Origin of the sequence: Emcibacter nanhaiensis (genome assembly GCF_006385175.1) — a bacterium.
Taxonomy (GTDB): Bacteria; Pseudomonadota; Alphaproteobacteria; order Sphingomonadales; family Emcibacteraceae; genus Emcibacter; species Emcibacter nanhaiensis.
In genome coordinates, this window is record NZ_VFIY01000018.1 from 169,912 (window position 1) to 625,888 (window position 455,977).

General features: G+C 56.6%; 443 protein-coding genes, 4 tRNA genes, 2 other RNA genes and 2 pseudogenes (2 of these 451 running past the window's edge). 192 read left to right on the plus strand and 259 right to left on the minus strand.

Annotated features, from left to right (window positions below; genetic code table 11):
• Together FIV46_RS14885 and FIV46_RS14890 are read left to right on the plus strand one after the other, a co-directional pair.
• A protein-coding gene (locus tag FIV46_RS14885) for a sugar transferase (protein ID WP_139941722.1) crosses the window boundary here: on the plus strand, window positions 1-542 show its 3' portion. It extends 115 nt beyond the left edge of the window; the window shows 542 of its 657 coding nt (coding positions 116-657); the start codon falls outside the window, past its left edge; it ends in the stop codon at window positions 540-542.
• Between the two features lie 56 nt (window positions 543-598).
• On the plus strand, window positions 599-1,465 hold the full coding sequence (locus FIV46_RS14890; RefSeq protein WP_139941723.1) for a sulfotransferase: 867 nt from the start codon (window positions 599-601) through the stop codon (window positions 1,463-1,465).
• 41 nt (window positions 1,466-1,506) lie between these two features.
• Here FIV46_RS14890 and FIV46_RS14895 read toward each other — a convergent pair whose 3' ends face one another.
• The 21 genes from FIV46_RS14895 to FIV46_RS14995 all read right to left on the minus strand — a co-directional run bounded on the left by FIV46_RS14895 (window position 1,507) and on the right by FIV46_RS14995 (window position 25,221).
• A complete protein-coding gene (locus tag FIV46_RS14895; RefSeq protein ID WP_139941724.1) occupies window positions 1,507-2,751 on the minus strand; it encodes a glycosyltransferase family 4 protein in 1,245 nt (414 codons plus the stop codon).
• Window positions 2,752-2,777: 26 nt separating this feature from the next.
• Window positions 2,778-3,890 carry a glycosyltransferase family 4 protein gene (locus tag FIV46_RS14900; protein WP_219846146.1) on the minus strand — a complete coding sequence of 371 codons (1,113 nt, stop codon included), beginning with the start codon at window positions 3,888-3,890 and terminating at the stop codon, window positions 2,778-2,780.
• A 101-nt stretch (window positions 3,891-3,991) separates the two neighbouring features.
• Window positions 3,992-5,155, minus strand: a complete 1,164-nt coding sequence (locus FIV46_RS14905; RefSeq protein WP_139941725.1) for a glycosyltransferase family 4 protein — start codon at window positions 5,153-5,155, stop codon at window positions 3,992-3,994.
• On the minus strand, window positions 5,121-6,467 hold the full coding sequence (locus FIV46_RS14910) for an O-antigen ligase family protein (protein WP_181163257.1): 1,347 nt from the start codon (window positions 6,465-6,467) through the stop codon (window positions 5,121-5,123). The genes FIV46_RS14905 and FIV46_RS14910 overlap by 35 nt, the downstream gene beginning before the upstream one ends.
• 9 nt (window positions 6,468-6,476) lie before the next feature.
• Entirely contained in the window at window positions 6,477-7,559 is a 1,083-nt protein-coding gene (locus tag FIV46_RS14915; protein WP_219846147.1) for an N-acetyl sugar amidotransferase, read from the minus strand.
• Window positions 7,560-7,631: 72 nt separating this feature from the next.
• Window positions 7,632-8,387 carry an AglZ/HisF2 family acetamidino modification protein gene (locus FIV46_RS14920; RefSeq protein WP_219846148.1) on the minus strand — a complete coding sequence of 252 codons (756 nt, stop codon included), beginning with the start codon at window positions 8,385-8,387 and terminating at the stop codon, window positions 7,632-7,634.
• A 12-nt stretch (window positions 8,388-8,399) separates the two neighbouring features.
• Window positions 8,400-9,020, minus strand: coding sequence for an imidazole glycerol phosphate synthase subunit HisH (gene hisH / locus FIV46_RS14925; protein WP_139941729.1), 621 nt, complete (start codon window positions 9,018-9,020; stop codon window positions 8,400-8,402).
• A 132-nt stretch (window positions 9,021-9,152) separates the two neighbouring features.
• A complete protein-coding gene (locus FIV46_RS14930) occupies window positions 9,153-10,535 on the minus strand; it encodes a polysaccharide deacetylase family protein (protein WP_139941730.1) in 1,383 nt (460 codons plus the stop codon).
• A complete protein-coding gene (locus FIV46_RS14935) occupies window positions 10,536-11,504 on the minus strand; it encodes a GNAT family N-acetyltransferase (RefSeq protein ID WP_139941731.1) in 969 nt (322 codons plus the stop codon).
• Between the two features lie 12 nt (window positions 11,505-11,516).
• A complete protein-coding gene (locus FIV46_RS14940) occupies window positions 11,517-12,086 on the minus strand; it encodes a hypothetical protein (RefSeq protein WP_139941732.1) in 570 nt (189 codons plus the stop codon).
• A gap of 85 nt (window positions 12,087-12,171) precedes the next feature.
• Window positions 12,172-13,491, minus strand: coding sequence for a polysaccharide pyruvyl transferase family protein (locus tag FIV46_RS14945; RefSeq protein WP_139941733.1), 1,320 nt, complete (start codon window positions 13,489-13,491; stop codon window positions 12,172-12,174).
• Window positions 13,492-13,503: 12 nt separating this feature from the next.
• Window positions 13,504-14,715, minus strand: a complete 1,212-nt coding sequence (locus tag FIV46_RS14950; RefSeq protein WP_139941734.1) for an oligosaccharide flippase family protein — start codon at window positions 14,713-14,715, stop codon at window positions 13,504-13,506.
• A gap of 47 nt (window positions 14,716-14,762) precedes the next feature.
• Window positions 14,763-15,884 carry a DegT/DnrJ/EryC1/StrS family aminotransferase gene (locus FIV46_RS14955; RefSeq protein WP_139941735.1) on the minus strand — a complete coding sequence of 374 codons (1,122 nt, stop codon included), beginning with the start codon at window positions 15,882-15,884 and terminating at the stop codon, window positions 14,763-14,765.
• A complete protein-coding gene (locus tag FIV46_RS14960) occupies window positions 15,884-16,471 on the minus strand; it encodes an acyltransferase (RefSeq protein ID WP_139941736.1) in 588 nt (195 codons plus the stop codon). Before FIV46_RS14960 ends, FIV46_RS14955 begins: the two co-directional genes overlap by 1 nt.
• A 21-nt stretch (window positions 16,472-16,492) precedes the next feature.
• On the minus strand, window positions 16,493-17,440 hold the full coding sequence (locus FIV46_RS14965) for a Gfo/Idh/MocA family protein (protein ID WP_139941737.1): 948 nt from the start codon (window positions 17,438-17,440) through the stop codon (window positions 16,493-16,495).
• 48 nt (window positions 17,441-17,488) lie between these two features.
• Window positions 17,489-18,487 carry a Wzz/FepE/Etk N-terminal domain-containing protein gene (locus FIV46_RS14970; RefSeq protein ID WP_139941738.1) on the minus strand — a complete coding sequence of 333 codons (999 nt, stop codon included), beginning with the start codon at window positions 18,485-18,487 and terminating at the stop codon, window positions 17,489-17,491.
• A 43-nt stretch (window positions 18,488-18,530) separates the two neighbouring features.
• On the minus strand, window positions 18,531-19,907 hold the full coding sequence (locus FIV46_RS14975; RefSeq protein ID WP_181163258.1) for a capsule assembly Wzi family protein: 1,377 nt from the start codon (window positions 19,905-19,907) through the stop codon (window positions 18,531-18,533).
• A 168-nt stretch (window positions 19,908-20,075) separates the two neighbouring features.
• Window positions 20,076-21,395 carry a UDP-glucose dehydrogenase family protein gene (locus FIV46_RS14980; protein ID WP_139941740.1) on the minus strand — a complete coding sequence of 440 codons (1,320 nt, stop codon included), beginning with the start codon at window positions 21,393-21,395 and terminating at the stop codon, window positions 20,076-20,078.
• 15 nt (window positions 21,396-21,410) lie between these two features.
• Window positions 21,411-22,283 carry a UTP--glucose-1-phosphate uridylyltransferase GalU gene (galU, locus tag FIV46_RS14985; protein ID WP_139941741.1) on the minus strand — a complete coding sequence of 291 codons (873 nt, stop codon included), beginning with the start codon at window positions 22,281-22,283 and terminating at the stop codon, window positions 21,411-21,413.
• A gap of 35 nt (window positions 22,284-22,318) precedes the next feature.
• The gene (locus FIV46_RS14990) at window positions 22,319-23,611 is read right to left on the minus strand and encodes a glucose-6-phosphate isomerase (protein WP_139941742.1); all 1,293 of its coding nucleotides are present in this window, start codon (window positions 23,609-23,611) and stop codon (window positions 22,319-22,321) included.
• A 146-nt stretch (window positions 23,612-23,757) separates the two neighbouring features.
• The gene (locus tag FIV46_RS14995; RefSeq protein ID WP_139941743.1) at window positions 23,758-25,221 is read right to left on the minus strand and encodes a capsule assembly Wzi family protein; all 1,464 of its coding nucleotides are present in this window, start codon (window positions 25,219-25,221) and stop codon (window positions 23,758-23,760) included.
• Between the two features lie 118 nt (window positions 25,222-25,339).
• On the opposite strand from FIV46_RS14995, the gene galE reads away from it, so the two are divergent.
• Window positions 25,340-26,356 carry a UDP-glucose 4-epimerase GalE gene (gene galE, locus FIV46_RS15000; RefSeq protein WP_139941744.1) on the plus strand — a complete coding sequence of 339 codons (1,017 nt, stop codon included), beginning with the start codon at window positions 25,340-25,342 and terminating at the stop codon, window positions 26,354-26,356.
• 63 nt (window positions 26,357-26,419) lie between these two features.
• Here the strand turns inward: galE and FIV46_RS15005 are convergent, their stop codons facing one another.
• The gene (locus tag FIV46_RS15005; RefSeq protein WP_139941745.1) at window positions 26,420-26,992 is read right to left on the minus strand and encodes a PEP-CTERM sorting domain-containing protein; all 573 of its coding nucleotides are present in this window, start codon (window positions 26,990-26,992) and stop codon (window positions 26,420-26,422) included.
• 229 nt (window positions 26,993-27,221) lie between these two features.
• Window positions 27,222-28,169: a complex I NDUFA9 subunit family protein gene (locus FIV46_RS15010; protein WP_219846149.1), complete on the minus strand. Its 948-nt coding sequence runs from the start codon at window positions 28,167-28,169 to the stop codon at window positions 27,222-27,224.
• Window positions 28,170-28,350: 181 nt separating this feature from the next.
• On the opposite strand from FIV46_RS15010, the gene FIV46_RS15015 reads away from it, so the two are divergent.
• Window positions 28,351-28,437 (plus strand) — tRNA-Leu (locus tag FIV46_RS15015).
• Between the two features lie 43 nt (window positions 28,438-28,480).
• On the opposite strand, the gene tmpT is transcribed toward FIV46_RS15015, so the two are convergent.
• The gene (gene tmpT / locus FIV46_RS15020; RefSeq protein WP_139941746.1) at window positions 28,481-29,113 is read right to left on the minus strand and encodes a thiopurine S-methyltransferase; all 633 of its coding nucleotides are present in this window, start codon (window positions 29,111-29,113) and stop codon (window positions 28,481-28,483) included.
• A 149-nt stretch (window positions 29,114-29,262) separates the two neighbouring features.
• On the opposite strand from tmpT, the gene FIV46_RS15025 reads away from it, so the two are divergent.
• Both FIV46_RS15025 and FIV46_RS15030 read left to right on the plus strand, forming a co-directional pair.
• On the plus strand, window positions 29,263-29,832 hold the full coding sequence (locus tag FIV46_RS15025; protein WP_139941747.1) for a hypothetical protein: 570 nt from the start codon (window positions 29,263-29,265) through the stop codon (window positions 29,830-29,832).
• A 33-nt stretch (window positions 29,833-29,865) separates the two neighbouring features.
• On the plus strand, window positions 29,866-31,245 hold the full coding sequence (locus FIV46_RS15030) for a dicarboxylate/amino acid:cation symporter (RefSeq protein WP_139941748.1): 1,380 nt from the start codon (window positions 29,866-29,868) through the stop codon (window positions 31,243-31,245).
• A gap of 2 nt (window positions 31,246-31,247) precedes the next feature.
• On the opposite strand, the gene def is transcribed toward FIV46_RS15030, so the two are convergent.
• Window positions 31,248-31,775, minus strand: coding sequence for a peptide deformylase (def, locus tag FIV46_RS15035; protein WP_139941749.1), 528 nt, complete (start codon window positions 31,773-31,775; stop codon window positions 31,248-31,250).
• A 98-nt stretch (window positions 31,776-31,873) separates the two neighbouring features.
• On the opposite strand from def, the gene FIV46_RS15040 reads away from it, so the two are divergent.
• The 7 genes from FIV46_RS15040 (at window position 31,874) to ptsN (ending at window position 37,676) form a co-directional block, all read left to right on the plus strand.
• Entirely contained in the window at window positions 31,874-32,488 is a 615-nt protein-coding gene (locus FIV46_RS15040) for a ribonuclease D (RefSeq protein ID WP_139941750.1), read from the plus strand.
• A gap of 142 nt (window positions 32,489-32,630) precedes the next feature.
• Entirely contained in the window at window positions 32,631-33,359 is a 729-nt protein-coding gene (lptC, locus tag FIV46_RS15045; protein ID WP_139941751.1) for an LPS export ABC transporter periplasmic protein LptC, read from the plus strand.
• Between the two features lie 21 nt (window positions 33,360-33,380).
• Window positions 33,381-33,938 carry an LptA/OstA family protein gene (locus tag FIV46_RS15050; RefSeq protein ID WP_181163259.1) on the plus strand — a complete coding sequence of 186 codons (558 nt, stop codon included), beginning with the start codon at window positions 33,381-33,383 and terminating at the stop codon, window positions 33,936-33,938.
• Window positions 33,939-34,070: 132 nt separating this feature from the next.
• Window positions 34,071-34,853 (plus strand): LPS export ABC transporter ATP-binding protein, encoded by a 783-nt coding sequence (gene lptB / locus FIV46_RS15055; RefSeq protein WP_139942266.1) that lies wholly within the window; start codon window positions 34,071-34,073, stop codon window positions 34,851-34,853.
• 17 nt (window positions 34,854-34,870) lie between these two features.
• The gene (rpoN, locus tag FIV46_RS15060; RefSeq protein WP_139941753.1) at window positions 34,871-36,409 is read left to right on the plus strand and encodes an RNA polymerase factor sigma-54; all 1,539 of its coding nucleotides are present in this window, start codon (window positions 34,871-34,873) and stop codon (window positions 36,407-36,409) included.
• Window positions 36,410-36,620: 211 nt separating this feature from the next.
• Window positions 36,621-37,190: a ribosome hibernation-promoting factor, HPF/YfiA family gene (gene hpf, locus FIV46_RS15065; protein WP_139941754.1), complete on the plus strand. Its 570-nt coding sequence runs from the start codon at window positions 36,621-36,623 to the stop codon at window positions 37,188-37,190.
• An 18-nt stretch (window positions 37,191-37,208) separates the two neighbouring features.
• The gene (ptsN, locus tag FIV46_RS15070) at window positions 37,209-37,676 is read left to right on the plus strand and encodes a PTS IIA-like nitrogen regulatory protein PtsN (RefSeq protein ID WP_139941755.1); all 468 of its coding nucleotides are present in this window, start codon (window positions 37,209-37,211) and stop codon (window positions 37,674-37,676) included.
• Between the two features lie 78 nt (window positions 37,677-37,754).
• On the opposite strand, the gene FIV46_RS15075 is transcribed toward ptsN, so the two are convergent.
• From FIV46_RS15075 to FIV46_RS15085, 3 genes are read right to left on the minus strand one after another with little or no spacing between them, the layout of a single operon-like run.
• Window positions 37,755-39,362, minus strand: coding sequence for an SPOR domain-containing protein (locus FIV46_RS15075; protein ID WP_139941756.1), 1,608 nt, complete (start codon window positions 39,360-39,362; stop codon window positions 37,755-37,757).
• Between the two features lie 60 nt (window positions 39,363-39,422).
• Window positions 39,423-39,920: a hypothetical protein gene (locus FIV46_RS15080; RefSeq protein WP_139941757.1), complete on the minus strand. Its 498-nt coding sequence runs from the start codon at window positions 39,918-39,920 to the stop codon at window positions 39,423-39,425.
• Window positions 39,921-39,941: 21 nt separating this feature from the next.
• The gene (locus FIV46_RS15085; RefSeq protein WP_139941758.1) at window positions 39,942-40,655 is read right to left on the minus strand and encodes an AAA family ATPase; all 714 of its coding nucleotides are present in this window, start codon (window positions 40,653-40,655) and stop codon (window positions 39,942-39,944) included.
• Between the two features lie 228 nt (window positions 40,656-40,883).
• On the opposite strand from FIV46_RS15085, the gene FIV46_RS15090 reads away from it, so the two are divergent.
• Window positions 40,884-41,924, plus strand: a complete 1,041-nt coding sequence (locus FIV46_RS15090) for an SPOR domain-containing protein (protein ID WP_139941759.1) — start codon at window positions 40,884-40,886, stop codon at window positions 41,922-41,924.
• Here FIV46_RS15090 and FIV46_RS15095 read toward each other — a convergent pair.
• Complete coding sequence (locus FIV46_RS15095; protein ID WP_139941760.1) at window positions 41,915-43,744, minus strand: aminodeoxychorismate synthase component I; 1,830 nt, start codon at window positions 43,742-43,744, stop codon at window positions 41,915-41,917. The genes FIV46_RS15090 and FIV46_RS15095 overlap by 10 nt on opposite strands.
• Window positions 43,745-44,030: 286 nt before the next feature.
• Here FIV46_RS15095 and FIV46_RS15100 point away from each other — a divergent pair, with 286 nt between their 5' ends.
• From FIV46_RS15100 to FIV46_RS15115, 4 genes are all read left to right on the plus strand, one after another.
• On the plus strand, window positions 44,031-44,657 hold the full coding sequence (locus tag FIV46_RS15100; RefSeq protein WP_181163260.1) for a GntR family transcriptional regulator: 627 nt from the start codon (window positions 44,031-44,033) through the stop codon (window positions 44,655-44,657).
• Window positions 44,658-44,783: 126 nt separating this feature from the next.
• Window positions 44,784-45,593, plus strand: coding sequence for an undecaprenyl-diphosphate phosphatase (locus FIV46_RS15105; RefSeq protein WP_139941762.1), 810 nt, complete (start codon window positions 44,784-44,786; stop codon window positions 45,591-45,593).
• 71 nt (window positions 45,594-45,664) lie between these two features.
• Window positions 45,665-46,801 (plus strand): dipeptidase, encoded by a 1,137-nt coding sequence (locus tag FIV46_RS15110; RefSeq protein ID WP_139941763.1) that lies wholly within the window; start codon window positions 45,665-45,667, stop codon window positions 46,799-46,801.
• Window positions 46,798-48,099: an amidohydrolase family protein gene (locus FIV46_RS15115; RefSeq protein ID WP_139941764.1), complete on the plus strand. Its 1,302-nt coding sequence runs from the start codon at window positions 46,798-46,800 to the stop codon at window positions 48,097-48,099. Before FIV46_RS15110 ends, FIV46_RS15115 begins: the two co-directional genes overlap by 4 nt.
• 59 nt (window positions 48,100-48,158) lie before the next feature.
• Here FIV46_RS15115 and FIV46_RS15120 read toward each other — a convergent pair whose 3' ends face one another.
• Together FIV46_RS15120 and FIV46_RS15125 are read right to left on the minus strand one after the other, a co-directional pair.
• On the minus strand, window positions 48,159-49,001 hold the full coding sequence (locus FIV46_RS15120; protein WP_139941765.1) for a class III extradiol dioxygenase family protein: 843 nt from the start codon (window positions 48,999-49,001) through the stop codon (window positions 48,159-48,161).
• 2 nt (window positions 49,002-49,003) lie between these two features.
• Window positions 49,004-49,354 (minus strand): protocatechuate 4,5-dioxygenase subunit alpha, encoded by a 351-nt coding sequence (locus FIV46_RS15125; RefSeq protein WP_139941766.1) that lies wholly within the window; start codon window positions 49,352-49,354, stop codon window positions 49,004-49,006.
• Window positions 49,355-49,674: 320 nt separating this feature from the next.
• Between FIV46_RS15125 and FIV46_RS15130 the strand changes: the two genes are divergently transcribed.
• Window positions 49,675-50,808 (plus strand): cobalamin-independent methionine synthase II family protein, encoded by a 1,134-nt coding sequence (locus FIV46_RS15130; RefSeq protein ID WP_139941767.1) that lies wholly within the window; start codon window positions 49,675-49,677, stop codon window positions 50,806-50,808.
• Window positions 50,809-50,920: 112 nt separating this feature from the next.
• Here the strand turns inward: FIV46_RS15130 and FIV46_RS15135 are convergent, their stop codons facing one another.
• The 3 genes from FIV46_RS15135 to FIV46_RS15145 all read right to left on the minus strand — a co-directional run bounded on the left by FIV46_RS15135 (window position 50,921) and on the right by FIV46_RS15145 (window position 53,048).
• Window positions 50,921-52,033, minus strand: a complete 1,113-nt coding sequence (locus FIV46_RS15135) for a DUF4238 domain-containing protein (RefSeq protein ID WP_181163261.1) — start codon at window positions 52,031-52,033, stop codon at window positions 50,921-50,923.
• Window positions 51,987-52,736: a hypothetical protein gene (locus tag FIV46_RS15140; RefSeq protein ID WP_139941769.1), complete on the minus strand. Its 750-nt coding sequence runs from the start codon at window positions 52,734-52,736 to the stop codon at window positions 51,987-51,989. The genes FIV46_RS15135 and FIV46_RS15140 overlap by 47 nt, the downstream gene beginning before the upstream one ends.
• Window positions 52,737-52,973: 237 nt before the next feature.
• Window positions 52,974-53,048 (minus strand) — tRNA-Val (locus FIV46_RS15145).
• 179 nt (window positions 53,049-53,227) lie between these two features.
• Between FIV46_RS15145 and FIV46_RS15150 the strand changes: the two genes are divergently transcribed.
• The 3 genes from FIV46_RS15150 to FIV46_RS15160 all read left to right on the plus strand — a co-directional run bounded on the left by FIV46_RS15150 (window position 53,228) and on the right by FIV46_RS15160 (window position 55,112).
• Entirely contained in the window at window positions 53,228-53,818 is a 591-nt protein-coding gene (locus FIV46_RS15150) for a DUF4136 domain-containing protein (protein ID WP_139941770.1), read from the plus strand.
• A gap of 74 nt (window positions 53,819-53,892) precedes the next feature.
• Window positions 53,893-54,498, plus strand: a complete 606-nt coding sequence (locus tag FIV46_RS15155) for a DUF4136 domain-containing protein (RefSeq protein ID WP_139941771.1) — start codon at window positions 53,893-53,895, stop codon at window positions 54,496-54,498.
• A gap of 155 nt (window positions 54,499-54,653) precedes the next feature.
• Window positions 54,654-55,112 (plus strand): glyoxalase superfamily protein, encoded by a 459-nt coding sequence (locus tag FIV46_RS15160; protein ID WP_139941772.1) that lies wholly within the window; start codon window positions 54,654-54,656, stop codon window positions 55,110-55,112.
• Between the two features lie 43 nt (window positions 55,113-55,155).
• On the opposite strand, the gene FIV46_RS15165 is transcribed toward FIV46_RS15160, so the two are convergent.
• The 3 genes from FIV46_RS15165 to FIV46_RS15175 form a co-directional block, all read right to left on the minus strand.
• Complete coding sequence (locus FIV46_RS15165) at window positions 55,156-56,157, minus strand: methyltransferase (protein WP_139941773.1); 1,002 nt, start codon at window positions 56,155-56,157, stop codon at window positions 55,156-55,158.
• Between the two features lie 123 nt (window positions 56,158-56,280).
• A complete protein-coding gene (locus FIV46_RS15170) occupies window positions 56,281-57,294 on the minus strand; it encodes a methyltransferase (protein WP_139941774.1) in 1,014 nt (337 codons plus the stop codon).
• 60 nt (window positions 57,295-57,354) lie between these two features.
• The gene (locus tag FIV46_RS15175) at window positions 57,355-58,947 is read right to left on the minus strand and encodes a peptide chain release factor 3 (protein ID WP_139941775.1); all 1,593 of its coding nucleotides are present in this window, start codon (window positions 58,945-58,947) and stop codon (window positions 57,355-57,357) included.
• A 150-nt stretch (window positions 58,948-59,097) separates the two neighbouring features.
• Between FIV46_RS15175 and FIV46_RS15180 the strand changes: the two genes are divergently transcribed.
• Window positions 59,098-60,069, plus strand: a complete 972-nt coding sequence (locus FIV46_RS15180; protein WP_139941776.1) for an endonuclease/exonuclease/phosphatase family protein — start codon at window positions 59,098-59,100, stop codon at window positions 60,067-60,069.
• 37 nt (window positions 60,070-60,106) lie between these two features.
• Here the strand turns inward: FIV46_RS15180 and FIV46_RS15185 are convergent, their stop codons facing one another.
• The 3 genes from FIV46_RS15185 to FIV46_RS15195 all read right to left on the minus strand — a co-directional run bounded on the left by FIV46_RS15185 (window position 60,107) and on the right by FIV46_RS15195 (window position 61,868).
• Window positions 60,107-60,565 carry a hypothetical protein gene (locus tag FIV46_RS15185; protein ID WP_139941777.1) on the minus strand — a complete coding sequence of 153 codons (459 nt, stop codon included), beginning with the start codon at window positions 60,563-60,565 and terminating at the stop codon, window positions 60,107-60,109.
• Window positions 60,566-60,642: 77 nt separating this feature from the next.
• Entirely contained in the window at window positions 60,643-61,413 is a 771-nt protein-coding gene (locus FIV46_RS15190; RefSeq protein ID WP_139941778.1) for a class I SAM-dependent methyltransferase, read from the minus strand.
• Window positions 61,414-61,508: 95 nt separating this feature from the next.
• The gene (locus FIV46_RS15195) at window positions 61,509-61,868 is read right to left on the minus strand and encodes an SEL1-like repeat protein (RefSeq protein ID WP_139941779.1); all 360 of its coding nucleotides are present in this window, start codon (window positions 61,866-61,868) and stop codon (window positions 61,509-61,511) included.
• Between the two features lie 313 nt (window positions 61,869-62,181).
• On the opposite strand from FIV46_RS15195, the gene FIV46_RS15200 reads away from it, so the two are divergent.
• Window positions 62,182-62,817 carry a glutathione S-transferase family protein gene (locus FIV46_RS15200; RefSeq protein WP_139941780.1) on the plus strand — a complete coding sequence of 212 codons (636 nt, stop codon included), beginning with the start codon at window positions 62,182-62,184 and terminating at the stop codon, window positions 62,815-62,817.
• 18 nt (window positions 62,818-62,835) lie between these two features.
• Here the strand turns inward: FIV46_RS15200 and FIV46_RS15205 are convergent, their stop codons facing one another.
• The 3 genes from FIV46_RS15205 to FIV46_RS15215 form a co-directional block, all read right to left on the minus strand.
• The gene (locus FIV46_RS15205) at window positions 62,836-63,372 is read right to left on the minus strand and encodes a hypothetical protein (RefSeq protein WP_139941781.1); all 537 of its coding nucleotides are present in this window, start codon (window positions 63,370-63,372) and stop codon (window positions 62,836-62,838) included.
• Between the two features lie 64 nt (window positions 63,373-63,436).
• Window positions 63,437-63,949 carry a hypothetical protein gene (locus FIV46_RS15210; protein ID WP_139941782.1) on the minus strand — a complete coding sequence of 171 codons (513 nt, stop codon included), beginning with the start codon at window positions 63,947-63,949 and terminating at the stop codon, window positions 63,437-63,439.
• A 43-nt stretch (window positions 63,950-63,992) separates the two neighbouring features.
• A complete protein-coding gene (locus FIV46_RS15215; protein ID WP_139941783.1) occupies window positions 63,993-65,222 on the minus strand; it encodes a polyhydroxyalkanoate depolymerase in 1,230 nt (409 codons plus the stop codon).
• Window positions 65,223-65,442: 220 nt separating this feature from the next.
• On the opposite strand from FIV46_RS15215, the gene FIV46_RS15220 reads away from it, so the two are divergent.
• On the plus strand, window positions 65,443-66,249 hold the full coding sequence (locus FIV46_RS15220; RefSeq protein WP_246056969.1) for a 3-hydroxybutyrate dehydrogenase: 807 nt from the start codon (window positions 65,443-65,445) through the stop codon (window positions 66,247-66,249).
• A 209-nt stretch (window positions 66,250-66,458) separates the two neighbouring features.
• On the opposite strand, the gene meaB is transcribed toward FIV46_RS15220, so the two are convergent.
• From meaB to FIV46_RS15260, 8 genes are all read right to left on the minus strand, one after another.
• Window positions 66,459-67,394 carry a methylmalonyl Co-A mutase-associated GTPase MeaB gene (meaB, locus tag FIV46_RS15225; protein WP_139941784.1) on the minus strand — a complete coding sequence of 312 codons (936 nt, stop codon included), beginning with the start codon at window positions 67,392-67,394 and terminating at the stop codon, window positions 66,459-66,461.
• Window positions 67,395-67,415: 21 nt separating this feature from the next.
• Window positions 67,416-67,838, minus strand: a complete 423-nt coding sequence (locus FIV46_RS15230) for an OsmC family protein (protein WP_139941785.1) — start codon at window positions 67,836-67,838, stop codon at window positions 67,416-67,418.
• 5 nt (window positions 67,839-67,843) lie between these two features.
• Window positions 67,844-70,510, minus strand: coding sequence for a pyruvate, phosphate dikinase (gene ppdK, locus FIV46_RS15235; RefSeq protein WP_139941786.1), 2,667 nt, complete (start codon window positions 70,508-70,510; stop codon window positions 67,844-67,846).
• A 5-nt stretch (window positions 70,511-70,515) separates the two neighbouring features.
• Window positions 70,516-72,633, minus strand: coding sequence for a glycine--tRNA ligase subunit beta (glyS, locus tag FIV46_RS15240; protein ID WP_139941787.1), 2,118 nt, complete (start codon window positions 72,631-72,633; stop codon window positions 70,516-70,518).
• Window positions 72,633-73,547 carry a glycine--tRNA ligase subunit alpha gene (locus FIV46_RS15245; RefSeq protein ID WP_139941788.1) on the minus strand — a complete coding sequence of 305 codons (915 nt, stop codon included), beginning with the start codon at window positions 73,545-73,547 and terminating at the stop codon, window positions 72,633-72,635. Before FIV46_RS15245 ends, glyS begins: the two co-directional genes overlap by 1 nt.
• Window positions 73,548-73,674: 127 nt before the next feature.
• On the minus strand, window positions 73,675-74,529 hold the full coding sequence (locus FIV46_RS15250) for a S49 family peptidase (RefSeq protein WP_139941789.1): 855 nt from the start codon (window positions 74,527-74,529) through the stop codon (window positions 73,675-73,677).
• Window positions 74,530-74,586: 57 nt separating this feature from the next.
• A complete protein-coding gene (locus FIV46_RS15255) occupies window positions 74,587-75,354 on the minus strand; it encodes a tRNA1(Val) (adenine(37)-N6)-methyltransferase (protein WP_139941790.1) in 768 nt (255 codons plus the stop codon).
• A 9-nt stretch (window positions 75,355-75,363) separates the two neighbouring features.
• A complete protein-coding gene (locus FIV46_RS15260; protein WP_139941791.1) occupies window positions 75,364-75,663 on the minus strand; it encodes a putative signal transducing protein in 300 nt (99 codons plus the stop codon).
• A gap of 142 nt (window positions 75,664-75,805) precedes the next feature.
• On the opposite strand from FIV46_RS15260, the gene FIV46_RS15265 reads away from it, so the two are divergent.
• Window positions 75,806-76,822 (plus strand): polyprenyl synthetase family protein, encoded by a 1,017-nt coding sequence (locus tag FIV46_RS15265; RefSeq protein WP_139941792.1) that lies wholly within the window; start codon window positions 75,806-75,808, stop codon window positions 76,820-76,822.
• Here FIV46_RS15265 and FIV46_RS15270 read toward each other — a convergent pair.
• The 4 genes from FIV46_RS15270 to megL form a co-directional block, all read right to left on the minus strand.
• Window positions 76,816-77,775 carry a tRNA-dihydrouridine synthase gene (locus FIV46_RS15270; protein WP_139941793.1) on the minus strand — a complete coding sequence of 320 codons (960 nt, stop codon included), beginning with the start codon at window positions 77,773-77,775 and terminating at the stop codon, window positions 76,816-76,818. The genes FIV46_RS15265 and FIV46_RS15270 overlap by 7 nt on opposite strands.
• A gap of 2 nt (window positions 77,776-77,777) precedes the next feature.
• Entirely contained in the window at window positions 77,778-78,434 is a 657-nt protein-coding gene (locus tag FIV46_RS15275; RefSeq protein WP_139941794.1) for a pseudouridine synthase, read from the minus strand.
• A 99-nt stretch (window positions 78,435-78,533) separates the two neighbouring features.
• Complete coding sequence (locus FIV46_RS15280; protein ID WP_181163263.1) at window positions 78,534-79,817, minus strand: DUF3422 family protein; 1,284 nt, start codon at window positions 79,815-79,817, stop codon at window positions 78,534-78,536.
• A gap of 180 nt (window positions 79,818-79,997) precedes the next feature.
• A complete protein-coding gene (megL, locus tag FIV46_RS15285) occupies window positions 79,998-81,221 on the minus strand; it encodes a methionine gamma-lyase (RefSeq protein ID WP_219846150.1) in 1,224 nt (407 codons plus the stop codon).
• A 145-nt stretch (window positions 81,222-81,366) separates the two neighbouring features.
• On the opposite strand from megL, the gene FIV46_RS15290 reads away from it, so the two are divergent.
• From FIV46_RS15290 to nadC, 7 genes are all read left to right on the plus strand, one after another.
• Window positions 81,367-82,275: an MBL fold metallo-hydrolase gene (locus FIV46_RS15290; RefSeq protein ID WP_139941796.1), complete on the plus strand. Its 909-nt coding sequence runs from the start codon at window positions 81,367-81,369 to the stop codon at window positions 82,273-82,275.
• Window positions 82,276-82,291: 16 nt separating this feature from the next.
• Complete coding sequence (locus FIV46_RS15295; RefSeq protein ID WP_139941797.1) at window positions 82,292-83,008, plus strand: dienelactone hydrolase family protein; 717 nt, start codon at window positions 82,292-82,294, stop codon at window positions 83,006-83,008.
• 153 nt (window positions 83,009-83,161) lie between these two features.
• Window positions 83,162-84,127 carry a mechanosensitive ion channel family protein gene (locus FIV46_RS15300; RefSeq protein ID WP_139941798.1) on the plus strand — a complete coding sequence of 322 codons (966 nt, stop codon included), beginning with the start codon at window positions 83,162-83,164 and terminating at the stop codon, window positions 84,125-84,127.
• Window positions 84,114-85,082, plus strand: a complete 969-nt coding sequence (locus tag FIV46_RS15305; RefSeq protein WP_139941799.1) for a zinc transporter ZntB — start codon at window positions 84,114-84,116, stop codon at window positions 85,080-85,082. Before FIV46_RS15300 ends, FIV46_RS15305 begins: the two co-directional genes overlap by 14 nt.
• A gap of 159 nt (window positions 85,083-85,241) precedes the next feature.
• Complete coding sequence (locus tag FIV46_RS18365) at window positions 85,242-85,772, plus strand: PAS domain-containing protein (protein WP_139941800.1); 531 nt, start codon at window positions 85,242-85,244, stop codon at window positions 85,770-85,772.
• Window positions 85,773-85,827: 55 nt separating this feature from the next.
• On the plus strand, window positions 85,828-86,847 hold the full coding sequence (nadA, locus tag FIV46_RS15315; protein ID WP_139941801.1) for a quinolinate synthase NadA: 1,020 nt from the start codon (window positions 85,828-85,830) through the stop codon (window positions 86,845-86,847).
• 4 nt (window positions 86,848-86,851) lie between these two features.
• Window positions 86,852-87,721, plus strand: coding sequence for a carboxylating nicotinate-nucleotide diphosphorylase (nadC, locus tag FIV46_RS15320; protein ID WP_139941802.1), 870 nt, complete (start codon window positions 86,852-86,854; stop codon window positions 87,719-87,721).
• Here nadC and FIV46_RS15325 read toward each other — a convergent pair.
• A complete protein-coding gene (locus FIV46_RS15325) occupies window positions 87,697-88,803 on the minus strand; it encodes a phosphatase PAP2 family protein (RefSeq protein ID WP_139941803.1) in 1,107 nt (368 codons plus the stop codon). The two genes, nadC and FIV46_RS15325, sit on opposite strands and share 25 nt — an antisense overlap.
• A 159-nt stretch (window positions 88,804-88,962) precedes the next feature.
• Between FIV46_RS15325 and FIV46_RS15330 the strand changes: the two genes are divergently transcribed.
• Together FIV46_RS15330 and FIV46_RS15335 are read left to right on the plus strand one after the other, a co-directional pair.
• Complete coding sequence (locus tag FIV46_RS15330; RefSeq protein ID WP_139941804.1) at window positions 88,963-89,853, plus strand: DMT family transporter; 891 nt, start codon at window positions 88,963-88,965, stop codon at window positions 89,851-89,853.
• Between the two features lie 94 nt (window positions 89,854-89,947).
• Entirely contained in the window at window positions 89,948-90,304 is a 357-nt protein-coding gene (locus tag FIV46_RS15335; RefSeq protein ID WP_139941805.1) for a diacylglycerol kinase, read from the plus strand.
• Between the two features lie 22 nt (window positions 90,305-90,326).
• Here the strand turns inward: FIV46_RS15335 and FIV46_RS15340 are convergent, their stop codons facing one another.
• The gene (locus tag FIV46_RS15340; RefSeq protein WP_139941806.1) at window positions 90,327-91,907 is read right to left on the minus strand and encodes a Rieske (2Fe-2S) protein; all 1,581 of its coding nucleotides are present in this window, start codon (window positions 91,905-91,907) and stop codon (window positions 90,327-90,329) included.
• 376 nt (window positions 91,908-92,283) lie between these two features.
• Here FIV46_RS15340 and FIV46_RS15345 point away from each other — a divergent pair, with 376 nt between their 5' ends.
• From FIV46_RS15345 to FIV46_RS15365, 5 genes are read left to right on the plus strand one after another with little or no spacing between them, the layout of a single operon-like run.
• Window positions 92,284-93,171 carry a DUF6662 family protein gene (locus tag FIV46_RS15345; protein ID WP_139941807.1) on the plus strand — a complete coding sequence of 296 codons (888 nt, stop codon included), beginning with the start codon at window positions 92,284-92,286 and terminating at the stop codon, window positions 93,169-93,171.
• An 11-nt stretch (window positions 93,172-93,182) separates the two neighbouring features.
• Window positions 93,183-93,737: an FMN-binding protein gene (locus tag FIV46_RS15350; RefSeq protein ID WP_139941808.1), complete on the plus strand. Its 555-nt coding sequence runs from the start codon at window positions 93,183-93,185 to the stop codon at window positions 93,735-93,737.
• Complete coding sequence (locus FIV46_RS15355) at window positions 93,734-94,585, plus strand: FAD:protein FMN transferase (RefSeq protein ID WP_139941809.1); 852 nt, start codon at window positions 93,734-93,736, stop codon at window positions 94,583-94,585. The genes FIV46_RS15350 and FIV46_RS15355 overlap by 4 nt, the downstream gene beginning before the upstream one ends.
• Window positions 94,582-95,034: a hypothetical protein gene (locus tag FIV46_RS15360; protein ID WP_139941810.1), complete on the plus strand. Its 453-nt coding sequence runs from the start codon at window positions 94,582-94,584 to the stop codon at window positions 95,032-95,034. Before FIV46_RS15355 ends, FIV46_RS15360 begins: the two co-directional genes overlap by 4 nt.
• Before the next feature lie 53 nt (window positions 95,035-95,087).
• Window positions 95,088-95,747 carry a helix-turn-helix transcriptional regulator gene (locus tag FIV46_RS15365; protein WP_139941811.1) on the plus strand — a complete coding sequence of 220 codons (660 nt, stop codon included), beginning with the start codon at window positions 95,088-95,090 and terminating at the stop codon, window positions 95,745-95,747.
• A 2-nt stretch (window positions 95,748-95,749) separates the two neighbouring features.
• Here FIV46_RS15365 and FIV46_RS15370 read toward each other — a convergent pair whose 3' ends face one another.
• The 4 genes from FIV46_RS15370 to pdxH are packed head-to-tail and all read right to left on the minus strand — an operon-like array spanning window position 95,750 to window position 98,420.
• Window positions 95,750-96,496, minus strand: coding sequence for an SDR family NAD(P)-dependent oxidoreductase (locus tag FIV46_RS15370; RefSeq protein WP_139941812.1), 747 nt, complete (start codon window positions 96,494-96,496; stop codon window positions 95,750-95,752).
• A gap of 32 nt (window positions 96,497-96,528) precedes the next feature.
• Window positions 96,529-96,885 (minus strand): ArsC family reductase, encoded by a 357-nt coding sequence (locus FIV46_RS15375; protein ID WP_139941813.1) that lies wholly within the window; start codon window positions 96,883-96,885, stop codon window positions 96,529-96,531.
• 21 nt (window positions 96,886-96,906) lie between these two features.
• Window positions 96,907-97,833, minus strand: a complete 927-nt coding sequence (locus FIV46_RS15380; protein WP_139941814.1) for a cation diffusion facilitator family transporter — start codon at window positions 97,831-97,833, stop codon at window positions 96,907-96,909.
• Window positions 97,834-97,844: 11 nt separating this feature from the next.
• Window positions 97,845-98,420, minus strand: coding sequence for a pyridoxamine 5'-phosphate oxidase (pdxH, locus tag FIV46_RS15385; protein WP_139941815.1), 576 nt, complete (start codon window positions 98,418-98,420; stop codon window positions 97,845-97,847).
• 134 nt (window positions 98,421-98,554) lie between these two features.
• Between pdxH and FIV46_RS15390 the strand changes: the two genes are divergently transcribed.
• The 5 genes from FIV46_RS15390 to aroC all read left to right on the plus strand — a co-directional run bounded on the left by FIV46_RS15390 (window position 98,555) and on the right by aroC (window position 102,903).
• Window positions 98,555-99,031 carry an RT0821/Lpp0805 family surface protein gene (locus tag FIV46_RS15390; RefSeq protein WP_219846151.1) on the plus strand — a complete coding sequence of 159 codons (477 nt, stop codon included), beginning with the start codon at window positions 98,555-98,557 and terminating at the stop codon, window positions 99,029-99,031.
• Window positions 99,032-99,080: 49 nt separating this feature from the next.
• Window positions 99,081-99,977, plus strand: a complete 897-nt coding sequence (locus FIV46_RS15395; RefSeq protein WP_139941816.1) for a DnaJ C-terminal domain-containing protein — start codon at window positions 99,081-99,083, stop codon at window positions 99,975-99,977.
• A 30-nt stretch (window positions 99,978-100,007) separates the two neighbouring features.
• Complete coding sequence (locus FIV46_RS15400; RefSeq protein ID WP_139941817.1) at window positions 100,008-100,910, plus strand: YihY/virulence factor BrkB family protein; 903 nt, start codon at window positions 100,008-100,010, stop codon at window positions 100,908-100,910.
• Window positions 100,911-100,991: 81 nt separating this feature from the next.
• Window positions 100,992-101,810 (plus strand): enoyl-ACP reductase FabI, encoded by an 819-nt coding sequence (fabI, locus tag FIV46_RS15405; protein WP_139941818.1) that lies wholly within the window; start codon window positions 100,992-100,994, stop codon window positions 101,808-101,810.
• A gap of 19 nt (window positions 101,811-101,829) precedes the next feature.
• Window positions 101,830-102,903, plus strand: a complete 1,074-nt coding sequence (gene aroC, locus FIV46_RS15410; RefSeq protein ID WP_139941819.1) for a chorismate synthase — start codon at window positions 101,830-101,832, stop codon at window positions 102,901-102,903.
• Between the two features lie 95 nt (window positions 102,904-102,998).
• Here aroC and FIV46_RS15415 read toward each other — a convergent pair whose 3' ends face one another.
• The 10 genes from FIV46_RS15415 to FIV46_RS15460 all read right to left on the minus strand — a co-directional run bounded on the left by FIV46_RS15415 (window position 102,999) and on the right by FIV46_RS15460 (window position 114,432).
• Entirely contained in the window at window positions 102,999-103,484 is a 486-nt protein-coding gene (locus FIV46_RS15415) for a hypothetical protein (protein WP_219846152.1), read from the minus strand.
• A gap of 302 nt (window positions 103,485-103,786) precedes the next feature.
• Entirely contained in the window at window positions 103,787-105,049 is a 1,263-nt protein-coding gene (gene rlmD / locus FIV46_RS15420; protein WP_139941821.1) for a 23S rRNA (uracil(1939)-C(5))-methyltransferase RlmD, read from the minus strand.
• Window positions 105,046-105,795, minus strand: coding sequence for a TlyA family RNA methyltransferase (locus FIV46_RS15425; RefSeq protein ID WP_139941822.1), 750 nt, complete (start codon window positions 105,793-105,795; stop codon window positions 105,046-105,048). Before FIV46_RS15425 ends, rlmD begins: the two co-directional genes overlap by 4 nt.
• Window positions 105,776-107,716: a 1-deoxy-D-xylulose-5-phosphate synthase gene (dxs, locus tag FIV46_RS15430; protein ID WP_139941823.1), complete on the minus strand. Its 1,941-nt coding sequence runs from the start codon at window positions 107,714-107,716 to the stop codon at window positions 105,776-105,778. Before dxs ends, FIV46_RS15425 begins: the two co-directional genes overlap by 20 nt.
• A gap of 54 nt (window positions 107,717-107,770) precedes the next feature.
• Window positions 107,771-108,676, minus strand: a complete 906-nt coding sequence (locus tag FIV46_RS15435) for a polyprenyl synthetase family protein (RefSeq protein ID WP_139941824.1) — start codon at window positions 108,674-108,676, stop codon at window positions 107,771-107,773.
• A 36-nt stretch (window positions 108,677-108,712) separates the two neighbouring features.
• The gene (locus FIV46_RS15440) at window positions 108,713-108,976 is read right to left on the minus strand and encodes an exodeoxyribonuclease VII small subunit (protein ID WP_219846154.1); all 264 of its coding nucleotides are present in this window, start codon (window positions 108,974-108,976) and stop codon (window positions 108,713-108,715) included.
• Window positions 108,977-109,023: 47 nt separating this feature from the next.
• The gene (locus FIV46_RS15445; protein ID WP_139941825.1) at window positions 109,024-109,947 is read right to left on the minus strand and encodes a histone deacetylase family protein; all 924 of its coding nucleotides are present in this window, start codon (window positions 109,945-109,947) and stop codon (window positions 109,024-109,026) included.
• Between the two features lie 48 nt (window positions 109,948-109,995).
• Complete coding sequence (locus FIV46_RS15450; protein WP_139941826.1) at window positions 109,996-111,702, minus strand: long-chain-fatty-acid--CoA ligase; 1,707 nt, start codon at window positions 111,700-111,702, stop codon at window positions 109,996-109,998.
• A gap of 17 nt (window positions 111,703-111,719) precedes the next feature.
• Window positions 111,720-112,556, minus strand: a complete 837-nt coding sequence (locus FIV46_RS15455) for an SDR family oxidoreductase (protein WP_139942271.1) — start codon at window positions 112,554-112,556, stop codon at window positions 111,720-111,722.
• Between the two features lie 73 nt (window positions 112,557-112,629).
• Window positions 112,630-114,432: an acyl-CoA dehydrogenase C-terminal domain-containing protein gene (locus FIV46_RS15460; RefSeq protein WP_139941827.1), complete on the minus strand. Its 1,803-nt coding sequence runs from the start codon at window positions 114,430-114,432 to the stop codon at window positions 112,630-112,632.
• Window positions 114,433-114,599: 167 nt separating this feature from the next.
• Between FIV46_RS15460 and FIV46_RS15465 the strand changes: the two genes are divergently transcribed.
• From FIV46_RS15465 to FIV46_RS15475, 3 genes are read left to right on the plus strand one after another with little or no spacing between them, the layout of a single operon-like run.
• Window positions 114,600-115,610 (plus strand): L-threonylcarbamoyladenylate synthase, encoded by a 1,011-nt coding sequence (locus tag FIV46_RS15465; protein WP_219846156.1) that lies wholly within the window; start codon window positions 114,600-114,602, stop codon window positions 115,608-115,610.
• Between the two features lie 11 nt (window positions 115,611-115,621).
• Entirely contained in the window at window positions 115,622-117,052 is a 1,431-nt protein-coding gene (locus FIV46_RS15470; protein WP_139941828.1) for an FAD-binding oxidoreductase, read from the plus strand.
• Between the two features lie 33 nt (window positions 117,053-117,085).
• Window positions 117,086-117,958, plus strand: a complete 873-nt coding sequence (locus FIV46_RS15475) for an alpha/beta fold hydrolase (protein ID WP_139941829.1) — start codon at window positions 117,086-117,088, stop codon at window positions 117,956-117,958.
• On the opposite strand, the gene FIV46_RS15480 is transcribed toward FIV46_RS15475, so the two are convergent.
• Window positions 117,955-118,731, minus strand: coding sequence for an SOS response-associated peptidase (locus tag FIV46_RS15480; protein WP_139941830.1), 777 nt, complete (start codon window positions 118,729-118,731; stop codon window positions 117,955-117,957). The genes FIV46_RS15475 and FIV46_RS15480 overlap by 4 nt on opposite strands.
• A gap of 74 nt (window positions 118,732-118,805) precedes the next feature.
• On the opposite strand from FIV46_RS15480, the gene FIV46_RS15485 reads away from it, so the two are divergent.
• The 5 genes from FIV46_RS15485 to FIV46_RS15500 are packed head-to-tail and all read left to right on the plus strand — an operon-like array spanning window position 118,806 to window position 120,668.
• On the plus strand, window positions 118,806-119,237 hold the full coding sequence (locus tag FIV46_RS15485) for an NUDIX hydrolase (RefSeq protein ID WP_139941831.1): 432 nt from the start codon (window positions 118,806-118,808) through the stop codon (window positions 119,235-119,237).
• Window positions 119,238-119,248: 11 nt separating this feature from the next.
• On the plus strand, window positions 119,249-119,692 hold the full coding sequence (locus FIV46_RS15490; RefSeq protein WP_139941832.1) for an acyl-CoA thioesterase: 444 nt from the start codon (window positions 119,249-119,251) through the stop codon (window positions 119,690-119,692).
• Window positions 119,689-119,835: a hypothetical protein gene (locus tag FIV46_RS18125; protein WP_181163264.1), complete on the plus strand. Its 147-nt coding sequence runs from the start codon at window positions 119,689-119,691 to the stop codon at window positions 119,833-119,835. The genes FIV46_RS15490 and FIV46_RS18125 overlap by 4 nt, the downstream gene beginning before the upstream one ends.
• Window positions 119,836-119,845: 10 nt before the next feature.
• Window positions 119,846-120,040 (plus strand): DUF2842 domain-containing protein, encoded by a 195-nt coding sequence (locus FIV46_RS18430; protein ID WP_342780450.1) that lies wholly within the window; start codon window positions 119,846-119,848, stop codon window positions 120,038-120,040.
• Window positions 120,041-120,053: 13 nt separating this feature from the next.
• Window positions 120,054-120,668 (plus strand): DUF1134 domain-containing protein, encoded by a 615-nt coding sequence (locus tag FIV46_RS15500; RefSeq protein ID WP_139941833.1) that lies wholly within the window; start codon window positions 120,054-120,056, stop codon window positions 120,666-120,668.
• 9 nt (window positions 120,669-120,677) lie between these two features.
• Here FIV46_RS15500 and FIV46_RS15505 read toward each other — a convergent pair whose 3' ends face one another.
• Together FIV46_RS15505 and yaaA are read right to left on the minus strand one after the other, a co-directional pair.
• Window positions 120,678-121,439 carry a sulfite exporter TauE/SafE family protein gene (locus tag FIV46_RS15505; protein ID WP_139941834.1) on the minus strand — a complete coding sequence of 254 codons (762 nt, stop codon included), beginning with the start codon at window positions 121,437-121,439 and terminating at the stop codon, window positions 120,678-120,680.
• 10 nt (window positions 121,440-121,449) lie between these two features.
• Window positions 121,450-122,223: a peroxide stress protein YaaA gene (yaaA, locus tag FIV46_RS15510; protein WP_139941835.1), complete on the minus strand. Its 774-nt coding sequence runs from the start codon at window positions 122,221-122,223 to the stop codon at window positions 121,450-121,452.
• A 223-nt stretch (window positions 122,224-122,446) separates the two neighbouring features.
• Between yaaA and FIV46_RS15515 the strand changes: the two genes are divergently transcribed.
• A complete protein-coding gene (locus FIV46_RS15515; RefSeq protein ID WP_181163265.1) occupies window positions 122,447-123,838 on the plus strand; it encodes an MATE family efflux transporter in 1,392 nt (463 codons plus the stop codon).
• On the opposite strand, the gene FIV46_RS15520 is transcribed toward FIV46_RS15515, so the two are convergent.
• From FIV46_RS15520 to FIV46_RS15535, 4 genes are read right to left on the minus strand one after another with little or no spacing between them, the layout of a single operon-like run.
• On the minus strand, window positions 123,835-124,233 hold the full coding sequence (locus tag FIV46_RS15520) for a VOC family protein (protein ID WP_139941837.1): 399 nt from the start codon (window positions 124,231-124,233) through the stop codon (window positions 123,835-123,837). The two genes, FIV46_RS15515 and FIV46_RS15520, sit on opposite strands and share 4 nt — an antisense overlap.
• A gap of 18 nt (window positions 124,234-124,251) precedes the next feature.
• The gene (locus tag FIV46_RS15525; RefSeq protein WP_139941838.1) at window positions 124,252-125,232 is read right to left on the minus strand and encodes a glycosyl transferase family protein; all 981 of its coding nucleotides are present in this window, start codon (window positions 125,230-125,232) and stop codon (window positions 124,252-124,254) included.
• Window positions 125,229-125,516, minus strand: coding sequence for a YdhR family protein (locus FIV46_RS15530; protein ID WP_139941839.1), 288 nt, complete (start codon window positions 125,514-125,516; stop codon window positions 125,229-125,231). Before FIV46_RS15530 ends, FIV46_RS15525 begins: the two co-directional genes overlap by 4 nt.
• A 20-nt stretch (window positions 125,517-125,536) precedes the next feature.
• Window positions 125,537-126,859 (minus strand): GntP family permease, encoded by a 1,323-nt coding sequence (locus FIV46_RS15535; RefSeq protein ID WP_139941840.1) that lies wholly within the window; start codon window positions 126,857-126,859, stop codon window positions 125,537-125,539.
• Window positions 126,860-127,375: 516 nt separating this feature from the next.
• Between FIV46_RS15535 and FIV46_RS15540 the strand changes: the two genes are divergently transcribed.
• Genes FIV46_RS15540 through FIV46_RS15550 form a run of 3 tightly spaced genes read left to right on the plus strand, consistent with a single transcriptional unit; the run spans window position 127,376 to window position 132,263 of the window.
• Window positions 127,376-129,322, plus strand: a complete 1,947-nt coding sequence (locus FIV46_RS15540) for a PrkA family serine protein kinase (protein ID WP_139941841.1) — start codon at window positions 127,376-127,378, stop codon at window positions 129,320-129,322.
• Window positions 129,323-129,370: 48 nt separating this feature from the next.
• Window positions 129,371-130,723: a YeaH/YhbH family protein gene (locus FIV46_RS15545; RefSeq protein WP_139941842.1), complete on the plus strand. Its 1,353-nt coding sequence runs from the start codon at window positions 129,371-129,373 to the stop codon at window positions 130,721-130,723.
• Between the two features lies 1 nt (window position 130,724).
• Window positions 130,725-132,263, plus strand: a complete 1,539-nt coding sequence (locus FIV46_RS15550; RefSeq protein WP_139941843.1) for a SpoVR family protein — start codon at window positions 130,725-130,727, stop codon at window positions 132,261-132,263.
• A gap of 69 nt (window positions 132,264-132,332) precedes the next feature.
• On the opposite strand, the gene FIV46_RS15555 is transcribed toward FIV46_RS15550, so the two are convergent.
• The 7 genes from FIV46_RS15555 to paaN form a co-directional block, all read right to left on the minus strand.
• The gene (locus FIV46_RS15555) at window positions 132,333-133,292 is read right to left on the minus strand and encodes a transferrin-binding protein-like solute binding protein (protein WP_219846158.1); all 960 of its coding nucleotides are present in this window, start codon (window positions 133,290-133,292) and stop codon (window positions 132,333-132,335) included.
• An 85-nt stretch (window positions 133,293-133,377) separates the two neighbouring features.
• Window positions 133,378-133,752, minus strand: a complete 375-nt coding sequence (locus FIV46_RS15560) for a DoxX family protein (protein ID WP_139941845.1) — start codon at window positions 133,750-133,752, stop codon at window positions 133,378-133,380.
• A gap of 167 nt (window positions 133,753-133,919) precedes the next feature.
• Window positions 133,920-134,492, minus strand: a complete 573-nt coding sequence (locus tag FIV46_RS15565; RefSeq protein ID WP_139941846.1) for a cytochrome b — start codon at window positions 134,490-134,492, stop codon at window positions 133,920-133,922.
• A gap of 71 nt (window positions 134,493-134,563) precedes the next feature.
• Window positions 134,564-134,824, minus strand: a complete 261-nt coding sequence (locus tag FIV46_RS15570; RefSeq protein ID WP_139941847.1) for a DUF6460 domain-containing protein — start codon at window positions 134,822-134,824, stop codon at window positions 134,564-134,566.
• A complete protein-coding gene (locus FIV46_RS15575; RefSeq protein WP_139941848.1) occupies window positions 134,817-135,140 on the minus strand; it encodes a hypothetical protein in 324 nt (107 codons plus the stop codon). The genes FIV46_RS15570 and FIV46_RS15575 overlap by 8 nt, the downstream gene beginning before the upstream one ends.
• 125 nt (window positions 135,141-135,265) lie before the next feature.
• Entirely contained in the window at window positions 135,266-137,431 is a 2,166-nt protein-coding gene (gene katG, locus FIV46_RS15580) for a catalase/peroxidase HPI (RefSeq protein ID WP_139941849.1), read from the minus strand.
• Window positions 137,432-137,667: 236 nt separating this feature from the next.
• Window positions 137,668-139,335, minus strand: coding sequence for a phenylacetic acid degradation protein PaaN (gene paaN / locus FIV46_RS15585; RefSeq protein WP_139941850.1), 1,668 nt, complete (start codon window positions 139,333-139,335; stop codon window positions 137,668-137,670).
• Between the two features lie 226 nt (window positions 139,336-139,561).
• Here paaN and paaG point away from each other — a divergent pair, with 226 nt between their 5' ends.
• Genes paaG through paaK form a run of 5 tightly spaced genes read left to right on the plus strand, consistent with a single transcriptional unit; the run spans window position 139,562 to window position 144,932 of the window.
• Window positions 139,562-140,356 (plus strand): 2-(1,2-epoxy-1,2-dihydrophenyl)acetyl-CoA isomerase PaaG, encoded by a 795-nt coding sequence (gene paaG, locus FIV46_RS15590; protein WP_139941851.1) that lies wholly within the window; start codon window positions 139,562-139,564, stop codon window positions 140,354-140,356.
• 28 nt (window positions 140,357-140,384) lie between these two features.
• The gene (locus FIV46_RS15595; RefSeq protein WP_139941852.1) at window positions 140,385-141,902 is read left to right on the plus strand and encodes a 3-hydroxyacyl-CoA dehydrogenase; all 1,518 of its coding nucleotides are present in this window, start codon (window positions 140,385-140,387) and stop codon (window positions 141,900-141,902) included.
• Entirely contained in the window at window positions 141,899-142,366 is a 468-nt protein-coding gene (gene paaI, locus FIV46_RS15600) for a hydroxyphenylacetyl-CoA thioesterase PaaI (RefSeq protein WP_139941853.1), read from the plus strand. Before FIV46_RS15595 ends, paaI (FIV46_RS15600) begins: the two co-directional genes overlap by 4 nt.
• 23 nt (window positions 142,367-142,389) lie before the next feature.
• On the plus strand, window positions 142,390-143,595 hold the full coding sequence (pcaF, locus tag FIV46_RS15605) for a 3-oxoadipyl-CoA thiolase (protein WP_139941854.1): 1,206 nt from the start codon (window positions 142,390-142,392) through the stop codon (window positions 143,593-143,595).
• Between the two features lie 38 nt (window positions 143,596-143,633).
• A complete protein-coding gene (gene paaK / locus FIV46_RS15610) occupies window positions 143,634-144,932 on the plus strand; it encodes a phenylacetate--CoA ligase PaaK (protein WP_139942274.1) in 1,299 nt (432 codons plus the stop codon).
• Between the two features lie 79 nt (window positions 144,933-145,011).
• Here paaK and FIV46_RS15615 read toward each other — a convergent pair whose 3' ends face one another.
• From FIV46_RS15615 to FIV46_RS15625, 3 genes are all read right to left on the minus strand, one after another.
• Window positions 145,012-145,788: an enoyl-CoA hydratase-related protein gene (locus tag FIV46_RS15615; protein ID WP_139941855.1), complete on the minus strand. Its 777-nt coding sequence runs from the start codon at window positions 145,786-145,788 to the stop codon at window positions 145,012-145,014.
• Between the two features lie 3 nt (window positions 145,789-145,791).
• Window positions 145,792-146,397 (minus strand): TetR/AcrR family transcriptional regulator, encoded by a 606-nt coding sequence (locus tag FIV46_RS15620; protein ID WP_139941856.1) that lies wholly within the window; start codon window positions 146,395-146,397, stop codon window positions 145,792-145,794.
• Between the two features lie 112 nt (window positions 146,398-146,509).
• The gene (locus FIV46_RS15625) at window positions 146,510-147,505 is read right to left on the minus strand and encodes an NAD(P)/FAD-dependent oxidoreductase (protein ID WP_181163266.1); all 996 of its coding nucleotides are present in this window, start codon (window positions 147,503-147,505) and stop codon (window positions 146,510-146,512) included.
• 195 nt (window positions 147,506-147,700) lie between these two features.
• On the opposite strand from FIV46_RS15625, the gene FIV46_RS15630 reads away from it, so the two are divergent.
• Entirely contained in the window at window positions 147,701-148,912 is a 1,212-nt protein-coding gene (locus FIV46_RS15630; RefSeq protein WP_139941858.1) for a M24 family metallopeptidase, read from the plus strand.
• Window positions 148,913-149,033: 121 nt separating this feature from the next.
• On the opposite strand, the gene FIV46_RS15635 is transcribed toward FIV46_RS15630, so the two are convergent.
• Window positions 149,034-149,351: a PilZ domain-containing protein gene (locus FIV46_RS15635; protein WP_139941859.1), complete on the minus strand. Its 318-nt coding sequence runs from the start codon at window positions 149,349-149,351 to the stop codon at window positions 149,034-149,036.
• A gap of 334 nt (window positions 149,352-149,685) precedes the next feature.
• On the opposite strand from FIV46_RS15635, the gene FIV46_RS15640 reads away from it, so the two are divergent.
• On the plus strand, window positions 149,686-150,831 hold the full coding sequence (locus tag FIV46_RS15640) for a PEP-CTERM sorting domain-containing protein (protein ID WP_139941860.1): 1,146 nt from the start codon (window positions 149,686-149,688) through the stop codon (window positions 150,829-150,831).
• A gap of 29 nt (window positions 150,832-150,860) precedes the next feature.
• Window positions 150,861-152,036 carry a hypothetical protein gene (locus tag FIV46_RS15645; protein WP_139941861.1) on the plus strand — a complete coding sequence of 392 codons (1,176 nt, stop codon included), beginning with the start codon at window positions 150,861-150,863 and terminating at the stop codon, window positions 152,034-152,036.
• A gap of 72 nt (window positions 152,037-152,108) precedes the next feature.
• On the opposite strand, the gene FIV46_RS15650 is transcribed toward FIV46_RS15645, so the two are convergent.
• The gene (locus FIV46_RS15650) at window positions 152,109-152,693 is read right to left on the minus strand and encodes a TetR/AcrR family transcriptional regulator (protein WP_139941862.1); all 585 of its coding nucleotides are present in this window, start codon (window positions 152,691-152,693) and stop codon (window positions 152,109-152,111) included.
• A 181-nt stretch (window positions 152,694-152,874) separates the two neighbouring features.
• Between FIV46_RS15650 and FIV46_RS15655 the strand changes: the two genes are divergently transcribed.
• From FIV46_RS15655 to FIV46_RS15690, 8 genes are all read left to right on the plus strand, one after another.
• A complete protein-coding gene (locus FIV46_RS15655; RefSeq protein ID WP_139941863.1) occupies window positions 152,875-154,071 on the plus strand; it encodes an acetyl-CoA C-acyltransferase in 1,197 nt (398 codons plus the stop codon).
• Between the two features lie 220 nt (window positions 154,072-154,291).
• Complete coding sequence (locus tag FIV46_RS15660) at window positions 154,292-155,890, plus strand: tetratricopeptide repeat protein (protein ID WP_139941864.1); 1,599 nt, start codon at window positions 154,292-154,294, stop codon at window positions 155,888-155,890.
• A gap of 34 nt (window positions 155,891-155,924) precedes the next feature.
• The gene (locus FIV46_RS15665; protein ID WP_139941865.1) at window positions 155,925-157,346 is read left to right on the plus strand and encodes a pyridoxal phosphate-dependent decarboxylase family protein; all 1,422 of its coding nucleotides are present in this window, start codon (window positions 155,925-155,927) and stop codon (window positions 157,344-157,346) included.
• A 97-nt stretch (window positions 157,347-157,443) separates the two neighbouring features.
• On the plus strand, window positions 157,444-158,817 hold the full coding sequence (locus tag FIV46_RS15670; RefSeq protein ID WP_139941866.1) for a CDP-alcohol phosphatidyltransferase family protein: 1,374 nt from the start codon (window positions 157,444-157,446) through the stop codon (window positions 158,815-158,817).
• A gap of 18 nt (window positions 158,818-158,835) precedes the next feature.
• On the plus strand, window positions 158,836-159,729 hold the full coding sequence (locus tag FIV46_RS15675) for a CDP-alcohol phosphatidyltransferase family protein (protein WP_139941867.1): 894 nt from the start codon (window positions 158,836-158,838) through the stop codon (window positions 159,727-159,729).
• Between the two features lie 7 nt (window positions 159,730-159,736).
• Window positions 159,737-160,885 (plus strand): hypothetical protein, encoded by a 1,149-nt coding sequence (locus tag FIV46_RS15680; protein WP_139941868.1) that lies wholly within the window; start codon window positions 159,737-159,739, stop codon window positions 160,883-160,885.
• Window positions 160,886-160,901: 16 nt separating this feature from the next.
• Complete coding sequence (locus tag FIV46_RS15685) at window positions 160,902-162,458, plus strand: lipopolysaccharide biosynthesis protein (RefSeq protein WP_139941869.1); 1,557 nt, start codon at window positions 160,902-160,904, stop codon at window positions 162,456-162,458.
• An 89-nt stretch (window positions 162,459-162,547) separates the two neighbouring features.
• The gene (locus FIV46_RS15690) at window positions 162,548-162,868 is read left to right on the plus strand and encodes a chorismate mutase (protein ID WP_139941870.1); all 321 of its coding nucleotides are present in this window, start codon (window positions 162,548-162,550) and stop codon (window positions 162,866-162,868) included.
• Between the two features lie 12 nt (window positions 162,869-162,880).
• On the opposite strand, the gene FIV46_RS15695 is transcribed toward FIV46_RS15690, so the two are convergent.
• The 4 genes from FIV46_RS15695 to FIV46_RS15710 form a co-directional block, all read right to left on the minus strand.
• Window positions 162,881-163,360 (minus strand): DUF6998 domain-containing protein, encoded by a 480-nt coding sequence (locus FIV46_RS15695; protein WP_139941871.1) that lies wholly within the window; start codon window positions 163,358-163,360, stop codon window positions 162,881-162,883.
• A 97-nt stretch (window positions 163,361-163,457) separates the two neighbouring features.
• Entirely contained in the window at window positions 163,458-164,066 is a 609-nt protein-coding gene (locus FIV46_RS15700; protein WP_139941872.1) for a P-loop NTPase family protein, read from the minus strand.
• A gap of 134 nt (window positions 164,067-164,200) precedes the next feature.
• Window positions 164,201-164,917: a phosphocholine cytidylyltransferase family protein gene (locus tag FIV46_RS15705; protein WP_139941873.1), complete on the minus strand. Its 717-nt coding sequence runs from the start codon at window positions 164,915-164,917 to the stop codon at window positions 164,201-164,203.
• Window positions 164,914-166,035 (minus strand): inositol-3-phosphate synthase, encoded by a 1,122-nt coding sequence (locus FIV46_RS15710; protein ID WP_139941874.1) that lies wholly within the window; start codon window positions 166,033-166,035, stop codon window positions 164,914-164,916. Before FIV46_RS15710 ends, FIV46_RS15705 begins: the two co-directional genes overlap by 4 nt.
• Window positions 166,036-166,410: 375 nt before the next feature.
• Here FIV46_RS15710 and bamJ point away from each other — a divergent pair, with 375 nt between their 5' ends.
• A complete protein-coding gene (bamJ, locus tag FIV46_RS15715; protein ID WP_139941875.1) occupies window positions 166,411-166,935 on the plus strand; it encodes a BamJ family beta-barrel-assembly machinery protein in 525 nt (174 codons plus the stop codon).
• 64 nt (window positions 166,936-166,999) lie between these two features.
• The gene (locus FIV46_RS15720; RefSeq protein WP_181163267.1) at window positions 167,000-167,347 is read left to right on the plus strand and encodes a DUF423 domain-containing protein; all 348 of its coding nucleotides are present in this window, start codon (window positions 167,000-167,002) and stop codon (window positions 167,345-167,347) included.
• 231 nt (window positions 167,348-167,578) lie between these two features.
• On the opposite strand, the gene FIV46_RS15725 is transcribed toward FIV46_RS15720, so the two are convergent.
• The 4 genes from FIV46_RS15725 to FIV46_RS15740 all read right to left on the minus strand — a co-directional run bounded on the left by FIV46_RS15725 (window position 167,579) and on the right by FIV46_RS15740 (window position 171,274).
• Entirely contained in the window at window positions 167,579-168,892 is a 1,314-nt protein-coding gene (locus FIV46_RS15725; RefSeq protein WP_139941877.1) for an ATP-binding protein, read from the minus strand.
• 84 nt (window positions 168,893-168,976) lie between these two features.
• Window positions 168,977-169,660, minus strand: a complete 684-nt coding sequence (locus FIV46_RS15730; RefSeq protein ID WP_139941878.1) for a response regulator transcription factor — start codon at window positions 169,658-169,660, stop codon at window positions 168,977-168,979.
• Window positions 169,657-170,070 carry a PepSY domain-containing protein gene (locus FIV46_RS15735; RefSeq protein ID WP_139941879.1) on the minus strand — a complete coding sequence of 138 codons (414 nt, stop codon included), beginning with the start codon at window positions 170,068-170,070 and terminating at the stop codon, window positions 169,657-169,659. The genes FIV46_RS15730 and FIV46_RS15735 overlap by 4 nt, the downstream gene beginning before the upstream one ends.
• 172 nt (window positions 170,071-170,242) lie before the next feature.
• On the minus strand, window positions 170,243-171,274 hold the full coding sequence (locus tag FIV46_RS15740; RefSeq protein ID WP_139941880.1) for an NAD(P)/FAD-dependent oxidoreductase: 1,032 nt from the start codon (window positions 171,272-171,274) through the stop codon (window positions 170,243-170,245).
• Window positions 171,275-171,435: 161 nt separating this feature from the next.
• On the opposite strand from FIV46_RS15740, the gene FIV46_RS18130 reads away from it, so the two are divergent.
• Genes FIV46_RS18130 through FIV46_RS15755 form a run of 4 tightly spaced genes read left to right on the plus strand, consistent with a single transcriptional unit; the run spans window position 171,436 to window position 176,548 of the window.
• Entirely contained in the window at window positions 171,436-172,437 is a 1,002-nt protein-coding gene (locus FIV46_RS18130) for a right-handed parallel beta-helix repeat-containing protein (RefSeq protein ID WP_181163268.1), read from the plus strand.
• Between the two features lie 40 nt (window positions 172,438-172,477).
• Entirely contained in the window at window positions 172,478-174,691 is a 2,214-nt protein-coding gene (locus FIV46_RS15745) for a VanZ family protein (protein ID WP_181163269.1), read from the plus strand.
• A 4-nt stretch (window positions 174,692-174,695) separates the two neighbouring features.
• Window positions 174,696-175,865 carry a mechanosensitive ion channel family protein gene (locus tag FIV46_RS15750; RefSeq protein WP_139941882.1) on the plus strand — a complete coding sequence of 390 codons (1,170 nt, stop codon included), beginning with the start codon at window positions 174,696-174,698 and terminating at the stop codon, window positions 175,863-175,865.
• Window positions 175,866-175,921: 56 nt separating this feature from the next.
• Window positions 175,922-176,548, plus strand: coding sequence for a DUF938 domain-containing protein (locus tag FIV46_RS15755; protein ID WP_139941883.1), 627 nt, complete (start codon window positions 175,922-175,924; stop codon window positions 176,546-176,548).
• Between the two features lie 9 nt (window positions 176,549-176,557).
• On the opposite strand, the gene FIV46_RS15760 is transcribed toward FIV46_RS15755, so the two are convergent.
• Window positions 176,558-177,886: a dihydroorotase gene (locus tag FIV46_RS15760; protein WP_139941884.1), complete on the minus strand. Its 1,329-nt coding sequence runs from the start codon at window positions 177,884-177,886 to the stop codon at window positions 176,558-176,560.
• A 163-nt stretch (window positions 177,887-178,049) separates the two neighbouring features.
• On the opposite strand from FIV46_RS15760, the gene wecB reads away from it, so the two are divergent.
• The 3 genes from wecB to FIV46_RS15775 are packed head-to-tail and all read left to right on the plus strand — an operon-like array spanning window position 178,050 to window position 180,571.
• Window positions 178,050-179,195, plus strand: a complete 1,146-nt coding sequence (gene wecB / locus FIV46_RS15765; RefSeq protein ID WP_139941885.1) for a non-hydrolyzing UDP-N-acetylglucosamine 2-epimerase — start codon at window positions 178,050-178,052, stop codon at window positions 179,193-179,195.
• A complete protein-coding gene (gene ygfZ / locus FIV46_RS15770; protein WP_139941886.1) occupies window positions 179,170-180,009 on the plus strand; it encodes a CAF17-like 4Fe-4S cluster assembly/insertion protein YgfZ in 840 nt (279 codons plus the stop codon). Before wecB ends, ygfZ begins: the two co-directional genes overlap by 26 nt.
• Window positions 179,993-180,571, plus strand: a complete 579-nt coding sequence (locus FIV46_RS15775; RefSeq protein WP_139941887.1) for a DNA-3-methyladenine glycosylase I — start codon at window positions 179,993-179,995, stop codon at window positions 180,569-180,571. Before ygfZ ends, FIV46_RS15775 begins: the two co-directional genes overlap by 17 nt.
• Window positions 180,572-180,896: 325 nt before the next feature.
• Here the strand turns inward: FIV46_RS15775 and rodA are convergent, their stop codons facing one another.
• The 6 genes from rodA to FIV46_RS15805 form a co-directional block, all read right to left on the minus strand.
• Complete coding sequence (gene rodA, locus FIV46_RS15780) at window positions 180,897-182,045, minus strand: rod shape-determining protein RodA (RefSeq protein ID WP_139941888.1); 1,149 nt, start codon at window positions 182,043-182,045, stop codon at window positions 180,897-180,899.
• Window positions 182,045-183,898 carry a penicillin-binding protein 2 gene (gene mrdA, locus FIV46_RS15785; protein ID WP_219846160.1) on the minus strand — a complete coding sequence of 618 codons (1,854 nt, stop codon included), beginning with the start codon at window positions 183,896-183,898 and terminating at the stop codon, window positions 182,045-182,047. Before mrdA ends, rodA begins: the two co-directional genes overlap by 1 nt.
• Window positions 183,899-183,903: 5 nt before the next feature.
• The gene (mreD, locus tag FIV46_RS15790; protein WP_139941889.1) at window positions 183,904-184,419 is read right to left on the minus strand and encodes a rod shape-determining protein MreD; all 516 of its coding nucleotides are present in this window, start codon (window positions 184,417-184,419) and stop codon (window positions 183,904-183,906) included.
• Window positions 184,419-185,279: a rod shape-determining protein MreC gene (gene mreC, locus FIV46_RS15795; protein ID WP_139941890.1), complete on the minus strand. Its 861-nt coding sequence runs from the start codon at window positions 185,277-185,279 to the stop codon at window positions 184,419-184,421. The genes mreD and mreC overlap by 1 nt, the downstream gene beginning before the upstream one ends.
• A 41-nt stretch (window positions 185,280-185,320) precedes the next feature.
• Complete coding sequence (locus tag FIV46_RS15800; RefSeq protein ID WP_139941891.1) at window positions 185,321-186,358, minus strand: rod shape-determining protein; 1,038 nt, start codon at window positions 186,356-186,358, stop codon at window positions 185,321-185,323.
• Between the two features lie 253 nt (window positions 186,359-186,611).
• A complete protein-coding gene (locus FIV46_RS15805) occupies window positions 186,612-188,156 on the minus strand; it encodes a 2-isopropylmalate synthase (RefSeq protein WP_139941892.1) in 1,545 nt (514 codons plus the stop codon).
• Window positions 188,157-188,713: 557 nt separating this feature from the next.
• On the opposite strand from FIV46_RS15805, the gene FIV46_RS15810 reads away from it, so the two are divergent.
• Window positions 188,714-189,796, plus strand: a complete 1,083-nt coding sequence (locus FIV46_RS15810; protein WP_139941893.1) for a sensor histidine kinase — start codon at window positions 188,714-188,716, stop codon at window positions 189,794-189,796.
• Between the two features lie 49 nt (window positions 189,797-189,845).
• On the opposite strand, the gene ilvC is transcribed toward FIV46_RS15810, so the two are convergent.
• The 4 genes from ilvC to miaA all read right to left on the minus strand — a co-directional run bounded on the left by ilvC (window position 189,846) and on the right by miaA (window position 194,431).
• Window positions 189,846-190,865: a ketol-acid reductoisomerase gene (gene ilvC, locus FIV46_RS15815; RefSeq protein WP_139941894.1), complete on the minus strand. Its 1,020-nt coding sequence runs from the start codon at window positions 190,863-190,865 to the stop codon at window positions 189,846-189,848.
• Between the two features lie 70 nt (window positions 190,866-190,935).
• Window positions 190,936-191,454, minus strand: coding sequence for an acetolactate synthase small subunit (gene ilvN, locus FIV46_RS15820; protein WP_139941895.1), 519 nt, complete (start codon window positions 191,452-191,454; stop codon window positions 190,936-190,938).
• Window positions 191,455-191,505: 51 nt separating this feature from the next.
• A complete protein-coding gene (locus tag FIV46_RS15825; protein WP_139941896.1) occupies window positions 191,506-193,260 on the minus strand; it encodes an acetolactate synthase 3 large subunit in 1,755 nt (584 codons plus the stop codon).
• A gap of 268 nt (window positions 193,261-193,528) precedes the next feature.
• Window positions 193,529-194,431 carry a tRNA (adenosine(37)-N6)-dimethylallyltransferase MiaA gene (miaA, locus tag FIV46_RS15830; RefSeq protein WP_181163270.1) on the minus strand — a complete coding sequence of 301 codons (903 nt, stop codon included), beginning with the start codon at window positions 194,429-194,431 and terminating at the stop codon, window positions 193,529-193,531.
• 92 nt (window positions 194,432-194,523) lie between these two features.
• On the opposite strand from miaA, the gene serB reads away from it, so the two are divergent.
• Window positions 194,524-195,423 (plus strand): phosphoserine phosphatase SerB, encoded by a 900-nt coding sequence (gene serB, locus FIV46_RS15835; protein ID WP_139941898.1) that lies wholly within the window; start codon window positions 194,524-194,526, stop codon window positions 195,421-195,423.
• Window positions 195,424-195,497: 74 nt separating this feature from the next.
• Here serB and FIV46_RS15840 read toward each other — a convergent pair whose 3' ends face one another.
• The 4 genes from FIV46_RS15840 to hflK all read right to left on the minus strand — a co-directional run bounded on the left by FIV46_RS15840 (window position 195,498) and on the right by hflK (window position 199,304).
• Window positions 195,498-196,970, minus strand: coding sequence for a DegQ family serine endoprotease (locus FIV46_RS15840; protein ID WP_139941899.1), 1,473 nt, complete (start codon window positions 196,968-196,970; stop codon window positions 195,498-195,500).
• Window positions 196,971-197,142: 172 nt separating this feature from the next.
• The gene (locus tag FIV46_RS15845) at window positions 197,143-197,310 is read right to left on the minus strand and encodes a DUF2065 domain-containing protein (protein WP_139941900.1); all 168 of its coding nucleotides are present in this window, start codon (window positions 197,308-197,310) and stop codon (window positions 197,143-197,145) included.
• 26 nt (window positions 197,311-197,336) lie between these two features.
• Window positions 197,337-198,206 carry a protease modulator HflC gene (gene hflC, locus FIV46_RS15850; protein WP_139941901.1) on the minus strand — a complete coding sequence of 290 codons (870 nt, stop codon included), beginning with the start codon at window positions 198,204-198,206 and terminating at the stop codon, window positions 197,337-197,339.
• A gap of 21 nt (window positions 198,207-198,227) precedes the next feature.
• A complete protein-coding gene (gene hflK / locus FIV46_RS15855) occupies window positions 198,228-199,304 on the minus strand; it encodes an FtsH protease activity modulator HflK (RefSeq protein ID WP_139941902.1) in 1,077 nt (358 codons plus the stop codon).
• 147 nt (window positions 199,305-199,451) lie between these two features.
• Between hflK and FIV46_RS15860 the strand changes: the two genes are divergently transcribed.
• On the plus strand, window positions 199,452-200,579 hold the full coding sequence (locus FIV46_RS15860) for an Mrp/NBP35 family ATP-binding protein (protein WP_139941903.1): 1,128 nt from the start codon (window positions 199,452-199,454) through the stop codon (window positions 200,577-200,579).
• On the plus strand, window positions 200,576-200,995 hold the full coding sequence (locus FIV46_RS15865; RefSeq protein WP_219846161.1) for a CoA-binding protein: 420 nt from the start codon (window positions 200,576-200,578) through the stop codon (window positions 200,993-200,995). Before FIV46_RS15860 ends, FIV46_RS15865 begins: the two co-directional genes overlap by 4 nt.
• Before the next feature lies 1 nt (window position 200,996).
• Here the strand turns inward: FIV46_RS15865 and FIV46_RS15870 are convergent, their stop codons facing one another.
• The 4 genes from FIV46_RS15870 to FIV46_RS15885 all read right to left on the minus strand — a co-directional run bounded on the left by FIV46_RS15870 (window position 200,997) and on the right by FIV46_RS15885 (window position 205,519).
• Window positions 200,997-202,202, minus strand: coding sequence for a sensor histidine kinase (locus tag FIV46_RS15870; protein ID WP_181163271.1), 1,206 nt, complete (start codon window positions 202,200-202,202; stop codon window positions 200,997-200,999).
• A gap of 210 nt (window positions 202,203-202,412) precedes the next feature.
• Complete coding sequence (locus tag FIV46_RS15875; protein ID WP_139941905.1) at window positions 202,413-204,044, minus strand: GAF domain-containing sensor histidine kinase; 1,632 nt, start codon at window positions 204,042-204,044, stop codon at window positions 202,413-202,415.
• Between the two features lie 174 nt (window positions 204,045-204,218).
• A complete protein-coding gene (locus FIV46_RS15880) occupies window positions 204,219-204,728 on the minus strand; it encodes a dihydrofolate reductase (RefSeq protein WP_139941906.1) in 510 nt (169 codons plus the stop codon).
• Window positions 204,725-205,519, minus strand: a complete 795-nt coding sequence (locus tag FIV46_RS15885) for a thymidylate synthase (protein WP_139941907.1) — start codon at window positions 205,517-205,519, stop codon at window positions 204,725-204,727. Before FIV46_RS15885 ends, FIV46_RS15880 begins: the two co-directional genes overlap by 4 nt.
• Before the next feature lie 71 nt (window positions 205,520-205,590).
• Here FIV46_RS15885 and ssrA point away from each other — a divergent pair.
• The 4 genes from ssrA to FIV46_RS15905 all read left to right on the plus strand — a co-directional run bounded on the left by ssrA (window position 205,591) and on the right by FIV46_RS15905 (window position 208,890).
• Window positions 205,591-205,942: a transfer-messenger RNA gene (gene ssrA / locus FIV46_RS15890) on the plus strand.
• 143 nt (window positions 205,943-206,085) lie between these two features.
• On the plus strand, window positions 206,086-206,604 hold the full coding sequence (locus FIV46_RS15895) for an SspB family protein (RefSeq protein ID WP_139941908.1): 519 nt from the start codon (window positions 206,086-206,088) through the stop codon (window positions 206,602-206,604).
• 429 nt (window positions 206,605-207,033) lie between these two features.
• Window positions 207,034-208,644, plus strand: a complete 1,611-nt coding sequence (locus tag FIV46_RS15900; protein WP_139941909.1) for a fumarate hydratase — start codon at window positions 207,034-207,036, stop codon at window positions 208,642-208,644.
• 24 nt (window positions 208,645-208,668) lie between these two features.
• On the plus strand, window positions 208,669-208,890 hold the full coding sequence (locus FIV46_RS15905; protein ID WP_139941910.1) for a ribbon-helix-helix domain-containing protein: 222 nt from the start codon (window positions 208,669-208,671) through the stop codon (window positions 208,888-208,890).
• Between the two features lie 8 nt (window positions 208,891-208,898).
• Here FIV46_RS15905 and FIV46_RS15910 read toward each other — a convergent pair whose 3' ends face one another.
• Window positions 208,899-212,462, minus strand: a complete 3,564-nt coding sequence (locus tag FIV46_RS15910) for an AsmA family protein (protein ID WP_139941911.1) — start codon at window positions 212,460-212,462, stop codon at window positions 208,899-208,901.
• A 285-nt stretch (window positions 212,463-212,747) separates the two neighbouring features.
• On the opposite strand from FIV46_RS15910, the gene FIV46_RS15915 reads away from it, so the two are divergent.
• The 4 genes from FIV46_RS15915 (at window position 212,748) to FIV46_RS15930 (ending at window position 217,213) form a co-directional block, all read left to right on the plus strand.
• The gene (locus tag FIV46_RS15915; protein ID WP_181163272.1) at window positions 212,748-213,245 is read left to right on the plus strand and encodes a thioesterase family protein; all 498 of its coding nucleotides are present in this window, start codon (window positions 212,748-212,750) and stop codon (window positions 213,243-213,245) included.
• Window positions 213,246-213,279: 34 nt separating this feature from the next.
• Window positions 213,280-215,166 (plus strand): chloride channel protein, encoded by a 1,887-nt coding sequence (locus FIV46_RS15920; protein WP_139941913.1) that lies wholly within the window; start codon window positions 213,280-213,282, stop codon window positions 215,164-215,166.
• A 646-nt stretch (window positions 215,167-215,812) separates the two neighbouring features.
• The gene (locus FIV46_RS15925) at window positions 215,813-216,436 is read left to right on the plus strand and encodes a class I SAM-dependent methyltransferase (protein WP_139941914.1); all 624 of its coding nucleotides are present in this window, start codon (window positions 215,813-215,815) and stop codon (window positions 216,434-216,436) included.
• 117 nt (window positions 216,437-216,553) lie between these two features.
• Window positions 216,554-217,213: an HD-GYP domain-containing protein gene (locus FIV46_RS15930; RefSeq protein ID WP_139941915.1), complete on the plus strand. Its 660-nt coding sequence runs from the start codon at window positions 216,554-216,556 to the stop codon at window positions 217,211-217,213.
• Here FIV46_RS15930 and FIV46_RS15935 read toward each other — a convergent pair whose 3' ends face one another.
• Window positions 217,214-218,071: an SDR family oxidoreductase gene (locus FIV46_RS15935; RefSeq protein ID WP_139941916.1), complete on the minus strand. Its 858-nt coding sequence runs from the start codon at window positions 218,069-218,071 to the stop codon at window positions 217,214-217,216.
• A gap of 309 nt (window positions 218,072-218,380) precedes the next feature.
• On the opposite strand from FIV46_RS15935, the gene FIV46_RS15940 reads away from it, so the two are divergent.
• The 4 genes from FIV46_RS15940 to FIV46_RS15955 all read left to right on the plus strand — a co-directional run bounded on the left by FIV46_RS15940 (window position 218,381) and on the right by FIV46_RS15955 (window position 224,822).
• Window positions 218,381-218,737: a type II toxin-antitoxin system RelE/ParE family toxin gene (locus FIV46_RS15940; protein ID WP_139941917.1), complete on the plus strand. Its 357-nt coding sequence runs from the start codon at window positions 218,381-218,383 to the stop codon at window positions 218,735-218,737.
• A 3-nt stretch (window positions 218,738-218,740) separates the two neighbouring features.
• Window positions 218,741-219,145 (plus strand): XRE family transcriptional regulator, encoded by a 405-nt coding sequence (locus tag FIV46_RS15945; RefSeq protein WP_139941918.1) that lies wholly within the window; start codon window positions 218,741-218,743, stop codon window positions 219,143-219,145.
• Window positions 219,146-219,768: 623 nt separating this feature from the next.
• Window positions 219,769-222,315 (plus strand): P-loop NTPase fold protein, encoded by a 2,547-nt coding sequence (locus FIV46_RS15950; RefSeq protein ID WP_281280530.1) that lies wholly within the window; start codon window positions 219,769-219,771, stop codon window positions 222,313-222,315.
• A 179-nt stretch (window positions 222,316-222,494) separates the two neighbouring features.
• Window positions 222,495-224,822, plus strand: a complete 2,328-nt coding sequence (locus FIV46_RS15955; protein ID WP_139941920.1) for an ATP-dependent helicase — start codon at window positions 222,495-222,497, stop codon at window positions 224,820-224,822.
• 70 nt (window positions 224,823-224,892) lie between these two features.
• Here FIV46_RS15955 and FIV46_RS15960 read toward each other — a convergent pair whose 3' ends face one another.
• Both FIV46_RS15960 and FIV46_RS15965 read right to left on the minus strand, forming a co-directional pair.
• Window positions 224,893-225,660: a head GIN domain-containing protein gene (locus FIV46_RS15960; protein WP_139941921.1), complete on the minus strand. Its 768-nt coding sequence runs from the start codon at window positions 225,658-225,660 to the stop codon at window positions 224,893-224,895.
• Between the two features lie 47 nt (window positions 225,661-225,707).
• A complete protein-coding gene (locus FIV46_RS15965) occupies window positions 225,708-226,346 on the minus strand; it encodes a head GIN domain-containing protein (protein WP_139941922.1) in 639 nt (212 codons plus the stop codon).
• A 228-nt stretch (window positions 226,347-226,574) separates the two neighbouring features.
• Here FIV46_RS15965 and FIV46_RS15970 point away from each other — a divergent pair, with 228 nt between their 5' ends.
• Window positions 226,575-227,507, plus strand: a complete 933-nt coding sequence (locus FIV46_RS15970; RefSeq protein ID WP_181163273.1) for a 50S ribosomal protein L11 methyltransferase — start codon at window positions 226,575-226,577, stop codon at window positions 227,505-227,507.
• A gap of 79 nt (window positions 227,508-227,586) precedes the next feature.
• Here FIV46_RS15970 and FIV46_RS15975 read toward each other — a convergent pair whose 3' ends face one another.
• The 5 genes from FIV46_RS15975 to FIV46_RS15990 form a co-directional block, all read right to left on the minus strand.
• The gene (locus FIV46_RS15975; RefSeq protein ID WP_139941924.1) at window positions 227,587-227,838 is read right to left on the minus strand and encodes a hypothetical protein; all 252 of its coding nucleotides are present in this window, start codon (window positions 227,836-227,838) and stop codon (window positions 227,587-227,589) included.
• A 194-nt stretch (window positions 227,839-228,032) separates the two neighbouring features.
• Window positions 228,033-230,132: an NAD-dependent DNA ligase LigA gene (gene ligA / locus FIV46_RS18135; RefSeq protein ID WP_181163274.1), complete on the minus strand. Its 2,100-nt coding sequence runs from the start codon at window positions 230,130-230,132 to the stop codon at window positions 228,033-228,035.
• Between the two features lie 3 nt (window positions 230,133-230,135).
• On the minus strand, window positions 230,136-231,806 hold the full coding sequence (gene recN, locus FIV46_RS18140; RefSeq protein ID WP_181163275.1) for a DNA repair protein RecN: 1,671 nt from the start codon (window positions 231,804-231,806) through the stop codon (window positions 230,136-230,138).
• A 17-nt stretch (window positions 231,807-231,823) separates the two neighbouring features.
• Window positions 231,824-232,609, minus strand: a complete 786-nt coding sequence (locus tag FIV46_RS15985) for an outer membrane protein assembly factor BamD (protein ID WP_139941925.1) — start codon at window positions 232,607-232,609, stop codon at window positions 231,824-231,826.
• A gap of 214 nt (window positions 232,610-232,823) precedes the next feature.
• Window positions 232,824-233,357, minus strand: a complete 534-nt coding sequence (locus tag FIV46_RS15990; RefSeq protein WP_246056973.1) for a PAS domain-containing protein — start codon at window positions 233,355-233,357, stop codon at window positions 232,824-232,826.
• A 182-nt stretch (window positions 233,358-233,539) separates the two neighbouring features.
• On the opposite strand from FIV46_RS15990, the gene FIV46_RS15995 reads away from it, so the two are divergent.
• Entirely contained in the window at window positions 233,540-234,907 is a 1,368-nt protein-coding gene (locus FIV46_RS15995; RefSeq protein ID WP_139941926.1) for a short-chain fatty acid transporter, read from the plus strand.
• 87 nt (window positions 234,908-234,994) lie between these two features.
• Window positions 234,995-236,008, plus strand: a complete 1,014-nt coding sequence (locus FIV46_RS16000) for a zinc ABC transporter substrate-binding protein (protein WP_139941927.1) — start codon at window positions 234,995-234,997, stop codon at window positions 236,006-236,008.
• Here the strand turns inward: FIV46_RS16000 and FIV46_RS16005 are convergent.
• On the minus strand, window positions 236,002-236,568 hold the full coding sequence (locus tag FIV46_RS16005; RefSeq protein WP_139941928.1) for a hypothetical protein: 567 nt from the start codon (window positions 236,566-236,568) through the stop codon (window positions 236,002-236,004). The two genes, FIV46_RS16000 and FIV46_RS16005, sit on opposite strands and share 7 nt — an antisense overlap.
• An 83-nt stretch (window positions 236,569-236,651) precedes the next feature.
• A complete protein-coding gene (locus FIV46_RS16010; protein WP_139941929.1) occupies window positions 236,652-237,134 on the minus strand; it encodes an Lrp/AsnC family transcriptional regulator in 483 nt (160 codons plus the stop codon).
• Window positions 237,135-237,270: 136 nt separating this feature from the next.
• Between FIV46_RS16010 and FIV46_RS16015 the strand changes: the two genes are divergently transcribed.
• From FIV46_RS16015 to FIV46_RS16025, 3 genes are read left to right on the plus strand one after another with little or no spacing between them, the layout of a single operon-like run.
• On the plus strand, window positions 237,271-240,750 hold the full coding sequence (locus FIV46_RS16015; RefSeq protein WP_219846163.1) for an indolepyruvate ferredoxin oxidoreductase family protein: 3,480 nt from the start codon (window positions 237,271-237,273) through the stop codon (window positions 240,748-240,750).
• A 22-nt stretch (window positions 240,751-240,772) separates the two neighbouring features.
• On the plus strand, window positions 240,773-241,861 hold the full coding sequence (gene hisC, locus FIV46_RS16020) for a histidinol-phosphate transaminase (RefSeq protein WP_139941930.1): 1,089 nt from the start codon (window positions 240,773-240,775) through the stop codon (window positions 241,859-241,861).
• A 27-nt stretch (window positions 241,862-241,888) separates the two neighbouring features.
• On the plus strand, window positions 241,889-242,434 hold the full coding sequence (locus tag FIV46_RS16025; RefSeq protein ID WP_139941931.1) for a phosphatase PAP2 family protein: 546 nt from the start codon (window positions 241,889-241,891) through the stop codon (window positions 242,432-242,434).
• A 20-nt stretch (window positions 242,435-242,454) separates the two neighbouring features.
• Here the strand turns inward: FIV46_RS16025 and FIV46_RS16030 are convergent, their stop codons facing one another.
• Entirely contained in the window at window positions 242,455-242,922 is a 468-nt protein-coding gene (locus FIV46_RS16030) for an Lrp/AsnC family transcriptional regulator (protein ID WP_139941932.1), read from the minus strand.
• Between the two features lie 149 nt (window positions 242,923-243,071).
• On the opposite strand from FIV46_RS16030, the gene hppD reads away from it, so the two are divergent.
• Window positions 243,072-244,124 (plus strand): 4-hydroxyphenylpyruvate dioxygenase, encoded by a 1,053-nt coding sequence (gene hppD / locus FIV46_RS16035; RefSeq protein ID WP_139941933.1) that lies wholly within the window; start codon window positions 243,072-243,074, stop codon window positions 244,122-244,124.
• Between the two features lie 119 nt (window positions 244,125-244,243).
• Here the strand turns inward: hppD and FIV46_RS16040 are convergent, their stop codons facing one another.
• The 20 genes from FIV46_RS16040 to FIV46_RS16135 all read right to left on the minus strand — a co-directional run bounded on the left by FIV46_RS16040 (window position 244,244) and on the right by FIV46_RS16135 (window position 264,484).
• Window positions 244,244-244,627, minus strand: a complete 384-nt coding sequence (locus FIV46_RS16040; RefSeq protein ID WP_139941934.1) for a DUF7668 domain-containing protein — start codon at window positions 244,625-244,627, stop codon at window positions 244,244-244,246.
• A 321-nt stretch (window positions 244,628-244,948) separates the two neighbouring features.
• The gene (gene ftsZ / locus FIV46_RS16045) at window positions 244,949-246,676 is read right to left on the minus strand and encodes a cell division protein FtsZ (protein ID WP_139941935.1); all 1,728 of its coding nucleotides are present in this window, start codon (window positions 246,674-246,676) and stop codon (window positions 244,949-244,951) included.
• Window positions 246,677-246,839: 163 nt separating this feature from the next.
• Window positions 246,840-248,093: a cell division protein FtsA gene (gene ftsA / locus FIV46_RS16050; protein ID WP_139941936.1), complete on the minus strand. Its 1,254-nt coding sequence runs from the start codon at window positions 248,091-248,093 to the stop codon at window positions 246,840-246,842.
• Window positions 248,093-248,974 (minus strand): cell division protein FtsQ/DivIB, encoded by an 882-nt coding sequence (locus FIV46_RS16055; protein ID WP_139941937.1) that lies wholly within the window; start codon window positions 248,972-248,974, stop codon window positions 248,093-248,095. The genes ftsA and FIV46_RS16055 overlap by 1 nt, the downstream gene beginning before the upstream one ends.
• Complete coding sequence (locus FIV46_RS16060; protein WP_139941938.1) at window positions 248,962-249,876, minus strand: D-alanine--D-alanine ligase; 915 nt, start codon at window positions 249,874-249,876, stop codon at window positions 248,962-248,964. The genes FIV46_RS16055 and FIV46_RS16060 overlap by 13 nt, the downstream gene beginning before the upstream one ends.
• On the minus strand, window positions 249,873-250,805 hold the full coding sequence (gene murB, locus FIV46_RS16065) for a UDP-N-acetylmuramate dehydrogenase (protein WP_139941939.1): 933 nt from the start codon (window positions 250,803-250,805) through the stop codon (window positions 249,873-249,875). Before murB ends, FIV46_RS16060 begins: the two co-directional genes overlap by 4 nt.
• Entirely contained in the window at window positions 250,805-252,247 is a 1,443-nt protein-coding gene (gene murC, locus FIV46_RS16070) for a UDP-N-acetylmuramate--L-alanine ligase (RefSeq protein ID WP_181163276.1), read from the minus strand. Before murC ends, murB begins: the two co-directional genes overlap by 1 nt.
• Entirely contained in the window at window positions 252,244-253,482 is a 1,239-nt protein-coding gene (gene murG, locus FIV46_RS16075) for an undecaprenyldiphospho-muramoylpentapeptide beta-N-acetylglucosaminyltransferase (protein ID WP_139941940.1), read from the minus strand. The genes murC and murG overlap by 4 nt, the downstream gene beginning before the upstream one ends.
• A complete protein-coding gene (gene ftsW, locus FIV46_RS16080) occupies window positions 253,479-254,627 on the minus strand; it encodes a putative lipid II flippase FtsW (protein ID WP_139941941.1) in 1,149 nt (382 codons plus the stop codon). The genes murG and ftsW overlap by 4 nt, the downstream gene beginning before the upstream one ends.
• A 13-nt stretch (window positions 254,628-254,640) precedes the next feature.
• Window positions 254,641-255,729 (minus strand): phospho-N-acetylmuramoyl-pentapeptide-transferase, encoded by a 1,089-nt coding sequence (mraY, locus tag FIV46_RS16085; RefSeq protein ID WP_139941942.1) that lies wholly within the window; start codon window positions 255,727-255,729, stop codon window positions 254,641-254,643.
• Between the two features lie 16 nt (window positions 255,730-255,745).
• The gene (locus FIV46_RS16090; RefSeq protein WP_139941943.1) at window positions 255,746-257,179 is read right to left on the minus strand and encodes a UDP-N-acetylmuramoylalanyl-D-glutamyl-2,6-diaminopimelate--D-alanyl-D-alanine ligase; all 1,434 of its coding nucleotides are present in this window, start codon (window positions 257,177-257,179) and stop codon (window positions 255,746-255,748) included.
• Entirely contained in the window at window positions 257,176-258,684 is a 1,509-nt protein-coding gene (locus FIV46_RS16095; RefSeq protein ID WP_139941944.1) for a UDP-N-acetylmuramoyl-L-alanyl-D-glutamate--2,6-diaminopimelate ligase, read from the minus strand. Before FIV46_RS16095 ends, FIV46_RS16090 begins: the two co-directional genes overlap by 4 nt.
• On the minus strand, window positions 258,684-260,399 hold the full coding sequence (locus tag FIV46_RS16100; RefSeq protein ID WP_219846164.1) for a peptidoglycan D,D-transpeptidase FtsI family protein: 1,716 nt from the start codon (window positions 260,397-260,399) through the stop codon (window positions 258,684-258,686). Before FIV46_RS16100 ends, FIV46_RS16095 begins: the two co-directional genes overlap by 1 nt.
• Window positions 260,396-260,887, minus strand: coding sequence for a cell division protein FtsL (ftsL, locus tag FIV46_RS16105; protein ID WP_139941945.1), 492 nt, complete (start codon window positions 260,885-260,887; stop codon window positions 260,396-260,398). Before ftsL ends, FIV46_RS16100 begins: the two co-directional genes overlap by 4 nt.
• The gene (gene rsmH / locus FIV46_RS16110; RefSeq protein ID WP_139941946.1) at window positions 260,884-261,879 is read right to left on the minus strand and encodes a 16S rRNA (cytosine(1402)-N(4))-methyltransferase RsmH; all 996 of its coding nucleotides are present in this window, start codon (window positions 261,877-261,879) and stop codon (window positions 260,884-260,886) included. Before rsmH ends, ftsL begins: the two co-directional genes overlap by 4 nt.
• A complete protein-coding gene (gene mraZ, locus FIV46_RS16115; RefSeq protein ID WP_139941947.1) occupies window positions 261,876-262,352 on the minus strand; it encodes a division/cell wall cluster transcriptional repressor MraZ in 477 nt (158 codons plus the stop codon). The genes rsmH and mraZ overlap by 4 nt, the downstream gene beginning before the upstream one ends.
• Window positions 262,353-262,706: 354 nt before the next feature.
• Entirely contained in the window at window positions 262,707-263,018 is a 312-nt protein-coding gene (locus tag FIV46_RS16120; protein ID WP_139941948.1) for a PilZ domain-containing protein, read from the minus strand.
• 197 nt (window positions 263,019-263,215) lie between these two features.
• On the minus strand, window positions 263,216-263,533 hold the full coding sequence (locus tag FIV46_RS16125; protein ID WP_139941949.1) for a PilZ domain-containing protein: 318 nt from the start codon (window positions 263,531-263,533) through the stop codon (window positions 263,216-263,218).
• 161 nt (window positions 263,534-263,694) lie between these two features.
• Window positions 263,695-264,063: RNase P RNA component class A (gene rnpB, locus FIV46_RS16130), an RNA gene on the minus strand.
• 73 nt (window positions 264,064-264,136) lie between these two features.
• A complete protein-coding gene (locus FIV46_RS16135; protein WP_139941950.1) occupies window positions 264,137-264,484 on the minus strand; it encodes a PilZ domain-containing protein in 348 nt (115 codons plus the stop codon).
• 157 nt (window positions 264,485-264,641) lie between these two features.
• Between FIV46_RS16135 and FIV46_RS16140 the strand changes: the two genes are divergently transcribed.
• Window positions 264,642-264,833: a hypothetical protein gene (locus FIV46_RS16140; protein WP_139941951.1), complete on the plus strand. Its 192-nt coding sequence runs from the start codon at window positions 264,642-264,644 to the stop codon at window positions 264,831-264,833.
• A gap of 12 nt (window positions 264,834-264,845) precedes the next feature.
• Here the strand turns inward: FIV46_RS16140 and FIV46_RS16145 are convergent, their stop codons facing one another.
• The 6 genes from FIV46_RS16145 to FIV46_RS16170 all read right to left on the minus strand — a co-directional run bounded on the left by FIV46_RS16145 (window position 264,846) and on the right by FIV46_RS16170 (window position 269,284).
• Window positions 264,846-265,571, minus strand: coding sequence for an N-acetylmuramoyl-L-alanine amidase (locus FIV46_RS16145; protein ID WP_139941952.1), 726 nt, complete (start codon window positions 265,569-265,571; stop codon window positions 264,846-264,848).
• 70 nt (window positions 265,572-265,641) lie between these two features.
• Window positions 265,642-266,526 carry a DMT family transporter gene (locus tag FIV46_RS16150; protein ID WP_139941953.1) on the minus strand — a complete coding sequence of 295 codons (885 nt, stop codon included), beginning with the start codon at window positions 266,524-266,526 and terminating at the stop codon, window positions 265,642-265,644.
• Between the two features lie 37 nt (window positions 266,527-266,563).
• On the minus strand, window positions 266,564-267,298 hold the full coding sequence (locus FIV46_RS16155) for a TerB family tellurite resistance protein (RefSeq protein ID WP_139941954.1): 735 nt from the start codon (window positions 267,296-267,298) through the stop codon (window positions 266,564-266,566).
• Window positions 267,299-267,387: 89 nt separating this feature from the next.
• Complete coding sequence (locus tag FIV46_RS16160) at window positions 267,388-267,723, minus strand: cupin domain-containing protein (protein ID WP_139941955.1); 336 nt, start codon at window positions 267,721-267,723, stop codon at window positions 267,388-267,390.
• 59 nt (window positions 267,724-267,782) lie between these two features.
• Window positions 267,783-268,232 carry a GNAT family N-acetyltransferase gene (locus FIV46_RS16165; protein WP_139941956.1) on the minus strand — a complete coding sequence of 150 codons (450 nt, stop codon included), beginning with the start codon at window positions 268,230-268,232 and terminating at the stop codon, window positions 267,783-267,785.
• Between the two features lie 89 nt (window positions 268,233-268,321).
• Window positions 268,322-269,284 carry a DUF2971 domain-containing protein gene (locus FIV46_RS16170; protein ID WP_139941957.1) on the minus strand — a complete coding sequence of 321 codons (963 nt, stop codon included), beginning with the start codon at window positions 269,282-269,284 and terminating at the stop codon, window positions 268,322-268,324.
• Window positions 269,285-269,434: 150 nt separating this feature from the next.
• Between FIV46_RS16170 and FIV46_RS16175 the strand changes: the two genes are divergently transcribed.
• The gene (locus FIV46_RS16175; RefSeq protein ID WP_139941958.1) at window positions 269,435-273,025 is read left to right on the plus strand and encodes a hydantoinase B/oxoprolinase family protein; all 3,591 of its coding nucleotides are present in this window, start codon (window positions 269,435-269,437) and stop codon (window positions 273,023-273,025) included.
• A gap of 3 nt (window positions 273,026-273,028) precedes the next feature.
• On the opposite strand, the gene FIV46_RS16180 is transcribed toward FIV46_RS16175, so the two are convergent.
• Window positions 273,029-273,565 (minus strand): DUF1287 domain-containing protein, encoded by a 537-nt coding sequence (locus FIV46_RS16180; protein WP_181163277.1) that lies wholly within the window; start codon window positions 273,563-273,565, stop codon window positions 273,029-273,031.
• 163 nt (window positions 273,566-273,728) lie between these two features.
• Here FIV46_RS16180 and FIV46_RS16185 point away from each other — a divergent pair, with 163 nt between their 5' ends.
• From FIV46_RS16185 to FIV46_RS16195, 3 genes are read left to right on the plus strand one after another with little or no spacing between them, the layout of a single operon-like run.
• Window positions 273,729-275,036: a metal-dependent hydrolase family protein gene (locus FIV46_RS16185; RefSeq protein ID WP_139941960.1), complete on the plus strand. Its 1,308-nt coding sequence runs from the start codon at window positions 273,729-273,731 to the stop codon at window positions 275,034-275,036.
• A gap of 4 nt (window positions 275,037-275,040) precedes the next feature.
• A complete protein-coding gene (locus FIV46_RS16190; protein ID WP_139941961.1) occupies window positions 275,041-275,373 on the plus strand; it encodes an antibiotic biosynthesis monooxygenase family protein in 333 nt (110 codons plus the stop codon).
• On the plus strand, window positions 275,370-276,092 hold the full coding sequence (locus tag FIV46_RS16195; RefSeq protein WP_139941962.1) for a 2OG-Fe(II) oxygenase: 723 nt from the start codon (window positions 275,370-275,372) through the stop codon (window positions 276,090-276,092). The genes FIV46_RS16190 and FIV46_RS16195 overlap by 4 nt, the downstream gene beginning before the upstream one ends.
• A 3-nt stretch (window positions 276,093-276,095) precedes the next feature.
• Here FIV46_RS16195 and FIV46_RS16200 read toward each other — a convergent pair whose 3' ends face one another.
• The 10 genes from FIV46_RS16200 to FIV46_RS16245 form a co-directional block, all read right to left on the minus strand.
• Window positions 276,096-276,692, minus strand: coding sequence for a transglycosylase SLT domain-containing protein (locus FIV46_RS16200; protein ID WP_139941963.1), 597 nt, complete (start codon window positions 276,690-276,692; stop codon window positions 276,096-276,098).
• A gap of 163 nt (window positions 276,693-276,855) precedes the next feature.
• On the minus strand, window positions 276,856-277,356 hold the full coding sequence (locus FIV46_RS16205) for an Hsp20/alpha crystallin family protein (protein WP_139941964.1): 501 nt from the start codon (window positions 277,354-277,356) through the stop codon (window positions 276,856-276,858).
• A 159-nt stretch (window positions 277,357-277,515) separates the two neighbouring features.
• Window positions 277,516-278,088, minus strand: a complete 573-nt coding sequence (locus FIV46_RS16210) for a F0F1 ATP synthase subunit B family protein (protein WP_139941965.1) — start codon at window positions 278,086-278,088, stop codon at window positions 277,516-277,518.
• On the minus strand, window positions 278,081-278,590 hold the full coding sequence (locus tag FIV46_RS16215) for a F0F1 ATP synthase subunit B family protein (RefSeq protein ID WP_139941966.1): 510 nt from the start codon (window positions 278,588-278,590) through the stop codon (window positions 278,081-278,083). The genes FIV46_RS16210 and FIV46_RS16215 overlap by 8 nt, the downstream gene beginning before the upstream one ends.
• A gap of 70 nt (window positions 278,591-278,660) precedes the next feature.
• Window positions 278,661-278,885 carry a F0F1 ATP synthase subunit C gene (locus tag FIV46_RS16220; RefSeq protein WP_139941967.1) on the minus strand — a complete coding sequence of 75 codons (225 nt, stop codon included), beginning with the start codon at window positions 278,883-278,885 and terminating at the stop codon, window positions 278,661-278,663.
• Between the two features lie 62 nt (window positions 278,886-278,947).
• Entirely contained in the window at window positions 278,948-279,715 is a 768-nt protein-coding gene (locus FIV46_RS16225; RefSeq protein WP_139941968.1) for a F0F1 ATP synthase subunit A, read from the minus strand.
• Window positions 279,716-279,752: 37 nt separating this feature from the next.
• Window positions 279,753-280,100, minus strand: a complete 348-nt coding sequence (locus FIV46_RS16230; protein WP_181163278.1) for an AtpZ/AtpI family protein — start codon at window positions 280,098-280,100, stop codon at window positions 279,753-279,755.
• 203 nt (window positions 280,101-280,303) lie between these two features.
• Window positions 280,304-283,783 carry a chromosome segregation protein SMC gene (gene smc, locus FIV46_RS16235; RefSeq protein ID WP_139941970.1) on the minus strand — a complete coding sequence of 1,160 codons (3,480 nt, stop codon included), beginning with the start codon at window positions 283,781-283,783 and terminating at the stop codon, window positions 280,304-280,306.
• A 37-nt stretch (window positions 283,784-283,820) separates the two neighbouring features.
• Window positions 283,821-284,420 carry a DsbA family protein gene (locus FIV46_RS16240; RefSeq protein WP_219846166.1) on the minus strand — a complete coding sequence of 200 codons (600 nt, stop codon included), beginning with the start codon at window positions 284,418-284,420 and terminating at the stop codon, window positions 283,821-283,823.
• A 157-nt stretch (window positions 284,421-284,577) separates the two neighbouring features.
• Window positions 284,578-285,153, minus strand: a complete 576-nt coding sequence (locus tag FIV46_RS16245; RefSeq protein ID WP_139941972.1) for a DUF721 domain-containing protein — start codon at window positions 285,151-285,153, stop codon at window positions 284,578-284,580.
• Window positions 285,154-285,248: 95 nt separating this feature from the next.
• Between FIV46_RS16245 and FIV46_RS16250 the strand changes: the two genes are divergently transcribed.
• The 4 genes from FIV46_RS16250 to FIV46_RS16265 all read left to right on the plus strand — a co-directional run bounded on the left by FIV46_RS16250 (window position 285,249) and on the right by FIV46_RS16265 (window position 288,551).
• The gene (locus tag FIV46_RS16250; protein ID WP_139941973.1) at window positions 285,249-286,307 is read left to right on the plus strand and encodes a DUF3667 domain-containing protein; all 1,059 of its coding nucleotides are present in this window, start codon (window positions 285,249-285,251) and stop codon (window positions 286,305-286,307) included.
• 89 nt (window positions 286,308-286,396) lie between these two features.
• Window positions 286,397-287,515: an A/G-specific adenine glycosylase gene (gene mutY, locus FIV46_RS16255; RefSeq protein WP_139941974.1), complete on the plus strand. Its 1,119-nt coding sequence runs from the start codon at window positions 286,397-286,399 to the stop codon at window positions 287,513-287,515.
• Between the two features lie 25 nt (window positions 287,516-287,540).
• Window positions 287,541-288,152 carry a glutathione S-transferase family protein gene (locus tag FIV46_RS16260; protein WP_139941975.1) on the plus strand — a complete coding sequence of 204 codons (612 nt, stop codon included), beginning with the start codon at window positions 287,541-287,543 and terminating at the stop codon, window positions 288,150-288,152.
• A 3-nt stretch (window positions 288,153-288,155) separates the two neighbouring features.
• A complete protein-coding gene (locus tag FIV46_RS16265; RefSeq protein WP_139941976.1) occupies window positions 288,156-288,551 on the plus strand; it encodes a GFA family protein in 396 nt (131 codons plus the stop codon).
• Here FIV46_RS16265 and FIV46_RS16270 read toward each other — a convergent pair.
• The 10 genes from FIV46_RS16270 to coxB all read right to left on the minus strand — a co-directional run bounded on the left by FIV46_RS16270 (window position 288,548) and on the right by coxB (window position 298,368).
• Entirely contained in the window at window positions 288,548-289,357 is an 810-nt protein-coding gene (locus FIV46_RS16270; RefSeq protein ID WP_139941977.1) for a carbon-nitrogen hydrolase family protein, read from the minus strand. The two genes, FIV46_RS16265 and FIV46_RS16270, sit on opposite strands and share 4 nt — an antisense overlap.
• A 21-nt stretch (window positions 289,358-289,378) precedes the next feature.
• A complete protein-coding gene (locus FIV46_RS16275; protein ID WP_139941978.1) occupies window positions 289,379-290,635 on the minus strand; it encodes a M16 family metallopeptidase in 1,257 nt (418 codons plus the stop codon).
• On the minus strand, window positions 290,636-292,027 hold the full coding sequence (gene thrC / locus FIV46_RS16280; protein WP_139941979.1) for a threonine synthase: 1,392 nt from the start codon (window positions 292,025-292,027) through the stop codon (window positions 290,636-290,638).
• 112 nt (window positions 292,028-292,139) lie between these two features.
• Window positions 292,140-292,880 (minus strand): SURF1 family protein, encoded by a 741-nt coding sequence (locus tag FIV46_RS16285; RefSeq protein WP_139941980.1) that lies wholly within the window; start codon window positions 292,878-292,880, stop codon window positions 292,140-292,142.
• A 2-nt stretch (window positions 292,881-292,882) separates the two neighbouring features.
• Window positions 292,883-293,257 (minus strand): DUF983 domain-containing protein, encoded by a 375-nt coding sequence (locus FIV46_RS16290; protein ID WP_139941981.1) that lies wholly within the window; start codon window positions 293,255-293,257, stop codon window positions 292,883-292,885.
• A 6-nt stretch (window positions 293,258-293,263) separates the two neighbouring features.
• On the minus strand, window positions 293,264-294,103 hold the full coding sequence (locus tag FIV46_RS16295) for a cytochrome c oxidase subunit 3 (RefSeq protein WP_139941982.1): 840 nt from the start codon (window positions 294,101-294,103) through the stop codon (window positions 293,264-293,266).
• A 62-nt stretch (window positions 294,104-294,165) separates the two neighbouring features.
• Entirely contained in the window at window positions 294,166-294,723 is a 558-nt protein-coding gene (locus FIV46_RS16300) for a cytochrome c oxidase assembly protein (RefSeq protein WP_139941983.1), read from the minus strand.
• A 130-nt stretch (window positions 294,724-294,853) separates the two neighbouring features.
• Complete coding sequence (locus FIV46_RS16305) at window positions 294,854-295,768, minus strand: heme o synthase (RefSeq protein ID WP_139941984.1); 915 nt, start codon at window positions 295,766-295,768, stop codon at window positions 294,854-294,856.
• 77 nt (window positions 295,769-295,845) lie between these two features.
• Window positions 295,846-297,474, minus strand: a complete 1,629-nt coding sequence (gene ctaD, locus FIV46_RS16310; protein ID WP_139941985.1) for a cytochrome c oxidase subunit I — start codon at window positions 297,472-297,474, stop codon at window positions 295,846-295,848.
• Window positions 297,475-297,492: 18 nt separating this feature from the next.
• Window positions 297,493-298,368, minus strand: coding sequence for a cytochrome c oxidase subunit II (gene coxB, locus FIV46_RS16315; RefSeq protein ID WP_181163280.1), 876 nt, complete (start codon window positions 298,366-298,368; stop codon window positions 297,493-297,495).
• 337 nt (window positions 298,369-298,705) lie between these two features.
• On the opposite strand from coxB, the gene tldD reads away from it, so the two are divergent.
• The gene (gene tldD, locus FIV46_RS16320) at window positions 298,706-300,142 is read left to right on the plus strand and encodes a metalloprotease TldD (protein ID WP_139941986.1); all 1,437 of its coding nucleotides are present in this window, start codon (window positions 298,706-298,708) and stop codon (window positions 300,140-300,142) included.
• A gap of 36 nt (window positions 300,143-300,178) precedes the next feature.
• Window positions 300,179-300,715, plus strand: coding sequence for a pyridoxamine 5'-phosphate oxidase family protein (locus FIV46_RS16325; protein ID WP_139941987.1), 537 nt, complete (start codon window positions 300,179-300,181; stop codon window positions 300,713-300,715).
• Between the two features lie 36 nt (window positions 300,716-300,751).
• Here FIV46_RS16325 and FIV46_RS16330 read toward each other — a convergent pair whose 3' ends face one another.
• From FIV46_RS16330 to FIV46_RS16350, 5 genes are all read right to left on the minus strand, one after another.
• Window positions 300,752-301,207 carry a PAS domain-containing protein gene (locus FIV46_RS16330; protein WP_139941988.1) on the minus strand — a complete coding sequence of 152 codons (456 nt, stop codon included), beginning with the start codon at window positions 301,205-301,207 and terminating at the stop codon, window positions 300,752-300,754.
• Between the two features lie 53 nt (window positions 301,208-301,260).
• Window positions 301,261-301,734, minus strand: a complete 474-nt coding sequence (locus tag FIV46_RS16335; protein WP_139941989.1) for a PAS domain-containing protein — start codon at window positions 301,732-301,734, stop codon at window positions 301,261-301,263.
• A 130-nt stretch (window positions 301,735-301,864) separates the two neighbouring features.
• Window positions 301,865-303,232, minus strand: a complete 1,368-nt coding sequence (locus FIV46_RS16340; protein ID WP_219846167.1) for a glutamate--cysteine ligase — start codon at window positions 303,230-303,232, stop codon at window positions 301,865-301,867.
• A 102-nt stretch (window positions 303,233-303,334) separates the two neighbouring features.
• Window positions 303,335-304,093, minus strand: coding sequence for a retropepsin-like aspartic protease family protein (locus FIV46_RS16345; protein ID WP_139941991.1), 759 nt, complete (start codon window positions 304,091-304,093; stop codon window positions 303,335-303,337).
• Between the two features lie 94 nt (window positions 304,094-304,187).
• Window positions 304,188-304,952, minus strand: a complete 765-nt coding sequence (locus tag FIV46_RS16350) for a 16S rRNA (uracil(1498)-N(3))-methyltransferase (protein ID WP_139941992.1) — start codon at window positions 304,950-304,952, stop codon at window positions 304,188-304,190.
• Window positions 304,953-305,013: 61 nt separating this feature from the next.
• On the opposite strand from FIV46_RS16350, the gene ubiA reads away from it, so the two are divergent.
• Entirely contained in the window at window positions 305,014-305,973 is a 960-nt protein-coding gene (gene ubiA / locus FIV46_RS16355) for a 4-hydroxybenzoate octaprenyltransferase (protein WP_139941993.1), read from the plus strand.
• A gap of 373 nt (window positions 305,974-306,346) precedes the next feature.
• On the opposite strand, the pseudogene metH reads toward ubiA, so the two are convergent.
• The 3 genes and pseudogenes from metH to FIV46_RS16370 all read right to left on the minus strand — a co-directional run bounded on the left by metH (window position 306,347) and on the right by FIV46_RS16370 (window position 311,973).
• Window positions 306,347-310,076, minus strand: a pseudogene (metH, locus tag FIV46_RS16360) (methionine synthase).
• Window positions 310,051-310,962, minus strand: a complete 912-nt coding sequence (gene metF, locus FIV46_RS16365; RefSeq protein WP_342780459.1) for a methylenetetrahydrofolate reductase [NAD(P)H] — start codon at window positions 310,960-310,962, stop codon at window positions 310,051-310,053. The pseudogene metH and the gene metF overlap by 26 nt, the downstream one beginning before the upstream one ends.
• 69 nt (window positions 310,963-311,031) lie before the next feature.
• Window positions 311,032-311,973 (minus strand): ArsR/SmtB family transcription factor, encoded by a 942-nt coding sequence (locus tag FIV46_RS16370; RefSeq protein WP_219846171.1) that lies wholly within the window; start codon window positions 311,971-311,973, stop codon window positions 311,032-311,034.
• 186 nt (window positions 311,974-312,159) lie between these two features.
• Between FIV46_RS16370 and FIV46_RS16375 the strand changes: the two genes are divergently transcribed.
• A complete protein-coding gene (locus tag FIV46_RS16375) occupies window positions 312,160-312,972 on the plus strand; it encodes an MlaA family lipoprotein (protein WP_139941995.1) in 813 nt (270 codons plus the stop codon).
• 6 nt (window positions 312,973-312,978) lie between these two features.
• Here the strand turns inward: FIV46_RS16375 and rimK are convergent, their stop codons facing one another.
• The gene (rimK, locus tag FIV46_RS16380; RefSeq protein WP_139941996.1) at window positions 312,979-314,409 is read right to left on the minus strand and encodes a 30S ribosomal protein S6--L-glutamate ligase; all 1,431 of its coding nucleotides are present in this window, start codon (window positions 314,407-314,409) and stop codon (window positions 312,979-312,981) included.
• 212 nt (window positions 314,410-314,621) lie between these two features.
• On the opposite strand from rimK, the gene FIV46_RS16385 reads away from it, so the two are divergent.
• Window positions 314,622-315,218, plus strand: a complete 597-nt coding sequence (locus FIV46_RS16385; RefSeq protein ID WP_139941997.1) for a hypothetical protein — start codon at window positions 314,622-314,624, stop codon at window positions 315,216-315,218.
• A 33-nt stretch (window positions 315,219-315,251) separates the two neighbouring features.
• On the opposite strand, the gene FIV46_RS16390 is transcribed toward FIV46_RS16385, so the two are convergent.
• The 3 genes from FIV46_RS16390 to FIV46_RS16400 form a co-directional block, all read right to left on the minus strand.
• The gene (locus tag FIV46_RS16390; protein WP_139941998.1) at window positions 315,252-317,156 is read right to left on the minus strand and encodes a sensor histidine kinase; all 1,905 of its coding nucleotides are present in this window, start codon (window positions 317,154-317,156) and stop codon (window positions 315,252-315,254) included.
• A 348-nt stretch (window positions 317,157-317,504) separates the two neighbouring features.
• A complete protein-coding gene (locus FIV46_RS16395; protein ID WP_139941999.1) occupies window positions 317,505-319,400 on the minus strand; it encodes an ATP-binding protein in 1,896 nt (631 codons plus the stop codon).
• A 171-nt stretch (window positions 319,401-319,571) separates the two neighbouring features.
• Entirely contained in the window at window positions 319,572-320,891 is a 1,320-nt protein-coding gene (locus FIV46_RS16400; protein WP_139942000.1) for a sensor histidine kinase, read from the minus strand.
• 322 nt (window positions 320,892-321,213) lie between these two features.
• Here FIV46_RS16400 and FIV46_RS16405 point away from each other — a divergent pair, with 322 nt between their 5' ends.
• Window positions 321,214-321,879, plus strand: coding sequence for a response regulator transcription factor (locus tag FIV46_RS16405; RefSeq protein WP_139942001.1), 666 nt, complete (start codon window positions 321,214-321,216; stop codon window positions 321,877-321,879).
• A gap of 52 nt (window positions 321,880-321,931) precedes the next feature.
• Here FIV46_RS16405 and ettA read toward each other — a convergent pair whose 3' ends face one another.
• From ettA to FIV46_RS16425, 4 genes are all read right to left on the minus strand, one after another.
• Complete coding sequence (gene ettA / locus FIV46_RS16410) at window positions 321,932-323,611, minus strand: energy-dependent translational throttle protein EttA (RefSeq protein WP_139942002.1); 1,680 nt, start codon at window positions 323,609-323,611, stop codon at window positions 321,932-321,934.
• 89 nt (window positions 323,612-323,700) lie between these two features.
• Entirely contained in the window at window positions 323,701-324,993 is a 1,293-nt protein-coding gene (locus FIV46_RS16415) for a Xaa-Pro dipeptidase (RefSeq protein ID WP_139942003.1), read from the minus strand.
• A 72-nt stretch (window positions 324,994-325,065) separates the two neighbouring features.
• Entirely contained in the window at window positions 325,066-325,404 is a 339-nt protein-coding gene (locus FIV46_RS16420) for a hypothetical protein (protein ID WP_139942004.1), read from the minus strand.
• Window positions 325,405-325,406: 2 nt separating this feature from the next.
• Window positions 325,407-325,874: a GAF domain-containing protein gene (locus tag FIV46_RS16425; protein ID WP_139942005.1), complete on the minus strand. Its 468-nt coding sequence runs from the start codon at window positions 325,872-325,874 to the stop codon at window positions 325,407-325,409.
• 216 nt (window positions 325,875-326,090) lie between these two features.
• Here FIV46_RS16425 and FIV46_RS16430 point away from each other — a divergent pair, with 216 nt between their 5' ends.
• From FIV46_RS16430 to FIV46_RS16460, 7 genes are all read left to right on the plus strand, one after another.
• Window positions 326,091-326,456 carry a GntR family transcriptional regulator gene (locus FIV46_RS16430; protein WP_139942006.1) on the plus strand — a complete coding sequence of 122 codons (366 nt, stop codon included), beginning with the start codon at window positions 326,091-326,093 and terminating at the stop codon, window positions 326,454-326,456.
• 11 nt (window positions 326,457-326,467) lie between these two features.
• Window positions 326,468-327,322, plus strand: a complete 855-nt coding sequence (locus tag FIV46_RS16435) for an ABC transporter ATP-binding protein (RefSeq protein ID WP_139942007.1) — start codon at window positions 326,468-326,470, stop codon at window positions 327,320-327,322.
• 22 nt (window positions 327,323-327,344) lie between these two features.
• Window positions 327,345-327,629, plus strand: coding sequence for a hypothetical protein (locus FIV46_RS16440; protein WP_139942008.1), 285 nt, complete (start codon window positions 327,345-327,347; stop codon window positions 327,627-327,629).
• A 28-nt stretch (window positions 327,630-327,657) separates the two neighbouring features.
• On the plus strand, window positions 327,658-328,593 hold the full coding sequence (locus tag FIV46_RS16445; RefSeq protein ID WP_139942009.1) for a hypothetical protein: 936 nt from the start codon (window positions 327,658-327,660) through the stop codon (window positions 328,591-328,593).
• A gap of 286 nt (window positions 328,594-328,879) precedes the next feature.
• Window positions 328,880-331,117 (plus strand): TonB-dependent receptor, encoded by a 2,238-nt coding sequence (locus FIV46_RS16450; RefSeq protein ID WP_139942010.1) that lies wholly within the window; start codon window positions 328,880-328,882, stop codon window positions 331,115-331,117.
• Window positions 331,118-331,144: 27 nt separating this feature from the next.
• Window positions 331,145-332,254 carry a dienelactone hydrolase family protein gene (locus tag FIV46_RS16455; protein ID WP_139942011.1) on the plus strand — a complete coding sequence of 370 codons (1,110 nt, stop codon included), beginning with the start codon at window positions 331,145-331,147 and terminating at the stop codon, window positions 332,252-332,254.
• 33 nt (window positions 332,255-332,287) lie between these two features.
• Window positions 332,288-333,745, plus strand: a complete 1,458-nt coding sequence (locus tag FIV46_RS16460; RefSeq protein ID WP_139942012.1) for a M20/M25/M40 family metallo-hydrolase — start codon at window positions 332,288-332,290, stop codon at window positions 333,743-333,745.
• 38 nt (window positions 333,746-333,783) lie between these two features.
• On the opposite strand, the gene FIV46_RS16465 is transcribed toward FIV46_RS16460, so the two are convergent.
• The gene (locus FIV46_RS16465) at window positions 333,784-334,959 is read right to left on the minus strand and encodes a saccharopine dehydrogenase family protein (RefSeq protein WP_139942013.1); all 1,176 of its coding nucleotides are present in this window, start codon (window positions 334,957-334,959) and stop codon (window positions 333,784-333,786) included.
• A gap of 30 nt (window positions 334,960-334,989) precedes the next feature.
• Window positions 334,990-336,063: a saccharopine dehydrogenase gene (locus tag FIV46_RS16470; RefSeq protein WP_139942014.1), complete on the minus strand. Its 1,074-nt coding sequence runs from the start codon at window positions 336,061-336,063 to the stop codon at window positions 334,990-334,992.
• A 283-nt stretch (window positions 336,064-336,346) separates the two neighbouring features.
• Between FIV46_RS16470 and FIV46_RS16475 the strand changes: the two genes are divergently transcribed.
• Complete coding sequence (locus FIV46_RS16475; protein ID WP_139942283.1) at window positions 336,347-337,768, plus strand: ATP-binding protein; 1,422 nt, start codon at window positions 336,347-336,349, stop codon at window positions 337,766-337,768.
• A 7-nt stretch (window positions 337,769-337,775) separates the two neighbouring features.
• Here the strand turns inward: FIV46_RS16475 and FIV46_RS16480 are convergent, their stop codons facing one another.
• The 3 genes from FIV46_RS16480 to FIV46_RS16490 all read right to left on the minus strand — a co-directional run bounded on the left by FIV46_RS16480 (window position 337,776) and on the right by FIV46_RS16490 (window position 339,977).
• Entirely contained in the window at window positions 337,776-338,087 is a 312-nt protein-coding gene (locus tag FIV46_RS16480) for a hypothetical protein (protein WP_139942015.1), read from the minus strand.
• A 78-nt stretch (window positions 338,088-338,165) separates the two neighbouring features.
• A complete protein-coding gene (locus FIV46_RS16485; protein ID WP_139942016.1) occupies window positions 338,166-339,353 on the minus strand; it encodes a tetratricopeptide repeat protein in 1,188 nt (395 codons plus the stop codon).
• A 126-nt stretch (window positions 339,354-339,479) separates the two neighbouring features.
• On the minus strand, window positions 339,480-339,977 hold the full coding sequence (locus FIV46_RS16490) for a GNAT family N-acetyltransferase (RefSeq protein WP_139942017.1): 498 nt from the start codon (window positions 339,975-339,977) through the stop codon (window positions 339,480-339,482).
• A gap of 139 nt (window positions 339,978-340,116) precedes the next feature.
• Here FIV46_RS16490 and FIV46_RS18145 point away from each other — a divergent pair.
• Window positions 340,117-340,284, plus strand: a pseudogene (locus FIV46_RS18145) (type II toxin-antitoxin system RelE/ParE family toxin); the annotation flags it as partial.
• A gap of 14 nt (window positions 340,285-340,298) precedes the next feature.
• Window positions 340,299-340,583 carry a HigA family addiction module antitoxin gene (locus tag FIV46_RS16495; RefSeq protein ID WP_139942018.1) on the plus strand — a complete coding sequence of 95 codons (285 nt, stop codon included), beginning with the start codon at window positions 340,299-340,301 and terminating at the stop codon, window positions 340,581-340,583.
• Between the two features lie 2 nt (window positions 340,584-340,585).
• Here the strand turns inward: FIV46_RS16495 and FIV46_RS16500 are convergent, their stop codons facing one another.
• The 6 genes from FIV46_RS16500 to FIV46_RS16525 all read right to left on the minus strand — a co-directional run bounded on the left by FIV46_RS16500 (window position 340,586) and on the right by FIV46_RS16525 (window position 346,458).
• The gene (locus tag FIV46_RS16500; protein ID WP_139942019.1) at window positions 340,586-341,251 is read right to left on the minus strand and encodes a hypothetical protein; all 666 of its coding nucleotides are present in this window, start codon (window positions 341,249-341,251) and stop codon (window positions 340,586-340,588) included.
• A 69-nt stretch (window positions 341,252-341,320) separates the two neighbouring features.
• Window positions 341,321-341,397, minus strand: a tRNA-Ile gene (locus FIV46_RS16505).
• 95 nt (window positions 341,398-341,492) lie between these two features.
• Window positions 341,493-341,765 carry a hypothetical protein gene (locus tag FIV46_RS16510; RefSeq protein ID WP_139942020.1) on the minus strand — a complete coding sequence of 91 codons (273 nt, stop codon included), beginning with the start codon at window positions 341,763-341,765 and terminating at the stop codon, window positions 341,493-341,495.
• Window positions 341,766-341,788: 23 nt separating this feature from the next.
• On the minus strand, window positions 341,789-343,852 hold the full coding sequence (gene rpoD / locus FIV46_RS16515; RefSeq protein ID WP_139942021.1) for an RNA polymerase sigma factor RpoD: 2,064 nt from the start codon (window positions 343,850-343,852) through the stop codon (window positions 341,789-341,791).
• 99 nt (window positions 343,853-343,951) lie between these two features.
• Entirely contained in the window at window positions 343,952-345,919 is a 1,968-nt protein-coding gene (dnaG, locus tag FIV46_RS16520; RefSeq protein ID WP_139942022.1) for a DNA primase, read from the minus strand.
• Between the two features lie 83 nt (window positions 345,920-346,002).
• On the minus strand, window positions 346,003-346,458 hold the full coding sequence (locus tag FIV46_RS16525) for a GatB/YqeY domain-containing protein (protein ID WP_139942023.1): 456 nt from the start codon (window positions 346,456-346,458) through the stop codon (window positions 346,003-346,005).
• 309 nt (window positions 346,459-346,767) lie between these two features.
• On the opposite strand from FIV46_RS16525, the gene carA reads away from it, so the two are divergent.
• The 3 genes from carA to greA all read left to right on the plus strand — a co-directional run bounded on the left by carA (window position 346,768) and on the right by greA (window position 351,831).
• The gene (carA, locus tag FIV46_RS16530; RefSeq protein ID WP_139942024.1) at window positions 346,768-347,955 is read left to right on the plus strand and encodes a glutamine-hydrolyzing carbamoyl-phosphate synthase small subunit; all 1,188 of its coding nucleotides are present in this window, start codon (window positions 346,768-346,770) and stop codon (window positions 347,953-347,955) included.
• On the plus strand, window positions 347,948-351,247 hold the full coding sequence (carB, locus tag FIV46_RS16535) for a carbamoyl-phosphate synthase large subunit (RefSeq protein ID WP_139942025.1): 3,300 nt from the start codon (window positions 347,948-347,950) through the stop codon (window positions 351,245-351,247). The genes carA and carB overlap by 8 nt, the downstream gene beginning before the upstream one ends.
• Before the next feature lie 110 nt (window positions 351,248-351,357).
• The gene (greA, locus tag FIV46_RS16540) at window positions 351,358-351,831 is read left to right on the plus strand and encodes a transcription elongation factor GreA (RefSeq protein ID WP_139942026.1); all 474 of its coding nucleotides are present in this window, start codon (window positions 351,358-351,360) and stop codon (window positions 351,829-351,831) included.
• 78 nt (window positions 351,832-351,909) lie between these two features.
• Here greA and FIV46_RS16545 read toward each other — a convergent pair whose 3' ends face one another.
• Window positions 351,910-352,380, minus strand: a complete 471-nt coding sequence (locus tag FIV46_RS16545) for an Lrp/AsnC family transcriptional regulator (RefSeq protein WP_139942027.1) — start codon at window positions 352,378-352,380, stop codon at window positions 351,910-351,912.
• A 400-nt stretch (window positions 352,381-352,780) separates the two neighbouring features.
• On the opposite strand from FIV46_RS16545, the gene FIV46_RS16550 reads away from it, so the two are divergent.
• From FIV46_RS16550 to FIV46_RS16610, 13 genes are all read left to right on the plus strand, one after another.
• Window positions 352,781-354,979 carry a histidine kinase dimerization/phospho-acceptor domain-containing protein gene (locus tag FIV46_RS16550; protein ID WP_181163282.1) on the plus strand — a complete coding sequence of 733 codons (2,199 nt, stop codon included), beginning with the start codon at window positions 352,781-352,783 and terminating at the stop codon, window positions 354,977-354,979.
• Window positions 354,980-355,258: 279 nt separating this feature from the next.
• On the plus strand, window positions 355,259-355,432 hold the full coding sequence (locus FIV46_RS16555; RefSeq protein WP_139942029.1) for a Flp family type IVb pilin: 174 nt from the start codon (window positions 355,259-355,261) through the stop codon (window positions 355,430-355,432).
• A gap of 130 nt (window positions 355,433-355,562) precedes the next feature.
• Window positions 355,563-355,745: a Flp family type IVb pilin gene (locus tag FIV46_RS16560; protein WP_139942030.1), complete on the plus strand. Its 183-nt coding sequence runs from the start codon at window positions 355,563-355,565 to the stop codon at window positions 355,743-355,745.
• An 86-nt stretch (window positions 355,746-355,831) separates the two neighbouring features.
• Complete coding sequence (locus FIV46_RS16565) at window positions 355,832-356,356, plus strand: A24 family peptidase (RefSeq protein WP_181163283.1); 525 nt, start codon at window positions 355,832-355,834, stop codon at window positions 356,354-356,356.
• 15 nt (window positions 356,357-356,371) lie between these two features.
• Window positions 356,372-357,262 (plus strand): Flp pilus assembly protein CpaB, encoded by an 891-nt coding sequence (cpaB, locus tag FIV46_RS16570; protein ID WP_139942032.1) that lies wholly within the window; start codon window positions 356,372-356,374, stop codon window positions 357,260-357,262.
• 2 nt (window positions 357,263-357,264) lie between these two features.
• A complete protein-coding gene (locus tag FIV46_RS16575) occupies window positions 357,265-358,692 on the plus strand; it encodes a type II and III secretion system protein family protein (RefSeq protein WP_139942033.1) in 1,428 nt (475 codons plus the stop codon).
• Window positions 358,693-358,703: 11 nt separating this feature from the next.
• Entirely contained in the window at window positions 358,704-359,372 is a 669-nt protein-coding gene (locus tag FIV46_RS16580) for a CpaD family pilus assembly lipoprotein (RefSeq protein ID WP_139942034.1), read from the plus strand.
• 11 nt (window positions 359,373-359,383) lie between these two features.
• On the plus strand, window positions 359,384-360,640 hold the full coding sequence (locus tag FIV46_RS16585) for a CpaE/TadZ family protein (RefSeq protein WP_139942035.1): 1,257 nt from the start codon (window positions 359,384-359,386) through the stop codon (window positions 360,638-360,640).
• Between the two features lie 12 nt (window positions 360,641-360,652).
• Entirely contained in the window at window positions 360,653-362,383 is a 1,731-nt protein-coding gene (locus FIV46_RS16590; RefSeq protein ID WP_219846174.1) for a TadA family conjugal transfer-associated ATPase, read from the plus strand.
• A gap of 9 nt (window positions 362,384-362,392) precedes the next feature.
• Window positions 362,393-363,376: a type II secretion system F family protein gene (locus FIV46_RS16595; protein ID WP_139942036.1), complete on the plus strand. Its 984-nt coding sequence runs from the start codon at window positions 362,393-362,395 to the stop codon at window positions 363,374-363,376.
• A 2-nt stretch (window positions 363,377-363,378) separates the two neighbouring features.
• The gene (locus FIV46_RS16600) at window positions 363,379-364,350 is read left to right on the plus strand and encodes a type II secretion system F family protein (RefSeq protein ID WP_139942037.1); all 972 of its coding nucleotides are present in this window, start codon (window positions 363,379-363,381) and stop codon (window positions 364,348-364,350) included.
• Between the two features lie 123 nt (window positions 364,351-364,473).
• Window positions 364,474-365,061, plus strand: coding sequence for a TadE/TadG family type IV pilus assembly protein (locus FIV46_RS16605; protein WP_181163284.1), 588 nt, complete (start codon window positions 364,474-364,476; stop codon window positions 365,059-365,061).
• A 14-nt stretch (window positions 365,062-365,075) separates the two neighbouring features.
• Window positions 365,076-365,684: a TadE/TadG family type IV pilus assembly protein gene (locus tag FIV46_RS16610; RefSeq protein WP_139942039.1), complete on the plus strand. Its 609-nt coding sequence runs from the start codon at window positions 365,076-365,078 to the stop codon at window positions 365,682-365,684.
• 15 nt (window positions 365,685-365,699) lie between these two features.
• Here the strand turns inward: FIV46_RS16610 and FIV46_RS16615 are convergent, their stop codons facing one another.
• A complete protein-coding gene (locus FIV46_RS16615; protein ID WP_139942040.1) occupies window positions 365,700-366,509 on the minus strand; it encodes a sulfite exporter TauE/SafE family protein in 810 nt (269 codons plus the stop codon).
• 315 nt (window positions 366,510-366,824) lie between these two features.
• Here FIV46_RS16615 and FIV46_RS16620 point away from each other — a divergent pair, with 315 nt between their 5' ends.
• On the plus strand, window positions 366,825-368,000 hold the full coding sequence (locus FIV46_RS16620) for a PAS domain-containing sensor histidine kinase (protein ID WP_139942041.1): 1,176 nt from the start codon (window positions 366,825-366,827) through the stop codon (window positions 367,998-368,000).
• A gap of 343 nt (window positions 368,001-368,343) precedes the next feature.
• Here FIV46_RS16620 and FIV46_RS16625 read toward each other — a convergent pair whose 3' ends face one another.
• The 3 genes from FIV46_RS16625 to FIV46_RS16635 all read right to left on the minus strand — a co-directional run bounded on the left by FIV46_RS16625 (window position 368,344) and on the right by FIV46_RS16635 (window position 369,439).
• Window positions 368,344-368,697: a helix-turn-helix domain-containing protein gene (locus tag FIV46_RS16625; protein ID WP_139942042.1), complete on the minus strand. Its 354-nt coding sequence runs from the start codon at window positions 368,695-368,697 to the stop codon at window positions 368,344-368,346.
• Window positions 368,698-368,715: 18 nt separating this feature from the next.
• Window positions 368,716-369,009, minus strand: coding sequence for a type II toxin-antitoxin system HigB family toxin (locus FIV46_RS16630; protein ID WP_139942043.1), 294 nt, complete (start codon window positions 369,007-369,009; stop codon window positions 368,716-368,718).
• A gap of 64 nt (window positions 369,010-369,073) precedes the next feature.
• Window positions 369,074-369,439 carry a winged helix-turn-helix transcriptional regulator gene (locus FIV46_RS16635; protein WP_139942044.1) on the minus strand — a complete coding sequence of 122 codons (366 nt, stop codon included), beginning with the start codon at window positions 369,437-369,439 and terminating at the stop codon, window positions 369,074-369,076.
• A 120-nt stretch (window positions 369,440-369,559) separates the two neighbouring features.
• Between FIV46_RS16635 and FIV46_RS16640 the strand changes: the two genes are divergently transcribed.
• The 4 genes from FIV46_RS16640 (at window position 369,560) to FIV46_RS16655 (ending at window position 372,042) form a co-directional block, all read left to right on the plus strand.
• Complete coding sequence (locus tag FIV46_RS16640; protein ID WP_139942045.1) at window positions 369,560-370,489, plus strand: PLP-dependent cysteine synthase family protein; 930 nt, start codon at window positions 369,560-369,562, stop codon at window positions 370,487-370,489.
• Between the two features lie 92 nt (window positions 370,490-370,581).
• On the plus strand, window positions 370,582-370,857 hold the full coding sequence (locus tag FIV46_RS16645; RefSeq protein WP_139942046.1) for a DUF2849 domain-containing protein: 276 nt from the start codon (window positions 370,582-370,584) through the stop codon (window positions 370,855-370,857).
• A 21-nt stretch (window positions 370,858-370,878) separates the two neighbouring features.
• Window positions 370,879-371,670 (plus strand): hydroxyacylglutathione hydrolase, encoded by a 792-nt coding sequence (locus FIV46_RS16650; RefSeq protein WP_139942047.1) that lies wholly within the window; start codon window positions 370,879-370,881, stop codon window positions 371,668-371,670.
• Between the two features lie 72 nt (window positions 371,671-371,742).
• Entirely contained in the window at window positions 371,743-372,042 is a 300-nt protein-coding gene (locus tag FIV46_RS16655; RefSeq protein WP_139942048.1) for an SCP2 sterol-binding domain-containing protein, read from the plus strand.
• A 66-nt stretch (window positions 372,043-372,108) separates the two neighbouring features.
• On the opposite strand, the gene FIV46_RS16660 is transcribed toward FIV46_RS16655, so the two are convergent.
• From FIV46_RS16660 to FIV46_RS18150, 4 genes are all read right to left on the minus strand, one after another.
• Window positions 372,109-373,236: an OmpA family protein gene (locus FIV46_RS16660; protein ID WP_139942049.1), complete on the minus strand. Its 1,128-nt coding sequence runs from the start codon at window positions 373,234-373,236 to the stop codon at window positions 372,109-372,111.
• A gap of 111 nt (window positions 373,237-373,347) precedes the next feature.
• Window positions 373,348-373,848, minus strand: a complete 501-nt coding sequence (locus FIV46_RS16665) for a DUF2793 domain-containing protein (RefSeq protein WP_139942050.1) — start codon at window positions 373,846-373,848, stop codon at window positions 373,348-373,350.
• A gap of 12 nt (window positions 373,849-373,860) precedes the next feature.
• Window positions 373,861-376,119 (minus strand): phage tail protein, encoded by a 2,259-nt coding sequence (locus FIV46_RS16670; protein WP_139942051.1) that lies wholly within the window; start codon window positions 376,117-376,119, stop codon window positions 373,861-373,863.
• 2 nt (window positions 376,120-376,121) lie between these two features.
• A complete protein-coding gene (locus FIV46_RS18150; RefSeq protein WP_181163285.1) occupies window positions 376,122-376,499 on the minus strand; it encodes an NlpC/P60 family protein in 378 nt (125 codons plus the stop codon).
• Between the two features lie 103 nt (window positions 376,500-376,602).
• On the opposite strand from FIV46_RS18150, the gene FIV46_RS16680 reads away from it, so the two are divergent.
• Entirely contained in the window at window positions 376,603-377,250 is a 648-nt protein-coding gene (locus tag FIV46_RS16680) for a hypothetical protein (RefSeq protein WP_181163286.1), read from the plus strand.
• 2 nt (window positions 377,251-377,252) lie between these two features.
• On the opposite strand, the gene FIV46_RS16685 is transcribed toward FIV46_RS16680, so the two are convergent.
• The 21 genes from FIV46_RS16685 to FIV46_RS16785 form a co-directional block, all read right to left on the minus strand.
• Window positions 377,253-378,095: a DUF2163 domain-containing protein gene (locus tag FIV46_RS16685; RefSeq protein WP_139942054.1), complete on the minus strand. Its 843-nt coding sequence runs from the start codon at window positions 378,093-378,095 to the stop codon at window positions 377,253-377,255.
• Window positions 378,096-380,444 (minus strand): DUF2460 domain-containing protein, encoded by a 2,349-nt coding sequence (locus FIV46_RS16690; protein ID WP_139942055.1) that lies wholly within the window; start codon window positions 380,442-380,444, stop codon window positions 378,096-378,098. It lies immediately after the preceding gene.
• Window positions 380,445-381,011, minus strand: coding sequence for a phage tail tape measure protein (locus tag FIV46_RS16695; protein ID WP_139942056.1), 567 nt, complete (start codon window positions 381,009-381,011; stop codon window positions 380,445-380,447).
• Between the two features lie 58 nt (window positions 381,012-381,069).
• Window positions 381,070-381,360 carry a hypothetical protein gene (locus FIV46_RS16700; protein WP_139942057.1) on the minus strand — a complete coding sequence of 97 codons (291 nt, stop codon included), beginning with the start codon at window positions 381,358-381,360 and terminating at the stop codon, window positions 381,070-381,072.
• Between the two features lie 31 nt (window positions 381,361-381,391).
• Window positions 381,392-381,613, minus strand: coding sequence for a phage tail assembly chaperone (locus FIV46_RS16705; protein WP_139942058.1), 222 nt, complete (start codon window positions 381,611-381,613; stop codon window positions 381,392-381,394).
• Window positions 381,610-381,924 carry a GTA-gp10 family protein gene (locus tag FIV46_RS16710; protein WP_139942059.1) on the minus strand — a complete coding sequence of 105 codons (315 nt, stop codon included), beginning with the start codon at window positions 381,922-381,924 and terminating at the stop codon, window positions 381,610-381,612. The genes FIV46_RS16705 and FIV46_RS16710 overlap by 4 nt, the downstream gene beginning before the upstream one ends.
• The gene (locus tag FIV46_RS16715; RefSeq protein ID WP_139942060.1) at window positions 381,924-382,340 is read right to left on the minus strand and encodes a phage tail tube protein; all 417 of its coding nucleotides are present in this window, start codon (window positions 382,338-382,340) and stop codon (window positions 381,924-381,926) included. The genes FIV46_RS16710 and FIV46_RS16715 overlap by 1 nt, the downstream gene beginning before the upstream one ends.
• A gap of 1 nt (window position 382,341) precedes the next feature.
• Window positions 382,342-382,749 carry a DUF3168 domain-containing protein gene (locus FIV46_RS16720; RefSeq protein WP_139942061.1) on the minus strand — a complete coding sequence of 136 codons (408 nt, stop codon included), beginning with the start codon at window positions 382,747-382,749 and terminating at the stop codon, window positions 382,342-382,344.
• Window positions 382,746-383,093: an HK97-gp10 family putative phage morphogenesis protein gene (locus FIV46_RS16725; RefSeq protein ID WP_139942062.1), complete on the minus strand. Its 348-nt coding sequence runs from the start codon at window positions 383,091-383,093 to the stop codon at window positions 382,746-382,748. Before FIV46_RS16725 ends, FIV46_RS16720 begins: the two co-directional genes overlap by 4 nt.
• Window positions 383,086-383,409 carry a phage head closure protein gene (locus tag FIV46_RS16730; protein WP_139942063.1) on the minus strand — a complete coding sequence of 108 codons (324 nt, stop codon included), beginning with the start codon at window positions 383,407-383,409 and terminating at the stop codon, window positions 383,086-383,088. The genes FIV46_RS16725 and FIV46_RS16730 overlap by 8 nt, the downstream gene beginning before the upstream one ends.
• Window positions 383,406-383,960: a head-tail connector protein gene (locus tag FIV46_RS16735; RefSeq protein ID WP_139942064.1), complete on the minus strand. Its 555-nt coding sequence runs from the start codon at window positions 383,958-383,960 to the stop codon at window positions 383,406-383,408. Before FIV46_RS16735 ends, FIV46_RS16730 begins: the two co-directional genes overlap by 4 nt.
• Complete coding sequence (locus FIV46_RS16740; RefSeq protein ID WP_139942065.1) at window positions 383,957-384,247, minus strand: phage fiber-tail adaptor protein; 291 nt, start codon at window positions 384,245-384,247, stop codon at window positions 383,957-383,959. The genes FIV46_RS16735 and FIV46_RS16740 overlap by 4 nt, the downstream gene beginning before the upstream one ends.
• A complete protein-coding gene (locus FIV46_RS16745; RefSeq protein WP_139942066.1) occupies window positions 384,247-384,630 on the minus strand; it encodes a hypothetical protein in 384 nt (127 codons plus the stop codon). Before FIV46_RS16745 ends, FIV46_RS16740 begins: the two co-directional genes overlap by 1 nt.
• Before the next feature lie 3 nt (window positions 384,631-384,633).
• Complete coding sequence (locus FIV46_RS16750) at window positions 384,634-385,662, minus strand: hypothetical protein (RefSeq protein WP_139942067.1); 1,029 nt, start codon at window positions 385,660-385,662, stop codon at window positions 384,634-384,636.
• A gap of 29 nt (window positions 385,663-385,691) precedes the next feature.
• Window positions 385,692-386,897 (minus strand): phage major capsid protein, encoded by a 1,206-nt coding sequence (locus FIV46_RS16755; protein ID WP_139942068.1) that lies wholly within the window; start codon window positions 386,895-386,897, stop codon window positions 385,692-385,694.
• 8 nt (window positions 386,898-386,905) lie between these two features.
• Window positions 386,906-387,448 carry an HK97 family phage prohead protease gene (locus tag FIV46_RS16760; RefSeq protein ID WP_139942069.1) on the minus strand — a complete coding sequence of 181 codons (543 nt, stop codon included), beginning with the start codon at window positions 387,446-387,448 and terminating at the stop codon, window positions 386,906-386,908.
• A 22-nt stretch (window positions 387,449-387,470) separates the two neighbouring features.
• A complete protein-coding gene (locus tag FIV46_RS16765; protein ID WP_139942070.1) occupies window positions 387,471-387,788 on the minus strand; it encodes a DUF6127 family protein in 318 nt (105 codons plus the stop codon).
• Window positions 387,781-388,989, minus strand: a complete 1,209-nt coding sequence (locus FIV46_RS16770) for a phage portal protein (RefSeq protein ID WP_139942071.1) — start codon at window positions 388,987-388,989, stop codon at window positions 387,781-387,783. Before FIV46_RS16770 ends, FIV46_RS16765 begins: the two co-directional genes overlap by 8 nt.
• A gap of 137 nt (window positions 388,990-389,126) precedes the next feature.
• On the minus strand, window positions 389,127-390,464 hold the full coding sequence (locus FIV46_RS16775) for a DNA-packaging protein (protein WP_139942072.1): 1,338 nt from the start codon (window positions 390,462-390,464) through the stop codon (window positions 389,127-389,129).
• Window positions 390,454-390,912, minus strand: coding sequence for a hypothetical protein (locus FIV46_RS16780; RefSeq protein WP_139942073.1), 459 nt, complete (start codon window positions 390,910-390,912; stop codon window positions 390,454-390,456). The genes FIV46_RS16775 and FIV46_RS16780 overlap by 11 nt, the downstream gene beginning before the upstream one ends.
• A 390-nt stretch (window positions 390,913-391,302) precedes the next feature.
• Window positions 391,303-392,145 (minus strand): fructosamine kinase family protein, encoded by an 843-nt coding sequence (locus FIV46_RS16785; RefSeq protein WP_139942074.1) that lies wholly within the window; start codon window positions 392,143-392,145, stop codon window positions 391,303-391,305.
• A 111-nt stretch (window positions 392,146-392,256) separates the two neighbouring features.
• Here FIV46_RS16785 and FIV46_RS16790 point away from each other — a divergent pair, with 111 nt between their 5' ends.
• Window positions 392,257-392,436, plus strand: a complete 180-nt coding sequence (locus tag FIV46_RS16790; protein ID WP_139942075.1) for a hypothetical protein — start codon at window positions 392,257-392,259, stop codon at window positions 392,434-392,436.
• Between the two features lie 5 nt (window positions 392,437-392,441).
• Here FIV46_RS16790 and FIV46_RS16795 read toward each other — a convergent pair whose 3' ends face one another.
• The 4 genes from FIV46_RS16795 to rpsU form a co-directional block, all read right to left on the minus strand.
• Window positions 392,442-393,776 carry a surface lipoprotein assembly modifier gene (locus FIV46_RS16795; protein WP_139942076.1) on the minus strand — a complete coding sequence of 445 codons (1,335 nt, stop codon included), beginning with the start codon at window positions 393,774-393,776 and terminating at the stop codon, window positions 392,442-392,444.
• Between the two features lie 50 nt (window positions 393,777-393,826).
• The gene (locus FIV46_RS16800; protein ID WP_139942077.1) at window positions 393,827-394,855 is read right to left on the minus strand and encodes a YheT family hydrolase; all 1,029 of its coding nucleotides are present in this window, start codon (window positions 394,853-394,855) and stop codon (window positions 393,827-393,829) included.
• Window positions 394,842-395,312: a GNAT family N-acetyltransferase gene (locus FIV46_RS16805; protein ID WP_139942078.1), complete on the minus strand. Its 471-nt coding sequence runs from the start codon at window positions 395,310-395,312 to the stop codon at window positions 394,842-394,844. Before FIV46_RS16805 ends, FIV46_RS16800 begins: the two co-directional genes overlap by 14 nt.
• 94 nt (window positions 395,313-395,406) lie before the next feature.
• Window positions 395,407-395,613, minus strand: coding sequence for a 30S ribosomal protein S21 (rpsU, locus tag FIV46_RS16810; protein ID WP_139942079.1), 207 nt, complete (start codon window positions 395,611-395,613; stop codon window positions 395,407-395,409).
• Window positions 395,614-395,817: 204 nt separating this feature from the next.
• On the opposite strand from rpsU, the gene FIV46_RS16815 reads away from it, so the two are divergent.
• Window positions 395,818-396,483: a COQ9 family protein gene (locus FIV46_RS16815; RefSeq protein WP_139942080.1), complete on the plus strand. Its 666-nt coding sequence runs from the start codon at window positions 395,818-395,820 to the stop codon at window positions 396,481-396,483.
• A 269-nt stretch (window positions 396,484-396,752) separates the two neighbouring features.
• Window positions 396,753-397,376 carry a hypothetical protein gene (locus FIV46_RS16820; RefSeq protein ID WP_139942081.1) on the plus strand — a complete coding sequence of 208 codons (624 nt, stop codon included), beginning with the start codon at window positions 396,753-396,755 and terminating at the stop codon, window positions 397,374-397,376.
• A gap of 57 nt (window positions 397,377-397,433) precedes the next feature.
• Here FIV46_RS16820 and FIV46_RS16825 read toward each other — a convergent pair whose 3' ends face one another.
• Window positions 397,434-398,525: a 5-(carboxyamino)imidazole ribonucleotide synthase gene (locus tag FIV46_RS16825; protein ID WP_139942082.1), complete on the minus strand. Its 1,092-nt coding sequence runs from the start codon at window positions 398,523-398,525 to the stop codon at window positions 397,434-397,436.
• A gap of 27 nt (window positions 398,526-398,552) precedes the next feature.
• Entirely contained in the window at window positions 398,553-399,047 is a 495-nt protein-coding gene (purE, locus tag FIV46_RS16830; RefSeq protein ID WP_139942083.1) for a 5-(carboxyamino)imidazole ribonucleotide mutase, read from the minus strand.
• A 263-nt stretch (window positions 399,048-399,310) separates the two neighbouring features.
• On the opposite strand from purE, the gene FIV46_RS16835 reads away from it, so the two are divergent.
• Entirely contained in the window at window positions 399,311-400,042 is a 732-nt protein-coding gene (locus FIV46_RS16835; protein WP_139942084.1) for a GGDEF domain-containing protein, read from the plus strand.
• 32 nt (window positions 400,043-400,074) lie between these two features.
• Here FIV46_RS16835 and FIV46_RS16840 read toward each other — a convergent pair whose 3' ends face one another.
• Window positions 400,075-400,272: a YdcH family protein gene (locus FIV46_RS16840; protein WP_139942085.1), complete on the minus strand. Its 198-nt coding sequence runs from the start codon at window positions 400,270-400,272 to the stop codon at window positions 400,075-400,077.
• A gap of 109 nt (window positions 400,273-400,381) precedes the next feature.
• Between FIV46_RS16840 and FIV46_RS16845 the strand changes: the two genes are divergently transcribed.
• Together FIV46_RS16845 and FIV46_RS16850 are read left to right on the plus strand one after the other, a co-directional pair.
• Window positions 400,382-400,867, plus strand: coding sequence for a TIGR02444 family protein (locus FIV46_RS16845; protein WP_139942086.1), 486 nt, complete (start codon window positions 400,382-400,384; stop codon window positions 400,865-400,867).
• Between the two features lie 211 nt (window positions 400,868-401,078).
• Complete coding sequence (locus FIV46_RS16850; protein WP_139942087.1) at window positions 401,079-401,246, plus strand: YdcH family protein; 168 nt, start codon at window positions 401,079-401,081, stop codon at window positions 401,244-401,246.
• Window positions 401,247-401,314: 68 nt separating this feature from the next.
• On the opposite strand, the gene FIV46_RS16855 is transcribed toward FIV46_RS16850, so the two are convergent.
• Together FIV46_RS16855 and FIV46_RS16860 are read right to left on the minus strand one after the other, a co-directional pair.
• Complete coding sequence (locus FIV46_RS16855; protein ID WP_139942088.1) at window positions 401,315-401,926, minus strand: DUF1013 domain-containing protein; 612 nt, start codon at window positions 401,924-401,926, stop codon at window positions 401,315-401,317.
• Window positions 401,927-402,103: 177 nt separating this feature from the next.
• Window positions 402,104-402,481, minus strand: a complete 378-nt coding sequence (locus FIV46_RS16860) for an energy transducer TonB (protein WP_139942089.1) — start codon at window positions 402,479-402,481, stop codon at window positions 402,104-402,106.
• A gap of 272 nt (window positions 402,482-402,753) precedes the next feature.
• On the opposite strand from FIV46_RS16860, the gene FIV46_RS16865 reads away from it, so the two are divergent.
• The 4 genes from FIV46_RS16865 (at window position 402,754) to queG (ending at window position 405,537) form a co-directional block, all read left to right on the plus strand.
• Window positions 402,754-403,332 (plus strand): hypothetical protein, encoded by a 579-nt coding sequence (locus FIV46_RS16865; RefSeq protein WP_139942090.1) that lies wholly within the window; start codon window positions 402,754-402,756, stop codon window positions 403,330-403,332.
• Window positions 403,329-403,565: a DUF3126 family protein gene (locus FIV46_RS16870; RefSeq protein WP_139942091.1), complete on the plus strand. Its 237-nt coding sequence runs from the start codon at window positions 403,329-403,331 to the stop codon at window positions 403,563-403,565. Before FIV46_RS16865 ends, FIV46_RS16870 begins: the two co-directional genes overlap by 4 nt.
• A 185-nt stretch (window positions 403,566-403,750) precedes the next feature.
• On the plus strand, window positions 403,751-404,422 hold the full coding sequence (locus tag FIV46_RS16875; RefSeq protein ID WP_139942092.1) for a glutathione S-transferase family protein: 672 nt from the start codon (window positions 403,751-403,753) through the stop codon (window positions 404,420-404,422).
• Window positions 404,423-404,427: 5 nt separating this feature from the next.
• Complete coding sequence (gene queG / locus FIV46_RS16880) at window positions 404,428-405,537, plus strand: tRNA epoxyqueuosine(34) reductase QueG (protein ID WP_139942093.1); 1,110 nt, start codon at window positions 404,428-404,430, stop codon at window positions 405,535-405,537.
• Between the two features lie 50 nt (window positions 405,538-405,587).
• Here the strand turns inward: queG and FIV46_RS16885 are convergent, their stop codons facing one another.
• Window positions 405,588-405,881, minus strand: coding sequence for a hypothetical protein (locus FIV46_RS16885; RefSeq protein WP_139942094.1), 294 nt, complete (start codon window positions 405,879-405,881; stop codon window positions 405,588-405,590).
• 101 nt (window positions 405,882-405,982) lie between these two features.
• Window positions 405,983-406,762, minus strand: a complete 780-nt coding sequence (locus tag FIV46_RS16890) for a tetratricopeptide repeat protein (protein ID WP_139942095.1) — start codon at window positions 406,760-406,762, stop codon at window positions 405,983-405,985.
• A gap of 167 nt (window positions 406,763-406,929) precedes the next feature.
• Between FIV46_RS16890 and FIV46_RS16895 the strand changes: the two genes are divergently transcribed.
• Together FIV46_RS16895 and FIV46_RS16900 are read left to right on the plus strand one after the other, a co-directional pair.
• A complete protein-coding gene (locus FIV46_RS16895; RefSeq protein ID WP_139942096.1) occupies window positions 406,930-407,694 on the plus strand; it encodes a hypothetical protein in 765 nt (254 codons plus the stop codon).
• 23 nt (window positions 407,695-407,717) lie between these two features.
• On the plus strand, window positions 407,718-408,587 hold the full coding sequence (locus FIV46_RS16900) for an SDR family oxidoreductase (RefSeq protein ID WP_139942097.1): 870 nt from the start codon (window positions 407,718-407,720) through the stop codon (window positions 408,585-408,587).
• 1 nt (window position 408,588) lies between these two features.
• Here FIV46_RS16900 and FIV46_RS16905 read toward each other — a convergent pair whose 3' ends face one another.
• Window positions 408,589-409,248 (minus strand): cyclase family protein, encoded by a 660-nt coding sequence (locus tag FIV46_RS16905; RefSeq protein WP_139942098.1) that lies wholly within the window; start codon window positions 409,246-409,248, stop codon window positions 408,589-408,591.
• A gap of 2 nt (window positions 409,249-409,250) precedes the next feature.
• On the minus strand, window positions 409,251-410,012 hold the full coding sequence (locus FIV46_RS16910) for an alpha/beta hydrolase (protein WP_139942099.1): 762 nt from the start codon (window positions 410,010-410,012) through the stop codon (window positions 409,251-409,253).
• Window positions 410,013-410,200: 188 nt separating this feature from the next.
• Between FIV46_RS16910 and thrS the strand changes: the two genes are divergently transcribed.
• The 5 genes from thrS to FIV46_RS16935 all read left to right on the plus strand — a co-directional run bounded on the left by thrS (window position 410,201) and on the right by FIV46_RS16935 (window position 417,697).
• Window positions 410,201-412,165, plus strand: a complete 1,965-nt coding sequence (gene thrS, locus FIV46_RS16915; RefSeq protein WP_139942100.1) for a threonine--tRNA ligase — start codon at window positions 410,201-410,203, stop codon at window positions 412,163-412,165.
• Between the two features lie 104 nt (window positions 412,166-412,269).
• Window positions 412,270-412,791 carry a translation initiation factor IF-3 gene (infC, locus tag FIV46_RS16920; protein ID WP_139942101.1) on the plus strand — a complete coding sequence of 174 codons (522 nt, stop codon included), beginning with the start codon at window positions 412,270-412,272 and terminating at the stop codon, window positions 412,789-412,791.
• A 111-nt stretch (window positions 412,792-412,902) separates the two neighbouring features.
• Entirely contained in the window at window positions 412,903-413,100 is a 198-nt protein-coding gene (locus tag FIV46_RS16925; RefSeq protein ID WP_139942102.1) for a hypothetical protein, read from the plus strand.
• A gap of 397 nt (window positions 413,101-413,497) precedes the next feature.
• A complete protein-coding gene (locus FIV46_RS16930) occupies window positions 413,498-414,580 on the plus strand; it encodes an efflux RND transporter periplasmic adaptor subunit (protein WP_139942103.1) in 1,083 nt (360 codons plus the stop codon).
• A 3-nt stretch (window positions 414,581-414,583) separates the two neighbouring features.
• Window positions 414,584-417,697 (plus strand): efflux RND transporter permease subunit, encoded by a 3,114-nt coding sequence (locus FIV46_RS16935; protein WP_139942104.1) that lies wholly within the window; start codon window positions 414,584-414,586, stop codon window positions 417,695-417,697.
• A gap of 39 nt (window positions 417,698-417,736) precedes the next feature.
• On the opposite strand, the gene FIV46_RS16940 is transcribed toward FIV46_RS16935, so the two are convergent.
• Window positions 417,737-418,666, minus strand: a complete 930-nt coding sequence (locus FIV46_RS16940; protein WP_139942105.1) for a TraB/GumN family protein — start codon at window positions 418,664-418,666, stop codon at window positions 417,737-417,739.
• 282 nt (window positions 418,667-418,948) lie between these two features.
• Between FIV46_RS16940 and rpmI the strand changes: the two genes are divergently transcribed.
• The 7 genes from rpmI (at window position 418,949) to lepA (ending at window position 427,127) form a co-directional block, all read left to right on the plus strand.
• Entirely contained in the window at window positions 418,949-419,146 is a 198-nt protein-coding gene (rpmI, locus tag FIV46_RS16945) for a 50S ribosomal protein L35 (protein WP_139942106.1), read from the plus strand.
• Between the two features lie 11 nt (window positions 419,147-419,157).
• Window positions 419,158-419,520 (plus strand): 50S ribosomal protein L20, encoded by a 363-nt coding sequence (rplT, locus tag FIV46_RS16950; RefSeq protein WP_139942107.1) that lies wholly within the window; start codon window positions 419,158-419,160, stop codon window positions 419,518-419,520.
• A gap of 96 nt (window positions 419,521-419,616) precedes the next feature.
• Window positions 419,617-420,693: a phenylalanine--tRNA ligase subunit alpha gene (gene pheS, locus FIV46_RS16955; RefSeq protein ID WP_139942108.1), complete on the plus strand. Its 1,077-nt coding sequence runs from the start codon at window positions 419,617-419,619 to the stop codon at window positions 420,691-420,693.
• Between the two features lie 16 nt (window positions 420,694-420,709).
• Window positions 420,710-423,097 carry a phenylalanine--tRNA ligase subunit beta gene (gene pheT / locus FIV46_RS16960; RefSeq protein ID WP_139942109.1) on the plus strand — a complete coding sequence of 796 codons (2,388 nt, stop codon included), beginning with the start codon at window positions 420,710-420,712 and terminating at the stop codon, window positions 423,095-423,097.
• Between the two features lie 143 nt (window positions 423,098-423,240).
• Window positions 423,241-424,260 carry a methyltransferase domain-containing protein gene (locus FIV46_RS16965; protein WP_139942110.1) on the plus strand — a complete coding sequence of 340 codons (1,020 nt, stop codon included), beginning with the start codon at window positions 423,241-423,243 and terminating at the stop codon, window positions 424,258-424,260.
• 11 nt (window positions 424,261-424,271) lie between these two features.
• Window positions 424,272-425,249: a class I SAM-dependent methyltransferase gene (locus FIV46_RS16970; protein ID WP_139942111.1), complete on the plus strand. Its 978-nt coding sequence runs from the start codon at window positions 424,272-424,274 to the stop codon at window positions 425,247-425,249.
• A gap of 72 nt (window positions 425,250-425,321) precedes the next feature.
• Window positions 425,322-427,127, plus strand: a complete 1,806-nt coding sequence (gene lepA / locus FIV46_RS16975; protein WP_139942112.1) for a translation elongation factor 4 — start codon at window positions 425,322-425,324, stop codon at window positions 427,125-427,127.
• 52 nt (window positions 427,128-427,179) lie between these two features.
• On the opposite strand, the gene FIV46_RS16980 is transcribed toward lepA, so the two are convergent.
• From FIV46_RS16980 to FIV46_RS16990, 3 genes are all read right to left on the minus strand, one after another.
• Complete coding sequence (locus tag FIV46_RS16980; RefSeq protein WP_219846175.1) at window positions 427,180-428,199, minus strand: isoaspartyl peptidase/L-asparaginase family protein; 1,020 nt, start codon at window positions 428,197-428,199, stop codon at window positions 427,180-427,182.
• Between the two features lie 197 nt (window positions 428,200-428,396).
• Window positions 428,397-428,582 (minus strand): 50S ribosomal protein L32, encoded by a 186-nt coding sequence (gene rpmF / locus FIV46_RS16985; protein WP_139942114.1) that lies wholly within the window; start codon window positions 428,580-428,582, stop codon window positions 428,397-428,399.
• Window positions 428,583-428,735: 153 nt separating this feature from the next.
• Window positions 428,736-428,996 (minus strand): hypothetical protein, encoded by a 261-nt coding sequence (locus tag FIV46_RS16990; RefSeq protein ID WP_139942115.1) that lies wholly within the window; start codon window positions 428,994-428,996, stop codon window positions 428,736-428,738.
• 185 nt (window positions 428,997-429,181) lie between these two features.
• Here FIV46_RS16990 and FIV46_RS16995 point away from each other — a divergent pair.
• Window positions 429,182-429,269: transfer RNA gene (locus FIV46_RS16995), tRNA-Ser, on the plus strand.
• A gap of 15 nt (window positions 429,270-429,284) precedes the next feature.
• Here FIV46_RS16995 and FIV46_RS17000 read toward each other — a convergent pair.
• The 4 genes from FIV46_RS17000 to dgcA form a co-directional block, all read right to left on the minus strand.
• Window positions 429,285-430,673, minus strand: coding sequence for an MBL fold metallo-hydrolase RNA specificity domain-containing protein (locus FIV46_RS17000; protein WP_139942116.1), 1,389 nt, complete (start codon window positions 430,671-430,673; stop codon window positions 429,285-429,287).
• A gap of 40 nt (window positions 430,674-430,713) precedes the next feature.
• On the minus strand, window positions 430,714-431,208 hold the full coding sequence (locus FIV46_RS17005; protein WP_139942117.1) for a BCAM0308 family protein: 495 nt from the start codon (window positions 431,206-431,208) through the stop codon (window positions 430,714-430,716).
• A 171-nt stretch (window positions 431,209-431,379) separates the two neighbouring features.
• Window positions 431,380-432,555, minus strand: a complete 1,176-nt coding sequence (locus tag FIV46_RS17010; RefSeq protein ID WP_181163288.1) for a M14 family metallopeptidase — start codon at window positions 432,553-432,555, stop codon at window positions 431,380-431,382.
• A 52-nt stretch (window positions 432,556-432,607) separates the two neighbouring features.
• Complete coding sequence (gene dgcA / locus FIV46_RS17015) at window positions 432,608-433,621, minus strand: N-acetyl-D-Glu racemase DgcA (RefSeq protein ID WP_139942119.1); 1,014 nt, start codon at window positions 433,619-433,621, stop codon at window positions 432,608-432,610.
• A 200-nt stretch (window positions 433,622-433,821) separates the two neighbouring features.
• Here dgcA and FIV46_RS17020 point away from each other — a divergent pair, with 200 nt between their 5' ends.
• The 3 genes from FIV46_RS17020 (at window position 433,822) to FIV46_RS17030 (ending at window position 440,894) form a co-directional block, all read left to right on the plus strand.
• Window positions 433,822-434,532 carry a SapC family protein gene (locus FIV46_RS17020; protein WP_139942120.1) on the plus strand — a complete coding sequence of 237 codons (711 nt, stop codon included), beginning with the start codon at window positions 433,822-433,824 and terminating at the stop codon, window positions 434,530-434,532.
• Between the two features lie 225 nt (window positions 434,533-434,757).
• Window positions 434,758-436,530: an autotransporter assembly complex protein TamA gene (locus tag FIV46_RS17025; protein WP_139942121.1), complete on the plus strand. Its 1,773-nt coding sequence runs from the start codon at window positions 434,758-434,760 to the stop codon at window positions 436,528-436,530.
• The gene (locus tag FIV46_RS17030; RefSeq protein WP_139942122.1) at window positions 436,530-440,894 is read left to right on the plus strand and encodes a translocation/assembly module TamB domain-containing protein; all 4,365 of its coding nucleotides are present in this window, start codon (window positions 436,530-436,532) and stop codon (window positions 440,892-440,894) included. Before FIV46_RS17025 ends, FIV46_RS17030 begins: the two co-directional genes overlap by 1 nt.
• Before the next feature lie 16 nt (window positions 440,895-440,910).
• On the opposite strand, the gene paaI (FIV46_RS17035) is transcribed toward FIV46_RS17030, so the two are convergent.
• Entirely contained in the window at window positions 440,911-441,381 is a 471-nt protein-coding gene (gene paaI, locus FIV46_RS17035; protein ID WP_139942123.1) for a hydroxyphenylacetyl-CoA thioesterase PaaI, read from the minus strand.
• A gap of 81 nt (window positions 441,382-441,462) precedes the next feature.
• Between paaI (FIV46_RS17035) and paaX the strand changes: the two genes are divergently transcribed.
• From paaX to FIV46_RS17070, 7 genes are all read left to right on the plus strand, one after another.
• Window positions 441,463-442,383: a phenylacetic acid degradation operon negative regulatory protein PaaX gene (gene paaX, locus FIV46_RS17040; protein ID WP_139942124.1), complete on the plus strand. Its 921-nt coding sequence runs from the start codon at window positions 441,463-441,465 to the stop codon at window positions 442,381-442,383.
• Window positions 442,384-442,506: 123 nt separating this feature from the next.
• Window positions 442,507-443,505 carry a 1,2-phenylacetyl-CoA epoxidase subunit PaaA gene (gene paaA / locus FIV46_RS17045; RefSeq protein ID WP_139942125.1) on the plus strand — a complete coding sequence of 333 codons (999 nt, stop codon included), beginning with the start codon at window positions 442,507-442,509 and terminating at the stop codon, window positions 443,503-443,505.
• A gap of 56 nt (window positions 443,506-443,561) precedes the next feature.
• Window positions 443,562-443,855, plus strand: coding sequence for a 1,2-phenylacetyl-CoA epoxidase subunit PaaB (paaB, locus tag FIV46_RS17050; RefSeq protein WP_139942126.1), 294 nt, complete (start codon window positions 443,562-443,564; stop codon window positions 443,853-443,855).
• 21 nt (window positions 443,856-443,876) lie between these two features.
• The gene (gene paaC / locus FIV46_RS17055; protein ID WP_139942127.1) at window positions 443,877-444,635 is read left to right on the plus strand and encodes a 1,2-phenylacetyl-CoA epoxidase subunit PaaC; all 759 of its coding nucleotides are present in this window, start codon (window positions 443,877-443,879) and stop codon (window positions 444,633-444,635) included.
• Between the two features lie 12 nt (window positions 444,636-444,647).
• The gene (gene paaD / locus FIV46_RS17060) at window positions 444,648-445,154 is read left to right on the plus strand and encodes a 1,2-phenylacetyl-CoA epoxidase subunit PaaD (protein WP_139942128.1); all 507 of its coding nucleotides are present in this window, start codon (window positions 444,648-444,650) and stop codon (window positions 445,152-445,154) included.
• A gap of 85 nt (window positions 445,155-445,239) precedes the next feature.
• On the plus strand, window positions 445,240-446,322 hold the full coding sequence (gene paaE, locus FIV46_RS17065; protein WP_139942129.1) for a 1,2-phenylacetyl-CoA epoxidase subunit PaaE: 1,083 nt from the start codon (window positions 445,240-445,242) through the stop codon (window positions 446,320-446,322).
• A gap of 150 nt (window positions 446,323-446,472) precedes the next feature.
• On the plus strand, window positions 446,473-447,171 hold the full coding sequence (locus tag FIV46_RS17070) for a hypothetical protein (RefSeq protein ID WP_139942130.1): 699 nt from the start codon (window positions 446,473-446,475) through the stop codon (window positions 447,169-447,171).
• A gap of 6 nt (window positions 447,172-447,177) precedes the next feature.
• On the opposite strand, the gene FIV46_RS17075 is transcribed toward FIV46_RS17070, so the two are convergent.
• Window positions 447,178-447,807 carry a glutathione S-transferase family protein gene (locus FIV46_RS17075; RefSeq protein WP_139942131.1) on the minus strand — a complete coding sequence of 210 codons (630 nt, stop codon included), beginning with the start codon at window positions 447,805-447,807 and terminating at the stop codon, window positions 447,178-447,180.
• A gap of 76 nt (window positions 447,808-447,883) precedes the next feature.
• Here FIV46_RS17075 and FIV46_RS17080 point away from each other — a divergent pair, with 76 nt between their 5' ends.
• From FIV46_RS17080 to FIV46_RS17090, 3 genes are all read left to right on the plus strand, one after another.
• Window positions 447,884-449,299 (plus strand): leucyl aminopeptidase family protein, encoded by a 1,416-nt coding sequence (locus FIV46_RS17080; RefSeq protein WP_139942132.1) that lies wholly within the window; start codon window positions 447,884-447,886, stop codon window positions 449,297-449,299.
• Window positions 449,300-449,369: 70 nt separating this feature from the next.
• Window positions 449,370-449,723, plus strand: a complete 354-nt coding sequence (locus FIV46_RS17085) for a MarR family winged helix-turn-helix transcriptional regulator (protein ID WP_139942133.1) — start codon at window positions 449,370-449,372, stop codon at window positions 449,721-449,723.
• Window positions 449,724-449,741: 18 nt separating this feature from the next.
• Window positions 449,742-450,611, plus strand: coding sequence for a C40 family peptidase (locus FIV46_RS17090; RefSeq protein ID WP_139942134.1), 870 nt, complete (start codon window positions 449,742-449,744; stop codon window positions 450,609-450,611).
• Between the two features lie 50 nt (window positions 450,612-450,661).
• Here the strand turns inward: FIV46_RS17090 and FIV46_RS17095 are convergent, their stop codons facing one another.
• The gene (locus FIV46_RS17095; protein ID WP_219846176.1) at window positions 450,662-451,270 is read right to left on the minus strand and encodes a c-type cytochrome; all 609 of its coding nucleotides are present in this window, start codon (window positions 451,268-451,270) and stop codon (window positions 450,662-450,664) included.
• 258 nt (window positions 451,271-451,528) lie between these two features.
• Here FIV46_RS17095 and FIV46_RS17100 point away from each other — a divergent pair, with 258 nt between their 5' ends.
• Window positions 451,529-452,413 carry a prephenate dehydratase gene (locus FIV46_RS17100; protein WP_139942136.1) on the plus strand — a complete coding sequence of 295 codons (885 nt, stop codon included), beginning with the start codon at window positions 451,529-451,531 and terminating at the stop codon, window positions 452,411-452,413.
• 35 nt (window positions 452,414-452,448) lie between these two features.
• Here the strand turns inward: FIV46_RS17100 and ilvD are convergent, their stop codons facing one another.
• A complete protein-coding gene (gene ilvD / locus FIV46_RS17105; RefSeq protein ID WP_139942137.1) occupies window positions 452,449-454,302 on the minus strand; it encodes a dihydroxy-acid dehydratase in 1,854 nt (617 codons plus the stop codon).
• 100 nt (window positions 454,303-454,402) lie between these two features.
• A complete protein-coding gene (locus tag FIV46_RS17110) occupies window positions 454,403-455,029 on the minus strand; it encodes a pyridoxamine 5'-phosphate oxidase family protein (protein ID WP_139942138.1) in 627 nt (208 codons plus the stop codon).
• Between the two features lie 88 nt (window positions 455,030-455,117).
• Here FIV46_RS17110 and pdxR point away from each other — a divergent pair, with 88 nt between their 5' ends.
• Window positions 455,118-455,977, plus strand: partial view of a MocR-like pyridoxine biosynthesis transcription factor PdxR gene (gene pdxR, locus FIV46_RS17115; protein WP_181163289.1) — the 5' portion only. Its footprint extends 562 nt past the window's final position; the window shows 860 of its 1,422 coding nt (coding positions 1-860); its start codon is at window positions 455,118-455,120; the stop codon falls past the right edge of the window.

The window sequence follows — 455,977 nt, forward strand, 5'->3', positions numbered from 1 at the left end:
GACAAGAGAGAATGGGAACAGGGAACAAACCCTTTTTCATCACAAAATTTGCAACCATGCAGAAGAATAGCCCCAATATCGGAGCTGGAGACGTAACCCTTAAAAATGACCCGCGTGTTTTACCTTTCGGAAAGTTCCTGAGAAAAACCAAAATTAATGAACTACCTCAGTTGTGGGATGTGTTAGTGGGAACAATGAGCTTTGTCGGCCCCAGACCACAAACTCTTGGTATACATGCTTCCTATCCTCCGGAATTTGACGAGGTATTAAATAACCTCAGACCAGGAATCACCGGCATAGGCTCCATAGCCTTCAGGGATGAAGAAAATATTTTGGCAGAGGCCTCAGATTATGATGATTGTTATAGAAACCAGATTATTCCACATAAGGCCCGGCTGGAAAAATGGTACATGGACAATCAGAGTTTTCTGATGGACCTGCTGATCATTCTTGTGACCGCATGGGTAGTATTGTTTCCCAACAGTAATCTGCTGTACAGAATTTATCCCACATTGCCCAAATTTTCTGTCCAGAATGGATAATGACCTGGGTAACGATTTAAGGTAAATAGCCCGATCACTACTCAACTGGAAAAGAAATGACAGATAACTTTATTATCCTTGTTGGCGCCGGCAGGTCGGGAACAACCATGATGCGCAAGGCACTTGCCGCACATTCCGATGTGGCGACTGCAGATTTCGAACTGAATTATCTCTGGTGCCATGGAAATGTCTCTCTTAACCATGACATGCTTGACCCGGATTTACATTACACCGAACAAAAAGGAAAATATATCCGGGAGAAGCTGGAAGAAAACCTGCGCAATACGGGCAAGAAAAAACTTATTGAAAAGACCGTCGCCAATGTACTGAGGGTATCTTATGTGCACAAAGGACTGCCTGAAGCAAAGTTTATCCACATCATAAGGGATGGGCGGGGAGTGACTGCCTCCGCCATGAAACGCTGGACAACCAGTTATTCAGGCTCATATCTCTTTTCCAAAAGCAGAACCATCCCAATTACAGATTTACCTGTTGTCGCTTTCCGTTTCTTCAAAAACAGAATTATTGGGAAGCTCCTCAGTAAAGGCCGGGCGAGGAGCTGGGGGCCAAGGTGGCCCGGTATGGAAGAAGACGCAAAACACATGTCGCTCGCAGCTCTGTGTGCAAAACAATGGAAAATCTGTGTTGAAACAGGTATGGAGCAGTGTGCCAAACTGCCGAAGTCTCAGTTTATGGAGATCCGGTACGAAGAATTGGTGCAGAATCCCGTTGAAAAGTTCACCGAAATTGCCAAATTCCTGGGCATTTCACCCGACGATCCGGGATTCCAGGATTACATCGGTTCGGTAATTACAACCACTAGCCTGGATAAGTGGAAAGAAGAACTGACTGACCAGGATTTGGAGGATTTTGATAAAATTGCCGGCCCTTTGCTACGGCGCCTCGGCTATTCCCAGGAGTAAAATATACGGGACGGAAAAGAAGCACATTTCCCGTCCCCTTTTTAAATCTGCCTTATGATTTCGATGTATTTCTCGGCCAACCGTTCATAAAGGTGATTTTCCCGCAGAAAAGCGTAGCCTCTTCCTCCCATGTCTTTAAGATCATTTTCGGACATTCCCTCCAGTTCGACAACCGCCTCAAGGAGTTTCTCAGGACTCAACGGGGGCACCTGTATCCCGCCACCACTTTCCGTAACCGGGTTTTTCTCCGTAAGGTGGCTGATCAATATTGGTTTTGCGGCGCCCATATATTCAAATATTTTATTGGCACTCACGCCATATTTGTAGAATTCCTTATTTTCAAACCCGATGTACCCCACATCAAAAAGGGAGACGATGGGAGCAACATCTTTTTTCGGGACACGATCGAAAAAATATACATTCCTGATATTGCCGTCTCTACAGAGGCCGATTAACCTTTCTTTCTCAGTCCCATGCCCGACTAGGACAACCGCAAGGTCATCACCATATTTTTCCTGATACAGACCAGCCGCCCCAATCAACTCCTCCAAAGGGTTAGGTATGCCATGAGTCCCTGCATAACCGATGATGAACTTCCCCTTTTTTTTCAGTTCCTTTATCTCCAGGTAAGTCGGGTTTTCGGATTCCAAACTTCCTGCTTGCACCGAACCCAGGTCGATCCCATTAGGGACATAGGCAAACCTCTCTTTTGAAACGCCCCTGGGTTCCATATATTCAAAGGTATAGGGCAAAACAGAAACCACCCTATCGGCCGTCCTGTAGGCATATTTCTCGATCCAGCTCAATAGAAGGACAAGGGGATGCCAGCTTGGCGTTCCAAGGAGTTCAGTCAGGCTAAGAGGCCACAGGTCCCTGACTTCAAAAATCAATTTGCAATTATATTTCGTAGCCCAGCGCTTTGCAGCCAAATAATGGAACGGATGAGGAGAAGAGGCAATAATAACATCCGGCTTTTCGAGCCCGGAAACTGTACAGAAGTTATTTTTGAATAAGGTCCAGGCATAGGAAAAGTGATTGAGCAGCCTCCGCAAACCATTGGAATGGTATTCGGCGGCTTTGATCCAGACGTAATTGATCCCATCAATGTCCATTGTTGAGATATCTTCACTGACCTCCGGCGGAGTTATCATGAGATGGTGGGGCGTAGACGCAAAGATACTAACCTTGTGCCCCTTCTTCGTCAGCCATTTTGACAAATAATAAGGACGGTATTCCATCCCGATTTCCGGGGCTCCTGCGAAATGGTTCCATAACCAGATGTTCATCAACTAAATTCCCAAACTCAATTCATTCATGATCCGTTCCCGGCCATCATTTCCCGGTATATACTGATCATTTTTTTTTCTTCGATCGACCAGTTAAAAACCTCTTCCACCGCTTTCCTCCCATTTTTACCCACCTTTTTCGCCAGTTCACTATCCCGCAGAAAATGCTCAATGGCTTCTGCGATTTCTCGTGGATTAGTGGGATCTACGCAGACACCACAGTCATGTTTTTCAACAATGGTCTTCCAATAGGGAAAATCAGAGGCGATCACGGGCAATCCCGAGGCCATATATTCAAACATTTTTACCGGCAGAGAATCCAGGTAATTTTCGATGGGAAGGAGCGTAACAATACCCACGTTCGATCTTGCCAGAAGGTCCGCAACGCCCTTACGATCCAAGAAACCATGTTCCACTACTTTTTCCCAGCCGGGCATACTGCTTAATTCATCCCGCAGACCAGGGACTTTATAAATGCCGGCAATATTCAGAACCGCAGTGGTGTTGGCCAAAGCCTCTATCAGGGGGAATATTCCCCGTGCCTTTGTAATCCCTCCCACATAACAAATTTCGTTTTGACCTTTTTCGGCATCAGGTTGATAGGAAAATTCCTCCAAAAGGGGGAAGTTGTTAACATCAACAACTCTGCTGTTTATTTTCAGGAAACGATCCCTGATGAATGGAGTGGCCGTCACGACCGCAGAAAAAAAGCGAGACAGGAAATTTTCAATCTTTTCGGCTGTCCAGGAAATTGGTTTCCTTAAATATGGAGGAATCCACGGCTTGGAAATTATCTGTCGCGGCAGGTCTTCATGAACATCATAGACCACCTTTTTGCCCCTGCATTGCAACAGAAGGCCAACAGGTATCAGCTCGGGGTCGTGGAAATGATATATATCCGCGTTAATTTCCCGGGCTTTTTTTAATATCCGCCGTCCGGTAATTACGACCCTTTTAAGCCTGCTCGGGAGCCTACCTACGTCTCCAATTTTGACTTGGTCTCTGACTTCATCGCCCAATCCATCCGCAACAATCAGCTGGACATCAAAACCATTTTTGGCAAGGGACCTGCACTGTTTATGAAAAATACGCACATCATTTCTGGGATGCACAGAAGTAAGATGGCAAATTTTTATCACTAACTTTTTTCCTCCAAGACAGTTCCCGCCAAAGCAGTAACGGATTGGTTCTAGTTATATCCGAATAATTCCCCAAAAAAAGAGCGAACCCAACTATCTGATCAATTTTGGTATTTTTTTTTCGCCAGAAGCTTTTGATAGGCCGTCACCATAATTTTTTCCTGGGTTTCCCAATTAAGCTCCTCGACCAGTTTACGGGTGTTGTCCGCCATTTTACTGAAGTCTTCCGGTGTGGTTTGCTCGATAACCTGCACCAGCCGCTCAACATCATTCGGCGGGACAAGAACACCATTGTTATATGTTTGGACCATTCCTCTCATCTCGGGCAGATCAGAGGCGATCACCGGGACGCCTGCCATCGCATATTCAAAAAACTTATTCGGCAGGCATAGTTCATAGCTTTTGCATACAGGCTCAATCAGACACAGTCCGACATCCGCGGAGGCTGTGTATTCCGGTAGCACATCCGGAGGAACAGCAGGATGAAAATAAATATTCTCATATCGACTTGCCGCGTCCTCGACAGTTTTCTCCAAAGACCCGTACCCCATGCATACCAGAACCTTGTCGCCTTTTCCCTGAAGCGCGCTGAAGGCCTCGATTATGTCTTCAATTCCGCGCCCCCGGGACAGGACCCCCTGATAGAGAAAAATTATTTTCTCGTCAGATATTCCAAACTCTTTCCTGAAACTGTTGTTGGCCGGCCTTTGCTTATAGAGAAGTTTGGGACAGTTCATAACTGTGACTACATTACCGAGTGAATAGGTTTTCCTGTACTCCTCGGCTATGGCATTGCCGACGACGATGACCAGATCAACGGATGTTATAAAAAAGCGCTCAAGTTTTCTTGCCAGTTTTTGACGCTGTCCCTTCAGACCGTTCTTCTCCGTTTCCAGTTCGTGTGCATCATAGATCAAAACTGAGCCATATATTTTTTTAAATAGCCAGCCAAGCGGGAGCAGGCCCAGAGAATGGCAGTTTACCATTCCAACATCCTTGTTCCTGTAAAAGACAAGGAGACGCAGGGAAAACTCAAGATATTTTATAATCTGAAAGAATATGTTTTTGGGTAACGGCCTTGTCGCCAGACGGACACGCCATACCTCTATGCCCCCGGAAGTGATTTCACGTTCCTTCAATCCCTCTTCCCATAAGGCCGCGACATAGATACCCTGCACAAGTGCGGATCCCAAAAGGCTATTTGCCTCTCTGGTCAGTCGGCTTTCATTCTTAAAACTGGTTAACGAGATGTGCAGGTTTTTCATTGACGGCTTTCAGTCGGTAGAAATAAAAAATGGTAAATATCAGAATTAAATGAGGTTTGACGGAGAACCATTGATCTCCGCTTGTCGAAATATAAAAGAAGAAAATCAAAAACAGAGATAAAAGTTCAGGCTGGGATTTCCTGATCGTCCAGGCAAGATAAGCGAAGTAAAGGAAACTGCTTATCGTTATCAGAGCCCCAGCCAGGCCGTTGGAAAGTAAAAGCGAAAAGAACAGATTGTGCGGATACCCCTGTGTATCGGGCTGCAGATTATTTTCCCGCAAGCTTTTATAATAAGAAAAACCGTCGCCAAAGGCTTTTTCAAACAGGCTGAAATCGTCAAATATTTCTATAGCCATTGCCCAGCGTTTTGTTCTTGCCTCTGTCGGAGAGGAACTCCCCGATTGTCTGTCCATGAGTTTCCAAAGGGTATTTATTCGATACTCGATTTTTTCAAAGGTACCACTATCCGCCTCCAGCACCTTGGGCGCTACGGCAATCACACCGGGGCTTAGGATAACTCCAACTAACAACAGATAGAGTAACTTCCTCGAGACCCTCGCCCCAAAAAATTCAGATGCCGCTTTGGCAGACGAGTAAAAAAAACGCCACATAACAAATAAAAGGATTAAAGCCAGAACAACTATCGCTCGCCTGGAGCCGCTGAGTGCGATATTGATCAGAAGTATCGGAGACACGACTGAACAGAGCAGGAGTGGCAGGAAACGCTTCTCTTCGATTATCACTTTTATGCAGTAGACCAGCGCACAAATAAGGGACAGAGCATAAAAATTGTAATCATTTACCAGGGACGTCCCGATTGGATAAACCGAACCTGCAAAATATCGTTCTATCAGAACACCTTTGCTGAACATGTAAAGCTTGTGAAGGCCGGCTATCCCGACCAGACCAGCAAAAACGATCATTAGATATTGAAACCGGGAATAAAAAGAACTTAGAGCCTCTTCTGAACTTACCCAGAATAGGGATATCGCAAATAACAAGGTCAGACTGACCAGGTTTATTAGATTATTGGATTCCCGAGCTCCCAACGCCCCTTCACTAACGACCAAGGCGTAAAAAAAGGACGCGACAATTAATAGATAAAACGAGAGAAACGGGGTGCTTCTTTTCCCGAAAAAAGATTTCCCCGGCTGAACCAGCAAGGCAAAAAAGGTCAAGGCAAGGCAAAGCAATACAAGGAAGCTGAACAGCGGGAAACCATAGGGGAAAGCCATACCAACGAATGCGGTGACATTTGTCAACGCTATCAGAAAAAGCGCTGTTTCATGCAACGACCAGTTGACAGTCATCCTCGGCATTTATCCCGCCAGCATTTTCTTTATCTTGTCCTTGAACTTGAAAAACTTATCCTGGGTCTTGTACTCATGATTGTCTTTTCCCGGCTCATTGAGAAGTGACTCAAACTCATTCATTGAAAAACCCAGTTTTTTTGCCACGAACTCCTTATCCTCCTGCAGTGCAACAGGATCGTATAGGGGCACTTCCATTTCCTTGAGCGCCTGATCGCGACTAATCTGACCGGACAAGATCAGACTTGAAAGATGGGCCCGCCGTTTATCATAGCCAAATTTATGAGGCAAATAATGGGCCTGGAAAAACTTGGTAAACCGGGACTCATGATGCTTTTCTCCGTAGTTCCGCCAATTGAGTTTCTCTTCAATCAGGGCGACAGCCGCGTCCCGCCGATAATCCATCCAATCGAGGGGACGGAACTTTTTCAGGCCGAAAATATACGGGAAGTATATATAATACTCAAAAAATGAGATTGTGGGATAGGTCTTGAGTTTTCTTTTCCCAAACTTCTTGTGAATATCCAGCAGGTTGGTCAAGTCCAGGGCATTATAGCCCCAGGAACTAGGCAGGATGGCCTCGGTGGCTTTGTTACTTCCCCCGAGGAAATATTTGATCCCATGTTTTTTTGCGGTCCGGTACAGTGTAGCTGTGAAAACATGGTCTTGAGGTACGTCCTGATTGGCTACACCGGATTTCAGATAAGCATACTGCAGATCCTTCATTTCCGGCCAATCCACCACATAGGTGTAAAGGTCAATGTCCAGCTTCTTTACAATGTTTTCGATATTCTGGACAGCCAGTTCCGAATTCCAGCCCGCATCGACATGCACTGCCAAAGGACGCAGACCCAAAACTTCCTTGACCTGATATGCAAGGTAGCTGCTGTCAACGCCTCCACTCAAGCCAATCAAACAATCATATTCTTTATTTTTTCCCCAGTCCTTGATTTCCTTGACCATGGCGGACAGCCTTCTCTGCCCTTCCTCATTCCCAGGAAACCAGTTGGGTATCACCTCTTCGTCAAAGTAGGTACAGTGACTGCAAACCCCTTCTTCATTAAATGCGATGTCTGGATCGCTGGTGTCCATTATACATCTGGTACAAATCTGGTAGTCTGTCGATGGAGTCATAATTCCGATCCTGGGGTCTTGTAATCAAATTCAATTATTGCCGAACAACCTATCCAGTTCTTTTATATCGGGATAAGTAATTAATACAGCGCGATGTTTACCAACAAAGACAAAAAAACTTCCCGCGGCAACTGCTGAAGCCCCGGCATCCACTGCCTCGCGGAAATGCTGCAGCTCCCCGGCGCCCCCACAAGCGACAACGGGGATATTAACCGCATTGCTAATTTTTTCGATAAGTTCAAGATCGTAACCTTTACCGGTTCCATCCCGATCTATGGAATTAATAACCAGTTCACCAGCACCAGCTGCTTCTGCTTGTTTTGCATATTCCACTGGATCCAGCGACAAGTTTTTCTTCCCGCGTCGCCCATACACAGAATATTTTCCGAAGAAATTCCTGGCAACATCCATAGTCACTACAATACTTTGGGCCCCATATATTTTCGAGGCTTCGCTAACCAGTTCGAGGTTTTCCAGTACCGAAGAATTCAACGACACTTTTTCGACGCCGATCTTAAATATGGCGCGTATTTGATCCAGATTGGAAATCCCCCCCGCATAACAAAGCGGCATGAAACATTCGGAAGCCACTTCTTTTATAAAATCAATATCGGGCCCTCGCCCCTCTTCTGAAGCATAAATATCCGCTATCAGAATCTCATCGACTTCCTTTTCATTGAATATTTTAACCGCGTTGATTGGATCGCCGACATATTTGGGCTTTTTAAAGTTGACGGTCTTTACAAGTCCGCCTTCTCCAAGAAGCAAAGTAGGAATTACTCTCACACTTAGCAAATCTTACATCCCCACAAAATTTTGGAACAACTGGAAACCATATCTGTGGCTTTTTTCCGGATGGAACTGAACCCCAAAAATATTTTCTTTCCGAATAGCTGAAGAAAATTCATATCCATAATTTGTCTTGGCCCCCACATTCTCAGGAGAGTTGCATATTACATGAAAGGAATGGCAAAAATAAAATTTTGTATTTTCACTGTCAAATCCCTCAAATAAAGGGTTATTTTCTTCCGGAACGACTTTATTCCAGCCCATATGGGGGATTTTCAGGGAACGATATTTATCCTCCTCGAACCTGAATTTCCTGGTTTCAGCGTCAATCCACCCCAGTCCCGGAAGAATTCCTTCTTCACTCCCCTTTGTCAGAAGCTGCATCCCGACACAAATAGCTAGAAAAGGTATCTTATCGGTCAGAGCTTTCTTTTCCAGGCAATCCCTTAGACCGGAAGATTCCAGTTTCTCCGCACAGTGATCAAACTTTCCCACCCCGGGAAGTATTATTTTTTCCGCAGCCAGTATTTCATCCCTACTACTCGTAATGATACTGTCTGCACCAATTCTTTTAAGCATGTTTTTTACTGAGCCGAGATTGCCCACATCGTAATCAACTATCGTAATCATTCACACACCCAATAATATACCCAAAGAGTTCTTCGCTCCTCGAATTGCAGAATTCCACTATAAGCATCGCACATGCTTTCCTGTTTCGCGGGAGAAATGTTGCAGCCATGGACAAGTCAGAAGCGCCATCAGTTAACTTATACACTCCTGATATATTTTCTTATCAATTTCCTCATTAAAACTGGAATTGTGCCATAATAACGTAAAATTGCCCCTAAACATCCTGCACAGCCTTCTCAACTCCTGAATGCAGGAAATCGCATCCCTGCCCTGCAAATTCATACAGTTTTTGTCCAGCACACAATGTTCCATGACAATCAAGGGGCGCTCTTTCAGGGATAGCTTCCGTCTGGCCACAACATCATAGAAATTATAGTCATAACAGGTCCCGCTCCTGAAGCCCGCATGATCGGAATAGGAAAGAGAGGAGTCTATCGTAATTCCAACATCTTCCAGGATGGCCGCAGTATCAGGGGTTTTCCAACGCAAATAATGCTGCCGGCTTTGCGTAACAGTTTCCGGAATTTTTTCCCTTTCAAGAGCCCGTTGCAGGTTTGTCACATCCTTCAACATTTTGTCCCGATTTAGAAAAGTCAGATATCCAGGGTGGAGCCCAAGAATATGACCGCGACGATATACTTCTTTGACAAGATTGCGGATACCCGGCTCGTCCAGTTTATAACAACCGTCATACTGTGGGTCCGTTGGGTTGGAGAGAAAATAAAAGGTAACTCTATTGCCAATCCCTTCATTCACATCCATTATCCAGAGCAAATCCCGATATAACGGATCGAACCGCAAAACATTGAACTTGAACGCAATATAGTTCAGAATCGTGCCAGGTATGAGTTGTGGTTTTTTCCTCACGACCAGATGTCCGGCCAACCGTTTAAGCATCCCCGGCAGACTCTTGTTTATACGGTGATAGGGAACATCAACATCCGCACTGACAATTGTCTTAAATTCTCTTGGACGACGCGCCGTATCTGGCCAAAGCTGGCGGATACACGACCAGAGTATTTCAAGATATTCATTGACAATCGGTCTGAGCAAAAACCCTTCCTGTCTGGCGATCGATGTTTCCGACGAAAAACGGCCATGCTGATCAGTAACGCTCGTCACTGCCTCCTCATACCGAGAGAGCATAAAAAAAGCAGACCCAAAGATATCGATACTGATTTTTATGCCACTGTCGGAGATTGTCAGTTCAGGACGTCCGAATATAACCGGGACGTCAGGCGCTGACAGCAGAATCTCCATCTTTGCTGATCGACTATCCCAACAGGAAAGAGGCCGTGTCGGAAGTGTCTCAGGAGACAGCCAGTCAGTCTCCGCCCTTTGGAAGAAATCTGCGGGCAGTTCGATCGACTTGCCTTCATGTTCGACCAGATAATATGGGTTGTCCCACGTTTCTATTTCGAACTCGAGCCCCAGAAACTCCCCAATCAGCTCTTCAATAATATATCGCGATTCATCCATACAGAAGGGAGGAATGTATATATTGAAGGCAGGCATCTACCTATGTCCTTTCGTCAACAGAGCCTTCAGCGCATCTTTGAAACGCAATAAACGAGAATTATATTTCGTAATATAGAAATAGGGCTTTTGCTGACCGCCACAATCTCGCCTGACACGCTCCACGTTTGTTAACATACTTCCTTCAAAATCAAAATTATCCAATCCCAATTCATTGGCCGTATACTGGATAGCTTTCCAGATCAACAGTATCCCGGCGCCACTGTTCCTCAAGTCCGGGTCTTCCCCCACCATATGCACATAACTGGAGGAGTCATCCCAAGTTAAATACAATGCAGAGTGAATGCGACCTTCCTCATCCCTTGCATAGAAAATTTTCCTCGCATTGTTTTCTGATAAGATACGGTCATGTCTTCTTATAAATTCGCGACTGTAGGGGGCGGACAATCCCTGACGTTTAAAAGTAAGCATATTGATATCGTAAAACTCATCAATATCCAGGTCCATACTGACGCTAACCAGCTTGTCAGCCTTTCTTATTTTATTTCGATAGCTGGATTCAAAGTCGGCAAAAACTTTCTCCAGGTCTGAAAGGCCTTCGATCACATAGGTGTAGCGGGTCGTCTGACTAAATCCCCGCCAATATAGTGCCAGCCAGTTCGTGCAGGAACTGTTCCATGCCTGGCTATAGTAATCGAATTTCGGCAACTGGTCATACAACTCGCCAATCAACGAGTTCTCATGTCCGATTTTCTTGGAGTATTTGGCATCCGTTTGCCTTATCCACGGCCCCAAACACTGGGTAAGCTTAGGTTGCCGAATAACCACTATGCCCAGTTTCCGCGTCAAAATGTAGGGGAGCGCAGCCACAATGGCGTCTTTTTTTTCTACCAGGGAAACATCCCAGTTATTCTCGCCGCACACACTGTCAAGCCACCAGTCCCTGTTAAACAATGGGATCGTCTTCTCCTGCCGGCATAGCTCACGATATTTTTTCTTGGCATCCATACGGTAAAATTATCAAACCTCGTTCTCAAATAATATTGCTTTATGGAATTTAAGCCCCATGACAATCAATATCCGGTTTTCCACGACTTTCTCAAAACCTGCTCTTTCAATACCTGAAATGGAAGCCAGGTTCTTTTTATTGACGTTAATAAAAATATTGAAATCCCTGTTCAGGTCAGAGCATATTCTGCAGAGCACGGCGGGATACACTTTTTTCCCCCTTGCGGCAGGAGCAGTTTCACAATAGTGAATATAAGCCTCGCCTTCTGCCAGAGCATGTGACAAAGACCAGTGAAGCTTTATGTCCCCCTTGCGGACGACCACCCAACTTCTGTGTACACACTGGTCTCCCAGAAACGCCAGATATCCAATATCTCCGGCCTCAAGAAATTCCTGGAATTTTGCAATCTGGTCATCAGTCTGAAAAGCTTTAAGGGTACCCAGATTCTCAGGCGTAGCCAGTTCTATACGAGCTTCGGAATGAATATCTCGCGGTACCTTATGTCTGTAGAGGTACAAAATCTCATGGGCGTAAAGCCTGGAGACAAGATACCTGATAATCTTTTTCAGTTTTTTCTTCAAATCTAAGCTGTTCGCTCTTTGGATGACAGTGGTTCCTTAAAGGCCGCCGATCGGACATCAATGACCGGCCCGATACAGGACCGCCTCAAGCTTTCCCGTATGCCAACTCGTGCAAAAGAGTGAAATTTTTCATTGTCAGTTCTTTCACGAGAGGAATTCTTTTTTCCAGTCCTTCCGCAATCTCCCCCCTGTTTTCCAGCACTTTTGAAACCGTCTCCTTCAATTGATCGGCATTGGTCGGGTCGACGACAAAATCCTCAACATCATAGATTCTGGCAAACCCTTTAAGTTTATGTGCCTTGGGTTCATGACCATAGTCAATGATGACGGAGGGTATCCCCTGCGAAAGCCCCTGTACCGCTCCGTGAATACGACCACTTACCAATATATCGAAATGCGAAATGATGGCTTTACTCTGGGCCGCTGTATAAAGCCCCTTCAGAGTAAACAAACGATCTTCAGGATACTTATTGCCTATAATCTCCATCAATCTGGCAATCAATTTGTGGTCATTTGCCGGCTGCAATCTCATCTCGTCATCTGTGCCATTCTGATGTGACATCAAACAGACATCGACATTCTTTTCCTCTATCAGATAACGTACTAATTCGACAAACGACGAATACTCCACGTCTTCCCTCGGCCACCTGTTATAGGGCCCTACCGGCATATTCCAGCCACAAAGGATCAGCCCCACAAGAGGCCTTTGCCTTACCTGGTTGAGGCCTTCCGTTTCAAGGATCTGCACCATATTTTCGTCCGGTTCCTTGCGAAACAAAACGGACGGGCAGGCTGTAGAATAAATATGCTCCCCTGTGATCCCCATATCGGCCAACAACTCCGTCGAGACGGCCTCGCGATTGGTCAGCAGATCAACATTCCTCAAAATATATTTAGCAATAATTTTACGCCAAGCTGACTTGAACGGACCGGGAGAGCCGATAATCATGGCGATCTTCTTTTTCATCACCATTGCAAACCAGAGTCGCGCATTCGCTTCAAGGAATGCACGGTAATGGGCGTTATCGCCATAGACATCGCCACTGAAATCAATAACCAGGTCAGCGTCTTTAATTTCCCGAAGAAGCAGGCTGCTCTGAAGCAGTCCGTCCAGCTTCAACCCCACACAGGAGAAAACCTTCCAGAGGCTTACTTTAAAAATATCAGCGATTGTGCGCAGCCCGGTAGTAAATTTATACCTGAAAAACCTCTTATCCCGGAGGGACACAATATTCCATTTCCGACAATAATCATCAGACATCTGTATTGATGTTCTGATCTCGGCGCCGGGAAAAGTATTCTGAAGTTCCTCGATGAGTGGCTCCATAATGATATAATTGCCCAGATTATGAAATTCCATGCCTCCTATTGCAGTAGACGTAAGACCGACAATCAATATTTTCATTCTACCAAACCCTTAAATATATGACCTGGTAACCAACCAGATCAGACAAAGCAAAACTACATAGTGAAACGACAGGACAAGACTGTACACATGTAAAAAGAACTCAAAGTCCCAACTCAGTAGAGACGATGAATAGATCAGCAGCACAGAAATAGCCAGCAATGCCAGTTGCCAGACTAGGGACGCCAGCTGCTTTTCAAATGTGGGTAATATCAAGATCATCGAAGATGCTACAAAGCGGATTGCAAAAAGAGGAATTAAATGCCTGGCGTAAACACCGGCAATCCTCCAGTTCTCGCCAAAAACCAGAGCAAAGGCATCCTCCACGACAAACCACAACACCAAAAACGCCGGAATAGAAATGATACAGAGCTTCACAAACGTCGAGTTGAATGTCTTGACGGCCTTTCCGGTTGCCTTTTTCTCCTCCACCGCTTCCCGGCAGAACACCTGCCCAACCGCAGTCCCGACCAGAACGGTGGGCATTCCAAGGATGCGCTGGGAAATCGAATACAGCCCCAGTGTGGATACCGAAAAGAATGTTGAGATCAGGATATTCACGACATTGCTCGACAGGCTATTCGCCAGGGTCGCCCAGATCGTGAATTTGGGGAAGTCCCGGTATCTGTAGGCCAGTTGTTTTATCCGGAGCCAAGAGACGGTTTCCCGGAGATTGAGCTTCAAAGGAAGCCGGAACAACAATTTGATGTTGGCGCCGATATTGGCCGTTAACTGGCCAGTGATCAGTCCCAGGGCCCCAAACGAGAATAGCCCCATCGAAATCTGCACGACAGCAACCAGCAGGGACTTGAATATGTTTGCGTTCGCGGTATTTTTGAAGGTTTTCTTGCGCGTATTGATATAATTTAAGATATTGAACAGCCCGGTAAAAAACACAGAAACCGGGATGAAATAGAGAAAATTCCTGATCTCAGCATGGCCCAGGGCTTCGCTTATCTCCGCGCCCAGAAAAACCACGACAGCCAGTAAAACCAGGGACACAAAAACCGCAATGATGATACCCAGGCTCGCCACATTGATGGCGTCCTCATCAGTTTCCGCCAGCATGACAGCAGTATCGTACCTGCCGTTGGACACGGCCCCGAAAATTGTCGCCAGCGACACATACAGCGCCAGAATTCCGTAGTCCCCGGGCGCATAAAGCCGGGTCAGGATGGGGGAAACAGCAATCGGCACAGCCTGAGCTATTGTCGTTCCAGTCATCAGAGTGAGAACATGCCTGGTAAATTCACTCCTGGACCGAACAAAATTCAGCACTTCGAATCCTTCAACTTTTCAATCACTTCTGCGGATTGTTCAGCATCCAGATAAGGATGCATCGGCAGGCTGAAGACATTCCGGGCCGCCTTTTCGGCAACCGAAAGATCGTTCAGTCTGTTGCCCGCGCCCTTGAAGGCGGTCTGTTCATGCATATTGCGGCCGTAATAGATCACCGAAGGAATGCCGGCGTCTTTGAGCCGGGACATATAGTCCTCACGACTGCCGCTCTTTGGCTGCAGCGTATACTGCGCCCAGGAAGACACATAGCCCGCCGGAACATGGGGTACGACAAACTGCTCGCCAAGGGCATCGCTGTAACGGCCAGCCACGTCCTGGCGGGCTTCAAGCTCGGCCGGGAACGCCGCCAGTTTTTCCAGCAACACCGCAGCCTGGAGGGTATCCAGGCGGCTGTTGAGGCCAATACGGACGTTATCATATTTGTCCGTACCCTTGCCGTGCACACGCAGGGACCGCAGCATCTCGGCCAGGTCATCATCGTCCGTAAACAGGGCGCCGCCGTCGCCATAGCAGCCCAGCGGCTTGGCGGGAAAGAAACTGGTGGTCGCCAGGTCACCAAAACTACCGGCCTTGCGGCCGTTGATGCTGCCGCCGAAGCCCTGGGCGGCATCCTCGACAATTTTCAGATTATATTTCTTTGCGATCGCTTCGATCGCCGGATAGTCGGCCGGCAACCCAAACAGGTCTACGGCGATAATGACTTTCGGGGTAAGCTCACCTTCGGCGATCACTTTTTCGATGGCCTGTTCCAGTTTGACAGGATCGATATTGTAGGTCTGCGCGTCAATATCCACAAACACCGGCGTCGCCCCGACCAGCGGGATCACCTCGGCGGTGGCGAAGAAGGTGAATGTGGTGGTGAAAACCGCATCACCCGGCCCCACTTCCAGGGCCATCATGGCGAGCTGCAGGGCGTCCGTGCCGTTGGCGCAGGAGATACAATGTTTTACCCCGACATAGTCGGAGAGATTTTCTTCCAGTTCGCGGACTTCCGGTCCCATGATATATTGTCCATGGTCCAGAACGGCCTGGATGCGTGAATCGATACGCTCTTTAAGCGCCTGATATTGTGCCTGGAGATCAATAAACTGCATTATCCCTGCCCCAACTCTTTTGAAATTTGACCATTTTTCAGATGATAGACGTCGCCCGTGTGCTCACACACTGTTGTGGCCTCCCCTGTCAGGGGCAGGTCGAGCCGTTCACCATACTCACTCATCCAGCCGATCTGCTTTGCCGGGACCCCGACCATCAGGGCATAGTCCGGCACATCCTGGTTTATCACTGCACCGGCACCGACAAAAGCATAGCGGCCGATGGTCGTCCCGCAGACAATTGTGCTGTTGGCGCCCAGTGTCGCGCCTTTTTTAACCAGCGTGTCGCGATATTCCGCCTTTCGGTTGACCGCGGAGCGCGGGTTATAGACATTGGTGAAAACCATACTCGGGCCGCAGAACACATCATCCTCAAGGGTGACATTGTCATAGACCGAGACATTGTTCTGGATTTTTACATTGTCGCCGATAGAGACGGCATTGCCGACAAAAACATTCTGTCCGAGCGAACAGCCCTTGCCGATACGCGCGCCGCCGCAGATATGGACCCAGTGCCAAATCCGGCTGCCCTCGCCGATACTGGCCCCTTCGTCAACAATTGCACTGTCATGAACCGTGTAGGACATTGCTTCCTCCCCCATATCCGGCTAGTCCAGGATATTGTCAAGGAAGGGGTGATATTCACCCACTTTGCCCTGGGGGGTCATGGTGCGAATATTTGCAACGGTCTCAATGGCCACAATATTTTCCTCGAGCCCGAAACCATTCCCCTTGAGAATTTCCTGATAGCTGAGTGTGTGCAGGTCGGTAAATCCGCCGGAAAATTCGATCTCTTCTCCGTCAACCGTAATACTGCGATAGGTCCTCTGGCCGGTTTCCTTGGCGCTTTCCGGAAGATTGTCGGCATCCACAGACAGGATCCAGCGCACCCGTGCTTTTTCATATTCCAGGTAGCCGGCGGCCGTGGTGTCGGAGGAATAATGCACGACATTTTCCTGAAGGGCGCCAAAAATAAAGTGCAGCATGTCGTAGAAGTGCACACCGATATTGGTTGCGACGCCGCCGGATTTGTTTACATCGCCTTTCCAGGAGACCAGATACCAGTGACCGCGGGAGGTAATGTAGGTCAGATCGACCTCATGCTTCCGATCAGAGGCCTTCGCTTCGACCTTTTCCTTCAGTTCAATAATGCTGGGATGCAGGCGAAGCTGGAGAATGGTATTGATATGCCGGCCGGTATCCCTCTCGATTTCCTGCAGGCCTTCGATATTCCACGGGTTAAGTACCAGGGGCTTTTCACAGATGGCATCGGCACCGGCGCGCAACGCAAAGCGCATATGGGAGTCATGCAGATAGTTCGGGGAGCAGATGGAAACATAGTCGAGCGGCTCACCTCTGCGGCGCATTCTATCCACATGCCGGTCAAAACGTTCATACTCTGTAAAAAAGTCGGCATCAGGGAAATAACTGTCAATAATGCCGACAGAGTCATTTTTATCCAAAGCCGCGACAAGGATATTGCCGGTATCCGCGATTGCCTTCATATGCCTTGGCGCGATATAACCCGCGGCACCGATAATTCCGAATTTTTTCATATTTAGTACCTTATACTTAAAAGTCTCAAATAAGCCTCATGGGCAAAATCATTCCGCACCATTTCCAGACTGACGCCCTGGGTAGTTTCGGATAAAGTTTCTAACAAAAATAGCAACCAAGCCCAAGCAACCTCCAAGAAAAACACCTACAATGCAAATGACTGCTCTTGCAGGTCGGCTTTTCTTTTCAGGAACCACCGCCGGGTCAACAACCATAAACACATATTCGTCGGCGGTTTCGGCCATGAGCTTGTTCTGAATTTCTTTTTCTACCAGTTCAAAAAATATATTCCTGATAGCGGCAACGTCAGTTTTCGCAAGTTTGCCCTCGATATATTTTATATTGCGGTCTGCTGTCAGGATATGTTTTTGCCGGATTTCATTGTTGATCTCGTACACAATGGCATCGACCCACTGTTTGGCCAAATAAGGCGACAATGATTCCATGCTTATTGAAATAAAGCCATTTTCTTCATTGCGGGAAATTTGAAGGTTCTCTGAAAGTCTCTCAAACACCTCAAAATCGGAAGGCTCGGATCCCTTATTTCCTTTTACTACCCTGAGCCATTTTTCCTTTTTTGTATCATAGATATTTTCATCAATAATCAGAACATTAGAGTCTCGCTGCCATTCTTTCCCTGCAAACAGAGGCACATCCAAATTATATTTATCCGCAAACCGCAGCAGAAAGTATCTAGATTGCATAACCTGGAGGGCCAATTGAATGGTATCCACATCACCTGTGCTACCACCCAATCCGGCCAGACCTGCCAACCCTTGCAACCGACTACTTGCTCCCGAAACTTGGTTGGACGAAAGCCTGTCAGAAGGCGCTACCAAAACACTTGCCCTGTACATATTGGGCAAAGAAAGAGAATACAATACTGAGATTACAGCAGAAACAAAGACAAATGCGAGAATAATGTATTTCCCGGACCACAAAACATTAAACAAGCGGTAAAGGTCCACATCGTCAATTTCGGTCCGGCCACCTAAATTTTTGATATCTCGATCAGCCAGAACGTTTTCACTAGTTTCGTTATCCATTGCAAAAATTGATTATCCTCAAATTTCCGTATGTATTTCGGATTTAATAGTTAATTACCAGTCTAAATGCAAAATCCAATTTATCATTTTTACTGTCTGGCGTATTCAACTGGTCCGTGGAGTACCGAAGAGAAACCTGATAATTGAAAAACTCTATCTGGTTCGCATAACCCAGTTCAAAGACATGCATCTTTTCCCTGTTAAATACCTGATCTTCAAAAGACGTATCATCGCTATTAACCAGAACATTCTCATACTTCAGAGAAATTTTGTCTCCCGACCTGCCATTATAGTCGAAAATCGCGGAAAATATTTTGCTGTCATTGTCCAAGCTGTGACCAAGCGCTCTCTGCTTGTACCTATAACCGCTGTGATAGATGAAATGATCATAAATCACATTTTTTAACCGGTCTCCAAAATACAGATATTCTGTCGCTGTTGTATCGGCATACTCAGCCGTTACCCGCCACTGCGCGCCACTATCCCCCCAAGGACCATACACCGACACCCCTGCGAGACGGGCAAAAAACTTGGGCAGGAACAGCTTGCCCGCCTCATCTTCTGCTGTGGCTTCCGCATATAACTTTAGTACAGCGTCCTGGCCGACCCCGAAGCTATAAGCCATGTCCACACTGGCCAGCTGGTTGCCCGGCTCTTCCGACGTTCCGGAGTTCTCCACATCACCGCCACCAATCAGCGCCTTCAGCCAGGTTTCCCCGTCGCAGGGGCGGCCGTCGCCACAAAGCTGCATGGTCCGGCGCAGCCCTATTTCCCAATTCTCAATCGGTTCGAAGGTGAAGCTCATCCCGGCAATCAGGGCATTGGGAACATGACGGTCTTCTTCCATTTTCGCCACGAACAACCTGAGCTGCCAGGGCCCCAGCCAGCTCAGCCATTTGGTCTGGAACGGTTGCGGTTCAGAGCGCATGAAACCGACGGATGGCATCGGCCGGGCATTGTTGCTGAGCAACAGCGTACCTTCGCGGCCCGGGCCCCACCAGCGGTCAATGGCCCCCACATAAAGCTGCCAGTTGCCCAGTTCCTGCGCCAGGTAACTGCCGTCGAAATGGCCATAGTCCTCGCCGTTGCCGTGGCGGTAGCCACCGGCCAGTTTAACGGTGGTGCTCTCCCCGTTATATTGCAGGGCCGCGGAGACATCCACATCGTTGCGGGCGGTCGTCTCGAAGCCGCGCACAATTTCAGGTTCCGTTGTAAGCTGTACCTTTGCGCCCACCTGCCATTCGCCGGGGATCTTGCTCCGCACCCGCATCAGCGCCGTGCGCACATAGGCCGGCAGGTTCATTTCGTCAGCCCGGTGCAGATTTCGGGTGATCTGTGTCCAGGTCATGGGCCAGGTGCCCACCGGACCGGCAATCAGGTCATATCTGGCGAGCAGTTCGACATCATCGCGCAACTGCATATCGCCAACCTCGGCGAATGGCGCCGCCTGGGATGAATTAATTATAAAACAACCACTTAGAATAATACCCAGGAAAAAGGCAATAGAACGCATATGTAATCCGGCCCCAGTTTATTTATATTTTGACAATAGTCTTTTAAACCAGACCGGACCGTATAACAAGCATGGTTAACGTTCTATTACCCTCCCCTTTCCGACGCCATAATAGTCAAACCCTTCCGCTGCAGGATTTGCCTTGGCATAAATATTCCGGAGATCGACCAGCAGGGGACTGTTCAGCAGCGACTTGACCCGTTTGAGGTCCAGGGCGCGGAACTCATTCCATTCGGTAACAATGACCAGTGCATCCGCCCCGTCCATAGCATCATAGGGGCTGCTGGCGTAACGGATATCCGTCAGATAATTGCGAGCTTCCTCCATGGCGGCGGGATCAAAAGCGTGGACTTCCGCGCCGTTTTGCTGCAGCACCGGAATAATGTCCAATGCCGGGCTCTCCCGCATATCATCCGTATTGGGCTTGAACGCCAGTCCCAGCACGGCAATTTTCTTACCCTCCACCGAGCCGCCGCAGGCCTCGATGATCCGGTCCGCCATCTTGAGCTTGCGCTCCCGGTTTACATCCACCACGGCCTCGACAATCTTCAGCGGCACCTGGTTCAGTTCACCGGTCCTGAGCAGTGCCAGCGTGTCTTTCGGAAAGCAGCTGCCGCCATATCCCGGGCCCGCATGCAGGAATTTAGGCCCGATCCTTTTGTCCAGCCCCATACCGCGCGCCACATCCTGCACATCCGCGCCCAGCACTTCGCACAGGTCGGCAATTTCATTGATGAAACTGATCTTGGTGGCGAGAAAGGCGTTGGAGGCATATTTGATCAGTTCCGAGGTCTCCCGGGCCGTATTGACGATCGGCGTTTCATTGAGATAGAGCGGACGGTAAAGGTCCCGCATGATTTCCCGCGCCCGGGCGCTATCGGTACCGATGACAATCCGGTTGGGCCGCATGAAATCCTCGATCGCCGCCCCTTCGCGCAGAAATTCCGGGTTGGAGGCCACATCGAAATCGGCTTCGGGACGAATGTTACTGATCAACTTCTCGATTTCGCGGCCAGTGCCAACCGGCACGGTCGATTTTGTCACCACCACCGTATAGCCCTCCAGCAGGCTGGCGATCTCTTCCGCCGCCGCATAGACATAGGACAGGTCCGCATGGCCGTCGCCGCGACGGCTCGGTGTACCGACGGCGATAAAAACCGCATCGGAGCCGGGCACCGCCTCAGCCAGATCGGTGGTGAAATGCAGCCGCTCCTCGCGAACATTTTTTTCCACCAGCTGGTCAAGTCCCGGCTCGTAAATCGGGATTTCCCCGGCCTTCAGCCGCTCGATCTTGTCGGCATCCTTGTCGACACAGATGATTTCATGTCCGAATTCGGAAAAACAGGTCCCTGAAACAAGGCCCACATATCCGGTTCCCACAACTGTCACACGCATAATTTTCTTCCGTCTTTAAAGTGTCTTTTCCTTGATAAATTCCGTCAGGCCGTCCCTGAGGCCTTCCCGCTCCAGGCCGAAGGCAATATTGGCCTGCAGGAAACCAAGCTTGTCGCCGCAATCGAACCGGCGCCCCTCAAAGCGAAGGCCGTAGAAATTCTGCGGCCTCAGCATCTTCGCCATGGCGTCGGTCACCTGGATTTCCCCGCCGGCGCCCTTCTCCATTCTGGAGAGATAGTCAAAAATCTCCGGCATCAGGATATAGCGGCCGATGATCGACAGGGTGGACGGCGCCTGGTCCGGATGGGGTTTTTCCACCAGTCCGCGGATCTCCACCAGATTGTCCATCTCCTCGCCCGGCGACAGGATGCCGTAGCGGGAGGTCTGCTCCCGCGGCACCTCCATGACCGAAACGATGTTGGCGCCGGTCTTCTGGTAGGCCGCTACCATCTGTTTCAGGCAGGGCACCTTGCTCTGCACCAGGTCATCCGGCAGGATCACGGCAAAGGGGTGATCGCCGACAATGTTGCGGGCGCACCAGATCGCATGCCCGAGGCCAAGCGGCGCCATCTGCCGGGTAAAACTGTAATTTCCCTCCGGCGGCAGGGCGTCGAGCAGGGCGTCCAGGGCTCCATCCTTGCCCCGCTGGCGTAACAGATCCTGCAGCTCATAGGAATGATCGAAATGATCCTCGATCAATCCCTTGCCGCGTCCGGTCACAAAGATGATCTCTTCAATTCCCGCGGCATGGGCTTCTTCGACCGCATACTGGATCAAGGGCTTATCCACCACGGTCAGCATTTCCTTGGGCATAACCTTGGTGGCAGGCAGAAAGCGGGTTCCCAGTCCGGCGACCGGAAAGACAGCTTTTTTGACGGGTGTAGTCATTCTGTTCAGATCTTTCTTCAACTTCTTTTTCCGGATCAGTGCATCCGGCGGCCCCATTCCATATATTGCCGGGTCAGCACCTTGCCTTCCTCGACTGCGGGCTGATCAAAGGCGTTCACGTCGAACAAATGGGCGCCGATGATGGTTTCCAGCATGAAATGCATGATCAGGGCGCCCATGCTGTATTCATTGAGTCTTTCCAGCTTGATCTGGCGCACCGGCTTGTTGTGCCGGCTTAATGCCTCCATGGTGGCGCGGGCTTCGGCCGCCACCAGATCGCCTATGGTACGGCCGGACATGTAACCCAGCTCGGGATCAGAGGCGAGTTTATCATCAATGACGGGGCCCTTGCCGTTCATGTTGGTGGTGATAAAGGTGAAAAACTTGTCATTGGGGCCGTCGAGGTAGAGCTGCAGCTGGCTGTGCTGGTCCACCGGTCCCAGGGCCCGCACCGGCGTTGTCCCCTTGCCGGCCTTGCCGACGCTTTCCGACCACAACTGCTGGTGCCAGCGGGCCAGCATGTCGAGGCGGCATTCATAGGGCATCAGCACATTGATATTCATTCCCTCTTCCGCGCAATGGTATATGGTCGCCGCACCAATGGCCGCCGGAATATCCTCGATATTTTCGGTTTCCAGGCAATTCATCAGTACGTCCCGCGCGCCGCGGCGTGTTTCCCGGATATCCAGGCCGGCAATGGCGGAGGGCAGCAGCCCGACCACGGACAGGGCTGAATAGCGTCCGCCGATATCTTTGGCATGATCAAAAATCGGCAGGCGCCAGCGGTTGGCAAAACGGCGCAGGATATTGTCCCCCGGTTCCACAATCACCGTAAAATACTCGGATAGCTGACGGCCGTTCTGGACCCGCTCCAGCATTTCCTTGACCGCCGCCAGGCAGGCCATCATCTGGGCCAAGGTTTCCGCGGTGCCCCCGGATTTGGAAATGATCAGGAAATGGGTATGCGCCAGATCCAGCTCCGACAACAAGGCATCCATGCTGTCCGGTCCCAGGTTGTCGGGAAAATGGATGCGGGGATACTGGTTATTGTGGGAGAAACGGTTTTTCTTGAGCGCCACCAGGGCATGAGCGCCAAGGCTGGAACCGCCGGTCCCCAGCACCACCACGTCATTGCGGCCGTAACGAATGGTCGCGGCCAGGCATTCAATGGCCGGCAGGTCCTCCGCATGATCCAGCGGCCGGAGGAACCCGTAGAGCGTGTTTTCCTGTCGCTGGGCTTTCAGCAGGTTAACAGGCTCTGCCGCCCGGGCAAAGACCGCGGAAAGATCCCGATCTTCTTGGCCTCTTATTTCCTGGCTGTATGACATCTGCACCTTTCGGCTGACCTGATACTCTCCAGGGCCAAAATACAGATGAACTGCACTAACGCCCTGCACCTCCTTATAAATAGCCTCAATTATTTCAGGCCGGTGATCATCCCGTGGACTTTTTGTGACAGCCCCCGATGTAACGGTTAGAAAGCCGCCCGCCAGCTCAGTTCCAGGTCCAGCCGGCGGTCTTTTTCTCCCGGTGTATCGGGCTGGTCAGTCATATAACGCGCTTCCATCGCCACAGCCCCCATCCGGGTCGGCAGGCTGCCGGAAAGCTCAAAAATATCAATCTTTTCGGCGCTGAGGCTGACCGGGTTATAGCCGGCACCGTCCCGGTTGAGATGGGCCTTGTGCCAGGCAATGGAGCCTTCCCAGTTCTCCCCGCCGAAAAGGCTCGCCCGAAGGGAGAAGAGTCTCACGTCATTATCCAGGCTGTGGCCGATTGCCCGCCCTTCATACCTGAAACCCGAACGATAAATGCTGTGATTGTAAAACACATTATAGTCCCGCTTGCCGGTAATGATCTTGAACTTGGCGCTGGTATCGGAATATTCGCCGGTCAGGCGCCACTGCAGTCCGTCCCCGCCGAGGCCACCGTAAAGGGACATCCCCCACAGGGTGGCGAATTTCACCGGCAAATACTGGCCCTCGTCTTCTCCGGTAAATTCAAAATAGCTGTTCACATGGACATCCTTGGTCAGGAAAAAGCTATAGGAAAAATCAAAGCCGCCAAGCTGGTTGCCCGGCTCATCCAGCGTTCCGGTATTGTCGGCCGCGCCGCCGAACAGGGCGTCGGTCCAGGTGCCGGGCCCACAGGGCCGCCCCTCACCGCAGACCTGAATCGCCCGCATGGCGCCCATTTCCATATTCTCGACCGGGGAGATCTTGACCCGGATGCCCAGCACCAACGGATGGGCGAAATAGCGATCCTCCTCCATCCGCGCCAGGAAGACCCGGAGGTCCCAGGGGCCGAGCCAGGACAGCCACTTGCTTTCAAAAGCCTTGGGCTCGCTGCGCATCAGGCCGATCGACGGCATCGGCCGCGCATTATTGCTGATCATCAGGGCGCTTTCCCGGCCGGTGCTCCACCAGCGGTCAATGGTTCCCACGTAAAACTGGAAGGTGCCCCATTCCTTGGCGAAATAGCTGCCGTCCAGCGGCACCTCGTCAGTGACCTCGTCATCCTCGCTGTAGCGATAGCCGATTACCCCCTTGGCGGAAATGGTATCGCCATGCAATTCGGCGCTCAGCGTCACATCAGCCTCACTGCGGGCCGTGTAATCAAATCCGCGCAGCAGCGCCGGGGTGTTGGTCCCGCGCACGGTCAGGCTGGCATGGAATTCGCCGGGGATCTTGCCCCTGACCCGCGCCAGCGCCATGCGCACATAAGGAGGCAGGTTGTCCGTCCCGTCCGTTTTATCGAGGCGGGCGGTGATCTGCCGCCAGGTCAGCGGCCAGGTCATGACCGGCCCGGATATGAGGCCGTATCGCGCCAGCACCTCGACATCATTGCGCAACTGCCGGTCGCCGGCTTCGGCGAAGGGAGACGCCCCGGCGCTGGCCGCAGGAAAAACAAAGACCACAAAGAGCAAAATAAATCTGAACACGTCCCGCCCCGTCCCTGATGGTGCAATAGCACTGGATTAATGTCTTTGTAATCATTAGGCTCTATATGTTTCAGGAATGATACACTGTCTGTAACAGACTGTAAGATAAGAGGAATGCATGAAAATCCTGGTCACCGGCGGAACCGGATATATCGGCAGTCACACGGTGCTCGAACTGCTGCTGGCGGGTCACGAGGTCACCGTGATCGACAATCTGTGCAATTCGTCGCCGGAATCCCTGCGCCGGGTCCAGAATATCACCGGCCGCAATGACGTGACCTTCCATGAGCTCGACATCCGCGACCGGGACGGGCTCGATAAATTATTCGCCGATCACGATTTTGACGCCGTCATTCACTTCGCCGGCCTCAAAGCGGTGGGGGAGTCCGTTGCCAAGCCGCTGGAATATTACGAAAATAATGTGGGCGGCACCGTCACCCTGTGCCAGGCCATGCAGCAGGCCGAGGTCAAAACCCTGGTTTTCAGCTCCTCCGCTACGGTTTATGGCGAGCCCAGGAGCGTGCCGATCCGCGAGGATTTCCCCACCGGCGGCACCACCAACCCCTACGGCACCTCGAAGCTGATGATCGAGCAGATCCTCGAGGATTTCCACAGGGCCGATGATGCATGGAACATCGCCCGGCTGCGCTATTTCAACCCGGTCGGCGCCCACGAGAGCGGCCGGATCGGTGAAGACCCCAATGACATTCCCAACAACCTGATGCCCTATATCACCCAGGTGGCGGTCGGCAAGCTCAGGGAACTCAGCATTTTCGGTAATGACTATCCGACCAAAGACGGCACCGGGGTGCGTGACTTCATTCATGTAGTGGACCTGGCAAAGGGCCATCTCGCGGCCCTCGACCGGCTCGCCCGGAAACCGGGCCTGGTGACCTATAACCTCGGCACCGGTACCGGTTACAGCGTGCTCGACATGGTCCAGGCCTTCGAGCGGGTCAACGGGGTCAAAATCCCGCATAAATTCACCGCCCGGCGCGAAGGCGATATCGCCGAATGCTATGCGGACCCCACCCTCGCCAAACAGGAAATGGGCTGGCAGGCAGAAAAAACCCTGGACGACATGGTCCGGGACGCCTGGACCTGGCAATCACAAAACCCGGATGGATATAAATAAAGACGGCTACCCATAAAAAAAGCGGCCCTGAGGCCGCTTTCTCTTCCAGTACTCTATTTATTATCAGGCTTTGCGACGGCGTCCCAGCAGCAGGCCGCCGAGGCCGAGGGCCAGCAGGCCAAGCATAGCAGGCTCGTCAGCGTCAACCGCTTCACCGGAGATAATCTGGCGTGTGGTATAGAGGACATGCTCTCCCAGAGCCGGAGAGGTGGTCACGACAGATTCTCCCTGGCCAAACCCGGTACAACCTGATGACGGTCCCTCGAGGCACCACCAGTTGATACCGCTGCCATTGGTAGGATTCTGGAACAGGGCAAATCCCTGAGCGGCAAAATCAAACCACAGATCGGTCGCCGTGGCAATGAAGGCGGCACCGGAAATCAGCAGGTCCGAGTTATCGCCAACACTCCCGTTACCCAGAAGGTTGAATGTTGTACTGCCGTCATCCAGCAGCAGGTTCCAGTCAGTGACGTTGCCCGCGGACAAGGCCCCGAGAGTACCGTCCGTGGTAATGGTACCGGTTACGCCGCCCGCACCGATGGTCCGGTTAACAGAATAAATGGTCGCGGAGGCCGTTTCCGCCATCAGAAAGACAGCAAAAACACCCATCAAAATTTTAACAATTGCCTTAGTCATGACACCAATCTCCCACACTCGCTTGGTATTGTTGGATACAAAATTCCACTTTATCCGAAAAATCGGTGCATATTTCGTGCCAGATTAATTTTACCCTTTTATATCAGAACATTAGGATATTTTTTATAAATTGGTGTAGAAAATGCCTCGGAAACTGTAAAGAAACCCGACAGTTTTTCAGGTTATTTTACAGTTTCAGTGCTTTGGCCGGATTTCGGGTTGAGGAGCCTCAGCCCTCGATCTGGTCGGCGAACTGGCCCTTGGGGCGCCAGTGCATCATGTAGGACGGAATGATGGCTTCCACCGGGGTGCCGGCAATACCGAGGCTCGCGAGCCCCTCCGCCCCGTCGCTGACCACATTGTCCTTCTGCAGCAGGCGCAGCTGGTCAATGGTCACCATCGGGCTTGGCAGCATGCCGAGGAAAAAGCCCATAACCCAGGCGGCCGGCGCCGGCACATCAATGAGCGGGAGATCGTTGCGGCTCTCCTTGCAGACGAGCTCGAGGATTTCCCGCATGCTGTAGACTTTCGGTCCGCCCAGCTCCAGGGTCTTGCCGGCAAGGGCGGCGTCGCTGACGGCCCGGACAATCACCTCGGCCACATCGCCCACATAGACCGGCTGGAACTTGCTGTCGCCGAAGATCACCGGCATCACCGGAAAACGGCTGGCCAGGGCGGCGAAGCGATTGAAGAAATCGTCGCCAGGGCCGAAAATGACGCTCGGCCGCAGGATGGTCGCGGACGGGAAATAGTGACGCACCGCGTCCTCGCCCCTGGCCTTGCTGCTGGCGTATTTGCTGTTTGAATCGGCGTCGGCGCCGAGCGCCGACATATGCACCAGCTTGCTCACCCCTTCGGCGGCGGCGGTTCTGGCGACAATGGCGGCGCCGATAGCCTGGACGCTGTTGAATTTCTGCTTGCCGGATTCGTGGAGGATGCCGACCAGGTTAACCACCGCATCAGCGCCCTTGACGGCGGCGCGGACCGATTTTTCGTCGCGTATATTGGCCTGCACCACCTGCACCTGGCCCACATCGCCGAGCGGCTTCAGGTGCATGGCGCTGTTGGGATGACGCACCGCCACCCGCACGCGCACGCCGGTTTTCGCCAGATGCTGGACCAGGGTGGTGCCTACGAATCCGCCACCCCCGAAAATTGTTACAAGACGATCAGCCATATCCATCTCCGGAATAGTCTTTTGAAACAACAGCCGTACCCCTCCAAAACGGGCTTTCCGGCGCAAATCTAGAAAGTCTTTTAGACTTTAACCGGGTCTCGCGTCCAGTCCAATTTAAAATTTTCATATTGCCCTTGACTTTCCATTTCAGAGGGCTTATCCCCTGCATTCACCAACCCGTGCCCAGATGGCGGAATTGGTAGACGCGCTAGCTTCAGGTGCTAGTGTCCGTATGGACGTGGAGGTTCGAGTCCTCTTCTGGGCACCATTTTCCCCCACATGTTTCTCCGCCAAAGTTGAAGTGCTCTGTCTCAGCGCAGCAGCCAGCAGTTTTCGCTCGCCGCCGCCTGCCCTTTGAGGCCGCCGGGCACATCGGTACTCTCCACCAGACTGATATCATAGGCGGCGCTGTAATGGCGGCGGATCTCGCCTTCCGGCACCGAAAACGGCGGGCCGGGCTGGACCGACTGGTCATAGTCAAAGCTGATCATCAGCTGCGGCGCCGTATTGGTGATCTCCCGCAGATGGGCGGTATATTTGATCCGCATTTCCGGCGGCAGCGCCACCAGCGCCGCCCGGTCGTAGATCGCGTCCACCGGCCCCAGCAGCCCGGCGCTGAGGTCAAAAATATTGCCGACAAAGATATCGATGCCGTCGGCGCTGTAGAGCACCAGGTCGCCGACCTCGGAAATCGCCGGGGTGACCTCCAGCTCTTCAAACAGTTGCCGGATGGCGATCTCGCTCAGCTCCGCCCCGGCGACCCGGTAGCCCTGGGACAGCAGCCAGGCGATATCCAGGGTCTTGCCGCACAGGGGGACAAACACCCGGCTTTCCTTCGGCAGAGCGAGCTCCTTGAAATGGGCGGCCAGCATGTCATGCGCCGCATCCTGGTGAAAGCCGATTTCCAGTTTTTCCCATTTGTCGTGCCAGAATTCTGCGTCCATGAAGGGCTCCTGAAAGATGTTATTTCTGTTGGTGATACGAACAAGATTCTGGCGCGCTTCCTGTCGAGGTCAAGGAAAATTGACTCCAGTTCGCTTTTTTTTGGTTGCCGACCTTTTCCCCCTTGCCATGCTCTGCTACTCTCCCCCTCATGCTGTTCAAGAACGTCGCCCCGCAAAAGCAGGCGCTGATCAAGTTCCTCCTGCTGCTTGTCATCCTGGTGGTCTATGTGGCCTACCTGAGCTATGAGTACGGCCTGATGACCGGCGGCCTGGCGGCGATCCTGACCTGGAGCTTCTTTGTGCTCTGCACCCCGATCGCCGATGCAGGCTTCCTGCTCGACTTCCCGCTCCGGCTGCTGTTCGGCATCCGCATGATCCATTCCGAGCTCACGGTCTGGACCATCGCCGTCAGCCTCAATACCTACAGCCTGCTGTTCCGGCCCGGGAATTACGACACCACGATCCTGACCCGGCTGCTGCATCATATCCTGACCCATCCCTGGCCCTACTGGAGCGTCATTCTGCTGTCCTGCGCCGGCACCTTCCTGTCGATCCGTTTCGGCGACGAGCTGATGGATGTGATCCACCACCGTGACCGGGCGTTTTTCCACAGCAACGCCTTCAAGCATGAGCTGATCCTGATCGCCTTTTTCGGCATGGTGGTGTTCAGTTATTATGAACTGATCGCCTCCCTTGGCCTCGATAGCGGAAGCTGGTAAGCTGGCCGCATAGGACCAGCAGCGGGGAAGAACATGACACTTGAACGCTCCCTCATCAATCTGCGCTACAACCTCCGGAGCCTGATCACCGGCCGACTGTGGCTGCAGGTGATCCTGGCCATGATCCTGGGCGTCGGTTTCGGCATCCTGATCGGCCCGGCGAGCGGTTATGTGGACGCGGACCTGTCGGAACTGATCGCGAGCTGGATCGCCCTGCCCGGCAAGATCTTTCTGTTGGGCATCCAGTTCATCATCATCCCGCTGATTATCGCCTCGGTCATTCGCGGCATCGCCGCCGGCGAGGAAAGTGAGAATATCGGCCGCCTCGGCATCAGCACCATCCTGTTTTTCATCGCCACCACCATCATCGCCGTGGTGATCGGCCTCGGCATGGCCCTGCTGATCAAGCCCGGCGCCTATATCGACAGCGCCCTGCTGCAGTCGATCATCCCCGAGAGCGCCCCGGCGGAAACGGAGAATATGGCCGCCGCCGGCCTGCCCGCGGTCAAGGAAATCCCCGACCTGCTGACCAGCCTGTTCCCCAGGGACCCGCTCGCTACCTTTGTCAGCGGCAACATGCTGCAGACAGTGATCAGCGCCATCATCATCGGCGTCGCCATGCTGGCCATGGCCCCGACCCAGCGCCGGCCGATCCTGGAACTGCTGGAATCGGTGCAGACCGTGTGCATGGTGATTGTCGGCTGGGTGCTGAAATTCGTGCCCTATGCGGTGTTCGGGCTGCTGGCCAATATCGCCGCCCGGGTCGGAGTCAGCACCCTGCTCGCCGCCACCGTCTATGTGGCCACGGTGCTGGCCGGGCTGTTGCTGCTGTTGCTGATCTATGTGCTGATTGTCATGGTCATGGGCCGGATCGGCCCGCTCACCTTCCTCAGCGAGGCCCGGGAAGTGATGCTGCTGGCGCTCTCCACCTCCAGCTCGGCCGCGGTCATGCCGCTGACCCTCTCCACCGCCGAGAAAAAGCTTAACGTGCGGAGTGGCATCGCCCGCTTTGTCATCCCGCTCGGCACCACCATTAACATGGGCGGCACCGCGCTGTACCAGGGGGTGGCGACCCTGTTCCTGGCCCAGGTGTTCCAGGTCGACATCGGCATTTCCGGCATGATCCTGGTGGTGGTGATGGCGACCAGCGCCTCGATCGGCTCGCCCGGCACCCCCGGGGTCGGCATCGTCATTCTCGCCACCATTCTGGAAAGCGTCGGCATCCCGACCGCCGGCATCGCATTAATCATGGGCGTGGACCGGATACTCGACATGTGCCGGACCTCGGTCAATGTCACCGGCGACATCGCCGCCAGCATTACCCTCAACCGGCTGATCCCGGAGGAAGGGGAAGCCCCGGCAACGGTGCTTCAAGAGGCGACGGTGCCGGTGAAAGACGAGCCGCAGGGGTAGGACTAAATCCCCATCTGCTTGCGGAATTTCTTCATCTTTTTCAGCAGTATGTTGCGTTTGACCGGCGACAGGTAATCGAGATAGATCACGCCGTCGAGGTAATCCACCTCATGCTGGATCACGGTGGCGAGCCAGCCTTCGGCGCGGAGGGTCTGTTCCGCCCCCTGCGCGTCAAGATAGGTGACGGTGATCTGTTTCGGCCGGGTGACCTCGGCGGAAATGCTGGGATAGCTGAGCGAGCCCTCTTCGAAGGTCTGGGTTTCTTCGGACTTGTCGACAATCTCCGGATTGACCATGGCGATAGGGCTTTCCGCCCCGCCCTCCTGCAGGTCGATCACCACCAGCCGCTTCAGCAATCCCACCATATTGGCGCCGAGGCCGACGCCGCGCTCCCGGTACAGCACCTCGAACATGCCGTCAAGCAGGGCGCGGATCTCGTCATCCACCTGCCCGACCGGCTCCGCCGTCTGGCGAAACACCGGATCGGGGGCATAGACCAATTTCAGGTTTACCGATTTCAGCGGGGTCATTAAGAACTTCTTTTTCTTTAATTGTTAAAAGGTTGCCACTTATACTTTAAAGCCAGTATAAAGTTTAGTAGAAGTTTGGCAGACAAATTGGGAAATTCATGACCATAAAATTATTCCACGGGGACCTTCCCGACGATATCAAATTTTCCGGACCGGTAGCGGTCGATACCGAAACCCTGGGCCTGAAACCGCATCGCGACCGGTTGTGCCTGGTGCAGCTGTCCGGCGGCGACGGCAACGCCTATCTGGTGCAGATCGCCCAGGGCCAGACCAGCGCCCCGAACCTGAAAAAAGTTCTCGAGGATACCGGTTCCGTCAAGATTTTTCATTTTGCCCGCTTTGATGTGGCCGTGCTGAAACACTATCTGGAGATCAACGTCAAACCGATCTATTGCACCAAGATCGCCTCCCGGCTGGTGCGCACCTATACCGACAAGCACGGCCTCAAGGACCTGTGCCGCGAACTGCTGCAGGTGGAGATTTCCAAGCAGCAGCAGAGTTCCAACTGGGGCGCCGACGAACTGAGCCAGGCCCAGCAGGAATATGCCGCCTCGGACGTTTTGTACCTGCATCGCCTGATGAGCCGGCTGGACGTGATGCTGGAGCGGGCCGGCCGGCGGGAAATGGCCCGGAAATGCTTCGACTTCCTGCCAACCCGGGCCGAACTGGACCTGGCTGGCTGGGAAGAAGAGGATATTTTTGCCCACAGCTGACGTTTTGCGGCTGATTCCGGTTAAAAATTCTTTTCCCGGAACCCTTTTTCTGCCATCTTCCTGACAGATAACATGTCAATCAGAGCAGAATGCCAAACAGGACAAACACTCCGGCAGTCGTTGCCGGGGTTACGGGCGTAATATGAGTGAACATAAGGATATACACGGCAGCGTCGCAGGCGAAAGCCATGCCGACCACCTGGAAAGGCTGATTCCGAAAAGCAGCCAGAGCTTCGAGGAAAGCCAGAAGCAGGTGGAGCTGATTTCTGTCCTGAAAAAATCCCTGCCGGTCATTACCGTCTTTTTCCTGATCGCCCTGGTGCTGTGGCCGGTCTTCAGCACCAAGGAAGGCAGCTTTACCCTGGCCATCGACCGGCTGGAAAAGCGGGATGAAACCGCCAAGCTGATCAAGCCCCGCTATGAAGGCAAGGACCGCTACAACAATCCGGTGCGGATTTCCGCCGAAAGCGCCTATCGCGAAACCAACGAGGCCAAGGACTATAAATTCCGCAACCTGCTGGCCGAAATGTATCTGAAATCAGGCGACCGCATGTTTGTGAAGGCCCGCTCCGGCCTGTTTGATGTTTCGGACCAGGTGATGCAGCTGGACGATGAAGTGCACATCCAGTCGGACACCGGTTTTAATTTCACCGCCCGCCAGGCCGAATTCCAGATCAATGACAAACTGGCCAGCGGCCATGACGGCGTCAGCGGATCGGCGCCCTTTGGCGCCTTCAGCTCCCGCGCCTTCAAGGTCAATGTGGACGAGGAAACCGTCTTTCTGGAAGGCGACGTCAAGATGCACATCGATCCGGAAAAACCCATTGAAACCCCCGAAATTTCCACACCGGGCAGCGATGACAACAATTAACCAGGCAACTCAGGTAATATGATGACTTATTTTACCCCTAATTCCCGCAACGGCTTTTTACTGGTCAAAATCGTGGTGCCGGCCCTCCTCGCCCTGGCACTGATGTTGAGCGGCAGCCTGGCCCGGGCGCAGATTTCCGCCCTCAAGGACCATGACGTGAAAGAGCCGGTGGATATCAGCGCCGACAAGCTGGAAGTCCGCCAGAAGGAAAATATTGCGGTTTTTGTCGGCAATGTGAAGGTGGTCCAGGGCGACATGACCATGAACTCGGACCGCATCAACGTCTATTACGAGGCCGGGGAAGACAAGGAACTGTCCTCCTCCATCACCCGGCTCGACGCCTCCGGCAACGTCACCGTCAAATCCCCAACCGAGGAAATTTCCAGCAGCTGGGCGGTCTATGACCTGTCCGAAGGGATCATTACCCTGGGCGACCGGGTGGTGCTGAAAACCGAAGACGGGGAGCTGCATGGCAAAAAGCTGCGCCTCAACCTGGATACCGGCGTGATCAGCATTGAAGGCCAGGACGGAAAGGACCGGGTCAAGGGCCAGTTTACCGTCCCGGACAAACAAGACTAACCTGCCGGAAAAGCGCTGGTCGACAAAATTGCCTGCCTGTATTTAAAATTTATGGTAAATTTCCTATATCTGAAGGGTAAGGTCAGGTCAGGAAAAACCCTTTGTTAATCCCTTATGGGGTACATAATGAGTATGGATCAGAATATTACACCGATATCCGAGCACGCCACGGTGGCGCCGGCCACCCTGTTGGAAGAGGGGCTGGTCGTTGACTGCATCGAAAAAAAATACCGCAAGAAAACGGTGTTGCGCAGCATCAGCCTGGAGGTACACAAGGGAGAAGTCGTAGGTCTTCTCGGCCCCAATGGCGCCGGCAAGACCACCTGCTTCTATACCATCACCGGCCTGATCGAGCCGGATGCGGGCCGGATCGTCCTCGACGGGCACGATATCACCCGCATGCCCATGTATCGCCGGGCCCGGCTTGGCATCGGCTATCTGCCGCAGGAGGCCTCCATCTTCCGCGGCATGACGGTGGAAGAAAATATCTGGTCGGTTCTGGAAATTTCCGAACCCAATGAAGGCAGACGGCTTGAAATGCTGGAGGAACTGCTGAGCGAGTTTTCCATCCAGCATATCCGCCAGTCTCCCGCCCTGGCCCTGTCCGGCGGGGAACGGCGGCGGGCGGAGATCGCCCGGGCCCTGGCCACCCGTCCCAGCTTCATGCTGCTGGATGAACCCTTTGCCGGCATTGATCCCATCGCCATCGCCGACATTCGTGACCTGGTGTCACATCTGAAAGACCGGGGCATCGGTGTGCTGATCACGGATCACAACGTCAGGGAGACACTTGATATCATTGACCGGGCCTACATTATCCATGACGGCACCGTGCTGATGACCGGGACGCCGCAGGAAATTGTCGCCAATGAAGACGTCCGTCGTGTATATTTGGGTGACAGGTTCAGTCTGTAAGGTGGGATAGAGAGAATATGGCTTTAACGCCACGCTTGGAACTAAAACAATCGCAGTCGCTGGTCATGACCCCCCAGCTGCAGCAGGCTATTCGCCTTCTGCAATATTCCAATATGGAACTTGTCGACTTCGTGATTGATGAAGTGGAAAAGAATCCGCTTCTGGAAATGGGGGAAGCCAACGATCAATCCCAGACCCCGGGCGAAAGCGAACGCGACGAGAGTGAGAAAAACGGCAAGGAGAGCGAAGCCGTTACCAGTTCCGATGAATATCTCAGCGCCGATACCATGCAGGGCAGTGAGTCCGATACGCCGCTGGATACGGATTATGAAAATGTTTTCAATAACGACACGGCCAGCGACGAACCGCTGAGCAATTACAGCGACAGCCTGAGCGTCAGCGGCAGCGGCATGTCCTCCGGCGGCAGCTTTGAAGACATGGATTTCTCTCTCGAGCAACGGGTCGGAGAAAGCACCACGCTGCGCGATCATCTCGAAGACCAGCTCAATATGATCGTGCTGCCGACCAACGACAAACTGATCCTGCAATATCTGATCGGCTCGCTGGATGAATCCGGCTACCTCACCGAAGACATTGACCTGATCGCCGAACGGTTCGGCTGCAGCACAGATGAAATCGAACGGGTCCTGGCCATTGCCCAGACTTTTGATCCGATTGGCGTCTTCGCGCGCAACCTGTCCGAATGCCTCAAAATTCAGCAGCGCGAACTGGACCGGCTTGACCCGGCCATGGAAGCCCTGCTCGATAACCTCGAGCTTCTGGCCAAACGGGATTTCAATGCCCTGAAACGGCTGTGCCGGGTGGATACCGAAGACCTCAGGGACATGATCGGGGAGATCCAGTCGCTGAACCCACGGCCCGGCTCCCTGTTCGGCGGCGAAGTGGTCCAGACTGTGGTCCCCGACGTGTTTATCCGCAAATCCCCCAAGGGGGAATGGTTTGTCGAGCTGAACAGCGAAACCCTGCCCCGCGTCCTGCTCAACAACCGGTACCATACCGTGGTCAAGGAACAGGCCCGCAACAAGGAAGAAAAGGAATATCTGGCCGAATGCATGGCATCAGCCAATTGGCTGGTCAAGGCACTGGACCAGCGTGCCCGCACCATCCTCAAGGTCTCCAGTGAACTGGTTCGCCAGCAGAGTGAATTCTTTGAAAAGGGCATTAAATTCCTGCGTCCGCTGAACCTGAAGACCATTGCCGAAGCCATCGACATGCATGAAAGCACCGTGAGTCGTGTAACCGCCAATAAATATATCGCCACGAACCGTGGCATCTTTGAAATGAAGTATTTCTTCACCACCGCCATCTCGTCCATGGCCGAAGGTGATGTCCATTCCGCAGAAGCGGTGAAACACTCCATCAAGTCCCTGATCGATGAGGAAAACCCGAAAAAAATCCTTTCAGATGATAAACTTGTGGAGTTGCTGAAAGCGGAAGGTATTGATATTGCAAGAAGAACAGTAGCAAAATATCGCGAGGCCCTGAATATTCCATCGTCTATTCAGCGCCGCCGGATAAAGAATTCCGCCCTGTGAGCTCACCGAAACAGAAAATTAGACAGATAGCGTTTTTTGTTTCCACGGGGAGGTATCCAGCAGGACAGACGGATCCCTTTCCCCTGTCCAGCCAGAGGAACTTGGGTCAAAACTTGACAAAGTGGTAAGTTAACTCTAAGTTCCGCGGCCTTGACTGGTAAAATCAAAAGTCTGCGTTGATTTAGCTGTCTGAGAAGGATCTGAGAAAAGCATGAGAATCGTTGTTACCGGCAAACAGATTGATATTGGTGACTCACTTCGCAGTCATGTGGAAAACAGCCTCGACGGCAGTGTGAACAAATATTTCGATCACCCCATAGAGGGATCTGTAACCTTTTCCAAGGATGCACATTTGTTCCGGGCAGATTGCCAGGTACATCTGGGTCACGGGGTAGACCTGCAGACCCATGGCGAAGAAACAGATATTTATGCGGCTTTTGATTCAGCAGCAGACCGGATGGAAAAAAGATTGCGCAGATACAAAAGACGTCTGAGCAATCACCATAACCAGCGAGTCAACGGCCAGTCAGTGATCCCTGCCCAATATAATGTATTGGCGGCAGAGGAAGAAGGTGAAGAGGAGCTGGAGGATGCCCAGCCCGCCATCGTCGCAGAAACGGAAACCTATATTCCGGAAGTCTCTGTCAGCGAAGCGGTCATGCGGCTCGACCTCGGCAATCTTCAAACGCTTATGTTCCGCAATTCCGGGCATGGGCGCATGAATGTGGTTTATCGCCGGGCCGATGGAAACATCGGCTGGATTGACCCGAAAGAAGATTAACAACAAGAAGTGATCCGTATGGATATTGCTGATTTGATAAATCTGGACACCATCATTCCGGATATGAAAGCGACAAGCAAAAAGCAGATTTTGCAGGAACTCGCGAACAAGGCAGAAAAGGTACTCGACAGGCCCAGCCACGAAATCGTTGACGTTCTGGTGGAACGTGAACGGCTTGGTACCACAGGGGTGGGACATGGCGTTGCCATCCCGCACGGGAAAATTCCCGGACTGGACCGGCTGTATGGCATTTTTGCCCGCCTGAACCAGCCGGTGGACTATGATTCCCTGGATGGTGAGCCGGTTGACCTGATCTTCATGCTTCTGGCGCCGGAAGCCGCCGGTGCAGACCATCTGAAGGCCCTGGCCAAGGTGTCCCGCCTGCTGCGTGACAAATCAACCTGTGAGAAGCTGCGGGGCTCCGAGGGCGGCGATGCCATTCACGCGATCCTGACCTCGACCAGCAAGAATTCCAACGCCGCCTGACCCAGGCGACGGCCGTAATAAAAAAACCCTCCGCAAGATTGCGGAGGGTTTTGCTTTACAATGATCTGCTGACGTTGACTATTCCACGTCTTCTTCCTCGATGCCCTCTTCGGGTACATCATTCTGAGACAGTTCAGTCTGTTCCGCCTCTGACTGGTGAACCAGTTTCCAGACGATTTTGTCGGCTTTCTTCTTGTCTTCATCTTTTTTGACGTCGACATCTTTCGTGTCATCTGCAGCCACGACCGCCGGTTTTGCTTCTACCTCGGCCGGTTTTTCTTCTGCAACCGGCGCCTTGTCCATCTCGGCCGGAGCCTCGGCAGTGCCGTCGTTCTCGATCATCTTTTCAAGTTTCTCGAACGGCTTTGCCTTCTCCTTGTCCGTTTCCGGAAGTTTGCCTTCGGCGGTCAGCGGCGGACGCACCCAGCAGTCGGTGCCGCGTTCCTTGATTTTCTTGCAGGCTTCGTTGGCCTCCTCGAACGAGGTCAGCGGACCCGCATTCAGGCGATAATAGAAGCCGCTCGGTTCCTTGCCGCCGCGATCGCCGAAATCCACTTCAGAACGGCGCGGTTCAAGATCACCGATAATGTCGAAATATTTTTTCTTCAGCTTTTCCCAGCCCGGGCGCAGTTCGGATTTCTTGCGATAGGCCGCGATCTGCAGCGCCCAGCCTTCCGGGCCAAGCAGGGCCGGAACAGAGGGATCCTCCTCTTCCGGTTCAGCTTCAACCACCGGTTCGGGAACTTCTTCGACCAGGCGGGCCACCGTCACGTTGCGGGTCAGGCTGTCGTCTTCAAAGACTTCATTGGCCGGCGCAGTCGTGTCGGTTTTCGGCTCGACAGACTGGTTCAGCACGGAGGCGAACCGGCCGTCTTCCGGCATGCTGGCCAGCACACGGAAATAGTTCATATTCTCGTTGGTCAGTTCCGGGCCGCTGTCAATGGACAGCAGACGGGAGGCCATAACCTCGTTCCCGGCCAGGGCATAGGCCATAGCAAGGTTCTGACGACTGTTGGCGCCGGCATCCTTATGCTGGGCGGCCTGCTTCAGAATACGGATTGCCTCATCATGCCGTGACTGAAGCGCCAGGGAAAGGCCATAGTTATTCAGAAGTTTCAGGTTGTCCGGATCCTGTGCCAGACCGTCCTTGTACACTTCGAGTGCTGCGCTGTTGTTGCCCTGCATTTCCATGGCCAGGGCCAGATTGGAAATAGCCTCCACATCGGTCGGCGCAAGCGAAACGGCAGAATTCAGTACCGGTACCGCCATGGTCGGACGATTCAGCGCCACATAGGTTTTGCCAAGACCTTTTAATGCGGTCAGGTTCTCTTCGTTGATGTCAACGGCCTGCTGGTAAGCTTCCAGAGCCTCTTGATACTGCCCGGTGGCGCTCAGGGAATCCCCCAGGCCAACCAGCGGCTCCGAAGAGAACGGGTGCCATTTGTGGGCCCGGCGGAACAGCGTAATCGCCGCATTGTGATCGCCTTCAGCAACCATTTCATTGGCCAGGGTCAGGAAGCTGTTGTCCTTGTTGGAGGCAGCTTCACGCCCTGCCGCCGCTGAAGCCGTCGAAGCAGCTGGTTCATCAGCTGAACCCGTCTGGTAAGGTGCTCCACCTGAACAGGCAACCAGAAATACCGGCACTGCCGCTGTCGCCATAAGTTTTGCAATTTTGAGATTTTTCATACCAGTCCCTTTTCGGCTGTTTCCATTTTCCTAATTGGGTTTTTCCAAATTCTGCCGGACTTATTCAGCCAGGCAGGAACATCTTTTGTTATCGCAGACATGTTCGGATTCATTGCACAGATACATGTCCAGCGCCTCTGTCAGAACTTCCTGACAGCTCTTGCGTGTATGCGCGGAATAAAGCCGTAGCTTCAGATGATCTTCTTCGGTCATCCGCAACGTCATGGCAATGCGCTTTCCGGCGGCTTTTGGTGCCTTGGGCGCAGTTTTTTCCACCTTGCGACGTCCAAAAATCTTACCGCCCGTTGTCTCCGTTTTGTCGTCGCTCGGACCGGACCGGCGGCCCTGCACTTCAGAGAGTTTTTTTACGGTTTCAATGGTATTTGCCAGGCCGTCTTCTGCTTCCGCAGCGACATGCTTCTCGTCAACGGTGTCGTCCTGGCCTTTGTGTCCAAACCTGTTAATAGCCGGCATGGAAAATTTAGGTGCCGCCGGGCTCGGAATTGCCTTCCCTTTGCGCGCCAGCAGTGAACCGGTTAATCTCGCTTCCTTTTTCATCAACTCTTCCCCACTCCTTACTTATGCTTGTATCTGCCGGCGACCGAACCCCTGAGCGGGGGCGGCCGGTGCCCGACGCTGGGCGGCGTTATTCTGGAAGACCGTGCGGCGGAAATTCTTCTCCAGCCGGTCGCTGATGTAATCCCACAGATCGGCAATTTCCTGTGCAGATTTTGATTCCGGATTGGTTTCCATCACGGTTCGGCCGTCGATCATGCTGGAAGCATAATCGGTCCGCTGATGCAGAGTAATCGGCGCAACAGTGCCATGCTGCGACAGGGCGATAGCGGCATCGCTGGTGATCCGCGCCCGGGCAGAGGCGCCGTTGACCACAAACATAAAGGGCTTGTCGGTCCGGTCAGCCAGCTCCACTGTACCGCCGGCGGCCCGCAGGTCATGGGGGCTGGGGCGTGTCGGGATAACAATCAGGTCGGAAACGGCAATCACGCTCTGGATCGCCAGGGTAATGGCCGGCGGTGTATCAATAATCGCCAGCTTGAAACCCTGGTTGCGCAACTCGTCAAGGTCAGTGATCAGTCGGGATACATTGGTCTGGGCGAAGGCCGGGGTCGGCGCTTCGCGTTCGTTCCACCATTCGGTGAGGCTGCCCTGCGGGTCCGTATCTACCAGAACCACAGGCCCTTCACCAGCTAGCTCGGCCTGGACAGCAATATGACCGCTCAACGTGGTTTTTCCTGACCCGCCCTTCTGTGATGTAAATGCCAAAACTCGCATATGTTCCAACCTTGTTTGATGTTTATAATTGCTGCTATAATGCAAATCTGTGTGGGAAAATATTTTCCACATACCCGTACAGTTAACCATTGTGCCCGGGAGGTATTAATAAATCGTAAAGTGAAGCGCAAAATTTTAACTACTAACTATTTATAAACACAGGGAAAATATATTGTTTTTTATATATTCGCCTTCGATGATGGGGACTTGAACACAAGTACACAGCCTATGAAAAAACCAGTCATTATTTTGCCGTTTCTCTTATCCGCATTAACTCTACCGGGTATTACCATTGCGTCCGCAACTGTCTCGGACGGTGTTTCAGCCTATGAAGCCGGAGACTACGTGCGCGCCCGGGAAGAATGGCTGCCCTACGCCGCCCTGGGCAATCCGAATGCGCTCTATAACCTCGGTCAGCTCTATCGCATGGGCCGCGGAGTGGAGAGGGACTACAAAAAGGCTGAAGAATATTATTTGCGGGCGGCCGAAAAAGGCCATGTGGGGGCTCAGCGCAACCTGGGCACGCTTCATTATTTCGGCCGGCTCGGCAAGGTGGACATGGAACAGGCCTATAAATGGCTGTACCGGGCCGCCGGCAATGGCGATGCCCGCTCCCAGTATATTGTCGGCACCATGTATTACAACGGCCAGCATGTGGCTAAAAATGAAACGGACGCCTATGCCTGGATCCACCTGTCCGCCGAACAGGGGATCAGGGACGCGATCAAAGCGCAGGACAAGCTCAAGGCCTATCTGGACTCCGATACCATCCAGGCGGCCCTGGCCAGGGCTCCCGGACTGGTCGGCTCCTACCGGGTGGCGGACAACCGCGACCTGATGGTGGATGGCCAGAATGAGCAGGAGATCGAACAGGCCACCACCCTTGATGTCCCTGGACCTGCAAAACAGGACACCGCACCTGTTTCACCGGTTGCCGAAGCGACAGGGCAAGCAAAACCGGCTCCCGCACCGGCCTCTGCAGCAAGCCAACCTGCCGTCATAGCGTCAGACAACTACCGGGTCCAGGTCGGTTCCTTCAGGTCCTCAGAGGAGGCCGAACGTGCCCTGGACGGTCTCAGCCAGCGCCTCGGCAGTCTGGTCGATGACCATGAAGCCGTCATTCAGATTGTTGACATCAGGGACAAGGGCGTATTTTACCGCCTGCAGCTTCGCCCCTTCGGGACGCGAGACGCGGCCAATGACTACTGCGGACGGCTCAAAGACAAAGGCATCGACTGTTATACAATGAAAACGCCGCCTCAACCCTGAACCGCTGGAGCCAGTTCCACTTCAACAAGACCGCGTACCGAATTGCCGACAAATATCCTGCTCGCCCGCTGAAGATCCTCGGGCCGGAGGGATTTTTCCGTCACTTTGCCTTGGTCCAGCAGGTCCTGCCGCAACGTGCCGGGAAGCAGGCCGGCGGAAAGGGGCGGCGTATAGATCCGGCCGTCCAGCTCGACAAACAGGTTGGTAAAGCTGCCCTCGGTCAACTCGCCGTTTTCATTCTGGAATATGACCTCGAAACAGCCCCTGCCCCGGGCCTGAGCCAATTCCCGGTTGTACAGCGCGCGAGCCGTGGTCTTGTGATACAATAGGCTGTTTGAACTGTCCGCCTTTTCCTCGGCAAGACAGATGGCGTATTTCCGGCCCGGATCCATGTCCTCGGTTTTTTCGCAGGTGATCGACCAGTTGCCTTTGGGCGACAGTAGAAGCCTGACCCGCCACGGACCTGAACCGGCCAGATGCGATACAGCTTCCCCGAGTTCCTGCCGGATCGCCTCTCTGTCGCAGGGAAAATCAAAATAGCTTGCCGATTTTTCCAGCCGGTCAAGATGCCGCCCCAGCAACCCGATGCCGTCCTGTTCTGTCCAGAGCATGGTTTCCAGAATCTCGAAATCCGCCTGCTCCCGGGTCAGGAAACTGGCCTTGAGCAGGCATTCCTCATATTCCGCGCCGGCATCGGAGTCTGCCACGATACCTCCTCCGATCCCGAGACACCCCCTGCCCTGGTGGTCAATCATGAGGGTTCTTATCGGGACGTTAAAGCACAGGTCCCGGTCCGGCGTAATATAGCCGATGGCGCCGGTATAAATCCCGCGCGGGCCCCGTTCCAGCTCGTGAATGATCTCCATGGCTCTGATTTTCGGAGCGCCGGTCACCGAACCGCAGGGGAACATGGCCCTGAGCAGGTCTGTCACCCGGACCTGCTCGTCAAGTTCCGCCTCAACCGTCGAGGTCATCTGCAGCAGGGTGCGGTATTTTTCCACATCAAACAGGCTGTCCACCCTGACAGAACCCGGCCGGGCCAGTTTGGACAGGTCATTGCGGATCAGGTCGACAATCATCAGGTTTTCCGCCCGGCTTTTTTCATCATCCCTGATGAAATCGGCCAGCGCCTCGTCTTCCTCCAGGGTGCGCCCCCTGCGGATCGTGCCTTTCATCGGCTTTGTGACAACCCGGTCTCCCGTTTTCTTAAGGAAAAGCTCGGGACTGAACGACAGGATGTCAAAATCATCGCTCTCGATAAAAGCGCCGTAAGACACGGGCTGAGCCCGGCGCAACCGGGAATAGAGCGCCCGCGACGGTCCGTTATACTCAAACAGGGCCTGCAGCGTATAATTGACTTGGTAGACATCGCCGGCGCGAAGATAATCGTGAATACGGGCAATATCCGCCAGATAGTCCTCGCGGCTGATATTCAGATGGAGGCCGGAAATATACCCGTCCCGGCCGCCGGTTTCCCGCGGCCAGTTTTCCTCCATCTCCCCGGAAAATAACTTTTTACGGCCTGCATAGACGCCCATGCACACATAAGGGATATCCGGCCTTTGCGGTACCAGCGCCTGCAGGCGCTCCTCCAGAACAAGGCCCGCCTCATAGCTGACATAGCCCGCCAGGTGCCTGCCGCTGTCCAGAGCCTCTTCCATCCGCTCGAATGCGCCTTCCAGGTCATCAGGACGGCGGGCGACAATCAGATCCTCCGGCGCTTCATATCGATAGGATATTCCTTCGGCGTCGCGGTCCAGACTATTGTCCAGATAAACGGTAAATTTCTTGTTTTTGCTGTTGGCCTGTTTTTCCGGCATTCTCACCGAACCTTGAAATTTTGTGTTATCACCCCGATCATAGCGTTCGGTATCAAGTCATAGGTTATCTCACAGCCGACAACAACACCCAATTCTCCCAATTGCGTGTTATCGGCGCGAAAAACATTTTCCTGGCTCCAAAATGGCCATTTACCAGTTGTTGACGACTACCCTGTAAAACGACTATTTAGTGGCATATGCACAGGACATATGCTATGAGAACGAACACAAAAATTATGTACAAAATAATTTAGTAGCAGACCAGTTTCCAAGGGATTTTAGTATAGTGTCAAGTAACCTGTTCCAAACTTCGGGGAAAACCTCCCGGGTAGAAAAAATCGCATTTGAAATCGTACGCGGCATTCACGAAGGCCGGCTGGTTCCTGGCCAGCGGCTGGTGGAAGCCGTGCTGACTGCGGAACTCGATACCAGTCGCGGCCCGCTCAGGGAAGCCCTGCGTCTGCTGTCCGCAGCCGGTCTGGTTGACCTGGTCCCGAACCGGGGCGCCATGATCCGTAAAATGAGCAAGGAGGAAATTCTCCACCGCCTGCAGCTTGTGGACGTCATGGGGGCGATTGCCTTGCGCGACTATGTGCCTTCTTCAGTGGAGAAAAACCGGCTTAAACCCCTTATTGAAGAAACTGCCGGCAGCGGGGAAGCCGTCCTCCAGCCGATCATGAATTTTTACGGTCAGATTGCCAGGAGCAACGATAACACTACGCTTGCCGAAATGCTGGCGCGCCTGAACATCTGCCATTTCTCCCGCCATATTCTGCAGGTCCTTAAAATAGACCCTGCCGAATTCTGGGAAGATTTCCGGGCAGCGGCGCACGCCATTCTGGAGGGTAATCACGACGACGCCCTGCAGAAACATTCAACCTGGGTCAATAAAGTGATTACCTGCGCTGCCTAGGCGGTCAAAGCATCCTTCGAATAAGTGATTTTCCTGTTGCCTGGCACTGGCTCCCGACCTAAAGTCTAGCCGGTCGGAAGCGGGGCAACAGGCCCTGTTCAAACAAATATAAACGGGGGATGCCCGGTGTCACTTCTTCAGATTTTCGTCCTTGCCATTGTCCAGGGCATTACAGAATTCCTTCCCATCAGTTCCTCCGGGCACCTGATTCTGGTGCCGCAACTGACGGACTGGCCGGACCAGGGCCTGATGATGGATGTGGGCGTGCATGTGGGCACCCTGGCGGCCGTCATGCTCTATTTCCGCAAGGATGTAGCCGCCCTGTTCCATGCCTTCTGGCAGATGCTGACCCTGAGCAAGAGCCACCGCCCCCACGAACGCAAACTGTTCCTGGCCCTGATCCTGGCCACCATCCCCGTGGTGGTCTTCGGCGGGCTGGTTGCCATGTTCGACCTCAATGAGGCCTGGCGCACCGCCGAAGTGATCGGCTGGACCAGTATCATTTTCGGTATTCTGCTCTATGTGCTGGACATGCGCTCCCCGGTGACGAAGACCATCCTGGAATTGCGCTATGGCCATGCCCTGATCATGGGCCTGGCCCAGGTGCTGGCGCTGGTTCCCGGCACCAGCCGCTCCGGCATCACCATGACCGCGGCCCGGGGCCTTGGCTTCAGCCGCACCGAAGCGGCCCGTTTTTCCATGCTGATGTCCATCCCCACCATCCTGGCCGCCGGCACGCTGGAGGGACTGAAACTGGCGGAAAGCGGCGACTTCGTCCTCGGCCAGGATATTTTACTCGGCGCGGCCCTGTCTTTCGCCGCCGCGCTGCTGGCCATCGCCGCCCTGATGAAATGGCTGCAGAGCGCCAGCATGACCCCCTTTGTCATTTACCGGGTGTTGCTGGGCATCGGCCTGCTGGTCTGGGCCTACAGCTAGGTCGGGCCAACTCCCCTGTTCCTGACGGGCGAGAGCTGTGATATCCTCATAAGCAAAAGGGGATATAACTCATGCATAAACTCTCACGCAGATCCTTCGGCACACTGGCGGCAGGCGGACTTATCGCTTCTGCACTTCCCGCGGTTGCGGGTGCCGATAAAACCCCTGCGCCACTGATCATTGACGGCCTCGGCGGCTTTGGCGACCCTAACAGGTACAAGGAAGGGGATCCCTTTGCCTCCCGCAAGCTGGTCTTGTCCGATCGCGGCATCCGGGACGCCCTTGCGTCCGGCCTGACTGCGATGAACCTGACCTTGGGCTATGTCGCCGGCAAGGATGATCCGTTTGAGCAAAGCGTGCGGGAAATCGGCAAATGGAACGCCGCAATCCGCGCGGCCAGTGACCGGCTGCTCAAGGTCTACGACATTTCCGATATCGCCCGGGCCCGGCAAACCGGGCGCCTGGGCGTGATCTTCGGGTTTCAGAATGCCGTCCAGATCGGGGAAGATCCGGAGCGTGTCGACATCTTCGCCAATCTCGGGATGCGCATCATCCAGTTGACCTACAACGACCGCAACCAGATCGGCTGCGGATCGGTAGTCACTGAAGATACGGGGCTGACCGACCTGGGGCGGCAAATCGTGGAACGCCTGAACCAGTGCCGTGTCCTGGTGGACGCGAGTCATGGAGGTCCGCAAACCATCCTTGATGCCATTGACCAGTCCAGCGCGCCAATGGCCATCACGCATACCGGATGTCGGGCGCTGGCCGACCTCCCGCGCAATGTCAGCGACGAAACCCTGAAAAAACTCGCCGACAGGGGCGGTGTCGCCGGCATCTATTTCATGCCGTTCCTGAACAAGGGGCCCCAGCCCTACGCCGAAGCTGTCGTCCGGCATATCGAACATGCCGTCAATGTGGCCGGCGAAGACCATGTCGGCATCGGCACCGACAACCCCGTCACCGCCATCGATGACATGCCGGCCTACCGGGCATTCATCCGCAAAGAGGTTGCGCAACGCGCCAAGGCCGGGGTTTCGGCCCCGGGAGAACAGGGCGATATCGTTCCGATGATCCCCGACCTGCAGGGTATCGACAAATACCGCAAACTGATGCGGCTTTTGGACCAGCGGGGGTTTTCGTCCGGCCAGATCGAAAAGATCATGGGTCTCAATTTCCATCGCTTGATGAAGGAGGTGTGGGCGTGAGACTGGCAGGTCTGCTACTCTCCTTTTTGCTGCTGGCGCAGTCCGCCCCGGCGCAGACGCTCCTGCTCCGGGATGCCATACTCATTGACGGCACCGGCGCTCCGGCGCGGCATATTGAAAATATGTTGATAGAAAACGGAAGGATCACAGGTTTCTTTGATGTCATTCTTGAAGAGGTCCCCTTTGACAGGGAGATCGACCTAAAGGGCGCCTGGATTATCCCGGGACTGATCGACGCCCATGTGCATCTGTCCGGTTTTGACGGCGACCGGCGCGAGATGCAGGACCGGCTGGAGCGGGCGCTGCGGGGCGGCGTTACCGCCGTGCGGGACATGGCCGGCGACGCCCGGGTCCTGAAGGATACCGTCGACGGCCTCCGTCAGGGCGACTATCTGGGCCCGGAAATTGTCTATAGCGGCCTGGTCGGCGGCCCGGACATGTTTGACGACCCGCGGGTGCTGGAGGCCTCCCAGGGCTATGAAGCGGGCACGGCGCCCTGGCTCAGGGCCTATCATGCCGGCGATGACGCCGACCGGATCATGGAGGAGATTAAACATACCGGCGCCCGGGCCGTGAAACTCTACGGCAACCTCAACCCGGAGGCGGTCAGAATACTGATCCCCGCCGCCCGCCGGGCCGGGCTTATGACCTGGGCCCACGCCACCACCTTCCCGGCCCGCCCCTCCGACCTGGTGGAGGCCGGTGTCGATGTGTTATCCCACAGCGCCTATTTTGTATGGCAGGCAGTGCTGGACGTCCCCGATGACTATAATGCCCGCAAAAACGGCCCCTACAGCGAGTACGACCCCGATAGCGAGAACTATCGCATGCTGGTGGCGCGCATGGCCCAGGACAAGGTGCTGCTGGATGCCACCCTGTTCGTTTATTATGCCTATGAGAAAGAAAGCGGCAGCTTGCCGGCAGTCGGCAGCACCGACACTGCCTTTGGCTGGGCCGCCGCCTTTACCGCCCTTGCCCATGAGGCCGGGGTCAGGATCGCTACCGGGACCGACGCCCTGCTGTCGGAAAAAAAGCAGGAGCAGGACGCCCTGCCCTATCTCCATAGCGAACTCGAGCTGCTGGTCCGCCATGCCGGCCTGACGCCGCTGGAGGCGCTGGTCGCCGCCACCCGTAACAGCGCCGAGGCCGCGGGCCTGCTCGAGGAGCACGGCACCCTGGAAGCGGGCAAGATCGCCGACCTGGTAGTGCTCAATGCCGATCCGCTCAGGGATATCCGCGCCACCCGCGACATCCGCCTGGTGATCCGGGCCGGGCAGGTTGTTGAACCTGATGAATAACGGAAAAGGCGGCCCCGGGAAAGTCCCGGCACCGCCCGTTCCTCGTCATCGGGAGCTTGTCAGTCCAGATTTTCCAGCAGCAGCAGTCCAGCCGCGGTGTTGGAAATCGGGATGGTATATTTCTTGTGCAGCAGATTGACCTTGTCGCTCAGTGCGCCGCGCATCATCAGCCACAGCACCAGCTCAACCCCCTGGGAACCGGCCAGGCGCACCAGGTCGGGAATGCTGTAGTCGAGCAGGGCAACGGGATCCTCGACGATTTTCTCCATGCAATATTCGTCGAATTCCTGATTGAGGAAACCGGCCCGTTCGCCTTCCAGCTGGTGGCTGAGGCCGCCGGTGCCGATGATCACCACTTTGACGTCCTCGCCATAGGAGCGGATCGCCCGGCCCATGGCCTTGCCCATGTCATAACAGCGTTTCGGGCTCGGCACCGGATGCTGCACCGTGTTGACGCAGACCGGGATGGTGCGCACTTCCGGGCTCCGGCGCTCCGGCCACATCAGCTGCATCGGCACAGTGAAGCCGTGGTCCACCTTCATTTCCTGACAGGTGGTGAGGTCGAATTCCTCGGCCATCAGCGATTCAATGATATGCCAGGACAGTTTCGGGTCGCCCGGGAACGGCGGAATTTCCGGAATACCCCAGCCCTCGTCCTCGTTACGGTATTCCTGCGCCGCGCCGATGGCGAAGGTCGGCATGGCATTGAGGAAGAAATTGAGTCCGTGGTCGTTATAGATCACTACCGCTACATCGGGCTTGACCTCGTCCAGCCACTCGCGCACCGGCGGATAACTGTCGAAGAAGGCTTTCCAGTAGTGGCTTTCGAAATCCTTCTCGGCGATGGCCTTGCCAATCGCGGGAATGTGGGAGGTGGTGATGCCACCGACAATCTTGGCCATGATCAGTCCTTTCCGTATTCACCGAGGATTCTGTCAAATTCCTCGCGACTGACACCGCGCTGCTGGGCGCCGATGTCCTGCATGTTGAGGCCGAAAATGCCGGCGAACTTGGCCAGGTAATAGGCATTGCCGCCGGCCTCCAGCAGGTCCAGCACCTGGCGGCTCTTGATCGCGGCTTTCTGTTGCTCGTTGAGGCCGTATTTGTCGCAATAGGCCTCCTCGTCGGCAAGGAACTCCTCGCGGTTCTTTTTCTCGTTAAAGGAAAAGCACATTTTGTTGAGGGCATAGCCCTTCATGGCTTCTTCCCCGTCAAACAGGGTTGTTCCCGGGATCGGGTCGTAGTCGCGTCCCATCGTCTTGCTCCCACTGGTTCGTCACTCAATGAAAGCATTCTAGCCCTCCGGCGCCCTTTTGTAATTGACATAGATCAGCAAAAATCGGTTTTTGCATGCAATAATGGGATTATATTGACTGTTTATGGGATTTTTATCCCCATATTGCGTGCAATTCCATCATTATTCCACACCGACCACCACCCGGCCCGCCGCCATAGGACGTCACTCAAACCCTTGGCATCACCAACCATCTCTGATATGACCTATAGCGTTTGGGACACATTTTTCAGGGCGCCCGGGAAACCACGATCGGCCCCTGCTTACGGGAGAGATATTTCATGGCCTATATTCGCACTTCACATGTCGGCAGCCTGCCCCGCGGCGAGGAACTGACCCCGCTGCTGATCGCCCGCGACAACGGCAAACCCTATGACGCCAAAGAATTCGACGAAAAGGTCTCGGCCGCGGTTGACCATGTAGTGCAGAAACAGGTGGAATGCGGCGTCGACATCGTCAGCGACGGCGAAATGGGCAAGATCGGTTATTCCACCTATATGATCGAGCGCCTGTCCGGCTTCGGCGGCCATGTGGACCGCAAACCGGCCGCCGATCTCGCCGAACATCCGGGCCTCGCCAAAAAACTGTCCGCCATCATGGGCAGCCAGGAATTTGTCCGCGCCTCCTGCGTCGGCAAGGTGGAACTGGTGACGCTGGATCCGCTGTGGGAAGACATCAACCGCTTCAAGGCGGCGCTCGACAAGCACGCCGGGCCCAAGACCGAGGCCTTCATGAACGCCGCCTCCCCGGGCCTGATCACCGCCTTCCAGGTCAACCAGTTTTATCCGAGCCACGAGGCTTACCTCGCCGATCTCGCCGACGCCATGCGCGAGGAATATGAAACCATCGTCAATGAGGGCTTCTACCTGCAGCTCGACTGCCCGGACCTGGCCATGTCGCGCCATACCGGCTACCAGGACCTCTCCGAAGAGGAATTCCTCAAGGTCGCGGCGGCCAATGTGGAGGCGCTCAACGCCGCCACCGCCAATATCCCGCCGGAAAAGCTGCGCATGCATATCTGCTGGGGCAACTATGAGGGCCCGCACGACCATGACATCGCGCTCGAGAAAATCATCGACATTATCCTGGGGGCCCGCCCCTCGACCCTGCTGTTCGAGGCCGCCAACCCGCGCCACGAGCATGAATGGAAAGTCTGGGCCGAGGCCAAACTGCCCGAGGACAAGATCCTCGCCCCCGGCACCATCGATACCTGCTCCAACTATGTGGAGCATCCGGAGCTGATCGCGCAACGGATCGAGCATTTCGCCGGCATCGTCGGCCCGGAACGGGTCATCGCCTCCACCGACTGCGGCTTCGGCACCTTCGCCGGTTACGGCAAGATCGACCCGGACGTGACCTGGAAGAAGCTCCGTGCGCTGCGCCAGGGTGCGGATATCGCGGGGGGACGGTTGTAAGTCTTCACGTCGTCCTGATCAGAACAGACGCCATCCTTCGGGGTGGCGTTTTTTTGTTTCAGCTGCTTCTTTATCCTTAAAACGCGAGTATGAATTAAAAACCGGGTAATACTTAATTCGAATTATCTAGTGCTCCTCTAACCATTTGTCTTATCTGGTTTTGAGGTATTGTTCTAATTTTCGGCATCAATTTCTGAAACTTTTTATTTTGCTCAGATGCGACAAAAAAATCATAACTGCATGCAGCAAAATTTGCATTTAATTGCTCAACGTTAATTTCGATTTTTTTTCTGCCGCCGATTAAAAGGCAATCCTTAGAAAGGGGTAGAAAAATTTTCTCAATTTTTTGGCCCGCAAACATCAACGGGATATATCCAGTCTTAGAGGAATAAGAAACAGATACACAATCAGGTAATATTAAGCCCTGTGAAAGACCTGAAATAGTTTGCCATCTTAATGATTTTAAAAAGTTTACTCGTTGCTTTGGAACTAGCGTTTTCCCAAGAGCAGTGGTGTGACCTTGGTATGCAGTTTCTTTAGATTTTTCTGTCAACTGTTGAAATACATTTTGAAAGAACACAGCGTTTTGATCAAAACTTGTCTTGAAGTTAAATTTGGAAAATTCAAATGCATAATTCAAAAAACTTTCTTTATTGATAAAGCCCTTTAGAGTCAGTAAAAATTTATTTTCCTCATAAAATTCAAGCAAGATCTTTTCCAATGCTCCTTTAGGAGCTTCTTCATTCAATCCAAGGAATTGTTTAGTTTGATCGAAATCCGATAAAACCATAGAACTCTTGTCCACCAATTGCTCAAATGCAGAAGTAAGAGTTTCACGCGTGTGTTTTTGTCTAAAAGCAAGATGTGTTACAACTTCTGCAGCATCATTTGGTGAAATATCTTCACCAGGTTTTCTTGTAAGAAGACTATTAATTTTTGATGCAAGTTCACTCTCGTATCTCGTTATTTTATCATCTAATGTTCCATCACTTATATTTCTTTCTGCTGGCCTAGAATAAAAAAACCTTTCCGCGGCGATCCCCTCAGTTGAAGTCGTAAAACACCCTCGTTCAAGTGAATAGACGACCACTTGAACCTTTTTCTTACGCGCATTCTCAATACCAAAATTTCTTAGAAGTGCTTGCGGTATATAGTGCTGTTTTTTACCTGCCATATAATCAAGCCCAATCGTCACAGTGGGGAGGATTTCGGTCTGTTTTGCCAATTTTCTTGTATATAACAGCGTTGTTGTTTTCTATATCCCAGTCCAATTCAACACGCTTTTCCATATTGGGAATGTCAAATATAATACCTCTTGGACGATATAATCCAAAGCTTGCCGGATCGTCTGGCCTTCCTAGTAGCAAATTAAATCCAACACCGGCGATCTTGAATTTACAACACAAAATTTCATTGGTCTCAGGATTGACCAATGTTTCAAGATAAAGCTCTGTTGAAAAAATTTGTGAGCCTAATTGCACAGGAAGATACAACCCCCAACCCTCTGGCCACTGTCCGCCAACAAGAATTTTTTTCCATTCTTTGGCAACAACACCATTCCCTATCTTCGGACCAGCGATAAGACCGCAAACGACTTTAAGCAACCACCGTTCAACCAATCTGCCATCGATAAGGGTGGCTGCTTGTACCGTGCTTGGTGATTTATCAATATTATCCAGCGTTGAAAAAAGCTTTCCGGCAACAGAATCCATTTCACTTAAAGATGAATTGTGTCTCTCGCAGAGTATTTTTGATTGAAGTGATGCTATTCCAATTTTTTGCAGGCTATTCTGCGGTTGCCATGGCAAACCACCGATTACCATTCCTTCATTTACATTTATATTCTGAAGCACCACATTAGAAATGTAATGTTCACGCGTAATCTTGCCACCGCACTCACCAAATCCATTTAAGAAACACTTGCTCATCGAAGTCTCACGAATTGCAAAATCATTTTAGTTCTGACTCTTGAAGTATGGATCCTATTTTCACAGCATAAAAACTTTTCTGATTGTTCAACAACCGTGCAATAAGGTCAAATAGAAGTTTGACACGGTATACGTGTTTAAAAGTGCGAGATAAGTGGAAACGCTGAGCAAGACCCAAACATTTCTGTATTCCCGTGTTCACGGGAATGACGACGGAGAAGATGTAAGAAGAGAAAATGGTGGGCGGTACAAGGTTCGAACTTGTGACCCCTACGATGTCAACGTAGTGCTCTACCACTGAGCTAACCGCCCCTCCCGGGCAAATGCCGGAATGTGAAAGCGATTTATACTGATTTCCCGCGCCAACGCAAGCCCAAAGATGAGCTTTTTTGCCCCGCCGCGGTCCCCTGCCCGATTTCTGCCTTTACTCTCGTTCATGCTGGAGTAACAATAAATCTGCCAGGATTGGCCATCACGACAGGGGACCCGTTATGAAACATGCTGCACGACTGTTTATCCTGATCATTGGCGTTGCCACGCTGGCCGGCTGTGCCGGCGGCTACAAAAGCGACGTCACCCGCTTTCACACCCTGCCGCGCCCCATGGGCGAGAGCATCGAGGTGATGGCGACCCAGGCCCAGCTTCAGGCGTCGCTGGAATTCGGCCAGTATGCGGAAATGATCGGCGCCCGGCTCGGCACCGTCGGCTACACCCCGCCGGTCCAGGGCCAGGCCAGCCCGCTGATCGCCTATATCAATTACGGCATGCAGCCGGTCGCGGGCGTGCAGGTTGAGCAGGGTTCCTCCGCCTCCATCGGCATGGGCACCGGCAGCCGCCACACCAGCTTCGGGCTCGGTTTCTCTTTCCCCATCGGCGAGAGCAAGCCGCGCCAGGATTATGTCTATATCCTGACCCTGGATATCGTGCGCCGGGCCGACAATGTGCGGCTCTATGAGGGCCGCAGCACCATCCGCGCCACCGGCAAGGCCATGAACGAGATGATGCCGCTGCTGGTCGATGCGCTGTTTGCCGACTTCCCGGGCCAGAGCGGCACCGCGACCCGGGTCAAGGTCGGCAACTAGACCATCGCTGTTCATAACAGGTTCAGGCGGGCCTCCGTATCCTGCGCTTCACCGTCAGTATAAGGAGTGACCGGATGTTTCCCAGGCCTGCCCGTTTTCTAGTCTTGCTGTTTCCCCTGTTGCTGGCCCTGTTGTTCTCTGGCTGCGCCAGCACGGTCAGCCCGCGGGTCAGCCGTTTTCACCAGCTGCCGCCGGCCGCGAACCAGACCATCACCGTCGAACCCCGCGATCCGGCGCTCGCCAACAGCCTGGAATTCAGCAATTATGCCGACATGATCGGCCAGAAGCTCACCGAAACCGGCTATCTGCCGCCCGCCACCAGCAAAAGCGACCTCAGGGCCTGGGTCCATTACAGCGTCCGGCACCTGAGCAAAATCGAGGAAGAGGTCAAGCCGGTCAGCGGCCATGTCACCGTCGGCGGCGGCAACCGCGGCACCTATACCGACGTGGGCATCAATGTGAACCTGGGCGACCGCAAGAGAACCGAGACCGACAGCGTGTTCAGCCTGCGCCTGGAGATCGAACGGACCAGCGACGGCCTGCGCCTCTATGAAGGCACCTCGAGCCTGCGCGCCAAAAACAAGACCCTGAACCAGGTCATGCCCTGGCTGGTCGACGCCCTGTTCACCGACTTCCCGGGCCAGAGCGGCAGCAGCGGCAAGGTCAGGGTGGAAAAGTAGCGCCCGCTAATTTTATTGACAAACGGCGGAAAAGCGGGGTATACAGCGCTCAAGGCGCAGGAGGCCTGCCGCTCACGCCCAAAGGGTATGGTGAACTCCTGATTATCCTGACAAGGTTCCATTTTACGGACCCTGCAGCAAAGTGAGCCCTGTAGATGAGTGTCCATAACGAAATGGAGACCATGATGAATATCCCTTCTACGGACGCCCTGAAAAAGCAGGCGTCCCGCCTTCGCGACCATCTGGCCGGAAAGAACATCGACATCAGCCATGCCGACGCGCTGGAGGCTGTGGCCAAGCAATATGGCTGCCGCAACTGGAATGTGCTCAACGCCATGGCCAAACGGGAAAAACCCAAAGACTGGCCGAAAATCGGCGACAAGGTCCAGGGCAACTATCTCGGCAATCCGTTCAGCGGCCAGATCATCAAGCAGAATATCTGCGAGCTGCCCAATGCCCGCACCTATGCCGTCCGCTTTGACGAGCCGGTGGATGTGGTCAAGTCGGAGCATTTCTCAAGCCTGCGCCAGCAGGTCAATATGACCCTGAACAAGGACGGCCACAGCATCGACCACAAGGGCCGGCCCGACCAGATCGCGGAAATTTTCGGCTAGAGCTTATGAGGGGAAGACCGGGCGACCGGCCTTCCCTGATTTTTTATGCCGGGACGGCGCCGAGGATGGTCATGTTCGGCGGCGCCGGGGTGGCGCTGTCGAGCCGGAAGCCGCTTTCTGCCAGCAGGCTTTCATATTCGCTGCGGGTGCGTTCCCGGCCGCCGGTCATGGCCATCATGTTATAGTCCAGCAGCCAGCCGGCATGGGGCGAGAGGTCATCGGGCAGCACCATCTCCATGATATACAGGGCGCTGTCCGGCTTCATCGCCGCACGGATATTTTTCAGGATGGCCACGGACTGGGCGTCGGTCCAGTCATGCAGGATGAACTTGAGGAAATAAAGATCGCCGTCCCCGGGCACCTCATCGAAAAAGTTGCCGCCCACCGCCTCAAGGCGCGGGGTGTCCGCAAGCGCCGCCCGGGCCCGGCCCGCCACATCGGGCAGGTCAAAGACAATGCCGCTGGCGTCGGGATAGCGGGGCAGGATTTTTGACAACAGCGTGCCCATGCTGCCGCCGATATCCACCGCCAGTTTGAAGGGCGGGAAATCAAAGGCGGCGATGGTCTCATCGATCGGCCCGGTAAAGTCGCTCATGGCCTGGGCAAACAAGGCGCCCCGGTCCGGGTTCTGGGTGTAAAACTCAAAGCACGGCATGTCGAAATGCGCTTCGAACCCGGTGGCGGGCGAGGACAATGCTGACCCGATCCGGCCGAACGCCTCATAATGTTCTCCGCCGAACACCGAGTCGATGAAGGCGCGCAGGCTGTGCGGGCTGTCAGAGCGCAGCACCGCACTCGCCGGGGTGGCGGCAAAGCTGCCGTCCGCCAACGCCCGGAAGATGCCGAATGCCGTCACGATCCGCATCAGCCGGAGCAGGCGGTCCGGCTGCAGGCCGGTCTGTTCCGCCAGCTCCTCTACCGTGATTCCGTCCTCTTCCACATGATCGGCGATCCTGAAATGAGCGACGGCCCAGACCGCGCGCGACATCCACAGCCCGGACGCCATCTGCAGGACCATATCAGCCGGATTCATTCCCTGTTCCATTGAAATTCCCCATCAAAATTATCGTTGCTGCGGGGCATATACCCTTGAGGAATTATACAGGCAATCCGGATTTTACGCCAGAGCGCCCAAACGGCTGAATTATGCGACAAGCTGATGTGCAAACTATTCCGGCACCGCCTCCAGGAGGCTGAAACTGGTCGGCGCCAGGACAGTGTCCCGCTTGAGACGGAACCCGCCCTGTTCGAGCAGGCTTTCATATTCGCCGCGGTTGCGTTCCCGCCCGCCGGTCAGCGCCATCATGTTAAAGTCGGCCATCCAGCCCGGATGGGGCGAGAAATCCTCCGGCACCAGGATCTCGATAATGCACACCGTGCCGCCGGGATTGATCGCCGTGTGGATGTTTTTCAGGATCTCGACACACTGGTCATCGTTCCAGTCGTGCAGGATCATTTTCAACAGATAGAGATCGCCGCCCGCCGGCACCGCCTCAAAGAAGTTGCCGCCAATGCCGCTGAGCCGCGCCGCGCCGCCCTCTGCCGCCCAGGCCGCCCCGGCCCGTTCCACCACGTCAGGCAGGTCAAACACAATGCCCCGGGCGTCCCGGTAACGGGCCAGGATCAGGTTCAGCAGCGTGCCCATGCTGCCGCCGATATCGATGGCGGTGTCGAATTTGGGGAAGTCATAGGCGGAGATCGAGGCGTCGATGGGAAAGGTAAAGTCGCTCATGGCCTGGGCGAACAGGGCGCCGGCCCCGGGATGGGCGGTATAATAGTCGAAGCTGAGCATGCCGTGCCGCGCCTCAAACGCCGTGGTTGGCTCCCGGAGCGCCGCATCGATCGAGCCCAGGGCTTCGTAATGTTCATTGCCGATGATGGACTCGATCCAGGCCCGGACCGACTTTTCACTGTCCGAGCGCAGCATCTGCGACACCGGGGTGGAGACGACCAGGTCTCCCGGCAGCACCCGGAACATGCCGAAAGTGACCAGCACATGCATCAGGCGCTTGAGCCGGTCCGGCAGGATGCCGGTCTTCTCTGCCAAGTCGTCAAGGCCGATGCCCTGGTCGGTGACATGGTCGGCGATTTTGAAGTGAGCTGTCGCCCACAGCGCCCGCGACGCCAGCAGGCCGGTGGCCATCTGCAGGATGGAGCCCAGCGGATTTGTCTCTTCTCCCATCGACACTCTCCCATATTTGTCAGTAACACATACTATGACACAAATATGAGGGGGCGACAATCAGGCCGTCTGTTCGCGGGTATTGAGGAAGCGGACCTCGGGGTAATCCTCCTTGGCCTTGTCGAGACGCCAGGAATTGCGGGCGAGGAACACCGGCGCGCCGTTATGGTCCTCGGCCATGTTGGCCCGGTTGTCGTCAATGAATTTCTTGAGCTTGTGCTTGTCGTCGCATTCGACCCACACTGCGGTATAGAGCGAAGTCGGTTCAAAGCGGCAGGGCACGTCATATTCGGTGCGGATGCGGTCGGCCATCACCTCAAACTGCAGCATGCCGACCACGCCCACATACCATTCGGAGCCGATCGTGGGCTTGAACACGCTGGCCGCGCCTTCTTCCGCCAGCTGCTGCAGCGCCTTGGCCAGATGCTTGGCCTTCATCGGGTCTTCCGGGCGCACAGTCTGGATGTGCTCAGGCGCGAAGCTCGGGATGCCGGTGAAGCTCAAAGTATCGCCGTCAGTCAGCCCGTCGCCGATGCGCAGGTTGCCGTGGTTGGGAATACCGATAATATCGCCGGGCCAGGCTTCCTCGGCCAGTTCCCGGTCCTGGGCCAGGAACAGCACCGGGTTGTGCAGGTTGATGATCTTGCCGGTACGGCTGTGTTTCAGCTTCATGCCGCGCTTGAACTTGCCGCTGACCATGCGGAAAAAGGCGATGCGGTCGCGGTGCTTGGGATCCATGTTGGCCTGGATCTTGAACACAAAGCCTGAGACTTTCGGATCAAGCGGGTCGATACCGCCCTTCTCCACCGTATTGTAAACACCGGGCTTCGGGGCGCGCTCGCCGATGCCCTCCAGCAATTCGCGCACGCCGAAATTATTGATGGCGGAGCCGAAATAGACCGGGGTCATGGTACCGTCGAGGTAGGCCTGCTGGTCGAAGGCCGGGCACAGTTCCCGCACCATCTCGATATCTTCGCGCAGCTTCTCCAGCTGATGCTCGGGGATATAGTCGGCCAGCTTGGGATCATCGACGCCTTCGCAGACCACGCCCTCGTCCGGCTTGTCGCCCTTGCTTTTCTCGATCAGGATCAGCTTGTCATTCAACAGGTCATAGCAGCCCTTGAAATCCCGGCCCATGCCGATCGGCCAGGTCACCGGGGTCACGTCCAGGGCCAGTTCCTGCTCGATCAGGTCAAGCAGCTCGAACGGGTCGAGGCTTTCCCGGTCCAGTTTGTTGATAAAGGTGGTCACCGGCATGTCGCGCAGGCGGCAGACCTCGAACAGCTTCCTGGTCTGGCCCTCGATGCCCTTGGCGCCGTCCAGCACCATGATGGCGCTGTCGACCGCGGTCAGCACCCGGTAGGTATCTTCGGAGAAGTCTTCATGGCCCGGGGTATCGAGCAGGTTGAACATGCGCCCGTCATACTCGAACGACATGACCGAGGAGGCCACCGAGATGCCGCGCTCCTGCTCCACCTTCATCCAGTCGGAGCGGGCGCGCCGGCGGTCTCCGCGCGCCTTCACCTCGCCCGCCATCTGGATCGCGCCGCCGAACAGCAGCAGCTTTTCCGTCAGGGTGGTCTTCCCCGCGTCAGGGTGGGAGATGATGGCGAAGGTGCGCCGCCGGTTTACTTCTTTCTCAAGGGTGCTCATTGGTCTCTGAATTCCGTCTTCATACGGGGCGGAATTTAGGCAGTTGCCCCGGAGAAGTACAGAAGAAAATACTTTTGCCCCGAAACATGCTATACTCCGGGCTTCAGTGATCGCGTGCAGAGAGTGAAATTCATATTTCCGGGGGCCGAAATGCCGTTTGATCAGATCCCAGACGATGTTGAACAACACCTTGATGAGCTGGCCGCAGATCTCGGCCAGCAGATTCCAGCCAAGAAGATGGAACAAAACCTGCTGATCGCCACCTGGAACATCCGCGCCTTCAGCTCGCTGACCCGCAAATGGTTCGCCGACGGCGATGACAGTCCGAAGCGCGATTTCTGGGGTCTCAGCATCATTACCGAAATTGTCTCCCGCTTTGATGTGGTAGCGATCCAGGAAATCAAGGGCGACCTGCGAGCGCTCCGGACCATGATGAAGGCGCTGGGTCCGGACTGGGGGTTCCTGATGACCGACATCACCCTCGGCGATGCCGGCAACAGCGAACGGCTGGGCTTTGTCTTTGACACCCGCCGGGTCACGCCCTCGGGCCTCGCCGCCGAGCTGGTGGTGCCGGAAGACTGGATGGAAGCGGAAGATATCGCTGCCGATGCCCTGACGCGCCAGTTCGCCCGCACCCCCTATGCAGTCAGCTTCCGCGCCGGCAGCGAGACCTTCATCCTGGTGACCCTGCATGTGGATTACGGCGATAATGCAGACGACCGGGTGCCGGAACTGAAGGGCATTGCCAAATGGATGAAGGACTGGGCCAACCGCACCAACCGCTGGCACCAGAACCTGATCGTGCTTGGCGATTTCAACATCGACCGGGCCGGCGACAAGCTGTGGCAGGCCTTTACCTCCACCGGGCTCAAGGTGCCCGACGAACTGATGCATGTGCCCAAATCCATCTTTGCCGATCCCAATGAGCCGCAGAACGAAAAATTCTATGACCAGGTGGCCTGGTTCACCACCGGCAACAAACAGAAGCTGCATATGAACTACAAGACCGGCGGCTATGTGGATTTCGTGCCGTTCAGCTACCAGGGCAAGGGCCTGGACCGGAACGCCATTTCCTTCCGGGTGTCGGACCACTATCCGCTGTGGACGGAGTTTGAACTCTGAAACCGGGCCCCGCTCGAAGTCGTCCTGCGCTTCCGCGCTAGTCTTCCCTTTTCCAGATCGGCGCGACCCGTTTCCTGTGCGGCTGGTAAGCGCCGTTCACCGTCCCGATTTCGCGGGCATCATTGTCCGCCCCCACGTCCCCCATTCGGTGCAGGAGATAACCGATACTGGCGATGGGCAGCCTGATCAGCATGAGAATAAAGGGAACACACAGCATCAGGACGACAAACAACAGGATAAACTGCACCGGTATCAGTTCCTTTTTTTCCAGCAAATAGGTGACCTCCAGGAAAAATATTCCCCCGAGCAAGACCCCGGTCATCAGCAGGGAAAGCAAGGTCCGGCCCAGGTACCGGAGCGAAATATCCTCCATTTTCCAGTGCAAGCCCAGTTCGCGCAGCGTCATCATAAAAATCATAACGCCGGGGATCAGCAGGATCGGCCCAATCGAGTCCGGCGGATTTCTCAGATATTCCATGATCGCATCTATGGACATCCTTATCCCCTCAAGATGCTCGGAGCAGGGTCTGCCTTGGCAGACCCTGCTCCGTCCCCTCCCCGGTTGTCAGATAGTTATTTGACAAACCGGTACACAAATCTGTCTGTTTTGCCGCGGATGCTTTCTTCCCACATGGGTTTGGTGCCGTCATCATCCGGGTTCCTGAGGATATCAGTTTCGCCGTCAAATGTAAAACCCGCGGCGGTAACTTCCTGCATGACGATCGCCGGGTCAATCCGGTGCAGGGTTTCTCCGCTGCTGGACGGAGTGCCCGCCGGGGCTGCATGATCAATTATTGCCAGTACGCCGCCCGGCTTCAGCGCCTTGTAAAATTTGCCAAGCAACATGCCGGTATCAATGGCCGGCCAGTCTTCGGTCGCATAGTAGAAATCATGAAAACTAAGGATCAGGAAAATGGCATCCAGACTGTCTTCCTTCAGGTCCAGGTCGGCCACTTCTGCATTGAGCGCCACCACATTGCTCATCCGTCCCGGTTCGGCCAGTTTCCTGGCCAGGGCATCCTTGGTATAGGCGATATAACCCTGGTTATTGTGGGCAATTACCTTGCCTTCCGGTCCGACCACACCGGACAGAATTTCCGTGTAATAGCCATCACCGGCAAACATATCGAGCACGGTCATGCCCGGCTTGATCCCGAAAAAGGAAATGATCTGTTCAGGCTTGCGGTTCACATCGCGCGCCCGGTCGCTCTCGCTGCGTTGCGGATTTTCAATGGCGCAGCTGACGACATCACATTTCAGGTCCGCCGCATATAGAAATGCCGGCAACAGCATAGCCATCACCGACAGGATTAGAACTCCAGATATCTTGTTGCCGGTCGTCACAGGCCTCTCCCCTTTTTGTCAGACATATAACTTTAACTATCCGGCAGGGAAAATCCACCAGTCAACCTCATGCGACGACTGAAAAGCGCCGCCTTCTAGTCCAGCTCAAACTGGGCCAGGGCGCTTTCCGCTTCCGCGCTGCCGTTGCGCACGGCTTCGCTCAGCCACCATTTAGCCAGACGGCGGTTTTGCTCCACGCCCTCGCCAAGGGCATACATCAGGCCGGTAACCAGCTGGGCGTCGCGCAGGCCGCTCTGGGCCAGGGGCAGGCATACCGCATGCGCCATTTCAAATTCTGAATTGATAAATGCCTCAAGACAACGCACTTCATCGGCAGGATTTGCAGTCCGGGCCATCTCCACCGGCGCAGTACTGCGCGTGGCGGCAGAAACAGTGGCTGACATAAAGAGACTGCAGGCCAGCACGGAGACAGACAAAAGAAACTTGTGAGACATTTTTATTCCCTATGAACTAATTATAATTTTAATCATTCTGTTAACGATTTAAACTACTGCAAATCCCGGGCCAGAATTTCATTTCATTTGTTTTTCAATATCTTAGCTGATTCCCTCATGAGAGTCCCAAACAAATCATGGTTAATATTATGAAAAATTTTACAGTCCGGTGACAAATCTGTTTCAAAATGGGACGGACTCCAAAAATCCAGTGTTTCTGCGGGGGACGGGCTTTTGTGATATAATGCCGCCGTCAGAAACGCCATTGTAGGTCCGGCGGCAATTGCAACGTTCCAGCAGCAGGTGCTCCGTCATGAAACTCTATTACAACCCCCTGTCCACCTACTCCCAGAAGGTGCTAATCGCCTTTTATGAGAAAGGCTTAACATTCGAACCATTCGTGATTGACCCGCGCGACAAGTCGGCCCGTCAGTCCTATCAGAAAATTTATCCGCTGGGAAAAATACCGTTGCTGATCACGGAACAGAACCGACCCGTTCCCGAGTCGAGCATCATCATCGAATTTCTGGACATGAATTATATGACCGGCGCCACGCTACTGCCCCGGGATGGGGAAATGTCCCGCCAGGCGCGGCTGAAGGACCGGATGTATGACCTTTACCTCAATAATCCGGTCGTGGAATTGTTGTTCGAGAGTCAAAAACCCAGGGACCGGCAGGACCCGTGCCGGATGATCAAGGCGCGCGAAACGCTGGACATCATGTATGAGCAACTGAACGAAAATCTGTGCGATCACAGCTGGGCCAACGGGGAGGAATTCAGTATTGCCGACTGTGCGGCGGCCCCGGCCCTGTTTTACGGCCAGCGGGTGCATCCCTTTTCAAAATATCCGGCGATCAAGGCCTATTTTTCGCGCCTGCTCGGCCGTCCCTCACTGCAGAAAGTGCTGGGCGAAGCCGAACCGCTGGTGAAAAGCTTCCTCAAATAAGGGAACCCGACAGGCCGGTCATTTCAGCCGCTCATAATAGATGACCCAGAGGTCTTTCCATTCGTTGCCGAGGTCTTCACTTTTCTGCCAGCGCCAGGTCAGGCTGTCCGGTTTGATGTCGGTGAACAGCATGCGCAGGATCACCCCCGGTTTCTTTACCGATTGTTTGGTCTGAAAGACAAATTCGTCCCCCAGGTCCAGGCCGTAAAAATCAAAAAATCCGCCCTGGTTATCCATCCAGGTCTGGCGCCATTGTTCGCCACGCTGGTCATAGATGGAGATGCTCATGCCCCTGAAGTGCTGCCCGGACGAGGACACACCGCCATCAAAATTCTCTTCGATGACACAATCGTCGTAGGACCTGGTGATCACATTGGTCCCCTCTCCGGCCTGATCGCCGGCCCCCCAGTGGACCCGCCAGGTGCCGACCCAGAAATCAAGACGGCGGTAGTCGTCGGAGGCGCAATAGGCGGCCGGTGCCTCCGCCCGGGCAAGTTGTGAAGCCAGTACTATAAAAACAGAAACCATAAATACAGACAGTGATCTGAAGTTCATCATCATCTCCCGTTTGTTAAGGCTTCCTCCGTAGAATGCTTATTTAAACAGATACTTATGGCAGTTACTTATAGCGCACCACCCGGACAAAGCTTGTCTTGCCGGGAATGATCATCCGGTAGGATCCGAACGCCCCTTTTTCAATCTCCACCGTGAAGTCCCCTTCGGGAAAGCGCACCCGCTGGTTATCCTTCTGCATCCAGACCTGGCCGTTTTCCAGGTAGACAGCAAACTGCTTGCGCGGCGACCAGACCACCTTGGTCACCTTCGAGCGAATGGAATCCAGTTCATCTGTTTCCTTTTTCTCCGCGCTTTTTTCCACCCGTTCGGCACCGAAACTGTCCTCTCGGGATTTGGCCGGAGACACCTGAGCAGACGGTTCTTCCGTTGGCACGGCGACACCGTCCCCGCCGGAAAAGCCGATCACATCATAGCAGGTCAGCCGGTCACGCTCGGCTTTGATCGTGCGGCATTTCTCGATTTTCTGTTTGAGTGTGAGTTCAGCAGCCTGCGCGGTAACTATTGATACACAGAATACAGACAAGACGGCGCCGGCCGCGATAAAAAGAGTTCTCATTGCTATCCCCTTGCATGGGGCTGCCCCCTCTGCGGGGATATTATCAGCCCTTGTTATGCGTAAGGATAAACTTTTTTAGCTTCGGTGCAATCTGGTTTTTCCACTTGCGGCCGTTGAAGATGCCGTAATGGCCGACACCCTTCTGCTCGTGATGCAGTTTCATTTCCTTGGGCAGGTTGGAGCAGATGTCATGGGCCGCCCTGGTCTGACCGATACCGGAAATATCGTCCAGTTCGCCCTCAACAGTCATCAGCGCGGTTTTGGTGATGGCTTCGCATTTCACCGGCCGGCCGCGGGACACCAGCTCCCCCTTCGGCAGGGAATGTCTCTTGAACACTTCGCGGATGGTCTGCAGGTAATATTCGGCCGGCAGGTCCATCACCGCCAGATATTCTTCATAGAACAGGCGGGTTTTTTCCGCGCTTTCCTCGTCCCCTTCCACCAGATGGTCAAACATCTTGCGATGGGCGCCGACATGGTCCTCCAGATTCATATTCATGAAGGCGGACAGCTGCAGGAAGCCGGGATAAACCTTGCGCATGACACCGACATTGGGCCAGGGCACCGTGTGGATGGCATGGCTTTCAAACCATTTCATGGAGCGCTTGTAGCTGAGTTCATTGACCACGGTCGGGCTCTTGCGGGTATCGATCGGCCCGCCCATCATGGTTATGGACGCCGGCACGCAGGGATTGTCTTCGGCGGACATGATCGCCGTCGCGGCCAGAACCGGAACTGACGGCTGGCACACCGCCAGAACATGAGTATTGGGGCCCAGGAATTCCAGGAACTCGATCAGATGGTCAATATAGTCATCCAGATCGAACGCCCCTTCATACAGGGCAATATTACGGGCATCCTGCCAGTCGGTGATATAAACATCATGGTCCGGCAGCATGGCCTCCACCGTGCCGCGCAACAGGGTGGCATAGTGGCCGGACAGCGGCGCCACGACCAACAGGCGCGGATCGTCCTTGTCATTTTCCATCGCCCGCTCAAAATGCTTCAGATGGCAGAAAGTCTTGCGCATCACGTCATGCTCGGTGACTTCGATATCGACTCCGTCAACCTCAGTCGTATCCAGGCCGAACTTGGGTTTGCCATAGCGGCGGGTCAAAAGCTCCATAACGTCGCAGGCGGCGCTGACCTGTTTCGCGCCGGGCATATGGGCGAAGGGATTATAGGGATTCTGCAGACTGCGCTGCGTCAGATCAATCATATATCTCGCAGGTGCGAAAGCAGTGTGCTGGAACTCATACAACTGGTACAGCATAATTTAACCTATACCCCTTTCCCTGTTTTAACTTTTTCGATGTCTGCCAGCAAAATATCTTCTGTTTCCGCTGGTTGGACAAATCCGGATTCTATATAATGGCAGCCTAGCATACATGTAAACATAGACCAAAGGTTATTTGCAGTGCAGCATTTTTTGTGCAAAACTCTGCCAAACCACCTATCAGAGGGTCTCATTAACAGGTTAACGGGAGTTTAAAATGGGCAGGATCATGCAACCTGATGTCCTGAAAGGAAAAAATGCCGTCATCACCGGGTCCACCAGCGGAATCGGCCTCGGCATGGCCCGCGCGCTGGCCGACTCAGGCGCCAATGTGATGATCAACGGCCTCGGCGATGCCGGTGAAATCGAGGCCACCCGGGCCGCCATCGAGAACGATTTCGGCATCACCGCCCTGTATGACGGCGCCAACATGCTGGACGGGGAAGAGATCACTGCCATGATCACGCGGGCGGAATCGGAACTGGGCAGTGTGGACATCCTGATCAACAATGCCGGTATCCAGTTTGTTTCCGCCATTGACGAATTTCCGGCCGACAAATGGGAAGCCATCATTTCCATTAACCTGGTGTCCAACTTTTATGCCATCAAGGCCGCCCTGCCCGGCATGAAAGAGCGCAACTGGGGCCGGATCATCAACCTGGCCAGCGCCCACGGCCTGGTCGCCTCCCCCTTCAAGAGCGCCTATGTGGCCGCCAAACACGGCGTTCTCGGCCTGACCAAATCAGTGGCGCTGGAGATTGCCGAAAGCCCGATCACCTGCAACGCCATCTGCCCGGGCTATGTGCGCACGCCGCTGGTGGACGGCCAGATCAAGGACCAGGCCAAAGTCCACAACATGAGCGAAGAGCAGGTCATTCGCGACATCATCCTTGCCGCCCAGCCCAGCAAACGCTTCGTCGAGGTGGAGGAACTGGGCCAGTTGGCGGTGTTCCTGTGCACCGAAGCGGCGCAAAGCTTTAACGGCGCCAGCCTGCCGATGGAAGGCGGCTGGACCGCCCGCTGACGACGGCGACAAAGTAAGCAGTTGCATCCGGTAAATCTTAGATGATATCCTTGAAGGACAATCGAAGTCCTTCAAGGGGTTACCATGAGCAAATTTCACAGAAACAAAAAGAAAGCTCCCAAAGGTAGCGAACAGAATACGATCTGGCTGCTGATTATTGCCGCCGCCGTGCTGGTGATCATCCTGGCCACCCTCTGAACAGGCCCGCCCTACATCAAACGAAAAATCTCTACACTCTTGCGGAACGGTGACTGGCCGGCCGCCAGCGCGATCCGGTCTTTGACTTTTTTCAGGCCTTCGCTGCCGTATTTCTCCCGCACCATATCCCGGAGCCAGCTCTGCGCCTGGGCCTGGCGACTGCGCTCCAGTTCACCGGTCTGCTGCAGCCAGTCCGCATGCCCGTCAACCGCCGCTACCAGATCCTTGATCCCCTCGCCGCTGCTGGCGCTCAGTTTCAGGACCGGCACCTGCCAGCCCTCCTGTCCGGCGTCCGAGAGGCCGAGCGCCCCGGCCACATCTGCCCTGGCCCGGTCGGCCCTGGCGCCCATATCCGCCTTGGTCACCACCATGATATGGGGCACTTCCATGATCCCGGCCTTCATGAATTGCAGGCTGTCGCCGGACCCGGGCTGGATGCAGAAGATCACCGTGTCCGCCACCGATGCGACATCGGTTTCCGACTGGCCGACACCGACCGTTTCCACCAGGACGATATCATAGACTGCCCGCATCAGGATCATGGCCGGCACCGTCAGGCCCGCGAGCCCGCCGAGCCGCTCCCGCGCCGCCATCGAACGCACGAATATTCCCTCATCCTCGGGATTAGTGGCGAACCGGGTCCGGTCGCCGAGCAAGGCGCCGCCGGTGCGACGACTGCTGGGATCGACGGCGATCACGCCGACAGTTTTGCCGGACTTGCGCCAGGTTGCAATCAGGGCATTGATCAAGGTCGATTTGCCGACCCCGGGCGGACCGGTCAGGCCCAGCACATGGCCGTGGGGATGTTGCCAGGCCTCGTCCAGCAGGTGGGTAACAGCGGAGTCTTCCGGGGAATGTTCGATAGCAGCCAGCGCCCGGGCCATGGCGGCCTTGCCGCCGGCCCTGAGGTCTGTGATGGTCTGGGGAAACGAGGCCGAGATGTTCATTTAACCCCCGATGTAGGATGATCAGGCTTGCTTGATTTCCCAATCATAGGTCAGTTTGGCGGCTTTGCCCAGTGTCAGTGAGGCGGAACAATATTTGGTCATGCTGAGTTCCACCGCCCGCTGCACCTGGGCTTCCTTCACGTCATTGCCGGTGACCACAAAATGCATATGGATGTCAGTATAGACCTTGGGCGGCTCCTCGGCCCGCATGCCGGACACCTGACAAACGCAATCTGTGATGTCCTGCCGCGCTTTCTTGAGGATCAACACCACATCGATGCTGGCGCAGCCGCCAGCTCCCATCAGCAGCAAGTCCATGGGGCTGTGGCCAAGACCGGTGCCACCGTTGGCGGCACCTGCATCCATGGTCACCGTATTGCCGGAGGCGGCCTCGCCGATAAAAGTCAGTTTACCGGCCCAGGTGACCGCCACTTCTTTCTTCATGGGGCTCAGGCCTTATCTTTAAGTGACGCCTGGGCGGCAGCCAGACGGGCAATCGGCACGCGGTAGGGCGAACAGGACACATAGTCGAGGCCGACCCGGTGGCAGAATTCCACCGACGCCGGGTCACCGCCATGCTCACCGCAAATGCCGAGCTTGATGTTGGCCCGGGTGGCGCGGCCGCGTTCGGCGGCGGTTTTCACCAGTTCGCCGACGCCATCCTGGTCGATGGTCACAAACGGATCCTGCTCGAAGATCCCGGCCCGGATATAGTCATCCAGGAAATGGGCGCTGTCGTCGCGGCTGATGCCGTAGGTGGTCTGGGTCAGGTCGTTGGTGCCGAAGCTGAAGAATTCGGCTTCGTGGGCGATTTCTCCGGCTTGCAGGGCGGCGCGCGGCAGCTCGATCATGGTGCCGACCATATAGTCCAGTTTCGCACCGGACGCGGCGATGATCTCGTCGGCTACGGCGGACACCTTGGCTTTAAGGATTTCCAGTTCCTTGCGGCTGCCAACCAGCGGGATCATGATTTCCGGCACCACCGGTTCACCGGTTTCCTTGGCCACCTGCAGGGCGGCTTCGATGATGGCGCGGGCCTGCATCTCGTAGATTTCAGGATAGGAAATGCCAAGACGACAGCCGCGATGACCGAGCATCGGGTTGAATTCATGCAGTTCCTCGGCCCGGATTTTCAGGTCGGCGACGGAGACGCCGGTGACGGCGGCCACATCGGCGAAATCATCTTCTTCCTGGGGCAGGAATTCATGCAGCGGCGGGTCCAGCAGACGCACGGTGACCGGCAGGCCCTGCATGATGGTGAACAGTTCAACAAAGTCGTTTTTCTGGTACGGCAGGATCTTTTCCAGCGCGGCGCGGCGACCGGCTTCATTTTCGGCCAGGATCATCTGGCGCACGGAAATGATACGGTCGGCATCAAAGAACATATGCTCGGTGCGGCACAGGCCGATGCCTTCGGCGCCAAACTCGCGGGCGGTCTTGGCATCGAGCGGGGTTTCCGCGTTGGTGCGCACTTTCAGGCGGCGGTTGGCGTCGGCCCATTCCATCAGGGTGGCGAAATCGCCGCTGAGCTCCGGCTGCACCGTATCGACGGCGCCGAACATCACTTCGCCGGTGCTGCCGTCGATGGTGATGGTTTCGTGGTTCTTGACTTCGCGGCCGGCGACGCGGATCACGCCTTCAGCCTGGTTGATGTGCAGATGACCGGCGCCGGACACGCAGGGGCGGCCCATGCCGCGGGCCACCACGGCCGCGTGGGAGGTCATGCCGCCGCGGGAAGTGAGGATGCCTTTCGCGGCGTGCATGCCGTGAATATCTTCCGGGCTGGTTTCCACACGAACAAGTATAACGTCCTTGCCGTCTTTGGCCAGCTCTTCGGCCTCGTCGGCGGTAAAGACCACGATACCGCAGGCGGCGCCCGGGGACGCCGGCAGGCCGGTGGTCAGAACGTCACGCTCGGCATTGGGGTCCAGGGTCGGGTGCAGCAGCTGGTCAAGGGCGGCGGGATCGACACGCAGGACCGCTTCCTGCTCGCTGATCACGCCGTCACGGGCCATATCGACGGCGATTTTCAGCGCCGCCTTGGCGGTGCGCTTGCCGGAACGGGTCTGCAGGATCCACAGCTTGCCTTTCTGGACAGTAAATTCGATGTCCTGCATGTCGCGGTAATGGGCTTCCAGCTTCCGGAACACTTCGGCCAGTTCCTTGTAGACGCCGTTCATGCTTTCTTCCATGGACGGCTTGTCGGACCCGGCGGCTTCGCGCGCGGCCTTGGTCAGGTTCTGCGGCGTACGGATCCCGGCCACCACATCCTCGCCCTGGGCGTTGATCAGATATTCGCCGTAGAAGGCATTTTCGCCAGTGGACGGGTCGCGGGTGAAGGCCACGCCGGTGGCGGAGGTTTCGCCCATGTTACCGAACACCATGGACTGCACGTTGACGGCGGTGCCCCAGTCTTCCGGGATGTTATGCAGGCGGCGGTAGGTCTTGGCGCGTTCGATCTGCCAGGAGCCGAACACGGCGTTGATGGCGCCCCAGAGCTGTTCCTTCACATCCTGCGGGAACGGCTTGCCGAGCTCGTCCTCGGCTTTTTTCTTGAAGGCTTCCGCCAGCTGTTTCCAGTCTTCCGCATCCAGTTCGGTATCCAGGATATAGCCGTTTTCTTCCTTGTGGATTTCGAGCAGTTCCTCGAACAGGTAATGATCGACGCCGAGCACCACATCGGAATACATCTGGATGAAGCGGCGGTAGCTGTCATAGGCGAAGCGCTCATCGCCGGCCTGTTTCGCGAGCCCCTTCACGGTGGTGTCGTTGAGGCCGAGGTTGAGGACCGTATCCATCATGCCGGGCATGGAAACCCGGGCGCCGGAACGGACAGACACCAGCAGCGGGTTTTCCGCATCGCCGAATTTGGCGCCGACAGTGTCTTCAACGGATTTCAGGGCCTCTTCCACCTGGCCGTCCAGATCAGACGGGTAGGTGCGGTCATTCTCGTAAAATGCGGTACATACCTCGGTGGTAATGGTAAAGCCCGGTGGCACCGGCAATCCCAGATTTGACATTTCCGCAAGGTTGGCGCCCTTCCCTCCGAGGAGGTTTTTCATAGAGGCTTCACCTTCCGCTTTTCCGTCACCGAATGTATAGACCCATTTTGTCATGATACTTAACCTTCAATGTTTGAAAAATCCGCCACCAGATTCATGGTTTTGCGAATCTGCGACAAAATCCTTAAGCGATTCTGCCGCTCTCCCGAATTTTCACTGTTCACGGTCACTCTGTCAAAGAAATCATCAATGGGTTGGCGCAATGTGGCTAGCTGCGCCATGGCTTCTTCGAACTGTTCCGCGTCAACAGCGGCTTTAACAGCCCCGGACACCTCTCCAAGGCTGTTGAATAGTGTAGTTTCCTCCGCCTGGGTACCCGCAGTGGGCTCCCCGTCGTAGGAGGTATCGTCTTTTTTCTCTTCAATTTTTACAATATTGACCGCCCGCTTGTAACCGGCGAGCAGGTTCGTGCCATCCTCGGTGTCGAGGAAGTTCTTCAGCGCTTCGACCCGGGCCAGCAGCCGGACCAGGTCATCTTCCCCGCCAAGCGAGAAGACAGCTTCGATCATGTCGTGGCGTACGCCTTGTTCTCTCTGCTGGACTTTCAAACGGTCTGCATAGAAATCCAGAAGTTCATAGGTCTCAGTATAATGGCCTTTGGAAAAACCATTCATTGCTTTTGTGAATTTGGCAATTGGCGTCCCGCGTAATTTTGCCACATCCTTGGCAACAAGGTCCCGCGCAACATCTGTCAGATCTGCAAGCGACAGCCTCAATCCATTTTCAAGAATCAGGCGAATACATCCCAGGGCCGCACGTCGCAAGGCATAGGGATCCTTGGAGCCGGTGGGTTTTTCCCCGATGTAAAAGAAGGCCGCCAGCGTATCAACCTTTTCAGCCAGCGCCACGGCAATACTGACCGGAGCGGACGGGCATTTGTCACTCGGCCCCTTCGGGGAATAATGTTCAGCAATGGCCTGGGCCACTTCTGCGGCCTCGCCCTCAGCCTCGGCATAATATTTACCCATCAGGCCCTGCAGGTCGGCAAATTCGCCGACCATGCCGCTGACCAAGTCAGCTTTACACAGTTGGGCCGCCCGTTTGGCCTTGTCCACATCGGCGCCGATCAGTTCAGCGATATGGGCAGACAATTCTACCAACCGCCCCACTCGCTCGCCAACCTTGCTGATTTCGGCATGGAACACGATATCCTGCAACTTCGGCAGATTGTCCTCCAGCTTGCCTTTCAGGTCCTGGTCCCAGAAGAATTTGGTATCGGCCAGCCGGGCGCGCAGCACCCGCTGATTGCCGTCGATGATCTTGGCGCCGTGATCGTCGGTCTTCATGTTGGAGACAAAGACGAACTTGTTGGCCAGCTTGCCGGTGCTGTCCACAAGCGAGAAATATTTCTGGTGGCTGCGCATGGCGCTGGTCAGCGCCTCCTGCGGCACATCGAGGAATTCCTCATCAAACTCACCCAGCAGGATGACCGGATATTCGGCAAGGCCGGCGATTTCGTCGAGCAGCGCCGGATCATCCAGCAGCTCCAGCCCGGCGCTTTCCGCCAGGGCCTTGGCTTCAAACAGGATTCTTTCCTTGCGCACGGCGGTGTCCAGCACCACATAGGCCTTGCCCAGCCTGGCCTGATAATCGGCAAAGGAGGAAACTTCAAAGCTGTCCGGCGCCAGGAAACGATGGCCGCGGGTGGTGTTGCCACTCACGAGTCCGTCGCCCAGGTCAAAACCGACCACATCCCCGTCCAGCAGGCACAGCACGCTGTGTAGCGGCCGCACCCAGCGGAGTGATCCCGCGCCCCAGCGCTGGGATTTGGGCCAGGGGAAGGTACGGATAATTTCCGGCAGGAACTCGGCCAGCACCTCGCTCGCCGGGCGGCCTTTCTTTTCGATCACCGCATAAAGGAAGGTGCCTTTTTTCTCTTCACGGATTTCCACCTGGTCGCGGCTGACGCCCGCGCCCTTGAGGAAGCCGTCGATGGCCTTTTCCGGCGCATCGGCGCGGGGGCCGCGGCGTTCTTCGGACACATCCGGCTGTTCGCTGGCCAGTCCCTCGATATGCAGGGCCAGGCGGCGCACCGTCACATAGGCGGTCGCTTTGTCGTAAGTGAGGCTCGCCTCATCCAGCTTGGCGGTGACCAGACGCTTGAGGTCGTCAGCCGCCTTCTGCTGCATGCGGGCGGGAATTTCTTCGGAGAACAGTTCAAGCAGCAATTCAGCCATTACGCGTCTCCCTCGCCCAGCGACTTGAGGTAGGCCTCACAGCAGCTTTTCGCCAGGGCGCGGACCCGGCCGATATAGGCCTGGCGTTCGGTAACGCTGATCACGCCCCGCGCATCCAGCAGGTTGAAGACATGGCTCGCCTTGATGCACTGGTCATAGGCCGGCAGCGGATAATATTTGCCGTCTTCCACGCCCTGTTGCAGGATCGAGGCGCATTCCTTCTCGGCATCCTCGAAATGGCGGAACAGCATCTCGGTATCGGCCAGCTCGAAGTTATAGGCGGAAAATTCCTTTTCGTTCTGCAGGAATACATCACCGTATTTGACGCCTTCCCCGTTCCAGTCGAGGTCGTAAACATTATCGACGCCCTGGATATACATGGCCAGGCGCTCGAGGCCGTAGGTGAGCTCACCCATCACCGGTTTGCAGTCAAACCCGCCGACCTGCTGGAAATAGGTGAACTGGCTCACTTCCATGCCGTCGCACCAGACTTCCCATCCCAGCCCCCAGGCGCCCAGCGTCGGGCTTTCCCAGTCGTCCTCTACAAAGCGGATGTCATGCTCCATGGCATCAATGCCAAGCACTTTCAGGCTGTCGAGGTAAAGCTGCTGGATATTTTCCGGAGACGGTTTCAGCACCACCTGGAACTGGTAATAATGCTGCAGACGGTTGGGGTTTTCCCCATACCGGCCATCGGTCGGACGGCGGCAGGGTTGCACGTAGGCGGCCTTCCACGGCTTGGAGCCGAGCGAGCGCAAAGTGGTGGCGGACTGGAAGGTGCCGGCCCCCATCTCCAGATCATAAGGCTGCAATACCACGCAGCCCTGATCAGCCCAGTATTTCTGGAGCTTCAGGATAAGAAATTGAAAGGCGGTTTCCTTGCGGTCCGCAGCATCTCCCGTTGAGGAATTCATTAACCGTCTTGTTCCTTGAGTTTACGCATTTGCGAAATTACCCGCGGAAACTACCGAGCCGCCCGCCACTCGTCAAGAAATGAATCGGCATTTAACAGTTAACCATCTCCCATGAATTAGGAAAATCCTAAAGACCGAAACGGCCCCAGTGGGCGCGCTCGTCCAGCACCGCCATAATTTCCCGGGAAATCGCGCGCTTGCGTCCGCCCAGGCCAAGCAGGCTCTTGATAAAGCTTTTCTCGCCCTCGATGCGGTTGAATTTGGTCTTTTCACCAAATTTTTCCTTCATGACGCTTTGCAGATCGCCGACCCCGTCGATGAGTCCCATCTTTTCGGCCTCGGTCCCGGTCCAGAATTTGCCCGAGAACATGACCTTCTGGGTGCCTTTCAGCTTGTCGCCTCGGCGTTCCTTGACCATATCCTTGAAAAAGCCGTGGATATCTTTCTGGATTTCCTTGAGAAACTTGACGTCTTCTTCCTTCTCCGGCTGGAACGGATCGAGGATGGATTTATTTTCCCCGGCGGTATAGACGCGACGGTCGACACCCACCTTCTCGATCGCCTTGTCAAAACCGAAACCGGCGGAAATGACGCCGATGCTGCCGATAATGGACGCGGCACTGGCGTAGATTTCATCCGCGGCCAGGGACAGCATATAGCCACCGGACGCGGCCACATCCTCGGCAAAGGCGTAAACCGGGATTTCCTTTTCCTCGGACAGCTTGCGGATCCGGCGCATGATCAGTTCGCTCTGCACCGGAGAGCCGCCCGGGCTGTTGATGGCCAGCGCCACCGCCTTCACGCCAAAAACATCAAAGGCTGCCTCAATGCGTTTTTCCACCCCGGCCAGGTTGAGCGCCTCGCTGAATTTGCCGGAGGTGCCAATCACGCCTTCAAGCGGCAGGATAGCGACGACCGGTTTTGTATCACCGAGAAGTGGCAGGGGAAGTTTGGCGAGCAGCGTCCTGATTTTTTTGAGCATTCTAAATCCGTTTTATTTTTCTGTTTTTGTTACACATCCACATGGCGATCGGACATCTTAGCCGATATCCAGCTTTTGTCCATGTCGCTGGATCGCCTCGGCCCGGTCGGTATATCCGCCATCGGATGTATGAACGACCAGTCCGCGTTTCAAGACAAGCGGCGTCCGGCTGCCCTTTCTTGCCCGCACGATCACCCGTCCGGCATTACCCCCCTCCCTGGACCAGATGGGATAGACGATGATTTCGCCGGCCCGCCCCTGCAGCGCGGACAATATTTCCGCCAGCCGCTCCGCTTTCTGGACCAATGACAGATATCCTTTCGGCTTTACCATTTTAAGACAATGTTCAATCCACTCGCTCAGGGTCAGATGGCTGTCCGCATGAGCCAGGGCCCGGTTTTCCTGGGGGGAGACGGAATGGGTGTCCTTTTCATAATAGGGCGGATTGGTCACCACATGGTCGTAGCTGTTCTTTGTGCATTCCGCCGGCGGTGCGGCAAGATCACCTTCAAAATAACTGATCCGGTCTTCAAAACCGTTCAGTTCCGCATTGGCCCGGGCGAATTCCACATGCAGCGGCTGCAGCTCCAGGCCGTGCAGCACCAGATCCCGGGAGGCCTCCCCCAGACGCCCGGCAAGACAGGTGAGAATGCCGCCGGTGCCGGCGCCCACATCAAGGAGCCGGTCCCCCGGCCGGGGGTCCAGGGTCGCCGCCAGATGCACCGTATCCATGGAGACGCGGTAGCCCTTGCGCGGCTGATGCAGCCGGACCAGTCCGCCGAGGAAATCATCTGTGCTATAGTCGGTCTGAAAAAGCTCTGTCATGAGCTGTCTTTAGCGAATTTCATCGCTAAAATCCACATCATCCGCAAGACCGGCCTGTCGAATCAGAAATTTAGCCCGCGCGGTTGATTCCGGCGCCACCATTACCCGACGGGCGATTCCCCCTATACCGCCCCCAAACAGACTGGCTAGCCCATCGAGTACACAAAACTCGATCCCTTCGCTGTCAAACAGCGCGGAAACTCTGGTAATAAGCACCACATTATCCGATGAAAAAAGTTCTCTCACGTGATTTTGACCTCGAATTAAGCCCGAATTCGCCCGATCTTCCTTGACCTTACCATAGGGCAATGACTATTTTGCCCCGGTAGACAAAACACCGGTCCAAAAAGATAAACCGAGTTTATCAGCAGAGACCTGCATTGACCACAATCCGGACGACCGGGTCAAAACCCCCGCTCTTAAACCGGATCATTAAGACACAGGATTTATCGTGGGTGTAGTTGTTAATTTCGAAGACGAGAAAAAGGGCGAAAGCGCGCTTGCCCGGCTGCAAAAGCTGGTCAAGGACGATATGGACAAGGTCAACCAGACCATTCTCCATAAAATGCAGAGCCCCGTCGCCCTGATCCCCCAGCTTGCCGGACACCTGATTGCCTCCGGCGGCAAACGCCTGCGCCCGATGCTGACCATCGCCTCTTCCCGCTTGTGCGGCTATGAAGGCGACCGGCATGTGGAACTGTCCGCCTGTGTGGAATTCATTCACAGCGCCACCCTGCTGCATGACGATGTGGTTGACGAAAGCGACCTGCGCCGCGGCCGGGATACCGCCAATGCGGTCTGGGGCAACAAGGCCAGCGTGCTGGTCGGCGACTTTTTGTTCAGCCGCTCCTTCGAGCTGATGGTAGCCGACGGCTCGCTGGAAGTGCTGCGCATCCTGTCCCATGCCTCCAGCGTCATTGCCGAAGGCGAGGTGCTGCAGCTGACCACGGCCAACGACACCGACACCACCGAAGACAGCTACATGGAAGTGATCGCCGCCAAGACCGCAGCGCTGTTTGCCGCGGCCTGCGAAATCGGCGCCGTGATTGCCGAACGCCCCACCGCCGAGCAGGAAGCCCTGCAGAGTTACGGCAAGAACCTGGGCATCATCTTCCAGCTGGTGGATGACGTACTGGATTATTCCGCCGAACAGGAAAAGCTCGGCAAAAGCGTCGGCGACGACTTCCGCGAGGGTAAAATCACCCTGCCGATCGTGCTCGCTTTCCGGCGCGGCACCGACGAAGAGCGGGCCTTCTGGCGCCGGACCATGGAAGAACTGGAGCAACAGGACGGCGACCTGGAAAAGGCGCTCGACCTGATCAACAAGCATAATGCCCTGAACGACACCCTGGAGCGCGCCCGCCACTATGGCGCCATCGCCCGGGATGCGCTGGCCATTTTCCCCGACAATGAACATCGCCAGGCTTTGACCGATATTGTCGATTTCTGTATCGCGCGGGCCTACTGATTCCCGTCTGACAACATCGCCGAAATTTCCTCCAGGGCCTGAAGCCGTTTCAGATCCCGGAACATCTCGTCCGCGGCCGGATAGCACAGCCGGAGATAGGTAAACCATTGCTTGATGCGGGACGGCAGAAAGCCACCCCGGTGATCGGAGCGTTCAATGCCGGCGTAGCGCAGCAGAAGCCCCCGCACCTGATCCCAGGACAGCGGGGCCGCGCCGTCAGCAATCACCCGGCTCAGGTTCGGCAGGGCCATGGCCCCACGCCCGATCATGATATCCTGACAACCACTTTCCCGGCGGCAGGCCTCGGCATCCTCGGCGGTCCAGATGTCCCCGTTGGCGACCAGAGGCAGCGTCACCTCTTCCCGGATCTTTGCAATCCAGTGCCAGTGGGCCGGCGGCTTGTAGCCTTCCACTTTGGTGCGGGCATGGACAGTCAGGCGATTTGCCCCTGCCGCCTCGATCGCCCGGGCATTATCCAGCGCCAGCGACTTGTCCTCGTATCCCAGCCGCATCTTGGCGCTGACCGGCAGGTTGGCCGGCACAGCGGTGCGTACGGCGCTGATGATTTTATAGAGCGTTTCCGGTTCCCTGAGCAGGATTGCGCCGCCCTTGCTCTTGTTCACGGTTTTCGCCGGACAGCCGAAATTGAGGTCCACCCCCGGGGAGCCCAACTCCACCGCCCGGGCCGCATTTTCCGCCATCCAGTCCGGATCCTGGCCCAGCAGCTGGATCATCACTGGCGTCCCGGACGGGGTCTTCGCGCCGCTTTTCAGTTCCGGGCAGTATTTATAGAACAGGGCCGGTTTATAAAGCTGGTTGGTGACCCGGACGAATTCGGTGACACAAAGTTCGTAGTTGCCGACCGAGGTCAGCATGTCGCGCATGACATAGTCCACCACCCCCTCCATGGGCGCGAGATAGATTTTACCGGCTGACTGGAGAGTTTCCGCCATCTCTAGAACGGCACCGGCGACGTGAAGGTCACCGTCTCTTTTCTGACCGGATGAAACAAGCTCAGGCTGTGGGCGTGCAGCTGCAGCCGATCGGTCATATTCTTCACCTCGTCGGACGCGTAGAAGGGATCGCCGAGAATGCTGTGGCCCATCTGCTGGCAATGCACCCGGAGCTGGTGCGAGCGGCCAGTGACCGGTTTGAGCTCCAGCCGGGTGACATCCCCCTCTTCCCGCTCCAGCACCCGCCAGCGGGTCAGGGCCTTTTTGCCGCGCTCGAAATCCACCATCTGCCGCGGCCGGTTGGGCCAGTCGCAGATCAGCGGCAGGTCAACCTCCCCTTCATCCCCAGCCACATGACCGGCGACCCGGGCGATATAGGTCTTTTCGGTGCGGCGATGTTCGAACTGACGGCCGACATGGCCGTGAATCTCCTTGCTCAGCGCCATGACCAGAATGCCGGAGGTTTCCATATCCAACCGGTGAATGGTGCTGGCCGTGGGATAGCGGCTCTGCACCCGGCTTTCGAGGCAGTCTTTCAAATGGTCGTGGCGGCCCGGCACCGACAGCAGGCCGCTCTGCTTGTTGAGCACGAGCAGATAGTCATCCTCATAGAGGATGTCGAGATAAGGCTCCAGCGGTGGGGCATAATCGGGAAGCATGCTTTGTCTTGCCGGCTAGGTTTGTCAAAATCCCGGCAGCGATATCACGGCACTGACAGGAAAAGCAACAAAAACCGGCCGATGAGGATGGCAGCGGGACTATTCCTCGCTGGCCTTCCTGATGACCCTGTGCAGCCGGCGCAATCCCCAGGCCACGCCCAGGATCACCAGCGGGGCGGCCAGCGCCGTGACCAGATAGGGATCAAGGGACGGCAGGACTTTCTTGCTCCCCTGGGCCATGTAATTGATAATCCCCAGGGCATAATAGCTGATCGCGACCACGGACAGGCCTTCCACCGTCTGCTGCAGGCGCAGCTGCACCCGGGCGCGCCGGTCCATGCTTTCCAGCAACTGCTTGTTCTGGGCCTGCAGGGTGGTGTTGATGCGGGTTTGCAGCAGGGTACTGGCCCGGTTCACCCGGCGGGACAGGTTTGCAACCCGGTCTTCCATGCTGACACAGGTGCGCATGGCGGGGGCAATGCGGCGCTGGAGAAAGCTGGAGACGGTCTGGAAGCCGGTGAGCGGCACTTCCTTGATATTGTCGATCCGTTTTTCCACCAGGGTATAGTAGGCCTTGGTGGCATTGAAGCGAAAGGTGCTGCCGGCCGAAAGATGTTCCACCCTGGCCGCCATTCTGGTCAGACGGTCAAGCACCTCATGTTCCCGGGCCGGATCGTCCAGGTCCATCATCTGTTGCACCACATCGGCCAGTTCCTGTTCGACCTCCCGCGTGACCTGGGAAATCTCGCCGGTCAGCGGCATGGCCAGCATCGCCATCATGCGGTAAGTCTCAATCTCCAGAAGACGCTGTACCAGCCGTCCGGCCTGGGTTTCGGACGAACAGGAATCATTGACCAGAATGCGTGAAAAGCCGTCTCCGTGGATCTGGAAGTCTGTCAGGATCTGGGTGCCGCTGCTGCCCGCCCGGGCACCGACCACCAGATTGTCACCGAATATATTTTCCAGATAGTCGCGACTGGTGAACTGGTCTTCATCAATCCTGTCAATAAACAGGTGAACGCCCACAAGAAGTTCGCCGGGGACGGATTTGATCCATTCTTCCGGCACCACCGAAAGCGCCGTATCCTTGAACGGGTCGTCGCCCTTGCCCTTGCGCAGGAACGTATAGCTGCAGAATTCCGTATGCCGCTCCCACTTCAGGCGGAACGTGCCGAAGTCGATAATCTGGTGCTTGCTGTCGGCCGGCGGTGTCGGCAGGTTGTAGTGACGGCACAGGGCGGCCAGGTGCTCCAGGTCCGCATTCTGCCCTGCCTCGCCGGTCAGGATCGCCATATGGCAGCACCGGGTCGGGCTGCCAACCTGAATGAAGGGGCGGCTGTGCACTTCATTATTAAGAATATGCCGGGTTGAAAATTCCTTCATAAGACAAGGGGTTACCCGTGCCGCATCTGCCAATTTTTCTTCCTGAACCATTCGTTTCCGCCCCGGTGTCGATGAGAGGGTTACCGGCTGTCATCACAGCAAGAAGCATGCCCCAATTCGATGGGGCACTCAACTGTTTCGTCAAATAAATCGATTTTTCAGGGGTGGACGACCAGGAGATCAGCAGACCGCCAGGGCCTGCTCGATATCCTCCAGAATATCTTCGATATCCTCAAGTCCTGCAGAAATGCGGATCAGGCCATCGCTGATGCCGTATTGGGCCCGTTCCTCCGGGGTATAGGTGGAATGGGTCATGCTGGCCGGATGCTGGATCATGGTCTCGGCATCCCCCAGACTGACGGCAATACGGCACAGTTGCAGTTTATCAAGGAAGTTGATACCGGCCTCCAGGCCGCCGTCCAGTTCAAAGGCGATCATCCCACCCGGCTGGGACATCTGCTTTCTTGCCACCTCATAGCCCGGGAAAGAGGGCAGTCCCGGATAGCCGGTTTCACGCACATTGTTGCGGCTGTCCAGGAATCCGGCAATCTGCATCGCGTTCTGACAATGGCGATCCATACGCAGCTCCAGCGTCTTGAGCCCGCGATTGATCAAAAAGGCATTCATGGGCGAGAGCACCGCCCCGGTCATGTCTTTCATGCCGACCATGCGGATTTCATCGATGGTTTCCTTATCCCCCATGACGGCGCCGGCCATCAAATCACCATGACCGCCAAGATATTTGGTCGCCGAATGCAACACCAGGAACGCCCCCAGATCGAGCGGGTTCTGCAAATACGGTGTGGCATAGGTGTTGTCCACGATCACCCGCACCCCTTTGGCATCGGCAATGTCACAAACGCGCTTGATATCCACAATCCGCATATTCGGATTGGCCGGAGTCTCGAAATAGACAAATTTGGTTTTCGGGCCGATTTCCTGGTCCAGATTTTCCGGGTTGGTCAAATCCACATGGCGCACGTTGACACCGAATTTGGACAGTCCGTGGCGAAAATAGGCGAACGTACAGCCATACAGGGTCTTGTCCACCAACAGCTCATCGCCCGCTTCCAGCAAGGTCCAGAACACGCAGGTGATCGCCCCCATGCCGGAGCCGGTGGTCAGGCAGGCTTCCGCCCCTTCCAGGATCGCCAGTTTTTCTTCCAGCTGGTTCAGGGTCGGGTTGCCGAGACGGGTGTAAATGAACCCTTCCTCATCCCCGGCGAACCGGGCGCCGCCCTGCTCGGCGGTTTCAAACTCAAAGGTGGAGGTCATGTAAATCGGCTGGGTCAGGGTCCCGTAGGGATCCCGCGAGGGCGTCGGGGCATGGATAGCCCTGGTTGCAAATCCCTTGCGGCGGGACCCACTCTTCAAATTATCCCTTTTCATGTCTTCCACAGCCATATACGCTCTCCTGAAACCATTATTTTTTACATTCTTGAATCGTAAATTAGCCTGCTTCGCAAAAGCAAGGTTATTGACGGAGAGTGACTCAACTATAATATGAACCCGTGAATATCAGGTAAATATCGAAACAATAAATCCCGCAATGCTGAAATTTGATAAAAATTTTTCGCCGGAATATGGCAATTCTGTCACCCTCAGCCCCCTGATCCGGCGAATCGTGGCCCAAAACCCCTCCCCTTTCACCTTTCATGGCACCGGCACCTATATCGTCGGCCGGGAGGACAGTTCCGGCGGACTGGCGGTCATTGATCCGGGACCGGCCATGCCCAGCCATATGCATGCGCTGGAAAATTATCTGGACGGAAAACAGGTCAGCCATATCTTTGTCACCCACAACCATATGGACCACAGCCCGGCGGCCCATCCCCTGCAGCAACTGACCGGCGCGAAAATATACGCCTTCCCCGTCGATGGCCAGACTTACTCTGACAACCACACCGAAGAGGGCCTGGACAAGGAATTCAGCCCGGACGTGGAACTGGCAGACGGCGAAATCATCCACGGTGACGGCTGGACCCTGGAAGCGGTGCATACGCCGGGCCACCTGTCCAATCATCTGTGTTTTGCCCTGCATGAGGAAAAGGCACTGTTCTCCGGCGACCATGTCATGGGCTGGTCCACCTCGGTCGTCAGCCCTCCGGACGGCCATATGGGCGACTATCTGCAGAGCCTGGAGCAGTTACTGGTGCGCGACGACGAGATTTACTACCCCACCCACGGCAATCCGATCCCCGACCCCGAGCCCTTTGTGGAAGGCCTGCTGCAACACCGGCGCCAGCGGGAGGAGCAGATCCTGCAGGTGATCAAGTCGGGTGCAAAAACGATCCCGGATATGGTAGATATAATATATGCCGATGTTCCCAGTTACCTCCACCCCGCCGCCGCGAGGTCGGTGCTCGCGCACCTGATCCATATGGTGGAGACCAGGCGACTTCAGTGTGACGGGAAGCCCGAGGTAAACAGCATTTACGAACTGACAGAACACAAATAAATGGAGACCATGGAAAATGATCAAGACTGAAACGATCACCTATGAGGGCCCGGGAGGCACTTATGAAGGCACCATCAGCTATGACGACTCTATCGAAGGCCCGCGTCCGGGCGTGCTGGTCTGTCACGCCTGGATGGGCCAGGGCGCATTCGAAACCGAACAGGCGGAAAAGCTCGCCGCCCTCGGTTATGTCGGCTTCGCCCTCGATGTCTATGGCAAAGGCGTGCGGGCCAGCGACGCCGACCGCGCCGCCGAACTGATGAACCAGGTCGCCTCGGATCACAGCGTCCTGCTCGCCCGCCTGGAATATGCGCTGGAGCTTCTCAAGGAACATCCCCTGGTCGACGGCGACAAAACCGGTGCCATCGGCTATTGCTTCGGCGGCAAATGCGTGCTCGACTTGGCGCGGAGCGGGGCCGCCACCCTGGGCGTGGTCAGCTTCCACGGCATCCTCGGCGCCCCCGCCGGAGCCGAAGAACCGTTCATCAATGCCAAGGTCCTTGCCCTGCACGGCTGGGATGACCCCCTGGCGACGCCGGAACAGGCCAGAGAATTCGCCGAGGAAATGACCAAGCGCGGCGTCGACTGGCAGCTACATGCCTATGGCAATACGGTTCATGCCTTTACCCTGCCCACCGCCAACGACCTTGATCACGGCATCTGCTACCAGCCGGATGCGGCGCGTCGTTCCTGGCAGGCGATGGAAAACTTCCTGGAAGAGGTTTTCGCCTGATTGTCTATTGAGAGACAGAAATTTCGATTGAAAAAAGCAAGGCCGGTGCAATTTTCTGCCCGGCCTTTGTTATAGGAACGTTAAAAATCGAGTTCCAGCATCCGGGAAAATCGACTAGGATATTAAAAAAACACTCTTAATTGCGGGGAATATATGTCTTCTCTGTTCGCAAAAATCCTCAAACCATCCGGTTGGATATCTTCCTGGCTTATCGGTTCCCTTTTTCTGGCGCTGGCCGCAGCCGGCTATTTTGGCTATCTCCAGCCCCTGAAGGAATTTCTCGAACGTCCGGAATTTCTCTTTACCATCGGCGATTATGAAGTCTCGGTTTACATGATCCTGAAGGCCATTGTCATCCTGGTCCTGATCTTCTGGGTTACCGCCGCATTGTCCGGCTTCGGAGAAAAACGCATCAACGCCCTGACCAGCTTCGGTGCAAGTTCAAAAGCCCTTCTGATCAAGGTCTTCCAGAGTATCCTCTATTTCGTTGCCCTGCTGCTTGCCCTGGATATCATGGGGATCGACCTCACGGCGCTCACCGTACTGGGCGGCGCCGTCGGCATTGGTATCGGCTTCGGCCTGCAGAACATCACCTCGAATTTCATCAGCGGCATTATCCTGCTGTCGGAAAAATCCATCGAAAAGGACGACCTGGTGGAACTTGACGGCGGGGTTTCCGGCTTCGTGCGTCAGACCCATTCCCGCTATACCCTGGTGGAGACCTTTGACGGCAAGGAGGTAATGATTCCCAACGAGGATTTCATCACCAACCGAGTCACCAACTGGACCTACAGCAACACCCGGGGCCGTATCGAAGTCCGCACCGGGGTTTCCTACAAATCTGATATCCGGCGGGCGCATGAGCTTATACTGGAAGCGGCCCGGGAACATCCCGATTGCCTGGAGGACCCGGCACCCGTCTGTTTTCTGGAGGAGTTCGCCGACAGCAGTGTAAATTTCGTCATGTATTTCTGGGTCGGCGATGTCACCATCGGCCGGCTCAAACCCAAAAGCGATGTCATGTATGCCATCTGGGACAAATTCCACGCCAACAATATCGAGATCCCCTTCCCGCAACGCGACGTCCACCTGATCGGAGCGGAAAATGCCGCAGAGTGACTCCCAAAAAAATGATTTTATCCTGCACCACGTGGAATGGGCTCTTCCCGCCGCGGAAGGAGAGGCGGCACCGGAGGAAAACAAGCTGGTCTGGTATCATCTGGACGCCCGGAAACCGGAAACCTTCGAGTGGCTGACGGCACGGCCTTCTGTGGACGACCTGACCGCCGGCATTCTCTGCGCCGAGGAAACCCGCCCGCGTTATCTCGATATCAACAATGGCGTGATCCTGATCCTGCGCGGCGTCAACCTCAATGAAAATGCCGATCCCGACGACATGATTTCAATCCGGATTTATGTGGACAGGAACCAGATCATTACCTGCCAGTTGCGCAACTTGAAAACCATCTCCGACGTGAAAGCCAGGTTTCCCGTGGACACGCCGCCCACCTCCTCAGCCCATTTCCTGGCCCACCTGATCAAGGCGCTGGGGGAACGCATGGCGGACACCCTTGGGCAACTGACAGATATCACCGATGAGCTGGAAGCCGAAGTGATGGAAAGTCCGGAATATGACCTGCGCAACCGGATCATCCGACTGCGCGGCCAGGCCATCACCTTCCGCCGTTATCTTGCGCCCCAGAAAGAGGCGATCGGACGCATCCTCAGCAATGAGAGCCTGGTTTTTTCCAGCCGGGACCGGCGGCGCTTCCAGGAAGGCTACGATCAGATGTTCCGCTATGTAGAGGACCTGGACGCGGTGCGCGAGCGCAGCCAGATCGTCCAGGACGAACTGTCCAACGCGCTGGCTGAAAAACTGAACAGCAAACTCTATCTGCTGTCGGTCATTACCGGCATTTTCCTGCCGCTGGGTTTCCTCACTGGCCTGTTCGGCATCAATATCGGCGGCATGCCGGGGGTAGACGATCCTTCCGCCTTCTGGCTGTTCCTCGGTGCAATGGGGGGGATTATTTTTATTCAGCTTTTGCTGTTCAAATTCTACAAATGGTTCTAGCAACCAGCGACTGGCTCTTCTTTCCCGCAATTACATTAGGATACGCTTTAACATAATGTAGTATATTGATTTTCCTGCATCCCCGTTGCCAAAACAACTTGTGGAAACACTTTTTACGGGTTATTGTTAAGTCATAATTCAATCATTTAGAGAGCAGCAATGACACGGCAAAACCTTCTAAGGTTTGCTTCCAAAAGTCAAAGGCAGTTGTTCGAGTATTGGGATCAGATATGCCGGAACAGGGAGATGCCAACGCGGCGGGACCTGGATCCACGACAGATAGTTAAGCTCCTCCCCGGCATATGCATGTATGACGTAATAAGAGAAAAAAAACCAGGAAGCAGTGACCTACTCTTCAGAGCCCGGCTTGTTGGCACAAATATTGTCAATATGGTTGGCAAAGACTTCACCGGCAGCATCATGGAAGAAGCTCCGGTCAGTCCGTTCTGCGGCCTGACCGGTTCATCGAGAACCCTGGCCCGGGTAGCCCGGGAAGGCAAATCCTATTTTAACAGCTGTTTTCTGGACTGGCCGGAGGAACATTACCGCCATTATTCCTTCCTTGCCATGCCGCTCAAACTGGACGAGACGTCGGATCAGGTGGATATTATCCTTCTGGGCGTGCAGTTCTTCAATTACCGGGAGGAATATGATTACCTCGAACATGATTTATTGCCTTGCCAAGCTTGAATCCAGCCGTTAAACCACCATCTGTAAGAGGCTGACAAATCAAGCGGGGTGAAGCATGTCCATACCGTTAAATGTCCGACCCACCGGGGAAGCGAAAAAGACGGACGAGGAACTGATCGAAGAGATCAATCGTCTGCGCAAGGAAAAGAACGCCGTTATTCTGGCCCACTACTACCAGGACCCGAAAATCCAGGACCTGGCCGACTTTGTCGGCGACAGCCTGGACCTGTCCCGCAAGGCCGCCGCCACCGATGCCGATGTGATTGTTTTCTGCGGTGTCCGATTCATGGCCGAAGTGGCGAAAATCCTGAGCCCCGACAAAAAGGTAGTCCTGCCAGATATGGACGCCGGCTGTTCCCTGGAAGACAGCTGCCCGCCCGAGGATTTCGCCGAATTCCGGAAAAAATATCCGGATCACCTGTGCCTCACCTATATCAACTGTTCCGCAGCGGTGAAGGCCCTGTCCGACATCATTGTCACCTCCTCCAATGCGGAATATATCATCAACCAGATCCCCAAGGATCAGCCATTGATCCTGGCGCCCGATCAGCACCTCGGCGGCTATCTTGCCAAGAAGACCGGCCGTGACATGGTGCTGTGGCCGGGAAGCTGTATCGTGCACGAACGTTTTTCCGAGCAGGAACTGATCAAGCTGAAGGCAAAACATCCCGACGCCCCGGTGGCCGCCCATCCGGAATGCCCGGAACATATCCTGCGCCATGCGGATCATGTGGGCTCCACCTCGTCGATCCTGAAATATGTGCTGGATACGGACGCTCAGGAATTCATCATCGCCACCGAGCCGCACATCATCCACCAGATGGAGAAAATGGCGCCGGAGAAGACTTTCATCGGCGCCCCCGGCGCCGACGGCCAGTGCAACTGCAACGACTGCCCCTTCATGGCGCTCAATACGCTGGAGAAGCTGGTCGCCTGCATGGAAAACCTGAGCCCGGAAATCGAGGTGGACGAGGAAACCCGTCAGAAGGCGCTCGCCCCGCTCAACAGGATGCTGGAAATGTCGCCGCCGGTGCCCAAGGACCAGCGTCCGCCCACTTCCGGCCGGGCATACTAGTCCCATGAGCACAGATTTTCCCCTGTTCAAGGAAGAGCTTCGCCAGTTCATCAAGAATGCCCTGGACGAGGACGTGGGCCGCGGCGACATCACCACCCAGGCCACCATTCCCGCCGACGAGAAACTGGGCGCGGCCCTCAACAGCCGCCAGAACCTGGTCATCGCCGGCATGCCCATCGCCGTGGAAATCTTCAAGACCCTGGATCCGCTGGTGGACATCGAAATCCTGGCCAATGACGGCGTGGAAGTGACTGCCGGCAACTGCATCATGCGACTGCATGGCAACGCCCGCAAGATGCTGACGGCCGAACGCAGCGCGCTTAATATCCTGCAGCATCTGTCCGGCATCGCCACCCTGACCCGGGAATATGTCCGGGAAATCGAAGGCACCGGCTGCACCCTGCTCGACACCCGCAAGACCATTCCCGGCTATCGCAAGCTGGCCAAATATGCCACCCGCCTGGGCGGCGCCCAGAACCACCGCATGCGGCTGGATGACGGCATCCTGATCAAGGACAATCACATCGCCCGGGTCGGTAGCGTTTCTGCCGCCATCAAAGCGGCAAAGGACTTTGACGGTTCCGCCAGCACCATCGGCATTACCGTGGAATGCGACACCCTGGATCAGGCCGAAGAAGCGGTCAAGGCCGGTGCCGACCGCCTGCTGCTGGATAATATGACCCTGAACCAGTTGCGCGAGGCGGTGTCCCGCTACAAAGGCACGGTCAAGCTGGAAGCGTCCGGCGGCGTGCGACTGGACACCATTCGCGCCATCGCCGAAACCGGCGTCGATTATGCCTCAGTGGGACGTATCACCCAGTCGGCCCCGGCAGTTGATATCGGGATGGATTACCTGGACCAGGCCGTTTCCTGATCAGAAGTGTAACGAGCCACAAGCCAGCCGGAAAGGCGCCACAGCCCCCAGGTGGCGATGATGGAAAAATAGCCGTCCACCGCATAGTGCCAGCCAAGATGGACCGAGCTGACCTGGATCAGCACCAGGAAGGCGAGGAAAAACCTGCCCGCATAACGGTTCAGTTCCCGCGCGGAAAAATACAATAGCGCGGACACGGCCACATGCATGCTCGGCATGGCGGAAATCCCACTGCCGGCGCCCAGTTCGCCTTTCTGGTAATAGTCAAGCAGCTGCTTCTGCATATTGTGGGAATCGAGCTGCAGGAAACCGCCCGCGGCCTTCAGTTCCTCATAATAAAGGCCCAGCTTGTTCATCAGCGGGGCATAGAGATCATTGCCCGGCATCACCACATGGTAATAACAGGGACCGGCAGAGGACAGCAGCACCGCCATCACATTGCCCAGTACAAACCAGATCAGCAGGAAGGCGCAGAGGAACTGCGCCCGCCGGTGACCCTGCGACACGTTCACCACCTGCCACAGCACATAAATGAACATGAGCAGGAACCAGAGCTTGTAACAGAAATCAAGCACGCCGGCGGAGACCGGCCCGTCAAAGATGCTGTGAGTGATGACCCAGGGATCAATCCCGAAATGCAGGAAGCGGTCCAGTTCGGCAAAAGTCCGATCAAGATAAAAGCCGTTGATTTCGGGAATCACCGTTTTCAGCGACGAAAACAGCGAGATAAAAGACGGTAAAAACAGGATGGGAATGGAAAAGGCCAGCAGGTAGTCCGCATTCAGCCAGCCGTCCCGGAAGTCGGACAGCATGCGCGTTGGCGTTTTTTCCGACTTCTCGTAGCGCACGAAACGCAGCAGATAGCTGATGACCTTGCCAAACAGGATCAGGCTGAGCGCCGCATACATGGGACCGGCATAAAGGCTGAGCGAAAGATAGGCGGAAAGGCCGTTGAAGGTGAGTACACTCCAGACCGTCAGCGCCTGCAGCAGGAAGAGCAGCAGCAGAATCTGGTGCCGGGCCAGGTTATCCCGGTCCAGTTCAAGCCTGATATTGAATTTTGCCAGAACGGCTTCAACCATATACTCACCTCTTACTCGGCATTACAGTACCGGCAGGAAGTTAAGAAATGGCAAAGTAAAGGCGGCATTTTCTATGAAAGTGAAGCTGGTGACAGAATTGTCTTTTCCCCTGCTCAAACTCATTATACAAATGTACAACTTTTTAATCAGGGCAGTTCCATGACACGTTCCCAGGCCAACCTTACCCTCACCCTTGCCGCCTTTATCTGGGGCATCAGCTTTGCCTTCCAGAAACTGGCCATGGATGATATGGGGCCGTTTTTGTTCAACGGCCTCAGGTTCCTGATCGGCGGCCTGGTCCTGATTCCGCTGATTTACCTGATGCGGGAACGCCGCCGCAGCAGAAACCGTCCCATCTCCCGCCATTTGTTCTGGGGCTCGGGACTTGCCGGTGTCGTCATGTATGCCGGCGCCGCCTTCCAGCAGATCGGCATCATGCATACCACAGTGACCAATACCGGCTTTATCACCAGCCTCTATATGCTTCTGGTGCCGGTGCTGGGCCTGTTCCTGGGGCACCGGTATGCCCGGGGCCTGTGGCTCGCCGTGCTGATCGCCGCGGCCGGCCTCTATCTGATTACCGGCATGTACCGGGGCACGTCACTCAATTACGGGGATATCATGGTCTTCATCGGCGCCGTCTGCTGGGCCGTGCATGTGCTGACCATCGACCATCTCACCAGCCGCCATGACCAGATTTTGATTGCCGTGATCCAGTTCCTGGTCTGCGCCTTTTTCAGCCTGACCACCGCCTTTATTGTCGGGGAAAATATGCTACCCGCAAGCGCCGACGGCTGGACCTGGATCCTGCTGAGCGGCATCCTGTCGGTCGGCATCGGTTTTACCCTGCAGGTGGTGGGCCAGGCCGACGCCCCGCCGGCCCAGGCCGCCGTGATCCTTAATCTGGAAGCGGTCTTTGCCTCGGTCGCCGGGGTGCTGTTTTTTCAGGAAATACTCAGCGCCCCGGTCTTTATCGGCTGCCTTCTGATGCTCGGTGGCTGTCTGCTGGCGCAGAGATATCCGCCGCTTCCGGCCGCCCACCGGGCCTGACCTTAGTCATCCGCCGGCGTTCCCTTTACGGGTGACAAACGGCAAAAACTGTGCAAACTGGACCCAAACACAAAAAAGAAAAGAGATTTGAGGGATGAAAAACCAGCCTCTGTATAAACGCCTTGGATTTGCCTGGGACGGGATCAAAATCAGCTGGCAAACTGAGAAGAGCTTCCGCTTTCATGTGGCCGCCACCTCATTTGTGATCCTCCTTCTGCTGGTCACCCGTCCCGCCCCCCTGTGGTGGGCGATCCTGCTGCTGACCTGCGGCCTGGTCCTTGCCCTCGAACTGGTCAATACAGCGGTCGAAAAGCTTGTCGATCACCTGCATCCCGACCTGCATCCGGCCATCAAGATTACAAAGGACGCGCTGGCCGGTGCCGTGTTGATCGCGAGCCTGATTGCGGTTGGTGTCTTTGCCGCCTTTATGGGATCACTCGTCGGCTTCTGAAACTCCACAGGAATAATTCAAGTTATTCTTTCGCAGTAAACTCCAGAGACTGGCGCGCCGTACGCAGGCTGTGGCGGCGGCGCACCGGGATCGCAAGGAAGCGGTTGAAGGCGGCCAGTGCCTCGCCCGTCCACCCCGCCCCGGGAAAGGCCGCCATTTCCTCCTCCAGCGCCAGCAGGGTCTTCAGGATATGGCAGGAGACAATCGGTTCCGGCAAGCCGTGATCGAGCAGAAAGTCATGAGCCTGCGCGAGGAAGGCTGCGGCCTCCGGCACCTTCCATGCGGTCACATCCAGGTCACGGTCGAGGTAACCGGCATTACGCCCGGCGAAGCAGGCCATTTGCAACAGCCCCTGCGGCCACAGCTCAGGGGTTTCCTCACACAAATGACGCACCGCATTGGAAAAGGTCAGGCCGTGGGTGAAGTCCAGCCAGTCCACATTGTCGGTGATTTTGTTGCGGGTGCGGGCGGCGAGATCCGTATCAAAGTGAAGCAGGTTGCGCACGAGGGCGGCAAAGAGCAGCTGGTAAAGCTCCTTTTCCGCCATAGCTGAAGACGCAATCGCCTCCAATATCCGGTTGGCCGGCTTCGCCCATAGTTCGCCCACGGAGAGAGCCTCGCCGGACTGGCTCCAGCCCTCCAGCGCCGGACCGTAAGCCCTGAATTCGGGGATCAGGTCCTCCCGCCGCGCATAGACCAGGCTGCGCACCATGGTTCTCAGCACCGGGGCAAGATAATCCGCGCCGATCCTGTCCAGCAACTGGCCGGCCTTGACCACATAAATGGCGGAATGGCCGAAGTCGTTGTAATGGGCCAGCGCCGCCCGGGCGAGAACGGGGCGAAGCTCGGCATAGGACAAGCCTTCCGCCAACGCGCCGTTCATCAGGGCAACGGCCTCTGCTTCATTCTCCGCCTCCACCGCCGCCAGGAATTTTTCTGCCTCAAACGGCTCCACCCGGTCGGCGTAGGGGAAGCCATCATAGCGCTGGCTGTCCCAGGCGAAATGACTGACCGCCTCCAGCGCCGTGACCAGGGCGGCATCGTCGCGCCCTTCCGCTTCATATTTCTCCGTCAGCGCCAGCCAGTCGGCGGCGGCGGCAAAAGCATGGCTCATGCCATATTCAAATTGCAGGTAACATCTGTTGATCATTTCCCCCACGGCCCGGGCATAATTTCCGCCCGCGGCCTTGAAGCGGGCCAGTTCCCGCCCCATCCGGTCATATTCATAGCGATGGAAGCAGGCATAAAGATTATCCAGGGCCCGGGACTGGGCCGCGGTCCGGTCGGGATCGGCCAGATCAACCAGGATTGCTTCCCCCTCAATTTTCACCGCATAGGACCTGAGCTGGTCGCCGCCGACAACCGTCTCGCCGCTGTCCAGGTCGAACTTCCAGTTATGCCAGTTGCAAGTGAGTCGGCAGTCATCGGACATATGCCCTTCGGACAGGGGATAACCCTGGTGGGGACAACGATTGTTTACGGCAAAGAGACGATCGCCTGTCTGCAGCACCAGGATCTGCTTGCCGCCCTTGCGGAAAACCAGTTTGCCTTTCTCGTGCAGGTCGGCGGCCTTTCCCGCCGGAATCCAGCATTCCTCAGTCATTTTTTCGGTCCTTTTTAAAGCTGGATTATCTCATTTCTGATCCCAGGGTCCAACGTCTTTCGGCGCCCGCGGCGGGAAAAAGCCGATGATTTTTTCCAGGATTTCATCAAGCCATTCGGCAGAGGCATGTGGTGCTGCAGTCATAAACATAGCATTTCCTTTAATAAAGCTTTTTCTTTATTAATTAGTTATACCTCCCGAATTATTTTGTAAAGTATTTTCTTTAATTATTGTATTTCGTTTTATATACAAACACTTAAAAATACACCTCCACTAAACTGCAGATTTATAATTACTCTTAACTGCAATTTATTCTTGACTTGAAAATGATAACGCATATTAACTGCATAAAAATATATTAGGAGATTTTATTAAAATGAAACGCCTGCTTACTCTCACCCTGGCTCTTTGCGGCCTGACCACTTCTTCATACGCCGACGAAAGCCTGTGGGGCGTGGTCAAAGGCGCCGAACCCCTGCCCAAGGGTGCACAGATGATCAGCATCCACGCCATTCACCGCTCTGACAAAGGCGCCGGTGAATATAAAGCCACCGATTACCAGGTCGAGGTCTCTAAAGGCTTCACCAACAAACTGACCGGCTCTTTATACCTGCTGGGCATGGGCATTAACACCAGCGGCATCCGCATCGACGGCTATATGCCCGCCGATCGTGATTTTGATTTCAAGCTGACCGGTTTCGAACTGGCCCTGAAGTATAACTTCCTGAGCCCGGCCCTGGATGATATCGGCCTGTCCACATACCTCAGCCTGAGCCGCACCTGGGTCGATCCCCACTCCGGTCAGTCCAAGAACAAAACCACCGGCGAACTGAAACTGCTGCTGCAGAAATATTTCCTGGACGGTCAGCTGATCACCGCCGCCAATGTCGGCATCGAAGTGACCAGCGCCACCCGCGGTGAGATCGCAGGCCTGCCGGAAGATTTTGAGTGGCCCACCTTCCCGGAAATGGAAATCGGCCTGAACGGTGGCGCAGCTGTGTCCTACCGCTTTGCCGACAACTTCTATTTTGGCGTGGAAGCGGTATATGACGCCGAATATGAAACCGAAGTCGGCCAGGAGCGCTGGTCCATCTTTGCCGGTCCGAACCTGCATTACGGCGGCCAGAAATGGTGGGCAACCCTGTCCTGGCTGCGCCAGCTGAAAGGCGGCGGGGAAATGTTCGACGCCCAGAGCTATGACAACCTGCACCTGATCGAGAAAACCCGCGACGAGTTCCGCCTCAAATTCGGGTTCAGCTTCTAAGAGGTAACTACATGAGCTTCAAACAACAGCTTTTACTGGTACCTGCGGCGACGGTTTTGACCGTCGCCCCCTCCTTTTCTGCGGAATATCTGACCCTGCAGCAGGCCCAGCAGGCGGCGTTCCCGGCTGCTGACAGCTTCGTTTCCACCGAGCTGACCCTGACCAAGGACCAGAAAAAACAGATCAAAAAGGCCAGCGGCGTGCGACAGCGCTGGGATGTGCAGAAAGTCTGGCGGGCCGAGAAAGCCGGCGAATTCCTGGGCTGGTTCATCGTTGACGATGTGGTCGGCAAACATGAATTCATCACCTATGGCGCCGCCCTCACCCCGGACGGCGCCGTCAAATCCATAGACATTATGATCTATCAGGAAAGTTACGGCGGTCAGGTCCGGGAAGAAGACTGGCAGAAGAATTTTGACGGCAAAACCTCCGACAGCCGCCTCAAACTGGGCGACGACATCCCCAACATTGCCGGGGCGACCCTGTCCTGCCGCAATGTCACGGACGGCGTGAAACGGCTGCTGGCCATTCATGACCTGTTCCTGACGTCTGACAGGACTTCATGACCGGCGGGAGCGATATCAGCAACGACAATTTCCCCAAGCGCCGGATGCGTCCGGCGCTTGGCTGTTTTACGGAGGTCGGCATCTGGGACGGTCCGGACCCAGAGCAGGCCTTCGCATCTGCCTATGCCGCCATCAATGAAATCGAACAATTGATGTCCTTTCACAACCCCGACAGCGAGCTGAGCCGCCTCAACAAGGCCGGTGCCCGCGGCACCACAGTCTCCTCCCCCACCTTGCGTGTTCTCCGCCTCGCCCGGGCCCTCACCGCAAAAAGCAACGACCGTTTCAACTGCACCGTCGGCGGCACCCTGGTGCGCGCCGGTGCCCTGCCTGATCAGGATTTCGGAGATGTTCTCCGTCGTGGAGACGCCTCCGATATCCTGATTGACGGCAACCATGTCGCACTGCGCCGACCGGTGCTGGTCACCCTCGATGGCATCGCCAAGGGATTTGCCGTCGACCGGGCCGTCCGCGCATTAAAGGCTTGCGGAGTGAGCTCCGGATGGGTAAATGCAGGGGGTGACCTGAGAGTATTTGGAGAGCATTTGTTGACTATAGAGCGACGAGATGAGCACGGCAGCCCCCTTCCTTGGGGTCAATTGGGCAATGCCGCCCTGGCCACCTCCCAGATCGGACGGCCGGATCCGGAGCGTTTCCCGTCTATGCTGGTCGGCGCCAATGGTCCCTCCCAACACTCCGGTTCCGTCACCATCCTGGCGCGACAGGCCTGGCGCGCTGACGCCCTGACCAAAATCGCCGCCAGCCTGCAGGGCCCGGACCTGAAAACGGAGATTGAGCGTCTCGGCGGCGTTCTGGCCGCAGATCCTGAAAGCGGAGAGGTCTGGTGAAAGGTTACCCCGCTTTTGTCCACAGCCTGACCTGGATCCTGATGCTCGGCCTGTTGATCAGCGGCCTGTTGATCCTGCCCGGCATGCTGGACCTGAAATTTGAAATAGATGTGCCGTTCCGCCTGCGCGGGGAATGGACCCTGATTATGGCCGCCTCCCACGCCCTGTTCGCCTTCCTCGCCGTCGGCCTGGTCGGGGCGCTGCTGCCCGTGCACATCCGCCTGAATTTGCGCCGCCATATCAAGCGCCTCAGCGGCTTTACCCTGCTCGGGGCGACGTCGCTACTCATCCTTACCGCCCTCGGCATCTATTATTTCGGTGATCCGTATCTGAGCCACCTGTCCAGCCTGATCCATACTGTCGTCGGCCTGGTCATGGGACTGGTTTTCATCCTCCATGCCCTGAATATCGGCCTGAGCCGCCTCTCCTCCGGTCCCGAGGCACAATAAGCCCTTTGATCTTTCCCTTTACTTAGTAAAGTATTTTCTTTAATTATGTAGACATGAAAGACAAGGCCGTTAAAAGCAAAGAAAAAATCCTGAACCTTCTGAAGACGGAAGGTCCCCGGGAAGCGCCTGCCCTGGCGGAGCGTCTGGGAGTCACCGCCATGGCGGTGCGCCAGCACCTCTATGAGCTGGAAAAAGACGGCATTGTCGAGGCCCTGTGCTGCCCGCGCCCCAAGGGCCGTCCGGGCAAGGAATGGCACCTGACCGAAAAGTCAAACGAACTGTTCCCGGACAGCCATGCGGAGTTTGCCGTCGGCCTGATCCATTCCGTCCGCGACGCCTTTGGCGAGGACGGCATGGACAAGCTGCTTGACCTGCGGGCGGCGGAACAGGTTGCCAGCTACCGCGCTGAAATCGGCGAGCAGCGCGACCTGAAAAAACGGCTCGATAAACTGGCCGAGCTCAGGACCCGCGAAGGCTATATGGCGGATGTTCTGCCCGGTGATGAGCCGGACCAGTTTCTGCTGGTGGAAAATAACTGCCCCGTCTGCGAAGCGGCCCGGGAATGCAGCGGCATCTGCGCCAGGGAACTGCAGGTATTCGAGGAACTGATGGGCGACGATGTCGCCATATTCCGCACCGAACATATCACCAGGGGCGCGCGGCGCTGTGCCTATGTGGTGCGCCCTTATGACCCGAAAGCCGGGGCGCAATAAAATCAGACGTGCTGGCCGCCGTTGATATGGATTTCCGCGCCGGTCACATAATCTGACGCATCCGTACACAGATAATAGATGGTTTTCGCCACTTCCTCCGGCTTGCCGAGGCGGCGCAGGGGAATATCCTTGATCATTTCCTCGGTGCCCGGCGACAGGATCGAGGTATCGATTTCGCCCGGCGCAATGGCATTGACCCGCACGCCATGGGGGCCGAAATCGGCCGCCATTTCCCGGGTCAGGGCCGCCAGCGCCGCCTTGGAGGTGGCGTAGGCCGAGCCGGCAAAGGGATGAACCCGGCTGCCGGCGATGGAGGTGACGTTGACGATCGCTCCCTTGCCCAGCTTCAGCTCATCCAGCAATCCGCGCGCCAGCACCACCGGGGCAAAGAAGTTCACCTCAAAAACCTGTTTCCAGTCCTCTTCCGGCGTGTTCAGGGTATTAAGCCGGTCACCGTCTTCCTGCTTGGGAGAAATGCCGGCATTGTTGACCAGGGCGTGCAGCGGTCCGCCGCCGAGGCGTTTTTTGACCTCCTCTACTCCCTTGGCGCGGTTCTCGGGATCACCGAGGTCAATCTGCACATGATCCTCCGGCCCGGCATCCCAGGGACAGTTTTCCGGGAAGCCATGACGGGACAGGGTGATGACGCGCCAGCCGGCGCTGGAAAAACGTTTCACCGTGGCATGGCCGATCCCCCGGCTGGCCCCGGTCAGAACGATGGTGCGGCGTTCATTGGCAATAATGCTCATCAGCAGTCCCTGTCGCTGTTACCCTGCCCGCTTCAGGCGGACAGAAGTGCCTCTAATTGTTCCTGGTCTTTTTTGGAAAAACCCAGCCGGCGCTCTGTTCCCAGGTCAAACAGCGGCCTTTTGATCATGGCCGGCTGCTCTATCATAAGCCGGATGGCCTGTTCCTCGTCAACTGAATTCTTTACCTCATCGGGCAGCTTGCGCCATGTGGTGCCGCGCCGGTTGAGCAGGTTCTCCCAGCCAAGCTCGGCGACGCGCTCGCGAAGCCAGGTTTCCTCGATGCCGTCCTTGCGATAGTCATGGAACTGAAACTCCTGACCTTTTTCCTCCAGCCATTTCAGCGCCTTCTTGATGGTATCGCAGTTTTTAATGCCGTAGACGGTAATCATACCTTACTCCGTGAGTTGTTTTTATTCCGGAATCTCGAACTGGACATTTTCCTTGGCCACCACATCTTCCGGGTCCATATGGATGATCAGTTCCGCATCCGGGAAGGCTTTTTGCAGCTCGTGTTCCACTTCATGGGAGATCCGGTGTGCTTTGTGCAGTGAGATATCGCTTTCAAGCTCGAGATGAAGCTGGATAAAGCTGTCGAGTCCGGAACGGCGGGTTTTCATGTCATGCAGGCCCCGGACCTCGGGATGGCCGCGTACGATCTCGATAATCTTCTCGCGCTCGCTTTCTTCCATTTCCCGGTCCATCAGCATGTCAATACTGCCTTTGGCGATCAGATAGACATTGTAGAGCAGATAAATCCCGATCCCGAGGCCAAAGATCGGATCAAATATCTCCAGCCCCAGATAGCCGCCCAGCACCAGCGCTGCCAGCACCGCCAGGTTCAGCAGCAGGTCGCCAGCGTAATGCAGGCTGTCGGCGGATATGGCTACCGACGAGGTCTTGCGCACCACATATTTCTGGTAGCCCACCAGCCCCATGGTCAGCGCAATGGACAGGACAATGACGATTATACCGATGTCCGTCTGCTGGATCGGCTCGGGCGTGATCAGATGTTTGACGGCCTCCACCATCACCATGATCGCCGACAGGGTAATGACCATGGCCTGGATCAGGCCGGCGATGGCTTCCGCCTTGCCGTGCCCGAAACGATGTTCATTGTCAGCCGGGACGATGGCATAGCGCACCGCCATGAAATTCATGGCCGAGGCCAGCATGTCCATCACACTGTCCATCAGCGAGCCAAGCAGCGCCACCGAGCCGCTGATATACCAGGCCCAGCCCTTGATCAGGATCAGGGTAAAGGACACCAGCAGCGAGGCCACGGCAGCCCGGACCATCAGCCAGGAGTTGTTTTTTCTGAGTTCACTTATATCCGTCATCTGCCGGGCCTCTAGGGGTACAGTTTTTCCACGACCCAGTCCCCCGCGCCTTCGCGGCGGTAACGGGTGCGGTCATGCAGGCGGAATTTGCGCTCCTCCCAGAACTCGATGGCCTCGGGACAGAGCCGGAAACCGGTCCAGTAGGGCGGGCGCGGAATATGACCGACGGCATATTTGGCGGCATATTTGGCAATCGCCGCCTCAAACTCAAACCGCCCTTCCATCGGACGACTCTGTTTCGAGGCCCAGGCGCCGATCCGGCTGTCCCGGGCGCGGCTGTCATAGTAAGCGTCGGCTTCCTCGTCGCTGACCTGCTGCAACGGCCCTTCGATCCGGACCTGGCGGGTGAGCGATTTCCAGTGGAAACAAAGCGCGGCGCGCATATTGCCAAGGATCTCCTGTCCCTTGCGGCTTTCCATATTGGTATAGAATGTAAAGCCGTCCGGCCCGTGCCCCTTGAGCAGCACCATGCGGACGGACGGGTAACCCCGGCTGTCAGACGTGGCCAGCGCCACGGCGTCGGCAAGATCCTCGCTGTCATTGGCCTTGGCATACCAGTCGGAAAATTTTTCAAAAGGATCCTGCATTTTATACTCGCCTTAAATTCGCCAAACTGCTTATTATATTCAGGTTAGGTTCAGGTCAATGTCCTGTATAATGTAGTGGCAGGTTTTTGACAACGCCGTGACGCTTGATTATTTAATGTATAAAGAGGTTTAGCATGCAACTGACCAAAGGCATTATGACCACCCTTGTTGCCGCCGGGCTCGTATTCTCCACAGCCGGCTGTGAAAGCAAACAGGAAAGCGGCACTGTCATCGGCGCCGTGGTGGGCGGTCTGCTGGGCCATTCCGTCGGCGGAAGCGGCGGCGGCAAAGCCTTTGCCATTGCAGTGGGCGCCGTGGCCGGCGCCGTTGTCGGCAGCTCCATCGGCAAAAGCCTGGATGAGGCTGACCGCGTGAAAATGCAGCAATCCGCCCAGTATGCCCTGGAAAGCGGCGTTTCCGGCGAAACTGTCACCTGGCACAATCCGGACAGCGGCAACTATGGCTCCGTTACCCCGCAGCCGGCTTATGAACCCGAGCCGGAACAATATTGCCGCGAATATCAGCAGACCATCACCGTCGGCGGTAAAACCGAAACCGCCTATGGCACGGCCTGCCGTCAGCCAGATGGGACTTGGAAAATCACCAATTGATCACTAAATTAATGTCATAGTTGGATTTTAACGAGGACATTAATTTAACATGAGAGATCCCTATACCGTACTGGGCCTCAGCAAAGGCGCCAGTGAGGCTGATATCAAAAAGGCCTACCGCAAACTTGCCAAAGAACTGCACCCGGATGCCAATGCCGGGGATGAAAAAATTGCGGAAAAATTCAAGGAAGTCTCTGCCGCCTATGCCCTGTTGAGCAACAAGGACATGCGGGCCCGTTATGATCGCGGCGAAATTAATGCTGACGGTTCGGAAAAAGGCTTCGCCGGCGCGGGAGCGGGTCACGGCCGCGCAGGCGGTGGATTCAGCCCGTTTGGCGACGGCTTTGACCCGGAAGAAATATTTGCCAGCTTCTTCGGCCGCGGCGGCCCGGGGGCGCGTACCCGGGTACAGAAGGGCGCCGACAAGCTCTATAAGGTCAATATCGACTTCCTGGATGCGGTCAAGGGCGGCAAACAGCAGCTGACCCTGGATACCGGCAAAACCCTCAATGTCTCCATCCCCGCCAATGTGCGCGAGGGACAGCAGATCCGCCTCAAGGGCCAGGGCGGCCAAGGAATCGGCGGCGCGCCGGCCGGCGATGCGCTGGTGGAAATCCACATCCGGCCCCATCCCTATTTCACCCAGGAAGGTAACGATATCCATCTGGAGCTGCCCATCACCCTGCCCGAAGCGGTGCTCGGCGGCAAGGTTACGGTACCGACCATTGACGGCAATGTCTCCCTGCCGATCCCCAAGGGCGCCAGCTCCGGCAAGAAACTGCGCCTCAAAGGAAAGGGCGCCAAGGATGCAAAATCGGGCGCCAGCGGCGATCAATATGTGAAACTGATGATCACGCTGCCGGAAAATCCGGATGAGGACCTGGAAAAAGCCATTGAAAAATGGTCCAAAGGCAAGGATTATGACGTGAGAGGAAAACTCAAGTAATCCACTTGTCGGGAAACGCCGGGCCGGACCATGATCGATAAAGTCAAAACAGTTCTCATGCCGCTCAAGCCGGCCTATGACCGCATCAGCTTCCTCGTGGAAGCGGTGGCCCGGTTCAACCAGCATGACGGCATGGTGATGGCCGGCTACCTCGCGTTCCTGACCCTGCTGGCCCTGTTCCCCTTCATCATTTTCCTGGTCTCGCTCGCCGGCATGTTCGGCCAGAGCGACGCCGGCACCGGTGCCCTGGAGCTCATGTACGAGCATATGCCCGAGGATGTGGTCAGGGTCCTGAAAAACCCCATTGAGAAAATGGTCTCCACCAGCAGCGGCGGCATCATGACCTTCAGTATCGTGGGTGCCGTCTGGGTCTGCTCGTCCGCCATTGATGCGGCCCGGCTCGCCATCGTCCGCGCCTTTGACCGGGTGTCGCGCCGCGCCTATCTGCGGCGCCGGGCCGAGGGCCTTGTTCTGGTAATCCTGTCCGCCAGCAGCATCATCGTCGGCATGTCCGTGCTGGTGCTGGGGCCGGTGGCCTGGAATATCCTGATCAGCTATATCCCGGTGGAGGCCGACTGGAAACTGGCCTGGAACGCGGTGCGTTTCTCGCTGAGTTTCGGACTGGTGTTCGGCGCCCTGTGCCTCAGTTACTATATCCTGCGCCCCAGGTTCCTGAAAATTTCCGCCCCGATCGCCCCCGGCGCCCTTGTTGCCCTGTTGCTGTGGATGGGGATCGGCAGTTCATTTTCCCTTTACCTGAAACATTTTACCAAGTATGACGTGACCTACGGCAGCCTTGCCGGGGCAATTATCGCCCTGATGTTTTTCTATTTCATCAGCGCCGCCTTCATCCTTGGTGCAGAGATCAATTCCACGCTCTATCTTCGCCAGGTTAAAAAACTGGAAGAGGCCCTTGAAGAGGAAAGCGACTGAGCGGGCGACGGCAAAGCCGATTGCAAATAGTTGCCTGACGTGTAGGATGGCAAAAAGTCGGAAATATATTGAGGATGTATCATGACTGAATTCAAAGGTCTTCTTTCTGGGAAAAAAGGTTTGATCATGGGTGTGGCCAACAACCGGTCCATCGCCTGGGGCATCGCCGCCAAAGCCGCAGAACAGGGTGCAGAACTGGCCTTCACCTACCAGGGAGAAGCCCTGGAAAAACGGGTGCGCCCGCTGGCCGAGAGCGTCGACTCCGATGTTATCCTGCCCTGCGACGTCACCGATGAATCCTCCATGGATGAAGTATTCAAGACCCTTGAAGCAAAATGGGGCAAGCTGGACTTTGTCGTCCATGCCATCGCCTATTCCGACAAGGAAGAGCTGACCGGCCGTTATGTGGACACCAGCCGGGAGAATTTCACCCGCAGCCTCGATATTTCCTGTTACAGCTTCACCGCCATCGCCCAGCGCGCCGAGAAACTGATGAGCGACGGCGGCAGTATGGTGACGCTGAGTTATTACGGCGCGGAAAAAGTCCTGCCCCATTACAACGTCATGGGCGTCGCCAAGGCGGCGCTGGAAGCTTCCGTGCGCTACATGGCCCGCGACCTCGGTCCGAAAAACATCCGGGTCAACAGCATTTCCGCCGGCCCGATCAAGACCCTGGCCGCCTCCGGGATCGGCGATTTCCGCTTTATCCTGAAATGGAACGAATATAACAGCCCCATGGGCCGCAACGTCACCATCGAGGAAGTGGGCAACGCCGGGCTCTATCTGCTCAGCGATCTGTCCAGCGGCGTGACCGGCGAAAACCACCATGTGGACAGCGGCTATCACATCATGGGCATGAAGCGTGAAGATGCCCCGGCCCTCACCCTCGACAAGAGCTGAGGCCATTTAAGGAAGACAGATGTCAGATAACACCTTCGGTCAACTATTCCGGGTTACCACCTGGGGCGAAAGTCACGGTCCGGCCATCGGCTGCGTGGTCGACGGCATGCCGCCGCGCATTCCCGTAAACGAGGAAGAAATCCAGAAATTCCTCGACAAGCGCAAGCCGGGCCAGAGCCGTTTCACCACCCAGCGCAAGGAACCGGACCAGGTCAAAATCCTGTCCGGCGTGTTCGAGGGCCTGACCACCGGCACCCCGATCTGCCTGATGATCGAAAATACCGACCAGCGCTCCAAAGATTACGGCGACATCAAGGATAAATACCGCCCGGGCCATGCCGATTATACCTATATGGAAAAATACGGCATCCGCGACTATCGCGGCGGCGGCCGCTCCTCCGCCCGGGAAACGGCGAGCCGGGTCGCTGCAGGCGCGCTTGCCCGCAAGGTGCTGGGCATGGGCGTGCGCATCAAGGGCGCCTTGGTGCAGGTCGGCGAACATGAAGTGAACCGCGACAACTGGGACTGGGACCAGGTCGACCAGAACCCCTTCTGGTGCCCGGACGCCGAAATGGTGCCGGTGTGGGAAAAATACCTCGATGAAATCCGCAAGGACGGCAGCTCCATCGGCGCTGTCATCGAAGTGCGCGCCCAGGGCGTGCAGACCGGCCTCGGTGCCCCGGTTTACGGCAAGCTCGACAGCGACCTCGCCCAGGCGATGATGACCATCAATGCGGTCAAGGGCGTGGAAATCGGCGAAGGCATGAATGCGGCGCGGCTCAGCGGCGAGCAGAATGCGGACGAAATGTATATTGATGAAAGCGGCCGGCCCAATTTCCGCACCAACCATGCGGGCGGTATCCTCGGCGGCATTTCCACCGGCCGGGAAATTGTGGTGCGCTTTGCCGTGAAACCGACCAGTTCGATCCTGACCCCGCGCGCCACCATCGACAAACATGGCGAAGAAACCGAGATTATCACCAAGGGCCGCCACGACCCCTGCGTCGGCATCCGCGCCGTACCGGTCGGCGAAGCCATGATGGCCTGCGTGCTGGCCGATCACCTGATGCGCCATCGGGCGCAGTGCGGGTAAGACTACTACCGTCATTCCCGCGTAGGCGGGAAGGTGGAGTCACGTTTGAAGTGGATGCCCGTTTGCACGGGCATGACGATGGTGTGGGTGCAGCCTCAGCGGATACTGTCGATATAGCCGAGGATCGCCTGGATGCGGTGCAGGTCCTCGAGCTCGGCGCGGCCGGCGCCCTGGCGCAGGGCCTCGTCCTGCTTGCCCTGCCACAGGGCGATAAAGTCTTTTTTCTCGGTCGCAGCACCATCGCCGTCCGCATTCACTTCCGGCTGGAAACTCAGGTTGATATGATCCTCGAAGCTGATCACGCCGGACTCATAAAGAGTGCGGCTCAGGTCGATCATTTCCAGCGGGCTGGCATGACGAAGATCAATGCGCCCGGCGACGTCCCGCCAGACCGGGGAAATGGACAGCAGCCGCGCATCCGCTTTGCGGTCGCGACTTTCGGCCCGGACATCCAATTGGCGCACATCATCATTGGCTCTCACCCGTGCCGGGGAAAACTCAATTGTGACATTTCCAAGGATGACACTTTCGTCAACCAGTTTATACGCTACATTGTCCATTTTCATTTCATATACTCTCATTACAAAGGTTCTGCCGCTTGTTTACGCAACAACCATGCCAAATTACCCCTCTGTGTTGAAAGTGGCGGAATACCGGGACCAAAAACTAACATACTGTAAATATTATGCTTTTTAAGGAAGCATTAACCATACAGTCCGGTATTTTCTGCCTCATCACCCGGAAATATATTCCGGCCCTCCTGAACCGTTGCTGAACAGTTCATTTTTTATGGTATGTTAGAATATAACGACCATATGTGGCTAAATTACGATGGATTCAAGGTTTTTTCGCCTAAATCCGTTAGGAATTGCGGCAGAGCGGCCTAAAAATGCGATGAACGGGAAAAAACCGAGACCACTTCCAGATGGCTGGACCAGAGGAACTGATCGACCGGGGTGACCGGGCCCATATGATAGCCACCGTCCGCCAGGGTGCGGGCGTCGCGGGCGAAAGTGGCCGGATTGCAGCTGACCATGACAATCACCGGTACGCTTGAGGCGGCCAGTTCCGCCACCTGCTCCCGCGCCCCGGCCCGGGGCGGATCGATCACCGCGATGTCAAAGCCCTCCAGCTCATGGGCGAGGAACGGCCGGATGAACAGGTCGCGCACTTCGGCGCTGAAGGGATGTTGCAATGGCGCGAGGTTGACCGACTTTTGCAGGGCCTCGACCATCTCGGCGTTACCTTCCAGCGCGTGGACCGCCATTTTTTTCAGCGCGGGCACGCTGAACGTGCCGACCCCGGCGAAAATATCCACCAGTTTGCCGCCCTCTTTCAGGTGCGGCAGCAGGCGGGAGATCAGCGCCGCTTCGCCTTCCCGGGTCGCCTGCAGGAAGGTGCCGGGCGGGATCAGGATCTTGCGCCCGGCAAAGGTGACAATGGGCTGGCGCCGTTCCAGCAGCATTTCCGGCGCAGCCCGTTTCAGCGAGGTGTCGCGCCAGCTGATGCGGGCGATATCCCGGGCTTCAGCAAAGGCGGCCACATCCATGCGCAGGTCCAGCGACGGGTCGCCCTTGCTTTCCAGCAGCAGGTCAAGGCCATTGTCCGCCGCGGTGATCTCCACCGCCATTTTCTGGCGCAGCTCTATCACCTGGCCGAGGAAGTCCCTGAGCGCCGGGATCAGGGCGACAATTTCCGGCCTGAGCACCGGGCATTCCTGCAGGTCGATCAGGTTGTGGCTACCCTTTTCGGAAAAGCCGAGGATGGCCTTCCCCTTGCCGCGGCCAATCGCATTAAGGCGGGTGCGGCGGCGACTGCCGGGCGGGCTGGTCACCGGATCAAGTATCTCCACATCTTCAAATCCGCGATGGGATAATGCGGTCATCACCTGCTGGCGCTTCCAGTCGGCATAAAAATCCGCTTTGACATGCTGCAGGGCGCAGCCGCCACAACGGGTGAAATGGCGGCAGGCCGGCTGCTGGCGGTGTTCGGACGGTTCAAGGACCTGGCTGATGCGGGCCTGCTTGCCCTTGAGCTTCACCTCCAGCACATCGCCGGGCACGCTGTAAGGAATATAGACTTCCGCCCCGGCGGGGCCGGCAATGCCATCGCCGCGGGCGCCGAGCTCCTGCACCTCCACCTTCACGCGCCTTCTCCATCATAACGGGCGGCAATCAGGAATTCGATATTGCCTTCCGGCCCCTTGATCGGGCTCTGGGTGATCCCGAGCACGGTCCAGCCGGGCAGGTCCCGGAGCCAGTTTTCGATCTTGTCGCAAACTTCCTGATGCAGTTCCGGTTCGCGCACCACGCCACCCTTGCCGACCCGGCCCTTGCCCACTTCGAACTGGGGCTTGATCAGGGCAATCAGGTGCGCCCCCGGCGGCGCCAGAGCCAGAGCCGCGGGCAGGACGACCTCAAGGCCGATGAAGCTCGCATCGCAGACAATCAGGTCAACAGGATCGGGTATTTGTTCCCGGGTCAGGTAGCGGGCATTGGTTTTTTCCAGCACCACCACCCGTTCATCATTGCGGAGCTTCCAGGCGAGCTGGCCGTGCCCCACATCCACGGCATAGACTTTTTTCGCGCCGCCTTCCAAGCAGACGTCAGTAAAGCCGCCGGTGGAGGCGCCCACATCGATGACAATCTTGCCTTCGGGGGAGATGTCGAATTCTTCCAGTCCCTTGACCAGCTTCAGGCCGCCGCGGCTGACCCAGGGATGTTCCTTGCCGCGCACTTCGAGCGGTTTGTCGTCGGAAATCTGCTGGCCGGGTTTGGCGATTTTTTCTTCGCCGCTATAGACAGTGCCCGCCATAATATAGGCTTGGGCGCGGGACCGGCTTTCCGCCAGCCCCCGGTCCACCAGCAACTGATCAACGCGCTTTTTGGGCATTTTCGACGGAGGCTGTCTCGCCGGTGTCATTGCGGCGCAGGGCCTTCAGCACGGTGGCCACAATATCGCTGGCGACAAGATGAGCGTCTTCATACATCTTCTGCGGGCTGTCCTGGTCCTGGAAGATATCAGGCAGTTTCATGGTCCGCACCTTGAGGCCGCTTTCCATCAGCCCCTCGTTGCTGAGCCAGTCCAGCACATGGCTGCCGAAACCGCCGATGGAGCCTTCCTCGATGGTGATCAGCACTTCATGGTTCACCGCCAGCTCGCGGATCATGTCATAATCCAGCGGCTTGGCAAAACGGGCATCCGCCACCGTGGTACTCAGGCCGCGGGCGGCCAGATCGTCAGCTGCCTTTTTCGCCTCCTCGAGCCGGGTGCCCAGCGACAGGATTGCCACCTGCTTGCCCTCGCGGATAATGCGGCCCTTGCCAAGTTCCAGCACCGTGCCTTGTTCCGGCAGTTCCACACCGACGCCCTCGCCGCGCGGATAACGCACCGCGGACGGCCGGTCATCCAGGGAGGCGGAGGTGGCGATCATATGCATCAGCTCCGCTTCATCAGCCGCCGCCATCACCACCATATTCGGCAGCGAGGCAAGATAGGTCACATCAAAGCTTCCGGCATGGGTCGGGCCGTCAGCGCCCACCAGGCCGGCCCGGTCAATGGCGAAACGCACCGGCAGGTTCTGCACCGCCACGTCATGCACCACCTGGTCATAGGCGCGCTGCAGGAAGGTGGAATAAATGGCGCAGAAGGGTTTGTAGCCTTCGGCGGCAAGGCCGGCGGCAAAGGTCACCGCATGCTGTTCGGCAATACCCACGTCAAAACAGCGGTCCGGGAATTCGGCGCCGAATTTATCGAGCCCGGTGCCGGACGGCATCGCCGCATTGATGGCGACGATCTTGTCGTCCTTTTTCGCCTCGGCGATCAGGGCCTTGGCAAAGACGCTGGTATAGCTCGGCGCTTTGGGCGTGCCCTTGGCCTGGGCCCCGGTCACCACATTGAATTTGGACACGCCGTGATATTTGTCGGCGGATTGTTCCGCCGGGGCGTAGCCCTTGCCCTTCTGGGTCACCACATGGATCAGGAACGGCCCGTTGTCCGCATCCCGCACATTTTCCAGCACCGGCAGCAGATGCTCCAGGTTATGGCCGTCGATCGGACCAACGTAATAGAATCCCAGTTCCTCGAACAGGGTGCCGCCGGTGGCCATGCCGCGGGTATATTCCTCAGCCTTGCGCGCGGTATTGGTGATCGGCCTGGGGAACTTGCGCATGATCTGCTTGGCGATATCCCGAAGCCCCAGGTAAGAACGGGACGACAGCAGCCGGGCCAGATAGGCGCTCATGGCCCCGGTCGGCGGGGCAATGGACATGTCATTATCGTTCAGGATCACGATCAGCTTGCTATGCAGCGCCCCGGCGTTGTTCATGGCCTCATAGGCCATGCCCGCACTCATGGCGCCGTCGCCGATCACCGCAATGACGTTTTCATGGCTGCCGCGCAGGTCACGGGCCATGGCCATGCCGAGCCCGGCGGAAATCGAGGTGGAGCTGTGTCCGGCCCCGAACGGGTCATATTCACTTTCCTTGCGCTTGGTAAAACCGGCCAGGCCCCCGCCCTGGCGGATGGTGCCCATGCGGTCACGGCGACCGGTCAGGATTTTATGGGGATAGCACTGGTGGCCCACATCCCAGATCAGTTTGTCGTCAGGGGTATTGAAGACATAATGCAGGGCCACGGTGAGTTCGACCACCCCGAGACCGGCCCCGAGATGTCCGCCGGTGCGCGATACCGAGTCAATCATGTCGGCCCTGACTTCATCTGCCAGTTGCTTTAACTGCTCAGGTGCCAGTTTTTTCAAGTCGTCCGGATCGTTGATCTGATCCAGAAGTTCTGTAACCGGTTTGCTAGACAAAATACCCTACTCTTCCCACATCCGTTGCCGAATGGTTTTATCTATCTTTATACCCTAACTGGCGCGATGTATAACAAAATGCGCCATTGAGCGCAAAACATCGGCCTTCTCCGCAAATATTTCAAGATGCTCGATCGCCTGCGCGATCAACATTTCAGCCTGTGTCCGCGCCCGTTCCACACCGAGGAGCGAGACAAGGGTCGCTTTGCCGGCATCTTCGTCCTTGCCGGCGGTCTTACCGAGCTCCTCCGAGTCGCCCTCCTTGTCCAGAAGATCATCGACAATCTGGAACGCCAGCCCCAGGTCATGAGCATAGCCTTTCAGGGCATGCCTGCGGCGACCGTCAGCCTTGCCGAGGATGGCGCCGGCTTCGCAGGAAAAAACAATCAGCGCGCCGGTTTTCATATTCTGCATACGGGTGATGCTGAACTGGTCCAGGTCGCGGTTCTCCGCCGCCAGGTCGAACATCTGGCCACCCACCATACCCTGGGCGCCGAGCGCCCTGGCAAAGGCCGCCACCAGCTCGCACCGCACCCGCGGGTCCGCATGGGTCTTTTCATCAGCGAGGATCTCGAACGCCAGCGTCAGCAGGGCGTCGCCGGCCAGAACCGCCGTGGCCTCGTCGAACTTTTTATGCACGGACGGTTGTCCCCGGCGCATGTCGTCGTCATCCATACACGGCAGGTCGTCATGGATCAGGGAATAGGTGTGGGCGCATTCCACCGCCGCCGCCACCTGCAGGGCCGCCTGCTCGGACACGCTGAACAGCTTTGCCCCCTGCATCACCAGAAAGGGGCGAAGACGCTTGCCGCCGGCCATCAGGGCGTAGTCCATGGCCTCGACCACCCGTGCTTCCAGGCCGTCCGCCTTGGGCAGAAGTTTGGTCAGCTGTTTTTCCAGGGACTCCGCTGTTTCCTTGAGGGCCAAGCGGGCAAGAGACGTATCTGCGTTCATGGTCATGAACCTGTATGATAATTAAGACAACCGGACGGGATCTTATTCCACATCCAGCGGTTCCGTTGCCAGGGCACCGCTTTGCTGGCGGGTGATTTTTTCAATCCGCTCGCTGGCATCCTTGAGCTTCTCGTCGCAATGCTGGCGCAACTGGGTGCCGCGGGTATAGATTTCGATGGAATTTTCCAGCGAGACATCGCCGCTTTCCAGGTTTTGCACAATCTGTTCCAGCGCCGAAAGGGCATCTTCAAAATTCATCGCCCTGATATCTTCGGGCAGTTCCATCTTTTCGCTCTTGTCCGCCAATCTAAACTCCTGTTGTCAGACCCCCTGTCCGATACCGCTCCTGATGCCTAATCCATCAGGGCCGAAACATGGGCCGCCGCACATTCTCCGAGAACCGACAGGTTATACCCCCCTTCCAGGCAGGATACAAGCCGCCCATGACAATATTCCCGGGCAATTTCCTTCAGCTCACTGGTCACCCAGTAATAATCGTCTTCCGTCAGCATCAGGTCCGCCAGCGGGTCCTGGCCGTGACCGTCAAATCCCGCCGAAATAAACATAAAATCCGGTTTGAAGTCACGCAGGGCCGGGAAAATCCGCTCCTCATAGGCATGGCGGAAGGCTTTGGAACCGCTGCCCGCCGCCAGCGGCGCGTTGACAATTACCCCGAGCCCGTCGTCCTGGACCTGACCGGTTCCGGGATAAAGCGGCGACTGATGCGAAGAGGCATAGAGCATCCCCTTGGTCCGTTGTGCTACCGTCTGGGTTCCGTTGCCGTGATGGACATCGAAATCAATCACCGCAACCCGGTGCTGGAAAAGTTGTTTATGGGCATAAACCGCCGCAATGGCGATGGAGTTGAATAAACAAAATCCCATGGCCTGATTGGGTTCGGCATGGTGCCCCGGCGGCCTGAGGGCGCAAAAGGCATTGTCGATCTCGCCGGCCATGATTTTGTCCACCGCATCACAGGCGCCGCCGACCGCCCGACGCGCCGCAGCCAGGGAGCCGGGCGACATGCTGGTGTCCGCATCCAGCATGGTCCTGCCTTCCTCGGGACTGCTCTCATAGATATGGTCGACATAGGCCCTGGTGTGGACCAGTTCGATCCGGTCGCGATCCGCCAGCGGCGCCTCGAATCTTTTCAGGGCGGAGAATTTTGTCGCTTCCAGAGCCGACAGGATCACATTCAGACGGTCCACACATTCCGGATGTCCCGGCGGCATCTGATGGTCCAGGCAATCAGGGTGAAAAAACAATCCAGTCGACATATGCAGAATTCCCGTCCGGCCCTTTTCTCCAGCGCCGGCGGATTTTGATTATCCTGCCCGCTTCTGCTGCTTCCGAGCCTCGTATTTGGCTTTTTCCTCCGCCACAAGCTCTTTCTTGGACAATTTTCCAATCATGGTCTTGGGCAATTCGTCCCGGAATTCGACAGCGGAGGGAATTTCATGCTTGCCGAGGCGTTCCTTGAGGAACGTCAGCAGCTTGGCCTCCGTCAGGTCTTCGTCCGGATGAACCAATGTTACAAAAGCCTTGGGGGATTCGCCACGATAATCGTCAGGAATACCGATCACGGTAACCTCCTTGACCGCCGGGTGCTGCATGATGGCCTCTTCCACCACCCGCGGGAACACATTGAAGCCGCCGACCAGGATCAGGTCCTTATCCCGGTCGATGATATAGGTATAGCCGTCGTCAGCCATATAGCCCACATCGCCGGTCCGCAGCATATGACCGTCAATCAGCACTTCAGCAGTGGCGTCGGGACGTTTCCAGTAGCCTTTCATCACCTGGGGGCCGCGCACGCAGATTTCCCCCGCTTCCCCGACCGGCATTTCCTTGGTGTGGTCTTCCCGGTCGACGATGATGATTTCCGTGCCCGGCAGCGGCAAACCGATCGAGCCGATCACGCTGGGCTGGTCGTAGCGGTTTGTACAGACCACCGGCGACGCTTCCGTCAGGCCATACCCTTCGGTCACGGTGACGCCCATTTTTTCCCTGAAGGACCTGGCCAGCTCCATCGGCAGCGGGGCCCCGCCGCTCATGGTATTCTTCACCCGGTCAAGGCCGATTTCCTTGCCGCTGCCCATGCTCAGCATCGCGGTGTACATGGTCGGAACCCCAGCAAACATGGTCGGACGTTCCCGGCGCATCAGCTTGACGGCCTCTTCCAGTTCGAACTTGGGCAGGATCGGGATGCGGGCGCCGGTCCGCACGCCGAGCACCATCACCACGGTCATGGCGAAAACATGGAAAAACGGCAGGAACCCGGGCGTTACTTCGTTGCCCATTTCAATATTGTGGGTCCATTCCACCATCTGTTCCACATTCAGGTAAATATTGGAATGGGTCAGCATGGCCCCTTTGGGCACGCCGGTCGTGCCGCCGGTATATTGCAGGACCGCCACATCCTCATCCGGGTTGATCTCCACCGGCTGGCGCGGTTCGACGCATTTGACCAGATCGGCAAAATCGACATGATATTCGTCTTTCACCACCGGAGCGACCATGCTTTTCTTGAACAGCCTGAACAGGATATTCTTGGGGAAAGGAAGCCCCCAGTCAAATCCGCTGACCACCAGTTTTTTCAGCCGACTCTGTTCCGCAACCTTGCGGATCTGTGGATAGAGGGCGGCCAGATTGAGGGTGACCATGACATCAGTTTCCGAATCTTCCACCTGCTTCATCAGTTCCGGTACGGAATAGAGCGGACTGTAATTGACGACAGTGCCACCAGCCTTGAGGATCGCGAAATAGGTAATGACGAACTGCGGACAGTTGGGCATGAAAATGCCGACATGGATGCCTTTCTTGACGCCGATGGACTGCAGGCCCGCCGTCATCCGGTCAATCATCTCGCCAAGTTCGCCATAGGTGATTTCCCTGCCCAGGAATTCGAGGGCCACTTTGTCGCCAAAGGCCGCGACAGAATCATCAACCACCTTGAACAGCGGCGCGCCGTCAAACTTCTTGTGCCAGTCCGCATTGGACGGATAACTATTCAACCACAGATGCTCTGACATAATATTAGCTTCCCCCCCTACTCCGAAACAGGTTCTACAAAAAAGTCCGGCAGCAGCCCGGCATCGGGATCCACCGCATAGCTGCTCAGGTCCGTCATTCCTTCCGACGCCAACAGTTCATCATCCACACAGAAATTGCCGGTAAATTCCCGGCTGTCGCGGGTCAGGATAATATGGGCGGCGTCAGCCATGATTTCCGGTTTCCGGCTGCCGCGGATGGCGGTATCCCCGCCCAGCAGGTTTTTCACCGCGGCCGTGGCGATAGCCGTCCGGGGCCAGAGCGCGTTGAAGGCGATGCCGTCCCGCCTGAATTCCTCCGCCATGCCCAGGACGCACATGCTCATGCCGAATTTTGCCATGGTATAGGCCACATGCGGCGCAAACCACTTGGCCTCCATATTCAGCGGCGGCGACAGATTCAGCACATGGGGATTTTCCGCCTTTTTCAGATGGGGAATGCAGGCCTTGGACACCATGAACGTGCCGCGGGTATTGATCTGGTGCATCAGGTCATAACGCTTCATCTCTGTATGCAGGGTCGGCGTCAGGGAAATGGCGCTGGCGTTATTGATCAGGATATCGATACCGCCGAAGGTATCCACGGTTTTGGCTACGGCATCACTGACCAGTCCTTCATCCCGGATATCAACCGCCAGCGGCAGAGCCGTGCCGCCGGCCTGTTCGATTTCTTCGGCTGCGGTATAGATGGTCCCTTCCAGCTTCGGATGCGGTTCCGTGGATTTGGCGGCAATGGTCACATTGGCACCGTCGGCCGCCGCCCGCTTGGCGATGGCCAGCCCGATTCCCCGGCTGCCGCCGGTGATAAACAGTGTTTTTCCTTTCAGGTCTCCCACCGTCATACTCCCTTTTTATCATCCCGGTGTTTGATTTGATGTTGTATGCCCCTTTAAATCACCATATTCGGAATTATAGCGCCATATGGTCATCCTCAATAGCATAAAACAGACTGTCTCCGCCCATAACCATCTCCTTCAGCCCGAAAGCCGTCGGCATGACCTGTTCGCCGTAAAACCGGACGGTAGCGATTTTCGCCCTGAGGAAGTCTTCGTCTCCGTTTCCGGTGCCCGATTCCAGCCGGGTCTGGGCGGCGACCGCCGCTTTGGCCATCAGGTAGCCGCCCACGACCATGCTCATCAGGCGCAGGAACGGCACGGAGCCGGCCGCCACATCGCGCATATTCTGTTTCTGCTGTGCTAACAGCCATTCCGCAGACTCACGGCAATCGGCCGTGATCCTGGACAGGTTTTCACGATATTGGGCCAGTTCGCCGATTTCCGGCATGGCGGCAATGAAATCTTCAGTCATACCGAGGAAGGCCTGCCAGTGCTCGCCCCCGTCCATGGCCAGCTTGCGTCCGACCAGGTCCATCGCCTGGATGCCGTTGGTGCCTTCGTAAATGGGATGAATGCGGGCATCCCGGAACACCTGGGCGATGCCGGTTTCCTCGATGTAGCCCATCCCGCCAAACACCTGCACGGCAAGGGAGGAATTCTCCACACCAAGGTCGGTCCCGTAGGCCTTGCTGATCGGCGTCAGCAGGTCGGCCAGGCCGCGATATTTGCGACGGACCTCCCCGTCAGGATGATGTCGTCCCATATCCAGCGCCAGGGCATTGAGATAAATGATCGCCCGCACGGCTTCGGTTGTGGATTTGATGGTCATCAGCATACGGCGTACGTCTGCGTGCTCAATAATCGGGCTTTTGCCTTCGCTTGTGGAGCCGATGGCCTTGCCCTGGCGCCGGTCCCTGGCATAGTCCAGCGCCATCTGCCAGCCCCGCTCCGCAGCGCACAGGCCAAGGATCCCCACATTGAGCCGCGCATTGTTCATCATGGTGAACATGCAGCGCATGCCCTGGTTCTCCCCGCCGATCAGGTAGCCCACACAATTTCCATTGTCCCCGTAGGACATGACACAGGTCGGACTGGCGTGGATTCCCATCTTATGTTCCAGTGATACCGCCCTGAGATCATTTTTCTCGCCGAGGCTGCCATCCTCGTTGATCAGATATTTCGGCACAATAAACAGGCTGATTCCCTTGGTTCCCTCCGGCGAGCCGGGGGTGCGGGCCAACACCAGATGAATGATGTTCTCAGCCATGTCATGTTCACCCCAGCTGATGAAAATCTTCTGGCCGCTGATCCGGTAAGTGCCGTCGGCCTGGGGGTCCGCCCTGGTCCGGAGCGCGCCCACATCGGACCCTGCCTGGGGTTCGGTCAGATTCATGGTTCCGGTCCATTCGCCGGACACCAGCTTTTCCATATAGGTTTTCTGTTGCTCTTCGGTGCCGTGCGCTTCCAGGGCCTCAACGGCGCCCTGGCCGAGAATCGGACAGAGGGTAAAGGCCTGGTTGGCACTGGCCATCATTTCCTGCACCGCCGTGCCCAGCACCTGCGGCATGCCCTGTCCGCCATATTCGACGGGACCGCAAATCCCGTTCCAGCCGTTTTCCACATAAGCCTGGTAGGCGTCCTTGAAGCCGTCCGGCGTTTTCACCCCGTCATCGGCCAGCACACTGCCTTGCCGGTCGCCGACAGCATAAAGCGGGGAGATTTTCTCCGACGAAAATTTACCGCCCTCTTCCAGAACGGCCTGGACCAGGTCATCACTGACTTCCTGAAAGGGCTCAAGCTTCAGCAGCTCGGCCATATCGATCACGTGATCCAGAACAAAACGAATTTCCCGGGTCGGGGCTACATACTCGGCCAACTCTTCTTCTCCTAAACTTGTCTGATTGCTGTTTGACGCCTATGGCACTATGATTTTGTTCGTGTTAAGAACCCTGTGTTTTTTAATCTTGTTCACATAGGAAAACATTCAAACAATCGTTTGAAATTCAACTTACATGACTCGCACGTTTAAAACAAGTGTTTTACGTGTCGTCACCGCAGGACAACCAGACGGCTATGAATTACAAGAATGTCTTCAGCGCTAATTCCGTGAATTACACCCTGGCCGCCAAATATCTGCGACAGGGAAAACTGGTGTCCTTTCCGACAGAGACCGTATATGGCCTGGGCGCAGATGCCTGCAACGGCGAGGCAGTTGCCACCATCTTTGCAACCAAGAACCGGCCGAATTTCAACCCCCTGATCGTGCATGTGCCCGACCTTGAAACAGCCGAAAATTACGTATTCCTGGATGAAACATCGCGCCGGCTGGCGGAAAAATTCTGGCCCGGCCCCTTTACCCTGGTCCTGCCGCGAAAAGAAGACTGTCCTTTAAGCCCGCTGGTCTCGGCCGGCCTTGATACGGTGGCGATCCGCGTACCCCGCCACCACATGGCCCGGGAACTCCTGCAGACATTCGGCGGCGCCATCGCCGCCCCCAGCGCCAATAAGTCCGGCCGGGTCAGCCCGACCACCGCCGAACATGTCGCCCGCGAATTCACGCCCGAGGAAGTGCCCCTGATCCTCGATGGCGGCCCCTGTGAAGAGGGCCTGGAATCGACCATCGTCCAGGTCTCCGGACAGGAAGTCCTGCTGCTCAGGCCCGGCACCGTCACCCCCAGGGAAATCGAACTGGTCGCCGGCCTGCCGGTCCGGCTGGTGAAGAATGCAGACAATCCGGTTGCCCCCGGGCAGCTCAAGAGCCATTATGCGCCAAGGGCCCGGCTGCGGCTGAATGCCACCCACGCAGAGCCGGGCGAGGCGTTGCTGGCCTTTGGCCGCGCTGTCCCGAAGGACGGCGTCATCACCCGCAACCTCAGCCCCAACGGCAGTCTGACCGAAGCGGCCGCCAGCCTGTTTTCCCTGATGCGGGAACTGGATGAACTGGGTATTGCCAGAATTGCCGTGATGCCGATCCCGATGCAGGGCCTCGGCCTGGCCATCAACGACCGCCTGGAGCGGGCGGCGGCGCCGCGACCGGACGAGGAAGAAGCCTGAAAGAAACCGACATGACAAAGCCTGACCAAAACCATCTGGATAATCTCAAAAGTATCGCCGGCGCCGGCGGCTGGTCGGATGATCCCGACGTGCTGGCCCCTCACCTTGTGGAGTGGCGCGACCTTTATCAGGGCAAGACCCCCCTGTTACTGTTGCCCGACAGTTCGGAAAAAGTGGCCGCCCTGGTGAAATACTGCCATGACAACCGCCTCCCCCTGGTTCCCCAGGGTGGAAATACCGGCCTGGTCGGCGGCGGCCTGCCCGATGACAGCGGCAACGAGATCCTGATCAGCCTCAAACGCCTCAACAAGGTGCGGCTCCGCGATCCGCTGAACCAGACCATCACCGTCGAGGCCGGCGTCATTCTCGCCGACCTGCAGGCCATGGCCGAGGAGATGGACCTTTATTTTCCGCTCAGCCTCGCCTCCGAAGGCACCTGCCAGGTGGGCGGCAATATTTCCAGCAATGCCGGCGGCGTCGGCGTGCTGAAATACGGCAACATGCGCGATCTGGTGCTGGGACTGGAAGTGGTGCTGCCGGACGGCCAACTGTGGGACGGCCTGACCGGGCTCCGGAAAGACAATACCGGGTACGACCTGAAACAGCTGTTCATCGGCTCCGAAGGCACGCTGGGCATCGTCACCGCCGCCACCCTGAAACTCTATCCCCGGCCGCTCAACACGCAGACGGCGCTGCTGGCCATTCCGTCGCCGCAGGCGGCGATCGAGCTTTTGACCCTGGCCCGGAAAATGAGCGGCGACCTGGTTACCGCCTTCGAAATCATTCCCCGCATCGGTCTGGACTTCCTGGTCCGGCATATGGACGCCACGGACCCCATGGAAACAGCCTATGACTGGCACATCCTGATGGAATGTTCATCGTCGCTGGACCGGTTGCACCTCGACCTGGAAAACCTGTTCCAGCAGATCATGGAAACCGCAATGGAACAGGAGCTGGTGCTGGACGGGGTGATCGCCAGCAGCGAACAGCAGCGTGACAATCTGTGGGCGCTCCGGGAAAACCTGTCGGAAGTGCAGAAGTTCGAAGGCGGCAGCATCAAGCATGATATTTCCGTGCCGGTTTCCAAGATTCCGGAATTCCTGGAAAAAGCCACCGCCGCAGTGGAGCAGGCCATTCCCGGCATCCGGCCGGTGCCGTTCGGCCATATCGGCGACGGCAATATCCATTTCAACCTGACCCAGCCGGAAGGCGCCGACAAGGCCGCCTATCTCGACCGCTGGGAAGAGGTGAACAAGATCGTCCATGACATTGTGCACGGACTGGACGGCAGCATCAGCGCCGAGCACGGCATCGGCCGGCTCAAGGTGGAGGAGCTGACCCGTTATAAGTCGCCCCTCGCCCTTGACCTGATGCGTAAACTGAAAAAGACACTGGACCCGGCAAATATTCTTAATCCGGGACGGATTGTCCAGAACGATTAAAAAAGTAACCCTAATACAGAGGCAGTAAGGGATATGAGTGAGCAAAACTACAGGGAAGACCGTTATACCTCGCGTGATGGTCTCAGTCTTTATTACCGGGTCTATGAAAACAGCAACAGCACCAAAACGCCGTTGCTCTGCATCCACGGGATTACACGAAATTCAAAGGATTTCCATGACTTTGCCAGCTTGATGCAACAGGACCGCCCTGTAATCAGCATGGATGTGCGCGGCCGGGGGCAATCGGACTATGATCCGGAATATCATAACTACCAGATTCCCGTCTATGTGGCCGACATGTTTGAATTGATGGATCATATTGGACTTCCCACAGTAGTGGTCGTCGGCACGTCGATGGGGGGGCTGGTCGGCATGGGCATGGCTGCGGTTCAGCCGGAGCGCGTCAGGGCCATTGTCCTCAATGACGTGGGACCGGTTATCGAACAGACGGGCATCGACCGCATCTGGACCTATGTCGGGAAAACCGCCACCGTCCGCAGCTGGGATCAGGCCGCCAACATCCTGAAAACCATGAACATCGAGAATTTTTCCGACTACACCCAGGACGATTGGCTGAAATTTGCCAACAATACCTTCCGGGAACAGCAAGACGGCACCCTGGTCGCCGACTATGACCCCCATGTGGGGACCGCGGTGCGGGAAAGCCAGGAAGCAGCCGTCCCGGAGGACATGTGGCCGCTGTTCGAATCTCTCGCCGCCATTCCGATTCTGTGCCTGCACGGCGCCATGAGCGATATCCTGTCCGCCGAGACCGTGAAAAAAATGAGCGACCTTCATCCGACCTTCACCGGCGTCACCATTGCCCACCGCGGCCATACACCAGACCTGCGTGAAGATCAGAGCGTTACAGCCATTAGGGATTTTCTCGGAAAAATTGACGGCTAGAACAAGCCGAACTGGCCCTTGTCGTCCTCTTCCCGGCCGGTAGCCGGTTCCCGGCAGGCGGGGCCATCATGGCGGGCGCTGTTGACATAGGGCGACACCCGGTAATAGTCGAGCCGGTCTTCCAGAGCCGTCGACAGTTTGTCGAAGATATGCCGGTCCGGCGGATCGGACGGCCGGAGCCACAGGTCATAGTCATCGGGATGAGGCATCACCGGCATACGGTCATGAATGTCGCGGATTTTCCCCGTGGCCGGTTTGGTGACGATACTGACGCTTTCCAGCCAGTCGTCCCCATGCGGCCCCATCCAGATTTCCCAGATCCCGGCAAAGGCAAAAGGCTCGTGGTCGGGCAGACAGATGTGATAGGGCACCGGCGAGGCTTTGACCGACGCCTTGCTGCGTTTCCATTCGTAAAAGCCATCCGCCGGCACCAGGCAGCGGCGGCGGCGGAACGGACTGCGAAATGACGGCTTGTCGGCAATGGTCTCGCTGCGGGCGTTGATCAGCGGCTTGCCCTTCTGCAGTTCCCTGGCCCAGTTCGGTACCAGGCCCCAGCGCATCAGCGCCACTTCCTTGGGTGGCAGGGGCGCATCGGGCAAAATCGCCTGGTCCTTGTCCGATCCCGAAAGCCGGATCACCGGGATCGGCTGCAGGGGAGCAATATTGAAGCGGGAGGGCACCCGGGGTTCACCGGCCGGGGTCTTGTCGGTAAGCCCCATATACTCGAGGAATTTCTTATAGGCTTCGCTGGCCAGCGAATATCTTCCGCACATGAATAATCCCCGTATTTATCCTTGCCAAACAGTCGATTATTTCCAATAGTCCCAACATACAGGAGACGTAAAGAATGAAAAGGGATTATCCGGACCGGCCATTTGTGGCCGTCGGTGTCGTTGTGTTCAGGGATGACAGCGTATTGCTGATCAAACGCGGCAAGCCGCCGAAGCTGGGCCAGTGGTCAATCCCCGGCGGAGGCCAGGATGTAGGGGAAACCCTGCCGGAAACCGCTGCCCGGGAAGTCCTCGAGGAAACCGGCATTTCATTCGCGAACCTGCAACTGGTCGACGCCCTGGACCTGATCGACCGCGACGATAAAGGTCATGTCCGGCACCACTACACCCTGATCGACTATACTGCCGACTATGCGGGCGGCGAGCTTTGCCCCGGCGATGACGCCGCGGATGCCAGATGGGTTCCCCTTGCCGAGCTTGATCGCTATAACCTGTGGGATGACACCACAGACATCATCGAAAAAGCCAAAAGAATTGCCGGACAGTAAGAGGACTTCAGATGGAAAATTCACCGGAACAGAAAAGCAGCTACAAATGGTTCATCCCGGTTCCGACCCGCTGGATGGACAATGATATTTTCGGCCATGTGAACAATGTGAACTATTATTCCTATTTCGACACCATCGCCAACAGCTTCCTGATCCGCGAAGGCGGATTTGACATTCATAATGCCGAGGTGATCGGCTATGTGGTTCATTCCCAGTGCAATTACCTCAAGGGCATTGCCTTCCCCGACCAGCTCAGCGGTGGTTTCCGGGTCCTGAAAATCGGCAACAGCTCGGTCACCTATGGCATCGGCATCTTCCGGGGCGACGAAGAGACGGCCAGCGCCCACGGCACCTTCACCCATGTGTTTGTCAATCGGGAGAGCGAACGCCCGAGCCCGATTCCGGCCCCGATCCGCGCCGCCCTGGAACGGGTCCTGGCGGAGGCGGCGGAATGACGGAAACGTCGAAATCACAGAGATTTCTCGGCTCCCTCAAGGTTCATTTGCGCCTGATCGGCATCGCCACCCTGTTCGGGCTCACCGCCTATGGCGTCATCCACCTGATGATCTGGCTGTTCAAACTTGTCAATTTAATGTAGTTTCCTGTTCATGTATCCATCCTTCAAGAAATTCGCCGGCATTATGGCCATTCTGATTGGCCTCGCCATATACGCGCTTGTGGTCACACGCCTTATTGAGGCCTTTTTCGCCGAACATATTGTGCTCCAGTTGATCTGTTATTTGATTGCAGGTATCGTCTGGATATTTCCTGCATACTGGGTGCTTAAGAAGACCAGCACATAAAACAGGGGAAGTTATGTCAAAAGTTCTTAATCTATTTCTCGTGATCAGTGGCTTATTCCTTGCCGGCTGCGCCAGTAGCGGCCAGGGTGACGAACCTGTGGACGGCAGCAAATACCGCCAGGACCAGGACGGCACCAACTATGCCAATACCTATGACGAAAAGAGCATCATGAATGCCGCCTCCGACTTTCTTGGCGGCGGTTCCGAGGCCTTGGCCAAATTGATTGAAAAAGCCTTCAAGGACCACGGCCGCCCCAACGCCTATATCATCGGCACCGAAGGCAGCGGCGCGCTGGTGGTCGGCCTACGCTATGGCGACGGCACCCTGTCCCACAAGGTGGAAGGCGACAGCCGCATCTACTGGACCGGCCCCTCCATCGGATTGGATGTGGGCGGCAACGCCTCGCGGGTGTTTGCCCTGGTTTATAACCTTTACGACGTCCAGGAAGTCTACCAGCGCTTCCCCGCCATTGAAGGCAGCTTTTATTATATCGGCGGCCTGGGCATGAACTACCAGCAGCGCGGCGATATCATTATCGCGCCGATCCGTGTCGGTGTCGGACTACGCGCCGGAGCCAACCTGGGGTACATGAACATGACCAAGGACCGGACCTGGCTTCCGTTCTAGGAATAATCTTCACAGGAGGGCCATCAGGCCCTCCGCCGTCAACCTCAGCCCCACCACGAACAGAACCCCATAGAAAAAGATGTAAAACATCCGGTCGGAGGCATGATAGTGCAGCCAGCCGCCAAGCCAGATGCCGAGCGGCGCCAGCGGCAGCAGGATCAAAGAGGTTGTCAGATTGCCGAGGGTCAGTTGTCCGAGCCAGGTATAGGGGATCAGCTTGGTGTAGTTGACCACGGTAAAGAACACCACCGAAGTGCCCACCAGCAGGGTCTTATCCAGTTTCAGAGGCAGCAGGTACAGCGCCACCGGCGGCCCGCCGGCATGGGCGACGAAACTGGTGAAGCCGGACAGCATGCCGAAAAAGCCGCCCTTGGCGGCATTGTGCGGTTTGGCGACCAAATCCCGCTTGCGTACCTTGCCGTACCAGAAATTGAGCACGAAATAGAGCGCCATCACGCCAACCATCAGGCGCATCATGTCCACATTCATCAGATGGAAGGTTGCCGTGCCGATGCCGATGCCGAGCAGAGCCCCGGGGATCATGGACTTCAAGGCTTCCGTGTCCCAGATCTTGCGGAACTGCCACAGCGCCAGCAGGTCCATGATGCACAGGATCGGCAACATGATCGCCGCCGCCTGACGCGGATCGATCAACAGCGACATCAGCGGCACGGTTATACTGCCCAGCCCGCTGGCGAAACCGCCTTTGGACACCCCAGTCATCAAGACCAGCGGTGCGGCGAGGGCGAAAAACCACAGGCTGTCGACCATTCCCCGGGACTTACCCGGTTATCTTGTGGAATTCGAAAGTTTCGTGATCGGACAGGGTCGGCTGGAATTTATAGCCGTCCATATCAAACTCTTTCAGCTTTGCCGGATCCTCGATCCGGTTCTGGATGATATAGCGGGCCATCATGCCACGAGCCCGTTTTGCCATCATGCCGAGCGAGCGGGCGTGACCGTCCTTGACCTGTTTGAACACCGGGGTGATCACCTGGGCCTTGAGCGCCTTGGGCTTGACCGCCTTGAAATATTCGTTGGAGGCGCAATTGACCAGCACCGGTTCCTTTTCACCCTCCAGTGCCTCGTTGATTCCTTCCGCCAGGGTGTCGCCCCAGAATTCATAGAGATTGCGGCCGCGCGGGTTGGAGAGCCGGCTGCCCATCTCCAGGCGATAAGCCTGCATCAGGTCCATCGGCCGCAGCAGGCCATAGAGCCCGGACAGGATGCGCAGGTGATCCTGGGCATAGGCAAGGTCCTCCTCACTCAGGGTTTCCGCATCAAGTCCCACGTAGGTATCGCCCTTGAAAGCGAAAATGGCGGGACGGGCGTTGGCCGGAGTGAAGGGAATGGAGAAATCATGAAAACGATGATAATTGAGGTCAGCCAGCTGGTCGCTGATTTTCATCAGGCCGGCAATATCATTGCGGGTCAGCTTGCGCGCGGTCTCGATCAGTTCCAGGCTGTCGTCCAGATACTCCGGCTCGCTCCAGCTTTTTACGCTGACGTCAGTTTCGTAATCCAGTTTTTTTGCGGGTGATACAATGACCAGCATGCCCTGCTCCGTTTCCTGTAATTCTTCAAATAAATGATCTAATCCCTTATATAGGCAAATTTTCAGAATTTAAACCTTCCTCCGACTGCATAGTGGTCATGCAGTTCTTTTACTTGAAAAAAATGTCCTTTCACCGTTTAGTGACTGGCTATATGAACAAAAGCATGCTTTTATCCTGACCATGGCGCATCGGGGTGACAAATACCGCCGGAAAAAGAGAATTATGACAAAAACCAAAGGTTCGAGAAGACCGCATCACGACCTGACCACGGGATCAATCCCCAGCCATCTGATCAGAATGACCCTGCCGCTGGTAATCGGATTGCTGGCCAATATGGCCTACGGTCTGGTGGACCTCTATTTCGTCGGCATGCTGGGGGACAACGAACTTGCCGCGATGGGTTATGTGACCAGCGTTACCATGCTGCTGATCTCCGCCTGCATCGGCCTTAGCGCCGGGACGTCGTCCGTCCTGGCTCGTGCGTCCGGTCGCAAGGATCATGACGCTATTGTCTGTCTCTCCACCTCCAGCTTCTATCTGACCCTGCTGATCTCATTGGGACTGAGCCTGATCGGCCTGATCACAATCAATCCGCTGTTCACCCTGATCGGCGCCAATGAGGCCATCCTGCCGCTGATCCGGGACTATATCGTGATCTGGTACATCTCCAGCATTTTCGTCATTGCCCCGATCGTCGGCATGGCGGCCATGCGGGCCATGGGCGACACCATGACCCAGACCAAAATCAATATTGCCGCCGCCATCGCCAATGTGATTCTGGACCCGATCTTTATTTTCGGCTGGTTCGGCTTTCCACGCCTGGAAATCCAGGGCGCAGCGCTGGCCACGGCGATTGCCCGCGGCGGCGTTTTCTTTGCCATCTACGGGGTGCTCTACTACCGGTTTGAAGCCATAGAATTTTCACGGGCTATCCTGGAAAGATTCAGGGAGGCCGCCCGCAGTATCCTGCAGGTGGCGGTTCCCGCCGCGGCCACCAATATGATTATCCCGGCCGGAAACGTGGTCCTGATCGGCATTATCTCCGGCTACGGCCAGAATGCCGTCGCCGCCACCAATGTGGCCGCGCGAATTGAATCCCTCTGCCTGGTGTTTTTCTTCTCCCTGTCCGCGGTGATCGGCCCTGTGGTCGGGCAGAACCTGGCCGCCCACAAGTTTGACCGGATTGAGGAAGCGCTGAAAACAGTCCTCGCCTTTTGCCTCGCCTGGGGGGCAGTGCTGGCCGTGACCATTGCTTTGCTCGCCAATTTCCTGGCCGGCCAGTTCAGTGACGATCCCTATATCATCGAAAAAGCCGTGGCCTACCTCTATCTGATTCCGGTCTCTTACGGCGCCTATGGATTCGTCATGTCCGCCAACGCCTCGTTTAACGGCATCGGACGTCCCCTGCCCGGGGTGATTGTCAGTACCCTGCGCACAGTCGTGCTGCCGCTGCCGATCATTTATTTCGCGTCCATGTATTATGACCTGCCGGTGATTTACGGCATCACCAGCGCCTGTAACATTGTTGCCGGTGCAGTGTCCTTTTTCTGGGTGATGAAAACGGTGCGTGACCTTCGCCCCGAACCCCGGCCCGCCACTCAGGTTTCCGGCTAATCCTCCGCCAGAGCCGCCTTGACGGGCGGCTCCCACAGCTCGATCTTGTGCCCCTCCGGGTCCAGGATCCAGGCGAATTTGCCATAGGATTCGTCGATCCGCTCGGGCAGGACCTCCACCCCCTCGGCCTCCAGTTCGGCCACCACACGGTCCAGGTCGTCGACCCGGAAATTGAACATAAAGTCGTGGTGAGGCCCGCAATAGTCCGTGTCCCGGGGAAACATGGACAGGAGGAGATAGGCCTCACGGGGATTGTCGATATTTTCGTAAACCGGAAATCTCACACTGTCATAATCATCAAATTCAAAGCCCAGATGGCGGCTGTACCAGTCCTTGAGCTTTTCCCTGTCCCTGACTTTGAAAAAGAACCCGCCGGGTCCGACAATGCGCGCCATAGCTGTCTCCTTCCTGCTTTAGGATGAAAGATGTTTTTCCCAGTAGGTGCGCGCCAATACTTCAGCTTCCGGGACATCCCGCGCCACCCCTTTCAGGTAGAGGGCCTGGGCGGCGGTGCCCAGAATGGTCCTGAAAGCGACGGAATCTTCGGCCTTACCATACCAGACATCCCGGAAATGATCGAGCGAGACGATACGGTCCGTCTGTTCATGTTCCTTCAGCGAAGCCGGCCAGCTGGATTTTTCTTCGGTCCCGTCGATCACGGTAAACAGGGATATCGGTTTGAACGGGGTGCGCTCCGCCTCCCCGCCGCCGCCCTTGATCACGCCAAGGCGCGGCTGTTCCAGCAACAGAGCCGCTTCCCGGTTGAGGTTGATATAGGGCGGATGGAAGATGCCGAGGAACAGGGTATCGGCATGCAATGGATTGATCAGCCGCACCGCGGTGTTGATGATGCTGCGCACGCCGAGCAGATTGCGCATCTGCAGGAATTCGAGGATGCGGGGGCAGAAATTCCGGAGCGGCAGGAAGGCAAAGTTATCCAGTGACAGCTTCTCGGAGGCCTCGGCCAGATTAATGCAGGCACCCTCGTCAATTGCCGCAAGACAGTCCTCGGTGGGAATGCCGTTCTCCAGATGGCTGTTATAGCCGTGCATAAACACTTTGTGGCCGTTTTCCGCCAGCAGTTTGGCCGCCAGCAGGAACCAGGGCAGGCCGCGGCTCTTGCCCGCCGAATAGCTCGGCCAGTCGATCAGGTCCTGATACTCGGTAATGGCCGCCATCTCCAGGCTGTCACGGATTGCCTCGACGATCCCCGCCAGTTCCGCCGCATCCTCGCTCCGGTAGCGCAACAGCAAAAGCAGCGCCCCAATCTGCAGATCCGCCATGTCCCCGCTCAGCGCGCCGGCAAAGGCCTCCCGCGCCTCCTCCCGGGTCAGGTGCCGGGACTTGGTCGGGCCACGCCCGAGGATGCGGATAAATTCGGAATATTTATTCATGAGCGGAGCGGAAACAGACAGTCCATGACTTCCACGCTGGGGCTGCCCTTTACTTTGTAGGCTGCGGCAACCGTGGAAAACAAATCGGAGTTCCGGTAGGCCGCCTGGGCCTCCTTTGTTTCCCACACGTATATCCCGCCATAGGTGTTGGGCTGTTCCATCGCCACATAATATTTTTGCAGGAGTCCCGGCACGGTCTCGAAAGCCGGATTGCGTTCCTTCGCCACGGAAAGCACCTCGTCGTAGGATAGTTCCGATTCAAAGCGGACAATATGGATAAACATGGACTTATCTCCTGTTTAGTTTACAGCCCCAGCAGAAACAGGACAATCGCCAGGATTGCCCCGACAAAGGGAATCACCACGGTCAGGGCCGCCACCGGCAGGTAGGCGGACTGATGGGTCTCGCCGCAGATTGCCCTGATGGTGGTCACCACATAGCCATTGTGCGGCAGGCTGTCGAGCCCGCCGGAAGAAATGGCCACCACGCGGTGCAGGGCCTCCGGGTCCACCCCCTCGGCCAGATAATGCGGCGCCAGCAACGGCAGGGCAATAGCCTGCCCGCCTGACGCCGATCCGGTCAGGGCCGCAATCACACTGACGGCCACTGCGGCGCCAATCAGTTCATTGCCCGGCAGATGGGTCATATAGTCCAGCGCTACCTGGAAGGCCGGCGTCAGTTTGGCGATGCTGCCGAACCCGACCACCGCACAGGTGTTGCTGATGGCAATCAGGGCGCCCAGGGTCGCCACCGACAAAGCCGCCCCCAGGTTTTTAAAATGCTTGCGGTAAATCAGGATGCCGGACAGCAATCCGCCCAGCAGGGCGACCACCAGCGCCGACTTGCCAAAGTCCAGGATCACGCTGAAATAAAAACTGGTGCCCAGCACCACCGCCAGCGGGACAAAGCCGAGCATCGGATTGGGCAGCACATCATAATTTTTTTCTTCCGGATCGCCTTCACGCACGTCAAAGACCTCGCCGTTGGCTTGGGCCCGGGCCATCATTTTTTCAAACCAGAAAATGCCGACCGTCGCCATGAACAGCGCAACGACGATGCTGACCTGCCAGCCCGCAAAATGGTTGGTGCCGAGATAGCTGGTCGGCAGGAAGTTCTGGATTTCCACCGATCCGGCGCTGGTCATGGTAAAGGTCACCGAGCCGAACGCCAGCGCCGCCGGGATAAACCGGCGCGGCAGGTTGGCTTCCTTGAACAGGCTGAGCGCCATGGGAAACACCGAGAAGGCCACGACAAAGACACTGACCCCGCCGTAGGTCAGGATAGCGCAGGCCAGGATCACCGCCAGCGCGGCATGCCTCATGCCGAGTTTCTGCACAACCCAGTGGGCGACACTATCCGCCGCCCCCGAATCCTCCATGACCTTACCGAACATGGCGCCGAGCAGGAAGACGATAAACCAGTCCTTGAGGAAACCGGCGAAACCGGTCATGTAATCCACGGTAAAGCTGGCCTGCCCCCCCTCGGCCATTGGCGGCAGGATGGCAATGCCGCTGGTCAGCGCTACCAGCAGCGCACACAGCGGCGCCGCAATCAAAATATTCATCCCGCGGATTGTCAGGAAAATCAGGAGAATCAATCCACCGACCAGGCCTGCCATACTCAACATTATTGTTCCTCCCCTTGGAATTACTTAAATACGCACCATATCAATTTTATAAGACTTTAAAACTATGACGTGTTCGCTCCTGCATCAAACATTTTCACCAATTGCAAGCTAATCTTTTTAAATTATCCAGATGCATTAATCCAAGGTTCATGACATAGTGTTTTTATTAACGAAATTGTTTCCGTGTAGGTCGCGCTGTAAACCACTCGTTAATCTATTTAGGGGATAATTAACCATAACCTCAAGTCGGCCATTATTTTTTAGTATCTTTTTCAAAGACTTATAAAACCAGTTTTCTCTGTACCCGGAAAGTTAATAACCGGAATCAGAATTTGGGAGGGAAGTTGTGCCACCGGCACGGCGCCCCAGATACTAAAACACTGGCAGTCGCGCCACGGCATTGCTTCCTTCTGACGACACGGTCGGAAATGGAACGAGGCCACTATTAATCAAAGCCTGTTCGTAACCCGCAAATCCGGCCGGTCCTGTACTAAACCAAAGCCTGGAGTTGCCACGATGACGAACGAAACAGACCTTTTTGATCTTTACTCAAACCAGTATGAAAATCGCAAGGAAACTGAGATGTCCCTGCGGGAATACCTGCACGGTTGCGCCGAAGATCCCATGATGTATGCCAGTTCAGCGGAAAGGATGATCCACGCCATCGGAGAGCCCGAGCTGATCGATACCTCCAGGGACGAGCGCCTCGGCCGGATTTTCATGAACCGTACCATCAAGAGGTACAAGGGCTTCGAAAATTTCTATGGCATGGAAGAAACCATCGAGAGAATCGTCGGCTTCTTCAAACATGCCTCCCAGGGCCTGGAGGAACGCAAACAGGTCCTCTATCTGCTGGGACCAGTCGGCGGCGGCAAATCCTCCCTCGCCGAACAGCTCAAGACCCTGATGGAAAAATGCCCCATCTATGTGCTGAAAGCCGGTGATGAGATCAGCCCGATCTTTGAATCCCCGCTTGGCCTGTTTGACCCGGAACGCATGGGCGATCTCTTCGAAGAGAAGTATAAGATCCCCCGTCACCGGCTGACCGGGCTGATGTCTCCCTGGGCTTTGAAACGGCTGGACCAGTTCGAGGGTGATCTCAGCAAATTCTCTGTCGTGAAAATCTTTCCGTCCAAATTGCGCCAGATCGGCATCTCCAAAACCGAGCCGGGCGACGAAAACAACCAGGACATCTCCACCCTGGTCGGCAAGGTCGATATCCGCAAGCTGGAATATTTCAGCCAGAACGACAGCGACGCCTACAGCTATTCAGGCGGCCTGAACCGCACCACCCAGGGGATCCTGGAATTTGTGGAAATGTTCAAGGCGCCGATCAAAATGCTGCATCCGCTGCTGACCGCCACCCAGGAAGGCAACTATGTGGGCACGGAAAACCTGGGCGCCATTCCCTACCAAGGCACCATCCTGGCCCACTCCAACGAGGCGGAATGGCAGAGCTTCAAGAACAACAAGAACAACGAAGCGTTCATCGACCGCGTCTATGTGATCAAGGTACCCTATTGCCTGCGCGTGGATGAAGAGGCCAAAATTTATGACAAGCTTCTTGCCAATTCGGACCTGAATACCAGCCACTGTGCCCGGGGAACCCTGGACATGCTGGCGCAGTTCAGCGTGCTGTCCCGCCTGCGCGAACATGAAAACTCCAACCTCTATTCCAAAATGCGGGTCTACAACGGCGAAAACCTCAAGGATGTGGATCCCAAGGCCAAGCCGATGCAGGAGTACAAGGATATGGCCGGCGTGGATGAAGGCATGAACGGGATTTCCACCCGTTTCGCCTTCAAGATCCTGGCCGAAACCTTCAACTATGACACCAAGGAAGTGGGCGCCGATCCGGTCCACCTGATGTATGTGCTGGAAAAAGCCCTGCTCCGCGAGCAGCTGCCCGAGGATACCGAGAAGAAATATCTCGAATTCATCAAGGGCGAACTGGCCCCGCGCTATGCGGAATTCATCGGCAATGAAATCCAGAAAGCCTATCTGGAATCCTACAGCGACTACGGCCAGAACCTGTTTGACCGCTATATTTCCTATGCGGACGCCTGGATCGAAGGCCATGACTTCAAGGATCCGGACACCGGCCAGTTGCTCGACACCAAGATCCTGGATCAGGAACTGAGCAAGATTGAAAAACCGGCCGGCATCTCCAATCCGAAGGATTTCCGCAATGAGGTGGTCAAATTCGCCCTGCGGGCCCGGGCCAACAACGCCGGGCAGAATCCGAAATGGACGTCCTACGAGAAACTGCGCTCCGTGATCGAGAAACGCATGTTCAGCAAGGTCGAGGACCTGCTGCCGGTGATCAGCTTCGGCAGCAAGAAGGACAAGGACACCGAACACAAACACCATGAATTTGTCGAACGCATGAAGGATCGCGGCTACAGCGAGCGTCAGGTTCACAGGCTTGTGGAGTGGTACATGCGGGTCAACAAGGCGGGATAATATCCCGCCCCCTCCCCGTCATTGTCCCTTTAAGGAGTAAAATCGCGTATGATGCACATAATCGACAGAAGGCTGAACCCCAAGGGTAAAAGCCTCACCAACCGGCAAAGATTTATCCAGCGCGCCAGGAAGCAGATCAAGAAAGCTGTCGACGACGCGGTCAAAAACCGGAAAATTTCAGATATAGATTCGTCAGAACAAATTCGCATTCCCTCCGAGGGACTTGACCAGCCCCGCCTGGTCGGGGACAAAAGCAAGGGTATCCATGACCGGGTCCTGCCGGGAAACAAGGAATTCATGCCCGGCGACCGCATCAAACGCCCCGAACAGGGTGGCGGCCAGGGCGAAGGCGGCAGCGAAGCCAGCGAGGACGGCGAAGGCGAAGATGCCTTCAGCTTCTCCCTCACCCGGGATGAATTCCTTAACATCCTGTTCGAGGATATGGAACTGCCCGATTTCGTCAAAACCTCCATCAAGGAAGAAATGGTCACCGAATTCCACCGGGCCGGCCACAAACGGGAAGGGTCGCCCGCCAACCTGAACCTGAAGCTGACCATGCGCAACAGCCTGGCGCGGCGCCTGACCCTGAAGCGCCCAAGTCAGGAGGAAATTGACGAGCTGGAAGAAAAAATCACCGCCCTGCACGCCAAGAAACGCAAGAGCGAAAAGGATAAAAAAGAGCTTGAATATCTGTCCGGTCAGCTGGAGGTAAAGAAACGCCGGCGCAAGCTGGTGCCCTATATCGATCCGATCGACGTGCGCTATACCAGCTTCACCGAAGAGCAGAAGCCCAACACCCATGCGGTGATGTTCTGCCTGATGGACGTCTCCGGCTCCATGAGCGAAATGCACAAGGAACTGGCCAAGCGCTTCTTCATGCTGCTGCATCTGTTCCTGAAAAAGCAATACAGCAAGGTGGATATTGTCTTTATCCGCCACACCCACCACGCCAGCGAAGTGGATGAGGAAACCTTCTTCTATTCCCGGGAAACCGGCGGCACCATCGTGTCGACCGCCCTAGAAGTGATGGAAAATATCATCAAGGAGCGGTATCCGCCCGACGACTGGAACATTTATGCCGCCCAGGCCTCCGACGGCGACAACCTGAACAGCGATAATGCCCATTGCCAGTATATGCTGCAGGAGCGGCTGCTGCCGCTGTGCCAGTATTTCGCCTATGTGGAAATCTGGGACCGGGAAGAGTCGGAAATGTTCATGGGTGCCAACGGCACCACGCGACTGTGGCAGGCCTATGACGAGGTGCAGAAGAAGAACCGCAATTTTGCCATCCGGCGCGTGACCAAGGCCGCGGACATCTTCCCCGTCCTGCATGACCTGTTTGCCAAGGACAAGGAAAGCACCGGAAGATCACGCGCGAGTCAGACACAGGAGGCCGTATAACATGGGCGCAAAGAAGAAGAAAACCGCGGCAACCCCTCTCTATGAAGGCGCAGAATGGGACTTTGAAACCGTCGACAGGACGTTTCGGGCCATTGAGGATATCGCGCTCAATGAAATGGGCCTGGATGTCTATCCCACCCAGGTGGAAGTCATTACCTCGGAACAGATGCTGGATGCCTACAGCTCCATCGGCATGCCGATGATGTACAACCACTGGTCTTTTGGCAAAAGCTTCATTCGCGACCAGACCATGTACCAGAAGGGATACCAGGGGCTGGCCTATGAGATCGTGATCAATTCCGATCCCTGTATCTGCTATATCATGGAGGAAAACTCCATGACCATGCAGGCCCTGGTGATGGCCCACGCCGCCTTCGGTCACAATCATTTCTTCAAGAACAACCATCTGTTCCAGCAATGGACCGATGCCAGCGCCATTCTGGACTACCTGCAGTTTGCCAAGAACTACATCGCCAAGTGCGAAGAGCGTTACGGCTACCGCGAGGTGGAAAAAATCCTCGATTCCGCCCATACGCTCCAGGACCAGGGCGTCGACCGCTATACCCGGCCGGTCAAGCTCGATGACAAGAAAATGCAGGAACGGGAGCTGGCCCGGCTGGAATATGAACAGTCCCAGTTCAATGACCTGTGGCGCACGATTCCGGACATGAAAGACAAAAGCGGGGAAGAACTCGACGGCATGGAAAAGGCAGTGGCCACCAAGATGGGCATCCCTGAATCCAACATACTGTATTTCCTCGAGAAAAACAGCCCGGTCCTGGGCCACTGGCAATCGGAAATCCTGCGTATCGTGCGCTCCATCGCCCAGTATTTCTACCCCCAGCGTCAGACCAAGATGATGAACGAGGGCTGCGCCTGTTATGTGCATTACCATCTGATGAACCGTCTCTATGAAACCGGACAAATCACGGAAGGCGCCATGCTGGAATTTATCGATTTCCATACCCGCGTGGTGGCCCAGCCGTCCTTTGACAGTCCCTATTTCTCCGGCATCAACCCCTATGCCCTGGGCTTCAATATGATGCAGGACATCCAGCGCATCTGCGAAAACCCCACCGATGAGGACCGGGAATGGTTCCCCGACATCGCCGGCAACAACAAACCCATGGAGACCCTCAAGCACGCCTGGGCGAACTTCCGGGACGAAAGCTTCATCCTGCAGTATCTGAGCCCCCACCTGATGCGGGAAATGCGGCTGTTCAACATCCATGACGACAGCAACCAGCCCTTCATCGAAGTGGACCATATCCACAATGCTTCCGGCTACAAGGCGGTGCGCGAGGCCCTGTCGGCGCAATATTCAGTCGCCAATATGGATCTGGATATCCAGGTCAGCCGGGTGGATATGGCCGGCGACCGCAAGCTGACCCTGACTCACAGCATGAACAACCATATCCCCCTGTCGCAGAAGGAAACGGAGCAGGTGCTGGCCCATCTGCGCCGCCTGTGGGGCTATGATGTTGTCCTGAAAAGCGTTGACCCGATCACCGGCGAGGTGATGCAGGAAACCTGCGGCTGAGAGTGCCTGCTTCACAATAAAAAAGGCAGCCAAACGGCTGCCTTTTCTTCTGAACCTCAAATGGCGAAATCACTGTTCGCCGACAAAGGCGCCGGCCGCTTCCTGGCCGTTGCCGTAAAGCTCCCAGGTGCCGCCGATCTCGACGGCGTTGGGACCGTAGAATGCGCCATTCACAGTGCCCTCATAGCCCGCACCCTGTGTGGCGGCATCAGCGTCGCCAGTGAACATTCCGTTGGCAATGGTGCCTTCATAGGAAAAATCCACCCAGTCAGTGAAACCGCTGCCCTGACTAAGCGCCATGTCCTGGAAATCGGTGGTTATTGTATTGTTCCCAAAGTCCGCCGTCGCCGTCAGACTTCCCCGAACCGCATAGACATCGGGATCACCCGCGACGGCAGTGGCCTGGTACAAAAATCCGTCGACATAGCCCCTGTAGGTCGCTGTACCGGTGGTCGGTACGTTGTCAGTGGTCACCCCGAACACGGTATAGCCACGGGCAGTATTGAACCCGTTTGTGCTCACAACCCCGTCGGTCTTCGACCACTGGCCAAAACTGACATAGGACAGGTTAATTGTTTCATTTGTGGTGGTAAACGGAACATCGATATCCACCCCTACCCGCAAAACCGTCAAGGTGTTGGAGTCATCCTGGGTAAAGATAGTCTGTTCACTGCCAACTGTACGCGTCGTGCCCGTGGTGTCAAAATCGAGATTTACGTCGCCGTCATCGCCCTGATTGGAAATCGTGACATCAAAGCTGCCATCCGTATTTACACCGACAACCGCGTTTGCACTTTCGGTATGGTTTGACGCATCGATCGTTTCGGTAGCTCCCTCCACTTTCACCAGCACAATACTGGAAAAACTGTTGAAGTCCTCGGACACCTGGATATCGTCAAGGCTGTCATTGCTCGTCGGCGTGATAGGCGCTGTCGGCGCAGCCGTGCTGCCCCCGCCCCCACCGCAGGATGCCAGCAAAAGCGTGCCGGCCACTGTGAACATAAGATTTTTAGACAATTTTCGGGTCAAAACGACTCCCCCTTCTTCAATAGAATCCACCTGAATTTGCTGCTTATGGTAGTGTATCTATATGAATGAGCCGTTAACAAATGTTCTAATTCAAGTCATTAACCGCCATTCGTTTGACCCGGAGATAGCTGATCCCGAGCAGGATGAAAACCAGGACCAGAGCCCGCATGACAAGATGATCTTCGTTGAGGGAGAAATGCATCATGGCGCTGGCGACCATTTCAAGGGACAGGGCGAAGGCGCCGACCAGCGCCCAGCGCGGGATAAGCAGTGAAACACCGCCTGCCAGCTCGACAGCGCCCAGGGCTTTGACGCCCCAGAGCGGCAAACCCCATGAATCATAGCGGGCCAGTTGTGCCTCGACACCAGCGATCTTCCCCAGACCAAGCGAGACAAACACCAGAGCCAGAACCAGGCTCAGGACCCAAACGGTTGCTTTTACAAGCACATCCCCGTTCATCTACCGTTATCCTCCACCGTTTATGGGGGAATTATAGGCAGAATTTGCCAGAAAAAACAAATGTAACAATTTTATGAATCCGCATTTGCAGGTCACGCCGGAGGCGCCGCGTGAAAAAAGGCCGCTGGAAACGGCCTTTTCGTAAGGTCACACTCCGGCCGAAACCATCAGTCGGATTTTTGCCCGTGCGGCGACATGCGCAGCAGAATATCGTCCTTTTTCACGAAATGATGATACAGCGCCGCGACCACATGCAGGATGAAGGCAAAGAATATAGTCCAGGCGCAGATTTCGTGAATTTCACCGAAAACTTCCGCCAGTCCTTCATTTTTTGACAAAATCAGCGGGAATTCAAACAGGCCGAAAAATGGCACGGAATGGCCGCCGGCGGCCGAACCGAGATAGCCGGAAACGGGGAACAGCAGCATCAGCAGCATCAGCAGCCCGTGGACAGCATGGGCCAGCATTTTTTCCCATTTCTGCATACTTTCGGGAAAAACCGGGATCGGGTTGGTCATGCGCCAGTACATGCGGAACAGAATAAACAGCAGCGCCAGCATGCCGAAGGCCTTGTGAATATCATAGAGGCCGAATTTATACTGCATCTGTTCGGGCGTTTCCCGCGGCAATTCATGCATGTAAAGGCCGAGAACCCACATGCCGATAATCAGGATTGCCATGATCCAGTGCAGGGCACGGGCCACACTGCCGTAGGTGGTTTCGGTATTTCTCGCGGACATCACATCCTCCTCTTTCTTCCAAACAATAGCGTTTTTATTCAGTCCCTATGGAATATTACGCAGCTGAGCTGCTATTCCTTCTTTTTAAACCTGTTGGCGATGTTGGTCACATTCATCAGCAGCCACACCGGCACCACCACAATGGCGCCCAGGACCACATAGTCCGCCGCCCACTGGATGCCGGACCAGGCCGTATCCACTATTTTACCGATGGTTTCCGGCAGGTCTTCGATCAGTTCCGCCGGCGTAATGTCAAAATAACTGAGCGCCATGCCGACAAAGAGAGAGGCAATGATAAGCTTCCAGACAATTCCCAGCACCCTTTTATTCATCCGGCTTGTCCTCCAGTTCTTCCTCTTCCAGATCATAGCGCAACTGGCGCATCAGGTCGCCTATCGCCCGTTTCTGGTCTTTCTCAAGTTTTATGGTGGCTGAAATCACGGCCAGCTCATTCATGGCAAACTCATAATCCTTGTCTTCCGCCGCCGCGACAACGCGCCCGATCCGGGCCCGAAGGTCCTCGTTACTATCGGAAAAACTGTCAAGCAGCCGCTCCTCTACGGTCTTCTTGTGCCTGGTGTCCAGTTTTTCACAGGCCGCCAGATGACCGATCATAAAGATCGCCGGTATCAACCATAAAAGCCGCATATTATCTAGTTATCCTTGTCTGTCTTCCAGTCCCATAGCCGGTAAGTCTATAATCTAACACCAAAAAAGACAATCCCCGCCGACCGGAAGGCCGACGGGGATTTATGGTTTGCGATACTGTCCGGTTACAGGTCGAAACGATCCGCATTCATGACCTTGGTCCAGGCGGCAACAAAATCCTGGACGAATTTTTCCTTATTGTCGTCCTGGGCGTAGACTTCCGCATAGGCCCTGAGGATCGAGTTGGAGCCGAAGGTGAGATCCAGTTCGCTCGCCGTCCATTTGACCTCGCCCGACTTGCGGTCGCGGATTTCATAAACGCCGTTACCTGCCGGCTCCCAGCGGTTTGCCATGTCGGTCAGGTTGACAAAGAAATCGGTCGTCAACGCGCCCTCACGAGCGGTGAAGACCCCGTGTTTGGAACCGCCGTGGTTGGCGCCCAGCACCCGCATACCGCCGACCAGGACCACCATTTCCGGCGCCGTCAGGCCCATCAACTGGGTCCGGTCGAGCATCAGTTCAGCGGGGCTGACCACATAGTCCTTCTTGAGATAATTGCGGTAACCGTCATGGACCGGCTCCAGCGGTTCGAAGCTCTCCGCGTCGGTCATTTCGGCCGTGGCGTCACCACGGCCCGGCGCGAAGGGAACGGTGATGTCAAAGCCGGCTGCCTTTGCTGCCTGCTCGATACCGACATTCCCTGCCAGGACGATGGTATCCGCCACGCTGGCACCGGTATCGCGGGCGACCCCTTCCAGCACCTCGACAACCCGGGCCAGGCGTTCCGGCTCATTACCGTCCCAGTCCTTTTGCGGCGCCAGGCGGATGCGGGCGCCGTTGGCGCCGCCGCGCATGTCCGAGCCGCGGTAGGTGCGGGCGCTGTCCCAGGCCGTCGCGACCATATCGCTGATGCTCAGGCCGCTCTCGGCAATTTTCGCCTTTACCGCGTCGACGTCATAGGAAGTGTTGCCCTCTGGGACCGGATCCTGCCAGATCAGGTCTTCCTGCGGCACATCGGGGCCGATGTAACGGGCTTTCGGCCCCATGTCGCGGTGGGTCAGCTTGAACCAGGCCCGGGCGAACACTTCACGGAAATAGTCCGGATCCTTGTAGAATTTCTCGGAAATTTCCCGGTACACCGGATCCTTGACCATGGCCATGTCGGCGTCGGTCATGATCGGATTATAGCGGATCGACGGATCCTCCACATCAACCGGCTTGTCTTCTTCCTTGATGTTGACGGGCTCCCACTGCCAGGCGCCGGCCGGGCTCTTCTTCAGCTCCCAGTCATAGGTGAACAGCAGGTAGAAATAGCCGTTATCGAACTGGGTCGGATGGGTGGTCCAGGCACCCTCGATGCCGCTGGTGATGGTATCGCGGCCCATGCCCTTGCCGTTCGGGTTTTTCCAGCCGAAGCCCTGTTCCTCGATGGGCGCGCCTTCCGGGTCGGGACCCAGCAGGCTGGCATCGCCGTTGCCGTGACATTTACCAACGGTATGGCCGCCGGCGGTGAGCGCCACGGTTTCCTCGTCATTCATGGCCATGCGGGCGAAGGTCACCCGCACCGCTTCCGCCGTTTTCAGCGGATCGGGCTTGCCGTCAACCCCTTCCGGGTTCACATAGATCAGGCCCATCTGTACCGCAGCCAGCGGATTCTCCAGTGACTCCTCGGACTCGCTTTCATAGCGATCCTTGGCCAGCCACTCTTTCTCGGACCCCCAGTAGGTATCTTCTTCCGGGGCCCAGATATCTTCCCGGCCGAAGCCGAAGCCGAAGGTTTTCAGGCCCATGGTTTCATAGGCGACCGTACCGGCCAGGATGATCAGGTCCGCCCAGGACACCTTGTTGCCGTATTTTTTCTTCAGCGGCCACAGCAGACGACGCGCCTTGTCCAGGCTCACATTGTCGGGCCAGCTGTTCAGCGGGGCGAAGCGCTGGTTGCCGGTGCCGCCACCGCCACGACCGTCAGCGATGCGGTAGGACCCTGCCGCATGCCAGGACATACGGATCATCAGGCCGCCATAGTGACCCCAGTCAGCCGGCCACCAGTCCTGGCTGTCGGTCATCAGCGCCCGCATATCATTCTTGAGCGCTTCGAAGTCCAGCTTCTTCAGCTCTTCCTGATAGTTGAAGTCCTGACCCATGGGGTTGGTCTTGGTATCGTGCTGATGCAGGATATTTAAATTAAGGGAATTGGGCCACCACTCCATATTGGACATACCGGAAGAAGTATTGCCGCCGTGCATGACCGGGCATTTTCCGGCGTTTGCGGTCTTGGATGATTCTGACATTATTAGTCTCCTGGATGCTGTTGAATTGAATGCAACGCTTTACTCACCACAAACTCTATCAACCCCAGAGCATTCACTAAAATATATTGTTTTTATATAATCGATATATATTCCTTATCGAACCTCTTGCACCCTATTATACATGATGAAGATGAATATAAAAAAACAAACCCCGTCAGCGCAAAAGCCGACGGGGTTACAGTTACAGGTTTTTAGGCCTGGGAGGTATCTCTGTCTTACCCTTTCGGATGCCAGCGGCTCTGGATCACCCGGTAGCGGTTGGAAACATAAGCGGTATCGGACAGCGCCGCATTGGCGGCCGGATTGGCGCCGGTGGCATGGAAGTCACTGAAGGCGGCGGTCTGGTTGACGAACACGCCGCCGGTCAGGTTGAAGGACACAGCCACGCCGGACTCACAGGCGACTTCCTCCGCTTGGGCAAGGACCGAATCAGAAGAAGACCAGATGCCGAAGCTGATGGCGCCGTGGTTTTTCACGCTGTCTTTGACAATAGCCAGGCTGTCGGTGGTATCCTTGGTTTTGACCACAAAGGAAATGGGACCAAACAGCTCTTCCTTGTAGGAGCTCTCGTCTCTGGCTTCCAGGATCAGCGGGGTGCGGATGCGGGCATTCTCGAACCCTTCCATGGGCACTTCCCGCGGCGCCAGCAGCACATTGTCGCCGGCTGAATATTTCTCAATCCGCGCCATAGTGGCGTCGCTCTGGATCGCGCCCAGCACGGCGGAAGCCCGCTGGTCGTCGGAGTTGAACTTCTCAACACCCTTGACGATGGCTGCAACCACTTCGTCATAGGACTTGTGGCCGTCTTCGGTTTCAATACCGCCTTCAGGGACGAAGATATTCTGCGGTGTGGTACACATCTGGCCGCTGTAGAGGCTCAGGGTGAAGGCGATGTTGCCGACCATGCCGCGAAAATTGTCGGTGCTGTCGATGACAATGCAGTTGACACCGGCTTTCTCGGTATAGACCTGGGCCTGTTTGGCATTGTCCTCCAGCCAGTTCCCGAAGCCGGTGCTGCCGGTGAAGTCGATCAGTTTCACTTCATCCTTCAGGGCCAATTCCTTGGTCACCGGAGCAGCGGCATCATCCACCACCAGGGTGACGACGTCGGGGCTGAAGCCGGCTTCTTTCAGCACATCACGGGCGATCTGCACGGTAATGGCCAGCGGCAGCACGGCGCCCGGGTGCGGCTTGACGATCACGGCGTTGCCAGTCACCAGGTTGGCGAACAGGCCAGGGTAGCTGTTCCAGGTCGGGAAGGTGGAGCAGCCGATCACCAGGCCGATGCCGCGCGGCACAATGGTGAATTTCTTGTCCATCACCAGCGGGTCATGCTTGCCCTGCGGCTTGACCCAGTGGGCACTGGCCGGGGTGCGCTTCATATCTTCATAGGCATAGGCCACGGCCTCGAGGCCGCGATCCTGGGCGTGCGGGCCGCCGGCCTGGAAGGCCATCATGAAGCCCTGCCCGGTGGTATGCATCACCGCAAAGGCGATCTCAAAGCTGCGCTTGTTGAGCCGGTCGAGGATTTCCATGCAGACGCCGGCGCGGGTATCCACATCCGCCTTGCCCCAGCTGTTGCGCATTTCGTCCACCACCGGCACCAGCTTGTCGATGTCAGCCTTGGGATAGGTGATGCCCAGGTCAAAGCCATAGGGGGACTTTTCTGCGCCGACAGTTCCTTCCGAACCCGGCTGGTCGATTTCAAATGTCTTGTTCAGGTAGGACTTGAAGGCGTTTTCGCCGTCCTTGTTGGCGGTTTCCCCGTACACTTTCGGACTCGGCATTTCCGGATAGGCCGTCCAGTATTCGCGGGTGCGGCTGGCCTCGATCGCTTTGTTCAAGGTTTCCTTATGCTTCTCAAATAAGGGGGAAACAGACATTTGCATTCTCCTGAGTGTGACAGATAAGCCTCGGGCCGAGCGTACGCTTGCCGAAATCATAATTTTTATTGACCGGCCCCTGAAATCATGTAAATTAATAAACCGAACGGTTGGTCAATTCAAGAAAAATATAATATTTTATATTTAAAACAATACCGTTTAGGTCTAAAATAAAGTGAGATTGACCAGCAAAACCGCTTTAAGACGCGCAACAGGGTAGCTTTCCATGTCTCATTCTACGAATTTTGACACAATCGAGTTTGAAATCAATGATGGTCTGGCTGTTTTAACGCTGAACCGGCCCGACTCCCTGAACAGCTTCAATAAACAGATGCACGAGGAAATGCAGCAGGCGCTGGATATCCTGACTGAAGCGGAAGGCCTGCGCTGTGTCCTGCTCACCGGCAACGGCCGCGGCTTCTGCGCCGGCCAGGACCTGTCCGACGCCGCCGTGCTGCCCGGTGGCGATCTTGGTGAGTCGATTGAAAACTATTATAATCCGATGATCCGGAAGATCAGCGCCCTGCCCGTCCCGGTGATTTGTGCCGTGAATGGCGTGGCCGCCGGCGCCGGGGCCAACATTGCCTTTGCCTGTGATATCGTGCTGGCTGCGAAAAGCGCCAAATTCATCCAGGCTTTCTGCAAGATCGGCCTCGTGCCGGACAGCGGCGGCACATACATGCTGCCGCGCCTGGTCGGCCATGCCCGCGCCATGGGCCTGGCCCTGCTTGGCGACGCTGTCGGCGCCGAACAGGCCGAAAACTGGGGCATGATCTGGAAGGCTGTTGATGACGAGGCCCTCAGGGAAGAAGCCCTCAAACTGGCGCAAAATCTGGCGACCCAGCCGACCAAAGGCCTCGGCCTGATCAAGAAAGCCCTGCAGGCCAGTCTCGGCAATGACCTGGACAGCCAGCTGGAAATGGAAAAAGCCTTCCAGCGCGAGGCCGGCTATTCAGACGATTACCGGGAAGGCGTCGAAGCCTTCCTCGAAAAAAGAAAACCTGAATTCACTGGCAAATAGAACGAACAATTTCCTACAGGACTGATTTATGACTGCTCTCGACCTTTCCTCCCCCGTTGCCGTAATCGGTGCAGGCGCCATGGGCGCAGGTATCGCCCAGGTGGCCGCCACCGCCGGCCACACGGTATATGTATTTGACATGTCCGAAGAAGCCCTGGAGCGGGGCATCAGCCAGATCAGCACGTTCCTGGCCCGCTCGGTCGAAAAGGGTAAAATGGAGGAAGCCGACAAAGACGCCATTCTCGGCCGGCTGCACAAGGTTTCCACCTTGGAGGAGCTGAAACCGGCCAAGCTGGTCATCGAAGCCATCGTTGAAAACCTGGACGTCAAGCGCAAGGTGTTCGGTCAACTGGAAGACATCCTGTCCGACGACGCCATCCTTGCCTCCAACACTTCTTCACTGTCCATTACCGAAATCGGCGCCACACTGAAACGGCCGGAAAATCTGGTCGGCATGCATTTCTTCAACCCGGCCCCGATCATGAAGCTGGTGGAAGTGATCCGCGGTCTCGCCACCAGCGACGAGATCGCCGACATCGTGTTTGATACCTCGGTGGCCTGGGGCAAGAAAACCGTTTTTGCCAAATCCACCCCGGGCTTTATCGTGAATAGGGTCGCCCGTTCCTATTACGGCGAAGCCCTGCGTGTCGCCCAGGAAGGCGGCGCAGACTATGCCACCATCGATGCCTGCCTGCGCGAAGCCGGCGGTTTCCGCATGGGCCCGTTCGAACTGATGGACATGATCGGTAATGACGTCAACTTTGCCGTCTCCAATTCAGTTTACAACGCCTACTATCAGGACCCGCGCTTCAAGCCGAGCCTGATCCAGCAGGAAATGGTTGCCGCCGGACGCTTTGGCCGCAAGAGCGGACAGGGTTATTATGATTACCGCGACGGCGCGGAAAAACCGGAACCGGCCACCGCAGAAAATTATCCGGCCCCGGAAAAAGTCACCGTGCTTGGCGACAGCGTCCTGATGGAGCCGCTGGTGGAGCTGGCCAAAGACGCCGGTATCGACCTGGTTTATGAAGAGGAAAGCCCGGAAATCGGGTTCCGTATCGGCGACCTGCTGGTGACCCCGACCAATGGCGCCACCGCCACCGAAATGACGGTGCTGACCGGGGAGCCAACCGTGGTCTTCGACCTGGCGCTGGACTATAAAACCTGCTCCCGCATCGCCATTGCCAAGGCTGACCAGTTGACCGATGTGGCGCTGGAAGCTACCGCCGGTTTCTTCCAGGCGCTGGGCAAGAAGGTCAGCGTCCTTGATGACTGCCCCGGCCTGATTGTCATGCGCACCGTCGCCACCCTGGCCAACGAGGGCGGCGACGCCGTCTACCAGGGGGTGGCCACCCCGGACGCCGTGGATACCGCCATGCAGTTCGGCGTGAACTATCCCAAAGGCCCCATGATCTGGGCCCAGGAGGTTGGCCTGTCCCTGATTGTGGAAGTGCTCGACAGCCTCGCCGTCTTTTACGGCGAAGACCGCTACCGGGTTTCCCCGTTCCTGCGTCGCGCCGTCATTGCCGAGAAGGACATCGTATGAGCCAGAAGAATTCCCCCTACACGGATACTGCCCTGGCGAAAAGGCTGGGCGAGCATTTGTCCGCCCGCAAATCCATTGACGACCTGCTGGGAATCAAGCTGCTCGAGATTGACGCCGGATATGTTAAAATGAGCATGACCGTCACCGACGAAATGACCAATTTCTTCGGCTCGACCCATGGCGGCGCCGTGTTTGCCCTGGCGGACAGCGCCTTTGCCCTCAGCTGCAATAGTCACAATAAAGTGACCGTGGCGGCGGGTTGCAGCATTGAATATTTGCGCCCATCTTTTCCGGGCGACACACTGACGGCGACGGCGCACTTTAAGGGAGGCGCCGGCCGTCAGGGCATTTTTGATATTGAAATTAACAATCAGGACGGTGTGCTGGTCGCGGTTTTCCGCGGCAAATCCCATTCCACCAAGGACAGCATTCTGCCTGATGAAGAAACAGAGACCCAAGCCTGAAGCGGCCATTTGAGGAGTTTGTTATGACCGAAGCATTTATCTGTGATTATATCCGCACCCCGATCGGCCGATATGGTGGTGCCCTGTCCTCTGTCCGTGCTGACGATCTCGGCACTATTCCGCTCAAGGCGCTGATGGAGCGCAACCCCGACATGGACTGGTCAAAGGTTGACGATGTCATCTTCGGCAACGCCAACGGCGCCGGCGAAGACAACCGCAACGTGGCCCGCATGTGCGCCCTGCTGGCCGGCCTACCGGTCACCCTGTCCGGCACCACCGTCAACCGCCTGTGCGGCTCCGGCATGGACGCCACCGGGATCGCCGCCCGCGCCGTCAAGGCCGGGGAGACCGAACTGATGATTGCCGGCGGTGTGGAAAGCATGTCCCGCGCGCCCTTCGTCATGGGCAAGGCGGAAACCGCCTTTTCCCGTAATGCTGAAATCTACGACACCACCATCGGCTGGCGCTTCGTCAACAAACTGATGAAGCAGCAGTATGGTATCGACAGCATGCCGGAAACCGCCGAGAATGTGGCCGAGGATTTCAACATCAGCCGCGAAGACCAGGACCAGTTCGCTGTCAGATCCCAGCAGAAAGCGGTTGCCGCCCAGGAAAACGGCCGCCTCGCCAAGGAAATTGTTCCGGTAATCATTCCCCAGCGCAAGGGCGATCCGATTGTTGTGGACAAGGACGAGCATCCGCGCGCCGGCACCACCCTGGAAGGGCTGGCCAAGCTGCGCGCTCCGTTCCGCGAAGGTGGCTCAGTCACCGCCGGCAATGCCTCCGGCGTCAATGACGGCGCCTGCGCCCTGATCGTTGCCAGCGAACAGGCGGCCAAGACGCAGGGCCTGACCCCCAAAGCCCGGGTTGTCGGCATGGCCACGGTCGGCCTTGAGCCCCGCATCATGGGCTTCGGCCCGGCCCCGGCCAGCAAGAAACTGCTGGAGCGCACCGGCCTGACCATCGAACAGATGGATGTGATCGAACTGAACGAGGCCTTTGCCTCACAGGGACTGGCGGTGACCCGCGATCTCGGCATTGCCGATGACGATCCCCGGGTCAATCCCAACGGCGGCGCCATCGCCCTTGGCCATCCGCTCGGCATGAGCGGCGCCCGCCTGGTGGGCACAGCCATGTATGAACTGCACGAAAAAGGTGGTCGTTACGCCCTCTGCACCATGTGTATCGGTGTCGGACAGGGTATCGCCATGATCATCGAGCGCGTATAATCGAGTTATAGTAAGACAGGGAGAAAGAAGTGTCTGAAATGCCGAAAACCCTTGGGCCCCGCGACCCCATCGAGGTGGCGAGCCGTGATGAAATCAGCGCGCTGCAGCTGGAGCGCCTGAAATGGAGCCTGAACCACGCCTATACCAATGTGCCTCATTACAAAAAGGCCTTTGATGAAAAAGGTGTGCACCCGGACGACCTGCAGGATCTGTCCGATCTGGCCAAATTCCCCTTCACGGTAAAAACCACGCTGCGGGACAATTACCCCTTCGGCATGTTCGCCGTACCCATGGACGACATCGTCCGCATCCATGCCTCCAGCGGCACCACCGGCAAACCGACTGTGGTTGGCTATACCAAAAAGGACATCGACACCTGGGCCGACCTCGGCGCCCGCTCCATCCAGGCCTCTGGCGGCCGGCGCAGCGATAAAGTCCATGTGGCCTATGGCTACGGCCTGTTCACCGGCGGCCTTGGCGCCCATTATGCGGCGGAACGGCTCGGCTGCGCCGTGATCCCCATGTCCGGCGGCAATACCGAAAAACAGGTCCAGCTGATCACCGACTTCCAGCCGGATATCATCATGCTGACCCCCAGCTATATGCTGGCCATTGCCGATGAATTCAAACGCCAGGGCATGGACCCGGCCGAGACCTCACTGCGCCTGGGTATTTTCGGGGCCGAGCCCTGGACCGGCGCCATGCGCAAGGAAATCGAGGAACTCTTCGGCATTGATGCGCTCGACATTTACGGCCTGTCGGAAATGATGGGCCCGGGCGTCGCCAACGAATGTATCGAAACCAAGGACGGCCCGACCATCTGGGAAGATCACTTCTATCCGGAAATCATCAACCCGGAAACCGGCGAAGTGCTGCCCGACGGTGAGGAAGGCGAGCTGGTGTTCACCTCGCTCAGCAAGGAAGCGATGCCGATCATCCGCTACCGCACCCGCGACCTGACCCGGCTGCTGCCCGGCACCGCCCGCTCCATGCGGCGCATGGACAAGATCACCGGTCGCAGCGACGACATGATGATCATCCGCGGCGTCAATGTATTCCCGAGCCAGATCGAGGAAATCATGCTCGAGGATGTCCGCCTCAGCCCCCATTACCAGCTGGTGATCGACAAGAAAGGACCGATGGATATCCTGACCATCAACCTGGAAGGCTCCGACCCCAGTGTCTCGGTCGAAGACCGGGAAGCTGCCGGCCAGCTGCTGGCCAAACATGTGAAAAACCGGATCGGCATTTCCGTGATCCCGGTGGTTGGCGCCCCCGGTACCGTGGCCCGTTCCCAGGGCAAGGCCCAGCGCATCATCGACATGCGCAAGAAATAAACCACATACCACACACCACACTTAAACAAAAAAAGCCCCGGACTTCCGGGGCTTTTCTTTTTGTCTCGAGACTGTGTTCCTAACGGCCTGTGAATTTGGGGTGGCGTTTTTCCAGGAACGCGCTCACTCCTTCGTTTTTGTCCTCGCTGGCGAACAGGATCGAAAAGGCGCGTCGCTCGTAGGCCAAGGCATCCCTGACCGACAGGTCTTCCGCCGCCAGAATGCTCTCCTTGATCAGGCGCAGGCCAAGCGGCGACTTGCGGCTGATCCTGACCGCCAGTTTCATGGCCCGCTCCATCACCTCGCCGTCCGGCACCACTTCACTGACCAGTCCGGCCATATAGGCCTGCTCGGCGGAAAGGAATTCACCGGCCAGGTTGAGCAGCATGGATTTGGCCTTGCCGATCTGTTTGGTCAGAAGCTGGGTGCCGCCGGCCCCGGCCATGATGCCCACATTGATTTCCGGCTGGCCGAATTTGGCCCCTTCCCCGGCCACACTGATGTCACAGCGCAGCAGCAGCTCGTTACCGGCACCAAGGCAGAAGCCGTTGATGGCGCCGATCAGCGGCTTGCGGAAGCGGCTCACCTCGTCCCACAGGTCGACCCGCACATCGAGGATCGCGTCCACCGCACCGGAATCCTTCATCTCATTGATATCGGCGCCGGCGGCAAAAATCTCCGGCCCGCCGGTCACCACCACACAACGGATATTGTCGTCCCGGTCGGCTTCGCTCAGCGCTTCAGCCAGCTTCTTCAGCAGCGGCGTCCTGAGCGCATTGCGGGCTTCCGGCCGGTTCAGGGTCAGCACCCGGATGCAGTCATTTTCGGTGGAGATGATCAGTTCGTCTTGTGACATGGGTTATCCTTTGAATTCCTTGGACATCAGGCCGTTCAGGAACAGGTCCACCGCCAGGTCGGCAAACTGCTGTTCATTGATCGGGCCCTTTTCGTCGAACCAGGTATAGGTCCAGTTGATCATGCCCATCAGGGCCATGGTCACCGGTTTCTTGAATTTCTTGTTGCCGGACAGGGCCGGATTAACCTCGCAGATCAGTTCCAGGACGATGGCAACCACGTCATCCTGCAGCTCCTGGATTTCCTTCTGCTTGTCTTCGGGCAGGCAGCCGATGTCATTCAGCAGGATCACATGCTGGGAGCCGGCCTCGATATAAAGGGACATGAAACGCCGCACCAGTTCGCGAAAGCGGTCCCTGGGCGAGCCCTGCTCGTCCCGGCAGTCCCGGGCGCATTCCAGAAGCTCCGTCACATGATAGGACATGATGTCATACAGGATAGCTTCCTTGGACGGATAATAATGATACAGCCAGGATTTGGAAGCATTACAGGCCGTCGCCAGTTCCGAAATGCTGGTCCGGGCATAGCCCTTTTCTGCAAACAGGTTGGCGGCCTGGATAAGTATATTCCTGCGCCGATCGTCGTAATCTGCGGCCTGGGTTCTTGCCATGTGAGGTCCCGAGTTTTTAAACGCTACTGATTATTTGTTGTTATGACCCTACATTGGCAGAAATTTCATCAAAATGCAAAACTTTGACCGTCTATTCGGACTATTTATTTTATCAGCGGCCGAAACGGGCTTTCGCCGCCCGTTGCGAAGTCTCATACAGCGCCCTGACCCGATCTGAATAGCCCTCGGCCAGCTGTTGTTTATCGCCGGCGCCGCGTAGCCAGCTTTCGATAACCGGCAACGCCATTTCCACCGTCTCGAGGCTTTGTTCCAGCGTGAACCCGGGAAGCGGTTCCAGGGCCAGCGCCGCCTCGCCGATGCGGATGCTGTCCATGCCGATCAGCGGCTCGCGCAACCGGCTGAAGGCGTTGCTGCGCTCCACCTCCCCCCTGGGGGTTGCCTCGGCCAGCAGGGGCCAGATCCCGGTCAGTTCCTCTGCGAGGCCTCCAAACATTTTCTTCCGCGGAATGGGGCCGACGGGGAGGTCGGATTTTCCGCCCGACAGATAAACCTGCACGGCAGCTTCCCGCCGCTCCGCAGCAATGAAGCGGGCCCAGCCGTCCCCGAAACAGGTCACGGCGACAAAGGGGCTATAGTCCGCCGGCATGCGGTATCTCATGGCCAGGCAGATGACGCCCTGTTCCCCCGCCGCCGCCCCGGCTTCGCGGCCGCGGGCCTCGACCAGGAAGTCCGCTTCATAGTCATACTCCCCGACCCCGACGCGCCAGCCGCTGTCGGTCCGCCTGATCCCGCCGGCGGTCCCCTCCACCACATGCACATGGCGGCGGGTGGCGTCATACAACAGGGCCTGGTCCAGCAGGCGCCGGTGCACCACATGAAGCTGCTCTGTGGTTTCCGCCCCCTGCCAGACGGTCCGGCACTCCACCAGTGGGCCGAAGGTATCGGCGGAGGCTTCCAGACCATGGGAGCGAAGCTGTTCGCGCACCTTGTTGGGGATCGCCTGCAGGCCCTCGCCCGGCCGGGTGCGGTTGATCAGGGTGACATGATGGCCCAGGTCGGCCAATCGTACTGCCGCAATCACCCCGGCCGGACCACCGCCCAGCACCAACACAATCCGACCTGCATCCTGTTGTGAGTTTTCCGACACCCAAGTCTCCTTCCTGCGTTGGCATAGCATAATTTACCGTCGCCCGGAAGTCGCCTGACAGGATAATATCCGGCAATAAACATCCCCGTCAGAAGCTTCCACCATATTCAGCGAAGTCGTCGGTTGCATCTTGCCAAGCTCCCGGGGCCTGTCCATATTTCCTGTCATCCGGGGATATAAAGAAGGACCAAAGAAATGACCATTGGCGTGGGCGGTTCGACCGCCGAACTGGAGCTGAAAAAGCTCGCCGACATGACCGGGGGCGTCTCGCCCATTTCCGAAAAGGAATATCGCGCGCGGATCGCAAAGGCGCAAAGCCTGATGAAGGAACTGGGCCTTGAGGCGGTTTACCTCAACGCCGGCACCAATATGACCTATTTCACCGGCACGCCCTGGTACGCCAGTGAGCGCATGGTCGGCGTCATCCTGCCGGCCGAGGGCGCGCCGGAATATATCGCCCCGGTGTTTGAGATCGGCACCCTCCGGGACTTCATGACCATCGAGGGAAAAGTCAACGGCTGGGAAGAGCATGAAAGCCCCTACGCCCTGTTCGGCGAGGTGTTGCAGCGCATGGGCATCAGCGACGGCGCCATCGGCCTCGATGAAGGATCGAGCTTTTTCATTTTCGACGGCCTGCGCGCCGAGGCCCCAACCTATGACTATGTCAACGCCAAAGCGGTTACCGCCGCCTGCCGCATGCACAAAAGCGCGGCGGAAATCGCCCTGATGCAACGAGCCAAAGAGATGACCATGGAAGTGCACAAGGCGGCGGCCCGCATCCTGCGCCCCGGCATTTCCACCCTGGAAGTGACCGAGTTCATCGAGCGGGCCCACAAGAAGGTGGGCGCCAAGGGCTCCAGTTTCTGCATCGTCCTGTTCGGTGAAGCCACCGCCTATCCGCACGGGGTCAAGGACCCGCAATACCTCAAGGAAGGCGACATGGTGCTGATCGACACCGGCTGCCTGCTGCACGGCTATAACTCCGACATCACCCGCACCTATGTCTATGGCGAACCCACTGCCCGGCAGCGGGAAGTCTGGCAGCATGAAAAAGACGCCCAGCTCGCCGCCTTCGAAGCGGCTCAACTTGGCACCCCCTGCGGCGAGGTGGATGTGGCCGCGCGACGGTCGCTGGAAGCCAACGGTTACGGCCCCGATTACAAGGCGCCGGGCCTGGTGCACCGCACCGGTCACGGCATCGGCCTCGATATCCATGAATGGCCCTATCTGGTGAAGAGCGACCAGACCCTGCTTGCCCCGGGCATGTGCTTTTCCAACGAACCGATGATTTCCATCCCCGGCGAGTTCGGGGTGCGGCTCGAGGATCATTTCTACATGACCGAAGACGGCCCGCGCTGGTTCACCCAGCCGAGCCCGAGCATCGACAATCCGTTCGGGAATAACTAACCCCCCTCGTCACCCCCGCGAAAGCGGGGGTCCATGCCTGACACGTATAGGAAACGGAAACAATTGTCTGGATTCCCGCTTTCGCGGGAATGACGTCCATGCAGTAATGGGATAAAGTGCCTCAGGCCTTCAGGCGCAGGCCGATCTTGTCGGCAAATTCCTTGAGCTTGAGGTCGTCACCGATCAGCAGCTGCAGGCCATATTGCGGACGGTTGCACCAGGCGACACGTCCGCCGCACTGGCCGAGCTCGGCAATGTCGAGCAGAAACTGCTGGCCCATCTCCAGCTCCCGGTCCAGCACCATCAGCGCCCCGGCCGTGGACACATTGATCAGCTCGCAGGGATAACTGATCCCGTCAACGGTCAGCAGCGCGCGCCAGACCACATCCAGGCGGCTGTCGCTTCTCTTGTCTTCATTACTCATGGCTTCGGCAGACATCTCTACTACTCTTGAATGTTTATATCTTTAGTTCCGAATGTATCGGAAGTCCGCGAAAAAGGCAAAGCCGGATCGCCGGACAATCGGCAAAAAATTTGCGGCAGTCGCCGTAAACACTGTAAAGAATCCCTTACAGGTCGGTTTCTCACGTAACCGTTTGTAATAATTACAAATCTCACGTTAACCATAAGTAAGCTGTAAAGAATCCCTTACACTCCGGAATATTAGGTTATTCACACCAATCGCGGTTTCGCTCGTTTGTTACCCGCCCGGCACAATATTTGCATACAGCAGTAAGTTATATTGTTTTGGTCTATTTTATTGGGGGAAGATCATGCTCCGTAAATATGCCGCCGTGGCCGCACTGGCCATCGCCTTGACACCCGCCGCCGCCCTGGCCGTACCAACCTACTCGATCCAGGTCCTGGAGGGAATGGAAGGCTACGACACGAGAACAACAGCGATAAACGATAGCGGCCAGGTGGTTGGCGCAATGGTTTCACAGGAAGCTTCAAACCTCCCTGTAAGATCCATCCTCTGGAATGACGGCAATCTGGTTGACCTGGCGGGAAGCGACTACTTCATTCATGTTGCAGTAGACATTAATAATTCCGGACAGATTATTGGCGGCTATTATGATTCAGAGGGTGATCCATATATTAAGTCATATTTCTGGAACGGGTCACTGAACAATATAACCCTTCCGGAGGTTCCGACACCCAGCTGGCTTCCCTACGGTGTGAACAACCACGGTCAGGTTGTACTGGCACCAAATGGCGTCTTTGCCAATAAAATCCACCTGTGGTCCCAGGCGGACGGTCTTACTCCAATTGATATGCCAGAAGGTACGCCTGATGTTTATCCAACAAGCATCAATGATGCAGGCCAAATCGTAGGATGGTTCGAAAACCAGGATGGCGACCTGCAGGCCTTTTTCAGAGACACTGACGGTTCTTTCCACGAATTGCCGATTACCGGCCTGCGTTATTATCTGGGAACAGTGGAGATAAATGAAAACGGTCTGGTCAGCGGCACCGTCGCCGAGGACTATATCGACAACGAATTTATTACGACCGGCTTTAACTGGTCACTGGAAGACGGCCTCACCATTCTGGACAAGGGCTCCTTTGAAAGCAGTAGCGCCCATCGCAGCAACAATGACCAGGTTGTCGGTATGATTGGAAATTCAGAAGAAAACACCTTCGGTACCATCTGGGATAATGAGGAACTTTTCCTTCTGGATAATCTCGTCAGCCTGGAAGATCCCCTGTTCGGCCTCCTCTCCATCACCCGGGCCAGTGGCGTCAACAATCTTGGCCAGATTGCGGCTGAAGGCATCCTGCTGGAAACGGGAGAACAGATCGGACTGTTACTGACACCGAACGGTATCTATATCGCGCCCGTCCCGGCGCCGGGTGCGCTTGGCCTGCTGATCTGTGGCGCGGGGCTGCTGATCTATCGCCGTCGGAAACAAATTTAATCAACAAACAAATGTGTGTGGATATGAAAATGTTTAAAAAATATTTTGCTCTTTTGACCTTGGTCGCGGGTCTTGGTCCGGTATCGGCCTATGCAGCACCGCTGTATAATGTGCAGTGGCTTGATGCGGAAAACCTCGGCAACAGCTGGGGAGACAGCATTAACGACCAAGGTGCCGTCTCCGGATATGCCAATGTGGGGCCTGGCACTAAAACGGCCGCCTATTGGGATGCGGATGGCACACGCCATGATATTACCTCCCAGGGCGATGAGCTAAATTATGCTCGCCTTATCAATAATAATAATCAGATAGTTGGCTTTTCCAGATACACAAATGAGGATAACAGTATTTCCAGCGTGCCTTTTTACTGGGATAGCGAAAGTGGCGTTATCAACCTGCCTCAGTTCGCTCAGGACCGTTATAGTGTGAGGAATCTTGGTCCAAACGGTGAAATAGTTGTTTACGATTATGATACCGAAAGACCAGGTGTTTGGACAAAAGAAAGCGGCTTCACATATTTGCCAGATCCGGAAGATACGACAGATTATTTCTATCCTATTGGGTTTGCGGACAATGGGGAGATGATTTTTCAGCACTGGTATAAAAATGACGAAGGATTCGATGTCCTTCAATATCTGATCTGGAACTCAGACACAGGATACCGGGACAGTGGCTTTTCCGACAGTTTCGGAGATTACTACTTAATCCCTGATGATCTAACTGACGACGGTACAATTTTCGGCAGTACTGAAGACTGGTCAGAAGACTATCCCCGCCCCCAGAATCTGTTTCGCTGGACCGAGGAAGGAGAACTCGTAATCCTTCCGGTCGATGGGGTTGATGTCGCTGCAATTTCTGAAGCCAATAACAACGGTCAGGCCCTGGCCTATTCCTACAACTGGACTGAAGACTATGACGCGGTTGATTGGACCTACTATCTTTGGGACAATGACGAGCTTTTTGAGATCAGCACCCTGATCGACCCCAACGATCCCTATTTTGGATTGTTCACCCCTGATGGCGGCCTTGACCTCAACAACCTGGGTCAGATGACCGGTCAGGCCTATAACCCCGACACCGGTAAATATTCCGCCTTCATTCTGAACCCAATCCTTGCGGATCGTGTTTCGGTCCCCGCACCGGGCGCGCTTGGCCTGCTGATCTGTGGCGCGGGGCTGCTGCTCTATCGCCGCAAGCGGTCATAACCGCGGATCATCCCCAACAAAAAAGGCGCCGATTGGCGCCTTTTCTTTTGCCTGCACGCTTCCCTTAAATGATCAGGCCTCAATTCCCTTGGCCACCAGGGTCAGGATCTGTTCGGTCAGCGCCTTCATGTCCAGCGCCCCGTCCTCCCGATACCAGGCGGTGATGCCGTTCAGGGCATCAAACAGCAGGATGGCGTTGATTACCGGATGGGCGTCCCGGCGGATCGAGCCGTCCTCGACCCCGCGGGCGATAATGGCGCGGACCCGGCTTTCGATACCGCGGTGCATTTTCAGGCTGGCGTCCCGGGCGGCGTCATTCTCCCGCTGGCCGCGGTGGCGCACATGGCAGCGGATGATATCGTCATTCAGCAGGGTGATATAATCCTTGATGAAACCATAAAGCTGCGCATAACCGGTGCCGCCCTTTTCCATCACCTTATCAAGCAGGCCATTGATCCTCTCGCTGGCCACTTCCTCGCATTTGACCAGGATGTCTTCCTTGTTCTTGATGTAATAATAGAGGGTCGGCTTGGTGACATTATGCATTTTGGCAATGTCGTCCAGCGAGGTTTTGTAATATCCCTTTTCCATAAATGCCTTGGCCGCGTGGCGCAGGATGGCATCCAGTTTCTGCTGGCGTTTTTCTTCGCGTTTCATGGTATAGTCTTTTATTCTTTATATGTTTGTTCACTGCCGTTGCGGTCGCCGTCTGTTTTTACAGGAATTTGTTACTGCTGAGTAGTATTTATTTTTACGCAGCCGTCTTGCCTTATAAAACGGAACGGACTATATACGTTACCAGCGAGTAACGTAACACATCTTACCAGGGATCACAATCATGACAGACACCACCGCAGATCCAATCGTCATTGTCGGCCTCAGCCGCACCCCCATGGGCGGTTTCCAGGGCGACTTTTCCGACGTCCGCTCCCCGGAGCTGGGCAGCGTCGCCATCAAGGGCGCACTGGAACAGACCACCCTCAAGCCTGAGGATGTGGAAGAAGTGCTGATGGGCTGCGTACTGCCTGCCGGCCTCGGCCAGGCGCCGGCCCGCCAGGCGGCGCTCGGCGCCGGTCTGCCCTACTCCACCGGCTGCACCACGGTCAACAAAATGTGCGGCTCCGCCATGGAAGCGGTGATGCTGGCCTATGATCACCTCAAAGCCGGCAGTGTGGATGTGATCGTCGCCGGCGGCATGGAAAGCATGACCAACGCCCCTTACCTGCTGCCGAAAATGCGCGGCGGCGCCCGCATCGGCCATACCCAGGTCTATGACAGCATGTTCCTCGACGGCCTCGAGGACGCCTACCAGCCGGGCCGCCTGATGGGCACCTTTGCCGAAGAAACCGCCGCCCAGTATCAGTTCACCCGCGAGCAGCAGGATGAATTCGCCATTTCCTCGCTCGAGCGCGCCAACCAGGCCATCAACGAAGGCTGGTTCAAGGATGAAATCACCCCGGTCACCATCAAGACCCGCAAGGGCGAAATCATCATCGACACCGACGAGCAGCCCGGCAAAGCCAGCCCGGAGAAAATCCCGAGCCTGCGTCCGGCCTTCACCAAGGACGGCACTGTGACCGCCGCCAACTCCTCCAGCATTTCCGACGGCGCCGCCGCCGTCGTGATGATGAAGCAGTCGGAAGCAGAAAAACGCGGCATTAAGCCGATCGCCGTGATCCACGCCCATGCCACCCATGCCCAGGAACCGGCCCTGTTCACCACCGCGCCGATCTTCTCGATCCAGAAAATTTTTGAGAAAACCGGCTGGACCGATGCGGACGTGGACCTCTATGAAATCAACGAGGCCTTTGCCGTGGTCACCATGTGCGCCATGCGCGACCTCAACCTCGACCATGACAAGGTCAATGTCTACGGCGGCGCCTGCGCCCTGGGCCATCCGATCGGCGCCACCGGCGCGCGCCTGCTCGTCACCTTGGTCAACGCCCTGAAGAAACGCGGCGGCACAAAAGGGGTTGCCAGCCTGTGTATCGGCGGCGGCGAAGCCACCGCAGTGGCCATTGAACTCTGCGCCTGATCACTGATCGGAACCTGACTGCAAAAAGGACCGGCCAGTACCGGTCCTTTTTTGTTTTTACCGGAAAAGCCGCATGCCCCCCTTTCAGGACTTCGGCTTGATTTTTCAGGGGAAAACATTATCTGACTTTGCATTGCTGCGTGATGACATTGCGTTCCTCCGGGACCTGTAATAGTCTTTGCTTCATACCACTTAACCTGTTTGCGGAATAAACATAATAATGACGTCGTCTTCATCACCCTCAGCAGACCAGATCCGGGAACAACTGGACCGGATTCTGGACAGTGAGCTGTTCACCAACAAGAACCGCCCGAAACGGTTCCTGGACTATGTGGTGACAGAACTGCTGCAAGGACGTGAAAACCTGCTCAAGGGCTATACCCTTGGCGTCGAGGTCTTTGACAAGGATGATGATTTCGACCCCCAGGCAGACGCGATCGTGCGGGTGGAAGCCGGCCGCCTGCGCCGCCTGCTCGAGCATTTTTACCTGGAGGAAGGCGTCAATGACCCGATCCGCATCAGCCTGCCCAAGGGCACCTATATTCCCCTGATTGAGGAAAATATCCCGACCCGACAGGAGGGCCGCGACCCGCTGATTTCCGCTGCTGCCGCACCGCCCACGGGACCGGCCATTGCCGTCCTGCCGTTTGACAACCTGAGCGGGGAAGCGGAAACGGAAATGTTCTGCGACGGCATTACCGAGGAAATCATCACCCAGCTGTCGCTGAGCCCCAGCCTGTATGTGGTTTCGCGCAAATCGACGTTGCGCTACAAGGGCCAGCCGGTGGACATCCGCCGACTGTGCGAGGAACTGGAAGTCCATTATGTGGTCGAGGGCAGCATCCGCCGGGCCGGCAACATGGTCCGGGTCACCGCCCAGTTGCTGGACGCCACCAATGATGCCGTCATCTGGGCCAACAGTTACGACCACCAGCTTACCCCTGACAACCTGATCCTGGTACAGGATGAAATCGCCACCCAGGTGGCCGCCACCCTCGGCGATACCTACGGCGCCATCATGCGGACCAGTGCGGTGGCTATGAAGCGGGCCTCCACCGAATATATGGAAGCCTATGAAAGCATGCTGCTGCTGCATGACTATCTGTTCGAGCTGAGCCCGGAAACCCACCTCAAGGCTCGGCAAAGCCTGGAAAAAGCGGTGGAAATCGACCCCAATTACCCGGATGCCTGGGCCGGCCTGTCCTTTATCGCGCTCGATGAATACCGCTTCAGCTTCAACCAGCAGCCGGAGCTTGGCGACCCGCTGGAGCGCGCCCGCCAGTATGCGGAAAAATCCATCAGCATGAACAGCAAATACAGCATCGCCTGGTACGCCATGACCATCATCCATTTCCACAAGGGCGAGCTGGATAAATTTGAAAACAACATCCGCATGGGCCTGACCATCGCCCCCAACAGTCCGGCCGTCCTCGCCGACAGCGGCGTCTACCTGTGCCTGTGCGGGGAAATGGACAAGGGCCTGAGCCTGGTCCGCAAAGCCATGCAGCTCAATCCCCAGCATCCCAGCTGGTGCCGGTTCGCCCTGTTCCATTCCCATTTCCTGGAGCAGGATTACCAAGGCGCGCTGGAACAGGTCCGGGTCATTGACATGCCTGACTGGTTCTGGCCCCATGCCCTGCAGGCCATCGCCTATGCCATGCTGGGCCTGGAAAATGAAAGCCACGCCGCCGCCGACCATGTGCTGCGGCTCTATCCGGGATTCCCGGAACATGCCGAAACCGAATGCCGCAAATGGTTTCGACGGGAGGATGATCTGAATATTTACCTGGCCGGCTTCAAAAAAGCCGGCCTGGCGTAGCCGCCGCGCCATCCATTTCCTGCGGGAGCGACATATGGACAATGAAGAATTTCGCAAACAGGCCCACAAGCTTGTCGACTGGATGGCCGACTATCTGGAGAATCTTGAGGATTATCCGGTCAGATCCCAGGCCAAACCGGGGGAAATCCTGGCACAACTGCCGGACGGCCCGCCGCAGTCCGGCGAGGACATGAACCGGATCTTCCGGGACTTCCAGGACATCATCCTGCCCGGCATGACCCACTGGCAGCATCCGGGCTTCATGGCCTATTTCCCGGCCAATGCCAGCCCGCCGTCGGTGCTGGCGGAAATGCTGACCAGCGCCCTCGCCGCCCAGTGCATGAGCTGGCAGACCTCGCCCGCCGCCACCGAACTGGAAGAACGGATGATGGACTGGCTGCGGCAACTGACCGGCCTGCCGGAGGAGTTTGTCGGCTGCATCCAGGACACCGCCTCCACCGCCACCCTGGCTGCGGTCCTCAGCGCCCGCGAGCGGCGGCATCAATTCTCCACCAACCACAGCGGCCTCAGCATCACCGGCACCCATACCACCTATGCCTCGGCCGAAGTCCACAGCTCCGCCGACAAGGCCGTCCGCATTGCCGGTCTGGGCAGCGACAATCTGCGCAAGATCTCGGTGGATGAAAATTTCGCCATGTGCCCCGGGGACCTGGAAAACGCCATTGTCAGCGACCTCAATGCCGGATGCACGCCGACTTGTGTGATCGCCACCCTGGGCTCCACCTCCCTGTCGGCGGTCGACCCGCTGCGCCGGATCGGCGAAATCTGCCGAAAATACGATATCTGGCTGCATGTGGATGCGGCCTGGGCCGGCAGCGCCCTGGTGCTGCCTGAATTCCGCTGGATGATCGACGGCATCGAACTGGTGGACAGCCTGGTGTTCAATCCCCACAAATGGCTGCTGACCCAGTTCGACTGTTCCGCCTTTTTTGTCCGCGACAAGGAAGCCCTGATCCGGACCTTCGAGATCCTGCCGGAATATCTGAAAACCAAAGAAGGCGACCGGGTCAATAACTACCGCGACTGGGGGGTTCAGCTGGGGCGCCGGTTCCGGGCCCTGAAGCTGTGGTTTGTGATCCGCTCCTATGGCCAGGCAGGGCTGCAGGCCCATTTGCGTAAACATATCGGTTTCTGCCAGGATCTGGCGGAAAAAGTGGACCGGCACCCTGACTTCGAACTGCTGGCCCCCCACCCGCTGGCGCTGTTCTGTTTCCGCTACCGGCCGGCGGGTACAGACGAAAAGGCACTGGATTCCCTGAATGAAACCCTGCTGGAAAAAATCAATGACAGCGGCAGACTCTATCTGACCCAGACCAGAATCGGAGGACGGTATGCCCTCCGGTTTGTCTCCGGCTCGCCCTATACGGAGCAACACCATATTGACGAAGCCTGGTCGTTGATTCAAAATACGGCAGTTAAACTTATAAAAAGATAAGTCTTTTTTTCTGGAACGTGCCCTTTTATCGTCTAAATCCGGTCCCATATATCGTCACAAGCCATGGGGGCATACCGCCGGAGGGGGCGGACGGGGCATGAAAGAGGAAGAAATGGTCAACAAAGCTATTATATTAACGGGACAGGAATCAGAAACAGAGAGTACGCTGGCGCGCAATCTGATTCAGGTCGGAGGAATCACATTACTCGAGCGCCAACTGAAGACGCTGGAAAAACTTGGCGTGCAGGAAGTCCATCTTGTCACCGACTGGTTCATCGCCGAACTGGAAAAGGAAATCCTGTCCTATTCCAAAAAACCCGGGTCCGTCCATATCCACCGGACCAAGGAAGCCGCCGCTAAAATCCTTGAGAACAACTCGGAACAGGACAGCTGGCTGCTGCTCGAAGAAGGCGTCCTGATAGACGACCGTATCGTCGGTGCCGTGATTGAAAAAAATGCCGGCACCGTCATTGCCGTCATGAACAAGGAGGATGTCGGCGAAGATAAGTCAAGCTACGGCATTCCTCTGTCGCTGCGGGGCCAGGACAGCATCTTTGCCTCCGCCGCCAAGATATCCAGCGAGACCATGCAGACCCACGCAGACAAGCTGAATTCGCTGGAACACCTCAAAGAAGCCCTGGAAAGCCTGGCCAATTCCAACGACTGCGAAATTCTGGAAATTTCCTCAATCCCGCTGTATCTGCCCAACCGGCGCCGGGATGTGGATATGATCTGGCTGCCGATCCTGCAGCCGAAAGACGGCAGCAAAGGCACAGACGCCCTGTTGAACAATGCCCAGAAAGGCACACTGGACTGGCCGGCATGGTATATTCACCGCCCGATCGAAAACTGGATCGTGAAGCATATCTGCAACCTGCCGATTACCCCCAACCAGGTGACGGTCGTTACCGGCCTGCTGGGATTTTACATCATGTATCTGTTTGCCACCGGCAGCATGGCCTGGGGCCTCGCCGGCGCGTTGATCGTCGGGATTCTGGATGGTGTTGACGGCAAACTGGCCCGCACCAAAATGCAGCAGACCAAAATCGGCGAGCTGGAACATCTTGTGGACAAGGTGGTGGAATATGGCTGGTATTTCGCCATCGCCGGGTTCCTGTCGACCACTTATGGCTATGCCCCGTGGGTCATGGCGACGGCGCTGGTCCTGTTCCACCTGGCAGATGAAATCCAGTCGGAATTTTTCCGGCGCATGTCTGATCGGCAGATTTGCGACACCGGCAAGTTTGACCGCCGGTTCCGGCTGATCGGCGGACGGCGCAACACCCAGATGTGGACCCTGATCCCCTTCGGCATATTTGGCGCCTGGTACGCCGGTTTTATCTTCATCTGTTGTTACGGGATCATTACTTTCTTTGTCCATCAGGCCAGAATCATATACCATGCGAAAAATCTTATGGAAGCAACCAGCGAAACTTTCGTCGAAAACTTCCGCAAGACAAAAATATTTTAAAAAGTAACTGCGGGTATCATGTCAGAAACGATCAAGAGAACCAGCGAGATAGAGGAGTTCACCAACCTCTATCTCATCCATCCGGTAAGCAGTTGGCTGGTCCCGAGGTTCGCCGCCCTGAAGGTCACGCCGAACATGGTTTCCCTGTCCGGTATGCTGGCCGGTTTTCTGGCAGGTTTCGCCTATTACAATTACCAGGACGGCCGGTTGGCGATCCTCGGCTTTGCCCTGATGCTGACCTGGCACATTCTTGACGGGGCCGACGGGCAGCTTGCCCGCCTGACCCAGACCCAGTCGGAACTGGGCAAGGTGATCGACGGCATCTGCGACTATGTGGTGTTTATTTCCGTCTATATCGCCCTGGGCCTGACCCTGGCGCCGGATCTGGGTTCCTGGGTCTGGGCGCTGGTTATCCTGGCCGGGGCGGCCCATGCCGTCCAGGCGGGCGCGTATGAGACCCAGCGCCAGGAATATGATTTCTGGGGCCATGGCAAGCTTTCCGCCCGGCTGCCCGAACCGGATGAGCTGCAGAAAGGCCTCAATGGCGGCCCGTTTGGCGCCATCGCCGGGAAACTGGAGTATGGCTATGTGAAAATGCAGTATGCCTTTTCCGGCGTTGACAGCGCCCAGCGCCACGAAATTCAGCACCTTCTCGATAAAAACCCCGAACTGGCCGGGGAGATCCGGGCGATCTATCGTCTGGTTTTCTCTCGTTCCGTGAAACTCTGGTCAGTAATGTGCGCCAACTATCGAACTTTTGCCATATTTATCGCGTGTATTATAGGCGAGCCTGTCGTGTATTTCCTCTTCGAACTGGTGGTTCTGAATGTGGTACTGATGGCTCTGGTTCATAAACAAAAAAAATATAACAGACTGTTTATTCGGCAGCTTAGGGAACTGACTTCGGAGTAGTCAATTTATGTCATTTACACGTTTACTGCGTGCCGTGCTGGCGCTCGTTGTTTTTGTCATGCCAGCTTCAGCCTTTGCCCCCATGGCAGCCTTTGCCAACGACGAGATCCTCACCCAGGACAAGCAAGCCCCGACCCTGAAGGATGACAAGAATTACAAGGAATACTGGGAACAATATTTTGTCTTTGAGGACGGCAGCCTGCTGACCACCCAGTTCACCATCCTGAACCTGCCGTTCATGACCCACCGGGCCCTGATGCTGGCCACCTTTACCCGGCCCGACGGCACCAAATATATCATCAAAAACGGCCGCAAGCGGGACGACTGGGAGTATTCTCCCGATCACCTGAATATCCAGCTGAATGACAATATCCAGCATTACATCCGCAAGACGGCGGACGGCTACCAGTTGAAGCTCCATAATTCCACCGGTGAACTGGAACTGGAGCTGAAAAGCCCGCTGCCGCCGCTGCAGTCCCTCAACGGCAATAATAAATACCGCAGGAAGGGTGAAATTGAAGCCATCACCTATGCGCCCTTTTTCACTGCCACCGGCCGCTTCCGGCCCGGTCCGGAAGCCACCGGCACCGAGGAGGACGGCCCCTGGGAAGACCTGGGGAAAGGGGTTGGTTTCGGCATGCGGGTATTCCTGGAAGAATCCATTGATGAAATGATGGAGAGCTGGATCAGGATATTCAGCCTCGATAATGGATCCGAGCCTGAATTGATGCTGTCTTCCATCGTACTGCCCAATCGCAAACAGGATAACAAGCTGTACCTGCGCGAAGGCAACAAGGTGATCGGCAATTTCCATGACGTCAAGCTGGTGGTCAAGGAAACCGCAGAAGATCCCGACCTGGGTGAATATCCGACGAAACTGCGGCTGGTCGCCCTGAACGGCAACAGCAGCCTGCAGGGGACCATCGACCTCACCCGAAAACTGGAGCATTTCCGCCTCAACGACCATATGAGCAGCCTGGAACGCATGCTGGCCCAGGTCTACCCCTCCGTCACAAGTTATCGCTATGTTGCAGACTATAATCTGGTATATAGTGGTCCCGACGGCGTGAGAAAGATCACCGGCAAGGCGCTCAGCGATTTCGCCGATGTTCTTCCCCCCTCCGTCAAAAAAAAACACACTCGAAAAAAAAGATAGGGGATAAAGGTCACAGATGACCTCGATCACACCAGCAGATTCTGGCGAGCAAAAAGACAAAAAAGATATCGCCAAGGGGGCCGGCGCGAATTTCGCCGGCTTTATTGTACGTCTCGGCTCCCGCCTGCCGTTCCTGTTTCTGGCGGTCGCGCTGTTCGGCAACGAACTTTACGGCCGCTATAACTATACCATCACCACCATCGAGATTATGGCCGCCTTCGCCACCTTCGGCCTGAAGCGGTCGCTGTTCAAATTCATCCATGACCGGGAATATTCCAGGGACTATGCCCCCGAACAGGTGATACTTACCGCGCTGTGCTGGTCGCTGATGGTGGGCGCCGTGCTGACCGGGATTCTGATCCTGTCGGCGAACGCGCTGGCTGCTTTCTTTGACTATCCGCAGATGGTCGACGGCCTGGTGACCCTGGCGCCGATCATCCTCGTTATCACTTCGGTGGATGTGATCCTGTCCGGCACCCGGGCGACGCGCAAGATGCGCTATGAAGTCTGGTCCCGCAGCATTGTCGAACCCTATGTGCTGCTCGGCGCCATGCTGTTGTTTTACACCCTGGGCTATCGGGAGAAAGGCCTGTTGATGGCCTATGCCGTGGCCCTGCTTGCCGCCCTGGCGGTCGCCATCTGGGGTGCGCTCAGGCTCTACAGCTTCAGGAACTTTGTCTGCAAGCCGCCCTGCTTCCACCTGATCCGCCGCATCGCCGGCTTTTCCGCCCCGACGGCCTTCCATGACATGGCGCTGCTGATCTTCATGCGCATGGATATCTTCACCGTCAAATTCTTCTTTTCCGAAGCTGTGCTTGGGGTCTATACGGTGGCCCAGCAGTTCGCCACCAGCGTGGAAAAGATTTACCAGAGCTTCTATCCGATCCTGGCCCCGGTCATGTCCAAAAGCCTGGTCGAGAGAGACTATCCCCGGGTCGAACGGCATATGATCATGGTCAGCCGCTGGATCCTGATGGTGCAGTGCCTGATTGTGGTCTGGGCCGGGTTTTACGGCGAGGCGGTGATCACCGCCGTGGCCAATGACGGCACCGACCCCGATATCCTGCAGGTGGGCGGCATCATCCTGTTCCTGCTGATGGTGGGGGAAACCATCAACGGCGGTTTCGGCACCTCTGACCTGCCGCTGATTTATAAAAACCCGCTGTTCAATCCGCTGATTTCCCTGCTGATGATCCCGCTTTATGTGGTGATGGCGGTCCTCTTCACCCAGACCCTGGGCATGGATGCCGAAGGTGTCGCCCTCGCCCTGATGCTGACCTACCTGACCATGAACCTGCTGCGCATGATCCTCATCAACCGGCTGTTCGGCATCCGGATGTGGCGCCTCAAGCTGTTCAAGGTGCCGTTCGCCGCCGGGATCAGCGCCGGCGCCTTCTACTGGGCCAAACAGGCGATCCCGTTTGACATCATCCACGGCTGGGGCGTGTTCCTCGGCATTCCGGTGCTGATCCTGATTTATGTCCTGATCCTGGTGCTGGCCGGGCTGGAACCGGAAGACAAATCCCGCATCATGCAGAAGCTGGGGATCGGCGGTAAAACCGCAAAAGCCTGATCAGGCAAATCAGGTCTTTTAACTTTCAACTATTTTCTGCTAAAGTCCGTCCGACCGCCGCGCCACCGGCATATTATGGGAGTGATTGAATGAGCAGCGACAACCGGCCCGACGAACAGGAACTGAAAGACCAACTGACGTCTTTTAGGGAAAGCATCGACAATATTGATGCCGCCCTGGTCTATATGCTGGCCGAACGCTTCAAGATCACCCAGAAAGTCGGCGAATATAAAGCCAAATACGACCTGCCGCCGGCCGACAAGGACCGGGAACAGCGCCAGATCGAACGGCTGCGCCGGCTCGCCGAGGACGCCAACCTGGATCCGGATTTCTCCGAGAAATTCCTTAACTTCATCATCAAGGAAGTGATCCGCCACCACGAGCAGATCCGCGAGGCGGAAGGGGAATAGAAGATCGCCTGATCAGGCCAGATCATCCCAGCGGATTTTCAGAATGTTTCCGGAAGTTTTCGGCAGACTAGCCCGGTCAATCATGCGGGAAGATATCTCAAACTCCTCGGAAATATTCACCACCAGAAGCTTGTTGAAATGCCCGCTCAGTTTCACGGAGGTCTGATCCTTGGTATTCATCGGCGCTATGGTTTTTACTTCAATATGATCATTGCCCAGGCGGCCGTCCGAGCCCTGGGCAAAATTCTTGTGCAGCCGGATACCGTAGGTTATCGCGGCATACAGCTCGCCAATATCGCCGTAAACCTGCAAATGCCTGCCGGTAGCAAGGAAATAATCTTCCGCCACAGAAATAAGGTCTTCAAAAACCGGAACCAGTGACAGGTCAGCATTCGGCCATTTTGCCCGCCATTCCTTATACTGGATTTGCTGGTGAATCTCGTCCCAGCTTACCCATTCACCGTCTTCCCAGAATGCGTCATCCGGTCCCATCTGATCCGATATCCTCTTAGTTAACCGAAAATGCCCTCATTACGGGAATATGATATACCATATTCCCTTTACAGAAGATGAAGAACCGGATCAAATGTTAGCTGTCCTGAATTAGCGGAGCCTCCTTGGGGTCATTCCCACGAGCCTGCAAGGAACATGCCTCCAGGAACCGCTCGGCTTCCTTTGGCGAGCGCAAGCGGACAAACTGCAGGTGATCATAGGGCGGCGACTGCATCAGCGCTGCATATTTCCGCCGGTTGAGGTAAAAGGTTTTCAACGTCCACCACAGCACGGACTCCCTGCTGAACAGGCGGGAGAAGGTCTCTACATTGCCGGAGCCCGGCCACACCTCTTCGCCTGAGACAGCCCGAGAGAGCGCCCGCCGCGTCGCCCGCCACATCACCAGCAAAAAGGGGAAATCCAGCCAGATCACCAGCCGGGCATAGGACCATTTGAGTTCGTTGGTGATGGTGAAATTACCATCCAGCACCCATTGCTCCTGCTGCAGGGCCACCTCGAGCCTGGGAAAGAATTCCTCGTCTGTGGAAGGGGTCCAGTCGGGTTTCCAGTAGAGCGTATCCATCTGGAGATAGGGCACGCCCAAGCGCTCGGCGAGCCGGGCGGCGAAGGTGGACTTGCCCGTCCCGCTGGTGCCGACCACATTGATGCGGCGTTGTGGAAGATCGGATATTTCGATATTGGCCATGGTCTCCATCCCCCTGAGAAAAAAGGGGCTACTCCTCTAGCATGCCTCACCTCTTAACTCAAATTTATTTCGGCAAACAAAAAAAGACCGGACGCTGCCGCCCGGCCTTTTCAAACCCTGAGTATTTATAATCTTTACAGCTTGCCGTCGTTAACCAGCACGATCGCCTTGCCGTAAGCCATGGGATCATCCACATCGAGCCACAGCTTGTCGCCGATGTCGAAGGTGCGGGCCCGACCCTGGGCGCCCAGCACATTCATGGCGCCGGAGATGCTTTCATCCCCTTCCCGCGCACTCTGCTCGAGCGCGTCGAACATGGCCGGGGTGCAATAGAAAATGCCGGTATCAAAAGCGTTATAATCGCGGATGACCTTGCCGATATTTTCGATTTTGCCGGGCGTGCATTTGACCCGGGTCACATCGTCCAGATCGATGATCGGATTGTCGATCTTGTAATCGACGCACAGAGTGACCGTGCCCGGCTCATGCTCGGCCGCGGCCAGATCGCGGAAAATTTCCGGATCGACCAGATGATCGCACATGGTGAGGACGAAATCGCCGTCAATATAATCCTTGGCGGCATAGACAGAAAGGCCGTTCGGGCGCTGCCATTCCTCATTCACAATGTGCGTGATGGACAGGCTGTCCCGTTCGGCAAGTTTATCAAGGAAGGCCCGGACCTTGGTCCCACGATATCCGGTGACAACATAGATATCGTTGATGCCTCCCTTGACGGCATTGGTAATGACCCGCTCGATCAGGGGAACGCCGACCAGCTCAATGAGCGGTTTGCTTTCCCCCTTCTCGCGAAGCCTGCTGCCCTGACCGGCAGCAACAATCAGGAGTTTCACTCGGCAGCACTCTTCAGACCGGTGCGCTCAGCGATGAACTTTTCAGTCATCTCATAAGCCTGGTCGTCGGTGAACTGAACCGGCGGGTGCTTACAGAAGTAAGCGGAAGCCGCGGTCAGGATACCGCCTTCGTTGTTGTCCAGCGCCAGTTTGCAGCAGCGGATCATGTCAATCGCCACACCGGCGGAGTTCGGGCTGTCTTCCACGGACAGGCGCAGTTCCAGGTTCATGGGTACGCCGCCGAACAGGTCGCCTTCCATGCGCAGGAAGCAGACTTTGTTGTCGTTCTGCCACGGAATATAGTCGGACGGGCCAACGTGGATGTTTTCGTCTGCCAGGCGGGCACCGGCCACAGCCTGCACGGCTTCGGTTTTGGACTCTTTCTTGGAAGCCAGACGATCCTGGTTTTTCATGTTCAGGAAGTCGGTGTTACCGCCGGTGTTCAGCTGGTAAGTGCGGTCCAGAACCACACCACGCTTGGCGAACAGGTCGGTCAGCGTCCGGTGGGTAATGGTGGCGCCCAGCTGGGCCTTGATGTCGTCGCCGACGATCGGCAGGTTGGCGTCTTCGAATTTCTTCGCCCATTCCGGGTTGGAAGCGATGAAGACCGGCATGTTGTTGATGAAACCGATACCGGCTTCGAGCGCGCATTCGGCATAGAATTTGGCAGCTTCTTCGGACCCAACCGGCATGTAGTTGAGCAGGATTTCAGCGCCGCTGTCCTTCAGCTCCTGTACGATGCTTTCCTTGGTGCCTTCTTCCACGTCGGCCACAATGAAGGTGCGGTTTTCGTCATAATTGGCCATGTGCGGGGAAACGCCGTCCAGGATCTTGCCCATTTTCACGATGGTGCCGCTTTTCGGCAGGTCGCGATGGAACACGGTGGTGCAGTTCGGCTTTTCAAAGATAGCGTCATTGACGTCCTTGCCGACCTTGCGCTTGTCCACGTCAAAAGCGGCAACCACTTCGATATCGCACGGACGGTAGCCGCCAACTTCCCAGTGCATCAGGCCGGGAACTTTTTCACCGGCGCGCTCGGGTGTGTAATAGTAAATTCCCTGGACCAGGGAACTTGTGCAGTTACCGATACCGGCAATGGCAATCTTGATCTTAGACATTTTTGTCACCTTATCTTGTCTTTAGTCTTGTTTATTTCAGAATATTTATGAAAATTTCAAATTAAAAAAGGCCTCTAAATCCCTTGGAAATCCATCAGAAAAAAGGCCCGAAAATCCGACACTACATATATCACATAACTGTAACCCAACAACAATATAACTGTTACATAGGGTGTTATACTTAAAGGCCCTTTTCAGTTATGGCCATATCGCCATCAGATAGTGTCATCAATGTGGCGTCTCAAGCCACAAATCCCGTGTAACCGTTACATCACCTGTCGCCGCAACTTTCCATATTACACCTTGGATGTGGAGTTCTTTTGCGCTATAGGGGATAAGTTTTTAACATAACTGAAAGAATAACGGAGTTACGGGATGACCTTGAATCTCACTGCCTCACTTTCCGCAGTACTCAAACTAGCGACAGTATTAATGTTGGCCGCCACCATCAGCGGTTGTTCAGAAAGTGACCAGAGCTCCGATGATCAAGCTACACCACAAAGTGAAAAGGAAGAACAAGTGTCTGAGTCCAAAAGCTTTCTTGAAGAAAATAAAGACAAACCGGGGATAATCGTCACTGAGAGCGGATTGCAATATAGAGTCCTGCTGGAAGGCACCGGCAAGAGCCCCAAGGCAACCGATACCGTGACCGTTCATTATGAAGGCACTCTGACCGACGGCACCAAATTCGACAGTTCCTATGACCGGGGCACGCCGCTCAGTTTCCCGCTCAACCAGGTGATCCGGGGCTGGACCGAAGGCCTGCAGCTGATGAAAGAAGGCGGCAAGTATAAATTCTTCATTCCGTCCGAGCTGGCCTACGGCCCGCGCGGCGCCGGCGGCGTGATCGGCCCGAACGAAGACCTGATCTTCACCGTTGAACTGATCCGCGTCAACTGACCCGCTGATGACCTTCTGGCGGCTCTTTTTCGTTCTCGCAGCCCTGAACGGGTTTCTGGCTGTAATGCTCGGAGCCGCCGGCAGCCATATCCTGGCCCCCAAAATGATCCCAGGGGGCCCCGATTTCTTCTCCCTCGCCAGCCAGTATCACATATGGCACAGCCTCGCCCTGCTCAGCTTAAGCCTCTTTTCCCTGAAACAGTCGGCCTGCAAGGACATGATCCCGCGCCTCAGCGCGCTGTTTTTCCTGATCGGCATCGCCCTGTTCAGCGGCAATCTGTATGCGCGAGCCTTCAACGATCCCTACAGCCTGTCTTTCCTGATCCCGATCGGCGGCACTTTCCTGATGGCAGGCTGGCTGCTGCTGGCCCTGTCGGTGATCTGTATTGGTGGTAACAATAATTCGAAGTGAAGGTTTAGACGGTCCCGGAGTGCATCATGCACAAGATGTGGGGGAGGGGATTTTGCTACATAAAGTTCCGGGACCGTCTATCTCGGAAACCTGGCTTTTTTAACGCCGGGTTTTATCCTTATACGTCCGGCCCCGGGAAAACCTTTCGGTCTTTTTTTCAGGACCAGCCGCTGAACTTGAAATCACTATAGCCCGGCGAAACTGAACCGACTATGAACGATAACCGGGAAATTAAAAAACTGCCGCCGGCAGGGTTATTTTGACGGACAGGCCGCGCGCCCCCTCACCCGCGGCGTCCTCCGGCCCGTCTTCAAGGCTGATCTCCCCACCATAGAGAGATACCAGGTCCTGAACGATGGACAGGCCGAGGCCGCTGCCCGGCGTCGCTTCATCCAGGCGTTCGCCGCGGGCAAAAACCGCTTCACGGGCGGCCGGGTCAATGCCGGGACCGTCATCTGCGATTTCAATATGCAGCATATCCCCGTCCCGCCGGCACCGGCTGATCACCGACTTTTTGGCCCATTTCCCCGCATTCTCCAGAAGGTTGCCGATAATTTCCTCCAGGTCCTGCCTCTCGCCCCTGAACACCAGTTCCTTCTCTTCTCCCTCGCCTTCCAGCTCAAAGTCCTTGTCCCGGTAAATCACGCCCATCGCCCGGCTCAGGTCCCTGAGCACCGGCAGGACCTCGGTCCGGCTGCTGATCACCTTGACGCTGGCTGCGGCCCGGGCGCGACGCAGATAATGATCCACGTGCCGGCGCATGGCATTGGCCTGCCGGACGACCAGCGCCGACAGACTGCTATCCTTCTGCAGGCCGGCCTCATTGAGAAGGATGGCCAGCGGCGTCTTCAGAGCATGAGCCAGGTTTCCCACCTGGGTGCGGGATCGTTCGATAACTTCATCGTTGTAATCGAGCAGGGCATTCAGTTCATCGGCCATCGGCTGGATTTCCGAGGGAAAATCACGCGGCAGGCGACTGTCTTCCCCGCGCCGGATACGGCCCAGGGAATTGTGGATCTTGCGGAGCGGCTGCAGGCCGAAAAACTGCTGCAGCAGGGAGGCGGCAATGAGCCCGGCGCCCAATATGCCCAGTGACCAGAACAGAATCTTGTCGAACTGGGCCGACTGGGCCTCCAGTTCATATCTGTCAATGGCCACGGTATAGCGAAACACCGTATCGGACCCGGGCATGGTAATATCGCGATCTATCGCCCTGAGCGACTGGTCCTCCGGCCCGGTGGTGTCATAAAACACCGCCCGCGAGGCATCCATCGCCAGGTCAGGCTTCAGGCTTTCATCCCACAGGGAGCGGGACCGGTAGGGTTCGGATGCTTTGGCAGAAATCTGCCAGTACCAGCCGGAATAGGGTTGTTCAAAGCGGGGCTCGGACAAGGCGCGGTACAGCCCCAGGTCCTCATCAAACTCAATGCCGCTGACCCCGATCAGGCTGTCCATCATGCTGCTGAGGCGGTCATCCAGATTCTGTTCGATGATGCCGCGAAAAGTCAGGGACAGGACATATCCGCCGATCACCAGCGCAAGCACAGTCCAGACACCGGAAACGATCAGCAGCCGAAACCAGAGTGACTTGTTTTGCCTGTTGCCTGCGGAAGAATCTTCTATGGTCCCCTACCCCTCTTTTGCCGCCTCTTCTTCCGGGTCCAGAAGCTGATAGCCCATACCCCGAATGGTTTTCAGGATATTCACCCCCAGCTTCTTGCGGATCCGGGTGACAAACACCTCGATGGTGTTGGAATCCCGGTCGAAATCCTGGTCATAAATATGCTCGGTCAGTTCCGTCCTGGAAATCACCTTCTCGGGGTGATGCATCATATAGGACAAAAGCTTGTATTCCTGCGCCGTCAGTTTGACCGGCGTGCCGTTCACGGTAACCCGGCTGTTGTTGGTATTCAGCGACACCGGGCCGCAGTTCAGTTCCGGCGAGGCCTTGCCGGCGGAGCGGCGGATCAGGGCCCGGACCCGGGCCAGGACTTCCTCCACCTTGAACGGCTTGGTGACATAGTCATCCGCCCCGGCATCCAGGCCGGCCACTTTCTCTGACCACTCGTCCCGGGCCGTCAGGATCAGCACCGGCACCTCGATCCCGTGGGCGCGCCATTTTTTCAGGACACTCAATCCATCCATCACCGGAAGCCCGAGGTCCAGGATGATGGCATCATAACTTTCCGTTTCCCCAAGGAAATGGGCATCTTCGCCGTCAAAAGAGCAATCCACGGCATATCCGCCGTCCTCCAGCACCGTTTTCATCTGGCGGGACAGATCCTGATCATCTTCCACAAGCAACAGTCTCATCGTCTTCCTCTCCCCTGGACCCGCAGTACAGCTGCGTCCCTGGCGTTAAGGGTAACATCAAGAACCCGACCGTCCTCGGTCAGGACCTTGACCACATAAAGATAGGGCACGGCCCGGCTATTCAGCTCCAGGAGCTGCACGTCCACAATGCGGCCCGGATAGGATTGCCTGATTGTCTGGCGGATTTGGCGCAGGGAGACGATTTCTCCCCGCTGCATGGCCTGTTGCACCCGGTCGTGGCCGGAAAAGGGGCGCGCCTCGCGGTTGCCGGCCGGTTTCATGCGTTGCATGACGCTGGGCTGGCGCCTTTGCGGCGGGGCGTTCTGGATGATGGTGTTCTGGGCCATCGCCGTGCCCGAGGGTGAGAAGGCATGGCTATGCCCGGCCCCGGCCATACCCAGCAAAGACACTAAAATTGCAATTCTGCCAATTTTTCCGATACTCATACACACCTTATAGGCCGGCTCGTCTTAATCCAAGATGAATACAGGACAACCGCTTGGTTTGACTTGATAATTCGGAACCAAGATATACGAGCTTCCGGATACTGAAAAGCCAATACTTATATTTCTTCCGATCAACCTAACGGACCCCCAGCCGGTCCTGCAAAACTGAATTGGTCGTGGTATAGCCGCCGGCCATCTTTTTGTCAGGGCAGGCATGCTTGAAAGCGGCATGGGCCATGACCGCCGCTTCGTAGAATCCGGTCAGAATCAGTTTCAGCTTGCCCGGATAGACACAGACGTCGCCCACCGCGAAAATCCCGTCCGTATCGGTCATGAAGGTGGCGGGATCGACCTCCACGTTATTCTTGGCCAGGTTAAGGCCCCAGTGAGCGATGGGGCCGAGGCTGATTTTCAACCCGAGGAAGGGCAGCAGGTAATCACAGGAAACCTGCAGCTCCTGCCCTTCCCTTGTCTTGATTCTCACCCGTTCCAGCTGCCCGTTGCTCCCCTCCAGTTCACAGACATTGCCGATAGCCAGGTCTATCAGCCCCTCTTCGGCCATCTGCCGGACCCTGAGGGCGGAATCCGGGGAACCCCTGAATTCCGGCCGCCGGTGCACCAGGGTAATTTTCTGCGCCACCGGCTGCAGGTTCATCACCCAGTCGAGGGCAGAATCGCCGCCGCCGACAATAACCAGCCGCTCCCCCCTGAAATGTTCCATGCGATGGACCGCATAGCACACCGACCGCTCTTCAAAGCGGTCCAGGTCCCTGAAGGGCGGCTTCTTCGGCACAAAACTGCCGGCACCACCGGCCACCACCACCACCGGCGCGGAAATCCTGACATCCTGACTGGTGGTAATGCACCAGCGCCCCTCATCCAGGCGGGTCAGGGAGGAAGCCTGCTGGCGCAGGTGAAACACGGGCTCAAAAGGCGCGCATTGCTCCACCAGGTCGTCAATCAGTTCCTGTCCGGTGACCCGGGGGCGGGACGGAATATCGTAAATGGGCTTTTCCGGGTACAGTTCGGTGCACTGGCCGCCGGGCCGGTCCAGGTTATCAATCAGATGGCACTGCATGCCCAGCAGCCCGGCCTCGAAAACCGAGAACAGGCCGACCGGACCGGCGCCGATAATCACCATATCTGTTTTTAATGTTCCTTCTCCCATGCACAGGCTCCCTTATTATCTGTGACGGTGACGCGTGCAACTATGGTACAAACTGGAACAATCGATATTCCGATTTTACTTTGTCATGCACCCAAAAACCAGTGTAAAAGAGTAGACGAGGTACAGTGGCCAAAAGGTTGGCGAGCGGCAGGGGGTAAATCATGCGACCTGTAACCCGATTCCAGACATTCCGGCTGGCTGCATTTGCGTGCGGCCTGCTTGTGATGGGCGTTTCCGCCGCCAGCGCCGCCATTCTGTATGTGGGACCGGCCCGGGACTATCAAACCCCTGCCGCGGCCCTCGCAGCGGCCAAAGACAATGATGTGATTTTCATCGACGAAGGGCTCTATCCCGACCAGGAAGCCGTCATTTCCCAGAATAACCTGAAAATTATCGGCCTGGGGACAGCGCCCCGGATCACTGCCCCACAGGTTATCAAAAACCGCAAGGCCATCTGGGTGATCGACGGCGACAATGTGATCCTCCGCAACCTGGAACTTTCCGGCGCCCGGGTGCCGGACCGCAACGGCGCCGCCATCCGCCAGCAGGGCCGACACTTGACCCTGGAACAGCTTAAGGTCCACGACAATGAGATGGGGATCCTGACCAACAACGTTAAAGAGGCGGAACTGGTGATCCGGGATTCTGAAATCTTCAACAATGCCCAGGATTACTACCGCACCGGGAAACTGTCCCATAACGTTTATGTCGGCGCCATCGCCAGCTTTCTGCTGGAAGACAGCGTCATTTACGGCGCCCTGACCGGGCATAATGTAAAAAGCCGGGCCAGAAAAAACATCCTCCGGCAAAACATCATTTCCGACACCGACGAGCATGCCGCCAGTTATCTGATCGATTTTCCCAACGGCGGTGAAGCCCTGGTTGAAAACTGCACGCTGATCAAGAAAAAAGCCAGCGAAAACAATGCCCTGATCAGCTTCGGTGCGGAAAATAAAAAGCAGGACGGCAACAGCCTGACCATCCGCAATGTGGTCGCCCGGGCGGAAGGCAGTGGCCGGATCCTGCTGCGCAATCACAGCCTTATGGACCCGGAACTGCAGAACAACCAGCTGGAAAATATTTCCGGCGAAAGCGACCGTGACGTCGAGGTATCTGACTTTTTCGACAATCTCCTGTATAAGATCAGGAAGTGGCTGCAATAGGGGCTGGCGACAACGGACAAAAAAGGGGATACTCAGGACCGTGCGCAATATTTTCTGGTTCTTCGTTCTGGCGATTATTTACGGCTCTGTCTTCCCGTTCAGCTTTGAACCCGGCCGCTGGACCGGCGCCGGCCTCGAGGCTTTCTTCGCCACCTGGCACCGCTTCGGCAGCCTCGGCGACATCCTTGGCAACATCGCCCTGTTCCTGCCGTTCGGCTTTTTCGGCGAAGCTCTCTGTGCAAACAAACGCAATAAGACCGCCGCCCGGACCTGGCTGATCCTTGGCGGATTCTTCCTCGCCGCCGCCCTGCAATTCCTGCAAATCATGATCCCTCAACGGGTCCCGGAAATGTCTGATATCCTGTGGAATACAGTTGGCATTTTCCTCGGCCTTTGGGCCTTTCGCCTGGGCCGCAGGCATATACCTGAGGTCCACCTGGAAGCGGAAAAACTTATGCCGGCCAGCCTGCTGCTGCTGTACGCGATCTTTTTGTTTGCCCCCTTCGTGCCGACCATCGACCTGCAGGAAATCAAAAACAGCCTGAAGCCAATATTTTTTGCCGACGGCGTCGAGATCAACTATTTCCTGCTCTATTTTGCCGGCTGGCTGCTGTTCGCCTGGCTCGGGCGGCGGGTATTCTCCCGCCCTGTCCTGAAAAATCACGGCCTACCGCTGGTGTTTTTCCTGTCCCTGCTGGCGCGGGTCTTCATCACCCGCAACTATCTGTCGCTGGATGAACTCCTGGCTGGCCTCCTGGCCATTCTGGTCTGGTATATTGGCCTCAGAAGCCTGGCGCGGCCGGAAAAGCTGCTCGCCTGGCTGGTGGTCGGCTGCCTGTTGTATAAGGACCTTACTCCGCTTGACTTCAGCCCCTCGATCGGACGGGGGTTCATGTTGATCCCCTTTGTCGGTTTTCTGGGCGGCGACCTGCTGTCCAACCTTGCTACCCTGTCGTCACGGCTTTTTTACTATGGCGCCCTGGTCCTGCTGATGCGGGATATGCAGTTCAGCTACCGGAAATGCGCCGGCCTGTTGCTGCTGCTGACCGGCGGCAGCGAGTTGCTGCAGCTTTTCAATCCCCATCACTATGCGGAGGTCACCAACCCGCTGATTGCGCTGCTGATGCTGTGGTACCACCGCATTCTCCAGCAGAACCTGCCCGCCACGGCGCAGCAAACCGCCGACGCTGTGGAAAGTGCCGCTGAACCCCCTGCCCCTCAGCCCGACACGCCGGAGGCCCGGGGAATGCGGCCGCTGGTGATCAAAATCTTTCTGACCACCTTGCTGCTGACCGGCGCGATCACCATGGTGCTGGAATTGCCGGGGATTCCCTATAACGTCAGGGAACTGTTCCTGCTTGACGGCTATGTGATCACCATCTTTCCCTTCGCGCTCGGTATTCTCTGGTTCGGCATGGCCGTCCCCCTGATCAGCCGGCTGAGCCTGAGGTTCGGCCGCAAACAATATCTGGTCTTCCCGGCCTTGGTGGTTGGCGCCCTGCTGATCAACCTGCTGCTGCTGAAAATCAGCGTCACCGAAGACAGCCTGCAGGATATCATGGGGGCGCAGACCCTGAACCGCGATGTGATGCTGCGCGGCGCCTGGGGGGATTTCGGCGTCTGGCTGTTCTCGACCCTGAAGGCGCCGGGCCTGATCAGCCAGGCGGAACAGATCGTCCGTTTTGTCTGCCTGTTCTTCCCGCTCAGCGCCTGGCTGGCAATCTTTCACATGGGCTTTGACGTGCCGGAAAAATTCGCCATCCATGACCGGCGTAACAAACTGAAACTGTTCTTGCTGACGGTGCTGGAATTCGGCCTTTACTGCCTGCCCCTGCTGGTGCTGGCCAAATTCATCACCTTTGACTGGTCCACCACCGACAATCTCAATGAACTGATCCGCCAGGACGGCGTCTGGAGCCTGTTCCTTTATCTGCTGCTGCTGATCATGTGCCTGAATGTCATCCTTCTGGTCCGGCTCGGCCGCGGTCCCCTGGTCAAGGGCGGCATTACCCTGGCCGCTCTGGTGCTGGCTTGGTTCTGCCTCAACCTGGGACTGGAAAGCGAAATTCACAAATACGGCCAGACCTTCTCGGGTGTTGATTTTCTGCTCGGGCCTGATAGAAAAATACTGCTGCCGCCATGGGTCCTGTTTCTCAGGTGGACGATTGTCTATCTCGGCGGCACTTTCTCCCTGGCATGGGGAATCAAACTGACATCCGGGGCAATGCAGCCAACATCCGCAGAGGCAAAATAACGCTATGGATAAAGAGTCTTTCAACGAGTTCATCAACCTGGTCGTCGACGTCTGGCAAAAGGGCGTTTATGGCGTGGACGTCGGCCATATCATCGCCGCCCTGCTGGTTCTGTTCGCCGCCCTGGTGCTCAGGGGACTGTTCAGCCGTTTTGTCATCAACCGGCTGGAGGCCCTGACCCGGCGCACGGAAAGCGACGTGGATGATGAAGTCATTGAGGCACTGGACGGTCCGCTGCGGTTCATCCCGGTGGTCATTGGCGTCTTTGCCGCGACCGAACTGCTGGACCTGAGCGGCACCCTGGCGCAGGGCGCCCTGATGCTGAACCGGTCCCTGATCACCTTCAATATCTTCTGGGCCCTGTACATGCTGGTCACCCCGCTCAGCTTTACCATCCGCCGGCTGCGCACGATTTTCTCCATCAGTATGGTGGAGTGGATGGTCAAGGCCCTGAAAGGCCTGATCATTTTCCTCGGCGTCGCCGCCATCCTGGAAACCTGGGGCATCGAGGTGGCGCCGCTGATCGCCGGGCTCGGCCTGTTCGGCGTCGCCGTGGCGCTGGGCGCCCAGGACCTGTTCAAAAACCTGATCGCCGGCCTGTTTATCATCGGCGAACAGCGCTTTCACCCGGGAGACTGGATCAAGATCGAAGGCGTGGTCGAAGGCACGGTGGAGCATATCGGGTTTCGCACCACCATGGTCCGCCAGTTTGACAAGGCGCCGGTCTATGTCCCCAACGCCAAGCTGGCCGACAGCGCAGTCATCAACTTCTCCCGCATGACCCATCGCCGGATTTACTGGAAAATCGGCCTGGTGTACGGCACTTCCGTTGAACAGCTTAAGAACGTGCGCCAGCAGATCTTCGACTATGTGACGCAGAACGAAGATTTCGCCAGCCCGGAAGAAGTGTCCACCTTTGTTAACGTGGACAGCTTCAACGACAGCTCCATCGACCTGATGCTCTATTGCTTTACCCGGACGACAAACTGGGGCGAATGGCTGAAAATAAAGGAAGCCCTGGCCTTTGAGATCAAGAACATCGTAGAGGGCAACGGCACCAGTTTCGCCTTCCCGAGCCAGTCGGTCTATCTGGAAACCCTGCCGGAAGGCGCCGAACTATTCCAGGTGCCGGAGGGACAGGACAGCCCCAAAAGCCCCGAAGGTTCCCGAAGTTAATTTTTTGTAAATATCTGGCTGATATATCCAGACTCCTGATAAGGGGTTTAGTATTTATGGGTAATGTCAGAGAAAAACTGTCGTCACCGGCCGCGGCGCGCAACCGGGATCCAATTCTGGATGTCCTCAAGGTAACACTGCCGCGCGAAGGGACGGTTCTGGAAATCGCCAGCGGCACGGGCGAACATGCCATTCATTTCACCGGCAGCCTGACGCCGCTCCTGTGGCAGCCGAGCGATCCGGACCGCGCTTGCCGGCACAGTATCCAGGGCTGGTGGTGGGACGTGCAGCTCAACAATATCCTGCCGCCACTCAACCTTGACGTCCGCGATGATCCCTGGCCGGTGGAAACCACGCCGCCGGAACAGCCGATTACCTCCATCGTCTGCATCAATATGATTCATATTTCCCCATGGGAAGCGACAGAAAGCCTGATGCGGGGGGCCGGACGCATCCTGCCCAAAGGCGGCATTCTTTATCTCTATGGCCCCTACAAGGAAAACGGTGAACATACCGCCCCCAGCAACGAGGCCTTCGACCGCAGCCTGAAGGAAAGAAATCCCGAATGGGGCGTGCGTAACCTGGAAGATGTGGTGGCGGAAGCGGAAAAGAACGGCCTCACCCTGCTGCGGACCGTGGATATGCCTGCCAACAACCTGTCGGTGATCTTCGAAAAGAATTAACCGCCTGAACTAGCCGCCAAGCGTTTCCTGAAAGCGGATCGGTTGCCCGGTCGCTTGCTCGGCCAGGGCCCCTTCCCACATGACCTTGCTACCGCGCACGAAAGTGCCCACAGGCTTGCCGATCAGCTGGCGGTCGGTGAAGGGACTCCAGCCGCATTTGCTCTGCAGCCAGTCTTCGGTAATGACCCATTTCTTTTTCAGATCGACGATGGTGAAGTCCGCATCATAGCCCACCGCCAGCCGTCCCTTGCCGGCGATATTGAAAATCCGGGCCGGGCCGGCGCTGGTCAGGTCCATGAAGCGTTCCAGCGACAGGTTGCCCTTGTTGACATGGTCAATCATCAGCGGCACCAGGGTCTGCACGCCGGGCATGCCGGATGGGCTCAGTGGATAGTCCAGTGCCTTCATTTCCTTCTCATGGGGCGCGTGATCGGAACCGATCACGTCCACAATCCCCACACTCAGGGCTTTCCACAGCCCCTGGCGATGGCGTTCATCCCGGATCGGCGGGTTCATCTGGGCAAAGGTCCCCAGGTCCTCGTAACACTCCGGCGCCGACAGGGTCAGATGCTGCGGCGTGGCTTCCACGGTGGCGATATCCTTGTTGGCGGCGAGAATGGCCATTTCATCCTCGGTCGTCACATGCAGCACATGGATACGCCGTCCGGTCTTGCGGGCGATGCGCAGGATGCGCTCGGTGGCGCGGATCGCCGTTTCCTCATCACGCCAGATGGGATGCTGGGACACGCCGCCATGTTCCGCCACTTCCTTGCGCTCAACCAGGCGCTCCTCATCCTCGGCATGGATGGCGATGCGGCGGAAGCCATTGGCAAGAACCTTCTCCAGGGACTCATCATCCGACACCAGCAGGTCCCCGGTCGAAGAACCCATGAAGATCTTGATGCCGGCGCAGCCCGGTTGCTTTTCCAGACTGGCGATACGGGCGGCATTGGCCGAAGTGGCCCCCACATAAAAAGCGAAATCACACCACATGCGATCGGTGGCCCGGCTGATTTTGTCTTTCAGCGCCTTGACAGTAGTGGTCCCCGGCTTGGTATTCGGCATCTCAAAAACCGCGGTCACGCCGCCCATCACCGCCGCCCGGCTGCCGCTTTCCAGGTCTTCTTTCTGCTCGGCACCGGGTTCGCGAAAATGCACCTGGCTGTCGATCACGCCCGGGAACAGATGCAGTCCGTTGGCGTTCAGCACTTCCTCTGCCTCGACATTTCCAAGGTGTCCAATGGCCACGATGATACCGTCCCTGACAGCCACATCGGCCGGTTCGATTCCGTTGTGGGACACACATACAGCGTTGCGGATCAGAAGATCTAGGGTCACTGGATAAATCCTTTCGGCTCGGTTATACTGGTTCGGCGTGAGCCCAGTGTGGCACAATTCCTGTCTGTTTTCAGTATCTAAGTGAATAATATTATTGGGGGAAAACAATAAGGGTTCCTTAGGATTCTCCCGGCAATTTAATCAATTTTTATCTGAGTGAACCATGCAGGAAACTCATCGGATTTTGCTGTGCGCCGGAACCCGGCCGGAACTGATCAAACTGGCCCCCGTCTATCGGAACCTGCGCGACCGGCCTGCGGTTACTCCGTTTCTGTGCCTCACCGGCCAGCACGACAGCCTGGTGCAGAACCTGCCCCGGGTCCTGGATGTGACCCCGGAATTCGTCCTGACCCGGGAGGCCGGGACGTCGGGCCAGTTGGGACTGTTGCAGAATATCCTCCGCCAACTGGCCATCCTGCTTGAACAGCTTGGCCCCGAGCTGGTTGTGGTCCAGGGCGATACCGCCAGCGCCCTGGCCGGTGCCATGGCGGCATGTCTTCAAGACATCCCCGTCTGCCACGTGGAAGCGGGCCTCAGGACCCGCGACCTGCTCTCCCCTTTCCCGGAAGAACTCTATCGCCAGCTGATCAGCCGGATGGGGACATGGCACTTCTGCCCGACCCCGGAAAACCGCGCGACCCTGCTTCGGGAAGATATTTCCTCCGGGCAGATCTTCCTCAGCGGCAATACCTCCATTGACGCGGTGCTGGACATGCTGAGCAGGTCGCCGCGACCTCTGGAAACCAAAGCCGTTTCTCGTCCCTATATCCTGGTGACGCTGCACCGGCGCGAAGTGCAGGGCGAAAAACTGATCACTATCGTCCGCGCCTTGCGTAATTTTGCGGAATCCCACGCGGGCTATGACTTTATCGTGACCCTGCATCCTAACCCCGCCATCCGCAGGCTCCTGTCCCATCATCTGGGCGGACAAGGAAACATCCGGCTGCTGCCGCCGCTCGACTATCCGGATTTTGTTCCCCTGATGAAGAAAGCCTTCGCCATTCTGTCCGATTCCGGCGGCATACAGGAGGAAGCCCCGGCCCTTGACGTGCCGGTCATTGTGCTCCGGGACAAGACCGAGCGACAGGAAGGCGTGGCAAGCGGCTGCTTGCGGCTGGCCGGCTATGATCCCGAGAAAATATTTTCCGAACTTTCCTTGTTAATCCATGACCGGGATCATTATATTGACATGTGCACGGCGCCGGCTCCTTTTGGCGAGGGCCGGGCCGGCCGGATTATCAGCGCCAGGCTGGAACAAATCGTGACAGGACAGAAAATACCCCATGACGACAGCTCTCTATCACCTTGAAAACAGGCAGGTCTTCAGTCTCACCGGCAAGGACAGGCTGACCTTCCTGCAGGGTTTGATCACCAGCAACGTCCGGCGGATCAGTGATGGAGGCGCGCTCTATGCGGCGCTGCTGACTCCGCAGGGTAAATATCTGTTCGATTTCTTCCTCTATGCCGCGGCTGATGTTGTCTATCTGGATTGCGAAAAGGACCGCGCGGCGGAGCTGTTGCGGAAACTGATGATGTACAAACTACGGGCCGAAGTGGAGATCAGCGACGAAACCGACCGGCTGAAAATCCTGTCCCTGGACAGCCCGCTGGAAGGTACCCTCGCCTGTTTCCAGGACCCGCGCCTCCCGGCGCTCGGTTACCGGGCCGTCGTTGAGGACCTGCCGGAAGACTGCCTCTCACCCGGGAAAGCGGACTATGACCGGAAGCGCCTGGCCCTGGGCATTGCCGAGGGAGCGGATGATTTCATCATTGATAAATCCCTGGCGCTGGAGGGCAATATGGAAGAATTGCACGGGGTTGATTTTGACAAGGGCTGTTATGTGGGCCAGGAAATCACCGCCCGGACCAAACATCGCGGCAAGATCCGCCGCCGTTTTGTCCCGGTCACCGTCAGCGGCCCCCTGCCCGCCCCTGACAGCCCGGTCCTGAACCGGGAGGGCCAGGAAATCGGTATATTGCGGTCCGGCATTGACAAGCGGGCCATGGCCTATGTCAAACTGGAAAAACTGGACTTCTCTCAGAGCTATACCTGCGGGCAAGCCGAAGTCACCCCCTGGAAACCGGACTGGATGAAGGTGGAAGAACATGTCGACGCCAACTAGATGCCGCTGGCCCGGGGACGATCCCCAGTATTGCGCCTATCATGACGAGGAATGGGGTGTGCCGGTTTACGACTCCCGGGCCCTGTTTGAAAAACTGATTCTCGACGGCTTTCAGGCGGGCCTGAGCTGGATCACCATCCTGCGCCGGCGGGACAAATTCCTCGACGCTTTTGACAGTTTCGATCCGGTGAAGATCGCCGCCTACGGCGAGGCGGACATCGACCGGCTCATGAACGATTCCGGCATCATCCGCAATCGCCAGAAAATTCTCTCCACCATCAAGAATGCAAAGCTGTACCTGGAAATTGAAGCTGAAAAAGAAGGCGCCTTCAGCGCGCTGCTGTGGAGCTTCACCAATGGAAAACCGCTGCACAACCACTGGAGCGGAGACGGCGACGTGCCGGCTACCTCCCCGGAATCCGAGCATATGAGCAAGGCCCTGAAAAAAATGGGATTTGGGTTCTGTGGTCCGACCATCTGCTACGCCTTCATGCAGGCCGTCGGCATGGTCAACGACCACATAACCTCCTGCTATAGGCATCAGGAGGTTATGCGGCTTTGATGGCTTATATTTAACTCACAAAGACAGAAGAATCATCACGAGGCAAAGAGCCGCCCCAAGCAGGAAGGCTTTACCAAATTCCCTGGCGATTTGTGACCGTTTGATCCGAAATCTGGAGGATCCTCCGAATTCGGATTCCCTGATCTCAATTGGATGTGTTGACATAGTGTTTTCCCCGGTAAAATACAGTCTGCTCCCGGAGTTCGTTATTCTGCCCGTAACCTGTCCGCGAAAGCGTCAATATAATAGTTAATAAATGGTTAACAGGCAATGCCTAATGCAGACTAATCCATTGATACTAGGCCGCTATCCCAGGTTGTGATTGTCAGGCAAATGCACCGCCGCGCGAGATCATCGTGTCCCTGTGAATGGCCACACAGAGCACAAAACCGAGCCCAATCAAAAGGGTAAGCATGGCGGAACCGCCGTAGGACACCAGCGGCAGGGGCACGCCTACCACGGGCAGCATTCCCATGACCATGGCGATGTTGATAAAGACGTAGAGGAAAAATGTTACCGCCATGCCAAGCGCCAGCAGGCGACCAAACTGGCTGCGCACACTCATGCTCACCAGAATAGCGTAGGCCAGCAGGGTGAGATAGAGGAACAACAACGCCAGTCCGCCCATCAGGCCGAATTCCTCCGACAGCACCGTAAAGATAAAGTCGGTCTGTTTCTCCGGCAGGAAATTAAGCTGGCTCTGGGTCCCCTGCACAAACCCCTTGCCGTACAGGCCGCCCGAACCGAAGGCGATCTTCGACTGGATGATATGGTACCCCGCCCCGAGCGGATCCCGTTCCGGGTCAAGGAAGGTCAGCACCCTGTCCTTCTGGTAGGGTTTGAGGAAATTCCAGGCGCCGATCGCCGCCGGAATCATGGCGATCAGGCCGGCAATGAAGATCCACATACGAACCCCGGCGGCAAATAGAATGGCCACCCCGCCAAAGGCGATCAGCAGCGTTGTTCCCAGATCCGGCTGACGAAGAACGAAAAACGCCGGCATGGCGATCAGCAGCACCGGGATCAGCAGGCTCTTATAGCTGGCCTGGTCCTCATTGGACAGGCAATGGAAATACCTGGCCAGGGCCAGAACCAAAGCGATCTTCATGAATTCCGACGGCTGGACATTCATAAAGCCAATATTCAGCCAGCGTTGCGCCCCCATGCCGGTGTGGCCCATGATGTCCACTGCCAGCAACAGCAACAACGACAGGAAATAAAGAGGATAGGCCAGGAACATCCAGATCCTGAGATCGACCAGGGCAATCACCAGCATGCAGGTCAGGCCGATCCCGAACCTGATCATCTGGTTTTTCGCCCAGGGATCAAAATGGCCGCCGGCCACCGAATACAAAAGGGCAAAACCGATACAGGCAATGGCGACGACAACGGCGACAATCAGCCAGTTGAGTTCAGATATTTTCTGGAACAGGGACTTCCTGTTGCGGCGGCTGTTCTGGGCAAGGGCAAGCATCAGGCGTGTCTCTCCCCTTGTTGCAGATCCCGCTTCCTGCGGTCTTTCTCCTGCAGATAGCGCATGACATCACCTGCAATGGGCGATGCAGAAGAGGCACCGCCGCCGCCGTGTTCCACCAGGACGGATACGGCATAGCGCGGCGCTTCGACCGGACCATATCCCACAAACAGGGCATGCTCCCGTTCAATCCAGGGCTTTTCGTCATACTTGCGTATACCTTCATCCCGTTCTGCCTTGCTGATCCGGCGCACCTGACTGGTGCCGGTCTTTCCTCCCATGGAATAGGTCTTGCTGTGGTGAATATAATAATGGGCCGTTCCCTTGGGGTCATTGACCACCATCGACATGCCCTTTTTGACCAATTCAAGATGCGCCCGGGATACCGGGATTTTTTCAGGGGGCACCGGCGTATCATTTTGCGACGGCATGATAATCCGGGGGTTCACGGCATAGCCGCCATTGACCATTCTGGACGTCATGACAGCAAGCTGGATCGGCGTCGTCAGCACATACCCCTGGCCGATCCCCGCATTGGCGGTATCACCGCCCTGCCATTTGACGCCCTGGGTGGCAAACTTCCAGCCCTTGCCGGGGATCAGGCCGTCGACTTCGCCCGGGATGCCGATATCAAAACTTTTGCCCAGGCCAAACCGGTGTGCGACTTCCTGAATCTTGTCGATGCCGACCCGGCCCGCCACTTCGTAAAAATAAACATCGCAGGAGCCGGCAATGGCATGCTCCAGATCAACCTTGCCATGGCCGTATTTTTTCCAGCAATGGAAGGTATGGTTGCCAAGCTTGTATTTACCGTTGCAGAAAATTTCTTCCGTGTCGTCGATGACACCGGCTTCCAGTGCCGCCAGCGCCACCACCATCTTAAAAGTGGAGCCCGGCGGATAAGCGCCGGAAACGGCCTTATTGACCAGCGGATGACGGATATCGTTCCTCAGTTCATCCCATTTTTTCTGGCTGATCCCGAAATTAAAATCATTGGGATCGTAGGACGGTGTCGAGGCACTGGCCAGAATGTCCCCGTTATGCACATCCATCACCACGACGGCGGCACTCTGGTCACGCACCCGTTCCGCCGCAAATTTCTGAAGCTCCAGATCAATGGTCAGCTGCACGTCCTCGCCGGGCGCGCTGTCCTGGCGGGAAAGTTCCCGGATAACACGTCCAAGCGCATTGACCTCGACCCTGCTGTTGCCGGCCTGACCGCGCAGACGGCTTTCCAGTTCCCGCTCCATGCCGTTCTTGCCGATCTTGAAGCCGGGCAGTTCAAGCAGGGGATCTTCGGAACGGCCCAGGTCCTTTTCGCTGACCGATCCCACATATCCCACCAGATGGGCAAGATACCCCTTTTCGGGGTAAAAGCGGGTTGTCCCCACATCGGGCTGGATGCCGGGCAGGTCCGGAATATTCACATTAACGTTGGCAAAGGTTTCCCAGTCCAGGTTCTGCGCCACCGCCACCGGCAGGAACGAGCGCTGCCTTTTGATGGCTTTGAGGATGCGTTTATAGTCCCGGTCGGACAGTGTCACCAGTTCAGACAAGGCTGCCAGGGTGGCTTCCACGTTATCCGCCTGTTCAGGGATCAGGTTAACCCGATAATCAACCCTGTTCCCGGCCAGCAGCTCGCCGTAGCGGTCCAGGATCTTGCCCCGTTCCGGTTGCAGCAACCGCAGGCTGATCCGGTTCTCGTCGGCCAGAAGCTCGTACTGGCTGCGCCCGACCACCTGCAGATAATACATCCGTCCGATCAGCGCTGACGACAGCACCATCATGCCGCCGGCAATGATGCTTGCCCGGCGGGTATAGACTTTATACTTGAGGTCGTCTGACTGGGACAATCTACCTACCTTTTTTCAGCTTTCAGCCGCTTGCGGATTTTACCAAGCCCCCATGTGATGACCGGAAACAGGGCAATAGTCAGCAGGCTCTGGCCAATGGCATGCCAGTAATTCAGGACGGTTTTATAGTAGATCGACGCCACCGCCCAGCTGCAGAACCCGAACACCATGGAAATAATCACAAAAATCAGCCAGTTAAACAGGAAATCCCGCTCCAGGAAATTCCGGCCCTGGATCAGGACGAACTGCCTGACCAGAAGCAGCAACAGGGCCATCATGCCCAGCGGCCCACCGCCAAGTATATCCTGCAGCAGGCCGATCACAAAGACCGCGCTGACCGGCAGGAGCTCCGGCCGCACCACGACCCAATAGTAAACCGCAATCAGGGTCAGATAGGGCATCAGGTTGCCGAAATAAGGGATCTTGTAGGGCAGCACCATGACAATGGCCAGCAACAGGCTGGTCAGAAACGGCAGGAAACTGCGAAACCCTATTTCTTTTTTCTTTTCAAGCGATGCCATCAGTTCTGTTCCTCAGCCGCCTGTTCAGCAGGCGTTTCCGGTGCGCTGACGCCGGCATCCGGGCTTGATGCAATATCATAGCCCAATACACTGACATAATTCAGGCGGTACAGGTTCGCCGCCAGATTGACACGAATGCCGTCTTCTTCACTCACTTCCACAACGCGGCCAACCGGCAGGTCCGGCGGGAACACTTTCGCGAAACCGCTGGTCAGGACCAGGTCCCCGACTTTCACTTTCGCACCCAGGGGCAGGAAATTCAAAAGCGGCTGGTTGCTGTTATCCCCTTCCAGGATCACATTAATGCCGCTGGAAGCGATCTTGACCGGCACCCGGCTGTTCAGGTCCGTCACCAGCAGGACCCGGGCCGAGCCGGATCCCACGTTGATGGTTCGACCGACAATTCCCTGTTCGTTGACCACGGCCATACCCTTGCGGATCCCGTCGTCGCGGCCGCTGTTGATCAGGACGCTTTTGAAAAAGGGACTGCCGCTGTCGGACACCACCCGGGAAGCGGCGATAGTGGTTACATGCCCTTCCCGGATATTCAGCAGGCTGGATAATCGCTGGTTGTCGATGACCAGTTGGCTGGCGGCAATCTGTTCCTGCCGCAGGCGGGTATTTTCCTGCCGCAGCCGTTCGTTTTCCGAATAGACCAGCGCCAGGTTCTGGGTCCAGCTGACAAAATCATCCGCCGTCTCCAGCGGTTTGGACAGGACCTCCAGGACCGTGGTAAAGCCGTCAAACACAGTCGCCCGGCCACTTTCCACCGCCTGGTTGTCGTTACGACCGAAAACCAGCAGGGCCAGGGACAAAAGGATGAAGAAGATGGCCGAGAATCTCTGTCCAAACCCCTTCATCGTGCCGTCCTCTGCCTTTCTTTAATGATACGCTCCAACCCTTAGTAGGAGTCGCTCAGAACATGCTTGAGGATCTCGTCTTCCAGCGAACGCCCGGTACCGAGCGCCACACAGGTCAGCGGCTCTTCCGCCACAAAAACCGGCAGGCCGGTTGCCTTGCGCAGCACCTTGTCAAGGTCACGCAGCAGCGCGCCACCACCGGTCAGGACGATGCCCTTGTCGACGATATCGGCGGCCAGTTCCGGCGGGGTCTGCTCGAGGGCATATTTCACGCCTTCGACAATGGCGCCAACCGGCTCGGCCAGAGCTTCGGAAATCTGCAACTGGTCGATGACAATCTCTTTCGGCACGCCGTTCATCAGGTCACGGCCCTTGATTTCCATGGTTTTGCCGACGCCGTCTTCCGGCGGTGCAGCGGTACCGATTTCCTTCTTGATCCGTTCCGCGCTGCTTTCACCGATCAGCAGGTTATGGTTGCGACGGATATAAGCGATAATGGCCTCGTCCATTTTATCGCCGCCGACCCGGACGGAGGAGGCATAGACAATGCCGCCGAGGGACAATACAGCCACCTCGCTGGTGCCGCCGCCGATATCGACGATCATCGAGCCGGTGGGTTCGGTCACCGGCAGGCCGGCGCCGATAGCAGCCGCCATCGGCTCTTCGATCAGGAATACGCGCCGGGCACCCGCTTCCAGGGCGCTGTCGCGAATGGCCTTGCGCTCCACAGGCGTGGAACCGGACGGCACACAGATCACGATCTGCGGGTTGGCCATCATGCTGCGGTTATGAACTTTGCGGATAAAATCCTTGATCATGGCTTCCGCCACTTCAAAGTCGGCAATCACCCCGTCGCGAAGCGGACGGATCGCCTCGATATTGCCGGGCGTACGCCCCAGCATCATTTTGGCTTCTTCACCGACGGCCAGCACATGCTTGATGCCGCCTTCATTCTTCAGGGCCACCACGGAGGGCTCATTGAGGACAATTCCCCGGCCTTTTACATACACAAGGGTATTGGCAGTACCCAGATCAATTGCCATGTCAGAGGAGAACATCCCCAAGAGTTTTTCGAACATTTATTTCAGCCTATTCCCTGCACGATTTGGTCTGGTTTGGAGCCGCTGGTTAAGACGCTGTCGCCAGACCGGTTAACTATAACCGAACTGCTTATAAAGTCTATCTATTAAGATATGGTTTTCATTGCAATAAATTCGTGGCCAAAGTGCGGCCCGGCGGCGCAATATCTGTAAAAAGGGCTCCCCGCCATATATGGTGCGGGAAGCCCTGTATTACAATATATTTGCATATACCGATTAATGACATCCGAGGTCAGGCGCTCATCTCCGCCGGCGCTGTTTTTTCGCGCTTGGTGATCAGCTTGTTCAAGGCGTTGGCATAGGCCCTGGCAGACGCCACCAGGGTATCGGTATGGGCCGCATGGCCGTTCACGGTCTTGCCGTCCTCTTCCAGCCGCACGGTGACTTCTGCCTGGGCGTCAGTTCCCCTGGTCACCGCATGAACCTGATAGAGCTGCAGATGCGGCTCACCGCCGATAATGGCGCGCAGGGCCTTGAAGGCCGCATCCACCGGACCGTTGCCTTCGGAAAAGACCGTTTTCTGATCGCCGTCAATATCCAGCTCCAGCTCGGCGCTGTTGGCCTTGCCTTTTTCACAAACGAATTTCCAGCCCACCACCTTGATATGGTCGTTGTCCTGCATATTTTCGTCAACGATGGAGATGATATCCTCGTCATAAACGGTCTTCTTGCGGTCCGCCAGGTCCTTGAAAGCCTGGAAGGCGCTCATGAATTCATTGTCGCCCAGCTCGTAGCCCAGGTCCTTCAGCTTCTCACGGAAGGCATGACGTCCGGAATGCTTGCCCATCACCAGGGAGGATTCCTTCAGGCCCACACTCTCGGGGGTCATGATTTCATAGGTTTCGGCATTCTTCAGCATACCGTCCTGGTGAATGCCGCTTTCGTGGGCGAAGGCGTTGGCGCCGACGATGGCCTTGTTATTCTGCACCGCCAGGCCGGTGACTGAGCTGACCAGGCGCGAGGTCTTGGTGATATTCTCGGTCACCACGCCGGTGTCATAAGGCAGCATGTCATGGCGGGTGCGGAAGGCCATGACGATTTCTTCCAGCGCCGCATTGCCGGCCCGCTCGCCGATGCCGTTGATGGTGCATTCGATCTGGCGCGCCCCGCCCTGTACCGCGGCAATACTGTTGGCCACCGCCAGGCCCAGGTCGTTATGGCAATGGGTCGAGAAGATTGCCTTGTCGCTGTCCGGCACATTGGCGATGATCTTTTCGATCATCTCCTTATATTCCTGCGGCGTGGTGTAACCGACGGTGTCGGGCACATTGATGGTGGTCGCTCCGGCCTTGATGGCGGTCTCGATGGACTTGTACAGGAAATCCTCTTCGGTGCGGGTGCCGTCCTCGCAGGACCATTCCACATCGTCACACAGGTTGCGGGCATAGGCCACGCTGTCGGCAATGGCTTCCAATACCTCTTCCGGCTCCATCTGCAGCTTGAATTTCATATGCAGCGGGCTTGTGGAAATAAAGGTATGAATGCGGGGCTTGACCGCCGGTTTCAATGCCTCCCACGCCCGGTCGATATCCTTGTGGGATGCCCGGGCCAGTGAACAGACACTGGTCTTTTTCATCAATTTGGCCACCTCGTTGACGGATTCAAAATCGCCGTTGGAGGCGATGGCAAAGCCGGCTTCAATCACGTCCACGCCCAGGGCCTCCAGGGCCTCGGCGACGCGGATTTTTTCCGTCAGGGTCATGGATGCGCCCGGCGACTGTTCGCCGTCACGCAAGGTGGTGTCAAAAATAATTACTCGGTTTTTATCTGTCGTCATTGGTCTGAACCTTTAAAAATCTAGCTGAAATATAACAGAACTGTCCGTAAATGCCATACGTACAGGGATGTTTTTCTCCCCTAAACGCCTGCTGATGCTACAGCTTTAATTGGGTGAAGGCGCTCAGGGGCGAGCTAGTCGACCAAGAGATAGAAGGAGGGTGGAAAGCGTGCTGAGGAACAGGCGTGCAGAAACGCCGGACAAGGAATATCCGCCGTTAAAAGTCTCAGTCATGCATGCCTTCTGCGCCATTTGTGTTTCTTCAGCTTTTCAAGTTTCTTTGTTATCTACCTTATATAGGACGGGATGTGAACCAAAAAAGGCCGGTCCATGCATTTTTATACTCCCAATAGACCTCAGTTTCGCCCTTCCATGGTTAACAGTATCCTAACAAAATGGGCCAAAATCCGGCTATTTCCGGGACTGCCACTGTTTTTTTTAAATTCGCCACCCTTATCCGGGGTTTAATCATTGACAAACCGGACATAGCCTCTTCATAGTCCCTACCGTTTTTTAGTAGCAATTAGCGCTTATTGTATTTTCGAGGTTCGTTTAAGTTGTTGCAATTCTGGCATCCACATCTGCTGTTGTGTCTGGCGTTACTGCCGGTGCCGATCCTGCTGTACAGAAAACGCCTCGCCGTGGCCCATCTCAGCGCAGGCTACAATCGCCTTTTTGCAGGTGTATGCCTGGTCACCCTGATCTCTTTCGTCGATTACCTGGAAGAAGTCCCGCCCGGACAGAAGCTGTCTGAGCTCCTCTTTGGCATCCCGCGGTTCGGACCGACATTGATTTATGTCTATGTGGTGGCATTTATGCTGATGATCTGGGGAATTAGCAACTGGCTGGCCGCCGTTTCCAATGTCACCCGGGAAGTTGAACTGCGAAAAAAGGCGGAAAATGATCTCCGCGAACTGTCGCGTAAATCCAATGAACTGGCGGCCCAGGCGGAAGAAGCCAGCCAGGCCAAGTCAGCCTTCCTCGCCAATATGTCCCACGAGCTGCGCACGCCACTTAACGCGATCATTGGCTACTCGGAACTCCTCAGGAACAAAAACATCCCCATGAATGAAGTCAAAAGGGATGAATATGCCGAGCATATTTTCCGTAGCGGCCGGCACCTGCTGGACCTGATCAATGACATTCTTGACCTGGCCAAGGTCGAGTCCGGCAAGCTGGAAGTCCACAAGGGTCCTGTGGATGTCCTGCACCTGTTGCAGGATTGTGAGAAATTTGTCTCCGCCATGGCCGAGAGAGAAGGCGTCACCGTGGAAGTGGACTGCCCTGACAGGGAAATCATCAGCGATGAGAAAGTCCTCAAACAGATTATCCTCAACCTGATGACCAATGCCGTTAAATACAACCAGCCCGAAGGATCAGTTAAAGTAACCGGCCGGTTTGAAAATGACTGCCTCCGGATAGACGTGGTCGACACGGGCGTCGGCATGACCGAGAAAGAGATCTCACTGGTGATGGAGCCCTTCGTCCAGATCGACAACAGCTACAGCCGCAAAGTGGAAGGCACGGGACTTGGCCTGGCCCTGGTCAACAGCTTTACCGAATTGCTGGGCGGTACTGTCAGCATCGTGTCGATAAAAAATGAAGGCACTACCGTCAGCCTGACACTGCCCGAAAAATAAAAGCCGCCCCGAAACGGGGCGGCTTTCAAATGTCTGACTGTCCTGAAGACTAGTTCTTTTCCTTGTCCACCAGCTGGTTTTCCTTCAGCCACGGCATCATGCCGCGCAGACGCTCACCCACTTCCTCGATACCATGAGCGGCACCTTTGGCGCGGGCGGCTTTCAGCTTCACCTGGCCGACTTTATTGTCCAGCATGAAGTCATAGACAAAGCGGCCTTCCTGAATGTCGGCCAGAACCCGTTTCATTTCCTTCTTGGTTTCTTCGGTAATGATGCGCGGGCCGGTGACATAGTCGCCATATTCGGCCGTGTTGGAGATGGAGTAGCGCATGTTGGCGATCCCGCCTTCATACATCAGGTCCACAATCAGCTTCAGTTCGTGCAGGCACTCGAAGTAGGCCATTTCCGGAGCGTAACCGGCTTCCACCAGGGTTTCAAAGCCGGCCTGGACCAGCGCGGACGCGCCGCCGCACAGCACAGCCTGCTCACCGAACAGGTCGGTTTCACATTCTTCCTTGAAGGTGGTTTCGATGATGCCGGCGCGGCCACCGCCATTGGCGGAAGCATAGGACAGGCCAAGGTCAAGGCTGTTGCCGGAGGCATCCTGGTAAACCGCGATCAGGGTCGGCACGCCGCCGCCACGCAAATATTCGGAACGCACGGTATGGCCCGGGCCTTTCGGCGCGATCATGAAGACATCCATGTCCGCACGCGGCTCGATCAGCTTGAAGTGAACATTGAGACCATGGGCAAACAGCAGGGCGGCGCCTTCCTTCATATTGTCTTTCAGGTCGTCCTTATAGAGGTCAGCCTGCAGCTCATCGGGCACCAGCACCATAACCACGTCAGCCCATTTGGCGGCTTCGGCCGGGGTCATGCATTTGAAACCGGCGCCTTCCGCTTTCTTGCGGGAGCCGGAATTTTCACGCAGGCCGATAACAATATTTTCAACACCGCTGTCGCGCAGGTTGGCGGCATGGGCATGGCCCTGGGAGCCGTACCCGATAATGGCGACATTTTTGGTTTTGATCAGGTTCACATCTGCATCGCGATCATAATAGACGCGCATGGTAACTTCCTTTCTCGTCTGTAAAACTATTCACTCTTTCTCAGAAATACTTTTTGCTTTTTGGCGCTATTTATAGCGGTTCCCGGCCGCGGGTCAATGCCGCAACGCCGGTTCTGACCACTTCAACCAGCCCGAATTCATCCATCAGCTCGATAAAGGCTTTGATTTTTTCGGACTTGCCGGTGATTTCGAAAATAAAGCTGTCGCGGGTGCTGTCGACAATCCGCGCCCGGAAGGCGTCGCCCACGCGCTGGGCCTCGTCCCGGTCACTTCCTTCACAATGGACTTTGACCAGGGCCAGTTCCCGTTCCACGCTGGGACCTTCCAGGGTCAGGTCGCCGACCTTGTGCACCGGCACCAGCCGCTCCAGCTGGGCCTTGATCTGTTCAATGACCATGGGCGTTCCGGCCGTCACCACGGTGATGCGGGAATCATTTCCTTCCAGGTCGACCGGGGCCACGGTCAGATGCTCGATATTGTAGCCGCGGCCGGAAAAAAGCCCGATCACCCGGGCCAGAACCCCGGCCTCGTTGTCAACGATGATGGAAATGGTGTGGCGCGCGACCGGTTCAACTGTTTTTGCATTCATTGTTCTAATTCCTGTTGTCCTACTGCATCTGTCTGCGGATCGACGCCCGCGTTATACCAGCGCAGCTCCCCCTTCAAATTCCGCGAACTCCTCATCATCGGGCAGGATCATTTCGTTATGAGCCGCCCCGGAAGGCACCATCGGGAAACAGTTGGCCAGCTTGGCCACCTGGCAATCAAAGATTACCGGCTTGTCGCATTCAATCATCTCCATGATCGCCGCATCCAGGTCGGCCGGATTGCTGCAGCGGATGCCGTGCGCCCCGTAGGCCTCCGCCAGCTTGACGAAGTCCGGCAGGCTTTCCGAATAGCTGTGGCTGTAGCGACTGCCGTGGTTCAGCTGCTGCCACTGGCGCACCATGCCCATATATTCATTGTTCAGGATGAACAGCTTGACCGGCGTGTCATACTGCATCGCCGTAGCCAATTCCTGGATATTCATCTGGATGGACGCTTCCCCGGCGATATCGATCACCAGTGCATCCGGATGGGCCATCTGCACCCCGATCGCGGCCGGGAAACCGTATCCCATGGTGCCGAGGCCGCCGGACGTCATCCACTGGTGCGGCTCGTCAAACCCGAAATACTGGGCTGCCCACATCTGGTGCTGGCCCACTTCGGTGGTGATATAGGGTTTCTTGTCCTTGGTCAGGGCATAGAGGCGCTCGATCGCATACTGGGGCATGATGACCTTGTCGGACATCTTGTATTGCAGGCTCTTGCGCTCGCGCCAGCCGTCAATCTCGTTCCACCAGTCTTCCAGGGCTCCTTTATCCATCTCGTGCACGCCGGACTTCCAGATCTTGATCATGCTCTCCAGAACATGGGCGGCGTCGCCAACAATCGGCACGTCGACACGCACATTCTTGTTGATGGACGAACGGTCGATATCCACATGGATCTTTTTCGACTTGGGCGAAAAGGCGTCAAGGCGGCCGGTAACCCGGTCGTCAAAACGCGCCCCGATGCAGATCATCACATCACAGTCATGCATGGCCATATTGGATTCATAGGTGCCGTGCATGCCGAGCATGCCGAGGAATTGTTTGTCGGACGCCGGATAGGCGCCCAGCCCCATCAGCGTCGAGGTAATGGGCGCGCCGGTCATGCGGACAAATTCGCGCAGCAGCTGGCAAGAGGCCGTGCCGGAGTTGATCAGGCCACCGCCGGTATAGAACACCGGCTTTTTGGCCCCGGCGATCAGCTCCACTGCCTGTTTGATCGCATCCATATCCCCCTTGAGCTGGGGTTTATAGCTGCGATGTTCCAGTCGGCCGCTGTGGATAACACTGCTTTTGTCGATCTGGACGTTCTTGGGAATATCGATCACCACCGGGCCGGGCCGGCCGGAGCTTGCCACATAAAAGGCCTCGTGAATGGTGCGGGACAGATCATCCACATCCCTCACCAGATAGTTGTGCTTGGTGCAATGCCGGGTAATGCCGACCGTATCCGCTTCCTGGAACGCGTCGGAGCCGATCAGGTGAACCGGCACCTGGCCGGTCAGGCAGACGATCGGAATACTGTCCAGCATGGCATCGGTCAGGCCGGTTACCGCATTGGTCGCGCCCGGGCCGGACGTCACCAGAACAACCCCCGGCTTGCCGGTTGACCGGGCATAGCCTTCCGCCGCATGGACAGCCGCCTGCTCATGACGCACCAGGACATGCTTGATATTTTCCTGTTTGTAAATTTCATCGTAGATCGGTAGCACGGCGCCGCCCGGATATCCGAAGATGACATCCACACCCAAATCCTGCAGGGATTTGAGTAAGATTTCCGCGCCGCTGATTTTATCCGAAGACATAATCTACCTTTCCAATCTGTCCATATACAAACTAATCAATCCTTAGCCCCCGGCTTTAATACATAAAATTTCGTTTTTAAAGCTATTTCGGGCAAAAAATTTCGCCAGAGACATATCATGGGATAGTATTTCTGACGATTCTCTTTTTCCAAAGCAGGCGCAGATCATCCTCCGCCTGACGGAAAAAGGGAACATACCGACACATTATTACATAGTCAAGCTTATTTTGTGAAATAAAAATTCAAAAATCATCTTTTTGAATTTAACATTATTTCATTTTTATTAAATTCCAGTCCGCGCACTGGTTTCGAAACCAGGTCATTTGCCGCTTGGCAAACTGCCGCGTCTGGGTCTGGCTCTGTTCGGTGGCCTCCTCCAGGGAAATCTCTCCTTCGAGATATTTGATCAGCGGCGGCACGCCAAGGGACTTCATCACCGGCAGCTCCGGATCATACCCACAGGCCATCAGCGCCTCAACTTCCTCCAGCGCCCGGCCCTGCTCGATCATCTGGCGAAAACGCAGGTCGCAACGGGCGTAAAGATCTTCCCGGTCCCGCTCCAGCACATATTTTTCGATCTGTACATCGGCTCGGGCCGCGAGGCCGCCCTGCCCCGGCTGTTGCTGCCAGTAGCTTAACGGTTTGCCAGTGCTCCGCATCACTTCCAGGCCCCGGGCGATGCGCTGGCCGTCCATGGGGGAGATCCTGTCCGCCCAGTCCGGGTCAAGCTCCTTAAGCTTTTCCCACGCCGCCTCCGGTCCCTCATCCGCCACTTCTGTGCGGACCCGTTCCCGGATCGCGGGATCGATCTCCGGCACCGGCGACAGGCCCTCCAGCAGGGTCTTGAAATAAAGACCGGTGCCGCCCACAACGATGGCCAGCTTGCCGCGGCTCCAGATCTCCTCGATCACCGGCAGCGCCATCTGCCGCCAGCGTTCCGCCGAACAGGGATCATCGCCGCTGAGCACGCCATAGAGATGATGCGGGCAGAGCCGCTCCTCCTCTTCAGACGGACGGGCGGTCAGGTCGCGAAGTTCGGCATAGACCTGCATGCTGTCCGCATTGACGATCTCGCCGTCCTGCTCCCGCGCCCACTGAAGTGCCAGGGACGACTTGCCGCTGGCGGTCGGCCCGGCCAGCAATATGATATTTTTCTGACTTTTGTCACTCATGACCAAATTTCCATAGCCTTCCGGGACCACTTGGTGTACCGATAGGCCAAACCACATATATGAACTTGTAACTGATTTACCGAACCTGTGCCATGAAGAATATCCTGACCCTGATCAGCAATCCCGCCGCCCCCGGCCTGACCGAGAAAACGCTCCGTCAGTATAAAGATGCCCTGGCCGACTTGGGCGCTGTCCATGAGGACATTGCCTGGCTCAGCGAAGGCGAAGCCGCCGATATCGCCTTCGACAGCGACCTCGAGGCTGCCCGTGAGGCGCTTGCACCGCTGCTGGAGCAGGAAGCACTGGATTTTGCCCTGCAGCCGCTGCAGCATCGGCGCAAGAAACTACTGGTCGCAGATATGGACAGCACCATCATCCAGGTGGAATGTATCGACGAGCTGGCCGATTTTGCCGGCCTCAAGGAAAAGGTTTCCGCCATCACCGAAGCCGCCATGCGCGGCGAACTGGATTTCGAGCAGGCGCTTCGGGAACGTGTCGGCCTGCTCCGGGGTATGGATACCGCAGTTCTGGAAAAAGTATTTAAAGAGCGTGTGGTCCTGACCCCGGGCGCCGTGGAAATGGTGCAGACCATGAACAAGTCCGGCGCCAACACCGTGCTGGTGTCCGGCGGCTTTACGTTCTTCACTGACCGGGTGGCGCGCCTCACCGGCTTCCAGGTCAACCGCGGCAATATCCTCGGCATCGACGGCGACCAATTGTCCGGCGAAGTGGAAGACCCCATCGTCGACAGCAACACCAAGCTCGACTCCCTGCATGAATTCCAGGACATTGCCGGCCTGGAAATGAGCCAGACCATCGCCGTCGGCGACGGCGCCAATGACATTCCGATGATCGATGCGGCGGGACTGGGCGTCGCCTTCCATCCCAAGCCGGCCGCGGCCAAGGCTGCCGATGTGGTGATCCGGCACGGCGACCTGACCGCCCTGCTTTATATCCAGGGGTTCCAGAAAAGCGAATTCGTCACCGGCTAGGCCGGAAACAAGATCAACCACAAAAAAGGCCGGGAATTTCCCGGCCTTTCTTTTTGATTAGTTCAGTGGCGAGATTATTCATCCTCGTCAAATTTCACCGGCACATGGCTGTAATCGCCGCGGCGATAAACTTTCAGAAGCACGGACTTGCGGCCTTTCTTCTTCAATTCATCAATCCGGCTGATCGCCTCTTCCACAGTGGAGACTTCCTCCTGTGTGACTTCAACAATCACGTCACCGCGACGCAGACCACGTTCGAAGGCCGGGCTGTAGCTTTCCACACCGGCAATCAGAACGCCTTTGAAGTCCGCATCCAGATCAAGGGCTTCACGGGTCTTGTCGGTAAGGTCCTCAAGGGTCAGGCCAATCACTTTTTCGGACGGAATGTCCGGCTGGTCCTCGTCAGCCGTAGCCGGAACCACGTCTTTCTCTTCCTCGTCAAGCTCTGCAATGGTGATTTTCAGGTTTTTCCGGTCACCCTTGCGCAGGACGACGACCTTGACCGTCTTGCCGATCTTGGTATTGGCCACGATGCGTGGCAGTTCACGCATTTCACCCACTTCCTGGCCATCGAATTCAATGATGATATCACCGGATTCAACACCACCCTTGTCCGCCGGGCTTTCCTTGTTCACGCTGGATACCAGGGCGCCATATTCACGGTCCATGCCCAGGCTCTCGGCAATGTCCTTGGTCACCGCCTGGATGCTGACACCGAGCCAGCCGCGACGGGTGTGACCATATTCCATGATCTGGTCAACCACATGTTTGGCCTGGCTGCTGGGCACGGCAAAGCCGATCCCGATGTTGCCGCCAGAGGGGCTGTAGATGGCTGTGTTAATACCGATCACTTCACCGTCCATGTTGAACATGGGGCCGCCGGAGTTGCCGCGGTTGATGGAGGCATCGGTCTGCAGGTAGTTATCATAGGGGCCGCTGTTGATGTCGCGGTTGCGGGCGGAAATAATCCCGGCCGTCACTGATCCACCAAGACCATAGGGATTGCCGATGGCCAGGATCCAGTCACCGACCCGGGACTTGCTGTCGTCGCCAAACTTCACGAACGGCAGCGGCTCGTCCACCTTGATCTTGAGCACCGCCACATCGACCTTGCTGTCCTTGCCGATGATTTCGGCATCATATTCGGTGCCGTCATGCATGCGGACGGACACTTCGTCCGCCTTGTCAATCACATGGTTGTTGGTGATGATGATGCCGTCTGCGGAAATAATAAACCCTGACCCGAGCGACATGCGCTGGCGGGTACGCGGGCGCTTGCCTTCATCATCGCCGTTATTGTTGTCGCGGTCCTCAAACCGTTTGAAGAACTCCTCAAACGGGGAACCGGGAGGGAACTGAGGAAATCCCTCGTTTCTGTCGATCCGCACATTCTGCTTGGTATAGACATTGACAACGGTCGGCAGGAGTTTGTCCGAAAGGTCCGCGAAACTATCCGGGGCGCCTTTCGCAAATACGGCTGTCGGGATCGCAACAACGCAAATTGCGACAACCAGAATATTACTGAGATATTTTTTCACTTTCGTCATACCAATTCCTGAGATCTTCCGATTTATTTTACGTACCGACCAATCAAATCCGTTGGTCCGAACGCTGTTCTTTTCCCTAGATAGACCACCTGTGTTCCCAGGTTTTTTTGTACGTTATCACAAATCTAGGCGCAAAATAGACACCTGCCAGCCCCTTGATCGTATTTTTACACTATTTCATCGCATAAATAATGACCATACCCAGGACAACCGCAACCAGCCCGGTTATCCTGAGCGTCATTTCCGGCATAGTCATTGCCATACGCATCATCTTGCGCATCTGCTCGGGAAACAGGGCGTAGACCACCCCTTCCACCACAAGAACCGAGGCCAGCGCCAATGCCAGTATTTCGAAAAGGGATATGGCTATTTTCCTTCTTTGTCGCCGAAATACCTGAAAAACTCGCTGTCCGGAGACAGGACCATGGTGGTTTTCCCATCGGCGATAGCTTTCCGGTAGGCCTGCAGCGAGCGGTAAAAGGAGTAGAACTCCGCATCCCGGCTGAACGCCTTGGCGAAGGTCCGGGTCGCGATGGCATCCCCTTCACCGCGCAGCTTCTGGCTGTCACGCTCCGCTTCAGCAATCAGAATGGTTTTTTCCTTGTCTGCCGTCGCCTTGATGCGCGCGGCCTCTTCTTCACCCAGGGCGCGGGCTTCGCGGGCCTCGCGGTCACGTTCCGCTTCCATGCGCTGGAAAATATTCTGGCTGTTCTGCACCGGCAAATCTGTCCGGCGAATGCGCACGTCCACCACTTGGACACCAAGCTGTTCAGCTTCCGGTCCAACAGACTTCATAATCTCCGCGCGCAATTCGTCGCGTTCGCCACTGAGAATAGCCGTAAACTGCATCCGGCCCAACACCTCGCGCATGTTGGAATTGACGATGGTGGCCATACGGGTCTGCACACCCTGCACATTGCGTACGGTCTGGTACACCTTCAGCGGATCCAGAATACGCAATTCTGTGAAGGCATCAACAATGACCCGTTTCTGGTCCTCGGTGATAACTTCCTGTTCCGGGCTGTCCAGCAGCAGGATGCGTTTTTCCATATACACAACATTCTGCACCAGCGGAATCTTGAAATTCAGTCCCGGCTCACGCACGGTCCGTTTCGGCTCCCCGAACTGCAGAACCAGCGCCTGCTCGGTTTCCCTGACGGTAAATATAGACGCCCCGATCACCAGGATAAGAGCTCCAAGAACGACCAGCGCACCAATTGATCCGATTTTTTTCATCTTTTTTCTCCTGATCCGCTCTTATTGTTTTTTCTTCAGTTCATTGAGAGGAAGATAGGGCACGACCCCGCCCTCCTTCTCGATCAGGACCTTGTCGATGTTGGCCAGGATTTGCTCCATGGTCTCCAGATACATCCGCTTGCGGGTTACATCCTTGGCCTGCTTGTATTCCTCATACACGGCCAGGAAACGGGACGCCTCCCCTTCGGCCTTGGCAATCACCTGGGCCTTGTAGGCTTCGGCTTCCTGCATCATTTTCGCCGCTTCACCACGGGCCCGGGGAACGATATCGTTTTTATATGCTTCCGCCTGGTTCACCGTTTTTTCCCGGTCGGCTTCCGCCCGCTGCACTTCGCGAAAGGCCTCGATCACCTGGGCTGGCGGATCCACTTTGGTCAGCTTGATCTGGGTGACTTCCACACCAGATTCATATTCATCCAGAATGGCCTGGATATTCTCGCGCGCTTCCCGCTCGATACTGCCGCGACCAGCCGTCAGGGCCTGCTGGATCGGGGTGCGGGCGATGATATCACGGACCGCGCTTTGGGCCACCGTGCGTATGGTCTGTGCCGGATTATCGACTTTAAACAAATATTTGCCGGCGTCCGAAATCCGCCACAGGACGGAAAATTCCACATCGACGATATTCTCGTCGCCGGTCAGCATCTGCCGTTCCTTGGCCAGGTCCACCGAATAGTTTATTCCCTGAACAGAGCCTGTACCCTTGAAGCCGATATCGATCTGGTTGATTTCCGTGACTTTTGGTTTGATCACGGTCTCGATCGGCGCCGGCAGGTGATAATGAAGACCCGGAGAGGTTGTTTCCGTCCATTCACCAAAGCGCAGGACGACACCTGCCTCGTTGGTATTAACCCGGTAGAATCCAGTCAGCAGCCAGCCGCCGATGACAAGCAGCAGAAGCAATGAAAAGCCTTTTCCACCGCCCACATTGCCGGAAAAGGTATTTTTGAATTTGTCCTGGCCTTTGCGGATCAGATCCTCAATGTTGGGTGGCTCCTGACCGCCGCCCCCGCCTCTGCGGGGTCCCTGTCCCCAGGGTCCTCGATCTCCTCCACCACCATTACTTTGCCAGGGCATTCATACCTCCTTGATTATATCAATGCTTTTAAGGGGAAAGTTACAGTTTTCCTCTTACAAATCCGTCTGACTACCTTATATGCTAAGCAGACCGTTTATTCAACGGACAGAGACAGCTCGACAAGTCCCCTATTAGGTAGGAAATTAATGTTCAATATCAAGAAAAATAAAAAGAAAATCGACGAGAAAAGTCTGCTCGAATTGCTGGGCAACATCAAGCACCCGGCCAAGGGACGGGATATCGTGTCACTGGGTATGGTGCAGGGCCTGAAACTGAACGGCGACCATGTCACATTTGCCCTGGAGATCGTGCCCGCCGAGGCCAATGAAATGGAAGCTCTGCGCCGCCAGGCGGATGAGGCGCTGCTCGCCCTGGACGGGGTCAACCGGGTGACCTCGGTGCTGACCGCAGAACGTCCCGCCGGAAGTGACCAACCCGCTGCAAAACCAAATGCCGCACCAAAGTCGCCTATGCCGCACGGCGCAAGCAGCGGCCCGGCCAAAAAAGTCCCCGGCGTAAAACATGTCATTGCCGTGGCCAGCGGCAAAGGCGGGGTGGGCAAGTCGACCACCTCTGTCAACCTGGCCCTGGCACTGGGGGCGCTGGGCCTCAAAGCCGGGGTTTTTGATATTGATATCTACGGTCCCTCCATTCCGCGCCTGCTCGGCACCGAAGATACCCGCCCCGAAAGCCTGGGCGACGGTAAAATCACCCCGGTTTTCAGCCACGGCCTGGCCACCATGTCCATCGGCTACCTGCTGGAAAAGGACACGGCCACCATCTGGCGCGGCCCCATGGTCATGGGCGCCATCCAGCAGATGCTGCGCGATGTAAAATGGGACCTGGACGGTGAACTGGATGTGCTGGTGGTCGACCTGCCGCCGGGCACCGGCGACGCACAACTGACCCTGGTGCAGACGGTGGAACTTGACGGCGCCGTAATTGTCTCCACCCCGCAGGACATCGCCCTGATTGACGCCCGCAAGGGACTGGACATGTTCAACAAGACAAACACCAAGGTCCTCGGCCTGATCGAGAACATGAGTTATTTCCTGTGCCCCAGCTGCGGCGAACGCAGCGACATTTTCGGCCATGGCGGCGCCCGGGAAACCGCGGCCGAAAAAGGGATCACTTTCCTGGGCGAAATTCCCCTGCATATGGACATCCGGGAAAGTTCCGACGCCGGCACCCCCATCGTCGTCAAGGATCCGGAAAGTCCCCATGCGCAGGCCTACCTTGAAATTGCCCGCAAGATCATGGAACAGCTGCCGTGAGCCTGATTACGACCGACCAGGACCTCGCCGCCCTGCTGACAGACGTCAAAACCATCGCCCTGGTTGGCGCCAGCGACAAGCCGGCCCGAGCCAGCAATAGCGTCCTGAAATTCCTGCTGGACAAGGGCTATGACGTCTATCCGGTCAATCCCGGTCTGGCCGGCCAGCAACTCTATGGGCGCAAGGTCTATGCCTCGCTGTCCGATATCCCGGCTTCTATCGACATGGTGGATATCTTCCGCAATTCAAAAGATGCCGCCGGTGCAGTCGACCAAGCCATAGAAGCAGGCGCCGGGGCCGTCTGGATGCAACTGGGTGTGATTAACCGGGAAGCCGCCGACAAGGCTGTGAAACATGGCCTGAAAGTGGTGATGGACCGCTGTCCAAAGATCGAAATTCCAAGGCTTGGATTATAGATTATTCGGCAATTGCCGCAGCGTCGGCATCACAGCAGGGCTTTTCCACGCAGATGACACGGGCAAGCGGGAAGGTCACAATAACTCTGGTCCCCTGGCCCAGCTCGCTCTCAATATCCAGCCGCGCCTGGTGCAATTCAAGATAGGCCTTGACGATGGACAGCCCCAGGCCGGTCCCTTCCTGTGCACGGTTCAGGTCACCATCGACCTGGAAGAATGGCTTGACCACAGCTTCTATATTTTCCCGGGAAATACCAACCCCGTGATCCTGCACAGAAATTTCCATATTACCGCAGTCGGTAACACGCACGGTCAGGGAGACTACCGTATCGTCCGGAGAAAATTTAATGGCATTGGAGATCAGGTTCAACAGGATCTGGCGGACCATGGTTGGGTCACAGCATAAATCGGGAAGATCGTCCGGCAAATCCATCTCCAGGCCTATATTCTTCTTGCCGGCCGTGGACGTCATCATCCGGGAAACCTGCTGCACCAGATCAAAAATATCGCACTCCTGCTCGCGCATTTCCATCTTGCCGGCTTCAATCTTGGACATGTCCAGAATGGCATTGATCACATTCAGAAGATGGTTGCCACTGGCGTTGACGATATCAACATACTCCCGGTATTCCGGTTGCTCGATCGGGCCATAGGCTTCCTTCTGGATCATCTCCGTAAAACCGATAATCGCATTGAGAGGGGTGCGCAGTTCATGATTCATATTGGCAAGGAAGGCGGATTTGCTTTTATTGGCCTGAATGGCAATGGTTTTCGCTTTTTGCAGCTCTTCGGCCCGGCGCCGGGTACGCTCGATACTGGCCTGCAACAGGGAAATAGCCGTTCCCACGCCGATATATTCCGACCCCCTGCAGATAATAAACCCCTTTTGCAGGGCATGGGTGGCGTCATAGGCCAGCATATTGCTGAGGAAATCGATGCTGTTGCCGGCGTCGACAATAAGCGGCGTTTCGGTAATCAGGGTAGAGATCGGTTTGCGGGCAAACAGGGCGTTGCCGAAACGGTCCGCCAGCGCCAGCGTCAGGTCAGTCCGGTGGGCAAGTCCAATGGGCTGGCCATCCTGCAATACCGTGACCGCAAGCAGGTCCGGATCTTCCTGAAACAGATGATAGACTTCCTCGCAGGAGGTATTGGGGGTGACCACAGGCACATCAATGGCCAGAATTTCCACCCTGTCTTCCATAGACATGATCATCCGCGAACCTCAGTTTTATTATTTTACCCAACTAAATTATTAACTTTATTGACTATCCGCCTGAGATAATTGGCAGTTTTTGTTAAAAGAGTGTTACGGAGCCTTAAAGTTCACGTTAAAGTCATAATTCTGTAACATTCCCCCATGCCAAGAAGGAAATTTTCGGTAATCCAACCTGTGATTGCAGGACAATCTGCAGAAAATTCAGGACAGAGGCAGAGTGACCCGTACGGTAGTGCCCTGACCCGGCGTACTTTCAATATCAAGCACACCTTCGTGCAGCTTGACAATCTCACTGACGATATAGAGCCCAAGCCCCACGCCCTGGTAGGTTCGGGAATAGATATTCCCCACCTGCTGGAAGGGCTTGGTTATTTTGACAATCTGTTCCTCAGGGATACCGATACCGGAATCAGACACGACCAGTGAAATCTTGTTCCGGGAACAGTCAGAGCAGGATACCGTGACTTCCCCGCCGGCACCGGTAAATTTGATGGCATTCGAAACAAGATTGAGCAGCACCTGCTGCATTGCCCGTCTGTCAGCCATCAATTTGCAGCTGCTCTTGCCCGGTTTGCGGCGAAGGCGGACACCGGCCTCGGAGGCCCACTCCTCGACAACCGACAGTGTGCTGGCGATCATTTCATCCACATCTATGGACTCTTTTTCGATCTTGAATTTACCCTGCTCAATGCGCGATACATCGAGCAGATCACTAATCAGGCTCAACAGGAGTGTGCCGGACTTGTGAATTTTTTCCGCATAGTCGCGATATTTGTCGGACAGGGCGCCAAACAATTGCTCCGACATGACTTCTGAAAAGCCGAGAATGGCATTCAGCGGCGTCCGAAGTTCATGGCTCATGTTGGCAAGAAACTCGGTTTTCGCCTTGTTGGCCTGCCGGGCTTCCTCCAGCGCCAGAAGGGTTTTATATTCCGCAACACTGTGACTGATGGCGATCCCGGCAATATGGGCGCATTCCTGGATAATTTCGCGGCTTTCTGCCGAGGGAGAACTGGGTACCGGACAATATAACGAAAATGTGCCAAGCACTTCGGCGTCCCTGGAAAAAACAGGAAAAGCCCAGATAGAGGCCAGATTATATTCCGGTCCCAAGTCGCGATAACCCTCCCAATTGGGGTCTGTCTCAATATTTTCGGTAATAACGATCTCGCGGGTTGCCGCCGCCCGCCCACAGGCTCCAATACCCGGTCCGACAGGTATTCCCTCAACCAGCTTCTGCCGAAGCGTCTCGTGCACATTGGGGGCCGCGCCGTATTTCAGGAGCCCCTTTTCCTTGTCATAAAGGGAAATGGAACACATCATTCCCGGGAAATTTTCTTCTGTCGTCAGGGCCAGGACTTCAAGCACCTCCTTGAGGGGCTTGCCAGCAGCCAGTTTTTCCAGGGTGCGGGCCCGGCTGGCATAGAGCAGATCACGGCGCATCTGCGGCGTCTCGTCCTTGACAAGTACAAGCAAGCGGTCACCACCCAGCGAAACGATATGATGCTTGACCCACTGGACTTCATCATCATCGAAAATAAAAGCTGAAGGCTTCTCCCGGGTTTCAGACCACTGGATGATTTCGGTGATTGCCTGACCATTCCGCAGAACGTTCAGCATGCTCCGGCGAATTTGCTTTTGAACAGACCTGGGGATAAAATCCGGCGTAAAATGACCGATAATATTGCCGGGATCTGCATGAAACAGATCCCTTTTCAGTACCTTATAGTCTTCAACGACAAAATCATCCTCACCAGACGCCGGGTTTATTTCATTTTTGAAATGAAATACCAGGTCCAGATCATCGGTGACTTTTGCCTCTACAGGTGTCATTGTTACAACATCCCAAATGCCTTTTTCCGATTAAAAACCCCCGGCTGACCGGCCTATGCGGGTTGGGTACGCGAAATTTCGAAATATTATATTGTTTGTCTTATAATAAGAATAGCCTAATGAGCGTTAACGATTTATTAACGCTCTTAACAAGTTAATGTATTAACAGGGGGATTACAGGCGGTCCAGAACCAGTAAGCTATAGTCATGACTGTCTTTTTCGCCCGCCAGCCTGTCTTCGCGGGAATACTCCAGCCATTCATGATGCTCAAACTCGGGAAACAAAGCGTCCCCTTCAACCTGCCCCTTGACCAGGGTCAGATACAGCCTGTCCGCCTGCGGCATGACAAGATCATATATCTGGGCGCCGCCGATGACCATGACCTCTTCCAGTCCCTTGGCCGCCGCCAGGCTCTGCCCCACATCCAGCGCCATTTCCGGCTCGAAAGCCGGTATCACGCCTTCGGGCCCGAAAGAAGTATCCCGGGTAATGACGATATTGGTTCTGCCCGGCAACGGCTGGCCAATGGAGTCAAAGGTTTTGCGCCCCATGATCACCGGCTTGCCCATGGTTTTTTCCTTGAAATACTGCAGGTCCGAGGAAATCCGCCAGGGCAGCGTGTTATCTTTGCCGATAACCCGGTTTTCCGCCATTGCCACGATCAGGGATACTTTTACACTCATACTGCCACCGGTGCCTTGATATGGGGGTGGGCTTCATAATCCACCAGTTCGAAATCCTCGAATTTGAAGTCAAAAATATCGCTGACGTCCGGATTGATCTTCATTTGCGGGAGCGGCAAAGGCTTGCGCCTGAGCTGCTCTTCCACCTGGTCCAGGTGGTTGAGGTAAAGATGCGCGTCGCCGAAACTATGAACAAATTCACCCGGTTTCAGGCCGGCAACCTGGGCCAGCATCATGGTCAGCAACGCATAAGACGCGATGTTAAAGGGCACGCCGAGGAAAATATCGGCACTGCGCTGGTAGAGCTGGCAGGACAGCTTGCCGTCCGCCACGTAAAACTGGAACAGGCAATGGCACGGCGGCAGGGCCATATTGTCGACATCGGCGACATTCCAGGCGGACACGATAAGACGCCGGGAATCCGGGTTGGTTTTAATCATCTCCACAAGCTTGGTGATCTGGTCGATGGTGCCGCCGTCGCGGGCCGGCCAGGACCGCCATTGATGACCGTAAACCGGCCCCAGGTTGCCCTGGTCGTCAGCCCATTCGTCCCAGATACTGACACCCTTTTCCTTCAGATACCCGATATTGGTGTCACCGGCGAGGAACCAGAGCAATTCATGGATAATGGACTTAAGGTGCAGCTTTTTTGTCGTCAGGACGGGAAAACCTTGTTCCAGGTCAAATCGCATCTGATACCCGAAAACACTGACTGTACCGGTTCCGGTCCGGTCTTCCTTTTTTACGCCATTGTCCCGGACATGACGCATGAGATCCTGATATTGCCGCATTTTGCCTTTGAATTCCTACCTTTGGAAGTCTGTAATTCTTATATAGGTCATTACATAAAAATCTGAAGATGGCTATTTAAATTTTAACCCGCAATCCCTATATTAGGGATGTTGGGCAACCAACTATGGCAATAAACGAGCCTATGGAATAGACGTTTCGGACCCGGGGGCGGTACCCGGCGCCTCCACCATAAGAATAATGTTCCTTATTCGTGTTTAAAGACCGGTTTTGAGCATGTTTTTATGATGGGGGCGAAATTAGGATCGACGTGCGTGATAAAGATAGTCTTTTTGCCCAGCATGATACCGCTGTGACGGGTCAAACTTGATAAATGCTAACGATAACGAAGCATTTGCTGTAGCAGCTTAATAGCATACGCTACGCGGGGTTCGAAGGGCACCTAGCAACAGAAGCCCTTCACTTTACCCCTGCCCATATGGATATTCTCCCGACCTGCCGACCAAATTCAGACTCGCAACAGGAATTATTAGCCGTTATAAACGGTGAAAAGGGATTCGATGAAACCTGATCCCCAGTGCAACGAAAAAGGTCTATAGTTATCGGGATGAATGATACGACAATCCATTATGATGAAATGGTTCAGAACGCCCTGCTGTCGGTGGTCAGGGATATCCTGCAGCATACCGCAGACAATGGGTTACCGGGCGACCATCATTTCTACATCACCTTCAGGACCGATAATCCGGATGTAAAAATCCCTCCCTACCTGCGGGAACGTTATCCCGACGAAATGACCATTGTTCTCCAGAACCAGTTCTGGGATCTCTTGGCGGATGACGAACATTTTGAAATCTCGCTCAGTTTCAACCGCAAAAAAGAACATCTTTATGTGCCTTATGCCGCCCTGATCGGATTTTTTGATCCCAGCGTGGATTTTGGCCTGCATTTCCACAGCAATGAAATCGACGCCATGGAGGATGAGGACGAAGAGACCCCTGAAGGCATGGACGAGATGACTGCCCTGACGGGCGTCGCCGGCGACAACGAAGAAAAAGCTGGCGGTGGAAAGGAAAGTGAGGACGGGGATAATGTTGTTACCCTGGACAGTTTCCGCAAAAAATAAAAATGCAGGGAAAACCCTGCATTATTTCAAAAATAAACTAATCTGATTATCGTCTGCTTAGCGTAGATATTTATCTCGGTTTTCCTGGATTTTCCCTCTGCCCAACTGCCTGCACACAGACGTCGTCCCTGCCCCACATATGGACCCGTGTTGCATAAAAGAACTGTATAATAATCTAACATAAAATCCGCCTGTCAAAAAGTTAAAACTGCCCCGTTGTTAACTTTTTATGTCACCGCAAAATCGCTTGCCCGCTATTTTGTTAACACTATGCCGGATTAGTGCAACATAACCGAAACATTCCTTAATGACCCGGGGGCCCGCTCTCCCGGTTCTCGGCAAATTTTCCGAATTTTGGCTTGGCGAGCCGCCCCGAATTCTATAGTTAGAAGCTGACTCTGGTTTGGCCTGTATAGGAAGGGTGGTTAAATGACCGATCTCAATTACACAGATATGTATCCTCTTGGCAAAGACGAAACGCCCTATCGGAAGATCACCTCCGATTATGTTTCCGTCCTCGAAGTCGACGGCAAGGAAGTCCTGAAAGTCGAGCCGGAAGGCCTGCGCCTTCTCGCCCGGGAAGCCATGCGCGACATCGCCCACCTTCTGCGCCCCGGCCATCTACAGCAGCTGGCCAGCATTCTGGATGATCCCGAAGCCAGCGACAATGACCGCTTCGTCGCTACTGAACTGTTGAAAAACGCCAATGTAGCCGCCGGCATGACCCTGCCCAGTTGCCAGGACACCGGCACCGCCATCGTGATCGGCAAAAAAGGTCAATATGTCTGGACCGACGGTGACGATGGCCAGCCACTGACTCAGGGTGTGGTCGATACCTATACCCACACCAACCTGCGCTATTCCCAGTTGGCCCCGATCAAAATGTTCGAGGAACAGAACACCAAGAACAATGCTCCGGCCCAGCTCGACCTCTATACGGTGCCCGGCAATGAATATAAATTCCTGTTCATGGCCAAGGGTGGCGGTTCCGCCAATAAGACCTTCCTGCATCAGCAGACCCCGGCGGTACTGCGCGAAGACAAGCTGCTTGAATTCCTGGATGAGAAAATCCGCACCCTGGGGACGGCGGCCTGCCCGCCCTATCATCTGGCCGTTGTCGTCGGGGGCTTAAGCGCCGAAATGAACCTGAAGACCGTCAAACTGGCCAGCGCCCGTGACCTGGACAACCTGCCAACCGAAGGCAACAGCTTCGGCCACGCCATCCGGGTGCCGGAACTTGAAGCAAAAATTCATGAAATGACCCGCAATTTCGGCATTGGCGCCCAGTTCGGCGGCAAATATTTCTGCCACGATGTGCGAGTGATCCGCCTGCCCCGTCATGGCGCTTCCGTGCCGATCGGCATCGGTGTGTCCTGTTCCGCCGACCGCCAGGCCAAGGCCAAGATCACCAGGGACGGCATCTTCCTCGAGCAGCTGGAGACCAACCCGGCCAAATATATGCCTGACGTTACCCATGAGGACCTGGGCGGCGACGTGGTCAAAGTGAACCTGAACCGGCCCATGGACGAAATCCGCGCCCAGCTCAGCCAGTATCCGATCAAGACCCGGCTCAGCCTGACCGGCACCATTGTGGTCGCCCGCGACCTGGCCCATGCCGCGATTTTGAAAAAGATCGAGGCCGGGGAACCCATGCCCGACTACCTGAAAAACCACATCGTCTATTATGCCGGCCCGGCCAAGACCCCGGAAGGCTATGCCTCCGGCTCCTTCGGCCCGACCACCGCCGGCCGCATGGACAGCTATGTGGATGCTTTCCAGGCCCTGGGCGGCAGCATGATCATGCTGGCCAAAGGCAACCGCAGCAAACAGGTCACAGATTCCTGCGCAAAACACGGCGGTTTCTATCTTGGTTCCATCGGCGGCCCGGCCGCCATCCTGGCCCAGAACAATATCAAGAAAGTGGAAGTGCTGGACTTCGAGGACTTCGGCATGGAAGCGGTCTGGAAAATCGATGTGGAAGATTTCCCCGCCTTTATCGTCGTCGACGACAAGGGCAACGATTTCTTCCAGAATATCTAGGCAGAATATTTAGGAACTGGAACAATGCCCGGCGATGATCACGAGCTGAAAAAACATTCCCTGCTCATCGCCGGCCATGCCACCAGCATCACACTGGAAAATATCTTCTGGCGGGAGTTTAAACGGCTCGCCAAAGCGCAGGGCCTGAGCCTTGGCGAACTGGTGACCGAAATCGACAAGACCCGGCAGGGCAACCTGTCCAGCGCCATTCGCATCTTTGTCCTTGAGAACGCCCTGAAGAACTAGTCCGCCTCTTACTGGGGCGGAGTTTCTTCTTTCTGTTCCGGTTTCTGGAACAGCTTTTCCAGCAGTTTCCGGCCCAGGTTTTCAGGCGTCTCTTTCGGCTGTTCCTCCGCCGGGGCCTGTTCGGTAGTCGTCCCTTCCTGCTGGGTTCCCGGCACGCCAAAGATACCCTTCAGCCCTTCATTGCCGCCGATCATATTCTGCAACATGTTGGAGGCGATTTTGGAGGCCACATATTCCTTGATCCTGGAGGTCTGAAACTGCAGCTTCGGGCTATTGATCGCCCCAGTGGCGCTGAGGCCAAGGGGCGGCGCATCGGGATGGTCCACCAGCGACAAGCTGCCGTCCATATCCAGTTTCCACTGGAACATGTTCACCGCCAGGTTGATGCCTGTCTTGGCGCCCTCCAGCTCCAGGTCCATGGGACTGAACTGGGCCATGCCGTTTTTCATGGTGATGGTGCTCTTGCCCCCTTTATAGGGGGTCTGTCCCTTGCCAAGGGACACGGCCAGCAGTTTGACAAAATCCCCGGCCGATTTCATGTCCGACAGCTGGCTGCTCAGTTTGGGGATATCCAGTCCGTTAATCATCCCCGCGGACGCCGTCAGGTTGCCGGTGCCCGCCAGCGAAGAGACCAGCGCATTCTGGCTGATCCCCTTGCCGGTAAACTTGCCGTCAAAATCGAAATAGCCGGTCACCGGGCTGATCCCGCCGGCAACCTTGGTCGCCTGGGACAGGGACGCCTTGGTCAGAGACATATCCAGATCCAGTTCCGCCATATTGGTGCCCCCCAGGCTGCCGGCCATTTTCACCGCGCCCCCGAACAGGCGGCCGGTGAAGTCGCGAATGGTCAGCTTGCCGCCTTTCAGCTCGGCCACGAAACTTGGATTTTCAAACACATAGTCATTATAGGTCAGGCTGGCGGCAGTCACCGTCGCCTTGCCTTCCACGGAGCGGAGCGGCTCCAGATCAATGGGGTCCTTCGACCAGTCGCCCCATTTCTTGTCCGCCCCGGCTTTTTTGACCGGTTCGTCCGCCAGATAGTGATGCAGGGGTATGGTCCCGGCAGTCAGGGTAAGATCAAACTTTGGAATATCCCCGGCCAGGTCCAGCGCGCCGGACCCGTTGACCTTGATGGTCCCGATGTTACCGGCAATATTCTGCAGTTTCATATTCTTCTCGGTGCCTGACAACTGGCTCTTCAAAGAAAGCTTGCCAAGAGACTTCCGGGACGGCCGGAAATCGACCCCCAGCCCGCGCACAAAGGTCCTGACATCATTGCTGCTGACATCCGTCGCCAAATCGAAACTTCGTCCTTCTGCCTGAGCCTGGGTGCGCCCCTTGAAGGTCACGGTGCCCCCGGCAATGGCAAGACTGCCGTCCAGGTTCAGCATTTTTTCACTGCCCTTGACCGTGCCGGCAATCTTGACCGGCCGGTCGTCCCCGGACAGCGGCGCCGTCATGGGCAGGTTCCATTGGTCAATCAGGGCGCTGAGGCTGCTGCCCGAAGCATCGATCTTCAGGTCCACGCTGCCCACTTCCGGGAGCTGCTTCAGGGTCGCGGCCCGTACATCGCCGGCCATTTTGACCGTGCTGGTGCCGAGGCGGCCATTCAGGTCGAGCGCCAGACTGTCGAGCCCGCCTTTTACCGTTCCGGTCAGGCTGAACGCACCCATATTTTTCAGGTCCACACCGTTTTCCAGTTTCAGGCTGCGCTGCAACCGCCCCAGGTCCTTGGCCGAGGCAAACAGGTCCAGTGACATCCGGGGGGTGTCGGCCAGACTGCTGGCGTCGCCGGTCGCCCGAACATCCAGTCCGGCCATATCCTTGAGGTCAAACTGGGTCAGCCGCAGGTTGCCGCCCTTGAGCACCCCTTCGGCCCGCACACTGGAGACTTTACTGTTTTGCAGCGTGACATTGCTGCCCGCCAGGATGAAGTTGGCGTCAAAACCGCCCAGCGGGGCAAGCAGGGCCTTGAGGTCCAGCGGTTCAGCCTTGGGATCTCTGGCCGGCAGGTAGCTGTCCAGGTTGACATTGTCCACTTTCATGTCCAGACCAAGCGCCAGCCGGTCCTGGACCGCATAGGACAGCCCCCCGGAAAAGCGCGAGGTATCCACCACGCCACTGATGCCGTACACCTGGATCAGTTTTTCCGTCGCCCGCACGTCGCTGGCAAAGGAAAACCGGGTCAGGCGCCCACTGGGAATAGCGGAGATATCCACTTTCAGCCATTCCAGCAGCCCCCGCAGGTTACCGGAGACCAGGGACAGTTTGCCGCTCAGCACCGGGTGGTGGTCGTCAAAACTCACTGCCCCGGCATAGGAGAAGTCGGATCCTCCCGGCATATTGACATGGACGTCGCTGATCTCGATCTGCCCGCCGGCAGCGGTCGCCTTCAGGGAAATCTGGCTAGCGATCTTGTCATTATATTTCAGTGCACCGAGGCTGAAGTCCAGGGTCCCGTCCACCTGTTCCAGGAAACTGTAATCCGGTGCCTTCTGCTCCGCAGGCACCAGTTTGGCGGCCTTGCTGTCGGCCGCAGCCTGGGCTTCCATGATCTTCAGGAAGGGCTCCAGCTCTATGCTGTTCAGCGCCAGTTTGCCGTCAAAGCTGATCCGTTCCCCCAAGGTGGCATTGAGCGAAGCCTGGCCGCGGGTTTCCCCCAAGGTCAGATCCAGCTCCGACAAGGTCAGGCTGGAGGGTGTCGCTTTCACGCCGGTCTCCATACTGAAAGGTTTGTTATAGTCCACCGACTGGACTGCAGGCACGTCCGGCTCGCCGTTGCGGCCCAGCGCCGTCATCACATCCACCAGGTCGGACAGGTCCTTTGCCGCCAGGCTGAGCTTGCCGTCCAGTTCGCCGTTCTCACTATCCAGCAGGGCGCCGCCGATAAACTTGCCGGTCACCTTGTCGCCGAGATAGGACGCCTCCAGCGTCAACGGCACCTTGCGGCCGTCCCGCATCTTGCCCATCTCCAGCGCCACCGCCAGCGGCAGGTCCTTGTATTTGGCTTTGCCGTCCAAGCTCACGGGCCCCTGCAGGCTGCTGATGGACAGGTCCGCATTGATATTGCGCAGCAGTTCCTTGCGCCCGGCCGCCACATCCTCATAACTCACGGTGCCGTTGCTGATCTGGAATTTCTCCAGGCTGAGGTCAGCGCCCCCCCCCTTCTCCGCCGGGGCGTTCGGGTCGGAAAAGTCCCAGTTGGTGCGCCCGTCGGCCAAAAGCTCCAGCGCCAGCACCGGCTCCACCAGAATGAATTTCTTGACCTTGATATTGCCCCGGATCAGCGGAAAAAAGGCCACCTTCACATCAAGCGCCTTCAGGGTCAGCATCTGCGCGGCGATACCGCCGTCAATGTTGGAGACGCTCACATCCCCCGCGCTGAGCGCCGGGGACGGCAGAATCGACAGGGAAATATCGCCGGCAATACGCACATTGCGACCGGTCAGGCGGGAGGCCTGTTCCTCGATCTGGCTTTTATACTGGTTCCAGTCCATGAAGCCCGGGACCACAAGAAGGGTGCCCAGGAGAAGGACAACGATTATGGCGAGCCCGATTCCTACCTTTTTCAATTTTTATTCTGCCTTTCCCCAAGGATCAGTCATGTCTCAGGCCTTTTTCGGCCTGTTTTTCATCTCTGTGAGCGGTGGTGTTCGCAAATTATACATGACGCACAAACAGTGGCAATAATATGTCGCGCTTGCGGACAAATAATTAATTTCACAGCATATTTTATGTTTTTTGGCTAAAATTACCAAAAAGGGGATGACAACTCTTTTTCAATCGGGGATAAATGACAAAAATAAGACAAAATGCTAGAGGAAACCCGCTTCAGGACCAGCTTCAAGGGCTTGATTATGTCGAGAGAAGAACAATACGGTCCGGTCATGCTCGAAGCCACCGTAAAAGAAGAGTGGATTGATTTTAATGGCCATATGAATATGGCCTATTATATCCTTCTGTTTGACCAGGCCCTGAATAATTTTCTGGAATCCGTGGATCTTGGACTGGACTATGTACGCACCAGCCACCGCTCCATGTTTGCCCTGGAAAACCACGTCACCTACCAGCATGAACTGAACCAGGGCGCCCCGGTCAAGGTGCATTTCCAGTTCCTCGACATGGACAGCAAGTTCATCCATTATTTCATGCGCCTGGTGCACAAGGAGGAACATCTCCTGTCCGCCACCATGGAACAGATTTCCCTGCATGTGGATGTGGACGAGCGCCGGCCGACCCGCTTTTCCGAAGAACAGATAAGATGTCTGCGCAGGGTCTACGAGGAGCATCTGAAATATCCGACCCCGCGGGAAAAGGGGCGCTCCATCGGCATCCGCCGGCCGAAAAAAGGCTGAACAGTCAACCCCAGGGAGCACCGCCCCGCGCGTCATGGCAGATAAATACGAAAAGCATTTCCTGCATCTGCCCCGCTTCCTGAAAGCGCCGCTCCTGCTGCTGCGCCGGGACACCCGGCAGTATATCCGCACCCATGACAAGGTCGTCAGTACCGTGCTTGCGGTACTGATCGGCGTGTTTGTCGCCTATGCAGCAATCCTGTTCCGCAAGCTGATCCTGCTGGTCCAGGCCCATACCCTGGAGACCGGCGCGGAAAATATCCTCGACTATGTCATGGCGCTGGTATGGTGGAAAATCCTGCTCGCCACCACCCTCGGCGGCCTGTTTGTCGCCCTGATTTACCGCTTTATCCTCCGGGAAAACCGTGCCTACAGCTTTGTCGAGGTGATCGAGGCCAACGCCCTGCACCATACCCGCATCCCTACGGCCAAGGGCCTGGTCAGCGCCGTTGCCGCCGCCATTGCGCTGGGCAGCGGCTCCGCCGCCGGCCGCGAGGGCCCGGTGGTGCATCTCGGCGCCACCATCGCCTCCTGGTTTGCGCAGCGCCTGCATCTCTCGGACAGCGTGGCCCGCACCATCCTCGGCTGCGGGGTCGCCGCCGCCACCTCCGCCAGCTTCAATGCCCCCATTGCCGGGGTGTTCTTCGCCCTCGAGGTGGTGCTCGGCCATTACGCCCTGCACGCCTTCGCGCCGATCGTGATTGCCTCGGTCACCGCCGCCATCATCTCCCGCATTCACCTCGGCGATTATCCGGCCTTCATCATTCCCGATTACCAGATCTCCAGCTTTTATGAATTCCCGGCCTTCCTGATCCTCGGCGTGGTCAGCGCCATCGCCGCCATCATCTTCATCAGGAGCGTCTTCTTTACCGAGAATGTGGCCGCCAAAGTGATGGAGACCAGCCGCCTGCCCGACTGGACCCGGCCCATTTTCGGCGGCCTCGCGGTGGGCGGACTGGCCATTTTCTGCCCCTATATCCTCGGCGTCGGCTACGGCACCACCGACAGCGCCCTCAAGGAAGCGCTGCCGCTCACCCTCCTGCTGCTGCTGATTGTCGCCAAGACCGCGGCCACCAGCATCAGCCTCGCCTTCCGCTTCGGCACCGGCGTGTTCAGCCCGACCCTGTTCCTCGGCGCCATGGTCGGCGGCGCTTTCGGCATCATCGCCACCCGGATCGCGCCGGAGCTCTCCGGCAGCCAGGGACTCTATGCCATTGTCGGCATGGGCGCGGTCTGCTCGGCGGTGCTCGGCGCCCCGATCAGCACCATCCTGATCGTGTTCGAGCTCACCGGCGACTACCAGATTACCGCCGCGCTGATGGTGGCCGTGGTGATCAGCAACCTGATCACCCACCATTACCTGCATGCGGCGAGCTTCTTCCATCTGCAGATGAAGGCGCACGGCGTCGACCTGGAGGGCGGCATGGCCCGGCATTTGATGCGCACCACCCAGGTCCGCGGCCTGATCCGCGACGATTACGCCACGGTGGGTGAGGAAGCCGGGCTCGACCGGGTGCGCACCCTGATCCTGGAGGAAGGCCACAACAACCTGTTTGTTATTGACGAGCAGGCCCGCATTGTCGGCCAGATCACCTTCCCGGAGCTCAGGCGCTATTACCGCAAGCGCGAGGAAACGCGCGCCGAGCAGGAGAAAAAGCGCCTTGAGGCCGAGGACGCGGGCGAGGAGTTCATCCCGGAAGAGCAACGGCCGGTACACGCCATCAACATCTGCCGCCGGGTCCATGAACCGCTGCTGCCCAATGACAATCTGGAGCATGCCAACGACCTGTTCGCCCGCGAAGGCGAGGAAATCCTGCCGGTGATCGACGACGAGGTGCGCCGGGAAATCATCGGCATCGTCCATCTCGAGGATGTGCTGCGCCGCTATAACCAGGCGCTTCTGGAGGATTACGAGAAATAATTTCTTAAGGGGGAATTCTTACAATGAAATATCAAATTAGATGCTGGATAGAATTACTATTGATTTGGGCAATGTCCTTCTTGGGAGCGGCCATGAGCAACCCGATTATGGTTGGATCATCTTTATTTATCTTTATCCTGATGATTACTGAAAACTGCCAGAATTGCGGCTTCCAGATATGGCGAAGAAAGCCGGGTGAACCCATTCTGTTCGATCTGTGGCCGGGGCCTATCTGGATCACCCGAAAATGCGAAAAATGTGGATGTGAGTTCAAATAGGCGCCAAGGAAACAAAAGTGACAAAATACATCCGGACAACTTTTGAATATCTTGTCATCTATCTACTTCTGATGCTCGTGCCCGGCGTAGCCTTTCTAGTTTTTCCGGTACATATTGAAATCACGAACCCGCAATATGGGCCGATGATAGGCCTTTTATGCATCGCTCTAATTTATTATCTATTGCGGAAAATAATTGCGAATATCTATTTGGCGATAAAGTCGGTATGGCAGAAATTGCTTTAAAAAACCGACATCCATATATCTTTCTTCATCCCGTAAAAATTCGCCTTTATCTTAATTGACTTGCACCGGCAGTGGATGTCAGGCTGTATCGGCGCTTATCGCTACCACTCATCGGGGACCATCATGGATAAATCGGAAAAATTCTGGGACAAAAAGGCCGAGAAATACGCCAGGGCCAAAATCTCGGACATGGCGACCTACGAGAAAAAGCTTGCCATCACCCGGAGCTATATGCGCCCCGACATGGAGGTGCTGGAACAGGGCTGCGGCTCCGGCTCCACCGCGCTTTTGCATGCGCCCTACGTGAAGCATATCCGCGCCACCGACTTCTCACAGAATATGGTCGATATCGCCCGCGCCAAGGCGGCAGAACAGGGCATCGACAATGTCACTTTCGAGCGCGCCACGGTGGAAGAGCCGGGCCAGCCGGACGGCTCGGTCGACATGGTGCTGGCCCTGAACCTGATCCACCTGGTGGGGGACTGGCCGGGCGCGATCCGGGACGCCTTCCGGATGCTGAAACCGGGCGGCATTTATGTCACCAGCACCGCCTGCCTCAGTGACAGCATGCGCTTCATGAAGCCGATCATGCCCCTCGGCCGGGCGATCGGCATCTTCCCCGCCGTCAGCTTTTTCACCCAGACCGCCTACCGCGACGCCATGACCGACGCCGGCTTCACCATCGAGCATGACTGGCACCCGGGCGGCATGAAGGCGGTGTTTATGGTGGCGCGGAAGCCGGAATAATTTGGGTCCCCGCGCTTGCGCTCCCCCTAACTCCCTTTTAAGGGAATGTTAAATTCTGTCAGATACAGTATCCCGCCTAGGTTGATTGACAGAATTTAATTGGTTGGAATTGGGGCAATGAAAAATAAAAAACCCGCGGCAGCCGAGATGCTGCAAACGGACGAGATCGTCAAAGACACGCTGCTTCACGTCACAGGCCTGAGCGACCTTTATACCCAGGAACATCTGGTCATGGTGGCCGAGCTTGCCGCCCGCATCGCCGAACGGCTGAGTGTGCTGCCGGGCGAGATCGAGAAGATCAAGCTGGCGGCCCACCTGCATGACATCGGCAAACATGCCGTGCCCGGCGCCCTGCTGGCCAAGCCGGGCAAGCTCACCCATCACGAATATGAACTGGTCAAGACCCACGTGGACGTCGGCACCGGCCTGCTGGAGAAACTCAACGTCAGCCAGGAAGTGATCCGCATGGTCGGCGAACATCACGAACGGCTCGACGGCAGCGGTTACCCGCGCGGTCTCAGGGGCGACGAGATTTCACTCGGCGGCCAGATCATCGGCGTCGCCGACGTGATCTCGGCGCTGATGTCCAAACGCACCTACCGCACCGCCGCCGGCACCCGCGAAGTGGGCCAGATCCTGATGAGCCACACCCCGCACCAGATGGCGCCGGAGGTGGTGCTGGCCGCGCTCGACTGCCTGGAGAGCAATGTGGACGAGGTCTTCACCCTGACCGACCAGGTCGGCGACCTGCTCGATGAAGGCCGACGATATCATTGATTAAAGACTCAAAAATTTTTCCACACTCTCCACCATGCCCGTCGTCGGTCGGCCAATCAGGGTGCTGAGCTGGTGACTGTCGTCGAACAGGCCGTCCTCGGCCATGCCGGCGTCGGACTCCGCCAGCATTTCGGCGAGAAACGTGGGCAGCCCGGCGGCCTCGAGCGCGGCGGCATAGTCCGCTTCGGGAATATTCCTGTAGATGATCTCCCTCCCGGTCTGGCGGCCGAGCTCCGCCGCAAACTCGCTGAGGGTAAAACATTCATCCCCGGCCAGTTCATAGACGGAGTTGCCGGACGCTTCCCCGGTCAGCACGATGGCGGCGGCAAGCGCCAGGTCGGCGCGGGTGGCGGCGGAAATCCGCCCGTCCCCGGCTGACCCGAGCAGCACCCCGCTCTCCAGCGCCGCCGGAATCCGGCCGGTGTAATTTTCCATATAATAGGTGTGGCGCAGCATCGCGTAGGGGAGGCCGCTGGCCCGGATCAGCTCTTCCGTGGCGAAATGTTCCGGCGCATGGCCCATGGGCGATGTGTCCGCATGCAGCAGGCTGGTATAGGCGATCAGGCTGACCCCGGCCCGTTTCGCGGCGTCGACCACATTGCCGTGCTGGGCGACGCGGATTCCGACCTCACTGGAGGAGATCAGCAGCAGCCGGTCGATGCCTTCGAGCGCGCCGTCCAGGCTCGCGGGCTCCGAATAGTCGCCCCGGCGCACCTCCACGCCCCGGGCGGCGAGGTCCGCCACTTTGTCCGGGCTCCGCACCACCGCCACCAGGTCGCCCGCCGGCATCCTGTTCAAAAGCTCCGCCATCACCAGCCGGCCCAGTTCGCCCGACGCCGCCGCTACCGCTATTTTCATGGTCCACTCCCCTTTTGTTTGTGTGACGTCCCTTTTTACCGGATTTTTCGGGTGCTGACAAAAAACTAAGTGACGAAATCCCGGAAACAGGGGCCGCGCATAGTGAATGCGGAAAGGCTCCCAACCGGTTCAGCTGGGGCAACGTGATGGCAGCTAAGTGTCCAAAAAGGAGGTGCTACTGGTGGATTGAGAGAGACAATCCCTTTTTCGTTAATCGTGACATATACCCATAAATAGCGTAAAATTCTTCCAGTTCCCTCTTTGAGAGTATTTTATAACTTGAAAGCTATATAGGTTATAGGCTATACTATGCAGAAAGAATGGATCGTAGAATTTTGCGAGGAGTTCGAGAATGAATTCAATGGCTATCCGGAAAATGTGCAGGACGCTATAATGGCAGCAGCAGAAGTATTGCAACGAGATGGCCCTCAATTGGGTCAACACCATGAAGAACCCATCTATAATTGGAGCTTTGCAGATATAAAGGATCTGTATCTCCCTACAGGAGATAAGATCTGGGAAATCTTCTTCTATTTTGATCCAAACCGTATGGTCATCCTTCTTACGGCCAGAGGCAATTTAGACGCGGCAGAAAATAATCTTGTTCATCGTATTACAATTGCGAACGATCGCATCAACCTCTTTTTAAAAAAGCGGAAAGTATAGGTCATGGGCACTACTTTAAATGAAAAACTGGCGACATTTTCACCAGAACGACAAAAGCGGATCAAGGCCGCGGCCGACCGCATGGAACAACATCTCACCCTGCAAAAACTGCGAAAGGCGCGAGAGCTGACCCAGGAAAAAGTAGCGACTACACTCCACGTCAAGCAGGCCACCGTTGCCCAGTTCGAAAAACGTAGCGACCTGCTGCTCTCCACCCTGCGTCAATATGTAAAGGCCGTGGGCGGCGAGCTTAAGCTGGTGGTCGATTTCCCCGGCCAGCCGCCGATAGTGCTGGACGGACTGGGTGAAGAAGCACAAGAACGTCTGGTCTTCGGCCAGCGGGCCAAGGAAGACAAGGAATCTGCCAGCGAAAACAGTGCGGCAGTGGCGAAAGAAACCTCCGTCTGAGCCTGCTCCCATTTTGTGATCCGGCTATAGTATCCTTAGCCCAGATAACGAAATTAGGGTATCCGTGCCATTCCTTTCGATTAATGATTATGCAACCAAAGATATTAGGTGTTTTGGTCTCATAAATTTAGGGGATGGGGAAAATATATGACTAAATCGATGTTTCCTTTCACAATCTTTTTCTACGCAAAGTATTTTATTGCAGGACTCTTGATTGGTGAATTCTCCCAGTTGGCGTTTGCAACTTATCTCGCTGTTTATGATAACATAAGCGGCCATGAATTTCTTTTTACTTCATACAGAATAGCAACAGTGTTCCTAGCCTATTTTCTACTGCTCTTCATCTATTTTGAGGAAGTCCTGGAACCTATTTTCAAGCTAATCAAGCATCTTCGCTTCGATATTTTAGGCGCCGCTTTTATAGGCCTGTGTCTTTCACTTAACGCCGGCCTTATCGGAACACCCCTATACTTAAAAATTCTTCATCACACAGATATGAATACTATATCCTTTGTGTTCTCAGGCCTTCTGGGTGTCTTTCTAATTACAACTTTCATGTCGATCCTCAGAAACAGTTACTCTCAACCTAAAAAAAGATTGGACTCATCTTTTCTGATGAGCCTATTACCGAGCCGGATGACGACCTACTAGATCTACGTGAGCAAGCAGAGAAATTTGCAGATAAGATTTATGATATAGGTTCCACAAAAAGTATGGTCTTCGGGCTGGACGCTCCTTGGGGATTGGGCAAGACCTCCTTTCTTAACCTGATGCGGCGTCATTGGGAGAAAAATCTTGATGGCAAGTATAAGATCAAACCTGTAGTTTTCAATTTTGAGCCGCTCAAGTTTCCTCAAGGAGAGAACTTAAGTGATAGGTTTATCGAAGAAACTGTGCACGCGATCTCAAAAGAGTTTCCGATCCCTGAGTTAACACCATTATTAGGCAGATATTCAAGATATCTAAGAGGGTTATCTAGTGTAACAATATTTGGCTTTCAATTTGGAATTAACGATTACCTTTTTAACGATGGCTATAAACTGCAATTAGAGAATTTTCTTCAACGAGAAGAAGTAAAACTTATTGTCTTTATCGAAGACTTGGACAGAATTTCATACAAAGAAGCAAAACAAATTCTTTATTCGATGAAGTCGGCCTTTGACCTTCCAAACATTTCCTATGTTGTTTGTTACGACAGTCAAAATATGCTTCAAAACATGGACGTTAAGTTTAACCAAAAAGCCGAAGCAAGATGTTCTGAGAACTGTGTCGCAATAGCTAGTAACGAAGCAGGAAACACTGAAAACCTACTCGAATTTTTAGAAAAATTTGTACAAATAAAGGTTCCAATTTTTATTGAAACGGACGAGCTGGCAAAATATTTGAGCGCATTGATGATGCGTTTACAAGAACGCTTGTTTCTTAACTACAAAGAAGAATTTGTATTAGAGCTCAAAGCAGTTATTGAAGTGATGTTGGGTATTAAAAACGAACAATATCATGAAAAATTCTTCGACTATCTCGGAAAACCAGACAATACCTATTATTACGAAAAGATAATAAGAGATCCTCGTAAGATAAAACGCCTACTTAATCACATCGTATTTTTGGACATTAAGGGAGTGGAATATGTCGATGGGACAGATTTTTTGCACCTTTTGTTAATTTACATAAATTACCCGCATGTTTTCAGGCATATTTATCAAGTCGAAACGGGCACCACTTCTGGATACTTTGCAAGAGGAGCTAGCGATAAAAATGAAGAACCTACAGAAAAGGATAAAGCATATTATGCCTTTAAGCGAGGACTTGATCCAGCCGCAGATTTTCTGCTGGAACAGATCTTTTCAAGAGACAAATACAAATATCAAGATAAAGAAGATATAGAGAAAATAGCTGCAAAATTTCCTGGGAACCTCCCAAGATATCTAGACATGATTACAAAGCAACGCCTCCCACCAGAAGAAAGTTCGCATAAATATCAACTGAAGGTGATCGATGATATTCATCATGGAACCCTAACCATTGAAGGCCTATACCAAGATAAGGAGGAGTTACTAGGAGATGAAACCAAGTATGGTCTACTGTGGCTTAACCTCTCGAATAAAATAGCATCTATCTCAAAAGATTACTCTCTTCAAGATGCCGATAACTTGATCTTGAGATTAATATCCTATTTCCCCCTACATTCTGCACTTGAAATAAGTGATATCAATATCGGAATTCGCTTTGAGCTACCCATAAGGCTATTAAGTATTTTGGACGCTGTAGGTTGGGACTTTAAAGCTGATAGAGGAAGACACAATACTCCTGAAAACTTGAAGATATTGGCCCATAGGATATTAGGTCTCGAGAAATTTGAGGGGCAGGGTATTATCGATAAATTGCTAGCGGATCAGCGAGGTATTCTTGGTCTATATGATTTAATGTTGTTTAGGTTATATATCTCACCAGATAGAAGTGGTGGATATTTTAATATTGATCGTGCTTTATTAACTTTCAGAGAGAGCTACCGTGAAACAGAACCTTTCATTAGGACTGTTGACGTAATGCAAGAAATTTCTCAAACCGTTTTCTCAAAATTCGCAGAATTATACATCGACAAAGAAATAAACATATTTGCGGAAATCGATAGTCTATCTCTTGATGAGCTTAGTGGTGGACGAACAGAATATATTAAAAATTCCTGCACTGTGGAAACAATAACTAGTGCGGTAGAGAGCACAAAAACTAAACTTAAAGCTTTTATTTCTTATCAGCTTGGGAGCACTAAAGAAGACTTTGGTATCGGCTGTGGTTTTTATGACTTGGAAGGTAGTAGTCACCAACAAGGTATAAATGCCGTTTATAATGACTACTTATTCAATCTAATATTTAATCCTGAAAAATCTAAAAGTGCACACCAGTACTTTCTTGACTATCTCCTAATTAATTCTGGTTCTACAGTCGAATATAATTCTGACAAACGTGTGCTTCGAAACGACGTATATAAGGATGTACTCAACACAACAAGACTTGCACAGCATATTGAAACATATAAGGCTGAGTTAATAGCTGAAATTGACAACCTTGCGACGCAAGACAAACAAATTATTATAAATCAGGAGGCCGTAACTTATAGAGATTACAAACATGACATTATTTTCTTCCTAGAAGAGAACTCAGGGTGAGCCCTTATTGTGCCATCGAAGACAATGATTATAATCATTATCTCCCTACCCCACCAAATTTCTAGACCACTCTGAGGGGCCTATCTCCCACTTGGGCTACTTGAGCCCCCTATGCTCGTACGCTCCCCTAGCCCTCATTTTTCTCTGTATCCGCTGCAAAAATAAGCTATAACTCCCCCATGTCTGATCCCTTTGACCTTGATGATCTGCCGGACGAGTTTTCCCCGGCCCCCGAACCGTCTCAACCCGGCCAAAATCCGGCGGGTCCGCCGCCCTATATGCAGGGCCTGAACGGGCCGCAGCTGGAAGCGGTCGAGGCCATGGACGGGCCGGTGCTGGTGCTGGCCGGGGCCGGGACCGGCAAGACCCGGGTGCTGACCACGCGCCTGGCGCATATCCTCGCCACCGGCCGGGCCTACCCGGGGCAGATCCTGTGCGTAACCTTCACCAACAAGGCGGCCCAGGAAATGAAAATGCGGGTCGGCCGCATCATCGGCGAGGCGGTCGAGGGCATGTTCTGGCTCGGCACCTTCCACTCGATCGGGGTCAAGATCCTGCGCCGCCATGCGGACCTGTTGGGACTGGAAAGCAATTTCACCATCCTCGACACCGACGACCAGTTGCGCTTGCTGAAGCAGCTCATTGAAGGCGGCAATATCGACCATAAACGCTGGCCGCCGCGCCTTCTCGCCTCGCTCATCGACGGCTGGAAAAACCGCGGGTTGACGCCCGACAAGGTGCCCGCCAACGAAGGCCACAACTATGCCGACGGCCGCGGCATCGAGCTCTACAAAGCCTACCAGGCCCGGCTCAGGCAGATCAACGCCTGCGATTTCGGCGACCTGCTGCTGCATTGCCTGACCCTGTTCCAGACCCACCCGGAGGTGCTGGCCGAGTACCAGCGGCGCTTCAAATATATCATGGTCGACGAATACCAGGACACCAATGTGGCGCAATATCTCTGGCTGCGCCTGCTGGCCCAGGGCCACCGGAACATCTGCTGCGTCGGCGATGACGACCAGAGCATCTACGGCTGGCGCGGCGCGGAAGTGGGCAATATCCTGCGCTTTGAGGAGGATTTCCCCGGCGCGAAGGTGATCAGGCTGGAGCAGAACTACCGCTCCACCACCCATATCCTGGGCGCCGCCGGCGGGCTGATTGAAAGCAATGCCGGCAGGCTCGGCAAGACGCTGTGGACCGCGGAGGAAGGCGGTGAGCCGGTCACGGTCAATCCGGTGTGGGACGGGCGCGAGGAAGCCCGGGCCATCGGCGAGCAGATCGAGGACCTGCAGAGGAAGGGCCATGCCCTCCGGGAGATCGCCATTCTGGTGCGCGCCGGGTTCCAGACCCGGGAGTTCGAGGAACGCTTCCTCACCCTCGGCATCCCCTACCGCATCGTCGGCGGCTTGCGCTTTTATGAGCGCCAGGAAATCCGCGACGCCATGGCTTACCTGCGCGTCATCGCCCAGCCCCAGGACGACCTCGCCTTCGAGAGGATCATCAATGTGCCCAAACGCGGCCTCGGCGCCGCCTCGGTCAATGTGCTGCACGCCCTCGCCCGGGCCCAGGGCGTCTCGCTGATGCAGGCGGCGCGCGAAGTCTGTGAGACCGAGGAACTGCGCCCCGCCGCCCGCAAGGCTCTGGCGGCGCTGGTGGCCGATTTCGAGCGCTGGCGCGACCTCGCCACCACGGAAAACCATGTGGAGCTGCTGGAGACGGTGCTGGAGGACAGCGGCTACCGCGCCATGTGGCAGAATGACAAATCGCCGGAGGCGCCGGGCAAGCTCGAGAACCTCTCAGAGCTCAGCCGCGGCATGGGCGAGTTCGACAGCCTGGCCGAGTTCCTCGAACATATCAGCCTGGTGATGGAGAATGAACAGAACGCCAGCGCCGACAAAGTCAGCCTGATGACGCTCCATGCGGCCAAAGGGCTGGAATTCGACTGCGTGTTCCTGCCGGGCTGGGAAGAGGAACTGTTCCCGTCCAAGAAATCGCTCGAGGAAAGCGGCCAGAAGGGGCTCGAGGAAGAGCGCCGCCTCGCCTACGTCGGCCTCACCCGCGCCCGCAAGCAGGCCCATGTCTATCATGCCTCGTCCCGCTATCTGTTCGGCAATTACACCGCGCCGATCCCGTCGCGCTTTATCGCCGAAATGCCGGACGAGCATATCGAGCAGCGCGGCCAGACCGGCTTTTACGCCCAGAACACCCGGCAGAATGAGTTCGATCAGGGGGGCAGCGGTTTCGGCAGAACCAGCAGCTGGTCCGGCCAGGAGAAATATGAGAAGAATTACCAGCTCGACCGCTCCAAGGCCAAAAAATCCGCCGGCAGCTACGCCTCGCCGAAGAGCAAGGCCTCGGCCCCGTCCGCCTTCAGCCTCGGCGAGCGGGTGTTCCATGACAAATTCGGTTATGGCAGCGTGGTCGCCGTCGACGGCAACAAGCTGGAAATCGATTTTGAAAAAGGCAGCCGCCGCAAAGTGATGGAAAGTTTCCTCACCAAAGCCTGACAATTCCCCATAAAAAAAAGGCCGCCCAAGGGCGGCCCGGTATAGTTGGTGAGTTATCTCTTGTCGCGACCTAGTCGCGGATGATGATGTTGTTGTGGCGGCGGACTTCCTTCATCACCTTGTCCGGCTTGCCGGAAATATCCACGGTGCCGGAGCCGATCACTTCCACATCCACCAGGTCCGTGGCATAGACGGAGGCATCGCCGGAGCCCATGATCTCCACATCGGCGGCCTGGCATTTCAGATTGTCGCCGTCAAATTCGCCGGAACCGTTGATTTCCAGGTTCAGCTTTTCGCAGGTGCCTTCCAGGCTGACGTCGCCGGAGCCGTTGATTTCCACCGAGGCATGACCCGCGTCAATTTTTTCACCAGTCACTTCGCCGGTGCCGTTCAGTTCCACGTCGAGGCGGCCGACCTTGCCGGTAAATTCGATATCCCCGGAGCCGTTGATCTCCAGGTCGAACCGTTCGGTCTTGAGGCCCTTGATGGTGCCGTCGGCCGAACCGTTGATTTCAAGGTCCTCCAAGGTCTTCATGGCAATCATGATTTCCGGTTTCTCTCCGCTCCAGTTGCGGTATTTACCGCGCTTCTGACGGATGGTCAGGGTGTGGCCACGGACGAAAACGTCGAGCCGTTCCAGGGTTTCCTCGCTGGCCTCGACCTTGACTGACTGTTTCTTGCCAACCTCGATTTCGAAATCGACGCTGCTGTCGATTTCGATGCGGTCGAATTCCTTCAGGTCATAGGATTTACCGCCGGCCAATGCCAGGGAGGGGGCCAGGGTGGGGAGAGCGGCGGCCAGAAACAGGGCGCCCGGGACTAACATACTTTTTTTCATGGTCTTTCTCGCTTTACTTACCTACTACCCGTCGAATTTGTATCAACTTAGTGGACATCTATGCTGCTGAACAGGCCGTCGCTGGTGTCGACCTTTTTCGGCTTGCCGTAAACATCGATATTGCCGAAGCCGCTGACTTGCGCGACGATGGATTCAGAAGCATAAACTTCCACATTGCCGGCGCCGTTAACGTCAACGTCCACGTCCTTGCATTCAAGGTCTTCCGCCTCGATATTGCCGGCGCCATTGAGGTCGATGACCAGCTTGTCGCATTTGCCTTCCATCTCGATATTGCCGGCACCGTTGAGCTCGATTTCGAAATCGCCACCGTCAAAGCCCTCGATGTCCGCATCCACGGCACCATCCACTTCCAGGGCGGTGAATTTGGGCATGGAGATGTCCAGATGCAGGTTCTTGTCGCCAAGCACGATTTCATCTTCTTTGTCATATTTCACATATAGGGTGCCGTCTTTCACTTCGGTGACAACACGTCCGACATATTTTTCCTTGCCGCTCAGCTCTACAGAGAAATCCTTGCCGACATGCACATCAAGTGCAATGCCGGTTTCGATCGCGATCCGCTCGAAATCCTTATGGTCCAGCATCCTGGAAGCGTCAGCCGCAAAAGCCGTGCCGGCAAACATGGTCACGGACAATACCGCGGCGGTTGTCAATATCCCCTTCATCTCAGGCTCCTTCAGGTCAGTTTTTGTTATGGCTTTTATTATGCTTAGTTGGCTCAATTTATGGAATCAGTATAAAAGAACAAACCCGTTCCTCACAAGTATGTGAACAGCCTCTCGTCGCAGATATGCGGGAGCTTGTCGCATTTTGTCGCGAAAAATACTGCTTTGCGGCTTGTTTCCCGCCCCGATATTGGCCATAAAGGCACCAATGACAGAAGGACCCTGCCCGTGACCGACCCCGCGACGACCCCGGATTCCACCTGGAAACTGACCCTCGAACTTCCCCTTGAAGTAACGTCCGCTTTCGAGGAATTGCTCTATGCCCAGGGGGATGACCCGATCCCGACCATCGCCACCTTCGAAATCCCGGAACGGCCGGAGGTCTGGACCTTCGAAGCCTATTATGTGAACCGGCCGGCCGAAGACCGGGTGCGGCAGGCGCTCGGCTTTCTCTGCGACATGTACCAGCTGGACATGCCGGCCTTTGTGATCGAGGAAGTGGAGCAGCGGGACTGGGTCGCGGAGTCCCAGAAAATCCTCAAACCGGTGAAAACCAACAGATTCTTTATCCACGGCAGCCACGATGCCGACAAGGTGCCGGCGGACCGGATCGCCCTGCAGATCGAGGCCGGACAGGCGTTCGGCACCGGCCAGCACGGCACCACCCATGGCTGCCTCAGGGCCATTGAGGATATTGCGGAACAGGGGCAGCCGCACAATATCCTCGACCTCGGCACCGGCTCCGGCGTGCTGGCGCTGGCCATGGCGAAAATATGGGACAGCCCCGTCACCGCCAGCGACATTGACCCCATCGCCACCGAGACCACCATCGAAAATGCGGAAATCAACCATGTGAAGCTGGCGGCCTCGGCAGAAGACAAAACCGGCGTCTTTGCCCTGACCGCCGATGGCTTTGACGATCCCGAACTCGCCGGCCGCGGCCCGTTCGACCTGATTGTCGCCAATATCCTGGCCGGGCCGCTGATCGAGCTGGCGCCGGAGATGGCCCGGCACCTGACAGCGGACGGTCGCCTGGTGCTGTCCGGCCTGCTGGATCATCAGCAGGAGCGGGTTCTGGACGCCTACCGGGCGCAGGGATTCAGTCTGGAAAAGGAATATGCCCTGGGCGAATGGCGGGCCCTGACCCTCAAACGGGTCTGACGAGCGGAAACGGGAACCAGTAAACAAAAAAGCCGGCATAAGCCGGCTCCTTCATTTGGCTGTTCTGCAATGTCCTGGCTCAGGAAGCCACGTTCACCACAGCAATGTTGTCGTTGGCCGGCTCACCTGCAGGCACATAACCTTTTTCCTGCAGCAGGTCCATGAAGTCATAGTCAGCCACAACGACAGAGTCATTGATACGGCCTGTCAGTCTGGACATAATGGCAGCGACTTTTTCGGTCAGCGTTGCGTCAATTTGATCTGTCACAGGTACAAGCTTTTTGTCCTTCAACAGATCCATGAAATCATATCCGTCGATATATTTTGTCATTGATCTATCCTTAAAATCTGTTGAATTAAACCGTTGGCTCCCAATCGGTGACCTTTAGATAAAGTTTTATATAAATTTTAGTAGGTAATAAAATTGCGCGGCAGGCATGCAATTTGCGCATACCTGAAAATAAAGGGTATTAAATAATGCATAGCTATAGAGGATAATAATCAGGTTGCAGTTAACTGAGGCCCTCAGGCCTGGCCGATCAGCTCCAGCCATTCATCCTCGGTCAGGGTCTGGATACCCAGTTCCGTCGCTTTCTTGAGCTTTGACCCGGCCCCCGGCCCGGCCACCACCATATCGGTTTTCACCGATACCGATCCTGACACTTTGGCGCCGAGGTTCTCCGCCGAAGCCTTGGCTTCCTGGCGGGACATTTTTTCCAGCTTGCCGGTGAACACGATGGTTTTTCCCGCCACCAGGGAACCTTCGGTCTTCGGTGCCTCGAAATCCAGCACCTTTACTTCCGCCCGCAGGTTATTAATCACTTCCTGGTTATGGGGCTCGGCAAAAAACTCGACAATGGCTTCCGCCACCTTGGGCCCGATCCCGTCAATATTCATCAATTCCTGATAGGCGCTGCTGTCCCGGTCGCGGGACGCCTCCATCTGGGTCAGCAGAGTGTCCAGGGACAGATAATTGAGGCACAGCAGCCGGGCATTATTCTGGCCGATATGCCGGATCCCCAGGGCATAGAGAAAACGATCCATGGTGATTTCCCGGCGCGCATCGATCGCCTGCCACAGGTTTTTGACCGACAGCTCGCCCCAGCCGTCGAAATTCTTCAGCCGTTGCAGATTACCCGCGGCCTCGTCCCGTTTCTGCAGGGTGAAAATATCGGCCGGGCTCTGGATCATGCCCTGAGTGAAGAAGAACTCGATCTGTTTGGCGCCCAGACCATCAATATCGAAAGCATTGCGGGAAACGAAATGCCTGAGCCGCTCCACCCGCTGCGCCGGGCAGATCAGCCCGCCGGAACAGCGCCAGACCACTTCCCCGTCCTCGCGCTCCAGATGACTGCCGCAGCTCGGGCATTCCTTGGGAAATTCGATGTCCCGGCCGTCCCCGGCCGCTTCCTGGACCCGCACCACCTGGGGAATCACATCGCCGGCCCGCTGGATGATCACCTTGTCACCGATCCGCACACCGAGCCGTTCGATCTCGTCCGCATTATGCAGGGTCGCATTGGAAACCACGACGCCACCGACCGTCACCGGTTCCAGCCGGGCCACAGGAGTTACGGCGCCGGTCCGGCCGACCTGAAATTCCACATCCTGGAGAGTGGTAATGGCCTGTTCGGCCGGGAACTTGTGGGCAATGGCCCAGCGCGGCGCCCGGCTGACCATGCCGAGCCGGTCCTGCAAATCGAGCCGGTCGACCTTGTAGACCACGCCGTCAATGTCATAGTCCAGTTCCGCCCGCTCACGGGCGATCTCGCGGTAATGTTCCACCGCCTGTTCTGCGGAAGTGCAGACTTTGGTCAGACTGTTGATGACAAAGCCCCATTTGCCCAACTGCTCCAGCGCCCCATGCTGGGTATTCGACAGGGGTTCAGACAATTCGCCCCAGCCATAGGCAAAGAATTTGAGTGGCCGCTCGGCGGTAATGGAACTATCCAGCTGCCTGAGTGACCCCGCCGCCGCATTGCGGGGGTTGGCGAATATTTTCTTGCCGGCCGCGGTCTGCTTTTCGTTGAGGGTGAAAAAGTCCGCCTTGCCCATATAGACCTCGCCGCGCACTTCCAGCACCTCGGGCCAGCCGTCACCTTGCAGCTTTTTCGGGATATCGTCCAGGGTCTTGAGGTTGTCGGTAATATTCTCCCCGACCCGGCCATCGCCACGGGTCACCCCCTGGACAAATACGCCCTTCTCGAACCTGAGGGAGGCGGACAGGCCGTCGATCTTGGGCTCAGCCGTCAGCGCGATCTCATCACCGGCAGAAAAATTCAGGAACCGGCGACAGCGATCGACAAAATCGATCACATCCTGCTCCTCAAAGGCATTATCCAGCGACAGCATCGGTTTGGCGTGTTCGACCTTGGCGAAGCCGCTGGCGGGCGCAGCGCCAACCCGTTCCGAGGGGCTGTCTTCCCGGACCAGGTTGGGGAACAGCTTCTCAATCTCGTCGTTGCGGCGGCGCAGGGCGTCATAGTCCGCATCGGAAATGACCGGCGCATCCTGCTGGTGATAAAGCTTGTCATGACGGGCGATTTCTTTTGCCAGACGTTCAAGTTCCTTTTTCGCCTCGTCTTCGGTCAGTTTGTCCGGGGCAATGGTGGTAAGGTCTGACATCTTCTATCCCTGCATCAGGCTTGCGGCGGCCGCCCGGGCCTCGTCAGTCACTGTGGCCCCGGCCAGCATCCGGGCGATCTCCTCGCGCCGGGCCTCCTCATCCAGGGCAGTAATGGTGGTGTTCATCTGTTCCGCCGCGCCCAGCTGGCGTTTCTGGATCAACCAGTGGCTGTTGCCCCGGGCCGCCACCTGGGGGGAATGGGTGATGACCATGATCTGGGCATGTTCGGACAGGCGTTTCAGCCGTTCACCCACCGCATCGGCGACAGCGCCGCCCACCCCCCGGTCGATTTCGTCGAAAATCAGGGTCGGCACGGTATTTTCCGTCGCCAATACCACCTTGAGGGCCAGGATAAAGCGGCTCAGTTCCCCGCCGGAGGCAATCTTGATCAGGCCGGCAAAGGGTGCACCGGGGTTGGTGCTGATTTCAAACTCCACCTTCTCGCCGCCGGACGCATTCCAGTCTTCTTCCGCCATCGGGGTCAGGGTGGTGCGGAATTTGGCTTTTTCCAGTTTCAGTGGCGGCAGTTCGGCGTTGACCAGTTTGTCCAGCCTGTCGGCAGCCTTGTGCCGGGCTTCGCTCAGGGCGCCGACAGCTTGCCGGAACGCCTCCTCCGCCTGCCTGACCTCAGCGGTCAGGCGACGGATTTCCTCGTCGCCGAATTCCAGGGCGCGCAGCCGTGCGGCAAAATCCTCTTTCAGGGCCGCCAGCTGGTCCACCTGGCAGCTATGCTTGCGGGCGGCGGCGCGCAGGGCAAACAGCCGCTCCTCGCTATGCTCCAGGTCCTGGGGGTCAAACTCCAGGTCCCTGACCACCTGTTCCAGTCCGGCGATGGCTTCCGCCGTCTCGATCGCCGCCCGGTCCAGCGACTGCACGACAGATTCCAGCAGGCCTTCCGACTGGTCCGCCATCCGTTCCAGCCGCCGGAGCGCCCCGCGCAGGGACGCATCCGCGCCCTTGTCATTCAGCAGGTCAGACAGAACCTCATTGAGGCCGTCGGACAGCTTTTCGCCCTTCATCATATGGGCGCGCCGTTCCGACAGTTCCTCTTCCTCGCCCTCCTGCGGATCAAGGGTTTCCAGTTCCTCGAGATTGTAGCGGATATATTCCTCATCCCGCTGCGCCTCGGCCATCTTGTCCTGTTCGGCGCGGAGTTCTTCCTTCAGGGACACCAGTTTTTCATAGGTTCCGGCGACAGCAGCCAGTTCTTTCCGGTAGTTGCCATATTCATCCAGCATGGCCCGGTGGCCGGCCGGATTGAGCAGGCCCCGTTCATCATGCTGGCCGTGAATTTCCACCAGCATCTCGCCAAGCTGGCGCAACAGGCCAATACTGACCGGCTGGTCATTGACGAAGGCGCGACTGCGCCCTTCACCGGACAGGGTACGCTTGAGGATCAGTTCGCCCGGTTCATAGTCGAGCCCCTGTTCCTCCAGCAACGACCAGAGCGGCAGATCGGCGGGCAGGGAAAATTCGGCAATCACCACGCCCTGCTCCGCACCGTGGCGGACAAGCTCCCGCTCGCCGCGCTGGCCGGTGGCCAGCCCCAGACTGTCAAGAAGGATGGATTTACCGGCGCCGGTTTCCCCGCTGAGCACGGAAAGGCCTTCCGGCACAGGGATTTGCAGCCGGTCAATAAGAACAATATCCCTGATGGTAAGGCCGATCAGCATCTGGACGCGGGCGCCTCCTAATTGGAATATTTCTTCATCAACTCGTAACTATATTTGTACCATTTGCTGTCCGGGTAGTTGTGCCCCAGGACGGCGGCGGTCTTCAGGGCCTCCGGGTAGATGCCCAGCGTCATATACAGTTCGGTCAGACGGTGCAGGGCTTCCGGCACATGGCTTGTGGTTTCATAGTCTTCCACAACGGTACGGAAACGCTTGATCGCCGACATATATTCACCGCTTTTCTGGTAGAAGCGGCCGATTTCCATTTCCTTGCCGGCCAGGTGATCCCGGGTCAGGTCGATTTTGAGACGGGCATCCTGGGCATATTTGGACAGGGGGAACCGGCGCACCACCTCGGTAAAGGCGGCAAGCGCCTGCTCGGTGATTTTCTGGTCGCGGCGCACGTCGGTAATCTGCTCGTAATAGCACAGCCCGGTCAGATAATAGGCGTAGGCGGCATCCTTGTTACCGGGGTGCAGCGAAATAAAGCGCCCCGCGGTCAGGATGGCTTCCTCATATTTGTTGGCCATATAGTAGGAATAGGCAGACATGAGCTGCGCCCGGCGCGCCCAGACGGAATAGGGATGCTGGCGTTCCACCTCGTCAAAGGCCACCGCCGCATAGCGATACTGGCCCTTGTTGATATAGTCCAGCGCCCAGTCATAGATTTCCTCGACCGACCTGTCTTCATATTTGAGGGTATCGCGGCCGCCACAGCCGGCCAGAAGCAGCAGCGCAGCGATCATCAGAACGGCATTCTTTGTGAGTTTGGAAAGGGAATAGTCCCCGATGTGAAAATTCATACTCTACCCGTCTTTTCTGCGTCCGGAGTCTGCGTCCGGCCGACATTATCAAGCCTTGTTAAAATCCCCTTATCCCGATTCTGGCTGGACTATAACACGCCAAACAAGAAAAGAGCCAACCCCTTTTTACATTCGGGTTGGCTCTTTATCAATAAAAACAAATCGGGCGGAATTTTGACCCGGATTTATCCGTTTTCCGGGTCAGGCCCCGGCGTTATGAATTCTCAAGCGAGAATAAAAATTCCGGGTAGGTCATTCCCTTGCCCGCCAGGATCTGCAGGAACTGTTTTTCTGCCTCGGCCATGCCATCCTTCGGGCTGGCGGCCTGCTGCTCGGTCCGCCGCAGGCTCGTATAAAGATCTTCAATTTTCGGCAGCACCCGGCGATTGGGGGTACGACGGCTGGAATGATAGCCACAGACATTCCCGTTCAGATCCAGGGACGGTGTGACATAAGCCAGCACCCAGTAATAGCGGCCGTCCTTGCAGCCGTTTTTGACATAGGCAAAGATTTCTTCGCCACGACCGAGAGTATCCCACATGAATTTAAAGATACAGCGCGGCATATCCGGATGGCGAATGATATTGTGCGGCTTGCCGATCAGCTCGTCCACGTGATATCCACTGACGGTGCAGAAGATATCATTGGCGTAGGTAATTTTGCCTTTGACATCCGTCTTGCTGACAATGATCTCGTCCTCTGAAAAGACGACTTCCTGTTCCATTACTTCCGCTGCAGCTGCTGCCATATCAAACCCCTTGTCCCACTTGCCTTTGTAAAATGAACCCAACCAATCCTGTCTTTTTCCCATTCAGCCTGGAATACTAAGATGCAAATCTGAAAAAAACGTGAATATACCGGGATTTGTCCTTTTAAGTTGAATCTCGGGCACCATGCTTCACAATGTGCGGAAAAAAAGCGGAGGATCCCATGAAATATTTTCAGCTTCTGGCGAAACCATTCACCATCTTTGTGGAACGATATTATCCCGACCCCTTTGTCTTTGCCATCCTGCTGACCCTGCTTACCTATCTGATTACCCTGGGCCTGACAGACATAACGCCCATGGATGCCGTGGTGGCCTGGGGCGATGGCCTTGCCTCTCTGCTCAGCTTCATGGCCCAGCTTGCGATCATGCTGATTGCCGCCCACGCCCTTGCCCATACGGATTCCATCCAGCGCTGCCTGAGATTCCTCGGCGGCCTGCCGAAAAGCCAGGCCGCCGCCTATCTGATGGTGACCGTGATTGCCGGGCTGGCCAGCCTGCTGTCCTGGTCCCTTGGCCTGGTGGCCGGCGCGATCCTGGCCCAGCAGGTGGCGATCGAGGGTCGCCGCAAAGGCCTGCGCCTGCATTTCCCGCTGCTCGTCGCCTCCGCCTATGCCGGCTTTGTCATCTGGCATATGGGCTATTCCGCCTCGGCGCCGCTGTTTGTCGCCACCCCGGGCAATGCCCTGGAAGGCACCATCGGCGGCCTGATCCCGGTCACCGACACCATTTTCGCCGGCTGGAACATCCTCATCGCCTTTGTCACCCTGGCTCTGGTCGCCATCACCTGCAGCCTGATGCGGCCCAAAGAGGAGGATATTCTGGAAGCCCCGGTCGAGGCCATGGAATCCATGCGCGAAGATGAGGAAGAAGCCGACCGTTCCGCCGGCCACGGCAGCCCCCTGTCGCCAGCCGGCCATATGGACAACAGCCGGTTAATCTCCATCGCGCTCGGCCTGTTTCTGATGGTTTACCTGGTCCACTGGTTTTCCAGCAAGGGGCTCAACCTGAACCTCAATATCGTCAACTGGTCGTTCCTCGCCCTGGGACTGATCCTGGCGCGCAATCCGCTGCATTATGTCGGCCTGATCGGCAATGCCAGCCGCACCGTTTCTCCGGTACTGCTGCAATATCCGCTCTATGCCGGCATCATGGGCCTGATGTTCAACAGCGGGCTGGTCAACGTCATGTCCGACTGGTTCACCAGCATTTCCACCCCCGAAACCCTGCCGTTCTGGGCGTTTATTTCCGGCGGCCTGGTCAACTTCTTCGTCCCCAGCGGCGGCGGCCAGTGGGCGATCCAGGGCCCGGTCTTTATCGATGCCGCGCAGAAGCTCGGTGTCGACCTGCCGCTGGTGGTCATGGGTGTGGCCTACGGCGACCAGTGGACCAATATGATCCAGCCGTTCTGGACCATCCCCCTGCTGGCCATCGCCGGACTGCACATGCGCCAGATCATGGGCTATACCTTCGTCATTTTCCTCGTCACCTTCCTGACCTTTGGTGGCGGCTTGTTGATTGCCGCCACCTGAAATGGAGGAGTATAAATTGAAATCAGCACTTGACTTTACAGGCCTGAACCATCAGATACGTTATGTTATAACAAATTTGGAAAAATAATGATCAACAGACTATTCAGGGTTCTTTTCAGTACAGTTATTATCCTGGCGGCGGCCCTTCCCGCCCAGGCGAGAAAACTGGATGTTGTTGCCAGCATCAAGCCGGTTCATTCCCTGGTGCAATCCGTAATGGGAAGCGAGGGGGAAGCCTCCCTTTTGCTGGATAGCGCTCTCGATCCCCATATCTTCCGCATGCGGCCGTCCGATATCCGCAAGGTTGTCGACGCGGATGTGCTGTTTTATGTGGACACCAAGCTGGAAACCTTCCTTGAAAGCATCGTTGACAATGACCGGCACAAAGTAAAGGCGGTCGCCCTGTCCGGGGCAAAAAACCTCAAGCTTCTTCCCTACCGCACCAGCAAAATCTGGTTCACCGAAGAAAACGAAGACCATGAAGGACATGATCATGAGGAAATGGATCTGCATATCTGGCTTGATCCGGAAAATGCCATCCAGATGGTCCGCATGATCGAGGAAACCCTGTCCGAACTGGACCCGGATAATCGTGTCACCTATATCCGCAATTCGAAGCTGGTCATCAAACGGCTCTATGAATTGAAGGATCGGCTGCGCGAGGACCTGCGCCCCTACAGAAACAAACCCATCATGATTTATCATGATGCGTTCCAGTATTTTGAAAAGGCCTTCTCCCTCTATAGTGTCGGCGCCATCCAGCTGAAAGCGGACAGTCCGCCCAGCGCCAAGCACCTGAAAGCCCTGAAGCGGATCGCAAAAGAGAAAAATGTCACCTGCGTCCTGGGAACACCCGGTGCGCACCCGCGTATCGCCACCGTCGTCATGGGCGATACTTCGGCCAACTATGACGTGATTGATCCGTTAGGTGTTTATCTGGAGCCCGGGGCCAACCTCTATATGGAACTGATCGAGGAAATTGCCCTGACCATCGAGGATTGCCAGGCTGGCGGCGGCAAAATCTTCGATATTAATCCGAGCCTCAAGGAAGACGCCCCGGCCCCGGACCTGGATTCTCAAGAAGGCCTGCCGCCTCAATAAAGGGTCAGGAGCCGCACCAGCCAGCGGTCGCTTTCCGAATTGGCATCGTCAATGGTTTTCAACTGGTAACGGGTGAACAGCTGGCCGTAGTCCGGCAGGTTGATTTTTGCCGTCAGCTCCCCGCCCGTCCAGGTATTTTCGTAGATGTCATTCTCATGTTCGGCCAGATTGAAATAGTCGAAGCGGACAGCCAGTTTTTCCATGCTGTAGCCCGCATCTTCGAAATAGACCCGCCTCGGCGTCTCCACGATCACCATCGCATCACTCAACTCAACGGCCTTGCCGGCCATATAGTCGGGATCCAGCAGGTCCTGCCAGTTGATCACCACTTCGCCGCCGCCATAACTCCTGAATGATGGCAGCGCCCGCGGAGAGATATACTTCCGGCTCTCTTCTTCAGAATAGTCCGGTCTGATCAATACACGCAGGACCGGCCGCGAGGAAGTTGCCCGCGCCGCGCCCTCGGCAGCGGTCTCTTCGGGGACAGTCTGGGCCTGGAGGGCCTGCGTCGACAGCAAGAACAAAAGACAGGATACGATCAGTCGAAGGGTTGTTTGCATAATGCCCCCATTATTCCCATAAAGTACAACGGTGCTCTGTGGCTAGTGTATGTCCAAAAGGCTGCAGTGGTCAAACGGCCATTTCAGTCTTTTTGCTGATTCACGAAGCGTAAGGGCAACCGGGTTGTGTGCTTCTTTTGTTTCAGGACAAAAGAGGTACTGACCGACCGCACCACCGGCAGGCGCATCAGAAACTGGGTCTGGAATTCCTCATATTCTTTGATGCTGCGGCTGATGACCTTGAGCAGGAAATCATAGTCGCCGCTCATGGAATAATATTCCAGCACTTCCGCCCGTTCCCCGATCATCCGGTCAAACTGGTCGCTCTGGTCAAGCTGGTGTTTTTCCAGCATCACCTGGCAGTAAGCGACAATCGGCAGGCCGATCTTTTCCGGATCCAGCAGGGCTACATACTGGTCAATAATCCCTTCTTCCTCCAGTCGCTTGACCCGCCGCCAACAGGGCGACGGCGACAGGCCCACTTTCTGGGCCAGGTCGTTATTGCTGAGTCGGCCGTCCTGCTGCAGCTCCCGAAGGATGTTAAAATCAATATGATCCAATTTCATGGAATTTCCTTCCAATTTATTAATTTTTTTAGAAATATTTTCCTATTTTATACAAACATTCAGCAAAGATCGCAAGGACATTCCTGCGCGGAAGGGATATTATTCCCCTAACGACAAAACAAGGGGCAGATAAGCCATGACCATGCACCCGGGCAGCTTCGACGACAGCTACCAGCTTGACGACCGCTACGAGAAAAATGACGGACAGGTTTTCCTGACCGGCACCCAGGCGCTGGTGCGCCTGCCGCTCATGCAGGCCGCGCTGGACCGGGCAAATGGTCTCAACACCGCCGGTTTCATTTCCGGTTATCGCGGCTCCCCGCTCGGCGGCTATGACATGGCGCTGTGGAAGGCGAACAAATACCTCGAACAGGCCAACATCAAATTCCAGCCCGGCATCAACGAGGAACTGGCTGCTACTGCCGTGCTCGGCACCCAGCAGGTGGAACGCAATCCCAAGGCCGACTATGACGGCGTGTTCGGCATCTGGTACGGCAAGGGCCCAGGTGTCGACCGGGCCGGTGACGCCCTCAAGCACGGCAATGCCTTCGGCGCCTCCCCCCGCGGCGGGGTGCTGGTGGTGGCCGGCGATGACCATAATGCGGTCTCCAGCAGCATGAACCACCAGAGCGAACAGGTGATGGAGAGCTGGATGATGCCGGTCCTTGCCCCGGCCGGGCTGCAGGATTATTTCGATTTCGGCCTCTATGGCTTCGCCCTCAGCCGCTTCAGCGGCTGCTGGTCCGGGTTTATCGCCACCAGCGAAATCGTCGAAAGCGCCGGCACCGTCAACCTGGACCTGGTCAACCGGCAGTTCACCATTCCGGCCCATGAGGGCTATGATCCGACCAGGCTGCATTACCGCTGGCCCGATCCGTTCCGGGACATCGAATATCGCCTGATGGACCACAAACTGAAGGCGGTTGACAATTTCGCCCGTCACAACAGCCTCGACAGGATGGTGTGGGACTGCGAGAGCCCGCGTCTCGGCATCGTCACCTGCGGCAAGGCCAGCCTTGACCTCGCGGAAGCGCTGCGCATGGCCGGCATTGATGCCCGGGTCGCGGAAGAAAAAGGCATCGCCCTGCTGAAAATCGGCATGACCTGGCCGCTGCAGCAGGAGCGGATCAAAGACTTCACCCGCCGCTGTGACAAAATCCTTGTCATTGAAGAAAAGCGCAGTTTCGTGGAACGGCAAATCCGCGACATCCTCTACAACATGCCGGCCGACCAGCGACCGCCGGTGATCGGCAAACAGGACGAGAATGGCGCGCCGCTGCTTCGGGCGACCGGCGAGCTATGCCCGGAAGAAGTGCTGGCCGCGCTGCTGCCGTCGCTGAAGCCGCTCGGCCTCGAAGACCATATCGAACAACAGCTGGACCGCTGGCAGAAAAAACAGAAACTGATCGGCGTCTTCGACCAGAAGGACCTGCGCACGCCTTATTTCTGCTCCGGCTGTCCCCATAACCGTTCCACCAAGGTGCCGGACGGCAGCCGCGCCCTGGCCGGGATCGGCTGTCATTTCATGGCGACCAAAATGGACCGGGACACCGAATGCCTGACCCAGATGGGCGGCGAAGGCGTCAACTGGCTGGGTCAGGCGCCGTTTACCCACGAAGGCCATATCTTCCAGAACCTGGGTGACGGTACCTATTACCATTCCGGCCTGCTGGCGATCCGCCAGGCGATCGCCGCCGGGGTCAACATCACCTACAAGATCCTCTATAACGACGCCATCGCCATGACCGGCGGCCAGCCGCTGGAAGGCACCCTGCTGGTCGACCAGATCAGCCGCCAGCTCCATGACGAGGGTGTCAGGGTGATCCGGGTACTCTCCGACGAGCCGGATAAATATCTGGGCTGGGCCAACTTCGCCCCCGACGTGCAGGTGTTGCACCGGGACGAACTGGATACGGTGCAGCGCGAGCTGCGCGAGATCGAAGGCGTCACCGCCATCATCTACGACCAGACCTGTGCCGCGGAAAAGCGCCGCCGCCGCAAGAAGAAAGAATTTCCCGATCCGCCGAAGCGGGCCTTCATCAACGAGCTGGTCTGCGAGAGCTGCGGCGACTGTTCCGTGCAGTCCAACTGTGTGTCCATCGTGCCGGTGGAAACCGAACTTGGCCGCAAACGATCCATCGACCAGTCCAGCTGTAACAAGGATTACAGCTGTATCGAAGGCTTCTGCCCCTCCTTCGTCACCGTCGAAGGCGGCCAGGTCCGGAAAGGCAACCGCCAGGACCCGCTGGCGCTGGAAAGCGAACTGTCGAGCCCGGCCCTGCCGAAAATCGGCGACAGCTATGACATCCTGATCACCGGCATCGGCGGCACCGGCGTGGTGACCATCGGCCAGATCATCACCATGGCCGCCCATCTCGAAGGCAAGGCCGCCAGCGTGCTCGATTTCACCGGTTTCGCCCAGAAGGGCGGTTCGGTCTACAGCTATGTACGCGTCGCCGACAAAGCCGACAATATGGATGCGGTGCGCATTGCCAGCGGCCATACCGACCTGCTGCTGGGTTGCGACATGGTCGTAGCCGGCAGCCCGGAAAGCCTGCGTACCCTGGAGAAGGGCCGCAGCCATGTGATCCTCAACGCCCACAAGACCCAGACCGCCCAGTTCACCCTCAACCGGGATGCAGACATCCATGACGGCCTGATCCACCGCAACCTGGAGACCATGGTCGGCCGGGCCGGACTGGATATGATTGAAGCCACCGAGCTGGCCACCCTGCTGATGGGCGACAGCATCGCCACCAACATGTTCCTGATGGGCTATGCCTGGCAGAAGGGCAAACTGCCGCTCAGCCTTGGCGCGCTCTATCGGGCCATCGAGCTCAACGGCGTCGCCGTGGCCAGCAACAAACAGAGTTTCGTCTGGGGTCGTCTGGCCGCCGAACTTCCCGAAAGGGTCCGGGACTCCCTACCCGGGTCGGCGGCCGGACGCCACCTCCCCCAGACCTTGGACGAGCGGATCGACTATCGGGCGGGTGAACTCACGGCCTATCAGAACCAGGCGCTGGCCGACAGATACCGGGCCATGGTCGAGCGGGTGCGCACGGCAGAACAGGCCGCCCGGCCCGGCAGCGAGGCCCTGACCGAAGCGGTTGCGAAAAACTATTACAAGCTGCTGGCCATCAAGGATGAATATGAGGTGGCCCGGCTTTACACCGACGGCCGCTTCCGCCGCAAGCTGGCCCAACAGTTCGAGGGCGACTATAGCCTCAAATTCCATATGGCGCCGCCGCTGCTGGCGGACAAGGACAGCCAGGGTCACCTGAAGAAAATGACCTTCGGTTCCTGGATGATGCCGGCCCTCAAACTGGTGGCAAAATTGAAATTCCTGCGCGGTACCGCCTTCGATATTTTCGGCAAAACCGAGGAACGCCGGAGCGAACGCGCGCTTCTTGCCGGTTACGAGTCGCTGCTGGAAGAGCTTCTCGAGACCCTCGACGGCGCCAGTCTGGAGCAGGTTGTTTCCCTCGCCTCGCTACCCGCCGAAATCCGCGGCTTCGGCCATGTTAAAGAGAAATCCATTGAAGAGGCAAAAAAGTTTCAAGAGAAACTACTTGACGATTATCGAAAGTCTGTGGTCACAAATATCGCAGCAGAGTAACAAAAAAAAACGGACCGACATCATGACAGTAACACCGCGTAACGGCGTCCTCGATATTACCCCCTACAAGCCCGGCGAGTCCAAAATCGCCGGCGTCGACCGCATCATCAAACTGGCCTCCAACGAGAGCCCGCTCGGTGCCAGCCCCAGGGTTTATGAGGCCCTGAACACAGCGCTGGAAAAAGACCTGGCGCTCTACCCGGATCCGGCCTCAACCGAATTGCGCACTGCCATCGGCGAAGTGCACGGCGTCGATCCCCTCCAGATCCTGTGCACCAACGGCTCCGAGGAAATGCTGACCCTGCTGGTGCGCGCCTATGTAGCCGACGGCGACGAAGTGATCCTGTCCAAATATGGCTTCCTGGTGCCGCCGATCATGACCATGGCCGCCGGCGGCACGCCGGTGCTGGTCGCGGAAAAAGACTATGTCGCCGATATCGACGCCATGATCGCGGCCCAGACCGAGCGCACCAAAATGGTGGTGCTGGCCAATCCCAACAACCCGACCGGCACCTATGTGCCTTACAGCGAGATCAAAAGGCTGCGCGACGGCTTGCGCGATGATGTGCTGCTGGTGCTGGACGCCGCCTATGCGGAATATCCGGAGACAGCCGATTTCAACGCCGGCATGGAACTGGTGGATAACGGCAGGGACAATGTGGTGGTGAGCCGCACCTTCTCGAAAATTTACGGCCTTGCCGCACTGCGGGTCGGCTGGGCCTATGCACCCGCCGCCATACTCGAGGTGCTGAACCGCATCCGCGGCACCTTCAATGTCAACGCCCTGAGCCAGGCCGCCGCCACCGCCGCGGTGCTCGACCAGGATCACGTGGCAAAAGCCCGGGCCCACAACAACCGCTGGCTGCCGCTGATGACCGAACGGCTCGAAGGCATGGGCCTCACCGTGACACCGAGCCTCGGCAACTTCGTGCTGGCCCATTTTGCTACTGAAGAACAGACCTCGGCCGCCAACGACTATCTGCGCGCCAAAGGCATCATCGTCCGCCCGGTCGGCAACTACGGCCTGACCAGCTCCCTGCGCATTTCCATCGGCCGCGACGAGGAAAATGAAGCTTGCCTTGAGGCGCTGGGAGACTTCATGCTAGGGTAGCTCTTTCCAATAAAGAGCTCCAAAGTCATGAAAAAATTCAGCCAGGCAGTCGTGGGGGGCCTCATCGCCTCCCTGCTTCTCCTTTCCCCGGCCCAAGCCAAGAAAACCACGGAAAAACTTGGGGACGCCGGCGCCGTCGCCATTCCCCTTGTGGCCCTGGGCGCCACCCTGCTCCATGAACAGGACACCAACGACGGCACCATTCAGCTGATCGAGTCCCTGGCCAGCTCCACGGCGGTCACCCTGGCCCTGAAGCAGGTGATCGACAAGCGCCGCCCCAACGGCGAATGTTGCGATTCCTTCCCGTCCGGCCACAGTACCGTCGCCTTTGCCGGCGCCGCCTTCATCCAGAAACGCTATGGCTGGGAATATGGCATTCCCGCCTATCTCGGCGCAGGTTTTGTCGCCTGGAGCCGGGTTGATGCGGACAAACACCATGTGGAAGATGTGGTCGCCGGCGCCGCCATCGGCATCCTCGCCAGCTATGTATTCACCGAACCCTACAAGGGCTTCACCGTCACCCCCGAGGCCAGCGCCGATTATATCGGGGTGCATGTCAGCGCCACCTGGTAAGAGCTACTCCAAACCCAAAGCTAGTCCAAACTAAGCGCCGTGGAATATTTCACCTGCCGCATGGCGAAGCTGGAGGTGGAGGAGGCCACGGCCGGATGGGAGAGCAGCGTGCCGGAGAGGAACTTCTCGAACCGCTCCACATCCGGCACCCGGATGATCATGGCATAGTCGTAATTGCCGACCACCGCATAGCATTCCAGCACCTCGGGCCGCCCGGCGATGAATGTCTCGAACTCCTGCCCGGTGCCGGCTCCCTGGTGGGTGAGGCGCACGCTGACCAGGGCGCTGACCTGCATCCCCACCTGCTTGGCATCCAAGAGCGCCACCCGGCCCTGGATCACCCCCGCTTCCTCCAGGCTCTTGATCCGCCGCCACACCGAAGTGGAGGACAGATTGGCCCTGTCGGCGATCTCCTGATGGGTCAGGGTCGCGTCCTGCTGGATCAGGGTGAGGATTTTCCGGTCTGAAGCATCAAGCGTAACGGACATTTCAATAACAATCCTTTTATGGAATATTTTCCCTATTTTATCGCATATTGGCGAAAATCAAAAACAATATTTCAGCATTCCCGGAGTATAATTCCCGAAACACCCAAAAGAGTGAAACGGATACAGGTTTAAGACTTCAGGAGACTGCTATGGCTGAACTGTTTGAAAACCCCATGGGCCTGGACGGCTTTGAATTCATCGAATATGCCTCCCCGGAACCGGAAAAACTGCGCGCCCTGTTCCGGCAGATGGGCTTCAAAACCGTAGCCAAACACCGGCACAAGAATGTCACCCTGCACCGCCAGGGCGACGTCAACTTCCTGATCAATGCCGAGCCCGACAGCTTCGCCCAGCGTTATGCCTTCGCCCACGGCCCGAGCATCTGCGCCATGGCCTTCCGCGTCAAGGACGCCAAACAGGCCTATGAGCGCGCCCTCAAGCTCGGCGCCAACCCGGTGCCGGTCGATGTGGCGCCGATGGAGCTCTATATCCCGGCCATCGAGGGCATCGGCGGCAGCCGCCTCTACCTGGTCGACCGCTACGGCGACAACACCATCTATGACGTGGATTTCGTGCCGGTCGAGCTCGACGACGAGAAAGACGTCGCCGACGCCGGCTTCCAGTTCATCGATCACCTGACCCATAATGTCTACCAGGGCCGCATGGCCTATTGGGCCGAGTTTTACGAGCGGCTGTTCGGCTTCAGGGAGCTGAAATATTTCGATATCGAGGGCCAGAAAACCGGCCTCACTTCCAAGGCCATGACCAGCCCCTGCGGCAAGATCCATATCCCGCTCAACGAGTCCAAGGACAACAAGTCGCAGATCGTCGAATATCTGATGGAATATCGCGGCGAAGGCATCCAGCATGTGGCGCTGCATACCGAGGATATCTATCGCACGGTGGATACCCTTCGCGCCCATGACGTCAGCCTGCAGGACACCATCGATACCTATTACGACCTGATCGACGACCGGGTCGAAGGCCATCACGAAGATGTCGAGGAGCTGCGCAAGCGCCGCATTCTCATTGACGGCAGCGACGACCAGGGCATCCTGCTGCAGATCTTCACCAACAATGTGATCGGCCCGATCTTTTTCGAGATCATCCAGCGCAAGGGCAACCAGGGCTTCGGCGAGGGCAACTTCAAGGCCCTGTTTGAATCCATCGAGCTCGACCAGATGCGCCGGGGGGTTATCTAAGTATTTAAAATATAATATTATCTGACAAACTGAACGGGCCCTGCTTCACGTGAGCGGGCCCGTTTTTATAAGCTCACTTTCTCTGCCCCAGCTTTGATAAGTGGAGACCAACGCCATTCCTATGGAACGTGCACATCTTCCACTTGAAATCGAAATGCGCCGTCTTGTTCAGTTACTTTGGCAAACAAGACCAAGTCACTTGCTCCTTCTTCAGCAGAATAAAGGTCAATCAGAACTTGCCAGTAATTCCCCATCCATCGACAAACAGACGTATCCCAGGTCTCATTTGGAAGAGCCACCAAGCCGACACCGTATTCTGTAATATTACCTTCTATTCTTTTGGCATCATCCTCACCCAACCTTTCGACCGAACCAGGCGCCTTTTCTAATCGAAAGTCACCGACCCTTATTGATTCAACAATATCAATAAATATCTGGCGCCATTGACTTGGGAGCGGCAGTTCTACTTCTTCATCCTTTAGAAAAGATATATTTTCTGTCATAGATTTCCCCAATGCTGAAACAGTCACAGTTTAGCGGAAATGCGTCCCACCCTCAACCCGTCACCCTCGCGAAAGCGGGGGTCCATACGCCCACGTGAGAAGCCTATCCGGTGTCAGGCATGGATTCCCGTTTTCACGGGAATGACGGCTAGAGAAGCGGGAATGACGAAGCACACGCCCCAAAGAAAAAAGGCGGGGCAAGCCCGCCTTGTATCTCAGTCCAGGGGAATTACTCAACTCGAACGATACTCGGAACAAACACTCTAACAACTGATCCCTGTTCTACCTGTACTTTTTGTTATTGTTATCCTGCGTTTAAACTCAGTTGGCCTGCCTTCTGAGGAAGGCCGGAATTTCCAGATGGTCGTCGTCTTTTTCCGCCGTCGAGCCCGCGGGGGTAATCCGCTCGCCGGCCGTCAGCGGTGTGCGGGCCGGCTCTGCTTTCGGCGCGGCTTCCACCGGTTTTTCTGCCTGCGGCTGCTCTTCAGTTTTCTGGCGGATCGGATTGGCGACCGGCGCCGGCCTGGCTTCTTCCTGCACCTTCGGGGCCTCCGCCCTGGGCGCGCCCAGCAGGTCGCCCTGCTTCAGGATCGGTTCCTTGGCCGGCTTAGCCTTTTTTTTACCGCCGAGCATGGAGCCGAAAATATTCAGCCGGCCGCTCTTCTCGGTGCCGGCATTGGCCATGGCGGCCTCGGCATAGGGATCGGCCTTCTCGCTGAGCTCCTCGGGACGGCTTTCCGGCAGTACCGGTTCCGGCGCGATGAACGGCGCTTCGCGGTCTTCGTCCACAGAAGTCTCGGCAGTCTGGCGTTCCTCGACCCCACGATCTTCAACGATGCTGTCGTCAAGCTGGCTCAGCAGCTCGGCAGTATCGTCGTCCTCAACTTCCTCGGTGAGCTCCAGCGGCTCCTCGAGGTAAGCTTCATTGGACAGGTCCATCGTTGACTGGGGGACCGGCTGTTCACTGGTCTCCTCGGCCACGGTTTCCTCGACCATGGCTTCCATGATCGCTTCGGCCACTTCTTCCGTCTTCGGCTTGCCGAAATCATAGGTGCGGGTCGGCTCTTCCAGGCGCGGCTGGGCGGAGCCGTCAATGCCGGTGGCGACCACGGACACGCGCATCTTGCCTTCCAGATCCGGGTTCAGCGCGGAGCCGACCAGGATATTGGCGTCCGGGTCCACTTCGCTGCGGATGCGGTTGGCGGCTTCGTCCACTTCGAACAGGGTCAGGTCCATGCCGCCGGTGATGTTGATCAGCACGCCCTGGGCGCCCTTCATGGACACTTCATCGAGCAGCGGGTTGGAAATGGCGGCTTCGGCGGCTTCGAGCGCCCGGCCCTCGCCGGAGGCTTCGCCGGTGCCCATCATCGCCTTGCCCATTTCGCTCATCACGGTGCGCACGTCGGCAAAGTCGAGGTTGACCAGACCCGGCATGACCATCAGGTCGGTGATGCCGCGCACGCCGGAGTGCAGCACTTCGTCGGCCATGGCAAAGGCGTCGGCGAAGGTGGTGTGCTCGTTGGCGACCCGGAACAGATTCTGGTTCGGGATGATGATCAGCGTATCCACATGCTCGGCCAGCTCGGCAATGCCCTGTTCGGCCAGCTTCATGCGGCGGGACCCTTCAAACTGGAACGGTTTGGTGACCACGCCAACCGTCAGAATGCCTTTTTCCCGGGCCTTGGCGGCAATCATCGGCGCGGCGCCGGTGCCGGTACCGCCGCCCATGCCGGCGGTGATGAAGGCCATGTGCGCGCCCTGCAGGTGCTCCTCGATCAGGTCCATGGTTTCCTCGGCTGCAGCCCGTCCCACTTCCGGGCGGGCGCCGGCGCCAAGGCCCTGGGTCAGCTCTGCGCCAAGCTGGATTTTCTGTTCAGCCCTGGAGTTGGCCAGCGCCTGCGCATCGGTGTTGGCGACAACGAAATCGACCCCCTGCAACTGCGCGATGATCATATTGTTGACCGCATTGCCACCGGCACCGCCAACCCCGAAAACGGAAATTTTTGGTTGCAATTCTGTCAATTCTGGAGTCGTAAATTCGATGGTCATTCTGGTCTCCTGGCTGCACTGAACATCCCGTGATTCAGTGTTGCTCTACATATAGTTAATAATAAGTTACCTTATGCGATTCGCACTGTCTAAATAAAAATGCTCTCCGAGTCGTTTTTTTTGCATTCCGAGTCGTTTTTTGACTCGGTTCGAGTCATTTCTGTCAAAAATTCTCCTTCACCCAGCGGCTGATGCGGGAAAATACCCCCAGCACCGGCTGCGCGTCGGCATGGAAATGCACTTCGTCCGGCCGCGTCGCCGCATAGTTCAGCAGCCCGGCGCAGGTGGAAAAGACCGGGCCCGCCGTCGCGTCGGCCAGGCCGTCCACACTGAGCGGCCGGCCCATGCGGATATGGCGCTCGAACTTGCCGGTGGCGAAGACCTTTTTCGCCAGGTCCTCGAGCCCGTTCATCTGGCTCGCGCCGCCGGTGATGACGATGCGCCGGCCGACCACGCTGTCAAGGCCGGAGGCCACCAGCCGGTCGCGGACGATTTCCAGGATTTCCTCCATCCGCGGGCCGATGATGCTGGTCAGCATGGAGCGCGGAATGGTGGTGGTATATTCGCCGCCGTCGTCGCCGGTCTGCACGATGTCGATCTGGTCGCGCACCATGGCGCGGGGGAAGCAGTTGCCGAACAGGGTCTTGAGCCGCTCCGCATTGGCAAGCGGTGTCGACAGGCCCTGGGCGATGTCGCTGGTGACGTGATTGCCGCCGAGGGCAATGGTATCGGCATAGATAAACTCGTCATTCTTGAAGGCGGCGACACTGGTCAGTCCGCCGCCCATGTCGATGCAGACGCTGCCCAGCTCGCGCTCGTCCTGCACCAGGCTGGAGAGCCCGGAGGCATAGGGCGACAGCACCACGCCGGCCAGATTGAGGTGGCAGCGGTTGATACAGGTCTGCAGGTTTTTCAGCGGGCTGACCGCCACGGTGGCCATATGCATGTCAACGCCAAGCTTTTCGCCGAACATGCCGCGCGGGTCCTTGACCCCGCTCACGCCGTCGATGCTGTAGCTGGCGGGGCGGGAATGGACCACAAAGCGTTCCTCGTTGCGCAGGTGTTCCTTGGCGCCGTCCAGCACCCGCTTGATGTCCACGTCGCTGATCTGGTGCCCGGCCACATCCACCTCGACGGCGAAATGGCGGCTTTCCGGCTGGCCGGCGGAGATACTGACATAGACATTCTCGATCGGGCTGCCGCCGGCCATGCGCTCGGCGGTGTCCACGGCGGCGCGGATCGAGGTTTCCGTCTCCTCCATATCCACCACGGTGCCGGCCTTGATACCCTGGGACACCTGGTGGCCGATGCCGATCACATGGGGCCGGCCGTCCTCGCCGACCCGGGCGATGAAGCAGCAGATCTTGCTGCTGCCGATATCCAGCGCGGCAATGATTTTTTCACGCAACACGGCCATTAAATCTGTTCCTCTTCGGTATTTTCCGCAGCCATCCTGCGCCGTTTGGCCTCGCCCGGCGTCAGGCGAATGAAGGTCTTGTCTTCCAGGCGCAAATCCACGGCCAGGATATCCTTTTCCAGTATTTTCTCGTCCCGCGTGAGCGCGGCGAATTTCTCCAGTGCCTGGGTCACATTTTTCTCGGGCAGGCGCACGGTAATACCCCGCTTCAACAACAGGTCCCAGCGGCGATCGCCGACCCGCACCGCGCTTTCCACCCCGGCAAAAATCTCCGGCCAGGCCGCCACCAGTTCAAGATAGCCCGGCAGCGCGCTGTCCGCCCCCTGCCCCACCACCATCGGCAGGGCGGGAAACAGGCCCAGCTTCTGGTCGGTAATCCGTTTGCCGTCCCGGGTCACCAGCCACAGGTGGCCGTCAACCTGCCAGAGGGCGGCCGGATCATATTCCTCAATCCGCACGGTCAGGATATCGGGCATGGCGCGGCCGATGCTGGCGCTTTCGACCCAGTCCAGCGCTTCGACCCGCTCGCGCATCGCTTTCAGGTCCAGCGCCATGATATTCTCGCCGTGGCTGACCGCCAGCGCCTTGCGGATATCGTCCAGCGCCGCCTGCTTCTGGCCGTCAATGCGGATTTCCCCGACGACCAGACCGGCATCGGTCAGCCGTTCCCCGACCCGCTCGCCGGTGCTGTGCAGGGCGTCGGACACCATGCCGCTCTGCCACAGGTAGACCGACATGATCACAACCAGCGCCACCACGGAAACACCGGTGCTGCGGATCAACAGATCCTTCTGACGGCGGCGTTTCAGGCTCTGGGCCTCGCGCTCACCGCGCTTCAGCGGTTCCCTATTGCGCTGGAAGAATGTGATCAGCGATCGCATGAGGCGTCCTCCACCATCCAGCTCACCAGGTCTTCAAAAGAGATGCCCAGATGGGCGGCCTGTTCCGGCACCAGCGACAGGTCGGTCATGCCAGGCTGGGTGTTCACTTCCAGGATATAGGGGATACCGTCGCCGTCCGGTCCGTCATCGAGGCGGAAATCGGCCCGGCTCACGCCGCGGCAGCCCAGCACCCTGTGCGCCTCGAGCGCCAGATGCATCAGCCGGCCGGTCATCTCATCGTCCAGCGGCGCCGGGACCAGATGCTCGGTCTTGCCGTCCTGATACTTGGCTTCATAGTCATAAAACCCGCTCAGCGGCCGAAGCTCGGTGACCGCCAGCGCCTTGTCGCCCATCACCGACACGGTCAGCTCGCGGCCCGGCAGGAACTGTTCCGCCATCAGCAGACTGCCCGACTGCCAGGGGCCCGGCATGTCAGGGCTGAGGTTGCTGCCGTCGCGCACGATCACCACGCCGACGCTCGAGCCCTCGTTGGCCGGCTTGACCACATAGGGCCTGGGCAGCGGATCGGTTTTGAACAGCGCGGCCCCTTCGATCAGCTTGTCCTCAGCACAGGGAATACCCACCGTGCGGAACATGGCCTTGGCGGCGATCTTGTCCATGGCCACGGCCGAAGCGCGCACCCCGGAATGGGTATAGGGAATCTTGAGGATTTCCAGCAGGCCCTGGATGCAGCCGTCCTCGCCCCAGCGGCCGTGCAGGGCGTTAAAGGCCACGTCGGGCTTGATCCGCACCAGGTCGGTATAGACATCAGGGGTGACATCCAGTTCGGTGACATTGTAGCCGGCATTGGTCAGGGCTTTGGCCACCGCCGCCCCGCTCATCAGCGACACCTCGCGCTCGGCGGACCAGCCGCCTTTCAGAACCACCACATGCTTGCTCATGACCGGTCCTCCTTCGCGTCACCGACGATACGGATTTCCCACTCGAGCCCGACGCCGGAGGTTTCTTTCACCCGGCGGCGCACGTCCTCACCCAGGTTTTCCAGGTCGGCGGCGGTGCCGTTGTCGTCATTGATCAGGAAATTGCAGTGTTTTTCCGAGACATGGGCGCCGCCGACGCGCAGGCCGCGGCAACCGGCCGCGTCAATCAGCTGCCAGGCCTTGTGTCCGGCCGGGTTTTTAAAGGTGCTGCCGCCGGTACGGGTCCGGAGCGGCTGGCTTTCCTCGCGGGCGTCAGCAATCTGCTGCATGCGCCGCTCAATATTCTCTTTCAGGTCCGGCGTGCCCTGCAGGATGGCGCCGGTGAAAATCAAATCCTCCGCCAGATCAGAATGACGGTAGCTATACCCCATTTCCTGCAGGGTAAAGCGATGCGCGTTCCCGGCCCGGTCGAGCGCCCGGGATTCCACCAGCACATCGGCCATTTCCCGCTCATAGGCGCCGGCATTCATACGGACCGCCCCGCCGATGGTGCCGGGAATGCCGCGCAGGAATTCGAGTCCGGCGAGAGAGGCATCGCGGGCCGCGGCAGCCACGGCAATGTCCGGCGCCCCGGCCCCGGCCATGACTTCGGTATCCTTGACTGTAATATCGGAAAATTTCTTGCCGAAGCGGATCACCACCCCGTCAAAGCCCCCGTCCCGGATCAGCAGGTTGGAGCCGACGCCGAGGCACAGCAGCGGCACTTCCCGCGGCAGGCGACGCAGGAAGGTCGCCAGATCCTCCTCGTCTTCCGGGGTGAACAGCACGGCGGCCGGGCCACCCACCTTGAACCAGGTCAGCTTGGCCAGCGGGGCGTCAAATTCATATTTGCCCCGCACCTGGGGCAGGCGGTCAGCCAGAGTAAGGGATGTTGCCGCGGACACGGTCATCAGGCCCCGTCTCCTTTCAGTTTCTGCAACGCCTGTGGCAGGTCGTTGGCCCACTGGGTGATGTTGCCGGCGCCAAGGCAGATGACGATATCGCCGTCCCCGGCGGTCTCGGCAATCTTTTGCGGCAGGTCGTCCATCCCTTCGACAGCAAACACCTGCCGGTGGCCGAAACTACGCAGGCCATCAATCAGGCTGTCGCGGTCGGCGCCTTCGATCGGGCTTTCGCCCGCCTCATAGACCGGGGCGACAAACACCGTGTCGGCATTGTTGAAACAGGCGCAGAATTCATCAAACAGGCTTTTCAGCCTGCTATAGCGATGGGGCTGGACCACGGCAATGACCTTGCCCTGGTAGGCCTCACGCGCCGCCGCCAGCACAGCGGCAATTTCCACCGGATGATGGGCATAATCGTCGACAATGGTCACGCCGTCCACCTGGCCGACCCGGGTAAAGCGCCGCTTGACGCCGGAGAAATCGGCAAAGGCCTCGCGGATCACCTGGGAGTCAATGCCCATTTCATGGGCCACGGCAATGGCGGCCAGGGCATTGAGCACATTGTGGCGGCCCGGCATCGGCAGCACGATATCTTCCAGGGTCTCCACTTCTTCACCCTGGCGGGTGCTGATTTCCACATCAAAATGGGCGCAGCCGTCGAGGAATTTGAGCCCCATGCAGCGAATATCGGCCTGGGGACTGAAACCGAAGGTGACGATTTTGCGGTCGGTGATGCGGCCGATCAGGGCCTGCACTTCCGGATGATCGATACACATGGCGGCAAAGCCGTAAAAGGGCACATTTTCGATGAAGGTACGGAAGGCCTCCTTCTCGGTCTCGAAATCACCGTAAAAATCCAGATGTTCGGGATCGATGTTGGTCACCACTGCCACCGTGGACGGCAGTTTGACGAAGGTGCCGTCGGATTCATCGGCCTCCACCACCATCCAGTCGCCTTCCCCGAGGCGGGCGTTGGTGCCGTAGGCATTGATGATGCCGCCGTTGATCACGGTCGGGTCATAGCTGGCCTTGTCCAGCACCGCCGCCACCATGGAGGTGGTGGTGGTCTTGCCGTGGGTGCCGGCGATGGACACACACCATTTCAGGCGCATCAGTTCCGCCAGCATTTCCGCCCGGCGGATTACCGGCATCTTGCGGGCCCGGGCCTCGACCATTTCCGGATTGTCGGGCTTGATGGCGGAGGACACCACAATGCCCCAGGCCCCGTCCAGGTTGTCCGCCTTCTGGCCGATCTTCACATCGATGCCAAGGCCGCGCAGGCGCTGGACGTTGGCATTCTCGGAAATATCGCTGCCCTGCACCTTGTAGCCGAAATTATGCATCACCTCGGCAATGCCGCTCATGCCGATGCCGCCGATGCCGACAAAATGCAGGATGCCGATATTGATGGGATGGCCGATGCTGGGCGGCTGGATATTCTTATTCATGGCCGCTCTCCTGCGCTGAGGATCGGCCGCTGTTGTTTATTCTCACTCGGTTCACTTTCTTCTTCACTTGCAGCCGCAGGCTTGTGAATAGCCTCCAGCTTATTCGTCTTGATCACCCCGGCGTCCCCCTTGACCAGGGCCAGCCGTTCCACCAGATCCGCCAGATCCTTGACCGCATAGGGCTTGCCAACCTTGCGACTGTCTTCCGCCGCCCGCCACACATCCCGGGGCCTTTTTGCCAGACGCTGCAGCATCTTGGCCAGTTCGCTGGGATTGAATTCCTTCTCGTGGAAGATCCAGGCGCCGCCGGCGATCACCAGTTCCTTGGCGTTTTCCATCTGATGGTCATCCATGGCATAGGGATATGGCACCAGAATGGCCGGTCGTCCCGCCGCCGTCAGTTCCGCGATAGTCGACGCCCCGGCCCGTCCGATCACCAGATGTGCCCATTCCATACACTCCGGCAGATTGGAAATAAAGGTGGAAAGTTCGACGGCGATTTTTGTATCCGCATAACTGGCACGCACGGACTCAATATCCTCTTTCCGGCACTGCTGGGTGATCTGCAGTCGGCGCTGGACCGCGCGCGGCAAAGTGGAGATCGCCGCCGGGATCACATCGCTGAAAATCCGCGCGCCCTGGCTACCGCCGATTACCAGGATCCGGAAGATCTTGTCTTCGCCGATGGGCGGATAGGTCTTGTCCCCCAGCGCGACGATTTCCTTGCGCACCGGGTTGCCGGTCACCACGGTATAGTTATATTTTTCCCAGTTCGCCTTCTGGGTATTTTCAAAGGACAGCGCCACCGCATCCACTTTTTTCGCCAGATAGCGATTGACCCGGCCCAGTACCGCATTCTGCTCATGCAGGCAGCTGGGAATCCCCATCAACACCGCCGCCCGAAGCGCCGGCAGGGAGGGATAGCCGCCAAAGCCGACCACACAGCCCGGCCGCAGCATACTGAGCAGGGAGCGGGCCTCAAGGATACCACCCAGCACCTTGAACAGAGCGCCGATCTTACCCAACAGGCTTTTGCCGGCAAAGGTAGCGCTTTGTACGGTGAGGATTTTCACATCCTTGAAATAGTCCTTGTAGGCAAGCCCCCGCTCGTCGGTGATCAGGGTCACCCGGTGCCCCCGGGCCAGCAGTTCATTTTTCAGCGACACGGCCGGAAACATATGGCCACCGGTGCCGCCGGCCGACAGGACGATATGGGAGGTGCGCCGCCGCTTCATACCAGTCTCCAGCCGGTTGCCGGATTGGCCTGGCCATAGCGGCTGTTGCGCCGGGTCAGCGCCAGCACCATGCCCATGCCGATGGACAGCGACAGCAATGACGATCCGCCATAGCTGATGAACGGCAGGGTCATGCCCTTGCTGGGCAGCACGGCCAGGTTAACGCCCAGATTAATAAAGGCCTGCAGGCCGAGCTGGATCAGCAGGCCGGAGACGGCGAGGAAAATAAACAGGTCCCGCTCCTTCATCAGGTTGACCATGCCGCGGATCACAATGACGGCAAACAGCAGAACAATCGCCGCGCAGATGATAATGCCGAATTCCTCTCCGGTGACGGCAAAAATAAAGTCAGTATGAGCGTCAGGCAGGATCTTTTTCACCGCCCCCTCACCCGGGCCGCGCCCGAACAGGCCGCCACTCTTGAACGCATTCATGGCCATATCCACCTGGAAGGTGTCGCCGCTTTCCGGGTTCAGGAAACGGTCGATACGGCTGGTCACATGGGGCAGGAACATATAGGCCATGACGATTCCGCTCAGCCCAAAGGCGACAAAGGCCCCGACCCAGACCATCGGCAGACCGGCCATAAAGAACATGGCGCTCCAGACGACGGAGACCAGCACCGTCTGGCCGAAGTCCGGCTGAATCACCAGCAGGCTGACCACCAGAAGATAGAGCCCGATGGCGATTTTCCAGCCCGGGAAGCCGGGACTTTTACGGGCCTCGGAAAACATCCAGGCGGAAACGATAATGAAGGCCGGTTTCATGAATTCAGAGGCCTGCAGGGTAAAACTGCCGATCCGGAGCCAGCGCCGGGCACCCTTGGCCTCGGGGCCGACCAGCGCCGTCAGCACCAGCAGCAGCAGACAGACCAGGAACAGGATCACGCCGAGTCTGCGCACCTGGCGCGGCGGCAACAGGGACACCCCGAACAGGCAGACCAGGGAGACCGCCAGGAACAGGAGCTGGCGGCGGACGAAATGAAAACTGTCGAGGCCAAGCTTTTCCGCAATGGCCGGACTGGCGCCGAAGGTCATGACAATGCCGATCCCGATCAGAAGGGCAAGCGACATCAGCAACCAGCGGTCTACCGTCCACCACCAGTCGCTGACAATGCTTGTATCTGTGCGGGAAAATACGGTCATATGCTTCCCTCTTTTATCTGAGTTTCAATGTGGCCAGCCCCACCAGGGCCAGCAGCAGGGCAATGATCCAGAAGCGGATGACGATGGTCGGCTCCGCCCAGCCTTTCTTTTCGTAATGGTGATGGATCGGCGCCATGCGGAAGACCCGCTTGCCGGTCAGTTTGAAGGAGACCACCTGCACCACCACCGATACGGTTTCCAATACGAACAGGCCGCCGACGATGGCCAGCACAATCTCGTGTTTGGCGATCACCGCCACCGTGCCGATGGCCCCGCCCAGCGACAGGCTGCCGGTATCGCCCATGAAAATCATGGCTGGCGGCGCATTATACCACAGGAAGCCGAGGCCGGCGCCGATGATGGCGGCGCAGAAGACGGCCAGTTCGCCGGTGCCCGGCACATAGGTGACCTGCAGGTAATCCGCATAAATGGCATTCCCCACCAGATAGGAGATAAAGGCGAACGTCGCCGCGGCAATGATCACCGGCATGATGGCCAGGCCGTCGAGGCCGTCGGTCAGGTTGACGCTGTTGGACGAGCCGACAATGACAAAAATGGCGAACGGAATAAAGAAGACCCCCAGGTTGATCATGGTGTCCTTGATGAACGGCAGGGCCAGCATGTCACGGGCCTCGGGCTCGGCCGCCGCGGTAATGATCAGGACAGCCGCCAGCGCCACAAGAATTTCCAGCACCAGCTTGACCTTACCGGAGACCCCGGCGGAACTTGACTTGGTGACCTTGCGATAATCATCGAGGAACCCGATCACCCCGAAACCACTGGTGACCACCAGACAGGCCCAGACATAGGGGCTTGAGAGATCCATCCACAACAGGGTGCTGAGGCTCAGGCCAAGCAGGATCAGGAATCCGCCCATGGTCGGTGTACCCTGCTTGGTCAGCAGATGGCCCTCCGGCCCCTCCTCGCGAATGGGCTGACCCTTTTTCTGGCGCACCTTGAGCCAGCCGATAATGGACGGCCCGCACAGGAAACTGATCAGGAACGAGGTGAACAGTGCGCCGCCGGTACGGAAGGTCAAATAGCGGAACAGGTTGAACAGACCGTAATCTTCACTGAGGGGGTAGAGTAAACTGTAGAGCATCTTGGGTCCGTCCTGGTTACGCGCTTACTGCCTTTTTAATATTCGGTGCCGCCATTTCAAGCATTCTGTCCACCAGCCGGAACATGCCGCTGCTGTTTGATCCCTTGACCATGACCACATCATTGTCCTGCAGGTCTGCCAGCAGGGCAAGTTCAAGATCATCCAGGGTGTTGAAATGGGCGCAATAGATGCTTTCATCCATATTGTCCGCCAAATGTTTCATCTTTTCCCCGACCAGGTAAACCCGGTCGATTTCCGCTTCTTTCAGGTCCTCGGCAAGGCCGGCATGGAGCTGCTCGGTGTCCTCGCCGAGCTCGGCCATATCGCCGAGGACGGCAATCCGCCGGCCGCGATGGTCAAGCCTGACCTGGCTTTGGCCCATGAGCGCCGCGCGCATGGAGGCCGGATTGGCATTATAGCTTTCGTCAATCAGCAGGAAGGAGGCTTCGGAACCGTCCCGGAAAAAGATCCGGTGGCGTTTGCCGCGGCCTTTCAGGGGAGTCATTTCCGCCAGCGCCAGGCCGGCCAAACCCAAGTCGCCGCCGACCGCATCCACCGCCGCCAGCACCGCCAGGCTGTTCATGATCCAGTGCTGGCCCAGCATGCCGGTCTTGTAGACCATGACCTTGCCGCCGAGGTCCGCCACCACACAACTGCAGGTATCATGCATGACCTGACGCAAAACATGAACATCGGCCTCGGGAGCGGTTCCGAAGGAAATGATCCTTTTCACGCCGGCCTCCCGGGCCCGCTTCTTCAGGCGGCCGAAATGGGGATTGTCATGGTTGAGAATGGCAACACCGCCGTCTTCCATGCAGGTCAGGATTTCCGCCTTGGCGTCGGCAATTTCCTCGACACTGCTGAAAAATTCGCCGTGGGCCAGTTCCACTGTCGTGATAATCGCCACATGGGGCCGCACCAGCTTGACCAGTTCCCTGAGCTCGCCCTTGTGGTTCATGCCCATCTCGAAAATACCGTAGGCCGCATCCCGCGGCATCCGGGCCAGGGACAGCGGCACGCCGATTTCGTTATTGTAGCTCAGCACGCTGGCATGGGTTTTCTTGTCCCGGTCCAGGGCCAGGCGCAGCGCTTCCTTGGTTCCGGTCTTGCCGGCACTGCCGGTCACGGCAATGATCGGGATATCGACCCGCGCCCGGGCGGCCCGGCCCAGTTTTACCAAGGCCCCGAAGACATCGGGCACCTTGATTTGTCTGTCCCTGTCCGCCCCGTCGACATAATGACTGACCACGGCAGCAGCGGCCCCCTTGTCCAGGGCCATTTTCACGTAATCATGGCCATCGGAATTGGGGCCGATCAGGGCGAAAAACAGGTCGCCCTCTTCAATGGTGCGGCTGTCGATGGAAACACCGTGACAGGCAAAGGCGTCATCCACGTCGACCTTCCACACGTCCGCCAGTTCCCGAGCGGTCCATAAAGCTTCTGGCATCATGACCTCACACCTCCCGGTGTCGCCCCGCGACCCTGTTTTTCAGACGGAAGACCGGCGATGGCCGAACGTACTTCCGAAACATCGTCAAATTCATAAACCTTGCCGGCGATTTCCTGGCCGCGCTCATGGCCCTTGCCGGCCACCAGCAGCAGATCGCCTTCCCCAAGCTCCGCCACCGCCAAACGAATGGCTTCCGCGCGGTCGCCGACTTCGGTCGCGCCCGGGCAGCCTTTCAGGATTTCCGCCCGGATCGCCGCCGGTTCCTCGGAGCGGGGATTGTCGTCGGTAACATACACGCGGGCGGCTTTTTCGCAGGCGATCCGCCCCATCTGTTCCCGCTTGCCGGTATCACGGTCACCGCCGCAGCCGAACACCACCGCCAGCTTGCCGCGCACATGGGGCTGCAGTGCCTCCAGCGCGGTTTCCAGCGCATCCGGCGTATGGGCGTAATCCACATAGATCCGCGCCCCGGACGGGTGCCGCCCCGCCTGCTCCATCCGGCCTTCCACTGACTTGAGATAGGCCAGTGAATTAAACGCCTGGTCCGCGTCGCCGCCGCAGCCGATCACCAGTCCCACCGCCATCAGGGCGTTCATGGCCTGAAAACTGCCCACCAGCGACAATTTAATGTCATAAAGCCTGCCCTCATAGGAAACCGTAATTTCCTGTCCGGTGGGGCTGGACACCTGGTGCAGCAGCCGGATGTCGCCGTCATGACGTCCGACGGTAATTACCTTGTGGCCGCGGGCCCAGCAGATATCCGCCACCTCCCGCACGATCGGGCAATCCGCATTAAGCACCGCCGTGCTGCCCGGCTTCATCACCTCGCCGAACAGGCGGCTTTTGGCATAGAAATAATTTTCCTCACTGCCGTGATAATCATAATGATCGCGGGTCAGATTGGTGAAAGCGGCCGCCGAGATATTCAGCCCGTCCATCCGGTACTGGGCCAGCCCGTGACTTGAGGCTTCGAAGACCACATGGTCAATGCCCAGGTCACACAGGTCGCTCATGGCTTTGTGCAGGGTCACCGGGTCGGGGGTTGTCATCCCGGTATAGTCATTATGGCCCGGCGCCACCACGCCAAGGGTGCCGACCGAGGCTGCCTTGAGGCCCATATGCTCCCAGATCTGCTTGGTGAAGGAAGCGACCGAGGTCTTGCCGTTGGTGCCGGTAACCGCCGCCAGATGTTCCGGCTGGCGCTGGAAATAAGCGGCAACCATATGCGGGAAGACCCGTCCCGGCACCTCATGAGTGATCCAGACGACACCGTCATCCTGCAACCGGGCGGACGGCACACACAGAACAGCCACCGCGCCCTTAGTCAGGGCATCGCCGATGAAGTCGGCGCCGTTGACGGTCAGGCCGGGAAGCGCCACAAAAACGAAACCCGGCTCGACCTTGCGGCTGTCAGCCGTAATGCCCGCAACCTCCACATCGCCGGTCACTGCCAGCCCGGAGGCAAACCTGGTTTTCACATCCTTGAGCAGATCGGATAGCTTCATCAGTGGTGTTTGTCCCTGTCAGCAGAGGTTAAAATCAAATTCCGGTAGCGGGGCTCCCGGCGCTTTTCCGGCGCCACCCCGAGAAGCGGACCGATCTGGCGGACCACTTCACCAACAAGCGGGGCTGCCGTCCAGCCGCCGCTGGCCATATAAAAGGTTTCTTCGGTGCCTTTTGGTTCATCCAGCATGGCGAAAACCACATAGCGCGGATCATCCATGGGGAACGCCCCGATGAAAGAAGAAATCAGGTCCTTTTTCCGGTAGCCGCCGGCGCCCGGCTTTTCCGCCGTGCCGGTCTTGCCGCCGACAAAATAGCCTTCCACATCCGCCCCGCCGCCGGTGCCATATTCTACGGCAAGCCGCATCAGATCGCGCATGGTTCTGCTTGTCTCTTTAGAGATAACCCGCGGGGCTTCGGAATCGCTTCCGCCCCTGGTAATCAGGAACCTTTCACTGTCACTTTTACGCAGCAAGGTGGCAGGAATATGACGTCCGCCATTGATCATCGCCGCAACGCCGGTGGCCAGCTGGACCGGGGTGATGGCAATGCCGTGACCATAGGAGACGGTCATGGATTCCACTTCACCCCACTGGCGCGGCAGAAGCGGGCTGGCGACCCCCGACAGTTCAATGCCGGGAGCTTCGAACATGCCGATTTTCTGCAGGAAATCCCGCTGATACTCCACGCCCACATCCCGGGCCATCAGGGCGGAACCGATATTGCTGGAATAAGTATAAATTTCAGGCACATTGAGCCAGCGCTTCTTGGCATGGTCGTCGTGAATGGTGAAGCGGTCCACTTTCAGGGGTTCAGTGGCGTCATAGCCCCCCTCCAGATTGACCACTTTTTCCTCCAGCGCCATGGCCACGGTAAAGGTCTTGAAGCCGGATCCCATTTCATAGACGCCCTGGGTCAGCTTGTTGAACAGCGCCTTGCTGTTGCCGCCCGGCGGACTATTTGGATCGAAGTCCGGCAGGCTGCTCAGGGCCAGGATTTCACCGGTATGCACATCCATGACCAGGCCGGCCGCGCCGGCGGCCTGGAATTTATCCATGCTTTTTTTCAGTTCGCTGTGCAGGATATGCTGCACCCGGATATCGAGAGACAGGACCAGCGGCTCGCCGGACCGCAGGGGATCGGACAGGTGATCCTGGAAAAACCGCTCGACCCCGGCAAACGGCTGGGTGTCAATACCGACATAGCCCAGCACATGGGCCGCCAGGTTGCCCTGGGGATAAACACGTTCCTCCTCTTCCTCCAGCTCGAGAGCGGGATTGCCGAGACTGTTGATCTGCCAGACCTCCTTCGGCGTCAGCTTGCGGCTGATCCAGACATGCCGGCGGGAAGACTTCAGCTTGTTGAGGATTTCGGTGCGGTTTTCCTTTTTCAGGATCGCCGCGATCTCGGTGGCCAGCTCTTCCGGTTCGGAGATCATCCGGGGCCGCGCGGCCAGGGAAGAGGTTTTCAGGTTGGTCGCCAGCACGATGCCGTTGCGATCCACAATATCAGCCCGGCCGGCGATATAATCCACCTTGTCTTCCGCGGCGAAATGAGTGGTTTCGGACAATTCGCCGAACATGCCGATGGACATCAGCCGCACCAGCAGGAATCCGAACCCGAGCGCAAAAAGCACCATTGGCACCACAAGACGGGTTCTTGCCGTCTCCATGGCGCCCTGACCGGCTCCTTCTATGTGCAGATCAATCGATCTCACTGATTTTTGTCCAGTTTCACCATAATTCGTTCAAAAAAGCTTTTCCGCGGCGCCTGTTCTTTTTTCACTTCGGCCCTTGCCTGGATGACACCGGGCCGCTCCGCCACCCGTACCGGCGCCGTGCGATATTTATCCGGCACCGCCTCCGGTTTGGCCTGGGGCAGCAACAGCCGGAAATTGTCGGCCGGCAGGCTGGCCGTGCGCACTTCGCTGCGGCCGGAGACGTCATCGAGGGACGACGCCAGCTGCAGGTTTTCTGTCTGTTTCAGGGCCAGGAAGCGTTCACTCAGGCGCTGGACCCGCTCCGGCCGGGACAGATAAGCCATTTCCGCCCTGAGCACCTTGATGGCCGCCTTGTCTTCCAGAATTTGGCTCGCCAGTTCGCGCTTGCGCTCTTCCAGTTGCTCTGTCGCTTCCTTGAGGTTATAGACGGCCGCGGCCGACACCATAACCAGCAGGACTGCTAAAGATGCCACTATCCGGATCATGCTGCTTCCTCCCTCTCTCTGGCCGGAGCTGCCGTTCTGCGCCCGGCCCGCAGTTTTGCGGATCTTGATCGTGCATTCTGGTTGATTTCCTCCTGCGACGGCTTTTTGCCGCCCCGGAAAATCATTTCAAAAGTCGGCTCTGCCGCCGGCTCGTTTGCCTGCGGCAAATGGCGGGAGCCGCGGGCGAGCTCCCCGCTTCTTTCCCGGAAGAAATTTTTCACAATGCGGTCTTCCAGCGAATGAAAGGTCACCACACAGAGGCGGCCGCCGGGGGACAGGATCTGTTCGGCCGCTTCCAGCCCGCGCTCCAGTTCGCCCAGTTCGTCATTCACATAAATCCGAAGCGCCTGGAAGGTCCGGGTCGCCGGATGGATCTGCTTCTTGCCACGGATCGTTTTTTTATGGCCTACCGCCCGGCTGACAATCTCCGCCAGCTGGCGGGTCCGCATGATCGGCTCCTCGCGGCGCGCCTCGACAATGGCCCGGGCGATCCGGCGGGATTTATGCTCCTCGCCATAACGATAGATAATATTGGCCAGGTCTTCCTCGTCGGTTTCATTGACCACATCGGCGGCGCTGGGCACGTCACCGCCCATGCGCATATCCAGCGGGCCGTCCTGCATGAAGGAAAAGCCGCGCTCGGCCTCATCCAGTTGCATGGAAGACACGCCGATATCCAGCGCCACGCCGTCCACCTGGTCGATCCCTTCTTCCGCCAGCAGCTCCTTCATCTGGGAAAAACAGCCTTTGAGCAACCGGAACCGGCCGGGGAATTCCTGTTCCATCGCCTCGGCCGTGGGAACCACATGGGGATCGCGGTCAATGGCCCAGACCAGGCAATCCGTCGCCGACAACAGCGCCCGGGTATAGCCGCCGGCGCCAAAGGTCCCGTCCACCATCCGCTCCCCCTGCTTGGGGGCGAGGGCTTCAAGCACCTCGTTCAGCAGAACGGGAAAATGCCGGGGGTCATATTCAAAACCCGGGGCCGTCATGCACCCGCCTCCGCCGCGCCGGGACGGCGCTTCCACCGCAACATGTCACGGTTTTTGCGGGCCAGCTCGCGGGCCTTGACCAGTTCAGCCTCGAAGGCTTCCGGCGACCAGATCTGAAAGGTGTTGCCGCGCCCGACGAAGGTCACCCGATCGGTGATGCCGGCATAGTCGAGAAGATCCTGGGGCAGGATGATGCGTCCCTCACTGTCAAAGGAAAGGCGGGAACTGGAAGACAGGATAGAGAAGGTAAAGGCATCATGTTCTTCTGAATAGGGGGCGAGCTCGTCAATACTGTCAGAGAGACGGTCCAGATAGTCAAGGTCACAGCCTTCAATGGCGTCATGAACAAAGGACGGATAGGCAACGATGCCCTGCCAGGATCCTTCAGGCAGCGAGGCGCGAAAAGACGCCGGTACAGAGACCCGCCCCTTTTTGTCCACTTTGTTTGTAAATGTCGAAGTAAATTTCGGCATTTCCCGCCCCGGCCATTCGCTGGTTAAACTAATTGTTCTGCTGGCAACCGTCCCCTTTGACAATCACAATATGGGATATCATGGGATTTAATGCCTAGTCAATGGGATATCATGGTATATTTGTGGGGTTAATAACTGCTTAACAATTGCAAATGCACAGGAATACCCTTTAAATCCAGATGGTTACCGGGACCGCCCATAAAAACACAGAAAAATCCCATATGGGACCAGTTCTGCCCAAATGGGATTTCAAAGGATAAAAACAACGAAAAAAGCCCCGATCAGGGGCTTCCGGAGAAAGACTCGGCAAATGAGACCGCCCGAGACAGGCTGTGCAACCGGCCCGGGATCATGCTAGAACCGGGCGGCAATATCCCCAAACATGACTTTGACATCGCTGGCATCGGCATCAAAGGCAAGGCCCATATAGCCGTCTTCCTGCCAGGCGACCTTTGCCCTGACGGTCCATTCATTCTTGATATCGAGAACCGCATCAGCGCCCTCCTTCAGCGGCAGGTCAAGCTTGACCCTGGCGCCCTGAAGCGACACATTATACATCACACAATCGAAACTATAGTCTCCGACCGTGAGAACTGATTTCCATAAAACTGGCTGACGACGCCCCCCTCGCCGATTTTCCAACACTTCACTTGTTGTTTCGGACATACCACACTCTGCCTTCACTGCGCTCTTGTATACAATAAAGCGTTCGTCAAAAAGTGCGCAAATGGTAGGCAGTCATGTTTATATTGGCAAGTACAAAGAACCGTTTTGTTTTTACCAACATTAACAATATGTTAACGATTTACTGATTACGGAGTTTCGCACCCCGTATTGTCTTTCAAGATGGTAGGATAATCTGCTTAGCTGAGGCCCGTGGCGAGGGATCCGAGGCCATCCCGCACCACTTCGGGACTGTCCTTGAAGCTGAGACCGACAAAGCCGTCGGCAGACCAGATGACCTTGGCCGCCCGTTTCAGCTTGTTTTTCAGCTGAACATAAACGTTGGCGCCTTCGTCCAGCGGCAAATCCACCTTGAGACGAATTCCCCCCAGCGACAGGTCATATGCGGTACAGTCAAACCTGTAACTGCCCACATCAAGCCTGGCCGGCAAAATCACCGTCCGGCGATTATGCTGGCGCATAGTACTTAATAAAGATCTCACTGCTTTGTTCGACATAACTCTACCTTTAAAGCCTCTGGTCTCAAATCGTACTACAATAATATTTTATGTAAAGTTAACATGCGGTTAACTTTAACGGAGAAAAACAGCCCCGATCGGCCAAAAACCACGAAAAAGCCTTTCAACAACATATAAGTCTATGGAATATAAAGAATAATATCGCCAGACGGCCTGTAAGCCGGGTTCTGTTCACCGGTTTCCCGGATCGATGACCATTCATCTGGGACGGCTGTTGCCAGCCGCCTCCTGCAATCAACCCGAACAACGCCCCGAAAGCAGGCTGCCCGGCCGAAGCCGGAACATGTCGTTCCTATTTGATCTTGCACCCGGTGGGGTTTACCCTGCCCTTTCCGTTACCGGAAAGGCGGTGCGCTCTTACCGCACCCTTTCACCCTTACCCAATTGGGCGGTTTGCTTTCTGTGGCACTTTCCCTGGAGTCGCCTCCGCCGGCCGTTAACCGGCACCGTCCTTCCGTGGTGCCCGGACTTTCCTCTGCCCGCTGGGCAGCAGTCATCCGGCCATCTGGCAGGAGGAAATTACCTCTTTTACCAGGTGAATCGCAAGAAAATTATGATAAGATACTGATTAGAAAGGTGGAATTAGTCCATACCAACGGCAAGTTCGCCAAGCAGTTCCCGCACGGTTTCAGGATCATCAACAAATTTAAACCCGATAAAGCCGGAAGAATGCCACACCACCTGGGCATCCATTTTCTGCAATTCCTTGATCCTGACTTTCACATAGGCTCCGCGGGCCAGTGGAAGATCAAGCTTCATACGCACTCCGCCAAGGGAGATATCATACAAAGTGGATTTAAATTCATAAGGTCCCACAAATAGGGTGGAAGGCCAGACAACAGTGCGCCGCTTGAACATGCGCATGCAGTTCAGTCCCTCTTTAATTTTTTCGACACGTAATGCATCCATATCAGCCACTGCTCCGGACATTTTTTATCCCCCCAGGGTTTCACTCGCAGTATTCTTTCAGGCCTTACAATGTAAACGGGAAATATTGACAAAGTTCTAATGATGAAGGCTTGCACTCGTTTTTTTTATCGGGCACAGTGAGGCTGCTAAAAAATCAAGAGGTGGCGGACCCACAAAAATGAACACCAGAACTATCTTTTTGAAATTACTGATTTTATCTATTTCCGCGCTTTTCCTCAGCGCCTGTTCCGGCGACGACGGCCTGGTCTATGATGCCGGCCCGGCGGGCCCGAATACGGAACAAACGCTTAAAACTTTACCGGAAGGGCTTGCCCCCGATAAGGAAAATGCCCGCCATTCCGGCAGCTGATTTGCTGCCGTTTCAGATAGCCTGCTTTCCCTTTTCGTCGAGCAGCGCCTGCAGCAGAGCAGCGCTTTCCGGATCCGGGGCGCCGGAAAAATTTTCCGGCCGGAAATGCCGCTGAAACGCGGACAGAACGACCCTGAGTTCAGCGTCATCCTCACCCGAGAACCCATAGCCATAGTCCTTCAGCATCCGGCGTATATGGACCGGAGACGGGTCCATTTCCCCTGCTGCTTTCGCCGGCCACGCCCCCACCCCGCGCTCGGCCAGCCATCGCCAGTCGAACAGCTCACCGGGGTCAACCTTGCGCGCCGGCGCCACATCGGAATGGCCGAGCACGTGCCAGGGCAGGATGTGATTACGCTCGACGATTGCCTTGGACAGTTCCAGAAGACTATCCATCTGCGCCGGGGGAAACGGCCGGTAGTCGCCCTTGTAGCCCGGGTAGTCATGGCCGGGATTGACCAGCTCGATGCCGACAGACAGGCTGTTGATGTCGCTCTCGTCCTCCCAGCTGGAAACCCCGGCGTGCCAGGCCCTTTTCTCCTCAGGCACGAGCTGATGGATGGTTCCGTTTTCTTCGATCAGGTAATGGGCGCTGACCTTGGCCTCGGGATCCCGGAGCCGGTCGAGCGCCTCCTGCCCGGTGGCCATGCCGGTGTAATGCAGGATCAGGTAGCGTACCTCTGCCCGGCGCTCGTCAAAGTTCGGTGACGGACTGTCTATGATTTCCCGGAATGTCATGGCTTAACTATCTCTGCTGGCTGCAGAAACTTCAAGCTAAAATCCCGCGACAAATTCCCAGGGCAACTTCCTAGGGCAACAGCGCCTTGGCCATCTTGCGGTTGAGGACCCAGTCCCGGTAATGGATCAGGCCAAGCCCGGCCAAGGTAACCGCTGAGCCCATCAGGAACCGGGCAGTCAGCACTTCATCCAGGAAAATCACTGCCGACAGGGTGGCGAACACCGGCACCAGAAGCATGATCGGCGCCACATGGGCCACCGGGTGCCGTTTCAGCAGGAAGTTGATACCGCCGTAGCCGACAACGGAAGACAGGGCCGCCGTATAGAGCAGCATGCTCCAGTGCAAGCCGTCCAGGTTCACAAGCTCCCTCACCTGCCCCTCCTCGAACATCAGTGACAGGGCGAGCAGGATCGGCACGCTGTAAAAGCCGGTCCAGGCCTGGGTGGTCAGCACGCTGACCCCCTTGAGGGTGCGCATCAGGATCGAGCCGATGGAATAAAGGACGGTGGCCGCCAGCATCGCCAGAATGGCGGGGCCTTCCCCGGAAATAGCCGGATCGAAGGTGATGATCATAATCCCGGCAAAGGCGATGACGATCCCGGCGCCGCGCCAGACGCTGACTTTTTCGTTGAGGAAAAAATGCGCCACGATCAGGGTGATGGGAATATTGGTCTGCACCAGGACCACAATGGCGGAAATCTTGTTGGCCAGCTCCAGCGCCATGAAGGCGCAGCCGAAATGCAGGCCGCCGATGGTGATGCCGATCAGGGCCAGATGCAGCATGGAGCCGCGCACGACCCTGAGCCAGGGCAGCATCAGCAGCAGCACAATGGCAAAGCGCAGGGTCGCAAACCAGAAGGGGTCGAGCTGCTCAAGCCCGATCTTCATGACCACGAAGTTGACGCCCCAGACCATGGCAATGATTATTCCGAAAAGAATGTGAAGCAGCGGCATGGCTATATTCCCTGGCAATTGACCGGGCCGAAACCGGTCAATTCATGTTCCGTTCGTTGGCGATATTGTCATAGGCCTCGTTAATGGCCGCAAGCTTCTCGTTCGCCACTTCGATGAATTCCTCCGGCACCCCCTTGGCGATCAGCAGATCCGGATGATGTTCCTTGATCAGCTGCCGGTAGCGGGCCTTGATTTCCTGGTCGGTGGCGGATCGCTCCACCCCCAGCACCACATAAGGATCGCGCCGGTCCTTGCCCATATGGCTTTCCCGGATCCGCTGGTAGGTGGCCTGGCCGAAGCCGAACAGCCGCGCCACATGCTCCAGATAGTTTTCCTCGGCCGGGTGCATGACGCCGTCGGCCAGGGCGATGTGAAACAGGATGTCGAGCAGTTCCTCCAGCACCACCGGCTGGTCCCGGAACAATTGCGCCAGCTGCCGGGCGTATGGTTCGTAGCCGGTGGCTTCCCGGCGCGCCAGGTCAAAGATGCGGCCCACATTGCGGGCTTCCCCTTCCGGCACCCGGAAGGCCTGCTTGAAGACGTTGACTTCATCGCGGGTGACCCGGCCGTCGGCCTTGGCCATTTTCGCCGACAAGGCGATCACGCCGATGGTGAAGGTGATTTTTTCCCGGGCTTCCCCAAGGGGGGCGCCGATTTTTTCCGCCAGCTTTTTGGTCGCCATATGGCCGGCAAAGGCCCCGACCAGGGCCCCGATCGGTCCGCCCAGCGCCAGTCCCGCCGCGCCGCCCAGCAATGTACCCCATACAGACACTGCTCATTCCTTTACATTTTTATTGGTTGTTCATGACACATACCCTGTTCTTTCGGGACTGTCATCAGGGAAGTAGGGAAAAGAGGTGATTAGTCGACGGAAGTATACTGCCGGTCGTGGGTGGAATAAACCAGGGTGAGGACGGCGATTTCACAGCAATTGTTGATGATCCGATGGACGGCGCCGGCCGGAATGAGGATGCTTTCTCCGCCGTGCAGTTCACGCTGGCGGCCATCCATTTCCAGAATAACCCGGCCCTGTTCCACCATCAGGAACTCCTGGCAATTGTCATGGCAATGTTTTTCACCGACCCGGCCCGCTTCCATGATCATTTTGGCCACGCTGAATCCCGGCCCTTCCGCCTCCTCGCCATCGAGAAGCCAGTCCATCCGCCCCCAGTCATGATCGGTCTGCTTGTTTGCCATGGGATACCTCTGCGGCAATTCTACACCATCCCGGCCGACAAAGCCCGGATTTTCGTCGATTAGTCCACCGCCCAGCGGCAGATGCCTTTCTCCGTCACCTCGGCGCCGAGCTTCTGATAGAAGCGGATGGCGCCGTGATTGTCGCTTTCCACTTCCCACTTCATGACCGCGAGGCCCCAGGCCCGGCACAGCACGCGGGCCTCCCGCATCAGCGCCGCGCCGACCTTCCGGCCGCGGAATTTCTCCCGGACATAAAGGTCGTCAATCTGCATGAATTCCCGGCCGCGCCAGATGGAATAGGGGACGGTCCAGGACACATAACCCGCGACTTCGCCGTCCACTTCCGCCAGCAACACCCCGAACCGGGCGGGCTCGTCAAAGCCCGCGCGCCGCAGTTCTTCCCGGCTGGTCCCGACATACTGTTCCTGACCGTGATGCCTGGCAATGGCCATGATCAGGTCATAGACGATGTCGACGTCGTCCACTGTGGCTTCGCGAATGGTGAGCATTTTTATCCCCCGTTATATTTGTCTGGTTCCTGTTACAGAATATAATGAAAACCTATTACTGCAGTTCCGGGAAAAATTAGACAATAATGTTATGTTCTTAATGGTATATCAGAGACAATTACTCGTTGCTCAGGATTAGAAACCCCCGCATCCCTCAGAACTTCTACAAATGCCTCCCAAGCAACATAAGGATGTTCATTGGGGCCTATAATAATCCTGTCAAGAAATTGATCTAATTCTAACCCTACCAAATTTTCTTCTGGTACATCCTGTAGAGGTATCTGATAAATTTTTTGCGGAACTCCGTTTATTATTTCTATAGACTTTTCTAGTCGATTGGACTTCTCTTGATTGGGCCTATAGACAACCCTCCATTCTCTCTCTTCTTCAAAACCGGGATGTTTTAAACAAATACAGTGGGACTGCAGCATATGTAAAATATATTCCTTAACCAATTCAGCATCCAGAGCCTTCAAGCCTTCCTCATTCGCAACCACATTTCCAACAATCTCCCCAAAGAGAGACTTCAGTTCTTCTTCAGTATGGTAGAGTACGGGATAAGAATATGCCTTCAATGCATCCGTTGGTGACGTAAACACCTTAGAATTGAAAACCAAGGCAACGCCTGTAGGTTGCCCATATGCTCGCCACATAGACAAACGCCCCTTGGTATCTTCTCTATCATCATGCTCCGAAATACAGGTCAACCAAGTATTAGTTTGCAGATCTGGTACCCAAGAGTTGAAAACCATATGAATGGTCTCTCCCAAACCTTTTTGTATCCGGTTCAGTACGCTCCACATAGGTTTTGCATTATCGCTATTAAAAAATTTTACAACATTCTCAATGCCAAAAGTCATCTCGCTAAAATCATTCATGCATGAAGCATTTCGCATCCAGACTTTTTGCTCTTTAATGATCGACATCCCGACACTTGCCGATGTGTAGTGAACAAATCTCGATTGTTTTTCGTCAATATCTATTTGTCTCTTGAGTAAGCGAGGCAACAAAACATTGACAAGATACATTTGCGTATTCATATCGACTACCATTCAACAAACACCTTAAGTTCCGATTTTTCTCAATAGATCTCCCATCTTCTTAAATTGAAATACTAATACAAATCACAACCAACACCAAACATCTCATTGATTTCTGTTCACCCTCTTCCCCTCTCCCCGGCTTCCTGCTAAATTTTAGGCATGAGCAGCAGTGAGCAAAAATGGCAGTTCTGGATCGACCGGGGCGGGACCTTCACCGATGTGGTGGCGCGGGACCCGGACGGGGTGACGCACGCCAAAAAACTGCTCAGTGAAAATCCGGAACAGTATGAGGATGCGGCGTTGCACGGCATCCGCCTGTTCTTGCGGCTAGGGCCCGAGGACAAGATCCCCTCTTCCCGGGTGAAAAGCGTCAAGATGGGCACCACGGTGGCAACCAATGCGCTTTTGGAGCGCAAGGGCGACCGCACCCTGCTGCTGATCACCAAAGGCTTTAAGGACGCGCTGCGCATCGCTTACCAGAACCGGCCCGAGCTCTTTGCCCTCAATGTGGAGCTGCCGGAGCTCTTGTATGAACGGGTGATCGAGGTGGAGGAACGGATCGGCGCCGACGGCACCGTGATCACGCCGCTGAACCTCAGCGACCTGGAGCCGCAGCTGGTCGAGGCCCAGACCCACGGCATTCACGCCGTCGCCATCGTCTCCATGCACGGCTACCGCTATCCCGACCATGAACAACAGATCGCCGCCCTGTGCCGGGAAGCCGGCTTCACCCGGATCAGCATGAGCCATGAGGTAAGCCCGCTGATGAAGCTGGTGAGCCGGGGCGACACCACCGTGGTCGATGCCTACCTGACCCCGGTGCTGCGCCGCTATGTGGACCGGGTGCAGGACGCTTTGGAGGGTGTGCCGCTTTATTTCATGCAGTCCAACGGCGGTCTGGCCCATGCCGACCACTTCCAGGGCCGCGACGCGATCCTGTCGGGCCCGGCGGGCGGCATTGTCGGCGCTGCCAAGACCGCGGAACAGGCGGGCCATCCGAAAATCATCGGCTTCGACATGGGCGGCACCAGCACCGACGTCACCCATTACCGGGGCGAATACGAACGCAGCTTCGAGACCCGGGTCGCCGGCGTGCGCATGCGCATCCCGATGATGCATATCCATACCGTGGCCGCGGGCGGCGGCTCGGTGCTGAGCTTCGACGGCAGCCGTTTTCGTGTCGGACCCGACAGCGCCGGGGCCAATCCGGGCCCGGCCGCCTACCGGCGCGGCGGACCGCTCACCGTGACCGACGGCAATGTGCTGTTGGGCCGCATCTCGCCGGACCAGTTCCCCCATGTGTTCGGGCCCGAGGCGGACCAACCGCTCGACCGCAAAGTGGTGAGAGAGAAATTCGAGGCCATGGAGGCGAAGATGCAAGCCGCCGGGCTCGCCCCGCAGAGCATTGAGGACATGGCCGAAGGTTTCCTCGCCATCGCGGTGGAGAATATGGCCAGCGCCATCAAGAAAATCTCGACCCAGAAGGGCTATGACGTCAGCGGCTATGCGCTGGTGAGTTTCGGTGGCGCCGGCGGTCAGCATGCCTGTCTGGTCGCCGACCGGCTCGGCATGAAAAAAGTGTTCCTGCATCCGCTCGCGGGGGTTTTGAGCGCCTACGGCATCGGCCTTGCCGACCTGAGAAATATCAGCGAAGCGGCGCTGGAACTGCCGCTTGCGGGCGACACCATGCTGGAGATCGAGGCCTCCGCCGAGCGGCTAAGCCATGAGGCCACCGGAGAGCTCATTCATCAGGGCGTCATCGAGCCCGCCTGCCGGGTCAGCCTGCAGGTCAAATACCGGGGCAGCGACAGCACCCTTACAGTGCCCCTTGGTGGACTTGAAGACATCCGCAGTTCCTTTGAAGAGCAGCACAAACAGCAGTTCGGCTTTATCAGTCCGGACAAGGCGCTGATTGTGGAATCCTTAAGCGCCGAGGCGGCGGGCGGCGGCGAAGCAATTACCGGCACCACTTTCACCCCCGCCGAAGAGCTCCCGGCCCGCACCACCCGTAAAATCTATCTGGGTGGCAAATGGGTCGAGGCCACCGTCCTGCACCGGGACGCCCTCGCGCCCGATGAGAAGATCATGGGCCCGGCGGTGATCCTGGAAGGGCTCGGCACCAACCTGTTGCCACCCGGCTGGCAGGGCACCCTCGATGAGCACGGCAACCTGGTGCTGGAACGGGTCGAAGAGCTCGCCCGCACCCAGGCGATCGGCACCGCAGCCGACCCGGTGATGCTGGAGATTTTCAACAATCTGTTCATGTCCATTGCCGAGCAGATGGGCGCGGTGCTGGAAAATGTCGCCCATTCGGTCAATATGAAGGAGCGGCTCGATTTCTCCTGCGCCCTGTTTGATGGCGACGGCAACCTGGTCGCCAACGCGCCGCATATGCCGGTCCATCTCGGCAGCATGGGCGCCAGCGTCCAGGCCATCATCCGCGCCCGGACCGGGACCATGTCCCCCGGTGATGTCTATGTGCTCAATGACCCCTATCACGGCGGCACCCACCTGCCGGACGTCACCGTGATCAGTCCCTATTTTGGGGATCAGAAGGAGCCGCTGTTCTACCTCGCCACCCGCGGCCATCATGCCGACATCGGCGGCCTCACCCCCGGCAGCATGCCGCCGCTCTCCACGAACATCAGCCAGGAAGGCATCCTGTTTGATAATTTCCAGCTGGTCAAAGACGGCGAATTCCGGGAGCAGGAACTGACCGCGCACCTGCAGAGCGGCCCCTACCCGGCCCGCAATGTGGCGCAAAACATCGCCGACATGAAGGGCCAGATCGCCGCCAATGAAAAGGGCGTGTGCGAGCTGGACCGCATGATCGCGGAATTCACCCTGCCCGTTGTGCGCGCCTATATGGGCCATGTGCAGGACAATGCCGAGGAAGCCGTGCGCCGGGCGCTGGACAAGCTCTCCGACGGCAGCTACGCCTATCCGCTCGACAATGGCGCGGTGATCCGAGTGAACATTTCCCTCGACCGGGCCGCCAGGCAGGCCACCGTCGATTTCACCGGCACCTCGGACCAGCTCGCCAGTAATTTCAACGCCCCGCTCGCCATCTGCCGCGCCGCGGTGCTTTATGTGTTCCGCTGCCTGGTCGATGACGACATTCCCATGAACGAAGGCTGCCTCAAGCCGATCGACATCATCGTGCCGGAAGGCAGCATGATTAATCCCACACCGCCGGCCGCTGTGGTCTCGGGCAATGTGGAGACCAGCCAGTGCATTGTGGATGCCCTGTTCCTCGCCCTCGGCGTCATGGCCGCAAGCCAGGGCACCATGAATAATTTCACCTTCGGCGACGACGAATTGCAATATTACGAAACCATCGCCGGCGGCATGGGCGCCACCGCCAAGGGAAACGGCCAGAGCGCGATCCAGATCCATATGACCAACTCGCGCCTGACCGATCCCGAGGTGCTGGAATGGCGCTATCCGGTGCTGCTGGAGGAGTTCCACATCCGCAGGGGCAGCGGCGGCGCGGGCGCGCATAAAGGCGGCGACGGGGTGGTGCGGCGGATCCGTTTTTTCCGGGCCATGCAGGCAGCGATCATCTCCAACCACCGCCGGGTCCCGCCCCCCGGTGTTGCCGGCGGCGAGGCGGGCGCGGCCGGCGTCAACCGTGTGATCCGCGCCGACGGCACGGAGGAACTGCTGGATCATGCCGCCGAAACCGATATGCATCCCGGCGATGTCTTTGTCATTGAAACCCCCGGCGGCGGGGGATTTGGGGAAAGCTAGAGCCTACTCCGGCAGGAACCGGTAATGGCCGGTGACGGCCTGTTTCGCCAGCACGTCTTCCACTTCCGGGCCGCCCTCGGCGTCATGCACCACCAGCGGTGTACCGTCGGCGGAGGTGTCGGCGATGACGATGCCGATGTGGGTGTGGGAACCGGAAACGGTCCAGGTCACCAGGTCGCCGGGCTCATAACCACCGGTCGGCAGGGCGAAACCATGGCGTTTGAAATAGGTGGCCAGGTTGGTGACCCTGTTTTCCCCGGTGCCGGTGGCGGCAAAACCCCAGTCATCGGGATAGTCGCCACGGGCCTGCGCCATATCCTGCTCGACCAGTTGATCGAGGTCGATGCCCTGGGCCTGGTAGGCGTGGATAATGAGGTCGCTGCAGGCGCCGATATGATCAGGTGTGTCCTGCAGGGAATAGGAAACGGGATCGGAGGAACTGTCAAGCTCGTCCCCGGCGCCGAGCGCATGGGCGGAGCCGGTCATGGCGATCATTGCCACGGCAGACAGTGTCAAACTGAAGAGGGACTTCACCTGCATTTCATTGTTCTCCCTTAGGCTCCCGTTTCTTTTTTCTTTCATTTGTATGACATTTGCCCCGACTTGAAAAGAAAAATTGCTTAGCGCTCCCCTTCCCCGCCCGGCGAAAGAGTGCTAATCTCTTCGCCTAATTAAGAAAAATGACTCTCCATGGGGATTGGAAATGACACCTTTTAAGACTGCCTTGGGGGCCCTGGCCCTCGTCCTGCTCACGCCTTTTGTTGCCCTGGCCGGCGACAGCTACCAGATCATCCATGCCGGAACGTTGCTGGCCGATGCCCGCGACAAGGTGAAAACGGAACAAACCATCCTGGTCAGGAATGATGTTATCACTGCCGTGCGCGACGGTTACCTGACCGCTGCCGACTTTGACGGCGTGGAGGATGCCGCGATCATCGACCTGAAAGACAAATTCGTCATGCCGGGCATGATCGACAGCCACACCCATGTCACCGGCGAACTGGGCAAAAACAACCGGATTGAGGAAGTCACCCTGACCGAAGCCGATCTCGGTATCCATGGGGTACTGTTCGGCAAACGTATCCTCGCGGCCGGCTTCACCACCATCCGCAATGTGGGTGGTCCGCGGGACGGCATTTTTGCCCTGCGTGACGGCATCCGGGACGGTTTTGTTGAGGGACCGCGGATTCTTTCTGCGGGCTATACCATCTCCCCGCTTGGCGGCCATGGCGATACCAACGGTTACCGCAAAGGGGTGATCGAGCCCAACAGCGGCATCTGCAACGGCGCCGACGACTGCCGCCGGGCGGTGCGCGACCAGGTTAAATTCGGCGCCGATGTGATCAAATTTGTCGCCACCGGCGGCGTACTCAGCAATATTGCCGCCGGCACCGGCCAGCAGTTCACCGATGCGGAACAGAAAGCCATCGTCGAGACTGCCCACACCATGGGCCGCAAGGTGGCCGCCCACGCCCATAATGCGGACGGCATCAATGCGGCGCTCCGCGCCGGTGTCGACAGCATAGAACACGGCACCTACCTGGACAAGGAAAGCATCAGGCTGTTCAAGAAGACCGGCGCCTATCATGTGCCGACCGTCCTGGCCGGTATTACCGCCGCCGAGATGGCGGATGTGCCCGGGGTTCTTTCTCCCGCCCAGGCGGACAAGGCGCGGCGAGTGGGCCCGGCGATCATGGATGCCCTCAGCCGATCCTACAAGGGCGGCGTCAAGATCGCCTTCGGCACCGACAGCGGGGTCAGCAAACACGGCATCAACGGCCGCGAGCTGGAGCTGATGGTCCAGGCCGGCATGCCGGAGCGCGCCGTGCTGGTGGCCGCCACTGTCAGTGCCGCCGACCTGCTGGGCATTTCCGACATTGCCGGTACCATTTCAGTGGGCAAAAGCGCCGATATCATTGCCGCCGACGCAAATCCGCTGGACAATATCTCTACCTTGCGGAAACCGGCCTTTGTCATGGCCCGGGGCAGGGTCTTTACCGGAGGGGAATGAGGCCATGCCGCCAAAACCACCCTATTATGCCGTGATTTTTCCCAATCGACGAACTACCGAGGATAATGAGGGCTATGCCGCAATGGCCGCCGCGATGGTAGAGCTGGCCCAACAGCAACCCGGCTATCTGGGCATGGACAGCGTGCGCGATCCGGAAAGCCGGGAGGGGATCACCGTCTCCTACTGGCAGGACGAGGAAAGCATTCTGGCCTGGAAGCAGGTCAGCGAGCATCGTTTGGCGCAGAAAATGGGCCGGGAGAAATGGTATGAGAGCTATACCGCCCATGTGGCCCGGGTGGATCGCTCCTATGGTTTTGGGAACAACGAGGACGCATGACACTGAAACTGTCCCCCGATCTTGACCTCGAGACGCACGCCCGCACCTTTCGGGAGCGCGGCCGGGCCCATATCATCGGCCTGATGCCGGACGACAGCGCCGCTGCCCTGCATGGCTGGCTCAGCAGTGATATTCCCTGGCAGACCAACTTCAATGACGGGGAAAAGGGCCATACCCTGCACCAGCTGCAGGTGGAGGCCCTGAACGAGACCCAGCGGCAACTGTTGCTGACCCATATCAGCCAGAAGGCGGCCTTTGATTTCCAGTATGTGTTTAACGCCTATTCCCTGAGCGACGCCCGCAAACAGGGCCTCAATCCGGAACTGGCCGTCAACCAGGTGCTGGATTTCGTCAATAGCGAAGAGTTCCTGGCCCTTGGCCGCACCGTGACCGGACGGGACGACATCAGCTTTGCCGACGCCCAGTGCACCCTGTTCCGGCCCGGCCATTTCCTGTCCGACCACAGCGACGACGTTTATGGCAAATCCCGGGTCGCCGCCTATGTCATCAACATGACCCCGCAGTGGCGCCCTGACTGGGGCGGCATCCTGCAGTTCATCGATCAAGACGGCAATATTTCCGAGGGCTTCACCCCGGCCTTCAATGCGCTCAACATCCTGCGCGTGCCCCAGCCCCATGCGGTCAGTTACGTCACCCCCTATGCCCAGGGCGGGCGCTACAGCATCACCGGCTGGTTCCGCACCGGGGAAGAGCAGTAGCCGCTAGAACGGCCACAGCCAGAATCCTGAATCCAGGTCGTCCTCGCAGGTCTTGAGCTGGGCGGCATAGGTCTTGGCATTGCGCTCAACCTTGCGCGCCACCTTCATCAGCCAACCCTTCTTTTTGTAGGTGCCGCGCTTCCAGCCGCCCTGCCCTTCATGGTAGGCCAGATACTGGTTATAGGCGTCCCATTTGGAGATACCGAGCCGGCGCTGGGTCAGGTTGGTGTACCAGCCGACAAAATCCACCGCATCACTGAAATCGTCCCGGCTGGCCCCGCGGTTGCCCGACTTCTGCCGGTACCAGTCCCAGGTGCCGTCCTTGACCTGGGCGTAGCCATAGGCGGAGGACTTGCGCCCCCAAGGGATCAGGCCAAGGATATAATTGCGCTCGGTCTTGGCGTCATGTTTGAAACTGGATTCCTGACGGATGATGGCGAGCTGCACATGGATCGGTGTGCCGTAGCGTTTCTGTGACGCCTTGGTGGCCTTGTACCAGCTGCTTTTCTCGCGGAAAATCTCGCAACTGTTGGCCACGTTGCGCGGCGGTGTCGTGGAACATCCCGCCACGGCCAGTAAAAGCACTACTGCCAGTATCATTCTCGCCAAAGTCAGCTACTCCTGTTTGTCCTAAAGAATCAAAAGAACATGGCGCTGTCAAGGCAAAGTCTGTCCGAGACGTTACAGAAGACAAAAAAGGCCGGTTTCCGTTGGCGGAAACCGGCACAAGCCGTAAAGGCCTTCAGTTGGGGAGGAAAACTTGTTAACGGGACTTGATCTCGATGGTCCGCTTTTCGGGCTCATGGACCTCGGTCTTGGGCAACAGGATGGTCATCACCCCCTTGTGGAAGTCGGCATGGATGGCCTCCGGGTCTACATTGGGCGGCAGGGTGAAGGAACGCTGGAAGGACCCATAGCTTCTTTCAGTCAGGTGATAGTCGGTTTTCTTCTCTTCGCGTTCTTCTTTCTTTTCGCCTTTAAGGGTAAGCACATTGTCCTTGAGGCTGAGCACCACATCCTTGTCCTCAAGCCCGGGCAGCTCGACGGAAATCTCGAACGCTTCCTTGGTCTCGGTAATATCCGTGCTGGGATTGAGGGAAAATTTGCCCATACTCAGCGGGCGGTTGAAAAAATTTCCCCAGCCACGGCCATAGTCGCCGAACAGCTGGTCGATATCCCGGCGCAAACTGGCCAGGGGATGAAATACTGAAGTTTCTTCCGGGCTACTCTCCGGCACTTTGGTTTCTTTCACTTTATCCGTCATAAAAACCTCCTGCCTTAAGTTGATAAGCAGGTGATTCTTACCATTTTCCGTGGGCGGGCGCATTGACGAGAATCAAAAGTTGGACATGTAAATAACAAAAACCCGGACAGTCGCATGACCATCCGGGTTCCTATAATTGTTTTGAACCTGAGGCGGAGCCTAGTGAACCTGTCTGTCCAGACCGTCGATGGCGTCCCTGAGCAGGGCGTCCTGGTCGGCTTTCTTCAGGTTGCCGGCAATCAGCTCGCGGGCGGCAGACGCCGCCACGTCAGCGGCAGTCAGCTGGATTTCCTTGAGCGCGGCAGCTTCCATCTGCTGGATTTTCTGCCGTGCCAGGCGGGTCCGGCGTTCCACCATTTCCTCGATGTGCTGCGCGGATTCCTCGTGCAGGGTCTTGGCTTCGGCTTCTGCATTGGCGAGAAGCTCGGTCGCTGTCAGCTCGGCTTCGCGCTGGTCCCGCTGGTATTTAGCCAGCAGGGCGGAGGCTTCCTCCCGCAGGGTACGGGCATTATCCAGTTCTTCCTCAATCGCCCTGGATTTGTCATCCAGCATTTTGGCGAAGATTTTGTGGACGCCTTTCCAGACGATCAGCACAAAGAACAGGGCAACAGCGGCATCCACCCAAACTGAGGGATCTTCATACCAGTGTGCATAGCCATGACCTTCGCCATGGGCCACTTCGGTGGAATGCTCCGTGGCGGCGTGCTCGAGCTCGTTGACGGGATCAGCCATTTGCCTTCTCCTTTACAGCGTCGGCAAGTTTGCCTTCGACGGCCTTGCCGATTGCCGCATCATCAAGTTCCAGTTTGGCAACACGGGCTACGATGTCCTTGCAGAGATCTGCGGAAACCGTACGAACATCCTCCATGGCCTTTTCCTTGGCAGCCAGGATGCGGCCAGCCGCTTCCTCTGCCTCGACATTCAGCTTCTGGCTCAGTTCGTTGTATTTTGCTTCCACTTCCAGCTTGATAGCTTCCCGTTTGGCAGCGATGGTGGAGGTGGCGTTGTCCCGCGCTTCCTGCAGCGCCTTTTCATAGGCGATGCGGGCTTCCTCTGCCTCACGTTGCAGTTTTTCAGCCTCTTCCAGATCGTTGGCAATACGGTTCTGGCGTTTTTCCAGAACGTCGGAGACCTTGGGCACGATGCTGTAATGCATAATCAGGTACAGCACCGCGAATACGATCGCCAGCCAGAAAATCTGCGGGGCAAATACTGCCGGATCTAATTGTGGCATTGTCTTCTCTCCTTGATCCCTTTCGGGGATCAGGCCTGTTAGCGTTTAACCGGTAAGGTGAAAGTTTCGGTTATACGAACAGGATGATGAAGGCAATAACCAGACCGAACAGACCGGTAGCTTCAGCAAGAGCAAAGCCCAGCATGGCCTGACCGAAAACCGGACCAGCAGCAGAAGGGTTACGGATAGCGGCGGAAACATAGTTACCGAAAATTACACCGATACCGATACCGGCACCAATCAGAGCAGAACAAGCCAGACCGGCACCAATCATTTTTGCAGCTTCGACTTCCATTTTAATTTCCTTTTATTTTGACAAATTAAACCAAATCACAAATTCACTTTTGCCCGCACATCCTAGTGCATGTGCAGGGCGTCATTCAGGTAGATACAGGTCAGGACTGCGAACACATAGGCCTGCAGGCAGGCCACCAGCAGTTCAAGACCGGTCAGAACCACGATGAATGAGAAGGGCAGAAGGCCGGCGATGCTCAGCACGCCGCCAAGGGCGCCAAGGCTGACCACGAAACCGCCGAACACTTTCAGCATGGTATGGCCGGCCACCATATTGGCGAACAGTCGGACAGACAGGCTGACGGGGCGTGAGAGATAGGACACGATCTCGATCACAACCAGCAGCGGCAGCAGAGCCAGCGGTGCATCACCAGGCACAAAGAATTTCAGGAACCCGATACCATGCTTGATAAAGCCGATAATGGTTACGCCGAGGAACACGAACAGGGCCATGGCGAAGGTGACGGCAATATGGCTGGTCACGGTAAAGATATGCAACCCGGGGATGATATGTGACAGCGGCAGCATACCGATCAGGTTGGCAAACAGAATGAACATGAAAAGGGTCAGGACGAAGGGAAAATAACGGCGCCCTTCCGAGCCGGCTGTGTCATTGATCATCTTGGCGATAAACTCGTAACACATTTCCACCATCACCTGCCAGCGCCCCGGCACCATGGACGCCTGGCGCATGCCGCCCAGCATAAACAGGCTGACCAGAACCAGGGTAATGACCATGAACAGGGAAGAATTGGTGAAGGAGACGTTGTATCCGGCAAGTTCCAGCGGAACCATTTCTGAGACTTCAAACTGCGAGAGCGGGCTGGCCACTTTTTACTTCCTCTTCACAAGCTGATTAACGGGTTAATCAGTTTTTTTCACTTTCATGCCCGGCGTCCAGATGCAGGTCAGACTGCATTTTTTTGGCCGCTTTGAGCACATTCATAATCCCGGCACCGATGCCAAGAAACAAAAATACTATCAAAAGCCAGGGACCGGTACCCAGCCATTCATCCATGAACAGCCCGAGCATCAGCCCAACTACCAGCCCGGCAACCAGCTCTGATACAAGCCGTACCGCCGAACCATAGGCGCTTGCTTTTCGGGGACCTTGGGACTCTTTACCTTCCTGAGCCTTTCGGGCCGCCTGCAAGCGGGTGCCCAGGTCTTCCAGAGACTTGTGCCTGTTTTCTGACTGCTGATCTTCGTCAGACACGAGGCTACCCCTCCTCAAAACCGAACGAATGGCAGGCATCCGTCCGCACCCTTAAAATTGACAGCAACATAGTTTCTGACCCGTAACCTGTCAAGTTACAAAAAGCGGACATTTTCAGCCCGGAAGGACCAAGTTAACCCGTTGAAGAAAAAAGGATTTTCAATTCACGCTTTTTCAGTGGAAATTGTATAAAGAAAAATAATCTAGCCGAGGAGAGAATCTGCCAGCCGGTCGCGCATTCTTTCGGCGCTTTCCAGGTCCACGGAAACAAGCTGGGATACCCCTCTTTCCGCCATGGTGACGCCAAACAGCCGGCTCATGCGGGACATGGTCACCGCATTATGGGTCACGATCAGGAATCGGGTGGAGGTTTTGGCGTTCATTTCGTCGAGAAGGTCGCAGAAACGCTCCACATTGGCGTCATCCAGCGGCGCGTCCACCTCGTCCAGCACACAGATGGGGGACGGGTTGGTCATAAAGACGGCAAAAATCAGCGACAAGGCCGTGAGCGCCTGCTCGCCCCCGGACAACAGGCCCAGGTTCTGCATCTTCTTGCCCGGCGGGCTGGCCATGATCTCGAGCCCGGCATCCAGCGGGTCGTCAGATTCGGTCAGCTCCAGATGGGCCCTGCCACCGCCAAACAGGGTGGTGAACAGTTCGCTGAAGTGGGCGTTCACTTCGTCAAAAGCCTTCAGCATGCGGGCGCGCCCTTCCCGGTTCAGATCGGAAATGGCCTTCATCAGTTTGCCGATGGCCAGTTCCAGGTCCTCACGCTCGCTGACGGAGTTGTTGAGCGCCTGTTCGATCTCGACCAGCTCCTCTTCCGCCCGCAGGTTGACGGCGCCGAGCCGCTCGCGCTCCCCTTTCAACCGTTCGAGCTTGCGATGACAGTCGTCCGCATCCGGGAACTCCTGCTCCGGCTCCAAGCCGGCTTTTTCCCGAAGAGCCCCCGGCTGGCAATTGAATTCCTCGTCAATCCGGCGCAGCAGGGCTTCCTTCTGGCTTTCATATTGTTCAAGGCTGGTCTCGAGCCGGACCTTCTGTTCGCGCTGTTCGGCCAGGCGCGCCTGCACCTCGCGAATTTCCCGGTCTTTGGTGGCCAGCGCTTCTTCCGCTTCGGCCAAGACCTGCGCCGCGGTCTGGCGCGCTTCCTCCGCCTCTTCGATCAGGCTGTTGAGCTTGCGCCGTTCTTCGACGATCTGGCCAGGACGGTCTTCCAGTGCCGCCAGTTCTTCCCGCGCCTTGGCGCGCCGCTCGATCAGGGCATTAAGGTGGTCTTCCACGTCCTTGACCCGGAGCTTCCAGGCGCCGAGCTCAGTCTCAATCCGGTCCAGCCGCTCGTGGCGGGCGGAACTGCGGGACAGGAAGCTGTCATGGGCGAGGCGCGCTTCGGACAGCTCGTGGCGTTTTTCCTCCACAATCCGGCGCGCCTCGGCAATGTCATTCTCCAGGCTGACCGGTTCCGGCAACGCCGCGAGGGCCTCTTTGGCCTGGCGGCGGCGGCCTTCCACCTCGTCAAAGGCCTCGACCATATGGCCAAGACGATCACGCAGCGCACTTTCCTCGGACTGGTGGCGGGTCGCCTGTTTTTCCGCTTCGGTCAGTTCCCGGCGGGCGGCGGCGGCTTTTTCCTCGGCCTCGCGCCAAGTCTGGCGAATCTCCCGGGCCGCCTGCTTGGCTTGCTCCAGTTTTTCCTGCATCTGGTGCAGCTCCGTCCGGGCCTCGTGAGTTTCCTGCTGTTTGCGGGCCAGTTCTTCACGGACCTTTTCCAGACGGTTTTTCTGGGACAGGCGGATCGCGGCCACTCCCGGCGCTTCCGGCGAACGGCACAGGCCGTCCCAGCGCCAGACCCCACCGGCCCGGGTCACCAGCCGCTGGCCGGGTTTCAGGTCCTTCATCAGGCGCAACGCCTCGTCGGCACTGTCCACCAGGCCGATCTGCGACAACCTTCTGTTCAAAACCGCCGGGGCGTTAACATGACCGGCCAGACTTTTCACCCCGGCGGGCAAGGACTGAGCACTTTCAAAAGCCGGTAAATTCTGCCAGTGAACCGCATCCTCTTCATCTTCCGACGCCTCCAGGTCCATATCCAGGGCGGCGCCGAGCGCGGTTTCGAACCCTTCGGTCACGGTAATCTTCTCAAGCAGGGTCACCACATCCTTGTCCGAGGAGGAGGACAGCAGTTCTTCCAGCGCCTCGATTTCCGCATGCAGCTTGGCCTGCTTCGATTCATGGGCCTGCAGGATGGAGCGGGCGTCCTGCTCCTTTTGCTGCCATTCCTGGCGGGCGTCTTCCGCCTCGGTGGACTTGCCGCGCTGGACATGGACCGCCTGCTCGGCTTCGGACAGCCGGTTTTCGGCATCGGACAGGGCCCGGGTGAACAGATTGTTGCTCTCCAGGTGGCTGATCCGCTCCTCGATGGTTTCCTTCTGTTCGGTAAGGTTGGCGAGCCGGGTTTCGGCTTCCTCGATATCCCTGAGCAGGTTGTTCTTCTCGGCGTTGCGCTGGGCCTGTTTCTGGGTCAGCTCCTCAAGCTTCCATTCCGCTTCCAGGGTGGCCGCCTGCCGGGTTTTCAGTTCCTCGGACAATTGGTCCACACTGTCGGTCTGGTTCTCGATTTCCTGGCGAATCTGCTGTTTTTCGGCGGTCAGCCGCTCGATGGTGCCGGCTGCATCGCCTATCACGGACTTCTCGCGGTCTTCATCCTGGTCGATGTGCTCGAGCTGGCCTTTCAGTTTTTCCTGGGTTTCATGGAGGCGCTGTTCCTCGCCATCCAGGCCGTCCCGCTGGACCGTCATGCGATGCAGTTTGGCGGCGATTTCCGCTTCCTTCTGGCGCAGTTCCGGCAGTCGTGCCGACAGCACCGCCTGCTCCTTGTTCAGGCGGCCCAGTTCGGTGCTGACTTCCGACACCAGTTTCAGCACTTCGCGCGCTTCACCCTCGGCCTTTGACATATTGTCGTCGATACTGCGCCATTCCATGTAGAGAATCAGCGCCTGCAGGGTGCGGATCTCCCCACTCACATTCTTGAATCTGGTCGCCTGGCGGGCCTGGTTTTTAAGGCTCCGGATCTGATCCTGTAATTGTATTTCCACGTCCCCCAGGCGTTCGAGATTGTTTTCCGCTGATCTCAGCTTGCTTTCCGCTTCCTTGCGCCGGGAATGCAGGCCGCTGATGCCGGCCGCTTCCTCCAGCACCGCGCGGCGCTGCTTCGGTTTCGCATTGATCAGGGTGCCGATGCGGCCCTGGCTCACCAGAGAAGGCGAGTGGGCGCCGGTCGAGGCATCGGCAAACAAAAGCTGTACGTCCTTGGCCCGCACATCCTTGCCGTTCAGGCGATAGGCGGAGCCGCTTTCCCGCTCGATGCGGCGGGAAATTTCCATTTGCAGTTCATCATTGAAGGCAGAAGGCGCCGTGCGGTCGGCATTGTCCAGGCTCAGGGTAACTTCGGCCAGGTTGCGGGCCGGGCGGGAGTCGGTACCGGCAAAGATCACATCATCCATGCCGGAACCGCGCATGCTTTTGGCGGAATTTTCCCCCATGACCCAGCGCAGGGCCTCAAGAAGATTGGACTTGCCACAGCCGTTAGGTCCGACGACGCCGGTAAGCCCTTTTTCAATCACAAGTTCCGTCGGATCTACAAAGGATTTAAATCCCGACAATCTGAGCCTTGTAAAATCCACCTTACAGGTTTCTCCCTACCCCATGGTTAAACCGGCTTTATTGCAAAGCCTTGCTAATCGCCTCGTCCAGCGCTTCGAAACTGTATCCGCCCTCGTGCTTGACCCCGTTGATAATGAAGGTGGGGGTGCCGGTGACGTCATACTTTTCAATTGCCTCTTTATAGGAATTGATCAGATAATCGCGCAGTTCCGTGCTGGCGAGGCATTTATCCACATCTGCCTGACTGACTCCTACCATACGGGCCACTTTGGCCACTTCATCCCGGGTCTGTGCCGAGAACATCTTGAAAGCTGTTTCCTCGCCATACTGGTCCACCAGCTCGCGGTATTTTTTCGGCTGGTACCACGCTTCCTGCCGCTTAAAGATCATGCCAAGCAGGGGATAGTAGCGTTTTTCCGCCGCGCAACGGCTGATCAGGGACGCATCCATATCGATGGCGTTCAGCATAAAGTGGCGGAAAGTGAGTTTGACCTTACCGGTTTCCACATATTTTTTCTCCAGTTCCGGCAGGATGTCATTGTTGAAATGGGCGCAGTGGCCGCAGGTGGTCGAGGCATATTCGATGATCTCCACCGGCGCATTCTCATCACCGAGCGTAACATCGTAATTCAGGAAGGGTTTTGCCTCCTCTGCCATCGCCTGCTGTATGGCAGGCACCATCAACAGAATAAGCCCGAGAAAAAGACTGGATATCAGATAATTTGGTCTATTTAGTTGTTTTGTCATAATCCATCCACAATATCTTGTATGTGAGTATAAGAATGATTTTTCCTTCAAATCAAGGAAAGAATCGTTAACGCGCCTTGTCAGGCATTGCTGCTCCCATCCCCCGACGGGTAAAACGACGCCTTGGCGTTGGTTTTTCTGGCTTTTCAGGAACCATCACCGTCGCCCCCAATTGAAAAAGAGCTTTTTGCAGTGTCTTGTCTTTGACCGGCAGCAGCAGGTCTTCCAGTTCCTTTTTCTGAGAATCGGAGAGTTCAGGGGCCTGTCGGGCTCGGGCTTCACCCCGGCGCGGCAGGGGCCCGTGCCGGTAGACCAGCCGCTCGACTGCCCTATAACCGTAAAAGCCGTTGATCCGTTCCAGCACCAGTTCCTCAAGATGCTGCATCTCAGCGGCAAAACTGCCTTCAATGCGGATATAGAGAGTGCCGCCCGCCCCTTCGGCTCGGGGAAACGTCAGGCGCTCCGGCACACTGCAGCCGGACAGGACCGGGCCGACAATTTCCGGCCAGCGGGCAATGATTTCAGACTGGGCGAATCCATAACGGCGGAAGGACCCCCGACTCACCTGTCGGGCGAGGTCCGATATGGCCTGTGTACCGCTGCCTCTCTTATGGTGGCTTTTTTCTGGTCGCTTTTCAGACATGGCGTTAATATAAAGCCCTTCCCCGGAAACAGAAATAAGATAATCGTGAGTTATGTCGAAAATGTGATGAATAACCGGGGACCACGGAGGGGATAATGCAGAAGGAAATTACCGCAGATGAGCCACTTCCTGCGGAAGCAGGCGGCGAACAAACGGTGGAAAAGTCCGATACAGGGCTGCAGGCCGATGCCGCCTACGAAGAATACAAGAGCTGTGAAAACTGCCACACGCGCCTGTACGGAAAATTCTGCGCCAGCTGCGGCCAGAAGGATGTCAATTTCCTGCGTCCGGTCTGGATGCTGCTTGAGGATGCCTTGGGCGACCTGTTCTCCTTCGATTCCCGTTTTTACCGCACCCTCCATCCGCTCATGTTCCGGCCGGGCTATATCACCCGGGAATATCTGAAGGGAAAACGGGCCCGGTTCGTGCCGCCGTTCCGGCAATATCTGGTCATCAGCCTGCTGTTTTTCCTGGCCCTGGTGACGTCCGATGTCCGCCTGTTTGAAACGAAAGCGATTGATTATGACCCGCTGACCGATGAAAACCTGGTGATCAGCGGCCAGGGAGGCGGGGATAAACCGGGTGCCACTCCAGAGACGGCAACCGAAAACAGCACCGTCAAACCTCTGTCCGACCTCCGTGAGCAGGAAAGGAAAGAAATAAAGGACAGCGTCACCGTAATTGAAATTTCCGATGACAGTGATACCTTCCTGAAAGAGCAGCTCAGCCGCCTGATCAAGGGCTGGAACCGGATTTCGGAAGACCCCACCCTGATGAACAAGCTGATGGCAGACTGGATCCCCCGGGTCATGTTCGTGCTGCTGCCGGTTTATGCCATGATCTTCAAGCTCACCTATATTTTCAACCGGCGCTATTATTTCGAACATCTGGTCTTTTCGCTGCATGCCCACGCTTTTGTCTTCCTGTTGTTCACGGTCATGGTGCTTCTCTACCAGTATGCCCCCTTCAGCCGCCCCTATCTTGCCTGGCTGCTGCTCTATATCCCGCTCTATCTGCTGATCGCCATGAAGACTGTCTATAACCAGGGCTGGTTCAAGACCGTCGTCAAGGCCAGCTTCATCGCCTTCGTCTATTTCATGCTTCTGATCAGCAGCATCATCCCGGCGATCGGCTATGGCCTGACACGGATCTGAGATTCCCCGAAAAGCGCCGAAAAGGGCGTATTTGCTGGATTCTCGAGGCGCAGGGCTTATAGTTACGGTTTAGTGACGATTCTGGAGACATGTTTGGCGTGGTGACGGTTGCGGAAAAAGACCGGCTGGTGGAACAGGGGGAGGATCTGGCGGATTCCCTGCTGGACTGGTATGACGGCAACGCCCGCACCCTGCCCTGGCGCACCAGCCCCCAGGACAAGGCTGACGGCCTGAAGCCGGACCCTTATGAAGTCTGGCTCAGCGAGATCATGCTGCAGCAGACCACGGTCGCCACCGTCATTCCCTATTTCGAAAAATTTATCGCCAAATGGCCGACCGTGACCGCGCTTGCCGATGCCGAGCTCGACGATGTGCTTGTGGACTGGGCCGGGCTCGGCTATTACGCCCGGGCCCGCAACCTCTATAAGTGTGCGCAATTTGTGCGCGACGAACTGGACGGCGTCTTTCCGGAAACCTCCGAGGAACTGCGCAAGCTGCCCGGCATCGGCCCCTATACTGCCGCTGCCATCGCCGCCATCGTCCATGATGAAGCGGCCACGGTAGTGGACGGCAATGTGGAACGGGTCATGGCCCGGCTGTTCAATGTGGACACCCCCCTGCCCGATGTGCGCCCGGAGCTCCGGGACCTGGCGGAGGCGCTGACCCCGTCGCACCGGCCGGGCGATTATGCCCAGGCGGTGATGGACCTGGGCGCCACCATCTGCACGCCCAAGGCGCTCAAATGCGACGGCCGCTGCCCGTGGCAGGATTTCTGTATTTCAGCCAAGGCCGGCACGTCGGAGGAGTTGCCGAAACGGCTCAAGAAAGCTGCCAAGCCGACCCGTCGCGGGTTCGCCTTCTGGGGCGAATATAACAATCATGTCTGGCTGCGCCGGCGGCCGGAGGAGGGCTTACTCGGCGGCATGATGGAGGTTCCCTCGTCCGACTGGGTGCCGTCCAACAGCTGGGACAATTTCCCGCCGCCCCAGGTGCCAATCATCGCCAACTGGCGGGAGATGCCGGGACTGGTCACCCATACCTTCACCCATTTCCACCTGGAACTGAAGGTGATCCGGCTCGAGCTCGAGGAAATGATCAACCTGCAGGAAGGGGTCTGGGCCCCGCTCGACAGGCTCGACGAATTTGCCCTGCCGACGGTGATGAAAAAAATCGTCGAACATGTCCGGGCCCCCGTGCTAGATTTGTAAAAAAATACAGATCGGGGATCCATAAATGTACACCCTGCATGACAACACCGAATCCGGCAATGCCTACAAGGTGCGGCTGCTGCTCTCACAGCTCGGCCTGCCCTACAGGACTATCCAGTATGGTGTGACCGACGGTTCCACCCGCACGCCGGAATTCCTCGCCAATATCAACCCCAACGGCCGTATTCCGGTGGTGGAGTTTCCGGACGGGCGCTGCCTCGCTGAATCCAACGCCATTCTCTATTATTTCGCCCAGGACACAGACTTTTTCCCGAGCGACAGATGGGAGCAGGCGGAGGTGATGCGCTGGATGTTTTTCGAACAATACAGCCACGAGCCCTTTGTCGCCGTGGCCAAATTCATCCTGACCATGCTGCCCGCCGACAGCCCGCGCCGGGCGGAGATCCCGACCCTGCATGAAAAGGGCTATGCGGCGCTCAAGATCATGGAAGACCGGCTCAGGGACCATGATTTCCTGGTCGGCGACAGCTATTCCATCGCCGACATCGCGCTGTTTGCCTATACCCATGTGGCGGAAATGGGTGCATTCGACCTCTCACGCTATCCGGCAATCCGCGCCTGGATCGGGCGCATCAAAGGCACACCGGGCTATATCCCCATGTATCCGGAGGACTAACAAATGACCGAAGCCAGACACCTCGCCCGTTGCCTGTGCGGCGCCATCGAGATCGAAGCCAGCGGTCCTCATCGCCATGTGGAATATTGCCATTGTAAATGGTGCCAGCGGTCGTCGGGATCGGCCTTCATCCCCTGGATCACCTTCCCGAAAGAGCAGGTCAGGGTGAGGCGCGGCGAACTTGCTTTCTATCACTCCTCGCCCGAATGGAAACGGGGTTTCTGTCGGGACTGCGGCTCGACCCTGTCGTTCCATACGCCGGAGACCTTCGACCTCACCCTCGGCGTCATGGACGATCCGGAGCCGTTCCGGGCCGAACGTCACATCTGGACCAAAAGCCGGATCAGCCATGTGAAGCTCATCGATGACCTGCCGGAATTTGCGGAAAGCCCTGACTAGAGAGGTTTCAGGCTGCCATAGTCTTCCCGGCGTCCCTCCAGATAACCGCCACCGGCACGTTTTTCCGCCAGCAGGGCCTCGTCCACCTCAAAGACATGGAAGAATTCCTGGTCGGGCAGCCGTTCCATCTGCCGTCCCCCGTTAAAGTCGGGCGGGCAGAACAGGGTGCCGCCGAACGCGGGGCCGGCGAAATTCTGGCTCAGCAGATAGACCTCGTTCTCCAGCGCCCGGGTCATGACGAAGGGCGCCCAGGATTTATAGCTGTCATCCTTGAGGAAGGCGGTCGCATGCAGGATCACATCAACGCCGTGCTCCGCCCGGAGGTGACGGCACAGTTCGGGAAAACGGAAGTCGTAACAGATGATCAGCCCAATCTTCACCCCGCCGAGCGCCGTCACATATAAATGATCGCCCGGGCTGAAGACATCGGCTTCGCTCTCGTGCAGGTGGAGCTTGTCATAAAAGCCGACCTGGCCGTCCGGATGGATGAAAAACTGGGAAATATGCAAATTGTCATTATCGGGGTTATGGCGCGGCAGGCCGAAACAGATGGCCACCCCGTGTTCTTTCGCCACCTCCCGGATGGCCTTGACCGAGGGACCGTCAATCTCTTCGGCCAGCTCTTTCACCCGCGCCAGGTCGCCGAACGGATAGCCGCTGGTCGCCAGTTCCGGCAGCATCACCACATCGGCCTCGACCTGGGTCAGGGCCTGGCCAAGCTTGTCACAAAGCTGGCGCACATGCTCATCCCTCTCGCTGACAGTCCCGATTTCCGGTTGATTGATCTGGCAGCTCAGGATTTTCATATTTTCCCCTTGGGTTGGTGTTCAGAAGCGGTCGGCGACCTTGTCGTAATCCTCCAGCCCGCGCAGGGGACCAATGGCCCCGAGGCTTAACCTGCTGTCGCTCAGCAGCCGGTCCATATAGCGGGAGATGGCGAAGCTGTCCACCTGGTCCAGCTTATCGATAATCTCCTCGCGCGGGATATGGCGGCCGTGGATCATCATCTGGCGGCCGAGCTGTTCCATGCGGTTGGTGGTATTCTCATAGGCCATCATCATGCCCGCCTTCATCTGGTTGCGGGCGCGGTTGACCTCTTCCGCCGAAACGTCCTGGCTCAGCTTGTGCATTTCCTCCGCCACCACCGGGATCAGTTCCGCAACCTGGTCCGGGCCGGTGCCGGCGTGAATGGCAAAGGTGCCGCCGTCCATATAGGACTGCATGAAGCAGTAGATACTGTAGACCAGGCCGCGGTTTTCCCGCACTTCCTGGAACAGCCGCGACGACATGCCGCCGCCCAGCACCATCGACATGACCTGGGCGGTATAATAGTCGGGATCGTCAAAGCTGACCCCGTCAAAACCGAAGATCAGGTTGACCTGTTCCAGGTCCTTGTCTTCCAGGCGGGCGCCGCCCTTGTAGATGACTTCGTCCTTTTTGCCCGGGCGGGTACGGTCAATAGCGGTGAACTTTTCCCCGGCCAGGTCAAGCAGCCGGTTGTGATCCACATTGCCCGCGGCGACCACCACCATCTCGTCGGCCTTGTAATGATGGGACATATAGGAAGCCAGGTCATCGCGGCTGAAGTTGCGGACCCGGTCAATGGTGCCGAGGATCGGCCGGCCGGCCGGCTGGTCCGGATAGGCCGCTTCCTGCATCATGTCAAAGACGATATCGTCCGGCGTATCATTGGCCTGGCCGATTTCCTGGATGATGACGCCGCGCTCGCGTTCCAGCTCCTTGGGATCGAAGGTGGAAAACTGCAGGATGTCGGACAGGACATCGACACCGAGGCCCAGGTCTTCCTTCAGCAGGCGGGCATAATAGGTGGTCTGTTCGCGGGAGGTATAGGCATTGAGATAGCCGCCGACATTCTCGATTTCCTCGGCGATATCCCGGGCATTGCGCCGGTCGGTGCCCTTGAAGGCCATATGTTCCAGCATATGGCTGAGCCCGTTCTGCGGCTCGCTCTCGTGGTTGCTGCCGACATCGGTCCAGACTCCGACGGTAACCGTCTCCACATGGGGCATAGTGTCGGTAACTACCCGAAGACCGTTATCCAGTGTCGAAATCCTGACTGTCATCTAATTCAATGTGTCCCGTATATAGCTCTGGATGGCGCCCAGGTCGTTGGGCAGCACATCATATTTCTCGTCGCGCTCGAACAGGTCCGCCATATGAGGCGGAAGTTCCGGATGCCGGCCGGTAACCGCCTCGACCGCATCCGGGAATTTGGCCGGATGGGCGGTGCTCAGCGTCACCATCGGGGTTGCGGCATCGCGCCGTTTTTCCCGGGCGGCATGAACGCCAACCGCCGTATGCGGATCGATCAGCATTTCCGTCGATTTGAACAGCTCGCCAATGGTCGCTTTGGTATCCTCTTCACTGGTCTGCAGCGCATCGAAGATATGCTTGGCTTTCTCCAGCTCCGGCTCGTCAATGGTAAAGCTGCCGGACTGTTGCAGGTTGTCCATCAGGCGGCGTACTTCTCCGGCCCTCCCATTATACAGGTTCAGCAGCAATCTTTCAAAGTTGCTGGACACCTGGATGTCCATGCTGGGACTGATGGTCGGCTGAACGGTGCCCACCGTATAGTCTCCGCTGGTCAGGGTGCGGGCCAGTATATCATTCATATTGGTGGCCACCACCAGTTGTTCAATGGGCAGGCCCATCTGGCTGGCCACATAGCCCGCGTAAATGTCACCGAAGTTGCCGGTCGGCACGCTGTAGGAGATTTTCCGGTCCGGGCCGCCGAGCGCTACCGCGCTGGTGAAATAATAAACGATCTGCGCCATCACCCGGGCCCAGTTGATGCTGTTGACCGCGGACAGGGTGATTTCGTCCCGGAAGGCCAGGTCATTGAACATGGCCTTGACCAGGGCCTGGCAGTCGTCAAAGGTGCCTTCCACGGCGATGTTATGCACATTGGCGCTCATGACCGTGGTCATCTGCCGGCGCTGCACTTCGGACACCCGGCCCTTGGGATGGAGCATGAAAATCTCCGCACAGTCCCGGTCGCGCACGCAGTCGATGGCGGCGGAACCGGTATCCCCGGAGGTGGCGCCGACGATGGTGATCTTGCGTCCCTGCTTGCTCAGCACATGGTCGAACAGATGGCCCAGGAGCTGCAGCGCCACATCCTTGAACGCCAGGGTCGGGCCATGGAACAGTTCCAGGATCCATTCATTGCTGTCAATTTGCGCCAGCGGCACGACCGCCTTGTGACGGAAGGTGCTGTAGGCTTTTTCGATCAGGCCGGCGAAGTCGTCTTCGGAAATTTCCGGGCAGACATAGGGGCTCATGACCCGGAAGGCCACGTCCTGGTAGCTGAGGCCGGCCATGGCGCGGATATCATCCGGCCACAGGGTCGGCCATTGTTCCGGAATATACAGACCGCCGTCCCGGGCCAGCCCGGTCAGCAGAACTTCTTCAAACCCCAGTGCAGGCGCCTGGCCGCGCGTACTGACATACTTCACTTTTCAGTCCTCTAGTCTTGGCTTTGTCCGCCCGTCATGTGGCTGATGACGTCCTCGGGCGACTCATCTCGATTTCGCGGCACAGAGTAGCAGTTTGCCCCTCTGATGCAAGCTATTCCTCGCGCCCGTTGGCGGGGATGAATTTCACGTGATAGACCATATAGACCGCGAACAGCGCCAGGGCGAGGCCGTACCAGGTAATCACATAGCCCAGGTGATTATTGGCGAGCTTGACGCGGGTGCGCCCGCCCAGCGGCCAGCCGCCGGGATTTTCCGTCTCGTCCGCATAAAGATACATGGGAAAGACCTGCTCCAGCCCTTCGCTCCGGGCCATCTGGTCAAGGTCGCCGTAATACCAGTTGTTATTCGCCGGCTCGTTGTCCGGGCCCAGGAAAGCCTTGCCCCAGGGCTTGCGCAAAAACCCGACGACCGTTACTTCACCATCGGTGATGCTGAGCGGCCGTTCGGTCTTCATTTTCAGGCCTTCCGGCACCCAGCCCCGGTTGACAATGACCAGCCGGTCGTCATCGGTCAGCAACGGCGTATAAAGGTCGTAGCCTGCCTTGCCGTCGGGACCGATACTATACATGGTCATTTCCCGGGTATGCAGGAAGTGGCCGGTGACTTTTACCTTGCGATATTCCCAGGCATCCAGGGTATTGGCGTCGGCGACATCTGCATCCGGCAGGACGGTCGGCGTCATCGCCATGCGGGTTTCCAGCTTTTCGATCAGGTCCAGTTTCCAGTGCAGCCTGTCCACCTGCCAGTTTCCCAGCAGGCACAGGATAATCAACATGGGAATGGTAATGACTGTCGGCCAGAGACGCGGCCGGAAGGAAAGCACCCTCTTCATGGTTAGTCGGTCTTCCCCTCTTCCGCTTTGAAATGATACTGGAGGGCGATCATCAGCGCCTTGAAGGGGCGTAGCATCGCCAGGGATCCGATGATGGTCAGCGGCGCCCACAGCACGATATGAACCCACAAAGGCGGCGAAAATTTGACTTCGACCAGAAGCGCCAGCGCAACAATGAAAAATCCGAGGATCAGGATGATAAAGACGGCGGGACCGTCCGCAGAATCAAACGGGCTGTAATCCAGCCCGCAATTGGGACATCTTTCCGGAAGGGTAAGATATCCCGTGAAGAGTCTCCCTTCCCCGCAGCGAGGACATTTGCACCCCAGTCCCGCCTTGAGGGGCGAAACCGGGGTGTGGAGAAAGGGATCCGTCATCGGAACTTAGTGACCGGCAACAGTGCCGGCACCGCCGATGTAGATGCAGAAGAACAGCACCAGCCAGACAACGTCCACAAAGTGCCAGTACCAGGCCGCAGCCTCGAAACCGAAGTGATGGTTCGGCTTGAAGTGGCCGCGAACGGCGCGCATCAGGTTCACAAACAGGAAGATCGTTCCGATGATCACATGGGCGCCGTGGAAACCGGTAGCCATATAGAAGGTTGAGCTGTAAATGCCGTCAGCGAAACCGAAGCTGGCATGCACATATTCGTAAGCCTGGATTCCGGAGAAGCTGAGGCCCAGCAGCACAGTGAAGGTCAGCATGCGGATAACCGTGGACCGGTCGCCTTCGACCAGGGCATGGTGCGCCCAGGTCACGGTACAGCCGGATGTCAGCAGGATCAGGGTGTTGACCAGCGGCAGGTGCCAGGGATCAAGCGTTTCCACACCGGCCGGCGGCCAGGCGGCATGAATGTCAGAGACCATCTTGCCGACTTCATATTGCTCGACGCTGGTCACGCTGGCGTTGAAATAGGCCCAGAACCAAGCCACGAAGAACATGACCTCGGAAATAATAAACAGGAACATGCCGTAACGCAGGCCAAGCTGAACGATCGGCGTATGATGGCCCTGGTGTTCACCTTCCTCGATGACGTCGCCCCACCAGCTGTAGGCGCCGTATACAACGATCGCACCGCCGAGGATGGCAACCCAGCTGACATCAAAATGAAACAGCATAACCAGCCCGAACATCATGGTGAATGCCCCGATGGAGCAGACAAGCGGCCATGGGCTCGGGTCTACGAGATGAAAATCGTGCTCTACAGCGTGTGAATCTGACATTTCAATTGTCCCCTTACTCACTATAACGTATTGAATCCAAAGTCCGGTCTCACCGGAACTGCTTATTGTTCCTCATCCGACCTGAAAAAAGTATAGGACAGGGTAATCTCCTTTACTTCATTCAGATGTTCATCTTCTGCCAGTTCCGGATCGATAAAGAAAGTGACCGGCATATCCACTTCCTCGCCCGGTTTCAGTGTCTGTTCTGTGAAACAGAAACACTCGATCTTGTTAAAATAGGGCCCCGCCTTAAACGGCGTGACGTTGAAAATCGCGTGCCCGGTGACAGTTTCGTCACTGTTGTTGACCGCATGATAGAAAATCAGGGCGTCTTCACCGATATTGACCGTTACGGATCTCTGCACCGGCTTGAAGCCCCAGGGCAGCGCCGGGTTGGTATCGGCATTGAACAGGATCGTCATCTTGCGATCCAGAACCGGCGTGGCGTCTTCACTTTCCACCCGCTGGGTTGTGCCGCCGTAACCGGTCACCGCACAAAACAGGCGATACAGCGGCACCGATGCGGAAACCAGACCGATCATGCAGCCGAGGATGATCAGCAGCACGAAAACCGTGCGTGCATTCCTCGGGTTGCTATGTTCATAGATATGGTCCGACATCACCGTTCCCGTTAAATCACATCCAGCTTGGCCAGCGTGAGAAAGAAAAACAACGCCACAAAAGCCAGCAACACTGCCGCCAGGGCATAATTGCGGCCTGCTCGTTTCTTATGTTCGTCGCTCAGCGGCATCAGAGCAGCCCTCCCATCCTGAGCAGAGCCTCGATCCCGAGCACCGCAAACAGGACAAACAGATACAAAATGGAATAAAAGAACAGCTGCTTGGCGGTTCTGATATCGCCGGCCCGGAACAGCCTGGCCGCCAGGGCCAGGAAAATCCCCCCCAGCGCGACTGCTGTTACACCGTAAATCATGCCGGCGAATCCCATCACCCAGGGGGCGATCGTTACCGGCACCATCAGCAGGCTGTAGATCAGGATCTGCTTGCGGGTTTCCGCCTCGCCGGACACCACCGGCAGCATGGGCACGCCCACCTTCTCATAATCCTTGCAGGCGAACAGGCTGAGCGCCCAGAAATGGGGCGGGGTCCACATGAAGATGATGCCGAACAGCACCAGGCTTTCGATGCTGACATTGCCGGTCACGGCGACCCAGCCGATCATCGGCGGGAAGGCGCCGGCGGCGCCGCCGATCACGATATTCTGCGGCGTGCGGCGTTTCAGCCACATGGTATAAACAAAAATATAAAAGCCGATGGTAATGGCCAGCAATACAGCCGCGGCCACATTGACCGCCAGGCCCATCAGCAGCACAGACGCCACGGACAGCCAGACACCGAACTGCAGCGCGGTTTCCGGTGCAACACGCCCGGCCGGGATCGGGCGGTTCCGGGTCCGGTCCATAACCGCGTCAATGTCGGCGTCATACCACATATTCAGGCAGCCGGACGCACCGGCGGCGACCGCAATGCAAAGGATGGCGGTAAAGGCCTCCACCGGGTGAATATGACCCGGGGCCAGCAGCAGTCCGACCAGGCCGGTAAAGATCACAAGAGACATCACCCGCGGCTTCAGCAGGTCAAAAAAATCCCGCGCCGCCGGCTCATAATAGTCGAACTTCTCTTGCTCTACAGAGGATGCATACATTCCAGTCAACCAGTAATGGTTATCGCATATTCTTTCAAACGGGCCCGCTGTAAAGAGCGGGCCCGGCTGAATTCAGATTATTTGAACCGCGGCAGTTTCTCGAACTGGTGGAACGGCGGCGGTGAGGTCAGGGTCCACTCCAGGGTCGTTGCCCCTTCGCCCCACTGGTTTTCACCAATTGTCCGACGGCTGGCCAGGGTCACAAAAACGCCGACCAGGAAGAACACCAGACCAAGGGCCATGACACCGTAACCGACAGATGAGAGCCAGTTCCAGTAGGCGTAGGCATCCGGGAAATCCGGGATACGACGCGGCATGCCGGCAAGACCGAGGAAGTGCTGCGGGAAGAAGATCAGGTTCACACCAATGAAGGTAAACCAGAAATGCAGTTTACTGAGCAGCTGCGGATACTGCTTGCCGCTCATTTTGCCAATCCAGTAATACCAGCCCGCATAAATGGAGAACAGGGCTCCCATGGACATGGTGTAGTGGAAGTGGGCAACCACATAATAGGTGTCATGCATGGCCGTATCCACACCGGCATTGGCCAGCACCACCCCGGTTACACCGCCAATGGTGAACAGGAAGATCATGCCGAGCGCAAACAGCATCGGAGTTTCAAAGCGGATGGAACCACCCCACATGGTGGCCAGCCAGGAGAAGATTTTGATGCCGGTCGGCACCGCGATCACCATGGTTGCAGCCGTGAAGTAGGCTTTGGTATCCACATCCATGCCGACGGTGAACATATGGTGCGCCCACACGATAAAGCCGACCACGCCGATCGCCACCATGGCATAGGCCATGCCGAGGTAACCGAAAATCGGCTTGTTGGAGAAAGTGGAGACCACATGGCTGATCAGACCGAAGCCGGGCAGGATCAGGATGTATACTTCCGGATGACCGAAGAACCAGAACAGATGCTGGAACAGAATCGGGTCACCGCCGCCGGCCGGATCAAAGAAGGCGGTGCCAAAGTTACGGTCGGTCAGCAGCATGGTGATGGCGCCCGCCAGAACAGGCAGGGACAGCAGCAGCAGGAAGGCTGTGACCAGAATTGACCAGACAAACAGCGGCATTTTATGCAGGGTCATGCCCGGCGCACGCATGTTGAAGATGGTACAAATGAAGTTAATGGCGCCCATGATGGAGCTCGCCCCGGCAATATGCAGGGCAAAGATCCCCAGGTCCATGGCCGGTCCCGGCTGGGCATAAGTGCTGAGCGGTGCGTAAACGGTCCAGCCGCCGCCAATGCCGTTTTGACCCGGAGGGCCTTCAAAGAAGACGGACATGAGCAGCAGGGCCAGGGCCGCCGGCAGCAGCCAGAAGCTGATGTTGTTCATGCGCGGGAAAGCCATGTCGGGCGCACCGATCATGATCGGCACAAACCAGTTCCCGAAACCGCCGATCAGGGCCGGCATTACCATGAAGAAAATCATGATCATGCCGTGCGCGGTAATCAGCACGTTAAAGAAATGATAAGCAGCGTCAATGTTGCCGCCGGTGAAGGCCGGCAGCACTTCCATGCCCGGATACATCAGTTCGGCGCGCATCAGGCCGGAGAAAACTCCGCCGATCAGACCTGCCACGATGGCGTAGATCAGATAAAGCGTACCGATATCTTTGTGGTTGGTGGACAGCAGCCAGCGACGCCAGCCTGTCGGATGACCGTGATCTGCATGGGAAGCATCAGCAGCGTGACTCATTTACGATCTCCCTATGGGTTACTGAGCTTGGGTGGCGTCAGCCACCTGAATGTTGGATTCAACCGCTTTTGCAGCAGTTTCGGTCGGGTTCTTCACCCAGGCGTCAAATGCTTCCTGGGAAACCACCTCAACCACGATCGGCATAAAGCCGTGGCGAATGCCGCAAAGTTCAGAGCACTGGCCGTAGTAAATGCCTTCTTTCTCGACCTTGAACCAGGTTTCGTTCAGGCGGCCCGGAACCGCATCAACCTTGATTCCGAACGCCGGAACCGTCCAGGCATGGATCACATCGGTCGCGGTTGTCTGAAGACGGACGGTCTTATTGACCGGCACAACGATATGGGTATCAGATTCCAGCAGGCGCGGCGTCCCTGCGCGGTCTTCATAATCACCGCCAGGCGCCTTGTCGGCTTCTGTCAGCATCACGGCGTCGAAGCTCACATCTTCGTAATCCGGATATTCGTAAGACCAGTACCACTGGTTGCCGATCGCCTTGACGGTAAGATCCGCTTCGGGGACAACATCCTGTTTGTAAAGGAGTTTAAATGACGGAACCGCAATTACAATCAGGATCAGGATCGGCAATACGGTCCAGACCACTTCCAGCAGCGTGTTGTGTGTCGTCTTGGATGGGGTCGGGTTCACCTTGGCGTTGAACCGGATAAAGATGTAAACCATCAGCGCCAAAACGAAAAGTGTGATCACCACACACATGACCAGCAGCCCGTTGTTATGGAAGCTTACCAGGTCCCGCATAACCTCGGTTGCCGGCTGCATCAGGCCCATTTGTTCGGGCTCGGCCCTGTACAGACCATTGGCCCAGACCGATCCCAGACCGGAGAAAAGTGCAACCAAAAACGCGGCTGCAGAAACAAAAGTTTTCTTGAACGACATATCCTGCCTACCCCTTAAATTCAAAGACGAATTAAGACATTTCCACCCTTTGCAGCATACGGAGAACCATTAGTTTCTCCTGCATACAGAGCAAACACCTCACCTTATACCAGAAAATTGATCTGGCTCAAGGCCGCATTATCAATAACTGGGCTAATCGGGAACATTGATACAAATCAAATGTTTCCACCGCAACATTTTCTTTCTATTTAATCGTCAACTCCCCCTGGAAGCGGAAAAGTCGCAGATTATCGCCCTTGATGCTTGCACCCACAGGGGATAATCTCCATATACTAGCTTATATATAAAGTATATACCGACTCAAAACAGGGCCGCCATGACAACATCAACACACCCCGATTCCTATTTCTTCTCAGAATCAGACCTTGATTCTGTCCGTACGCAACGGCTGGTGGATGATGCCCTGCATGGAATGGAAGACGGCGAGCTCTATCTGCAATATGTCCAGTCGGAAAGCTTCTCCTTTGATGACGGTCGGCTCAGGAACGCCGTTTATGACACCAATCGCGGCTTCGGGCTCAGAAGCGTCCTGGGCGAGGTCACCGGCTACGCCCATTCCAGCAGCCTGGATGAAGCTGCCCTGAAGCGGGCCGGCGAGACGGTCCAGAGCATCAAATCCGGGCGGAGGGGCACTCTGGCCATCCATCCCCAGGGTACCAACCGGAAACTCTATACCGATGAAAATCCCCTGCTCGGCGGACTGGACTTCAATGCCAAGGTCAAGATGCTGCAGGATATTGACGCCTATGCGCGCGGGTTGGACAACAGGGTCTGCCAGGTCAGCGCCTCCATATCCGGCGAATGGCAAACCGTGGAAATTATCCGGCCGGGCGGCCATCGCGTCCGGGATATCCGGCCTCTGGTGCGGCTTAATGTTTCCGTCGTCGCCCAGGAAGGCGACCGCATGGAAAGCGGGTATCAGGGCGCCGGCGGCCGTTATGACTACAGCCGGTTGCTGACTGAAGAAAACTGGAAGTCTCAGGTGGATGAAGCCCTGCGCCAGGCCCTGGTCAATCTGGACAGTATCCCCGCGCCGGCCGGTGAGATGGATGTCGTACTCGGCCCGGGCTGGCCCGGCGTCCTGCTGCATGAAGCCATCGGCCACGGCCTGGAAGGCGACTTTAACCGCAAGGGCACCTCGGCCTTTGCCGGCCTGATGGGGGAACGGGTTGCCGCCCCCGGCGTCACCGTGGTGGACGACGGCACCCTGCCCGACCGGCGCGGCTCCCTGTCCGTTGATGACGAGGGAACCCCCACCAGCTGCACCCCCCTGATCGAGGACGGCATCCTGACCGGCTATATGCAGGACCGCATGAACGCCCGCCTCATGGGGGTAAAGGCAACCGGTAACGGCCGGCGCGAAAGTTACGCCCATCAGCCGATGCCGCGCATGACCAACACCTATATGCTGGCCGGAGACCGGGATCCGCAGGAAATCATCCAGGGCGTCAAGAACGGCCTTTATGCCGTTAACTTCGGCGGCGGGCAGGTCGACATCACCAACGGTAAATTCGTATTCAGTTGCACCGAAGCCTATCTGATCAAGGACGGCAAGATCGATGCGCCGGTCAAGGGCGCGACCCTGATCGGCAACGGTCCCGACGCCCTGACCAGAGTCAGCGCGATCGGCAACGACCTGGAGCTTGATGCCGGCGTTGGCGTCTGCGGCAAGGGTGGCCAGAGTGTGCCGGTCGGTGTCGGACAGCCGACCCTGCGCCTCGACGGCCTGACGGTCGGCGGCACCGAAAGCTAGATTATCGCAAAGCCGTATCAATAGAGGGGACAGAAAATGGCCAAATTTTACGACAGGATCGAAGACAAGCTCGCAAAATTCATATCAGCACAACCGATGTTTTTTGTCGCCACTGCGCCGAAGGAAGGCAGGATCAGCCTGTCCCCCAAGGGTATGGACACTTTCCGGGTTCTGGGCCCGAACCAGCTAGCCTGGCTCGATTTTGTCGGCAGTGGCAATGAAACCGCGGCCCATCTTCTTGATGACGGCCGGATCACCATCATGTTCAACAGTTTTTCCAGCATCCCCATGATTTTGCGGCTGTACGGCCACGGCCGCTCCGTTAAACCCGGTGATAAGGAATTTGACAGCCTGATGGCCCATTTTACCGCACAAAAAGGCATTCGGCAGATATTCATCGCGGATATCGGCAGCGTGCAGACCAGCTGCGGCTATGGTGTACCGGAGATGGAACTGAAGGGCCAGCGCGATACTCTTGAGAACTGGTGCGAAAGAAAAAGCGACCAGGAGCTTCTCGATTATCAGCGGGAGAAAAACCGGCAAAGCATCGACGGCCTGCCCACCGGGCTTTGACCCGGGCGGCAACGCCTTGATTATGCCGCGCCCCCTCTAATAATAATCATTTGATGCAAGGATCTTGTCCACACTCTGGCCATCGCTGGACAGCGGGCAGACCAGGCAGCTGTAATTTTTGAAATCCTTGGAGACAAACATCAGCCGGTCCTCTGAATAATAAGGCCGACGGTTTTCGACCAGCCAGCAAAACCGCCTGGACAATCCCTCGGAATTGGGGAAGTCGTGCGCCCATTTCCCGGTCAGGGACTGCCCGACGATCTGGTCCACCTGTGTACCCGTCAGCCTCACCTTAAATTGATAGTGCCCAGGTTTGCCGTAAACATCGAGCATAATCAAATGCGGCAGTAGAGAAGGGATTTCTTCGGGACCGATATCCTGTCGGGACGGCATCAAGCGGTCACCTTTCCTGCGGAGCCAGTAGTCATATAATTGACCATGAACTTCCGAAGAAAAATGCTTCCGCTCGAATTCCGGGACAAAATTAGCCATCTGCGGTCCAGTCCGGTTTACTTCAGGGATAGCCTAACGCTTTGCCAAGACAACTAGAAATAATAATTGGTCGAGATCAGAATGTTGACATTTTTCCCATCATCGGAGAAGGGTAACGTCAAAGCTGTATAGTGATGGAAGTCCTTCACCGCCCAGTGTAACTTGTCGCTATTATAATAGGGCTGGCCAGTCTCGACAAGCCGCTTGTAGCGGGCAATAATTTCTTTCGTATGGGGAAATTCGTCAATCCAGTGTCCCATGGCATTTATCCCCATCACTTCTACGGTTTCAGTGCCTGAAAGGCGAAACCGAAAGCGCATGGGATTGCCGGGGTGAACTTCCAGCATCAGAATATAGGGAAGCGCGGGAGCAATGGCTGCAGGATTGAAATCCGCCCGGGAAGGTAGACGCTGGTTTCCACGAATTTCATTCCAGTGATTATACAGCAAATTGTGAATGTCCGCGTTGAAATCATCAGGTGTAAAGTCTGTCTTTACAAACACCTCATATTCTTCATCGCCTACCATCTATTTTCGATACCTCTATGTTGCCAGGCACACTGCCTCAGCAGCTTTGCATATAATTCTGTTCTTAAGTTATATTCTTGTTTTATAAAGCAAGTGTTAATAATCGAATAATTATGTATCGAACAGTTTATCAGAAAGCATGTTCCTGAAACAGTCGATTAATATCCTTATTCCACTCCTGGTTGTATTTATCCAGCAATGTCTGAGCGTGACTATGTCCGGATTCCACAATGGCAAACAGGACGTTAAGGAATATCCGCTCATCCTCTCCGGTTGAATTCAGCCTGTTGCGCCGTTTCAGCCCGTGCGCGGAAATTTCCAGCATTTCCCTGGCCCAGTCCAGAAGCTTCACGTTCTTGAACGTGGTTTGCAGCGCCGTACGCGGCACTTCCCGGCGCAGGATATCATGCTCCTCGATGGTCCAGCCTTTGCACAGGTCCCAGGCCGCGTCCAGGGCGTCACTGTCATACAACAGGCCCACCCACAACGCCGGCAGGGCGCAGATGGTGTTCCAGGAGCCGCCGTCGGCGCCGCGCAGTTCCAGGAATTTCTTCAGGCGCACTTCCGGGAACAGGGTACTCATATGGTCTTCCCAGTCCTGCATGGTGGCCACATGACCGGGATAGGCCGGCAGGTCGCCGTTGATAAAGTCCTTGAAGGACTGGCCGGACGCATCGATATATTTGCCGTCCCGGTACACAAAATACATCGGCACATTCAGTACATGGTCCACATAGGCCTCATAGCCCATGGACTCATCGAACACAAACGGCAGCATGCCGCAACGATCCGGATCCGTGTCGGTCCAGATATGGCTGCGATAGCTCATAAAGCCGTTCGGCTTGCCTTCGGTGAAGGGGGAATTGGCAAACAAGGCCGTCGCGATAGGCTGCAGCGCCAGCGAGGTGCGGAATTTTTTCACCATATCCGCCTCATCGGAATAATCCAGGTTCACCTGGATGGTGGCGGTGCGATACATCATGTCCAGACCGAGCTTGCCTCTTTTCGGCATATATTCGGTCATGATTTTATACCGCCCCTTGGGCATGCGCGGCACATCTTCCCGTTTGGTATTGGGATTGAAGCCGACGCCCAGGAAACTGATCCCCAGTTCTTCACTGACCGCCTTGGCTTCCTTCAGATGGGAGGCAACTTCGCTACAGGTCTGGTGGATATTTTCCAGCGGCGCGCCGGAAAGCTCAAGCTGACCGCCCGGCTCAAGTGTCACGGACTGACCGCCTTTTTTCAGGCCGATAATATAGTCCCCCTCCATAATCGGGTCCCAGCCGAATTCACGCCCCTTGGCTTCGAGAATCGCTTTGATACTGCGCTCGCCTTCATAGGGAACGGGGCGGAATGTGTCCTTGCAGAACACAAATTTTTCATGTTCAGTCCCGATCCGCCATTCATCGCGCGGCCTGGCGCCCGAAGCGATATAGTCGATCAACTGCTGTTTGGAGGTAATAGGGCTGTTTTTATCCTGAGGAGTTCCTGTCACGTGCATCCACCCTTAATGAAATTGTTCCCAAAACTATCTTTTTTTTCCGAAGTTTCCAATCAACTCCTCATCACAGCGAAGTGATTGTGTTCATTTGGTACTTCAGGGAAATAAAGTCAATACATTATCCTTCACCTGGTAGGCCGAAAGCCTCTCCAGAAAACTCATGCCCAGCAGGGACTGGTCCAACCCCCGCCGGATGACCGACGCCCTCACATTTTCAAGATAAATCGGCCCGAGCGACATTTCCGACAATCTCACCCGTGCGCCCCAGGTCCTGCCATTGGCCGTATCATAGGGCTGGGAATAGTTCAGCCGGTCCGGGTCGATACCGACCTGGCGGGCGTCCTGTTCGGTCAGGATCACATCGCTCGCCCCGGTATCCAGGACAAAAGTGACCGGTTCGCCATTGACCTTGACCCGCAGCACATAATGACCGCCCAGGGTGGCCGGAAAGGAAATGCCGCCGTTGGCGACCTGCCCCATCGAGGGATTCAGTTCCTGGCCGATCCGCCCGCTGCCGCTCCAGATACTGTACCCCAGAGCCAGGATGCCGAGAATAATCACCCAGGCGGCGATATTCCGCAGCGCCTGGCCCGGGTTGCTGCGGATATGAACGATCAGGCCGGCCCCGACCATGGCCAGCAAAATAATGTCATAGAGCAGGGTTGCCGTCTGCCCTCCCGACAGGGACAGCTTCGGCAGCAGCAAAAGCAGGACCATGACAAGAACAATGGGGATAATGACCCATTTATACATGCTCCAGAAGGCCGGCCTGTTGCCGGGCGGCCGGCCTCCGCCGCCGGACGGCATTTTATGGTTTTGAGGATCCCAGGGAGATCTGAATTCAGGGTCGGTCATTGGACTAGTCTAGCTTTTCGGGACTGGGCAAACAATAAAAACTGTATGTGTGAACAACAATTAAGTCGGTCGGGAAACTTGTTGAAACGATTTCCTACTGCCAGTCCCCGGCAAAGGACTGCCATAGCGAGATCGCCGCAACCGCAGCGGTGTCCGCCCTGAGGATCCGCGGCCCCAGGGTCACCGCCACAGTCTGCGGATGGGACCTGATCATCTGCCGCTCTTCCGGACTGAAGCCGCCTTCCGGGCCGATCAGGATCGCCCATTTAGTCAGGCCGGAGGACTGGCCCGCCTGGGCCACGGCCTCGCCAACCGGCTTGATGTCCTGCGCGCCCTCGCCGCCGGCTTCGTCGCAGAACATAATCAGCCGGTCATCGGGCCAGCCGGCCAGCAGCTTGTCCAGTTTCACCGGCTCTTCGATCTCCGGCACGGTCAGGCGGCCGCATTGTTCCGCCGCCTCGATGGCATTGGCGCGCAGGCGCTCTTCCTTGACCCGGTCAACGATGGTACGCCGGGTCATCACCGGCCGGATCAGGGAGACACCGAGCTCGGTGGCCTTTTCCACCATATAGTCGAGCCTGGCCTTTTTCACCGGGGCAAACAGATACCACAGATCCGGCTCCTCGGCCTGGTCTTCCAGGTGCCCCAGCACCCGGACCAAAGCCTTGCCCTTGCCGACCTTCTCGAGCCGGGCCATCCATTCGCCGTCGCGGCCGTTGAACAGGGCCACCACCTCGCCTTCCTTCATGCGCATCACGTTGATCAGGTAATGGCCCTGGTTGCCGTCGATCAGGAACTCCCGATCGGTCCCCAGATCATGCTCCACATAAAGCCGGATATTTGGTGTTGCACTGGTCATGGAATGAGTTACCTTGTTGGACGATATGACCTATTTATACCCTGCTATGAGGGATTGACCAATGACAAATCCGGAGAAACATCTGGAGTCTGCCCCCAAGGATACCGTACGCAGCAGCTGGGTTCATCGCTTTGCCCCGGCCGCGACCGTGCCCTACCTGCAGCTGATGCGGGCGGACCGGCCGATCGGCACCTGGCTTTTGCTGTGGCCTTGCCTGTGGTCCATCGCTCTGGCCAGTCACTGGCAATACTGGAGGCCTGAAAACTGGGAATTTTATCTCCCCCATATTTCCTATCTCATTTTATTTTCCATCGGCGCTTATGTGATGCGGGGGGCAGGCTGCGTGGTCAATGACCTGGCCGACATCAAGTTCGACGCCCAGGTGGAACGCACCCGCGAACGCCCGCTGCCCAGCGGCCGGGTTTCGGTCAAACAGGCCCTTCTGTTCCTCGGCGGACTCTGCCTGCTCGGCCTGCTGATCCTGTTGCAGTTCAATGTCATGGTCGTCAAACTCGGCGTATTGTCCCTGACCCTGGTTGTTACCTATCCCTTCATGAAAAGGATCACCTACTGGCCGCAATTTTTCCTCGGGCTTACTTTTAACTGGGGCGCGCTGATGGGCTGGGCTGCTGTAACCGGTGGTCTGGAATGGCCAAGCATAATTCTGTATATCGGGGGAATATTCTGGACCCTGGGCTATGATACCATTTATGCCCACCAAGACAAGGAAGACGACGCCCTGATCGGGGTCAAATCCACCGCGCTCAAGCTTGGCAAATCAACCCCGGCCTGGCTGATCATCTTCTATGGCATCACGGCTGTTCTGTTCACCATTGCCGGCGGCATGACCGGTCTGGGGCTCGGTTTTTATGTGGGGATCATGGCCGCCACCGTGCACTTGCTGTGGCAAATCTGGTCGCTGGAGATGGACAATACGGAACGATGTCTGAAACTGTTCAAGTCAAACCGCGATTTCGGCGCCATTATCTTCGCCAGCATCATCGCCGGGCACTATTTCTGAGGTCATCGGGAACACTTGGTAAAAGATAAGACCGGCGTGACAGACATACTCATACTTTCCTGCTACTCAGGGTCCGTCACACCGGATAAACCAGGCGATTTGCTACAGGCCTAGTTCCCTATGATGTATAGCAAAGGCTGTGCCAAAAAAAGGTTTTTCTTGCAACTATATTAGAATCAACAACTTATAATATTAGATTTTGCTGTATTTGCTACTTTTTAACCATATACTATTGCATTTTGCATTGCTTTTTGCGCTACCATCGCACATTGCACAAATCTAAATTAGTATGCACTTAATTGCATTGCATATACATTGATGATCCTGATTACACCAGGGCCGAACGGGGCAAAATAGCCTATTCCTCAGAGTCTTAGCGATTATAGGCCAGGTTCGGCGCCAGCCAGCGTTCCACGTCGGCGACTTCCATGCCCCGGCGGGCGGCATAATCCTCCACCTGGTCGCGGGAAATCTTGCCGAGGCCGAAATACTGGCTGTCCGGATGGCTGAAATAATAGCCGGACACGGAACTTGCCGGCAGCATGGCCATGCTGTCAGTCAATATCACCCCGGCATTCTGCTGGGCGTTGAGCAGGCTGAACAGGGCCGGTTTTTCCGTATGATCCGGGCAGGCCGGATAGCCCGGCGCCGGGCGGATGCCCCGGTATCGCTCCCGGATCAGCTCCGCGTTGCCGAGGTTTTCGTCCGGCGCATAGGCCCAGAATTCCCTGCGCACCCGCTCATGCATGCGTTCGGCAAAGGCTTCCGCCAGCCGGTCAGCCAGCGCCTTGAGCAGGATATCGTTATAGTCATCGTGACTGGCCTTGAATTCCTCGAGCTTATCCTCAATCCCGATCCCGGCCGTAACCACAAAGCCACCCAGATAATCGGTGAGGCCGCTGTCTTTCGGGGCGATGAAGTCGGCCAGGCACATATTGGCCCGCCCTTCCCGTTTCGCCACCTGCTGGCGCAGGAAATGCACCGTCTCCATGCGGGCGCCGCTCTCGTCATAAAGCTCCACATCGTCGCCGACGCTGTTGGCCGGCCAGAAGCCGATCACCGCCTTGGCCCTGAGCCACTTGTCGTCAACGATGGATTTCAGCATAGCCTCTGCATCCCGGAACAGATGTCGGGCGCTTTCCCCCACCACTTCGTCCTCGAGAATCTTCGGATAGGTCCCGGCCAGTTCCCAAGTGCGGAAGAAAGGCGTCCAGTCGATCCGGTTGACCAGGTCGCCCAGGTCATAATCCTCAAACACCCTGGTGCCGGTGAAGCTGGGGACCGGCGGCTGATAGCCCTGCCAGTCGACCCTAAAGGCATTGGCGCGCGCTTCCTGCAGGGTGACCTGGTTATCGGCCCGGCGCCCGCGGGCATGACGTTCGCGCATCTGCTCGTAATCATTGGCTACCTCCGCCATGAAGGCGTCGCGATGCTCGGCGCTCAGCAACTGGCTGGCGACCCCCACCGCGCGGGAGGCATCCAGCACATGCACCACCGCGCCCGACGTATTGGGCGCGATCTTGACCGCCGTATGCACCTTGGACGTGGTCGCCCCGCCGATCATCAGCGGCAGCTTGATCTTGCGGCGCTCCATTTCCGCCGCCACAGTAGACATTTCCTCCAGCGACGGGGTGATCAGCCCGGACAGGCCGATGATATCCACCTTTTCCTTTTCCGCCGTGGACAGAATCTCCTCGAACGGCACCATCACACCCAGATCGATCACGTCGTAATTGTTACACTGCAGCACGACGCCGACGATATTCTTGCCGATGTCATGCACGTCGCCTTTGACCGTGGCCATCAGGATCTTGCCCTTGGCCTGGGATCCCTCTGATTTTTCCGCCTCGATATAGGGGATCAAATGGGCCACCGCCTGTTTCATCACCCGGGCCGACTTCACCACCTGGGGCAGGAACATCTGGCCGGTGCCGAACAGGTCGCCGACCACATTCATACCGTCCATCAGCGGGCCTTCGATCACCTCCAGCGGCCGCCCGCCGCGCTCGGCCACCTTCCGGCGGCATTCCTCGGTATCCTCGACAATATGGCTGGTGATACCCTTGACCAGGGCGTGGGTCAGGCGCTTTTCCACCTCGAGTTCCCGCCAGGCAAGGTCTTCCTTGCGCTCGACGCCTTTCTCGCCCTTGTATTTGTCGGCAATCTCCAGCAGTCGGTCGGTGGCGTCGGGCCGGCGGTTGAGGATCACGTCCTCCACCCGCTCCCTGAGCTCTTCCGGAATCTCCGAATAAACCGTGATCATGCCGGCATTGACAATGCCCATATCCATGCCGGCCTGGATGGCGTGATACAGGAATACGCTGTGCATGGCCTCACGCACCGGGTTGTTGCCGCGGAAGGAGAAAGAGATATTGCTGACCCCGCCGGAGACATGGACGTAGGGCAGGTTTTCCTTGATCCGCTGCGTTGCCCTGATGAAATCGAGACCATAGCTGTTATGTTCCTCGATGCCGGTGGCGACGGCAAAGATGTTAGGGTCAAAAATAATATCCTCGGGCGGGAAACCGACTTTTTCGGTCAGCACCTTGTAGGAGCGTTCGCAAATCTCGTATTTGCGGTCCTCGGTGTCGGCCTGGCCATGCTCATCAAAGGCCATCACCACTACCGCAGCGCCATAGCGCTTGACCTTGCGCGCCTGGTCAATGAAATTTTCCTCGCCTTCCTTGAGCGAGATGGAGTTGACCACCCCCTTGCCCTGGATACATTTCAGGCCCGCTTCGATCACCGACCATTTGGAACTGTCGATCATGATCGGCACCCGGCTGATGTCCGGCTCGCCGGCGATCAGGTTGAGGAAGGTGACCATGGCCTGCTCGCTGTCGAGCATGGCCTCGTCCATGTTGATGTCGATGATCTGCGCCCCGGCTTCCACCTGCTGGCGGGCCACATCCAGCGCCTCGGCATAGTCGCCGTTGAGGATCAATTTCTTGAACTTGGCGGAGCCGGTCACATTGGTCCGCTCGCCCACATTGATAAAAATCGGATTCTGTTTCATCTCTTTCCTTCCCCGGCGCTCAGGCCTGTGACTGCACGACTTCAAAGGGCTCAAGCCCGCTGAGCGTCATATGAGGGGAAATGTCAGGAATTTTCCGCGGCGGCAGGTCCGCCACCGCCTCGGCAATGGCCCTGATATGCTCCGGGGTGGTGCCGCAACAGCCGCCGAGAATATTGACCAGGCCGCTTTCGGCCCATTCCCTGAGGTGGGAGGCCATATATTCCGGGGTCTCGTCATAGTCGCCCATTTCATTGGGCAAGCCCGCGTTGGGATGGGCGGAAACGTTGGTATCGGCCACCCGGGACAGGGCCAGGACATGCTGGCGCAACTGGTCGGCGCCGAGGGCGCAGTTAAAACCGACGCTGATCGGGTTCGCATGGCGTACACTGTACCAGAAGGCCTCAGCAGTTTGCCCGGACAGGGTCCGGCCCGAGGCATCGGTGATGGTGCCGGAAATCATGACCGGCAGTTCGCGGCCGATCTCGTCAAACACATTCTGCACCGCGAAGATCGCCGCCTTGGCGTTCAGGGTATCAAACACCGTCTCCAGCAGGATGATATCCGCGCCGCCATCGATCAGGCCCCGGGTCGCTTCTTCATAGGAGGCCACCAGTTCATCAAAACTGACATTGCGGAATGCGGGGTTGTTGACGTCCGGGGAGATGCTGGCGGTACGGTTGGTCGGCCCCAGCACCCCGGCGACAAACCGCGGCTTGTCCGGTGTTTTGGCGGTATATTCATCAGCCGCTTCCCGGGCCAGACGCGCCCCGTCCCGGTTCAGTTCATACACCAGCTCCTCCATCCCGTAATCCGCTTGGGAAATACTGGTGGAATTGAAGGTATTGGTCTCCAGGATATCGGCGCCGGCCTCCAGATAGGCCCGGTGAATATCCCGGATCATATCCGGCTGGGACAGGGTCAGAAGGTCATTGTTGCCCTTCACATCCTGTTTCCAGTCGGCAAAGCGATCGCCGCGATAGTCTGCCTCGGTCGGTTTATGCCGCTGGATCATGGTGCCCATGGCCCCGTCCAGGATCAGGATACGGTCAGACAGCAATTGTTCAAGACGCGAGCTTTGAGTGTTCATCAGTCTCTCCATGCGGGCGGATACCCAATATATGACAAAGAGCCAGGGTCAGTTCGGCCCGGTTCAGGGTATAGATATGAAAATGCCTGACCCCGCTCTGATAAAGGCGCAGGCATTGCTCGGCGGCCACCGTGGCGGCCACCTGCTGGCGACATTCCGGACGGTCTTCAAGGCCCTCGAAAAGGTTCTCGAGCCAGGCCGGCACGTCAATCCCGCTCGCCTGTGAGAATTTTTTGACTGTGGCAAAATTGGTCACCGGCAGAATTCCCGGCACAATGGGAACGCTGATCCCTGCCGCCAGCGCCTTGTCCATAAAGCGGAAGTAATGGTCCACATCAAAGAAATACTGGGTGATAGCCCGGTTGGCCCCCGCATCGATCTTGCGCTTCAGGTTGTCGATGTCCGCCTGGGCGCTGCCGGACTCCGGGTGGTGCTCCGGATAAGCGGCAACGGAGATATCAAAGTCTCCGATCTTTTTCGCCCCGGCCACCAGCTCGGCCGCATTGCTGTAGCCATCGGGATGCGGTTGATAGGCCTGGCCCACCGTCGGCATATCCCCGCGCAGCGCGACAATATGCCGCACACCTTCATCCCAATACTGCCGCAGGATATCATCCACTTCCCCGCGTGAGTTTGCTACGCAGGTCTGATGGGCCGCCGGCGTCAGGGAGGTTTCCCGCAGGATCCTCGTGACCGTGGCATGGGTACGCTCCCGCGTACTGCCGCCGGCGCCATAGGTGACCGACACCATTTCCGGCTGCAGGGGCTCAAGCCGGCGAATGCTGTTCCATAATGTCTCCTCCATTTTTTCCGAATTTGGCGGAAAAAATTCGAAGGAAACCTTGATGCCCGTCGGTTTGGTGGCAAACAAACCGGGCCTTAACAGATCTGTTTTCTGATCTTCTGTCACTGCTCTTCTCTAACTGACTATATTTATTTTATTGAATTTTTGGCTTTAGTTTTTGCGGGCAACCCAGATGGAAACGTCCAGTTCGCTGCCCTTCAGGGGAATCATGTTGTCACACATGAGTCCGACCTGCTTGCACCATCCATTGATTTCCCGATCAGAAAAACCGAGCCGCCGGTGGGCATGCTCTTCCCGCAGGAATTCAAGGGTGTGGGGTGCAAAGTCCACAATAATCGCCCGGCCGCCTTTCTTCAGGAGGCGGCTTGTCTCCTTGAGCGCGGACAGGGGATCGTCGGCAAAATGCAGAACCTGATGGAACATCACCAGATCGATGGTTTCGTCCGGCAGGGCCAGATCATACATATCTCCGTGCCGGACCTGGCAATTGGTGACACCCGCTTTTTCCAGGTTGACCCTGGCGATCGACAGCATTTCGCGACTAAGGTCAATGCCGATCCCTTTTCTGATCCGGGGCGCGAACACTTCCAGCATCCGCCCGGTACCGGTCCCCACGTCAAGCAGGGTCTTGATTTCCATGTCCGCCGTCAGCTCCAGCAACAGGCTTTCCACGTCTTCCTCGGGCACATAAAGAGAGCGGATCTTGTCCCAGTTGGCGGCATTTTCCCGAAAATATTCCGAGGCCCTTTCGGTCCGTTCCCGCTTGATCTCGGCAAGACGTTCCTGGTCATGCTGCAGAAGCTGATCCGAGTGGGGCACGAATTCGAGGATCGAGCGGGCCAGCCTGCCCGGCCCGCCCTGTTCGGCCAGCCGGTAAAAGATCCAGGTTCCTTCCCGGTGCCGCTCGAGAAGACCCGCCTCGCACAACAGCTTCAGATGCCGGGATACCCGGGGCTGGCTCTGACGCAGGATGGTCACCAGTTCCGTCACAGTCAGTTCCCCTGACCGGAACAGGGCGAGGATACGCAACCTGGTCTCCTCGCCTGCCGCCCGCAACGCTGCCAGTATCTCTTCCACTGAGTATTCAGACATGCTCTTCCTTCGAATCAATAACAATGAACAAATATATAAATATATCTTTATATGAAGTAAAGTCGTTAATTCAAAATTTATGTTCGGGTGTTACCTGTTGCATATTGAAAAGCGAAAGTATCTGCTTTAGTTATGCTTATCAGGAAGGAAATCGCCCAGACTGAAGTCCCGGCAAAATAACAAAGTATGAAAAACCACCTGCTTGAAAATGTACCGGGACGTTCCGGAAACGCGCTCTTGCTGATCTTGTTGCTGGCGACAATCCTGGTCTCCGGCTGCGCCACCCGTCCACCGGCCGATGACCCGGCTGCCCTGGCGGCCTATGAAGAGGCCAACGATCCGCTGGAACCCATGAACCGCGCGATTTTCGCCTTCAACAACGCCTTTGACGACGTGATCCTGGAGCCGGTGGCCAAGCTGTACCGGAAATGGGGACCGCCGACCATCCGGACGGGGATTTCCAATATCGTCAATAACTGGCGGGAACCGGTCACTTTCGTTAACGATATCCTGCAGGCGCAGCCGGAACGGGCCGCGACCTCCATCACCCGCTTCCTGATCAATTCGACCTTCGGCCTGCTCGGCATACTTGATCCTGCAACGCATTGGGGGATTGAACGGCATTCCGAAGATTTCGGCGAGACGTTTGCCGTCTGGGGCTTCGGTGAAGGCCCCTACCTGATGCTGCCGATCCTCGGCCCGTCAAACGTGCGCGACTTTACCGGCTTTATGGTCGACTTCTTTTATGATCCGGTCAGCCTTTATCTGGAGCATAAGGGCTGGTGGTATCTCCGCTATGGCCGGCTGGCCCTGCGCGGCCTGATCTACCGCGAGGAAAACCTCGAAACCCTGGACGACCTCAGCAAGTCATCGACGGATTTTTACGCCACCCTGCGCAGTGCCTACCGCCAGATGCGCGCCTATGACATCAGGAACGGCCAGCTGGACACCACCGCCGAAGACGACCTGTTCGAGGACTTTGACGACGAAGAATACTGACGCCCGTCAGGAAGCGGAGATCGACTTACTCACGCGCTTGACCCGCTTTCTGCCCCGCAGCCGTTTATCGGCGATGATCTTGGCCCGCTTTTCAATGTAGTCCAGAATGGCGCCGGTAATATCCTTGCCGGTCGTTGTCTCAATCCCTTCCAGGCCCGGAGAGGAGTTGACCTCCAGAACCCTCGGTCCCTTTTCCGTCCGCAACAGGTCAACCCCGGCCACCGACAGCCCCAGAATACGGGCGGCCTTGATCGCTGTGGCCCGCTCTTCCTTTGTGATCCGGATCTTTGACGCCTTGCCGCCTTTGTGCAGGTTACTGCGGAAATCCCCTTCACTGCCGGTTCGCTTCATAGCCGCCACAACCCTGTTGCCGATGACAAAGCAGCGGATGTCCGTGCCGGCGGCCTCCTTGACAAATTCCTGCACCAGAATATCCGCATCGAGACCGCGGAAGGCGTCAATCACGGATTCCGCCGCTTTCTTGGTTTCCGCCAGCACCACGCCCTTGCCCTGGGTGCCGTGCAACAGCTTCAGGACCAGCGGCGCCCCGCCAACAATGCTGATCAGGTCATTGGTATCGCTGGGCGAACTGGCATATCCGGTGACCGGCATGCCAATGCCCTGGGCAGCCAGAAGCTGATGGGCGTACAGTTTGTCCCGCGACCGCCGGATCGCATCGGAGGAATTGAGACAGAAGATGTTCATGGCTTCAAACTGGCGCACAATCGCCGTCCCGTAGGACGTGATTGACGCCCCGATCCGCGGGATAACCGCATCATACTGCTGCAACACCTTGCCGCCGTAGCGCACTTCGGGCCGCGCGGAGGTGATATTCATGTAACAGCGTTTGGTGTTGATGACGTCCATGGTATGGCCGCGGCGCTCGGCTTCCTCCACCAGGCGACGGGAAGAGTAATTTTCCGGTTCACGGCTGAGCAGCAGGATCTTGAGCGGGCGATGTTCCGGTTCAACCGGCACAAGTTCGTCATAAAGGCTGTCAGAAAGGACACCACACAGGCATGACTGCACCGGATCAACGATCGCCCGGCCTTCCAGGGCGGACCGCCCCAGAAGCATGCGATAGGCCATATTTTCCCGGAAGGTCAGGGAAATTTCCACCGGCCAGGACTGCCCGCCAATCTCCAGCGTCGTGGCAATAATATGCCTGAGTTCTGTCTGGCCGTTGGAACTGGTCACTTCCCTCTTATCGACCAGCGGCGCGGCGCAGTGGATTTCAATATCAGGGCGTTCCGGCAGCGGATGAACGCCGAAAGACACCATTTTCTTGCCGCGTTCGGTATATTCGTAAATACCAAACGCATGCAGAGCAGAAGTTTTCGCACCGGTATCCACCTTGGCCTTGATGGCCGGCAGCCCCAAGTCAGGCAGGGACAACCATTCTTCCCACCCAACTTTAACCTTTTCGACTTCCGTCATAGCGCAACTCCTTTCCCCTCAGATATTTCCGTTTCGTCTATACCACTAACATTAATGATTTAGGTCATTGCCTCAAGGACAATGAACTATTAATCTCATTTACCAATAGGGAAAGATAAAAAGTAAGTAAAAAGTATGCCGAGGAAACTCCAAGCCGAAAAATTACCGGCCGCAGGAGTGCCGGCACGGTTTCAATGCATAAGGGTGACCAAATGACTGAAGTAAATACTGATTTGTCCATGGACCAGAAGCTCCGCAACCGAGCGTTACTGAGCAGCCGCGTGTTCCTGCTGGTCCAGTGGCCGGCCTATATCGTTCTGGGCGTCGTTGGCGTGCTGCTGCCCGCCCTGACCCATGTGGACGAAGCGCCCCTGATTGGCGCCATCCTGCTGGCGCTCGCTTTTTCGAAAATTATCGTCATGATCAAGACCGGTCCGGGACCCGGCACCTGCCTCTGCTGGCGCGCCGGAGTTACGGTCCTCAATATCCTGGCCGCGCTCCTGATCCTGGTGAATCCCTTCTCGCTCGATCTGCCGCTGCATATGGTCGTCGGCGCCTATATGGTACCGGCAAGTTTCTATGTGGTGCTGGAGGGCAGATATTCCTTCCTCGACCGGCGCATTGAAATCGTAACCTACAGCGGTTTCCTGGGCATGGCCATCGGTGTATCCGTGTTTGCCGGGGTCCCGGATATTTCTTTCTGGACACCGACTTTTGCCTACAGCCTCTATCTGCTGATCCTGGGATATACCTCGCAGCATTTTACCTTCCTGAAAATTCCAAGCGGAGACTTCCAGGGCGCAAAATAGCTGCCTATTCCGGAAATGAACGGGATCAGAGTACTAGACAGCAACAGCCGAAGTGTGGGCGGAAGAATCATTGCAGGGGACCAGAATTGTCACTTCGGTCCCCTTTCCGACTTCACTTTCAATAAGCAGTTTTCCACCATGCAGTTCAACCAGATGTTTACACAGCGGCAGGCCAAGGCCGGCCCCGTCGTGGCTACGTGACTGGGCAGGCGCCACCTGCCCAAAGGGAAGCAGGGCTAATTTAATATCATCCCGGCTCATGCCAATTCCCTCATCCCGGACATAAAACACCAGATGTCCGGAAGAATTACTGGTCAAACCTAGGGATACCCGGCCGCCCTCGAGAGAGAATTTAATGGCATTGGAGAGGAGGTTTGACAGGATCTGGCGGACAGCACCCTCATCCATATAGACCTCATCAATCTGATCCGGGTTCTCGACGACAAGATTTATGCCCCCTGCTGCGGCAACAGGGGAAAATTTGTCATATTTGTCCTGCAGGATTTTCCCGATACAGACCGCTGCCGGCGCAATTTCAAATTTTCCGGTCTCGAGCCTGGAAATTTCCAGCACATTGTCGACAAGGCCGAGCAATTTCTCGCCACTGTCATGAATGTCCCGAATATATTCCTTGTATTTTTCATGCCCCAAACTGCCAAAATATTCTTGCATGATCATTTCGGAATAGCCGATGATAGCATTCAAGGGCGTATGCAATTCATGACTCATATTGGCCAGAAAATCATTCTTGACCCGACTGAGTTCCAGCGCCTGTTTCATCAGATCGTCATGCCGCTGCTTGCAATTCTTCTGCTCAGTAATATCAGTTCTGACTGACACATAGTGGGTTGGCGTACCGGAATTTTCCTCAAGAAAAGGAACAATTGTTGAATAGACCCAATAGGGTTCTCCCGCCTTGTTCAGGTTACAGATTTCCCCCTGCCATACTTCACCCGAGGAGATGTCCCGCCAAATCTCTTTGTAAAATTCCGGTTTGTGTTTCCTGGATTTGAGAATTCGGTGATTTTGCCCCATCAATTCCGAAGAAGAATATCCGGAAATATCACAGAACTTCTGGTTCACGTAAATAATGGTACCCGATGTATCTGTGATCGAAACCAATGCATGGTGATCGAGTGTTTTTTCCAGATTCTTGGTATAATTTTCCGCCAGCGATAGCTTTTCGCTGGTCGCTGCATATCTGACTTCCGTTTCTGTTTCGCGGGTCTTGTCCCGAACGGTTCCCGACACGGCCTTTATCCGCCCCTTGACATTGATTTCGGGCCCCCCTTTCACTTCTATATATTTGCTCCCCCCCGCCACTCCGGCAATTGCAAAAGTGTGAACGAAGGGCTTGCCTTTCCCGAATGCCTCCTCAATGCTGTTTTCCAGTTCCCGCCAGTCATCCTCATCAAAAAGTTCACCCATAGTTTCCAGTGTCGGTGCAAAATTCTGAGCAAAAACGTCATGAATTTTATAGACCTCGAGAGACCAGTGAACATGCCTGGTATTTTTGTCTACGCGCCAGAATCCTACCCCTGCCTCTTCCCCTATTTTCAGCAATCGCTTGCGGAGATACCCTTCTGCTGAAACGTTAGTCCCGACCTTCAGACAATATTGCTTGCCGCGCAAATAAAAGCTGAAGCTGCGCCATTTCACCGAAATTACATTTTCATCACGGTCTTCCTGGTCCCACACAGTCTCTTTGGGTTTATCATCGAAAAGCTGCTTCTTCACTCCAACGGCTTCGTCAGGAGTAAGATCTGAAAAAACGCCTTTTCCCCCTTCACCGAAAATATCGGGAGATTTTGCTGGGAACGTCTCCTGGTAACGCCGATTGGAAGCGAGAAGACTGCCGTCAATACCCGTCAGGACGAGAAATTTATATTCGATTACATAATGCCCAAAAAAATCCGTCAGGACTTTAAAAAAATCCATTGTATCCTCTACACAAGGTCTCTGCCTGGCTTGGCGCTTCCATCAAATAATTGAATATACATGCATTATTTGACGTGACGCCCGTTAATTACCTCTTCTATCCCGGAAATCCACGGGACACTGCTGCATCGCCCCTGCCGATATCCGGCTTCACATATATGCTATAATGTATAACATTACAATATTGTAAAATGATAAATCAATATTGTATATTGAGGAAAATTCTATCGTCATACATTTTCGCACGCCTTCGAGATTTTCTTGCGTGCCGGAGGCACTCTCGGCTCCGGCCGGGCGAAAACGACAATTGACCTTTGAAAAACATGGCCGGCCGGCCGGCACCGCCGGTCAGCCGGCGATGGATTTTCTTTTCAGCGTTATTTCATCTGTGGGTATGCGGACAGTGATACAGGTCCCTGCCCCCGGCTCGCTGTCCAACAGCAGTTCTCCGCCGTGCAATTGGGCCAGATGCTTGCAAAGCGGCAGGCCAAGGCCTGTGCCCTGATACCCTCTGGACTGGGCGTCCTTGACCTGACCGAATGGCGACAGGGCAATCTCCATGTCCCGCTTGCTCATCCCGACACCGTCATCCTTGACTTCGATGGTTGCCATCCCGGCACACTCCCCCCGAACGGTCAGTGTTACCTGCCCCGCGGCAGAAGAGAATTTAATGGCATTGGAGACCAGGTTGGCGATGATCTGTTTTACGGCTTTCTCATCCACATAGACCATATTGAGGCTATCCGGATTTTCGACCTGTAGTTTGACTTCGGCAACCTCAGCCATCGGGACAAATTCATGGAAAATGTCATCCAGAATTTTTTCCATTTCAGCAGGCGCAGGAGTAATCTCATAACGACCGGCCTCAATTTTTGAAATATCCAGCACATCATTGATCAGCCCCAGCAAACGATCGCCGCTACTATGAATATAATTCACATATTCCAGATATTTCTCGTTGCCAATTTTCCCGAAATATTGTTCCTGCAACATCTCTGAATAGCCGAGAATGGCATTGAGCGGCGTCCTGAGTTCGTGACTCATGTTGGCCAGGAAATCGCTTTTGGCCTGACTCAGCTCGATCGCCTTGTGCAACAGTTCATCCTGATGTGACTGGAATGTTTTCAACTGGGTGATATCGGTCCGCACTGATACATAGTGCAGAGGCTTTCCGGTTATGCTGTCAAGGAAGGGAACAATGGTGGAAGAAACCCAGTAGGGGTCGCCGGATTTCCTGAGATTGCAAATTTTACCGCGCCATACGTCACCGGAGGAAATGGTCCGCCACAGGTCCTCGTAAAACGCCGGCTCATGCTCATTGGATTTCAGTATCCTGTGATTCTGGCCGATCAGTTCCGCTGAAGAATAGCCGGAGACGTCACAGAATTTCTGGTTCACATATATGATCTTGCCGGCCACATCTGCAATGGAGACAAGCGCATGCTCATCAAGCGTTTTCTCCAGATGCTTGGTAATATCCTTCGCCCTTCGCAGTTCGTCATGGGTATCACTATGCCGGCTTTCCGCCTGCGCCTCGTCCGTCCGGTCCCTGAACGTGCCGCTGATGGCGATGATCTTGCCGTTCCGGTTAAACTCGGGCGATCCCTCGATCTCTATATGCTTCACCGCGTCCGCGTTGCAGGTGACAGTGCACCTGTTGGTGAAAGGTTTTCCCTTGCCTACGCAGTCGCGCATATTGTTATGGATCAGCGCGAAAACGTCTTCCCCATAGAGGGAACCAAGACTTCGCGTGGTAGGTACAAAGTCGCTCTCTGACAAGCCATGAATTTTATAGACCTCGGGCGACCAGTGGACTTCCCTGCTGTCGGTATTCACCCGCCAGTATCCGATCTTGGCGACGGAACCGATTTCCCTCAGCCTTTGCCGGAGATATTCCCGCTCGGTGACATCACAGCCGATTTTCAGCAGGTAATTCTGTCCGCCATGGTTAAATTCATAACAAAGCCATTCAATGCTGACAATGTCACCGGACAGGATTTCCTGGGTATGAACCTTGGTCCATGGTGCAAATTTGCGAATTTGGGCTTTGATGTCTTGCAGGTTATCCCGGTCCAGGCCGGCGAATTGCCGTGCCGATACATCATAACCGTCGTGCAATCCAAAACGGCTGATATAGAGATCATTGCCGACAATCAAATTGCCGTCATGATTTACAAGTGCCAGGTAATTGTTTTCCAGAGCAAAATAGCCCAGGAAATCCTGAAGGTGCTCAAAAAAACCCATTTCAACCCCGAGTACTATGCGTTGAGTGCAAGACTGCTATTGCGCTGACTTCCTGCAATGTTTTTTTTCGAGCACCCTCTACTTATCAGCGAATATTCTAATATAATAAGTGCTAATAATATATTAACGATAATGGGGGGATATCCTGTGGCGGGGTATCAACACTCGGGGTCAGGAGGGCGATTTATCCTTTTCCGCCGGCAGGGTTACGGTTATCCGCGTACCCTCCCGGGGCTTGCTTTCCAGTGAAAATGTGCCACCATGCAATCGGACAAGATATCGGCTCAGGGGCAGGCCGAGACCGGTCCCCTGATGGTTTCTGACCAGGCTGGACTGCACCTGGCCGAAAGAGGTAAGAGCCACGTCAATTTCCTCCTGGCTCATGCCAATCCCTTCGTCCTGAACAACGAGACACAGCTGACCGGCGTCTTTTCTCATGACGCTCAGCCGCACCTCCTTGTCCTGATAGGAAAATTTAATGGCATTGGAAACCAGATTGGACAGGACCTGTTTCAGGGCCTTCTCATCCACATAAACCCGGCCAATCTCTTTTTCGCAGTCCACCACCAGACGCACTTGAGCTGATTCTGCCAGCGGCACAAATTCGTGATACAGGTCCGCCACAATATTCTCGAACTCAACGACGTCCCGCACCAGCTCATAGCGTCCGGCCTCTATTTTTGAAATATCCAGAACGTCATTGACGAGATTCAGCAACCGGTCACCGCTCAGTTTTATGTAGCCGGCATATTCCAGGTATTTTTCATGCCCGATTTCGCCGAAAAACTGTTTTTCCAGCATCTCGGAATAGCCAATAATCGCATTAAGGGGTGTCCTGAGCTCATGGCTCATATTGGCCAGGAAATCGCTCTTGGCCTTGTTGGCGCTGATGGCTTCCATGGTGGCCCTGCTTGCCAGCTCTTCGGCCTTTTTACGGCGCTGGATATCCCGTAACGTACCGATGAAGTACACGCGTCCGTTTTCCATCGTGTCCGTGAGCCTGAGCTCGAACGGCAGGAATTCGCCGGATTTATGCCTGCAGACAACATCCCGGCCGACCCCGATAATCTTTGGATGACCGCTGCTCAGATAACTTGTGACATAATCCTCATGCTGTTGGCTGTCCACCTCCTGCATCAGCATTTTCACGTTTCGGCCAAGGACCTCTTGCGGTGTGTAGCCCAGCAGTGTCTCGATCACCGGGTTTACATATTGAATATTCGCCTTTTCATCGCTGAGGACCACAATATCCGTCAGCTCCTCAACGATATGGCGGAAAAAGTTATCCTGCCCCTCGAGCAGGGGACAGAGTATGTCCAGCTGATCCTCCAGATCATCCAGTTGCTGTTTTTTCGCATGTATTGCCGAAGTGGACGAATAGGACAGGCTGTTCCTGAGCACTGCTATCCGCGATCTGAGAAGGCTGATCTCTTCATGCGGGTCAAGCCCGCCTGCTTCATCATATACCCCTCTGCCCTTTACCTTTTCCAAGCACGGTCCCCTCTCTGCGCGCCGGGGGGGTTTTATTATTTTTATGAAACAGGTCTGCGACCTTCAGGCCTGTCTCCCCCGTGGCCATGATTAAATATCTAAATTTTATTTGCCTAATATGCTATCGAAGACGGACATTTTTGCAATTGAGCATATGGCCTATACCGATCACTCGATTCCGATATAGCCATTTGGCATATATCCTCTAGTGGCTGTATATTGTCGTCATACAATGTATAATATCTTCAATTAAGAATGCCGTTGGGTACCATGAGGGAAAACTCTGGCGAACATTAATTTAGGGCAGGGTAAGAGTTTAGTAATGCGTACTCTATTAATCGACGAATTTGACATCTGCCGGGACGGCATGAAAATGCTGCTCCTGGAAACCTTTTCAGAACCGGAGGTTTCGGAGGCCCGCTCCATTGAGGAGGGCCTGGATATTTTGTCTGAGCAGCAATTCGATCTGATCATGATCGACCTGGACAGTGTCAATTTGAGCTACACGGACCTTCTGAAGCCGCTTGTTCCTGCAGCCGGTGCCGCACCTATTATTACCCTGGCCCACAAGTTTACCCCCGAAATCACCGCCTTTGCCATGCGAACTGGCGTCGCCGCCTGCATGATCAAGGTGACCCCCAAGCAAATGGGGTCCCTGATCCTGAAAATGGTCATGGCCGGCGGGCGATACTTCCCCCCGGAAACCCTGGGCGGCGATGAACAGCAGACCAAAATCTGCCCGGTTAATTTCGACAAAGAGTCCTGCCCGCTGCATCAGGAAACACCGCTGATGGCGCCGGAGATCACCAGACGACAACTGGAAGTCCTGAAATGCATCGCCAAGGGCAAGACCAACAAGATGATTGCCCGGGAAATGGGGATCTCCGCCGGCACGGTCAAGGTCCATGTGGCCTCGATCCTGAAACTGTTCAATGCCAATAACCGGACCCAGGCGGTCAATATCGCCATTCATATGAAATTGATCTAAAAAAAACGGCGTCTTCGCAGACGCCGGTTCTTAAAGTAATTTATTGAGCCGCCTAGCGGGTCAGTTTCTTATACTGCAGGCGATGCGGACGGTCGGCCTCGGCGCCGAGACGGCGGCGGCGGTCCTCCTCATATTCCTCATAGTTGCCCTCGAACCAGACCACTTGGGAATTGCCCTCATAGGCCAGGATGTGGGTGGCGATACGGTCCAGGAAGAAGCGATCGTGCGAGATGATAACGGCGCACCCGGCGAAATCCTCAAGCGCCGCTTCCAGCGCCGACAGGGTTTCCACATCCAGGTCGTTGGTCGGTTCGTCAAGCAGCAGCACATTGGCCGGCTTGCGCAGCATCTTGGCCATATGCACCCTGTTGCGCTCCCCGCCGGACAGCTGCCCCAATTTCTTCTGCTGATCAGTGCCTTTGAAATTGAAATTGGACACGTAGGCCCGGGTCGGCACGTCGCGGCCGTTAAAGTCAAACACGTCCAGCCCCTCGGAAATTTCTTCCCAGACAGTTTTATTGTCATCGAGGGCGTCCCGGCTCTGGTCCACATAGCCTAACTGCACGGTCTCCCCGAGACGCAGGGAGCCGCCGTCCGGTTCTTCCTGTCCGGTGATCATGCGAAACAGGGTCGTTTTACCGGCGCCGTTCGGACCGATAATGCCGACGATGCCGCCCGGCGGCAGACGGAAGTTCAGGTCTTCAAACAGGATCTTGTCGCCATAAGCCTTGCTCAGATGCTCGGCCTCGATCACCACCTGGCCGAGGCGCGGGCCGACCGGGATCATGATCTGGGTGGTGTCCACTCGCTGTTCCTGGGATTTGGCCAGCAGTTCGTCATAGGCCTTGATACGGGCCTTGCTTTTCGCCTGTCGGGCTTTGGGCGACTGACGGATCCACTCCAGTTCCCGGTTCAGGGTGCGCTGGCGGGCTTCTTCAGTCCGGGCTTCCTGACGCAGGCGTTTTTCCTTCATTTCCAGCCAGGCGGAATAGTTACCTTCAAAAGGATAGGCCTGGCCACGGTCGAGTTCCAGCACCCAGCCAACCACATTATCCAGGAAGTAGCGGTCATGGGTCACCAGGATGACAGTGCCGCTATATTCCTGCAGATGCTGTTCCAGCCAGGCCACGGATTCCGCGTCCAGGTGGTTGGTCGGTTCGTCGAGCATCAGGATATCGGGTTTTTCCAGCAGCAGGCGGCACAGGGCCACCCGGCGGCGTTCCCCCCCGGACAGTTTGGTCACATCGGCATCACCTGGCGGGCAGCGCAGAGCCTCCATAGCCAGTTCCACCTTGCTGTCCAGATCCCAGGCGTCGGCGGCATCGATTTTTTCCTGCAGCTCGCCCTGTTCGGCGATCAGATCGTTCATTTCATCGTCGCTCATGGGCTCGGCAAATTTCAGGCTGATTTCCTCAAAGCGGTCAACGATATGCTTGAGTTCGCCCATGCCTTCCATCACGTTACCAAACACATCTTTGTCAGCATCAAGCTGCGGCTCCTGCGGCAGGTAGCCGACCTTGACCCCTTCGGCCGCCCAGGCCTCACCGGAGAATTCCTTGTCCATCCCGGCCATGATTTTCATCAGGGTCGATTTACCGGCGCCGTTGACCCCGATCACGGCGATTTTGGCGCCGGGCAGGAAGGACAGGGTTACATCCTTGAGCACCTGTTTGCCGCCCGGATAGGTCTTGCTCAGACCCTTCATCACATAACTATATTGGTAAGATGCCATTTTGGCTCAATCCTCGTAAATAAAATCCGTTGCCCTCTCTTAACCTAAAGAGACAGCAACGGACAAGATGTTTTCACGATGATTGCGGCTTACTGCAGGGTGTTTTTATAGACCTTGCCGTCTTTCATGACGAAACCGATCTTTTCGAACAGGGTGAGGTCCTGAAGCGGGTCTCCCTTGATGGCGACCAGGTCGGCCAACATGCCTTCCTTGATCATCCCGACCCGGTCCTCAAGACCGAACAATTTGGAGGTTTCCCGGGTCGCGGTCACCACGGCCTGCATGGGGGTCATGCCCCATTCGACCATTTTCACCATCTGCTTGCCGTTGCCGCCATGGGGATAGACCCCGGCGTCTGTGCCGTAGGACATTTTCACCCCGGCCTTGACGGCGCGCTCAAAACTCTGGCGCTGGCGCAAACCAACGGCCCGTTCCTTGGCCAGGGATTCCTCGGTCATGCCGTGTTTCTCCCCTTCCTGCAGGATGAAGTCGTCATTGTAGATATCCATGGAGAACCAGGTGCCGTGTTTCCTGGCCAGCTTGATCCCCTCGTCATCCAGATAACTGACATGCTCGATACTGTCCGCCCCGGCCAGGATCGCCGACTTGATGCCCTCGGTGCCATGGGCGTGGACCGCCACCTTGCGCCCGGCCATATGGGCTTCGTCCACAATGGCCTTCATTTCCTCCAGGGTATATTGCTGGGCGCCCACTATGGTGCCTTTGGAAAAGACCCCGCCGGTGCCGCAGAATTTGATCACATCGACACCATATTTGATGTTCTCGCGCACTTTCTGGCGCACTGCCCAGGGGCCGTCGGCCACGCCTTCGGCCTTCTCATGGAACTCATAGGGCAGCATGTTGCTGTCGCAGTGGCCGCCGGTAATGCCCAGCGCCGGACCGGAAACCAGCATGCGCGGCCCTGGTATATCGCCCTCATTGATGGCATCGCGCAGCGCCACATCCATAAAACCCTCCGCGCCGACGTTCCGCACGGTGGTGAAGCCCGCATCCAGGGTCTTTTCAGCATTGACCACACCAAAGAGAAGCTGGCGCCCAAGAGAATGCTGGTAAGCGTCATAGCCATAGATGGGCGACCCCACCAGATGCACATGGCTGTCCATCAGGCCCGGCATCAGCCAGCTGTCGGCCCCGAGATTGATCAGCTCCGCCCCTTCCGGCACTGCGATCTTGGCGTTTTGATTAATGACCTTGATGATTTTATCGCCCTCGACCCAGACGGACATATTGTCCAGCACCTTGCCCTTTTCCACGTCGATCATATGGCCGGCGGAAATGACGGTGAGTTTCGGTGCCTCTTCGGCCAATGCCGGAGCGATGAGACAGAGGGCCGCGGCCAGGCCCAGGAACAGCTTTTTCATTGGAATGATCCCCTGACAGTTACATGGTTATCGGGGAAGCATGCCAATTTTTGTACAAACATACAAGGCGGATTATTCTTCCGGAACAGGCGCCCCTTCATCCATTTCCCGGGGCGGCAGGGGATCTTGTCGCCCCCGGTCCCGCAGCCTGTAAACCAGAAGATAAATCACCAGCCGCAGGATATAAGGCACGAAAAGCCACAGTCCCCAGCCGATCACATTAACGGTGCCGGTAAAACCGTAGGCAGTCAGGAGTTTCCCGAGCCCCATACCCAGCGGCACCAGGGCGGCCAGCAGGAATGTAGCCAGCAGTTTTTCCACCGTGACCCGGTGGTGGTCGATGAAGGCCAGACTGCGCACCAGGATGAACAGGAAATAGAGGATCAGAATGGCCAGCAGGATCAGGGGCATGGTTATTTTCCGAACACTTGCGTCATCAGAGACTCGAGCTTCTTCCGGTCGATCTCGTCAAAGGCGGCCTTTTCCACGCTGTCCACATCAAAGACAGCGATCAGGGCGCCGGTGGGATCAAACACCGGCACCACAATTTCCGAATTGGTCCGGCTGTCACAGGCGATATGCCCGGCGAAGGCATGCACATCCGCCACCAGCTGGGTCTCCCCCGTCGCGGCGGCGGCACCGCACACCCCCTTGCCGATCGGAATACGCAGGCAGCCGAGCGTGCCCTGGTAGGGGCCGACCACAAGCTCCCCCGGCTTGTCGGGATCAACCATATAGAATCCGGTCCAGAAATAGGTTTCGAACGCCTGCGACAGCAGACAGTTGATGGTCGCCATGCGGGCGATGAGGCTGCTTTCCCCCTCCACCACCGCCAGGATTTCCCGGGTCACTGAGTCGTAGCGTTCCGATTTTTCATGCATATAGTACACCCTTTTTGCCCTGTTTGGCCCCAACTATAACACCCCAATCCGCCCGGTTCGAGCAAATATTTCATGCCTAACCATATGATTTATATGGTTTTATACAAAAAATCCAAAAACATAGATTGACAAATGTTGTTTAGGTGTTTTATGTTACTACAACACTTAAACACCACAACAGCATAACAGTGCCGTAACGAAGATTGGAATTTGACCGTGGCAGAACAGTGGAAAAATGATCAGCCCATTTACCTTCAACTGAAGGAACAGGTTCGCACCATGATTCTGGAAGGGATCCTGGCGGAAGGCGAAGCTCTTCCTTCAGTTCGCAAGGTAGCCGTGGAATATCAGATCAATCCCATCACCGCCTCCAAAGCCTATAGCGAACTGGTTGATGAAGGACTGATCGAAAAAAGAAGAGGTCTTGGAATGTTTGTCCTCGAAGGCGCCCGTGAAAGTCTGCTCAAAGCAGAACAACAGAAATTCCTCAAAGAGGAATGGCCGGAAATCATGAAACGCATCGCCCGTCTGGGCCTTGACCCGAAAAAACTGGTGGCGGAAACCACCGAAGATAACGCGTAAGGGGTAATAGAATGACCAAATTGATTAAAGCCCGGAACCTGAGAAAATCCTTCGGTCCCTTTGAAGCCCTCAAAGGTGTGGATCTGGATATCGAACGGGGTCACATCATTGGCATTATCGGCGCCAACGGCGCCGGCAAAACCACCCTGATCAATGCCATCCTCGGCCTCACCGACTATGACGGTGAGCTGGAAGTCATGGGCCTGCCTCCCTATGCCCAGCGGGATGAACTGATGAAAGACGTCTGTTTCATTTCAGATGTGGCCATCCTGCCGAAATGGATGACTGTCATCCAGGCCATTGACTTTGTGGAAGGCGTGCATCCCAAGTTTGACCGCCAGAAGGCCATTCATTTCCTCGCCGACACAACAGTACCGCTGAACAAGAAGATCCGTCAGCTGTCCAAGGGCATGATCGTTCAGGTCCACCTGGCCCTGGTCATGGCCATTGACGCCAGCCTGCTGGTCCTGGATGAGCCGACCCTGGGTCTCGATATCCTGAACCGGAAGAAATTCTATAGCCAGCTGCTGGAGGATTATTTCGACGAGGAAAAAACAATCCTGATCACCACCCATCAGGTGGACGAGATCGAAAATATCCTGTCCGACGTGATCTTTATCCGCGAAGGGCGGATCATGGAACAGTCCTCCATGGAGGAAATCAGCCAGCACTGGTTCGTTCTGCATCCGACAACGGACAATATTGATGCCGCCCGCGCCCTGGGCCCGCAGCAGGTGCAGAGCACACTGGGCCGGACTGCAATGGTTTTCAATAACCGCCCACGCAGTGAACTTGAACACCTTGGTGACGTCAGCCGGCTCAGCCTGTCCGACCTGTTTGTCACCCTGATGACCCGGGACGCCTAGTCCCGGGACGAGGAGAAGAACAATGAGCAGCATTTTTGCAAGCAGCATTCCCCCTCAGAGTTTCATCGGTCTCGTCAAAGACCTGGAAATGGAACGGGTGCGCATCCAGAAGCTTAAACCGCTGCATAATTTCATTAATGCGGGACTTGCCACACTGCTGCTGGCGATTGCCATCGTCGGCATCAACAGCCTGAACGACGCCCGGGCCGAAAACGCCCGGACCGGCATGGCCCACAAACAGATTAACGACCAGGTGGTGGTCTGCAGCCTGGACAACTGTCGCAGGACACAGACCCTGGATGCCTGAAGACATCCGATATTCACGGAGAAAAGAAATGATAAGTGATATTGTCAAAGTTACCGGTTACAGCCCGTTCAAGACCCTGCTTCTCAGGGAATTCTGGGAAAACCGTCGCAGTATGTTTTACGGGCCGATGGTCACCAGCAGCATTTTTGTCGGGCTTATCCTGATCGTCTTGTTTTCCGCCTATTTCGGCCTGGGACAGATCGGCGTACACTCAGATGAAATCGAAATTTCGGACCTCGCCGGTTTCGCCAACGAAGATCTGGAAACACGCCGGAAAGCGATCGGCATCTTTTTGATGGGATCATCGATCCTGACCATCATCGTAGCCTGGTTCAGCATGGTCTTTAACAGCCTTGGCAGCCTGTATGACGAGCGCAAGGACAACAGCATCCTGTTCTGGAAATCCATGCCGGTTTCCGACACCCAGACCGTGCTGTCAAAAATGCTCAGCAACGTCTTTATTACGCCGCTGATCGCCCTTGGCTTTATCTTTGCCACCCAGATTATTGTCCTGGCGATCCTGTGCCTGATCGGCCTGATCGCGGGCCAGAACCCCTGGGAGCTGTTTATTGTGCCGGCCAACCTGCCCAATCTGTTTGCCCGCGAACTGACGATGGTAATTATGTATTGCCTGTGGGCGCTGCCCGTCTTCGCCTACCTGATGCTGGCTTCTACGGTCGCCAAACGCACGCCGCTGCTGACCGCCATTGTTCCGGTCGCCGTCATCATTGTTGTTGAACTTTACCTGTACGGCCACTCATACCTTGGCCATGGCATCCTGGAACACATCAGTGCCGAAAAAATGTTCGACCTGGTCCGGATGGGTGACGATGAAGTAGTCAACCTGAAAGACACCCTGGTCCTTATCAAATCCGCCGCCCTGCCGTCCTTCTGGTTCGGGCTGGCCGCCGCCGCCGCCATGCTCTGGGGCGCCATCCAGCTGCGCAAACGCAGCAACCAGTGAGGCGGCAAAATCGAGATCCTATTGGGAGCTAACTCCTGATATCTTCCACTGCCCCGGCTTTGCGCCGGGGCTTTTTTTTGCCGCCTGCAACAAGGCCTCCCGACGCGGCAGGCTTTACTCTTGGCCCAAACTATTTTAAGATCAAACTAGTTCTATATTTTCATATAGTTAGCCAGATTAACCATTCCCTAATCCGTATCCCTTAAAATAGAACTTTAATCATAACAGTATTGTATAAATAGTATTTACGAGGAAATCTAACGTGTACCGTTGTAATGGTGTTGCCATGCCAACCACTCGCAAGCGCTCTGTTGAGCACTGTAAAATCGCCCTGCTGATGTCTGCCGTCATTGCGGCAACAGCATGCCCCCCGCTTTACGCCCGGACAATAGATGATGTGGATGACGAAACTGCCTATGAGGAAATCGTCGTCACCTCGCAGAAGCGCGCCCAGAGCCTGTCGGATGTCCCCATCTCCATATCTGCCTTCAATGCGGACAACATCCAGCAGAGCGGCATCAACCAGCTCAGGGAAATTTCCGATTTCATCCCCAACATGCTGATCACGGCCAACAATGATTTCAATTCCCAGATCACCATCCGCGGGGTCGGTGCCAACAGCCGGAACATCGGTTTTGACACCCGCGTCGGCGTCTATCTGGACGGAGTGTATCTTGGCCAGTCCCCCGCCATCAATCAGGAGCTGATCGATCTGGAACGGGTCGAAGTCCTGCGCGGCCCCCAGGGCACCCTGTTTGGCAAGAATAACGTTGCCGGTGCCCTGCTTCTGGTGTCCAAGGCACCCGCGGATACGCTGCAGGGCCGCGTCGGCGGCAATGTCGGCTCCCTGGGAACCGTGGAAGTGGACGGCAATATTTCCATCCCGCTCAGCGACCGGGTACGCACCAAATTTTCCCTGCTGCGGCAGACCCGCGACGGCACGCTGCTGAACATTCTTGACGGCAAAAAGCTGAATGATCGGGATTCCTACGCGTATCGCGCCCAGCTTGCGGTCGATTTGTCGGATAACCTGGATGTTAACTTCTCTTTTGACGGCCTGAACTCGGACCATCTCGCCTTCCTTGGCGAAAACCTCAGCGACAGCCTGGGCCTGACCGTCGACCCCAACGCACCGGAAGACCGCGAGGTCAGCTTCAACATTGACCCGCTGGAGAAGCGCGACCTGTACGGCGGCAACATGACCGTTAATTATCGCTTCGCCGGGGACTATGCCCTGAAGTCCATTACCGCCTACCGGGACAATGACGTTCACTACCGCAACGATACCGACTATTCGCCGCTGGACCTGGTCTATATTGATTATTTCGACCATTACAAACAGTTCACTCAGGAATTTCAGCTGATCTCGCCGGATCTGGGGAGCCTGCGGTATGTCGCCGGCCTCTATTATTACCACCAGAAAGCGGATACCAACCGGATTGTCACCAACGGCGCCCATTCCTTCTTCCTCGGTAACGTCCCGGGGACAACGGTGACCAACGACGGCACCGTCACCACCAACAGTTATGCGGCCTATGCGGATTTCGACATTGACCTGGCCGATCGGCTGACCCTGAATGTGGGCGGCCGCTACACCTATGAGAAAAAGGATGTGGACTGGAGCCTGAACGGCGATAATTCCGGTATCTTCATGATCGCCACAAACAGTCTTGTTGACGACCGCAGCGACGACTATCTGTCGACACGCGCCAGCCTGTCCTATGAAGTTTCCGACCAGTTGAACGTCTATGCCTCCTATGGCAGCGGCTTCAAGAGCGGCGGCTATAACCTTGACTATGTCCGCGCCCCGGATTTCATGGAAGGGCTGGAATATGGCAAGGAAACCGTCCAGAGCTTTGAGCTTGGCCTCAAAGGCGCCCTTCTGGACAACCGGCTGATTGTCAACCTGTCCGCCTTCCTGGCCAATTATGACGACTACCAGGTCAATCAGTTCATTGATATCGGCGGCGGCTTTACCTCCATTAGTATCCGCAATGCCGCCAAGGTGGAAACCAAGGGCCTGGAAGCGGAACTGACCTGGCGACCAGTGGACGGTCTCGAGCTGCAGGGAGCGGCGGGCCTGCTGGACGCCAGCTTTGACGCTTTCCCGGGTGGCGGCGCCCAGGGGGGAGACGTCTCCGGCAACGACCTGATCCGGGCACCGGAATTCACTTTTGCCGCCAGCGCCCAGTATGAAATCCCGCTCAGCCCCATTGACGCCCGGCTTCTGCTGCGCGCAGAAGTGACCCATGCGAGCAGTTTCTACACCACCGAGGACAATGTCAGCACGGCAACCCTGGCGGACATGAGTGTGGTGCCGTTTGGTCAGGTCGAAGCCCTGACCCTGGTTAACGCCCGCGCCGGCCTGTTGTCGGACAACGAGAGCTGGGAAATCTATGTCTGGGCCCGCAACCTGTTTAACGAAAAACAGGCGATCGACTATTTCCGGGACTTTTTCGGCACCATCGTCAGCACGCCCAATGATCCCCGGATCTACGGCGTGGAGCTTGTCTGGAATTTTTAGCAAAATGGATGATCGGCACATAGTAGGATGACAGTTTATCTGCGGCTCGCGGCCATCGGCTGCCTTGTTCTGGCGACATGCCTTTTGCCCGTAACATTGCGGGCGGAACAAGCCGCGGAGACGACGATAGAAATTCCGGATTTCCCAGCCTATCCCGCGCCGAAGGAAGTTCTTCAGGAAAACGACCGGGGGACGCTGTATTTCCCGTCGCGAACGCCCACCGACTTCCGCTGGCTGTTTAACCGGAACGCCCCGCGCTACCCGACAACAGTACAGGGCGATCTGTATCTGCCAGAAAACGCCTCGGCAGAAAATCCGGTGCCGGCCGTCATCATTTTACACGGCAGCGGCGACGTCAGGGAAAACCGGGAAATGGCCTATGCCAGGCTGCTGCAGTCCCGGGGTATTGCCGCCGTTGTGGTCCATTCCTTCGCCGCCCGCGGCCTCAGCCAGGAAATCCCCTATGTGAGCCGGGTGCTGGCCATGAGCCACGTGGATCTCATGACCGATGCCTATGCGGCACTTAAATTCCTCAACCGCCACCCGGCCGTCCGGGCGGACAAAATCGGCCTGCTGGGCTTTTCCTATGGCGGTATGGCGACCCGGGCCGCCATCGACAGGCGCATGTATGACCTGCTGGCCGACGGGGTGCCGCCCTTTGCCGTGCATATTGATTTCTATGGCCCCTGTCACACCAGACTGAATACCAGGAAAACCACTGGTGCGCCTTATGTCAGTATCCGCGGCACCGAAGATGCCTCCAACGACCCGGCCGCCTGCGCCGCCCGGGCCAAAACGCTGGAACAAGCCGGCAGCCCGGTCATCAGCGAGTGGATCGAGGGGGCCGGCCACGCCTGGGAATTCTACCACGAACGTCAGTTCGTCCCGACCCTCAACGCCGCCCCCTGTGAGCTGGTGTTGACCGGTGACGGCCAGTGGCAACTGGGCGACCGGGTTATGGACTCACCGGCCGATGCCGATCGGGCGGAACGGATCCGCGTCCGCCGCGAAATGGTCGGGGCCATGCGTGAAGAATGCATGAGCAAGGGCTATATCATGGGCAATGATCCCAAAAGCGCCGGGATCGCCCGCAAACTGCTGCTGCATTATGTGGAAAAATACCTGCAGACCGAGTAGACTGCCCCGAACTGACATTCCGGGGAAAAATATATGAAATTCTATCTGCTGCTGGCCGCCGTTGCTCTATTTATCGCCTGGCTTACTGTCCCGCCCCTGTTTCTGTCCCCGCTTAAGGGCGTCGCCCCCGCTGCCGAAGCCGTCAACCTGCCGCCGCCCGAGCAAAGCCTGGACCGGCTGTCCCGGGCGATCCGGATCCCGACGGTTTCCGCCGAAGAGGAGGCCAAGGTCGACACCGCCCCCTTTGACGACTTCCACCGCTTTCTCGAGCAGAATTTTCCGCTGATCCATCAAAAAATGGAAAAGCAGGTGCTGGCCGGCCATACCCTGGTCTACAAATGGCCGGGCCGCAATCCGGCCCTGAAACCGGTCCTGCTGATGAACCATATGGATGTGGTGCCGGTGCTAAACCCGGAGCTGTGGCAACAGCCGCCCTTCGGCGGCGTCATTGCCGACGGTTACATCTGGGGCCGCGGCAGCCTTGACGACAAGAGCGGCCTGATGGCCCAGATGGAAGCGGCGGAAATCCTGACCGCCCAGGGGTATGCGCCGGAACGCAGCATCTATTTCCTGTTCGGTCATGACGAGGAACGGGGCGGCAAATCAGGCGGCGCCGCCACCGCCGCCCGCTGGTTCGCCGACCAGGGCATCCGTTTCGAGTTTGTATTGGACGAGGGCATGGTCATTGCCGACGGCCTGTTGCCGGGGGTCGAGATCCCGGTCGCCATGATCGGCATTGCGGAAAAAGGCTATATGGACCTGAAACTCACCGCCCGCAGCGAGGGCGGCCATTCCAGTATGCCGGAGCCGGGCAGCAGCATCGAGCGGCTGTCCCGGGCGCTGGACAAGCTCTATGACCATCCGCTGCCGCAGCAGATGATGTATATCGAAATGCTGGGCAAAAACCTGAAAGCGCATATGCCCTACGGCATGAAGGTGGCGTTCCATAATTACGGCCTGCTCAAGCCGCTGCTGAAAAAGGGCCTCGGCAACAACAGCACCCTGTCGCCCTTCATGCGCACGACCACCGCGCCGACCATCCTCAGGGCCGGGGAAAAATCCAATGTGATCCCGGCGGAAGCCTCGGCCGTGGTCAATTTCCGCATCATCCCCGGCGAAAGCAGTGACGACGTGGTCAGGATGGTGGCCGACATCATCGACGATCCCCATATCCGGCTCGAAAAGCTGACGGCGTCCGAGCCGTCGCCGGTGTCCGACCCCGACAGCGCCAGCTTCCAACTGATCCGCCAGACCATCCTGGAGACCGCCGGCGACGAGGACATCGCCACCACCCCGCAGCTGGTGACCGCCGCCACCGACAGCCGCTTCCTGCGCGACGTCACCGACAATACCTACCGTTTCCAGTATGTGCATGTGACACCGGCGCTGCGCCCCGCCTATCACGGCCAGGACGAACGGCTCAGGACCGATGACTACGCCAAAATGATTGAATTTTATGTCCGGCTGATGAAAAACACGGACGGGATGTAAACTCCCGGCCGTGTTTTCCCCTCCCCCAAAAGCTTGCCTCAGAGCGGGATATTTTCCGCCCGGATGTTAAGGCCCTCGGCTTTCAGGTCAGCAAGCCAGCGACGGCACAATGCGGGATCGCTGATCGCGGCATGGACGCCGGGGCGGAAGTCGCCCGCAAGCACACTCTCGGCCGCCCGGGCCACGGTCAGCGACACGGTGCGGGCCATGGCGGTCTGCCAGCCGGAACCTTTTTCATCCAGCGCCAGCGCCGCGCGCCAGGGGTTTTGCTCCCCGGCGTCAATCTCCAGCGCCACATAAAGCACCACCCGGTCCTCCTCACCCTCACCGTAGCTGTGCGCCGCCTGCAGCTGGGCCGACAGCTGTTTGAGCGCCTCCAGGTCGGCGCTTTCCACCTGGGTGAAGATCTCCGCCCAGGCCTGTTTCCAGCCTTCGAGCCGCAGGGTGCCGCGCACGAAATCCTTAAGCCCCGCTTCGCCGTCCAGGCCATAGTCCTCGATATAGGGCAGGCTGTTGCGGTTGGGATAGACCTCGAAGGTTTCGCCGGCAATGTCGAGCCGGCTCACCGCCTCCCAAGCCTTGTCCACCACTTGTTCCGCCCCGCCCGCGAGGAAGCGGGCCTGGTTCTTGAGCGCCGTCAGCACGCCGAGCGGGGTCCAGCTGAATTTATAGGTAAAGGCGTCGGGTTCGGCCGGCACGCCGCCGCAGTAGGAGACGAATTTCATCGGCAGATCCTTGCCCAGCAGTCCGGCCGACTGCGCCGCCGCCACCACCAGATGGGCGAACAGATGATCGATGCCGGGATCAAGCCCGACCTCGTTGACCAGCGCCACCCCGGCTTCGCGGGCCGGGCCGTCGAGCGCCTGCATCTCCGGTGAGACATAGCTGGAGGTCACCACATGGCAGCCGCGCGCAAGCACCAGCTCGGCGAGATCCGCATGCAGCGCGGCGGGCAGCATGGAGACCACCACATCGCCCGGCGTGAGGCTGGCGCGGAACTCCTCCACCAGCTGTTCGTCGTCCAGATTAAGACGGCGCCAGCCGATGTCGAGGCTGGCGAGAAGCCGGAGTTCCTTGACCCGGTCCGGGCTCACGTCCCACACGGTCAGGTCGGCATGCTGGCGGGCCAGGGCGACGATGCCGGGACCGGAGGACAATCCGGCGCCGACCCAATGCAGTGACGGCCTGTCAGGAACTGCTGGTGATGGAGTCATGCTATCCCCTGTTTTTATCGTTGTCCCGGCCTAGGCGGACAGGCTGTCGCAGGCGCTCTCATAGGCGCCGAGCGCGGCCCGCCATACCGGGTTGGCGTCCAGCTTATCCACCGCCTTGAGGTAAGGCAACAGCAGGCCGGCAAATTCCTCGCTCGCTTCGCGCGGCAGCAGGCTGGGCAGATTGTCGATGGCAATCAGGTCGATGGCGCCGCCGTTGACCCCGGCCCTGACCACCGGATGGTCCCAGCTGGTCGGCGCGGCATAGAGCGGCAGCGGGTTGAAGTCGGAGAAGGGATCGCAGGACACGTCGGAAATGACGCTGAGCCGCTGGTTCCGGGCCAGATCCTCCAGGCGCACGAACGGCGGGATGGCGTTGTCAACGAACACACAGTTGATCAGGATGTCATGGGCGAGGAGCGCGTCCCGGTCGAGCTCCCGGGTTTCGTCCCGGCCCCAGCAGGTCACCTCGACACCGTGGCGCGCGAGCAGTTCGCAGGCGCCCTTGCCGCTGCGGCCCCTGGCGCCGATCACCAGCACCTTCGGGCTCGGTCCGTCGGCCTTGCGGGCGCGGATATCCTCGTCCAGCAGCCCGGCATTGTCCCAGGGACTGAGGCCGGTGGCATTGAGGCCCTTGCGGCCGGCGGTCTTGTCATACCATTGCATCAGCGCCAGCGCCGCGCCCATATAGCCGGCCCAGTAGCCGAAGGCCACCACCCGTCGGCCGTTCCCGTCGACCATATATTCGATGTCCAGCAGTTTGCCGCCGCCGCTCTGGAACCGGCCCAGCAGCTCCTGCCAGCCGTTCTGCTGCTTGAAGGCATGGGCGAAATAGATGTGATTGTTTTTGAGCACCGCGGGGGCGTGCGGCAGTTCCTTGAGGCCGAGGATCGTGAAATCGGCGGGGGCGTTGACCCAGCTGCCGCTCGCGGCCATTGTGCAGCCCGCCGCTTCATAGTCACTGTCCGGGAAAATGCGCTTCGCTGAGCGCTCCACCACCACATTATACCCAATATCGATCAGTTGTTTGGCGCCGGACGGCAGCAGCGGCGTGCGCCGCTCGGTTTCGCGATCCTCGTCGCGCAGCCAGATGGTGAACCTGGACATGGCAATCGTTCCTTCTTTTTATATCCCCCCAGAATCTTAAGGGAGGGCTGTAATGCCCTTATGAAACGAGTTTCCGTCAATTTTCCGCCGATTCAAACCCCCGATCCGTCGAATCGCCCGGCATTTTGCGTGGATTTGGCGGTTTTATCCGGTGATTTAACAATTTTTGTATCATCATTTCATAGAGTAACAAAGCCTCCCTAAAAACCTTAGACAAAATTTAAGCACCCATATAAATTGAAACTTGAAAAAATATTCAATTATTAGTGGGGAAAATGCCGTGATGAAAACCATTATAATCACTGACGAAGAATATTTGGATTATGCAGACCGCGATGAATCACATTTCTTTGATTTAAAATCTCGCGAAATCTCCCCACAAAAAATTCAGAGGGCTGCTGTGGCATTTTCTAATGCTGATGGGGGTGAAATAGTCGTCGGCATCAAAGACAAAAAAACCGGCCTTCCTCCTGAAGATAGATGGGAAGCCATTCCAAATATCGAAACGCTCAATGACCATCTACAAGTCCTTTTTGCCGTTGATCCTCCTTTGGAAATTCAATACGAAATCATAAAAAGAGACAGCTGCGATGGTTACGCTCTAAGAATATTGATTGAAAAAGGTTCTCTCGTTTGTACCACAGCTGATGGGAAGGTTTATGTGAGACAAGGTTCTCAATCTTTGCCTTTGCAAAGCGCAGAGAGGATACAACAACTCACCTTCGCAAAAGGGGCAAAGTCTTATGAAGACATGTGCATTGAAGAGTGCGCTCCGGAACAAATAGTAGATTCTGAAGAACTTGCTTCCTTTTTATTAGATTACTCCCCAAAGACTGACCCTTTGGAGTTCGTAATAAACCAGAATCTACTAGATTACAAAACATGGCACCCGAGAATAGCATCAGCACTACTATTTCACGACATACCCAGCGCCGTTGTACCGAGAAAATGTGCGATAAAAATAACTCGATATGAAACAAAAGAAGATGATCCGGAAAGAGACCACCTTGCCAATCAATACACTATTGAGGGTCCCTCATATAAAATTATCCATGAATCCGTAACCAAAATCACCGAAATAATGTCTGCAATCGACGTTTGGACTGCTGATGGACGAAAAAGACTTGAGTATCCCCCGGAAGCTATCTGGGAGACAGTTGTTAATGCTGTAATCCACCGAGACTATTCGATCTCAGATGACATTCAGATTCTCATTTTTGATGACCGCATCGAAATCTTAAGTCCCGGAAAATTACCAGGATATGTAAATGTCGAAAATATCTTAGATGCTCGTTTTTCTAGAAACCCAAAAATGGTTAGAACATTAAACCGGTACAAAGATCCACCTAACCGAGACTTGGGCGAGGGCCTAAATACAACATTCCAAAAGATGAAGGAGTTTGGTTTAAAAAATCCCATTATTGAAGAAAAAGGGAACTACCTCAGTGTAATACTGCCACATGCTCCCCTCGCCGCGCCTACGGTTGCAATAATGAAATTCTTGGAAAGCCACGAGGAAATTACTAACAAACAAGCCAGAGATATAACAGGTATAAAATCAGAGAATCTTATGAAGATCGAATTCTACAAATTGCGGGATGAGGGCCATATCGAGCTGGTACCTGGAAAAACGTCTGGTCCTAGATCAGCTTGGCACCTTACTAACAAAGGAAAGGCCTACAACAAAAGCAAAAAGACTAATTAATGTTGCCCTACCCGTAGAACTCGAACCCGCCCGCATCATTGTCGAGCTCGGCGCGGACGGTGAGATATTCGAGCGCGTGACGCGTGGCCATGCCCTGCATCATCCGGTCCCAGTCGTCGTTGAAAAAACCCTCGGCCAGGGCGCGGGAGGTCCATTCATAGATGCCGATCGCCTCTCCACTATCGGAAACGGTGAAATATTTATGGCGCAGCCCCTCCGCCCCCGCATAGACATGCATGATGCCGTCGAGGAATTTTTTATACTCCACCGACGGGCGTTTTTCCTTCGGGGTAAAGCGCACCAGCGTCACGCATTTCATGGCAGCCTCCTTCTGTTCCGGGCCTGCCATTGTGGCCCGGCACGGTGCATGGCTTCAAGTAAAAAGAAAGGGTGAGCGCTACTGCTCCGTCGCCCGGGCCAGGTCCCGGCAATAGTGGGTCACAATCGTCTGCCAGGTCGCGTTGGCGTCAAAATTCGCCACCAGGCCGTCGGCCTCCGGATCGCGGATCGCCTGCAGCCCGAACAGTACCAGATAACGCGGCGTGTATCCGGGCGGGCCGATCAGGGTCAGACTGCTGCAGAACGCGCGATGCTCGTCGCTGCCCCAGCCGATCTTTTTTGAATAGTCTGTGAATTCACGCACGACCTCCGGCGACAGGGCGGCCATCATGTCCATTTGCAGCACATCAATCCCGGCCACGGCGGTCTTGTCGGCGACCCGCTGGGCGTCAAAAATACTGTAGGCCTCGGCCAGCAACCGCAGATTGGCGGCCTGCTCATAGTTACCCTGCTGCGCGCAGGCGGCCGCCGCGGCATAAATGGTTGGCGGGATATCCCTGCTGCTGAGCTCATCGATCGACACACAGCCAAGCTGATACCTGGGCAGCAGAGCGGTCGGGATCGGCCGGTACATCATATAAGGGGCAAACCTGGAGTCATTGAGCGGACCCTCGACCGGCGCATGATAGGTAAAGCTCTCTTCGTCCTCCCGGCCGTTTTTTATGAAGTCAAACCAGTCGTCGGCCAGCTGCAGCCCGGCCTCGATATTCTCCGGCGGCGTACCATGTTTCGCCAGCGTCACCAGATAATCGCCGCCCTTGACGCCGTTGCGGCGGGCGATGTCCGCCCACATTACGCCGAAGCCGCTGGTGCTTTCGATCATCCGGCCGGACATATACAACAGCGCCAGTTCCTTCTGGGCCTCGGTCACGCCCTGCAGGGCGGCCTCGTAATACCAGCGGGCGGCCGCCCGGTAATCGCGGTTTACCCCGCGGCCTTGCGTGTACATTTCGCCGATCCCCTGCTGGGCGTCCCGGTCGCCCAGCATCGCCGCACGCTCCAGGTAAAAGGCGCCTTTCTGCTCGTCCGGCTCGCCCGCCAGCCCCTTGAGGTAAATCTCGGCGAGCCGGCCGGCCACCGCCCAGTTGCCGTCCCTCTGGAACAGCCGGCTGTATTCGTCACGCGCGGCGGCATAGTCGCCGGCGGCCCAGGCGGCATCACCCGCCGCCTGGTCGGCCCGGGCTGCGGTGAGCGACAGGGACAGCGGAAAAAGGACGGCAAACAATGGTAAGAACACACGGAACATCAACAAGACCCCCTGGATACGGTACGAAATACAAAGGGCCACTATAGTCCCGCCGCCGGTTAACAAAAGGTTAATCACCGGAGGGAGGAAACGGGCCAGGCTGGACGAGCCCCCACGACCAGACCGCTAGGCATCCAGCCCGAAGGCTTCGTGATGGCTGAGTTCGCCTGACGGCATACTGTCCGCGAAGGGCAGCGCCAGCACAACCTCATCCGGCACGCCGGGGAAGTTCAGGCCGGGCCAGGCGCGAAAACCGAACCGCCCGTAATAGGCCGGATTACCGACCAGGGCGACGCCCGCCATCCCGGCGGTGCGCAGCTGCTGCAACGCTTCGTTCATCAGCGCAGATCCGATGCCCTGCAACTGGACCTCGGGCAGAACCGCCACCGGGCCGATCAGCGCCCAGTTCTCCTCGTCGCCGATCACTGTGGCGGAGACGGCGAGATGGCCGACGATGGTACCGTCCTGTTCGGCGACCAGCGACAGCATCAGGGCGTCGGCTGCGCGCAGCCGTTCGACGATCTGCGCCTCGGTGCCGCTGGAGACCCGCGCCGTTTTGAACGCGGCCTCGATGACAAAGCCGATGCGGTCGATATCGTCCGGTGTTTCTTTGCGAATGAGCATATCGGGTTCCCTGATCCCTCTGTTGTTCCGACGGGCATTGTGCCTTACGGGGCCGGATCGGGACAAGGGGAAATGCTCATTAATACGCCAGGCGTACTACAATCTTGACATAATACGCCCTACGTATCATACTCCGTTAATGATAAAAAGCTTCAGATGCGGGGAAACGGAAAAGCTGTTTGCGACCGGACGGTCGCGCAAGTTCGGCAACATCAAATCCGTGGCCCTGCGCAAGTTGGATATGATCGAGGCGGCGACGAGCCTGCAGGACCTGCGCAGCCCGCCCGGCAACCGGCTGGAAGCATTAAGATGAGTAAACACATGACACGTATTACCACACATCCGGGGGAAATTTTGAAGGAAGAGTTTCTGGTGCCGATGGAACTGTCGGCGCGGCAGCTGGCGCTGGCCATCGACATTCCCGCCAACCGGATCACGGAAATCCTGCGCGGGCGGCGCAGTGTCACTGCCGACACCGCGCTCAGGCTAGCTCGTTACTTCAACACCTCGGCGGAATTCTGGATGAACCTGCAGGTGGCCCATGACCTGTCGAAGGCGGCGGCGGAGAGTAAAAAGGAGCTCAAGCGGATCAAACCCGCGGTTTGAGGTTACTTCCCGTTCATCACCGCCATCAGTTCGTCGACGATTTCGTCCTTGTGTGCGCAGTCGGCGGCGAAGGCGAAAGTAAACGTGATCTCAAATAAATCTGTCGCCGGTCCCTTACTCACCCCTGTTCCAACAATATGGCCACGTCGCAACGCCACCCTTGTCATTTTACTGCTTCCTTCGCGAAGTACTTCCCACGGCCCCATCTCGTCGTGCAGGACTACTTCGCAAGCAGGGGCACGTGAGGTAGGGGCTCTTTTAGCCAGCTCTACCATCTTCTCCGGGTTGTCCCTAGAATGAATGGTTTCGTTCCAATGAGGCACATATTGCAGATACTCATGCAATGGACTTTGTCCGGGTTCAGTCATCTTAAGGCTGGCTGAAAGAAAGGGAAAATCAGTTTCGGCAATTACATTCCGGACTTTCGCGCCTTCCTCTTCGTTCAGTGTCAGGACATATACGCCATTAAAGTTATCATATTCACTATAGAGCCAAGACCTCGGGTCCGGCCCCAGCGCTTCATAGATCCGCGTCGTCGCCGCGTAAAATTGCTCCCGGGTCGGCTCCGTCTTCCAGTCAAAGCGGATAAATTCAACCGCCCCTTCCTCCGCCCGGGCGAAGAGAGGCAGGATCAGGAATAGAAGAAAAACTGCAAAAAGACGTTTCATCGGCTCCCCCAAAGCATATCGGAGGATAGTCTAGCACCATTACAAGCAGGATGGCAAAGCGGAAGGAATTGGTGGGCCAGGCAGGACTTGAACCCGCGACCAAACCGTTATGAGCGGTTCGCTCTAACCAACTGAGCTACTGGCCCCCCGAGAGGAATATTGGTGAATAGCAGACGGGGGACAAGAAGGGCAAGCCGAAAGTATCGTCAACTTGGCCCCGAATGAAATTATTTCAGGTCGTCTATTTGAGTTTATCTATTTCTTGCGCCAGGTTATGGCTCTTGTCGGTGACGATCCGTTCCAGCACCTTGATGCGTTCCTCAAGCCCCTCGATGCGGTCGAGATAGGGCTTGATCTGCTGCTTGGAGTAATAATCGTCAGCCAGGCCCAGGTCATGAGCCAGATCGTCGAGATTGATCTTGCCGCCGTTCTGCTTCGCCTTGAGCCATTGTTTTATGATGCTGGCCACAAAGACGATCAGGACGATCAGCACCACCATTTCAAAAACCTGCATGTCTATCCCCTTATATCAGCAGATCAGGTATCCAGGAAGCTGCGCAGTTTCCGCGACCGGCTCGGATGCTTGAGCTTGCGCAGCGCCTTGGCCTCGATCTGGCGGATACGCTCACGGGTCACGCTGAACTGCTGGCCCACCTCTTCCAGGGTATGGTCGGTGTTCATGCCGATGCCGAAACGCATGCGCAAGACACGTTCCTCACGCGGGGTAAGGCTGGCCAGCACCCGGGTGGTGGTGTCGCGCAGGTTGGACTGGATCGCGCTGTCGACCGGCAGGATGGCGTTCTTGTCCTCGATGAAATCGCCGAGGTGTGAATCCTCCTCGTCACCGATCGGGGTTTCCAGCGAAATCGGCTCCTTGGCAATCTTCATCACCTTGCGCACCTTCTCGAGCGGCATGCTGAGGCGGGCGGCGAGCTCTTCCGGGGTCGCCTCGCGGCCGATCTCGTGCATCATCTGGCGGCCGGTGCGGACCAGCTTGTTGATGGTCTCGATCATATGCACCGGGATACGGATGGTGCGGGCCTGGTCGGCGATGGAGCGGGTGATGGCCTGGCGGATCCACCAGGTTGCGTAGGTGGAGAATTTATAGCCGCGCCGGTATTCGAATTTGTCCACCGCCTTCATCAGGCCGATGTTGCCTTCCTGGATCAGGTCGAGGAACTGCAGGCCGCGGTTGGTATATTTCTTGGCAATGGAGATCACCAGGCGCAGGTTGGCTTCGACCATTTCCTTCTTGGCGATGCGGGCTTCCTTCTCGCCCTTCTGCACCATGGCGACAATCTTGCGGAATTCACCGATGGTCAGGCCGCTTTCCTGGGCGATGTCGGCCACCTGGGCGCGCATATTGTTGATCACTTCGCGCTCGCGCTCGGCAAAGTCAGCCCAGCCGCGACCGGCGAGAGAGGCCACATCGTCGATCCAGGCCGGTTCCAGTTCCCGGTCGAGATAGGCGTCGAGATAAGCCTTGCGGTTGATCTTGTAGCGTTCGGCGAGGCGCAGCATCTTGCCCTCGAGCCCCATCAGGCGCTTGTTGAGGCTGTAGAGCTGCTCCAGCAGCGCGTCAATGCGGGCATTGTTCAGACGCAGGCCCTTGATGGCGTCGGCCAGTTCGTCGGAAATCTTCTGAAATTTCTTTTCCTGGGCATCGGACAGAGTCTCGGTCTTGAGGCTGGCTTCATGACGGGCGTCCTGCAGCTTGACCAGCTTTTTATAGCTCTGCTGCAGCTTGGTGAAGGTTTCCATGACTTCGGGACGCAGCGCCTCTTCCATGGCCGCGAGGGACATGTTGTTTTCAGCGTCCTCGTCGTCCTCTTCCTCATCCTCGTCTTCGCCGCCTTCGCCTTCTTCACCCTCTTCGTCCTCTTCATCGTCGAGGACGTCCTTGGCTTTTTTCTTTTCAGGCGCCTTTTCTTCCTTCTCGGTTTTTGCCGCGGCCGGCTTTTTCTCTTCCTCGCCGTCGTCCTCGTCGTCATTGTCCTGGGTCGGGTCCAGGCCGTACATGGCGTCCAGGTCGATCACATCACGCAGCAGGATTTCCTCTTCTTCCAGCAGCTGGGCCCAGTTGACCAGGGCGCGGAAGGTGAGCGGGCTTTCACACAGGCCGGCAATCATGGTTTCGCGGCCGGCCTCGATCCGTTTCGCAATGGCGATCTCGCCTTCGCGGCTCAGCAGTTCCACACTGCCCATTTCCCGCAGGTACATGCGGACCGGGTCGTCGGTGCGGTCAGTGGTGGCTTTTTCCGGCGTCGCGGCTTCAACCTCCTCCTCGTCCTCATCCTCGTCGTCCTTCTTGGCCTTGGATTTTCTCTGTTCGCCCTCGGCGGCTTCATCGGCCTCGTCGGCTTCGATGATGTTGATGCCCATCTCGGAAATCAGGGACATGACATCCTCGATCTGCTCGGACGACATCTCGTCCTGGGGCAGGGTGTCATTCAGTTCGTCATAGGTGATATAGCCCCGCTCCTTGGCGGCGGCGATCATCTTCTTGACCGTTTCCTGGCTCGGATCGCTCAGGGGGCTTTCTGCTGCATCTTCTGATTTATCGACGTTTTTATCTGCCGCCTTTGATGCCTTCTCAACCATATTTACCTCAATATCCCAGACGTAGTATCTACTGTACGCGGTAATTACCAAATTTGCCGGACCGCCACGAGTGGAAATCCGTTGTTCACATCAATTTCCTCAGGACGAGCTGCGCTTTCCCGAGGCAATTCCATATTCATCCATGCTGGCTTCGACTCTGCGGGCGTCTTCAATTTCTGCATTCAATGCCTGAAATCTTGCGAAAACCTCTTCCGTCATATTTTCTGCCAGTTCCTGCTCCACGGCCTGTTTTTCCTGCTCCAGAACAAACAAGCGTTTTCGATTGACTACATGCAGCCATCCCTGCTCCACATCCTGTGGGGCAGCATCGGGCCACGCGAACCAATCGGCCTTGAGGACTTCCTGATCAAATATGACTTCTATTGCCTTGCCGAATCCCTGATCTGTCAGGTGGCGATGAAGGCTCTCTCTGTCAAGGTCCGAGTCGCGAATTGATATACGTATGATTTCATTACGGAGTTTGTCAAGCTCCTGTGATTCGAAATCACAGACGGCAAGTTCCTCATGATGCTGCTCCAGCAGCCAGGGATGGTTCAAAACCGTTAGAATCATTAGCCTTTCAAGGTCGAGCAGCACCCGGCCGCCGCTTTTTCCGCGGGCCGTATCCTTGAGGGTCCGCACCCCCTGTGGGGCTTCCCCGGCCGGACGGCGACGCCCCCAGGGCCGGTTTCTGCCGCCGGAGGCATAGCGATTCTCTCCCGAGTCCCTGTAGTTGGTCGGGGCGGAAGACATATTTTCCGGCTGGATTTCTTCACCCAGATGCTTTTCCAGCCGCTTGCGGAAATCATTCTGGTAATAGCCGCGAATGGTCTCATGCTTGATCTCGGCCAAGGTCTGCTGGATCTTCTGCTGCAGGCCGGCACGCTGTTCCGGGGTGTCGGTCGGATTTTCCCGGATCAGCATCTCCCACAGCACCGCCGCCAGCGGCTTGCCCTGTTCCAGCAGTTCCCCGAACGCCCGGGCGCCGTGGCCCTGGACGAAACTGTCCGGATCCTCGCCTTCCGGCAGATAGACAAAGCGCAGGGAATGGCCCGGCTTGAGAAGCGGCAGGGACCGCTCCACGACCCGCTCGGCGGCCTTGAGCCCGGCCCGGTCGCCGTCAAAGCACAGGATCGGCTCCGGCGCCAGACGCCACAGTTCACCGATCTGCTCCTCGGTCACCGCCGTGCCGAGCGGCGCCACCGCATATTCGAACCCGGCCTGGGCCAGGGCGATCACATCCATATAGCCCTCGGCCACCAGCACCCGGCCCTGGTCGTAGGCCGCCTTGCGCGCCCCGGCCAGGTTATAAAGCAGCCGGCCTTTATGGAACAGCGGCGTTTCCGGGCTGTTGAGATATTTGGCCTTGGCGTCTGAGGACAGGGCCCGGCCGCCAAAGGCCACCACCCGGCCCTGCCGGTCAGTAATGGGGAACATCACCCGGTGACGGAACCGGTCATAACTTTCCTTCCTGGTCCCGGGGGGATCATGGGGATCAGGTTCCGGCTTGATCAGCAGTCCGGCCTCCACCAGCATCTCCTCGGTGATGCCGTCCCGGGCCAGCATGGCGTCCTTCAGCGCCGTGCGGCTGTCCGGCGCATAGCCGAGCCGGAAAGCGCGGATGGTCGGTTCGGAAAGCCCCCGACGCAACAGATAGTCCAGACCTTCCTTGCCGGCGCGGGTTTTAAGCTGCGACTGGAACCAGTGGCAGGCGGCTTCCATCACATCATAGAGGTTTTTACGCTGTTCGGTTTTGGCCTTGTCCTCGGGGGTATATTCCGGCATCGGCAGGCCGGCCTGGGCGGCGAGCCGCTCCACCGCCTCGGGGAAGCTCAGCCCTTCGGTCTCGGTGACGAAACGGATCACATCGCCGTGGGCGCCGCACCCAAAGCAGTGGTAGAAGGCCTTGTCGTCGTTGACGGTAAAGGAAGGGGTCTTTTCATTATGGAACGGGCACAGGCCGGAATGCTCGCGGCCCTTGCGGACGAGGCGCACCTTGCGCCCCACCACTTCGCTGACCGGAAGGCGCGACCTGATTTCTTCAAGAAAGTCCGGCGAAAAGCCCATTTAAATCTACCACCCCTGGTACCCGACCTGCCCCTCTTAAAACAGATAGGATTTCGGGCACATAAATCAATCCCCGATAAGGCTCAGGATAAACTGTTTTTGGCGGTTGCGCTGGCCTTGGCAAAATCCATCTGGCCGGCATATTTGTCTTTCAACAGAGCCATGATCTTGCCGATGTCCTTGAGGCCGGAGGCTTCGGTTTCTGCAATGGCCTCTTTCACGGCAGCCGCAATTTCGTCATCGCCCATCTGGCGGGGCAGGAATTCGGAGATGATTTCCATTTCATCTTTTTCCTGTTCCGCCAGTTCCAGGCGGCCGCCTTCTTCATAAGCCTTGATGCTTTCCTTGCGCTGCTTGACCATCTTGGACAGGATTTCGATGATGTCGTCATCACCAACCCCCTGGTCCCCCGCTTCCGTCCGCTTGCTGATATCACGATCCTTGATGGCGGCCAGAATGAGTCGAACCGTCGCCAGACGGCGCTTATCCTTGTCCTTCATCGCCTGTTTCATCGCGTCGTTGAGTTTTTCACGCAACATATTGATTTTATATCCTTTTTTACAAAAAGGCCGACTTGATCATTAAAGGAACAGTCGGCTTTCTCTTTCAGGAAAGAAAAGACTCTATCGCATATGAGTTCAAAAAGCAACCTGAAATAAAGTTTTAACCCATTGATTTTAAAGGATAATTTTTTAAAATCTTTTCCTTGACCTTGGAAGAGTGATTGCTTAAGTTCCGGTCAATTTGCGTCGGGGCCAGGGACAGGATATGCTGTCCACACCAAGCCGCCCCGTAAGTCGCCTGACGAAAATCGCCTTATACTGTTTGACAAAGAAATAGAGCCGTTCATGAACCACGATCAGACCGACCATATCCCTCCGCACACGCAAATCACAGCCGCCCTTGTCCTTGCGGACGGCACCGTTTTCTGGGGCTACGGGATCGGCCAGGAAGCGGATGTGGTCGGAGAAGTCTGTTTCAACACCGCCATGACCGGATATCAGGAGATCCTGACCGATCCGTCCTATGCCGGTCAGATCATCACCTTTACCTTCCCCCATATCGGCAATGTCGGCACCAATGACGAGGATATTGAAACCTCCCCGGAGCAAAACCCGGGCGGCGCGGCCCTTGGCCTGATCGTGCGCGAAGACATCACCAGCCCGTCCAACTTCCGCGCGGGCGAACATCTGGACACCTGGTGCCGGGAACGGGGACTGACCGGCATTTCGGGTATTGATACCCGCAGGCTCACCCGCTACATCCGTCTCAACGGCGCCCCCAACGGCGTCGTTAGTTTTAACAAGGCCGGCAAATTCGATATCCCGGCCCTGGTTGAGAAGGCCAAAGCCTGGCCGGGACTGAACGGTATGGATCTGGCGAAAACCGTGACCTGCCGGGAACCCTACAGCTGGGACGAAACCCGCTGGACCCTGGAAGACGGCTACGGCAAGCAGACCTCGCCCAAGGCCCATGTGGTGGCCATCGACTACGGGGTCAAACGAAACATCCTGCGCTGCCTGGCCAGCACCGGCGCAAAAATCACCGTGGTGCCGGCCACCACCAGCGCCGCCGACGTCCTGGCCCTGAAACCGGACGGAATTTTCCTCAGCAACGGCCCCGGGGATCCGGCCGCCACCGGCGAATATGCCATTCCGGTGATCAAGGAACTGCTGGACAGCGGCATTCCCCTGTTCGGCATCTGCCTCGGCCACCAGATGCTGGCTCTGGCCATCGGCGCCAAAACCGTCAAGATGCACCAGGGCCATCGCGGCGCCAACCATCCCGTAATGGACTATAATACCAACAAGGTTGAAATCACCTCCATGAACCACGGCTTCATGGTGGATAAGGACAGCCTGCCCAATAACGTAAAAGTCAGCCATATTTCCCTGTTCGACCAGACGCTCTGCGGACTGGAACTGGTGGACCGGCCGGCTTTTTCCGTCCAGCACCACCCGGAAGCCAGCCCGGGGCCCCAGGACAGCCACTATCTGTTTGACCGTTTCATGGAGATGATTGAGAAACATGCCTAAACGTACCGACATTGAATCCATTCTCATCATCGGCGCCGGCCCCATCATTATCGGCCAGGCCTGCGAATTCGACTATTCCGGCTCCCAGGCCTGCAAGGCCCTGCGCGAGGAAGGATACCGGATCATCCTGGTCAACAGCAACCCGGCCACCATCATGACCGACCCGGAGATCGCCGACGCGACTTACGTCGAACCGATCACCCCGGAATATGTGGAAAAAATCATTGAAAAGGAAAAGCCGGACGCCATCCTGCCGACCATGGGCGGTCAGACCGGCCTGAACACGGCATTGAAACTGGCCCAGCGCGGCGTGCTCAAGAAACACGGCGTCAAGCTGATCGGCGCCAATGAGGACGCCATTGAGAAGGCCGAGGACCGGGAAAAATTCCGTGCCGCCATGGACGCCATCGGCCTGGAAAACCCGCGCGCGGCCATTGCTTCCTCTCCGGCAATCAAGGATGAAGACGGCAATATCATTGATTATGACCGGGCTGCCGGCATCCGTCATGCCATGGAAGTGATGGATGAAGTGGGCCTGCCGGCCATCATCCGCCCAGCCTTTACCCTGGGTGGCACCGGCGGCGGTGTCGCCTATAACCGGGAAGAGTACGAGCATTATGTCAAGAGCGGCATCGAGGCCTCCCCGGTCGGCCAGGTGCTGATCGACGAGAGCCTGCTCGGCTGGAAGGAATATGAAATGGAAGTGGTCCGCGACAAGGCGGACAACTGCATCATCATCTGTTCCATCGAGAATATCGATCCCATGGGCATCCACACCGGCGACAGCATCACCGTCGCCCCGGCGCTGACCCTGACCGACAAGGAATATCAGATCATGCGCAACGCCTCTATCGCGGTATTGCGGGAGATCGGCGTGGAAACCGGCGGGTCCAACGTGCAGTTTGCCGTCAACCCGGAGACCGGCCGCCTGATTGTGATTGAAATGAACCCGCGGGTCAGCCGTTCTTCGGCCCTGGCCTCCAAGGCGACCGGCTTCCCGATCGCCAAGGTGGCGGCCAAGCTGGCCGTCGGCTATACCCTGGACGAGCTGCAGAATGATATCACCGGCGCCACTCCGGTATCCTTCGAGCCGACCATCGACTATGTGGTCACCAAGATTCCGCGTTTCACCTTCGAGAAATTCCCGGGCACCCAGCCGACCCTGACCACCGCCATGAAGTCGGTCGGTGAAGCGATGGCCATCGGCCGCTCCTTCCCGGAAAGCCTGCAGAAGGCGCTGCGCTCGCTGGAAACCGGCCTGACCGGTCTCAATGAAGTGAAAATCCCGGGCTATGATCCAAAGACCGGAGACATGAACGCCATCCGGGCGGCGCTGGCCAGCCCGACCGTGGATCGCCTGCAGGTCATGGCCCAGGCCCTGCGTGAGGGCATGGAACCGGCGGAGATCCATGCCATTGCCAAATATGACCCCTGGTTCATCGAACAGATCAAAAAGATCATCGACGCCGAGGAAGTTGTGCGTCAGAACGGCCTGCCGGAAGAGGCCTTCGAATTCGGCAAGCTCAAGTCGCTGGGCTTTTCCGACGCCCGCCTGGCTGAACTGACCGGACAGAAGGAAGCCCGGGTCACCGCCAAGCGCCTGGCCCTGGACCTGCATCCGGTGTTCAAGCGGGTTGATACCTGCGCGGCCGAATTCGAGGCCCTGACCCCCTATATGTATTCCACCTACGAGCGGGATGCCGCCGGCGGCGCCGAGTGCGAGACCCGGCCCACCGACAAGAAAAAGATCGTCATTCTCGGCGGCGGCCCCAACCGGATCGGCCAGGGCATCGAGTTCGACTATTGCTGCTGCCACGCGGCCTTTTCCCTCAGTGACCAGGACTATGAAACCATCATGGTCAACTGCAACCCGGAAACCGTATCCACCGACTATGACACCTCTGACCGGCTCTATTTCGAGCCGCTGACTGCCGAGGATGTGATCGAGCTGATCCGCAAGGAACAGCAGAACGGTGAGGTTGTCGGTGTGATCGTCCAGTTCGGCGGCCAGACGCCGCTGAAACTGTCCCATGCGCTGGAAGCGGTCGGCATCCCGATCCTGGGCACCTCCCCCGACGCCATTGACCTGGCCGAAGACCGCGAACGATTCCAGGACCTGATCGCCCGGCTTGACCTGCGCCAGCCGGAGAACGGCCTGGCGACAACGGAAGAACAGGCCGTGGAAGTGGCCGAACGGATCGGCTATCCCATCCTGATCCGCCCCAGTTACGTGCTGGGCGGCCGGGCCATGGAAATCGTTTACGATACCACCAGCCTGCGCCGCTATATCAATGAAGCGGTGACCGTGTCCGGCGACAGCCCGGTTCTGATCGACCGCTATCTGGGCGGCGCCACGGAAATTGACGTGGACGCCCTGTGCGACGGCAGCAAGGTCCATGTGGCCGGCATCATGCAGCATATTGAGGAAGCCGGGGTCCATTCCGGTGACAGCGCCTGCTCCCTGCCGCCCTATTCCCTGAAGGACAGCGTGATGGCGGACATCTGCCAGCAGACCGAAAGGCTTGCCCTGGCGCTCAATGTGAAGGGCCTGATGAATGTGCAGTATGCGGTCAAGGATGATGTGGTTTACATCATCGAGGTCAATCCCCGCGCCAGCCGCACCGTGCCCTTTGTGGCCAAGGCCATCGGCGCCCCGGTCGCCAAAATTGCCGCCCGCCTGATGGCTGGCGAATCCCTGGATAACTTCGACATTCCCAGCTTCAGAACGAATCATGTGGCCGTCAAGGAAGCGGTCATGCCCTTCACACGGTTCCCGGGCGTGGATATCCTGCTTGGCCCGGAAATGCGCTCCACCGGCGAAGTGATCGGGCTGGATACGGATTTCGCCCGCGCCTTCCTGAAATCACAGGTCGCCGCCGGCACCCATCTGCCCCTCGAAGGGACTGTCTTTATCTCGGTCAAGGACCGGGACAAACCGAAAATGGTAAAAGCCGCCCGGGAACTCACGGATATGGGGTACAAGGTGATCGCAACCGGCGGAACTGCTTCATATCTGAAGGAAAATGGCGTTGCTGTGGAGCGGATCAACAAGGTCCTGGAAGGCCGTCCGCATATCGTCGACGCCATGAAAAACGGTGAAGTCCAGCTGGTCTTCAATACCACGGAAGGGACGCAGTCCATCAAAGACAGTTATGAGCTTCGGCGGACCGCCCTGGTGAATAATATTCCCTATTACACCACCACCCGCGGTGCGCTTTCGTCCATGGAAGCAATAAAAGTCTTGAAATCCAGTGAACTTACCGTTAAACCCCTTCAGTCTTATGCGCGTTAGGCGAGTTTTCACGCCTGACCTGTCAGTATAGACCGAATGAACTATCGCATTGCTCCCGGGAGGCAGGGGCTGTGCGAAGGATTTTTATTTGCCGAACAGAAAAAAGAGCGATGGTAGAAAAAGTTCCAATGACCGCAGCCGGTCATCTCAAACTTGAAGCAGAGCTGAAACATCTCAAGCACGATGCCCGCCCCGCCGTCATCAAGGCGATTGAGGAAGCCCGCGCCCACGGAGATCTTTCGGAAAATGCCGAATATCATGCCGCCAAAGAACAGCAGGGCATGATCGAAGGCCGGATTCAGGAAATCGAGGACAAGATCAGCCGGGCCGAGGTGATCGACCCCGCCGATCTCAATGGCGACAAGGTGGTGTTTGCCTCCACCGTGACCATTGCTGACGAAGATGACAAGGAATTCACCTACCAGATCGTCGGTGTGGATGAAGTGGATGTGAGCAAGGGCAAGATCTCCCTCAGTTCTCCGCTCGGCCATGCCATGATCGGTCGCCGCGTCGGTGACGAGGTGGAAGTGAAAACCCCCCAGGGTGAAACCTATTACGAGATCGTCAAGATCGACTTCATTTAGGGGTTCCCCGGATCATATCAAAACAAAAGCCACCCCATCCGGTGGCTTTTTCTTTGCCTGAAACGGAGTGAAAGCGTCCTAGTCCACCGGCACGCCGTGCAGGTGCTTGCCGCAGCGAATGCTCAGCGATGTTTTCACGCTCGCCACATTGGGCGCCGGGGTCAGCTTGGTGGTCAGGAAGTTCTGGAACTGGGCCAGGTCCCGGGAGACTATTTTCAGGATAAAATCGATCTCGCCGTTCAGCATGAAGGCCTCGCGCACCAGCGGCCATTCATTGACCAGTTCCTCGAACGCCTTGAGGTCGCTTTCCGCCTGGCTGTGCAGCCCGACCATGGCGAACACCGTCAGGCCGTACCCAAGAGCCTCCGCATTAAGATCTGCGTGATACCCCTGGATATAGCCGGCATCCTCCAGCGCCCTTACGCGACGCAGGCAGGGCGGCGCCGTAATGCCGACACGCTCCGCAAGCTCCACATTTGTCATGCGGCCGTCCTGCTGCAGGTTCTCCAGAATACGGCGATCGATTTCGTCCAGCTTCACCTGATGCATAAGGTCCCCTTGGGTTTAACAACATTACTCGTTGATCTTTTTATACCGGATAACAACCGAAGCAGCAAGAAAATGTCGTGCTATTGATAGAATATATCCAATATTTTTAAATGAATATAATATTATGCATTTCAACTATTCACAAAAGAAAATCCCTTCCTGAAACGGACATTCCCCAAAAAGGTTATGTTAGATATTAAATCGACACCCCGCACCCGATTTTAACTGGTACTTTCGGGCGGAAAAAGTTATAGTCTCTGAACGGGGAAAACATGCATCCGGAAGATAAAATTTTAATAATTAACAGTGATGCCTGCGCACTGTTAAGATTTACGCAGTAAAAGGGAATGCAGTGCCGAAAAGCGCTATGTACGATGACAGAATCCGGAATTTGCTAGAGTTGGCGCAGGATGACTCCCTGCAAAGCAGAACACTTCTGTTTTCCCATATCTGTGACCTTTTCCTGCAGCAACGTCCCCTGCAGTCTGACAAGCAGGCCCGTATGCTGCTCGACATCCTGCGCGAGCTTTTGGCCAATGTCCGCATCGAAACCCGCAAGGAAATCGCCAGCCTGATCGCCGACATGAACAATCCACCGCAGGAGCTGGTTAAACTGTTCAGCGAAGATGTCATTGACGTCTCCGCCCCGCTGCTGGAACGGGCGCCGATCCCCGACGACCAGCTGATGCATCTGGCCAAATTCGGCAGCGACGCCCATCGCCGGCATATCAGTCGTCGGTTTGGCCTGTCTCCGCTAATCCGGCAGGAACTGAGCCAGCAACAGCAGAAACATTACGAACAGGTCCGGCACAAACTGAGCCTGAGCGAGCTTGAACAGCGGGAAGCCGACCGCCAGCCTGAACTGGACGAATCCACAACCGCAAGCATTCTCGAACTGATCAAGGCACAGAATATTTACGGCCAAAACCCCGATGAAGCTGCCGCGGAAACAGCTGCGGCCCCTGAACGCGCGCCATCGGGCCTGCCGCAACGGCAGGAAAAAACAACCACCGGCCCGAAACTGGTGCTGGACAACAAGCTGGCCTTTTCCGACGAGGTGCCATCGTTTCTGAAACAAAAAAAGGAACCCGAGGAGCAACCTGCCGCCGACCAGACGGAAACAGAGACCGACCAGACACCGTCCCAGATCAGCATGGCGGCCCTGTCCAAGGCCATCTTCAACCTGGAGGAGGAAGCCAGGCTGGCCATGTCCTTCGGCAAGGAAAACAGTACCGACGCGGCAAAGCCGCAACGCCCTCCGCAGGATCACGCGCCGGACTACAGTGAAGCCGCCAACGACCTGGCCGAGCAGGAGACCGAACCGGAAGCGGAAACTGTGAAAGAGACTGCAGCAGAAGAACCGTCCAAGGCCCCGAAAGTCAGCCAGGCCGGCGCGCAAACCAGGGATTTTGTACGCGCCAACGCGGACTGGTTCTGGGAAATCAACCGCATGGGGACCATCAAGTTTCTTTCGGAAGAGGCCTTCACCGCCTTTGGCCGTCCGGCCAACAGCATGATTGGCGAAGATTTTATTGAAATGTGTGAAATCACACCGGACCGGGATGACGATCTTTCGTTTGAATCCCTGTTCGAACGCCGTACCCCGTTCCGGGACGAGGCCTTCCTGATCCGTTCCGAAGGCGGGGAAAGCACCAAATGGCTGCTCAGCGGCATTGCCGTCTTTGATATCCAGACCGGCCGCTTTACCGGCTTCCGGGGCAGCGCCAGGGCCGCCGAAACGGCGCCGGAGCTGAATGTCCCGGCAACAGCGGTTGTCGACAGGCCGGAAAACCGGGAGATTTCCGAACCGGAAGCGCCCGCTGCGGCCACATCGACGCCGCAAAGCCGCAAAGACACCAGCGACAAGGAAGATCATATTGCTTCCGAACTGCTGCAGAACCTGTCCCACGAATTCAGGACTCCCCTCAATGCCATCATCGGATTTTCCGAAATGATCGACATGGAAGCCTGGGGACCGGTCAATGAACAATATCGGGAACATACAAAAAATATCCTGAGCGCTGCCAACCTGCTGAAAGACGCCGTCAACGACGTGCTGGATTCCGCCAAACTGGATTCAGGCCTGATTGAGGTCACCCCGGAATCTTTCTCCCTGAAAAGCATCATTGATGCCTGTGCCGAGAAGATCGCCCCGCTGGCCAAAAGCAAAAAGGTCAAATTCCACAGCAGCAGCGATAATATCGATGTCATTCTCTATAATGACCGCCAGTGCCTCGAAATGTGCCTGAGCAAGCTGATTTCCAGTGCCATGAAAAAGGCCGGCGAAGGCGATACCCTGAATCTTTCCGTCCTGATGAGCAGCAATGCCCAGGTCAGAATCGAAGTCCCCCTTCTGGGACAGAAAATTAGCGAAAAAGATGCCGAAACATTGTTCCAGAAGGTTATCAATGGAGCTTCTGAAACAAAAAAGTACGAAAAATCGGAAAAAATTTCGACCCCCAGACTGGCGCCGGGATACGGTCTATCCGTTGCCCGGGACCTTGCCCGGCTGATTGGCGGCGACCTTTCCTGCCATTGTCAGGACGGTTTTGTGACCCATCTGGTCCTGACAATTTCCAATTACCCCCACAATAGCTAAGCCTTTAATATTCTTAACCCTTTCAAGGAATAAGGGTTAACCATTTGCCCGCCTGACCCGTTCCGGGTCCCCTGCACAGGTAAAATTTTAACAGATTTTGATTAAATCACAGTTTAACAACAAGTTAATTTTTCTTCAATTTAATCCTTGTAAGTATTTGTAATAAAACAAGAAAAAAGGAAATCCATTAACTTTTTGTTCATAACTTCCGTGCATATTGATAGTCACAAATTTGGCATAGGAACCTTATTTAACTATTGGCACATTGGAGTAAACAAAATGACTAAATTCTTTGCAAAACTGAAAAAATCTGAAGCTGGTGCAACCGCTATTGAGTATGGCCTGATTGCTGCCCTGGTGGCTGTTGCTGCCATCGCTGGCCTGAGCGCTGTTGGTCAGTCTCTGGATACCACTCTGAAAGGTGTTTCCAGCTCTCTGAACAACGCTGGCTAATTAGCACTTCAGAAAAGTTCCAAAAACGGCTTTGGCCCCACAAGGCCAAGGCCGTTTTTATTTTCCCGAATACCTGTCCTGTTTTTATACCGGACATCCGCTGCAACAAATTTTTGAGAGGACCCACACCATGAGCAAAAAAAACCTTTCAGAATTGAAAAAAAACCAGAAGGGCGCAACAGCCATTGAATATGGTTTGCTTGCGGCACTTATCACTCTTGCTGCCATTGGCGGCTTCAGCGCTTTCGCCGATTCATTCCTGAACATGAGCAACACTACGGTTGCCGCCGTCCAGGAAGTTACCGGCAACTAAGCGGCTTTCCATCCGGCATTAACCATTAAATCACCTTTCTCCAATATGACTGTATGTACGACAATCTGACAGTCCAGGGGAAAATCGTGCTAACACTGAGTTCAGTCATCATATTTGCAGGCCTGATGGTCTGGGCCGCAATTTCCGATATCAGGCATTACCGCCTGTCAAACAGGCTCTGCCTGACTGTCCTGGCCCTCTACCCGATCCACCTGGCCGCCTTCTTCATCGACTATAATACATTTCCCCTCGCCCTGGCCGGCTGGTCCATCGTCATCGCACTTGTGATTTTCGGTGTCTGCCTGGTCTTTTTCGCCATGAATGTCATGGGCGGCGGCGATGTCAAGCTGATCCCTGTGGTTGCCTTGTGGGCCGGACCGGCGCTGGTTTTGAACTACCTGATGATCATGTCCCTGACCGGCGGGCTGCTGGCGGCACTTATTTTAGCAAAAAACAAATTTATCGCATCAAAAGCCGCCAAATCTTCAGAGAATATAAACTTCTCTATGGCACAAATGGAACATACAAAAGTCCCCTATGGAGTCGGCATCGCACTCGGGGGCCTATATGTCGCCATCCGGCTTTATATGTCATTGAACGGACGAGCGTAACAAGGAAACAAGGTTATGAATATCAATATGCGCAGCATCATTCTGGTTGGAATTGCCCTGGTCATCGCGGGAATTACCGCTTTCATGGCCCGCAGCCTGATCAAACCGGCTGCCGCTCCCCAGGCACAACAGCAGGTTGTAAAAGCGGCGCCGGCAAAAGTACAGGTGCTGGTAGCGGCCTTTGACCTTCATACCGGTCACTTCCTGAAAAAGGACGACCTCGTCTGGCAGTCCTGGCCGGATGACAGCCTGCATGAGAATTATGTTCGGAAAACCTCTGATTTCGACCTGGAACAATTCGCCGGCGCCGTGGTCAAAAACACCATCGTCGCAGGGGAACCCCTTACAGAATCGCGAATTGTCAGGCCCGGGAACAGTGGTTTTATGGCCGCCGTACTGCCGGTCGGCCAACGCGCTGTATCCATCCGGGTGAACGCAACTTCCGGTATCTCCGGCTTTATCTTTCCCGGAGACCGCGTGGATATCCTTCTGACCCATAAAGTCTCTGCCGGCGGCAAAAGGAAGGCGCAGGCCAGTGAAACCGTTCTCCGTAATGTGCGGGTTCTGGCCATCGACCAGAGGATTGCAAACCCTACTCATACACCCGCCGTTGGTAAAACAGTTACCCTGGAAGTCTCACCCAAGGATGCCGAGAAAATCTCTCTGGTTGAGAAAATGGGCAGCCTGTCCCTGTCCCTGCGCAGCCTGGCCCAGAATGAAGGTTCAGATGTCGAACTGACATCTGCCAGCCCGGAAGACAACTCCGTCACCTGGGACAGCGAAGTCAGCCAGCTGCTGACAAGCAATACAGGAGCCCCTGCCGCCAAGGGCGGAAAGAGCTTCAATGTCAAAGTGGTAAGAGGAAATAAAGTTCAGCAACTGGGCTTTACAAAGCAAGGAAACTAATCATGACAGCGCGTAAGAACATACGTCGCCGGATTGGCAAGACAATGAAGAAGTCGGTTTTTTGCCTGATCGCGGTATTCGGCCTGCTGATCGGCAGCCAGCCCCTGGTTGCAGCTGCTGCCACCCAGAAGGAACATATCCAGGTGGAAGTAAGCAAAGGGACGCTTCTGCGCCTGAAACAGCCGGCCTCCAACATCTTCATTGCGGATCCGTCCATCGCTGACATTCAGGTGAAATCCCCCACCCTGGTTTATATCCTTGGTAAAAAGCAAGGGGAAACCAGCCTGTACGGCGTCAATGACGAAGATGAAATTCTGCTGAGTGGCGAAATTTCCGTAACCCATAACCTGGGCAGTCTCGAAAACGCCCTGAAGACCGTTATGCCGGACGCCCGGATCAACGTGAAATCCTATGAAGGCCTTCTGGTGATGACCGGGCATGTGGAAAACCCGGACCAGGCAGAAGAAGCCCGCCGCATGGCCGCAGAGTTCGTCGGCAAGGATAATACCATCATCAACCGGCTGACCATTGCGACACCGGTACAGGTCAATCTGCGCGTACGTATTGCAGAGGTTGGCCGTGACACCATGAAACAGCTCGGCTTCAACTGGCAGAACAGTTTTGTCAATGGCAGTACCGCCATTGGTATGTTCCAGGGATCTCAGGTCTTTAGCGTTGTTGATGGAGTGAAAAATTTTGCATCTCTGGGCCGCGGCAACAACATTGCTGGCGGATTCACCAGCGGTAACTTTGACATCAATTTCATCATTGACGCCATGGAACAGGAAGGAGTCCTGTCTGTTCTGGCCGAACCGAACCTGACCACACTTTCCGGAGAAAGCGCCAGCTTCCTGGCCGGTGGTGAATATCCGATTCCAGTGTACGAGGACCGCAGCCTTTCCATCCAATATAAGGAATATGGTGTTGCCCTGGATTTTCAGCCGGTTGTGCTTGAGAGCGGCAAAATCAGCATGCATATCAAGCCGGAAGTCAGTCAGCTGTCTTCTGCCGGTGCGGTAAACATTGACGGTTTCGCCATTCCTGCGCTCACCACCAGACGGGCTGACACTACCGTTGAGGTGGGCTCCGGGCAGAGCTTTGCCATTGCCGGCCTGATCCAGAACAATGTCTCCAACAATATCGCCAAATATCCCTGGCTCGGCGACATTCCGATCCTTGGCGCCCTGTTCCGTTCGACGGAATTCCAGCGCCAGGAAACTGAACTGGTGATCATCGTCACCCCCTATATTGTCAAGCCGCACAATGACAGCACCATGCCGTTGCCCAACGACAATCTCAGAGTGGCCAATGATATGGAACTTTTCCTGCACGGCCAGTCCTATGAACTGCGTGGTCCGGAAAGTTCTCCGGCCGCCCAGGGTAAGACCGGCGAAAAGATTAAGGGTGCTGCCGGCTTCATGCTGGACTGAGGAGGATACTGATGACAAAAAATATTCTTAAACTGATCGCTGTCGCCTCTCTTCTGATGACCGCCGGATGCGCGGGACTTCATGAAAGCACCGGCCTGGAAAACCAGAAGCGCAACAAGGTCGAAATGGTGCGTGTGCCCTATATGATGACCTTTGCAGACAACAATTATCGCCTGGATTCAGATGAGGTCCGGGCCCTGATTGCCTTCCTCGGCAACAGCAATGTCGGGTACGGCGATGAACTCAGCATGGACTTTCCGCTGGAAAAAGACGGCAGCATGTCCGACCTGAACAAAAAACGCCTTTCCTACATTGCGGAAGTCCTGAAACGACATGGCATCATCATGTCCATGGAGGTCACACCTTACGGTGTCGCCCCCAAAACCAACCAGGCCCGTCTGCTTGTTTCCCGCTATGTGGTGACACCGCCACAGTGCGGAGACTGGTCACGTGCCAGTTCATCCAACTACAACAATGCCCCCATGCAGGACTTCGGCTGCTCGACCCAGGCCAATCTTGGCCTCATGGTCGCCAATCCGCGTGACCTGATCACCGGCAACCGTTCTGATCACCCGCACGCGGAGAAGACAGCCAAAGCAGTCAATGGGTATATGACGGGCACCGCCAAAAAATCTGCCGGATCAGCGACGGGCGGCAGCAGCAGCAGCGGTTCCAAATAAGGGAATTTGAGATGAGTGTAGCGAGCCTTTTGAAAAAAGAAGACAGTTCAGCCGAGAATATTTTCGGCGCCTTTGTCTGTGATGACGAGACCACCCAGGCTCTTGTGCCGGTCCTGACGGAGCGAGGCTGGAATCCTGCCGGAATCAAAACGGGCGGAATCGAAAGCGCCATCAGAACCCTTTCGACCCTGCCCTCTCCCCAGTTCCTGGTTGTGGATATTTCAAAATCCGCAGATCCCATGGACGACCTGACATCACTTGCGGAAGTGGTGGAACCCGGCACCATGGTGATTACCCTGGGAAATACCAATGATATCACGCTTTACCGGGAACTGATTTCTTACGGAATTCATGACTATCTGGTTAAACCGGTAACCGCCGACCAGCTTCGGGACACTATATCGTCTGCCGAGCATGCCGCACGCATTCCCGAAGAAACAACGGTCGCTGCCACGGCAGAAGATACCGACAAACTGGTCGCGGTAGTAGGCGTGCGCGGCGGTGTGGGCACCAGCACCGTGGCCACCAGCATGGCCTGGATACTGGCCCATGACAAGAAGCGTCCGACCGCGCTGCTGGATATGGATATTTATTTCGGCACCGGCGCCCTGTCCTTTGACCTGGAGCCGGGCCGCGGCCTGTGTGACGCCCTGGAAAACCCGAGCCGTGTAGACGGCCTGTTCATCGAGCGTGCCATGATCAAGGAAAGCGACAATTTGTCGATCCTCGGCTCCGAGGCACCGTTGAACGATCCCACCTATACGGATCCGGCGGCCCTGAGTCACCTGTTGACCGAGCTGAAAAACAACTTCAAATATGTGGTGCTTGACCTGCCGAAGAACACGGTAGCCGACTACCCCCTACTGCTGTCCGAGGCCGACGAGATCATTCTTGTTTCCGACCTCAGCCTTGCCGCAACCCGGGATACCATCCGCTTCCTGGCCTTCTGCAAAACCGTTGCGCCCGAAGCAGACGTCAAGGTGCTGCTGAATAAAGTGGCCGGGCCGGGACAGGTGGAAGTTGAGAAAAAAGACTTCGAAGCCTCCATCGAACGCGCCGTGGACTGGGAAATCCCCCTGGACAGCAAACTGATGATCCAGGTGTCCAAATCCGGCAAACCGCTGCCCCAGGCGGCAAAACACAGCAAGCCGGTCAAGACTCTCAATCTGATCTGTGACGACCTTCTTGGCAACAGTGAAACAGAGGCCAGCGTGCCCTTCTGGAAAAAATTTGCACAGAATAAAAAAGAAGCCAGCAAGAAGAAATAATCGCGAGAAACCATGAAACCAGCGTTCGGACGTAAAGCAGCACCAGGCACAAAACCGGCCTTCCCCGCGGGGAAATCCGGCGGGCCGGCAGGATTCGGAAAAGGCGGCGATCAGCCCGAGATCGCAGCTTCCGCAGCCACGCCGGCGCCGGTTCCCCAGGAAAGCGGGTCCAATGCCAGCATGGTGGACCAGGCTTTTGACCTGATTGAACCTGTACTGCAGGAACGTATTGATCCTGCAGCGGCCCGTGAAATGGACCGCAACGAGGTCAGGAAGGCCATTGATGAACTGATCGACGAAATGAGCGCCAGCCACAGCCTCCAGCTCAATGAACTGGAGCGGCGGGATCTCCTGACGGTTCTCCTCAACGACCTTCTCACCTCTGAAAGCAAGGCGAGCCAGGAAGCCGAGGAAGAAGCGGAAAGCAGCGCCCGCAAACAGCGGGAAACAAAGACCCAGAGCGCCGAGCAGATCCAGCAGGCCAGCCAGGACAGCATCATGGAGGCCAAGGATCGCCTGCAGCCCCTGTTGCTGGAATATATTGATGCCTCTGCCGCCAACGAGATGGACCGCGCAGAGCTGGCGGAACAGGTTAGTGAAGCCGTCAACGAGTTGATGGCGCAGGAAAAAATCAACCTGAACCTGCGCGAGCAGCGTGAACTGGTCAATATGCTGCTTCACGACATGCTCGGCCTCGGCCCCCTGGAACCGCTTCTCGAAGATGAAACCGTCACCGAGATCATGGTCAACGGACCGAAACAGATTTATATCGAGAAAAACGGTAAACTGACCCTGTCAGATGTCACCTTCCGGGACAATCAGCATCTGATGAATATCTGTACCAGGATCGTGACGGCTGTCGGCCGGCGCGTGGACGAAACCACCCCGATCTGTGACGCCCGCCTGGCAGACGGCAGTCGTGTGAACATCATTATCCCGCCGCTGGCCATCGACGGGGCCTCCATCTCGATCCGTAAGTTCGCCAAGCAGAAAATCACCATCGACAAAATGCTGGACTTCGGTTCCCTGTCCCCGCAAATGGCGACGGTTCTGAAAATTGCATCCGCCTGTCGCCTGAATATCCTGATTTCCGGCGGTACGGGTTCCGGTAAAACAACCATGCTGAACGCCCTGTCCCGCATGATTGATACCGGCGAGCGTGTCGTCACCATCGAGGATACGGCCGAGCTCCAGATGCAGCAGCCCCATGTGGTGCGCCTGGAAACCCGTCCGGCCAACCTGGAGGGCAAAGGGGAAATCAGCATGCGCGACCTGGTGAAAAACGCCCTGCGTATGCGTCCCGACCGCATCATCCTCGGTGAGGTCCGTGGCGCCGAGGCTTTCGACGTGCTGCAGGCCATGAACACGGGCCATGACGGCTCCATGTGTACGCTGCACGCCAACAACCCCCGCGAAGCCCTGACCCGTATGGAAAACATGATCGGTATGGCCGACCTGAAACTGCCGCCCAAGGCGGTTCGCGAACAGATCGCCGGCGCCGTGGACCTGATCGTACAGATTTCCCGTATGCGTGACGGGGGCCGCCGCACCTGCGCCGTGACAGAGGTCGTGGGCATGGAAGGCGACATCATCACCACCCAGGACCTGTTCCTTTATGAATTTACCGGAGAGGATGCGGACGGAAAACTGATAGGCAACTTCAAGTCTACAGGCGTCCGTCCGCATTTTACCGAGAAAGCCGAATATTATGGCTTGCACCGGGCTCTCCTGGAAGCGTTATAGGATGGAACCATGACAGTAGATAACCCAACCATCGTAATGATCGGCATATTTACCGGGGTCTTTCTTGTCCTGGCGACCATTGCCCTTGCCGCCGGTCTGCTTGGCAACAAGCAAAAGGTCATCCAGGGTCGCCTGCGCAAGGCCATTGGCCGACACCAGAAAAAGGGCCTGGGTTCGGAAAACGGGGCAAAAAAATCCCTGTTCATCAAACAGGAAAAATCCTTTTTCGACCAGTTTGTGCCGCGTCCCGATGAACTGCGCAAGCGCCTGCGGAGAACCGGTTTTTCCATCCAGTTCAAACACTATATCCTGGCCAGCTTCGGCGTAGCCGTGGTCGTCAGCGTTTTGGTAAAATTATTCGGCGGGCTCAGCGCCGCACCGAGTATTATGGTCGGCCTTGCCGCCGGTCTGGCGATCCCGCATCTGGTGATCTCCTCCATGATCAAAAAACGCCTGACCAAATTTACCACCCAGTTTCCCGAAGCCATCGACCTGATCGTCAGGGGCCTGAAAGCCGGTCTCCCGGTGACGGAGTCCATCGGCAGCGTGGGCCGGGAAATGGATGATCCCATCGCCGTTGAATTTACCAAAATCATCGACGATATCCGCCTCGGCAAAACCCTGGATGAAGCGCTGTGGAAAGCCGCTGACCGCCTGGACACGCCGGAGTTCAAATTCTTTGTCATCAGCCTGTCCGTGCAGCAGGAAACCGGGGGCAACCTGGCGGAAACGCTGGAAAACCTGTCCATCATCCTGCGCGGCCGCAGCCAGCTGAAACTGAAGGTGAAAGCGATGTCGTCCGAAGGTAAGGCCAGTGCCTATATCATCGGCTCCCTGCCGTTCATCATGTGCGGCATTCTGACCATGCTGAACTATGACTATATGTCCGTCCTGTTTACCGACCCGCGCGGCCAGGTTGCCATGGTTGGCGGCCTGATCTGGATGGGAATCGGCATGTTCATCATTTCCAAACTGATTAATTTCGAGGTGTGACCATGGAACAACTTCTGCCCGCAGGGATCACCATAGAAGACATCATCACTGCTTTCGCAGGCTTATCCGCCTTTATGGTGGTCATGGCCATCTGGAGCACCGGCATCGTCAAGGATTCCATGCACGGTCGCCTCAAGGCGCTGCAGGACAGACGCTCCGACCTGAAACGCGGCTATGTGGCCCCGGTCAAGCGCCGCACCACCGTCAAGTCCACCAAACACATGGGCCTGATGAACAAAGTGGTCAAAAGCCTGAACCTGCTGAAAAACGAACAGACGGAAAAATACCAGAAAAAGCTGGTCCAGGCCGGTTACAGGGGCAAAGACGCCCTGGTGATTTTCATGTTCTGCAAGCTGGTGCTGCCGCTTCTGGTGGGGGTGATCGCCGTGGTCCTGATTTACGGGCTCGGCCTGTTCGACCTGTCCGCCATGATGAAGGCCTTTGCCTGCATCGGTTCGGTGCTGCTGGCGTCCTATTTCCCGGAAATCATCCTCAAGAATGCCACCGACAAGCGCAATACCGCCATGCAGAAATCCCTGCCCGACTTCCTCGACCTGCTGGTCATTTGTGCGGAAGCCGGCCTGACACTGGACTCCGCCCTGCAGCGTGTGGTCAGGGAACTTGGCAACACCTGCGCGGAACTGGCGGATGAGCTCGGTCTTACTGCTGTGGAACTGGGCTTTCTGCCGGACCGCAAGCAGGCCCTGATGAACCTGTCCGAACGTGTCTCCCTGCCCTCCGTCAAGGCCGTGACCGCGACTCTGATCCAGTCCGAACGCTATGGTACGCCACTGGCTCAGTCGCTCAGGGTTCTGTCCAATGAATTCCGGCACGAACGGATCATGAAGGCCGAGGAGAAGGCCGCACGCCTGCCGGCGACCATGACGATTCCACTGATCCTGTTTATCCTGCCGACCCTGTTTGTGGTGCTGATGGGCCCTGCGACCTGCCAGTTGGCGGACAACCTGGTTTAACCTGAAATAACAACGCAAGGAGAGCTTGTTAGTCAACGGCAATTTGCCAAAGAATGAGGAGCTCCAGATATGAATATGGCGAATGAACTGCGAAAAAGGCGAATGGGATGCCTTTTTGCAAACTTGAAAAAGGACGAAAAGGGGGCGGCCCTGATCGAGGCCGCTTTTGTCCTGCCGACCCTGTTGTTGATGATCATCGGCACCCTTGAAATCGGCGGTGTCATGCTGAGCAACACCCTTCTCGAAGGCGCCATTGCCGATGCCTCCCGACAGGGGATCACCGGCTACACGGTGGACGGCATGACCCGCGAGGAATATATCACCCAGGTCCTGGAGGACAGCACCTTCGGCTTTATCAAACTGGACAATCTGGTGATCACCAACAAAGTCTATGACAGCTTCACGGAAATCGCCACCGCCGAACCCTACACGGATGTGGACGAGGACGGTTCTTACACCAACGGCGTGGACAGCTTTACCGACCTGAACTGCAATAACCACTGGGACTCAGATATCGGGGAAAGCGGTGTGGGCGGCCCCGGCGCCGTTGTGGTTTATACCGCCGAATATGACGCCGATTTCCTGACCGGTTTCTTTGCCCAGGCGATCGGCGATGAAGACGGCAGGATCCGTATCGAGGCCAGCACCGCGGTGAAGAACGAGCCCTATGGCTCCCCCACCGCCGACTGCAGCCCCCAAGTGAAAACCTGAGGAAGGAGACTGTCATGAAAAATGGTACCCTTGTCACGGGACTGTTCAGGCGGCTGTTCCGCAAGCAGGACGGCACGATCCTGATGGAATTTGCCTATACTTTTCCGATCATCCTGATGCTGCTGATTGGCGGTTTTGAAACTTTCCGCATCCTGTTGATCGAACGAAAGGTCAACCAGACGGTAAATGCGGTCTCCAACCTGGTGTCCCAGAATGAAATTCTGCCTGCGGAAATGATTACCGACACCTTCGACGCGGTCGACAATGTGATGGCGCCGTTCGATATCAACAGCGGTGGCCGGGTGATTGTTTCACGGTTCAAGGGCACACCGTCGGGGACACTGATCACTGACCAGTGCATCTCGGGAAACGGCATAATTGCCGAGAGCAAGTTCGGCAACCAGAATGAATATGCCGATCTTGAAAACATTCCGGGCACATTCACCCTGGCTGACGATGAAATCGCCATCGTGGCCGAAGTCTTTTTCAGGTACGAGCCCATGTTTGTGGACCTGAGCTTTATCTTCCCCACCAACCTGTACCAGCAACGGCAGGTCTACCAGATTTCGGTGCATAAACCGCGTTTCGGCGATACCGATTTCACCGAAGGCTGCCCGGCCTGACCGGAAAGCTCGTACTCAAAGTGACGTCACCAGCATGCGGATCGCCATAAAGCCGAGGATAAAGGCGAAGGTGATCCGCAGCTTGTCGTCATCCATCCGGTGGGCAACCCGGACCCCCAGCGGCGTCGCCAGCATGGTGGCGGGAATGACACAGAGAACCGCCATCATATTCACATAGCCCAGGCTATAGGGTGGCAGCCCCTCCGCCGACCAGCCGGTGATCATGAAACCGATCGCCCCCGGCAGGGCGATCAGAAAGCCGATGGCGGCGGAGGTTCCCACGGCCCGGTGAATGCTGTAGCCGAGCTTGCTGAGCACCGGGACGCTGAAGGTGCCGCCGCCGATCCCCATCAGGGCGGAGATGCTGCCGATAAAGAACCCGCTGATGACTTCGAGCACCCGGCCGTCGCCGTTTTTGGACGTCACCTCCCGGCGCACCACCGCCAGCCGGATAGCGACCAGGAGCGCCACCACCCCGAAGATCAGAGACAAGACCTGGCCCCGGAGACTATCCGCCAGGATGGATCCCACCATCACGCCGAGGATCACGGTCGGCGCCATATATTTCAAGAGCTGGAAATGCACCGCCCCCTTGCCGTGATGGGACCGGGCCGAGACGATGGAGGTGGGGACAATAGTCGCCAGCGATGTTCCGACCGCCATATGCATGGTCAGTCCCGGTGCAATGCCGGCCTGTTCGAAAATAAAATGCAGCACCGGCACCAGCACGATCCCGCCGCCAACCCCGAGCATCCCGGCCAGGACACCGGCGAAACCGGACGCCGCGACCAACAACACCACAAAAACCCAGATATTCTCCAACATATTCTCCTCTGCGGCGCGCTCCTCCGCCGGCTCCCGACGTCCCCGACATCTCCGCGGCAAGGCTAGCAGCTGTGCCGGCAGAAATCCCGTCTTTTTTGACAAAATGCGAATTGTCAAAGGCTTTTTTAATCCGATGGTTAATGAATCGTTAATTTTTTAGTTGATTCGGGGATTCATTTAAGAGATGATTCTCCTAGTGATTTGAATCTTATTGGTGAATCTTGTCTGGCAAGAGGGAGAGTGCGGACTCTAGTTTTCTGTAAAAGTCAAACAGTTTCCAAAGGAAACAGGTAATTAGGGTCCGGATTAGATGTCATGAATATAACAGCACGCGAGTTTAAAACATCAGGTGCAGATATGATTTCCCCATCGGAAGCCGTCGACAACAGTCGGTATAATCGGGAGTTCGGGCTGTTTGACTCCGTGTTCCATGAAGTCAGCGACGCGATCCTGATTATCTCCGCCGGCGACCAGTCCACTCCCTCCTACATCGAAGACATCAATCACCAGTTCGAACTGTTTACCGGCTACAGCCTGGAGGATGTGCGCGGCACCGACCTGTCCACCTATTTCGCCGACCATATCCCGGAAAGCAAAATTGAATCCATCACCCGCGCCCTGGAAAGCCGCCAGTCAGCAATCTTTTATTGCCACTGGAAATGCCGCAACGGCGATGTGATCGACGTCAACATGACCGTCCGCCCCATCAGCAGCGACGACGAATGCCCGCGCTTTATCTGCGTGCTCAGGGAAAGCCGCAGCGAGAAGAATGACCGGGACGAGGCGGCGCGGGAAATCAAGCAGAAGCTGCTGGCCGCCATGCATCACAATTTCCGCACCCCGCTCAACGGCATCCTCGGCTATTCCGAGGTCATCATGACGGAAATGCTCGGCCCGATCGGCAAGGACTCCTACCGGGAATATGCCAAGGATATCCACGGCGCCGGCCAGAACCTGCTGTTCCTGATCGACAATCTGCTGGATCTCAAGGAACTGGAAACCACCGAGTTCGAGCTCTGTGAATCCATGTTCGACCTCAGCGACCTGGTCGATGACTGCCTGTCCGCCATGACCGAACCGGCCGCCAAAAAGGATATTACCCTGAAAAAATGCGTCGCCAAAGGGCTTCCGCTCATTCACGGCGACCGGGAGCGGCTGGAAAAAGTCATCTACAGCCTGCTGGAAAATTCCCTGAAATTCACCCCGGCGGGCGGCACCATCTGCCTGTGCGCGTCGCGGGAAAAGGACGGCACCTGCCAGATCACCTGCCAGGACAGCGGCAGCGGCATGACGGCGCAGCAGGTGGCCAAGGCCTTCAGCCATGACTCCCACCTGGCCGATATCTATTCCAACCCCACCACCGGCATCGGCTTCGGCCTCGCCTACGTCAAGAAGCTGATCGAGAAACACGACGGCACCGTCTCCATCGCTTCCAGCCCTGAAAGCGGCACCACCGTCTATGTCCACCTGCCGGCCGAGCGGTTGGTTTAGGTCCTTCTTCTCAGATATTACTTACAGCCCCGGGACATTCAAACCGCCATACTCACTCGACCTCAAATGCCTTCCCAAATCCTCACTTTCCCATATACCGCCCTTCAAATATGCGGAAACACCGAGAACATATCCGTCATGTTGTAAAAACACAGCGTATACACCGGTATCAGAGTAAACTTTTTTACGACTGCACTTACAGCGCCATCCAATCTAATAATGTCTCCAACTTCCATGTTCGATCCTTTGATTTACCAGCGCATTATGTTCCAACGGCCTTCAATCTTGATTTCAGAATCCTTCTAATGGCCCGCAAATGCGAGCGTGGCGCTATGCAGTATATTCAACCTGCTAGCAAAGCCTCGGGCGGAACGCCCCAGTCCCGATACAGCCGTTTCGCCTGGTTCATGGACAGGGGACGCTTGCGGCTCAATATCTCGGACGCCCTTGATTTTCCGATCAGGGCAGCAAAATCCTTCTGCTGATAGCCTCGCTGTTCCATAACGAACTCAATGGCGGTCACTGGGTCGGGATTATCAAGGGGAAACTGCGCTTCTTCATAGGCTATTACCAATGTTGTCAGCAGTTCCAGCTCATCGCCTTCTTCGGTGCCATATTCCGCATCCATCAGCGCGTCAATACGCGCCAGAGCGGCGTCATAATCTTCCTCGGAATGGATCGGTTTGATATCAGCCATGATAGATCTCCACAAAACTCATACTTTTGTCACATCGATCTTGTCGTAGTCGCCATGGGTTCCAATGAATCGAATATAGCCCATACGATAAGGATAATTGAATTTCACCACCAGCCGGTAGCTTCCCCCGCAGATGTCAAAGACAACCCGGTTGTCTGCAACGATACTCGCTTTCGGAAGCTCGTTTTTCACCTCCTGCGGACTACCCCAGTCCGCCCTTTTCACCAGATGCCACCAGGTCTCAAGCTGTCCTTTGGCATCCGGATGCTGTGCCGAAAAATCGACAAGTATCTTCCTGGCGACAATTCTCATAGTTAAAGTTCCCATAATGGGAATAATAAGTCAAGAAAAAGTTCCCATATTGGAAACCTTAGAGCTAATTTGCGTGAGGCTCATAAAAGCCACCACCTAGGTTTTCATGGCCCCAGGCCATCAGGTCCCTGAGGATGCCCTCCAGCGACCGGCCCTTGTCGGTCAACTCGTAACGGTAGCGCACCGGGCGCTCCTGATAAGGCTCGCGCCGCACCAACCCCTGCTCGATCAGTTTTTTCAGCCGGCCTGACAGCAGGTTGGAGGGCGGGCCTTCGGCGCTCGCCTGCAGTTCCTGGAACGTGTGCTTACCATGCCACATCAGGTCGCGGATGATCAGAAGGGTCCATTTATCGCCCAGCAGGTCTAGGGTGCGGGCAACGGAACAGGCGGAGCGAAATTCCGAGTCTGTATTCTTCCTTGGATCAGTCATCTTTTTCCACCATTACTTACGATTTGAATCATTATAGCTTAGTTACTTCACTTTTTAAAGTCTTTGCATTATAAGTCACTTTAATAAATAAAGTAACTAGTCAAAAAAAGGGGATATATCATGATCAACAGCTCCATCCTTGACTGTATCGGCAATACGCCGCTGGTCCGGCTCGGCGCCATGGTGCCGGACGGCTGCGCCCGGATCCTGCTCAAGCTGGAAAGTGAAAATCCCACCGGCAGCATGAAGGACCGCATGGCCCTGGCGATGATCGAGGCGGCGGAACAGGACGGCAGGCTCACGCCCGGCGGCAGTGTGGTGGAATATACCGGCGGCAGCACCGGCGTGTCGCTGGCTCTGGTCTGCGCCGCCAGGGGCTATCCGCTGCATATCGTCACCTCGGACGCCTTCAGCCTGGAGAAAAGAAATCACATGAAGGCGCTGGGGGCGGCGCTGACCATCGTGCCGAGCAAGGACGGCGGCATGGATGAGGCCCTGACCCGCAACATGATTGCGGCGGCCGGAGACATCGCGGACCGAACCGGCGCCTTCAGGACCGATCAGCTCAACAATACCGACCAGATTGCCGCCTATCACAAAATGGGTGAGGAAATCTGGAACCAGACCGGCGGCCGGATCGATGGTTTCGTCCAGTGCACCGGCACCAGCGCCTCGGTCCGCGGCAATGCGGAAGTCCTGCATCGGCATAATCCCGCCATTCATTGTGTGGCGGTGGAACCGGCGGAATCCCCAGTGCTGTCCGGCGGCCGCTCCGGCGTGCACAAGATCGAGGGCGCCGGGGTCGGCTTCCTGCCGCCGCTGTGGCAGCGGGAGATTGTGGATGATATTTATGCGGTGAGCACGGAAGAAGCGATGCAGACCGCGCGCGAACTGGCCCGGCGGGAAGCCATCTTTGCCGGCACCTCGACCGGGGCCAATGTGGCAGCAGCGATCCGTCTTGGCCGCACACTCGCCCCGGACGCCACCATTGTCACGGTGATGTGCGATTCCGGCATGAAATATCTGTCAACGGCGCTGTACGGGAACTGATCCGGCTTGTTCCCTCTTGATCTCCCGGGCTATCTGGGCCATATCAGGGCAGGAGAAATTTACAGCGAAAATTTAAACAACAGGGCCACATCATGAGCGAGAAACAGATCATCACTGCCAATCACCTGCAGAACGGGCTGAATGTCTATTATGTGGAAAGCGCCGACAGCGTAACCTGGGACCAGGATAGTGCTGCTGCCAGCCAGTTTGACAAGGAAGAGATCGAGGAAGCGCTGCACCGCGCCGCCGAGAGCGAGAAGAACAATGTGGTGGTCGGCATTTATGCCATTGCCGCCGATGATGACAGCGCCCGGGAAAAAATCCGTGCACAGGGCCCGTCAATCAAATATGGTCATGAGGTAAACTAATCCTGTCCCAAGGAGTGCCCCATGCTTGTTGAACAGCTTTATGCCGACAACCCGTTGCGCAACTTCCATTACCTGATCGCCTGCCCGGAGACGCGGGAAGCGCTGGTCATCGATCCGCTGGATGTGGACCGCTGCCTGCATGCGGCGGAGAAGAACGGCTGGAAGATCACCCAGATCCTCAACACCCATGAACATTGGGACCATATCGGCGGCAACGAGGAGATGATCGAAAAGACCGGCGCCAAGGTGCTGGCCCATCATGGCGCCGCCGCCAAGATCGACCATCTCGACCGGGGGCTCAGCGCCGGGGATATTGTCGAAGTGGGCCGCAGCGTGAAGCTGAAAGTGCTGGATACCCCGGGACATACCATGAGCCATGTCTGCCTGCTGTCCAACAGCGACCAGCCGGGCCTGTTCTGCGGCGACACCCTGTTTAATGCCGGGGCCGGCAACTGCAAGAACGGCGGCCATCCCAACGAGCTGTATGACACTTTCTCGCACCAGCTCGCCACCCTGCCCGATGCCACCCGCATCTATCCGGGCCATGATTATTTCGTCAATAACCTGCAGTTTACCCTCGATCGGGAGCCGGGCAATGAGGCCGCCAAACGCTATCTGTCAAAGCTGGAAGGCCAGGATCCGCATCACGCCTATGTCTCCTCGCTGGGCGAGGAAAAGACCTTCAATACCTTCTTCCGGCTCGACAATCCGGAAGTGATTGAACGGCTGCGGGAGAAATTCCCGGACCTCAGCGACACCCCCACGGAAAAAGAGGTTTTTATCGCCCTCCGGGAGCTCAGGAATAGCTGGTGAAAAATTCAAACGCGTGTTAGATTTGCAGCTGCACCGACCAACTAGCTATCCAGAGAATGGAAGGAAAGAAAAGTGAGTCTTGAAGAACAAACCAATGTCGTCAAGGAAAAGCTGGCAGGGGCCGAAGGCTTCGGCAAAGTCGTGAAGGTTGATTTCGAGGGGGATGGCGTGATCGTGATTGACGCCACCGCAACGCCGCCCAGCGTCTCCAACGACGACCGGGACGCGGACATGACCCTGATTGTCAGTGAAGAAAACTTCGCAGGCCTGATGGACGGGTCACTCAATCCGCAAATGGCCATGATGACCGGCAAAATCAAGATCCAGGGTGACATGAGCGTGGCGTTCAAGCTGGGTGAAATTTTCAGCTAAGACCCGCTATACCTGAACAAAAAAGGCGCCCGTTGAGGCGCCTTTTCTAATTTATGCGGGATGGTCCTATTTCAGAACAATCGTGGCCCGGCGGTTGCGGGGCTCTTTCACACCGTCACCGGTTTCCACTTCGCAATCGCATTCGCCATGGGACGCCATCACAATCATGTCGGCAGGCAGTCCCTCGGCTTCCAGGGCTTTTTTGACAGCTTCCGCGCGTTTCGCCGAAAGCTTGTCGTTATAGTCGTCCGCCCCTGACCGGTCGGTATAGCCGTCAACCATGACAACGATTTCCCCGGCCTTTTTCGCTTCGGCGGCGGCTTCGGCCACTTTGGTCCGGCCGGCGCCGTCCAGTTCGGAACTGTCAAAGGCGAAATAGACGATAAAAGGACCCTTGTCGAACATGGGACCGGCCGCCGGCTCCGGCATCGGTTCAGGGACCGGCACCACTTCCGGCTCGGGTTCCGGCTCAACAACCGGGGCCGGTTCTACAGCAGCGGCCTGGATCGGCTGCGGCATTTCATCTGCGGCAGTTTTGGCCTTGCCGCCGAAACGATAGTAAAGACCAAGCATGAAATCATGAGCGTCATAGCTGGCCTTGAAATTTGTGTCACCGGATGACGTCAGGCCGATATCATCGGTTGCCAGGTAACGATATTTGGCAACCACGTCCAGACTATCCGTAGCCGGCACACGCACCCCGGCAAACGCCTGGTAGGCAAAGGCCGTTTTCTTGTTTGCCACATAGGCGATATTGGACCAGTTCACCCGACCGAAACCGAGACCGGCACCAATGAAGGGTTCAACGGCCTTGCCGTCCTCACGGTTGAAAACATCGACAACCACATTGGCCATCAGCGTTGTCAGGCTGGAACTTCCACTGGCCGACCCGCTGGAAACCCCCAGCCCGCCGGCATTTGTAACCACCAGATTGTCCAGGTTGTGCCGATGAAAACCAAGTTCACCTTCCAGACGCAAGGTGCCATAGTCATACCCCAGGATCGCGCCAATCGCCGGACCGTCCTTGAATTCGTTTCTCAGGTTCAGGCCCGACGACGGGCTTGTCGCTTTTTCCGCACCAAGCAGGCTGTAGCCGGCTTCCAGTCCGGTGTACCAGTTACCGTCTTCAGCGTGGACAGAAGTCGCTGCTATGGCCGCCGTGCAGGCAGAAAGGGCGAGAATTTTCTTTAGCATAGTCTTTTCACTCCCATGTGAATGTTTCTAAAATTTGAACTAAACATTAACTTATTCTTAACTATTTTCCACGGGATTATGTCATTTGTGCGAAAGTGTAAAGAAAAATATTCAACTCTCGATAAGTCCATGGGCACGGCAAACCTGCAGCAGTGTATTTATCGTTGTTCTTGCTTCTGAATCAATTACTTGGCCACCAGATACATCTGCTATGGCCGAACCTCGATCACCCACAACCTGCTGTCCGTTGACGCTGATTTCCAGACCGTTCACCGCACCGGTTCGCCACATTCCGGACCGAAATATGGTTAACATGTCCAGATCCCTGACCTGGAAATGCATGCCCTCGACCGGCGCATAAAAACTCCAGGCACCGCCGAGCCAGTGGGCAATGTTATCCTCCTGCCCGGCCCAGTCGCCGGTCGCTCCGGACGCAACGATCCAGGCCTGTCCCTCTCCCGGTTCTGCCGGTGGCGCGGAAAGGTCCACTGCCTCCACGATTGGCTGGACAAACAGATCCAACATATTCAGCGCCATATTGTGGGTAATTTCCTTCTGCGCCTGACTTGCCATGATATAGGGCAGCGCCAGTTTCGTTGTCATGTCTGTCATTCTGAATTTCCTCTAGAGTGTCGCTTCCGCCGGAATTCCGCGACCGGCCTTGTCACTGATTTGATAAATGCGCGTTGAAATTTCCGCAGGAATTTCGCCAAAATCCGCCAATTGCTGGCCGGCCTCATAAATTACCCGAGGGTCTCCGCACTCCAGGGTGCGTATGACGTCCCCGTTCTTCAGGATTTCCACCGCGTATTTCTCAAAAGCTTCCCCCAGCGGCACATCCTGTCCGTCCCGCCAGGCCCCGCCAAACCGGCTGCGGCGAATCCAGTTTATATCCAGGTTGCCGAGACTGTCCCGAGTGCCTCGCACATGCACCGGAGAAAAAGGCTTGAGGCTCCGGCCTTCCACGGTCCGGACCTGATACTGAATATCCTCGAGACTCTGCCCGAAAGTCCGGGCGCCGAAAGAGAGCTCCTGGCCCATATCAGAAAGCAACAGCTGCAGGGGGACAAGGCTCGTCCGGCTGACCAGGATAAAAGGGGCGCCGATTTCATGACCGGCGATCCGGTCTTCTGTCCCCCGCCGTCCCCGAAGCAGGCCACTCAGTTCATAGAGCCCCGGCTCCATGAGGCTGGCCGAGGTAAACTGAATGACCTCCCCGCCGATGATAGCCAGGTTGGCGCCGTTCAGCACGTCCGGCCAAGTCCGGTTTTCCAGAACATCCGCAGCATGGTCCAGCCGAACAAGCAGACGGCTGGCCTGGTCCGGGAAACAGGCCGGTCCCGGCGCAAGCTTGTTCTCGGTTACACCTGTCACCGCCGGCATGGCGGACGACGCCAGTTTGTCCGGCGATCCACTACCGTCCCGGGACAGATAAAGAGCCGCCCCGGGCCAGTATCCGGCCGCGTCGGCGTTGACTGCCGCCAATAGACAAACCGCCTGCTGCTCCTCGTCATCCAGCGCCGGAACATCGACAAGCAAGAGCCGGCTGTCCGCCAGCGGAACAATCTGTTGACCGGGGAAACCGCCGGTTTCCGCCGCAACCTCCCGGACCGGAAGGCTTTCCCCATCCCTGACCGCCAGGCAGTGCAATCCCTGTCCTGACAGTTCTGTTTCCAGAATCATTACCGTGTAATTCGAATTGCCGCGGGAAAGGTGGACAACATCACCCGGAGACAAATGACAATATCCCGGCGGCAGGTCAAAGCTGAGTTTTTCCCGGCGCCGCCAACGGTTGTCCAGTAGCGCTTCGGCCTGTGTCTTGGCCTCAACAGACGTTAACACCAGCGGCGCAAATTTCTGTTCGGCGACTTCGCTCCGTCCGGTCTGGCGAAACGCCCGCTGCAGCCCGGTCTGGTAATCCCGCCCGCTGTCCAGATAGCTGACGGCAATTTCCCGGGGCAGGTCCAGTTCCTGTGCCCGGACGATCTGCAGCGGTGCCTGCCCCTCCCCGCTTTCCGTACGCAAAAGGACCTCGCCGGTGATTTCTTCCTCGACATCCCGCCCCAAGGAACGACAGATCAAAACACCATCCTGTTCAACCATGTCAAAATCATAGAGCTCCGCCAGATCCTCCAGCACATCCCGTGGTCGGAACTGACCGGACAGGACGTAACCGTTGACTTCCCCGTCAAGGCCTGTCGCCTCAACCTGGCTGAGGCCGGCCAATTCACAAACCTCCTCGACCAGTTTCGCCAGCGGCAGCGTGCCACCTTCATCTGCAATGATCTCAAACGTCAGGTTTGGTATCCGGTTGGCATATTCAGCCAGTTCAAGATCTTCAAACATGACATAGGCCAGGCCACGAAATGCCGTCGCATTATCCAGACCGTCCTCAGCCTCAAGCAGGGGGTCCGGATCCTGGTCGGCCAAACCCGTGTAGAGTCGCACCTTCCCGCCCGTCGCTACCTGGCCGCCGGCATCCCGCAATAGCTTGCCGTCCGCCCAGATCCGGCCGATGGAAGAAACCTGCCGGGCCGAAAGGCCCACGGCAAAGGAAGCGGAATAGGTATAGCTGACGGTCGTGACGGTCTGGCTGCTGCCCTTGCCGCCGACCGTCTCGCTGTCTTCATGCCGGGTTTCACTCAGGCCAGCAGACCAGATCAGGTTACCGGACAGGCGCATGGTGCCGAAGACCAAGGGCACCGCTTCCCCGTAAGACGCCGTCTGGACCGAAAGGTCAGACAGCCGCGCCCCTTCAACAGTGCGGGACGAGTGACTGCCAAACAGATACGCATCGACACTCCGACCGGCCAGCGCCCCGGCTATTCCCCCGAACGGTCCCGCAATCATTGTCCCAACGGCAGATAAAAGTAACGTGGCCAAATTCAATCTCCCAGGATTGGAAATCGGTAAATCGAAGCAATCCTGTCCGGATTGTATCCCTGTTCCACCACAGCACCGCGCCGCGCATCCGCGTGAACCATGCCCCGATCAGTCAGGATGGCCGCATGCTGGATAATTCGCCGGGGACGGATCAGGAATATATCGCCGGGTTTTCCGGCATCTTTTGCCACCGGCAGAAGCCCCGCCGTCCGGGCTGCAGACTCGAGCTGGCCCCGTCCCGGCAGGGCAGTATAGGCGGGATTATCTCTCAGAATGCAGCCGATCTGGCGGCCCACAAAAAGCACAAGACCGACACAATCCAGGCCTTCCCCGGCTTTTTTTCCCGGAATCCTTCCCTGATGTCGAAAAAGACTTCCCACACAGAATCTTGCCGCTAGAATAGCTTCTTTTCTGAGAGGATCATTTATGACTTCCATTGATGATTTTCCGGACCAATAAAATGAATGCAAGGGATGTCTAGTCATGGAATTAAATGTTGTGGGGATGCACATACACGAACTGCGTAACCAGTGTCGCTTCATCGAAGCGAACGTGGGCGTGCTTAACCAGTCACTGGAAAAGCAGGCTCCGGTCGGGATCTTCTTCGCCCTGCAGGGCATTATGACTGCCGCCAACCAGCTGGCCCGCATCCTGTGGACACCCCGTAAAAAAGGCAAGGATCGGGCCACCAAACTGCGCGAAATGCTCGGCCTGCCGGAAAAACATCCGCTCAACAACGAGAATATCCTGACCATCTGGGACTTTTCTGACGAAGCCAACGACCAGTGGATTGCCCAATCCAAGGACGCATATATTCTTTATGATTTCATTGGCGACATTGCCAACAGCCAGCATAAAGACGTGGAAATGAAGAATATTTTCCGCGCCTTCGACCTGGTCACAAAAATCTATACTTTCCGCGGCGTCGGCTACAATATGGACGCCCTGCTGAAAGCCATCGGCGACGTCAGCAACCGGGTCAACCAGATCCATGTGCGTATGTTCCCGGAACAGTGGAAACAGGTGGACGATAAAGGCAATCCGGTTGAGGCTGCGGAAACAGTTTCCGGAAATGCCGAACCTGCCACTGAAGAAAAAGAACCGGCCGCTGAAACTGCGGACAGCAAATAATCCTATTTTAGTCCCGGGTAGTAGTAGAGACTGTCGCTGCCCGGGACCATCGGCTCTCCCCTGAAATTCCGAAAATTGTCAAACTTGTCACGACAGGTCACCGTTCGCTTGTCACACCCGGCCTGCGCCTTGAACCTGTCTCCAGCCTCAATGGGATTAGGCATCACCTCGCACAGGGCAAACGCACCTGAGCTATAGGTTTTTATTTCCACTTTGAGACCGGCGTTCCTCCCAGAAATCCACCACAGCAGGCCATAGTCAAACCAGCCGTCCGGCTCGGTGATGTCATCAGCCGCGAAAGCCGCCGTCCCGGTCACTGCCGAGACCCTGCCCACCCTGCTGTGTTTCAACAGGTCGGCATGACATGTTGCGGACCCGAGGATCGCCCGGCACTCCGGGGAATATTGCTGACCGACGGTCTGCTGCAGCCGCTGCATCAGCCCCCTGATTTCAACCGTAAAATCAGTATCCGCCAAGGATATTTCACCAAGCCAGCCGGACCGCATGTCGATCCGGCCCATATCCGGCGCCGCCCAATTAACCCGGAATATTTCAACCCGCGCATGGTCGTAACGCCCGGCCAGGATATCCTGCTCGCTGATGGAATTATGGGACAGGATGGCGGTGATATCCAGATTGTCCACATTGAACGCGTTACTGCTGCTGATATCGGTAGGGATAAAGCCGCTGGTGGGGACAAAACGCTGCCCGTCCATAACAACCGGCCGGTCATGGCTGGTAAAGGCCCGGTGCACACCATCGGTCCGGGTCAGGACGCAACACCAGGCCAGGGTCAGCACTTCCTCCTGCAAATGCTGTCGAAGCTCTTGTGAAATCGTCTTCATCTAGAGTCGCACTTCAATCAGGGAGATGGAGGGCATCTGGCCAGCCCTGAAAGTCTCCAGGGTCACGGACAGGCTGTCGTCGGCAAAGCGGACCGGCACGTCAAACTCGAAGCCGGCGCTAATGGTACTGTCCGCCAGCGGCGCTTCGTCAAGGGAAACCAAGCCGGTCGTCTCATCCAGCTGCCAGCCGTCGGCCAGCTCCACGCCGTTCACAGCCACCCGCACTGTCCCGGCCACCGGCTTAAAGATGGCTCGGGCCTGGGAATGCTCGCCGCTCTGGTAGATTTTTGCCAGTTGAAAATCCGTTTCCTCACCATCGCCGACGCCGATCACCTGATCAGTCGGAGCAACCTCGCCGGACGGCGGACAGCTTTTATAGTCGGTCCAGTCCCGGAACCGGAATCCGTAGGCGCGGCCGGCCCGTCCCCGGAAAAAGGCAATTAACGCCGCAAGATCATCCTCCGACCGGATGCCGCTGCCCACGTCAAAGGCCAGCCGGGCATCGGCCCATTCCCGGTTGCGTTGTTCAAAGCCGGAGGTCATTTCCGCCACCGCCGTGGAGAAGACCGGGCCGCCGCCGGCGCCGAAGCTGATGTCCAGCGGGAACCGTACCTCATGAAATCCGCTCATATCCTGTTCCTGATCCTTGTTGTAGACAAAACCGTCCCGCACCACCTGGGGATAGGCCCAGACAAATATCTCGCCAAAGCCCCTGGCAAAACCGTCACCTGCCGCCAGGTCAATATTGCGCCAAAGATGCGTAGTTTCCGGCCGCAGGTTAAAACCGGCAAAATAATACATATCCGGCAGGGCGTAGCCCAAGTCCCCTGTAATCTGCTCCAGAGACTGGCGGTGACGTTTCCATTGCCCGTCGACGATGAAGTCATAGTCCTCGATCTGGAAGAAATCGAAGGCGGGCGACTGCCAGAAGCCTGCCGGATAATTGACTGTCAGCAGCATGGGCGCCGCGGCCACCATCACCTGCGGGGCATAAAACAACAATCCCACTCTGGCGTCCGGCCAGTTGCCCCGGATCCCGTCGCGCAGTGCCAAGGTGGATTGCCCCAGCTTGGCGCCAAGCCAGTCGAGATAAAGCTGCTGATCCGGAGAAATTTCCTCGGTCGCGCTGACATGCTTTGCTGGCAGGCTGTTGCCGGTCTCCGCCACATAGAGCGCCGTGGTCACCGGGTCATAGAAATGCGGCACCCGGTCCTCGTCCAGGCTGACCCACCACCAGGGTTCGCCGATCTGCAACTCGACTTGCTGCCCCGCCTCATCCAGCAGGTCCGCCAGTGCCTCGAATACTGCGGCCAGATAGTCCAGCGCCCCCGCATTGGCCGGCGCCACCAGGCCCGACGGCGGTTCCCAGCCGGTCCGGGCCGGATCATTATCATGGGCGCGCTGCTGCCAGTCGTCCGGAATATGCTCGGCCAAAATTTCATAAGACAGAGACAGGATCACCTGAAAGCCGAAGAATTGCGCCTGCTGCAGGTAGTTCCGGTGCCAGGTCGCTGCCGCCACATTCAGGGGAGCACCGGCCGGATCAACGACAAAACGCTGTTCGGTCCCCGACCAGAGGAGGCTGAAATAATGGCTCATGCCCACATAGTGGGTGATCCGGTCGCGGTAGCCGAGCTGGATCATGTTCCAGATCACCCGTTCCGGTGTCAGGTGATAGCAGTCATCATACCCGTTGCAGATCCGCAAATCATGGGGCAGTACATAACTGTTCCCCACCTTCAGGGTCGAGGTGCTGCCTTCCACCCGAAGGTCCGACACGGTCACCTGCCCCACGACCGGCTGATCCAGCGGTTCCGAGGAACTGTCGTCATAGTCCGGCGCGACCAAACTAATGAACAGGCGGTCGATGTCGCCGGGCCAGACCGGATCGGCGTCCGCGGGCAGGGTAAAGCCGCCAGCCAGAGTATCGAAATCAAGCACGATTTCCGCGTCCTCGGCGGTACCGGTCGCGTAGTTGGCCAGGCGCACATACCAGGTGTGCGGCAGCCCCTGCTGATCCCGTCCTTCAATGGTCAGGGTCGGCCCGTGCAGGTGATCGAGGTCGGCGATGCCGCTACTCTGCCAGCGGAAGCTCAGCACCGTATGGCGATAATCCCTGCTTGTGCCATAGCGCAGCAGCGGATGATCATGCAGATCCTCGCTTTCCCAGATCAGGCCGCACAGATCTTCCTTGCGGTAAAACACCAGGTCACAGCGGAGCGCATCCACACCTTCGGTCACGACCGAGGCCACCATCGGCCGGGGGAAATTCACCGTCCAGTAGCGGGGTGAAAACCGCCGGATCCAGTTCGTCTCCGCCTGATCATATTCCGTTGCCAGCCAGTACATTCAGAGGTTCCGTTCCGCCTTTTCCACCGCCCGGCGCACCGCGACGGCAATCTGGCCGGCGCTTCTGCGCCCCGCCTCTGCCGGCTCCCGCCCCCCGTTCACATTGACAGTGATATTGGTCACCCGGGAGGCAGTGCCCCCGGCAGTGCCGTCATTTCTCAAGACCCGACCCGGAGTGTGCGGCATGAAAAGTTCGGGCCCTTTCTCACCGACAATGTAAGGCCGGTTCGGCGCCACTGTGCCGCCGCCTTCCCGGCCGAACAACAGACTGGATAAGCCGGTCACCAGCGACAGAGGGCCCGACGAGCCCGCACCGGACAGGCCGGCGGATACCATATGGCCGAAAATCTCATCCAGCACCGACAAGGCCGTCCGCCGGAGTCCCTCAAAACTGAGCTCACCGGTTCGGGCGAAACTGTCGAAGGCCGTGGTCATGCCGTCCATCACGGACGATGTCGTGCTTTCCAGTGATCCGAGGTTCTGTTGCAGGCTCTGAACAGACTTGTCCAGGTCCGAAGTGTCCGCACGCAACCGAACGACCAGCGAGTCCAAAATGGTTTCCGTCATAATTTCCCCATAAAAAAAGCCCGCCGGAGCGGGCTGTTTACCTTGAGTGAAGTGAAACTCAGCTGTTCTTGATGAACAGGATACTGATCCGGCCGGTCAGGAAGAAGCCGGCGGCAATGCCGATCAGTTCTTCCATAAATTCCAGATTGCCGTCATTGAAGCGCATAACCACCAGAAGCATGATCAGGATGCCGAGGGCCTGGAAGGCATTGCCTCCCCACCTCAGCCACTTGCGGGTTTTTATACCCGAAATACTCTTGGGCGCCTTTTGCTCAGGGATGCCGGCCTTGCGGTCAGCGACCCGCTCGCGCAGGGATTTTCTCCGGGTCTGTGGTTTTTTCGTCAACATACCGGGAATATGGTCCTCTCCCTGCACAAGGTCAATGGCTAGAGCCAAGTTTTTCCATCAGGCCGGTCAGTCCTGTCCGGTCAAGGGGGCGGTCCCCCGCCGCCTGATAGTCAAAATATTTTTGCCTGGCCTGCAGCACCAGCGCCAGATCCCAGGGCGTTACCTTCAGGAACTCCGACGGCATCCAGCCCAGCAATCCGAACGCCAGCATGGCCCAGACCGGGATGATCCGGCCGTCCGCGGCCCCGGTCACGACTTTCCCGGCAGCACGGGTTCCCCGCCGCCGGTCAGGCAGATCGCCAGCAGGTCACGCACCGCTGCCATGACATTAACAAGACCGGCCGACAGCACCATCTGCCCCAGGTCCTCGAAGACCGGCCGCTCGTCCATGGTCGCCCACAGAATGACGCTGACTTCCCTGAGGCCGATGTCGCCGTCCGCCGCCCGGGAAGCGAGGCCGACCAGGCCGCCGAGGCGCTCCTCAATCTCGATGATGGCCCGGAAGCTGGGGACGCAGAGACGTTCCCTGCCGTCGAGGGTCAGCCTGACCTCGCGCCCGCGCATCAGTCCGCCGCCGCGAAGGTGACCGGACCGGAGCTTTCCAGCGCCAGGTTGTAGGTCCGCTCGCCGTTATAATCGCCGGCATAATCCAGACTGGTGACCTGGAAACCGCCACTGAAACTGTCGCCGCTTTCAAAAATGATGCGGTAATTGTCCACCGTTCCGGCCAGCGCCTTTTCCTGCATCAGCTGCTCGCTGTCGGAATTGGTAAAGACACCGGCCCCGCCCAGCGATACATGTCGGATGCCGGCGCCAGACAACAGCTCGCGCCAGCCGGACGAGCCCTTGTGGGTCACATCCACCACTTCGTTGCTGATCTTCAGCGATGTGGAACGCATGCCGCCAATGGCGGTGAAGGTTTCGGGATCTCCACCGTCGCCGATTTCCATCAGGAAGGCGCGGCCTTTTTCTATGGTCATGTTATTCTCCTGGAATGATCCTGGCCCGGTAGCGCATTACTCCGTGGCGAATGCGACCGTCCGTTTCAAAAAATGTCTCGAAAAATATGAACTGCAGGGAGGCGACCTGGAGCCCGTCTCTCTGCAGCACCTCTGGCGTCAGCAGACCGTGCACCAGGTCGGCAAGTTCGCGAATTTCCAGATTGCCCCTGTGGCCGGACCAGAGATGCAGGTCAAACAGCACCTCCAGGCCCGTAAAGCTCTTGCTCGACCAGTCCCGGACCGACATATCGCCGATGGCGAGATAGGGCAGGCTCATCCCTTCCGGCACATGATCGAATATACCGGACAACCGGCCTGCCAGCTCGACGTTCCCCGAGAGCAGCTCATGGAGGGAGGCCTGCAGTAGATTCAAAGCTGTCAGAGTCATTGGCCGCCTCCATAACTTTCCGGCGACAGCTGGAAACGCACCTTCACTTCTTCCGCCGCCGGGGTGAGGAAAGGCTTTGCGGCCATCCGGCTGGTGCCGAACTCCACATAGGGGGCATAGGAAAGTGACGCCATGACGTCATAGCCGTTCTGTTGTTTCACCGTCTCGATACTTTCCGCCAGCGGACTGCTCGGATTTTCCGATTTCCGGTTGCGATAGACCCGGCACCGGGCGCCGGCGGCAATCTCCGTCGCCAGGCCCCGCACGAAAGCGGTCAGGCGGTTTTCGTAGTCCTGTCGGGCTATCGCCAGGCCCGCCTGCAGTTTATCTTGCCCTTCAATCATGTACTTCTTCCTCCACCCGCAACAGGAGCCAGCGCCCCTGCCCGTCCGGGTCCTGCACAGTCAATATCCGGTAGTTGCGATTGTCATGACGAAGCCGGCGACAGTCTTCCAAGGTCGCATTGTGGCGCACACGAATGTCCCCCAGGCGCCTCTGCTGTTGCTGTCGGGATTCGGTGACTTCCGAGGCCGAAACCGGCGTGAACGCCGCCCAGACCGTGGCCACGTCCCGCCATGTTGAGGCAAGCCCGCCGCTGCCGTCCGGTGCCTGTTCCTCGGTCTGGAACGTCACCCGGTGGCGTAATTGCCGGTAGGTCATAGCTTCACCCGGCGATAGGGCCGCCACAGGTCTTCAGCCAGCCGCCGGTCCCGAACAGCCTCCTCACCCTGCTGAAAGGCGGCTGCGATCCAGTGCAGCAGCCCCTGGCGGATATCGGCCGGCACCTCGTTCCAGCTTTCGCCATATCCGGCCGTGAAGCTGATCCGGATACCGGCCACCGGAATGTCCGGGTCAGGCCAGCCATGCCCCGGCGTACCAATCAGGCGCGGCCGGAAACTGTCCAGGTCCAGCAGCCAGCTTTCCGCCGCAAGGGGGACATAGTCGCCGTCCCGGAATACCGCCACTTCTTCCACCGACCGGATGGGTGAGAACGGCAGGTAGACCGACCCGGCACCCCAGTCATTGCGGAAGCAGCGCCAGTGCTGGCTCACCAGCTTGCGGTCGATGAAAATTTCGCAGGCCAGCCGACCGGACCGGATCAGGCCCGAAAGCAGGCTGTCCTCATCCCCATGGTCGATTTTCAGGAATTCCTTCACCTCGGCCAGGGTGAGCGGTTCCGCCGCCGGCGGTATCATCAACTCAAGTTTCATTGCTGTTCCACCCGGATGGTCAGGGAGCGCTCATCCGCGCGTCCCTGGCTGGTTGAAATATGATTGGTCAGCCGGTAAATCACCCCGGACTGGCCGCCGCTGACGAATACCGCCGTAACGCCCGTTTCCGGACCTGCTTCCTGATCAATCGCCAGACTGCTGTCCCCGTCATCCGGGAAAATACTCCAGCTGCTGGCAAGAATGTCTTCGCCGGCTTGCAGATAGTCCGCTCCCCAGTCGATGCTGAAATCGACCACCGCAGAGGGATCCTTGAGAAACACAGTCATCAGACAGCCGGGTCCGCAATTTCAATGTCCCAGCCGTTGAAGGTCAGCTCGCTGGACGCCACCAGTTCCAGGGAGGTACAGGTGGTGACATAGAGCAGCCTTGAATTTGCCGTGTCCAGCAGCGCCACATGATCAGCGATACCGCCCTGGTCCACCGTCACCCCCGACTTGGAGGCCACCGCCAGTTTACGTCCGCTGACATCGCCGTCAGACAAGGTAAAGTCTCCGGCACTCATGGCAACGTCCGCCAGGAAATTGGCGCCGCCAACATTAGCCTCAGCGTATCCGGCCGGTTCTCCGGCACAGACCGTCATCAGGTCGCAGTTGCCCGCGATCTCGTTCAGCGCCGCATCAAGGACGCTGTCATCCACTTTTTTCGCCATTTTTCAAAGTCTCATCATTCGGTTCGAGGTGGGCGTGATCCGGCGTGCGGACCCCGCAATAATTTCGGTCTTTCGCCGCCCGTCAGGACTGACCTGTCGGTCCAGCGCTGGTGCCGCGGCCAGCAGCAGAATGACTGCCGAAGACGCCAGCCCCTGCAACGCCGCCTCAGCGTCCAGAAGCTGAAACTGCCCAAGCCACGGCGTCGCTGCCTGGTGACCAAGGGTTGCCGCGGCAGGCGACAACGAAACGCCGGAAAGCAAAACAATTCCCGGATCGGCCAACAGGTGTGTGCTGTCATTGGGGAAAATTTCCTGCCATTGCGTCAGAAGCGCGGCCCCGCTGGTCAGGCCATGGCTACTACCATCCGTCCCCAGGATCGCAAGAGAGGTCAGGCCAACATTATCCGACCAGACATCCAGTGTGGCGGTCTGGGAGAAAAGTTCCAGTGCGGCGCCGGCATCATGCTGGAAACGGACAAAATTAAATCCGCTGGAGGATTTATTGACCTGAATTCCGGCCAGACCGGCCCCATAGGTGCTATCCTGCGCCTGGGCTTTCAGTTCCCCATCGGCATAGAGACTGAGGCTGTCACCCACCGCCTCCAGCCGGATCACCACGCTGTTGTCATGATTACTCTGTGGACCGACACTGGCGAGGACGGTTTCATTACCCTGATCCAGTCTCAGGATCTGGTAGCTGTTGTTCCCGGCGCTGTAGTTTGCCAGATACCCGCTGCCGCCATTTGCCGTGTCGCTGTATCTGAGGAGCACCGCGTTGGGGGCCGTCACATAGGAAGATTCGATGGCCTGGTCGTCTGCGGGAAGTTCTGCGGTTGCCAGCAGATAGATCGCCTCCGCACCGGACCACCAGGGTGAGGCAAGCCATTCAGCATCCCAGTCCACATAGACGGAGCTGCCCGGCCTGATTTCATCAATCCAGCCATCGCCCAGCAGGGACGGCAGATGGTCCTGCAGGGACACATCCGCCGTTTCCGTGTCAAACTGGTCCTCGAACAGGGTGGTCCAGGTCATTGAATAATCCTGCTAACTCACAAACCAGATCAGGCCGCGAACTGCAGCAGTTTGATGGCCTGATCGTTGGTCACGGCCCCGCCCACGCGCTTAGTGGTATAGAAATGGATATAGGGCTTGTGGCTGTAGGGGTCGCGCAGGATCCGGGTGCCCATTCGGTCGGTCACCGTATAAGCGCGGCGCATATTGGCGAAGGCAACGGACAGTGAGCCCGACGCCCGGTCCGGCATGTCGGCAACTTCCACCACCGGGTAGCCCAGCAGGCTGGAAGCCGCCCCGCTTTCCAGACCCGGCCGCCACAGATAATTGCCGTCCTGGTCCTTGAATTTGCGGATTTCCGCCAGCAGGCCGGTATTGAGATAGAATTTTGCGCCAGTGCGATAGCCGGTCTTCATGCTGTGCACCAGATCGATCAGCACATCGGCCGGATCACTGGCCGCCCAGTCCCCATCCACGCCGCTGGCAATAGCCTGGATTTCACCGAAACTGCGGCTCGTATCCTCATTAGCGGAGGTGGTATAGGTCAGGAACCCCTTCGGTTTATTGACCCCGTCGCCGGCGACAAAGGCGGCATTTTCCTGGATCGCGAATTCCTCGGCCAGTTCCTCGCCGAGCCACTGTTCCACATCGAAATGGGCATCATCCAGCATCACCTGGGTCGCCGCCGGATTGGCGTAAAGTTCGCCCAGCGGCGGATCGATTTCCGCCAGTTTCGGCGTGTCCGTTTCGGCCCGGGCGTCAGTTTCCGCCACCCAGCCGGAGGCGATGCCGCCCACATTGACCAGCTTCTTGTAGCGGGACGAGCCGATGCTGACCACCTTGGCGTCAGAGCGGATCGGCGACAGCAGGCGCAGGCGTTTCTCCAGCTCCCGGTCCAGCTCCTGCGGCACCGTATAACCGCCGTCTTCGCCACTCAGGCTGTTGAGCGCCTTTTCCTCCAACCCCGTCACCATGCCCTTGCGGATAAAGCCGTCATAAAAGGCGGCCTTGGTTTCCCGGTCGTTCTCCGGACGATCACCGTCGCCCAAAGCGGGGCGCCGGGAGGCGCTGTACAGGCGGTTCATTTTCTGCTGCAGGCCGTCCAGGTCCTGGTTGATCCGGGCCAGTTTTTCCTCGGTCAGCACATCAGTGCTGCCCTTTTCCTCCAGTTCCTTCAGCCGCTGGTCGTTGGCGGCTTTGAAGCTTTCGAAGGAGGAGGTCAGGTTTTCCAGGGCCTCTTTGGTTTCAAGTGTCATGATGTCGTTTACCTTTCCTGTGTCATGAGTTTGCTGAGATGGTGCATGGCGGCCAGCAGGCCCGCCTGGGCCGCGGACGGACCGCCAGAAGTCGGCCGTTCCTCCCCTTTCAGGGAGAGAATCCGTGCCTTGTCATTCATGGGGAATGTCACCAGCGAGACTTCCCACAGGTCCACCTCCCTGAGGATCCGGCTGCCGTCTACCCGACGATCCGCTTTCTGGGTATGGAACCCGATGGACAGGCCGTCGAGCGCCCCGCTCCTCACCAGGCCGTGTGCCTCTTCAGCCCTGCGGATGTTGGTCAATAGTCTGGCCCGGACGAACAGGCCGTAATGGTCCTCGAAAGCCTCTTCGATGACGCCCACCGGCTCGCGGGGGTCATGCTGCCACAAGAGCTTGATGCCCCGGGCGCCCCGATCCTGCAGAGACCTGCGGAAGGCACCGGGCACAACCAGGTCGTTGCCGTTGTCCACAACATTGAAGACGCTGGCATAGCCTTCGAACCGACCGTCCGTTGTGGCCGGCCGATCGTCGGTCAGAAAATCTGTCATGAGTTTGTCCTGTTTCGGCTTCCTAGAGGGGGGAGCCGAGATGAAGAAGTTTCATTTTCACCGCCAGTCCGAGGATCAGGCTGGTCAGTACAATCTTGATGACCCATTTGAGGATGATCTGGCGCACCGTCCTGCGGGTTTCCCGCCAGCTGTCGAGCAGGGCACGCAATTCATTCAGGTCGCCCTGGGCATTGCGGTCCTGCAGGCCCAGATCGGCCAGCGCCCGCGCGGCCCCTTCCTCGGTCGCCTTCTCAATCAGGTGATAGAGGGTTTCCCGGCTCACCCCCTCTTCCGAAGCCTGGCGGACAATATTCTGCAGGGACGGCGATGGTTCAGGCATCTGGCTGTTCCGTCTTGTCCATAGGCCCGAGACCGACCGCCGCGCGTTTTTCATCCGTGGTCAGGAACTCGGCCGCACCGACCCGCTCCCACAACAGCTGGCGGTCATGGCTCAGGGCCGGTATCGCATCCTGGTCAAAGGCGAGGCGCAGATCCGGCCCATAATCAGGACAGAGCCAGCCGTTCAGGGCCGTGACCACCCGCTCCATCATCGGCAGCAGGGTCAGCCGCCACAGCGCCCGGTTGGCTTCCTGGAAATTGCTGTAGGTATTGTCGCCGGGAATGCCCAGCAACATGGGCGGAATACCGAACGCCAGGGCAATTTCCCGGGCGCTCACATGCTTGCCGTTGATGAAATCCATATCGGCTGGCGAGAAGGCCAGCTTCTGCCATTTGAGCCCGCCTTCCAGCACCATGGGACGGCCGGCATTCTTGGCCCCCTGGAAACTGTCGGCCAGTTCATTTTTCAGCCGTTCAAACTGATCGCTGGACAGGCTATCCTGGCCTTCCCGGCCCTCAAACACCAGTGCCCCGGACGGGCGGGCGGCATTATCAAACAGCGCCTTGTTCCAGTTGGAGGCGGCGTTATGCACATCCACCGCCATGGCGGCCGCTTCCAGCGGTGACAGGCCGTAAAGATCATCCAGCGGATGGAAATATTTGAGATGCAACAGCGGGCTCGACCCATCCACCGGATCGACCGGAAAGACATGGTCCCGGCCGCCCAGGCTGTAGACATAGGCCCGGGGCCATCCTGACCTGCCCTGGTCGAGGCGAATACGATCCGAGCGCAGGACATAGAGCTCCGATGGCAGTCCGTCGGCGCCGCGCACCGCCTCCACATAGCTGTTACCGGCAATATTGAGGAAAGAATAGAGGCTTTCCAGGAAGGTCATCCGTCCCTGCATGGGGTTGGGCCTGGTCAACAGATCCAGCAGCGGGTGATGATCCAGCCGCTGGCCGTCCCGGAACAGCAACAGTGGCACCGAGGCGGCACTTTCCGCCAGCAGCTTGACCGAGCGATGCGCCACCACATTCTTGCGGTAGCCTTCCTCCGCCAGCGACCGATAGGTGCGGTTGCTCCAGCGCGCCTCACCCATGCCAAGCCAGACCGTTTCCGATCCCTGCTGCAGGTGGGCGACCGCACTCGCCTTCTGTTCCCGGCGGGCAAATAACCCGCCCAGTTTAGAAAATGGATTCATGAATATTTCTCCGATGAGGGGATAACGAACGGCAAAGTCACTGCCTGCCCTGCACGTTGCTCAAAAGCTTCTGTCTCACTATTGCAGGAGCAGCACCTTGCCGCCGTTTCCCGGCCGGTCATGGGAGGAACCGGCCACTAATAAATAATCTGCCTGATCCGCGGCCGGCTTTCCCGCCGCAGCAACAGGTCGGTGAGCGCCCAGACCAGGGCGTCAACCCGGTCCGGGCTCTTGCCCTTGCGCACTTCCGTCTGGCTGAAGCCGCACATTTCCTCTTCCAGTTCCGGAAAGATGCCGTGATGGAAGATCCGGCCCTGCTCGTACAAGGCCGCCACCGGCTCGGCCCGGATCGTCTTGCCCCGGCTGGCCCGGACCGGCAGGTAGCTTACTTCCGGATCAATCTGACGGATCAGGCTTTCCACCAGGTCGCCCCCGTTGTTGACTTCGGCCACCAGCCGGTCGGCATTGAATTCGTGATAGGCTTTGATCGCCCGGCTCGCCCAGTCCAGCGGGCCAACGCCATGGATGGTCTCGTCCCGGAGTACATAGCCTTGCCCGGCCAAGTCGCGGCCGGCGACGATAATGCCGCACTGGTCGGCGTCGGGACCGCTGCTCACCGGCGGGTCGACCGCCACCACGATGCGGGACAGTTCCGGCAGCCGGGCGATCCGACAACCGTCCAGCAGGTCCCGGCTCCACAGCGCCCCTTCGATATCGATCAGCAGTTCGCCGTATAGCTCCTGCCGGCCGATGCGCGTGCCTTCATAACGCTGGCGGATTTCCGCGAGAAATGCATCCGGCAGGTTGGCGCTGTTGTCATAGGTGTTGCCGCGGGTGACACAAACCTTTTCATCCTCCATCAGCTTGCGCAGCAGCGGAATGTTACGGGGCGTGGTGGTGACCATGACCCGGGGCTGCTCCCCGAGCCGGAGCCCGAACAACAGATTGTCCCAGGTTTCCTCCACATGGCTCCATTTGGCGATCTCGTCGGCCCAGGCGAGGGCATGTTGCGGCCCGCGCAGTTGATCCGGCGCTTCCGAGGAATAAAGGAACGCCTGGATGCCGTTGGGCCAGACCAGGCGTTTTTTCGAGACCTCGAAATGCGGCCGGAAGGCGTCCGGGCAACAGGCCATCAGGCCGCTTTCCCCCTCGACCATGGTCTGCACCCCGTCGAGGAAACTGTCCGCCACGAGGGCGATCCGTTCCGGCGCGCCCTTAGGCGCCTTCAGCGGGCTCGGCCCTTCCACCTGGCTACGCAGCCATTCAACGCCCATACGGGTCTTGCCGAACCCGCGTCCGGCCATCACCAGCCAGCAGAACCAGTCACCAATCGGCGGCATCTGGCTCCGACGCCCCCAGAACTGCCAGTCATGCAACAAGGCCTCGCAGTCCAGATCCGACAAGGCGGCGACAAGGCGGGACCGGTCGTTGCTCTCAAGGCACGCCACCTGGGCCGCCAGCGACTCAGCCGTCATGCCTTTGCTCTTCCGCCAAGTTCAGCCTGCCCGAGATTTCTTCGAGTTTCTTCTGCAGCTTGCCCCGGGCCGTATCCGCCGACGTCCAGGCCCGCTGGGGTTGGTGCCGGGCGCTGTCCGAAAAGATCTCCGGCCGGTGTGCCTTGAGCAGAAAGATCGCCAGCCGTTCGTCGGGCCCAATGGTCTTTCCTGTTCCCGTGCCGGCACCCAAAGCCCGGTCCCACAGCCGCGCCTCCAGCTTGTCAAGCGCTTCATCCATGGCCTCCTGCCACAGCTGGCGAAACCGGCGGCTGGCATTCCGTTTGCGGTAGGCGAATGTCCGGGTTACTCCGGCGGCCTCGGTGGCGGCGCTGACATTTCCCGTCTGCCGCAGGCGGGTGAGAAATTTCTCCTCCTTCCCTGCGTTCCAGACTATCGATTTTTTACGAATCCGACGTTCCCCAGACATAAAAAAACACCCGGCCCTAAGGGCGGATGTTGATCATTTCTGATAGGGACAGATCATCTTGTCCCAAAGGCTTATTTCCCACTATGTTTTGTATACTACCCTATTAACCCCTATTTGTCAAGGGAAAATAGCAAATAATACGTAATAATAGGATAATATTTTAATAAAATTTTGATAAAATACTTATAAATATATTATATTTGCCTATTTTCACCTATTGTCGTAGACTTATTTTTGGATGAAGGTTTTCAAGCCCCCTTCGTCCACCGGTCTGCATGGCGCGCTTGCGTCATGTTGGGTTGCCTTTTTACGCGATTTTAGGCAACACGTGATCGAAACCCTCCTTGCAACTATGGCGCTCCCTTACGGGAAGCGCCATTTTTTCTTTATTTACAGATACCTGCCGAGGATCGCATCCAACTGGCCGACGTAACTGCCGCCAAACAGGCGCACATGAACCAATAAGGGATAGAGCAGATAGATATCCTTGCGGGTCCTGAAAAAATCCGGATCCAGCGGCCTTTGTTCGCTGTAGCGACCAAAAAAGCGCCGCCCCACCGTGCCGAACAGGGTCATGAATGCCAGCTCGACCTCGGCATCCCCGTAATAGATGGCCGGATCGACCAATCCCGTCACCCTGCCCCGTTCGGACAGGATATTGCCGCCCCACAGGTCCCCGTGCAGCAGCGACACTTGCGGCTGGTGCCCGAGATACTGCTCCAGCCGGTCCGCGAGGCGGAGAAGCCGGCCATAAACCTCCTCCGGCAATTTACCCGCCTCTCGCCCCTGGTCGGCCATATGGACCAGCCGCCGGTCACGGAAAAAGACACACCAGTCTGCGGTCTGGTCATTGGGCTGATTCAGCGGCCCGATCACTGTCTCCCGTTCAAAACCGAACTGTGGTGCTGTGATTTCGTGCAGCTCCGCCACCAGGCTCGCCAGGTGCTGTTCCGCCGCCCCGTCCAGCGCGCTGGCCCGGCCGGGCATATATTCCATGAGGATACAGTCTTCCGCGGAATGAAAAACTTCAGGTATTGGTAGGGACGTATGCCGGCGCAGATAGTCCAGCATAAAGGCCTCACACAGGAGATTGTCTCCCTGCTTCAGGACGACTTCCCTGCCATTTTCCAGCCGCACCAGCCTGAGGTCGGCCAGACACCCGCCCGACAGACCAGACGTGGCGGTGACCCGACTGCCGAAAATCCGCTCAGTGAGATTTGATAACTCCTGTATGGTGCTTCTCCCCGTCCTTCACGCAATGACCGGACTTTTCAACTTGAAAAGTCACGGTCGGACAGGTACAGCATAACATCAGCTACTCAACAGGTTCAAAAGGACATTTTCATGGCGCGATATAATGTCACCCTTAAAGCAAGTCTGAAGCGCGGCACCTTCTACTGGGTCGCCGAAGTCAATGCAGATTCCGAGGATGAAGCTGTTGTCTCCGCCGAGCATCTTTTCATGGAGGAAATGGAAAAAGCCGGCGACTGGGAATTTGACGATTACAACGTAGAACCTCAGTAGGCCCTTCAGAAAGTTCTGGTCAATCCGATCTGGAACCGGTGGCGGTCATAGCTGTAAAAGCTGACATTGGAATCGTTCCTGGTATAGCTGTAGCCGAAGACCGGAGCGACCCCCCACACCGACCAATCCCTTTTTGTCAGGTCCACCGAGACGCTGTAACGGGTATCTTTCCTGTCTTCCCCGCCCGTTTCAACGGCAAAACCGCTTTCCACCGCATCATAATAGCGCAGCAGCAGTTCCGGTTTCACATAAAGCGTCACTCCCCGGCCGAAATCCTGATAAAACCCGCCCCCCAGCCTGAGCGACAGGTTGTCCAGGTCTTCGACCCGGGTTTCCTCCCAGGTGCCGCCCACAAGAAATTGTAGAATACTGGACGACGTCAGGCTGTAGCTGACCCGGGTCGTAAAACTGGCCAGATGGCCATTGCGCCGGATATCACGATCATACTCCAGTTGCTGCCAGCTGAGCGTTCCGTCCAGCCGCCAGCGTGGCGACAGGACATGTTCCGCCAGAAGCTGCCCCCCGTAAGCATGGTTATAGTCCTCGCCGCCATACCAGCGATAATAGCCGGTAAATTGCGGGGTCAGTGCAGTATTTTTGAACACAAAGCGGGGACCGATGCTGCCGGACAGGAAGGTATCATTGAACCGGGACTTGCTATACTGGGTGTGGTATATATCAACGCCGCTCTTGAGTTTGATATTGTCCGCCAGCGGCCAGAAGTAGTCAGCACCGACCGCGCCGATCACGCCAAGGCCCGAGGTTTCCTGCGCATCTTCTGACAGTTCAAACGGCAGACCATAGATATACACCTTGTCCTGGTCGGTGGCGGCCGTGATATTTGTATCCGGCGCAAGGGCAAAGTAGGCCCGGATCTGCCAGCGTTTGCGCTTTCGTATTTCATAGAGGAAGCGGTTGATATTCTGCTCTACCGCCGGCGGCAGATCTTCCCCCAGAACCAGTTCGAAATGATGCCGGGCCGCCCCGTCATCACCGGCTAAAAACAGGGCGCGGGCAAGTTCCAGACGAACCCGGGTCAGTTTCGGATGACGCGCCAGGATATCCCGGTAAATTTCGATGGCGTCGTGGTTACGCTTCTCCAGTCCCGCAATCTGCCCCAGCAGAAACTGCTCCTGCACGGGATCAGGCGTTCTCCCCCTGACCTGCTCCAGGACCTGACGGGCTTCACCAAGTCGCCCATCTGCAATCAGTCTTTCGACGAAAGGGAGGATTTCGCCGGCTTTCAGATTGAATTGCTGCATGGCCGGTTCGGCTTCAGACGCCTGTGCCGGCAGCCAGTGCCCGCCAGCCCCCATCATCAAAAGAAGAAAAACAAGCAATGACTTTGCTACTGGCGATGCTTCGCCACCTGGCCTCCCCCAACTGCAGGTCACGACAGATGTGACTCGAAAAACAGGGCGGCGATCCGCTCATGCCAGGGGATCTTGTTATCCTGGGTATGGAACCCCAAATGTCCGCCGTCAGACGTGATCAAGGCGGTAATATCCCTGTCCTCCGGCCAGTCGCGCTCTTCATAGCTTTGCACCGGGACCCAGGGGTCATTTTCGGCCTCGATCAGCAGGGTGGGCCTGCAGATGGCGTCCAGAAATTGCCCGCAGGACTGGCTGGCATAATAATTGTCCGCCCCGCCCAGGCTATGAATGACGGATACATATTTATCGTCGAATTCGTAGATGGTTTCAGCCGTCAGCGCCGCGTTGGTAACGGCCTCCGGATAGCCCTCGCGCGCCAGGTTGAGATTGGCCTGGTTTTTCAAACCGTGCAGGATATAGCCATGATAAAGACTGTTCCTCTTCTCCATCAGCTTCTGTTCACAGGCGGCAAGATCCAGCGGCGCCGACACCGCAACGGCGGCTGTGACACAGGAGTCTTCCCCTGTTTCGCCAAGATATTTCAGAAGCATATTGCCGCCGAGCGACGCCGCATAGGCGAATACGCCCTGGTCGCGGTATTTTTCCGGCAACTGCGCAAGGACGGCAACCAGATCCTCGGTCAGGCCGGCATGATAGGGGCCGTGGCTGGTTTTCGCCGACTCTCCACAACCACGAAGATTAAGACGCAGAACCGGAAACCCCTGTGAAATCAGATAGGCGGCGGCAGATACCATAGGTGAGGCTTCCTCACTGCCGGCGATACCATGAATCATAATGACCAGTTTTTTTTCGAGCGGAGCCCCCGTCTCGTCTTCCGTATGAAGGGCACCTGCGAGTTTCTGCCCTCCGTCAATATCGAACAGGAGGCGCTCACCGGCCTTTCTCAGCGTCAGCGGCGGTCCCAATATGGTATTGCGCATGGTCTGCAGGTCCGCTCCCCCCCATTGCTTGCTCCCGACGAAGTCCGGGATATCCAGACCTTCCGGCGTTTTGCCGAGAAGTCGATAGCCGCTACTTGCGCTCATACCCCTCTTCTCTCTCGTCCAGCTTCAGATCGAAGGTGACCCAGCGGGTCTCCTTACCGAATTTCTTGTAGAACGCCATGGCATCCGGACGATCTTCATGGGTGATCCAGCGAATCATCGTGCAATTCTGGGTTTCAGCAATATTCTTGATAGCATCGATCAAAGCTTCGCCGACACCATGCCGACGTGCTTCCTTTGCCACATAAATATCGTCCAGAAACATGCCGACTTCACCGGCAAGCGGCCGCAGAAAACGGCGATAATGTACGATGCCGACCGGTTTACCGTCCTGTACGGCGGCAAGACCGCGAAGTTCTGTTTCATGCCCCCCGAGCCATTCCCAGACCTTGTGCAGTTGCTCGTCCGTGATCGGGACACCATAGGAGTCCGCATATCCACGGTATAATTCTGCCCAGTCGCCGAAGGAAAGCTGGCGGATTTCAACGATCTCAGTCATTCTGTCCCCTTGTGCTAAGACCACTATATATAATAAAAAAGCCGCCTATCAAGTAGATAGGGCGGCCTTTTGATTTTTTATAACGGAACGGCTCTTACAAAGCGCCGTCGCGTTCCATACGTTTACGATCCAGCTTGCGGGCGCGGCGAACAGCAGCAGCAGTTTCGCGAGCTTTCTTTTCAGAAGGCTTCTCGTAGAAACGGCGCATCTTCATTTCGCGATATACACCCTCGCGCTGCAATTTCTTTTTCAGCGCACGAAGAGCCTGATCAACGTTGTTGTCGCGGACGATAACCTGCATGGTTAAGCGTCACACTCCTTTCTATATCAAGTGTTTTTACATCAAAACGGGAGGTTCCCGAATATCCGGGCCCTTCCCACGGTGGTCCTTCTAGCAAAAGAAAGCCCTCCTGTGAAGCTTTTTATCAGCCAACTGTTATCATTATGTGAATATGGGCCCGGTTATTGCTTTACCGGCGGCTTTTGAGGGAGCTATACTGCCGCCATGACACGGAAGAAAAAAATCAAGACCGATATTCCGGACGAGCTTCGCGCCCCACTGCTTGAAGCGGCGTTGGTGCATGTGCCGTTTGATGGCTGGACCGCGGCCACGCTCCGGCAGGCCGCCGCGGACCTGGATATCGACTACGGCCTTGCCCGCCTTGCCTTTCCCGAAGCACCGTCCGACATGATCGATGCCCTCGCGGCCCATTGTGATGCGGAAATGTCATCCGCGGCCAAGCTTCTGGGACTGGACAACATGAAGGTCCGGGAGAAAATCACCACCCTGATCCGGCTCCGACTTGAGGTGGAGCTGCCGCATCGGGAAGCCGCCCGCCGGGCGCTGACCTGGCTGATGCTGCCGCAAAACCAGCCCTTGGCCGTGACACTGTTGAACCGGACCGTGGACCTGATGTGGAAACTGGCGGGCGATACCTCTCGGGATTTCAATTACTACACCAAGCGCCTGACCCTGGCCGGGGTCTACAGCAGCTGCTTCCTCTACTGGCTCGGCGACGAGAGCGAAAGCCAGACCGACACCAAGGCCTTTATCGACCGGCGCATTGAGGATGTCATGAAGATCGAGAAAGGCAAGGCCGAGATCAGGACCTGGACCGATCGGCTGCCAGATCTCTGGCGCGGGCTTGGCAAAATGCGCTACGGGCAGTAGACGTGACGGCAGTCGCGGCTCAATACTTAAGGATACACTTATAGGTAGTATTTTCCCGTGATTTCAAATACTTAATCCGCTAACCCGCCAGTTTTGCACCCTGTAAAGATTCCTGACAAAGAGTCGGGATTCTTTACAAAAAAGCAAAGATTTTGGCCATGGTTAATTTAACAAGTACTTATAATATATGGATATTATGATTCTGGCACGGCATTTGCACATTAGTTGGGCGTAACAATTTTTCAGTTTTGCAAGAAGTAGGTGTCAACATGACCCAGTATATTAAAAAGATTGTACTTTCTCTCGCAGCTATGACTGGCGCAGCTCTACTTTATTCTGCCCCCGCGTCTGCGACTGATTTTACCAACCTCTGCAGCAGCCTGGTTTCAGGCGTCGGCGAAGCCGGCCTCCCCTGTACTGTAGAAGTGCCGGAATTCAACTCTGCGCCATCCGGTAACGACAAGGAAGCTACCGTAGAAGAGGCCCTATCCTACGTCTATGGTGAAATCATCGACGTTACCGAAATGAGCAAAATTCCGGAAGACGGTGAATTTGGCCTCGGCACATTTGGTGACTTCACAATCACCAGTGTCCAGGGTGGACCGGAATATTCCACCATTAATTGGGAGTACACCGGCGCTGCCGGCACAGGTCCGGAATTCGCTACCGTGAAATCCTCAACCGGTTATGCCATCTTCTTCGTCGGCGGCCTGACCAGCGGCAGCCTGTTTACTGACGGTCTGATCACCAACAATGGTAACGGCAAAGCCATCTCTCACCTGACTTTCTGGAATGGCGACACGCCGCAGGTTTCCACACCGGAGATTGCGTCCCTGATGCTGATCGGCCTGGCCAGTGTCGTGGTGGGCACACGGCTCCGCAAAAAAGCCTGATCACAGTCGGGACAGACTGTAAGTTATCAGCCCCGCCTTCTGGCGGGGCTTTTTTATTCAGATATCCAGCTTTTTATCAAGGGGATAGAGCCGCGTGACGTGGCCCATCTTGCGGCCCGGGCGGGCCTCCAGCTTGCCGTAATGGTGCACATTGGCCTCCGGGTCCGCCAGCAGGTGCTCCAGGTCGAGGATTTCATCGCCGATCAGGTTCTTCATCACCGCCTGGCCGTACAGCCGTGTATCACCCAGCGGCAGGCCGCAAATGGCGCGGATATGCTGCTCGAACTGGCTGGTGGGACAGGCCTCGATGCTCCAGTGGCCGGAGTTATGGACCCGGGGGGCGATCTCGTTGACCCGAAGACGCGGTTCGTCGGCTGACACAAACAGTTCCACCGCCAGAACCCCGACATAATTCAGTTCGGTGACGATCTTTTCCGCCAGTTCCACTGCTTCTTCCCGCAGGTCCTGACCGATACGCGCCGGGCAGATAGACACATCCAGAATATGGTTGGTATGGATATTTTCTGCCGGCTGGAAAGCCTTCACTTCCCCGCTCCGGCCACGGGCGACGATAACGGAAATCTCCATGTCAAAATCGACAAAGCCTTCGACGATGATCTTGTCGCTGCCAAGGCTGTCGAACGCCGCAGGGACCTCATCCTCGGAGCGGACGATGGCCTGGCCTTTGCCGTCATAGCCAAACCGCCGGGTTTTAAGCACCGCCGGATAACCGATGTTTTTCAGCGCCTCCAGCGCCTCGTTGGCGGTGCCGACGCCGGCATAGGGCGCCGTGGCGATGCCGAGGGCATTGATGAAGGCTTTTTCCTGCAGGCGGTCCTGGGAGACTTCCAGCACCCGGGCGTCGGGGAAAACGTCGACCTTCTGTGCCAGCCGGCCGACCGTCTCTACCGGAATATTTTCGAATTCATAAGTCACGACATCCACTTCACCGGCAAACCAGTCCAGGCTGTCTTCATCGTCGTAGGACGCCCGGGTCACCAGATCGGTCACCTGGTCGGCGGGAAATTTTGCATCAGGACAATAGATATGTGAGCGGAAGCCGAGCTGGGCCGCGGCCATGGCCAGCATACGGCCAAGCTGTCCGCCACCAAGAATGCCGATTGTCGCGCCGGGAGAAAGAGCTGTCATAATGATGTCTCCAGCAAAAACAACCTGTTAACTGTCTTTAGGTTCAAGAGCAACCGCTTCGGTCTGACGCGCCCGCCAGGCCGCCAGGCTGGAAGCCACGGCCTCATCCATCAGGGCAATAACGGAAGCGGCCAGAAGTCCGGCATTCTTGGCCCCCGCCTTGCCGATCGCCAGGGTCCCCACCGGCACGCCCCCCGGCATCTGGGCGATGGACAGCAGACTATCCATCCCCTTGAGCGCCTTGCTCTCGACCGGCACACCAAACACCGGCAGTGTCGTCATGGATGCTGCCATGCCCGGCAGGTGCGCTGCGCCACCGGCGCCGGCAATGATGACCTTCAGACCGCGCTCGCTGGCGGTGTCCGCATAGTCATAAAGGCGCTTGGGGGTTCTGTGGGCAGAGACGATTTTTGTCTCGAAGGCCACACCGAGCTCCTGCAGCACTTCAACCGCATGTTTCATGGTCTCCCAGTCTGACTGACTGCCCATGATAACGCCCACCACTGGATTCTTGTCACTCATCTCTTGTTACCTTGTGTTTCCGTCCTCAAAAATCGATGGCGGTTAAGGAAAGGTGGCGATTATAACGATACCGCGCGCACAGGCAAGTTTGCATTTTCTCAACGACGGTGCCATAATGTTTTTGTAGGGCAAAATTAACAATCTATTGTGTTAAACAGCAAATTAAAGCACAATATGTTGGCATTCTAAGGGTGTACCGCGTACATTTTTATTTTGCAGTAGACAACACTTATCAGGCCAGATTGTAAAGGGTTGCGTATTTTATGAAGGTTGGCAAGACAGGTTCTGTTGGTAAAAGCGGCCCCGTTCGCCGGAAACCGGCCGTCAAATCCGGCAAGGTCGAAGCGACATCTTCCGTTCGCAGCATCTCGGATACAAGTTCAGTCCTGGGCATCCCTCCGGAAGAAATGACAGAACGCGTTCAACGGGCGATCATGACACTGATGTCGGAAGTGGAAAGCATGCGCCGGGAGCTTGAACTTGCGCACCGCAAAATTTCCGAACTGGAACGACTGGCCGACCAGGATTCCCTGATCAATATTTCCAACCGCCGCGCCTTTGTCCGTGAAATGACCCGGATGATCGCCTATTCGGAACGTTACGGCATCAACAGTTCGCTGATTTACCTGGACCTGAATGACCTGAAAGTCATCAACGACAGCCATGGCCATGCCGCGGGAGATGCGGCCCTGGTCTATCTGGCGGAAACCATGGTCACATGCCTGCGTGATTCCGATATCATCGGACGCCTGGGCGGTGATGAATTCGGCATTATCCTGCCCAAGGCCAGCGAACAGGATGCCATTAAAAAAGCCTCGTTCATCGTCGACAAGGTCAATGAAAGTCCGTTGATCTGGGACGGTCAGGAAATTGCCCTGAATGTGGCCTTTGGCGTCTATTCCCTGAAATCCGGGGAAAGCCCGGACCAGGCCCTGGATGAGGCAGACAAGAAGATGTATGCCCACAAACAGGATCTCAAAAAGGAAAAGGCCTGACTGCACAGAGGCGCTAAGTGCGCCGGCCGCCCTCAGGCAATAATGTCCGGAAGAAGTTCGTTTTCCAGCTTGGCCACCTCATCCTTGAGAAGCAGCTTCTGTTTTTTTAACCGCTGGATCTGCAGCATATCCGCCCGTCCTGTCTCCATCAGTGCCGTAATTGCATCGTCCAGATCCCTATGCTGTATCTTCAGCTCCTGAATCTTTTCACGAATGTCATTTTCATCCATTGACCACTAACCCGAACACCTTGATTGATTGACATGACCCCAGCATGATACCGGTAAAGGTCGAAAATATACCATATTTTTTCAAAATTTTCCTGTATAAAGTGTGCCTATGAAGGAAAATGATTTCTGGGAATACAGCCTCGAGGTATATGGCAACGCCCGAGCAGCCGAAGCCTGCCTCGCGCTCCAGAACAACTGCCAGGCCAACGCCAACCTGCTGCTGTTTTTCACCTGGATTGCCCGTCGGCACGGCCGGTTGATTGACCTGGCAGCCTGCGCCCTGTGTGATCGCTGCATATCCGGAATTGACACCACTATCGTCTCCTCCCTGCGCAGCGCCCGTCAGGCAATTGACAAAATGACGACGGACCCCGCCCTGCAGGAAATCAGGAAAAAAATCCTCGACCTGGAACTGGAAGCGGAAAATCTTGTCCAGAGTCGTCTCTTTGAATTGACGCCGACACTGATTGATCAGTGCCCCGGCTCAAACCTGACAGTAGAGGAAAAAATGAGACACAATCTGGAAACCTATGGGATTTTTTTGAACCGGGCCTTCCCGGAAGATGACGTGAACAGCCTGATCCGTTATGCATGAACCGATTCCCGCCGGACAATGAATGACGATAGGGATCTCTGCTCAATTTCAGAAAAAAATATACAACACCGCCTCACTGTGAAAATTCTTCTAAATCCAAGAAGTTCTATTGTTTGCTGAAGCGATAACAAATCACACTGACGGGTTTTGATGACAAGAATGTGAAAATATGTTCTAATTTTAGTCTTGCCAACAAAAAGGAGATTCTCTGATGCGTGCAGAAGCTCACATTAATGCACTTTCCGAAAAACATGCCCTCTTGGAAAAAAGGATTGATGACGAGGAACACCGCCCGGCCCCGGACGATATTGTGATCCATGAGCTTAAAAGGGAAAAACTCAGGCTAAAGGATGAAATCGAGAGATATCGAAGTTTATAGCATCCCCAAAAAAACAAAGGCCCCGGTTCAGGGGCCTTTTTCATTTTCGATTTCCCCAAAAACCGCACTCAGTCCTCAGGGGTATACTCTTCCGCACCGGTTGCCGGTTCCGGGACATCCTCCTGATCCACAGGCGGCTCTTCCTGCGGGGCATCCTTGGCCAATTTAACCGCAGCTTTCCGCACGGCCGCGTCCAGTTCCGTCTGTTTGCACAGGCCGAGAACCACCGGGTCCACAGGCTTGATGTTGCTGATGTTCCAGTGGGTGCGATCGCGAATGGCCGCAATGGTGGGCTTGGTTGTGCCCACGAGCCGCCCGATCTGGGCGTCAGTCAATTCCGGATGATTACGCAGAAGCCAGGCAATCGCATCCGGCTTGTCCTGGCGCTTGGAAACCGGCGTATAGCGTGCGCCACTGGAACGGGTCTTGGCCGGCACCTTGTCTTCCGTCAGCTGCAGACGTGCGGAAGTGTCAGCCTGGCAGCGCTCAATTTCCTCCCAAGTCAGCTGACCATTGGCAACCGGATCCTGTCCGACGATATTCGTGGCAACCTGTTCGTCCGCAATCCCCTGAACCTCCAGCTCGTGGAGGCCGCAAAACTCTGCGATCTGTCGGAACGACAAAGCTGTATTATCCACTAGCCATACAGCTGTCGCCATAGGCATCAAAGGCTGGTTCATCGATAATCCTTGTATAATTTGATGATTATTATTTTTTTTCAGCAGCAGCATAAGACAGTTTCGTGAAATTGGCAAAGACCTTTCATAATCTTTTTGCCGCCCTGCTTTTCCCCTTGCACCAGCAACAAAAAAGGCGGCCAAAGCCGCCTTTCCTTCTAAATCCAAGAGAGAACTCTGTTACTGGATCGCCCAGGTCAAGGGCAGGACAATTACCAGCTTGTCATCGCCGAGACTTGCCGGCGGTGCAGGCAGCGGGTTGATGCGGCCTACCAGGTTCTCAACTTCCTGATCAAGAATATCATGACCGGTGGACTGAACAAGCTCGTGGCTTGTGATTGCACCTGAACGGTCAAAGGCAATTTTCACTTTGGCCTTGCCTTCAAGTTCGTCTTCCATTGCAGCACGGGGATAAACCTGTTTCTTGGCGACCAGCTTAATCAGTTTAACCTGCCAGTCCTTCAGATCGTTTGCGTTTGCTTCAACTGTTCCAAATGCGCTGAACAACCCCAGTGTCAGCATCAAAGCAATAATTTTCATCAACCTACTCAAAACCATTTTTCAATATCTCCTGCATACTTATTGAAATGCGCTCCCAGAACAACTTTAACTTATTATTACGTCCCCCTCTGGAGCGCCTATGTGAATCAAACTAGCGCAAATTGGTTACTCAATGTTTAAAGCTAGACTTTTATGGTTACGTAAGAATATGTTAACTATAATCCGCAGCCTGATGAGGGAGGCAATTCTTGTCCCTGACGGCCCAAATCATCATTGTGCTGAGCCGGAATTGTTGCCAGAATAGGCGAAATCCCAGCCAGGAGACAGACATGATCAAAAAGCTATGTACGGCAGTAGCACTCTTCTTCCTATTGTCCGGCCTTCCCTTCCTCGCCACGGCAGGAAGCAGCCTTTCCGGCAACCAAATTGAAAAATTCCTCAGCACCTGGGCACCGTTGCAGGAACTCGGGTCGAAATATAGCCTGGACTTCGAGAGTTCAGCCCCGCCGCAGTCGGGCGGGGAAAGTGGTTTTAACCCCTTTATGTCCTCAGTGGCGATGATCCAGGGACACAAGGCTTATGGCGAGTTCCAGGACATCCTCGCCAAGGCGGGCTTTTCCTCACCCGAGGAATGGGCTCTGACGGCCAACCGCGTCATGCAGGCTTATATGGCCGCAACAATTGACAGCAGTGAATTCAGCCAGTCCCGGGAAGAAATTGACCAGGCCATCAAGGATGTGCAGAGCAACCCGCATATTTCCGATGCCCAGAAGCAGGCTATTATTGCCAATCTGCAAACCAGCCTGTCCATGATGACGTCCATGAAAAATATTTCACAGGACGACCTTGATGCTGTAAAACCCTATCTGGGGAAAATTGAACAAACGCTTTCCGAGGAATACAAATGACAAGAACAGAAATGTTACGCCTGCGCAAATATCTCAACGACAAGTTCGAGAGCACCAAATTCACCTTGGAAAAGCCGTCCACCAAGGATGAGGACAGTGTGGAAGTCCAGTATGATGGTGAATTTATCGGCGTTATCTACAGGGATGAAGATGAAGGTGAAGTGTCCTACGCCTTTCAGATGGCCATTCTGGAAATGGACCTGCCCAGCGCAGCCGATGCGTCCCTGATCTGATACGGGAAACAGCGCCAGGTTCAAAAGGCATCCTTCTGGGTGCCTTTTTTTCTTTTACCGGATTTCTCGCACTGGACGACAGTTTGGAAAGCCTGTAATAAATCTCCTTCCGACACAAATTGTACCTGCTTCCAGAGCACCTAAAATGATTTGGGAGTTTCAGACTATTTAAGTAAACTGTCCCCATGTTGACGATCTATCACTATTGGTTCTGTCCCTTTTCCCGCAAAACCCGCATTGCCCTGCAGGAAAAGAAAGTTGACTTCGAGATGAAGCTGGAACTTCCGTGGCAGCGGCGGCCCGAGTTCCTGGCCCTGAACCCTGCCGGAAACGTCCCCGTCCTTGTCAAAGATGAGCCCCGGCAGGCCGTCAGCGGCCCCTACGCCATCATGGAATTCCTGGAGGAACAATATCCGGCCCCCAACCTGATCGGCGACACAATCGAGGGACGGGCGGAAACAAGGCGCCTGGTGGAGTGGTTCGATGATAAATTTTACCGGGAAGTGACGTCGCTGATTATCAACGAAAAGATCATGAAGTCTTTTCTCAAACGGGGCACGCCGGAAGCCGCAAACATCCGTTATGCCGGACAGAATATTAAGCACCACCTGAAATATATCGAATATCTGACCGATCGGCGCAACTGGCTGGCCGGGGATAATTTCACCCTAGCCGACATTTCGGCTGCGGCGCATCTGTCCTGCATCGATTATCTGGGCGATGTGCCCTGGCAGAATTTTGAAAAAGCCAAGGACTGGTACGCCCGCATCAAGTCACGGCCCAGTTTCCAGGCCATCCTGCAGGATAAAATCGCCGGACTGACGCCTGCAGCCCATTACCGCGACCTGGATTTCTAAACAATATGGAGCAGCCGGAAAGCCACATTTCCAGGTTAGCCCGCGACGCCGGATTCGACACCGTCGCCATTACCACCCCCGACGGCATGGCCCGGGCGGCCGGACATTTCGACCAGTTCCTGAAAGCCGGCCGTCATGGGGTTATGGCCTGGATGGCGGACAAGGCGGACCGGCGGAAATCGCCCCTGACGCTGTGGCCTGATGTACGCTCGATCATCATGCTGGGCATGAATTACGGGCCGGCTCATGACCCCCTGGAACGGCTGGACAGGCGGGAAACAGGAAATATCTCTGTTTACGCCAAGGGCCACGATTATCACGATATCATCAAAAAAAAACTGAAACAGGTCGCCCGCCAGATCCATCGGACCTATGACGCGGAAGTAAAGGTCTTTGTCGACACGGCGCCGGTGCTGGAAAAGCCACTGGCGGCAAAAGCCGGACTGGGCTGGCAGGGCAAACATACCAATTTGGTGAGCCGCAGCCACGGCTCCTGGCTGTTCCTCGGCAGCATTTTCACGACCCTGGATCTGAAAGCAGACAATCCTGAAAAGGATCACTGCGGATCCTGTCGGAATTGCCTGGATAGTTGCCCGACCGGGGCTTTTCCCGCCCCCTACCAGCTGGATGCGCGGCGCTGTATTTCCTATCTGACCATCGAATACAAAGGCCATATCCCGGCGGAGTTCCGGGAAGCCATGGGTAATCGGATCTATGGCTGCGATGACTGCCTGGCCGTCTGTCCCTGGAATAAATTTGCCCGGCGCGCCCGGGAAAACCGGCTGTTCCCACGGCCCGAACTGGAGGCCCCGGACCTGGCTGACCTGGTGGAACTGGAGGATCAGGATTTCAGGGAAATCTTCTCCGGCTCACCGATCAAACGTATCGGTCGCGACTATTTTATCCGCAACGTGCTGATCGCCATCGGCAACAGTGGCAACAGCGCCTGTCTGCCGCAGATTGAAAGGAAACTTGCCGAACAGAATGCCGTCATACGCTCCGCCGCGGTCTGGGCCTTGCGGCGCCTGGCAGAAGAAGAAACCTTTGCTGCCTTGAGACAGCAATATATGGACCGGGAAGAGGACGGGATTGTCCGGGAGGAATGGCAAAAATAAAAAGGGAGCCTCGGTCGGCTCCCTCGAAACTTCGATCAAGTGAAGCTGACTTATTCGTCATCACCTTCTTTTTTCATCTCTTTTTTCATCTTTTCTTTTTCAGCCTTGACCTTTTCCTGTTCGGTCTTCATTTCCTTTTTCTCGGCCTTGACCTTTTCTTTTTCAGTCATCATTTCCTGATGCTGGGCCTTCATTTCTTCTTTTTTCTGCATCATTTCGGTTTTGACTTCCTGGCCCTTGTTCTCGGGCTTCTTGGAGCTGTCAGCCATGGCATAACCGGCAACTGACAGGGAAAAACCAACGGCAACGGCAGATGAAATAAGAGATGTGGCAATGTTCTTCATGATATCCTCCAAAATAACTGTAAATCAGTCCTTTAATTAGAATGCCATGATATGATCCAGCACAACTATGTTTGAAATAAGGCAGGCGGGCCGATCGCCCGTCAGTCCGCCGCCATCAGGTCCAGGTTTTCCTTTGCCGTTGCGGCATATTCACTATCCGGATAGAGCTCGAGCACTTTTTTCCACTCCTGGCCGGCCTTGAGCTTTTCTCCCGTCACCCGATAGAGAATACCGCTTTCCAGCAACACATCCGGATCATCGCGATCCAGATCCAGCGCCGCCGATATATCCAGGCGGGCAGCCGCGTAGTTCTTCTTGTAGCGGAAAACCTTGGCCCGCAAAAAATATCCCTCGATCTCTGCCGGCGCCAGCTCTATGGCCCGGGTCAGGTCCTGGATGGCGGCCTGATGTTCACGCCTGAGCGACTGAATCCTGCCACGTTCCAGATAGATATCCCTGATCAGCGCCTCGTCCTCACCGGCCGCCAGCAGGGCGGAACTGAGAGCCGAATAGGCCTTGTCCAGTTCATTCGCCCGCTGCCAGGCCAGGGCCGCCTGGCTGTACAAGTCTGTCCGCAGCTTGCGCCGGTTGGCCTGGGCATAGTCACCGAGCCCGTCACCGGTCAGGATATTATCCGCTTCCCGTTCAAGCAGCTCCGCCGCCTCAGCGGACCGGTCAAGAGCCAGGAGGGCCAGGGCCTCGCAATGACGGGCAGCCGACAGGCCCTGTCGCTCGACATTCCACTCCCTGGCAAAGGACAAGGCCTCTTGCGGCTTGTCCTCCACAAGCCGAAGACAAGCCCCGTAACGCTGGGCGTCCAGCTCTTCCGGGTTTGCGGCTTCATCGGTTTGCGCAAGTGCTGACTGGACGCCACCTGTCATAAAATGGCATATTATAAATATTACGATATTTAAAAGTATGTATCTAAGTTCGAGTCTTGTTTCTGCCATAAAAATAAACCAACTTTCCGGTCAGCATCATGTTCTGTCGGGGATACTACAGGCCGCCTGCTCTGCGGACAAGCCTGGTCACAATAGAGGAAAAGATCATGAACCGTACAACAAATCCTGCATCCTTTTTTCGTTTTTTAATACCAGCCGTCCTGGCTTTTAACCTGACTGCCGCGGCTTATGCCCAGTCCGCCCCGGGACAGATTGCCATTGCCCAGGAACCTGTTTTTCAGGACAGCATCACCCTCGAGCTGGCCACAGAAGAGTGGCTGACAACCGCGACGGCAAAGGTCTACCTGCAAATTGTGGCGGTTTTTGACCAGAAGCAAAGCGGCGCCGTCCGGCAGAAAGTCCTGGCCGAACTGGCAAAGGTCGCCCCCGGCACCGAATGGAAATTCACCGGCTTCAACCGCCGGGAGGGATCCGCCGGCTATGAACAATGGACCATAAACGCGGAAAGCCGGATAGCCGACACCGGCATCGACGGGCTGCGGGACAAGCTGAAAAGAGCGAGCCGCACCGGCTTCGAGGTGGAGCTGCAGAATGTCTCCTACGCCCCCAGTGAAGAGGAAAAACAGGATCACTATCGCCTGCTACGGAGAAATATCTATCAAATGGCGCAAAAGGAACTCGCCAATCTCAATGACCTGTTTCCCAAGCGCAAATACCGTATTACGGAACTGACTTTCTCCCCCTCCGCCCTGCAGTACCAGCGCGCCCAGGCCAAGACCCTTGATGACAAAGTCCTTGAAACCTATCGGGTAAACCGGGATAGTGGCGGCCAGCAGATGAACGTCTCCCAGTTGGTCCGGCTACATGCCACCCTGATCCTGGGAACGACGTTCCTGCCGACCAAGCAATAGGTTCAAACCACAAGCGAACTTTGATGACTAAAAAGCTTTTCTGCTTCGGCCTGGGGTACACAGCCCGGGCCCTGACTTCTCGACTTGCCAGTGATGCTGACTGGATTATTGCCGGCACCTGCCGAAGCCCTGACAGGCAAAAGGAGCTGATAGTTCAAGGCATCGAAGCCCACGTTTTCAACGGCACTGCTCCGCTTGCAGAGGCCGCTGAAATCCTGTCAGACGTCACCCATCTTCTGATTTCCACGCCGCCGGAAGAATTGACCGGCGATCCGGTCCTGGCCAGTCATGCACAGGACATAGCCAAACTGAAAAACCTGCAATGGGTCGGCTATCTGTCCACCACCGGTGTTTACGGCGACCATAACGGCGGCTGGGTTGATGACGACACGCCGGAAACGCCGAGCTCCCGGCGCGGCGAACTTCGCCTCGAGGCCGAGAAGGGCTGGCTTGAGCTCCTGGAACAGGCAGATCTTACTGTCCATTTGTTCCGGCTCGGCAGTATCTATGGTCCCGGCCGCGGACAATATGAAAGTCTTAAATCCGGCCGCACCCAGAAGATTGTCAAAAAGAACCAGTATTTCAGCCGCATCCACGTGGAGGATATCGTGCAGGTGCTGCTGGCCTCCATGGACCATCCCAATCCGGGCTGCAGCTACAATGTGGTCGACGACCTGCCGGCCCCGCCCGATGAAGTGATCGACTATGTCTGCGACCTGATGTCCCTGCCCCGCCTGCCGGAGGTGGGTTTCGATACGGCGGAGCTGTCGCCGCTGATGCGCAGTTTCTACAGCGAAAGCAAGCGGGTCCGCAACGACCGCATCAAATCGGAACTGGGGGTTAAACTGAATTATCCCACTTATCGCGAGGGCTTTGCCGCCCTGGTTGGATAGCTCAATCGGTCAGGGCGAAGGCCCGGACCGGAAAAGTGCCCATCCCTCTGATCTTGACCGGCACGGCGAAAAAGCGAAAGCCACTGTCGGGGAGCTGATCGAGCCCGGTCATATGTTCAACAATGGTGATTTCCGCCCCGAGCAGGGTGGAATGCACCGGCCGGGAACCTCCGCGAACATCATCGATATTATAGCTGTCAATCCCCACCAGCACCGCCCCGTTGTCCCTGAGCCAGACGGCGGCGTCTTCGGTCAGGAAATTATGTCCTTCGAAATAGGCATCCGTGCCCCAGTGGCGCGACCAGCCGGTATGCACCAGTACAGCCTTGCCCGCCACGTCCAGTCCCCGGAAGTGGGTGTCATTAATGGCCATTGCTTCCTCATCAACCCGGACGACCACCGCCTCCAGATCGGCAAGACGCTCCAGGTCCAGTTCGGACAGATCCCTGCCGTCCGAATAGCGGTGAAACGGGCTGTCCAGGTAGGTGCCGGTATTGGCCACCATCTTGATCTCGCCGATATGGAATTCGGTACCCTCGTCATAATGCCCGCGGGAATCCCCGCGGCTGAGGAAATCACAGATCAATGGCGCCGGCAGCCCCTTGTAGGTGATCATACCGTCTTCAACCGTATGGCTCAGATCGATCAGTTTCTTGGTCATGGCTAATCCTCCAGCAAGGCATCCAGGGTGTCGCACAAACGCTTCAGGTCCCGATCCGAAGACAGGCGGTGATCACCATTTTTGACATAGGAGATTTCCACATCCTCCGACGCCAGCGCGGCACAAATCCGTTGCGACCACTCATACGGCACATCCTCGTCCTTCATGCCGTGCAGCAGCCGCACCGGGCACACGAGGTCGATGGTGCCGCCAAGCAGAAGGTGACTGTCCCCTTCCTCGATCAGGCGGTAACTGATGGCATAGGGTTCGTCACTATACTGGCTTGGTTCATAATAGACTCCGTCGCGCTTCAGTTTTTCCTGGATTTCCGGTGAATAGCTCTCCCACATCAGCTCCCGGGTAAAATCCGGCGCCGGGGCTATGCCGATGAAGGCGGACAGGCGATCCCTGACCTCCAGACCGACCAGCAGGCCGATCCAGCCGCCCATGCTGGAGCCGATGATCACGACCGGCCCTTCGGTCAGGCGCTCCACCACCGCCAGGGCGTCTTCCTTCCAGTCACCGATGGTACCGTCCCTGAATTCCCCCGAAGAGGAGCCGTGCCCGGAATAATCAAAGCGGATATAGGCCTGGCCGCGGGCCCGGCAATGGTCCTCCAGCGCCAGGGCCTTGCTGCCTTCCATATCGGACATGAAACCGCCGAAAAAAATCACCGTCGGGCTTTTGCCTTCCGTCTTGTGATAGGCGATTCTCCGACCGTTTTCCAGGAACAGGAAGTCTGGCGCGTCAGTCTCTGTGATCATGAAATATCCCCGGCATCTTTGAAAGCTAATTTTACTATAAATCCTCGTAGCAGATTGAAAAACGCTTTTTAAGCTTTATTTACCCCCTGTAACCCCATGTAAGCTTGACTTGCGCGGAAATCCCGATAAGTTCCCCAAGGATAAGACAACCCATTGATTTAACACTTGAGACAGACGGCCAGAAGATCATGACTAAACAAGTTTCCCTCACCCTGCCCGACGGCAGCATCCGCACCTTTGACGGTCCGGTGACGGGACAGACCCTGGCTGAGGATATCGGACCCGGCCTGGCCAAGGCGGCCCTGGCCGTTGTGGTCAATGGCGAACAATGGGACCTGACCCGTGAAATCGAAAGCGATTCCAACGTCTCCATCATCACCCGCAAGGATGAGGCGGCCCTGGAACTGCTACGCCATGACGCCGCCCACATCATGGCCGAAGCGGTAAAGGAGCTCTACCCCGACACCCAGGTCACCATCGGCCCGGCGATCGAGGACGGATTCTATTATGACTTCGCCCGCAAGACTCCGTTTACGCCCGAGGACCTGGAAAAGATCGAGGCCCGGATGAAGGAAATCGTCGAGCGCGACGAGGAAATCATCCGCGAGGTCTGGGACCGGGACGAGGCGGTGAAATTCTTCCGCGACATGGGCGAGGAATATAAAGCGGAAATCATCGAGGATATTCCGTCCGACCAGCCGATCACCCTGTACCGCCAGGGCGATTTCATCGACCTGTGCCGCGGGCCGCACCTGCCCAGCACCAAGAAGCTGGGCGATGCCTTCAAGCTGATGAAGGTGGCTGGCGCCTACTGGCGCGGCGACAGCCGCAATGAAATGCTGACCCGTGTCTATGGTACCGCCTGGCGCGACAAGAAGGAACTCAAGGCCTATCTGCACCGCCTGGAGGAAGCCGAGAAACGCGACCATCGCAAGATCGGCCGTGAAATGGACCTGTTCCACATGCAGGAAGAGGCACAGGGCTCCGTCTTCTGGCACGCCAAGGGCTTCAAGATCTGGATCGAGCTGGAACGTTATATCCGCGCCCGCCTGGCCGAGGACGGCTACGAGGAAATCAAGACGCCGCAGCTGATGGACTCCAAACTGTGGGAACAGTCCGGCCACTGGGGCAAGTTCCGCGAGAATATGTTTGTGGTGCCGGACATGGTGCCGACCGCGGAGGGCGACATCGAGGTTCCGCGGGATGCCCGCATGATGGCGCTCAAGCCCATGAACTGCCCGGCCCATATCCAGGTCTTCAAACAAGGCATCAAGAGCTACCGCGACCTGCCGATCCGCATGTCAGAATTCGGCTGTTGCCACCGCAACGAAGCCCACGGCGCCCTGCACGGCCTGATGCGCGTGCGCCAGATGACCCAGGATGATGCCCATATCTTCTGCCGGGAAGACCAGATTACCGACGAGACCAAGCGGTTCCTGGCCCTGTTTGCCAAGGTTTATGAAGACATGGGCCTGACGGATATTAAATACAAGCTGGCGACCCGGCCGGAAATGCGGGCCGGGGACGACGCAACATGGGACCGGGCAGAAAAGTCCCTGGCCGATGCGCTCACCGCCAGCGGCCTTGACTTTGAATATGCGGAAGGCGAAGGCGCCTTCTATGGCCCGAAACTGGAATTCCACCTGACCGACGCCATCGGCCGGACCTGGCAGTGCGGCACCTTCCAGCTGGACTATGTGCTGCCGGAACGGCTCGACGCCACCTATATCGGCCAGGACGGGGAAAAGCATCGCCCGGTCATGCTGCATCGTGCGGTCTTCGGCACCTTCGAGCGGTTTATCGGCATTCTGATCGAACATTATGCCGGTCGCTTCCCGCTGTGGCTGGCCCCGACCCAGGTCGTGGTCACCGGCATTACCTCCGACCAGGATGACCATGTAAAAGCCGTTCACCAGCAGCTTGTTGACGCCGGCCTCAGGGCGGAGTTCGATTTGCGCAACGAAAAAATCAATTACAAAGTGCGGGAGCATTCCCACGCCAAGGTGCCCGCCATATTTGTAATCGGCGCCCGGGAAGCCGAACAAAATACGGTCACAGTCCGGCGTTTGGGGTCCCAAAAGCAGGAAACCCTTGATTTAACTGACGCAATCCATAAACTTAAGGAAGAATCTGTTCCCCCGGACCTGAGGTGAATGGTTACACTAATTTCACCTTTGGACCGTATAAAACGGACGGCAAATTATTTTTAATAACCAGCGATGAACGATCGCAGGAGGAAACTATAGCTAGACGACCAATGGCAAGCCCGCCTGCCCAAAAGGGCCCGAGGGTAAACGACGACATCAATGTCGCCGAAGTAAGACTTATTGACGCCGAAGGTGAGAACCACGGCACCGTAGCAATCGACAAAGCCCTCGAAATGGCAAAGGCGGCGGGGCTCGATCTTGTGGAGATCTCTCCCAACGCGGAGCCACCGGTCTGCAAGATTCTGGACTACGGCAAGTTCAAGTATGAAGCTCAGAAAAAAGCCAGTCTGGCCCGCAAGAAACAGAAAACCATTGATGTCAAGGAAATCAAGATGCGGCCCGGCATCGAAAAACATGATTATGACGTCAAGATGCGCTCCATCGACAAATTTCTCACGGCCGGCGACAAAGTCAAGGTCACCCTCCGGTTCCGTGGACGCGAAATGGCTCACCAGGAGCTTGGCATGGAAGTTCTGGAACGGGTCAAAGCCGACTTCGAAGATCGGGTCAAGATCGAACAGCATCCGAAGCTGGAAGGTCGTCAGATGATCATGATCATGGCGCCGAAATAAAACCAATACATTACACATAAAAAAACTGCACATTACATATTGCAATGCAGCAAGAGCAGGTCTATGTAAGGCCTGCTTATTGTTTTTGAAAATTAGTCGAGTTATTTCCCCATGCGTGAATTTACCACACCCGTACTGTTTCTGATTAATTTTGTCCTGTGCCTGCTTGTCCTGGCTTTTCTCTGGACACCGATGGTTTTTGTCTATGCCGCCATGGCCGGCGTTCCGATCATGTTTGCTACCCTGTTCAACATTGCATTCGTGCCGGTCCTGCGTGGCACCGAACCGCCCCGAGTCGGACGTTACTAAGTCGGCATCCGATTCTAATATCCTGATTTATCGCCGCTTTTGAATCGACCGGGTTTCTGGTGTATACTTGCGGCGATTGTACGCCCATAGGCCGTACAGATTAGCACGCTGTCCCGGGTCAGCTGAACAGGGCAACGATGCGATTGGAGCAAACCCGCCAACGGCGCAAGCCGGGCGGGTTTTTCCATATCCGTTTTTCTATTGGTCACATTTTCATGCCCCGCCCCGAAATCCGCGTCAGAAATTGTTTCGTATCACGTACAACTGTGTAACAAATAGATTTTGTATAAATTCCTGCTAAATGGTGCACTCTCGACTTTGTCCCTGCAGGAGTTCGGGCTATACTAAGCGGATAGAAACCTGCATCAAACCAGCGGGTCAATTATAAGGAAAACTAATGTTCTTCAGGGGTTTAATCGTTGTCATCCTATTGATCGCCGGGGCTTTTGCCGCCTACACATTCCTTGGACCCAAGGAAAGCGAGACGGGACTTAAGCCGTCAGAACGGATCGTCCAGGTGATGGTCAGCGAAGTGGTCATGGACGAATTTGTCGATACTGTCGAAGCCCTCGGCACAACCAAGGCCAATGAGTCTGTCGTGCTCACCGCCACCACCACAGACAAGGTCTCCGCGATCAACTTTGAAGACGGCATGTATGTGAACAAAGGAAAGGTCCTTGCCACCCTGGTCACAGAAGAGGAACAGGCGGACCTGCGGGAAGCCCAGGCCAATTTTGACGAACAGGAGCGGGAGCTGAAAAGGGTGCGCGGACTGGTGGAAGCCAAAACCCTGGCCACCGCCCGGCTGGACGCCCAGAAGACCCTGTATGAAAAGGCCCTGGCCCAGCTCCAGATTGCCAATGCCCGCATCCGGGACCGGCAGATCATTGCGCCCTTTGACGGCCGGCTTGGAATCCGGCAGATCAGCGTCGGCGCCCTGGTCACACCGGGAACTGTCATTACGACAATTGACGACCTGTCCGTCATCAAGGTGGATTTTACCGTGCCGGAAGCCTTCCTGGCCGCCCTGAAGGAGGGCCAGAGCATTGAGGCCAGATCGGAAGCCTATGACCGGCTGTTCGAGGGCAAGGTCACGACCATTGACACCAGGGTAAATCCGGAATCACGCGCCATCACCGTGCGGGCGGAAATCCCCAATGACGAGCTGCTGCTGCGTCCGGGAATGCTTCTGATCATTGACCTGATCAGGAACCGGGGGAAATCACTCATGATCCCGGAAGAATCCATCATCAACTATGAGGACCGGAAATATGCTTTCGTCATCCAGCCGGACAACAGGGTATCCCGCCGCCAGGTTGAAACCGGACGGCGGCGCCCCGGCGCTGTAGAGGTCCTTTCCGGCCTGAAGGCCGGCGAAATGGTGGTAAGCCGGGGGCTGCTGAAAATCCAGGATGGCACCAGGGTCACCTTCACTCCGCCTGAACCGGCCCCGTCATCCGGCACAGCGAACGGGGAGTGAGCCATGATCCTGTCCGATGTCTCTGTCGATCGTCCCGTCTTCGCCACCGTGATCAGCCTGCTGCTGATTACCTTCGGCGTGATGAGTTTTATCGACCTTCCGCTACGGCAATATCCCGACGTCAATCCGCCGGTTATTTCCATCCGGACAAACTACCCCGGGGCCTCGGCCCAAGTGGTGGAAACCAAGGTCACCCAGATGATCGAGGACCGGATCAGCGGTGTTGAAGGCATCAAGACCATCACCTCCACCAGCACCGACGGCCGCTCCTCCATTACCATTCAGTTTGCCATTACCCGGGACCTGGATGAAGCCGCCAGCGACATTCGCCAGCGGGTGTCCACGGTGCTCAACAACCTGCCGGAAGAGGCCGATCCGCCGGAGGTGACCAAGGACGACGAAAACGACGATCCGATCATGTGGCTGAACCTGCGCAGCACCACCATGGACAAGCTCAAGCTGGCCGATTATGCCCAGCGCTATATCGTCGACCGGCTGTCCAGCATCGACGGCGTTGCCCGGATCCGGATGTCCACCTCTACCTATGCCATGCGACTGTGGCTGGACCGGGAAAAGATGGCTGCCCGGGGCATTACCTCGAACGATATCGAAACGGCCCTGCGCCGGGAAAATGTGGAACTACCTGCAGGCCGACTGGAGTCTTCTGAACGGGAATTCACCGTCCGGATGAGCCGGGAATATGAACGGCCGGAGGATTTTTCCAACCTGGTGATCAAGCAGAGCGAAGACGGACATCTGACCCGAATTGGCGACGTGGCTCGGGTCGAACTCGGGGCCGAGGACTACCGTTCCGAGATGCACAGTAACGGCGACTATATGATCGGCCTGGGGATCGTCAAACAGTCCAAGGGCAATACCCTTGATGTGGCCCTCGCCGTCAAGGCGGAGCGCGAAAGGATTAACGAGACCCTTCCTGCAGGAACGGAAATCGGTCTGAGCTATGACAGCTCCCGCTTTATCGAAGAAGCCATTCACGAAGTCTACAAGACCTTTGCCATCGCCATGCTGCTGGTGGTGCTTGTCATCTACCTGTTCCTCGGCAGCGCCCGGGCCATGCTGATCCCGGCGGTGACCGTCCCGGTTTCCATCACGGCATCCTTTATCTTCCTCGCCCTCGCGGGTTTTTCGGTCAACCTGCTCACCCTTTTGGCGCTGGTCCTTTCGATCGGCCTGGTGGTGGATGACGCCATCCTGGTGCTGGAAAATATCTACCGCCGCGTGGAAAATGGCGAACCGCCGCTGCTGGCCGCCTACCACGGCGCCCGCGAAGTGGGATTTGCGGTGATTGCGACAACGCTTGTGTTGATCGCCGTCTTTGTCCCCATCGTCTTTATCAAAGGCGAAACCGGACGCATGTTTACCGAATTCTCGCTGGCCATGGCGGCGGCCGTCGGCTTCTCGTCGATCGTCGCTCTGTCCCTGTCGCCCATGCTCTGTTCAAAGCTGCTGAAGAAAAAGGACAAGGAAAACGCGTTTCATTCCGGCGTCAACAGCAGTTTCAGGAAACTGGAAAACGGCTACAAGGCGCTGCTCGAGTGGCTGTTGAAGAGATACTGGATCGTGCTCGCCGCCATGGCTGGCGTTCTGGTCCTGGCCGTGGTCCTGTTCCGCGGCCTTCCGTCCGAATTCATGCCGCTCGAGGACCAAGGCGTCATTTACGTGATCGCCAAGGGCCCGGAAGGCAGCAGCTACGACACCATGCATGACAAGATGTTCACCGTGGAAAAGGACCTGCTCAAATATCTTGAAACCGGTGAAGCCTTCAATGTGATTGTCCGCGTGCCCGGCTTCGGCAGCCGGGGGGTCAATTCCGGCATCGCCATCATGCGGCTGGTGGAATGGGATGAGCGGGAGCGGTCCGCCCAGGAAATTCGCAACGAATTGCAGGGCAGGCTGTTCCAGCACATTGACCTGAGATTATTCGCCACCATGCCCACCGGCATCCGCCGCGGATCCGGAAATCCGGTCCAGTTTGTCCTGCAGGGCACGGACTATGAAGAACTGGCCCGCTGGCGCGATATTATGCTGGACGAGATCGCCAACTATCCCGGCATCGCCAATGTGGACAGTGATTACAAGGAGACCAAGCCGCAGATCCTGGTCGACATCAACCGCGACCGGGCCGCCGACCTTGGTGTTTCTGTATCAACCATCGGCCGGACACTGGAAACCATGATGGGCGCGCGGGAAGTCACCACCTTTGTCTCCGGCGGCGAGGAATATCCCGTCATCCTCGAAGGCGAAAAAGGCGCCACCCAGACCCCCGACGATATGTCCAACATCTATGTGCGGTCTGACCGGACCGGCAACCTGATTCCCATATCCAACCTGGTCAGCCTGCATGAAGTGGGCAGCGCCGCTGACCTCAAGCGCTTTAACCGGCTGCGCTCCATCACCATATCCGGCAGCGTCAATCCGGGCTATACGCTGGGCGAAGTCCTCGAGTATCTGGAAACAACCGCCAGGACCCATCTGCCGGCCACGGCCGGAATCGACTATGACGGGGAAAGCCGCGACTTTATGGAGGCCGGCCAATCGGTCTACCTGGTGTTCGGCATGGCGCTGGTGGTGGTGTTCCTGGTGCTGGCCGCCCAGTTCGAAAGCTTCCGCCACCCGTTTATCATCCTGCTGACGGTCCCCTTCGCCGTGACCGGCGCCTTCATCGGCCTGAAACTGACGGGTCAGTCGCTGAATATCTACAGCCAGATCGGCATCATCATGCTGGTGGGGCTCGCCGCCAAGAACGGCATCCTGATTGTGGAATTTGCCAATCAGCTCCGCGACAAGGGTGAGGAATTTATGGAAGCCCTGATCGAAGCCTCCCGCAAACGCCTGCGGCCCATCGTCATGACCTCCATCACCACGGTGATGGGGTCGGTGGCGCTGGTGCTGGGAACCGGCGCCGGAGCGGAAACCCGCTTTGTGATCGGGGTAGTCGTCATCAGCGGCGTGCTGATCGCCACTTTCTTTACCCTGTTTGTGGTGCCGGTCGCCTATATGCTTCTGGCCCAGGGCACCCGGTCCCCCAACGCCATCCGGGACCTGCGCCTGAAAATCGAGGCGCGGATCCGCGAAGGGGTTGCCGGGCACAAATAAGGTGGAGTGCCATTTGGATGAAGGTTACCGGGATGAAGGCTACTGGACCCGTTCGATCCGGTAGCCTTTTTCTTTCAGAATATTGAGCACGCTATCGTCGCCGACCAGATGGGCCAGGCCGACGACAATCATGACGTTTTTGCCCGACTCGATCAGCTCGGCAATCTTGGGCGCCCATTTTTTATTGCGGTTCACCAGAAGCGCTTCATACATGGAGGGGTAGCTTTTCATCTCTTCCACCATGGTCTCTTCAATCTGCTTGGCATCGCCGGAGGCCCAGGCGGAAATATAATCGTGCATATAATCGTCAAACTGGTCCATTTTATCCAGCGTATCCGACAACATCGCACTCTGCACCTCGAGCGGATGATGGGCCAGCGCTTCGATCTGTTCCTTTGTGGTCTCCAGGCCGGCAATCTCCTTGCCGCCCTGCTCCGCCAGTCCCTGCAGGGTATGGTCGACACCGCTTGAGGGGTCCAGGCCATTGGCGATAATAGTCTGGGCCGACAGCATGATAGCCAGGTACCAGGGCTGCAGACGGGTGACCTGCGCCTCGGACAACCCCAAAGGCGCCGTCAGCTTCAGGGCCTTCTGATAGTGATCGTCGTCAAGCAGGGTCTTCAGGCTGTAGCCCGGCGGCAGCATGGAATTTTTCATCATCAGCATGGCAATTTCGCCCTGCCCCTTGGCATCCATCACTGTTTCCATGACATAGACATCTGAGTCGGCAAAGGCCTTTTGCACGTCCCCCTGGTTCCAGGCCATGGTCTTTGGCAACACATGGAACGACCCGAGGAAATAGACTTTTGCTTCGCCCTTTTCGACCATCCACATGGCCGGCGTGGCCGTTTCGGGAAGGATCGTCTTCGCCTGGGCCAGTGGTCCTGCAAACAGGAGAAAGATCACAAAAAATGCCGCCGCCTTTTTGTGAGCTGCGGCGCCAATCCTCTGCAAAGCTGTAAAAATCATATCTTGATCCACCTATTGTTTTTCTTTTGTTACTGCCCGACTATAAAGGGGCATTTGATGTTGTGTACACGGCCAAAATAGGGCACAGGGATGAACAGAGTGTAAAATGGCCGATAAAGCTTTATTCAACGGGGCATTTTACCCCTGAATCCCCTTGCAATTGGCCATAAAGGGCGTTATAAGCCTTGCTTCCGTTGGATGGTCTGGCCATGGAAGGGCATGCCTCGCCATCCGGAAAGCTTCCGCAGGCAACTGCGAAAAATATTTGAAAAGGAAAGCTAAATGCCCAAACTGAAAACCAAGAGTGGCGCCAAAAAGCGCTTCAAACTTACCGCCAGTGGCAAAGTACGCGCTGGCCAGGCCGGTAAACGGCACGGCATGATCAAGCGTACCAACAAACAGATCAGGAACCTTCGCGGCACGACCGTCCTGTCCGAACAGGATGCACGTATCGTCAAGAAATTCCTGCCCTACGGTTAAGGAGAAGCAGAATGGCACACGTCAAACGCGGCGTCACAGCGCACGCCAAACACAAAAAAGTCATCAAAGCGGCCAAAGGCTACCGTGGTCGTCGCAAGAACACCATCCGCGTTGCCAAACAGGCCGTGGAGAAAGCCGGTCAGTACGCTTATCGCGACCGTAAGGTCCGCAAGCGTCAGTTCCGTGCCCTGTGGATCCAGCGCATCAATGCGGCTGCCCGCCTGCACGACCTGACCTACTCACGATTTATGAACGGCCTGAAACTCGCAGGCGTCGAACTTGACCGTAAAGTTCTGGCCGATCTGGCCGTTCGTGAACCGGAAGCCTTCAAAGCCCTGGCCAGCCAGGCACAGACTGCTCTCAACGCAGCCTAAGCTAACGGTTTATTTCAAGTTTGAAGGGGCCTGCTCTTGGCAGCAGGTCCCTTTTTATGTATGTAGCAGGTGGAAAAGAAAACAACGGGTGTAAATATGGAAGATCTCCAGTCACTGGAACAGGAAATCCTGGACCAGATAACCTCCGCGAATACGATTGAAACCCTGGAAAACGTAAGGGTATCCGCGCTTGGCAAGAAAGGCCAGGTCAGCCTGATGATGCGCGAGCTGGGCAAGATGACGCCGGAGGAAAAGAAAGAGTTCGGGCCGAAACTCAATGCCCTGAAAAACAGCCTGAACGACGCCATTGCCGACCGGCGGGAAGCGCTGGAGGATGAGATCCTGAACCAGCGGCTGCAGTCCGAGAAACTGGATATCACGCTGCCGTCCGTCCCGGCCGAACCGGGCAGTATCCACCCGATCAGCCAGGTGATCGACGAGGTCACCGAAATCTTCACCGAGATGGGCTTCAGCGTCGCCGAGGGCCCGGAGATTGAGGAAGACTTCTATAACTTCACCGCGCTTAATATTCCGCCGGAACATCCCGCCCGCCAGATGCACGACACCTTCTATCTGCCGGAAGATAAGGACGGCAACCGCAAGGTGCTGCGTACCCATACTTCTCCGGTGCAGATCCGCACCATGATGAATGGCAAGCCGCCGTTCCGCATCATTGCGCCGGGCCGGACCTATCGCTGTGATTCCGACGCCACCCATACGCCGATGTTCCACCAGGTCGAAGCCCTGGTCGTGGACAAAGACATCAACATGGGTCACCTGAAATGGTGCATTGAGGAATTCTGCCGCAAATTCTTTGAAGTGGACAATGTCAAAACCCGCTTCCGGCCCAGCTACTTCCCCTTCACCGAACCGAGCGCCGAAATGGACATCGGCTGCGCCTTCATGGGCGATGAAATCCGCATCGGCGAAGGCGACGATTGGCTGGAAATCCTCGGCTGCGGCATGGTCAATCCGCGGGTACTGGAAAATGTCGGTCTCGATCCCAATGAATATCAGGGTTTTGCCTTCGGCATGGGGCTGGACCGCATTGCCATGCTGAAATGGGGCATCCCGGATCTTCGCGACTTCTTCGCCGCCGACCTGCGCTGGCTGAAACATTACGGTTTTGCCGCGCTGGATATTCCGGCACTGAGCACCCAGGGCGTAAAATAATAAAGGGCAGAGTATCATGAAATTCACACTTTCCTGGCTCAAGGAATATCTGGACACCGATGCGGATCTGGACACCATCACCGAGAAGCTGACGGCTATCGGTCTGGAAATCGAGGAAGTCGAAAACCCGGCGGATACGCTGAAGCCTTTCGTTATTGCCGAAATCATGGAAGCGGGTCCGCATCCGGATGCAGACAAATTGCAGGTCTGCAAGGTCAACACCGGCAGCGAAGTGCTGCAGGTGGTCTGCGGCGCCCCCAACGCCCGCGCCGGCCTGAAAGGCGCCTTTGCCCCGTCCGGGTCTGTAATCCCGACCAACGGCATGAAACTGAAACCGACCAAAATCCGGGGTGTGGAAAGCAACGGCATGATGTGTTCCGAACGGGAACTCGGCCTCGGCGAAGACCATGCCGGAATTATCGACCTGCCGTCCGATGCGCCGGTCGGCACGTCCTTTGCCGACTATGCCGGTCTGGATGATCCGATCATCGAGATTGCCATTACCCCCAACCGCCAGGATGCGCTCGGCGTTTACGGCGTTGCCCGCGACCTGGCCGCTGCCGGCCTCGGCACCCTGAAAGAGCCCAGCTTCGAGAAAGTTGCCCGTTCCGGGGAAAGCCCGGTCAAGGTCATTCTGGAAACAGAACAATGCCCGGTCTTCGCCGGCTGCTACATCAAGGGCGTGAAAAACGGCCCGAGCCCCGAGTGGTTGCAGAACCGGCTCAAAGCCATCGGCCTGCGCCCGATCTCAACGCTTGTGGATATCACCAACTATATCACCTATGACATGGCCCGGCCGCTGCATGTTTACGACGCCGACCGCCTCCAGGGTGACATTGTGGTGCGCCAGAGCAAAAACGGGGAAACCCTGTCCGCCCTCAACGACAATGACTACACCCTGGACGCCGGCAACTGCGCCATCACTGACGACAGCGGCGTCATCGGCCTCGGTGGCATCATCGGCGGCACCAGCACCGGCTGCGAGGAAGACACGGTAAATGTGTTCCTGGAATGCGCCTGGTTCGACCCCATCGCCATTGCCATGGCCGGCCGCAAGCTGGGCATTGACAGCGACGCCCGCTATCGCTTCGAGCGTGGCGTGGACCCGGAAAGCATCATCCCCGGCATCGAGCAGGCCACCCGCATGATCATCGACCTGTGCGGCGGCGAAGCCAGTGAAATCTATCTCGCCGGTGCAGCCCCGGACATCACCAAGACGGTCCGGGTGCGCCCGGAACGCATTCGCTCGCTCGGCGGCGTAGACGTTTCCGAAGAAGAAGTGATTGATATCCTTGGCCGCCTCGGCTTCACGGTGGAGAAAAAAGACGGCGCCCTTGACGTGACCACGCCGTCCTGGCGCTGTGACATTGACGGCGAAGCCGACTTCGTCGAGGAAGTGCTGCGTATCCACGGGTTTGAGCATATTCCCGCGACACCGCTGCCGAAATCAAGCCGCGAGATTGAAACCGGACTTTCCCCGCTGCAGAAGCGGGTTCGCCTGGCCAAGCGCACGGCTGCCCAGCAGGGGCTCAAGGAGGCTGTTACCTGGTCCTTCCTGCCGTCCGCCCAGGTCAGCCTGTTTGCGGAGCTGAAGCCGGAACTGATGCTGGACAATCCCATCAGCAGCGACCTGGACGCCATGCGTCCCAGCCTGCTGCCGAACCTGATCACTGCGGCCGGCCGCAATATCGACCGCGGCTTCAAGAATGTCGCCCTGTTCGAGGCCGGCAGCCAGTTTTCTTCCGATACACCGGACGGCCAGAGCCTGGTGCTCGCGGGTATCCGCCGCGGCCAGACCGGCGCCCGTCACTGGGCGAAGGCTCCGGAAGAGGTCTCCGCTTTCCACGCCAAGGCAGATGCCGAAGCGGTCCTTCGTGGTATCGGCACCAAGATCGACAATGCCCAGGTCGCGGCCGAGGCGCCGTCCTGGTATCATCCGGGGCGCAGCGGTGTGATCCGGCTCGGCCCGAAAAATGTGCTGGCCTACTTCGGGGAAATCCACCCCAAGGTCCTGAAGGCACTTGACGTCAAGGGGCCACTGGTGGCTTTTGAAATCCTGCTGGAAAACATCCCGATGCCGAAGGGTAAGGGCGGCAACAGCCGGGGACCGCTGAAAACCTCTGACTATCAGGCGGTGGAACGCGATTTCGCCTTCCTGGTGGACCAGAAGGTGGCTGCCGCCGACATGATCAAGGCGGTGCGCAGCGCCGAAAAGAAACTGATCGATGAGGTCAGTATCTTTGACGTTTATCAGGGACAGGGGGTGCCGGAAGGACAGAAGTCCGTCGCCGTCAGCATCCGCCTGCAGCCCGAAGACCGGACGCTGACGGACGAGGAAATCGAGCAAATCGCCGGCAAAGTGATCGAAGCTGTCACAACAGCGACCGGCGGCAGCCTGCGCTGATTTGACCTTATCTGATCGTCCTGAATCCGGGGTTCTGCCGACTAAACCGGCAGAACCCTGTGCATTTGCATGCATTAACCATATTTAAACAGCTTGAACCTAATATCCCCTACTATGTATGTAATAGTTTTGGGGACATAGAGATGGCAAATGCCCAGAAGTCGGAAAAAATTCCTCTGAAGCTTCGCTTGAAAGCCTGGTGGAACGGATATGACGTCAATGATATGAAAGCTCGCCTGAACAAGGGCGACGCTGATGATGTATCCGCCAACTCCGACACTTCTTCTGAAAGCCCGGAAGCTCCTGAAGCTGTTCCCGCTCCCAAAGCAGCGATGGAAGAAGCCAAAGACCGGCTGTCCGGTAACCTGGCAGTCCTGCCCTGGGATGAGACGAGGATGGAAGTCTCCCAGCTGGTGTGGGGGCAAGGCTACTGCGGTCCGGGCGGCCCGGAACATATCAAGGCCATGTCAAAACTTCTTGCCATGACACCGGAAATGAGTGCCGCGGTTATCGGCGCCGGGCTTGGCGGCCCCTGCCGGGTGATGGCTGAGGAATTCGGCGTCTGGATCACCGGCTATGAAGAATCCCCGGAACTGGCCAAGAAGGGCATGAGTCTGTCCACCATGGCCGGTCTCGGCAAGAAGGCAGAAATCTCTGCTTATGATCCCAACTCAAAAGAGCCCTTCAGCCGTCGTTTTGACCGCGCCTTTGCCAAGGAAGCCCTGTACACGGTAAAGGAAAAGAGCAATCTGCTTGCCAAGATGTATGAAAAGCTGAAGGACGATGCCCTCTTTCTGATCAGCGACTATACGCTGTCCGGCCCGGAAGTGCTGGAAGACGAAGGCGTACAGAAGTGGCTGAAACAGGAGATCAACCGCCCCTATCCGGTTACCGCAGAAATGATGACGGCCTTGCTGGAAAAGGCCGGCTTTATGATTCGGGTCAATGAGGACATTTCAGATCTGTATATTGAACTGATCGCCAAAAGCTGGGCCAATGCAGACAAGATCGCTGCCACCCTGGCGACTGATAACGGAGAAAACTGCCCGGAAATCGGCGTGCTCATGAAGGAGGCCTCCTTCTGGTCCCTCAGGGCCAAGCTGCTCAGGGAAAAGAAAATCCACGTATGGCGCTTTCTCGCCTATAAACCGGCGGATAACTAGGGACAAGTTCAGTGGCTGTTGCGGAAAAAGACATAAAAGTACCGTTTCGCTGGCGCATGAAGGCGTGGTGGGAAGGCTATGATGTCGCCGACATGGAAGCCAAGCTCCGCGCCCGCAACGGCAAAGCCACATACGAGGAACTGACCCGGGAAGAGCCGGCCGCAGAAGCCGCCACACAGGATGCAAAAAGCGAGAAATTCAGCTGGAGTGAAGCCCGTATTCAGGTCGCCCAGTTGATCTGGGGCCAAGGCTATTGCGGTCCGGGGGGGCCCGAAAATGTCATCGCCATGTCAAAACTTCTGGCGCTGTCGCCAAAACAAAGCGCCATGGTGATCGGCGCCGGGCTTGGCGGTCCGGCAAGGGTTCTGGCCCAGGAGTTCGGCGTCTGGATCAGCGGCTATGAAAACTCTGAAGAACTCGCCGCGCGGGGCATGAAGATGTCCAAGGACGCCGGGCTCGAGAAAAAAGCCCCGATCTACTACAAGGACTTCGACGAAATCGAGCCGTTTGAACGCAACTTTGACCGGGCCTACTCCAAGGAAGCCTTCTTCACCATCCAGAAAAAAGCAGAACTTCTGAAGGAAATTTACAAAAACCTGAAGGAAGACAGCCTGTTCCTGGTCACCGACTATGTGATCCGGGATATTGAATCCATGCAAGATTCTGACGTGCAGAAATGGCTGCGGCAGGAACCCCTGGATCCCTATCCGATCACGTCCGAAACCATGGTTAAATATCTTGAGGAGGCAGGCTTCAACATTCGCGTCAACGAAGATATCACCGAGCATTATATCGAGCTGATCCAGGAAGCCTGGGCAAATGCAGACCAGGTGGTCAAGACCCTGTCCGCCCGGGGACCGGAGGCGGCGGACAATCTGCAGGCTATCATGAAAGAAGCCCAGTTCTGGTCCCAGCGCACCAAACTGCTGCGGAGCGGGATGCTACAGGTCCACCGCTATCTGGCCCATAAACCCGCGGAAATCAAATAGCCGCCCAAAAAACGCATTCCCCCTTCATATCTCGCTTGTAACTCCGGGCCAAGGAGTGATAAAAGCGCCTTCATGACTGAACTGAACAAGATACGAAACTTCGCGATTATCGCTCATATCGACCACGGCAAGTCCACTCTTGCCGACCGGATGATCCAGTTCTGCGGTGGCCTGACCGACCGGGAGATGAAGGAGCAGGTGCTGGACAGTATGGATATCGAACGCGAACGCGGCATTACTATCAAGGCCCAGACGGTGCGCCTTGAATACAAAGCCCGCGATGGCGAAACCTATGTCCTGAACCTGATGGATACGCCGGGACACGTCGACTTCGCCTATGAAGTGAGCCGTTGTCTTTATGCCTGCGAAGGATCACTTCTTGTGGTTGACGCCAGCCAGGGGGTGGAGGCCCAAACCCTGGCCAACGTCTATCAGGCCATCGACAATGACCACGAAATCGTTCCGGTGCTGAACAAGATCGACCTGCCCGCCGCAGAGCCGGAACGGGTTCGCGAACAGATCGAGGATGTGATCGGCATTGACGCCTCCGAGGCCATTCTTGCGTCCGCCAAGACCGGTGAAGGCATCGAGGACCTGCTGGAAAGCCTGGTCCAGAAGCTGCCGGCCCCTACCGGCGACCGGGACGCCCCGCTGAAGGCCCTGCTGGTGGACAGCTGGTATGATCCCTATCTGGGCGTGATGGTGCTTGTCCGCATCATGGACGGGGTCATGAAAAAAGGCCAGAAGATCAAAATGATGGCCGCCCGCACCGAACACCTGATTGACCGGGTCGGCGTCTTTACCCCCAAGGACAAAATGGTTGACGAACTGGGGCCGGGTGAAGTCGGATTTTTCACCGCCTCTATCAAGGAGGTGGCCCAGACCCACGTCGGCGATACCATCACCGACATTAAAAAACCGTGTGAAAAGGCCCTGCCCGGCTTCAAACCGGTGCAAAGCGTGGTGTTCTGCGGCCTGTTCCCGGCCGATACCTCCGACTTCGAAGTGTTGCGTGAAAGCATGCACAAGCTACGGCTCAATGACGCAAGTTTCGAGTTTGAGACCGAAACCAGCGCCGCCCTCGGCTATGGCTTCCGCTGCGGTTTCCTCGGCATGCTGCATCTGGAAATCATCCAGGAGCGCCTGATGCGCGAGTTTGACCTGGACATCATTACCACCTCCCCAAGTGTGGTCTACAAGCTGCATATGACCGACGGCAGCATCAAGGAACTGCATAACCCGGCCGACATGCCTGATGTGGTCAAGATCAAGGAAATAGAGGAGCCCTGGATCAAGGCGACGATCCTGGTGCCGGACGATTATCTGGGCCCCGTGTTGACCCTGTGCCAGGACAAGCGTGGCGAACAGATTGACCTTTCCTATGCCGGCAACCGGGCGATGGTGGTCTACAAACTGCCGCTCAACGAAGTGGTTTACGATTTCTATGACCGGCTCAAGTCCATCAGCCGCGGCTACGCCAGCTTCGACTATCAGATGGATGAATACCGGGTCGGCGACCTGGTCAAAATGTCCATCCTGGTCAACGGCGAACCGGTGGATGCGCTCAGCATCATGGTGCATCGCTCCCAGGCGGAATATCGCGGCCGGGCGCTGTGTGAGCGGCTCAAGGACCTGATCCCGCGCCAGCTGTTCAAAATTCCGATCCAGGCCGCGATCGGCGGCAAGGTGATCGCCCGGGAAACCATCTCCGCCATGCGCAAGGATGTGACCGCCAAATGTTACGGCGGCGACATCACCCGTAAACGCAAGCTTCTGGAAAAGCAGAAGAAGGGCAAGAAAAAGATGCGCATGTACGGCAAGGTGGAAATCCCGCATGAGGCCTTTATCGCCGCCCTCAAGATGGGCGACGATAAGTAACAAAAAACCCGGGTCGCTTTGCCCGGGTTTTTCATTTCACGCGCTCTCGCGGTCAATCCTTGTAGATAAACACCTTCGGCTCGCCCTGTTCGCTGATATAGCCGCGGTACATGCCCGGCGTGTTGAAAGTCATGGTGACATTCCCCTTGGGGTCCAGGGCGATGATGCCCCCGTCGCCGCCCATCTTGACCAGCTTCTTCATGATGATTTCATCGGCCGCCTCCTGCAGGCTGAGGCCTTTATATTCCATCAGGGCGCAGATGCTGCGGGCCACGGTGGCGCGGATAAAAAATTCCCCGTGCCCGGTGGCGGACACCCCGCAGCTGTTATTATCCGCATAGGTGCCTGCGCCAATGATCGGGCTGTCGCCGATCCGGTGGTAGCGTTTATTGGTCATGCCGCCGGTAGAGGTGCCGGCCGCCAGGTTGCCCCGTACATCCAGTGCCACCGCGCCGACGGTGCCGAACTTATGGTCCGGATCTTCCGGATCCACTCCTTCGATGACGTCGAAATCCTCTTCGGTATGATCGAGGGACAATTCGTCATTCTTCAGCGCGTTTTGCAGCTGGTCCCAGCGGCGCTGGGTGCGGAAATAGTCCGGATTGACGAAATCCATGCCCTGCTCGGCGGCGAATTCCTCCGCCCCGGAGCCGGCCAGCATCACATGGCGGGAATGCACCATCACTTCCCGCGCCAGGTCGATGGGGTGCTTGATCCGGGTCACGCCGGTCACCGCGCCCGCATTAAGGTCCCGGCCGTCCATGATCGAGGCATCCATTTCATTGCGCCCTTCATGGGTAAAGACGGCGCCCCTGCCCGCATTGAACAGTGGCGAATCCTCCATCACATGAATGGCGGCGGCGACAGCATCCAGCGCCTCGCCCCCGTCTTTCAAGACCGCTTGCCCGGCGCGCAGGGCTTCCTCGAGCTTGGCCCGGTAGGCCTGCTCCTTTTCCGGCGTCATATTTTCCCTGAGAATGGTTCCAGCTCCACCGTGGATCACCAGCCGATAGCTGGCCACCCCGGATTCCCCCGCCTGGGCGGAACCGGATGAAAGTTCCGAAATGCTCATGATTATTATCCCGATCAAAAGGCAGATACGTTTGGAAAAACTCATTTTTGTCTTTTCCTTATATTTTGTACTGGAAGGATAGCGCCGAACCGCCTCGAAGCAAAGAACAATCTGAAAATTGTATACAAAAAATATATTTTTCAGGCACAAAAAAACCGGCGCAAAGGCCGGTCTTTTCGAAATTCTGTTCAACTCGCTTAGTAGTTGTCGGAAGGCTCCAGGATCTGGCGACCGCGGTATTTGCCGGTGCTCAGGTCAATGTGATGACGACGGCGCAGTTCGCCGCTTTCCTGGTCTTCCACATATTTGTCCACGCTCAGGGAGTCGTGTGAACGACGCTGGCCGCGGCGGGACTTGGAGATCTTACTCTTTGGAACTGCCATAGTTCTTTCCTAACTTTCTCGTCCCCTGTCCGGGGAGTTATTGTCCGGAATCGGATCTTATTCCCGATCCCTAAATCCTGAATGGGGTCTTATCGTTAAACTGCACCTTATTGTCAAGTCTTTCTTTGGCCCCGGCCCTGAAAATCAGTGCTGTCAGCGCAAATAACGCCGCCGGAACCCGAAAAGCATCAATGCCCCGACGACAATGAAGAAAATCGCCGCCGGAATGGCCAGAAGCGGCAGCATTACATCCTGCCAGATCCCGGGGAATCGGCCGGAAGATATCCCGTCTTCCATCGCCATCAGGCTGTTTCCGCTCAAGAGCCCCCACAGTTCTCCCACGGTCAACAGGCCCACCTGGCGAATCTCCAGCATTCTGAGGAAATCCGCACCGAGCACAAGAAGTGCTGCCACCAGACAAAAGAATCCGATAAAGCGACCCACAATCATTTAAAGGTCCCCAAGCCATTTTACGCAGCACAGAGTATAAGACCATGGATAAGGCTATTTAAGGGCAGGTTTGGAAAAATATAAAATAATTTACGCAGAGCCTTGCCATGTTGCGCAAGATTTTATATATCCCTCCTACCGTTCAGTGCAGAGAGGTGGCCGAGTGGTTTAAGGCGCACGCCTGGAACGCGTGTTGGGCGCAAGCCCTCGAGGGTTCGAATCCCTTCCTCTCTGCCATTTTCCTCCCCTATTTTACAGCTGGATAATCTGCTTGAATTCCGCCTTGGTGACCGGGGCCTGGTACTCCTCTTCCAGTTTGTCAGCAAGAATATCCATGGCTTCCGGTTCTCCGTGTACCAGCACCACCGGCGGACGTCCTTTAAAATGTCCGTACCAGTCCAGCAGTCCGCGCTGATCGGCATGGGCCGACAGGCCGCCGATGGTATGGATATGGGCCCGGACCGGATATTCCTTGCCCCACAGGTGAATGGTCTCCACACCATCGACAAGGGCGCGGCCCAGGGTCCCGCGGGCCTGGAACCCGACAATCAGGATATGAGTATGCGGGCGGGCAATATTATGCTCAAAATGGCGTTTGATCCGGCCCCCGGTACACATGCCGCTGCCGGCAATGATGATGGCGCCTGACTTGATCTTGTTGATCCGGGCGGATTCGTCGGTATGCTCGGTCAGATGCAGGTTGGGCAGGTCGAACGGATCGCCATCGGTTTCATAGATCTGCCGGGCCGCGGCATCATAGACTTTGGCATGCCGGGCATAGACTTCCGTCGCCTCAATTCCCATCGGGCTGTCGAGAAACACTTCCCAGTCGCCGATCCCCCAGTCCTGGTAATAGCGTTTGAACATATAGAGGATTTCCTGGGTTCGCCCGACAGTGAAGGCGGGGATCAGGATATTGCTCTTGTTGCTGCGGGCCTGGGAAATAATTTCCCCCATTTCCTTCCAGGTTTCGTCCCAGCTTCGGTGACAACGATCCCCATAGGTGCTTTCCATCACCACCAGATCGGCTTGTTTTACAATTTCAGGATTTCGGATAATCGGCGCGCCCCGGTGACCAAGGTCGCCGCTGAACACCACCTTGCGTTTCTTACTGCCGTCATCCAGCTCCAGTTCGGCAATGGCCGATCCCAGAATATGCCCTGCATCCCGGAGCGTCAGGTGAATGCCGGGCAGGACCTGTATGCGTTTGCCATATTCCACTGAATGGAAATGTCTTCCTGCCAGGCGCGCTTCCTTGCGAGTATAGAGGGGCTCGACCAGTTCCTTGCCCTTGCGCTTGCGTCTCTTGTTTTCCCACAGGGCATCTTTTTCATTCAGATAGCCGGAATCCTCCAGCATGATACGGCAAAGGTCCGATGTGGCGCGGTGGGTGTATATTTTTCCCCTGTATCCCCGCTTGATCAGTAATGGCAACCGCCCCGAATGATCAAGATGGGCATGGGTGAGAACCACAGCATCGATATTCCTGGGATTAAAGTGGAATGGATCGTCGTTATGCCGTTCATGTTCGTAGCTGCCCTGGATCAGGCCGCATTCCACGAGGATCTTATAGTCACCGACTCGCAACAAGTAACACGAGCCGGTCACTTCCCGTGTTGCACCAAAAAATTCTATCTGCATCCGTTTATTATTTCACGTTATTTGAGAGTACAGAGAGACACTAACGCTGCCAGTAGACCCGCACAAGAAATTCATCCTTGGGGGCATCAATTTTCAGCTCGCCTTTGTAAGCATGCTGCAGGGCTTCCCCCACTCCGCGCGGTAAATGCAGGTCAGTGAAAGAAAGCAGGAGACTGCCATCGTCCTGTTCCTCAAACGCCATCAGCCGATTGAACGGATGCTCCTGCATTTCCTGCTCCACTTTGTTATGGACCAGGTTCATGATTTCATCCCGATGTTCGGCAAGAAAGTCCCCGCTCAGCGTCAGGAAACCGGCCGGCGCCTTGTCCCTGATTCTCTGGCAGGCAGGACAGAACTCCTCATGGGCGCCTGCAGGCTTCTGGTCGGACCAGTGCCATCTGCCGTTACTGAACACCACCTCGCAGGACGGACAGACCGTCGGTTCGGCCGGCTTGCTGCGTTTCATATAGGGATCGTGGATTTCTTCCTTGATCAGGCGATCACCGCGCCCATGATGAGCTTCTTTTCCAGTCATGACATTCTCCTTTTCCTGAAGGATAACCCGTGAAAGCGGCATCTGCCAAAAATATCTTCCCCGAGCCCCGAATTATACCATGATGAACAATGACCTGTCTGCGCGGAAAGTTCATTGACATCTGTCAACTGTACTGCCGTCGTGACTGGAAGCCCTGGCTGTCAGACAAGATCAGTCGGCCAGCATGATTTTCATCATTTCCTCGGCCGCAATGGTGGCCAGTCTGTGAATATTGTCGCGATCCGCGTCATCAGCCATTTCATAGGTGATGGCGGGAATGCCGTAAGCCGCATAAAAATATCCCTTGGACGTCCCTTTTTCCAGATCACTGTCTTCCGGGGCGAGACGGAAGGGAATATCTCCCGCCCGCGCCATGACAGCCTGGTGCCAGGCCGCTGCAAAATTTTCCGGCTGTGTCGGCTCCGCCTCCGGCTGGGTATAGAGCAGATTTTCCCAGGTTGAATGAAAGTCAAGCATCAGGGCCAGCGCCCCGTCCCGACCCTCGCCAAACCGCGTCATCTCCCGGCGCACAAGCTCGGTTTCCGGCTGGGTAAACCTGCCCCAGTCCCGATTCAGGTCCTGACCGTTTTTATTGCCGCGCCAATTGCCCAGGGCGACTCCATCCGGATTGAGGTTGGGAATTGCCACGATGCGGTATCTGGCGCGGAAGTGCCGGGCCAGTTCGGTGTCGGCAAACAGGGCCTCCATGAAGGGGACCATGGCCAGGGCACCGGTGACTTCCGGCGGATGCTGCCGTCCCAGCAGCAGAATGGTCCTTGCCTCCGGCGAGGCCGCCCGGGATTCAAGCTTGTAAATCTCCCTGTTCCCGGAGGACTTGCCGAGATCGTATATATCGAGGAAATCGTGAGTGCGGGCTGCACTGAGCATCCACAGGGTATGCTGGCGACTGGTGAAGATTTCCTGTCCGGCAATCCACAGGGGCTCCTCCGCCTTCACCTTGACGGTGATGCGGGCTGACCTTCCATCCTCGGCAATTTCCAGGTCGTTTTCATTTACCCGGTACCAGTCCCGGCCGTTGATACTGAATTTGGGCCAGTAACGATGTTTGCCAACCTCGTAATTCAACGTAATGGCAATGCGGCCCGTGTCCTCACTGATCACCCGAAAGGCATACCAGGGGCTGGGATTGATCGGTTTCTTCTCCGGCTTGATGGTCAGAAAATATTCGCCGTCCTTTTCCCGGCATCCGTTGAGGCGGGCTGTGGGAAAATCGGTTTTAAATTCCACATCGTCAAAAATACAGACGGCATTTTCAGCATAAACCGGCTGGAGAAAGCCACACAGGATAAGCGACAGAAGCAATAATTGTTTTGGCATTTTTATCATGGCCGCCATCTTAAGTCTTTTTACTGACAGGAGAAACAAAAAACACCGGTCACTAATCCGCTGGTTTGGAAACCTCTGTCCCACCCCAGAAATCGCCGGAAATTCCCCGAATCATGCCGTCGTCAATTTGAAAACCGCCGGCACGGTCCCTGGCCATCCACCAAGGCCCATCGAGGTCAATGAACTCCACACCCGCGCACAACAGCACCGCCGGAGCCATAGACAGCGAGGTGGCCACCATGCACCCGACCATCAGGCCAAAGCCCTGCGCCAGCGCCTGTTGCCGCAACCTGACCGCTTCGGTCAGGCCGCCGGTCTTGTCCAGCTTGATATTAATATATTGATATTTTCCCTTCAGCGCCGGCAGGTCGCCGGAAGTGTGACAGGCTTCGTCGGCACAGACCGGCACCCGCGGCCGGTAGTCCCGCAGTCCTTCATCTTCACCGGCAGGCAAAGGCTGCTCCAGCAGATCGATGCCCAGTGCGGCGAGATCCTCATCAATCGACCGCAGGATATCCATTGTCCAGCTCTCATTGGGATCCAGGATGATCCGGCTGGCCGGGGCCGCCGCCCGCACAGCGCGTACCCGGTCGAGAATTTGTTCCCGGTCCAGTTTGACCTTGAGCAACGGTGCGGTGCTATTCTGCCTGGCCTTTTCCCCCATTTTTGCGGGGTCATCAACGCCAATCGTGATCGCCGTTTCCAGCTCGGTCGGCATTTCAAGGCCGAGAAGGGAAGCCACAGACCTGCCCTGCCATCGCGCCATCAGCTCCCACAAGGCGCAATCGACCGCATTGCGGGCGGCGCCGGGCGGCAACAGTTCCAGCAGCTCCTCGGGATGAATGCCCTCCTCCACATCGGGTAATATGCCATTGATCTGATCAAGTACGCTGTCGATGGTTTCCCCATAGCGGGCGTAGGGCACGGACTCACCGTGACCGGTTACCTGATCGCAGGTAATGGTAACGTGAATAACGTCCGCGCCGGTCTTCACCCCCCGGGAAATCCGGAACGGTTCCCTGAGCGGCCAGTGCTCATGGCTTACCGACAATCGCTTGCTGATCATGACTTAACGTTCCCGGCTCTCATCTTCATCTCCGTCATTCATGCTGAACAACAAAGTAAAAAAGTGCAACTAATTATATTCCTCCGCCTCCAGCCTTGTTTTTTCACAGTAAACACAATACAACTGGCGTCCTGAATTATATCCGGCGATTGTATTGTAAAAGCCGGGCAAAACGGTATCGACAATATACGGGATAGAAAATGACTGCCAAGTTTTCCACTGTTAATCACGAGGCTCATCGGAATCTGAAAATCAAAGAAAATGCTGGCTTCGCACATATCAGGGACCAGCATGTTGCGCCGCTGGCTTTACATGAATTTGTAAAAATGGCCAGCAGCCTGCCAATCGCTTTTGTAAAACCGCAGGAAAGCGATGAGTTTCATGCGGTGGCCATGATGGGCCTGAAACCCGGTGAAAACCTGGTTGTAAAAGATGGCTCCTGGAACGCCGTCTATGCCCCTGCGAGCGTTGCAATTCACCCGTTCAGCCTGGCCAGAACGCCGAACAAGGATAAGAACGAATTCGTCCTCACCGTGGATGAAAACAGCCCCCACGTCAGTGAATCCGAAGGACACGCACTTTTCGATGAAGAAGGAAAGGGAACTGAATTCCTTGAGAACTGCAAAAAAATGGTCATGGAACATTTTGATCACATCCAGGTTTCCAGACAATTGATCAAGCTTCTTGCAGACAAGGAACTAATTGCAGAAAACACGCTCGCAATAAACAGCAAGAACGATGGAGAGAACTACAACATCCGGGGAATTTTTTTCATCGATGAAAAAAAATTAGATGCGCTTCCCGCTGAAGAGTTTGAGGAATTGCGCAAACTGGGCCTGCTGCCGGCAATATACGCCCAACTCGCGTCCCTGCATCAAGTTCACCGGCTCCATAACATGAGCGAATCATAAAACCGGAACCATGGTCTTTTTGACCAATTTACAGAAAATTCAAACCCTGTATTAACAATGCAGGGTTTTTTCTTGGCCCAAGATTGGCAATGCCGATATAATTCGGACAAAATCTAAGCATAGACTGCCCTCCGGGCAGAAAATTACAGTTCAAGTCAGGAATTCCCGTCTTTGCAGGCAGAAGAGAATAAATCACCAGGCTCCCGTCCCTTTTTTCAACGCGCCATGTCTATGGGCTTTTGCGGGATCCTGTTTCTTTTGCTCGCCCTGGCCACAGACCCGGCTGCCGCCCGGGACGGTTTTTCCTACAACCTGGAACTCAGGGGACTTGAGAGCCTTGGTGAAGACCGGGTCCGCCAGACCTTTGAAGATCATTCTGTCCTGCGTAACCGGAAATCCGAAAACCTTGTCTCTGTCTCTAATCTGCGGGCGCGCCTCAGGCAGGATGTGGACCTGCTGCAGCGTATCCTGCGGGCCGAAGGATATTATGAGAGCGGTATCAGCGAAAAACTCTCCCGCCATCAAAATAAATTCAATATCCTCATTTCCGTTGATCCCGGGCCACGTTTTACGCTGAGTAAGGTCGAGATTAGCTACAGTGTCGATCCGGACCCTGAAACCAGACAGCAGGCGCTGCAGGCCCTTGACCTGTCACCGGATGCGCCCCTGCGCTCGGAAGATATACTGACCGCCCAGACCAGAATGATTGTGATCTTTCCCGACCTGGGGTATCCCCTCGCCACAGCGGATGACCGCAAGATTATTGTCGATCATGCCACGCGAACGGCATCAGTGGAATTTATGGTCTCCCCCGGTCCGCGCCTGCACTTTGGCAACGCCCGGTTCGAGGGGCTCTCCTCCATCAACCAGAGCTACCTGCAACGGATGGTCGGCTGGCAGCCGGGCAGTTTCTACAACCAGCAACAGGTTGATGAGTTCAGGGCCAGACTGGTCAAAACCGGCCTGTTCAGGAGCGTCAACATCAGCCTGGCGGAACAGGAAGGGCCGGACCGGGACATCATGGTCCGACTGGTGGAAAACAAGCACCGGACCATCAGCGTCTCCGGCGGGTACGCCACCAGTGACGGTCTCAGCAGCAACGCTTCCTGGCAGCACCGCAATATTTTCGGCAATGGGGAACGGCTGCTGATCGGCGCCCATCTGGCAGAAATCGAACAATCGCTGACAGCCCGGCTGGACAAACCGAATTTCCGGCGGCTGGACCAGACCCTGTCCCTCGAAACCAGCGCCAAGAATGAAAATACCGATGCCTATGATGCGTTGACCGGAGAGGCCCGTGTCGGCCTCGAGCGTCTGCTGACGAAACATATCGCCGCCAACCTGTCGGTCTTTGGCCAATATGCCGATATCAGCAACTCCGACAATGACCGCACTTATTGGCTCGCGGCCCTGCCGGCCGGTGTGCGTTGGGACAATTCCAATGATATCCTCGACCCGACAACAGGATTCAGGGTCTCCCTGGCCACCGCTCCGACGTTCATCTTTAACGGCGCCAACGAATTTTACCTGCGCAGTGAAGTCCATGCCAGCGCCTACTATCCGCTGGACGGCGACCATGACATCGTCCTTGCCGCCCGGGTCAGGGCCGGGTCCGTCTACGGCATCAGCTTTGACGAACTGCCGGCCAAGGAACGTTTTTTCAGTGGCGGCGGGGGATCGGTCCGCGGCTACGGCTACCAGGATATCGGTCCCAAGGACAGTGATGGCGATCCCATCGGCGGCCGGTCCGTGGCGGAAATTAACGGGGAAATCCGTGTTCATATCAGTGACAACCTGAGCGTGGTACCGTTCATGGACGGCGGCAATGTCTATCAGAGCACCCTGCCCGGCTTTGACGGTTTCCGCTGGGGCGCCGGCCTTGGCGTTCGCTATCACACCAGTTTCGGGCCGCTCCGGGTCGATGCCGCCACCCCGCTTAACCGGCTGCCGGGGGAAAGCCGGTTTCATCTCTATATCAGCCTGGGGCAGGCCTTCTGATGAAATTTGATCCGGGCACATATTTTTCCCAAGGGAAGTGGATCCGGCCGGCGGTCTGGACCGCGCTGATCCTGACCCTGCTGCTGGCGGCGGCGGGAACCGGCCTGCTGGTCCTGGATAGCCCTTACGGCAAACGCCATCTGACCAACTGGCTCAACGGGGAACTGGGAGACGAGACCTCCGGCATCGAAATCGGCGAAATCTCCGGCACCCTGCTAGGGACTTTCCGCATCGACAGCATTCGTTTCAAGGATGATAAGGGTACCTGGGCGGAACTCCGCGCCATCCGGGCCAGCTGGGCGCCCTGGAAGCTGGTCGCCGGCACGGTTCATATTTCAAGCCTGCAGGCCAAAGAATTCAATGTCAGCCGTCGCCCTTCATCGACGAAAACCGAAGCTCCGGCCGAGCCGTCCTCACCGCTCGCCTTGCCCAGTTTGCCTGTTAACCTGCGGATTGATGAATTTGACCTGCCGGAGATCAATCTCCAGCGGCCTGTAACCGGTCGCACCACACAATTGACCAGCTATGGCCGCTTTTCCGAAACCACTGAGGGTCAGCTTGTCCTCGGCTTCCTTTTGGCACGGCTCGGCGATATCCGGGAAGAACTTGCCCTCGACCTGACCTTTGACCGGCCGACGGACTTTCTCGCCATCGACGGGCAACTCTATATACCCGCCCGGGGCCTGATCGCCGCCCTGTCCGGCACAGACCTTGATGAGGATTTTGCGGTCCTGCTGAAAGGAAAAGGCCCGCGCCATGACTGGGCCGGCCGTCTGATCGTCCAGCAGGGCGAGGTTGAACTGGGGGAAGCCCTGATCAGCAACAGCAAGGAGGTTTTCTCCATCTCCGCGGATATCGACCCGGCCAAACAAGAAGCCCTCCGGGATGTGGAGTTGCTGGGGAACAAACTGCGGCTTGCGGTACTGCTGAAACCGGAACAGGAGAAAAACCTCAAACATCTGTCCATTGAGCTGGAAACCCATGCGGCGCGCCTCAAAGCTGACGGACGGCTGCATACCGAGGACCTGACCGTGCTCGATAATGTCGGCTACACAGCCGAGCTCAAACAAGCTTTCCGTTTCAATGGCGCCAGCCTTGACCCCCTGCTGGTCAGGGGGGCCGTCAACGGCACATTTTCCAGGCCGGTTTTCACCCTAGCTACGGACAAGGTCGTTTTTCACACCGAAGACGACAGCCGGTTTGAAATCGCGACGTCTCTTCAGGGAGAAATGACGGACCGTGGTATTCGTTTCAGCAACACGGGCCAGCTCCGTAATATCTTAATACCCGGACAGGTGAACCTTGACCATTATATCCCGCTGCCGGTCAGCTGGCAGGGCCAGGGCACCATCAACCTCACCGAGAATGTGCTGCTGCTGGAGCAATTGACCGCAGGGAACGACCTGCAGCAGCTGCAGGTGACAGGCTCCGTCGGTCTCGCAGGTCAGAAGATGTCCCTGCAGGGTAGCCTCGCCAGTTCCCTGGACCATCTGGCGGACAGGCTCGCCGGCGCCCTGAATGTGGATTTCTCTCTCGAGCAGCAGGACCAAACCACACCACTGGTCCTGGACCTGACCCTGAAAGGAAAGGATCTGGCGCTGGGCGATGCACTAATGGATGGCCTGGTCGGCGCTACACCGGCAGGGACCATCCGGACCACCGTGAACCCGGACAACAGCCTGGGGATCGCAGCCGATCTCAAGGCCGCCCATGTGGGCCTGACCACGGAGCTGGACATTGATCCCGACAGCATCCTGAAGGACAGCCCCTACCGGTTGTCTTTTACAGATCTGGACAAACTGAAAGGCGCGGGCAATCTCAAGCTGGCCGGCAAGCTGGACATTGCCGGCACACTGTCGGGGCCCCTGGCCTCCCCAAACCTGACAGCAGAAACCGGCCTGAAAAACCTGACCCTCCAGGACCTGACCCTGAGCGACCTTGTTCTGGTCGCTGACGTCAAAGATGTGGCACAATCGCTCGCCGGAACGGTCCGGTTGAGCGGCAAATCCAATTACGGTCCGCTAAACCTGTCGGTAGCGACCAGCCGCAGCGCCGACAACATCATTCACCTGACGGACATTTCGGCCTTGGCGGGACCGCTCCAGGCTGAGGGTAACCTGAATATACCGTCGGGCGCGCCCCTGAGCGGACAATTTACGCTCAGCACCCAACCTCCGAACAAAAGCCCCGGGGAAGTTGTCGATCTTTTTGAAGGCACGCTTTCGGCCGCCCTCACCCTTGAAGACCGGGACGGATACCAGGCAATCACAACAGAAGGCTCTGCCAAAGACCTGCGCCTTGCGTTGCCGTCCGGCGATATTCTGGGCATGGGCCTGTCCCGCTGGTCCGGCCGGTGGATGGCCTCTGACAACCTGCCGGCCCTCGACCTGTCCGCGGAAGTGCAGGGCCTGTCGCTGCCGGATATTGAACTCGGCAAATTCGCCCTGAATCTTGCCCGGGAAGGCCGGAAAACATCCTTCGACACTGAGGCCACCGGCACCGAGGATAATCCCCTGGCGCTCACTGCCAAAGGAAACCTGCAGCAGTCAGAAACTGGCATCCTGATCCTGACCAGCAACCTTGACGGACAGCTGAACAATATTCCGGTCAGCAGCCTCACCCCCCTGACCCTGGAGAAACAGGGACAGACCCTGACCCTGAAACCGACCCGTCTCGCGCTTGGGGAAGGCCAGCTGGAAATCGCCTTTAGCCGCGCGGCTGACAAGCTGATGGCCCGGTTGGTCGCCAGCATGGCGGATTTCCGTATTCTCAACAACCTGGTGCCGGACCTGCCGTTCACCGGCATTCTCGACGGCACGGCTGATGTCTCCGCCAGTGCCGACAATCTGTCCGGACAGGCGGAGCTGACCCTGACCAGGCTGGATACTCCCTACCAGCTTTACGCCATTGATCCGGCCCTGAAGCTTGATCTGGCCATCGGGGCCACCGGCGACAAACTGACCCTCAAAGGCGGCCTGGACCTGGCTGCCGACCGGCTGATCACCCTGTCGGCAGAGCTCCCGACAGACTATGACTATGCCGCCCGCTCATACAGCCTCAATCAAACCGCGCCGATGACGGCGCAGCTGGACTGGGCCGGGGAAATTGCCCCGCTGTGGCCCATGCTGAACCTCTATCACCATGATCTTTCCGGCACCACCCAAGGCCGGGTCACGGTGGGGGGCAGCGTCCGGGACTTCCTGATCGGAGGGGAAATTAACCTGGAGGGCGGACGCTATGAAAACATTCAGAGCGGATTTGTCGCCGACAATATCGAGTTGAAGAGCTCCATCAGCGACAACAAGCTCACCCTTGAGCATTTCACCGCCACAGACGGGGGAGAAGGCACGCTCGGCGCCGACGGCTGGGTCAGCTTCACTCCTGACCTGTCCTACCGTGCCGATATGAAAGTCCGCGCTGACAGGGCCCGGCTCTATCGCCAGCCCAGCCTGGAGATCATGGCCTCGACAGAATTGTCGCTGACCAGGGACGGAGAACGCCTGCTCCTGAACGGCAGCGTGGAGGTCAACAGTGCCGACATCAACCTGGTTGACCAGGGCCCCGGCAGTCTGATTGAGACCGATGTGGTGGAAATCAACGACGGTCACGACGCTGACGCGGATGAAGAGGCACTGAAGAAACGCCACCTTGGCCCGCTGGTTCTTGATCTGGCCCTGAAAGCGCCCAAACGGGTTTTCGTCCGTGGCCGTGGTCTCGATTCCGAATGGGCGGGCGATCTGGAGATTACCGGCTCGTCAGAGGAAGCCATCGTCAACGGCACCATCAGCCTGGTGCGCGGCACCTTCGATTTTTCCGGCAAACGCTTCAATCTGACGCGGGGCGAAATCAGATTCCCCGGCAACGCCTCCAACGATCCCAAACTGGATATCGAATCCGAACTCAATATGGCCAACCTGGACGCCTTCATCAATATCGGCGGCACGGCGGCTCAGCCCACTCTGGCAATCACCTCGTCACCGGAGTTGCCGCAGGATGAAATATTGTCCCGGATCCTGTTCGGCACCTCGGTTACGGAGCTTTCCGCCTGGGAAGCGCTGCAGCTGGCCAGTTCCATCCAGGCCCTGTCCGGCAGCGGCGGACCCGGCATGCTGGACCGGATGCGGGGCGGCCTCGGCATCGATCGGCTGTCCATCGGTTCTGATGTTACCGGCGAACACGGCACCCTGATTTCCGGCGGAAAATATATCAGCAACAATATTTATGTGGAAATCACCACCTCCAGCACCACCGGCGCCACCGCCCAGTCGGTGGAAGTCGATCTGACCAAAAGCCTGTCCCTGGTCACCAAACGGACCCTGGACCAGGACAACAGCCTGTCCATTCGCTGGTCATGGGATTATTAGCAAAAACCGGGTGACCCTAGAGATCCGCCGTCGGCATGTCCGCGACAATCTTGCTTTTTACCCGATAGCTGTTGCCACGCACCATGGCGATGCGTGTACCCTCCTGGTTGGTGATGACCACATCACAAAGGCCGGTACGTCCGGACTGGCTCTGCACCTCCGCCACAGCCGTCAGCATGTCGCCTTCCCGGGCCAGGGAAAGAAAGGTAATATTGCCGTTCAGGGTCACTGTGGTGATATTGGCGGTATTGCAGGCGAAGGCAAAAGCAGTGTCCGCCAGGGCAAAAATATATCCGCCGTGACAGATAGCGTGTCCGTTCAGCATCTTGTCCGTCACCGTCATGGTCATGACGGCATAGCCCGGGCTGACCTTGGAAAGCTTTATGCCCATATGCTGGGCAGCGACATCCTTTTCATACATGGCGTCGGCAACCTGCTGGGCAAAGGTCAGGGGACTTTCGCTGTCACCGGCATCTTGATCTGTCATTGTATATTCTCGCCTGAAATGATAGACAAACTGGAATTGTATATTTTTATTAGTGTCAGAATTCCCAACAAGAATATTTACATGTCATCCAGCTCGCAATTAAAAAAACTGATAAAAGAGTTTCAGCAGCGCCAGCCGATCAGGGCCGGATCGCTGATCATGACGGTCTATGGCGACGCCATCGCCCCGCGCGGCGGTACGGTCTGGCTGGGCAGCCTGATCAATTTCCTGAAACCGCTCGGCCTGAATGATCGTCTGGTGCGCACCACCATTTCCCGACTCAGCAAGGACAACTGGCTGACCCCCAATCAGGTGGGCCGGAAAAGCTATTACTCCCTGACCGCGACTGGCCGCAAGCGGTTCCAGAGCGCCACACCGCGTATTTACGCCGGCCCCCAGACAGACTGGGACGGCACCTGGTGCCTGGTGTTCCTGCCCGGCCACCTGCGCCAGAAAAAGGATACCTTGCGCCGGGAATTGGGCTGGCTCGGATTCGGCAACCTGGCCGCCGGTCTGCTGGCCCACCCAAATCCGGATATGGAAGCCCTGAAACAGACCCTCGAAATGAACGACGTCCATGACGAAGCCATTATCCTCAACAAGGCCCGGCACAATCTGACCAGCGGCAAGGCGCTGGAAAAGCTGGTCCATGAATGCTGGGACCTGGCCGATCTGGGCGATCATTATCACGAGTTCCTGACCCGTTACCGGCCGGTGTACAAATCCCTGAAGGAATCCCCGCTGTCTTCCGACGAGGAATGCGCCCTGTTGCGGGTCCTGATGATCCACGACTATCGCAAGATTTTGCTCAGGGATCCGTTACTGCCCACCGGCCTGCTGCCGACACAATGGGAAGGCACCTCCGCCCACCAGCTCTGCCGCAACATCTATCTGCTGCTGCTGGATGGATCGGAACGCTATTTCAGCGAGAATCTGGAAACCGCCGACGGCCCGCTTCCGGCCCCGTCCGCCATCTTCTACCAGCGTTTCGGCGGTCTTTAGGGAATATTTTTTCCTTTAAAATCAACCATATAAAAATGTGATACATTTTTTATTGATTTGTTTGGATTTTTGTAACATATTGTTGCCAGATTTTATCACAGGAATCATATAGAAAGGGGTCTCATGTACGGCGATACATCCATTCAAAAAGCGATCAAACTGGCTGAACCCACAAGTGAGGAACAGGCCCAGCTGGAAAAACAGTTCCAGGAAAAAATTGACGCTGATATCAAGGTTGAAGCGCAGGACTGGATGCCGGAGGCATACCGCAAAACCCTGGTGCGCCAGATGTCACAGCATGCCCACTCCGAAGTCATCGGCATGCAGCCGGAAGGCAACTGGATTACCCGGGCCCCGTCCCTGCGTCGCAAGGCCATCCTGCTGGCGAAAATCCAGGATGAAGGCGGTCACGGCCTCTATATCTATTGCGCAGCGGAAACTCTCGGCACGTCCCGCGCCGAGATGATCGAACAGCTGCACGCCGGCAAAGCCAAATATTCCTCCATCTTTAATTATCCGGCCCTGACCTGGGCTGATATCGGCACCATCGGCTGGCTGGTCGACGGCGCCGCCATTACCAACCAGGTCTCCCTGGCCAAGGGCTCCTACGGCCCCTACAGCCGGGCCATGATCCGGATCTGTAAAGAAGAGAGCTTCCACCAGCGCCAGGGCTATGAGCTGCTGCTGACCCTGGCCCGCGGCACCGATGAACAGAAAGCCATGGTACAGGAATCCGTCAACCGCTTCTGGTGGCCCTCCCTGATGATGTTCGGCCCCAGCGACAAGGACAGCGCCCATTCCGCCCAGTCCATGAAATGGAAGATCAAGCGCAAATCCAATGACCAGCTCCGTCAGGAGTTTATTGATGCCACTGTGCCCCAGGCCGAGTTCCTCGGCATTACCCTGCCCGATCCGGACCTGAAATGGAACGAGGAAACCGGTCATTATGATCATGGTGAGATCGACTGGGAAGAGTTCCACAATGTCATTCACGGCAACGGCATCTGCAACAAGCAGCGGATGGAAACCCATATCAAGTCCCATGAAGACGGGGCCTGGGTGCGCGAAGCCGCCACTGCCTATGCCGAAAAGCAAAAAGCAAAGAAAGAAGCTGCCGCCTGAGGCGCGATAGAAATTTTGATCACCAAAGATCAACAAAAAATGAGAAGGACATCCAAATGAGTGAACACGACAAGGATTGGCCCCTGTATGAAGTTTTCATCCGCAGCAAGGCGGGCCTTGACCACAAGCATGCCGGCAGCATCCACGCCAGCGATCCGGAAATGGCCATTGAGGCCGCCCGTGACGTCTATACCCGCCGCGGCGAAGGCGTAAGCATCTGGGTTGTGCCGTCCAACGCCATCACGGCGTCCAAGCCGGAAAACAAAGACAGCCTGTATGAGCCGGCCGACAGCAAAATCTATCGCCACCCCACCTTCTACGACATCCCCAAAGAAGTGGGCAAAATGTAATCCCTGACCAAGGAGTGACAAATGACCGATACAAATCGTAAAGCCGTCGCGGACTATGCCACCCTTCTGGGAGACAATGCCCTGATTATGGGACACCGCCTGTCAGAATGGTGCTACCTTGCCCCGACCCTTGAACTTGATGTCGCCATGTCCAACTGCGCCCTGGACTACATCGGCCAGGCCCGGGAACTGTTCACCTATGCGGGTGAAATTACCGGCAAGACAGAAGACGATATCGCCTATCTGCGCGACGAAATGGACTATCGCAACCTGCTGTTGACCGAGATGCCCAACAACGACTGGGGCTACAGCATGGCCAAACTGTTTTTCTTCAGCGCCTTTGCCAAGCTGTTCTATGAAAAACTGATGCAGAGCAAGGACGAAACCCTGGCCGCCATCGGCGAAAAATCCCTCAAGGAAGTCAAATACCACCTGCGGTTCAGCAGTGAATGGCTGATCCGGCTCGGTGACGGCACCGAAGAAAGCCACGAGCGCGCCCAGAAAGCAATCGACGATGTCTGGATGTTCACCGGTGAAATGTTCACCCTGAGCGACTTCGAGAGAGACCTCGCCGAACAGGGTATCGCCGTTGATGTCTCCACCCTGAAAGCGGACTGGGACGGCGTCGTCAATGAACTGCTGGCGGAAGCCACCCTGAAACGCCCCGAAAACGACTGGATGCAGTCCGGCGGCAAACAGGGGCACCATAGCGAATATATGGGCCATATCCTGTCTGAACTGCAGTATATGCAGCGCCGTTTCCCCAACTGCCAGTGGTAGGACATTTGCGAAATGACTGCTCCCCAACCCTCCTCTGAAACGGAAAAAGTCTGGGCCCTTCTCGAAGACGTGAAGGACCCGGAAATCCCGGTGCTCAGCATTGTCGATCTCGGCATTGCCCGGGAAGTCAATTTCGAGGATGACGGGTCACTGGAAGTGGTCATTACGCCAACCTACTCCGGCTGTCCGGCCATGAATATGCTTGAAGAAGATATCAAGGCGGCCCTGGACAGCAATGGCTATACCAATTTCCGGGTCAAAACCTCCCTGCATCCGGTGTGGACCACCGACTGGATGACGGAATCAGGCCGGGAGAAGCTGCGCGCCTACGGTATTGCTCCGCCGGAAAAAAGCACCACCAATAAAAAGGTGCTGTTTGGCGGCCAGAAAGAGGTTCCCTGCCCCCATTGCGGGTCCCACAACACGACACAGGTCAGCGAGTTCGGGTCCACCGCCTGCAAGGCACTCTACCGCTGCCAGGACTGTCAGGAGCCGTTTGACTACTTCAAATGCATTTAATGAATGCCAAACATATAAGAAACGCTTAAATTATAAGAAATGTTGAGGAGCCCCGGTTCCTCATTCGTCTTATCAGGAACTTAATATGCCGACTTTTCACAAACTCAAGATTTCGAACCTGCGCCGGGAGACCGAGGAGACCGTCTCCATCGCCTTTCACGTCCCCGATGAACTCAGGGAAGAATATAAATATATCCAGGGCCAGTATCTGACCCTGAAAACCGTGATCGACGGTGAAGACACCCGCCGGTCCTATTCCATCTGTTCCGGCCTGTTCGACGATGAACTGCGGGTTGCCGTCAAAAAAGTGAAGGGCGGCCTGTTTTCCTCCTTCGCCAACGAGGTGCTGAAGGAAGGCGACGAACTGGATGTCATGACCCCGATGGGCAACTTCTACACCGAGCTGCACCCCGATCAGGAACATCATTATGTCGGCGTTGCCGCCGGCAGCGGCATCACCCCCCTGATGTCCATTATCAAAACCATTCTGGCCTATGAGCCGAAGAGTATCTTCACCCTGATCTACGGTAACCGGACCCGTCGCGATATTATTTTCCGGGAAGACCTGGTCGACCTGAAAAATACCTATATCGACCGCTTCAACATGATCAATATCCTGAGCCGGGAAGAGCCGGATGTGGACCTGCTTCATGGCCGTATCGACCGCAATAAAGTCGCCGACATTCTTGATCGTCTGATTCCGCCGGGCGGTGCCGATGAATATTATATCTGCGGCCCGGAAACCATGATCCACGACGTATCCGACCTGCTGGCGGAGCGCAAGGTGGACAAGAAAAACATCCACTTCGAACTGTTCACTTCCCCCACGGTGCAGAAAGGTGAAGAAGCTGATGTTGCCGAAGTGCCGGAAGAGCTAGCCGATCATGTGGCCAAGGTCACGGTGGTCGTGGACGGCAACTCCATGGAGTTCGACCTGGAGACCGCCGGCCAGAATATCCTCGACGCGGCCCTGGAAAAAGGCGCCGACCTGCCGTTCGCCTGCAAGGGCGGGGTCTGCTGCACCTGCCGCGCCAAGCTGATCGAGGGCGAAGTCAATATGGATGTGAACTACTCGCTCGAGGAAGACGAACTGGAAGCCGGGTTCATCCTGACCTGCCAGGCCCACCCGATCACCGACAAGGTGGTCGTGGACTTCGACGAGAGATAGTCTTTCGTACACAGAATATTCGGGAGGCTGCCGACGGCAGCCTCTTTTCTATTGCCCCACTTTTGACATGTTGACATGAAAAAAGCTTGCAACTTTGGCTTACATTTTCCACATTAGCCTTGATGCACAAAAACCGGAGCAGATTACAACATGTCACTCGGACTGGCTCGCAGAAAAGAACTCCAGAAACGCAGATCCCAGCGCCTGTGGATGATGATGAAATTCATTTTCCTCTGTGCCCTGATCGGGGGAACGGCCTATTTTTCCTATGATACCGGCCAGGAAATCGCCAAACAGAACTATCGCTTCGCCCAGGACAAATATGACCAGCTGGAAAAGGAAAACCAGCAGCTGATCCGGGAACTGGGCAGCAGCAAGGCGGCTCTGGAACAGATGCAATCCCTGGTCCCCAATGACCAGGTCAGGGACCTGCTGCAGGTGGTGAGTGACAAATCGGCCGAAGGTGTCGCCGTCGAGCGCATGGCGCGGCTGGTAGGCGGCATGACCACCAATGAAGCTTGCGGTACCGAGTCAGAAGTCAAACGGTTCGTGGTCACAACCCTGGTCAACACGGAAAAAAGCAATGTCAGCTTCGAGCGCGGCCTGATTACCATCAGCGGCAGCGGCAGCCCGACCCTGAATGAGGAAGGCAATCCTGAAGCCTGGTTTGATCCGACCAAGCCGGTCACCCTGACCTTCACCCTGCCCGGCGGAGAAACCCAGGAAATCAGCGGCATCCTGCCCCTGCATCACAGCATCGTGCAGGGCGACAAGGAATATCGCTTCAGCATGACCCCGGGCCGGCGCAGCTTTGTCGACGTCACCCTGCTGACCTGCAGCGTCAACTAGACTGGCTTATTCCACATCCGCCGGATTGCACTCCCGGAACCAGTCCTTCATAGCGGTTTGTTCCAGCATCCGTTCGGCATAGGCCTGAAGCGGCGGATCAAGCGGCACCTGGTAGGTCCTGTAGCGGGACACCACCGGCGCATACATGGCGTCGGCAATGGTGAAATGACCAAACAGGAACGGTCCATCCGAAGCCTCGAGGCATTCGCGCCAGATCTGCCGGATCCTGCCCACTTCCCACAACAGGTCCCCCTCCAGTTGCGGTGTCGGATAGGTCTGCAGGCAGGCCATGGGCATCCGTCCCCGCAAAGTGGGGAACCCGGCGTGCATTTCCGCACTGACCGAGCGGGCCCGGGCCCGGGCAGCCCTGTCTTCCGGCCACAGCTTCTTGTCCGGCGCCAGTTCGGCGATATATTCGCAGATCGCCAAGCTGTCCCAGATCAGCTGCCCGCCATGACGCAGCGCCGGCACCCGGCCGGCGGGATTAAGCTTCCGGATTTTCTCTTGCCGCGCCCCTGAAAACAAATCCACGATGATCTCTTCAAATTCCAGGCCGGCCTCCTTCATGACCAGCCACGGCCGCAGGGACCAGCTGGAGGCATTTTTATTGCCGATTATCAAAGAAAAGTCTGACATGATGATCCCCATTGATTTATAAGTTACAGAAAGATGACGTGTAACACTTGCCAACATCATATGAGGTTTTTTCCACGTGGCTACTTCAGAATTCAAAAACCTTTCCTCTTTTTTCTCCGACACCCAGGCTGACGGCAGCATTGCCATCCGCACCATCAGCAAGCCCGGCTTCAGGGACTGGTACAACTCCCTGTCCCAGGCGGAAAAAAACTGGGTGGACGCCAACGAATTCACCGGGGCGCGCCATTCCCACCTGAAGTTTTCCAACGGCGAAGGAAAAGTATCCTCGGTCATTCTGGGACTGGGAGAGGGCGAGGAAAGCGCCGACCCCTGGGCGTTCGGCGGCCTGGCCAAGGCCCTGCCGGCCGGTGATTACCATCTCGCCGAAAAAACCAATCCGCGGGAGTTTTACCATGCGGCAATGGGCTGGGCCCTGGGCCAGTATAAATTCAGTACCTACCTGAAAAAAGACAAGGACAAAGCCTCCCGGCTCTACCTTCCCGAAACCCAGGACCGGTCCCTGATCTCTTCGGTGGTGCGCTCCACCTTCCTGGTCCGCAACCTGGTCAATACCCCGACCTGCGACATGGGGCCGGACGCCCTGGCTGAGGCAGCCGCTGAAGTCGCAAAGGAATTTTCCGCCGCCTGTGAGGTAACGGTCGGCGATGAACTGCTGGAGAAAGGCTATAACGCCATCCACACCGTGGGCCGCGCTGCGGAAAAAGCCCCGCGGCTGATTGACTTTACCTGGGGGGACGAGGGCGCCCCCAAAGTCACCCTGGTCGGCAAGGGCGTCTGTTTCGATACCGGCGGCCTCGACCTGAAACCGTCCAGCGCCATGCTGCTGATGAAAAAGGATATGGGCGGCGCCGCCCATGTGCTGGGCCTGGCCCGGCTGATCATGGAACAGAAGCTGAATCTGCGCCTGCGGGTGCTGATCCCGGCCGTGGAAAACAATGTCTCCGGCAATGCCTTCCGCCCCGGCGATGTGATCCGCACCTACAAGGGCAAGACCGTGGAAGTGGGCAACACCGACGCGGAAGGCCGGCTGGTGCTGTGTGACGCCCTGGCCCTCGCCGCCGAAGAAAAGCCCGACCTGATGATTGATTTCGCCACCCTGACCGGCGCCGCCCGCGTCGCCCTGGGCCCCGACATCCCGCCGTTCTTTACCGACAGCCAGAAACTGGCCGACGGCCTGGGCCAGCATGCCATCCGCGAAGGCGATCCGGTCTGGCGCCTGCCGCTTTACGGGCCCTATCTGAAATTCATGGACAGCGATATTGCCGACCTGAACAATAACGGCTCCAGCCCCTTCGGCGGCGCCATTACGGCGGCCCTGTTTATGCGGGAATTTACTGAAGGCGCCGGGGAATGGCTGCATCTGGATGTCTATGCCTGGAACCAGTCAAACCGCCCGGGACGGCCCAAAGGCGGTGAGGCCATGGCCCTTCGTACGGTATATTCATATCTTCATGAAAGGTTCAAAAACTAATTGGCAAAAGCTGTTGCGCGATAGTTAATATCTTGGCAATATCGCCCTTAAGAAATGCTGAGGGGATACCATGGAGTTTGAACTGAGCGGCCATCAGGGCCTGCGATTGTGGATGGAAACGCTGACCAGCGGGGTAACCAGAAAAATCCCCGATCTTACTTCCCGCCAGATGGCTGTTCTGATGCGTGTCTATCTTGAACCGCAGCCGCACACGGTTCGGGGCCTGGCCGCAGAACTCAATGTTTCCAAACCGGTCATTACACGGGCAATCGACACGTTAAGCACGCTCGGATTTCTCAAACGTGTCCGCGATGAGGCGGACAAACGCAATGTTTTGATACAGCGTACGGTCAAAGGCGCCGTCTTCCTGACCGATTTTGCGGAAATGATGGAAAAGGCGAACGAAAACGCCCAAAAAAAATAGCATTGAAAGGGGACAGCAATGTCGCAGGGGAGCCCTGACAACAGAATTACCCCCTACCGTAAGGATCTTGCCGCTGACTTCCTGAAGGAGACTGTCCAGGCCGATAAATATGTCCCGGGCAGCCGGTATCAGGTCGCCCGTGGCCTGGCGCCGCTCCATGGTGTTCCCGACGCCCATACGGCCCTCGTCAGCCAGCTGCTCTATGGCGAAATATTCACCGTCTATGAAATCAGGGACGGATGGGCCTGGGGACAGGCCGCCCGGGACCAGTATGTGGGCTATTGCCCGATCGATTTTCTGAGCCCGGATATCTTCACAAGCACCCACCATGTGGACGCGCTGAGCACCCATATCTATGCCGAACCGGATCCGAAGAGCGAACCGGTCGAACATATTTACCAGATGTCGGAAGTCAGCGTCGCCGATCCGACCCAGGTCAAAGGTTTTGTCCAGCTGGTGGATGGAAACTGGATATACGGCACCCACATCAACAACCAGTATGGCGTCGACCCGGTGGCCGAGGCCCTGAAACTTCTCTATGCCCCTTATCTCTGGGGCGGAAAAAGCTGCGCCGGACTGGACTGCTCCGCCCTGATCCAGCTGGCCTTTGCCACAACCGGGGTCTTTGTTCCCCGCGACAGCGACCAGCAGGAAGCGGCCATCGGCACAATACTCGGTGATGACGAGGTACCGCAGCGGGGCGATGTTGCGTTCTTCCCCGGCCATGTGGGGTTCATGCTGGATGACATGCATCTGCTGCACGCCAACGCCCACCACATGCGGGTCAGTATCGATCCGCTGAAGGACGTCATCAACATCGTCAGCTTCCAGACCGACCAGGAACCGCTCCGTTGTATCAAGCGTCCGTCCCCTGCAGAAGACGCATAAAAAAAAGCCGCCCCTTCGGGCGGCTCTCTTTAAAATCTTTCCGGCAGTCCTTAGTGAACTTCTGCCTCGGCAGCTTCCGCAGCGGCGTCAACGGCTTCTGCGGCGTCTCCGGCAGCCTGGTCAGCCACCTCTTCGACGGCCGGCAACGGCAACGGATTGTTGCTCAGGGTATGAAGGAACATGATCAGCTCAGCACGATCCTCAGGCTTCTTCAGACCGGCAAAGGCCATTTTGGTGCCGGGAACGAAATCTTTCGGCTTGGTCAGGAAGTGATCCAGGTCCTCGTAGGTCCAGTTGCCGCCTTTGGCATGCATGGCGTCGGAATAACCGAAGCCTTCATGGGAGCCTTTCGGCCGGCCAACAATGCCCCACAGGTTCGGGCCGGTGCCATTCTTGCCGCCTTCTTCCGCGGTGTGGCAGGCTTTACATTTCTTGAAGACCTTTTCCCCGTCTGCAGCACTGGCGGTTGCAAGAAGAGCCGCCAGGGTCGGGCCCTTTTCTTCTTCAACAGCAGCACCGGTGTCGGCAGCAGCCATTTCAACTTCAATCGGATAGGCATTTGCTTCCAGATGTTCCTCATGGAAAACAATTTCGCCAAGATTGTTAATACCGATAACCACCAACAGTGTAACCAACACAGCCAGTGCGATTTTATTCAACTCAAAGGAATCCAAGGCTCTTCCCCGTGGTTATAAATTCAAAAATACCCGGAAACTGGCAATATCTGAGGGAAACAACAGAATATGTGGCCAATTCCACCCTCTAGGTTGTTCTTGTACAGATGTTTTTATTTAGTGACAAGAGATTCTTGTTGCAAAATATGCCCAATTTGTAGTCTATCTGGATGATCCCGTGACAGAATGGGACAAAGCCAAGTTATCAGAAGTAAATCGCCAAAAGGCAGATAAGGACCACAAATGGCCACCACAGAGCAGACAAGCCAATCCAACAGCACCCTGATCGCTTTTCAGGGAGAACCCGGCGCCTATTCCCATCTGGCCTGCCGGACTTTTTTTCCGGATCGTGAAGCTTTGCCCTGTGCCACCTTTGACGCCGCCTTTGACGCCGTGGAAAACGGCCAGGCCGAATTTGCCATGATCCCGATCGAGAATTCAGTGGCCGGACGGGTCGCCGACATCCACCAGCTGATGCCGCACAAGAAGCTGCATATCGTCGGCGAACATTTCCAGCGGGTCAACCACCACCTGCTGGTATTGCCGGGCACCAAAATGGAAGACCTGGACCTGGTGCGCAGCCACGAACAGGCGCTGGGCCAGTGCCGGGGCCATATTGCTGAATGGGGCCTCAAGGCCGAAGCCTATACCGATACCGCCGGGGCGGCCAAGCTGCTGTCCCAGATCAAGGATCCGGGCATGGCCGCCATCGCCTCTTCGCTGGCCGGGGAAATTTACGGCCTGGAAAGCCTGCGCGAAGGCATCGAGGATGCGGAACATAACACCACCCGCTTTGTGATCCTGTCCCGGGATGAAAAGATTGCCCCGAGCGACATCCCCTGTGTCACCACCTTCCTGTTCCAGACCCGGAACGTGCCGGCGGCGCTGTACAAGGCGCTGGGCGGTTTTGCCACCAACGGCATCAATATGACCAAACTGGAAAGCTACCAGCTGGAAGGCAGCTTCAATGCCAGCCAGTTTTATGCCGATATCGAAGGCCACCCGGATGATCCCAGCGTCAAGCTGGCCATGGAGGAACTGGATTTTTTCACCAATGATATCCGCCTGCTCGGCACCTATCCACAAGCGGACTACCGCATCGAACAACGTAAAAAGGCCGGTCAGTAAAGGACCGGCCCCCTCACTTTTTCCTGTGACTGAATTCAGCCTTTCCGGATCAGGCCGGAAATATCCCTGACTGCGCCCTTGTCGGCAGACGTCGCCATCAGGGCATAGGCCTGCAGCGCCCGGCTCACCACCCGGGGACGGGCTTCGGCCGGCTGCCAGGCCTTGTCGCCTTTGGCGTCCATGGCGGCGCGGCGCTTGGCCAGTTCCTCATCGGAAAGGCGGATGCTGATGCTGCGGCCCGGGATATCGATATCGATCATGTCCCCTTCTTCGACCAGACCGATGGCGCCGCCAGAGGCCGCTTCCGGGCTCACATGGCCGATGCTGAGGCCGGAGGTGCCGCCGGAAAAGCGCCCGTCGGTGATCAGGGCGCAGGCCTTGCCGAGCCCCATGGATTTGAGGAAGCTGGTCGGATAAAGCATTTCCTGCATGCCGGGCCCGCCTTTCGGACCCTCGTAACGGATGATGACCACATCACCGTCAACTACCTTGCCGCCGGTGATAGCTTCGACCGCATCTTCCTGGCTCTCGTAGATTTTGGCCGGGCCGCTGAACTTGAGGATGCTTTCATCGACTCCTGCGGTTTTGACGATACAGCCGTCCAGGGCCAGGTTGCCGCGCAGTACGGCGAGCCCGCCGTCCTTGCTGAAGGCATGTTCCACGCTACGGATACAACCGTTCTCCCGGTCGGTATCCAGTTCGTCATAGCGCTTGTTCTGGGAGAAGGCTTCCTGGGTCGGCACCCCGCCCGGGGCGGCGCGGAAGAATTCCTTCACCTTGTCGTCCGTTGACGTCATGACATCAAAATAATCAATGGCCTCACCCAGGCTGTCCGCATAAACGGTCGGGCTGTCGCGATGGATCAGGCCGGCGCGACTGAGCTCGCCAAGAATACCCATGATGCCGCCGGCCCGGTGCACGTCTTCAATGTGATAGTCCTGGCTCATGGGCGCCACTTTACAGACATTGGGCACCTTGCGGCTGAGCCGGTCGATGTCCTCCATGGTGAAATCGACCTCACCCTCCTGGGCCGCGGCCAGGATATGCAGCACCGTGTTGGTAGAACCGCCCATGGCGATGTCCAGGGTCATGGCATTCTCGAACGCGTTGAAATTGGCCACGGAACGCGGCAGCACGCTTTCATCATTTTCCAGATAATATTTCTTGCAGTTTTCGACGATCCGGCGCGCCGCTTCCAGGAACAGGTCCTTGCGGTCGGCATGGGTGGCGAGCGCGGTGCCATTGCCGGGCAGGCTCAGGCCCAGGGCTTCGGTCAGGCAGTTCATGCTGTTGGCGGTGAACATGCCGGAACAGGAACCACAGGTCGGGCAGGCGCTGCGTTCCACCTGCTCCACCACCTCGTCGCTGACCTGCGGATCGGAGCCCATGACGATGGCGTCGACCAGGTCGAGCCCGTGGTTGACGCCTTCGGTCTTGCCGGCCTCCATCGGCCCGCCGGACACAAAAATGGCGGGGATATTAAGGCGCAACGCCGCCATCAGCATGCCGGGGGTGATTTTGTCACAGTTGGAAATACAGACCATGGCGTCGGCGCAATGGGCCTGCACCATATATTCCACCGAGTCAGCAATGATCTCGCGGCTCGGCAGGCTGTAGAGCATGCCGTCATGACCCATGGCAATGCCGTCATCGACGGCGATGGTGTTAAACTCCTTGGCGATGGCGCCGCTGGCCTCGATCTCGCGCGCCACCATCTGGCCCAGGTCCTTGAGGTGGACATGGCCCGGCACGAACTGGGTAAAGCTGTTGACCACCGCCACGATCGGCTTGCCGAAGTCCTTGTCCTTGACGCCTGTGGCCCGCCACAGGGCGCGCGCACCGGCCATGTTGCGGCCGTGGGTGGAGGTCTTTGAACGATACTCGGGCATGGTCTTTCCTTTATGGTCTTCCGGCGGTGGTCTTTCGGGTGGCATTTCTCAGGGCCTATTAGGCCGTTTTCCCGCTGGAAGTCAAGATTTCATTCCCTGTTCACCGGTCTTCCGATGGTGCCATTCTGCCGAAGGACATGGGAAATGCCTCGTCCTTGTGCCAAGCCTCGGCAAGAGGTGGAAAGCCGTCATTCTGGCTGGTCATTGCCTTCCAGTTTTCCTTGCCGCTCCAGCTTTCAATATCGAGGGCAAAGACGGTCACCCGGTCAATGTCGTCCTGAACGATGGGACTATAGTTCTCGTTCAGGGCAAGAGGGGAGAAATATTTATCGATCAGGCTGTACAGCCCGTGCTCCATTTCCGCCCGATCCTCCACATGGCGGATTCTACCGAACGCCATAACGCTACGATACTGACTGGAAAAATGCAGCGCCCGGTTGCTGGGCAACAGCCTGCCCATCTCCGTCGCGCAGAAAGCCATCTTGTCATGACGTTCCGTATTGGCCCGGCGCCGGCCGACAACGGATCCGTGGGCATAAATGCAGTGCCGCTCCGGATCATAGACGTAAGTCATGGGATGGATGAAGGGCTGGTCATCCCAACGGCTGGCAAAATAGCCAAGCGGCGCCCGGCTGATGAAATCCCGGATCCACTCATCGTCCTTACCCAGATGTCCGCGCCGGTGCCGGTTGGCCGGCCGGCTCTCAAGATCATATCCACGTGCCATTATATTTTCCTTTTGTCAGATAACTCATGGGCTTGTGGATAGTCCCCATAATGGATATAATAAATATCCATTTTATTATTATTTTATTATGACCACTGAATTCACTCTTCATCTTGATCGCACCCTTGAGGCACCCCTGCAGCTGCAGCTGGTGCAAAAGCTGAAATCCGCCATCAACGGAGGACAGCTTGCCCCAGGGGCCCGGCTGCCGTCGAGCCGTGGGCTCTCCGAGACTCTCGGCGTCTCCCGCATTGTGGTCCTGAATGCCTATGACCAGTTGCAGGCGGAAGGGTATCTGGAAACCCGACACGGCGAAGGCAGTTTCGTCAGCGATAGTGTGACCGCTACGCCCCCGCCGCAGGCCGTCGATTACCGGGGACCGGAGTGGCTGCCGGTTCAGCCTGCCCCATCGGCAAGCCGAAACTGGAAATATGATTTTTCCCTCGGCGGACTGGCGGAGGGACTGCTGCATCACACCGACTGGAAACGGGCCTGGCGCCGGGCGTTGAACAATACGCGCGGCCTGGACCAGTCGCCACCGGAGGGACTCGCCCCGCTGCGACAGGCGGTTGCCGACCATGTACGGCGCTATCGGGGCATTGCCTGCGAGGCCGAGGAGGTCATTATCACCAGCGGCGTCGCCAGCAGTCTTGACCTGATTGCCCGAATTTGCCGCCCCGCCGATCCGGTCATCTATCTGGAAAATCCCTGTTTCAAGGCCGCCCATGCCGCCTTCCGCCGCTATGACCACGCCGTCCGGTTGCAGGAAATTGACAGCGAAGGCATCCGTCTGGACGGACTCGACACCCCCCAAAACCAGCCGTCGATCCTGTTCTGCACCCCGTCCCATCAGTTTCCCATGGGACCGCGATTATCGCTCGGGCGACGGCTGGCCCTGTTGGACTGGGCCCGTGAGCGCGACGCCCTGATCCTGGAAGATGACTATGA

Bases quoted from the DNA above. Each gene is read 5' to 3' on its own strand.
- FIV46_RS15080 (WP_139941757.1), bottom strand. From the start codon at position 39,920: ATGAAAAAGGAAGCGAGATTAACCGGTTCACTGCTGGCGCGCAAAGGG.
- FIV46_RS15690 (WP_139941870.1), top strand. From the start codon at position 162,548: ATGAGCAGCGACAACCGGCCCGACGAACAGGAACTGAAAGACCAACTG.
- FIV46_RS15125 (WP_139941766.1), bottom strand. From the start codon at position 49,354: ATGGGACGCGACTACGACCCGATCCCGGGAACAACCCTGTTTGACGGG.
- FIV46_RS16700 (WP_139942057.1), bottom strand. From the start codon at position 381,360: ATGTTGACGAAAAAACCACAGACCCGGAGAAAATCCCTGCGCGAGCGG.
- FIV46_RS15085 (WP_139941758.1), bottom strand. From the start codon at position 40,655: ATGCGAGTTTTGGCATTTACATCACAGAAGGGCGGGTCAGGAAAAACC.
- murC (WP_181163276.1), bottom strand. From the start codon at position 252,247: ATGAATAAGAATATCCAGCCGCCCAGCATCGGCCATCCCATCAATATC.
- FIV46_RS14930 (WP_139941730.1), bottom strand. From the start codon at position 10,535: ATGCCTGCCTTCAATATATACATTCCTCCCTTCTGTATGGATGAATCG.
- FIV46_RS16580 (WP_139942034.1), top strand. From the start codon at position 358,704: ATGACAAAAAATATTCTTAAACTGATCGCTGTCGCCTCTCTTCTGATG.
- FIV46_RS16425 (WP_139942005.1), bottom strand. From the start codon at position 325,874: ATGCATGAAAAATCGGAACGCTACGACTCAGTGACCCGGGAAATCCTG.
- FIV46_RS15540 (WP_139941841.1), top strand. From the start codon at position 127,376: ATGACGAACGAAACAGACCTTTTTGATCTTTACTCAAACCAGTATGAA.
- FIV46_RS16890 (WP_139942095.1), bottom strand. From the start codon at position 406,762: ATGACAGGTGGCGTCCAGTCAGCACTTGCGCAAACCGATGAAGCCGCA.
- FIV46_RS16215 (WP_139941966.1), bottom strand. From the start codon at position 278,590: ATGCCACAATTAGATCCGGCAGTATTTGCCCCGCAGATTTTCTGGCTG.
- FIV46_RS17020 (WP_139942120.1), top strand. From the start codon at position 433,822: ATGACTGCCAAGTTTTCCACTGTTAATCACGAGGCTCATCGGAATCTG.
- FIV46_RS15875 (WP_139941905.1), bottom strand. From the start codon at position 204,044: ATGACACCTGTAGAGGCAAAAGTCACCGATGATCTGGACCTGGTATTT.
- FIV46_RS15545 (WP_139941842.1), top strand. From the start codon at position 129,371: ATGATGCACATAATCGACAGAAGGCTGAACCCCAAGGGTAAAAGCCTC.
- FIV46_RS16610 (WP_139942039.1), top strand. From the start codon at position 365,076: ATGAAAAATGGTACCCTTGTCACGGGACTGTTCAGGCGGCTGTTCCGC.
- FIV46_RS15155 (WP_139941771.1), top strand. From the start codon at position 53,893: ATGTTTCCCAGGCCTGCCCGTTTTCTAGTCTTGCTGTTTCCCCTGTTG.
- FIV46_RS16170 (WP_139941957.1), bottom strand. From the start codon at position 269,284: ATGGTAGTCGATATGAATACGCAAATGTATCTTGTCAATGTTTTGTTG.
- FIV46_RS16330 (WP_139941988.1), bottom strand. From the start codon at position 301,207: ATGGCTAATTTTGTCCCGGAATTCGAGCGGAAGCATTTTTCTTCGGAA.
- nadC (WP_139941802.1), top strand. From the start codon at position 86,852: ATGAGCACAGATTTTCCCCTGTTCAAGGAAGAGCTTCGCCAGTTCATC.
- FIV46_RS15730 (WP_139941878.1), bottom strand. From the start codon at position 169,660: ATGAGACTGTTGCTTGTGGAAGATGATCAGGATCTGTCCCGCCAGATG.
- FIV46_RS16935 (WP_139942104.1), top strand. From the start codon at position 414,584: ATGATCCTGTCCGATGTCTCTGTCGATCGTCCCGTCTTCGCCACCGTG.
- FIV46_RS17075 (WP_139942131.1), bottom strand. From the start codon at position 447,807: ATGTCAGACTTTTCTTTGATAATCGGCAATAAAAATGCCTCCAGCTGG.
- FIV46_RS15380 (WP_139941814.1), bottom strand. From the start codon at position 97,833: ATGACGGATATAAGTGAACTCAGAAAAAACAACTCCTGGCTGATGGTC.
- ilvC (WP_139941894.1), bottom strand. From the start codon at position 190,865: ATGCGCGTCTATTATGATCGCGATGCAGATGTGAACCTGATCAAAACC.
- FIV46_RS16820 (WP_139942081.1), top strand. From the start codon at position 396,753: ATGACCCAGTATATTAAAAAGATTGTACTTTCTCTCGCAGCTATGACT.
- FIV46_RS15025 (WP_139941747.1), top strand. From the start codon at position 29,263: ATGCTGTTCAAGAACGTCGCCCCGCAAAAGCAGGCGCTGATCAAGTTC.
- FIV46_RS15740 (WP_139941880.1), bottom strand. From the start codon at position 171,274: ATGGGAGAAGGAACATTAAAAACAGATATGGTGATTATCGGCGCCGGT.
- FIV46_RS15175 (WP_139941775.1), bottom strand. From the start codon at position 58,947: ATGAGCACCCTTGAGAAAGAAGTAAACCGGCGGCGCACCTTCGCCATC.
- paaB (WP_139942126.1), top strand. From the start codon at position 443,562: ATGAGTGAACACGACAAGGATTGGCCCCTGTATGAAGTTTTCATCCGC.
- FIV46_RS15365 (WP_139941811.1), top strand. From the start codon at position 95,088: ATGAAAGACAAGGCCGTTAAAAGCAAAGAAAAAATCCTGAACCTTCTG.
- FIV46_RS16770 (WP_139942071.1), bottom strand. From the start codon at position 388,989: ATGAATCCATTTTCTAAACTGGGCGGGTTATTTGCCCGCCGGGAACAG.
- FIV46_RS16205 (WP_139941964.1), bottom strand. From the start codon at position 277,356: ATGACGGATAAAGTGAAAGAAACCAAAGTGCCGGAGAGTAGCCCGGAA.
- FIV46_RS16595 (WP_139942036.1), top strand. From the start codon at position 362,393: ATGACAGTAGATAACCCAACCATCGTAATGATCGGCATATTTACCGGG.
- cpaB (WP_139942032.1), top strand. From the start codon at position 356,372: ATGAATATCAATATGCGCAGCATCATTCTGGTTGGAATTGCCCTGGTC.
- FIV46_RS14915 (WP_219846147.1), bottom strand. From the start codon at position 7,559: ATGGACACCAGCGATCCAGACATCGCATTTAATGAAGAAGGGGTTTGC.
- FIV46_RS15270 (WP_139941793.1), bottom strand. From the start codon at position 77,775: ATGGCGGAAACTCTCCAGTCAGCCGGTAAAATCTATCTCGCGCCCATG.
- FIV46_RS15475 (WP_139941829.1), top strand. From the start codon at position 117,086: ATGAGTGAGCAAAACTACAGGGAAGACCGTTATACCTCGCGTGATGGT.
- FIV46_RS15345 (WP_139941807.1), top strand. From the start codon at position 92,284: ATGAAACGCCTGCTTACTCTCACCCTGGCTCTTTGCGGCCTGACCACT.
- FIV46_RS16415 (WP_139942003.1), bottom strand. From the start codon at position 324,993: ATGAAAAAGCTGTTCCTGGGCCTGGCCGCGGCCCTCTGTCTCATCGCT.
- FIV46_RS14975 (WP_181163258.1), bottom strand. From the start codon at position 19,907: ATGCAGTTGCGCGATGATGTCGAACTGCTCGCCAGATATGACCTGATT.
- FIV46_RS16125 (WP_139941949.1), bottom strand. From the start codon at position 263,533: ATGTCGAACAAAGCAGTGAGATCTTTATTAAGTACTATGCGCCAGCAT.
- FIV46_RS16220 (WP_139941967.1), bottom strand. From the start codon at position 278,885: ATGGAAGTCGAAGCTGCAAAAATGATTGGTGCCGGTCTGGCTTGTTCT.
- queG (WP_139942093.1), top strand. From the start codon at position 404,428: ATGGAGCAGCCGGAAAGCCACATTTCCAGGTTAGCCCGCGACGCCGGA.
- FIV46_RS16165 (WP_139941956.1), bottom strand. From the start codon at position 268,232: ATGCTCACCATTCGCGAAGCCACAGTGGACGACGTCGACATCGTCTAT.
- FIV46_RS16740 (WP_139942065.1), bottom strand. From the start codon at position 384,247: ATGACTGTGTTTCTCAAGGATCCCTCTGCGGTGGTCGATTTCAGCATC.
- FIV46_RS16260 (WP_139941975.1), top strand. From the start codon at position 287,541: ATGTACACCCTGCATGACAACACCGAATCCGGCAATGCCTACAAGGTG.
- hisH (WP_139941729.1), bottom strand. From the start codon at position 9,020: ATGATTACGATAGTTGATTACGATGTGGGCAATCTCGGCTCAGTAAAA.
- FIV46_RS15860 (WP_139941903.1), top strand. From the start codon at position 199,452: ATGTTCAATATCAAGAAAAATAAAAAGAAAATCGACGAGAAAAGTCTG.
- FIV46_RS16635 (WP_139942044.1), bottom strand. From the start codon at position 369,439: ATGACTGATCCAAGGAAGAATACAGACTCGGAATTTCGCTCCGCCTGT.
- FIV46_RS16150 (WP_139941953.1), bottom strand. From the start codon at position 266,526: ATGCCGCTGCTTCACATTCTTTTCGGAATAATCATTGCCATGGTCTGG.
- FIV46_RS15290 (WP_139941796.1), top strand. From the start codon at position 81,367: ATGCTGAAATTTGATAAAAATTTTTCGCCGGAATATGGCAATTCTGTC.
- FIV46_RS16120 (WP_139941948.1), bottom strand. From the start codon at position 263,018: ATGTCCGAAACAACAAGTGAAGTGTTGGAAAATCGGCGAGGGGGGCGT.
- ftsA (WP_139941936.1), bottom strand. From the start codon at position 248,093: ATGGCCGTGTTGCGTGAAAAAATCATTGCCGCGCTGGATATCGGCAGC.
- FIV46_RS15160 (WP_139941772.1), top strand. From the start codon at position 54,654: ATGAGTGTCCATAACGAAATGGAGACCATGATGAATATCCCTTCTACG.
- nadA (WP_139941801.1), top strand. From the start codon at position 85,828: ATGTCCATACCGTTAAATGTCCGACCCACCGGGGAAGCGAAAAAGACG.
- FIV46_RS16630 (WP_139942043.1), bottom strand. From the start codon at position 369,009: ATGAGAATTGTCGCCAGGAAGATACTTGTCGATTTTTCGGCACAGCAT.
- FIV46_RS15280 (WP_181163263.1), bottom strand. From the start codon at position 79,817: ATGAAGGAATTTTCAACCCGGCATATTCTTAATAATGAAGTGCACAGC.
- FIV46_RS16860 (WP_139942089.1), bottom strand. From the start codon at position 402,481: ATGGTTTTGAGTAGGTTGATGAAAATTATTGCTTTGATGCTGACACTG.
- FIV46_RS15935 (WP_139941916.1), bottom strand. From the start codon at position 218,071: ATGAAAATAGCGGTAGCGGCGGCGTCGGGCGAACTGGGCCGGCTGGTG.
- FIV46_RS16030 (WP_139941932.1), bottom strand. From the start codon at position 242,922: ATGTCCGTTACGCTTGATGCTTCAGACCGGAAAATCCTCACCCTGATC.
- FIV46_RS15470 (WP_139941828.1), top strand. From the start codon at position 115,622: ATGACAAAGCCTGACCAAAACCATCTGGATAATCTCAAAAGTATCGCC.
- FIV46_RS16060 (WP_139941938.1), bottom strand. From the start codon at position 249,876: ATGAGCAAGCATGTGGTGGTTCTGAAAGGCGGCTGGTCCGCCGAGCGC.
- lptC (WP_139941751.1), top strand. From the start codon at position 32,631: ATGAGTGAACATAAGGATATACACGGCAGCGTCGCAGGCGAAAGCCAT.
- FIV46_RS14890 (WP_139941723.1), top strand. From the start codon at position 599: ATGACAGATAACTTTATTATCCTTGTTGGCGCCGGCAGGTCGGGAACA.
- paaG (WP_139941851.1), top strand. From the start codon at position 139,562: ATGTCTCATTCTACGAATTTTGACACAATCGAGTTTGAAATCAATGAT.
- FIV46_RS15200 (WP_139941780.1), top strand. From the start codon at position 62,182: ATGAAACTCTATTACAACCCCCTGTCCACCTACTCCCAGAAGGTGCTA.
- FIV46_RS18125 (WP_181163264.1), top strand. From the start codon at position 119,689: ATGACGGAAACGTCGAAATCACAGAGATTTCTCGGCTCCCTCAAGGTT.
- FIV46_RS14990 (WP_139941742.1), bottom strand. From the start codon at position 23,611: ATGTCATACAGCCAGGAAATAAGAGGCCAAGAAGATCGGGATCTTTCC.
- FIV46_RS16300 (WP_139941983.1), bottom strand. From the start codon at position 294,723: ATGTCGGACCATATCTATGAACATAGCAACCCGAGGAATGCACGCACG.
- paaC (WP_139942127.1), top strand. From the start codon at position 443,877: ATGACCGATACAAATCGTAAAGCCGTCGCGGACTATGCCACCCTTCTG.
- FIV46_RS16865 (WP_139942090.1), top strand. From the start codon at position 402,754: ATGATCAAAAAGCTATGTACGGCAGTAGCACTCTTCTTCCTATTGTCC.
- FIV46_RS15710 (WP_139941874.1), bottom strand. From the start codon at position 166,035: ATGTCTAAGATCAAGATTGCCATTGCCGGTATCGGTAACTGCACAAGT.
- infC (WP_139942101.1), top strand. From the start codon at position 412,270: ATGGCAAGCCCGCCTGCCCAAAAGGGCCCGAGGGTAAACGACGACATC.
- FIV46_RS15505 (WP_139941834.1), bottom strand. From the start codon at position 121,439: ATGGTCGACAGCCTGTGGTTTTTCGCCCTCGCCGCACCGCTGGTCTTG.
- FIV46_RS16800 (WP_139942077.1), bottom strand. From the start codon at position 394,855: ATGAGCGCAAGTAGCGGCTATCGACTTCTCGGCAAAACGCCGGAAGGT.
- FIV46_RS15120 (WP_139941765.1), bottom strand. From the start codon at position 49,001: ATGGCCAAGATTGTCGGTGGCATCACCACCTCCCACATTCCCGCGATT.
- FIV46_RS16185 (WP_139941960.1), top strand. From the start codon at position 273,729: ATGACACCTTTTAAGACTGCCTTGGGGGCCCTGGCCCTCGTCCTGCTC.
- FIV46_RS16345 (WP_139941991.1), bottom strand. From the start codon at position 304,093: ATGACCGACCCTGAATTCAGATCTCCCTGGGATCCTCAAAACCATAAA.
- FIV46_RS16695 (WP_139942056.1), bottom strand. From the start codon at position 381,011: ATGACGGAAACCATTTTGGACTCGCTGGTCGTTCGGTTGCGTGCGGAC.
- greA (WP_139942026.1), top strand. From the start codon at position 351,358: ATGGTAGAAAAAGTTCCAATGACCGCAGCCGGTCATCTCAAACTTGAA.
- purE (WP_139942083.1), bottom strand. From the start codon at position 399,047: ATGAGTGACAAGAATCCAGTGGTGGGCGTTATCATGGGCAGTCAGTCA.
- FIV46_RS16490 (WP_139942017.1), bottom strand. From the start codon at position 339,977: ATGCTCATTCGCAAAGAAACACCGGACGATATCGACCGCATCGGCTTT.
- ptsN (WP_139941755.1), top strand. From the start codon at position 37,209: ATGGATATTGCTGATTTGATAAATCTGGACACCATCATTCCGGATATG.
- FIV46_RS15370 (WP_139941812.1), bottom strand. From the start codon at position 96,496: ATGAGCATTATTGCCAATGAACGCCGCACCATCGTTCTGACCGGGGCC.
- aroC (WP_139941819.1), top strand. From the start codon at position 101,830: ATGTCAGATAACACCTTCGGTCAACTATTCCGGGTTACCACCTGGGGC.
- FIV46_RS16910 (WP_139942099.1), bottom strand. From the start codon at position 410,012: ATGATCACAGAGACTGACGCGCCAGACTTCCTGTTCCTGGAAAACGGT.
- ftsZ (WP_139941935.1), bottom strand. From the start codon at position 246,676: ATGACCATCGAATTTACGACTCCAGAATTGACAGAATTGCAACCAAAA.
- FIV46_RS15920 (WP_139941913.1), top strand. From the start codon at position 213,280: ATGGCAGATAAATACGAAAAGCATTTCCTGCATCTGCCCCGCTTCCTG.
- FIV46_RS16245 (WP_139941972.1), bottom strand. From the start codon at position 285,153: ATGTCTGAAAAGCGACCAGAAAAAAGCCACCATAAGAGAGGCAGCGGT.
- FIV46_RS16665 (WP_139942050.1), bottom strand. From the start codon at position 373,848: ATGACAGACATGACAACGAAACTGGCGCTGCCCTATATCATGGCAAGT.
- pheT (WP_139942109.1), top strand. From the start codon at position 420,710: ATGAAATTCACACTTTCCTGGCTCAAGGAATATCTGGACACCGATGCG.
- FIV46_RS15940 (WP_139941917.1), top strand. From the start codon at position 218,381: ATGCAGAAAGAATGGATCGTAGAATTTTGCGAGGAGTTCGAGAATGAA.
- mraZ (WP_139941947.1), bottom strand. From the start codon at position 262,352: ATGCCGAAATTTACTTCGACATTTACAAACAAAGTGGACAAAAAGGGG.
- FIV46_RS15880 (WP_139941906.1), bottom strand. From the start codon at position 204,728: ATGAGTGTAAAAGTATCCCTGATCGTGGCAATGGCGGAAAACCGGGTT.
- FIV46_RS16500 (WP_139942019.1), bottom strand. From the start codon at position 341,251: ATGAAACGTCTTTTTGCAGTTTTTCTTCTATTCCTGATCCTGCCTCTC.
- FIV46_RS17085 (WP_139942133.1), top strand. From the start codon at position 449,370: ATGGAGTTTGAACTGAGCGGCCATCAGGGCCTGCGATTGTGGATGGAA.
- FIV46_RS15445 (WP_139941825.1), bottom strand. From the start codon at position 109,947: ATGTCGACTGGATTGTTTTTTCACCCTGATTGCCTGGACCATCAGATG.
- FIV46_RS14950 (WP_139941734.1), bottom strand. From the start codon at position 14,715: ATGACTGGAACGACAATAGCTCAGGCTGTGCCGATTGCTGTTTCCCCC.
- FIV46_RS16305 (WP_139941984.1), bottom strand. From the start codon at position 295,768: ATGTATGCATCCTCTGTAGAGCAAGAGAAGTTCGACTATTATGAGCCG.
- ettA (WP_139942002.1), bottom strand. From the start codon at position 323,611: ATGGCATCTTACCAATATAGTTATGTGATGAAGGGTCTGAGCAAGACC.
- rpoD (WP_139942021.1), bottom strand. From the start codon at position 343,852: ATGGTTGAGAAGGCATCAAAGGCGGCAGATAAAAACGTCGATAAATCA.
- FIV46_RS16405 (WP_139942001.1), top strand. From the start codon at position 321,214: ATGCGTACTCTATTAATCGACGAATTTGACATCTGCCGGGACGGCATG.
- FIV46_RS16620 (WP_139942041.1), top strand. From the start codon at position 366,825: ATGAATATAACAGCACGCGAGTTTAAAACATCAGGTGCAGATATGATT.
- FIV46_RS15550 (WP_139941843.1), top strand. From the start codon at position 130,725: ATGGGCGCAAAGAAGAAGAAAACCGCGGCAACCCCTCTCTATGAAGGC.
- fabI (WP_139941818.1), top strand. From the start codon at position 100,992: ATGACTGAATTCAAAGGTCTTCTTTCTGGGAAAAAAGGTTTGATCATG.
- paaK (WP_139942274.1), top strand. From the start codon at position 143,634: ATGCCGAAAACCCTTGGGCCCCGCGACCCCATCGAGGTGGCGAGCCGT.
- mreD (WP_139941889.1), bottom strand. From the start codon at position 184,419: ATGGCATCGCTTGAAAAGAAAAAAGAAATAGGGTTTCGCAGTTTCCTG.
- FIV46_RS16840 (WP_139942085.1), bottom strand. From the start codon at position 400,272: ATGGATGAAAATGACATTCGTGAAAAGATTCAGGAGCTGAAGATACAG.
- FIV46_RS16900 (WP_139942097.1), top strand. From the start codon at position 407,718: ATGACTAAAAAGCTTTTCTGCTTCGGCCTGGGGTACACAGCCCGGGCC.
- FIV46_RS15640 (WP_139941860.1), top strand. From the start codon at position 149,686: ATGCTCCGTAAATATGCCGCCGTGGCCGCACTGGCCATCGCCTTGACA.
- FIV46_RS14905 (WP_139941725.1), bottom strand. From the start codon at position 5,155: ATGAAAAACCTGCACATCTCGTTAACCAGTTTTAAGAATGAAAGCCGA.
- FIV46_RS15305 (WP_139941799.1), top strand. From the start codon at position 84,114: ATGCCGCAGAGTGACTCCCAAAAAAATGATTTTATCCTGCACCACGTG.
- FIV46_RS15210 (WP_139941782.1), bottom strand. From the start codon at position 63,949: ATGAGAACTCTTTTTATCGCGGCCGGCGCCGTCTTGTCTGTATTCTGT.
- FIV46_RS16715 (WP_139942060.1), bottom strand. From the start codon at position 382,340: ATGACCATAGAAAAAGGCCGCGCCTTCCTGATGGAAATCGGCGACGGT.
- wecB (WP_139941885.1), top strand. From the start codon at position 178,050: ATGCAGGAAACTCATCGGATTTTGCTGTGCGCCGGAACCCGGCCGGAA.
- FIV46_RS16040 (WP_139941934.1), bottom strand. From the start codon at position 244,627: ATGACAGAAAATATATCTTTTCTAAAGGATGAAGAAGTAGAACTGCCG.
- FIV46_RS16470 (WP_139942014.1), bottom strand. From the start codon at position 336,063: ATGTCCAGGTTCACCATCTGGCTGCGCGACGAGGATCGCGAAACCGAG.
- FIV46_RS16195 (WP_139941962.1), top strand. From the start codon at position 275,370: ATGACACTGAAACTGTCCCCCGATCTTGACCTCGAGACGCACGCCCGC.
- FIV46_RS15720 (WP_181163267.1), top strand. From the start codon at position 167,000: ATGCTCGGAGCCGCCGGCAGCCATATCCTGGCCCCCAAAATGATCCCA.
- FIV46_RS16625 (WP_139942042.1), bottom strand. From the start codon at position 368,697: ATGGCTGATATCAAACCGATCCATTCCGAGGAAGATTATGACGCCGCT.
- FIV46_RS15630 (WP_139941858.1), top strand. From the start codon at position 147,701: ATGACCATTGGCGTGGGCGGTTCGACCGCCGAACTGGAGCTGAAAAAG.
- FIV46_RS16385 (WP_139941997.1), top strand. From the start codon at position 314,622: ATGACTGAAGTAAATACTGATTTGTCCATGGACCAGAAGCTCCGCAAC.
- FIV46_RS15575 (WP_139941848.1), bottom strand. From the start codon at position 135,140: ATGCGGCTTTTATGGTTGATACCGGCGATCTTTATGATCGGTCATCTG.
- galE (WP_139941744.1), top strand. From the start codon at position 25,340: ATGAAAATCCTGGTCACCGGCGGAACCGGATATATCGGCAGTCACACG.
- rpsU (WP_139942079.1), bottom strand. From the start codon at position 395,613: ATGCAGGTTATCGTCCGCGACAACAACGTTGATCAGGCTCTTCGTGCG.
- hflK (WP_139941902.1), bottom strand. From the start codon at position 199,304: ATGCCCTGGCAAAGTAATGGTGGTGGAGGAGATCGAGGACCCTGGGGA.
- lptB (WP_139942266.1), top strand. From the start codon at position 34,071: ATGGATCAGAATATTACACCGATATCCGAGCACGCCACGGTGGCGCCG.
- hpf (WP_139941754.1), top strand. From the start codon at position 36,621: ATGAGAATCGTTGTTACCGGCAAACAGATTGATATTGGTGACTCACTT.
- FIV46_RS15180 (WP_139941776.1), top strand. From the start codon at position 59,098: ATGCCGTTTGATCAGATCCCAGACGATGTTGAACAACACCTTGATGAG.
- ilvD (WP_139942137.1), bottom strand. From the start codon at position 454,302: ATGCCCGAGTATCGTTCAAAGACCTCCACCCACGGCCGCAACATGGCC.
- paaI (WP_139942123.1), bottom strand. From the start codon at position 441,381: ATGACAGATCAAGATGCCGGTGACAGCGAAAGTCCCCTGACCTTTGCC.
- FIV46_RS16475 (WP_139942283.1), top strand. From the start codon at position 336,347: ATGAAAACCATTATAATCACTGACGAAGAATATTTGGATTATGCAGAC.
- FIV46_RS16790 (WP_139942075.1), top strand. From the start codon at position 392,257: ATGGCGCGATATAATGTCACCCTTAAAGCAAGTCTGAAGCGCGGCACC.
- FIV46_RS16240 (WP_219846166.1), bottom strand. From the start codon at position 284,420: ATGGCAGAGGAGGCAAAACCCTTCCTGAATTACGATGTTACGCTCGGT.
- FIV46_RS15900 (WP_139941909.1), top strand. From the start codon at position 207,034: ATGACCGATCTCAATTACACAGATATGTATCCTCTTGGCAAAGACGAA.
- FIV46_RS15615 (WP_139941855.1), bottom strand. From the start codon at position 145,788: ATGTCACAAGACGAACTGATCATCTCCACCGAAAATGACTGCATCCGG.
- pheS (WP_139942108.1), top strand. From the start codon at position 419,617: ATGGAAGATCTCCAGTCACTGGAACAGGAAATCCTGGACCAGATAACC.
- FIV46_RS17090 (WP_139942134.1), top strand. From the start codon at position 449,742: ATGTCGCAGGGGAGCCCTGACAACAGAATTACCCCCTACCGTAAGGAT.
- FIV46_RS16965 (WP_139942110.1), top strand. From the start codon at position 423,241: ATGGCAAATGCCCAGAAGTCGGAAAAAATTCCTCTGAAGCTTCGCTTG.
- FIV46_RS15675 (WP_139941867.1), top strand. From the start codon at position 158,836: ATGTCAGAAACGATCAAGAGAACCAGCGAGATAGAGGAGTTCACCAAC.
- FIV46_RS15450 (WP_139941826.1), bottom strand. From the start codon at position 111,702: ATGTCAGAGCATCTGTGGTTGAATAGTTATCCGTCCAATGCGGACTGG.
- FIV46_RS15165 (WP_139941773.1), bottom strand. From the start codon at position 56,157: ATGGAACAGGGAATGAATCCGGCTGATATGGTCCTGCAGATGGCGTCC.
- FIV46_RS15325 (WP_139941803.1), bottom strand. From the start codon at position 88,803: ATGGTTGAAGCCGTTCTGGCAAAATTCAATATCAGGCTTGAACTGGAC.
- FIV46_RS15635 (WP_139941859.1), bottom strand. From the start codon at position 149,351: ATGTCTGCCGAAGCCATGAGTAATGAAGACAAGAGAAGCGACAGCCGC.
- FIV46_RS16780 (WP_139942073.1), bottom strand. From the start codon at position 390,912: ATGTCTGGGGAACGTCGGATTCGTAAAAAATCGATAGTCTGGAACGCA.
- pcaF (WP_139941854.1), top strand. From the start codon at position 142,390: ATGACCGAAGCATTTATCTGTGATTATATCCGCACCCCGATCGGCCGA.
- FIV46_RS15885 (WP_139941907.1), bottom strand. From the start codon at position 205,519: ATGCGGCAATATCAGGATCTCATGCGTCATGTCCGGGACAATGGCGTA.
- FIV46_RS15275 (WP_139941794.1), bottom strand. From the start codon at position 78,434: ATGCTTCCCGATTATGCCCCACCGCTGGAGCCTTATCTCGACATCCTC.
- FIV46_RS15525 (WP_139941838.1), bottom strand. From the start codon at position 125,232: ATGAATAAATATTCCGAATTTATCCGCATCCTCGGGCGTGGCCCGACC.
- FIV46_RS15230 (WP_139941785.1), bottom strand. From the start codon at position 67,838: ATGAAGAAAGAAGTGGCGGTCACCTGGGCCGGTAAACTGACTTTTATC.
- paaI (WP_139941853.1), top strand. From the start codon at position 141,899: ATGAGCCAGAAGAATTCCCCCTACACGGATACTGCCCTGGCGAAAAGG.
- FIV46_RS15095 (WP_139941760.1), bottom strand. From the start codon at position 43,744: ATGCCGGAAAAACAGGCCAACAGCAAAAACAAGAAATTTACCGTTTAT.
- FIV46_RS15685 (WP_139941869.1), top strand. From the start codon at position 160,902: ATGACCTCGATCACACCAGCAGATTCTGGCGAGCAAAAAGACAAAAAA.
- FIV46_RS16290 (WP_139941981.1), bottom strand. From the start codon at position 293,257: ATGACGGATCCCTTTCTCCACACCCCGGTTTCGCCCCTCAAGGCGGGA.
- FIV46_RS16090 (WP_139941943.1), bottom strand. From the start codon at position 257,179: ATGATGCCAGAAGCTTTATGGACCGCTCGGGAACTGGCGGACGTGTGG.
- murB (WP_139941939.1), bottom strand. From the start codon at position 250,805: ATGACCGTGTCCGCGGCAACATCCCTTACTCTGGCTGACCGCCTGCCC.
- FIV46_RS15435 (WP_139941824.1), bottom strand. From the start codon at position 108,676: ATGACCATGAACGCAGATACGTCTCTTGCCCGCTTGGCCCTCAAGGAA.
- FIV46_RS15005 (WP_139941745.1), bottom strand. From the start codon at position 26,992: ATGACTAAGGCAATTGTTAAAATTTTGATGGGTGTTTTTGCTGTCTTT.
- FIV46_RS17110 (WP_139942138.1), bottom strand. From the start codon at position 455,029: ATGGCACGTGGATATGATCTTGAGAGCCGGCCGGCCAACCGGCACCGG.
- FIV46_RS15140 (WP_139941769.1), bottom strand. From the start codon at position 52,736: ATGAGCAAGTGTTTCTTAAATGGATTTGGTGAGTGCGGTGGCAAGATT.
- FIV46_RS16660 (WP_139942049.1), bottom strand. From the start codon at position 373,236: ATGCTAAAGAAAATTCTCGCCCTTTCTGCCTGCACGGCGGCCATAGCA.
- FIV46_RS15840 (WP_139941899.1), bottom strand. From the start codon at position 196,970: ATGACGAAAGTGAAAAAATATCTCAGTAATATTCTGGTTGTCGCAATT.
- FIV46_RS16545 (WP_139942027.1), bottom strand. From the start codon at position 352,380: ATGCATCAGGTGAAGCTGGACGAAATCGATCGCCGTATTCTGGAGAAC.
- tmpT (WP_139941746.1), bottom strand. From the start codon at position 29,113: ATGGACGCAGAATTCTGGCACGACAAATGGGAAAAACTGGAAATCGGC.
- FIV46_RS16590 (WP_219846174.1), top strand. From the start codon at position 360,653: ATGAAACCAGCGTTCGGACGTAAAGCAGCACCAGGCACAAAACCGGCC.
- FIV46_RS16200 (WP_139941963.1), bottom strand. From the start codon at position 276,692: ATGATACTGGCAGTAGTGCTTTTACTGGCCGTGGCGGGATGTTCCACG.
- FIV46_RS16455 (WP_139942011.1), top strand. From the start codon at position 331,145: ATGACAGTTTATCTGCGGCTCGCGGCCATCGGCTGCCTTGTTCTGGCG.
- FIV46_RS16140 (WP_139941951.1), top strand. From the start codon at position 264,642: ATGAACACCAGAACTATCTTTTTGAAATTACTGATTTTATCTATTTCC.
- FIV46_RS17025 (WP_139942121.1), top strand. From the start codon at position 434,758: ATGTCTATGGGCTTTTGCGGGATCCTGTTTCTTTTGCTCGCCCTGGCC.
- FIV46_RS16885 (WP_139942094.1), bottom strand. From the start codon at position 405,881: ATGAAGAACATTGCCACATCTCTTATTTCATCTGCCGTTGCCGTTGGT.
- FIV46_RS16265 (WP_139941976.1), top strand. From the start codon at position 288,156: ATGACCGAAGCCAGACACCTCGCCCGTTGCCTGTGCGGCGCCATCGAG.
- FIV46_RS15535 (WP_139941840.1), bottom strand. From the start codon at position 126,859: ATGTTGAGTATGGCAGGCCTGGTCGGTGGATTGATTCTCCTGATTTTC.
- FIV46_RS15905 (WP_139941910.1), top strand. From the start codon at position 208,669: ATGCCCGGCGATGATCACGAGCTGAAAAAACATTCCCTGCTCATCGCC.
- FIV46_RS16710 (WP_139942059.1), bottom strand. From the start codon at position 381,924: ATGCGCGGGCGCGAGGTCAGGCTGACCCTCGACGGCAGGGAACGTCTC.
- hisC (WP_139941930.1), top strand. From the start codon at position 240,773: ATGACAGTAACACCGCGTAACGGCGTCCTCGATATTACCCCCTACAAG.
- FIV46_RS16275 (WP_139941978.1), bottom strand. From the start codon at position 290,635: ATGACAGTCAGGATTTCGACACTGGATAACGGTCTTCGGGTAGTTACC.
- FIV46_RS16055 (WP_139941937.1), bottom strand. From the start codon at position 248,974: ATGCGATCGCTGATCACATTCTTCCAGCGCAATAGGGAACCGCTGAAG.
- FIV46_RS14935 (WP_139941731.1), bottom strand. From the start codon at position 11,504: ATGGATGCCAAGAAAAAATATCGTGAGCTATGCCGGCAGGAGAAGACG.
- FIV46_RS16480 (WP_139942015.1), bottom strand. From the start codon at position 338,087: ATGAAATGCGTGACGCTGGTGCGCTTTACCCCGAAGGAAAAACGCCCG.
- FIV46_RS16930 (WP_139942103.1), top strand. From the start codon at position 413,498: ATGTTCTTCAGGGGTTTAATCGTTGTCATCCTATTGATCGCCGGGGCT.
- FIV46_RS16270 (WP_139941977.1), bottom strand. From the start codon at position 289,357: ATGAAAATCCTGAGCTGCCAGATCAATCAACCGGAAATCGGGACTGTC.
- FIV46_RS16175 (WP_139941958.1), top strand. From the start codon at position 269,435: ATGAGCAGCAGTGAGCAAAAATGGCAGTTCTGGATCGACCGGGGCGGG.
- FIV46_RS16180 (WP_181163277.1), bottom strand. From the start codon at position 273,565: ATGCAGGTGAAGTCCCTCTTCAGTTTGACACTGTCTGCCGTGGCAATG.
- def (WP_139941749.1), bottom strand. From the start codon at position 31,775: ATGACCCCGCTGAAATCGGTAAACCTGAAATTGGTCTATGCCCCCGAT.
- FIV46_RS18430 (WP_342780450.1), top strand. From the start codon at position 119,846: ATGTATCCATCCTTCAAGAAATTCGCCGGCATTATGGCCATTCTGATT.
- bamJ (WP_139941875.1), top strand. From the start codon at position 166,411: ATGACCTTGAATCTCACTGCCTCACTTTCCGCAGTACTCAAACTAGCG.
- FIV46_RS16825 (WP_139942082.1), bottom strand. From the start codon at position 398,525: ATGACAGCTCTTTCTCCCGGCGCGACAATCGGCATTCTTGGTGGCGGA.
- FIV46_RS15390 (WP_219846151.1), top strand. From the start codon at position 98,555: ATGCAACTGACCAAAGGCATTATGACCACCCTTGTTGCCGCCGGGCTC.
- paaA (WP_139942125.1), top strand. From the start codon at position 442,507: ATGTACGGCGATACATCCATTCAAAAAGCGATCAAACTGGCTGAACCC.
- glyS (WP_139941787.1), bottom strand. From the start codon at position 72,633: ATGGCTGAATTGCTGCTTGAACTGTTCTCCGAAGAAATTCCCGCCCGC.
- FIV46_RS16815 (WP_139942080.1), top strand. From the start codon at position 395,818: ATGACACGGAAGAAAAAAATCAAGACCGATATTCCGGACGAGCTTCGC.
- paaD (WP_139942128.1), top strand. From the start codon at position 444,648: ATGACTGCTCCCCAACCCTCCTCTGAAACGGAAAAAGTCTGGGCCCTT.
- FIV46_RS15995 (WP_139941926.1), top strand. From the start codon at position 233,540: ATGAAATATTTTCAGCTTCTGGCGAAACCATTCACCATCTTTGTGGAA.
- FIV46_RS16525 (WP_139942023.1), bottom strand. From the start codon at position 346,458: ATGTTGCGTGAAAAACTCAACGACGCGATGAAACAGGCGATGAAGGAC.
- ilvN (WP_139941895.1), bottom strand. From the start codon at position 191,454: ATGAATGCAAAAACAGTTGAACCGGTCGCGCGCCACACCATTTCCATC.
- FIV46_RS16600 (WP_139942037.1), top strand. From the start codon at position 363,379: ATGGAACAACTTCTGCCCGCAGGGATCACCATAGAAGACATCATCACT.
- FIV46_RS15075 (WP_139941756.1), bottom strand. From the start codon at position 39,362: ATGAAAAATCTCAAAATTGCAAAACTTATGGCGACAGCGGCAGTGCCG.
- rimK (WP_139941996.1), bottom strand. From the start codon at position 314,409: ATGACGGAAGTCGAAAAGGTTAAAGTTGGGTGGGAAGAATGGTTGTCC.
- FIV46_RS18365 (WP_139941800.1), top strand. From the start codon at position 85,242: ATGACACGGCAAAACCTTCTAAGGTTTGCTTCCAAAAGTCAAAGGCAG.
- FIV46_RS17030 (WP_139942122.1), top strand. From the start codon at position 436,530: ATGAAATTTGATCCGGGCACATATTTTTCCCAAGGGAAGTGGATCCGG.
- FIV46_RS15655 (WP_139941863.1), top strand. From the start codon at position 152,875: ATGACAGACACCACCGCAGATCCAATCGTCATTGTCGGCCTCAGCCGC.
- galU (WP_139941741.1), bottom strand. From the start codon at position 22,283: ATGACTACACCCGTCAAAAAAGCTGTCTTTCCGGTCGCCGGACTGGGA.
- FIV46_RS15350 (WP_139941808.1), top strand. From the start codon at position 93,183: ATGAGCTTCAAACAACAGCTTTTACTGGTACCTGCGGCGACGGTTTTG.
- mreC (WP_139941890.1), bottom strand. From the start codon at position 185,279: ATGAAGGGGTTTGGACAGAGATTCTCGGCCATCTTCTTCATCCTTTTG.
- FIV46_RS16980 (WP_219846175.1), bottom strand. From the start codon at position 428,199: ATGAGCATTTCGGAACTTTCATCCGGTTCCGCCCAGGCGGGGGAATCC.
- rodA (WP_139941888.1), bottom strand. From the start codon at position 182,045: ATGCTTGCCCTTGCCCAGAACAGCCGCCGCAACAGGAAGTCCCTGTTC.
- FIV46_RS15755 (WP_139941883.1), top strand. From the start codon at position 175,922: ATGGGTAATGTCAGAGAAAAACTGTCGTCACCGGCCGCGGCGCGCAAC.
- FIV46_RS17000 (WP_139942116.1), bottom strand. From the start codon at position 430,673: ATGCAGATAGAATTTTTTGGTGCAACACGGGAAGTGACCGGCTCGTGT.
- hppD (WP_139941933.1), top strand. From the start codon at position 243,072: ATGGCTGAACTGTTTGAAAACCCCATGGGCCTGGACGGCTTTGAATTC.
- mutY (WP_139941974.1), top strand. From the start codon at position 286,397: ATGTTTGGCGTGGTGACGGTTGCGGAAAAAGACCGGCTGGTGGAACAG.
- FIV46_RS16445 (WP_139942009.1), top strand. From the start codon at position 327,658: ATGATAAGTGATATTGTCAAAGTTACCGGTTACAGCCCGTTCAAGACC.
- ppdK (WP_139941786.1), bottom strand. From the start codon at position 70,510: ATGACAAAATGGGTCTATACATTCGGTGACGGAAAAGCGGAAGGTGAA.
- FIV46_RS15205 (WP_139941781.1), bottom strand. From the start codon at position 63,372: ATGAACTTCAGATCACTGTCTGTATTTATGGTTTCTGTTTTTATAGTA.
- FIV46_RS15500 (WP_139941833.1), top strand. From the start codon at position 120,054: ATGTCAAAAGTTCTTAATCTATTTCTCGTGATCAGTGGCTTATTCCTT.
- FIV46_RS15480 (WP_139941830.1), bottom strand. From the start codon at position 118,731: ATGTGCGGAAGATATTCGCTGGCCAGCGAAGCCTATAAGAAATTCCTC.
- FIV46_RS16560 (WP_139942030.1), top strand. From the start codon at position 355,563: ATGAGCAAAAAAAACCTTTCAGAATTGAAAAAAAACCAGAAGGGCGCA.
- FIV46_RS15375 (WP_139941813.1), bottom strand. From the start codon at position 96,885: ATGATTACCGTCTACGGCATTAAAAACTGCGATACCATCAAGAAGGCG.
- FIV46_RS15990 (WP_246056973.1), bottom strand. From the start codon at position 233,357: ATGGCAGCAGCTGCAGCGGAAGTAATGGAACAGGAAGTCGTCTTTTCA.
- FIV46_RS17070 (WP_139942130.1), top strand. From the start codon at position 446,473: ATGTCACTCGGACTGGCTCGCAGAAAAGAACTCCAGAAACGCAGATCC.
- FIV46_RS16760 (WP_139942069.1), bottom strand. From the start codon at position 387,448: ATGACAGATTTTCTGACCGACGATCGGCCGGCCACAACGGACGGTCGG.
- dgcA (WP_139942119.1), bottom strand. From the start codon at position 433,621: ATGATCAGCAAGCGATTGTCGGTAAGCCATGAGCACTGGCCGCTCAGG.
- FIV46_RS15670 (WP_139941866.1), top strand. From the start codon at position 157,444: ATGAAAGAGGAAGAAATGGTCAACAAAGCTATTATATTAACGGGACAG.
- FIV46_RS16725 (WP_139942062.1), bottom strand. From the start codon at position 383,093: ATGATTGAAGGGCAAGATAAACTGCAGGCGGGCCTGGCGATAGCCCGA.
- FIV46_RS15945 (WP_139941918.1), top strand. From the start codon at position 218,741: ATGGGCACTACTTTAAATGAAAAACTGGCGACATTTTCACCAGAACGA.
- FIV46_RS14980 (WP_139941740.1), bottom strand. From the start codon at position 21,395: ATGCGTGTGACAGTTGTGGGAACCGGATATGTGGGCCTTGTTTCAGGG.
- FIV46_RS15300 (WP_139941798.1), top strand. From the start codon at position 83,162: ATGTCTTCTCTGTTCGCAAAAATCCTCAAACCATCCGGTTGGATATCT.
- FIV46_RS15660 (WP_139941864.1), top strand. From the start codon at position 154,292: ATGACGTCGTCTTCATCACCCTCAGCAGACCAGATCCGGGAACAACTG.
- FIV46_RS16350 (WP_139941992.1), bottom strand. From the start codon at position 304,952: ATGACCAGTGCAACACCAAATATCCGGCTTTATGTGGAGCATGATCTG.
- FIV46_RS17100 (WP_139942136.1), top strand. From the start codon at position 451,529: ATGGCCACCACAGAGCAGACAAGCCAATCCAACAGCACCCTGATCGCT.
- FIV46_RS16285 (WP_139941980.1), bottom strand. From the start codon at position 292,880: ATGAAGAGGGTGCTTTCCTTCCGGCCGCGTCTCTGGCCGACAGTCATT.
- FIV46_RS14965 (WP_139941737.1), bottom strand. From the start codon at position 17,440: ATGAAAAAATTCGGAATTATCGGTGCCGCGGGTTATATCGCGCCAAGG.
- rpmI (WP_139942106.1), top strand. From the start codon at position 418,949: ATGCCCAAACTGAAAACCAAGAGTGGCGCCAAAAAGCGCTTCAAACTT.
- FIV46_RS16510 (WP_139942020.1), bottom strand. From the start codon at position 341,765: ATGCAGGTTTTTGAAATGGTGGTGCTGATCGTCCTGATCGTCTTTGTG.
- FIV46_RS16145 (WP_139941952.1), bottom strand. From the start codon at position 265,571: ATGACATTCCGGGAAATCATAGACAGTCCGTCACCGAACTTTGACGAG.
- FIV46_RS16370 (WP_219846171.1), bottom strand. From the start codon at position 311,973: ATGTCTGAATACTCAGTGGAAGAGATACTGGCAGCGTTGCGGGCGGCA.
- recN (WP_181163275.1), bottom strand. From the start codon at position 231,806: ATGCTGATCGGCCTTACCATCAGGGATATTGTTCTTATTGACCGGCTG.
- FIV46_RS14955 (WP_139941735.1), bottom strand. From the start codon at position 15,884: ATGCAGTTTATTGATCTCCAGGCACAATATCAGGCGCTTAAAGAGCGT.
- FIV46_RS15530 (WP_139941839.1), bottom strand. From the start codon at position 125,516: ATGTTTATCCATATTGTCCGCTTTGAATCGGAACTATCCTACGACGAG.
- FIV46_RS14910 (WP_181163257.1), bottom strand. From the start codon at position 6,467: ATGACTGTCAACTGGTCGTTGCATGAAACAGCGCTTTTTCTGATAGCG.
- FIV46_RS16015 (WP_219846163.1), top strand. From the start codon at position 237,271: ATGACCATGCACCCGGGCAGCTTCGACGACAGCTACCAGCTTGACGAC.
- miaA (WP_181163270.1), bottom strand. From the start codon at position 194,431: ATGAGTGACAAAAGTCAGAAAAATATCATATTGCTGGCCGGGCCGACC.
- ubiA (WP_139941993.1), top strand. From the start codon at position 305,014: ATGACAAATCCGGAGAAACATCTGGAGTCTGCCCCCAAGGATACCGTA.
- FIV46_RS15245 (WP_139941788.1), bottom strand. From the start codon at position 73,547: ATGAATTCCTCAACGGGAGATGCTGCGGACCGCAAGGAAACCGCCTTT.
- FIV46_RS14960 (WP_139941736.1), bottom strand. From the start codon at position 16,471: ATGTCCTACACGGTTCATGACAGTGCAATTGTTGACGAAGGGGCCAGT.
- FIV46_RS16485 (WP_139942016.1), bottom strand. From the start codon at position 339,353: ATGTTCCGTGTGTTCTTACCATTGTTTGCCGTCCTTTTTCCGCTGTCC.
- rsmH (WP_139941946.1), bottom strand. From the start codon at position 261,879: ATGACGGCCCCGGGTTTTGAATATGACCCCCGGCATTTTCCCGTTCTG.
- FIV46_RS16690 (WP_139942055.1), bottom strand. From the start codon at position 380,444: ATGTACTGGCTGGCAACGGAATATGATCAGGCGGAGACGAACTGGATC.
- FIV46_RS16420 (WP_139942004.1), bottom strand. From the start codon at position 325,404: ATGCCCCTGATCCTGCTGGCCATTCTGATCCTCTATTTCCTGTTCATC.
- FIV46_RS15565 (WP_139941846.1), bottom strand. From the start codon at position 134,492: ATGTCCGCGAGAAATACCGAAACCACCTACGGCAGTGTGGCCCGTGCC.
- thrS (WP_139942100.1), top strand. From the start codon at position 410,201: ATGACTAAACAAGTTTCCCTCACCCTGCCCGACGGCAGCATCCGCACC.
- FIV46_RS16495 (WP_139942018.1), top strand. From the start codon at position 340,299: ATGACACGTATTACCACACATCCGGGGGAAATTTTGAAGGAAGAGTTT.
- pdxH (WP_139941815.1), bottom strand. From the start codon at position 98,420: ATGCAGGATCCTTTTGAAAAATTTTCCGACTGGTATGCCAAGGCCAAT.
- FIV46_RS16395 (WP_139941999.1), bottom strand. From the start codon at position 319,400: ATGGGTTTTTTTGAGCACCTTCAGGATTTCCTGGGCTATTTTGCTCTG.
- FIV46_RS15330 (WP_139941804.1), top strand. From the start codon at position 88,963: ATGACACGTTCCCAGGCCAACCTTACCCTCACCCTTGCCGCCTTTATC.
- FIV46_RS15395 (WP_139941816.1), top strand. From the start codon at position 99,081: ATGAGAGATCCCTATACCGTACTGGGCCTCAGCAAAGGCGCCAGTGAG.
- FIV46_RS16190 (WP_139941961.1), top strand. From the start codon at position 275,041: ATGCCGCCAAAACCACCCTATTATGCCGTGATTTTTCCCAATCGACGA.
- FIV46_RS15650 (WP_139941862.1), bottom strand. From the start codon at position 152,693: ATGAAACGCGAAGAAAAACGCCAGCAGAAACTGGATGCCATCCTGCGC.
- FIV46_RS15825 (WP_139941896.1), bottom strand. From the start codon at position 193,260: ATGTCTTCGGATAAAATCAGCGGCGCGGAAATCTTACTCAAATCCCTG.
- FIV46_RS16755 (WP_139942068.1), bottom strand. From the start codon at position 386,897: ATGACACTTGAAACCAAAGAGGCCCTGGAAAACCTGACCTCCTCCTTC.
- carA (WP_139942024.1), top strand. From the start codon at position 346,768: ATGAACCACGATCAGACCGACCATATCCCTCCGCACACGCAAATCACA.
- FIV46_RS16460 (WP_139942012.1), top strand. From the start codon at position 332,288: ATGAAATTCTATCTGCTGCTGGCCGCCGTTGCTCTATTTATCGCCTGG.
- FIV46_RS15170 (WP_139941774.1), bottom strand. From the start codon at position 57,294: ATGGGAGAAGAGACAAATCCGCTGGGCTCCATCCTGCAGATGGCCACC.
- FIV46_RS14895 (WP_139941724.1), bottom strand. From the start codon at position 2,751: ATGAACATCTGGTTATGGAACCATTTCGCAGGAGCCCCGGAAATCGGG.
- FIV46_RS15960 (WP_139941921.1), bottom strand. From the start codon at position 225,660: ATGAAAAAAAGTATGTTAGTCCCGGGCGCCCTGTTTCTGGCCGCCGCT.
- FIV46_RS16835 (WP_139942084.1), top strand. From the start codon at position 399,311: ATGAAGGTTGGCAAGACAGGTTCTGTTGGTAAAAGCGGCCCCGTTCGC.
- FIV46_RS15680 (WP_139941868.1), top strand. From the start codon at position 159,737: ATGTCATTTACACGTTTACTGCGTGCCGTGCTGGCGCTCGTTGTTTTT.
- FIV46_RS15220 (WP_246056969.1), top strand. From the start codon at position 65,443: ATGGGCAGGATCATGCAACCTGATGTCCTGAAAGGAAAAAATGCCGTC.
- FIV46_RS15930 (WP_139941915.1), top strand. From the start codon at position 216,554: ATGAAAAATAAAAAACCCGCGGCAGCCGAGATGCTGCAAACGGACGAG.
- FIV46_RS15620 (WP_139941856.1), bottom strand. From the start codon at position 146,397: ATGGCAAGAACCCAGGCCGCAGATTACGACGATCGGCGCAGGAATATA.
- FIV46_RS16685 (WP_139942054.1), bottom strand. From the start codon at position 378,095: ATGAAGACGATTTCACAAGAGCTTCGACAGCATTTGCAGGAGGAAGTG.
- FIV46_RS15485 (WP_139941831.1), top strand. From the start codon at position 118,806: ATGAAAAGGGATTATCCGGACCGGCCATTTGTGGCCGTCGGTGTCGTT.
- FIV46_RS15965 (WP_139941922.1), bottom strand. From the start codon at position 226,346: ATGAAGGGGATATTGACAACCGCCGCGGTATTGTCCGTGACCATGTTT.
- FIV46_RS15805 (WP_139941892.1), bottom strand. From the start codon at position 188,156: ATGACGACAGATAAAAACCGAGTAATTATTTTTGACACCACCTTGCGT.
- FIV46_RS15695 (WP_139941871.1), bottom strand. From the start codon at position 163,360: ATGGGACCGGATGACGCATTCTGGGAAGACGGTGAATGGGTAAGCTGG.
- FIV46_RS16375 (WP_139941995.1), top strand. From the start codon at position 312,160: ATGAAAAACCACCTGCTTGAAAATGTACCGGGACGTTCCGGAAACGCG.
- yaaA (WP_139941835.1), bottom strand. From the start codon at position 122,223: ATGCTGGTCATTGTATCACCCGCAAAAAAACTGGATTACGAAACTGAC.
- FIV46_RS15800 (WP_139941891.1), bottom strand. From the start codon at position 186,358: ATGTTCGAAAAACTCTTGGGGATGTTCTCCTCTGACATGGCAATTGAT.
- paaX (WP_139942124.1), top strand. From the start codon at position 441,463: ATGTCATCCAGCTCGCAATTAAAAAAACTGATAAAAGAGTTTCAGCAG.
- FIV46_RS16025 (WP_139941931.1), top strand. From the start codon at position 241,889: ATGAAAAAATTCAGCCAGGCAGTCGTGGGGGGCCTCATCGCCTCCCTG.
- FIV46_RS16855 (WP_139942088.1), bottom strand. From the start codon at position 401,926: ATGAACCAGCCTTTGATGCCTATGGCGACAGCTGTATGGCTAGTGGAT.
- FIV46_RS15570 (WP_139941847.1), bottom strand. From the start codon at position 134,824: ATGAATAAAAGGGTGCTGGGAATTGTCTGGAAGCTTATCATTGCCTCT.
- carB (WP_139942025.1), top strand. From the start codon at position 347,948: ATGCCTAAACGTACCGACATTGAATCCATTCTCATCATCGGCGCCGGC.
- FIV46_RS16775 (WP_139942072.1), bottom strand. From the start codon at position 390,464: ATGACGGCTGAGTCGCTGGCGGCCCAGGTGGCGTGCCTTGAGAGCAAC.
- FIV46_RS15975 (WP_139941924.1), bottom strand. From the start codon at position 227,838: ATGACAAAATATATCGACGGATATGATTTCATGGATCTGTTGAAGGAC.
- FIV46_RS15335 (WP_139941805.1), top strand. From the start codon at position 89,948: ATGAAAAACCAGCCTCTGTATAAACGCCTTGGATTTGCCTGGGACGGG.
- FIV46_RS15295 (WP_139941797.1), top strand. From the start codon at position 82,292: ATGATCAAGACTGAAACGATCACCTATGAGGGCCCGGGAGGCACTTAT.
- FIV46_RS15030 (WP_139941748.1), top strand. From the start codon at position 29,866: ATGACACTTGAACGCTCCCTCATCAATCTGCGCTACAACCTCCGGAGC.
- dnaG (WP_139942022.1), bottom strand. From the start codon at position 345,919: ATGGGCTTTTCGCCGGACTTTCTTGAAGAAATCAGGTCGCGCCTTCCG.
- FIV46_RS16940 (WP_139942105.1), bottom strand. From the start codon at position 418,666: ATGATTTTTACAGCTTTGCAGAGGATTGGCGCCGCAGCTCACAAAAAG.
- FIV46_RS15010 (WP_219846149.1), bottom strand. From the start codon at position 28,169: ATGGCTGATCGTCTTGTAACAATTTTCGGGGGTGGCGGATTCGTAGGC.
- FIV46_RS15425 (WP_139941822.1), bottom strand. From the start codon at position 105,795: ATGCCCAAAAAGCGCGTTGATCAGTTGCTGGTGGACCGGGGGCTGGCG.
- FIV46_RS16095 (WP_139941944.1), bottom strand. From the start codon at position 258,684: ATGAAGCTATCCGATCTGCTCAAGGATGTGAAAACCAGGTTTGCCTCC.
- FIV46_RS15520 (WP_139941837.1), bottom strand. From the start codon at position 124,233: ATGGCGCGCATTGTCGGACCCGGCGGGTTCTTTTTCAAAGTCAGGGAC.
- FIV46_RS14945 (WP_139941733.1), bottom strand. From the start codon at position 13,491: ATGAAAATATTGATTGTCGGTCTTACGTCTACTGCAATAGGAGGCATG.
- FIV46_RS16335 (WP_139941989.1), bottom strand. From the start codon at position 301,734: ATGGTAGGCGATGAAGAATATGAGGTGTTTGTAAAGACAGACTTTACA.
- meaB (WP_139941784.1), bottom strand. From the start codon at position 67,394: ATGAACATCTCGGCCTCGTTTCCCCAGACCATCACAGACCTCAGGGCC.
- FIV46_RS17010 (WP_181163288.1), bottom strand. From the start codon at position 432,555: ATGATAAAAATGCCAAAACAATTATTGCTTCTGTCGCTTATCCTGTGT.
- FIV46_RS15955 (WP_139941920.1), top strand. From the start codon at position 222,495: ATGTCTGATCCCTTTGACCTTGATGATCTGCCGGACGAGTTTTCCCCG.
- FIV46_RS15645 (WP_139941861.1), top strand. From the start codon at position 150,861: ATGTTTAAAAAATATTTTGCTCTTTTGACCTTGGTCGCGGGTCTTGGT.
- FIV46_RS16435 (WP_139942007.1), top strand. From the start codon at position 326,468: ATGACCAAATTGATTAAAGCCCGGAACCTGAGAAAATCCTTCGGTCCC.
- paaN (WP_139941850.1), bottom strand. From the start codon at position 139,335: ATGTCTGTTTCCCCCTTATTTGAGAAGCATAAGGAAACCTTGAACAAA.
- FIV46_RS16390 (WP_139941998.1), bottom strand. From the start codon at position 317,156: ATGGATTTTTTTAAAGTCCTGACGGATTTTTTTGGGCATTATGTAATC.
- FIV46_RS15750 (WP_139941882.1), top strand. From the start codon at position 174,696: ATGGATAAAGAGTCTTTCAACGAGTTCATCAACCTGGTCGTCGACGTC.
- ftsL (WP_139941945.1), bottom strand. From the start codon at position 260,887: ATGATCCGGATAGTGGCATCTTTAGCAGTCCTGCTGGTTATGGTGTCG.
- FIV46_RS15870 (WP_181163271.1), bottom strand. From the start codon at position 202,202: ATGTCTATGGAAGACAGGGTGGAAATTCTGGCCATTGATGTGCCTGTG.
- FIV46_RS15775 (WP_139941887.1), top strand. From the start codon at position 179,993: ATGTCGACGCCAACTAGATGCCGCTGGCCCGGGGACGATCCCCAGTAT.
- FIV46_RS15700 (WP_139941872.1), bottom strand. From the start codon at position 164,066: ATGGCCAATATCGAAATATCCGATCTTCCACAACGCCGCATCAATGTG.
- megL (WP_219846150.1), bottom strand. From the start codon at position 81,221: ATGGCTGTGGAAGACATGAAAAGGGATAATTTGAAGAGTGGGTCCCGC.
- katG (WP_139941849.1), bottom strand. From the start codon at position 137,431: ATGTCAGAATCATCCAAGACCGCAAACGCCGGAAAATGCCCGGTCATG.
- mraY (WP_139941942.1), bottom strand. From the start codon at position 255,729: ATGCTCTACAGTTTACTCTACCCCCTCAGTGAAGATTACGGTCTGTTC.
- FIV46_RS16850 (WP_139942087.1), top strand. From the start codon at position 401,079: ATGCGTGCAGAAGCTCACATTAATGCACTTTCCGAAAAACATGCCCTC.
- FIV46_RS15895 (WP_139941908.1), top strand. From the start codon at position 206,086: ATGAATGATACGACAATCCATTATGATGAAATGGTTCAGAACGCCCTG.
- FIV46_RS15050 (WP_181163259.1), top strand. From the start codon at position 33,381: ATGACTTATTTTACCCCTAATTCCCGCAACGGCTTTTTACTGGTCAAA.
- ygfZ (WP_139941886.1), top strand. From the start codon at position 179,170: ATGACGACAGCTCTCTATCACCTTGAAAACAGGCAGGTCTTCAGTCTC.
- FIV46_RS16615 (WP_139942040.1), bottom strand. From the start codon at position 366,509: ATGTTGGAGAATATCTGGGTTTTTGTGGTGTTGTTGGTCGCGGCGTCC.
- FIV46_RS16250 (WP_139941973.1), top strand. From the start codon at position 285,249: ATGCAGAAGGAAATTACCGCAGATGAGCCACTTCCTGCGGAAGCAGGC.
- FIV46_RS18130 (WP_181163268.1), top strand. From the start codon at position 171,436: ATGCGACCTGTAACCCGATTCCAGACATTCCGGCTGGCTGCATTTGCG.
- hflC (WP_139941901.1), bottom strand. From the start codon at position 198,206: ATGAAAAAAATCGGATCAATTGGTGCGCTGGTCGTTCTTGGAGCTCTT.
- FIV46_RS15355 (WP_139941809.1), top strand. From the start codon at position 93,734: ATGACCGGCGGGAGCGATATCAGCAACGACAATTTCCCCAAGCGCCGG.
- FIV46_RS16870 (WP_139942091.1), top strand. From the start codon at position 403,329: ATGACAAGAACAGAAATGTTACGCCTGCGCAAATATCTCAACGACAAG.
- FIV46_RS16650 (WP_139942047.1), top strand. From the start codon at position 370,879: ATGCTTGTTGAACAGCTTTATGCCGACAACCCGTTGCGCAACTTCCAT.
- ftsW (WP_139941941.1), bottom strand. From the start codon at position 254,627: ATGACCGTATTTTCCCGCACAGATACAAGCATTGTCAGCGACTGGTGG.
- FIV46_RS16005 (WP_139941928.1), bottom strand. From the start codon at position 236,568: ATGCAAACAACCCTTCGACTGATCGTATCCTGTCTTTTGTTCTTGCTG.
- FIV46_RS16440 (WP_139942008.1), top strand. From the start codon at position 327,345: ATGAGCAGCATTTTTGCAAGCAGCATTCCCCCTCAGAGTTTCATCGGT.
- FIV46_RS16450 (WP_139942010.1), top strand. From the start codon at position 328,880: ATGCCAACCACTCGCAAGCGCTCTGTTGAGCACTGTAAAATCGCCCTG.
- FIV46_RS16585 (WP_139942035.1), top strand. From the start codon at position 359,384: ATGAGTGTAGCGAGCCTTTTGAAAAAAGAAGACAGTTCAGCCGAGAAT.
- FIV46_RS15490 (WP_139941832.1), top strand. From the start codon at position 119,249: ATGGAAAATTCACCGGAACAGAAAAGCAGCTACAAATGGTTCATCCCG.
- FIV46_RS15665 (WP_139941865.1), top strand. From the start codon at position 155,925: ATGGACAATGAAGAATTTCGCAAACAGGCCCACAAGCTTGTCGACTGG.
- FIV46_RS14970 (WP_139941738.1), bottom strand. From the start codon at position 18,487: ATGGATAACGAAACTAGTGAAAACGTTCTGGCTGATCGAGATATCAAA.
- FIV46_RS15250 (WP_139941789.1), bottom strand. From the start codon at position 74,529: ATGCTCAAAAAAATCAGGACGCTGCTCGCCAAACTTCCCCTGCCACTT.
- rplT (WP_139942107.1), top strand. From the start codon at position 419,158: ATGGCACACGTCAAACGCGGCGTCACAGCGCACGCCAAACACAAAAAA.
- FIV46_RS15985 (WP_139941925.1), bottom strand. From the start codon at position 232,609: ATGAATTTTCACATCGGGGACTATTCCCTTTCCAAACTCACAAAGAAT.
- FIV46_RS16925 (WP_139942102.1), top strand. From the start codon at position 412,903: ATGCGTGAATTTACCACACCCGTACTGTTTCTGATTAATTTTGTCCTG.
- FIV46_RS16295 (WP_139941982.1), bottom strand. From the start codon at position 294,103: ATGTCAGATTCACACGCTGTAGAGCACGATTTTCATCTCGTAGACCCG.
- FIV46_RS15400 (WP_139941817.1), top strand. From the start codon at position 100,008: ATGATCGATAAAGTCAAAACAGTTCTCATGCCGCTCAAGCCGGCCTAT.
- FIV46_RS16010 (WP_139941929.1), bottom strand. From the start codon at position 237,134: ATGAAATTGGATCATATTGATTTTAACATCCTTCGGGAGCTGCAGCAG.
- FIV46_RS15595 (WP_139941852.1), top strand. From the start codon at position 140,385: ATGACTGCTCTCGACCTTTCCTCCCCCGTTGCCGTAATCGGTGCAGGC.
- lepA (WP_139942112.1), top strand. From the start codon at position 425,322: ATGACTGAACTGAACAAGATACGAAACTTCGCGATTATCGCTCATATC.
- FIV46_RS16575 (WP_139942033.1), top strand. From the start codon at position 357,265: ATGACAGCGCGTAAGAACATACGTCGCCGGATTGGCAAGACAATGAAG.
- FIV46_RS16895 (WP_139942096.1), top strand. From the start codon at position 406,930: ATGAACCGTACAACAAATCCTGCATCCTTTTTTCGTTTTTTAATACCA.
- FIV46_RS16765 (WP_139942070.1), bottom strand. From the start codon at position 387,788: ATGCCTGAACCATCGCCGTCCCTGCAGAATATTGTCCGCCAGGCTTCG.
- serB (WP_139941898.1), top strand. From the start codon at position 194,524: ATGAAGAATATCCTGACCCTGATCAGCAATCCCGCCGCCCCCGGCCTG.
- tldD (WP_139941986.1), top strand. From the start codon at position 298,706: ATGACAACATCAACACACCCCGATTCCTATTTCTTCTCAGAATCAGAC.
- rpmF (WP_139942114.1), bottom strand. From the start codon at position 428,582: ATGGCAGTTCCAAAGAGTAAGATCTCCAAGTCCCGCCGCGGCCAGCGT.
- FIV46_RS15150 (WP_139941770.1), top strand. From the start codon at position 53,228: ATGAAACATGCTGCACGACTGTTTATCCTGATCATTGGCGTTGCCACG.
- rpoN (WP_139941753.1), top strand. From the start codon at position 34,871: ATGGCTTTAACGCCACGCTTGGAACTAAAACAATCGCAGTCGCTGGTC.
- FIV46_RS15040 (WP_139941750.1), top strand. From the start codon at position 31,874: ATGACCATAAAATTATTCCACGGGGACCTTCCCGACGATATCAAATTT.
- FIV46_RS16210 (WP_139941965.1), bottom strand. From the start codon at position 278,088: ATGGCTGATCCCGTCAACGAGCTCGAGCACGCCGCCACGGAGCATTCC.
- FIV46_RS15515 (WP_181163265.1), top strand. From the start codon at position 122,447: ATGACAAAAACCAAAGGTTCGAGAAGACCGCATCACGACCTGACCACG.
- FIV46_RS16135 (WP_139941950.1), bottom strand. From the start codon at position 264,484: ATGTCCGGAGCAGTGGCTGATATGGATGCATTACGTGTCGAAAAAATT.
- FIV46_RS16160 (WP_139941955.1), bottom strand. From the start codon at position 267,723: ATGGCAAACAAGCAGACCGATCATGACTGGGGGCGGATGGACTGGCTT.
- FIV46_RS15090 (WP_139941759.1), top strand. From the start codon at position 40,884: ATGAAAAAACCAGTCATTATTTTGCCGTTTCTCTTATCCGCATTAACT.
- ligA (WP_181163274.1), bottom strand. From the start codon at position 230,132: ATGTCAGACCTTACCACCATTGCCCCGGACAAACTGACCGAAGACGAG.
- FIV46_RS15415 (WP_219846152.1), bottom strand. From the start codon at position 103,484: ATGAGAGTATATGAAATGAAAATGGACAATGTAGCGTATAAACTGGTT.
- FIV46_RS15185 (WP_139941777.1), bottom strand. From the start codon at position 60,565: ATGTCCATAGATGCGATCATGGAATATCTGAGAAATCCGCCGGACTCG.
- FIV46_RS15215 (WP_139941783.1), bottom strand. From the start codon at position 65,222: ATGCTGTACCAGTTGTATGAGTTCCAGCACACTGCTTTCGCACCTGCG.
- FIV46_RS16640 (WP_139942045.1), top strand. From the start codon at position 369,560: ATGATCAACAGCTCCATCCTTGACTGTATCGGCAATACGCCGCTGGTC.
- FIV46_RS16645 (WP_139942046.1), top strand. From the start codon at position 370,582: ATGAGCGAGAAACAGATCATCACTGCCAATCACCTGCAGAACGGGCTG.
- FIV46_RS15195 (WP_139941779.1), bottom strand. From the start codon at position 61,868: ATGTCTCACAAGTTTCTTTTGTCTGTCTCCGTGCTGGCCTGCAGTCTC.
- FIV46_RS15340 (WP_139941806.1), bottom strand. From the start codon at position 91,907: ATGACTGAGGAATGCTGGATTCCGGCGGGAAAGGCCGCCGACCTGCAC.
- FIV46_RS15255 (WP_139941790.1), bottom strand. From the start codon at position 75,354: ATGACAGAGCTTTTTCAGACCGACTATAGCACAGATGATTTCCTCGGC.
- FIV46_RS16805 (WP_139942078.1), bottom strand. From the start codon at position 395,312: ATGACTGAGATCGTTGAAATCCGCCAGCTTTCCTTCGGCGACTGGGCA.
- FIV46_RS17005 (WP_139942117.1), bottom strand. From the start codon at position 431,208: ATGACTGGAAAAGAAGCTCATCATGGGCGCGGTGATCGCCTGATCAAG.
- FIV46_RS15925 (WP_139941914.1), top strand. From the start codon at position 215,813: ATGGATAAATCGGAAAAATTCTGGGACAAAAAGGCCGAGAAATACGCC.
- FIV46_RS15110 (WP_139941763.1), top strand. From the start codon at position 45,665: ATGCATAAACTCTCACGCAGATCCTTCGGCACACTGGCGGCAGGCGGA.
- FIV46_RS16325 (WP_139941987.1), top strand. From the start codon at position 300,179: ATGGCCAAATTTTACGACAGGATCGAAGACAAGCTCGCAAAATTCATA.
- FIV46_RS16905 (WP_139942098.1), bottom strand. From the start codon at position 409,248: ATGACCAAGAAACTGATCGATCTGAGCCATACGGTTGAAGACGGTATG.
- FIV46_RS16555 (WP_139942029.1), top strand. From the start codon at position 355,259: ATGACTAAATTCTTTGCAAAACTGAAAAAATCTGAAGCTGGTGCAACC.
- FIV46_RS16845 (WP_139942086.1), top strand. From the start codon at position 400,382: ATGAAGGAAAATGATTTCTGGGAATACAGCCTCGAGGTATATGGCAAC.
- FIV46_RS15560 (WP_139941845.1), bottom strand. From the start codon at position 133,752: ATGAACGGGGATGTGCTTGTAAAAGCAACCGTTTGGGTCCTGAGCCTG.
- FIV46_RS16745 (WP_139942066.1), bottom strand. From the start codon at position 384,630: ATGGCGAAAAAAGTGGATGACAGCGTCCTTGATGCGGCGCTGAACGAG.
- FIV46_RS16750 (WP_139942067.1), bottom strand. From the start codon at position 385,662: ATGACCTGGACCACCCTGTTCGAGGACCAGTTTGACACGGAAACGGCG.
- FIV46_RS15915 (WP_181163272.1), top strand. From the start codon at position 212,748: ATGTCGAGAGAAGAACAATACGGTCCGGTCATGCTCGAAGCCACCGTA.
- FIV46_RS16680 (WP_181163286.1), top strand. From the start codon at position 376,603: ATGGAATTAAATGTTGTGGGGATGCACATACACGAACTGCGTAACCAG.
- paaE (WP_139942129.1), top strand. From the start codon at position 445,240: ATGCCGACTTTTCACAAACTCAAGATTTCGAACCTGCGCCGGGAGACC.
- murG (WP_139941940.1), bottom strand. From the start codon at position 253,482: ATGAAGCGGCGGCGCACCTCCCATATCGTCCTGTCGGCCGGCGGCACC.
- FIV46_RS16875 (WP_139942092.1), top strand. From the start codon at position 403,751: ATGTTGACGATCTATCACTATTGGTTCTGTCCCTTTTCCCGCAAAACC.
- FIV46_RS15130 (WP_139941767.1), top strand. From the start codon at position 49,675: ATGGCCTATATTCGCACTTCACATGTCGGCAGCCTGCCCCGCGGCGAG.
- FIV46_RS16465 (WP_139942013.1), bottom strand. From the start codon at position 334,959: ATGACTCCATCACCAGCAGTTCCTGACAGGCCGTCACTGCATTGGGTC.
- coxB (WP_181163280.1), bottom strand. From the start codon at position 298,368: ATGTCGTTCAAGAAAACTTTTGTTTCTGCAGCCGCGTTTTTGGTTGCA.
- FIV46_RS16730 (WP_139942063.1), bottom strand. From the start codon at position 383,409: ATGACCTACCGGCAATTACGCCACCGGGTGACGTTCCAGACCGAGGAA.
- ctaD (WP_139941985.1), bottom strand. From the start codon at position 297,474: ATGAGTCACGCTGCTGATGCTTCCCATGCAGATCACGGTCATCCGACA.
- FIV46_RS16735 (WP_139942064.1), bottom strand. From the start codon at position 383,960: ATGAAACTTGAGTTGATGATACCGCCGGCGGCGGAACCGCTCACCCTG.
- FIV46_RS16000 (WP_139941927.1), top strand. From the start codon at position 234,995: ATGATCAACAGACTATTCAGGGTTCTTTTCAGTACAGTTATTATCCTG.
- FIV46_RS16720 (WP_139942061.1), bottom strand. From the start codon at position 382,749: ATGACTCTGACAGCTTTGAATCTACTGCAGGCCTCCCTCCATGAGCTG.